Annotated in this window: 392 protein-coding genes, 1 tRNA gene, 11 pseudogenes and 1 riboswitch (2 of these 405 only partly in view); of the genes and pseudogenes, 214 read left to right on the top strand and 190 right to left on the bottom strand. The window is 63.8% G+C overall.

Features of this window, described 5'->3' with window-relative positions; genetic code table 11:
- Nucleotides 1-388 carry the 5' portion of a catechol 1,2-dioxygenase gene (gene catA / locus M1E01_RS11405; protein WP_457971722.1) on the bottom strand. 470 nt of this gene lie to the left of the window's left edge, so the window shows 388 of its 858 coding nt (coding positions 1-388); its start codon is at nucleotides 386-388; its stop codon lies off the left edge, out of view.
- A gap of 188 nt (nucleotides 389-576) precedes the next feature.
- Nucleotides 577-1635 (bottom strand): AraC family transcriptional regulator, encoded by a 1059-nt coding sequence (locus tag M1E01_RS11400; RefSeq protein ID WP_457971721.1) that lies wholly within the window; start codon nucleotides 1633-1635, stop codon nucleotides 577-579.
- Nucleotides 1636-1872: 237 nt separating this feature from the next.
- Here M1E01_RS11400 and M1E01_RS11395 point away from each other — a divergent pair, with 237 nt between their 5' ends.
- A complete protein-coding gene (locus tag M1E01_RS11395) occupies nucleotides 1873-2031 on the top strand; it encodes a hypothetical protein (RefSeq protein ID WP_457971720.1) in 159 nt (52 codons plus the stop codon).
- A gap of 108 nt (nucleotides 2032-2139) precedes the next feature.
- Here M1E01_RS11395 and M1E01_RS11390 read toward each other — a convergent pair.
- The 6 genes and pseudogenes from M1E01_RS11390 to M1E01_RS11365 all read right to left on the bottom strand — a co-directional run bounded on the left by M1E01_RS11390 (nucleotide 2140) and on the right by M1E01_RS11365 (nucleotide 7007).
- A pseudogene (locus M1E01_RS11390) lies at nucleotides 2140-2706 on the bottom strand (recombinase family protein).
- 196 nt (nucleotides 2707-2902) lie between these two features.
- On the bottom strand, nucleotides 2903-3442 hold the full coding sequence (locus M1E01_RS11385) for a universal stress protein (protein ID WP_457971719.1): 540 nt from the start codon (nucleotides 3440-3442) through the stop codon (nucleotides 2903-2905).
- A 22-nt stretch (nucleotides 3443-3464) separates the two neighbouring features.
- Nucleotides 3465-3755: a hypothetical protein gene (locus tag M1E01_RS11380; RefSeq protein ID WP_457971718.1), complete on the bottom strand. Its 291-nt coding sequence runs from the start codon at nucleotides 3753-3755 to the stop codon at nucleotides 3465-3467.
- Nucleotides 3756-3870: 115 nt separating this feature from the next.
- Complete coding sequence (locus tag M1E01_RS11375; RefSeq protein ID WP_457971717.1) at nucleotides 3871-4551, bottom strand: RraA family protein; 681 nt, start codon at nucleotides 4549-4551, stop codon at nucleotides 3871-3873.
- Between the two features lie 121 nt (nucleotides 4552-4672).
- On the bottom strand, nucleotides 4673-5674 hold the full coding sequence (locus M1E01_RS11370; RefSeq protein ID WP_457971716.1) for a hydroxyacid dehydrogenase: 1002 nt from the start codon (nucleotides 5672-5674) through the stop codon (nucleotides 4673-4675).
- A 7-nt stretch (nucleotides 5675-5681) separates the two neighbouring features.
- A complete protein-coding gene (locus tag M1E01_RS11365) occupies nucleotides 5682-7007 on the bottom strand; it encodes an MFS transporter (RefSeq protein ID WP_457971715.1) in 1326 nt (441 codons plus the stop codon).
- Nucleotides 7008-7201: 194 nt separating this feature from the next.
- Between M1E01_RS11365 and M1E01_RS11360 the strand changes: the two genes are divergently transcribed.
- Nucleotides 7202-8722 carry an IclR family transcriptional regulator gene (locus M1E01_RS11360; RefSeq protein WP_457971714.1) on the top strand — a complete coding sequence of 507 codons (1521 nt, stop codon included), beginning with the start codon at nucleotides 7202-7204 and terminating at the stop codon, nucleotides 8720-8722.
- Nucleotides 8723-9099: 377 nt separating this feature from the next.
- On the opposite strand, the gene M1E01_RS11355 is transcribed toward M1E01_RS11360, so the two are convergent.
- The 3 genes from M1E01_RS11355 to M1E01_RS11345 form a co-directional block, all read right to left on the bottom strand.
- Nucleotides 9100-9441 carry a metal-sensitive transcriptional regulator gene (locus M1E01_RS11355; RefSeq protein WP_457971713.1) on the bottom strand — a complete coding sequence of 114 codons (342 nt, stop codon included), beginning with the start codon at nucleotides 9439-9441 and terminating at the stop codon, nucleotides 9100-9102.
- 136 nt (nucleotides 9442-9577) lie between these two features.
- Nucleotides 9578-9757, bottom strand: a complete 180-nt coding sequence (locus tag M1E01_RS11350) for a hypothetical protein (RefSeq protein ID WP_457971712.1) — start codon at nucleotides 9755-9757, stop codon at nucleotides 9578-9580.
- Between the two features lie 32 nt (nucleotides 9758-9789).
- Nucleotides 9790-10359, bottom strand: a complete 570-nt coding sequence (locus M1E01_RS11345; protein WP_457971711.1) for a DUF4396 domain-containing protein — start codon at nucleotides 10357-10359, stop codon at nucleotides 9790-9792.
- Between the two features lie 281 nt (nucleotides 10360-10640).
- Between M1E01_RS11345 and M1E01_RS11340 the strand changes: the two genes are divergently transcribed.
- From M1E01_RS11340 to M1E01_RS11325, 4 genes are all read left to right on the top strand, one after another.
- Nucleotides 10641-10853 (top strand): heavy-metal-associated domain-containing protein, encoded by a 213-nt coding sequence (locus tag M1E01_RS11340; protein WP_457971710.1) that lies wholly within the window; start codon nucleotides 10641-10643, stop codon nucleotides 10851-10853.
- Nucleotides 10854-11115: 262 nt separating this feature from the next.
- Nucleotides 11116-11835: a hypothetical protein gene (locus tag M1E01_RS11335; RefSeq protein WP_457971709.1), complete on the top strand. Its 720-nt coding sequence runs from the start codon at nucleotides 11116-11118 to the stop codon at nucleotides 11833-11835.
- A gap of 65 nt (nucleotides 11836-11900) precedes the next feature.
- Nucleotides 11901-14210: a heavy metal translocating P-type ATPase gene (locus M1E01_RS11330; RefSeq protein WP_457971708.1), complete on the top strand. Its 2310-nt coding sequence runs from the start codon at nucleotides 11901-11903 to the stop codon at nucleotides 14208-14210.
- Between the two features lie 32 nt (nucleotides 14211-14242).
- Nucleotides 14243-14506, top strand: coding sequence for a YHS domain-containing protein (locus tag M1E01_RS11325; protein ID WP_457971707.1), 264 nt, complete (start codon nucleotides 14243-14245; stop codon nucleotides 14504-14506).
- A 167-nt stretch (nucleotides 14507-14673) separates the two neighbouring features.
- Here M1E01_RS11325 and M1E01_RS11320 read toward each other — a convergent pair whose 3' ends face one another.
- On the bottom strand, nucleotides 14674-15231 hold the full coding sequence (locus tag M1E01_RS11320; protein ID WP_457971706.1) for a CGNR zinc finger domain-containing protein: 558 nt from the start codon (nucleotides 15229-15231) through the stop codon (nucleotides 14674-14676).
- A gap of 89 nt (nucleotides 15232-15320) precedes the next feature.
- Between M1E01_RS11320 and M1E01_RS11315 the strand changes: the two genes are divergently transcribed.
- The 5 genes from M1E01_RS11315 (at nucleotide 15321) to M1E01_RS11295 (ending at nucleotide 20223) form a co-directional block, all read left to right on the top strand.
- Entirely contained in the window at nucleotides 15321-16193 is an 873-nt protein-coding gene (locus M1E01_RS11315) for an alpha/beta fold hydrolase (RefSeq protein ID WP_457971705.1), read from the top strand.
- A gap of 3 nt (nucleotides 16194-16196) precedes the next feature.
- A complete protein-coding gene (locus M1E01_RS11310) occupies nucleotides 16197-16625 on the top strand; it encodes a DUF6069 family protein (RefSeq protein ID WP_457971704.1) in 429 nt (142 codons plus the stop codon).
- Nucleotides 16626-16657: 32 nt separating this feature from the next.
- Nucleotides 16658-18079 (top strand): mercury(II) reductase, encoded by a 1422-nt coding sequence (gene merA / locus M1E01_RS11305; protein WP_457971703.1) that lies wholly within the window; start codon nucleotides 16658-16660, stop codon nucleotides 18077-18079.
- Nucleotides 18080-18239: 160 nt separating this feature from the next.
- Complete coding sequence (locus M1E01_RS11300; RefSeq protein WP_457971702.1) at nucleotides 18240-19685, top strand: MFS transporter; 1446 nt, start codon at nucleotides 18240-18242, stop codon at nucleotides 19683-19685.
- 208 nt (nucleotides 19686-19893) lie between these two features.
- Complete coding sequence (locus M1E01_RS11295) at nucleotides 19894-20223, top strand: carboxymuconolactone decarboxylase family protein (RefSeq protein WP_457971701.1); 330 nt, start codon at nucleotides 19894-19896, stop codon at nucleotides 20221-20223.
- Nucleotides 20224-20844: 621 nt separating this feature from the next.
- On the opposite strand, the pseudogene M1E01_RS11290 reads toward M1E01_RS11295, so the two are convergent.
- The 5 genes and pseudogenes from M1E01_RS11290 to M1E01_RS11270 form a co-directional block, all read right to left on the bottom strand.
- Nucleotides 20845-21822: pseudogene (locus M1E01_RS11290) on the bottom strand (aldo/keto reductase).
- A gap of 25 nt (nucleotides 21823-21847) precedes the next feature.
- Nucleotides 21848-22615: pseudogene (locus M1E01_RS11285) on the bottom strand (SDR family NAD(P)-dependent oxidoreductase).
- Nucleotides 22616-22976: 361 nt separating this feature from the next.
- The gene (locus M1E01_RS11280) at nucleotides 22977-23747 is read right to left on the bottom strand and encodes an alpha/beta hydrolase (protein WP_457971700.1); all 771 of its coding nucleotides are present in this window, start codon (nucleotides 23745-23747) and stop codon (nucleotides 22977-22979) included.
- A gap of 120 nt (nucleotides 23748-23867) precedes the next feature.
- A complete protein-coding gene (locus tag M1E01_RS11275; protein WP_457971699.1) occupies nucleotides 23868-24401 on the bottom strand; it encodes a cyclophilin-like fold protein in 534 nt (177 codons plus the stop codon).
- 6 nt (nucleotides 24402-24407) lie between these two features.
- Complete coding sequence (locus M1E01_RS11270; protein ID WP_457971698.1) at nucleotides 24408-25247, bottom strand: SDR family oxidoreductase; 840 nt, start codon at nucleotides 25245-25247, stop codon at nucleotides 24408-24410.
- Nucleotides 25248-25393: 146 nt separating this feature from the next.
- Here M1E01_RS11270 and M1E01_RS11265 point away from each other — a divergent pair, with 146 nt between their 5' ends.
- Nucleotides 25394-26299 (top strand): helix-turn-helix transcriptional regulator, encoded by a 906-nt coding sequence (locus M1E01_RS11265; RefSeq protein ID WP_457971697.1) that lies wholly within the window; start codon nucleotides 25394-25396, stop codon nucleotides 26297-26299.
- Nucleotides 26300-26593: 294 nt separating this feature from the next.
- On the opposite strand, the gene M1E01_RS11260 is transcribed toward M1E01_RS11265, so the two are convergent.
- The 5 genes from M1E01_RS11260 to M1E01_RS11240 form a co-directional block, all read right to left on the bottom strand.
- Nucleotides 26594-27298: an RES domain-containing protein gene (locus M1E01_RS11260; protein ID WP_457971696.1), complete on the bottom strand. Its 705-nt coding sequence runs from the start codon at nucleotides 27296-27298 to the stop codon at nucleotides 26594-26596.
- Nucleotides 27299-27301: 3 nt separating this feature from the next.
- Nucleotides 27302-27694, bottom strand: coding sequence for a hypothetical protein (locus M1E01_RS11255; RefSeq protein WP_457971695.1), 393 nt, complete (start codon nucleotides 27692-27694; stop codon nucleotides 27302-27304).
- 190 nt (nucleotides 27695-27884) lie between these two features.
- Nucleotides 27885-28451 carry a recombinase family protein gene (locus M1E01_RS11250; RefSeq protein ID WP_457971694.1) on the bottom strand — a complete coding sequence of 189 codons (567 nt, stop codon included), beginning with the start codon at nucleotides 28449-28451 and terminating at the stop codon, nucleotides 27885-27887.
- Between the two features lie 356 nt (nucleotides 28452-28807).
- Nucleotides 28808-29935 (bottom strand): MBL fold metallo-hydrolase, encoded by a 1128-nt coding sequence (locus M1E01_RS11245; RefSeq protein WP_457971693.1) that lies wholly within the window; start codon nucleotides 29933-29935, stop codon nucleotides 28808-28810.
- Nucleotides 29928-30971, bottom strand: coding sequence for a carbon-nitrogen hydrolase family protein (locus M1E01_RS11240; RefSeq protein ID WP_457971692.1), 1044 nt, complete (start codon nucleotides 30969-30971; stop codon nucleotides 29928-29930). Before M1E01_RS11240 ends, M1E01_RS11245 begins: the two co-directional genes overlap by 8 nt.
- 160 nt (nucleotides 30972-31131) lie before the next feature.
- Here M1E01_RS11240 and M1E01_RS11235 point away from each other — a divergent pair, with 160 nt between their 5' ends.
- Complete coding sequence (locus M1E01_RS11235) at nucleotides 31132-32094, top strand: AraC family transcriptional regulator (RefSeq protein ID WP_457971691.1); 963 nt, start codon at nucleotides 31132-31134, stop codon at nucleotides 32092-32094.
- Nucleotides 32095-32407: 313 nt separating this feature from the next.
- Here the strand turns inward: M1E01_RS11235 and M1E01_RS11230 are convergent, their stop codons facing one another.
- Nucleotides 32408-32653, bottom strand: a complete 246-nt coding sequence (locus M1E01_RS11230; protein ID WP_457974940.1) for an aldehyde dehydrogenase family protein — start codon at nucleotides 32651-32653, stop codon at nucleotides 32408-32410.
- Nucleotides 32654-33194: 541 nt separating this feature from the next.
- Here M1E01_RS11230 and M1E01_RS11225 point away from each other — a divergent pair.
- The 3 genes from M1E01_RS11225 (at nucleotide 33195) to M1E01_RS11215 (ending at nucleotide 34904) form a co-directional block, all read left to right on the top strand.
- The gene (locus M1E01_RS11225) at nucleotides 33195-33398 is read left to right on the top strand and encodes a hypothetical protein (RefSeq protein WP_457971690.1); all 204 of its coding nucleotides are present in this window, start codon (nucleotides 33195-33197) and stop codon (nucleotides 33396-33398) included.
- 76 nt (nucleotides 33399-33474) lie between these two features.
- Nucleotides 33475-34158 carry a hydrogen peroxide-dependent heme synthase gene (hemQ, locus tag M1E01_RS11220; protein WP_457971689.1) on the top strand — a complete coding sequence of 228 codons (684 nt, stop codon included), beginning with the start codon at nucleotides 33475-33477 and terminating at the stop codon, nucleotides 34156-34158.
- Nucleotides 34159-34502: 344 nt separating this feature from the next.
- The gene (locus M1E01_RS11215; protein ID WP_457971688.1) at nucleotides 34503-34904 is read left to right on the top strand and encodes a cytochrome c oxidase subunit 4; all 402 of its coding nucleotides are present in this window, start codon (nucleotides 34503-34505) and stop codon (nucleotides 34902-34904) included.
- Nucleotides 34905-35401: 497 nt separating this feature from the next.
- Here M1E01_RS11215 and M1E01_RS11210 read toward each other — a convergent pair whose 3' ends face one another.
- Both M1E01_RS11210 and M1E01_RS11205 read right to left on the bottom strand, forming a co-directional pair.
- Nucleotides 35402-36679 carry an aminotransferase class V-fold PLP-dependent enzyme gene (locus M1E01_RS11210; RefSeq protein ID WP_457974939.1) on the bottom strand — a complete coding sequence of 426 codons (1278 nt, stop codon included), beginning with the start codon at nucleotides 36677-36679 and terminating at the stop codon, nucleotides 35402-35404.
- Nucleotides 36680-36756: 77 nt separating this feature from the next.
- Nucleotides 36757-36951 carry a hypothetical protein gene (locus M1E01_RS11205; RefSeq protein WP_457974938.1) on the bottom strand — a complete coding sequence of 65 codons (195 nt, stop codon included), beginning with the start codon at nucleotides 36949-36951 and terminating at the stop codon, nucleotides 36757-36759.
- A gap of 89 nt (nucleotides 36952-37040) precedes the next feature.
- On the opposite strand from M1E01_RS11205, the gene M1E01_RS11200 reads away from it, so the two are divergent.
- A complete protein-coding gene (locus M1E01_RS11200; RefSeq protein WP_457971687.1) occupies nucleotides 37041-37535 on the top strand; it encodes a MarR family winged helix-turn-helix transcriptional regulator in 495 nt (164 codons plus the stop codon).
- Nucleotides 37536-37839: 304 nt separating this feature from the next.
- Here M1E01_RS11200 and M1E01_RS11195 read toward each other — a convergent pair whose 3' ends face one another.
- On the bottom strand, nucleotides 37840-38712 hold the full coding sequence (locus M1E01_RS11195; RefSeq protein WP_457971686.1) for a formate/nitrite transporter family protein: 873 nt from the start codon (nucleotides 38710-38712) through the stop codon (nucleotides 37840-37842).
- A 655-nt stretch (nucleotides 38713-39367) separates the two neighbouring features.
- A complete protein-coding gene (locus M1E01_RS11190; RefSeq protein WP_457971685.1) occupies nucleotides 39368-39760 on the bottom strand; it encodes a winged helix-turn-helix transcriptional regulator in 393 nt (130 codons plus the stop codon).
- Between the two features lie 86 nt (nucleotides 39761-39846).
- Between M1E01_RS11190 and M1E01_RS11185 the strand changes: the two genes are divergently transcribed.
- The 5 genes from M1E01_RS11185 to M1E01_RS11165 all read left to right on the top strand — a co-directional run bounded on the left by M1E01_RS11185 (nucleotide 39847) and on the right by M1E01_RS11165 (nucleotide 43512).
- Nucleotides 39847-40452, top strand: a complete 606-nt coding sequence (locus M1E01_RS11185) for an NAD(P)-dependent oxidoreductase (protein ID WP_457971684.1) — start codon at nucleotides 39847-39849, stop codon at nucleotides 40450-40452.
- Nucleotides 40453-40560: 108 nt separating this feature from the next.
- Entirely contained in the window at nucleotides 40561-41193 is a 633-nt protein-coding gene (locus M1E01_RS11180; RefSeq protein WP_457971683.1) for a DsbA family protein, read from the top strand.
- Between the two features lie 147 nt (nucleotides 41194-41340).
- Nucleotides 41341-42162, top strand: coding sequence for a thymidylate synthase (locus M1E01_RS11175; protein WP_457971682.1), 822 nt, complete (start codon nucleotides 41341-41343; stop codon nucleotides 42160-42162).
- Between the two features lie 219 nt (nucleotides 42163-42381).
- Nucleotides 42382-42912: a DUF1990 family protein gene (locus M1E01_RS11170; protein ID WP_457971681.1), complete on the top strand. Its 531-nt coding sequence runs from the start codon at nucleotides 42382-42384 to the stop codon at nucleotides 42910-42912.
- 99 nt (nucleotides 42913-43011) lie between these two features.
- Nucleotides 43012-43512 (top strand): MarR family winged helix-turn-helix transcriptional regulator, encoded by a 501-nt coding sequence (locus M1E01_RS11165; RefSeq protein WP_457971680.1) that lies wholly within the window; start codon nucleotides 43012-43014, stop codon nucleotides 43510-43512.
- Nucleotides 43513-44114: 602 nt separating this feature from the next.
- On the opposite strand, the gene M1E01_RS11160 is transcribed toward M1E01_RS11165, so the two are convergent.
- Nucleotides 44115-46463 carry an FdhF/YdeP family oxidoreductase gene (locus M1E01_RS11160; protein WP_457971679.1) on the bottom strand — a complete coding sequence of 783 codons (2349 nt, stop codon included), beginning with the start codon at nucleotides 46461-46463 and terminating at the stop codon, nucleotides 44115-44117.
- A 154-nt stretch (nucleotides 46464-46617) separates the two neighbouring features.
- Between M1E01_RS11160 and M1E01_RS11155 the strand changes: the two genes are divergently transcribed.
- Nucleotides 46618-47610, top strand: coding sequence for a methylenetetrahydrofolate reductase (locus tag M1E01_RS11155; RefSeq protein WP_457971678.1), 993 nt, complete (start codon nucleotides 46618-46620; stop codon nucleotides 47608-47610).
- Nucleotides 47611-48037: 427 nt separating this feature from the next.
- On the opposite strand, the gene M1E01_RS11150 is transcribed toward M1E01_RS11155, so the two are convergent.
- Nucleotides 48038-48763 carry a GntR family transcriptional regulator gene (locus M1E01_RS11150; RefSeq protein WP_457971677.1) on the bottom strand — a complete coding sequence of 242 codons (726 nt, stop codon included), beginning with the start codon at nucleotides 48761-48763 and terminating at the stop codon, nucleotides 48038-48040.
- 148 nt (nucleotides 48764-48911) lie between these two features.
- On the opposite strand from M1E01_RS11150, the gene M1E01_RS11145 reads away from it, so the two are divergent.
- The 6 genes from M1E01_RS11145 (at nucleotide 48912) to eda (ending at nucleotide 55643) form a co-directional block, all read left to right on the top strand.
- On the top strand, nucleotides 48912-50294 hold the full coding sequence (locus M1E01_RS11145) for an MFS transporter (RefSeq protein WP_457971676.1): 1383 nt from the start codon (nucleotides 48912-48914) through the stop codon (nucleotides 50292-50294).
- Nucleotides 50291-51316: an L-idonate 5-dehydrogenase gene (locus M1E01_RS11140; protein WP_457971675.1), complete on the top strand. Its 1026-nt coding sequence runs from the start codon at nucleotides 50291-50293 to the stop codon at nucleotides 51314-51316. The genes M1E01_RS11145 and M1E01_RS11140 overlap by 4 nt, the downstream gene beginning before the upstream one ends.
- A gap of 62 nt (nucleotides 51317-51378) precedes the next feature.
- On the top strand, nucleotides 51379-52590 hold the full coding sequence (gene manD, locus M1E01_RS11135) for a D-mannonate dehydratase ManD (RefSeq protein WP_457971674.1): 1212 nt from the start codon (nucleotides 51379-51381) through the stop codon (nucleotides 52588-52590).
- Between the two features lie 47 nt (nucleotides 52591-52637).
- Nucleotides 52638-53567: a PfkB family carbohydrate kinase gene (locus tag M1E01_RS11130; RefSeq protein ID WP_457974937.1), complete on the top strand. Its 930-nt coding sequence runs from the start codon at nucleotides 52638-52640 to the stop codon at nucleotides 53565-53567.
- Between the two features lie 38 nt (nucleotides 53568-53605).
- Complete coding sequence (locus M1E01_RS11125; RefSeq protein ID WP_457971673.1) at nucleotides 53606-55021, top strand: mannitol dehydrogenase family protein; 1416 nt, start codon at nucleotides 53606-53608, stop codon at nucleotides 55019-55021.
- Nucleotides 55014-55643, top strand: coding sequence for a bifunctional 4-hydroxy-2-oxoglutarate aldolase/2-dehydro-3-deoxy-phosphogluconate aldolase (gene eda, locus M1E01_RS11120; RefSeq protein ID WP_457971672.1), 630 nt, complete (start codon nucleotides 55014-55016; stop codon nucleotides 55641-55643). Before M1E01_RS11125 ends, eda begins: the two co-directional genes overlap by 8 nt.
- Nucleotides 55644-56526: 883 nt before the next feature.
- On the opposite strand, the gene M1E01_RS11115 is transcribed toward eda, so the two are convergent.
- The 7 genes from M1E01_RS11115 to M1E01_RS11085 all read right to left on the bottom strand — a co-directional run bounded on the left by M1E01_RS11115 (nucleotide 56527) and on the right by M1E01_RS11085 (nucleotide 64593).
- Nucleotides 56527-58032, bottom strand: a complete 1506-nt coding sequence (locus M1E01_RS11115; RefSeq protein ID WP_457971671.1) for an NAD-dependent succinate-semialdehyde dehydrogenase — start codon at nucleotides 58030-58032, stop codon at nucleotides 56527-56529.
- Between the two features lie 79 nt (nucleotides 58033-58111).
- Nucleotides 58112-58915: an HpcH/HpaI aldolase family protein gene (locus M1E01_RS11110; protein ID WP_457971670.1), complete on the bottom strand. Its 804-nt coding sequence runs from the start codon at nucleotides 58913-58915 to the stop codon at nucleotides 58112-58114.
- Nucleotides 58900-59685, bottom strand: a complete 786-nt coding sequence (gene hpaH / locus M1E01_RS11105) for a 2-oxo-hept-4-ene-1,7-dioate hydratase (protein WP_457971669.1) — start codon at nucleotides 59683-59685, stop codon at nucleotides 58900-58902. The genes M1E01_RS11110 and hpaH overlap by 16 nt, the downstream gene beginning before the upstream one ends.
- Before the next feature lie 88 nt (nucleotides 59686-59773).
- The gene (gene hpaD / locus M1E01_RS11100) at nucleotides 59774-60853 is read right to left on the bottom strand and encodes a 3,4-dihydroxyphenylacetate 2,3-dioxygenase (RefSeq protein ID WP_457971668.1); all 1080 of its coding nucleotides are present in this window, start codon (nucleotides 60851-60853) and stop codon (nucleotides 59774-59776) included.
- A 33-nt stretch (nucleotides 60854-60886) separates the two neighbouring features.
- Nucleotides 60887-62428, bottom strand: a complete 1542-nt coding sequence (gene hpaE, locus M1E01_RS11095) for a 5-carboxymethyl-2-hydroxymuconate semialdehyde dehydrogenase (RefSeq protein WP_457971667.1) — start codon at nucleotides 62426-62428, stop codon at nucleotides 60887-60889.
- Between the two features lie 28 nt (nucleotides 62429-62456).
- Nucleotides 62457-63137: a GntR family transcriptional regulator gene (locus tag M1E01_RS11090; RefSeq protein WP_457971666.1), complete on the bottom strand. Its 681-nt coding sequence runs from the start codon at nucleotides 63135-63137 to the stop codon at nucleotides 62457-62459.
- Nucleotides 63130-64593: a fumarylacetoacetate hydrolase family protein gene (locus tag M1E01_RS11085; protein ID WP_457971665.1), complete on the bottom strand. Its 1464-nt coding sequence runs from the start codon at nucleotides 64591-64593 to the stop codon at nucleotides 63130-63132. Before M1E01_RS11085 ends, M1E01_RS11090 begins: the two co-directional genes overlap by 8 nt.
- Before the next feature lie 222 nt (nucleotides 64594-64815).
- Here M1E01_RS11085 and M1E01_RS11080 point away from each other — a divergent pair, with 222 nt between their 5' ends.
- Together M1E01_RS11080 and M1E01_RS11075 are read left to right on the top strand one after the other, a co-directional pair.
- Nucleotides 64816-66798, top strand: coding sequence for an FAD-binding monooxygenase (locus M1E01_RS11080; RefSeq protein ID WP_457971664.1), 1983 nt, complete (start codon nucleotides 64816-64818; stop codon nucleotides 66796-66798).
- Between the two features lie 165 nt (nucleotides 66799-66963).
- Complete coding sequence (locus tag M1E01_RS11075; protein ID WP_457971663.1) at nucleotides 66964-68349, top strand: MFS transporter; 1386 nt, start codon at nucleotides 66964-66966, stop codon at nucleotides 68347-68349.
- 320 nt (nucleotides 68350-68669) lie between these two features.
- On the opposite strand, the gene M1E01_RS11070 is transcribed toward M1E01_RS11075, so the two are convergent.
- The 5 genes and pseudogenes from M1E01_RS11070 to M1E01_RS11050 form a co-directional block, all read right to left on the bottom strand.
- The gene (locus tag M1E01_RS11070; protein ID WP_457971662.1) at nucleotides 68670-70079 is read right to left on the bottom strand and encodes an aldehyde dehydrogenase family protein; all 1410 of its coding nucleotides are present in this window, start codon (nucleotides 70077-70079) and stop codon (nucleotides 68670-68672) included.
- Between the two features lie 118 nt (nucleotides 70080-70197).
- A pseudogene (locus M1E01_RS11065) lies at nucleotides 70198-70482 on the bottom strand (aldehyde dehydrogenase family protein); the annotation flags it as partial.
- Between the two features lie 92 nt (nucleotides 70483-70574).
- The gene (locus M1E01_RS11060) at nucleotides 70575-71921 is read right to left on the bottom strand and encodes a flavin monoamine oxidase family protein (protein ID WP_457971661.1); all 1347 of its coding nucleotides are present in this window, start codon (nucleotides 71919-71921) and stop codon (nucleotides 70575-70577) included.
- A gap of 17 nt (nucleotides 71922-71938) precedes the next feature.
- Nucleotides 71939-72271, bottom strand: coding sequence for a cupin domain-containing protein (locus tag M1E01_RS11055; protein WP_457971660.1), 333 nt, complete (start codon nucleotides 72269-72271; stop codon nucleotides 71939-71941).
- A 3-nt stretch (nucleotides 72272-72274) separates the two neighbouring features.
- The gene (locus M1E01_RS11050) at nucleotides 72275-73777 is read right to left on the bottom strand and encodes an APC family permease (RefSeq protein WP_457971659.1); all 1503 of its coding nucleotides are present in this window, start codon (nucleotides 73775-73777) and stop codon (nucleotides 72275-72277) included.
- A 140-nt stretch (nucleotides 73778-73917) separates the two neighbouring features.
- Between M1E01_RS11050 and M1E01_RS11045 the strand changes: the two genes are divergently transcribed.
- Nucleotides 73918-74523 carry a TetR/AcrR family transcriptional regulator gene (locus M1E01_RS11045; RefSeq protein ID WP_457971658.1) on the top strand — a complete coding sequence of 202 codons (606 nt, stop codon included), beginning with the start codon at nucleotides 73918-73920 and terminating at the stop codon, nucleotides 74521-74523.
- A gap of 588 nt (nucleotides 74524-75111) precedes the next feature.
- On the opposite strand, the gene M1E01_RS11040 is transcribed toward M1E01_RS11045, so the two are convergent.
- The 5 genes from M1E01_RS11040 to M1E01_RS11020 are packed head-to-tail and all read right to left on the bottom strand — an operon-like array spanning nucleotide 75112 to nucleotide 81271.
- Nucleotides 75112-76704, bottom strand: a complete 1593-nt coding sequence (locus M1E01_RS11040; protein WP_457971657.1) for a carboxyl transferase domain-containing protein — start codon at nucleotides 76702-76704, stop codon at nucleotides 75112-75114.
- Nucleotides 76701-77969: a CaiB/BaiF CoA transferase family protein gene (locus tag M1E01_RS11035; protein WP_457971656.1), complete on the bottom strand. Its 1269-nt coding sequence runs from the start codon at nucleotides 77967-77969 to the stop codon at nucleotides 76701-76703. Before M1E01_RS11035 ends, M1E01_RS11040 begins: the two co-directional genes overlap by 4 nt.
- Nucleotides 77970-77995: 26 nt before the next feature.
- Nucleotides 77996-78334 (bottom strand): nuclear transport factor 2 family protein, encoded by a 339-nt coding sequence (locus M1E01_RS11030; RefSeq protein WP_457971655.1) that lies wholly within the window; start codon nucleotides 78332-78334, stop codon nucleotides 77996-77998.
- Nucleotides 78331-79713 (bottom strand): MFS transporter, encoded by a 1383-nt coding sequence (locus M1E01_RS11025; RefSeq protein ID WP_457971654.1) that lies wholly within the window; start codon nucleotides 79711-79713, stop codon nucleotides 78331-78333. Before M1E01_RS11025 ends, M1E01_RS11030 begins: the two co-directional genes overlap by 4 nt.
- Before the next feature lie 13 nt (nucleotides 79714-79726).
- Nucleotides 79727-81271: a carboxylesterase/lipase family protein gene (locus M1E01_RS11020; protein ID WP_457971653.1), complete on the bottom strand. Its 1545-nt coding sequence runs from the start codon at nucleotides 81269-81271 to the stop codon at nucleotides 79727-79729.
- Nucleotides 81272-81323: 52 nt separating this feature from the next.
- Between M1E01_RS11020 and M1E01_RS11015 the strand changes: the two genes are divergently transcribed.
- A complete protein-coding gene (locus M1E01_RS11015) occupies nucleotides 81324-82415 on the top strand; it encodes an Lrp/AsnC family transcriptional regulator (RefSeq protein ID WP_457971652.1) in 1092 nt (363 codons plus the stop codon).
- A gap of 473 nt (nucleotides 82416-82888) precedes the next feature.
- Here M1E01_RS11015 and M1E01_RS11010 read toward each other — a convergent pair whose 3' ends face one another.
- The 5 genes from M1E01_RS11010 to M1E01_RS10990 form a co-directional block, all read right to left on the bottom strand.
- Entirely contained in the window at nucleotides 82889-83701 is an 813-nt protein-coding gene (locus tag M1E01_RS11010) for an SDR family NAD(P)-dependent oxidoreductase (protein ID WP_457971651.1), read from the bottom strand.
- Nucleotides 83702-83924: 223 nt separating this feature from the next.
- Nucleotides 83925-85334 (bottom strand): aldehyde dehydrogenase family protein, encoded by a 1410-nt coding sequence (locus M1E01_RS11005; protein WP_457971650.1) that lies wholly within the window; start codon nucleotides 85332-85334, stop codon nucleotides 83925-83927.
- Between the two features lie 66 nt (nucleotides 85335-85400).
- On the bottom strand, nucleotides 85401-86141 hold the full coding sequence (locus M1E01_RS11000; protein WP_457971649.1) for an SDR family NAD(P)-dependent oxidoreductase: 741 nt from the start codon (nucleotides 86139-86141) through the stop codon (nucleotides 85401-85403).
- Nucleotides 86142-86303: 162 nt separating this feature from the next.
- Entirely contained in the window at nucleotides 86304-87104 is an 801-nt protein-coding gene (locus tag M1E01_RS10995; RefSeq protein WP_457971648.1) for a MoaF C-terminal domain-containing protein, read from the bottom strand.
- A gap of 54 nt (nucleotides 87105-87158) precedes the next feature.
- Nucleotides 87159-88613, bottom strand: coding sequence for an APC family permease (locus M1E01_RS10990; RefSeq protein WP_457971647.1), 1455 nt, complete (start codon nucleotides 88611-88613; stop codon nucleotides 87159-87161).
- Nucleotides 88614-88828: 215 nt separating this feature from the next.
- Between M1E01_RS10990 and M1E01_RS10985 the strand changes: the two genes are divergently transcribed.
- The 5 genes from M1E01_RS10985 (at nucleotide 88829) to M1E01_RS10965 (ending at nucleotide 94310) form a co-directional block, all read left to right on the top strand.
- Nucleotides 88829-89482, top strand: coding sequence for a TetR/AcrR family transcriptional regulator (locus tag M1E01_RS10985; RefSeq protein ID WP_457971646.1), 654 nt, complete (start codon nucleotides 88829-88831; stop codon nucleotides 89480-89482).
- 4 nt (nucleotides 89483-89486) lie between these two features.
- Nucleotides 89487-90092 carry a TetR/AcrR family transcriptional regulator gene (locus tag M1E01_RS10980; RefSeq protein WP_457971645.1) on the top strand — a complete coding sequence of 202 codons (606 nt, stop codon included), beginning with the start codon at nucleotides 89487-89489 and terminating at the stop codon, nucleotides 90090-90092.
- A 760-nt stretch (nucleotides 90093-90852) separates the two neighbouring features.
- Nucleotides 90853-92070: an MFS transporter gene (locus M1E01_RS10975; RefSeq protein WP_457971644.1), complete on the top strand. Its 1218-nt coding sequence runs from the start codon at nucleotides 90853-90855 to the stop codon at nucleotides 92068-92070.
- A 200-nt stretch (nucleotides 92071-92270) separates the two neighbouring features.
- Entirely contained in the window at nucleotides 92271-92693 is a 423-nt protein-coding gene (locus M1E01_RS10970; RefSeq protein ID WP_457971643.1) for an ester cyclase, read from the top strand.
- 63 nt (nucleotides 92694-92756) lie between these two features.
- Entirely contained in the window at nucleotides 92757-94310 is a 1554-nt protein-coding gene (locus M1E01_RS10965) for an amidohydrolase (RefSeq protein ID WP_457971642.1), read from the top strand.
- A 621-nt stretch (nucleotides 94311-94931) separates the two neighbouring features.
- Here M1E01_RS10965 and M1E01_RS10960 read toward each other — a convergent pair.
- The 4 genes from M1E01_RS10960 to M1E01_RS10945 form a co-directional block, all read right to left on the bottom strand.
- The gene (locus tag M1E01_RS10960) at nucleotides 94932-96125 is read right to left on the bottom strand and encodes an MBL fold metallo-hydrolase (protein ID WP_457971641.1); all 1194 of its coding nucleotides are present in this window, start codon (nucleotides 96123-96125) and stop codon (nucleotides 94932-94934) included.
- Between the two features lie 218 nt (nucleotides 96126-96343).
- Nucleotides 96344-97270, bottom strand: a complete 927-nt coding sequence (locus M1E01_RS10955; protein ID WP_457971640.1) for a VOC family protein — start codon at nucleotides 97268-97270, stop codon at nucleotides 96344-96346.
- 85 nt (nucleotides 97271-97355) lie between these two features.
- Nucleotides 97356-98213, bottom strand: coding sequence for a fumarylacetoacetate hydrolase family protein (locus M1E01_RS10950; protein ID WP_457971639.1), 858 nt, complete (start codon nucleotides 98211-98213; stop codon nucleotides 97356-97358).
- Between the two features lie 62 nt (nucleotides 98214-98275).
- A complete protein-coding gene (locus M1E01_RS10945; RefSeq protein ID WP_457971638.1) occupies nucleotides 98276-100057 on the bottom strand; it encodes an FAD-dependent monooxygenase in 1782 nt (593 codons plus the stop codon).
- Between the two features lie 198 nt (nucleotides 100058-100255).
- Between M1E01_RS10945 and M1E01_RS10940 the strand changes: the two genes are divergently transcribed.
- The gene (locus M1E01_RS10940; RefSeq protein ID WP_457971637.1) at nucleotides 100256-100957 is read left to right on the top strand and encodes a GntR family transcriptional regulator; all 702 of its coding nucleotides are present in this window, start codon (nucleotides 100256-100258) and stop codon (nucleotides 100955-100957) included.
- A 240-nt stretch (nucleotides 100958-101197) separates the two neighbouring features.
- Here the strand turns inward: M1E01_RS10940 and M1E01_RS10935 are convergent, their stop codons facing one another.
- The 6 genes from M1E01_RS10935 to M1E01_RS10910 all read right to left on the bottom strand — a co-directional run bounded on the left by M1E01_RS10935 (nucleotide 101198) and on the right by M1E01_RS10910 (nucleotide 108125).
- The gene (locus M1E01_RS10935) at nucleotides 101198-101404 is read right to left on the bottom strand and encodes a hypothetical protein (protein WP_457971636.1); all 207 of its coding nucleotides are present in this window, start codon (nucleotides 101402-101404) and stop codon (nucleotides 101198-101200) included.
- A 104-nt stretch (nucleotides 101405-101508) separates the two neighbouring features.
- Complete coding sequence (locus M1E01_RS10930; protein ID WP_457971635.1) at nucleotides 101509-102699, bottom strand: 4-hydroxybenzoate 3-monooxygenase; 1191 nt, start codon at nucleotides 102697-102699, stop codon at nucleotides 101509-101511.
- A gap of 228 nt (nucleotides 102700-102927) precedes the next feature.
- The gene (locus M1E01_RS10925) at nucleotides 102928-104367 is read right to left on the bottom strand and encodes an MFS transporter (protein WP_457971634.1); all 1440 of its coding nucleotides are present in this window, start codon (nucleotides 104365-104367) and stop codon (nucleotides 102928-102930) included.
- Nucleotides 104368-104447: 80 nt separating this feature from the next.
- On the bottom strand, nucleotides 104448-105734 hold the full coding sequence (locus M1E01_RS10920) for an MFS transporter (protein WP_457971633.1): 1287 nt from the start codon (nucleotides 105732-105734) through the stop codon (nucleotides 104448-104450).
- Nucleotides 105735-105788: 54 nt separating this feature from the next.
- Nucleotides 105789-106715: an MBL fold metallo-hydrolase gene (locus M1E01_RS10915; RefSeq protein ID WP_457971632.1), complete on the bottom strand. Its 927-nt coding sequence runs from the start codon at nucleotides 106713-106715 to the stop codon at nucleotides 105789-105791.
- A 30-nt stretch (nucleotides 106716-106745) separates the two neighbouring features.
- Nucleotides 106746-108125, bottom strand: a complete 1380-nt coding sequence (locus M1E01_RS10910) for an aldehyde dehydrogenase family protein (protein WP_457971630.1) — start codon at nucleotides 108123-108125, stop codon at nucleotides 106746-106748.
- 159 nt (nucleotides 108126-108284) lie between these two features.
- Here M1E01_RS10910 and M1E01_RS10905 point away from each other — a divergent pair, with 159 nt between their 5' ends.
- From M1E01_RS10905 to M1E01_RS10865, 9 genes are all read left to right on the top strand, one after another.
- A complete protein-coding gene (locus M1E01_RS10905) occupies nucleotides 108285-109085 on the top strand; it encodes an SDR family oxidoreductase (RefSeq protein WP_457971629.1) in 801 nt (266 codons plus the stop codon).
- A gap of 116 nt (nucleotides 109086-109201) precedes the next feature.
- Nucleotides 109202-110044 carry an IclR family transcriptional regulator gene (locus M1E01_RS10900; protein ID WP_457971628.1) on the top strand — a complete coding sequence of 281 codons (843 nt, stop codon included), beginning with the start codon at nucleotides 109202-109204 and terminating at the stop codon, nucleotides 110042-110044.
- A 163-nt stretch (nucleotides 110045-110207) separates the two neighbouring features.
- A complete protein-coding gene (locus M1E01_RS10895; protein ID WP_457971627.1) occupies nucleotides 110208-111173 on the top strand; it encodes a PDR/VanB family oxidoreductase in 966 nt (321 codons plus the stop codon).
- Between the two features lie 90 nt (nucleotides 111174-111263).
- Nucleotides 111264-112463, top strand: coding sequence for a cytochrome P450 (locus M1E01_RS10890; protein WP_457971626.1), 1200 nt, complete (start codon nucleotides 111264-111266; stop codon nucleotides 112461-112463).
- 186 nt (nucleotides 112464-112649) lie between these two features.
- A complete protein-coding gene (locus M1E01_RS10885; RefSeq protein ID WP_457971625.1) occupies nucleotides 112650-113336 on the top strand; it encodes an HD domain-containing protein in 687 nt (228 codons plus the stop codon).
- A gap of 60 nt (nucleotides 113337-113396) precedes the next feature.
- The gene (locus M1E01_RS10880; protein ID WP_457971624.1) at nucleotides 113397-114188 is read left to right on the top strand and encodes an IclR family transcriptional regulator; all 792 of its coding nucleotides are present in this window, start codon (nucleotides 113397-113399) and stop codon (nucleotides 114186-114188) included.
- 128 nt (nucleotides 114189-114316) lie between these two features.
- Complete coding sequence (locus tag M1E01_RS10875) at nucleotides 114317-114745, top strand: hypothetical protein (protein WP_457971623.1); 429 nt, start codon at nucleotides 114317-114319, stop codon at nucleotides 114743-114745.
- Between the two features lie 8 nt (nucleotides 114746-114753).
- Nucleotides 114754-115383 (top strand): cytochrome P450, encoded by a 630-nt coding sequence (locus M1E01_RS10870; RefSeq protein ID WP_457971622.1) that lies wholly within the window; start codon nucleotides 114754-114756, stop codon nucleotides 115381-115383.
- Between the two features lie 254 nt (nucleotides 115384-115637).
- A complete protein-coding gene (locus M1E01_RS10865; RefSeq protein ID WP_457971621.1) occupies nucleotides 115638-116369 on the top strand; it encodes a PspA/IM30 family protein in 732 nt (243 codons plus the stop codon).
- On the opposite strand, the gene M1E01_RS10860 is transcribed toward M1E01_RS10865, so the two are convergent.
- The 4 genes from M1E01_RS10860 to M1E01_RS10845 form a co-directional block, all read right to left on the bottom strand.
- Nucleotides 116366-116689, bottom strand: coding sequence for a DUF7255 family protein (locus M1E01_RS10860; RefSeq protein ID WP_457974936.1), 324 nt, complete (start codon nucleotides 116687-116689; stop codon nucleotides 116366-116368). The genes M1E01_RS10865 and M1E01_RS10860 overlap by 4 nt on opposite strands.
- 152 nt (nucleotides 116690-116841) lie before the next feature.
- Entirely contained in the window at nucleotides 116842-117003 is a 162-nt protein-coding gene (locus M1E01_RS10855) for a hypothetical protein (RefSeq protein ID WP_457971620.1), read from the bottom strand.
- Between the two features lie 99 nt (nucleotides 117004-117102).
- Nucleotides 117103-118230, bottom strand: coding sequence for a hypothetical protein (locus M1E01_RS10850; protein ID WP_457971619.1), 1128 nt, complete (start codon nucleotides 118228-118230; stop codon nucleotides 117103-117105).
- A 24-nt stretch (nucleotides 118231-118254) separates the two neighbouring features.
- Complete coding sequence (locus M1E01_RS10845) at nucleotides 118255-119475, bottom strand: hypothetical protein (RefSeq protein WP_457971618.1); 1221 nt, start codon at nucleotides 119473-119475, stop codon at nucleotides 118255-118257.
- A gap of 902 nt (nucleotides 119476-120377) precedes the next feature.
- On the opposite strand from M1E01_RS10845, the gene M1E01_RS10840 reads away from it, so the two are divergent.
- From M1E01_RS10840 to M1E01_RS10830, 3 genes and pseudogenes are all read left to right on the top strand, one after another.
- The gene (locus M1E01_RS10840) at nucleotides 120378-121583 is read left to right on the top strand and encodes a DUF6236 family protein (RefSeq protein WP_457971617.1); all 1206 of its coding nucleotides are present in this window, start codon (nucleotides 120378-120380) and stop codon (nucleotides 121581-121583) included.
- A gap of 376 nt (nucleotides 121584-121959) precedes the next feature.
- A pseudogene (locus M1E01_RS10835) lies at nucleotides 121960-122425 on the top strand (IS1634 family transposase); the annotation flags it as partial.
- 457 nt (nucleotides 122426-122882) lie between these two features.
- On the top strand, nucleotides 122883-123377 hold the full coding sequence (locus tag M1E01_RS10830) for a hypothetical protein (protein ID WP_457971616.1): 495 nt from the start codon (nucleotides 122883-122885) through the stop codon (nucleotides 123375-123377).
- Nucleotides 123378-123694: 317 nt separating this feature from the next.
- On the opposite strand, the gene M1E01_RS10825 is transcribed toward M1E01_RS10830, so the two are convergent.
- From M1E01_RS10825 to M1E01_RS10790, 8 genes are all read right to left on the bottom strand, one after another.
- Nucleotides 123695-124789 (bottom strand): hypothetical protein, encoded by a 1095-nt coding sequence (locus M1E01_RS10825; RefSeq protein ID WP_457971615.1) that lies wholly within the window; start codon nucleotides 124787-124789, stop codon nucleotides 123695-123697.
- A 477-nt stretch (nucleotides 124790-125266) separates the two neighbouring features.
- Entirely contained in the window at nucleotides 125267-126889 is a 1623-nt protein-coding gene (locus M1E01_RS10820; RefSeq protein WP_457971614.1) for an esterase/lipase family protein, read from the bottom strand.
- Between the two features lie 645 nt (nucleotides 126890-127534).
- Nucleotides 127535-127837: a S8 family serine peptidase gene (locus M1E01_RS10815; RefSeq protein ID WP_457974935.1), complete on the bottom strand. Its 303-nt coding sequence runs from the start codon at nucleotides 127835-127837 to the stop codon at nucleotides 127535-127537.
- 325 nt (nucleotides 127838-128162) lie between these two features.
- Nucleotides 128163-130028 (bottom strand): alpha-amylase family glycosyl hydrolase, encoded by a 1866-nt coding sequence (locus M1E01_RS10810; protein WP_457971613.1) that lies wholly within the window; start codon nucleotides 130026-130028, stop codon nucleotides 128163-128165.
- Nucleotides 130029-130611: 583 nt separating this feature from the next.
- Nucleotides 130612-131865, bottom strand: a complete 1254-nt coding sequence (locus M1E01_RS10805; protein ID WP_457971612.1) for an ABC transporter permease — start codon at nucleotides 131863-131865, stop codon at nucleotides 130612-130614.
- A gap of 6 nt (nucleotides 131866-131871) precedes the next feature.
- A complete protein-coding gene (locus tag M1E01_RS10800) occupies nucleotides 131872-132807 on the bottom strand; it encodes an ABC transporter ATP-binding protein (RefSeq protein WP_457971611.1) in 936 nt (311 codons plus the stop codon).
- Between the two features lie 305 nt (nucleotides 132808-133112).
- Nucleotides 133113-133256 (bottom strand): hypothetical protein, encoded by a 144-nt coding sequence (locus M1E01_RS10795; RefSeq protein WP_457971610.1) that lies wholly within the window; start codon nucleotides 133254-133256, stop codon nucleotides 133113-133115.
- 611 nt (nucleotides 133257-133867) lie between these two features.
- Nucleotides 133868-134374, bottom strand: a complete 507-nt coding sequence (locus M1E01_RS10790; protein WP_457971609.1) for a hypothetical protein — start codon at nucleotides 134372-134374, stop codon at nucleotides 133868-133870.
- A 474-nt stretch (nucleotides 134375-134848) separates the two neighbouring features.
- Between M1E01_RS10790 and M1E01_RS10785 the strand changes: the two genes are divergently transcribed.
- The gene (locus M1E01_RS10785; protein ID WP_457971608.1) at nucleotides 134849-136687 is read left to right on the top strand and encodes a sensor histidine kinase; all 1839 of its coding nucleotides are present in this window, start codon (nucleotides 134849-134851) and stop codon (nucleotides 136685-136687) included.
- A complete protein-coding gene (locus tag M1E01_RS10780; protein WP_457971607.1) occupies nucleotides 136684-137361 on the top strand; it encodes a response regulator transcription factor in 678 nt (225 codons plus the stop codon). Before M1E01_RS10785 ends, M1E01_RS10780 begins: the two co-directional genes overlap by 4 nt.
- Before the next feature lie 156 nt (nucleotides 137362-137517).
- Here the strand turns inward: M1E01_RS10780 and M1E01_RS10775 are convergent, their stop codons facing one another.
- Nucleotides 137518-138150 (bottom strand): hypothetical protein, encoded by a 633-nt coding sequence (locus M1E01_RS10775; protein ID WP_457971606.1) that lies wholly within the window; start codon nucleotides 138148-138150, stop codon nucleotides 137518-137520.
- Nucleotides 138151-138580: 430 nt separating this feature from the next.
- On the opposite strand from M1E01_RS10775, the gene M1E01_RS10770 reads away from it, so the two are divergent.
- The 3 genes from M1E01_RS10770 to M1E01_RS10760 all read left to right on the top strand — a co-directional run bounded on the left by M1E01_RS10770 (nucleotide 138581) and on the right by M1E01_RS10760 (nucleotide 142529).
- Complete coding sequence (locus tag M1E01_RS10770) at nucleotides 138581-139603, top strand: hypothetical protein (protein WP_457971605.1); 1023 nt, start codon at nucleotides 138581-138583, stop codon at nucleotides 139601-139603.
- Nucleotides 139604-139771: 168 nt separating this feature from the next.
- Nucleotides 139772-141631, top strand: a complete 1860-nt coding sequence (locus tag M1E01_RS10765) for a DNA/RNA non-specific endonuclease (protein ID WP_457971604.1) — start codon at nucleotides 139772-139774, stop codon at nucleotides 141629-141631.
- A gap of 190 nt (nucleotides 141632-141821) precedes the next feature.
- On the top strand, nucleotides 141822-142529 hold the full coding sequence (locus M1E01_RS10760; protein WP_457974934.1) for an AfsR/SARP family transcriptional regulator: 708 nt from the start codon (nucleotides 141822-141824) through the stop codon (nucleotides 142527-142529).
- Between the two features lie 1058 nt (nucleotides 142530-143587).
- On the opposite strand, the gene M1E01_RS10755 is transcribed toward M1E01_RS10760, so the two are convergent.
- Nucleotides 143588-143746: a hypothetical protein gene (locus M1E01_RS10755; RefSeq protein WP_457971603.1), complete on the bottom strand. Its 159-nt coding sequence runs from the start codon at nucleotides 143744-143746 to the stop codon at nucleotides 143588-143590.
- Between the two features lie 145 nt (nucleotides 143747-143891).
- Here M1E01_RS10755 and M1E01_RS10750 point away from each other — a divergent pair, with 145 nt between their 5' ends.
- Nucleotides 143892-144272, top strand: a complete 381-nt coding sequence (locus tag M1E01_RS10750; protein WP_457971602.1) for a hypothetical protein — start codon at nucleotides 143892-143894, stop codon at nucleotides 144270-144272.
- Nucleotides 144273-144680: 408 nt separating this feature from the next.
- On the opposite strand, the gene M1E01_RS10745 is transcribed toward M1E01_RS10750, so the two are convergent.
- Complete coding sequence (locus M1E01_RS10745) at nucleotides 144681-145364, bottom strand: hypothetical protein (RefSeq protein ID WP_457971601.1); 684 nt, start codon at nucleotides 145362-145364, stop codon at nucleotides 144681-144683.
- The gene (locus M1E01_RS10740; RefSeq protein WP_457971600.1) at nucleotides 145365-145892 is read right to left on the bottom strand and encodes a hypothetical protein; all 528 of its coding nucleotides are present in this window, start codon (nucleotides 145890-145892) and stop codon (nucleotides 145365-145367) included.
- 606 nt (nucleotides 145893-146498) lie between these two features.
- Here M1E01_RS10740 and M1E01_RS10735 point away from each other — a divergent pair.
- Nucleotides 146499-147467, top strand: a complete 969-nt coding sequence (locus M1E01_RS10735) for a hypothetical protein (protein WP_457971599.1) — start codon at nucleotides 146499-146501, stop codon at nucleotides 147465-147467.
- Between the two features lie 560 nt (nucleotides 147468-148027).
- Here the strand turns inward: M1E01_RS10735 and M1E01_RS10730 are convergent.
- Nucleotides 148028-148696, bottom strand: a complete 669-nt coding sequence (locus tag M1E01_RS10730) for a TetR/AcrR family transcriptional regulator (protein ID WP_457971598.1) — start codon at nucleotides 148694-148696, stop codon at nucleotides 148028-148030.
- Nucleotides 148697-148790: 94 nt separating this feature from the next.
- Here M1E01_RS10730 and M1E01_RS10725 point away from each other — a divergent pair, with 94 nt between their 5' ends.
- The 3 genes from M1E01_RS10725 to M1E01_RS10715 all read left to right on the top strand — a co-directional run bounded on the left by M1E01_RS10725 (nucleotide 148791) and on the right by M1E01_RS10715 (nucleotide 152509).
- On the top strand, nucleotides 148791-149801 hold the full coding sequence (locus tag M1E01_RS10725; RefSeq protein WP_457971597.1) for an NAD(P)-dependent alcohol dehydrogenase: 1011 nt from the start codon (nucleotides 148791-148793) through the stop codon (nucleotides 149799-149801).
- Nucleotides 149802-150241: 440 nt separating this feature from the next.
- On the top strand, nucleotides 150242-150559 hold the full coding sequence (locus M1E01_RS10720; RefSeq protein ID WP_457971596.1) for a Rieske 2Fe-2S domain-containing protein: 318 nt from the start codon (nucleotides 150242-150244) through the stop codon (nucleotides 150557-150559).
- A 51-nt stretch (nucleotides 150560-150610) separates the two neighbouring features.
- Nucleotides 150611-152509: a BCCT family transporter gene (locus M1E01_RS10715; protein ID WP_457971595.1), complete on the top strand. Its 1899-nt coding sequence runs from the start codon at nucleotides 150611-150613 to the stop codon at nucleotides 152507-152509.
- Between the two features lie 366 nt (nucleotides 152510-152875).
- Here M1E01_RS10715 and M1E01_RS10710 read toward each other — a convergent pair whose 3' ends face one another.
- The gene (locus M1E01_RS10710) at nucleotides 152876-153241 is read right to left on the bottom strand and encodes a hypothetical protein (RefSeq protein ID WP_457971594.1); all 366 of its coding nucleotides are present in this window, start codon (nucleotides 153239-153241) and stop codon (nucleotides 152876-152878) included.
- 156 nt (nucleotides 153242-153397) lie between these two features.
- Between M1E01_RS10710 and M1E01_RS10705 the strand changes: the two genes are divergently transcribed.
- The gene (locus M1E01_RS10705) at nucleotides 153398-153748 is read left to right on the top strand and encodes a nuclear transport factor 2 family protein (RefSeq protein WP_457971593.1); all 351 of its coding nucleotides are present in this window, start codon (nucleotides 153398-153400) and stop codon (nucleotides 153746-153748) included.
- Nucleotides 153749-154130: 382 nt separating this feature from the next.
- Here M1E01_RS10705 and M1E01_RS10700 read toward each other — a convergent pair whose 3' ends face one another.
- A complete protein-coding gene (locus M1E01_RS10700) occupies nucleotides 154131-154469 on the bottom strand; it encodes a hypothetical protein (RefSeq protein ID WP_457971592.1) in 339 nt (112 codons plus the stop codon).
- On the opposite strand from M1E01_RS10700, the gene M1E01_RS10695 reads away from it, so the two are divergent.
- The 3 genes from M1E01_RS10695 (at nucleotide 154456) to M1E01_RS10685 (ending at nucleotide 156770) form a co-directional block, all read left to right on the top strand.
- Nucleotides 154456-154800 carry a hypothetical protein gene (locus M1E01_RS10695; protein ID WP_457971591.1) on the top strand — a complete coding sequence of 115 codons (345 nt, stop codon included), beginning with the start codon at nucleotides 154456-154458 and terminating at the stop codon, nucleotides 154798-154800. The two genes, M1E01_RS10700 and M1E01_RS10695, sit on opposite strands and share 14 nt — an antisense overlap.
- Before the next feature lie 427 nt (nucleotides 154801-155227).
- Entirely contained in the window at nucleotides 155228-156061 is an 834-nt protein-coding gene (locus M1E01_RS10690; protein WP_457971590.1) for an ETEC_3214 domain-containing protein, read from the top strand.
- Nucleotides 156062-156329: 268 nt separating this feature from the next.
- Nucleotides 156330-156770, top strand: coding sequence for a GIY-YIG nuclease family protein (locus tag M1E01_RS10685; RefSeq protein WP_457971589.1), 441 nt, complete (start codon nucleotides 156330-156332; stop codon nucleotides 156768-156770).
- A 397-nt stretch (nucleotides 156771-157167) separates the two neighbouring features.
- On the opposite strand, the gene M1E01_RS10680 is transcribed toward M1E01_RS10685, so the two are convergent.
- Both M1E01_RS10680 and catA (M1E01_RS10675) read right to left on the bottom strand, forming a co-directional pair.
- Nucleotides 157168-158325 carry a benzoate/H(+) symporter BenE family transporter gene (locus M1E01_RS10680; RefSeq protein WP_457971588.1) on the bottom strand — a complete coding sequence of 386 codons (1158 nt, stop codon included), beginning with the start codon at nucleotides 158323-158325 and terminating at the stop codon, nucleotides 157168-157170.
- Between the two features lie 245 nt (nucleotides 158326-158570).
- Entirely contained in the window at nucleotides 158571-159455 is an 885-nt protein-coding gene (gene catA / locus M1E01_RS10675) for a catechol 1,2-dioxygenase (RefSeq protein WP_457971587.1), read from the bottom strand.
- Between the two features lie 328 nt (nucleotides 159456-159783).
- Here catA (M1E01_RS10675) and benA point away from each other — a divergent pair, with 328 nt between their 5' ends.
- The 5 genes from benA to M1E01_RS10650 all read left to right on the top strand — a co-directional run bounded on the left by benA (nucleotide 159784) and on the right by M1E01_RS10650 (nucleotide 167182).
- The gene (gene benA / locus M1E01_RS10670; protein WP_457971586.1) at nucleotides 159784-161169 is read left to right on the top strand and encodes a benzoate 1,2-dioxygenase large subunit; all 1386 of its coding nucleotides are present in this window, start codon (nucleotides 159784-159786) and stop codon (nucleotides 161167-161169) included.
- A gap of 67 nt (nucleotides 161170-161236) precedes the next feature.
- Nucleotides 161237-161773, top strand: a complete 537-nt coding sequence (gene benB, locus M1E01_RS10665) for a benzoate 1,2-dioxygenase small subunit (protein ID WP_457971585.1) — start codon at nucleotides 161237-161239, stop codon at nucleotides 161771-161773.
- Between the two features lie 125 nt (nucleotides 161774-161898).
- The gene (gene benC, locus M1E01_RS10660; protein ID WP_457971584.1) at nucleotides 161899-163470 is read left to right on the top strand and encodes a benzoate 1,2-dioxygenase electron transfer component BenC; all 1572 of its coding nucleotides are present in this window, start codon (nucleotides 161899-161901) and stop codon (nucleotides 163468-163470) included.
- Entirely contained in the window at nucleotides 163470-164297 is an 828-nt protein-coding gene (locus M1E01_RS10655) for a 1,6-dihydroxycyclohexa-2,4-diene-1-carboxylate dehydrogenase (RefSeq protein WP_457971583.1), read from the top strand. The genes benC and M1E01_RS10655 overlap by 1 nt, the downstream gene beginning before the upstream one ends.
- 53 nt (nucleotides 164298-164350) lie before the next feature.
- On the top strand, nucleotides 164351-167182 hold the full coding sequence (locus M1E01_RS10650; protein WP_457971582.1) for an AAA family ATPase: 2832 nt from the start codon (nucleotides 164351-164353) through the stop codon (nucleotides 167180-167182).
- 21 nt (nucleotides 167183-167203) lie between these two features.
- Here M1E01_RS10650 and catC read toward each other — a convergent pair whose 3' ends face one another.
- The 4 genes from catC to M1E01_RS10630 form a co-directional block, all read right to left on the bottom strand.
- The gene (catC, locus tag M1E01_RS10645; RefSeq protein WP_457971581.1) at nucleotides 167204-167482 is read right to left on the bottom strand and encodes a muconolactone Delta-isomerase; all 279 of its coding nucleotides are present in this window, start codon (nucleotides 167480-167482) and stop codon (nucleotides 167204-167206) included.
- A gap of 27 nt (nucleotides 167483-167509) precedes the next feature.
- Nucleotides 167510-168613, bottom strand: a complete 1104-nt coding sequence (locus M1E01_RS10640; RefSeq protein WP_457971580.1) for a mandelate racemase/muconate lactonizing enzyme family protein — start codon at nucleotides 168611-168613, stop codon at nucleotides 167510-167512.
- Nucleotides 168610-169554 (bottom strand): LysR substrate-binding domain-containing protein, encoded by a 945-nt coding sequence (locus tag M1E01_RS10635; RefSeq protein WP_457971579.1) that lies wholly within the window; start codon nucleotides 169552-169554, stop codon nucleotides 168610-168612. The genes M1E01_RS10640 and M1E01_RS10635 overlap by 4 nt, the downstream gene beginning before the upstream one ends.
- A gap of 126 nt (nucleotides 169555-169680) precedes the next feature.
- Nucleotides 169681-171066 (bottom strand): MFS transporter, encoded by a 1386-nt coding sequence (locus M1E01_RS10630; RefSeq protein ID WP_457971578.1) that lies wholly within the window; start codon nucleotides 171064-171066, stop codon nucleotides 169681-169683.
- A gap of 320 nt (nucleotides 171067-171386) precedes the next feature.
- Here M1E01_RS10630 and M1E01_RS10625 point away from each other — a divergent pair, with 320 nt between their 5' ends.
- On the top strand, nucleotides 171387-172085 hold the full coding sequence (locus tag M1E01_RS10625) for a maleylpyruvate isomerase family mycothiol-dependent enzyme (protein WP_457971577.1): 699 nt from the start codon (nucleotides 171387-171389) through the stop codon (nucleotides 172083-172085).
- 1067 nt (nucleotides 172086-173152) lie between these two features.
- On the opposite strand, the gene M1E01_RS10620 is transcribed toward M1E01_RS10625, so the two are convergent.
- From M1E01_RS10620 to M1E01_RS10595, 6 genes are all read right to left on the bottom strand, one after another.
- On the bottom strand, nucleotides 173153-173668 hold the full coding sequence (locus M1E01_RS10620; protein ID WP_457971576.1) for an aldo/keto reductase: 516 nt from the start codon (nucleotides 173666-173668) through the stop codon (nucleotides 173153-173155).
- Nucleotides 173669-174046: 378 nt separating this feature from the next.
- On the bottom strand, nucleotides 174047-175792 hold the full coding sequence (locus M1E01_RS10615) for a glycoside hydrolase family 13 protein (protein ID WP_457971575.1): 1746 nt from the start codon (nucleotides 175790-175792) through the stop codon (nucleotides 174047-174049).
- 55 nt (nucleotides 175793-175847) lie between these two features.
- Nucleotides 175848-177869 carry a glycoside hydrolase family 13 protein gene (locus M1E01_RS10610; protein ID WP_457971574.1) on the bottom strand — a complete coding sequence of 674 codons (2022 nt, stop codon included), beginning with the start codon at nucleotides 177867-177869 and terminating at the stop codon, nucleotides 175848-175850.
- An 80-nt stretch (nucleotides 177870-177949) separates the two neighbouring features.
- A complete protein-coding gene (locus M1E01_RS10605; RefSeq protein ID WP_457971573.1) occupies nucleotides 177950-178873 on the bottom strand; it encodes a sugar ABC transporter permease in 924 nt (307 codons plus the stop codon).
- Nucleotides 178870-180477 (bottom strand): ABC transporter permease subunit, encoded by a 1608-nt coding sequence (locus M1E01_RS10600; RefSeq protein ID WP_457971572.1) that lies wholly within the window; start codon nucleotides 180475-180477, stop codon nucleotides 178870-178872. The genes M1E01_RS10605 and M1E01_RS10600 overlap by 4 nt, the downstream gene beginning before the upstream one ends.
- A gap of 90 nt (nucleotides 180478-180567) precedes the next feature.
- The gene (locus M1E01_RS10595) at nucleotides 180568-181866 is read right to left on the bottom strand and encodes a sugar ABC transporter substrate-binding protein (protein WP_457971571.1); all 1299 of its coding nucleotides are present in this window, start codon (nucleotides 181864-181866) and stop codon (nucleotides 180568-180570) included.
- A gap of 257 nt (nucleotides 181867-182123) precedes the next feature.
- On the opposite strand from M1E01_RS10595, the gene M1E01_RS10590 reads away from it, so the two are divergent.
- The 5 genes from M1E01_RS10590 (at nucleotide 182124) to M1E01_RS10570 (ending at nucleotide 190514) form a co-directional block, all read left to right on the top strand.
- Entirely contained in the window at nucleotides 182124-183992 is a 1869-nt protein-coding gene (locus tag M1E01_RS10590) for a glycoside hydrolase family 13 protein (RefSeq protein ID WP_457971570.1), read from the top strand.
- A gap of 272 nt (nucleotides 183993-184264) precedes the next feature.
- Nucleotides 184265-185317, top strand: a complete 1053-nt coding sequence (locus M1E01_RS10585; protein ID WP_457971569.1) for a LacI family DNA-binding transcriptional regulator — start codon at nucleotides 184265-184267, stop codon at nucleotides 185315-185317.
- Nucleotides 185318-186466: 1149 nt separating this feature from the next.
- Entirely contained in the window at nucleotides 186467-187687 is a 1221-nt protein-coding gene (locus M1E01_RS10580; RefSeq protein WP_457971568.1) for a hypothetical protein, read from the top strand.
- An 86-nt stretch (nucleotides 187688-187773) separates the two neighbouring features.
- Complete coding sequence (locus M1E01_RS10575; protein WP_457971567.1) at nucleotides 187774-189471, top strand: hypothetical protein; 1698 nt, start codon at nucleotides 187774-187776, stop codon at nucleotides 189469-189471.
- 407 nt (nucleotides 189472-189878) lie between these two features.
- On the top strand, nucleotides 189879-190514 hold the full coding sequence (locus M1E01_RS10570) for a hypothetical protein (RefSeq protein ID WP_457971566.1): 636 nt from the start codon (nucleotides 189879-189881) through the stop codon (nucleotides 190512-190514).
- Nucleotides 190515-190649: 135 nt separating this feature from the next.
- Here M1E01_RS10570 and M1E01_RS10565 read toward each other — a convergent pair whose 3' ends face one another.
- Complete coding sequence (locus M1E01_RS10565) at nucleotides 190650-191057, bottom strand: nuclear transport factor 2 family protein (protein ID WP_457971565.1); 408 nt, start codon at nucleotides 191055-191057, stop codon at nucleotides 190650-190652.
- A 596-nt stretch (nucleotides 191058-191653) separates the two neighbouring features.
- Here M1E01_RS10565 and M1E01_RS10560 point away from each other — a divergent pair.
- The gene (locus M1E01_RS10560) at nucleotides 191654-192526 is read left to right on the top strand and encodes a formate/nitrite transporter family protein (protein ID WP_457971564.1); all 873 of its coding nucleotides are present in this window, start codon (nucleotides 191654-191656) and stop codon (nucleotides 192524-192526) included.
- 157 nt (nucleotides 192527-192683) lie between these two features.
- Here the strand turns inward: M1E01_RS10560 and M1E01_RS10555 are convergent.
- The 3 genes and pseudogenes from M1E01_RS10555 to M1E01_RS10545 form a co-directional block, all read right to left on the bottom strand.
- Nucleotides 192684-194238 (bottom strand): annotated as a pseudogene (locus tag M1E01_RS10555) (IS1182 family transposase); the annotation flags it as partial.
- 680 nt (nucleotides 194239-194918) lie between these two features.
- Nucleotides 194919-195236, bottom strand: a complete 318-nt coding sequence (locus M1E01_RS10550; RefSeq protein ID WP_457971563.1) for a hypothetical protein — start codon at nucleotides 195234-195236, stop codon at nucleotides 194919-194921.
- A gap of 9 nt (nucleotides 195237-195245) precedes the next feature.
- On the bottom strand, nucleotides 195246-195977 hold the full coding sequence (locus M1E01_RS10545) for a GAF and ANTAR domain-containing protein (protein ID WP_457971562.1): 732 nt from the start codon (nucleotides 195975-195977) through the stop codon (nucleotides 195246-195248).
- A 309-nt stretch (nucleotides 195978-196286) separates the two neighbouring features.
- Here M1E01_RS10545 and M1E01_RS10540 point away from each other — a divergent pair, with 309 nt between their 5' ends.
- Nucleotides 196287-196964, top strand: a complete 678-nt coding sequence (locus M1E01_RS10540; protein WP_457971561.1) for a GAF domain-containing protein — start codon at nucleotides 196287-196289, stop codon at nucleotides 196962-196964.
- A gap of 325 nt (nucleotides 196965-197289) precedes the next feature.
- Here M1E01_RS10540 and M1E01_RS10535 read toward each other — a convergent pair whose 3' ends face one another.
- Nucleotides 197290-197664, bottom strand: a complete 375-nt coding sequence (locus M1E01_RS10535; RefSeq protein ID WP_457971560.1) for a hypothetical protein — start codon at nucleotides 197662-197664, stop codon at nucleotides 197290-197292.
- Nucleotides 197665-198822: 1158 nt separating this feature from the next.
- Here M1E01_RS10535 and M1E01_RS10530 point away from each other — a divergent pair.
- The 4 genes and pseudogenes from M1E01_RS10530 to M1E01_RS10515 all read left to right on the top strand — a co-directional run.
- Nucleotides 198823-199461: an AmiS/UreI family transporter gene (locus M1E01_RS10530; RefSeq protein WP_457971559.1), complete on the top strand. Its 639-nt coding sequence runs from the start codon at nucleotides 198823-198825 to the stop codon at nucleotides 199459-199461.
- 27 nt (nucleotides 199462-199488) lie between these two features.
- A complete protein-coding gene (locus M1E01_RS10525) occupies nucleotides 199489-199776 on the top strand; it encodes an FmdB family zinc ribbon protein (RefSeq protein ID WP_457971558.1) in 288 nt (95 codons plus the stop codon).
- A gap of 29 nt (nucleotides 199777-199805) precedes the next feature.
- Nucleotides 199806-201104: a formamidase gene (gene fmdA / locus M1E01_RS10520; protein WP_457971557.1), complete on the top strand. Its 1299-nt coding sequence runs from the start codon at nucleotides 199806-199808 to the stop codon at nucleotides 201102-201104.
- An 18-nt stretch (nucleotides 201105-201122) separates the two neighbouring features.
- Nucleotides 201123-201457 (top strand): annotated as a pseudogene (locus M1E01_RS10515) (DDE-type integrase/transposase/recombinase); the annotation flags it as partial.
- Between the two features lie 546 nt (nucleotides 201458-202003).
- Here the strand turns inward: M1E01_RS10515 and M1E01_RS10510 are convergent.
- Entirely contained in the window at nucleotides 202004-202720 is a 717-nt protein-coding gene (locus M1E01_RS10510; RefSeq protein ID WP_457971556.1) for a hypothetical protein, read from the bottom strand.
- Nucleotides 202721-204341: 1621 nt separating this feature from the next.
- On the opposite strand from M1E01_RS10510, the gene M1E01_RS10505 reads away from it, so the two are divergent.
- Both M1E01_RS10505 and M1E01_RS10500 read left to right on the top strand, forming a co-directional pair.
- Nucleotides 204342-204635, top strand: a complete 294-nt coding sequence (locus tag M1E01_RS10505) for a response regulator transcription factor (protein WP_457971555.1) — start codon at nucleotides 204342-204344, stop codon at nucleotides 204633-204635.
- Between the two features lie 332 nt (nucleotides 204636-204967).
- Nucleotides 204968-205142, top strand: a riboswitch (cyclic di-AMP (ydaO/yuaA leader).
- A 92-nt stretch (nucleotides 205143-205234) separates the two neighbouring features.
- The gene (locus tag M1E01_RS10500) at nucleotides 205235-205951 is read left to right on the top strand and encodes a M23 family metallopeptidase (protein ID WP_457971554.1); all 717 of its coding nucleotides are present in this window, start codon (nucleotides 205235-205237) and stop codon (nucleotides 205949-205951) included.
- Nucleotides 205952-206920: 969 nt separating this feature from the next.
- Here the strand turns inward: M1E01_RS10500 and M1E01_RS10495 are convergent.
- The 4 genes and pseudogenes from M1E01_RS10495 to pdxA form a co-directional block, all read right to left on the bottom strand.
- A pseudogene (locus M1E01_RS10495) lies at nucleotides 206921-207037 on the bottom strand (recombinase family protein); the annotation flags it as partial.
- 311 nt (nucleotides 207038-207348) lie between these two features.
- Nucleotides 207349-208809, bottom strand: coding sequence for an APC family permease (locus M1E01_RS10490; protein WP_457971553.1), 1461 nt, complete (start codon nucleotides 208807-208809; stop codon nucleotides 207349-207351).
- A 930-nt stretch (nucleotides 208810-209739) separates the two neighbouring features.
- Nucleotides 209740-210558, bottom strand: coding sequence for a DeoR/GlpR family DNA-binding transcription regulator (locus M1E01_RS10485; RefSeq protein WP_457971552.1), 819 nt, complete (start codon nucleotides 210556-210558; stop codon nucleotides 209740-209742).
- A 64-nt stretch (nucleotides 210559-210622) separates the two neighbouring features.
- Nucleotides 210623-213004, bottom strand: a complete 2382-nt coding sequence (gene pdxA, locus M1E01_RS10480; protein ID WP_457971551.1) for a 4-hydroxythreonine-4-phosphate dehydrogenase PdxA — start codon at nucleotides 213002-213004, stop codon at nucleotides 210623-210625.
- Nucleotides 213005-213197: 193 nt separating this feature from the next.
- Here pdxA and M1E01_RS10475 point away from each other — a divergent pair, with 193 nt between their 5' ends.
- From M1E01_RS10475 to M1E01_RS10425, 11 genes are all read left to right on the top strand, one after another.
- Nucleotides 213198-214772, top strand: coding sequence for an ABC transporter substrate-binding protein (locus tag M1E01_RS10475; protein ID WP_457971550.1), 1575 nt, complete (start codon nucleotides 213198-213200; stop codon nucleotides 214770-214772).
- Nucleotides 214773-214775: 3 nt separating this feature from the next.
- The gene (locus M1E01_RS10470; protein ID WP_457971549.1) at nucleotides 214776-215711 is read left to right on the top strand and encodes an ABC transporter permease; all 936 of its coding nucleotides are present in this window, start codon (nucleotides 214776-214778) and stop codon (nucleotides 215709-215711) included.
- The gene (locus M1E01_RS10465) at nucleotides 215708-216634 is read left to right on the top strand and encodes an ABC transporter permease (RefSeq protein ID WP_457971548.1); all 927 of its coding nucleotides are present in this window, start codon (nucleotides 215708-215710) and stop codon (nucleotides 216632-216634) included. Before M1E01_RS10470 ends, M1E01_RS10465 begins: the two co-directional genes overlap by 4 nt.
- A 1-nt stretch (nucleotide 216635) precedes the next feature.
- Complete coding sequence (locus M1E01_RS10460) at nucleotides 216636-217592, top strand: ABC transporter ATP-binding protein (protein WP_457971547.1); 957 nt, start codon at nucleotides 216636-216638, stop codon at nucleotides 217590-217592.
- On the top strand, nucleotides 217585-218412 hold the full coding sequence (locus M1E01_RS10455; RefSeq protein ID WP_457971546.1) for an ATP-binding cassette domain-containing protein: 828 nt from the start codon (nucleotides 217585-217587) through the stop codon (nucleotides 218410-218412). Before M1E01_RS10460 ends, M1E01_RS10455 begins: the two co-directional genes overlap by 8 nt.
- A gap of 34 nt (nucleotides 218413-218446) precedes the next feature.
- Nucleotides 218447-219436, top strand: coding sequence for an aldo/keto reductase (locus tag M1E01_RS10450; RefSeq protein WP_457971545.1), 990 nt, complete (start codon nucleotides 218447-218449; stop codon nucleotides 219434-219436).
- Nucleotides 219437-219496: 60 nt separating this feature from the next.
- Entirely contained in the window at nucleotides 219497-220288 is a 792-nt protein-coding gene (locus tag M1E01_RS10445) for an HpcH/HpaI aldolase family protein (protein ID WP_457971544.1), read from the top strand.
- 4 nt (nucleotides 220289-220292) lie between these two features.
- Entirely contained in the window at nucleotides 220293-221558 is a 1266-nt protein-coding gene (locus M1E01_RS10440; protein ID WP_457971543.1) for a sialidase family protein, read from the top strand.
- The gene (locus M1E01_RS10435; RefSeq protein WP_457971542.1) at nucleotides 221548-222228 is read left to right on the top strand and encodes an SDR family NAD(P)-dependent oxidoreductase; all 681 of its coding nucleotides are present in this window, start codon (nucleotides 221548-221550) and stop codon (nucleotides 222226-222228) included. The genes M1E01_RS10440 and M1E01_RS10435 overlap by 11 nt, the downstream gene beginning before the upstream one ends.
- Before the next feature lie 386 nt (nucleotides 222229-222614).
- A complete protein-coding gene (locus M1E01_RS10430) occupies nucleotides 222615-223346 on the top strand; it encodes a sulfite exporter TauE/SafE family protein (protein ID WP_457971541.1) in 732 nt (243 codons plus the stop codon).
- Nucleotides 223347-223562: 216 nt separating this feature from the next.
- Nucleotides 223563-224051 (top strand): HAD domain-containing protein, encoded by a 489-nt coding sequence (locus M1E01_RS10425; protein ID WP_457971540.1) that lies wholly within the window; start codon nucleotides 223563-223565, stop codon nucleotides 224049-224051.
- 174 nt (nucleotides 224052-224225) lie between these two features.
- Here M1E01_RS10425 and M1E01_RS10420 read toward each other — a convergent pair whose 3' ends face one another.
- From M1E01_RS10420 to M1E01_RS10410, 3 genes are all read right to left on the bottom strand, one after another.
- Nucleotides 224226-224528 carry a hypothetical protein gene (locus M1E01_RS10420; RefSeq protein ID WP_457971539.1) on the bottom strand — a complete coding sequence of 101 codons (303 nt, stop codon included), beginning with the start codon at nucleotides 224526-224528 and terminating at the stop codon, nucleotides 224226-224228.
- 982 nt (nucleotides 224529-225510) lie between these two features.
- Entirely contained in the window at nucleotides 225511-226926 is a 1416-nt protein-coding gene (locus M1E01_RS10415) for a ferredoxin reductase (RefSeq protein WP_457971538.1), read from the bottom strand.
- Nucleotides 226923-228227 (bottom strand): aromatic ring-hydroxylating oxygenase subunit alpha, encoded by a 1305-nt coding sequence (locus tag M1E01_RS10410; RefSeq protein ID WP_457971537.1) that lies wholly within the window; start codon nucleotides 228225-228227, stop codon nucleotides 226923-226925. The genes M1E01_RS10415 and M1E01_RS10410 overlap by 4 nt, the downstream gene beginning before the upstream one ends.
- A 159-nt stretch (nucleotides 228228-228386) precedes the next feature.
- On the opposite strand from M1E01_RS10410, the gene M1E01_RS10405 reads away from it, so the two are divergent.
- Entirely contained in the window at nucleotides 228387-229319 is a 933-nt protein-coding gene (locus tag M1E01_RS10405) for a LysR family transcriptional regulator (RefSeq protein WP_457971536.1), read from the top strand.
- 829 nt (nucleotides 229320-230148) lie between these two features.
- Here M1E01_RS10405 and M1E01_RS10400 read toward each other — a convergent pair.
- Nucleotides 230149-230511, bottom strand: a complete 363-nt coding sequence (locus tag M1E01_RS10400; protein WP_309124451.1) for a UBP-type zinc finger domain-containing protein — start codon at nucleotides 230509-230511, stop codon at nucleotides 230149-230151.
- Between the two features lie 243 nt (nucleotides 230512-230754).
- Here M1E01_RS10400 and M1E01_RS10395 point away from each other — a divergent pair, with 243 nt between their 5' ends.
- Together M1E01_RS10395 and M1E01_RS10390 are read left to right on the top strand one after the other, a co-directional pair.
- Nucleotides 230755-232500, top strand: a complete 1746-nt coding sequence (locus tag M1E01_RS10395) for an FAD-dependent oxidoreductase (RefSeq protein WP_457971535.1) — start codon at nucleotides 230755-230757, stop codon at nucleotides 232498-232500.
- The gene (locus M1E01_RS10390; RefSeq protein WP_457971534.1) at nucleotides 232484-233329 is read left to right on the top strand and encodes a hypothetical protein; all 846 of its coding nucleotides are present in this window, start codon (nucleotides 232484-232486) and stop codon (nucleotides 233327-233329) included. Before M1E01_RS10395 ends, M1E01_RS10390 begins: the two co-directional genes overlap by 17 nt.
- Nucleotides 233330-233612: 283 nt before the next feature.
- On the opposite strand, the gene M1E01_RS10385 is transcribed toward M1E01_RS10390, so the two are convergent.
- The 6 genes from M1E01_RS10385 to M1E01_RS10360 all read right to left on the bottom strand — a co-directional run bounded on the left by M1E01_RS10385 (nucleotide 233613) and on the right by M1E01_RS10360 (nucleotide 239268).
- Complete coding sequence (locus M1E01_RS10385) at nucleotides 233613-234026, bottom strand: VOC family protein (protein WP_309124454.1); 414 nt, start codon at nucleotides 234024-234026, stop codon at nucleotides 233613-233615.
- Nucleotides 234027-234281: 255 nt separating this feature from the next.
- Nucleotides 234282-234371, bottom strand: coding sequence for a hypothetical protein (locus M1E01_RS10380; protein ID WP_457971533.1), 90 nt, complete (start codon nucleotides 234369-234371; stop codon nucleotides 234282-234284).
- Nucleotides 234372-234882: 511 nt separating this feature from the next.
- On the bottom strand, nucleotides 234883-235167 hold the full coding sequence (locus M1E01_RS10375; protein WP_309124456.1) for a hypothetical protein: 285 nt from the start codon (nucleotides 235165-235167) through the stop codon (nucleotides 234883-234885).
- A gap of 207 nt (nucleotides 235168-235374) precedes the next feature.
- On the bottom strand, nucleotides 235375-235566 hold the full coding sequence (locus M1E01_RS10370) for a DUF4192 family protein (protein ID WP_457971532.1): 192 nt from the start codon (nucleotides 235564-235566) through the stop codon (nucleotides 235375-235377).
- A gap of 572 nt (nucleotides 235567-236138) precedes the next feature.
- Nucleotides 236139-237332, bottom strand: coding sequence for an MFS transporter (locus tag M1E01_RS10365; protein WP_457971531.1), 1194 nt, complete (start codon nucleotides 237330-237332; stop codon nucleotides 236139-236141).
- Nucleotides 237333-237615: 283 nt separating this feature from the next.
- Nucleotides 237616-239268, bottom strand: coding sequence for a LuxR C-terminal-related transcriptional regulator (locus M1E01_RS10360; RefSeq protein WP_457971530.1), 1653 nt, complete (start codon nucleotides 239266-239268; stop codon nucleotides 237616-237618).
- Between the two features lie 104 nt (nucleotides 239269-239372).
- On the opposite strand from M1E01_RS10360, the gene M1E01_RS10355 reads away from it, so the two are divergent.
- Complete coding sequence (locus M1E01_RS10355) at nucleotides 239373-240179, top strand: class I SAM-dependent methyltransferase (RefSeq protein WP_457971529.1); 807 nt, start codon at nucleotides 239373-239375, stop codon at nucleotides 240177-240179.
- A 514-nt stretch (nucleotides 240180-240693) separates the two neighbouring features.
- Here M1E01_RS10355 and M1E01_RS10350 read toward each other — a convergent pair.
- The 3 genes from M1E01_RS10350 to M1E01_RS10340 form a co-directional block, all read right to left on the bottom strand.
- On the bottom strand, nucleotides 240694-243852 hold the full coding sequence (locus tag M1E01_RS10350) for an efflux RND transporter permease subunit (RefSeq protein ID WP_457971528.1): 3159 nt from the start codon (nucleotides 243850-243852) through the stop codon (nucleotides 240694-240696).
- A gap of 1755 nt (nucleotides 243853-245607) precedes the next feature.
- A complete protein-coding gene (locus M1E01_RS10345; RefSeq protein WP_457971527.1) occupies nucleotides 245608-246648 on the bottom strand; it encodes an AAA family ATPase in 1041 nt (346 codons plus the stop codon).
- Nucleotides 246649-247483: 835 nt separating this feature from the next.
- Nucleotides 247484-247840 carry a hypothetical protein gene (locus M1E01_RS10340; protein ID WP_457971526.1) on the bottom strand — a complete coding sequence of 119 codons (357 nt, stop codon included), beginning with the start codon at nucleotides 247838-247840 and terminating at the stop codon, nucleotides 247484-247486.
- Nucleotides 247841-248214: 374 nt separating this feature from the next.
- On the opposite strand from M1E01_RS10340, the gene M1E01_RS10335 reads away from it, so the two are divergent.
- Both M1E01_RS10335 and M1E01_RS10330 read left to right on the top strand, forming a co-directional pair.
- Nucleotides 248215-248748 (top strand): DinB family protein, encoded by a 534-nt coding sequence (locus M1E01_RS10335; RefSeq protein ID WP_457971525.1) that lies wholly within the window; start codon nucleotides 248215-248217, stop codon nucleotides 248746-248748.
- Nucleotides 248749-249486: 738 nt separating this feature from the next.
- Nucleotides 249487-249828: a hypothetical protein gene (locus tag M1E01_RS10330; protein WP_457971524.1), complete on the top strand. Its 342-nt coding sequence runs from the start codon at nucleotides 249487-249489 to the stop codon at nucleotides 249826-249828.
- A 299-nt stretch (nucleotides 249829-250127) separates the two neighbouring features.
- On the opposite strand, the gene M1E01_RS10325 is transcribed toward M1E01_RS10330, so the two are convergent.
- The 3 genes from M1E01_RS10325 to M1E01_RS10315 form a co-directional block, all read right to left on the bottom strand.
- Complete coding sequence (locus M1E01_RS10325) at nucleotides 250128-250568, bottom strand: CBS domain-containing protein (RefSeq protein ID WP_309123877.1); 441 nt, start codon at nucleotides 250566-250568, stop codon at nucleotides 250128-250130.
- 134 nt (nucleotides 250569-250702) lie between these two features.
- On the bottom strand, nucleotides 250703-251125 hold the full coding sequence (gene arfB, locus M1E01_RS10320) for an alternative ribosome rescue aminoacyl-tRNA hydrolase ArfB (protein WP_309123878.1): 423 nt from the start codon (nucleotides 251123-251125) through the stop codon (nucleotides 250703-250705).
- 47 nt (nucleotides 251126-251172) lie between these two features.
- The gene (locus M1E01_RS10315; protein ID WP_457971523.1) at nucleotides 251173-252009 is read right to left on the bottom strand and encodes a GDSL-type esterase/lipase family protein; all 837 of its coding nucleotides are present in this window, start codon (nucleotides 252007-252009) and stop codon (nucleotides 251173-251175) included.
- A 194-nt stretch (nucleotides 252010-252203) separates the two neighbouring features.
- Here M1E01_RS10315 and M1E01_RS10310 point away from each other — a divergent pair, with 194 nt between their 5' ends.
- Entirely contained in the window at nucleotides 252204-253661 is a 1458-nt protein-coding gene (locus M1E01_RS10310) for a phosphoribosyltransferase family protein (RefSeq protein ID WP_457971522.1), read from the top strand.
- A 6-nt stretch (nucleotides 253662-253667) separates the two neighbouring features.
- Here M1E01_RS10310 and M1E01_RS10305 read toward each other — a convergent pair whose 3' ends face one another.
- On the bottom strand, nucleotides 253668-254387 hold the full coding sequence (locus M1E01_RS10305) for an SCO1664 family protein (RefSeq protein WP_457971521.1): 720 nt from the start codon (nucleotides 254385-254387) through the stop codon (nucleotides 253668-253670).
- Nucleotides 254384-255058 (bottom strand): MSMEG_4193 family putative phosphomutase, encoded by a 675-nt coding sequence (locus M1E01_RS10300; protein WP_457971520.1) that lies wholly within the window; start codon nucleotides 255056-255058, stop codon nucleotides 254384-254386. Before M1E01_RS10300 ends, M1E01_RS10305 begins: the two co-directional genes overlap by 4 nt.
- Nucleotides 255059-255153: 95 nt before the next feature.
- Between M1E01_RS10300 and M1E01_RS10295 the strand changes: the two genes are divergently transcribed.
- The 3 genes from M1E01_RS10295 (at nucleotide 255154) to M1E01_RS10285 (ending at nucleotide 259234) form a co-directional block, all read left to right on the top strand.
- Nucleotides 255154-256542 (top strand): magnesium chelatase, encoded by a 1389-nt coding sequence (locus M1E01_RS10295; RefSeq protein WP_457971519.1) that lies wholly within the window; start codon nucleotides 255154-255156, stop codon nucleotides 256540-256542.
- A gap of 20 nt (nucleotides 256543-256562) precedes the next feature.
- Nucleotides 256563-258563, top strand: a complete 2001-nt coding sequence (locus M1E01_RS10290; protein ID WP_457971518.1) for a vWA domain-containing protein — start codon at nucleotides 256563-256565, stop codon at nucleotides 258561-258563.
- Nucleotides 258564-258859: 296 nt separating this feature from the next.
- A complete protein-coding gene (locus M1E01_RS10285) occupies nucleotides 258860-259234 on the top strand; it encodes a cupin domain-containing protein (protein ID WP_457971517.1) in 375 nt (124 codons plus the stop codon).
- 30 nt (nucleotides 259235-259264) lie between these two features.
- Here M1E01_RS10285 and M1E01_RS10280 read toward each other — a convergent pair whose 3' ends face one another.
- Nucleotides 259265-259861: a dihydrofolate reductase family protein gene (locus M1E01_RS10280; protein WP_457971516.1), complete on the bottom strand. Its 597-nt coding sequence runs from the start codon at nucleotides 259859-259861 to the stop codon at nucleotides 259265-259267.
- A gap of 188 nt (nucleotides 259862-260049) precedes the next feature.
- On the opposite strand from M1E01_RS10280, the gene M1E01_RS10275 reads away from it, so the two are divergent.
- A complete protein-coding gene (locus M1E01_RS10275) occupies nucleotides 260050-260316 on the top strand; it encodes a DUF1876 domain-containing protein (protein ID WP_309123887.1) in 267 nt (88 codons plus the stop codon).
- A 574-nt stretch (nucleotides 260317-260890) separates the two neighbouring features.
- Here M1E01_RS10275 and M1E01_RS10270 read toward each other — a convergent pair.
- Nucleotides 260891-261466: an HhH-GPD-type base excision DNA repair protein gene (locus tag M1E01_RS10270; protein ID WP_457971515.1), complete on the bottom strand. Its 576-nt coding sequence runs from the start codon at nucleotides 261464-261466 to the stop codon at nucleotides 260891-260893.
- 71 nt (nucleotides 261467-261537) lie between these two features.
- Here M1E01_RS10270 and M1E01_RS10265 point away from each other — a divergent pair, with 71 nt between their 5' ends.
- Nucleotides 261538-262476 carry a 5'-3' exonuclease gene (locus M1E01_RS10265; protein WP_457974933.1) on the top strand — a complete coding sequence of 313 codons (939 nt, stop codon included), beginning with the start codon at nucleotides 261538-261540 and terminating at the stop codon, nucleotides 262474-262476.
- Nucleotides 262477-262598: 122 nt separating this feature from the next.
- Here M1E01_RS10265 and M1E01_RS10260 read toward each other — a convergent pair whose 3' ends face one another.
- Nucleotides 262599-264758, bottom strand: coding sequence for an amylo-alpha-1,6-glucosidase (locus M1E01_RS10260; RefSeq protein WP_457971514.1), 2160 nt, complete (start codon nucleotides 264756-264758; stop codon nucleotides 262599-262601).
- Nucleotides 264759-264987: 229 nt separating this feature from the next.
- Here M1E01_RS10260 and M1E01_RS10255 point away from each other — a divergent pair, with 229 nt between their 5' ends.
- Both M1E01_RS10255 and ggt read left to right on the top strand, forming a co-directional pair.
- Nucleotides 264988-266271 carry an MFS transporter gene (locus tag M1E01_RS10255; RefSeq protein WP_457974932.1) on the top strand — a complete coding sequence of 428 codons (1284 nt, stop codon included), beginning with the start codon at nucleotides 264988-264990 and terminating at the stop codon, nucleotides 266269-266271.
- Between the two features lie 134 nt (nucleotides 266272-266405).
- Nucleotides 266406-268232 (top strand): gamma-glutamyltransferase, encoded by a 1827-nt coding sequence (gene ggt, locus M1E01_RS10250; RefSeq protein WP_457971513.1) that lies wholly within the window; start codon nucleotides 266406-266408, stop codon nucleotides 268230-268232.
- Nucleotides 268233-268399: 167 nt separating this feature from the next.
- On the opposite strand, the gene M1E01_RS10245 is transcribed toward ggt, so the two are convergent.
- Nucleotides 268400-268987 (bottom strand): hypothetical protein, encoded by a 588-nt coding sequence (locus M1E01_RS10245; RefSeq protein ID WP_457971512.1) that lies wholly within the window; start codon nucleotides 268985-268987, stop codon nucleotides 268400-268402.
- A 195-nt stretch (nucleotides 268988-269182) separates the two neighbouring features.
- Nucleotides 269183-270802, bottom strand: a complete 1620-nt coding sequence (locus M1E01_RS10240; RefSeq protein ID WP_457971511.1) for an HNH endonuclease — start codon at nucleotides 270800-270802, stop codon at nucleotides 269183-269185.
- A gap of 347 nt (nucleotides 270803-271149) precedes the next feature.
- Between M1E01_RS10240 and M1E01_RS10235 the strand changes: the two genes are divergently transcribed.
- From M1E01_RS10235 to M1E01_RS10225, 3 genes are all read left to right on the top strand, one after another.
- Nucleotides 271150-271536 carry a VOC family protein gene (locus tag M1E01_RS10235; protein WP_457971510.1) on the top strand — a complete coding sequence of 129 codons (387 nt, stop codon included), beginning with the start codon at nucleotides 271150-271152 and terminating at the stop codon, nucleotides 271534-271536.
- Nucleotides 271537-271596: 60 nt separating this feature from the next.
- Complete coding sequence (locus M1E01_RS10230) at nucleotides 271597-274389, top strand: ATP-dependent RNA helicase (RefSeq protein WP_457971509.1); 2793 nt, start codon at nucleotides 271597-271599, stop codon at nucleotides 274387-274389.
- Nucleotides 274390-274489: 100 nt separating this feature from the next.
- A complete protein-coding gene (locus M1E01_RS10225) occupies nucleotides 274490-276670 on the top strand; it encodes an elongation factor G-like protein EF-G2 (protein WP_457971508.1) in 2181 nt (726 codons plus the stop codon).
- Nucleotides 276671-276726: 56 nt separating this feature from the next.
- Here M1E01_RS10225 and M1E01_RS10220 read toward each other — a convergent pair whose 3' ends face one another.
- Together M1E01_RS10220 and M1E01_RS10215 are read right to left on the bottom strand one after the other, a co-directional pair.
- The gene (locus M1E01_RS10220; RefSeq protein ID WP_457971507.1) at nucleotides 276727-277407 is read right to left on the bottom strand and encodes an alpha/beta hydrolase family protein; all 681 of its coding nucleotides are present in this window, start codon (nucleotides 277405-277407) and stop codon (nucleotides 276727-276729) included.
- A complete protein-coding gene (locus tag M1E01_RS10215) occupies nucleotides 277394-279319 on the bottom strand; it encodes an amylosucrase (protein WP_457971506.1) in 1926 nt (641 codons plus the stop codon). Before M1E01_RS10215 ends, M1E01_RS10220 begins: the two co-directional genes overlap by 14 nt.
- Nucleotides 279320-279512: 193 nt before the next feature.
- Between M1E01_RS10215 and ligD the strand changes: the two genes are divergently transcribed.
- Nucleotides 279513-280535: a non-homologous end-joining DNA ligase gene (ligD, locus tag M1E01_RS10210; RefSeq protein WP_457971505.1), complete on the top strand. Its 1023-nt coding sequence runs from the start codon at nucleotides 279513-279515 to the stop codon at nucleotides 280533-280535.
- Nucleotides 280536-280564: 29 nt separating this feature from the next.
- On the opposite strand, the gene M1E01_RS10205 is transcribed toward ligD, so the two are convergent.
- Nucleotides 280565-281185, bottom strand: a complete 621-nt coding sequence (locus M1E01_RS10205) for an L-threonylcarbamoyladenylate synthase (RefSeq protein ID WP_457971504.1) — start codon at nucleotides 281183-281185, stop codon at nucleotides 280565-280567.
- On the opposite strand from M1E01_RS10205, the gene M1E01_RS10200 reads away from it, so the two are divergent.
- Together M1E01_RS10200 and M1E01_RS10195 are read left to right on the top strand one after the other, a co-directional pair.
- Nucleotides 281184-281453 carry a hypothetical protein gene (locus M1E01_RS10200; RefSeq protein WP_457971503.1) on the top strand — a complete coding sequence of 90 codons (270 nt, stop codon included), beginning with the start codon at nucleotides 281184-281186 and terminating at the stop codon, nucleotides 281451-281453. The two genes, M1E01_RS10205 and M1E01_RS10200, sit on opposite strands and share 2 nt — an antisense overlap.
- A 169-nt stretch (nucleotides 281454-281622) precedes the next feature.
- On the top strand, nucleotides 281623-282054 hold the full coding sequence (locus M1E01_RS10195) for a VOC family protein (RefSeq protein ID WP_457971502.1): 432 nt from the start codon (nucleotides 281623-281625) through the stop codon (nucleotides 282052-282054).
- Nucleotides 282055-282079: 25 nt separating this feature from the next.
- On the opposite strand, the gene M1E01_RS10190 is transcribed toward M1E01_RS10195, so the two are convergent.
- Nucleotides 282080-284506, bottom strand: a complete 2427-nt coding sequence (locus tag M1E01_RS10190) for a phosphoketolase family protein (RefSeq protein ID WP_457971501.1) — start codon at nucleotides 284504-284506, stop codon at nucleotides 282080-282082.
- 181 nt (nucleotides 284507-284687) lie between these two features.
- Here M1E01_RS10190 and M1E01_RS10185 point away from each other — a divergent pair, with 181 nt between their 5' ends.
- From M1E01_RS10185 to M1E01_RS10175, 3 genes and pseudogenes are all read left to right on the top strand, one after another.
- A complete protein-coding gene (locus tag M1E01_RS10185; RefSeq protein WP_457971500.1) occupies nucleotides 284688-285221 on the top strand; it encodes an HAD domain-containing protein in 534 nt (177 codons plus the stop codon).
- Nucleotides 285221-285370 (top strand): annotated as a pseudogene (locus M1E01_RS10180) (inorganic phosphate transporter); the annotation flags it as partial. The gene M1E01_RS10185 and the pseudogene M1E01_RS10180, both read left to right, overlap by 1 nt.
- A 94-nt stretch (nucleotides 285371-285464) precedes the next feature.
- Nucleotides 285465-286022, top strand: a complete 558-nt coding sequence (locus M1E01_RS10175) for a dihydrofolate reductase family protein (RefSeq protein WP_457971499.1) — start codon at nucleotides 285465-285467, stop codon at nucleotides 286020-286022.
- 6 nt (nucleotides 286023-286028) lie between these two features.
- Here M1E01_RS10175 and M1E01_RS10170 read toward each other — a convergent pair whose 3' ends face one another.
- Complete coding sequence (locus M1E01_RS10170) at nucleotides 286029-286565, bottom strand: hotdog fold thioesterase (RefSeq protein ID WP_457971498.1); 537 nt, start codon at nucleotides 286563-286565, stop codon at nucleotides 286029-286031.
- Nucleotides 286566-286743: 178 nt separating this feature from the next.
- On the opposite strand from M1E01_RS10170, the gene polA reads away from it, so the two are divergent.
- The 3 genes from polA to rpsA all read left to right on the top strand — a co-directional run bounded on the left by polA (nucleotide 286744) and on the right by rpsA (nucleotide 292507).
- Nucleotides 286744-289383, top strand: a complete 2640-nt coding sequence (gene polA / locus M1E01_RS10165; protein ID WP_457974931.1) for a DNA polymerase I — start codon at nucleotides 286744-286746, stop codon at nucleotides 289381-289383.
- Nucleotides 289384-289462: 79 nt separating this feature from the next.
- Nucleotides 289463-290767, top strand: coding sequence for a GNAT family N-acetyltransferase (locus tag M1E01_RS10160; protein WP_457971497.1), 1305 nt, complete (start codon nucleotides 289463-289465; stop codon nucleotides 290765-290767).
- Nucleotides 290768-291031: 264 nt separating this feature from the next.
- Nucleotides 291032-292507: a 30S ribosomal protein S1 gene (gene rpsA / locus M1E01_RS10155; protein WP_457971496.1), complete on the top strand. Its 1476-nt coding sequence runs from the start codon at nucleotides 291032-291034 to the stop codon at nucleotides 292505-292507.
- A 91-nt stretch (nucleotides 292508-292598) separates the two neighbouring features.
- On the opposite strand, the gene M1E01_RS10150 is transcribed toward rpsA, so the two are convergent.
- From M1E01_RS10150 to ctaC, 4 genes are all read right to left on the bottom strand, one after another.
- Nucleotides 292599-293165: a type 1 glutamine amidotransferase domain-containing protein gene (locus M1E01_RS10150; RefSeq protein ID WP_457971495.1), complete on the bottom strand. Its 567-nt coding sequence runs from the start codon at nucleotides 293163-293165 to the stop codon at nucleotides 292599-292601.
- A 200-nt stretch (nucleotides 293166-293365) separates the two neighbouring features.
- The gene (locus tag M1E01_RS10145) at nucleotides 293366-293818 is read right to left on the bottom strand and encodes a transferase (protein WP_457971494.1); all 453 of its coding nucleotides are present in this window, start codon (nucleotides 293816-293818) and stop codon (nucleotides 293366-293368) included.
- Between the two features lie 161 nt (nucleotides 293819-293979).
- On the bottom strand, nucleotides 293980-295740 hold the full coding sequence (gene ctaD, locus M1E01_RS10140; protein WP_457971493.1) for an aa3-type cytochrome oxidase subunit I: 1761 nt from the start codon (nucleotides 295738-295740) through the stop codon (nucleotides 293980-293982).
- Complete coding sequence (ctaC, locus tag M1E01_RS10135; protein ID WP_457971492.1) at nucleotides 295737-296630, bottom strand: aa3-type cytochrome oxidase subunit II; 894 nt, start codon at nucleotides 296628-296630, stop codon at nucleotides 295737-295739. The genes ctaD and ctaC overlap by 4 nt, the downstream gene beginning before the upstream one ends.
- Before the next feature lie 282 nt (nucleotides 296631-296912).
- Between ctaC and M1E01_RS10130 the strand changes: the two genes are divergently transcribed.
- From M1E01_RS10130 to M1E01_RS10100, 7 genes are all read left to right on the top strand, one after another.
- Nucleotides 296913-297842, top strand: a complete 930-nt coding sequence (locus M1E01_RS10130) for a metallophosphoesterase (RefSeq protein WP_457971491.1) — start codon at nucleotides 296913-296915, stop codon at nucleotides 297840-297842.
- Nucleotides 297843-297853: 11 nt separating this feature from the next.
- On the top strand, nucleotides 297854-299326 hold the full coding sequence (locus tag M1E01_RS10125; protein ID WP_457971490.1) for an SDR family NAD(P)-dependent oxidoreductase: 1473 nt from the start codon (nucleotides 297854-297856) through the stop codon (nucleotides 299324-299326).
- The gene (locus M1E01_RS10120) at nucleotides 299323-300879 is read left to right on the top strand and encodes a methyltransferase domain-containing protein (RefSeq protein WP_457971489.1); all 1557 of its coding nucleotides are present in this window, start codon (nucleotides 299323-299325) and stop codon (nucleotides 300877-300879) included. Before M1E01_RS10125 ends, M1E01_RS10120 begins: the two co-directional genes overlap by 4 nt.
- Nucleotides 300876-301250 carry a hypothetical protein gene (locus tag M1E01_RS10115; protein ID WP_457971488.1) on the top strand — a complete coding sequence of 125 codons (375 nt, stop codon included), beginning with the start codon at nucleotides 300876-300878 and terminating at the stop codon, nucleotides 301248-301250. The genes M1E01_RS10120 and M1E01_RS10115 overlap by 4 nt, the downstream gene beginning before the upstream one ends.
- Nucleotides 301247-302584: a family 1 glycosylhydrolase gene (locus M1E01_RS10110; protein WP_457971487.1), complete on the top strand. Its 1338-nt coding sequence runs from the start codon at nucleotides 301247-301249 to the stop codon at nucleotides 302582-302584. The genes M1E01_RS10115 and M1E01_RS10110 overlap by 4 nt, the downstream gene beginning before the upstream one ends.
- Before the next feature lie 67 nt (nucleotides 302585-302651).
- Nucleotides 302652-303707 (top strand): glycosyltransferase, encoded by a 1056-nt coding sequence (locus M1E01_RS10105; RefSeq protein ID WP_457971486.1) that lies wholly within the window; start codon nucleotides 302652-302654, stop codon nucleotides 303705-303707.
- Between the two features lie 594 nt (nucleotides 303708-304301).
- Complete coding sequence (locus M1E01_RS10100; RefSeq protein WP_457971485.1) at nucleotides 304302-304517, top strand: hypothetical protein; 216 nt, start codon at nucleotides 304302-304304, stop codon at nucleotides 304515-304517.
- A gap of 70 nt (nucleotides 304518-304587) precedes the next feature.
- Here the strand turns inward: M1E01_RS10100 and M1E01_RS10095 are convergent, their stop codons facing one another.
- Both M1E01_RS10095 and M1E01_RS10090 read right to left on the bottom strand, forming a co-directional pair.
- Nucleotides 304588-304869 carry a DUF3040 domain-containing protein gene (locus M1E01_RS10095; RefSeq protein WP_457971484.1) on the bottom strand — a complete coding sequence of 94 codons (282 nt, stop codon included), beginning with the start codon at nucleotides 304867-304869 and terminating at the stop codon, nucleotides 304588-304590.
- On the bottom strand, nucleotides 304869-305552 hold the full coding sequence (locus tag M1E01_RS10090) for an IMPACT family protein (protein ID WP_457971483.1): 684 nt from the start codon (nucleotides 305550-305552) through the stop codon (nucleotides 304869-304871). The genes M1E01_RS10095 and M1E01_RS10090 overlap by 1 nt, the downstream gene beginning before the upstream one ends.
- Before the next feature lie 93 nt (nucleotides 305553-305645).
- On the opposite strand from M1E01_RS10090, the gene coaE reads away from it, so the two are divergent.
- The 4 genes from coaE to M1E01_RS10070 all read left to right on the top strand — a co-directional run bounded on the left by coaE (nucleotide 305646) and on the right by M1E01_RS10070 (nucleotide 311882).
- Nucleotides 305646-306899, top strand: a complete 1254-nt coding sequence (coaE, locus tag M1E01_RS10085) for a dephospho-CoA kinase (RefSeq protein ID WP_457971482.1) — start codon at nucleotides 305646-305648, stop codon at nucleotides 306897-306899.
- Between the two features lie 40 nt (nucleotides 306900-306939).
- The gene (gene uvrB / locus M1E01_RS10080; protein WP_457971481.1) at nucleotides 306940-309039 is read left to right on the top strand and encodes an excinuclease ABC subunit UvrB; all 2100 of its coding nucleotides are present in this window, start codon (nucleotides 306940-306942) and stop codon (nucleotides 309037-309039) included.
- A gap of 230 nt (nucleotides 309040-309269) precedes the next feature.
- The gene (locus M1E01_RS10075; RefSeq protein WP_457971480.1) at nucleotides 309270-310295 is read left to right on the top strand and encodes a TerC family protein; all 1026 of its coding nucleotides are present in this window, start codon (nucleotides 309270-309272) and stop codon (nucleotides 310293-310295) included.
- Nucleotides 310296-310454: 159 nt separating this feature from the next.
- On the top strand, nucleotides 310455-311882 hold the full coding sequence (locus M1E01_RS10070; protein ID WP_457971479.1) for an MFS transporter: 1428 nt from the start codon (nucleotides 310455-310457) through the stop codon (nucleotides 311880-311882).
- Here M1E01_RS10070 and M1E01_RS10065 read toward each other — a convergent pair.
- From M1E01_RS10065 to M1E01_RS10055, 3 genes are all read right to left on the bottom strand, one after another.
- Complete coding sequence (locus M1E01_RS10065; RefSeq protein ID WP_457971478.1) at nucleotides 311868-313145, bottom strand: alpha/beta fold hydrolase; 1278 nt, start codon at nucleotides 313143-313145, stop codon at nucleotides 311868-311870. The two genes, M1E01_RS10070 and M1E01_RS10065, sit on opposite strands and share 15 nt — an antisense overlap.
- Before the next feature lie 121 nt (nucleotides 313146-313266).
- On the bottom strand, nucleotides 313267-313767 hold the full coding sequence (locus M1E01_RS10060; protein ID WP_457971477.1) for an N-acetyltransferase family protein: 501 nt from the start codon (nucleotides 313765-313767) through the stop codon (nucleotides 313267-313269).
- A 21-nt stretch (nucleotides 313768-313788) separates the two neighbouring features.
- Nucleotides 313789-316332, bottom strand: coding sequence for a DEAD/DEAH box helicase (locus M1E01_RS10055; protein WP_457971476.1), 2544 nt, complete (start codon nucleotides 316330-316332; stop codon nucleotides 313789-313791).
- Between the two features lie 140 nt (nucleotides 316333-316472).
- Between M1E01_RS10055 and M1E01_RS10050 the strand changes: the two genes are divergently transcribed.
- The 16 genes from M1E01_RS10050 (at nucleotide 316473) to secG (ending at nucleotide 335600) form a co-directional block, all read left to right on the top strand.
- Nucleotides 316473-317249, top strand: coding sequence for a trans-aconitate 2-methyltransferase (locus M1E01_RS10050; RefSeq protein ID WP_457971475.1), 777 nt, complete (start codon nucleotides 316473-316475; stop codon nucleotides 317247-317249).
- Nucleotides 317250-317384: 135 nt separating this feature from the next.
- Nucleotides 317385-319208 (top strand): ABC transporter ATP-binding protein, encoded by a 1824-nt coding sequence (locus tag M1E01_RS10045; RefSeq protein ID WP_457971474.1) that lies wholly within the window; start codon nucleotides 317385-317387, stop codon nucleotides 319206-319208.
- Nucleotides 319209-319329: 121 nt separating this feature from the next.
- Nucleotides 319330-321045, top strand: coding sequence for an ABC transporter ATP-binding protein (locus M1E01_RS10040; protein WP_457974930.1), 1716 nt, complete (start codon nucleotides 319330-319332; stop codon nucleotides 321043-321045).
- The gene (locus tag M1E01_RS10035) at nucleotides 321042-321422 is read left to right on the top strand and encodes a GntR family transcriptional regulator (RefSeq protein ID WP_457971473.1); all 381 of its coding nucleotides are present in this window, start codon (nucleotides 321042-321044) and stop codon (nucleotides 321420-321422) included. The genes M1E01_RS10040 and M1E01_RS10035 overlap by 4 nt, the downstream gene beginning before the upstream one ends.
- 62 nt (nucleotides 321423-321484) lie before the next feature.
- A complete protein-coding gene (gene uvrA, locus M1E01_RS10030; protein WP_457971472.1) occupies nucleotides 321485-324412 on the top strand; it encodes an excinuclease ABC subunit UvrA in 2928 nt (975 codons plus the stop codon).
- 133 nt (nucleotides 324413-324545) lie between these two features.
- Complete coding sequence (locus tag M1E01_RS10025) at nucleotides 324546-325262, top strand: HAD hydrolase-like protein (RefSeq protein WP_457971471.1); 717 nt, start codon at nucleotides 324546-324548, stop codon at nucleotides 325260-325262.
- Nucleotides 325249-325917 carry a lysophospholipid acyltransferase family protein gene (locus M1E01_RS10020; protein WP_457971470.1) on the top strand — a complete coding sequence of 223 codons (669 nt, stop codon included), beginning with the start codon at nucleotides 325249-325251 and terminating at the stop codon, nucleotides 325915-325917. Before M1E01_RS10025 ends, M1E01_RS10020 begins: the two co-directional genes overlap by 14 nt.
- Before the next feature lie 60 nt (nucleotides 325918-325977).
- Nucleotides 325978-328038, top strand: a complete 2061-nt coding sequence (uvrC, locus tag M1E01_RS10015; RefSeq protein ID WP_457971469.1) for an excinuclease ABC subunit UvrC — start codon at nucleotides 325978-325980, stop codon at nucleotides 328036-328038.
- Between the two features lie 102 nt (nucleotides 328039-328140).
- Nucleotides 328141-329064 (top strand): RNase adapter RapZ, encoded by a 924-nt coding sequence (gene rapZ / locus M1E01_RS10010; RefSeq protein WP_457971467.1) that lies wholly within the window; start codon nucleotides 328141-328143, stop codon nucleotides 329062-329064.
- Nucleotides 329064-330077: a gluconeogenesis factor YvcK family protein gene (locus tag M1E01_RS10005; protein WP_457971466.1), complete on the top strand. Its 1014-nt coding sequence runs from the start codon at nucleotides 329064-329066 to the stop codon at nucleotides 330075-330077. Before rapZ ends, M1E01_RS10005 begins: the two co-directional genes overlap by 1 nt.
- A gap of 9 nt (nucleotides 330078-330086) precedes the next feature.
- The gene (gene whiA, locus M1E01_RS10000; RefSeq protein WP_457971465.1) at nucleotides 330087-331067 is read left to right on the top strand and encodes a DNA-binding protein WhiA; all 981 of its coding nucleotides are present in this window, start codon (nucleotides 330087-330089) and stop codon (nucleotides 331065-331067) included.
- Between the two features lie 170 nt (nucleotides 331068-331237).
- Nucleotides 331238-331861: a superoxide dismutase gene (locus tag M1E01_RS09995; RefSeq protein ID WP_457971464.1), complete on the top strand. Its 624-nt coding sequence runs from the start codon at nucleotides 331238-331240 to the stop codon at nucleotides 331859-331861.
- Nucleotides 331862-332128: 267 nt separating this feature from the next.
- On the top strand, nucleotides 332129-333139 hold the full coding sequence (gene gap / locus M1E01_RS09990) for a type I glyceraldehyde-3-phosphate dehydrogenase (protein WP_457971463.1): 1011 nt from the start codon (nucleotides 332129-332131) through the stop codon (nucleotides 333137-333139).
- A 10-nt stretch (nucleotides 333140-333149) separates the two neighbouring features.
- Complete coding sequence (locus M1E01_RS09985; protein ID WP_457971462.1) at nucleotides 333150-334376, top strand: phosphoglycerate kinase; 1227 nt, start codon at nucleotides 333150-333152, stop codon at nucleotides 334374-334376.
- A 100-nt stretch (nucleotides 334377-334476) separates the two neighbouring features.
- Nucleotides 334477-335292: a triose-phosphate isomerase gene (gene tpiA, locus M1E01_RS09980; RefSeq protein ID WP_457971461.1), complete on the top strand. Its 816-nt coding sequence runs from the start codon at nucleotides 334477-334479 to the stop codon at nucleotides 335290-335292.
- Between the two features lie 50 nt (nucleotides 335293-335342).
- On the top strand, nucleotides 335343-335600 hold the full coding sequence (secG, locus tag M1E01_RS09975; RefSeq protein ID WP_400481606.1) for a preprotein translocase subunit SecG: 258 nt from the start codon (nucleotides 335343-335345) through the stop codon (nucleotides 335598-335600).
- A gap of 190 nt (nucleotides 335601-335790) precedes the next feature.
- Here the strand turns inward: secG and pgl are convergent, their stop codons facing one another.
- The 6 genes from pgl to tkt are packed head-to-tail and all read right to left on the bottom strand — an operon-like array spanning nucleotide 335791 to nucleotide 344028.
- Entirely contained in the window at nucleotides 335791-336609 is an 819-nt protein-coding gene (gene pgl / locus M1E01_RS09970; RefSeq protein ID WP_457971460.1) for a 6-phosphogluconolactonase, read from the bottom strand.
- Nucleotides 336599-337540 carry a glucose-6-phosphate dehydrogenase assembly protein OpcA gene (locus M1E01_RS09965; protein WP_457971459.1) on the bottom strand — a complete coding sequence of 314 codons (942 nt, stop codon included), beginning with the start codon at nucleotides 337538-337540 and terminating at the stop codon, nucleotides 336599-336601. Before M1E01_RS09965 ends, pgl begins: the two co-directional genes overlap by 11 nt.
- Nucleotides 337537-339105, bottom strand: a complete 1569-nt coding sequence (zwf, locus tag M1E01_RS09960) for a glucose-6-phosphate dehydrogenase (RefSeq protein WP_457971458.1) — start codon at nucleotides 339103-339105, stop codon at nucleotides 337537-337539. The genes M1E01_RS09965 and zwf overlap by 4 nt, the downstream gene beginning before the upstream one ends.
- A gap of 15 nt (nucleotides 339106-339120) precedes the next feature.
- Entirely contained in the window at nucleotides 339121-340755 is a 1635-nt protein-coding gene (locus tag M1E01_RS09955) for a glucose-6-phosphate isomerase (RefSeq protein WP_457971457.1), read from the bottom strand.
- A 6-nt stretch (nucleotides 340756-340761) separates the two neighbouring features.
- Complete coding sequence (gene tal, locus M1E01_RS09950) at nucleotides 340762-341880, bottom strand: transaldolase (protein WP_457971456.1); 1119 nt, start codon at nucleotides 341878-341880, stop codon at nucleotides 340762-340764.
- Between the two features lie 30 nt (nucleotides 341881-341910).
- Complete coding sequence (gene tkt / locus M1E01_RS09945) at nucleotides 341911-344028, bottom strand: transketolase (protein WP_457974929.1); 2118 nt, start codon at nucleotides 344026-344028, stop codon at nucleotides 341911-341913.
- 508 nt (nucleotides 344029-344536) lie between these two features.
- Between tkt and M1E01_RS09940 the strand changes: the two genes are divergently transcribed.
- The 3 genes from M1E01_RS09940 to M1E01_RS09930 all read left to right on the top strand — a co-directional run bounded on the left by M1E01_RS09940 (nucleotide 344537) and on the right by M1E01_RS09930 (nucleotide 347019).
- Nucleotides 344537-345499 (top strand): heme o synthase, encoded by a 963-nt coding sequence (locus M1E01_RS09940; protein ID WP_457971455.1) that lies wholly within the window; start codon nucleotides 344537-344539, stop codon nucleotides 345497-345499.
- Nucleotides 345500-345682: 183 nt separating this feature from the next.
- Nucleotides 345683-346168 carry a helix-turn-helix domain-containing protein gene (locus M1E01_RS09935; protein WP_457971454.1) on the top strand — a complete coding sequence of 162 codons (486 nt, stop codon included), beginning with the start codon at nucleotides 345683-345685 and terminating at the stop codon, nucleotides 346166-346168.
- Between the two features lie 50 nt (nucleotides 346169-346218).
- Nucleotides 346219-347019 (top strand): IS3 family transposase, encoded by an 801-nt coding sequence (locus M1E01_RS09930; protein WP_457971453.1) that lies wholly within the window; start codon nucleotides 346219-346221, stop codon nucleotides 347017-347019.
- 217 nt (nucleotides 347020-347236) lie between these two features.
- Here the strand turns inward: M1E01_RS09930 and M1E01_RS09925 are convergent, their stop codons facing one another.
- The 3 genes from M1E01_RS09925 to M1E01_RS09915 are packed head-to-tail and all read right to left on the bottom strand — an operon-like array spanning nucleotide 347237 to nucleotide 349913.
- Entirely contained in the window at nucleotides 347237-348181 is a 945-nt protein-coding gene (locus M1E01_RS09925; RefSeq protein ID WP_457971452.1) for a COX15/CtaA family protein, read from the bottom strand.
- Nucleotides 348182-348189: 8 nt separating this feature from the next.
- Nucleotides 348190-348948 carry an ABC transporter permease gene (locus M1E01_RS09920; protein ID WP_457971451.1) on the bottom strand — a complete coding sequence of 253 codons (759 nt, stop codon included), beginning with the start codon at nucleotides 348946-348948 and terminating at the stop codon, nucleotides 348190-348192.
- Nucleotides 348945-349913, bottom strand: a complete 969-nt coding sequence (locus M1E01_RS09915; RefSeq protein ID WP_457971450.1) for an ABC transporter ATP-binding protein — start codon at nucleotides 349911-349913, stop codon at nucleotides 348945-348947. Before M1E01_RS09915 ends, M1E01_RS09920 begins: the two co-directional genes overlap by 4 nt.
- 139 nt (nucleotides 349914-350052) lie before the next feature.
- Between M1E01_RS09915 and M1E01_RS09910 the strand changes: the two genes are divergently transcribed.
- The 6 genes from M1E01_RS09910 (at nucleotide 350053) to M1E01_RS09885 (ending at nucleotide 355225) form a co-directional block, all read left to right on the top strand.
- Nucleotides 350053-350901, top strand: a complete 849-nt coding sequence (locus tag M1E01_RS09910; RefSeq protein ID WP_457971449.1) for a helix-turn-helix transcriptional regulator — start codon at nucleotides 350053-350055, stop codon at nucleotides 350899-350901.
- Nucleotides 350898-352361, top strand: coding sequence for a Fe-S cluster assembly protein SufB (sufB, locus tag M1E01_RS09905; protein ID WP_457971448.1), 1464 nt, complete (start codon nucleotides 350898-350900; stop codon nucleotides 352359-352361). The genes M1E01_RS09910 and sufB overlap by 4 nt, the downstream gene beginning before the upstream one ends.
- Nucleotides 352361-353611, top strand: coding sequence for a Fe-S cluster assembly protein SufD (sufD, locus tag M1E01_RS09900; protein WP_457971447.1), 1251 nt, complete (start codon nucleotides 352361-352363; stop codon nucleotides 353609-353611). Before sufB ends, sufD begins: the two co-directional genes overlap by 1 nt.
- Nucleotides 353612-353635: 24 nt before the next feature.
- On the top strand, nucleotides 353636-353995 hold the full coding sequence (locus M1E01_RS09895) for a non-heme iron oxygenase ferredoxin subunit (RefSeq protein ID WP_457971446.1): 360 nt from the start codon (nucleotides 353636-353638) through the stop codon (nucleotides 353993-353995).
- A 96-nt stretch (nucleotides 353996-354091) separates the two neighbouring features.
- Nucleotides 354092-354880 (top strand): Fe-S cluster assembly ATPase SufC, encoded by a 789-nt coding sequence (gene sufC, locus M1E01_RS09890; protein ID WP_457971445.1) that lies wholly within the window; start codon nucleotides 354092-354094, stop codon nucleotides 354878-354880.
- Between the two features lie 12 nt (nucleotides 354881-354892).
- Entirely contained in the window at nucleotides 354893-355225 is a 333-nt protein-coding gene (locus tag M1E01_RS09885) for a metal-sulfur cluster assembly factor (RefSeq protein ID WP_457971444.1), read from the top strand.
- A gap of 130 nt (nucleotides 355226-355355) precedes the next feature.
- Here the strand turns inward: M1E01_RS09885 and ypfJ are convergent, their stop codons facing one another.
- On the bottom strand, nucleotides 355356-356252 hold the full coding sequence (gene ypfJ / locus M1E01_RS09880; RefSeq protein ID WP_457971443.1) for a KPN_02809 family neutral zinc metallopeptidase: 897 nt from the start codon (nucleotides 356250-356252) through the stop codon (nucleotides 355356-355358).
- 60 nt (nucleotides 356253-356312) lie between these two features.
- Here ypfJ and M1E01_RS09875 point away from each other — a divergent pair, with 60 nt between their 5' ends.
- The 3 genes from M1E01_RS09875 (at nucleotide 356313) to M1E01_RS09865 (ending at nucleotide 359888) form a co-directional block, all read left to right on the top strand.
- Entirely contained in the window at nucleotides 356313-357773 is a 1461-nt protein-coding gene (locus M1E01_RS09875; RefSeq protein WP_457971442.1) for a class I adenylate-forming enzyme family protein, read from the top strand.
- A 64-nt stretch (nucleotides 357774-357837) separates the two neighbouring features.
- A complete protein-coding gene (locus M1E01_RS09870; protein ID WP_457974928.1) occupies nucleotides 357838-359091 on the top strand; it encodes a thiolase family protein in 1254 nt (417 codons plus the stop codon).
- A gap of 53 nt (nucleotides 359092-359144) precedes the next feature.
- Entirely contained in the window at nucleotides 359145-359888 is a 744-nt protein-coding gene (locus tag M1E01_RS09865; RefSeq protein WP_457971441.1) for an SDR family NAD(P)-dependent oxidoreductase, read from the top strand.
- 188 nt (nucleotides 359889-360076) lie between these two features.
- Here M1E01_RS09865 and M1E01_RS09860 read toward each other — a convergent pair whose 3' ends face one another.
- From M1E01_RS09860 to M1E01_RS09850, 3 genes are read right to left on the bottom strand one after another with little or no spacing between them, the layout of a single operon-like run.
- Nucleotides 360077-360703 (bottom strand): energy-coupling factor transporter transmembrane component T family protein, encoded by a 627-nt coding sequence (locus tag M1E01_RS09860; protein WP_457971440.1) that lies wholly within the window; start codon nucleotides 360701-360703, stop codon nucleotides 360077-360079.
- Nucleotides 360700-361479, bottom strand: coding sequence for an energy-coupling factor ABC transporter ATP-binding protein (locus M1E01_RS09855; RefSeq protein ID WP_457971439.1), 780 nt, complete (start codon nucleotides 361477-361479; stop codon nucleotides 360700-360702). The genes M1E01_RS09860 and M1E01_RS09855 overlap by 4 nt, the downstream gene beginning before the upstream one ends.
- Complete coding sequence (locus M1E01_RS09850; protein ID WP_457971438.1) at nucleotides 361476-362147, bottom strand: biotin transporter BioY; 672 nt, start codon at nucleotides 362145-362147, stop codon at nucleotides 361476-361478. Before M1E01_RS09850 ends, M1E01_RS09855 begins: the two co-directional genes overlap by 4 nt.
- A gap of 320 nt (nucleotides 362148-362467) precedes the next feature.
- On the opposite strand from M1E01_RS09850, the gene M1E01_RS09845 reads away from it, so the two are divergent.
- From M1E01_RS09845 to M1E01_RS09835, 3 genes are all read left to right on the top strand, one after another.
- On the top strand, nucleotides 362468-364066 hold the full coding sequence (locus tag M1E01_RS09845; RefSeq protein ID WP_457971437.1) for an ABC-F family ATP-binding cassette domain-containing protein: 1599 nt from the start codon (nucleotides 362468-362470) through the stop codon (nucleotides 364064-364066).
- A 111-nt stretch (nucleotides 364067-364177) separates the two neighbouring features.
- On the top strand, nucleotides 364178-364534 hold the full coding sequence (locus M1E01_RS09840) for a VOC family protein (RefSeq protein WP_457971436.1): 357 nt from the start codon (nucleotides 364178-364180) through the stop codon (nucleotides 364532-364534).
- A 4-nt stretch (nucleotides 364535-364538) separates the two neighbouring features.
- Nucleotides 364539-366932, top strand: a complete 2394-nt coding sequence (locus tag M1E01_RS09835) for an ATP-binding cassette domain-containing protein (protein ID WP_457971435.1) — start codon at nucleotides 364539-364541, stop codon at nucleotides 366930-366932.
- Nucleotides 366933-367138: 206 nt separating this feature from the next.
- Here M1E01_RS09835 and M1E01_RS09830 read toward each other — a convergent pair whose 3' ends face one another.
- The 4 genes and pseudogenes from M1E01_RS09830 to M1E01_RS09815 form a co-directional block, all read right to left on the bottom strand.
- On the bottom strand, nucleotides 367139-367639 hold the full coding sequence (locus M1E01_RS09830) for a YbaK/EbsC family protein (RefSeq protein WP_457971434.1): 501 nt from the start codon (nucleotides 367637-367639) through the stop codon (nucleotides 367139-367141).
- Complete coding sequence (locus tag M1E01_RS09825; RefSeq protein WP_457971433.1) at nucleotides 367623-368549, bottom strand: SURF1 family cytochrome oxidase biogenesis protein; 927 nt, start codon at nucleotides 368547-368549, stop codon at nucleotides 367623-367625. Before M1E01_RS09825 ends, M1E01_RS09830 begins: the two co-directional genes overlap by 17 nt.
- A gap of 105 nt (nucleotides 368550-368654) precedes the next feature.
- Nucleotides 368655-368903 (bottom strand): annotated as a pseudogene (locus M1E01_RS09820) (hypothetical protein); the annotation flags it as partial.
- Entirely contained in the window at nucleotides 368900-369337 is a 438-nt protein-coding gene (locus tag M1E01_RS09815; protein WP_457971432.1) for a DUF3099 domain-containing protein, read from the bottom strand. The pseudogene M1E01_RS09820 and the gene M1E01_RS09815, both read right to left, overlap by 4 nt.
- Nucleotides 369338-369474: 137 nt before the next feature.
- Between M1E01_RS09815 and M1E01_RS09810 the strand changes: the two genes are divergently transcribed.
- Together M1E01_RS09810 and M1E01_RS09805 are read left to right on the top strand one after the other, a co-directional pair.
- The gene (locus tag M1E01_RS09810; protein ID WP_457971431.1) at nucleotides 369475-370200 is read left to right on the top strand and encodes a beta-ketoacyl-ACP reductase; all 726 of its coding nucleotides are present in this window, start codon (nucleotides 369475-369477) and stop codon (nucleotides 370198-370200) included.
- 174 nt (nucleotides 370201-370374) lie between these two features.
- The gene (locus tag M1E01_RS09805; RefSeq protein WP_457971430.1) at nucleotides 370375-371127 is read left to right on the top strand and encodes an SDR family oxidoreductase; all 753 of its coding nucleotides are present in this window, start codon (nucleotides 370375-370377) and stop codon (nucleotides 371125-371127) included.
- A 97-nt stretch (nucleotides 371128-371224) separates the two neighbouring features.
- Here M1E01_RS09805 and serB read toward each other — a convergent pair whose 3' ends face one another.
- Nucleotides 371225-372130, bottom strand: coding sequence for a phosphoserine phosphatase SerB (serB, locus tag M1E01_RS09800; RefSeq protein WP_457971429.1), 906 nt, complete (start codon nucleotides 372128-372130; stop codon nucleotides 371225-371227).
- Nucleotides 372131-372251: 121 nt separating this feature from the next.
- Here serB and M1E01_RS09795 point away from each other — a divergent pair, with 121 nt between their 5' ends.
- The 5 genes from M1E01_RS09795 to M1E01_RS09775 all read left to right on the top strand — a co-directional run bounded on the left by M1E01_RS09795 (nucleotide 372252) and on the right by M1E01_RS09775 (nucleotide 376269).
- Complete coding sequence (locus M1E01_RS09795; protein ID WP_457971428.1) at nucleotides 372252-373037, top strand: ABC transporter ATP-binding protein; 786 nt, start codon at nucleotides 372252-372254, stop codon at nucleotides 373035-373037.
- A gap of 18 nt (nucleotides 373038-373055) precedes the next feature.
- On the top strand, nucleotides 373056-373841 hold the full coding sequence (locus M1E01_RS09790) for a sulfite exporter TauE/SafE family protein (protein ID WP_457971427.1): 786 nt from the start codon (nucleotides 373056-373058) through the stop codon (nucleotides 373839-373841).
- 19 nt (nucleotides 373842-373860) lie between these two features.
- Nucleotides 373861-374679: a TrmH family RNA methyltransferase gene (locus tag M1E01_RS09785; protein WP_457971426.1), complete on the top strand. Its 819-nt coding sequence runs from the start codon at nucleotides 373861-373863 to the stop codon at nucleotides 374677-374679.
- A 156-nt stretch (nucleotides 374680-374835) separates the two neighbouring features.
- Nucleotides 374836-375093: a type B 50S ribosomal protein L31 gene (locus tag M1E01_RS09780; protein ID WP_009358283.1), complete on the top strand. Its 258-nt coding sequence runs from the start codon at nucleotides 374836-374838 to the stop codon at nucleotides 375091-375093.
- 81 nt (nucleotides 375094-375174) lie between these two features.
- Nucleotides 375175-376269: a lipoate--protein ligase family protein gene (locus M1E01_RS09775; protein ID WP_457971425.1), complete on the top strand. Its 1095-nt coding sequence runs from the start codon at nucleotides 375175-375177 to the stop codon at nucleotides 376267-376269.
- 103 nt (nucleotides 376270-376372) lie between these two features.
- On the opposite strand, the gene pepN is transcribed toward M1E01_RS09775, so the two are convergent.
- A complete protein-coding gene (gene pepN, locus M1E01_RS09770) occupies nucleotides 376373-379018 on the bottom strand; it encodes an aminopeptidase N (RefSeq protein WP_457971424.1) in 2646 nt (881 codons plus the stop codon).
- A gap of 55 nt (nucleotides 379019-379073) precedes the next feature.
- Nucleotides 379074-380099, bottom strand: a complete 1026-nt coding sequence (locus M1E01_RS09765) for a YeiH family protein (protein WP_457974927.1) — start codon at nucleotides 380097-380099, stop codon at nucleotides 379074-379076.
- A gap of 196 nt (nucleotides 380100-380295) precedes the next feature.
- On the opposite strand from M1E01_RS09765, the gene M1E01_RS09760 reads away from it, so the two are divergent.
- The 3 genes from M1E01_RS09760 to M1E01_RS09750 all read left to right on the top strand — a co-directional run bounded on the left by M1E01_RS09760 (nucleotide 380296) and on the right by M1E01_RS09750 (nucleotide 383702).
- Nucleotides 380296-381852, top strand: a complete 1557-nt coding sequence (locus tag M1E01_RS09760) for a circularly permuted type 2 ATP-grasp protein (protein ID WP_457971423.1) — start codon at nucleotides 380296-380298, stop codon at nucleotides 381850-381852.
- A 75-nt stretch (nucleotides 381853-381927) separates the two neighbouring features.
- On the top strand, nucleotides 381928-382854 hold the full coding sequence (locus tag M1E01_RS09755) for an alpha-E domain-containing protein (RefSeq protein ID WP_457974818.1): 927 nt from the start codon (nucleotides 381928-381930) through the stop codon (nucleotides 382852-382854).
- Nucleotides 382851-383702 (top strand): transglutaminase family protein, encoded by an 852-nt coding sequence (locus M1E01_RS09750; RefSeq protein ID WP_457974817.1) that lies wholly within the window; start codon nucleotides 382851-382853, stop codon nucleotides 383700-383702. Before M1E01_RS09755 ends, M1E01_RS09750 begins: the two co-directional genes overlap by 4 nt.
- 89 nt (nucleotides 383703-383791) lie before the next feature.
- Here the strand turns inward: M1E01_RS09750 and M1E01_RS09745 are convergent, their stop codons facing one another.
- Both M1E01_RS09745 and glgC read right to left on the bottom strand, forming a co-directional pair.
- On the bottom strand, nucleotides 383792-385243 hold the full coding sequence (locus M1E01_RS09745; RefSeq protein ID WP_457974816.1) for an SDR family NAD(P)-dependent oxidoreductase: 1452 nt from the start codon (nucleotides 385241-385243) through the stop codon (nucleotides 383792-383794).
- 62 nt (nucleotides 385244-385305) lie between these two features.
- The gene (gene glgC / locus M1E01_RS09740) at nucleotides 385306-386721 is read right to left on the bottom strand and encodes a glucose-1-phosphate adenylyltransferase (protein ID WP_457974815.1); all 1416 of its coding nucleotides are present in this window, start codon (nucleotides 386719-386721) and stop codon (nucleotides 385306-385308) included.
- 102 nt (nucleotides 386722-386823) lie between these two features.
- Between glgC and glgA the strand changes: the two genes are divergently transcribed.
- Nucleotides 386824-388020: a glycogen synthase gene (glgA, locus tag M1E01_RS09735; RefSeq protein WP_457974813.1), complete on the top strand. Its 1197-nt coding sequence runs from the start codon at nucleotides 386824-386826 to the stop codon at nucleotides 388018-388020.
- 87 nt (nucleotides 388021-388107) lie between these two features.
- On the opposite strand, the gene M1E01_RS09730 is transcribed toward glgA, so the two are convergent.
- The gene (locus M1E01_RS09730) at nucleotides 388108-390165 is read right to left on the bottom strand and encodes an acyl-CoA dehydrogenase family protein (protein WP_457974812.1); all 2058 of its coding nucleotides are present in this window, start codon (nucleotides 390163-390165) and stop codon (nucleotides 388108-388110) included.
- A gap of 34 nt (nucleotides 390166-390199) precedes the next feature.
- Complete coding sequence (locus tag M1E01_RS09725; RefSeq protein WP_457974926.1) at nucleotides 390200-390946, bottom strand: TetR/AcrR family transcriptional regulator; 747 nt, start codon at nucleotides 390944-390946, stop codon at nucleotides 390200-390202.
- On the opposite strand from M1E01_RS09725, the gene M1E01_RS09720 reads away from it, so the two are divergent.
- The 3 genes from M1E01_RS09720 to M1E01_RS09710 are packed head-to-tail and all read left to right on the top strand — an operon-like array spanning nucleotide 390945 to nucleotide 394552.
- Nucleotides 390945-392300, top strand: a complete 1356-nt coding sequence (locus M1E01_RS09720) for an acetyl-CoA C-acetyltransferase (RefSeq protein ID WP_457974811.1) — start codon at nucleotides 390945-390947, stop codon at nucleotides 392298-392300. The two genes, M1E01_RS09725 and M1E01_RS09720, sit on opposite strands and share 2 nt — an antisense overlap.
- Nucleotides 392301-392309: 9 nt before the next feature.
- Nucleotides 392310-393644, top strand: a complete 1335-nt coding sequence (locus tag M1E01_RS09715; RefSeq protein WP_457974810.1) for a 3-oxoacyl-ACP reductase — start codon at nucleotides 392310-392312, stop codon at nucleotides 393642-393644.
- A complete protein-coding gene (locus tag M1E01_RS09710) occupies nucleotides 393641-394552 on the top strand; it encodes a MaoC family dehydratase (protein WP_457974809.1) in 912 nt (303 codons plus the stop codon). The genes M1E01_RS09715 and M1E01_RS09710 overlap by 4 nt, the downstream gene beginning before the upstream one ends.
- Nucleotides 394553-394564: 12 nt before the next feature.
- Here the strand turns inward: M1E01_RS09710 and M1E01_RS09705 are convergent, their stop codons facing one another.
- The 3 genes from M1E01_RS09705 to M1E01_RS09695 form a co-directional block, all read right to left on the bottom strand.
- The gene (locus M1E01_RS09705; RefSeq protein ID WP_457974808.1) at nucleotides 394565-395683 is read right to left on the bottom strand and encodes an FUSC family protein; all 1119 of its coding nucleotides are present in this window, start codon (nucleotides 395681-395683) and stop codon (nucleotides 394565-394567) included.
- 78 nt (nucleotides 395684-395761) lie between these two features.
- The gene (locus M1E01_RS09700; RefSeq protein WP_457974807.1) at nucleotides 395762-396823 is read right to left on the bottom strand and encodes a glutathione S-transferase family protein; all 1062 of its coding nucleotides are present in this window, start codon (nucleotides 396821-396823) and stop codon (nucleotides 395762-395764) included.
- A 9-nt stretch (nucleotides 396824-396832) separates the two neighbouring features.
- The gene (locus M1E01_RS09695) at nucleotides 396833-397597 is read right to left on the bottom strand and encodes a M50 family metallopeptidase (protein WP_457974806.1); all 765 of its coding nucleotides are present in this window, start codon (nucleotides 397595-397597) and stop codon (nucleotides 396833-396835) included.
- 111 nt (nucleotides 397598-397708) lie between these two features.
- On the opposite strand from M1E01_RS09695, the gene M1E01_RS09690 reads away from it, so the two are divergent.
- Together M1E01_RS09690 and M1E01_RS09685 are read left to right on the top strand one after the other, a co-directional pair.
- Entirely contained in the window at nucleotides 397709-398173 is a 465-nt protein-coding gene (locus tag M1E01_RS09690) for a GatB/YqeY domain-containing protein (RefSeq protein WP_457974805.1), read from the top strand.
- 88 nt (nucleotides 398174-398261) lie between these two features.
- Nucleotides 398262-398459 carry a hypothetical protein gene (locus M1E01_RS09685; RefSeq protein WP_457974804.1) on the top strand — a complete coding sequence of 66 codons (198 nt, stop codon included), beginning with the start codon at nucleotides 398262-398264 and terminating at the stop codon, nucleotides 398457-398459.
- Nucleotides 398460-398532: 73 nt separating this feature from the next.
- On the opposite strand, the gene M1E01_RS09680 is transcribed toward M1E01_RS09685, so the two are convergent.
- On the bottom strand, nucleotides 398533-399150 hold the full coding sequence (locus M1E01_RS09680) for a hypothetical protein (RefSeq protein WP_457974803.1): 618 nt from the start codon (nucleotides 399148-399150) through the stop codon (nucleotides 398533-398535).
- Nucleotides 399151-399368: 218 nt separating this feature from the next.
- On the opposite strand from M1E01_RS09680, the gene M1E01_RS09675 reads away from it, so the two are divergent.
- Nucleotides 399369-400835, top strand: coding sequence for an APC family permease (locus M1E01_RS09675; RefSeq protein ID WP_457974802.1), 1467 nt, complete (start codon nucleotides 399369-399371; stop codon nucleotides 400833-400835).
- A 39-nt stretch (nucleotides 400836-400874) separates the two neighbouring features.
- On the opposite strand, the gene M1E01_RS09670 is transcribed toward M1E01_RS09675, so the two are convergent.
- Both M1E01_RS09670 and M1E01_RS09665 read right to left on the bottom strand, forming a co-directional pair.
- Nucleotides 400875-401171 (bottom strand): hypothetical protein, encoded by a 297-nt coding sequence (locus tag M1E01_RS09670; protein ID WP_457974801.1) that lies wholly within the window; start codon nucleotides 401169-401171, stop codon nucleotides 400875-400877.
- A gap of 170 nt (nucleotides 401172-401341) precedes the next feature.
- Nucleotides 401342-401734, bottom strand: a complete 393-nt coding sequence (locus M1E01_RS09665; protein ID WP_457974800.1) for a nuclear transport factor 2 family protein — start codon at nucleotides 401732-401734, stop codon at nucleotides 401342-401344.
- Between the two features lie 1065 nt (nucleotides 401735-402799).
- Here M1E01_RS09665 and M1E01_RS09660 point away from each other — a divergent pair.
- The 3 genes from M1E01_RS09660 (at nucleotide 402800) to M1E01_RS09650 (ending at nucleotide 406093) form a co-directional block, all read left to right on the top strand.
- Nucleotides 402800-404221: an alkaline phosphatase PhoX gene (locus M1E01_RS09660; RefSeq protein ID WP_457974799.1), complete on the top strand. Its 1422-nt coding sequence runs from the start codon at nucleotides 402800-402802 to the stop codon at nucleotides 404219-404221.
- Between the two features lie 1107 nt (nucleotides 404222-405328).
- Nucleotides 405329-405613 (top strand): hypothetical protein, encoded by a 285-nt coding sequence (locus M1E01_RS09655; protein ID WP_457974798.1) that lies wholly within the window; start codon nucleotides 405329-405331, stop codon nucleotides 405611-405613.
- A gap of 51 nt (nucleotides 405614-405664) precedes the next feature.
- On the top strand, nucleotides 405665-406093 hold the full coding sequence (locus tag M1E01_RS09650; protein WP_457974797.1) for a hypothetical protein: 429 nt from the start codon (nucleotides 405665-405667) through the stop codon (nucleotides 406091-406093).
- A gap of 217 nt (nucleotides 406094-406310) precedes the next feature.
- On the opposite strand, the gene M1E01_RS09645 is transcribed toward M1E01_RS09650, so the two are convergent.
- The 3 genes from M1E01_RS09645 to M1E01_RS09635 form a co-directional block, all read right to left on the bottom strand.
- Complete coding sequence (locus tag M1E01_RS09645) at nucleotides 406311-407747, bottom strand: hypothetical protein (protein WP_457974796.1); 1437 nt, start codon at nucleotides 407745-407747, stop codon at nucleotides 406311-406313.
- A gap of 140 nt (nucleotides 407748-407887) precedes the next feature.
- A complete protein-coding gene (locus M1E01_RS09640) occupies nucleotides 407888-408286 on the bottom strand; it encodes a GNAT family N-acetyltransferase (RefSeq protein WP_457974795.1) in 399 nt (132 codons plus the stop codon).
- 450 nt (nucleotides 408287-408736) lie between these two features.
- Entirely contained in the window at nucleotides 408737-409153 is a 417-nt protein-coding gene (locus M1E01_RS09635; protein ID WP_457974794.1) for an HAAS signaling domain-containing protein, read from the bottom strand.
- A gap of 181 nt (nucleotides 409154-409334) precedes the next feature.
- Between M1E01_RS09635 and M1E01_RS09630 the strand changes: the two genes are divergently transcribed.
- The gene (locus M1E01_RS09630) at nucleotides 409335-409679 is read left to right on the top strand and encodes a PadR family transcriptional regulator (RefSeq protein WP_457974793.1); all 345 of its coding nucleotides are present in this window, start codon (nucleotides 409335-409337) and stop codon (nucleotides 409677-409679) included.
- Nucleotides 409676-410068, top strand: coding sequence for a hypothetical protein (locus M1E01_RS09625; RefSeq protein WP_457975032.1), 393 nt, complete (start codon nucleotides 409676-409678; stop codon nucleotides 410066-410068). The genes M1E01_RS09630 and M1E01_RS09625 overlap by 4 nt, the downstream gene beginning before the upstream one ends.
- Nucleotides 410069-410339: 271 nt before the next feature.
- Here M1E01_RS09625 and M1E01_RS09620 read toward each other — a convergent pair.
- The 3 genes and pseudogenes from M1E01_RS09620 to M1E01_RS09610 all read right to left on the bottom strand — a co-directional run.
- Nucleotides 410340-410405: pseudogene (locus M1E01_RS09620) on the bottom strand (hypothetical protein); the annotation flags it as partial.
- A 533-nt stretch (nucleotides 410406-410938) separates the two neighbouring features.
- A complete protein-coding gene (locus M1E01_RS09615; protein ID WP_457974792.1) occupies nucleotides 410939-411127 on the bottom strand; it encodes a hypothetical protein in 189 nt (62 codons plus the stop codon).
- A gap of 101 nt (nucleotides 411128-411228) precedes the next feature.
- Nucleotides 411229-411311, bottom strand: a tRNA-Leu gene (locus M1E01_RS09610).
- Between the two features lie 194 nt (nucleotides 411312-411505).
- Here M1E01_RS09610 and M1E01_RS09605 point away from each other — a divergent pair.
- Both M1E01_RS09605 and M1E01_RS09600 read left to right on the top strand, forming a co-directional pair.
- The gene (locus M1E01_RS09605) at nucleotides 411506-412810 is read left to right on the top strand and encodes a M20/M25/M40 family metallo-hydrolase (RefSeq protein WP_457974791.1); all 1305 of its coding nucleotides are present in this window, start codon (nucleotides 411506-411508) and stop codon (nucleotides 412808-412810) included.
- A gap of 8 nt (nucleotides 412811-412818) precedes the next feature.
- The gene (locus tag M1E01_RS09600; RefSeq protein WP_457974790.1) at nucleotides 412819-413979 is read left to right on the top strand and encodes an acyl-CoA dehydrogenase family protein; all 1161 of its coding nucleotides are present in this window, start codon (nucleotides 412819-412821) and stop codon (nucleotides 413977-413979) included.
- A 54-nt stretch (nucleotides 413980-414033) separates the two neighbouring features.
- Here M1E01_RS09600 and M1E01_RS09595 read toward each other — a convergent pair whose 3' ends face one another.
- Entirely contained in the window at nucleotides 414034-414267 is a 234-nt protein-coding gene (locus M1E01_RS09595; RefSeq protein ID WP_457974789.1) for a DUF5703 family protein, read from the bottom strand.
- A gap of 39 nt (nucleotides 414268-414306) precedes the next feature.
- Here M1E01_RS09595 and M1E01_RS09590 point away from each other — a divergent pair, with 39 nt between their 5' ends.
- Nucleotides 414307-414573 (top strand): hypothetical protein, encoded by a 267-nt coding sequence (locus tag M1E01_RS09590; protein ID WP_457974788.1) that lies wholly within the window; start codon nucleotides 414307-414309, stop codon nucleotides 414571-414573.
- Between the two features lie 65 nt (nucleotides 414574-414638).
- On the opposite strand, the gene M1E01_RS09585 is transcribed toward M1E01_RS09590, so the two are convergent.
- The gene (locus M1E01_RS09585; protein WP_457974787.1) at nucleotides 414639-415577 is read right to left on the bottom strand and encodes an aldo/keto reductase; all 939 of its coding nucleotides are present in this window, start codon (nucleotides 415575-415577) and stop codon (nucleotides 414639-414641) included.
- 50 nt (nucleotides 415578-415627) lie between these two features.
- On the opposite strand from M1E01_RS09585, the gene M1E01_RS09580 reads away from it, so the two are divergent.
- Complete coding sequence (locus tag M1E01_RS09580) at nucleotides 415628-416461, top strand: undecaprenyl-diphosphate phosphatase (protein WP_457974786.1); 834 nt, start codon at nucleotides 415628-415630, stop codon at nucleotides 416459-416461.
- Nucleotides 416462-416476: 15 nt separating this feature from the next.
- A complete protein-coding gene (mshC, locus tag M1E01_RS09575; RefSeq protein ID WP_457974785.1) occupies nucleotides 416477-417754 on the top strand; it encodes a cysteine--1-D-myo-inosityl 2-amino-2-deoxy-alpha-D-glucopyranoside ligase in 1278 nt (425 codons plus the stop codon).
- Between the two features lie 6 nt (nucleotides 417755-417760).
- Here the strand turns inward: mshC and M1E01_RS09570 are convergent, their stop codons facing one another.
- Nucleotides 417761-418672, bottom strand: coding sequence for a PAC2 family protein (locus M1E01_RS09570; RefSeq protein ID WP_457974784.1), 912 nt, complete (start codon nucleotides 418670-418672; stop codon nucleotides 417761-417763).
- 139 nt (nucleotides 418673-418811) lie between these two features.
- Between M1E01_RS09570 and M1E01_RS09565 the strand changes: the two genes are divergently transcribed.
- The 18 genes from M1E01_RS09565 to M1E01_RS09480 all read left to right on the top strand — a co-directional run bounded on the left by M1E01_RS09565 (nucleotide 418812) and on the right by M1E01_RS09480 (nucleotide 440024).
- Entirely contained in the window at nucleotides 418812-419537 is a 726-nt protein-coding gene (locus M1E01_RS09565) for an HAD family hydrolase (RefSeq protein WP_457974783.1), read from the top strand.
- 103 nt (nucleotides 419538-419640) lie between these two features.
- Complete coding sequence (locus M1E01_RS09560) at nucleotides 419641-420837, top strand: site-2 protease family protein (RefSeq protein ID WP_457974782.1); 1197 nt, start codon at nucleotides 419641-419643, stop codon at nucleotides 420835-420837.
- Between the two features lie 102 nt (nucleotides 420838-420939).
- Complete coding sequence (locus tag M1E01_RS09555) at nucleotides 420940-422016, top strand: tRNA (adenine-N1)-methyltransferase (RefSeq protein WP_457974781.1); 1077 nt, start codon at nucleotides 420940-420942, stop codon at nucleotides 422014-422016.
- Between the two features lie 82 nt (nucleotides 422017-422098).
- The gene (gene arc / locus M1E01_RS09550) at nucleotides 422099-423850 is read left to right on the top strand and encodes a proteasome ATPase (RefSeq protein ID WP_457974780.1); all 1752 of its coding nucleotides are present in this window, start codon (nucleotides 422099-422101) and stop codon (nucleotides 423848-423850) included.
- 50 nt (nucleotides 423851-423900) lie between these two features.
- The gene (gene dop, locus M1E01_RS09545) at nucleotides 423901-425520 is read left to right on the top strand and encodes a depupylase/deamidase Dop (protein ID WP_457974925.1); all 1620 of its coding nucleotides are present in this window, start codon (nucleotides 423901-423903) and stop codon (nucleotides 425518-425520) included.
- An 85-nt stretch (nucleotides 425521-425605) separates the two neighbouring features.
- Nucleotides 425606-425812 (top strand): ubiquitin-like protein Pup, encoded by a 207-nt coding sequence (locus tag M1E01_RS09540; RefSeq protein ID WP_457974779.1) that lies wholly within the window; start codon nucleotides 425606-425608, stop codon nucleotides 425810-425812.
- A gap of 84 nt (nucleotides 425813-425896) precedes the next feature.
- Entirely contained in the window at nucleotides 425897-426718 is an 822-nt protein-coding gene (gene prcB, locus M1E01_RS09535; RefSeq protein WP_457974778.1) for a proteasome subunit beta, read from the top strand.
- Between the two features lies 1 nt (nucleotide 426719).
- Nucleotides 426720-427427 carry a proteasome subunit alpha gene (gene prcA / locus M1E01_RS09530; RefSeq protein WP_457974777.1) on the top strand — a complete coding sequence of 236 codons (708 nt, stop codon included), beginning with the start codon at nucleotides 426720-426722 and terminating at the stop codon, nucleotides 427425-427427.
- 1 nt (nucleotide 427428) lies between these two features.
- Nucleotides 427429-428793: a Pup--protein ligase gene (gene pafA, locus M1E01_RS09525; RefSeq protein WP_457974776.1), complete on the top strand. Its 1365-nt coding sequence runs from the start codon at nucleotides 427429-427431 to the stop codon at nucleotides 428791-428793.
- 112 nt (nucleotides 428794-428905) lie between these two features.
- Complete coding sequence (locus M1E01_RS09520; RefSeq protein ID WP_457974775.1) at nucleotides 428906-429832, top strand: FKBP-type peptidyl-prolyl cis-trans isomerase; 927 nt, start codon at nucleotides 428906-428908, stop codon at nucleotides 429830-429832.
- Nucleotides 429833-429874: 42 nt separating this feature from the next.
- Entirely contained in the window at nucleotides 429875-430270 is a 396-nt protein-coding gene (locus M1E01_RS09515) for an FKBP-type peptidyl-prolyl cis-trans isomerase (RefSeq protein WP_457974774.1), read from the top strand.
- A gap of 181 nt (nucleotides 430271-430451) precedes the next feature.
- Entirely contained in the window at nucleotides 430452-432467 is a 2016-nt protein-coding gene (locus M1E01_RS09510) for a helix-turn-helix transcriptional regulator (protein ID WP_457974773.1), read from the top strand.
- 10 nt (nucleotides 432468-432477) lie between these two features.
- Nucleotides 432478-432858 (top strand): hypothetical protein, encoded by a 381-nt coding sequence (locus tag M1E01_RS09505; RefSeq protein ID WP_457974772.1) that lies wholly within the window; start codon nucleotides 432478-432480, stop codon nucleotides 432856-432858.
- 35 nt (nucleotides 432859-432893) lie between these two features.
- On the top strand, nucleotides 432894-433166 hold the full coding sequence (gene tatA / locus M1E01_RS09500; protein WP_457974771.1) for a Sec-independent protein translocase subunit TatA: 273 nt from the start codon (nucleotides 432894-432896) through the stop codon (nucleotides 433164-433166).
- Between the two features lie 48 nt (nucleotides 433167-433214).
- The gene (gene tatC, locus M1E01_RS09495) at nucleotides 433215-434009 is read left to right on the top strand and encodes a twin-arginine translocase subunit TatC (RefSeq protein ID WP_457974924.1); all 795 of its coding nucleotides are present in this window, start codon (nucleotides 433215-433217) and stop codon (nucleotides 434007-434009) included.
- A gap of 24 nt (nucleotides 434010-434033) precedes the next feature.
- Nucleotides 434034-436934: a DEAD/DEAH box helicase gene (locus M1E01_RS09490; RefSeq protein WP_457974770.1), complete on the top strand. Its 2901-nt coding sequence runs from the start codon at nucleotides 434034-434036 to the stop codon at nucleotides 436932-436934.
- Nucleotides 436935-437118: 184 nt separating this feature from the next.
- A complete protein-coding gene (locus M1E01_RS09485) occupies nucleotides 437119-438801 on the top strand; it encodes an amidohydrolase (RefSeq protein WP_457974769.1) in 1683 nt (560 codons plus the stop codon).
- Nucleotides 438802-439277: 476 nt separating this feature from the next.
- Nucleotides 439278-440024, top strand: coding sequence for a polyprenol monophosphomannose synthase (locus M1E01_RS09480; protein WP_457974768.1), 747 nt, complete (start codon nucleotides 439278-439280; stop codon nucleotides 440022-440024).
- 143 nt (nucleotides 440025-440167) lie between these two features.
- On the opposite strand, the gene M1E01_RS09475 is transcribed toward M1E01_RS09480, so the two are convergent.
- From M1E01_RS09475 to M1E01_RS09460, 4 genes are all read right to left on the bottom strand, one after another.
- Nucleotides 440168-440515, bottom strand: coding sequence for an RNA polymerase-binding protein RbpA (locus tag M1E01_RS09475; RefSeq protein WP_400481030.1), 348 nt, complete (start codon nucleotides 440513-440515; stop codon nucleotides 440168-440170).
- A 318-nt stretch (nucleotides 440516-440833) separates the two neighbouring features.
- Nucleotides 440834-441784 carry an SPFH domain-containing protein gene (locus tag M1E01_RS09470; protein WP_457974767.1) on the bottom strand — a complete coding sequence of 317 codons (951 nt, stop codon included), beginning with the start codon at nucleotides 441782-441784 and terminating at the stop codon, nucleotides 440834-440836.
- Between the two features lie 104 nt (nucleotides 441785-441888).
- Entirely contained in the window at nucleotides 441889-442350 is a 462-nt protein-coding gene (locus tag M1E01_RS09465) for an NfeD family protein (protein ID WP_457974766.1), read from the bottom strand.
- 146 nt (nucleotides 442351-442496) lie between these two features.
- Entirely contained in the window at nucleotides 442497-443381 is an 885-nt protein-coding gene (locus M1E01_RS09460) for a methyltransferase domain-containing protein (RefSeq protein ID WP_457974765.1), read from the bottom strand.
- A 127-nt stretch (nucleotides 443382-443508) separates the two neighbouring features.
- Here M1E01_RS09460 and M1E01_RS09455 point away from each other — a divergent pair, with 127 nt between their 5' ends.
- Entirely contained in the window at nucleotides 443509-445644 is a 2136-nt protein-coding gene (locus M1E01_RS09455) for a S9 family peptidase (protein WP_457974764.1), read from the top strand.
- Here M1E01_RS09455 and M1E01_RS09450 read toward each other — a convergent pair.
- Genes M1E01_RS09450 through M1E01_RS09435 form a run of 4 tightly spaced genes read right to left on the bottom strand, consistent with a single transcriptional unit; the run spans nucleotide 445641 to nucleotide 449385 of the window.
- Entirely contained in the window at nucleotides 445641-446315 is a 675-nt protein-coding gene (locus M1E01_RS09450) for a peptide deformylase (protein WP_457974763.1), read from the bottom strand. The genes M1E01_RS09455 and M1E01_RS09450 overlap by 4 nt on opposite strands.
- Nucleotides 446316-446333: 18 nt before the next feature.
- Complete coding sequence (locus tag M1E01_RS09445; protein ID WP_457974762.1) at nucleotides 446334-447467, bottom strand: FAD-dependent oxidoreductase; 1134 nt, start codon at nucleotides 447465-447467, stop codon at nucleotides 446334-446336.
- Complete coding sequence (locus tag M1E01_RS09440; RefSeq protein WP_457974761.1) at nucleotides 447460-448161, bottom strand: class I SAM-dependent methyltransferase; 702 nt, start codon at nucleotides 448159-448161, stop codon at nucleotides 447460-447462. Before M1E01_RS09440 ends, M1E01_RS09445 begins: the two co-directional genes overlap by 8 nt.
- A gap of 6 nt (nucleotides 448162-448167) precedes the next feature.
- Nucleotides 448168-449385 (bottom strand): type III polyketide synthase, encoded by a 1218-nt coding sequence (locus M1E01_RS09435; RefSeq protein WP_457974760.1) that lies wholly within the window; start codon nucleotides 449383-449385, stop codon nucleotides 448168-448170.
- A gap of 401 nt (nucleotides 449386-449786) precedes the next feature.
- Between M1E01_RS09435 and M1E01_RS09430 the strand changes: the two genes are divergently transcribed.
- The 4 genes from M1E01_RS09430 (at nucleotide 449787) to M1E01_RS09415 (ending at nucleotide 453337) form a co-directional block, all read left to right on the top strand.
- Nucleotides 449787-450893, top strand: a complete 1107-nt coding sequence (locus M1E01_RS09430) for a tyrosine-type recombinase/integrase (protein ID WP_457974759.1) — start codon at nucleotides 449787-449789, stop codon at nucleotides 450891-450893.
- The gene (locus M1E01_RS09425) at nucleotides 450887-451225 is read left to right on the top strand and encodes a helix-turn-helix domain-containing protein (protein ID WP_217432637.1); all 339 of its coding nucleotides are present in this window, start codon (nucleotides 450887-450889) and stop codon (nucleotides 451223-451225) included. The genes M1E01_RS09430 and M1E01_RS09425 overlap by 7 nt, the downstream gene beginning before the upstream one ends.
- A complete protein-coding gene (locus M1E01_RS09420; RefSeq protein ID WP_457974758.1) occupies nucleotides 451215-452732 on the top strand; it encodes a recombinase XerD in 1518 nt (505 codons plus the stop codon). The genes M1E01_RS09425 and M1E01_RS09420 overlap by 11 nt, the downstream gene beginning before the upstream one ends.
- Nucleotides 452733-452809: 77 nt before the next feature.
- Nucleotides 452810-453337 carry a hypothetical protein gene (locus M1E01_RS09415; RefSeq protein ID WP_191081724.1) on the top strand — a complete coding sequence of 176 codons (528 nt, stop codon included), beginning with the start codon at nucleotides 452810-452812 and terminating at the stop codon, nucleotides 453335-453337.
- A 43-nt stretch (nucleotides 453338-453380) separates the two neighbouring features.
- Here M1E01_RS09415 and M1E01_RS09410 read toward each other — a convergent pair whose 3' ends face one another.
- Nucleotides 453381-453581 carry a hypothetical protein gene (locus M1E01_RS09410; protein WP_457974923.1) on the bottom strand — a complete coding sequence of 67 codons (201 nt, stop codon included), beginning with the start codon at nucleotides 453579-453581 and terminating at the stop codon, nucleotides 453381-453383.
- 65 nt (nucleotides 453582-453646) lie between these two features.
- A complete protein-coding gene (locus tag M1E01_RS09405) occupies nucleotides 453647-454030 on the bottom strand; it encodes a MerR family transcriptional regulator (protein ID WP_457974757.1) in 384 nt (127 codons plus the stop codon).
- Between the two features lie 177 nt (nucleotides 454031-454207).
- Here M1E01_RS09405 and M1E01_RS09400 point away from each other — a divergent pair, with 177 nt between their 5' ends.
- Nucleotides 454208-455731 carry a SulP family inorganic anion transporter gene (locus tag M1E01_RS09400; protein ID WP_457974756.1) on the top strand — a complete coding sequence of 508 codons (1524 nt, stop codon included), beginning with the start codon at nucleotides 454208-454210 and terminating at the stop codon, nucleotides 455729-455731.
- Nucleotides 455732-455786: 55 nt separating this feature from the next.
- On the opposite strand, the gene M1E01_RS09395 is transcribed toward M1E01_RS09400, so the two are convergent.
- Nucleotides 455787-459983: an Ig-like domain-containing protein gene (locus M1E01_RS09395; RefSeq protein ID WP_457974922.1), complete on the bottom strand. Its 4197-nt coding sequence runs from the start codon at nucleotides 459981-459983 to the stop codon at nucleotides 455787-455789.
- Nucleotides 459984-460761: 778 nt separating this feature from the next.
- A protein-coding gene (locus M1E01_RS09390) for a lipid kinase (RefSeq protein ID WP_457974755.1) crosses the window boundary here: on the bottom strand, nucleotides 460762-461373 show its 3' portion. It continues 357 nt past the right edge of the window; only the last 612 of its 969 coding nucleotides appear in the window; the start codon falls outside the window, past its right edge; it ends in the stop codon at nucleotides 460762-460764.

Raw genomic sequence — 461373 nt, 5'->3', positions numbered from 1 at the left:
TGCCGGGTTCGTCGTCACGCATCGGCAGTGTCGCCGGGGAGTGCTGCTCGGGGGAGTTCGGAAGGTAGTACGGTCCCTCGATGGTTCCCTTGGAGCCGTGCCTGTTCGCATTGGCGACCTCCTCGACGGAGTGCTCCACCCAGACGTCCAGGAACAGCGGCCATTCGCCGTCCTCGCCGACCTGGATGAGCCAGGCCTTCAACGCGTTGTATTCGTTGTAGCTGACCTTTTCTTCCAAGATCGTCTCGTTGATTGCACCGATCACCCGCGATGCCAGCAGGTTTACGCGTTCCTGGCTGGTATCACCGGCGTACTTTTTGTTCTCGCGGAAGCGCTCGGTGGCGTTGGCGCCTGAAGCCGCCGCCGTGGCATGGGTTTCTATAGTCATGTCTGTCCCTCTTGTGGTCTTCGGCCTCATCGCCGCTGCACAAAAGTGTCCCAACTCACATGAGATCGCGTGGGTGGTTGGCGGCGATCTGGCCGCAAAGTGGCAAAACAGGTCCGTTGGGTGCAAAAACCGGGGCCATAATACGGGCCGGCAAGGGCAGCCGCCATGAGTGCCCTGCGGCGCGGGACCTAAAGCGTGATGCCGAGGAGCGTGTTCTTGCGGACCTGGAGCGGAACGGCGCCAAAGCGGGCCTTAAAGGCGCGCGTAAAATAACTTTGCGACGCGAAACCGGCCTCTGCGGCAATCCGTCCCACCGGCGTCGTTCTTTGCGCTGGATCGCAGAGGATGTTCCTCGCCAGCTCCAGCCGCCGGCCCAGAATATACAGACTGGGCGGCTCGCCCGCCTCAGAAAAGATCCGCGTCAGGTGACGTTCGCTAATGCCGACGGCCGCGGCAACCTCGGCCGTGCTGAGTTGCGGATCGCCCAGGCGATCCTCGATATAGCAGCGCGCCGTGGCAAGGTATCCGGGGTCGGTGCCGCTGCGCTCCCCACTCACCAGGAGGCCGAGCAGGTCCAGGGCAGCGTCCTCGGCACGTTCCGGATCCGCCGCCTGGCCGGACTGGGGCTTCCCGGCGAGGGTGCCGCTGACCAGTTTGGCCAGGGCCAGCATGTGCCGATTCGCCGGCTTACCCTGGTTAAAGTCGAAAACCCGCGGTTTGAGCAGCGGCTTCCCGCCTGACAGCTCCAGGTAGTCATCGCGCGGGATCGTCAGCACCAGCTCGTGCAGCCCTTTGCAGAAGCCGCGCAGAAACGGCCGGTCGGCGTCGTAGATGACAGCCTGTCCGGGCTTGAGCGATTCCTGCCCGTCCCCATAGTAGAAAAATGCTTCCCCCTCCAGGGCGAAGAAGACCGCGATCACGTCCGTGGGGTTTTGCCGGATAAACCGCTCGTTACGCTCCACTACCTGGGCGCTGCCCCTAACCTGGGCGAACTTCAGCGACGGGAAATGCAAGTTCAGCTCCCTGGCCTGCAGCGGCGCCTCATCCATAGTGCGGATATCCAGCGGAATCAGCGCTTTGGAATTGTGGTGCTCCCACAGCTGGACTCTGTTGGTGGCTGGGATGCCGTCGGTGCTGAACTTCAGGAGTTTGGCAGGTCTGGATCCGGGCAACTCGCCATCTGGTTCCGCGGCATGTCCTTGCCCTGCAGCGGCCCGCCGTGCGGCATCAAGATGGTGCTGACTCATGAATCACAAAGTGTAGCCTGAATCACACCTTCTGGACAGCCGGCCGGTGGTGTGTCAGCAGAAGACCGGAGGGCACCCGGCGCAGGATCGAGCCGAGGGCGCCGCTGTCCACTGGCTCCTCGCAGCCCAGAGCGGAATCGCCGTCAGCGAAATGACGGCTGGCCCTCAGCCTGCCCCGCTTCGATTGGAAGTCAATATCTGCAACCCTCAAAGCTTGGACCGTACTTTGACCAGCTGATGTGGCCGCAGACCGAGCTTGTACAGCACCTGAAGAAACGGTCGGCGTTCATCAACATCACCCTCGAGGACATCACCAAGATTAGCGACATGTTCAAAACCATCTACAGCATCGATGATGACCGGGCGCCGTCGCACCGCCGGCTGATAGATCCCTAATCGGCAGGTAAAGGAGGGACCTCTCCCCCGGCGATTTTTGAACGCCGGTAACCGCGATTCCGTCAGCCTGTGCCTTTTTCACCAGTGGCTGGCGGCAGGGGAGTGCTTTTAGGAAAATTTGGCCTGGCGGAGGTACTGGTACACAGTTTCCCTGCTGATGCCATAGTCGCTGGCAAGGACGGATTTCGGGACGCCGCTGGCCGCCCGCTGCACCAGTTCGTCTGCCCGTTCCGGAGTGAGGGTCTTTTTCCGCCCTTTATAGGCGCCGCGCTGCTTGGCCAGCGCGATGCCTTCGCGCTGCCGCTCCCGGATCAGGGAGCGTTCGAACTCGGCGAAGGCCCCCATCACGGAAAGCATGAGATTGGCCATGGGGGAGTCTTCCCCGGTGAAGACCAAGCTCTCTTTGATGAACTCCACCCGCACGCCCTTACGCGTGAAGCCCTGGACCAGTGAACGCAGGTCATCCAGGTTCCGGGCGAGGCGGTCCATGCTGTGCACCACCACGGTGTCCCCATCACGGGCAAAACGCAGCAGCTCAGTGAGCTCCGGCCTGGAGGTGTCCCTGCCCGAGGCCTTGTCGGTGAAGACCCGGTCCAGAATCTGGCCGTCGAGCTGGCGTTACTCGTTCTGGTCCAAAGTGCTCACGCGCACGTACCCGATCCGCTGTCCCGACACCGATGCCTCCAAACCCGTCGACCTGTCAGATCGAGTTCTAGGGCCTTCCCAGCAGAACGTCAAGACATCCGGGTTCACATCGTCAGGTTGGGGTGTGCTTGAGCCTTACATCTGCGGGTTGATTGACTACGCGTATAAGCGACGCCACCGCTGGAATGGCGGGTGGCGGGTCCCTTGGAGGCACAAGGCGCGGGATTTATGGCTTAGACGGGTCCTGGCCCTTGGTCTTGGAGCTCTTCCAGAGATGGTGTGGACGGGGGCTGCCCTCGACCTGCACCTCACCATCCGAATGCACCACGAGCACGGGGCAGTCGGCGTGGGAAACGCAGGCTGAGCTTACGGATCCGATATGCATGCCCAGGAAGCCTCCGTGACCACGCCGCCCAACCACCAGCAGCGCGGCGCCGGCGCCGGCTTCCACCAGTTTGTCCCGTGCCGGGCCGCGGATCAGTTCCTGGCTGAGGTTCCTGGGTACGTCCGTCCCGAAGGCCTTGGCGACGGTATCGGCCAGAATCTTCTTCTCAGCCGCCTCAGCCGCGTCGATCGCTTCCATCGCGTCGAAGTCCGGCGGGACGTAGCCAGTCTCGTCGGCGTACACGGGCGGGAGTTCCCAGACGGCTACGGCGTGAATCGCCGCTTCCAGCGCGGGCGCTAACCTGGCAGCAAGCCGCAGCGCCTGTACCGAAGATTCCGAGCCATCGACGCCGACGACCACTTTTCCTTTCGTGTCCATCATCCTTCTCCTTGAATGCGGATCTTTAGCCGGATGAGGATAGCCGGCCGCGCGGTTTGTCTTCGTGATGAAGGGCGGAGGCCGTCATGCGGTAGGAGAGCTTTCCTGCAAGTTGCCGGGGTTCGACCCACACTTCGAAGCCTAGCGCGGCCTCAAAGAGAGCCCTGGGTTCCCACTCGTCAGCCGCCAGCCAGATCACGGAAGAGTCGGGCATCGCCCCGTCGACTCTGCCGGATCTGATGACATTGCCGTCTTTTCGGATCTCAACCGGGGCACCTACGAGCCGGTCCCATGCGTCATGGCGGTACTTGATCATCTCTCCTTCTCTCGGGTGGTCACGGAAGTCGCACGCCGGAGGACATCGGGACGCGGCGGTGATTACGGTGCCCTGCCAATTGAGGGTGACTTACCGCAAGCGTCCTGTGCGGTTCTTAGATACTGCTTGCCAGGTGCCTGACGGTTCCGGCGGCCGTTGAGGTGGTGGAGTTTCTGATCTTTGTGCGGAGGTCTTCTTCGAATTTGTCGATGTCCGCGAGTCTGTGCAGCACGCTTTCGGCGCGTTGCATGGGTATGACGGCAACGCCGTCGTCGTCGGCGCTGATGAGGTCCCCGGGGCTGACGACGGTGCCGCCGCAGGCCACCGGCACCGAGACGGCTCCCGGCCCGTATTTCGCGGGTCCGGCGGGCGAGACCCCGCGGGCCCAGACGGGCAGCCCGAGTTCCTTGATGGCTGCACGGTCCCGGGTTAGTCCGTCGATGACGACGCCGGCGATGCCGGCGGCGAGACAGATCTCGGCCAACAGGTCACCGAAAACGGCCCGGGTTGTTCCTCCGAGGGCGTTGATGACAAGGACGTCGCCGGGTTCGGCGTCATCGAGGGCGCGGTGGATGGCGAGGTTGTCGCCTTCACGGGTCAGTACTGTCAGTGCCGGGCCGACGCACCGGCCGGTGGCCCATTGTGATGCGATGCCTGTGTCCATGAGGTTAAGCCTGTCCATGGCGTCCCCGACATTGGCTGTGGGGTACTGCTTCAGGCCCTCAACGAACTCGGTGACGGAGTTGGTGGGACGGTGGCCGACGGTGAGTGAAGTAGTTGCTGCGTCGATAAACATGGTGTCTTTCAGTGGCTCGTTGGCTGTGTTTTTTGCCGCTTTTCACACCTGCGGGTGGCGGTTTGTGTGCTGGGGGCAGGGGCGGCGGGCCGGGTGGCCGGTACGGGGTTTGTTCCGCGGGTTATACGGGGGCGGGGGAGGGGATGTTATTGAGTGTGATGTTGTTGATTGCGTGGTCCGGCCGCTGGCCGGCGAGGGCCTGTTGCATGACCTGCAGGGCGCCGGTTCCGGCGGCCAGGAAGGCCTCTTCGCTTTGCCCGGCGACGTGCGGGGTCACGATCAGGTTCGGCACCTCCGCGATCTGAATCTTGGAGTGTGCGATGGGGTCTTTCATGTCCACGGACTCGCCTTCCAGGACATCCAGCCCGGCCCCGCCCAGGTGCCCGTTCTGCAGTGCCTGGGCCAGGGCGGGTTCGTCGATGAGGCCGCCGCGGGAGGTGTTGATCAGCACCGACCCGGGTTTCATCCTGGCCAGGGCGTCTGCGTCGATGATTTGGGCGGTCTGCTCGGTCAGCGGCATGTGCAGGCTGAGAACATCCGAGCCGCCGATAACCTCATCGAGCGTTGCGGGGGCAGCACCCGCGGCCTGGATGGCGGAATCCTGCACGAAGGGGTCATGGACCAGGACGTGCATGCCGAATCCCTGGGCGATGGTGGCGACCATGCGGGCGATGTTGCCGAAGCCGAGCAGTCCGAGGGTGCGCCCGTGCAGTTCGAAGCCGTTCATCTGTGGTTTGGCTGCTGCCCAGTGCCCGGCGGTGGTCTGGGCGGCCCCATAGGGCACTTTCCTTGCCAGGGAGAGCAGGAGGGCGAAGACGTGCTCGGCGACGGCGCGGCTGTTGCTGCCCGGGGTGGTGCTCACCCAGACACCGGCGTCGGTGGCAGCTTCGATGTCGACGTTGTCGGTTCCCACTCCGTGGCGGGCGATGATACGCAGCCGGGGGGAGGCCTCAATTTTTTCCCGGTCGAAGCGTTCGGCCCGGAGCAGGACGGCGTCGATATCGGTGCGGACGTCTTCGTAGCGGACAGCGTCCTGGCCGTAGCCAAGGTGCACCTGGCCCAGGGTGTGAAGTTTTGCCAGGACGTCGGTGTGGATCTCGTCGGAGACGTAGAAGGTCGGCATGGTGTTCCTAGCGGTAGAGGTGGGAAGCGGCGGTGAGGGTGTTCTTGCGTACCGTGCCCAGCAGCACGGCCAGGCCCAGGACGCCGAAGATCATCAGCATGTAGGCGGGGATCATGGTGTTGCCGGTGTTGCCGATCAGCCAGGTTGCCACGTAGGGGGCGCCGGCGCCGCCGAGTACGGCCCCGACGCTGTGGCCGAAGGCGACGCCGCTGTGCCGGACCTCGACGGGGAAGAACTCGGGCATGGCGGCGTAGGTGCCTGCCTGGCAGAGGGCGTAGGGCACCATGCCAAGGAGCAGGCCGAAGATCGCCAGTGCCAAGGAACCGGCATTCATGAGCATGAACGAGGGGAAGGTAAGCGCGATGTAGGCGATGTAGGAGGCTGTCAGCAGTTTCTTGCTGCCGATGCGGCTGCCCAGCTGGCCTGCCAGTGGGATCAGCAGCGCCGCGGCGGTGACGGCGATGAGGACGATGGTTGCAGCTTCGGCCTTGGTGAAGTCCAAGACCGTGCTGAAGTAGACGGCAACATAGACGGTGCCGATATAGGTGCCGATGTTCTGCACGAGGGCGATGAAGAAGACCTTGGTCAGCCGTGAGCGGTGGTTGCGGAACAGTTCAACGATCGGAGCCTTGGTTGTATGGCCCTTGTTCGCGCTCTGGGTGAACTCGGGGCTGTCCTCGATCTTCAGGCGCATGACCAGGCACAGGATGCCCAGCGGGATCGCCAGGAGGAACGGGATCCGCCAGCCCCAGGACTCCATTTCCGCCGCCGGCACAAAAGATGCAGCCAGTGCGGCAACGCCTGCAGCGCCGGCCTTACCCAGCACCCCCACGCTGGGAATGAAGGAGATGTAGAGGTTGCGCCGCTCCACCGGAGCCCATTCGCGGATGTAGGTCGCGGCGCCGCCGATCTCGCCGCCGGCGGAGAGGCCCTGCAGCATCCGCAGCAGGCCCAGCAGGATGGGTGCCCAGATGCCGATCTGCGCGTACGTGGGCAGCAGCGCGGTAAGCCCTGCCGCACCGCTCATCAGGATGACCGAGCCGATGAGGCTGGCGCGCCGGCCGTAGCGGTCACCGATGCGCCCGAAGAAGATCGCGCCCAGCGGCCGGACCAGGAACGCCGTGCCGAAAACCAGGAAGGTGTTCAGCAGCCCCGCGACGGGATCACCGGCGGGGAAGAACACCACGGCCAGCGTCGCGGCCACATAGCCGAAGACACTGAAGTCGTAGTACTCGATGAAAGTACCGAACGCGGCAACACCGGTGGCCTTCTTCGCTTTTTTGAGGTGGAGGGCATCCGTCGCCGGGGGGACGGTCTGACTGACTTGGGGCATCCTTGCTCCTTATAAAAAATGGGACAGTGTCCTAGAATGTAAGTTAAGTGTGATGTGGGCCATGGTTTCTGTCAAGCGAGCGTTGCGCCGAGGGTGTTGGTCTGAACGCCTTGTGGTGTGGCGGACGGTAGCTTGGTGAAAGCAGTCCGGGCCTTTGAGGCGAAACGGAGTTCCAAGGAAGCGGTGGAAGAATAGTGAGCGAGAGCGCAGTAGCAGGGAACGAGCGCATTGTTGACGTCCTGCACGCCCTGGCTACCCGTGCAGAGGCGACCGGCGTACGGGAACTCGCTCAGGCCCTGGGCGCCAGCCGCAGCACGGTAAACCGCATCCTGCTGGGGCTGGAGGAGCACGGGCTGGCCGCGGTCACCGGCAGCGGAAACTATCAGGTCGGACCGCGGCTGCGCGTCCTGGGTGCGGCACTCCACGCGCGCCACCCGCTGCTGCGCAATGCTGAAGCCATCATCGAACACCTGGGCGAAGAATCCGATGCCACGGTCCTCGTCGCAGTGCACGACGCACCCCGACCCCGTGTGGTCGTCGTCGCCTGCCGGCGCCGACCTGGGCCGATCAAGTATCTCCTCGAACCCGGGACGGTTTTGCCCCTCCACGCCGGAGCGACCGGCCGTGCGATATTGGGCCGGCTCGGAATCGGCGCCCTGGGCGACGCCCCGCTCGAGGCCGCGACCCCCGACACCGTCATTGATCGGGCGGAACTGGCCAAGCTGCTCCAAGAGGACAGAAGGGCCGGATATACGATCAGCGTGGGACAGCAGTTCCCGCTGGCTGCCGGCGTCGCCGCATCCTTTTACTGCGGGGGACTGACCGGGTCTGTTTCAATCACGCGTCCGCGCTTCCTCACCAGTGATGAAGACCTGGTCCGCTTCGGACCGATGGTCCAGGATGCAGCGCACGCAATAGAAGCCAAATGCTCACTGCCCCACTCGCCGGAGGATCCGAAACCCATCGACAACCCTGCCGGCTCCACCGCCTTGGTGCGCATCATCAAGCTCCTGACCGCGCTGGTCGCCGAACCGTCCGGAATCACCACCGGACAGGTGCTGGCGCGCCGGATTGGGGCCAACATAGCCACGACCAACCGCCTCGTCTCCACCGCGGTCACCACCGGCCTGGCCCTGACCCGAGGGGACACCCTGCACCCTGGCCCGCGCCTGTTCCAGTGGGCCGCCCGTCTGGGTCCCACAGTCGATGTCCCCTCCGCAGCACAACCGATCCTCCGCGACCTGGCCGAAGAATCCGGTGAGACCATCGGGCTGATCCAATTTCAGACCGACACCAAGCAGGCTGTGATGACGACGGTGATAGACGGTGTCCGACCGCTGCATTACGGGCTTGCCTCAGGCGTTGCCATTCCGCTCTACGCCGGTGCCGGCGGGAAAGCCATCCTCGCCCACTGCCCGCCGGGCGAACTGGACAAACTCGCGCTGGAACCTCTCACCGAACGCACCCAAACGAACCGTGACGCCCTCGCGAACGACCTCCGCTCCATCAGGGAGCGCGGCTGGGCGATCGGCAACGGTGAACGCATCCCGGACGCCTTCGGAGTCAGTGCGCCCTACTTCAACAACGGCGAAATCTCTGGCTCCATCACAGCGACCGTATCAAGGCTACGACTGCCAGAGCTGGACGTCGAGGCACTCGCTCACATGGTCCAGCGGGCCGCCCAGCGACTCACGCTGCTTCTCTCCGTACCCTAATCCCTGCCCTACGGCATCCCAAGAAGGGGACGGCGAGAGCGAACAGCCAGCGCGCAGTTTTGATGCCAGAGTGGGGTGTAGTTCCACCCGATATGAGGGGTCGCCGCACTACCCTGTTCCCGGTGTCGTGAAGTTTGCATGTCCCCGGACAGGCTTGCCAATTTCCGAAGTCGCCTGCACTAACTGTCAGAAGACGCCTGCCTTGGGTTAGTTGGTACGGATGAGCTGATCGTCGCCTTTGCGGTAATGCACCTCTGGATGAGCTTCACTGGATGCCCGTCGGCGCAGTGAGGCTTCGACTATTCCCCTCAACAGGCTTCGTCAACCAACTCAGCAATGGGAACGTTCATGCGATTGACCGCACGTGCTTCTTATGGTTAGGAACGGACGAAGCGGGCAATGGCGTCGGAGGCTTCTTTGAACTTTGCTTCCGCGGCGTCTCCACCGAGTTGGGCGGCGTCGAGCACGCAGTGTTTCATGTGGTCATCGAGTAGTCCTAGGGCGACGCCTCGCAGCGCGGCGGTTAGAGCTGAGATCTGGGTGAGGATGTCGATGCAGTACTGCTCTTCCTCGATCATCCGGTGGATGCCCCGCGCCTGCCCCTCGATTCGTTTCACCCGGGCCAGGTACCGGTCTTTGTCAGTGATGTAGCCATGGGTCGACTCGCCCGCGGCTTCGTGGTCCGGGGTGTCCAGCGGTTGCGTGGTGGAGATGGTCATGTTTTTCCTTATGGTGTGTGTCGTTTTACGCCGTGGGCTTCCAGTGTGCGGGAATGTATCCGTACGTGAGGACTTGGGCTGTGAGGTCAACGGCGCAGCGGAGCGGGCAGGCTGTCGTCCCCGCGAATCGTTCTGCTCATGGGAGCACATTGTTCCCGGGGCTTGCGATCCCGTACTCAATATCGATTATCTGCTGGCTGCTGGAGGAATGAGAGGGTACTTCAGCACCGGTGCGCTCAAGCTGGGCCGCGATCGATACTACGAGTCCGCCTAGAAGAAAGCCGATCAAGCCGGAGGCCAGGATGTTGGTGTTCATGGGGTCCTCCGGTGGGTCCTAGTGGGAGTTTGTCAGTGGTGGTGGCCGTGATGGTCGCCGACGTCCGGCCCGTCACCACTGGCACCTGCCGGGCCATGGTGGCCATGGTCATCGCCGTGGCCCTGGTGATGCTCCGTTCCGTGGCCTTGGTGGCCTTGGTGGCCTTCGTGGTACTGGTGGGTCAGCGCGTGCCCCTTGCCCTTGTCGATCAGGTAGCGGTTGACCGGGAATGCGGCTACGAAGGCTGCGCTGAGGGCAACGATCATGCCAATCCAGAAAATCGGGTTGACCAGCCCGGAGTCCATGGCGCCGGGGATGATGGCCATGACGGCGTTGTCTACGATTTCCATCACCGCGATGGAAAGGGTGTCGGCCGCGAATACGACGCTGAGGGCAGCGGTGAAGCCGAGCCCGGCTTGGATGAGCGGCAGCGTCGAGAGGGCGTAACCGAAAAGGAAAGCAAGCACGACCGCCAAGGCAATGGTGATGCCGGTGGAGAGGCCCAAGGCCGTGCCGATCATGAGGCCCGCAATCTCGCCGATAGCACAGCCCGTAAGGCAGTGCAGGGTAGCGCTTGCAGCCATACGGTTGCGGGAGTTCATTCTCTTCCTCTCGTAGGTATACCCCGTAACGGTATCCAAGGGGAACGCCCCAATACAAGCCTTCGGAGGTCTGCGCATTCCCGCCATCCCTCGTTCAGCTTGCTGCTTGTGCGGAGCCCGCAGAGGAAGGGCGGCGGCTCCAGCCCAAAATGTCGAGGGGCGCGTCTTTCAGCCCAGGCGTCCCCACCACCAGCACTTTGACACGCATACCCATAGGGGGTATACCTGTACTACCGTGTAGTTGATACCCCTCCCGGGTATCCACGAGGAAGGGATTTGCCATGGCCACCACTGAATTCCAAGTGACCGGGATGACCTGCGGGCATTGCGAGCTTTCGGTCCGGGAAGAGGTTCAGGAGATTCCCGGGGTCGAAGCAATCGAGGTAAGCCACCGGACGGGCAAGTTGACCGTGACCAGCAACGAGCCCTTGGAGCAGGGCGCGATCATCGCCGCCGTCGAGGAGGCCGGCTACCGGGCGGTGCGGGCAGGATGAACGCTGCCGGACGCCTGGGAGCGTATGCCGCGGGGTTGGCGGTGGTGTTTACCGGCGCCTTCACTGCGGCGGGAGCCGCCGTACCGGAAGAGACGGTAGCGGCATGGACACAGACAGCGGAAGGACATGAAGTGGACCAGCACAACGACGGACATCAAGCTTCGCCCGCCGAGACTGCCACCCAAGCGGCCGAGCCAATGGTCCCGGGTGTGGCGGTGGAGCAGGACGGTTACCTGCTGCAGGAGGTTCAGCACCGGACGCAGTGGGGCAGGCAGGGCAGCTCTCGTTCACGATCACCGGTCCTGACGGGACGCCGGTCACCGAATTCGAGACCGAGCACGGAAAGGATCTGCACCTGATCGTGGTGCGCTCCGACGGTACCCGGTACCGGCACGTCCACCCCGTCATGGACGAAGGCGGCCGCTGGTCCCTGCCGTGGCAGTGGGACGCAGCGGGCACCTATCGGATTTACGCCGACGGCATGCCCGCAGGCGCCGGGAAGACCCTGACGCTGACCCGCACGGTGGATGTGGCGGGGGCGTTTGAGCCGGCCGCCCCGGCACCAACGACCACTGACGACGTTGATGGCTTCCGGGTTTCCCTGAACGGTGACCTCTCGGCCGGTGCGGCCTCGGCATTGACGGTGAGCGTCGCCCGCGACGGCAAGCCCGTCACTAACCTCGAACCCTATCTGGGCGCCTACGGCCACCTGGTGGCCTTGCGTTCCGGGGACCTGGCCTACCTGCACGTTCACCCCGAAGGGCCCGAACCGGTCAAGGGCAAGGTTTCAGGACCGGAGGTCCAGTTTGCCGCAACGGCCCCCACTCCGGGGCGCTACTACCTCTACTTCGATTTCCAGGTCGATGGGCAGGTCCACAGCGCCCGGTTCGTCCTCGACACCACCGGATCATCCGCCCACACCGCACCGAATGGCAGCACCGGCACTCCCGGCAGCGCCGATCACGGTCACGGCGGTCACTGAACCCAACCACCACCGATTCGCCCGGCCGCTCCGACAGGGCCGGCAGCGGCAGAAAGAAGCACTCTATGTCTGAATCCTCGGCCCCCTATCAGGTGCTGGGCACCGGCATCGAACTCGAGATCGGGGGCATGACCTGCGCCTCGTGCGCTAACCGGATCGAGAAAAAGCTCAACAAGCTCGAGGGCGTCACCGCCACGGTGAACTACGCCACCGAGAAGGCACGCGTCAACGTCCCGCCCGGGTACGATGCGCAGGCACTCCTCGCGGAGGTCCAGAAGGCCGGCTACACCGCGACCCTGCCCGCCCCGAGGCAGGAACAGGAGATCGAAGCAGCCGACCGGCCCGACAAGGAGCTGCCGGCCCTGAAGCACCGCCTGATCGGCAGTGTCCTGCTGGCCGTCCCGGTGATCGTGCTGGCGATGGTCCCTGCCCTGCAGTTCACCTACTGGCAGTGGCTGTCCCTCGCCCTGGCAGCGCCGGTGATCGTCTGGGCGGGCTGGCCGTTCCACAAGGCAGCGTTCACTAACCTGCGCCAGGGCACCGCGACCATGGACACCCTGGTCTCCATGGGAACGGCCGCGGCGTTCCTGTGGTCGCTCTATGCCCTGTTCTTGGGCACCGCCGGGGCCCGGGGCATGACGCACCCCTTCGAATTGACCGTGGCGTCTACCGATGGTGCAGCGAACATCTACCTTGAGGTCGCCGCCGGGGTTATCATGTTCATCCTGGCCGGCCGGTACTTTGAGAAGCGGTCCAAGCGGCAGGCCGGTGCTGCGCTGCGCGCCCTGCTGGAACTGGGCGCCAAGGACGTGGCCGTCCTGCGGGACGGGGCCGAGACCCGCATCCGGATGGACCAGCTCACCGTCGGGGACGAGTTTGTGGTCCGCCCTGGGGAGAAGATCGCCACCGACGGCGTCGTCGTCAGCGGCCGCAGCGCCGTGGATGAGTCCATGCTCACCGGTGAGTCCGTGCCCGTGGAGATCGGTGAAGGCGACGCGGTGACCGGGGCGACGGTGAACGCCGGTGGCAGGCTGGTGGTTCGCGCCACCCGGATCGGATCCGACACGCAGCTGGCGCAGATGGCCCGGCTCGTGGAAAACGCCCAGTCCGGCAAAGCCGAAGTCCAGCGCCTGGCCGACAAGGTCTCCGGGGTGTTCGTGCCCATCGTCATCGCCATCGCCGTGGCCACGCTCGGCGCCTGGCTCGGCGCTGGATTCCCGGTCACGGCGGCCTTCACCGCGGCCGTGGCCGTTCTCATCATCGCCTGCCCCTGCGCCCTGGGCCTGGCCACCCCAACCGCGCTGCTGGTCGGAACCGGACGCGGCGCGCAGCTCGGCATCCTGATCAAGGGCCCGGAAGTGCTCGAATCCACCCGCAAGGTCGACACCATCGTGCTGGACAAGACCGGCACCGTCACCACCGGCAAAATGACCCTGCTGGGTGTGCACACCGCATACGGCACCGACAGCGATGAGCTGCTCCGCGTCGCCGGGGCACTGGAAGACGCCTCCGAGCACCCCATCGCCCAGGCCATCGCCCGCGGCGCCACCGAACGGATCGGCGCCCTGCCCATCCCGGAATCCTTCACCAACCATGAAGGACGCGGCGTGCAGGGAATCGTCGAAGGGCACCTCGTTATCGTCGGACGCGACACCCTGCTGACGGACTGGGCTCTGACCATGCCTGCAGACCTGGCCCGCGCCAAAGCTGAGGCGGAAACCGCGGGGGAGACCGCCGTCATCGTGGCATGGGACGGCGAAGTCCGCGGCGTGCTCACCGTCGCCGACGCCATCAAGGACACCAGCGCCGAAGCCATCACCCGGTTCCGGTCCCTCGGCCTGACCCCCGTCCTGCTGACCGGTGACAACCGGGCCGTGGCCGAACAGGTCGCCGCGAAGGTCGGCATCGAACAGGTCATCGCCGAAGTCCTGCCCCAGGACAAGGTCGACGTCATCACCCGGCTCCAAAAGGACGGCAAGGTCGTAGCCATGGTCGGTGACGGCGTCAACGACGCCGCAGCACTGGCCCAGGCAGACCTGGGCCTGGCCATGGGCACCGGCACGGACGCTGCCATCGAAGCCGCCGACCTGACCCTGGTCCGCGGGGACCTGCGCGCCGCCGCCGACGCCATCCGGCTGGCCCGCAAAACCCTGGGCACCATCAAAACCAACCTGTTCTGGGCCTTCGCCTACAACGTGGCCGCGGTTCCGCTGGCTGCTCTCGGGCTGCTCAACCCGATGCTCGCCGGTGCCGCGATGGCTTTCTCCAGCGTCTTCGTCGTCAGCAACAGCCTCCGCCTGCGCACCTTCACCAGCCAGGCGGCCACCACGTCACCGGCCGCCCGTCCCCTGATAGCCCGGCCGGTCGACGCCTGACCCATATCCACCCAACCGAAAGGACACCATCCATGGGAGACAACACAGGAAGCTGCTGCGGCGGCAACACCACCAAGAACACCATGCCCCAGGACCTGACCCTGAACGCCCGGCCCGCGCAGAACGATAACACCACCGCCGAATGCCCCGTCATGCCCGGCACGCCCGTGGTCAAGGCCGTCGCCGAAGCAAAAGGCCTCTACCGCTACTACCAAGGCAACCGCTACTGGCTCTGCTGCCCCGGATGCGGACCGGCCTTCGACGCCGACCCCGCCAGATACGCCAAGGCCCGCTGACCCAGACAGGAACAGGAGAGGCAGGGGAGGACTTACCCGATGTCGGCCCCTGCCACACGTTCAGCCCTGCGGTCCTGAGCTGGCACCGCCCCGACTCACGACCGCAGAGCTTCAGGGCCCAAAGAGGCAGGCCATCAGGGACTCACCGTGCCCCCACCGGTCCTGGTCTATTCCGCCTTGCGCCGTTGATAGTGACGGGCGACCCGCATCCGATTTCCGCAGCGGCTGGCCGAGCACCAGCGACGACGCGGATTGGACGGGAGGAAGAGCAGGACGCAGTCTTCAGCCTCGCACTGGCAGATCCGGGAAACCGCCGGGTCCGTGAGGAGCTCGACGACGCCTTCGGCCAACCACGCCGCCAGGCGCTCGGCTGTTGAGCCCAGACGTCGCCGGTTGGCAGTGAGCCCGTCGGGGCCATCAGCAACCTCGAGGATGCAGGGAGCCCCACGCAGCACCTGGTTGATGGCATCCAGGTCCTCCTGGCTGAGCCCGGTTCCGCTCCGGGCGCACTCGATTGCCCGCGCCGAGCGCTCCCGGACGCACCGCACAACGGCCAGCTCCGCAGGGCCGATGTTCTCGGAGAGGCCTTCCGGGCAGCGACCGGCCTGTAAGGCAAGCCAAGCGAGCAGATCCTCAGGCGTGACGAGGAAGTCACCCTGCGCGTAACGGGTATTGACCAGGTCCAGAGCCAACGGCTCCCCAACCAGCGGGGCAAGGGCACTCATAGGTCTAATGCTACCCGACGCCGGTTTAGGGGTTAGACTCGTTCCCATTGCGCAACTAATGCATAAAATACCCAACAAGGAGTTAGCTTTTGTCTTCCCTCTTTCCCCGTGTCGCCTATCGCCATGTTGAACTGGATGGTGTCCGGGTGTTCTTCCGTGAATCACGCCCAGCCCACGCGGACGCACCGGTGTTGTTGCTCCTGCATGGTTTCCCCTCGGGATCCCACCAGTTCCTCCGTCTCATTGACGCACTGGGCTCGCGCTACCGGGTGATCGCACCGGATCTGCCGGGGTTCGGGCATACCGAGGTCCCGGAAGGTTTCGTCTATTCATTCGACAGCCTCTCGGGAGTCATTGAGAGTTTCGCCCAGCATCTAGGGCTGTCCCGGTTCGCGATGTACGTCTTCGACTTCGGCGCGCCCGTCGGATTCCGCATCGCGGAGAGGCATCCGGAGTGGATCGCCGGGCTGGTGGTACAAAACGGCAACGCCTACGAGGAAGGCCTGTCAGAGGCCGCCCGCGGGCTCCTCACGCTGGACTCTGCCGACCATGCCGCCGTGCAGACACTCCAGGACCTCCTCACCCTGCCCGGAACCCGCAGCCAGTACGAAACCGGGGTTGCCGACCCCGGCCTGATCGCCCCGGACGGATGGACACTCGACCAGCACTTCCTGGAGCTCCCGGGCCGGAAGGACGCTCAACTCTCCCTGCTGTTCGACTACCACACGAACATCGCAAGCTATGACCGCTGGCAGGAATGGCTGCGCCGGTACGCTCCGCCAACCCTCATTGTCTGGGGGCGGAACGACCCCTTCTTCATCGAGCCGGGCGCCCGAGCATACCTCCGCGACCTGCCCGGTGCCGAGCTCCACCTTTTCGACACCGGCCACTTCGCCCTCGAGACGCACGTGGCGGAGATCGCACCGCTTATCGACGGTTTTCTCGACCGGTCCTGGAGCTGAAGCATGCATCCCAACATTGATACGCCGCCCGTCCAGCCGACCCTCCGGCGGAGCCCCTGGTCCGTCGCCTTCGGCCTCTGCGCCGCAGCACTGGCCGCCGTCGGGGCCAATGCGATGATCGCACAGCTGGCACCCACCGCCGGCGTGCCCGGCAACTTCCAGCCCCTTAACCCGCCCTCGTACACGCTCCTGACGGTACTCGGAGTGCTGTTGGGCACCCTGGGTTGGGCCATAACACGCGCGGTTTCGAAAAATCCCCGGAAACTACTCAGCTGGCTCGTGCCGGTCGTCGTCCTGGCCTCCTGCATCCCGGACCTGTTCCTGCTCGAGCAGGGCGGGGCGACCGGCGTCCTCGCTGCAGCCCTCATGCACGTAGCACCGGCAGCGATTGCCGTCCCGGTCTACAGGCGGCTCCTGCCGCTTCCGTCCTGAACCAGTCCAATACCAACGCACAGGAGACTTCCATGAACACCCCCACCACAAACCACACGTACGACCTGGCAGTCATCGGCGCCGGCTCCGCCGCAAAGGCCGCAGCCACGGAAGCCCGCCGCCGCGGAAAATCCGTCGTTATGATCGAGCGCGGCCATCCCGGCGGCACCTGCCTCAACGTGGGCTGCGTGCCCTCGAAGCACCTCCTGGCAGCTGCGGCGGCCCGCGCAGGAGCCGACAGCAGCCGATTCCCCGGCATCACCTCCTCCGCCGGCCCGGTGGACCTGGCATCACTGATCAGCGACAAGGACGCATTCGTCTGCCAGCTGCGGGAACGCGACCACGTCCACGCGACAGCACAGGCCGGCATCACATTGCGCCGGGGCACCGCATCGTTCATTGGTGCCGACGAAGCCGGCGTTTCCCTCAGCATCACCGATGAGGACGGCAGCGCCGGCAATATCGCTGCCCACCATGTCCTCATTGCCACCGGCGCCCAACCGTTCGTCCCGCCCATTCCAGGGATCCACACAATCGACTATTTGACCTCCTCGACATCAATGTCCCTGCACCAGCTGCCCGCATCGCTCGTAGTAGTCGGGGCCAACGCGATCGGACTGGAGCAGGCACAGCTGTTCGCCAGGCTGGGCGCCAAGGTCACCGTCATCGAAGTGGCCGACAGGATCGCCCCCTTCGAGGACCCCGCTATTTCTGCCGCACTGCAGGAGGCCCTCGAAGCGGAAGACATCGAGATACTGACAGCGGCCAACCTGACACAGGTCCAGCCGGACGGCGAAGGTGTCCTCGCCACGGTCGAGTTCAACGCCACCACCATCCGCGTCCCGGCTGAACGGCTGCTCATCGCCACCGGACGACGCCCCATCACCGACGGGCTGGACTTGGACTCCGTCGGGCTCGCCGTCGGCGCCCGCGGCGAAGTGCCTGTAGACGAGCATCTGCGCACCTCCCACCCCCGCATCTGGGCCGCCGGCGACGTCACGGGACACCCACAGTTCGTCTACGTCGCAGCAACACAGGGCGCCACCGCCGTCTCCAACGCCTTCGGGGACGCTCCCCAAGCACTCGACTACACCGTGCTGCCCCGCGTGACCTTCACCTCCCCCGCCGTGGCATCGGTGGGACTGACCCCCGCCCAAGCCGACGCCGCCGGCCACCCATTCGAGACACGCGAACTGCCGCTGAACTTCGTGCCCCGGGCACTGATCAACCGCAAGACCTCCGGCCTGCTCAGGCTGATCTCAGACCCGGACACCGGCCGGCTCCTGGGCGTCCATATGGTCGGGGAGGAAGCAGGAGAGGTCATCACAGCCGCCACTTATGCGCTGTCTGCCGGCCTCACCATCCAACAACTCGCAACCACCTGGGCCCCGTTCCTCACCATGGCCGAATCCCTCAGGATCACAGCCCAAATGCCCGCCGCTACACAAAACTGACGCGAACGAGACCGCCGCCGGGCGATCCAACTTCAAGGGCTTGCTTGAACTCGGATACCCCCTCCCCGTATAGTTGCAGCAGCTACGTACCCCCCGGGGGTATTTGCTTGAACTTTGAAAGTGCGGGCTGTGATCCTGCAAGTGAGAAGAGGAAATTGTTGTGACTGAAAAGGCGGGACAGCGGAGCGGATTGATACCCCTGCTGGTGATAGCCACCGCGCAGCTGATGCTGGTGCTGGACGACTCGATCGTGAATATCGCGTTGCCGAGAATCCAGCAGGAACTCGGGATCGACGCCGTGCATTTGCCCTGGATAGTGAACGCCTACATCCTCGCGTTCGGCGCCCTGCTGCTCCTGGGCGGTCGGATCGGCGACCTCTACGGGCGCCGGCGTGCCCTGCAGGCGGGCCTCGTTATCTTTGTGCTTGCGTCACTGGTCGGCGGTCTCGGCCTGAACAGTGGGGCGCTCATCGGCCCCCGGGCCGTCCAGGGGCTGGGGGCGGCGCTGGTCGCGCCGAATGCCCTGGCCTTGATCGCCACAACCTTTGCCGAGCGCAAGACACGGGACGCCGCCCTCGGGCTGTACGGCGCGATGTCCGGCCTCGGAATCGTGGTCGGCCTGCTCCTCGGGGGCGTGTTGACCGACACCCTGGGCTGGCGCTGGGTGTTCTTCATCAACATCCCTATCGGCATCCTGGTGCTTCTCGGTAGCCGCACGCTTGTTGAAGCAGAGCCTCACCCGGGCAGCCTTGACGTCAGAGGCGCAGTGCTGGGAACCGGCGGCATGGTGGCCCTGGTGTATGCCATTACCCGCTTTGGTGAAGATGGTTTCACCGACCTGATCGGGCTTGGGCTCCTCGGCGCCGCACTGGTGCTGCTTGCAGCATTCATCGCCACTCAAGCACGCAGCAGCACGCCGCTGGTTCCGCTGAGCTTGTTCCGGGACCGCGGCCGCGCCGGCGCCTACGCGTCTATGCTGTTGCTGGCCGTTGGGCCCATGGGCACCTTCTATGTGATCACCCTTTACCTCCAGCAGGTACAGCACTACAGCCCCTTGCAGACCGGGCTGAGCTGGCTTCCTTTCGCTGCCGGGATAGTCGTCGGAGCCGGCGGCGCTCCCAAACTGCTCAACAAGGTGGCTCCGCGCGTTATCGCAGCAGGGGGCGCTTTGCTCAGCGCAGCGGCGGCCTTCTGGTTCTCCTTCATCCAGATAGACACGAGCTACTGGCTGCACCTTGCCCCGGCCATGTTCTTCCTCGCCCTCGGGTTCGGCCTCGGTGTCATTGCCCTAACCCAGGCCGCGGTCTACAACACGGCAGCCGACGAGGCCGGCATTGCCTCCGCACTGCTCAACTCCGCGCAACAGATCGGGGTGGCTCTGGGATTGGCGGTTCTGGCTGGCATTGCCGCAACCGTCACCGGGACATCCGAACCCGGCGCAACAGCGGGCGCTCAGTTGATAGCCGGGTACGGCAGTGCACTCACCGTCGCCGCCGGCATGCTCGCAGCCGCCGGACTATTGGCAGCCACCACCTTGCCGTCTAAACCAACGGCACAAGCCGATGGCAAGTCCGCTGTGGCTGCGGTCAAGCAGCCGAGCCACTAGCCGCAGGGAGGCCCGCCCCCATCAGGGCTGGCACGTTGGTCATTCGAGCCCAAGCCAATCGCGGCGGCAGCGTCCTTCCCCCACCCTGACTCGGTGTCCCGAAAGCAGCCGAGTCCTCATCCTTGCCGCCGCCGAACTCATCGTCTCCTCATGGTCACCGTCAGTAACACCAGCAATAGCAGTACCGCCACGCAACGAAAGGCTATTAATGCACGATCACCAGGCAGATGCCCAGTACATGAACGATCTGAAGGAGAGCGCGCCAGAGATGGTCTCTGCGTTCTTTGCGTTCGACAGGGCGGTTTTCGGCAAGAAGACCGGCGGCCTTGACCCCCTTGTCCGGGAACTCATCGCCGTTGGTGTCGCGGTCACCACGCAATGCCACTTCTGCATCCAGGATCACACCAAGCGTGCCGTCACCGCAGGAGCCTCCAAAGCCGACATTGCGGAGGCTGTCATGGTTGCTACAGCGCTGCGTGCCGGCGGTGGAGTGACCCACGGGTGGAAAGCGATGAGAAGCATGGCCGAAAGGGACTGAGTAACTCCAAGCAAGGCGCGACACGCGAGAACCGGTCGGCCATCGTATGGACCCGCATACCGAAGCTGCAGAACCCCTTTGACAGCCCGCTCGCCCGCCTATTTTAAGAGCCGATAACGGATATTCCGTCAACCTGCCTCGGCCGGGCAAACCGGTGCTTCCTGATCGCGCGGCCGGAACTGGTGGCGACTCTGATCCGTCCACGGCTGGGGTCAATTCAGGTTATCCACGGCTGGAAGTAGGAGCCGTTGGGGCAGCTCCCTGGCAGCAGTAGCGGTGGATAACCTATGAGAATTGTCCCCGGCTGTGGGCGGGCGGCAGCATCATTCTTCACGTGGAGCGGAGAATCAATTCCCACACCGTCAGGGTGGGGTAAACCTCTGCCCGGGGATGGCCATCTCTCAGGATGAACGGAGCCTTAGCTTTCTGGCATCTACGGGGGGTGGCTCCGTCAGGCCGCCTGGTCTTAGGGCAGCGGGAAGATCTCCTGTTCCTGCTCGCCGGCGAAGATTTAGGTCCTGCATCGGAGCACTTCGTCGGCGTGTGGTGATGGACTGTTTACTGCAGTATTCGAGCAGCAAGATGAACAAGCTAGGCAGCTTCCTTGCTTGTTTTCAGGGGTTAGGCGTCAATTGAGGCCATGTTGGCGTCGTCGTGCCATGCCCCTGCTGCAGGTTGGAGTGAGTTCAGGCGTTCGAGCTGGTCTGTGGTGCTCGACGGAATCGGCTGCGGTGTTTTCCTCCACACGCGATACGCGGCGGGTGCCGGGGATCGCGGCGATGTCCTCGCCGCGGGTCAGTAACCAAGCCATGCGGTCTGGGCTGGGGTGGCACCAATCTCCGCGCCGATGCTCTGGACTTCGTCGGCGATGCGCAGGTTCCGGACGAAGTTTTCACCGGTGAAGCGGGGGTTGGTTTTGCGCCAGTCATCGTCGGCGAAGTCCTCCACCGTTCGGATCTGCCCGGTGAGAAGTCCATGCCCGAGGGGTGAGTAGGGGACGAAGCCGATTCCCAGTTCACGCAGCAGCGGCAGGATCTCGTCTTCAACGTCGCGGGTCCACAGGGAGTACTCAATCTGCAGGGCCGAGACAGGCTGCACGGCGTGTGCCCGGCGGATGGTCTGTGCTGACGCTTCGGAGAGATCGAAGTGCAGCACCTTGCCCTCGGCGATCAGGTCGGCGGCTGCGCCGGCGGTCTCTTCGATGGGCGTGTTCGGATCGACGCGGTACTGGTAGTAGAGGTCGATGTGGTCGGTGCCCAGTCGCTTGAGGGACCCCTCGACAGCTGTGCGGATGTTTGCTGCGCTGCTGTCGATCACGCCGGGTCCGCCGCCGGAGTGGGAGACGAGGCCGAACTTGGTGGCGATCTTCACCTGGTCACGGCGGCCACGAATGGCCCGGCCCACGATTTCCTCGCTCAGGAACGGCCCGTAGATCTCCGCTGTGTCGATGTGGGTGACTCCGAGCTCGAGTGCACGGTGGATCGTGCGGATTGATTCGCTGTTATCCAAGGCGCCTTCGCTGGTGTAGGTGCCGGCCATGGTCATGGCTCCGAGGCCGATGCGGGAGACTTCCAGGTCCCGGAGGCGTGCGTTTTTCATGCTGCGTTTTCCTTCGGTGGATTTCTCAGGCTTGGGAGGTGGGCATGGCCCACATTTCGGCGATGGAAGAGCGGCGGTGACGGGTCACCATGTACGCGATGCTCTCGGCGATATCCTCCGGCTGCAGCTTCTCGGGCATGTTCTTCGCGTCGGAGACGGCGAGGTCGCCTTTGATGGTGTCGTTGTTGTGTGAGGTCAGTTCTGTTTCGACTGCGCCGGGTTCGAGTACGCCGACCCGGACGTGCTTCTTCGTGATCTCCTGGCGGAGCGCTTCGGTGAAGCCGTTCACGCCGAACTTCGTCATGTTGTACGCGTCGAAGGTCGCCCACGCCTGCCGGCCGGCGATCGAGGAGATGTTGACGATGTCCGCGACGCCGCGCAGTTCGTCGTCCGGTGCGGCCAGCAGGTGGGGGAGTGCCGCCTTCGTCATGTAGAGCAGACCGTTCTGGTTGACCGCGATCATCCGTTCTCATTCGTCGACCTCCTGATCGACGACCGTTCCGAGCAGCATCAGCCCGGCGTTGTTGATGAGGATGTCCAGCCGACCGAATTGGTTTACCACCTCTGCTACGGCCTGTTCGGCTTGGGTTTGATCGGTGATGTCGGCCGGGACGGCGTAGGCGGTGCCGCCAGCGCCCTTGATCTCGGCCACGAGTGTGTCCAGGCGGTCCTTCCGGCGGGCGACGACGGCGACGGAAGCCCCCTGCTCGGCGAGGGCACGGGCGGTGGCGTCACCGATGCCGCTGCTCGCGCCGGTTACCAGGGCAACAGTTCCGATCAGTTTTGCTGTCATTGGTTCTTCTCTTTCGTACGGTTTCGCTGAATTTGGGCAGGCTGCAGTGAAGTCCGTTCAACGGACACAGTTGGCGGGTTGCCTAAATTGCTCGATAAGTGGTTGGTTGCTATTGCGGTGAAGGTTGGTCTTGCCAGTTGTGGCGTTGTTCTTGCTTCCCCATGTGCGGCTGCGCCTGGGAAGCACAGCACCGAGTCCGTCACGACACAGCGCGAGGGTCTGAAACCGGCGTGATACGTTTCCCGGACCCTCGCGGCTCCTTCTTCAACAGTTGGCAGTCAGGGTGCTTTCAATTCTGCTGGCCTCCGCTACCCGTGGACCGCACATCGAGTCACGCTTACGTGCCATCGCTGACCAATGCCTAAAGGTTTTCCCGGTAAAACGGCGCGAGACTGTTCATGGCCGTATTCAGGCCTTCGCCGTCGTAAAGGTCCATGTGAGTGGCCCCATCAATGATGACGAGCTCTTTAGGTCCGGCAGCGCGTGCGTGCAGGTCTTCGCTGTGCCATAGCGAGCCGGCCTCGCTCCCGGCGACGATGAGGAGGGGCTGGGTCAGGAACGTGTCGATGAAGTCGTACCCGGTAAAGGACACCAGGTAGCTGAGGCTGCTCAGCAACATCCGGTTCGGGGCGTTGGGATGCATCCCCCTTGGCGTGAGGTAATAGTCGGCCGCTTCCTGAATGTCGCGCGGAGCGGTCGTGTCACCCAGTGCGGGAACATAGGGGCCATAGGCGGGCTCGGCTCCGGCTGCCTCAGCCGTGCGCTGCCGGGCGACCGCGTCGAGGGTGGCGATCTGGTCCGCCTCGGAGGCCTTGCCGTCCCAGCCCTTGCGTGTCGCTGCGCCAACGTCTACTCCGCTGACGGTCGCGACGGCCCTGAAGCGGCGGTCGGTGCTGGCGGCCTTGATCGTTGCGCCGCCACCGGCACAGATGCCGATGCGGTCGCTGTCGACGTAGTCCAGGGTGGTCAGGTAGTGGGCCGCGCTGTAAATGTCGCCGACCCTGTTCATCGGGTTGTCGAGGAACCGGGGCAGCCCCCCGCTTGCGCCCTGGTAGGAGGCGTCAAAGGCGAGAGTGACGTAGCCCTGTTCCGCGAGCCGTTGCGCGTAGACGCCGGCCGTCTGTTCCTTCACGCCGCCGCCGGTGAACGCTGACGATGGCGGGGTATTTCCGGCGGCTGTTGAAGTTCGCGGGGAAGTACAGGTTTCCGGCCATAGTGATGCCATAGTTCTGGAATTGAATGCTCTGCATTGCTAGCCGAGCTCGACGCGCATCTCGACGTCGTCGGGGAGGTTCTCGAAGACGCTGAGGTCCGAGGTGATCTCTCCCATTTTGGTGAGGGTGGGAACGGAGCTGGTCTCTTCATAGATGATGGTGATGCTGTCGCGGGGGTTGTAGTAGACGATGTCCCCGGGTTGCACGTCGGTGTAGAACGGACCGGTTTCCGTCATTGGGGCGTTGAGTTCGGTGATGTACTCGATGCCGGCGTTCCGGAACCAGGGGAGCGTGACCGGGAGGGTGGCGGCGAAGTCCTGGGCCACCTGGGTGTCATTGAGGGTCGCGGTCATGACCACATCGCCGGCGGTGATGGTGATCGGGGTTCCGTCGGTGGAAGCCTCCGCCGGTGCCGGTGCCGGTGCCGGTGATCCGGTGGTGGTTGCGGTGGCCGAGGCAGTTGCCGGGGCCGGGGATGTAGTGACGGCGTTCTCGGTTGCGGGTGCGGAACATCCGGCGAGGACGATCGCGGCCGTAGCGGCGATGGCGATGAGGGACAGTGATTTCTTCATGATTTCCTAAGCGTTGTCGAGGGCCATTGAGGAGGACAGCTCGCGGTGGGCATTGACTTGATCCAGGAGGAGTTGGGCCTTTTTCTCGACGCTGGCGACGACGTCTGCTCCGGCGACGAACCGCAGCGGCGGGGTGTCCATGGCGGCGATGGTGACCAGGGCTGCGCCGAGCTTGGCGGGGTCTCCGCCCTGCTGGCCGTTCATGGCCTTCCACGCGGCGATGGTCTGGGTAGTGCGTTCGGCGTAGTCGTCGATGGAGAGTTCGGGCCAGATGGAGGAGGCGCCCTCGACGAGGAGTTCGGTGCGGAAGAATCCGGGTTCGACGATGGTGGTGTGTATGCCGTAGGGCTGCACGTCGTACTGGAGGGATTCCATCCAGCCATCGAGGGCGAACTTCGATGCGGCGTAGGCGGCGCAGAACTCCTGGCCGATGATGCCGGCGGCGGAGGTGATGGTGATGACGTGTCCGCGGCGCTGCTTGCGCATGACCGGGAGGATCGCCCGGGTGACGTTCAGCGGGCCGAAGAAGTTCGTCTCCATTTGTGCCCGGAACTGCTTGTCACTGATCTCTTCGAAGTAGCCGGCGTAGAAGTTGCCGGCGTTGTTGACGAGGACGTCGATGCTTCCGAAGCGTTCGACGGCGGCCTCGGCGGCGGCCGCCGAGGCCGCGGCGTCGGTGACGTCCAGCGACAGGACGAGCAGGTTTTCGTGTTCGCCGAGGGCGGCGGTGACTTTGGCGGCGTCGCGGGCGGTGCCGACGACGCGGTGGCCGGCGTCAAGGGCGGCCTTGGCCAGGTCGACCCCCATGCCGCGGGCGGCTCCGGTGATGAACCAAACGTTGGTCATGATGATGCCTTTCGCAAGTCTTAGCCGGCCCGTGGGGGCCGCTGATGTTTCAAGTCAACAGGCCAGCGCTTGGGCTAACGAGACCCTGCCTAGAGGTTCCCTGACAGGGACCCGCTACGTGGCGAAGGGTGGAGTACCTTCGATTCATGGACAACCAGGACGACCTCAGCCAGTTCCTCATCTCGCGCAGGGCGAAGCTGACGCTGGAACAAGCAGGCCTGCCCGATTTCGGCGGACGGCGCCGCGTCCCTGGCCTGCGACGGGAAGAGGTCGCCCTCCTGGCCGGGATGAGCTCCGAATACTACAAACGCCTGGAACGGGGCAACGCCAAAGGAGCGTCTGAGGCTGTAATCGATGGGGTCAGCCGGGCCCTCCAATTGGATGAGGCCGAGCAATCACATCTCTACGAGCTCATCCGCTCCGCCAATGCCGGCACCCACGCGCAGCGCAGACGCCCGGCACGCAAAACACAGATCAGCGCTGTGCTGCAGCAGACCATCGACGCCATGTCGACCGTTCCGGTGTTCGTGCAGAACGGCCGGCTGGACGCCGTCGCCACCAACCGCCTCGGCCGGGCCCTCTTCTCGGAGATGTTCGAGGACTCCCGGCAGCCGGTGAACGCTGCGCGCTTCGTGTTCCTGGATGCCAGGGCACAGACGTTCTATCAGGACTGGGAGTCCAACACCCGCCAGATTGTCGCCCTCCTCCGGGTCGAAGCGGGCCGGTCTCCGTACGACCGCCAGCTCAGTGACCTCGTCGGCGAACTCTCAACCCGCAGCGACCTCTTCCGAAAGCTCTGGGGAGCGCACGACGTCCGCGAACACCGCACGGGTCTTAAGAGCATCCACCACCCTGTCGTTGGTGACCTCGACCTGAACTACCTCGGGCTGGACCTGGCCGCCGACAGCACCCTCCAGATGCTGGTCTTCTCCGCCGAACCGGGCTCCGCGTCGCACGACGGGCTGCAACTGCTGGCTAACTGGGCGAACACCCACAGCATCGGGCTCACGGCCAACAACCCAGCAAAAACCGATCACATCACCGGAACCTGATGCCGCAACAACGCAATTCTTCGCGGCGAGGGTTCAGCGACCCGCCTCCCGGGCCACGCGAGCACGTCACCTGAGTGCGAGATATCCGGTTCCGCTAGACGTTCTGATCCTGGCTTCCTGGATGTCCCCGCCGTTAACTGGGCGCTGGTTGATCGGTCCTGATTTCCGGAGCTGTAGGTCGAAGGCATTAGCTGACTGTCCGGCACGACCCGTTTTGCGGGCACTCCCCCGCCAATTTTCGAACGCCGATAAGCGTGATTCCGTCAACCTGCTCGGAGGAGACAGGGGAACGGCTTAGTCGCTCTTCCACGTAAGGCCGAGCATCTGAAAGGCGTGCTTAATCGCGTCGCTGTCGTGGTGGAGTTCCTCGATCTTGATGTGCTGTAGCTGGGGGCTGACAAAACCGTCGCCTGGCCGTTCGAAAATGGCCCATAACCGCAGGTCGTCGCCGTGACGGGAGGCGAACGTAACTCCGTTGAGGTCTGTGGTCTCGTAGATCCAGGCGGCGATTGCCTGGGTCAGGTGTCGTGGTCGGGCGTCCTTCAGAGCGGCAGCGTCCAGGTCCGCCAAGCCGAGGCTGAGGGCGATGCCGATGAAGTGCGGGTATAGGACTGCAATGGATTTGGAGTCCGTCACGGCGCAGTAGGTGCCGGTCAGCTCGGCTGATGTTGCGGCGCGGGCGTCTAGCCATTCGCGTGGGACTTGCCCTGGCGGCACGGTGGGGTGCAGCACTGTGTCTTGATCGTTTTCAACGATCTCGTCCAGTTCCATGGCAATTCTGGTGTCGCGGCGGAACGCTGCCAGCACTTCGAGCAGGCATGCGTGCAGGCTGGAGCCGGCGTACACCGTGCGGAAGTTTCCGTGCTGGTCATCCCACCGGCCAGGGAATCTGCCATTGGTTGCCCATTCCCAGCCGCTCCATGCCCAAGGGTCAGGACGGAATCCAATCCGCCAAATCCGGTCTTCCGAAGTAGCTACAGCCAGTTGTTCAGAGCCCACCCGTCAGCCTGCTGCCGCGAATGCCCGGGCTGCGGCCAGAACCGCCTGCGCCGCATCCTCGACCTGGCCTTCCCGCAGCAGCCGCGCCGGCGGCACGTCATCCAGTTGGGGGTTCATGCCCTGGAACCACGCTTGGACCACGGCGCGGGAATCGCGCTCAGCCAGCAGCGCGGCCACGTGGTAGGCGTGTCGCAATCGGGTCATCACCTCGGCCGACGGCTTTCGTTCACCATCGGCCCACTGACGCACCGCCCGGGTTTCCTTTACCGAGCCAATGTAGGCGACCAGCTTCGCGCCGAGGATGTCACGCAGGTCTCGAACAAGCTCGTCCTCGGGAAGCCGGATGGAATCCTGGTGCGCCTTCAATCCGCCTCGGGCTCCTGCAACTGCTGTCATGCCTTCATGCTCCCATAAAACACATGTTCCAACAACGGTCGAATCACATGCCAGATCACACCCGAAGGAGCGCGCATGTTGGTCTTCTGATCAGCCGGGTCGGGGCCGGGGAAGGGGCCAGCGACATAGTTGTGTTGAGCTAGAGCAGTTCCAGACCCGGCATAACGGCAGGGCTGGTGTACGCAGGGATTCAGGCGGGCTTGGCTTGGCGGAGGTACTGATACACCGTTTCCCGGCTGATGCCGTAGTCGTTGGCCAGGGCGGATTTGGGGACTCCGCTGGCCGCTCGCTGTACCAGCTCGGCCGCCCGTTCCGGCGTGAGCGTCTTCTTCCGCCCCTTGTAGGCGCCGCGCTGCTTCGCCAGGGCGATGCCTTCCCGCTGGCGTTCCCTGATCAGGGAGCGTTCGAACTCGGCGAAGGCGCCCATCACGGAGAGCATGAGGTTGGCCATGGGGGAGTCTTCACCGGTGAAGACCAAACTTTCTTTGACGAACTCTACGCGGACGCCCTTACGAGTCAGGCCCTGGACCAGGGCCCTCAAGTCATCGAGGTTGCGGGCGAGCCGGTCCATGCTGTGCACCACGACAGTGTCCCCGTTACGGGCAAACCGCAGCAGCTCAGAGAGCTCCGGCCTGGACGTGTCCCTGCCCGAGGCTTTGTCCGTGAAGACGCGGTCCAGAACCTGGCCGTCGAGTTGGCGTTTCTCGTTCTGGTCCAACGTGCTGACCCGCACGTACCCGATCCGCTGTCCAGCCACCTGAGCCTCCAAACCCATCAACTGTCAGCTTGAGTTCTATGGCCTTTATCGGAGCAGGTCAAGAGGCGCGGATCGTTTGGTGTCAGAGTGGGGTGTACCCCAACTGGACGAACACCCGCCACCTGAGCAGGACGACGGATTGACCAGCCACAGGGTGTACGCCCGGTCCCGCCCCGCGTGGATTATGAGCTGACAGACAATGGGGCGGCTCTCCTGCTGGGGGCCGCTGATGGAAGCAAGGATCGGTACTGCCGTCCATCGCGGCCCCGTGCCTGCACGTCAGCGTCTCGCGCCGGAATGGTGTGAGACCGGCGCGAGACGCTGACGTACTAGGGCGGGGAAACCTTCCTGCGTCGTCAGCGCAGGAGGCGGCTCAGCGGCACGTCCTGGAGCTCCTGGCATACGTGTATCCCTCCAGTGAACCCGGCATTACGGGCTGACTTTTTCAGAGCCTGTTCCCACTCGCGGTGCGCGAAGGCGTCTGGCACCAGGTGGGTCAAGGCCACCGAGCGTACGCCCGAGTCCCGGGCGATCCGGCCGATCTCGGCCACGTCGGTGTGGACTTCGCGCATGTGCTTCATAGTGGTCTCGTTCCATCCCATGCGGGCGGCGGAGGATTCAAGCTCAACGGCTTCGTGTACCAGCAGGTCAGCTCCCTGTGCCAACCGGATGAGATTGGTTGAGACGGCCGTATCGCCGGAGAAGACCACGCTGCCGTGGTCGGTATCAAACCGGTAGGCAAGCGCTGGATAGGCCGCTCCATGCGGAACCAGGGTGGCAGTGACTCGTACGTTCTCGTCCTCCATCACGGGGAAGGGCGCCGTGTCCGGGTGCGGGTTGGACCAGGAGGCGCCGGCCGCCTCGGGGACATGGACCTCGTGTGCACGGATCATCTTCGCCGGGTTCCCAATGAACCGCTCAGCAATAAAGAAGTTTGCCGAGCCGTTGAATGCTTGAGTGACCAGACGCAGAAGCTCTGCCGTACCTGGCGTGGGCTGTTCCGGATTCGCCCACTTTGGATCGGGACCCAAGTCAGCAGCCGGGGTGCCGGCGCTGCCCGGCCCGTAAAGGTCGACCGGTTCCTTGTACGTGTACCGTGTGGGAAATTGTGCGGCCGAGACGGCGTAGCTGCCCAGATCCATGCAGTGGTCGGCGTGCAGGTGGCTCAGAAAAATCGCCTTGAGCGACGCCACGTCCAGCCCTGCGCGCACGAACTGGGTGAGGGAAGCGCGCCCGCAGTCCATCAGGTACGTTCTGCCGTTCACGACCAGAGCTGTCGAGATCCCGGACCGGTCCGGGGCCGGCGGGGGTCCACCCTGAATCCCGAGGGGGACCACCGCGAAGCGCGTGTTTCGGTGCGCTGACTGCCCCGCAGGTGCGGCCGCTGTCGCCGATGGGGCTGCGGCGACAGTGAGAGCCAGGGCGCTGGTTGCTGCGGCCGCTCCCAGGAACGCCCTTCTGTCGGTGCTTCGGGCATCACACATGCGCCGGCGATTCTGTCTCTGAGGCTCCGTCCCACTGGACGTCAGCGTCGAATGCCGGCTCGGTTTGACCAGGCGCCTTCGGCATGGTGCTGCGGCAGATGACCGGGGTGCGGGGGGTGTCGTCGAAGATCAGCCGCGTGACGTCAGCCCGGGCGTAATGGCCTGCCGGGTCGACGGTGTTCTTGGCCAGGTCGATATCCGCTAAATCAATGTCAGCGTAGACGATGCCTTCCTCGGTCGGGTCCAGGGGCTCAGTGATGAGACCCGAGTGCGGACCGTAAACACGCGCGTAGCCTCCGCCGCCGGTATAGACGGGCGTGGGTCCTCCATCAGCCGTCGGGAATTTGCGGGCCCCGTCATCGGACATGATCTGGCTGGTGGTGACGACGAAGGAGCTGCCTTCGAGCGCGTACGTCTGGGAGCAGGCCATGATGGATTCCGGGCTCAGTGCCGGCACGTTGCCCAGGATCCCGAGGCAGGGCCAGCCGGCGACGTGGATCTGCTCGTTCTGCGCGTACATAGCGTACTTCGTCAGCGGCTGGAGGTGCTCGAAGCACTGCAGCGCCCCGAGTCGACCCAGGGGCGTGTCGATGACTTTGATGTCACTGCCGTCGCCTTCCCCGAAGAGGGTCCGCTCTGCGTGCGTGGGCTTGAGCTTCCGGCGGTGCCGGATGATCTCCCCGTTGGGGCCGATCACGGCCTGGGCCATGTACAGCGAACCACCGTCTTTCTCGCTGAAACCCACGACGACCGTGATCGAGTGCCGCTGGGCGGCTTCGCGGATCTTGGCTATCTGGGGCCCGTCGATGGTGGGGGAGTTGGCGTGGTACCGGGCGACGAACTGCATCTGCTCGTACACCGGGTAGGACCAGAGGAACACGGGGTAGCCGGGAATCCATGTCTCCGGGAACGCGACCAGGTCGGCTCCTCCGGCTGCGGCCTCGGCAATCAGCTGGACGGTCTTTTCCGTCGTCCCGTCAATGTCCAGCCACACCGGCTCGGCCTGAACGGCAGCAACCCGCACCTTCTCGCTCATCAATACTCCTCGTTATGCTTAGATGGTGCTTCCAAATTTATGATCGGGATCACTTAAATACGTTGGCAATTTCTGCAGGCCCATCCACTATTCCTGCAGGTTCAGGCTTCCCCTGCTGAAACAGGTGCTCGTGCTCGTGCTGGGGAGTCGGAGGGACGCAATGACGGACGTGACCGTTACTGATGTTCTGGCTTGGCAGGATGCAGCGAGCCGGGCGTTCGTACCGCTGCTGTGCACGGCCCCCGAACCTGGTTTCGTCGCACATCTTGAGTCTGTTGCCCTGTCCGGCGGGGTATCTCTGACGCGGGTCCAGTCGGGGCCTCTGCGGGTGGAGCGTCCCGAACGTTTGGCCCGCCGGAATGATGGTGACGACATTCTCATGTCGCTGCAGCTGCAGTCGACCGGGGCTGTCCAGCAGCACGGGCGAACTGCTGTTCTGGTTCCTGGAACGGCAGCCCTTTACGAAATCAACCATCCTTACCTGTTGGACCAGCCGCAATCGGGGCAGGACCTGATCGTCCTTCGCGTTCCACGCCGGCTTCTGGGACTAAAGGACCGGTTCGTCACCGACCTCTGCGGGCGGACAATCGACCAATCCGTCCCCGGCATGGCCGCTTTCACCGGTTATGCCGCTGGATTGATGGCTGGCCGCGGCCACATGGATGACCGTGCACGAGTTGAGTTAGGGCACATCAGTACTGATTTACTCTCGCTCGCCCTGCGCTCTTTCGCGGGACTCCAGCAAACCTCGTGGAGCGATGATGAGACCTTGTTGGAATCCGCGAAGGGGTACATCAGGCAATATCTCGCTGACCCGGACCTTTCGGTTGAACGACTGGCCAGCGCAGAGAACGTCTCCGTCCGCAAGCTCCACGAAGTCTTCGCCGCGATTGGGGAAACGCCGGCGGCGTACGTACGGCGCCGGCGCATGGAACGCGCTACCGCCCTCCTCGCTGCGAGGGCACAAACCCGCCAGAGCGTGGGATCCATCGCGATCGCGTGCGGATTCCGCGACACATCCACCTTTGTCCGGGCTTTTACACGCGTCTACCAATGCACTCCCACACAATGGCCGCTAACGGCCGGTGCCTTGGAAGCCGCCCCCGTGGCATCTGCAGACTAGCCTCGGACGAGAAGCCTTCCAGCGACAAGAAGCCGGTGCTGGTGCCGTCTATGGTCATGCGCACGTCATCTTGGATGAGGTGGGCATAACAGTTGATGCTCAGACCTGCCGCACATGGCATTGGAGGCCCAAGGTCCCGGATGCGCGCGCCGTCCGGGTTCGGCTCCAACAGCCGGGGAATTGGCATAGAACGTCTACGGTCCGAGAACCTGTTCAGTCTCAGCCACCGCCAGCCGCCGATACTCGATCGGCGGGCTGCTGCGCTGGTTCGTTAGCTTGCAGTGGGGTCATGGCACTCGGACCATGCCATCGGTCAGCTGGCGTAGGGTCGGCGATGCCGATGTATTGGGGTGGTGGTGTATTCGGCGATGCCTTCGGTGCCGCCTTCGCGGCCGAGGCCGGATTGCTTGATGCCGCCGAAAGGGGGCTGCGGCGTTGGAGAAAACGTCGGCGTTGAAGCGACCATGCCGAATTCGATCTGTTCTGCCACGCTCAGGAGGCGGTTGAAGTCCCGGCTGTAGAGGTAGGAAGCGAGTCCGTATTCGCTGGTGTTGGCCAGCCGGATTGCCCACCCAGTAAAGGCGTCAAAATAGGGCGCAGCAGGGCCCTAAGGTCGTAGTGTTCGATGGCCATGCCGTTACCAGCGGGATGAGCGAATCGTGCCACGTACGGGCGGTCAGTCGAGCTCGATCAATCCGTTGAGGTTCTCAAGACCAAGCCCGGCGCTCTTCCCGGTCGCGCGGATCCCATCACATGCCCTGGGCCGATCGAATCGATAGTTCAGTAGCTAGGCGGGAGAACCGGCACGTCCGCGTCATCTGGGTTGGCCGCTCAAGCCGCTTGATGCGGCCGCAATGGACTCTGGACGGCCCTGTCGAAGGACCAGGTGATTTGCCTAAAAGCAGAGTGCAAACTGACCGAGGTGGTGGAGTTCTAACAACCTTCCGGGACCGGTCAACGGTCTCCTGCGGCGCCTTGCAGGTATCAGCGATTCCCAGGAGCTCTGAGTCGCGGTCGTGACAGCAGCCCGACCGAATTAGATTAGTTCACTAACACTTAGTACACTAACTATGACCCGGACCTAGGAAAAGGAGCAGTTTATGGCTGGCACAGAGTCGTTCGTCCAGAAGTTCATGCGGGGCACAGGCAAGCTAAGGGCGGTTTTCGGCCCGGCGCAGCAGGGTTCTTTTGCGGGCCGGGTGGTTGTGCGCCGGGACCCAGCGCAGCTTCAGCGCGAAGAGCAGCTGCAGCAGTGGGCTACCGTGCGCAATGCAGATGGCTCCTCCTACCTGGTGGCGCGCTAGCGGCCATCGCATTGACCGCATGCCAACCCACGAAATTACTCCCTGAAAGCAGGCAATGCCTTTGAACGGCAACTTAATGTCTTCCGTCCAGACTCCTGTGGAGGACCCTGAGCAGTTCTTTACCCTCTGGACGGTTTTCAGCCGCGGCGGAGATGACACGGCAACGAACAGCACGGCCTCCTTGGAGGACCTGCTCGCGGAACTAAACCAGGAAGGAACCACCCTTCGGGGAGCCTACGATGTCTCCTCCATGCGCGCCGATGCCGATGTGATGGTCTGGCTCCACGGCAGCCGGCCCGAGGCGCTTCAGTCGGCAGTGCGGAAAATCCGGCGGACGCACGCTTTCGCGGACACAACAATTACATGGTCCGCCATGGGGGTCCATCGGGAAGCGGAGTTCGCCAAAAACCATGTACCGGCCTACGCCCAGGGGATAAAACCCGAAGCTTGGGTTTGTGTGTACCCGTTTGTGCGCTCGTACGACTGGTACCTGCTTCCGGCAGAAGAACGCGGGCTCATGCTACGTGACCACGGACTCCTTGGACGGGAATTTCCCCAGGTTGTCTCCAACACCGTTTCGTCTTTCGCGCTCGGAGACTGGGAGTGGCTGCTTGCACTGGAAGCGCCCAAACTGACAGATCTCGTCGATCTCATGCGCCATCTGCGTACTACCAACGCCCGTCAGCACGTCCGTGAAGAAGTCCCCTTTTTCACAGGCCGGCGAATCCAGCCGAGCGAAATTGCTGATGTCCTCCGCTGACTAAAACGTCCATTCACTGATGTCCCAAAAATCCGTAAGCCCCCGGGTATCAGGCCCTGCTCCCGGCGTCGAAAGGCCTCGCTGCAAAAGAGGAAAGCAAGATTGTGCCCCGGCGGCGGCGTCCCGGGAGGCGACCACGAAGTATAGAAGGAAGGCAACTCCATGAGTTTAGAGAATCGAACTAGTAGCGCGCACGGAAGGGGTCGCAACATCATCTCCTTTATGCCGCGCGTCCTTTCGGAGCGCTTTGCGCTCCACCTGCACACCTCCGCGCTGCGGCAGATGCGCACCTGCGATGGCAGTGCCGCCTTTGTCAGCTCAGTTAATCGGAAGGACGCGGACGCGTGAAGGTCGAAAGCGGACTCTTTATCTACCTGACGCCGTTCTTTTTCGTGGTCGGCACTGTTTATGGGTTCCTCGTCCAATGGTCAGAACCCGTAGGTTTCCTCGCGCTCTTCCTCACGGGTGGTTTGAGCGGAATGGTCGGCGCGTACCTCGCCTTCACGGGAAAGCGGGTCGGGGCACGCCCTGAGGATCGTCACGATGCAGAGATGCACGAGGGATCCGGCGAGCAGGGACACTTTGCTCCCTGGAGCTGGTGGCCGCTCGTCCTCGGTGTCGCGGCCGCGGCCGGGTTCCTCGGTTTGGCGGTTGGATTTTGGATCCTGTACATCGGCTTGGCCCTGACTTTAGTCGCCCTGATCGGCTGGGTCTACGAATACAGCCGCGGAGAGCACGCACACTAGATCCCGCTGAGGCACCTTCAGGAAGAGCCCGTTATGTGCGGGCTCTTCCTCGCTTAAGCTCAGTAGACAGTGCCACCGTGCAGCGACGCTATTCCCGGAAGGTGAATCGTCGCGCAGCGAGATGCGACAACGCAACCCGGGCGGTCCCAAGGCGAAGTTCAGGTAACGTCGCCTCCGTCGCCCTGGCGGCAGTAGTTCAATTCCCGGACGGAGATCGCGTGTTGGGGTTGTGAGCCGTTCTTGCCTGTACCTTTGCTCCCGCTGCCTTTTTCCTTCGTCTTCCGGTTCTGAAATAGTGACCGGTTCTGGACCAGGGCCGGCGCAGGCGCAGGAGCCTGGACCACGGGCGCGTCGTCTCGGCGTCGGGCTTGCGCTCCTATCGCCAGGGACGCGTCGCGGAGTTGTACCTTGGAAAATGCCTTCTCTTAGGCAATACGCCAGGGAAGGTGGTCCTGAGCAGGGTTGAGTGCAGGGGTGCGCGGCGGGCTATTTGCGGGTCAGACGCGGAAGTAGCTGCGGACTTCTGCGACGGCTTCGAGGAGTGTGTCGATGTCGTCTGTGGTGTTGTAGAGATAGGTGCTGGCCCTGGTGGTTGCAGTCAATCCGAGTCGGCGGTGGAGGGGTTGGGCGCAGTGGTGGCCGACGCGCACGGCAATACCCCTGTCGTCGAGGTACTGTCCGACGTCGTGTGGATGCACTCCTGCGACATCAAAAGATGCGAGGCCGACCCGCGGCTCTCCTGAAGCTGGACCCACAACACGTACTCCGTCAAGGCTGTTCAGCCCGTCAACCAAATGCTGACCAAGTTTCGACTCCCACTGGTGAATCCGCTCCATGCCGACGGAGTCGAGGTACTTTACGGCTGCGGCAAGTGCGACGGCCTGGGAGATCCGTTGGGTACCGGCTTCAAATCGCTGGGGAGCGGGCAGGTATTCGGCCCGTTCCATGGTGACTGTTGTGATCATGGAACCGCCGGTGAGGAAGGGCGGCAGTGCGTTGAGTAGTTCGCGGCGTCCGTAGAGCACGCCGATGCCTGTGGGGCCGAGCATTTTGTGTCCGGAGAAGACGGCAAAGTCCACGTTGAGCTGGTGAAGGTTCAAGGCCATGTGCGGGGCTGACTGGCAGGCGTCAAGGACGGTCAGGGCGCCTACGTCCCGTGCCATTGATACCAGTTGGTCTACGGGGTTGATGGTGCCCAGGACGTTGGAAGCGTGCGTGAACGCAACCAGCCGGGTGCGGGACCCTATCAGTGCTTGGGCCTCGTCCATCCGCAGGGTCCCGGTGTCCGATACCGGTATGTACCGCAGACGTGCACCTGTGCGGAAGGCCAGTTCCTGCCAGGGAATCAGGTTGGCGTGGTGTTCCATTTCGGTGACGACGATCTCATCGCCGGGCCCGAGAATGAACGGGGCGAGTTCGGTCCCGCCTCTCTTCCGGGCCGCCCAGAGCGTTGCGTTGGAGAAAGCGTAGCTCAGTGCGTTTATGGCCTCTGTAGCGTTTGAGACCCAGACTGTTTCGTCCTCTGCAGCTCCCACGAACCGGGCTACGCTTTGCCGGGCTTCTTCAAACGCCTCTGTGGCTTCCACGGCCAGGCTGTGCGCCCCACGGTGGACGGCGGCGTTGCGTTCCTGGTAGAACGCTCGCTCAGCTTCAATAACCGGGAAGGGGTTCTGTGAGGTGGCGCCGGAATCCAGGTAGATCAGGGGTTTGCCGTTGACCGCCTGGTCCAGAGCAGGAAACTGGCCCCGGATGCGCAACACTTCGGCGTTACCAATGCCTCCGGCAGTTATTGCGGCCGTCGCACCGGCTGCGTCACGCGCTCCTGCCCACAGGGATGGGGTCGCTGCTAACGTCACCTCAGCGACTTATCGTCAGGGTTCTTGGGCACGACGTAGGTGCTGCCGTCCGGACGGCGGAGGGTTTCCCACTGCTGGGTTTCCGCCTGGCGCTTCTTGAGCAGTTCCTGGTTCTCCTTGGTCATGTCGTGGTCCAGGGCGCTCTTATTGGCGGGACCGAAGACTGCCCGCAGTTTGCCTGTGGCGTTCATGAACTTGTGTACGAAACTCACTGTTCTTTCACCTCTGACTTCCGTGTGCCTGTCGGTACATCAATAGTACACTAATTGTTAGGAGACTAATGATTGGAGCAATGATGACTGAGGTGGCAAATCAGCAGGGGACTGAGAATGACCTTCTGCTTGAGAAGCAACTGTGTTTCGCCTTAAGCGTCGCGGCCAGGAGCGTGGTCGGCGCCTACAAGCCCGTGCTGGAAAGGCTCAACCTGACCCATCCGCAATACCTGGTGATGCTCTCCCTGTGGGAGAGAAGCCCGCAATCGCTTCGGGAGATCAGCAGTGCGCTGGATCTCGAGCCGGCGACACTGTCGCCGCTCCTTCGCCGCCTCGAGACGGCCGGCCTGATAACACGGCGGAGGGTACCGGGAAACGAACGCGCACTGGCCGTCGAGCTGACAGCAGCAGGTTCTGCCCTGCGGTCCGAAGCGCTGTCCGTGCCACAGACCATGATGCAAAGACTCGGCCTCAACCGGGAGGATGTCCAGCAACTCCACGCGGCAATGGTGCGGCTCATCGACGCTACAAAGGCGAGCCGCGGCCAAGGCACTGCGGACTAGCTGGATAATCCCAACTACCAGGCCAGGCGCCCTGCAACACGGGTTTGGAAGGCTGTTCACGGACGTTTGCGGCGCGGCACGCGGAAGATTGGCCTTCCGGCCTGAATAAGAAGCGCGGACTATATCTTCAGCGCATGCACAGGGAGCCTTACTACTGCAGCTCAGCAGAACTGCTGAGACCGGCCGGTAGGGCGGCCTGGCGCTGCCTTTGGCGCCCAGCAGCGGTTCTCTGCAACACAGAACGCCGTTCACTCACACGCTAGAGCAACCCCCAAAAGCCGCCTGTGACCACCCGTGGCTGGAGCTAGGGGCGGATCACAGTTTCGGTGTGTGCGGCGTCTTTTCCGGCCGGCGTCTCGGGGCTCGCGGCGGCGTTGGACGGCGCTTTGGTCCGTGCGTGGGTGACGTAGAGGGGAAGGGCGGTAAACACCAGGCCGCCGACGAGGTTGCCGAGCACTGTCGGGATTTCGTTCCAGACCAGGTAGTCCATGATGGTGAACTGGCCGCCGAGCAACAGGCCTGACGGGAACAGGAACATGTTGACGATCGAGTGCTCGAAGCCCATGAAGAAGAACAGCATGATCGGCATCCACATCACGATGACTTTTCCGGGGACGTCCTTGGCGATCATGGCGCCGGCCACACCGATGGACACCATCCAGTTGCACAGCATTCCGCGGACGAACAGCGTCAGCATCCCGGACGCGCCGTGCTCGGCATAGCCGAGCGTGCGCCCCTCGCCGATGTGACCGATGGCGACACCGACCTCGTTCGGCGGGATGGCGAAACCGTAGGTCACGACAACCGCCATCAGCAGGGCCACCATGAACGCTCCGAGGAAGTTCCCGACGAACACCAGCCCCCAGTTCCGGAGCACGCCGCGGACGGTCACGCCGGGTCGCTTATCCAGCAGCGCCAGGGGTGTCAGGACGAACACCCCGGTCAGCAGGTCGTAGCCGAGCAGGTACAGCAGGATAAACCCGACCGGGAAGAGGATTGCCCCCAACAGCGGAATGCCGGTGGTCACGCTGACCGTGACGGCGAACGCGGCCGCCAGGGAGAGCAGCGCACCGGCCATCGCCGCGCGCACCACCGTGTCCCGGGTGGACATGAACACTTTCGACGCGCCGGCGTCGATCATCGTCGTGATCAGATCACCGGGCTTTACATAGGACATGGGGATAGGCTCCGGGGGTCGGGCTTTTTATGCGGTCCGGGCTGGGCAGCATGGGAAGACAGTAACTGTCCGGTATTTCGGGCAGGTTTCTTCAGAGGCCCTGCCGCGTTACTTATGGCTGACCCCACTGAGTAATTGGTTGTTGCTACCTTTTCATAATATCTATTTGATACTGATAGCTTCAAAGGTACTTAGATACCTACAGGGTATTTAGATACCTACAGGGTATTTAGATACCTAAGGAGTACTTAAGGCCGCTGTTGGTGATCTCTCTGGCCGGATACCCTCCCGGCTAATTCGCCACCTGTCGGTACCAGTAGCTTTACCGGTTATTGGGTTCCCGCCACGCGCCGGCTCGGCTGCCCGCCCTCATCACGGTCGTCCATTACGGGAGGTCAAAATCCTGAAATGAATGCCTAAGGTGCTGGAAAGGCACGGTCCCTGGTCTGACGGGGACGGGCTCTGTGCCACCACTGACGCTGGGAGGGTGACACAGCGCCCCGGCATTTGTGGCACTGGGCAGACGCGTGCATCACTGGCGCAAGGTGCCTATCGGCACGCAAGGTGGCCTGACCGGGGCAGTGGCGTGCACCCATCAAGCGTCCGAATTCAGCGCATACTGCTGGTTTCTGCCCGTGGGCAGGGAAGGCTGTTGTCAGCGGCCGGCCAGGAGTTCCTCGTCGCGGGAGTCGTCATACTCGTCCCGTGCTTTGAGGATTTCGGGCACGTGGCTCTCAGCCCAGGCACGTAATTGGGCCAACGGCACCAGCAGGGACCGGCCGGTGTCGGTCAGCTCATAATCGACCCTTGGCGGAACCGTGGGATACACGGTCCGGGTGACGAGCCCGTCGCGTTCCAGCGCCCGGAGACTCTGCGTCAGCACCTTCGGCGTGGTGTTGACCATGTTCTTCAGGGCAGTGAACCGCACAGGGCCATCGGCGAGGACCTGGATGATCAGTGACGCCCACTTATCACCGATGCGTTGGAAAATCACCCGCGAGGGGCAGTCAGGGTCAAGGATGTTGGTCGTCCTGACGTTGGTATCCAATTAGGTACTCAGTTCCTTTGAAGCTATCAGTATCTAAAAAATACTATAAAGGGGTATCACCAAGACATCAACCACGAGGAGAACACGTGAAGATCGCAGTCTACGGAGCCACCGGCATGGTCGGCAGCCAGATTGTCAGCGAAGCGCTGACCCGAGGTCACGAGGTGACGGCCGTTTCCCGCCGGGGGGCAGAAGTTGCCGGCACCCAGGTCCGGGCAGCTGACCTGGCAGACGCGACAACCTTTGCCGCTGTCGCAGAAGAACACGACGCTGTCGTTCTGGCCACTGGCCCCAGCCGCACCGGCGGAGACCACGGGGAATGGCTCAGCGCGATGAAGACCGCCTACTCCAACGCCAGCGGCACCCGCCTGCTGGTCGTGGGCGGCGCAGGTGCCCTGGAAATCAACGGTATCCGGCTCGTTGACACCCCTGAGTTCCCCGAAGCCTACAAGGCCGAGGCCCTCACCCTCGGTGCAGCCTACGACGCCATCAGGGAAGCCCCGGCAGACCTGGACTGGACTATGCTCGCACCGGCCCCTGTCATCCAGCCCGGCGCACGCACCGCTAGGTACAACACGGCCAAGGACTCCCCGGCCGGGAACAGCATCTCCAGCCAGGACTACGCGGTGGCCATGCTCGATGAAATTGAGCGCCCGGCCTACCGCAACGCCCGGTTCACCGCCGCCAACTGAAGCGGCTTACTAAAACACCTACAGCTAAGCAGTGCCGTGCGCGCAGATCATCTCCTGACCGCACGGCATGCCATGCGATAAACCTCAACACCTAGGCAAAGGACCACCATGACTTCCACCAAACTGACCTACGTCTTCGATGCCTACTGCGGCTGGTGCTACGGCTTCGCCCCGGCATTGCACGAACTGGCCCAGGATGACGGCATCGATATTGAGGTCATCAGCGGCGGCCTCTTCAGCGGCCACCACGCCGGCCCCATAGGCGCGCTGCCGCACATCCCCGGCGCCAACGCGCGGATTGCAGCCCTCACCGGCGTCCGCTTCGGTGAAGCCTACGAAACAGTCCTCTCAGACGGAACCCTGCACATGGATTCCGACGATGCCGGGACGGGACTGGTCGCGCTGAAAGAAGCATCGGGCGGCAAAGACCTGGACATGGCCGCAGCCATGCAGCAAGCGTTCTACATCGACGGACTCAGCCTCTCCGACACAGGAACATACCGCACCATCGCAACCCGTAAAGGCCTGGATCCGGACCTCGTGGAAAAGCTCTACACCCATCCCGGTACACGGGAAAGGGCATTGTCAGAACAGGAACGCGTTGCAGATCTCGGAATCCAGAGCTACCCCACCCTCCTCGTGCACACAGCTGGCGGGCTGGTGAAAATCGGTAGCCCGGTCTACTCCGCCCAGCAACTGCGCAAGGCACTAAAAGATCTGCAGGAGACCCAGCCCAGCTGAGATTCCACCTTCTTTTTCGAAGGACGAAGGCAACTGTGCTCCGCTATCAGGCGCCACCAGGTGCACCAGCCCCCAACCGTGCTTTATTCCCGATCCCGTCGATAGGCGAACAGCCTCTCGCCCCTGTACAACTTCCGATGGAGGGAAATGCCGATGATCCCTACCCCTTATGAGGATCTGCTCCGAGAGGTACTCGCCCAGGGCACCCCCAAATCGGACCGCACCGGCACCGGCACACGCAGCGTGTTCGGACGACAGTTGCGGTTCGATCTCACCCAGTGCTTTCCCCTAATCACCACCAAGCGTGTGCATTTCAAATCCGTTGCCGTGGAACTGCTGTGGTTCCTCCGTGGGGATTCGAACATCCAGTGGATGCAGAACCAAGGCGTAAGCATCTGGGACGAATGGGCAGACCCACACGGCGAGCTCGGCCCCGTCTATGGGGTGCAATGGCGGTCCTGGCCCGCCCCGGACGGCCAGCACATCGATCAAATCGCAGCAGTAATGGACTCCCTCAAAGCCGATCCCTACTCCCGCCGGCACATCGTCTCCGCGTGGAACGTCGCTGAAATCCCCGGCATGGCCCTCCCCCCATGCCACGCCCTCTTCCAGTTCCACGTGGAGCCAATGCCCTCTGGCCCCGACAGGCTCAGCTGCCAGCTCTACCAGCGCAGCACAGACCTGTTCCTCGGAGTGCCGTTCAACATCGGCGCCTACTCCCTGCTTACCCACATGATCGCCCATCAACTCGGCCTTGCAGCCGGAGAATTCATCTGGACCGGCGGGGACTGCCACATCTATGACAACCACATCGATCAGGTCCGGGAGCAAATCCTGCGTGCCCCGTTCCCATCGCCGCGATTGTCCTTCCGCCGCCGCCCGGACACCCTTTTTGACTACACCTGGGAGGACCTCCAGCTTCTGGGCTACCGCCATCACCCAGCCATAGCCGCGCCGGTGGCAGTCTGAACACCCTCCACCAGAAGCCGTTGCACCGACTGGGTGAACCGGGGGCACAGGCAACTACACAGCGAAGCCAGCACCGCAGAGCCGGAAAGCCCTGAAGAGGAAAAAGCGGATTCGGGTCACAACCTGGTTGGTTGGCCCCGACCTTGGAACAGGACGTGGACAGTGAGTAAAAAACAAGCCCGCCCATACAATTACCCCAAAATTGGTGCAACGAAGAGGATGGACGCACCCGCTCTCCTGCAGCGGGGCTACCGGGCCAGTGAAGAACGGATTCAAATCGGATCCGGCAAACGGCGGTGGGAGCACGCATGGAAGGAAACACTTTCCTGGGGCATCCAACGCAAATCCGGCTATACAGTCCTACCCATTCATCCTCCGCAGCCGCACCCCGGAGCCCCGCCAGCACCGCATGCTGCAGAACCTACTTCTGAATTGGCCCGGGAAGGAATGGAAGTCCTGCTCCAAAAGCGCTTCGGCCCGTTTCGGTTGAAGATGCCGGTCCGTATCGTCTACACGATCGACGAACCGGCTCGTAAGGGATTCGCGTTCGGAACTTTGAAAGGACACCCGGTCAGCGGCGAAGCCGCGTTCATCGTCCAACGAAATCCTGACGACTCGGTTTGGTTCACCCTGCGCACACTCAGCGGTCCCGGAAAGGGCCTCTGGCTCTTCGCCCACCCTCTGGTGCTCCTGCTACGCACAGGAATCCGGAACTCCTATATCAACGCCCTTACCGGACCAGTCTCCTGAACCCAAAGAAACTGAACAATGGTTTCGGATCGGGGATGTTCGCGCCCAGAACGACGAGGCGATACGCTAACAGTTAGCGGTCTAACCTATGAGGACGTGATGACCAAGACAACCATCAAACCGGATGCGGCACCCTCTGCCGAGGAGGACCTGCTGCTGGAGAAGCAACTGTGCTTCGCCCTGACAGTGGCTGCCCGGAGCGTGGTAGCCGCCTATAAGCCCGTGCTTGAACGTCTGGGGCTGACCCACCCGCAGTACCTGGTGATGCTGGCGCTGTGGGAAAAAAGTCCCAGGTCATTACGCGAAATCAGCGACGAGCTCGACCTCGAACCGGCGACGATCTCCCCGCTGCTTCGCCGGCTGGAGTCCGCCGGCTTCATCTCCCGCCGCAGGGCCGCAGGTAACGAGCGCTCCCTCGCAGTTGAACTGACCGCCGCGGGGGCCGCGCTCAGGGCTGAGGCCTTGTCCGTTCCCGAGACGATGATGCGGAAACTGGGGCTGGAACGCGAAGATGTGGTTCAGCTGCATGAAGCGATGACCCGCCTTATCGCTGCCACAAAGGGACAGCAGCCGACCGCAGGCGCGGTCAGTTCTTCCTGACCGAACAGGTCCGGGCCGTTGTTTTGGCTGTGAGGGCCGTGGCCTCCTTTTCACTTTCAGCCTGTCGTCTCAACCGGCGACGCGCAGGCACTCCTTGCCCACCCAACGTTTCGCGAGAAGACACCCCATGTCAAAGACATCCTGAGGGCAGTCAATTGGTGTTGATAGGGCGAGTTTCCTTGCTCTTACCGGCATGAGCAGGAGCTCAACTGATAAGGGCAATGTCTCCCAAGTAATTCCCACATGCATCCCCGGCTGAGCATTCCCGGCGCGAACGTACGCATCCACTGACACGGGTTCGCAGCATTTGCCGATTCGCCTGAGGCGTACGGGGTGATGTTAGAGGCAGCCACTGCACTGGCATGGACCATCGCTGGCGGCGCGACTACCCCAGCTGAAAGAGAACGCTTCATTAAACCCGGCGTACAAAACCGCCAGAATTCCACGGGCAAAATACGTCCGGTGTCCCCGGAGAATCTCCAGGACGGCGCTCCTAGGTGCGGAGTGGCGCTACCGGACCCTGCAAGGCCGGGGCCGCCTTGATAGCAACGGTGGCATATTGGACACACGGCCAGTGTGCCACCGGCGCCTGTCCTCGGAAGTCAGACGTAGGTGCCCGCCAGCGCCGTCGCCCCACTCGTTGCGGCTTGGTCATTGTGGGCTTGGAAGCGGACGAACATGGCTTTGAAGCCGGGGGTGTTGGATTCGCGGGCGACGTTTTCCTTGTGGACCAGGGCGTTGGCTTCGGGGAAGTACGCTGCGGCGCAGCCCTTTGCGGTGGGGTAGGCCACGAGCCGGAACTTTTCGGCGTGCCGGTCGATGCCCTGGAAGGTGCTGACGACGTCCACGAGGTCGCGGTCCTGGAAGCCCAGCTCTACGAGGTCTTCGGGGTGGACCAGGATGACGCGGCGGCCGCCGGAGATGCCGCGGTAGCGGTCGTCCAGGCCGTAGAAGGTGGTGTTGTACTGGTCGTGGCTGCGGATGGTCTGCAGCACCAGGTGTCCCTCGGGCGGGGTGAGGTATTCCAGCGGGCTGACGGTGAAGCGGCCCCGCCCGATGTCGGTGGCGAACGAGCGGGTGTCCCGGGGCGGGTTGGGCAGCACGAAGCCGTTCTTGGTCCGGACGCGGGTGTTGAAGTCTTCGAACCCGGGCAGGACGCGGGAGATGTGGTCGCGGATGACGTCATAGTCCTCGGCCATGGCCTTCCAGTCCACAGGATGGTTCGGGCCGAAGGTCGCTTCGGCCATCCGCGCCACGATCACCGGTTCGGCCAGCAGGTGCTCGGAGACCGGGGTCAGCCTGCCCTGGGTGGAGTGGACCACGGACATGGAGTCTTCCACGGACAGGAACTGGGCGCCCTTGGGGTGCTTGTCGTCCTTGTCCGTCCGGCCCAGGGTGGGCAGGATCAGGGAGGTGCGGCCGTGCACCACGTGGGAGCGGTTGGGCTTGGTGGAGATGTGGACCGTCAGCCCGGTCCGCTGCATCCCGGCCTCAAGGATGTCGGTGTCAGAGCACGCCAGGGAGAAGTTTCCGCCCATGGACACGAACACGTCCACCTCGTCGCGCTCGAAGGCCTCCACGGTCTCTACAGAGTCATAGCCATGGTGGCGCGGGGATTGGATGCCGAACTCGTTGTCCAGAGCTGCCAGGAGCGCTTCCTTTGGCTTTTCCCAGATGCCCATGGTCCGGTCGCCCTGGACGTTCGAGTGTCCGCGGACAGGGCAAGCGCCGGCGCCGGGCTTGCCGAAGTTGCCCTGCAGCAGCAGGACGTTGACCATTTCCTTGATGGTGTCCACCGAGTGCGGCTGCTGTGTGACGCCCAGGGCCCAGCAGAAGATGGTGGCTTTGGACCGGATCAGCATTCCCGCCACGGTCTCGATCTGTTCACGTGACAACCCGGTAGCCTTCTCGGTTTCGGCCCAGTCCAGCTCCTGGCGAGCCTGCCGGTACGGTTCGAACCCATCCGTCTGCGCGTCGACGAAGGAACGGTCGACGACGGTACCGGGGTTACGCTCTTCCTCCGCGAGCAGCAGGTGCCCAAGGGCCTGGAACAGCGCCAGGTCTCCGCCGACCTTTATCTGCAGGTACTCGTCCGCCAGGGGAGTGCCGCCGCCCACCACGCCGGAGACGGTCTGCGGGTCCTTGAAGTTGAACAGGCCGGCCTCGGGCAGCGGGTTGACTGCCACTACCTTCCCGCCCTTGTCCTTGCATTCCTTGAGCGCGGACAGCATGCGGGGATGGTTGGTGCCGGGGTTCTGTCCCACGACGAAGATCAGCTCGGAATCGTGGATGTCCTCGAGGGACACCGTGCCCTTGCCGATGCCGATGGTCGGGTTCAGCGCCGAGCCCGAGGATTCGTGGCACATGTTGGAGCAGTCCGGAAGGTTGTTGGTGCCCAGGGCCCGGGCGAAGAGCTGGTACATAAACGCTGTCTCATTCGCGGTGCGGCCGGAGGTGTAGAACACGCAGCGTTCCGGCGTGCTGGCCCGGATATGTTCGCCGATCAGTTTGAAAGCGTCCGCCCAGGAGATGGGCGAATAGTGCTTCTCGCCTTCCCGGATCACCACGGGCTCGGTGATCCGGCCCTGGTTGCCGAGCCAGTACTCCGTCTTTTCGGCCAGTTCCGCGATGGAATGGCGGGCCCAAAATTCGGCTCCGACGGTCCGGAGGGTAGCTTCCTCAGCCACCGCCTTTGCCCCGTTCTCGCAGAACTCCGCAGGCTTGCGCTTCTTGTCCGTTTCCGGCCAGGCGCAGCCAGGGCAGTCGACGCCGCCGCGTTGGTTCAGCCGCAGCAGCGACTGGGCTGTGCGGGGCACGCCCGCCTGGGCGATTGCACGCTCCAAGGCCACCATAACGGCTTTGACGCCGGCGGCCTTGGTCTTGGGATCGTGGACTTCGAGGTCATCCTCGTTGATGTCCGCAACGGGGGCGGGCTGCTTACTGAACTTCACTGTCTCCCTTTCGATGCGCAACACCGCTGACCGGTCTTGCTTTGATCCGCCAGGAGCTCTGAGTCGTGATGGTGACAGCAGCCCGACATGATTAGATTAGCCGACTAACACTTAGTACGCTAAGTATGACTTGGATCTAGGAAAAGGAGCAGTTATGGCTGGCAGAGAGTCTTTCGTCCCGAAATTCATGACGGGGATGTCTTGCCTCAACAGCCACTACGCCATCCAGTCCGATGGGCTTTACGCCCTGGAAGTTGCGGCCAAAGACATCGCGCAGGTCGAGGCCGGCAAGGCTACCATTCCACCGGGAACTCCGATCAACATCGCGTTCCTCGGAAATGAGGATCATGCCCAGCGCATCAAAGCTGCACGGGTAATTCGAGCATGCGGTTTCGAGCCCGTCCCGATTATTTCCTCGCGCCGCCTGCACTCGGAGCGGGACCGCGATTATCTTCTCGACGCCCTGGTTGCAGAAGCAGCCCCGTCGCGGATAATCCTTGTGGGCGGTGACCCGGCCGTCCCTGCCGGTCCCTTTGAGGACTCGCTGGCCCTCCTGAGAAGCGACCTCCTGGAACGCCATTTCTTCCGCCAGGTGGGTATCGTTGGGTACCCTGAAGGACACCCTAAGATCGACACCGACACGCTCTGGCGCTGTTTGAAATGGAAGTTCGGCTTTCTCCAGAATGCGGGTTGCTCGGTCGAGATTACGACCCAGTACGGATTCGACGCCGATGCCGTGGTGCAGTGGATAGAGCGCCTGCGCCGTGAAGGAATCGACGCGCCCGTCCGCATCGGCGTGCCGGGGCCGGCCAGCGTCGGAAAGCTCCTGAGATACGCCAAGCAGTTTGGCTCGGTGCCATCGGCAGCTATCGCCCGGAGATATGGACTCTTGGTGGGCAACCCTGACCACCGCTTCAGTCCTGAGCGCTATTGGGATCACCTCGCGGCCGGGCTGGACGGCGGGAACCTCGGAGCTGTCCTGTATCACCTTTATCCGTTCGGCGGGATCATGGAAGGCGTTCAGTGGATGAACAGCCGCCTGTCAAAGGGTTTCCCACGCCTGCCCTTGGGCGCGTGGGATGAAGGTCCCCGCTCCGTGATGCCCTGCAATTATCCCGGTAAAAGTTCGGCTTTCCAGGGCGACTAACAGTTAGCTCCGGCGGTTCGGGAGCGAGGGCCGATGCCTCCTGCCCCTGCGGGGTATGTCCGTCTTCCCGTAGTGCCCGTCAATGATGGCAATGCCGCTGAGGCGCCCACGCTCCCACCCACATGGGGGCAGAAGGCTAGATCAGGATTTCCCGATGGCGGGTGCCTGGTCCGGTGCCGGGGTGATGGTGTGGGGACGGTCGCCAGGGCAATGACCGCCAGCAGGGCAGCGGCGCCAAGACGTAGAAGCCCCAAGGGTAGGCGATCCCGGCGGCCACGAGAGCTCCGGTGACGGCCGGGCCCATGATGGCCCCCAAACGTCCGACACCGGCCGCGAAGCCGGATTGTCTAAAAGGCACGAATAGTTCGAAATCGAATATGCACTAGTACCAGTAGGCAGTCGCCGAGGACAGGGGAGTTGCCCCTGGTCAGGACAGGCGCGCTATGCTTCGGCGGCTGGGTCGGGCGAGGGTGCCGTCGGAGAAGAGCTCAGGGGTGGTTTCCTGGATTCGCTGGACGTCCTCGAAGACGCCGCGCAGGTGCAGGCGCAGCGAGCTGTCGGCTTCATCGAGGTTGTTTGTTTCCAGGGCATCCACTACTGCGGTGTGTTGTTGGATCAGTGTTGCTATGGGCCTGGTGTCCAGCAGGCTTAGGCGCCGTGCGCGGTCAAGGTGTGCCTTGGCGGAGTTGACTGCAGCCCAGGCGGACTCGTGCCCGGCAAGCCGGAGGAGTTCGCGGTGGAATTCTTCGTCGAGACGGAAAAACTCCTCGACGTCTTTTTGTGCATTGGCTTCCGTCTGGCTTTTGAGTATCAGCCGGAGCCTGGTAACGCCTTCGTCTTCCACGGTCAGGTCCCGCAGGGAGGCGCATTCGATGGCCTCCCGCACGAACTGGGCTTCCGAGACGCGGCCAAGATCCACCAGAGAGACGAAGGAGCCAATCTGGGGGAAGACTTGGATCAGGCCCTCTTCCCGAAGCAGGATCAGGCTTTCGCGGACCGGCGTCCGGCTCACGCCCAGTTCCTGAGCCAGTTCGTTCTCAGAGAGCGGCTGGCCGGGGGGCAGCTGGAGGGAGATGATGCGGCGGCGGATCGTCTCCAGCGTTTGGTCCCTCACGGACAGCCGTGGGGCCGTGCCTCTTTTCTCGGTTGCCATACAACCATTCTAAAGGGTTGACACACTAGAATGGTACTGCTTGTATGGTAGTAGCAAACGGGGTGCTGCCGGTCACAACTGGTCCTCCGCCCGGCTTCATCCGTTCACTCTCCCCTTCGTTTTTCATCGCCCTGCAAAGGAGCATTAGATGACTAAGAGCATCTCGCCGCCCGTTACCAAGCCGGAAGCAAAGCCGACCCGTGAATTGGCCAAGGTGGCAGTTTCCGGTTGGCTGGGAACTGCCATGGAATTCATGGATTTCCAGCTGTATTCGCTGGCAGCAGCCATCGTGTTCAACAGACTCTTTTTCCCGGACGTCAGCCCGGTGATCGGCCTCATCGCGGCGATGGCAACCTACGGCGTTGGTTATGTTGCCCGTCTTGCGGGTGCCGTTTACTTCGGCCGCATGGGCGACAGGATTGGCCGCAAGAAGGTCCTGTTCATCACGATCGCCCTGATGGGCGCTTCCACCACACTGATCGGTGTTCTCCCCACCTACGCGATGATCGGTATCTGGGCTCCCATCCTGCTGGTGGCATTGCGCCTGGCCCAGGGTTTCGGCGCCGGTGCAGAAATCGCCGGCGCAACCGTGATGCTGGCTGAGTTCGCTCCTGCCCGCCGGCGTGGCCTGATCTCCTCCCTCGTGTGCCTGGGTACGAACTCCGGTACCCTCGCCGCCTCTGCCATCTGGGCAATCCTCGTTTCCACCCTGTCGGAAGAGGACCTGCTCAGCTGGGGCTGGCGCATCCCGTTCCTGTTCAGCTTCGTGCTGATGCTCTTCGCAGTGTGGGTCCGCCACCACGTCAAGGAAAGCCCCGTCTTCGAAGAGCGTGCCGACGTCGTGGACGGCGTGGCACTGTCCAAGCGGGAAATCGCCGCAGCCGAGGAATTGGCTAAGACCAGCACCATCGAAGCTGCCCTGCACCAGCGCAAGGGCAAGGCCTTTCTGATCGCACTCGGCCTGCGCTTCGGCCAGGCAGGCAACTCCGGCCTGATCCAGACCTTCCTCATCGGTTACCTCGCCACCGTCCTCCTCGTCGACAAGAGCGTGGGCACCACCGCCATCATGTACGGCTCACTGCTGGGCTTCATCACGATCCCGGTCATGGGCATGCTCGGTGACCGCTTCGGCCGGCGTCCGCTCTACCTTGCGCTGAGCGCCCTCACCGCACTGTTCGCGATCCCCATGTTGATGATGGTCACCAGTGGAAACACCGTCCTCATCACCGTCGCCATGGTCATCGGCCTGAACCTGGGCGTGCTTAGCCTCTTCGCCATGGAGAGTGTCACCATGGCTGAGTTCTTCGGTGCCCGGACCCGCTTCACCCAGCTCGCCCTGGCCAAGGAAATTGGTGGCATCCTTGCCACCGCCATCGGCCCGCTGCTGGCCGCTACCCTCACCGCAATCACGGGTCACTGGTGGCCGTTGGCCGCGATGCTCATCGCCTACTCGCTGATTACCCTCATCTCGGCCTTCGTGGGTCCCGAGGTTCGTGGCCGCGACATGGTCCGTCTGGAAGACGCAGTATGAAAGCCGTTGTAGTCCATGGCGCCAATGACCTTCGGATCGACGAACGGCCGGAGCCTGTAGCGGGTCCCGGAGAGGTAGTGCTCGACATTGAATGGGGCGGTATCTGCGGATCCGACCTTTCGTACTGGCGCCACGGCGCGTCGGGGACGGCGGCGCTGAAGTCACCGCTCGTCCTCGGTCACGAGGTGGCAGGACGGATCGCCCAGTTGGGCGACGGCGTGAAGAACCTTGAGGTTGGCCAGCCGGTCACCGTCCACCCCGCAGAACTGGTGGGGGACGGGGTCTTGCCGGACCGCCTGGCCGGGCGCACCAACCTGTACCCGCAAATCCGCTACTTCGGATCCGCTGCCTTTGATCCGCACACTGACGGCGGCTTCAGCGAACGGAAGCTCGCCAAGGCTTCCCAGATCCGGGTGCTTCCCGACGGAGTGGACACGCTCCGCGGAGCCTTGGCCGAACCGCTCGCCGTTGCAATGCATGCAGTCAGCCGTGCCGGTGACCTTACCGGCCGTGATGTCCTGGTCAACGGTGCCGGGCCCATCGGTTCCCTGGTGGTGGCAGCGGCAAAGTACGCCGGCGCCAGGACCGTCATCGCCGCTGACATCAACGACGCGGCGCTGAAGATCGCCAAAGCCATGGGCGCCGATGAGGTCCGGAACGTTTCCGCCGGTGGAAGCCTCCCCGAGGACATGGAGCTGGTGTTCGAAGCGTCCGGCATTCCGGCAGTGCTGGGCGGCGTTCTCCGCGCCACGGCACGTGGCGGCACCCTGGTCCAGGTCGGGAACCTTCCGGGCGCTCCGGCACCGGCCGCCCTGGGCGACCTGGTCACGCGCGAGATCACCTGGATTGGCTCCTACCGCTTCGCGGACGAGATCAGTGACGCCCTCCGCGCCATGGCCGAAGGTCTGGACGTATCCCCGGTCATCACGCACAAGTTCGGGATCGACCAGGCAGCCGAAGCCATGAGGGTTTTCGGAGATCCTGCCGCCGGCAGCAGCAAAGTCATGCTCAAGCTCAGCTGAGCCACAGCTGACAGTTCCGTTCAATACCACTTCTCCACCCTCAACATCCAAAGGACCAACCAGTGAAGATCACCGACGCACGGGTAGTGGTTTCGTCGCCAGGACGGAATTACGTCACCCTCGTTATCGAAACCGAGGACGGCATCACCGGCATCGGCGACGCCACGCTCAACGGCCGTGAGATGGCGGTCGCATCCTACCTGTCCGAGCACTTGTGCCCGATGCTGATTGGCCGCGATGCGCGTCGGATTGAGGACGCGTGGCAGTACTTCTACAAGGGGGCTTACTGGCGCCGCGGGCCGGTGACCATGACGGCGATCGCCGCCATTGATGTCGCGCTTTGGGACATCAAGGGTAAGGCAGCGGGCATGCCCGTCTACGAGCTGTTGGGCGGTGCGGCCCGCGAGGGTGTCATGGTCTACGGCCACGCCAGTGGCTCCACGCTGCAGGACCTCAGCGCCGACTTCCAGCACCACCTGGACCTCGGCTACAAGGCCATCCGGGTCCAGGCAGCGGTGCCCGGCCTGGACAAAACCTACGGCATTGCGCCGGTGGACGGGAAGCTGTACGAGCCTGCTAGCGGCAACGTCCCGCAGGAGGACACCTGGGAGACGTCGGCGTACCTGGACTTCGCACCCAGGATGATGGCGCACGTCCGTGAGGAATTCGGCTACTCCACCCATGTCCTGCACGACGTGCACCACCGCCTCTCCCCGATCGAGGCAGGGCGGCTGGGCGCCTCGCTGGAGCAGTACCGGCCGTTCTGGATCGAGGATCCCACGCCGGCGGAGGACCAGTCAGCGTTCCGCCTGATCCGCCAGCACACTACTACACCCATCGCAGTGGGTGAGGTATTCAACTCCATCTGGGACTGCCAGCAGCTGATCACCGAACGGCTGATCGACTACATCCGCACCTCCGTTTCACACTCCGGCGGCATCACGCACCTGCGCCGGATCTTCTCACTGGCGGATCTGTACGGTGTCCGTTCGGGCTCCCACGGTGCGGGCGATCTTTCCCCTGCTTCGTTCGCTGCGGCGCTGCACGTGGATATGAGCATCCCGAACTTCGGCATCCAGGAGTACATGGGCCACCGGGAACCGGCCAACGAAGTGTTCACCACGTCCTACACCTTCACCGACGGCTACATGCACCCCGGAGACGCCCCCGGCATCGGCGTGGAGTTCAACGAGGAAGCCGCCGCCCGCTTCCCCTTCAACCCCAAATACCTGCCCATCAACCGGCGGCTCGATGGATCGGTGCACGACTGGTGAACCCCTCAACAATGCATATCGAGAACCAGCCGTTCGACGTCGTCGTGATGGGCGAGATCCTCGTCGAAGTGGCAACAGACGTGGCCTTTGGGCACGGCGTGCCCGCCCAGCTCGGCATCTCCGGAGACGCCCTGAACGTCGCCGCGGCCGCTGCTGCAGCCGGCGCCCGCGTGGGCCTGCTGTCGGTCCTTACCGACGACGATCTCGGCAAGGCGATCGCCGCCCGGATCGTCGAACTCGGCATTTCCCCCGACCTCCTGAAGTTCCGGCAAGGACAGCAGGGCGTCTACCTGGTGCACTGCGACCCCAATGGGCAGCGCGAGTTCTCCTACGCCCGCAGCGGCAGTGTGGGTTCCAGCCTTGGCCCCGACGACGTCGACCCCGCAGTGTTCTCGGCCGCGGGCGCAGTAGTTGCGGGCGGGATCGCGTGCGCCATCTCGGAATCTTCCCGGGCTGCAGTGCTGAAGGCTGCGGCGCTTGCCAAACGCTTCGTGTTCGATCCCAACTTCCGCCCCCGCCTCACGTCAGCAGAGGATGCGGCGGCAGTGCTCCTCCAGCTCGCACCGCGGACTTTCCTGGCGACGCCGTCCTTTCCGGGCGAAACATCTGCACTGCTGAGCTGTTCCACAGCGAGGGAGGCAGCAGCAAAACTGCGCAGCCTGGGCGCAGCGAACGTAGCCGTGACGTGCGGAGCCGAGGGCATCCAGCTTGAAGGCGAAGACCAGGACAGCACGTGGATCGACTCGATCCCCGCCCCCGCCGTCGTGGACCAGACCGGGGCAGGGGACGCATTCGTGGGCACGCTGACCGCGCGGATGGTCCTCGGTGACGCCCTCTCCGTTGCTGCCCGGTACGGCGCGGCGGCGGCGTCCCTTGTTGTCGGCGGCAAGGGTGGGACAGGATTCATCCCCACCTTCGAACAGACCCGTACCCATGCTGCCGGATCCGCCGAAGGAGCACTGTCATCACACGCCTAAGCGCAGCCTCCCTCGCCAGCGGCAAACACCAGGGGAAGGTGCCTGCCAGCACCTTCCGGCCCGGCATTGTGCACTTAGGCCTTGGCGCCTTTGCCCGGGCCCACACTGCCGTGTTCACTGAAAACGCCATGCTCGCCACCGGCGCGTCCGGCTGGGGAATCGTTGGGGTGACCCAGCGCTCAGACACAGTCGCACGCCAACTGGCGCCTCAGGACGGGCTGTTCACCGTTGCCGAGCGTGGCATCGGCGCCGCGCCGCTCCGCGTTGTTTCCAGCATCGTGGAAGCCATCTCCGGCAGGGACAACCCGGGAACTGTCGTGGACCGGATCGCCGCACCCACCACGCACGTGGTGACACTGACCATCACCGAAAAGGGCTACCGGATAGATCCCCACACCGGATCGCTCAACACCACAGATGAACAGGTGCAGGCCGACCTTGCCGGGCACCCGCCCCTGACGGCGATCGGGCAGCTTACCCGGGGAATCCAGGAGCGTGCCCGCAACGGGGGAGGGCCCCTCACCGTCGTCTCCTGCGACAACCTCCCGGGCAACGGGGAGCTGACCGGAAACCTGGTCCGCGGCTTTGCCAGAGCCCTCCCCAATGCGGAAGCAGGGCCGCTGCTGGCATGGCTGGATGCAAACGTGACGTTTCCCAGCACCATGGTGGACCGCATGGTCCCGGCCACCACCAGCGCCGACCTTAACGCCGTCGAACTCGAACTCGGGCTGCGCGACGAAGCCGCCGTGGTGGCGGAACCCTTCATGCAATGGGTCATTGAGGATAACTTTGCCGGGGACCGACCAGCCTGGGAGGAAGCCGGCGCGCTGTTCAGCAACGACGTCGCCGCCTGGGAAGCTGCAAAGTTGCGACTGCTCAACGCCAGCCACTCGCTGCTCGCCTACCTCGGTCTTGCCACGGGCATAAAGACCATCAGTGACGCCGTGAGGGAGGACTCCTTCCGCACAGCATGCCGACTGATGCTCGCCGAGGACGCCCTCCCCACCGTCAGCCTGCCTGACGGCCTGGACGGTGAAACCTACTGCTCCGAGATCCTGGAACGTTTCGCGAACCCCGCCCTGGGACACACCACGGCCAAGGTGGGAAGTGACGGCTCCCAGAAAATCGGCCTGCGCCTACTGACCACAATCCGCGCCAACCTTGATGCCGGCCGCGCGCCCCGGTGGGCTGCCCTCGCTGTCGCCGCATGGATGCACCACGTGGCCTCCACCGGCACAAAGGAGCTGAATGACCCACTTGCCGCCGAGCTCCAAGCCGTGCTTCCCGCCAACCGGACAGCGGACAATGTCATTCCGGCGCTCCTTAACTGCCGCAGCATCTTCGACGCCGAACTCGCCGCAGACAGCACCTTCGCAGGGCTCCTCATGCACTGGTACCGCATCATTGATACCCAAGGCCTGGACGGCCTAAGAAACGAGATCAACCATGGCTAATGCCACCAGCGTCCTGCACATCTCACCGGTCATTCCGGTGGTAACCATTAATGACCCGCAACATGCCGTTCCCCTTGCCAAGGCCCTGGTCGCCGGCGGCGTCAGCATCATCGAGCTCACGCTCCGCACCGAAAGTGCGCTTACGTCACTAAAGCTCATCGCCAACGAGGTGCCCGACATCCTCGTCGGGGCAGGCACAGTACTGACCCCCGGCCAGGCGGACGCGGCAGTCGCCGCCGGAGCGCAGTTCCTCGTCAGCCCCGGCGTGACGCCGTCCCTGCTGGACCACATGCTGACCCTCGGCATCCCTGTCCTGCCCGGCGTAGCCACAGTGGGCGAGGCAATGGCAGTGCTCGAGCGCGGGCTGGACACCCTAAAGTTCTTCCCAGCAGGACCAGCCGGTGGCCCCGACTATCTCGCCGCCATCGGAGCTCCCATCCCACAGGTCCAATTCTGCCCCACCGGAGGAATCAGCCTCGCTTCCGCACCGGCCTACCTTGCGCTGCCCAACGTATCCTGCGTCGGCGGCAGCTGGATCACCCCCCGCAGCGCCATCGAAAACCAGAACTGGCACCAAATCACCCAGCTCGCCGAAGGGGCTGCCGCACTACGCATAGAGTGATCCGGTGCCGCTTCGCGTCAGTGGCTAACCATGACTCCCGGACCGCTCCAGGGCTCGACTTCAAGACTTGAAGTCCGGTTCAGGGCCGTCGGCTTCATGGGCTTATCCTGCCTTGCTGGCCGTCCTGCCTTCAGCGTTACCCCGATTACAGCTGTCGGCAGGATAGCCTGCCTCTCCGCACTGGAGCCTGAAAACAATTCCGACTATTCCTGGCGCACAGGTAAGGATTCGTCAAACGTGCAACGGTCTTTTGCCGTTGCAAGTAGACCGCAACGGGTCAGTTTTGGCGAGTGCCCTAGCTGGACAAGCCCCTGGCCGTGCCGATTCTCCGGGCTTTCGCAGTTCGGGCCCAGGTACACACGAGGCCACAAGGCGGTTTGATCTGACACGCCGCGCTCTTCGGTACCAGCCGCGGACGTAGACACGCTGTTAGCTGCTAAATCTGCCGGTCCTCTGCTATCTGCTTTCTTGCAGGCGCCAGACGAGAGCGCCGGTGGTGCGTGTGAATAGTTTGCGTCCTGCCCCGGAGTCCAGGTGCAGCCAGAGGATTAGACCGTCTTCAGTTACAGCGTCAACGCGACCGGATATTTCAGGTTCGTCGTCTTGGACGATGGCAACTTTTTCTCCGGATGTGAGCATGGTCCAGTCCCGGATGTAGACGGCATCACTGGGAGGTAAGAATTTCAAGTGTCTAACTTCCGCAGTGCGTGGTGGACGTAGCAGGGGTCTCCCTCGGGCCATGATCGTCCTCCCTAATTGTCTGTAAACGGCCGGGTCGGAAAGGTTTATACGTCCTGGTTTTGAAGCGGAGTGTGCCTTGCAGGGGAAATCAGGAAGAAGGCATCGAACAGCCCCGCAGGTTGACCTCACGGGGCTGGTCGGTCTAGCTCGCGTAGGGGTCGGCGATGCCGATGTATTGGGTGGTGGTGTATTCGGCGATGCCTTCTGATCCGCCTTCGCGGCCGAGGCCGGATTGTTTGACGCCGCCGAAGGGTGCTGCGGCGTTGGAGATGACGCCGGCGTTGAACCCGACCATGCCGAATTCGATCTGTTCGGCCACACGCAGGAGGCGGTTGAGGTCGCGGCTGTAGAGGTAGGACGCGAGGCCGTATTCGCTGGCGTTGGCCAGGCGAATGGCGTCCTCTTCAGTGGCGAAGGTGGTGACGGGGGCGACGGGGCCGAAGATTTCTTGGCCCAGGATTGCTGCGTCGTTGGGAACTCCACCGAGGACGGTGGGCTGGTAGAAGTAGCCGGGCCCGTCCACGGGTGCTCCGCCGGTGATGGCGGTGGCCCCGGCGTCGACGGCGGCATTCACCAGGGCGTGCACATCATCCCTGGCGCCGGCGTCAATGAGCGGGCCGACCTGGGTGGCGGGGTCAGTGCCGCGGCCGGTGGTCAGGGCGCCCATCGCGGCGGCAAACTTCCGGGTGAACTCCTGCGCGACGGATTCCTGGACAAGGAACCGGTTGGCCGCGGTGCAGGCTTCGCCCATGTTCCGCATCTTCGCGGCCATGGCACCTTCGACGGCGGCGTCCAGGTCCGCGTCCTCGAACACGATGAACGGCGCGTTACCGCCGAGTTCCATGGAGGTGCGGAGGACGTTTTGGGCCGCATCGGCCATTAGGCGTTTGCCCACCGGGGTTGAGCCGGTGAAGGAGACCTTCCGGAGCCGGGAGTCCTTCAGCAGGGGTCCGGAGATACCGGAGGCCTTAGAGGTCGAAACGACGTTGAGGACTCCGGCAGGCAGGCCGGCTTCCATCATGGTCTGCGCAAACAACTGGGAAGTCAGTGGGGTGAGGTTGGCGGGCTTGAGGACCATGGTGCACCCGGCTGCGACGGCGGGGGCGACCTTGCGGGTGGCCATCGCCAGCGGGAAGTTCCACGGGGTAATGAGCAGGCAGGGCCCGACGGGTTTGTGCTGGACCAAAATTTTGTTCTTGCCCTCGGGGGTGGTGAGGTAGCGGCCGTAGTCCCGGACGGTTTCTTCGGAGAACCAGCGCAGGAACTCGGCACCATAGGTGACTTCACCGCGGGCCTCGGCCAGCGGCTTGCCCATCTCCAAGGTCATGAGCAAAGCGAAGTCTTCGGCGCGTTCGGTGACCAGGTCGAAGGCGCGACGCAGGATCTCGGCCCGCACCCGCGGGGCGGTCCGCGCCCAGGATGCCTGGACCGCGTCAGCCGCATCAAGCGCCGCCACGGCGTCTTCGCTGGTGGCCGAGGCGAGGGTGGCGAGCACCTTTCCGGTGGCGGGGTCATGGACGTCGAAGGTGCCGCCGTCGGAGGCGTCCCGCCACTCGCCATTAATGAGCAGGCCAGTGGGCACGGAAGCGAGGAGGGACGCTTCCCGTTCCTGTGAGATGGCAGGGGAAGTTAAGGGCGAAGTGGTCATGCGGGGTCTCCTCAAAAGTAGGTGGGGCCGGGGGTTGAGCCTGACGGGTCAGAGGTTCCGACAGGCCCAACCGCCGGGGCTAGTAGCTGGCAGGAGTATCGCCGCCAGTGGGCTGTATGTATTGCGCGGCGAGGGCTTCGGACCCGCGGGCCAGGAGGGCCACGTCGGCGCCGACCAGAATGAAGGTGGCGCCGTTAGCCAGGTAGTGCCGGGCGGTATCGGGGTTGAAGGCATTCACGCCGGCCGGCTTGCCGGCCGCCTTGGCCGCGGACAGGCAGTGTTCGACGGCGGCGCGCACCTCGGGGTGGTCCTGCTGGCCCAGCAGGCCCATGGACGCAGCCAGGTCGGAGGGGCCGACGAAGACGGCGTCCACGCCGTCGACCTTGACGATGTCCTCCACCGCGTCCACTGCCGCCGTCGATTCAATCTGGACGGTGACGCTGATGGTCTCATTGGCCCGCCCCAGGTAGTCCGGCACCCGGTTCCACCGTGCCGCGCGGGCCAGCGCCGACCCAACCCCTCGGACACCCTCGGGCGGGTAACGCGTGGCGGCCACTGCAGCCTCCGCTTCGGCTACCGAATTGACCATCGGGATGAGCAGGTTCTGCACGCCCAGGTCCAGGTATTGCTTGATCACCACGGTGTCGTTCACTGGCGGGCGGACCAGGGTGTGGACGGGGTAGCCATAGGTGGCCTGAAGCTGGGCGAGGATGGATTCGAGCCCGTTGGGGCTGTGCTCCGCGTCCACCAGGAGCCAGTCCAGCCCGGAACCCGCGCAGAGCTCAGCGATCAGCGGGCTGCCGGAGCACACCCACATCCCGGCCAGCGGACGGTTCGCGGCGGCGAGGGCATCGCGGAAGGTGTGTTCTATACGAAACGGCATGTGACACTCCCCAGGGGTCCATAGTCGGCGTGGACGGTGTCGCCTTTGTAGACCCAGAGCGGGCGGGTGAAGGAGCCGGCGAGGATGATGTCCCCGGCCTTCATGCTGTCGCCGTGGGAGGCGATCTTGTTGGCGAGCCAGTGGACGCCGTTGGCCGGGTGGTCCAGGACTCCGGCGGCCACGCCGGTTTCCTCCACGGTCTGGTTCTTGTAGAGGATGGCCGAGACCCAGCGGAGATCGACGGCGTCCGGCTTCACCGGGCGGCCGCCCACCACCATGGCGCCCATGGCGGCGTTGTCGGAGATGGTGTCCACGATGGTCCGGCCCTCCATCTCGATCCGGGAATCGAGGATTTCCAGGGCCGGAACCACGTAGTCCGTGGCGTTCAGGACGTCGAAGATGCTGCAGCCCGGGCCCTTGAGCCCCTCTTTCAGGACAAACGCCAGCTCCACCTCCACGCGCGGATGGGTGTACTGGTCCCACTCCACCGAGCAGCCTGTTTCCAGCACCATGTCATCGAAGATGGCCCCGTAATCCGGTTCGGTGATGCCGGTGGCGTCCTGCATGGCCTTGGACGTGAGGCCGATCTTCCGCCCCACCAGGGTCCGGCCGGCGTCCTCGTTGCGGCGCCGCCACAACTGCTGCACGGCATAGGAGTCCTCCACCGTCATCTCCGGATACCGGGCAGTCAAGCGGGGAATGGGGGTGCGGGTCCGGCCGGCCTCGACCAGTTCGTCGGTGATGGCCTCAATCGTCTTGGCATCCAGCATTATGCGCTCCTCAGGGTGGTGCAGGTCGTTCAGTTGTGAGGGCAGCCGGTCCCGCTGTTGCGATACGGAACCGGCTGCCCGGTCAGTGCTAGAGCTGCGCGCCGAGCTTGAAGCCCTCAGCCCCGGCTGCTTCGCTGGGTCGGGTGTAGGAGAAGCCGTCGGCTCCGACGGTGACGGCCATTTCGCTCTTTTCCTCGCGTTCGATCACTGGTTGGGGGTTGCCGTCCAGGTCCAGGACCAGGGAGGCCTCGGTGTACCAGGACGGGACCACGGGGTTGCCCCACCAGTCGCGGCGCTGGTTGTCGTGGACGTCCCAGGTGATGGTGGGGTTGTCCGGGTCGCCGGTGTAGTAGTCCTGGGTGTAGATCTCGATGCGGTGGCCGTCCGGGTCCAGGATGTAGAGGTAGAACGCGTTGGACACGCCGTGCCGGCCGGGGCCGCGCTCGATCCGGTCGCTGATGCGCAGGGCGCCCATCTTGTCGCAGATCTGGATGATGTTGTGCTTCTCGTGGGTGGCGAACGCGACGTGGTGCATGCGCGGGCCGTTGCCGCCGGTCAGGGCGGTGTCGTGGACCGTCTGCTTGCGGTGCATCCACGCGGCGTACGTGACGCCGTCGGAGTCCTTGATGTCTTCGGAGACGCGGAAGCCCAGGTCCTCGAGGTACGCCCGGCCGCGGGGAACGTCCGGGGTGACCTGGTTGAAGTGGTCCAGGCGCACCAGCTCACCGGCGGAATAGAGGTCGTAGCGCTGGGTGAGGCGCTCCACGTGCTCGGTCTCGTAGAAGAACTCGTAGGGAAAGCCCAGCGGGTCCTCGACGCGGACGGAGTCCCCGATGCCCTTGGTGAAGCCTTCCTTGCGGCGCTCGGTCCGGCACCCCAGTTCCTTGTAATAGGCCTCGGCGGCGTCCACCTCGGCGGGAGACTTCACCCGGTAGGCGAACGCTGCCACGGCGGCGATGGGGCCCTGGCGCAGGACCAGGTTGTGGTGGATGAACTCCTCAAGGGAGCGCAGGTAGATGGTGTTTTCATCTTCCTCGGTGACGTGCAGGCCCAGGACATCGACGTAGAACGCCCGCGATTTGGCGAGGTCCGTGACCACGATCTCCATGTAGGCGCAGCGCACGATATCCGGGGCAGGAACGGTGGGAGTGGGAACGAAGTTGGTCATGATGGTCTCTCTTCTTCGAAAGTTTGTTGGGGATTAGCTGTCGCTGGTTGCTGCCGAGTCTTCGACGTTGCCGAACTTCGGGGAGTGGGCCTCGTTAAGGGTGATCTGTACCGATTGCTGGGTGGTGTAGAAGTCGACTGAGCGGTACCCGCCCTCGCGGCCCAGGCCCGAGGCCTTCACGCCGCCGAACGGGGTGCGCAGGTCGCGGACGTTGTTCGAGTTCAGCCACACCATGCCCGCCTCAATAGCGTGTGCGAAGTTGTGCGCACGCTTCAGGCTCGTCGTCCAGACATAGGCAGCGAGGCCGTATTTGGTGTTGTTCGCGAGCTCGAGGGCCTCTTCGTCCGTGTCAAAGGGGGTGATCGCGACGACGGGACCGAAGATTTCCTCCTGGAAGATCCGGGCGTCGGGGGCGACGTCGGCGAACACGGTCGGTGCAACGTAGTTGCCCTCCGGGAGGCCTTCCGGCCGTCCGCCGCCGGCCAGGAGCCGGCCCTCGGTCTTGCCGATCTCGATGTAGCTCATGACCTTGTCGAAGTGGTTCGGGTGCACGAGCGAGCCGACCTCGGTTGCAGGATCGCTCGGGAGACCCACCTTGATGTTCTTCGCGCGCTCGGCGAACCGGGCTACGAAGTCGTCGTAGATGTCGCGCTGCACGAGCACCCGGGACCCAGCGGTGCAACGCTCACCGTTCAGGCTGAAGACACCGAAGACCGTGGCATCGAGGGCGGCCTCGATGTCAGCGTCGGCGAAGACGACGGCCGGGCTCTTGCCACCGAGCTCGAGCGAGAGGCTCTTGAACTGGGGGGCGGCCGCGGTTGAGATCGTGGCACCGGTTGAGCTGTCACCCGTGAAAGAGACGATCGGCACGTCGGGGTGCTTGACGAGGTAGTCACCGGCGACGCCGCCGGATCCAAAGATCAGGTTGAAGACCCCGTCGGGCAGGCCTGCTTCGCGGAAGATCTCGGGCCACAGCACGGCCGAGAGCGGGGTGTAGCTGGCCGGCTTCATAACCACGGTATTGCCCGTTGCGATGGCCGGGGCGAGCTTCCACGACTCCTGCATAAACGGGACGTTCCAGGGTGTGATGAGGGCGGCGACGCCGATCGGCTTGCGGTTCACGTAGTTGATCTGGCGACCGGGCACCTTGAAGGCGTTGTCCTCCTGCCCGACGATGAGGTCAGCGAAGAAGCGGAAGTTTTCGGCGGCGCGGCGGGCCTGTCCCTTGGCCTGGGTGATGGGCAGGCCGGAGTCGTAGCTCTCGAGGAGGGCGAGTTCGTCGTCGCGTGATTCGACGATGTCGGCGATTTTGTGCAGCACGCGTGAGCGTTCGCGGGGCAGCATCTTGGACCAGGGGCCTTCTTTGAAGGCCCGCTTGGCGGCGGCGACGGCGAGGTCGACGTCTTCCGGCTGGGCTGAGGCGACCGTGGCGTAGTTCTCGTTGGTGACCGGCTCCTGCACGTCGAAGGTCTTGCCGCCTACGGAGTCAACGAACTTGCCGTCGATGAAGTGCTGGAGATGCGTGGGCAGGTTTTCCGGAATGTGGTGGTGGGTGGTTTCTACTGCGGTCGTCATCGTTGAGGTCCTAACTGTGATTCGGGTGCTAGTTGGATTGGGCGAGGTAAGCGTTGAGGGTGGCGGAGCGGTGGAGGCGGGCTGCTTTTTCGATGGTGTCCGCATCGGCGCCGGTTTCGATCAGTTTCAGGAGTGCTTCGTGTTCTTCCACTGAGGCGCGGGCCCTGCCCGGGACAAAACGGAAGGTGGAGGACCGAAGGGAGGCCAGCCGGATCCAGCCGCGGTAGACAAGGTCCAGGATGTGCGGGTTGGGGCAGTGCTCGAACAGCACGCGATGGAAGTCTTGGTTCAACTGGGTGAACCCAACCGGGTCAAAGTGGTCCAGGCACTCGCGCATCTCCTTGTTCACTGCGCGGGCCCGGGCAATTGCCACCGAATCGATCAGGGGAGCGGACAAGGCAGTGGCGGCACCTTCCACGATGCTCAGGGTCTGCATGGTGTAGAGGTATTCGGTGGGATCAATCCCTGCGACGGTGGCGCCGACGTTGCGTTCGAACTTCACCAGGCCTTCGGCCTCGAGGCGGCGGATGGCTTCCCGGACGGGAACCACGCTGAAACCGAGGTCCTTGGCAATGGTGCCGAGGACCAGGCGGTACCCGGGGGTGTAGGTACCTTCCACGATGCGTGCCTTGACCGCTTGGTAGGCCTGTTCGGACTTGCTTCCAGGAGTGGATAACTCGGGCAGGTCGGTCAGCGCTGTCTCAGTCATTGTGGCCTGCTTCCCATTCCTTGTATTTGGCCTGCCATTCCTTATTCATGGGGTAGAGGCCGTCCACGCTGTTACCCTGCTGGACCATCTCGAAGATGAAGGTTTCTTCCTGTTCCTGGGCGATGCAGTCATCCACGAGTTCTTCGGCGATGGCCGGCGGGATGACCAGGATGCCGTCGGAGTCGGCCATGATGATGTCGCCGGGCTGGACGGTGGCGCCGCCGCAGGCGATGGTGATGTCCGTGTCCCACGGGACGTGGCGACGGCCCAACACCGCAGGGTGCGGGTTGGCGAAGTAGGTGGGCATCTCCAGGCCCGCCACGGCGGTGAAGTCCCGGACGCCGCCGTCGGTGATGATGGCAGCCGCACCGCGCACCTGTGCGCGCAGGGCCAGGATGTCACCCACCGTTCCGGTTCCCTTTTCGCCACGGGCCTCCATGACCAGGATTTCGCCCTCGTTCACCGAATCGATGGCACGCTTCTGGGCGTTGAACCCGCCGCCGTGGGTCTTGAACAGATCCTCACGGTTGGGCACATAGCGCAGGGTCCGGGCCAGGCCGACGACGCGGCGGTCGGGGCGTGTGGCTTGCAGCCCGTCAATGCTTACGTTATTAAGGCCGCGCTTCCGCAGCTGGGACGACAGGGTGGCCGTGGCCACGCTTTCCAGCTTCGCCTTCAACTCGGGGGAGAGGGCGGGTGCGGATGCGGGCAGCCCCGCGGCTTCGCGCGAACCGTACGCTTCCTCCCGCTGCAGGTCATCAACCTTGGGCCCGGCACCAAAGTCGGCGAACGGCGTCGTGCCTTCCTCCACGGTGGTGAGAAGGCGACCGGTGGTAAGGCTTCCGTCAGCGGCGCTAACTTCCACCTCAAGCACGTCGCCCGGCTTGGCCACGGAGGCGCCGGCGGGGGTGCCCGTGAGGATGATGTCGCCCTCTTCGAGGGTCAGCAGCTGGGACAGGTCGGCCACCAGACGGGCGAACGGGAAAAGGAGATCCTCCGTAGTGTCGTCCTGCACGAGTTCGTCGTTGTGCCAGGTGCGGATGCGCAGTTTGGCGGGGTCGACGGCGTCTGCCGGAATCAGTGCCGGGCCCACGGGTGTGAAGCCGTCCCCGCCCTTGGACCGGAGGTTCGAACCCTTGTCCGCGTAGCGCAGGTCGTAGACGCCCAGGTCATTGCTGGCGGTGATGGAAGCTACATGGTTCCAGGCGTCCTCGATGCCGATGCTGCGGGCGGCCTTGCCGATGATCAGTGCGATCTCGCCTTTATAGCCGAGGAGTTCACACCCGGCGGGCCGCTCCACGCTGCTGCCGGTCAGGGCGAGGGAACTCGAAGGCTTGAGGAAGTAGGAAGGCTGGGCGGGGGTCCGGCCCCGCTGGGCAGCCCGGCTGGGGTAGTTGATGTGCACAGCGATGACTTTCCGTGCCGCTGCCAAGGTGTCCCCATTGACCTGCTCCAAAACTGTCTCCTCATCAAGTACGAAATCGTATACGAACCAACTATGAAGTGCCTCACTGAATCCGTCAAGCCCGGAATCTGCCGCCACTTTTCGCGCCCTTGTCGCCCCCGTCACATGTGCCGTACAGTAATTGCCTAGTCGTGCGTTTCGCATATAGAACCGCAAATTCTAATATAGAACACCATCGGTGATTCAAAGCCCACAGTGAAGTGAGGAAAGCCCGTGCAGTTCCACCACCACGGTTATGTATCCGGTGACCCGAGGGTCCAGCCCGCCGCCGGCGTCGGTGTCGACCGGCCCGCCGAGCTCCCGGACGAAGTTGACGTACTCATCGTCGGTACCGGCCCCGCCGGAATGCTCGCCGCCGCACAACTCTCGCAGTTCCCGAACGTCACCACCCGCATCATCGAGCGGCGCCCCGGACGGCTCGCCATCGGCCAGGCCGACGGCATCCAGGCCCGCAGCGTGGAAACCTTCCAGGCCTTCGGCTTCGCCGAGCGGATCATCGCCGAGGCCTACGCGATCACCGAGATGGCGTTCTGGAAGCCGGACGTCAACGACCCCTCACGAATCGTCCGCACCGCTCGGACCCCGGATGACCCCGCCGGTATCAGTGAGTTCCCACACCTCATCGTCAACCAGGCCAGGGTGCTGGACTACTTCGCAGAATTCATGGCGAACGCACCCACCCGCATGACGCCGGACTACGGCTACGAGTTCGCGGGACTCGAGGTTGCCGACGAGGGGGAGTACCCGGTTACCGTTACGCTCCTTCACACCTCCGGGCCCAACGAGGGCCAGGAGAAGATCGTCCGGGCCAAGTACGTTGTAGGCGCCGACGGTGCACGCAGCAAGGTACGCCAGGCAATCGGCTGCACCCTCGCCGGCGACGCCGCCAACCACGCCTGGGGCGTCATGGACGCCCTCGCCGTCACCGACTTTCCGGACATCCGCACCAAATGCGCCATCCAGTCAGGTGAGGGCGGCAGCATCCTGCTGATCCCACGCGAAGGCGGGCACCTCTTCCGCATGTACGTGGACCTCGGCGAAGTTGACCCCAACGACAAGGGCGCTGTCCGCAACACCACCATCGAGGAAATCATCGGCAAGGCCAACGAAATCCTCCACCCCTACACCCTGGACGTACGCAACGTTGCCTGGCACAGCGTCTACGAAGTAGGGCACCGGCTCACGGACAGGTTCGACGACGTCCTCCCGCATGAGCGCGGCACCCGCACCCCGCGGGTGTTCATCACCGGCGACGCCTGCCACACCCACAGCGCCAAGGCAGGCCAGGGCATGAACGTCTCCATGCAGGACGGCTTCAACATCGCCTGGAAACTGGGCCATGTGCTGGAGGGCCGAAGCCCCGAAAGCCTGCTGTCGACCTACTCGGCAGAGCGTCAGGTGGTCGCGAAGAACCTGATCGACTTTGATAAAGAGTGGTCCACGCTCATGGCCAAGAAGCCCGAGGAGTTTGAAGACCCCTCAGAGCTAGAGAACTTTTACGTCAGCACGGCGGAGTTCCCGGCCGGATTCATGACCCAGTACGCACCGTCGATGCTGGTGGGCGCGGCTGAGCACCCGGCCCTGGCCTCAGGTTTCCCTGTGGGCAAGCGCTTCAAGTCAGCACCCGTGGTGCGGGTGGCCGACACGAATCCCGTGCAATTGGGTCACCATGCCACGGCGGACGGCCGCTGGCGTATTTATGTTTTCGCCGATTCCGGTGTTCCGCTGGAGGGACGGGCGGCGACCGGGAACGGCGTCCCCTCGGCCACGGAACTGTTTGCCGAGTGGATTTCCAAATCTCCGGAGTCCCCGCTTGCTGCCACGCCGTCAGGTGCTGACCCTGATGCCTGGTTCGACGTCAAAGTGGTTTACCAGCAGGATCACCACAGCGTCGATATCGGTGCCGTCCCCGAAGTCTTCAAGCCGCAGGTAGGCCCGTTCAAACTGACGGACTACGAGAAGGTGTACGGCACGGACCCCAGCGCGGACATCTTCGACCTGCGCGGCGTGGACCGCGGCGGCGTCGTGGTGGTGGTCCGTCCGGACCAGTACGTTGCCAACGTCCTTCCGTTGACGGCGACTGCCGAGCTTGGCGCGTTCTTTGCACCTCTCCTGCACCCGGTGAAGCACCCGTCCTCGCGGCTGCCTGGTGTGCCGAGCGCAGATGCAATCAGCACGCCATCAGTCCCGGTTTAGATCTAACACCCTGAGTCCTGAGCGGCGGTGGTGCAGGCACAACATCTGCACCACTGCCGTTCAGTTCATTCATCCCGGTCCCGCCGGACAAGGCGCCACTGACTCAACCCTCGATCCCCAGGATTCCCTTGGGGGCTTTTATCCGCTCACACCAACTGGAGAATTATGAGCACGTCCACATACAGTTCGCAGGCGAACCAACGTCGTGTTGCCTTCGCTACCGTCATTGGCACCACCGTTGAATGGTACGACTTCTTCATCTATGCCACGGCTGCCGGGCTGGTGTTCGCCCAGCTGTTTTTCCAGCCAGCCGGCGAATCCATCGGTCTGCTGCTGTCCTTCGCCTCCGTCGGCATCAGCTTTCTCTTCCGGCCCCTGGGCGCCTTCCTCGCCGGCCACTACGGCGACAAGATTGGCCGCCGCGCCATGCTCGTACTGACCCTGGTACTCATGGGCGCCGCAACCACGCTGATCGGCATCCTGCCGACCTACGCGACCGCAGGTGTCATCGCCCCGGTCATGCTGCTGCTACTGCGAATTCTCCAGGGCATCTCCGCCGGCGGCGAATGGGGTGGCGCTGTCCTGATGGCAGTTGAGCACGCCCCCAACGACCGCCGCGGCCGGGCAGGCGCCTTCCCACAAATCGGCGTCCCGCTGGGACTGCTGCTGGCAACCGGCGTCACAGCACTCATGACCGGCGTCATCTCCCCCGGGGCCGCCTTCCTCGAATGGGGATGGCGCATACCCTTCCTGCTGAGCATCGTTCTCATCGTCGTGGGCTACTTCGTCCGCCGCGCCGTGGACGAATCACCCGTCTTCCAGGAAATCTCCGCAGCGAAAAAACAGCCCAAAACACCGATCGTGGAACTGTTCCGCCGTCACGGACTGCTGGTGATCATCGCTGCCGTGATTTTCGCAGGCAACAACGCCGCAGGCTACATGGCAACCGGCGGCTTCATCCCAAGCTACGCCTCCGGCCCCGCCGTCGGTCACGAACGCACCGACGTGCTCCTCGCCGTCACTTACGGCGCCGGCGTCTGGCTTGTCTTCACCTACCTCGCCGGGTACCTCTCGGACAGGATCGGCCGCAAGAACACCTACTTCATAGGATTCGGCGCCCAGCTTCTGGCCTGCTTCCCGCTATTTTGGATGATCAACACAGGGTCCTTGCCGATGCTCTACCTGGCCATGACCATCTTCACCGTGGGTCTGGGACTGTCGTACGGCCAGCAGGCTGCTCTGTACTCGGAAATGTTCCCTGCCTCGGTGCGCTTCTCCGGCGTCTCCATCTCCTACGCCCTGGGTGCGATCCTCGGCGGCGCCTTTGCCCCCACCATCGCCACAGCCCTCGTCCACGCCACCGGCGGAACCGACGCCGTTTCCCTGTACCTCGCGGGAATGACCCTTCTCTCCCTGGTAGCCGTCGCACTAGTACGGGACCGTTCCGGCATCGACCTCTCCATCCGAAACCAGGCCGAACAGGAAATTGGGGCCCTCGTCTTTGACCGACGAACCCCCGAGACCTCAAATGAGCCTGTCCGTACCAATTAATTACGCGACCGCGTGGAGCCGGGACCTAGCCGAAGTGCCCGGCCCCACGCGGCGGAAGCCCGCTAATAAATGCGGCAATACTCTGGCCAGATGCCTCGATAAGCCCCTTTTTCGGCCCACTCGCCCGCCAATTTCGCAACGTCGATAACCGGCCTTCCGTCAAGCTGCCTTGCGCCCAGAATAAGGACCTACGTCAGGGTGGGGTGTGTTTAAGCCTGACAGGTGGCGAAGCTCAGCCACCGATCCCGGGCTTAGCCCAGCCGGAAGAGTGACGTGACGCACGAGGGCCCGACCTGAGTCGTTCAATTCATCCAACGATGTCAGCCGTTGATGATTTGCGGTACGCCGAGGGCTTTGAGACCTTCGACGCCGAACTCCAGTCCGTAGCCGGATTGCTTGGCACCGCCGAAGGGAACCCGTGGGTCGACGGCTCCGTGTTTGTTGATCCACACGGTGCCGGCCTGGATCCTTGCTGCCACTTCGCGGGCAGCTGCCGGATCGGATGACCAGACTGAGGCTCCCAGCCCGACCTCGAGACTGTTGGCCATGGCGACCGCCTCATCGACTGTGCTGTAGCGGATGATCGGCAAGGCCGGGCCGAACTGTTCTTCGGCCACGAGGGGATTGTCGTTGTCGATATCCGCGACCAGAGTGGTGGGGTAAAAGTAGCCGGGCTGATCCTGCGGAGGGTTGCCTCCCATGAGGATCCGCGCACCGGAGTCTTTGGCGGATTCAACCAGCCGGTTGACGATGTCGAACTGCTGCTTGTTCTGCAGGGGACCGAGAACGCTGGTCTCGTCGAGTCCGTTGCCCATGGGCGCCGCTGCAGCGATCGTGGCGAGTTCTTCACAGACCGCTTCGTAGATGTCCTCGTGGACGTAGAGCCGTTTGAGGGCTGCACAGGTCTGACCCGTGTTAATGAATGCGCCCCAGAACAGGCCTTCGGCGATGGCTTTGGGGTCGGCGTCGGGCAGGACGATGCCGGCGTCGTTTCCGCCCAGTTCCAGGGTGAGGCGTTTGACGGTGTCAGCGGAGGATTTGATGATTGCCTTGCCCGTGGCGGTGGATCCGGTGAACATGATCTTGCCGACAGCCGGGTGCCCGGCCAGGCGTTCCCCGACGTCACGACCCCCTGAGATGACAGTCAGGAGGCCTTCGGGCAGTTCCTCGTTGATCACCTTTGCCAGGGCCAGTACGCTCAGCGGGGTGTATTCGGATGGTTTGACCACCACAGAGTTACCCATGCGCAGGGCGGGGGCGATTTGCCAGGTGGTGATCATCATGGGCCAATTCCATGGACCGATGGCGCCTACGACACCGATGGGCTTGTAGTACAGCTCGGCGCGGGTTTCGCCATCGTCCACCACCGTCTCCGGTTCCAGGACAGTGGCCGCGGTAGCGCGCAGCCAGGCGACACAGGCACCGACTTCGAAGCGGGCGTTCAGCCCGTTTAGCGGCTTGCCCTGTTCACGGGAAAGCAGCCGCGCCAGCTCCTCTGCGGATCGTTCCGCGGCATCGGCCGCCCGGAGCAGCGCTGCGCTGCGGCCTTCATGTCCGAGCGCCGCCCATGCCGGCTGGGCGTTTGCGGCAGCGGCGACCGCCCGGTCCAAGTCCTCCACGGTGTGAACGGGCGCCTCACCAACCACTGCGCCGGTCGCCGGGTCCAGCATCGTCCTCGTCTCGCCGGTTCCGCCCGTGATCGAGGCCAAAAGTGCTTGGTAGCTTTCCATGATTACTCCACTTCGCGTAATTAGTTGATCGGGGATCTTTTCTGACTCTGCGGATACCCGGTTCTCAGCTTGGCTAGCGGCACTAGGCGAACGAGTACCGGTTATTTTGCGGTGTAGTTTCAGCGTACGTTTCGCCGTCATTGACCAGGGTTTCCGGTTCCAGGGGAGTGGTGGCCGCGGCGCGGAGCCAGGCAGCACAGGCGCCGACTTCGCAGCGGGCGTTGGGCCCGTTCAAGGTTTTCCCTGCTCGCGGGAGAGCAGCTGGGCGAGTTCTTCGGCGGAACGTTCGACGGCGTCCGCTGCCCTAAGGAGCGCAGCGGCCCGGCCCTCATGTCCCAGCGCAGCCCGCGGGCTGGGTTGCCACGGCAGCGGCGACTGCCTGCTCAAGGAACTCGAGGTCGTGGAGGGGGCCTCGCCCGCCTTTTCGCCGGGCCCGATGGAGCGATAATTTCCGTGGTCGTGGCGTGTCCTTCAAGTCAGGTTGCAATGTTGGTTTTATGGGGCCGGTACTGGTTGTCGCGCCGGGTTGGTGATGGTGTTGGCGGTTGCCGGGGCAGCCAACTGTTCGCCGACCGCCCGGGCGGCGTTGAGTCCGCTTTCGATGGCCCCGTCGATGAACCCGCCCCAGCCGTTAGCGAAGTCTGAGCCGGCGAGCCGGATTCGTCCTTCGGGCCGCTGCAGTTCGGGAAGGGAAATGGTCAGGTAGCCGGTGTAGTGCATGGGCCAGGTTGAGCGGGAATGCTGGTCCTCCACCCAGTTGTGTCCTGCAACCTCAAGGACCGTTAATCCGGGAACCAGGGTGTCGAGGATACGCTGGGCGGCTTCGATGTCATCGACGGGGACGGCGCCTGCATCGGGGCCGAAACACACGAGTGTGGTGCTGTCGTCGTCAATGTATTCGGCCTGCACGAAATTGAGCGGGGCGTCTTCGGGGCCGAACGCGACGAATCTTTCCTGCCGTCCCTGGACCTTGACCCAGAGCTTCGCTCCCCGCCCGGCTTGGCCGCGTGCGGCGGCTTCGCGTTTGGTGGGGGAGAGCGGGGGCTGGAAGTCGATGTCGTTCAGCACAGAGAGGGGCAGCGCGAGAATGAGTTCACGTGCTTTGTACTCTTGGCCGCTGGCCGTGCGGGCGGTGACTCCATCGTCGTCCTGTGTGATTGAAACAACCGCGTCGTTGAGGCGCACGTCAGCGGTGGAATCGGCGAGGATGGCTTCGGCCAGCCTGCTGGTGCCACCTTCGATCTTGAAGCTGGCGCAGGCTTCGAACATGGTTTGCCATGAGCCGGTCGCGACAGCGCACCACCGCAGTGCCTGGGTGTATGCCGCTTGGTCGAGTTTGCCGTTGAAGTTCAGGGCCCAGAAGGATCGGAGCAGTTCGTGCCGGTTCTCCGGCAGTTCCAGCCGATCGATGGCGTCCGAGAGCGTGATGCCGTCGATGTCGGCGACGTCTGGGTTGGTCAGCGGTGCCCAGGGCAGGGGGAAGTAGCGGCGTGCGTCGGCCAGCAGAGCCTGGTTCGGCGCGTCGAGCAGCTCAAGTACGTCGTCGGCGTGCCCTTCATGGCGGTGGCCGTTTACATTCCAGTAGGCCTTGGTGAATTCGGGTCCCGGTATGGGGTTGATGCCGTACCGGCCCATTTCGGCCCACACGTATGGCTGGGTCCAATGCACCCAGGTGCCGCCGAGTTCCAGGTTGCGTCCCATGCGTTCCTCGAGGAAGGTGCGGCCTGCGATGCGGTCCCGGGCTTCCAGCAGCGTGGTCTTGTGGCCGCGGCGGGAGAGTTCGCGTGCTGCGATGAGGCCGGCGAATCCGGCGCCGACGATCAGGACGTCAGAAGTTTCCATAGTGTGTTTGTTCCCGTTTAGCTGTAGACGAAGTATTCGATTGTGGGTTCGAGCACGGTCCAGCGGGTCATGGCCCCTTGGGACAGGGAGGCCATTGACCCGGCGGTAAGTTCGAACGTTTCGCCGTCCTTGACCTCAATGCGGATGCGGCCCGAGGAGATGAAGATGGTTTCGTCCTGATGGATGGGCAGGTCGAAGGGTTCCGGCGCCTCCTCAGGGGTGACTTTCCAGATGCCTGCGGAGAGCTTTTCGTTACCGTTGTCTCCCGGGCGGCGAAGCCATTGCACGTTACCGAGCTCGAAGGGCTCGAAAGCGGAGTCATCGTGCTGTGCGAAAAAGACCTGTGTCATTGGTTATTCCTTTGCTTGTTTGGTGTTGACGGGTGGTGCCGGGGTGGCGGTGGGTGTATTCGCTTCGGTGGCCAGCGAACGCGGTTCCCTTAGGAGCGGTAGCCGGTCTTGGAACCGGCGCCTGATGAGGTAGAGGAGGAGGGATAGCAGGAGGATGCCCGCACCGATTGCCAGTTCCATCGGTCCGCCGTATCCGGACAGTTCGGAGGAGAGTGCCCCGATGACCAGAACGGCAGCGCCATAGATGGTCAGCGCCACGGCAAGGGGCACAGCCCAGGCGCCGAGCTTGAAGGTCCTTGAAGCATCCGGCCGGTCGTTGCGCAGCAGCAGGAAGCCTGAGACGGCGAGAAGGATGGCGAGCAGGTAGCCCATGTTCGCTGCGACAAGGATGGAGATGGGGTTTGATACGAAGATCATCAGCAGGACATTCATCACGACGGCGGCAAGGATGGCTCGTGCGGGCACCTGGTGGCGGTTGAGTTTTTCGAACTGGCGGGGTACCAGTCCGTCGATGGCTGCACCATAGAGTGCCCGCGATCCGTCGGCCATGGAGGCATTCACACCCATCAGCAGGGCGCCGATGGTGATCAGGAGCGCGGCGTCCCCGGCGAACCCGGCGGGGAGGACGGACGCGAAGCCGGAAACGAAGACGGCGGTAGGGTCGGCCGCGGCATCAGCCTGTGTCATCAGCCCGCCGACACCCAGCGGTACCAGGGCGAACATCAGGAAGGTGTAGCCGCCCGAAGTTGAGAGGGCCCGCCGGGCATCTTTGTTGCTGCGGTACTCGGGCGTGAATGCCGCGCACATTTCGGTGCCATAGGCGGTCCAGCCGACCAGGTAGAGCCAGACGATGGCGTCCTGCCAGCCGCCCCAGTGGTCAGCCCCCGGCTGGCCAAGGCCCCAGGTGAGGTTGGAGATGTCCCACTGCCCGCTGACGAGCGGGGCGATGACAAAGGTGAACAGTGGAATCAGCAGCAACGCACCGAATACCTTATTGACCCACGCTGCGGGCTGTGCGCCAAAGAGGTTGGGCACCATAAGCGCCAAAATCAAGGCGATGCCGATGATCTGGGCGGTGCCAATCTGCGCGATACCGAGATTGAGTGACCAGGCCGCCTCCGGGAGCCAACGGGCCTCGATAATGGCACCGGCGGTGAGACTGACAATCGAAATAACTGCAGACCACCCGAACCAGTAGCCGAAAGTGGCAAGGGCGCCGGCAGGGGCAAACCGTTCCTTCCAGGCCTCATGAGCGTAGACAGGAACGCCGCCGGGCTTATCGGGGAACATCGAGGCCATTTCTGCAAAGAGGTGGTTTTGGGCCCAACCGATGCCTGCGGCCAGAGCCCAAATGAACAAAGCAGAAAGGGCCCCGATTGCTGCCATGGTGAAACCAAAGGAAACGAACAATCCGCCGGACACTGCCATCGCCAGGGCGAAGGCATCCTGCCAACGGAGCGTCCGGTGCAGGGCCGGGGCGGTGGGGTCATCGAGCGCATGCGCCATTGCATAGCCTTCCAAAGACTGGAGGAAACGGGGGTGGGACTTGGGGAGCGGAGGGGCGTGGGCCGCATCACATAGTCAACAACTATGCATTTGCTTAGTTGCATCTGTCAAGCGGGTCTCGCGCGGGCTACACTCGATTTGTGGCGGCGACGAGAACCAACGAATACGGAAAAGGCCGTGAGGCGCTGCTGGCGGCAACAGTGCAGGTGGTAGCAGAACGCGGACTACGTGGCCTCACGTTGCGGGCAGTCGCCGAAGTGGCCGGGGTCAACAACACCCTGATCAGCCACCATTTCGGCAGCAAGGACGCGCTACTGCATGAAGCAGTCGCCTGGGCCACAGCCCGCGCGATCCGGCTTAGCGACCTGTCTGCCGCTGAAACCATAGACGGCAATTTCGCAGGTGCTCTCGTCACCTTAGTGGCCAGCGAACCGCAACTTCAGATATTTCAATACGAGTTTGTCCTTGAATCGCGGCGCCGGCCGGATCTGCGGGCCGAGGCTGTTGCCCTTTATGAGGGCTACATCGAGGGTCTCGAACTTGCCCTGGCACGCCACGGACACGCAGATACAAAGCCGCTGGCACGTGCCGTCTTCGCAGCACTCGACGGTCTGGTATTCCAACAGCTCACCGTGGCAGACGGCGCCGTCGTCCAGACCGCAATCGAGCGTATAGGCAGCCTGCTGGAAGCCAATCTCGCCAGCGGCCCTTCACGTCCCATGCAGGAAATTGGCGGAGCCAGTTGATTTAACTGCTGCTACCGGTAGTTCAACCCACCTGCCGGAAGCTCCGGAACGAGTTGACTCCTCACAATGACAGCAGAAGTCCTGCACCATGCTTTCGAGACCGTCGCGGTTCGCGCCGCGGATTTTGCGATCCTGGGGGAGAGGTCTTCGCTGGTTCACGGAAGAAAACCGCCGCGCGTTCGGCTGCTATTTGTCACCCGTGACGCGCCGGCCCCCGCCGCCCTGGCGCAAGCAAATTCGCCGCAAGGACCTGCAGTGAAAACTGGCCCTCGCGTATCCGACTCGGGTAATCGGTGAAGCCCCTCCCCGGCATATTTCAATCACGGATAATGGACCTTCTGTCAGGCTACAGCGGTGCCGGCTATGGCACGACTGCTCCACCGGTGGGGAAGTGTTTCACTCCGGCTTGGCCTGGCGCAGATACTGGTAGACCGCTTCCCTGCTGACCCGTAGTCTCGGCAAGGAGGGACCATCTCTCTTTTGTCGCTCCCTGTCGAATGACTCCTCGTACTCCTGCGCGCCACGCACGCCCGTCACGTTCGGGAAGGCTCGTCGCCCCCAGCCCGACGAGAAAGCAGGCCAAGATCACTAGGGAGTAGCGATCCGCGCGGGGCGGGCGAGCTCTTCGAATACACGCCGTTGGCGGGAGGCGACAGGATCGGACTCGGTGAGGGTACCCAGGCGGTGGTATTTTGCGAGCCTCTGTGGTAGCAGCTCTGCCACTCCGGACGCTGAAAGCGCAGCGAGTTCGTATTCGATGGCCTGTCCCATCCGCTGGCAAAACGCCCGGCCTTCGAGGGCCGCGTCGGGGCGCTCGTCCACGATGTGTTCCACCATGCCCTGGGCGTAGAGCGAGGCGACGTTGACGCCCTGCGCCTCGGACATGGCCGGGGCGAAGTCGGTGCTGCGGTGGACGATGGCGCTTGCTCCCTCGGGCGGCAGCGGGGACAGCCAGCCGTGCTGGGCGGCGATGGTGCGGTCCGCCGGGAACAGCGCCAGGGCGCCGCCTCCGGTGCCCTGGCCCAGCAGCACCGACACCGTGGGCGAGCTCAGGCCGATCAGATCATGGAGTGAGCGGGCAATTTCCCCGGCAAGCCCGCCCTCCTCGGCCTCCTTTGACAGGGCCGCACCGCCGGTGTCGATCACCGTCACCAGGGGAAGGCCGAGCTCCTCGGCCAGGCGCATGCCGCGGCGTGCCTCACGGAGCGAGGCCGGACCCATCGCCGTCTGCTGGGAGGGCCGCGGCCGGGTGTGGCCGATCACCACGCAGGACTTCTGTCCGAAGCGGGCCAGCGCCAGGAGCAGACCGGGATCCTTTTCCCCCTGGCCCGTGCCGTTGAGGGGAAGCACGTCACGGGCTCCGTACGCCAGCAGTTGCCGGAGGTCCGGGCGGCGCGGGTTACGGGAGATTTTGATGGATTCCCAGGCGCCGGCGTCGGACGGCTTCACGGACAGCGTCCTTGGTGGACGGACCTGAGGGTGCGGTCCGGCGACCAGGATGCTCAGGGCGCGGTCCACGACGTCGGACAGCTGCCAGGGCGGGACCACCGCGTCCACGAGTCCCTTGTCAAAGAGGTTTTCGGCGACCTGGACGTTCTCGGGAAAGGCCGAGCCATGCAGCGCCTCATACACCCGCGGACCCAGGAATCCGAGGAGGGCGCCGGGCTCGGCGACGGTGATGTGCCCCAGGGAGCCCCAGGAGGCCATGACCCCTCCGGTGGTGGGGTGGCGCAGGTAGACGAGGTAGGGCAGTCCGGCCTGCCGGTGGGCCCGGACCGCCGCGCTGATCTTCACCATGGAGAGGAACGCGATGGTGCCTTCCTGCATGCGGGTGCCGCCCGAGGCCGGTCCCGCCAGGAGGGGCAGGCCCTCCCTGGTTGCGCGTTCGACGGCGTTCACGATCCGCTCGGCTGCGGCGAGCCCGATGGAGCCGGCCAGGAAACGGAATTCGCTGACGATGACGGCTACCCGCCGGCCGCGGATGAGCCCTTCACCGGTCAGGACGGATTCGTCCACGCCGGTCTTCTCGCGGGCGGCGGCCAGTTCCTGCCGGTACTCGGGGCCCGGGTCCGGATCCACGACAGGGGTGTCCCAGCTCTTGTAGGAGCCGGGATCGAGCACGGCGGTGATGAGTTCGGTGGCATCCAGGTGCCGGGGCTTCTGCTGCGTCAGGGTGCTCACCGGCCCTCCCTGGTAGAAGCTGCGGCTCCGGCAGTGGCTGAAACCCCCGCGGAGGCTGCGGCGTCGGCGGGAACCAGGCCGAGCCATTGCCGGATCTGTGCTCCGTCCTGGTCCAGCAGTGGCGGGGCGGTGTGGCTTTTGAGGGTGGTTTCCGCGGTGTCCGCGGCGGTGAAGAAGCGCAGCGGCGGGCCCGGCAGGCTGACGTTGCCGAGGAGTTTGTGGTCGACGTCGATCACCAGGCCCTGTGAGTGGACCTGTTCCCATTCGTAGACCTCGTCCAGGGTGCGGACCTTGCCTGCCGGGATTCCGGCCTCGTTCAGTTTCGTGAGCAGCGCTTCCGCCTCGTAATCGGCGAAGACGCGTTCCACCTCTTCGATGACTTTCTCCCGGTTCCGCACCCGGTCGGCGTTGGAGGCGAATTCCGGCCGGTTGGCATCGATGCCGAAGGCCGAGGCGAAAGCAGCCCAGAGCTTCTCGCTGCCCACGCTGATCTGCACACGGCCCTGCCGGCAGTGGAACAGGCCGTAGGGCGCGATGGACGGGTGGTGGTTGCCCTGGGCCTTCGGGACCTCGCCGGCGACGGTGGCCCGGGTGCCCTGGAAGGCGTGGACCCCGATCAGCGCCGCGAGGAGTGAGGTCCGCACGATCTGGCCCTGGCCTGTCCGCTCGCGCTGCAGCAGTGCAGCGAGCGTGCCGAACGCCCCGTACATACCGGAGAGCAGGTCCGCGATGGGCACGCCCACCCGCTGCGGGTCATCGGGACCGGAACCGGTCAGGGACATCAGCCCGGCCTCGCCCTGCAGGATCTGGTCGTAGCCGCTGCGCCGGGACTCGGGGCCGTCGTGCCCGAAGCCGGTGATGGACAGGACCACGAGCGAAGGGTTCAGCGCGTGCATCTCAGCAGCCGAGAAACCGAGCCGGTCCAGGACCCCGGGCCGGAAGTTCTCGATCACCACGTCCGCCCGCTCCAGCAGCTCGCGCAACACCGTGCGGCCGTCATCGCTCTTCAGATCCAGTGCGATGGATTCCTTGTTGCGGTTGCACGACAGGAAATATGTGGCCTGGGGATCATCCTCGGGGCCGACGAACGGCGGCCCCCAGCCGCGCGTGTCGTCTCCCGTGCCCGGGCTTTCCACCTTGATGACCCGCGCGCCGAGGTCGGCCAGCATCATGCCGGCGTGCGGTCCTGCCAGGGCGCGGCTCAGATCCACCACCAAGAAGTCTTGGAGAGGCCCGGATGTCTGGTCGTGGTTGCTTGGCCTCATTGCCTCCCGATCCTCCTTATGGCGGGTCATTCGCGGTACGCCCATTGGGCAATCAGTCTGCCGTCGTCGTCATAGTTCTGGACAGCCAGGCCAGGACCGCGGTAGGCGATTTCTGCCATTGGGTTGTCGTGGTCGTAAGTGAAGGAGACTAAGGTTCCGTGGCAGATAATGTCGTGAAGATGGAATCTGGTTTGCCCGGCGCCTTGGCGGGCCAAAGCCGTTACTTCCTCCAGCCCGCGGAACGTCTTGCCGAGATCCACGATGATGTACTGAACGTCTTCCCTGAACGTAGCGACGAGAGGTTCAGGATCACCGTTGTTATATGCCTCCATCACCTTTCGAACGGTCCCGCTGAGCTCGCTCAATTGTCGGCTCCCGTCGTGATGGGCGAGGGATCGCCCGAGCGCGGTCCCTCGTGAGTGTTTCCCTGCTCCTGGACGCTGCGTGTCCGCGTAATGGACGCGCCGACCAGCGCGCCGACGATGGAAACACCGGCGATGAAGAGGAGCGGAGCGATGACGCTGCCGGTCCATTCTTGGCCGAGTCCCATGACATAAGGCCCAAGGAAAGAGCCCATTGAACCCACGGTGTTGATCAGAGCAATGCCTGCAGCGGCTGCCGCCATCCCCTTGAGTTGAAGGTTGGTGATGGCCCAAATGATCGGCCCGGTGGCGGTGAAGAGGGCGCAGGCCACCGAGATGCCGATGAGCGTGGGGGCCAGCTGGTCGCTGATGGCAACGCTGGCCACCAACCCTGCTGCGGCGATGACCATGCCGGCCACGAGTATCCGCCGGTGGGCCTGGGTGCGGTCACAGTAGATGCCCAGAGCGATGGTGGCAACGACTGCAACGGCAAAGGGTATGGAGGACAGATAGCCGATGGCTACTACGTCTGTGACACCGGTATTCTTCAGGATCGTAGGAACCCAGAAAACGACTGCGTAGATACCGATGTAGTTCGACGCAAGAACAAAGCCCAGGATCCAGACGCGCTTGTTGGAAACGGCCTTCTTGAACTGCTTGGAAGCCTTCTCTCGCGGAGCCCCGCTACCCAGGCCGGCAACGATGGCTGCCTTCTCGCTGCCACTGAGCCAGGCGGCATCCTTGGGGGTGCTGGAGACTGCGAAGTAGAAAACGATACCCAAGAGCACTGCCGGAATACCTTGGATGATGAAGAGCCACTGCCATCCTGCGAGGTCGGCCACCCCGGCGAAACCGGACATGATCCAGCCCGAGAGCGGGCCGACGAACACGCTTCCGATCGGTCCTGCGATCACCAGTAGGGCCAGGGCCTGGGCAAGGCGCTTGCGTGGGAACCACAGGGAGAGGAAATAGACCATTCCAGGGTAGAAGCCGGCCTCCGCGATTCCGAGAAGGATCCTGGCTCCGTAGAACTGTTCGGTAGTTTGAACGAAACCCGTGGCTATGGTGACGATGCCCCAAGTCACCATGATGCGGGCGATCCACATTTTCGCCCCCACGCGTTCGAGGATCATATTGCTCGGGACTTCAAAAAGGACGTAGGCCAGGAAGAAGATTCCGGCGCCCAAACCATATGCTGCAGCAGAAAGTCCAATGTCTGCGCTCATCTCCAGCTTGGCGAAGCCGATGTTTACACGGTCGATGATGGCCACCGCGTAGCAGATTGACGCGAGCGGCAGTATTCGCCATGCCAGCTTCTTGTACAGAGCTGAAGGAAGATCACCGCTTCCTGGCTGGACGCTTGTGTTGTGGGTTGAGGTCATTTTCAGGACTCTTTCAGGCGTTGTTGGCTGGAGAATGGGAGGTTTGAACCAAAGCAGGAAGTTGCCACCAGGTGTCCGGTTGCCAATCCGCGGCAGCCCAGGCCTGCCTCTGCTCCGACCGGGGATCCGAGGCGACCTTTGGGGGTGCGTCCAACAGCATGGTTAACCGGTCTGACGCCTCATATTCCGGCCAGAACGGCAGGCCGGGCGCGTCGGGTTTTCCGGTTGCGATGAAGCTTGTCCAGGCTTGCCGGATGCCATCCGCAAGCTCGCGCAGCGCCGGCTCCGCCGCTTCGAGGCCTATGTTCCACACGTAGGGGACATCGGCTCCGTGGAAACCCCACTTCTCTCGGGGGGCACCTGGCGTGGGGGCATCGAAGCGATAGCGCCAGCAGGATGCGTGGGCGGACTGGGCGTCCAGCAATCGAAGTGTGGGGATGCCGTATCGCTCATCGGCCAGCACCGCGCGGTGGAGCTGACGCTCATCCGCTTCGGGAAAGGTTGACCGGTAGACGTCAAGCACTCGTTCTGCTTCGGCACCGAAGATTTCCCGCAGGACGCGCGGTGTCTGCTGTGCCGCCGTCGAATCGGCCAGGTCGTAGCTCCCGGCCTCGTTGGCTGTGACGCCGGCCATGATGCTAACGCCCTTGGCGCGTCCGTTGGCAAAGGCCTGAACGGGTGCCTCAGGAAGGCTATTTCCATCGATGGTGGGCCGCCACACCCAGGTTGCCCGGGCGCCAGTGGCAATTTCCTGCTGCGCTTCGAGGAGTACGTCAGCCGGCATTGTCAGGAGCTCTGAGGCAGTTTCCGGTGTCAGTCCGAGGGTGTTTAGCAGGGCTGCGGTGAGCTGTTCCGCGGTTTCCGGAGTGTTGAGGTGTTCGCCCCCGCTTTGCATGATCCCGCGGTGGAACAACCCCTCGGTCAGCGGCGAGGCCATCAGGTTTGCCACGCTCTTGGCCCCGGCGGACACACCGGCAATGGTTATCCGGGAGGTGTCACCGCCGAACGCGGCCACGTTATCACGCACCCACGAGAGTGCTGCGATCTGGTCCAACAATCCTGCATTTGCTGAGGAGGCGTACTCCGGTCCCAGGAGGTGGTCCAATTTCAGGAAGCCCAGCGCGCCCAAGCGGTAGTTCACTGTGACCACGATGGTGCCTTCACGGGCCAGGGCGGTTCCGTCACCGATGAAGTTCGCTCCGGAGCCCCAAGTGAAGCCTCCGCCATGGAACCACACCAGAACGGGGCAGGGTGTTTCTGTCGACTGGTTGGGTGCCGTGATGTTGAGGAACAGGCAATCCTCACCCATGGGAGTGTCCGCGTCAGAAGGGGTCGCACCTCCCGGCGGGACCAGCTCGGGGGTCAAAATTTGGGGAGCGCGGGTAGGAAATGAGTCGGCAGCAGCGATTCCTGTCCATGGCGCAGCTGGCCTTGGAGGCTGCCAGCGCAAGGGCCCAGATGGTGACTGCGCATAGCGGATGCCCCGCCAGCTAATCGTGCCCTCGGCCTCGACTCCACGCACCGCACCTTGAAGTGTCTTTACGAGTGTGTCCGTCATTTTCGTCCTTAGTGGTTGCTGATTCCCTTGATCTCATCGTGAGGCCCATCACATGAATCGGACAATCAAATTCTTAAAGATGGAAGATTCGGCCATTTTTTTGGCCGGGAAGATTAAGCTGGGGAAGGAATCATTGCCGAATCAAGGGGCTTACATGAATGCCTTGGACAGTCTTGATCAACGCATAGTCGCTGCCCTTCAGATTGACGGCCGGGCGCCGTGGGCGAAAATCGCCTCCGCTCTGGGCGAGGCTGAGCGAACGGTTGCACGCCGAGGCGCAGACCTCCTGCGGGATGGACGGGTCAGGATCCGGGCACTGCCGAACCCCAGCCGTGGAAAACGTTTGGAGCAGTTCGTTTTGAAAGTCACGTGCAACCCCGGTGCTGCTGGCATATCTGCCGCTGCTTTGGCCCGGCGCCCGGAGACCTTCTTCACCTACATCCTCACGGGTTCGGCGGACTGCACAGCGGAGCTTTCCAGCCCGGCCTCTAAGTTCGCAGAACTGCTTATACGGGACATTGGGGGCATCCCAGGCGTCAGTTCGGCAGCCACGTATCCAGTTTTGAATCACCTGCGAACGATGCACCAGTGGAACCCCGGGGTGCTGACCTCCGGCGAGCTCGCAGAGTTAGGAGGGACCGAGTATTCGGAAGCTCCGACGGAACTAGCGAACCCGGAGCAGCTGAACAAAGAGGACAGACAGATCATGCGGGCCCTGGAGCGGGACGGACGATCCAGCTACGAAGACCTGGCGCGCATTACGGGGCTCTCGGTACAAACGGCTCAGCGCCGGGTGGAAAAAATGAGACGCGAAGGCACCCTATTCATTCGTGCTGTCTTTGAACCCGCGCTGCTTGGATTACCCGTGGAAGTTATGCTTTGGGTCAAAGTGCCTTTTCCTGAACTGGACCGTGTGGAGGCTGAAATCCTGCCGTCCCCAGCTGTACGGTATGCGGCGGTGCTTGCCGGCGACTTCCAGCTCGTGGTTAATGCTGTCTTCCCCAGCCGTGCCGCACTGTACGCGTACCTCAAGAGCTCCGACTGGGCAGTTCGGGCCCAATCGATAGAGCCGGCGCTTGTTGTGGACGCTCTCAAGCGAAGCGGAACACTTGCTTTATCGTTCGGAGAGGAGCTCCAAGATTGACGCGACCGAATATAGATTTTTTGCATAAAACGCAGCCGACACTTCTTCCAAGAAGCGCTCTCCCGGCAATTTTTGACGCTGATAACGGACCTTCTGTCTACCTGCAGCTCAGACATGCTCTTGTTTCCTGACCGCGGTGGCGGAACCAATGCGTCCTGGAGTGGTTCATGGCTGGGGTCAATTCGGTTATCCGGTTATCCACGGCGGGAATTTGGGAGCCTAGACCTCATCGCCCGGTTCCAGAAGCGTCCAATCCCGGCTGCACTCAGCACAGTTGGGGCATGAAACTTACACGCTTTTCCTCCGCACTCGACCGTGCCTGGGATTGCAGTAAGGGTCGTCCTCTTGCCATTTATCCTTCTGATGTCCTGGCCATGGCGATACGGCGGCGGGGTTGGCTGCAAGTAGAAGCCAGCAGGATGTCCATTCATAGCGTTACCCGAATAGGTCCCTCACGAGCGGTGCATTAGGACTTACTGCTGCTGAGAAGTTTTTAGCGTGACCCGCGGGTCGAGGGCGAGTCCGCCAGGGTCTACAGCGATCATTCCGCCGTCGACTGGCAGCACGGCTGAATTGATGTAGGAGGCCTTGTCGGAGAGTAGCCACGCTATGACGTCGGCGACTTCCGACGACTCGGCGGGTCTGCGGACGGGCACGAAGGACGTCGCGACTTTGTAGGCCTCCTGGTACCCCAGTCCCAGTTCGGCCCCGTATTCCTGCATCTCCATATCGGCCATTTCAGTTCGGGTCCACCCCGGACAGATTGCATTGGCACGCACACCGCGAGGACCGTAGTCCACGGCAATTGACTGCATCAGCATGGCGAGGCCGGCCTTGGTGACGTTGTAGCCGGCTGTGCCTTCGGTTGCTCTAAGGGCAGCGGCGGAAGCGACGCCTACGATGGAACCGCGCGAAGCGAGCAAGTGTGGCATGGCTTCCCGGGCGAGGCGTAGGGGACCGGTGAGGTTGGTGCTGACCATTGCGTCCCAGGCATCATCTGCGAGATCGCCCACCGATCCAGCGCGGACAATTCCCGCGTTCAAGACGAGGCCATCAAGGGATCCGAACCGTTCGATGGTGGTTCCGACCAGCCTTTTGATGTCGGGTTGGGATGCTGCATCGGCGACGACTGGGACGGCGCCGGTAGATTCGGCGACCTGTTGAAGAGGTTCCAGGCGGCGGCCGGAGACAATGACCTCCCAGCCGTCGGAGCGGAGGACTCTCGCTGTTGCCGCACCGATCCCTGTACCTCCTCCGGTGATGATTGCTACCGGGTGATTGCTCATTTCATTCCTTCGTATTAGACGGACCAAAGGCGCATGTCCTGACGGGGCCCGCATGAGGCTGCCCATGAACTGGCCGGGACGCTTTCGAGATTCGGCGTCCCTGGTTAAAGACCGATACCCACGCGTCCGAACAAAGCGTGGGGTTGGGCGGCGGGATGCGTAGGGCGAAAATTGTCTTCGCCCTACGCATCCCTGAATTGATCCTCATTCCGGGTCGGCTGGGTTAGCCGTTGATGACCTGGGGGATTCCGAGGGCTTTGAGGCCTTCGACGCCGAATTCCAGCCCGTAGCCGGACTGTTTCGCTCCGCCGAACGGGATGCGGGGGTCCACCGTGCCGTGCTTGTTGATCCATACAGTGCCGGCCTCGATCCTGCTGGCTACTGCACGAGCCGCTGTGAGGTTGCTGGACCAGACGGAGGCGCCGAGGCCGACGTTCAGGCCGTTGGCCTTTTCCACTGCTTCGTCCACGGTGCTGTACTTGATGATCGGCAGGGCCGGGCCGAACTGTTCCTCGGCCACGAGCGGGTTGTCGTTGTCGATGTCAGCCACCAAGGTGGTGGGGTAGAAGTAGCCGGGTTGGGTGGTGTCCGGGTTTCCGCCCAGCAGTACCCGCGCGCCGGATTCCTTGGCAGCGTTCACGAGGCTGGTCACGATGTCGTATTGCGACTTGTTCTGCAGGGGGCCCAGAACGTTGTTCTCGTCCAGACCGTTACCCATGGGCATGGCGGCGGCCACTTTCGTGAGTTCCTCGCAGACCGCGTCGTAGATGTCCTCGTGTACATAGAGGCGCTTCAGCGCGGCGCAGGTCTGGCCGGTGTTGATGAAGGCGCCCCAGAAAAGGTCCTCGGCGATGGCCTTCGGATCAGCGTCGGGCAGGACGATGCCCGCATCGTTCCCGCCGAGTTCCAGGGTGAGGCGCTTGACGGTGGCCGCGGAGGATTTGATGATGGCGCGACCGGCCGCAGTGGAGCCGGTAAACATGATCTTCCCAACAGCGGGGTGTTCCGTCAGACGGGCACCGACGTCACGGCCGCAGGACACAGCGGAAAGAATACCCTCCGGCAGTGCTTCGTTGATGACCGTGATCAGGGCCAGGACTGACAGCGGGGTGTTCCCCGAGGGCTTGACCACCGCGGCGTTGCCCATCCGCAGGGCCGGGGCGAACTGCCAGACCGCGATCATCATCGGCCAGTTCCAGGGACCGATCGCGGCGACGACTCCGATGGGCTTGTAGTGCAGTTCGGCGCGGGTCTCACCATCATCGACGATCGTTTCGGGCTCCAGGCGGATGGTCGCTGCCGCGCGAAGCCACGCCGCGCAGGCACCGACTTCGAACCGGGCATTTGGCCCGTTCAGCGGCTTGCCCTGCTCCCGCGAGAGCAACCGTGCCAGCTCCTCAGCGTTACGCTCAACGGCGTCCGCGGCCTTCAACAGCGCTTCAGACCGCCCTTCATGGCCAAGCGCCGCCCACGCGGGCTGAGCCTCCACAGCCGCGTCGACAACCTGCTCAAGGTACTCAAGATCATGAACGGGCGCCTCCCCGACTGCCTCGCCAGTCGCAGGATCAGTGATGGTGCGGGTCTTACCCGCGTACGCGGTGACCTGATCAAGCAAGGATTCGTACGTTTTCATTTCGCTACTCCCCTTCGAGCGGTGGCGGGATCTGCCGGGCGTTGCGCCAGGACTTGGGTGGAGTTGTTAATTGAATTCGAGGGCCGGTTGGGCTGACCGCGCCAGGTATCCGTAATCGGCCACGATGCTGGTTCCGTTGATGGGTGCGCTCACACGGGAGGCCAGGAATACGGCATGCGACGCAATCTGATGTGGCGGCATGACCGGAAGGTTTGTGCCCTCGAAGCCTTCCTCGCGCCCCAGGTCCGACCGCGACATCGGAGTGTCGACAATACCGGGGCAAAGGCAGTTGACCCGGATATCAGCGTGGTCCACTGCCAGTGCTTTGGTGAGCATGAGCACGGCAGCTTTTGATGTGCTGTACGGGGCCATGCCTTCAAACGCGACCAGAGCCGAGTCGGAAGCGAGGAACACTATTGTTGCCACGTCGCTGTTTGCCAACAGCGGGATGGCGTGCTTGGCGAGCAGGAAGTTTCCGCGGACGTTCACGGCCATCACGCGGTCCCAATCGTCCACGGAGATGTCAATGGCGGTGCTCCCGACAGGCCCGGAAATCCCGGCGCAGCCGATGACCGAGTCCAGCTGACCGAAGCGGTCCATTGCTGCCTGCACGCAGCTGCGTACGTCCGCTTCCTCAGTTACATCCGCCTGCACGAACTCGACCTCGTAACCGTCGCGCCTGAAGTCCGCTGCAAGGGCAGCACCCTTCGGGTTTCGATCAACAATGAGGACCTTCGCTCCTTCGGTGGTCAGGGCGCGGACGCATGCGTGACCTATACCTGACCCGCCTCCGGTCACTAAAACCACTCGGTCCTTCAGTCCCATATCCACGGGTTCTGTCCATTCTTTAGAGCGATGTTTGCCGCTACCCAGTCACGTCGCCGTGTCAGGGGTGGGTTGATGCCGACGAAGATGTACCAGTTGCGTTAGAGGCGATGTCCGGGCACAGCCCGGACATCGCCTGACGCGTCAATGCTTGTGGTTGTCCTGGGGGTATGCGGTGGTGTTCAGAACGCTGAGCCTTGAGTTGAAGGGGATGACGACAGATTCGGCTTTTGGATCATCCCAGCCGAACATCCGACCGATGGAGCGCTGCTCGCGCAGGTCTACCAGCAGCACTGCTTCCACGCACATGACCTTCTCGGTCCAAAAGAAGATGAAGAGATCTTCTGCTACTTCCCATGTCATGCAGCGGTCAGTGTCAGCAAGTCCTGCCTCCGCGCCGCGGATGCAGTTCCAGGTAAAGGTTCCGGGGTTGAGGTAAATGTGTTCGTAGGTTTCAACGTCGCTGTAGCGGTAGTAGATCCGCTTACCGACCAAACCGGAGGAACGCTCATGCCGCACGGAGGACCCTTCGGTGTTGAATTGGCTGAACTCGGTGGTGCTCCGGGTCCGGCCGTCCACAACAACGAACCGGGATACCCCAGTGGTGGTGGCACCCGTGTTGCGATCGAGGATGATGGTGACGTTTTCTTCGCTGAGGCCTTCGCCGCGGAGGAAGTCGATGATGAAAATACCGGGGCGGGCTTCGATGGCCTTGTAGCGGGCTGCCCCACTCGTGCTTTCCTCACCACGGACATCCGTCCACGTAAGCGAAGATTCGTCGCCGAAGACGTATTCGGAGCTGGATCCGTCGGCCTCGAGGCGCAAGGTGCTGCCGGCCAACGCGGGGGAGGCGGGCAAGGTCTGGTCACCGAAGCCTTCCAGCATGGCGGACACGGGAGGCCACTGATCTTCGGGGATGTAGTCCTGAATGTCAGCTGAAGTCATGTTTGTTCCTTTGTTCTTTTCCATTTGGTTCGGACTGGTTGGGTGTTGGCTAGGTCAGCCGATGACTGCGGCGAAATTGATGGAAGGCTTTTGTGCGCCCCGGGCGAGCCCGGCGACGAAGAAGAGGGGGATGCCGAGCAAAAGCCACCGGGCAACGCCGCCGGCCCCGCCGAGCAGCGCGTCGTAGTTGTCCAGCGTCAGGTATCCGATGACGATGAAGGCAACGAATGACAGAGACGGTGCGATTACGGTCACCCAAAGGTTGTCTCGCATGCCGTTCCTGGCGAAGAAAACCACGATCGCAGCTGATGTCACCAGCAGGATGGTGATAAAGCCTGCTGTTCCCAGGGCCACGAACCACGAAAACACGGTCGTGATCGGATCGGCACCTGCGAGCAAGAAGACGCTGATGATTGCGAGGACGAGAACCCCATTGATGAATCCGGCGACGTGCGGGGCGCCGGTCTTGGACACGGCGGAAAGCTTCGTCGGCAGGGCTCCTGCCCGGCCGAGGGAGAACAGATAGCGGGAGAACATGTTGGACAGGCCCAGCAGCATGGCCAGGAAGCTCGTAACCACCAGGATCTGCATGGTCATGCTCAGCCAGTAACCGGCGCTGGTCTGGGCAAGGTCAAAGATCAGGCCCGCCGGGTTCTCCGTGGCCACGGACTGGATGTTATCGATTCCGATGGCACCACTGATGGCCCACGTGGAGATGGTGTAGAAGATGCCAACGAAGGCGATGACGAAGTAGGCAGCCCGGGGGATAGTACGCCGCGGATCCTTTGCTTCTTCAGCGAAGACGACTGTTGCCTCGAAACTCGTGAAGCAGGCGAAGGCAAAGAGCAGGGAAATACCCAGGCCAGGTCCGAAGACGCTGGAGCCCGTGAAGCCTTCAAACGTGAAGATGCCAAGTCCCTTCTCAGCGATGAGGGACACCACGAGAGCGGCTACCGCGAAGGCCTCTCCGACGATGAGAACCCCCAGCACCTTGAGGCTCGCATCGACACCGCGCATTGTCAGGCCAGTCACGACAGCAAGCAGCACAGCAATCCACAAGTAGACCGGCACGCTGATGCCCGTGAGGCCTTCAACCAGCAACTGTGCAAAGACGCCGAACTGCGACCACAGCCCGATCTGAAGGCTGAGGTAGGTCAGGATGGCGATCCCCGCCCCGCCGGTAGCCCATTTCGTGCCCAACCCCTTGGCCATGTAGGCCACGAAACCGCCGGCGTTGGTGATGTACTGGCTCATCCGCAGGTAGCCAACGGAGAAGAGGGCAACCAGCAGCGCAGCAATCACATAAATGACCGGTGTTCCCGCGCCGCTGGCCGAAAACAGAACCGGGCTGGCGCCCACGACTGCGGCCATGGGGGCAGCTGCCGCAATGGCAAAAAAGGCAATGGCAAGCACGCCGAGTTTGTTCGGCCTCAAACGCACCAAGCCGGCCAAGTCCCCGCGCTCTTCCAACCCGATGCCCGTCGAAGACTCGACTGATTCTTGATTCATGCGTTTGGCTCTTTCAGGAATGCACGGGCATGAAGCCGGTGCGAAAAAAGTGTGGTGCCCCTGTTTCTGCGCGACAGTGCACTGAAATCCGGGGAAATTCTGCTTTCATCCGGATGAAGTTCAAGTGACCGGAGACACATGCCAAACTCTACATCTGTTTAGTTCTGGCTGTCAATGTCTCCCTTTCAACCAACAGCAGGGACTAAACTCGGTGCATGACCCAACCTCAAGCCTCAACCCGTTTGCCCTATGGGGATGGACGTGACGCATTGCTGTCAGCAGTGATTGCGGTCGTGGGAGAGAAGGGTCTCAAGGGGGTCACTTACCGCGCTGTTGCAGCGCGCGCAGGCGTGAACCACACGCTCGTCACGCATCACTTCGGTTCTATTGAGGGGCTTCTGGCTGCCACCATGGAATGGGCTGTTCAGCGGTCCATCGAAGAGACGGGCCTCGAGAGAATCGTCGATTTCGACGAAGCGTTTGCCGATTCACTCATTGCGACGGTGTCGGCCGAACCGGAGCTGCAACTCTTCCAGTTTGAGATGTTGTTGGAAGCCCGACGCAACCCTGAGGTCCGCTCACTAGTGGAGAGGCTGTATGCCAACTACATGAGAACCGTGGAGGATGCCCTGAAGCAACGCGGTCTGCTGGTGGATGACGGCGTTTCTCTGGCTATCTTTGCGGCACTGGATGGTCTCATGCTCCAGTTTTTGACTATCAGTGATCCGGTCAAGATCCGGGCTGCAGTGATTCAGGTGGGTCGGCTGGTCGCCGTTCTTGAATCGTCCAAAGACAGCGGGGACGGGACCGTACACGAACTGCAGCCGGCTCCTGGTGGCGCAAGTTCATCCGCTCTCTTTGTGGAGTAGGTCGATGGAATATGGTTCGAGGCGAGACGCCCTCGTAAGGGCGGCCATTGAAATTGTTGCCGAAAAGGGCCTTCAGGGACTTACGCACCGATCCGTTGCCGCTCGGGCGGGCGTGAACCACGCACTTGTGGGGCAACATTTCGGCTCGATGGATGGCCTCGTCGCCGCCGCCATGGAGGTCGCGGTAGAACGATCGATCAGAGAAACAGGTCTTGCCGGCACCGCTGATTTCGATGAGGGTTTCGCCGATCTGATGTTGGCTTCGCTGGCGACAGATCCCGAGATAGAGATGTTCCAGGCGCAGATGGTGCTCGAGGCGCCCAGGAGGCCCGAGATCCGGGCCCTGGTCGAGCGCCTTTACGCAAACTACATCACGGCCATTGAGGAGAGGCTCCGGGCGCAGGGGATTGACACTTCTGACGGTTCTGACAGGGAATTGGCGCGGGTTGTATTCGCCGCCCTCAACGGGCTGGTACTGCAGTTCCTCGCGGTCGGCAGCCGCGAACCCATTCGAGAGGCCATTGTCGAAGTGGGCAGGCTGCTCAAGAACATAGGGGCGGATGATAATCAGCCAGACGACCGGATCGGCTCAGCCAGTAACGGGGAATAGACAACGGGTGCCACCCCAACCCGAAAATCCTCGCCCACGGCACGGCGGCCCGTATCAGCCGTGTACCGTCCGGACTGCTGCGAACACGGCCCGGCTGGACCTCGATTCACCAGCAATCCGTGTGGGCCAGAAGGCGCTAAGCCCGTTTGCGAACTTTGCGCCGGAACAGCACCAGGTTGTCATGGTGTTAGTCCAGAGGCGCTGGCCGCATCACAAACCAATGTTGACATCGGCGGATTCGGATCCCGGCTTCCTTTAGGATCCCGCGGGGTCCGGCGCCGCATCTTAATGCCGCAGGCATACCTACCGACCGAGGGGCATCAGGGTCCTCCCAAGCCTGGCCGCACAGCCGATCCTGAGGCACCCAGCTACTCAATAATGCCCACGTGAACGGCCGGTTATCGGGCGCTCTTGGCATAAGGCCCGCTGAGCCGGGTCTCAAAGCGACCCTGCCGAACAACTGCCCCTACACCTCCGCGAACGCCCACGCCGGACTGTTGACACTCAAACTAGACAAATGTATATTTCTTGGAAAGCGTGGCGCGCATCACGTCTGGAAGGAACCCCGCAGGGGATTCAGCCGGGAGTAACAGCTGTGGCCATGAGCTGTCCCCGTCACGACGTACGTAGTCGGACGCGGTAGTAGTTCGCGCGTCATGAGTCGCAGCGCTGCCTGCCGTTCCTGTTAGTCCCGATCGCTAGCAAACGTGTACTGCCCTCCCCACCTCACCGAGGCACTATCTCCAAAAAAGGAATTGCTATGCCCGAAACCAATCTGACGACGCCCCCTCCGTCAAGCGATAATCCGAATTCAAGAGGACGAATCGCTCTCATCGTTTTCTTCTCGTCGATCATCTCGACGGTTCTGCTTATGGCTCCTGCCGTAGCGGGACAGTTGCAGATTCAAATGCGGCTGGGCCCCACACAAACCGGTGACCTTTTCGCGGTCGAGCTGGGCGCCATGAGCATAGCCTCACTACCTGCGCTGTACTGGATAAAAAAGCTCAACCTGCGGATGACCTCACTGAGCTTCGGACTTGTGTTCATCGCGGGAAACATCGTTTCCGGCCATGTGACTACCTATGAACATCTAGTGGTCGTGCGGGGCTTGACCTCGCTGGCCGGTGGCTCACTTATGGTGCTGGCTATGACCCTGGCCGCACGTACCACCAACCGCGACCGCGTCTTCGGCATGTGGACAGCTGGTCAAATTGCTTTCGGGGCCATCGGATTGGCAGTCTTCCCCCGGTTCTTCGATAGTTTTGGCGTCGCCGTCGTTTACTGGACCTTGGCTGTCCTCATGATCCTGGCGCTCCCCCTGTTGCGGTTTCTCCCCTCACACGCGTTGACGCCGTTGAAGGCGCAGGGAGGCCACGCACCCAGGCTGAATCTGCACAAGACTCTGATGGGCCTTACCGCATTGCTCGTGTTCTATATAGGCCTTAGCGCGGTCTGGACATTCCTGGGAGGCATTGCAGAAACTGCCCACATCGATCCGCAGACTTTGGGGATGATCCTTTCCATTGCCACGATGGTAGGCGTCGTCGGCTCGATCGCTGCAACGTTAACGGGCGGAAGAGTCAGCCGCAGAGTTCTGCTGGCTGGAGGGCACTTGGGGATGCTGCTCGCCGTTGCACTTCTGTTTGGAGTCCCGTCCGTGCTTCAGCTCAGTGCAGCAGCAATCATCTTCAAGTTCGCCTGGCCATGGACACTGCCGTTTCTGCTGTCGACGCTCGCTGACCTGGACCGTGCCGGGCGAGCGAGCAACCTCTCCAATCTGTTCATTGGCGGCGGCTTCGCGATCGGCCCGTTTATCGCCGGCCGCATCGTCGAGAGCACAGGAGGCTACAACGCCTTGACACTGATGAGCATCATCGCCCTGTCCGCCTCCTTCGTCCTCATTCTGCTTGCGCAACCAGCTAAAGCAGCTCCAGCCCTTGACCCTGCCCCAGCAGAACCGGTTATGGCCAAGAACTAGCGCCTTTCCGAACCGCAGGTTTTCTCCCCGCGCTGTGGATCATCCAAGCGAGAACCGAGTGGAACTGCCCAAGCTTCCTCCTGCCGAAATCCGACGGTCCGTCCCGCGCCGAACCTAGGCCCGACTCAGCCTTCCTACCGCTGCTGGCACTCCGTCTTACCCCATCCGCCGGCGAATCAAATTATGAAAGACACACCGCCATGACCAGCAAAAACACTGCAATCGACATCACATCAAGCCTCTATAGGGCCTACAACAACCGGAACCTCGACGATTGGCTGTCCCATTTCTCGGCAGCCGCCGTCTGGTTGAACGTACCGACTCAAGAACGGTACCTGGGGCTCGAAGGTCAAAAAAAGAACTACGCAGCCTGGAACACACCGTTTCCTCATGGCCTTTGCGAAGACATCGTCATCCGTGGCGGCGACAACTTTTCCGTTGCGGAATTCAACGGCGTCGGAGTTCATGAAGGCCCACTGGCGACACCCTCCGGTGAAATAGCGCCCACCTTGAAATCCACTTCCGTTCCGTTCTGCGATGTCCACACCATCGTTGATGGCAAGGTGGCAGAAACTCATCGCTACTGGGATCTGGAAGACGCAGCCAGGCAGCTGGGACTTTAGGAAAACAATGGCGACGAAGGAGATTTCATGAGGACCGCATACGTAAACGGACGATTTTACACAGTGACAGCTCAGACACCGTGGGCGGATGCCCTGGTGGTGGAAGACGGCAGGATAACGGCAGTTGGATCAGAGCAGGACATACGCGCCGCCGCGGGGCACGACGTGCACTTCGTGGATCTGGGTGGACGCATGGTGATGCCTGGCATCCATGACGCCCACATCCACCTGCTCTTCAGCGGTTTGAAATTCAAATTCGAACCCCGACTTCGCCCCGGGGCGGACAGCCGGCAGATAGTCGAGGACCTGAAGAACTGCCCTTGTTCCGGCCCCAGAGATATGGAAGGCAACGAATGGATCATAGGAGGCGAATTCTTCCCGCCTGCGCTCGACGCGGATGGCGTCAACAAGGAATTCCTCGACGAGGCTTTCCCGGACAAGCCCGTCTTTCTCTACGACTATTCCATTCACCACGGGCTGGCCAACAGCCGCGCCCTCGAATTGGCAGGAGTGCGCGACGACGTCCAGGATCCGGCCGGAGGCCGATTCATCCGCTACTCATCCACGGGACAGCTAACCGGCGAAATGGTGGAGCAGGCACGATGGCCGGTAATGCGGTCCATCCCCGAGTACCCGGAGCGCACCGGATCAGAAGCCGTGGCCTGGGCAGCTTCAATCTGCCACAAGTACGGCATCACTTCTGTTCAGGAAGCCTCAGCCAACCCCCAGGCACTTCAGGCGTTTAGGACCCTCGATCAGAACGACGCCCTGAAACTGCACGTGGCCGCCCACCTGATCTGGCGGGAAGAGGGCTTCGGAGGGACCAGCTCAGCTGAACTCGACAGGTTAATCGAGAACCGCGAAGCGTGGCGAAGCGAGCACGTCGACACCGGATTCATCAAGATATGGCTCGACGGAGCCCCGCTTCCGCCCCACGTGACAGAAGCAGGCCTGAACGAAAACAATGAGGTCGACACCTCCAAGATACTCATCCCGGAAGGGGAGCTGTTCCATGCTCTCCTGAAGTTCGACGCAGCCGGGCAAAGAGTAAAAATCCATTGCGCCGGAGAGGGCGCAGTCCGAGTCGCCCTGGACGCTATCGCCCGCGTGCGCGAGCTTAACGGCCAAAGCGGGCCATCGCATGAAATCGCACACGCAGGTTTCATCAGCGAACAAGACTACGGGCGGCTAGCCAGGCTCAACGTAACAGCCGAGATGTCACCGGCACTTTGGCACATCCCCGAGTTCGGCCTACAGGACGGATTCCGGTTCAAGACCATACTGAGCCACGGAGCGGAAATGACAGTGGGATCCGACTGGATCATCATGGACAACCCCAACCTTTTCCCCGGCCTGCAGGGAATGCTGCAGCACGGCGATCAAGCAATTGACCTGGCAACTGCCATCAAGGCTATGACCATTTCGGGGGCTCGCGCAGTTGGCCGTGACAGCGAACAAGGAACCCTGGAACCAGGCAAGTCAGCTGACTTCATTGTGCTGGACCGAAACCTCTTCGAGGTTCCCGTGAATGAAATTGGCACGACAAAGGTGCTGCGCACGGTTTTCGAAGGCGAAACTGTCTACGAGGACAAGACGTCAGAGCAGCCCGAAGGATAGTCCTAGCTGACCCTGAGCTGGCCCACAGAGGTTGGACCGGCCAGTACGGCCTAAACAGCGAGGGCCTGGGTACGGTATTGCACCGAATCCGCCCCGCGTATGATGCGGGGCGGATTTCGCTTGCAGCTGGGCATGGTGTCCTTACGCAAACGCAATCATGCAAATTGCACTCCGGTGGAATGAAGCTTGGGGTGGCCGCCTTCTTTACCTCATGCTGGCAATGCTGATTGTAAAAGGAAATTTCGAACACGAGGGGCGCGTTGTGCCGGGGAGTGGCCCCGCGACTATAAAAGACGAGAGGGACAAACAGCGGAGCCGGTTTGGCTTCTGGTCGTTCAAGAGTTTGCGGGGGAGCACGCGCCATGAGGTACAGGTATGGATCTACCCCTGACGTCCTGAATGCTTCGACTGATAGCAACTACTCGCGGTGCTGCCAGCCGGTTACCGCACCCTCTTGACCGTGCAGATTCGCTGCCGTTCTGGCTCAATCAGATGTGTTAGATGTCGATCCACGGGGATGTCCAAAACAACGTCAACTTTGGATGTAGAAGCTGCGATTCGGTGATCTGCCAGCCGTTTCCCTCCCAAAGGTCCAGGCGGGCCGCAGCGGCAGAAGGTCGTTTATCGCTTAGCGGATCCCACACCGATGACGTCGAGATCGTGCCCGATGATTAGTTGCCCGTCAAAACCTTTGCCACAGGCCTCCCAGACGTTGTCGGGTCTATTGCCCGGGACCAAATGCGAAAGGACGAGCGATTTGACGCCGGCTTCTTGGGCCACGGTTCCGACGTCCTCGATGAGTGTGTGTGCATTGATCAGGTGCTGATACAGCCCCTCCTGAGCTTCAGTCCGAGGCTCTGAAAAGAGCGATTGCGGCCATGTCTTGTCGATCACTTCGTGAACCAAGACATCTGCACCTTTGGCCAACCTGATGAGGTTGGGGGTTTTTCCCGTGTCCCCGGAAAAGACCACCGAGCCGTCGTCCGTGTCAAAGCGGTAAGCCAAGGCAGGGAAAACAGGGGCGTGGTTCACCAACGTTGCTGAGACGCGAACGTAGTCGTCTTCATAGAAACTGAAAGGGCTCATATCCGGGCAAGGATCGGTATTTGGTCTTTTCGTGAATTCGGACGGAACCGGCACATCGAAAGCTTCCCACAGGTCATCGGGATGGGGCTTTCGGTTGTCGAAAAGCCGGTCGTTGAAGTCCGTGGCGAACGCCTGAACGATGAGATCGGTCATCTCCTGAGTGCCGGGGGTTGGGTTCCTTGGACTGACGGGGGCGGGCGGATCTCCAGGGCCGAACAAGACGGGCACTTGTCCGCGGTTTCCAGGTCCCCAAATCGGTATCTTCCTGACGGACTGAAGTCCGTTGAAGATGCCCTCGCTGAGTATGTTGTTCAGGTCGACAACGTGGTCGGAATGGAGATGCGTCAGAAATATTCCGGCCAGCACGTCGAGCGGTCCGTCCAGATCCTTCTCGTAGTTAGGACCAAGCTTGGCCTTACGTAACTGCCCCATCACTCCGTGTCCGGCGTCGATCAGGTAATAGCGGTCGCCAACTACCAGGGCGGAGGAGATACCTTCGCGCGTACCCCCTGGCCAGTATGGAGGACCCCCTGAAGTGCCGAGAAGAACCAAACGGGTGCGATGCCCTTCAGCGGGCGCCGGGCCGAAGGATCGGGAGACTGATGATTTTCCGGGGCTGTTGTCGGCGCACGCTGTCAGAGTGACAGCCGCAGCGCCGAGCCCGAAGCTGGCAAGGATATTCCGTCTGGAGACTCCGGACGATTCCAGTTTGCTCAACACGTCGCACATAAATTGCTCCTGTTTTTAATAACTGATAAACAACCGAGGAACTAGCCCTGCTCGATGGTGTACTGGAGTCCGGCCCAAGGGAAACAAATCAGCTCCCCAAAGCAAGCCTCGTCTTCCGTACGGTCCGATGCGGCGTCTTGCTCCCGTATCTCCTGGATCCGTGTTGTTCGGCTGCCTGGGCCAAAGCGCATCGCATCTCCTGCTGGGATTTGCACGGGTTATGCCGAGGCGGGTGCGTGGGTTCCTGTCATGAGGGCAGCAAGATCATCCGGTTCCAAGAAGGAGGGCGGTGGTGGCGGTCCCCAGCTGAATAGGCCCTGTGCGCCTTCGAAGGTTTCCGGTGTCCAGAGTTCGTCTTCCGGGATGCAATCCATGTCGGAGTAGTACTCGGAGAAGTTGCCGGCGGGGTCTTTGAGGTACCAGAAGAAGTTGGAGCCGGCGTGGTGTCGGCCGAGACCCCAGATGTGGCGTTCGGGGTTGTTCTCGAGCATGGCTTTGGCGCCGCGCCCTACGTCGTCGATGTCATCGACCTGCCAGGAGGTGTGGTGGAGGAAGTTCACGGGGGCGGCGAGGGCGAGGACATTGTGGTGGTCTAGGGAGCAGCGCATGAACGCGCCTTTGTAGCTGATGTAGTCGCTGACTTTGAAGCCAATGCCTTCGGTGAAGAACCGCATGGTCGCGGCGAGGTCAACAGTGCCGATGACCGTGTGGCCGAGCTTGCGGGGCTTGATGCGGGTTTCGCGCACGACGCCGGGTGCCCGGCCTGCGCGGTCAGTCCGGCCTGGGCCGTTGTACGGGGTCGCCGGAGTCTTCTCCTGCGCGATGCGCGGTGCGACGTGGATTCGCGCGGTAAAACCGGAGATCGGTTCCTGGGCGAGGAGTTCGGAGCCGTTGTGGAAAATTGGAATGCCGAGGCGGCTCATCTGGGTGGTTACTTTGGCGATGTCGTCGTCGTCGTCGGCCCCAACGCCGAGCTCAACAAGGCGCCGCGTCGGTGCGTAAACCACCTTAAGCTGCTCGCCGCCGTCGCGCGTTCCAAACGAATTGTCGCCCAGCGGCTCCAGGCCGAACTCCTCGTAGTAGGCGGCGGTTTCTGCGACGTTGGGCACGCCCATCACCACTCGGGTCAGACGGTGCAAAGACATGGGATTACTCCTTTGTATCCATGGATAAGGCTATCGCTGTGGGAAAGGGCCCTGCTGCCCGGCCGGGGCCGGGCAGCAGGGGTGTTCACTTGCCGGCAGCGACGAAGGTCTGCGTGATTTCGCCGATGCCCTCAATGTGCGAGACCAGGGTCTGGCCGGGCTGGATGAACCGCTGGGGTGTGCGGCCCACGCCGACGCCGGCGGGCGTGCCGGTGAAGATGAGGTCACCTGGCAGGAGTGTCACCGTCTCGGACAGGCCCTGGATCAGGGCCGGAATGGAGAAAATCAGTTCGCTGGTGCGGCCCTTCTGCAGTTCTTCACCATCGAGGCTGCAGCCGAGTTCCAGATCGTCCGGATTCGAGAACTCATCGGGGGTGACCAGCCAGGGACCCACCGGGGCGAAACCGGGGAAGGACTTGCCGAGCCCGAACTGAGGGGCCGGACCCCGGAGCTGGGACACGCGTTCGGAGATGTCTTGCCCGATCGAAAGGCCGGCCACGTACCCCCAGGCATCGGCCGCGGAAACGTTCGAGGCTTCCTTGCCGATGACGGCCACCAGTTCGACTTCCCAGTCCGTGTTTCCGCCCTCGGGCAGGACCACTGTGGTGTCGGGGCCGGTGAGGGCGCTGACGAACTTGGTGAAGACGGGGGGAAGCTGGTCCGGTTCTTCGAACCCCGACTCTTTGGCGTGTTCGCTGTAGTTCAGGCCAATGGCGAAGATCTGGCGCGGCGCCGGGGACGGGGACCCGAGCCGGGAGCGGTCGATGGCCACGTCCGTGTCGGAACCGGACAGTGCCTGTGCCCAGGCAGTGAAGGCCTCCCAGTCGTTGTAGACCGGGGACAGGTCCGGCCCGAAACGGCCGTCGCTGGCTGTATGGATGTCAATACCGCCCTCATCAGAGGTCAGCAGGACAGCCCGGTTGTCATGGTTTGCGATACGCAAGATAACTCCTTGAATGTATGTGGTGTCGGCTTGGCTAGCCCCGGCCGGTCAGGACTGGAAGGTCAGAGCAGTTCTGTGGCCAGCACCTGGCTGAGTGCGGACTTCAGGACCGCCTGGGCATCCTCTGCGGCTTCGACGGAACGGAAGGCGACGTACCGGTCCGGGCGGACCAGCACCGCGCCGGTCGGTGAAATTTCACGGTGCTTGAGCCAGGCGGCGCGGACATCAACATAGTCGCTGTCCAGGACTCCCACGGTGGCGGCCTTGATGGGCAAGCTGTGTTCGGCGGCGATCTTGTTCGCCGCCTCAACCCAGTCGCCGCCGTCTTCTCCGGCGATGAGCAGGAAGTTGCCGCCATGGACCAGCGTTCCGAGCGGGATCCGCTCGCCTTCGCGTTCCACGAAGGCGTGGGGCATCGGGTGGCCGGGCTTGGTGCTTGGTTCGTAGAGGCGTACCGGGTCAAGCGGGACGTACTCGGGACTGCCGTCATGGACGATGGCCGTGGAGTCATAGGTATAGCCGAACTCCACGTTGTGGTGGCGGAATTCCATGGTCTGCGAACCGATGGCCTTGTTCAGGGCGTGCCGCTTGGTGTGGGATTCGGGCAGGTCCTCCCAGAGCGGGCGGACCTCAGCCCAGTTCTGCTCCGGGGTGTTTTCCGGCAAGAGGTTCAGTGCCTTGTCGATCACGAAGTGGTTCATCGCGTTGGCCACGGCGTTGTTGATGTTGTTCTGGTCCACCGGCTTGCGCTCAGCCTCGTAGGTGTCCAGCAGCGCATCGCCGGCCTGTCCGCGAAGCACGGACGCTATCTTCCAGCACAGGTTGTAGGCGTCGTGTACCGCGGAGTTCAGGCCCAGGCCGCCTGTCGGGGGGTGCCGGTGGGCGGCATCGCCGAGGAAGAAGACGGAGCCTTCGCGGAACTTGTCGGAGATGACACCTTCCATGACCCACTGGCTGATGCTGTTGATCTGGGGATCGAAGTCCGGGACGCCCAGGGTCCCCTTGAGGCGCTCCAGGACCTTTTCCCGCTGCATGGCCTCGGGATCGTCCGTGGCGTACTGCATGTGAACGATCCATTCCTCGGACGCCGGACCCCAGTTATCCGGACCCATCGGAACCAGCACGCCGCTGGACCAGGAACCGCCGAAGTCAGGGTTCACCAGCCACCGGATCAGGACTTCATCGTCCTTAAGGTACGCGGAGAGGTCTGCGGTGAAGTGCACGGTGACCATACGCATCAGATCCCGCGGCCCGGTCATGCCCACGCCGAGGATCTTGCCGACCGTCCGGCCGCCGTCGGCCGCAAACAGGTACTGGGCATGGACCGTGAAGTCGGTCCCGTCATCCTTGTTATGGACGGTGGCTACGACCCCATCCTCGTTCTGGACCAGCCCGGTCAGCTCATGGTTGAAGCGGACGTTCCCCGGGTTCAGAGACTCGGCGTGGTCACGCAGGACCGGTTCAAGGCGGATCTGCGGAAGGTTGCAGGTACGGCGGGGGCTCGCGGCGACGTAGTCGGGATCGGTATAGCCGCCACCCCAGACCTCAAGCCGGCCCAATTCACGGCCATAGCCGTCGTGATCGCCGGTGATCCCCGCGTACCAGCCCGTGGCCTTCATGTTCTTCGCGGGCGTGCTTCGCTTGTAGATCTCGGGGGCGACGCCGACCTCGGTGAAAATCTCCATCGTACGCTGGTTCAGCACGTGGGCCTTGGGCAGGATCGAGGTATTGGGGAATGCAGTTACGAGAAGTGACTCGATGCCGAGGTTCGACAGGGTCATGGAAGCGGTGAGGCCTGCGCCGCCGCCGCCAACGATTAGGACAGGAACGTGTACATCCGTCATGGAATCTCCTTAGGCAGATACTGCGGGGAAATGTCCTTCGCTCGAAACCCAGGGGCGTCGTTGCCCTCCCGGTTCAAGCGGGACCGATCATGGGGTGATCTGCAACACACACTGCCACTCGTTCATCGACAAAGCAAGAAAATATCGATTTTTCTTATCGTCAGCGTTTTTTGTGAAGCGGTCGGGTAAGGTGTTCCCATGACAGCCAGCGAGCCCAAGACCCATTCGGAAGGGGTGTACGCATCCCTTCGTACCGAGCTGCTGGGCGGCGCCTTCGTGCCGGGCAGCAAACTCAGGCTCGCAGGCATAGGAACGCGCTACGGCGTGAGCCTTTCGGTTGTCCGTGAAGCCATGACCCGGCTGGCCGGAGAGGGATTGGTGAAGGCGCTGCCGCAACGCGGTTTCTGCGTGCCCCCGCTGTCCGTGGATGATCTGCTGGATCTGACCCGCGCCCGCGTTCTCATCGAAACATCCGTGCTCCGCGAGTCCATCGCCAATGGTGGCCTTGACTGGGAATCCGCCGTGATTGCAACCCACCACACACTTCAACGCACGCCCTACACGACACAGGAAGGCCATCTGGGCGGAGACTGGTCTGCGGCGCACCACGCCTTCCACCGTGCGCTGCTCACAGGAGCAAAAAGCCCCCGCCTTGAATCCATCGCCACGGAACTACGGGACTGTTCCTTGCTTTATCAGCACTGGTCCATAGATATTGCCCACGACCTGGACCGCGACGTCGCTGCCGAGCACAGGAACCTAGCCGAACTCGCCGTCGCCAGGGACGCCGAAGGTGCGGTCAAGGCGTTGAAAGAGCACATCGAACGGACCACCGCCGCCCTTCTGGCCTATGCAGAATCACAAACGGACCCGGGGCGTGCTACCGGCATCTCCGCGTGATCCGAGCCGTTTGAACTTCAACACCTGAGCAGGACCCGCGGGGTACGAGCCGATGACCGTGCGGTGTGAGTACGAGGACAAAAGGAAAAAAATGATACCCGTATGCGCAGGGTGGTTGCCCTTCTGGAAAGGCGACCCGTTCGCTTGCCCGCTGGCGCGTACGATCGTAATCGCCAGGCGCAGCTAAAACTGGCGCCAGGCCTTATGCTCGGAGCTTCCTGGGGGTCACAGCCTCCGGCATCATCCATGATTCGGGCTGTCTGCCATACTGATTGCCCGTTCTAGCGATTCATGCTTGTAGTGCAGCAGGAACTCGTGCTTGTAGTGAAGTCCAATCCAAGGCGAGGCAACAACGTCGTCGATGTCGGCAGCCAATTGCAAGGAAGTTTTTACCGCTGCTGCTTCGCGACACGGCTTAGTAGTCGGGCGGGGGGCGATGGGCTTCATGCGGGGTGCATCCTCTCTTGACTGCTCGTATGTGCTGCGGTGGAGCGCTTACGCCAGTGGGCACGTTCCATTTCGGCCCCCGGGCTCTTTCAGTACAGACAGCTTTACAAGGCGCTCGGCCAGCCGGTGTAGGCCTCGGCGAGGTAGGCCATGCCGTGCCGGGAGGACACAACGGAGTTGAGTTCGCCCAGTTGGCGGGCGCGGGAAAAGTCGTCGGCGTCAGCCGGGGTGTGCAGCATGGTGGTCATCCAGTAGGAGAACTGCTGCGCCTTCCATACCCGCTCCAGGGCGCGATCGCTGTAGGACTCGAGCAGGCGGTCGGAGCCGGAGTTGTAGTGGCTGTCGAGTCCTTCGAAGAGGACTTTGACGTCATGGATGGCGAGGTTCAGGCCCTTGGCGCCGGTGGGCGGAACGGTATGCGCGGCGTCGCCGGCGAGGAACAGGTTGCCGTGGCGCATGGGGGTGTGGACAAAGCTCCGGAATGGCAGGACCATCTTTTCGATGACCGGGCCTTCCTTCAGCTCGAAGCCGTTGCCGTTGACCCTGCTGCGGAACTCGGCCCAAATCCGGTCATCGTCCCACTCCGCTGCGTTTTCCTTGGGGTCGCACTGGAAGTACATCCGCTGGACCGTCTCGGTGCGCTGGCTGATCAGCGCGAACCCGTTGGCGGAGTTGGCGTAGATCAGTTCGTCGGAACTGCGCGGGGCTTCGGCCAGGATCCCGAACCACGCGAAGGGGTATTCGTGGAAGTACCACTTGCGGTGCGCTTCCGGGATCTGGAACCGGCAGTGGCTGCGGGAACCGTCAGCACCCACCAGGAAGTCGGCCTGGATCTCGAGTTCCACGCCGTTGGCGTCTGTGAACCAGACTTTCGGTTTACCTTCGAGGTCGTGGACGCTGGTGTCCGTGACGCTGTAGCGGACGTCGCCGCCGTCGGCCTTCCTGCGGGCGGCGAGGTCCAGGAACACGTCCGTCTGTGGGTACAGCCAGACGGCCTCGCCCACCAGGTCCTTGAAGTCAATGCGGTGGCTTTCGCCGTTGAACCGCAGTTCAATCCCGTCATGCCGGTCGCCTTCACGCATGACACGGTCCGAGGCGCCGCTGTCCACCAGCAGGTTCACGGTGCCGTGCTCCAGGATGCCGGCCCGGACGGTTTCGGAGATGTCCTTGTGGCTGCGGACCTCAATGACTGTGGACTCGATGCCGGCCTTGGCCAGCAGGTGGGAGAGCATCAGCCCGGCGGGGCCGGCGCCCATGATGGCCACCTGGGTGGTGATGACTTTTCGTGTTGCCATGGTTCGTCTCGTTTCGTTGCGGGGCTTCGCAGTGGCGGCGACTGCGTGGGATAGGCTGCCGATTGACTCTGCACCGGAAGGGGTTAAGGAGGCTGCAGCTGTTCCGTTGAATGGTGGTTAGGTTCAAGGGTGCGGCTCGGGACGATGCCGCATTGTCCGGGGCCGGTTGGCCGGGACCGGAACGATGAGCTGTTCCGGTCCCGGCCCTCACTCCGGGGCGAGGTGGGCCTAGGCCTTGGTGCTTGCAGGGGTGGCTTCCAGGCCAGTGGCCGTGGTGGAAGCAGCAAGAGTGGACGCCGCGGGAGCCCCATCACCGGCTACCTCCAGGCCAAGCCTGCGTCGGTCACGCTGCTGGTTGATGAAAAGCAGGGCCAGGATTCCGAAGACCAGCAGGAGGCCGCCGGCCAGGGTGAACGCTGCCCGGTAACCTTCAGCCGGGGTGGCCGCACCGCCGATCAGGAATCCCGACACCGCGGGTGCGAATACGCCGCCGGTGGTCAGGACCGCGTTTGCGATGGAGAGGTTTGCCCCGCGCTGGGCGATGGTGGTCAGTTCAGCGACGACCAGGTAGGTGATGGCGAAGAGTGCAGGTGCCGTTCCGAAGCCGAAGACCATGAGGATGACGGAGAGGACGGGTGAGGTGGTCAGGGTTGCGGCCACAAGACAGGCTCCCGCGAAGGCCGCGGAGATGCTGAGTACCCAACCGCGGGCCTTCCGGGTGGGAACGCCTTTTATGTGCAGGCGCTGGGTCAGGGCGCTGAGGCCCACCGTGGCGATCGCTCCCCATGCCGCGGGCAGCGCGATCATGGCACCGGATTGCTGTCCGCTGAAGCCCAGGACGTTCTGAAAGTACGCCGGTCCCCAGGACATGGCCAGGGTGAAGGTCCAGTAGCCAAAGAAGGATGCCAGGACCGCGAAGATCCAGCTGGGGGAGAGGATGGTGCGCCAGTAGCGGATTTTGGTCTCTGCTGCGACGGGAGTTTCTTCCGCTGCGATGCCGTCGATTTCCTGTTCGGCTTTCCGGCTGGTGTACGGGCCTTCCTTGCCTACGATGACCCAGAAAACAGACCAAACCAGTCCCACGATGGCCAGCAGTGCAAAGGCCGTCTGCCAGCCGAACTGCCCGATGACCCAGGCCAGGACCGGTGCGAAGGCCACAATGCCCAAGGTCACGCCGGATGAGGCAAGAGCTGCCGGGGTAGCGCCCTTCTTCTCCGGGAACCACTTGTAAATGCCGTGCATCAGCACCGGAGCCAGTGGACCCTCGCCGGCACCCAGGAGTAGGCGGCTGGCCCAGAGGGCAGGCAGAGAGGCGAACAGCAGGATGGGTACCTGGGCCACGGACCACAGCAGGCACAGGACCAACAGGATCCACTTGCTCGATACCTTGTTGGCGATGGGTGCGGCGACGATCTGGGCGATCCCGAATGTGAGGAACATGGCGCTGCCCACCAGGCCGAACTGCTCGGGGGTGATGCCCAGTTCTTTCATGATGGGCACGGCGGCGATGCCGAGGACTGCTTTGTCCGCCCAGCTGAGCATCATCAGGAAGAGGAGGCTGAACGTCATGAACCAGCCATAGCGGTTGCGCTTGGCGCGGGACCAGTTCCGGGGATCGCGGGAAGCCGCGGTGTCCGGCGTGCGGCCGGTAAGGGGAGTTTCAGACACAGTATGCCCAATCGTTGAAGGGGAAGTCTTTTGCCGGTTTGGAGCGGCGTTTCCTTGACTCTAGGCTCGTGTGACGGGCCTTACATTCGAGCTTTCCGTTGGACGGAAAGCGACTTTCCGCTGCGGCGCCCACCTCTTGCCGCCCCGCCGTTTGCGCGGGCCAGGAGCGCTAGCAGGGTCATTCCCAGAATGCTCAATCCGCATGTCAGCCACCAGGCAGTGTCCCAGCCACCAGTGGTAGTGGCCAGCAGGGCGAACAGCATGGGCCCCAGGAAGTTCCCGAGGTTGAAGATCTGCTGCGTCAACCCCAGCACGGCGGTGACGGAACCATCCTCGGGGGCAATCCGCACAGAGTAGCTGGTCACCGAGGCAGGGATGAGACCGCCGACGGCGGAGAATACGGCGATGAGGACGAACTGGAAGAGGATGCCGTTATCGATGTTTTCCCAGCCCACGGCAAACGTTCCCATGGACGCCGCTGACATGGCCAGAAAAGTCCAGAAGATAATCTTCCGCTCGGACAGCCCGCGCTGGATGAGCGGTCCGGCGCTCAGCGCCCCGATCGCATTGACTCCGCCGACGGCGGCGCTGAGGATGCCGGGCAGGGACCCTTCCAGGCCCGCCGAGCGGTAAATGGAGGGCAGGAACCCGAGCACTGCCATCCACTGGGCGGTGTAACAGGCGAAGACTAGTCCGATAATCCAGGGTGGACGCGTGGCGACGGTGCGTCCGACGCGGCGGAGGGCGGACCTGAGCCCGGCGTCGGCCGGAGGCACGTCCCTCGGTACCCGGCGAAGCAGCAGCGGCACAGGTAACAGCGTGAGGACAGCCATCACCAGCCACCACTCGCGCCAGCCTGCGGCCTGCAGGAACAGGGCACCGGCGGCGAGTCCGATCAGTGTGGCCACGCCTTGGAACGCGCCCCAGCTTGCCAGCGCTACATTTAGCCGCTGAGCCGGGGTCACCTTGCGGATGAGCGCAGGGGCGACGACGACGGACAGCAGGAATCCGACGCCCTCCAGCGTCCGTGCTGCCATCAGCAACTCAGTGGTGGGCGCGGCGGCGCCGAGCAAGGATGCTGCGCTCAGCAGGATCAGCCCGGCGATCAGGAGCCGGCGGAGGCCTGCCAGTTCCCCGCCAACGGCAGTGGCCAGCCCACCGACTACGCTGGCCAGCTGGATGATGCCGAGCAGCAGGCCGGCCTGAACCAGGGTAATGCCCAGATCCACCTGGATCCCGGCCAGAGCAGCAGGCAGCTTCCAGATATGCATGGCTGCCGCGATGCCCGCCGCGAGGACGGCCAGCCAGGCCCCGTCCGCAGTCGTCCTTTTATCATTTATTGCTGTTGCGGGCGACGTCAGTTCCAAAAGTTGTTGTCCTTGCTGCAGGATGGCGGGCGGAAATTCTTCTTCCCAGGTCTCCTAGGCGGGCGCCAGCACAGGGGTGCCGATGCGGAAACGCTGGCCGCTAACCGCGACGTCCACAGGGCCGTCGAAAGTAGAAGCGGCGCGGGTGCGCCACCATTCAGGCTCCGCGCGGCCAGCTAGGTGGGAGAGGACCAGCCGGCCCACTCCAGCTGCGGCGGCAACGCGGCCTGCCCCCTCTGGCGGGGTGTGTGCAATCTGCTGGTGGTTAAGGAATTCCAGTGCGAAGCCCTTGCCGGCATAGAAGTCCAGGTTCACTGCCTCATGCACCAGGACGTCTGCGCCGCTGGCGAGCACGGCCATCGCCTCACATTCCGCGGTGTCGCCGGAGAAAACAACGGAGCCTGCATCGGTGTCGAAGCGGAATGCCAGTGCGGGGCGCACCGGAGGGTGTTCGACGAGGATGCCGGTGACCTTGACCCTGTCATCCTCGTAGACGTCAAAGGGGCGGGCCGCGTCCGGGCCTCCATGTGTGGGGGTTTTGAGGTCCACGGCGCGCACAAGGGACGCCAGGTCCGGGCGGGCTTCATCGTGGACGCGGATGTCGATGTCGTAGGAGAAGGCCTGAAGGGAATGGGATACCAGCCCGCGGGTGCCGGAGAGCCCGGCACCACCTGTGCGGGTGTCGTCCTTGCCCGGGCCCACAATCGAAACAGGGCCGGTGAAGCCCTCTACGGGGTTGCCCCAGTTCCACAGCAGGAAGCCGGGCAGTTCCACCACGTGGTCCGAGTGCAGGTGGGTGACAAAGCCCGCCACGAGATCCTTGCCGCGAAGCCCGGCCTCATGGGCAGCCCGCGAGCAGCCCATGCCAAAATCCACCATGTAGAAGGCGTCGCCTACTACCAGTGCGCTGGAGATGCCGTTTTCCGGTCCGCGGATGGCCGGCCCGGCGGCTGTGCCAAGGGTAATCAGTTCGACGCTCACAAGAAGTCCTTCTGCAGGGTTGGTGCGGGCTCAGGAGTGGGGGCGGGCATTGATGACGCGGGTTTCCAGGTATTCCTCCAGGCCCCATCGGCCGCGCTCGCGGCCGATGCCCGATGCCTTCCAGCCCCCGAACGGAGCATCGGGCTCCACGAGCGTATGCTGGTTGACCCAGACTGTTCCCGCTTCAATCCGGGAGGCAGTGGCGTAGGCGCGCTCCTGGTCCGGGCTCCACACGGAGGCGCCCAGGCCGAAGTCACCGGCGTTGAGCGCGTTGATTGTCTGTTCGAGATTGTCATAGGCCACAATCGGCAGGGCGGCCCCGAACTGTTCCTGTTCCACCAGGTCCATGCCCGGCTCAGCGTCAATCACTACTGTGGGGGAGAGGAAGTAGCCGGGCAGGTCGCAGCCGGGGCTGCCGCCGGTGATGATGCGGGCTCCTGAACCCACCGCGGAATCGACCAGACCGTGGACGAGTTTGAGCTGGGACTCGTTGTGCATTGGCCCCATGGTGGTCCCGTCCGCAATGCCGTGGCCCAGCACGTGGCGGGAAGCCTCGGCGGCTATAGCCTCGGCCAGTTCCCTGCTGCGGCTGCGGGGAACATATACACGCTTGACTGCCATGCACACCTGGCCGGCGTTGCGGAACGCGCTGCCCACAATTCCGCGGGCAGTCACGGCGACGTCGGCGTCATCGAGCACGATGGCAGGATCGTTTCCGCCGAGTTCCATGGTGACGCGCTTGACGGTGGGGGCGGCCTGCTGGGCCATGGAGATGCCCACCTCGGTGGAGCCGGTAAAAGAGATTTTTCGGATGCCAGGCGAGGTGCTGAGCGCAACATTGACCGTCCGTCGTGAACTGGTCCGTACCTGCAGCACCCCTGCGGGCAGGACTTCATTGAGCAGGTTGACCAGTGCGATGGTGGACAGCGGCGTGGACGGGGAGGGCTTCGCGATCACGGTGCAGCCGGCAACCAGCGCAGGGGCAAGTTTCACGCAGAGCAGGGAGATGGGGAAATTCCACGGCGTGATGGTGCCAACGATGCCCACCGGCCGGTACTGGACTTCAAGGGTCCTGTCGGCCCGTGGAGTAAGGGGCTCGGTTTCATCCCATCCCAGGTCCGCGTAGTAGTCAAAAAGTCCTGCTGCCACGGTGAACTCACCCGCAGCCTCCGTCTTGGGCTTGCCCTGCTCACGGGAGAGCAGGGTGGCCAGGGAATCCAGGTCGCGGCGGATCAGGGCGGCGCCGGCACGCAGGGCGGCGCGGCGGGCATCACGGTCGGCTGCCCAGCGCGGTGCAGCCAGGCGGGCGGCCGCAACGGCCTGCTCAACGTCGTCCCCGGTGTTTTCCCGGGCGTATCCCACGAGCTCAAGCGTGGCCGGGTCCAAGACCTGGTAATGGGCTGCCGTCATGGCCTGTCCTTTCGGCGGGGAAGGGAATTCATATCCCAGTCTCATGGCACGAGTCACAATCCGCCCGGTCCTTTCCATCCAACGGAAAGGGCGGGGCGAGGGATTGATCCGGCTTGCCACTATGGAGTGAAGCACGTCACGCACTAATGAGGAGTCTCCATGTCCCAAGAACAGCTATCCATCGTCCTCACGGGGGTTTCCTCCGGCATCGGCGCCCGGACGGCGCAGATTCTGTCCGCCCGCGGGGTGCCGCTGATCGGCATCGACCGCAACCCGCCTACGGGCTTCAGCGGCAGCTTCTTGCAGGCTGACCTTTCCAGCCAAGCGGGCGTCGACGCCGCCGCCGCTGCAGTCTCCACCGCAGCACCGCACGGCATCGCCGGCCTGGCCAACATCGCAGGAGTCCCCGGTACCGCCCCTTGGCGCACGGTCCTGTCAGTCAACGTCTTCGGCGTCCGCGGGCTGGTCCGAGCGCTTGCCCCGCTCCTCGGTGAGGGAACCGCGGTGGTAAACCTCGCTTCCAGCGTTGCTGTCGACTGGCGCGAGGTGAAAGGCAAGTGTGCCGCGTTTGCGTTGGCTGGGGATCAGGAGATTGCGCTGGACTCGGTTTCCGGTGACGGCAACATCACAGGGGAGTCCTACCTTTTCTCCAAGCAGTGCGTCCGCTTCCTTACCGAGCACCTGGCTGCCGAACTGTTGCCGCAGCGCATCCGGGTCAACAGCGTGAGCCCCGGGCCCGTTGCCACGCCGATCCTTGAGGACTTTAAGCAGGACCACGGGCGGGACAAGGTGGAGGGGGCAGCCGCCCTGCTGGGCCGCTTCGGGGAGCCCGACGACGTCGCCTCCGTCATCGACTTCCTGCTCCGCCCCGAGTCGGGCTGGGTGAACGGCTCGGACATCCGCGTGGACGGCGGCCTGGGTGCCTACCGGGGTTCAAACCTCGCCGCCGCCGCTAACTGAGGACCAACGACGCCGGGACCATCCTGCCCATGCAGGGAGGGCCCGGCGTTGGGCTTAAAATGACGGTAAGCGCGGCGTCAATGATGTGCCGCTGTCCAGGTTCAGGAGGGTGATCCATGGCTAACGCTGCCCCGGGCGGCAGGACCGCCAGCCGTCCCGCCTCGACAACCCGGCCCAGGCACTTCCAAGCTGCCGACGGCGGTGCTGCCGCCCAGCAGGCGGTGAGTGTCACGTCCCGCGCACTGGCCCTGCTCGGGACCTTCGACGCTGAGCACTCAGTCCAAAGCCTCAGTGCCATGGCGCGCCGTGCCGGCCTGCCGGTGACCACCGCGCACCGGCTGGCAGGCGAACTGGTGGCGTGGGGAGGACTGGAGAAGGCCAATGACGGGTACCGCGTGGGGCAGCGGATCTGGCGCCTTGGCCTGCTGGCCCCTGCGCAGCAGAACATCGCCGAGGTGGCCGCACCCTTCATGCAGGATGTCCTTTTCGTGACGCACAACGTGGTGAACCTGTTCATCCTCGATGGGGAGGAGGTCCTGCTGGTGGAACGGATGTCCGGCACTGGAGCAGGCCAGCCTTTCCGGCGCGTGGGCGCACGCCTGCCGCTCCATGCAAGCGCCGCGGGCAAAATCATGCTGGCTTATGGGGCCAAGGACTTGTTGGTTGCCGCGGCGCAGCGTCTGGACCCGCACACGCCGCAGACCATCACCAGCCCCGCTGCGCTCGCTGCCGAAGTCGAGCGGGTGCGGGCCAACGGTTACGCCACCACTGAGGAGGAGGCGGGGCCGGACAACTATGGCCTGGCCGTCCCCGTGTTCCTGCCCAACAAACAACTGGTGGCGGCGCTGGGCATTGTCACCCGGAGCCGTCCCGCCCCGGTCGGCAGCGTGGTTCCCGTGCTCAACATTGCGGCCCGGGGCATTGCCCGGAGGCTGGGTGTGGAGCATCTGCCGCAGTAAGGGCTGCTCCCGTCCTTTTAACCCCAGCCTTTCCGTTGGACGGAAAGCGGCGCACCCGATGTGTTGCGGAACACCTAACCTCGAGTAAGCCGGAATTTAAGGCCGGATGCCCGGCCCAAGGGCCGCCGCCCGGCGGGCCCTTTCCAAAGGAAGTGATGATCTCATGACTGCATCTGCAGGAGCCACCCTCGACGTCGTCGTCGATAGGGCGGACATTGTGGCGGACCAGGTGGTCTCCCTGGTGCTGCGGCGGGCCGACGGAATGCTATTCGAGCCCTGGCAGCCGGGCGCGCACATTGACGTGCACGTGGGCGACGGGCTGGTGCGACAGTATTCGCTGTGTTCCTCCCCCGGGGAACTGGACCACCTGCGGATCGGTGTGCTGCATGTGCCTGATTCCCGTGGTGGGTCCAAGGCCGTGCACGCGCTGTTGCCGGGAACACCGCTGGCCATTTCGGCGCCCCGCAATAACTTTCCCCTGCGCGAGTCCCGCCGCTACCTTTTTATTGCCGGCGGCATCGGCATCACCCCGATCATTCCCATGCTCGAAGCTGCCGACGCTGCCGGCAAGGAATGGACGCTGGTTTACGGCGGCCGGAGCCGGAAGACCATGGCTTTCGCCCAGCAACTGGAGGACCGGTACGGCGTTGACCGTGTCCGCATTGTCGCCGAGGACGAGGTGGGCCGGTTGGACCTGGACCAGGTCCTGGGCATGCCGCGGGCCCACATGCTGGTTTATGCCTGCGGCCCCGGCGGGCTGCTCGGTGCCGTGGAAGAACGGTGCATGGGCTGGCCGCCCGGCGCCCTGCACACCGAGCGGTTCGTCGCCTCCACCCTGGGTGCCGCTGCCGCCAACGCCCCCTTTGAGGTGGAGCTGGCGCGGACCGGAACCACCGTGACGGTAACGAATGACAAAACCATCCTCGAAGCGGTGGAAGAGGTGGGAGTGCGAGTCCTGTCCTCCTGCCGCGGGGGATTGTGCGGAACCTGCGAAACCCAGATCATCTCAGGGGAGCCTGAGCACCGCGATGCAGTCCTGACTGAGGAGGACCGTGAAGCCGGGGAGATCATGCTGGTTTGTGTTTCCCGTGCCGCTGCCGGTTGTCCGCGACTGGTCCTGGATCTCTAAACAGCAGTCCATTACGCCGCTTCCAGCCCGCGTTATTCCGGCCGCTGGCCGGCCCGCCCCCATCAAGTTTCGCCACAAGGAGTGTCCCAAATGACCGTTTCAACCCACGAAGCCAATGTCTTGGGCGAGGACCCCTTTGAAACCGCAAACCTCCTCGACCCCTACCCCTTCCTCGGCAGGCTCCGCGACGCAGGGGCCGTCTCCTACCTCGAGAGCACGGGCAGCTACGCCGTAGCCGGGTACCAGGAGGTCTACGAGGTCCTCACCGACTTCGAAACGTACATCTCCTCCGGCGGCCTTGGCCCGCGTGACATCCGGAAGGACTCCGGCTGGCGGCCGCCCAGCATCCTCGAATCGGACCCGCCCATCCACACCGTGATGCGCCGGGCGCTGACCGGCGTCATCAACCCCGCAGCCGTGCGCGCCCTCCGGGAACCATTCACGCCACCTGCCGAGGAGTTGACCGAGCAGCTCGCAGGCCGCAAGCGGTTCGACGCCATCACCGACCTCGCCGAAAAGTACCCCCTCCGTGTCTTCCCGGACGCGGTGGGGATTCCCGACGTCGGCCGTGAGCACTTGCTGCCCTACGGCAACATGGTGTTCAACGCCTTTGGCCCGGAAAATTACATCTTCAAGCAAGCCTTCGCGCAGGGCGACGAGCACGCCGCCGCGGTGATGCGCAACTGTCAGCGCGAAAACCTGGACGACACCGGTTTTGGTGCCCAGATCTGGAAGCGCGTGGAGGACGGCCTCATAACAGAACAGCAGGCGACGCTGCTGGTGCGGGCGCTGCTCTCCGCGGGCGTGGACACAACCATTTTCGGCATCGGCAACACGCTTTCGGTGTTAGCACGGTACCCGGAAGCATGGGCCCGGCTACGGGAGAACCCCAGAATGGCAAAGTTCGCCGTAGACGAGGCGCTCCGCCTGGAGTCCCCGTTCCAGAAGTTCCACCGCACCGTTTCCGTGGACACCGTCCTGGGCGGCGTGCATCTGCCAGCCGGTGCAAAGGTACTGGTGTTCCTGGGCGCTGCCAACCGGGATTCGCGCAAGTGGGGAGACAATGCCGACGAGTTCGACCTGGACCGCAACGCCTCCGGCCACGTGGCCTTTGGCATGGGCCTGCACCAGTGCGTGGGCCAGCCCATCGCCCGGCTCGAAATGGAAATCGTGCTCCAGCAGCTGCTTCAGCGCGTATCCACCATCGAACCGGACGGCGCGCCAGTGCCGATCCTGCACAACGTACTGCGCGGGTTCGAGTCCCTGCCGGTGCGGATCACGGCAGGATAGACCTCGCAGGAGTGTTCGCGGTCCTGTCTTGAAGTCTCTGAACCGCTCAAAGAGTAGTCGGGGTGGCCGGAACCTTGAGAAGTTCTCCCCGACGCCGAGGAATTCATTGTTCGGGCGGGGAGGGGTTGTTCCACTGGGCGGAAGGTTCCGCTTGCAGGGGCCCAAGGGATGGAGCAAGGTTACAGAATGACCAAGCTTCAGGCGGCAGCGAACCACTACGGACACGATGTCTCGGGCGGCATTGAAGCGGAACCCGAGGGTGTCATCGTCTTGGACTCGGGCCTCGTTGCCGTGTGGGAGCTTGCTGCTCCTCTGCTTGGTGTGCGAGATAATGACGCGCACACACTGTACTCACTTGGTCTTGCCCGTGCCTTGCTGGAATCGCATGCCGAAGCCGATGCTGCCATCGTCCTCCCGGCCATAATGCTTCACGACGTTGGGTGGTCCGAGGTGCCACCGGACGAGGTTCTGCAAGCCATTGCTCCCGGGGGCGGAAGGCCGGATCTGGTCCTTCTCCATGAAAAGGAAGGCGCCAGGCTGGCCGCCAACATCTTGGCGCAGACAGGTTATGACGCGTCGAAGGTGCCGGAGATTCTTGCCATCATCGATGGTCACGATTCCCGGCCTACCGCGCTCTCTATTGAGGATGCGATCGTGAAGGACTCGGACAAGGTCTGGCGGCTCAGCCCACACGGCATTGACACCGTCATGGACTGGTTCGGACTGGACCGGGACCAGGCCCTGCGGCTGTGCAGCCAGCGAGTACATGGCCACCTCTTTACGCATGAAGCGAAAGTGATGGCCAGGGCGCTGTCCGCACTGGAATCCGTCACGCTGTGGCCTCAACGGCGTGTGCTCCTGAACGCGGACTAGACTCTGATCGAACCGCCGGGAGGCGGTCTGTATTGGACATATATCGGATAGGGAGTCGCGATGGCCGGCGGCAGCCGTGAACCAGGCCGGACCGTCACCTCCAAGGTTCTGGCCATTCTGGAGGCGTTCGAGAAATCCCGCGGGGCCCTGAGCCTGAGCGACATAGCAGCGAAGTCCGGCCTGCCCTTGAGCACGACACACAGATTGGTCAATGAACTGACGGACTGGGGATTCCTCTCGCGGGAGCCAAACGGACGCTACCAGCCGGGCATCCGGCTGTGGGAACTCGCCCAGAACACCGGGCGGCAGCTGCGCGACGCAGCCCGCCCTTACGTACAGGATCTGTTCTCCCTCACTGGCGAAACCGCACACCTTGCCGTCCGGGCCGGCCATGAGGTGCTCTACATCGACCGCGTCTACAGCTCCAAGAGAGTCCCGCGCGCCTCCCGCGTCGGTGGCAGGCTCCCGATGCATGCGACCGCTGTCGGAAAGGTCATTCTCGCCTTTGACGAGGACTGGGTCCGCGACGCTTACCTGAACCGGCAGCTGGAGCGGCAAACCGCCCACACTCATGTTGACCCCAAGCGCCTGGCCGAAGAACTTGTCCAAATTCGTGAGCAGGGTTATGCCACCACCTTGGAGGAGGTGCGGCTGGGATCCTGCTCCATCGCCGTCCCGGTATTCCATACCGGAAAGATCGGGGCCTCGATCGGCCTGGTGCTGCCTACGAACCAGGCCGCCACGATGACCCGGCACCTGCCGGTGCTGAAGGGAATTTCCGCCCAGATCGAGCGCGCCACCGCCCGGATTCCGCTGGAGACGCTGCTTGGCAGTCAGACCGGACCCAAGTAGCAAGAACATTGGTTTCCACTCAGTGGAACTACTCCCTGTCATGTATGGGTGATGGGGGACACACTGGTGAGTAGAAATCGCCGGCGTGCCTGACGCTGCCGGCGGAACCAAGACCACAAGGAGTCCAGATGTCATCGTCGACAGAAACGGCCGGCCGCTGTCCCTTCGGCTACGGCGCCGAAGCCCCGGCCGGGCACCACGGCTACGAGCCGTTCCAGATGGAGGATCCCTTCCCGGCTTATGCCGAACTACGGGCGGAACAGCCGGTCATGTTCGATGAGCGCGTTGGCCTGTACGTTGTCTCCCGCTTTGATGATGTCAAGGCTGTTTTCGAGGACTGGGAGACGTTTTCGAGCGAAAACGCCCAGGCGCCGGTCCGGGAACGGAGCCCGGCTGCGAAAAAGATCATGGAAGACGGCGGGTTTACCGCCTATTCAGGCCTTTCGGCCCGGCGCCCGCCGGAACACACCCGGATCCGCGCGGTGGTTCAGAAAGCGTTCACACCCCGACGATACAAAGCGCTGGAACCCTTCATTCGGCAGACGTCGTCACCCTGATCGAACAGATGCTCTCCCGGCCGGAACGTCGCGGTGACCTGGTGAAAGACCTCGCCTACGACGTCCCTACCAACACCATCCTTACCCTGATCGGTGCGGACGTCTCGCAGGTGGATACCTTCAAGCGCTGGAGCGATTCCCGGGCGGCCATGACCTGGGGCGACCTGAGCGATGAGGAGCAGATCCCGCACGCGCACAACCTGGTGGAGTACTGGCAGGAATGCCTGCGCCTGGTCAAGGCGGCGCACGAGGAAGGCGGGGACAACCTCACCGGAGACCTCGTCAAAGCCCAGCAGGATGGCGCCGAGATTTCCGACCATGAGATCGCCTCCGTGCTTTACAGCCTGCTCTTCGCAGGCCACGAAACCACCACCACCCTGATCTCCAACGCCCTGCGCGAACTCCTCACCCGCCCCGGGCAGTGGCGGCAGCTGGTTGAGGATCCCAAGAAGATCCCCGGAGTGCAGGCGGCGGTTGTCTTGACACGGCCGACAGCCCTCGTCGCCCTGGCCATCCGGTACTGGAGCTTCCGCTCGGCGTCCCACAGCTCCTACTGGGCGGTCAGGTCGCCCCTAGCTGCTAGGCGAAGACAGCGACTGGCTCATCCAGACGGATGTCGGCACCGACAATCTGGGTGACCAGCAGCTGGTTGACAGACTCATCCGGGATCGCCTCCATCTGCACTCCAACTCTCAGGCCTTCCTACTGGTCGTAGAAGTCGGCCTCAACAACAACGGTCCAGTCTTGGCTGCAGCCAAGGGACCCTCCTTCGTACGGGGCAGGGTGCTGTCGAGCCTCCATGTGTGCGGACATCCGCTGGGCATCACCGGGTCTGATCCCCCAGCATGCCGCACGCATGGGCACCGAATATCCGCCCCTAGAGAAAGAACGCATGAAACAGAGTATTTTCGGCCGCGTCGCACAGCTGGCGAAGGCCAACCTCAACGACCTCCTGGACCGCGCCGAGGATCCGCAGAAGATGCTGGACCAGATGGTGCGAGACTATTCGGCCAACATCTCCGAAGCCGAAGCAGCGGTCGCCCAAACCATCGGCAACCTTCGCATGCTCGAACAGGACCACTCACAAAATATCGCTTACGCGAACGAATGGGGACGCAAGGCCTTGGCCGCCTCCACCAAGGCAGATGGCTTCCGGTCCGTCGGCAACGCCACGGACGCCCAGAAGTTCGACAACCTCGCCAAGGTGGCTATCCAGCGCCAGTTGGCCGCCGAGAAGCTGGCGAGCGACGCAGCCCCTGGCCTCGCCGCGCAGAACGAGGTGGTGGAGAGGCTGAAGGGCGGGCTGGACTCGATGAAGTCCAAGTTGCGGGAGCTCACCGCCAAACGCAACCAACTGGTTGCCCGATCCCGGACCGCTGCAGCCCAGTCCCAGGTCCAGGAAGCGCTCAAGGGACTGGACGTTCAGGACCCGACCAGCGCCATCGGCCGGTTCGAGGAACGCGTCCGCCGCCAGGAGGCCACGGCCCGGGGCCAGCAGGAGCTCGCCGCCGGCAGCCTGGGGGCTCAGTTCGCGTCGCTCGAGAACCTCGGTGAACAGACGGAGGTGGAGGCCCGTCTCGCCGCCCTGAAAGCCGGTGGCAACCAGAAGGCGATCGGGTACTAGGCGGTCGTCCTGAACAAAGAGCAGGCCTCGGGCGATAGTCCGGGGGCGTCAGAGCCGCCGAACATCCTGTCCGAGGAAGGGCTGGCCCATTTCCCGCCATACCCTGCGGCCTTCAAACACATGCCTTCCATGCAACAGCGAAGCGGAGGTAAGCCTCTGACCAAGGAAAATCTGGGGCCCAGGGTGGCGAGTGAAAGGTTCCTGTATCGGTTGAAGTGGAGGTCCTCATCAAACTCGATCAGGAGGTCGTCGGCCTGGATGTCCCACCACTTAGGCGCCACGGCCGGTTGGGCCGGTACGCCCCCGAGTTCCCGGAAGATGACCAGTGCAGGACGGCGGCCTTCTTTCCGAAGCCGTTCAGCAAGGCCTCAGTCTTCTGCTCACCTCTGGCGCCGGCCTTGGCGACGCCCGTCGTTCACGGCCCAGGAGGAATCCTGCAGACCAGTTGCTGCCCGCCCGTAGATGCCGTTCATCAGAAGTTCCAAATCATCCGGACGACGGCCCACAGCCCGAGGAGGACGAGGATGGCGCCGAGGACTTTGCCGCCCCTGGCCGAGGCCATCCAGTCGTCAATGTCCTTCTTGTCTTTGGCGCTGCTGTCCAGGACGCGGTCTTTAAATCTCTTTTCGCTCATGCCCTGAAACATGCGTAGGCAACAGGGTCACGGGGGTCATCTGGGCGCGTGGGTGCATAATCTGTTGGGGCATGCGGCGGTGCGCCGGCTGAGCTTGCGCTATTGGCCTTGGTGGATGACTACATAGATGGATGTCGGCAGCCGCAGGGTGGTGTCGTCCGTGCAGTCAAACAGAACGTACCTGTTCGAGTCTCCACCGAGCAGCAGGAGGTTCCTCTCGGGGAACTGAGGGGCGAGTTTTGTGCTGTCGAGCAGTTCAACTTTGGTGCCGCTGTAGCTCATGCCAGGGATGCGGTCGGCGGTTCCGCAGTCCCTAACCGTGCGTCCCTGCTGGGCCGCGAGAAGCGGCAACCCGATCCCCAGGATGGCAAGGGACCAGAGCAGGAACAGTGCGAGAAGCCGGTGCCGCTTTTCATTTGCCTCGTAGATGAAGCCGAGGAGAGGGCGGCTGATGATCGTGGCGATGCCCGAGTAGAGCCGCTGGCTCTCCTTGGTCTCCTTCTTATCCAGGACTCCCTTGCGGTCCAGCTCACGAAGCCGCGACTGGCGCCTCAACGCATTCGCCATTAGATTGCGCCCGAATATACGCGACTCATTGGCGGTCCGAGAGGCAGCCAGATAATTGTCGAAGTCAGCGTCCGTCATCTGCGCAAGAACCTCGCGCCCACCGCCGTTCCAGCTACGGTAGCTGGCGCCGATGGTGAAAATTGCGGTGGGGAAGCCGCCAAAGAACACGTAGAACGTAACGATGCTGGCGGCCGCGGCGACGAGGGCAACAAGCACCGAAGACTGGGCGAGGAGCTGAGCGTATCCCAGGCCGACCTCTTCAGGGGTGGTTCCCAGATGTTCGTAAAAAGTGGCGAATGGGAAACGCAGGAAAGCGTACAGTGCGACCCCTGCCGCACCGAGCCACGCCACATCTACCCGCAGCGGACTTCGTCGTTTTTCCTGCTCAACCTCAAGGGCCCCATCATCGGTGCTTCCCTGATCAGTACTGACCGGCCGACTCGTCATGCGTGCAGTATGCACTGCCACAGGACTTAGCTCTGCCAGCGACTCACCACTCAATGCGAAGGCGTTTCGGAAGTTTGGCGTCGCGCCATTGCCGATGGCAGCTGCGAGCGGCCGGCCTTTGGTCAGGTGCGGCTTGGCCGGCGCCGGGTGCGGAACCTCGACTTGGGCGTCCGTGGGTGAACCGATCGTCGCGGTGTGGTCGCCCTTGCGCATCCAGTGCGGTGTAGCTGCGAGCAGCTAGGAGTTCTCCAAGACTACTGTCGCATCGAAGGTGTGCCACGGGGTGGAGGCATAATCGGTCAGCATTCGGTGCCGGGCCCACCGATCCGGGCCGATGGCGTCGTTGATGGCGAAGTCTGCTTCGAGGTTGAAAAATCCTTCGCTCATCAGGTGCCGGTCCGGGAACCATTCCTCCCAGTGGGCGATGCCGATACGGGCGGCGGGGGAGTCCTGGCCGCGGCCGGGAAATTCGCGAAGGACCTGGGAGAGGATCCGGTAGATCTCGTGTCGCGGGTCGGTGCCGGTGTTGCTGGAGCGGTCCGGGTGCGGGGCGACGATGAACACCACGGTCAGGCCTGAGGTTTCCAGTGGCCGTTCCGAAATGACCTGGGCCCAGCGGCGGACCTTGTTCTCGAAGGAGGTCGAGGCGGTGGCCGTCAGTTCGAAGACGATGCGCATTCCGTCGTGCCGGACGATGGTGCCGTCGGCGTGGCGGCCGTCCGTGCGGTTCAGCTTCTTCTCGAGCCCGGAGCCGGCGAGCAGGTCGATGGAAGACAGCTTTTCGCCCAGGACTGTCCAGATGTCCAGGTACTCCGCGGCGCGCAGGCCCAGCTCGGTGGAGAGCACGTTGTGCCGGTCGTAGTGGCCGCCGGTGGACCACGGCTGGCCGGCGGTGACGCTGAGCCATTCCGGTCCGGTGAGGGTGGGCCCGATGACTTTGTTGAACGCGTCGGAGTTCGCGGTCCGGAACACGACGCTGCTGTTCATGCCCGAGTTTGGCCGGAGCTTGTTCGCGTAGGTGCCGACGTCGACCAGGTCCAGGGAGAAGGACGCGGCCATCGACGAGTAGTTCGGGTCCAGGAAATACTGGCAGCCGGTCAGGGCCGCAAGTTGCTCGGAGGAAATGGTCCGCCACGAGTCCAGGACACCCCAGGCCGCGAGTCGGTCCGAGCGTCCCCGGTTGGCTGTGGCGATGCGCAGTGCCTCGTCCTCGTCCAGGAGAAGCTTGGCGTTGACCGGGCTGATGCCTTCCTTCTTGTGGTGCCTGGCCATCGGGCCAGTGATCCAGTTGGCCTGGGAGCCGGGAACCCAGAGCCGGTCCCAGTACGGGTCGCGGCGGTTGTGCATGGCCAAGTCATCGATGGGGTTGGCCGAGGGCATCAACTCGGCATGGATGCCTTCGGCGGCGGCCCGGCGTTCTGGTGTAACTGCTACCAAGGGAAGCTCCTGCTGGTTCATGGGTGTAGCCCTGTGCTGCTGCGTAGGTGTCGATGCTGGCTTCGAAGTTGGGGACCTTGACAATGAACGTTGACTGCCGGCGCTGGTCCACTTCGGAGCAGACGACGACGTGGAAAGCTTCCAGGCGCTGAATGTCTTCTGTGGTGCGCTCACTGAATTGGAGCCCCGTTAGGGCATGCGTTGACCCCTCACAATTGTCCCAATAGGTTCTGGCCGAACGACGTCCGAAACCTGCCATCACGGCGCCGGTAATGACCCTACAAACCAGAGATATCGGGATACATTGTTCGCGCAGATCTGTTGAAGTTCTGTTCCAGCACCTTAATCAAGTCGTGCTTCATCCTCGGCGCGATGATTACTTCGATCGTCGGCACTCCGCGGCGTCCGTATGGTCGGTCGGGGCACGCTGAAGGGACGATTGGAGAACATCCAGGGCCTGGGGGGCTAATCGTCTTATCGACGATCATGCAGTAGATGGTTTTGGACGTTGTCGGTGAAGCTGATCCGATATTCTCCATGTATTATTCACGGCCCTTGAGCGTTTCCTCAGGATGAGTGAGGCTTCTTCAGAGCAGACGATCGGTCGATGTGGAAAACGAGCGCCGCTTGCGGTGCCGTGATGCAAGAGCTCTGTGGGTCGGTGGTTCGCTGGCCGAGGACGAGTTCCACGTCCACGTACCGCTACGCGGGCATCTTTGACGAGTCAACGCGTCTTCCCTGTCTTCTATCTTTTCATTGAGAAGGAATGTACCTTTGGACCTGTTGATGAAACTTCACACGGGTTGGCTTGCCTATGCGGGTGACTGCCTGGACCTTGGCTAGCCGTGATTAGGCCGCGGGTGACCGTTGTGCTCTAAAACTATTCGAGCCCTTTTTAAAATCTCATGAGCAGGCATACAACTATGTGGTCCTCCTCCTTGAATTTGTTTTACTACCCCTACGCCACTTTGGGCCAAAAGCAACAGCCTCTACTGACAGCTGTCGCAGCTTTTTTCGACACGCTAGCAATACTTGACCCTTATCAGGCGAGTGGTGACAGGGTTGGCGTGGGCGATTCATCCGAAGCGTTGCACCTCCTGGAAGAAGCAAAGCTTTTGAAAAGGATCGCTCCGGCTGATGTGCTGTTTAAGTACGAGAGCGAACTAGAATGTGCTATTGAAGCTGACATGAACGATCCGGATTTCATTCGCACGTGCCAGAATCGGAGTGAATATCCGTGGACCTTGGCGTTGGAAAAGATCCCGAAGGCGATCCGGAATGATCCCGACTACATGACGTTGGATCAGGCCATGCAGCGTCTGATGCAGCGGGGAAGCAGCGAATACCAAGAACGCTACCTCGAAAAAATTGTTTCAGTCGCCGGTACAAATGTGCCGCAGGCGTCATCAAATCCAGGTGCAGCCGAGGTCGGTTCCTTTCCCTTTGAGAGAGAATACCGCTATGTGCAGGTCCCCTTCGCACTAGGTGAGTCGATAATGCTCAACCATTGCCTGTTCGCAGGCTTAGTTGAGGAAAGGGCGACTCCGTTCACCATGGATGCGTTTCATCAGGAAATGTTGGCCCACAAGATACGGCGCGCGCCTTCCACTGTCCTAAACACTTTGGACGATGGAGTAGGCAGACGGCAGCAAAAAACAAACATACTATCTCTGGTGGCACTTACTGCAACTGACTTGTCGATTCCCGTGGTTTCTCCGGAACTCCCGTTGGAAGAAGTCCTAGACTACCGCAATAAGCATGCAGACACTTTAGATGCATCCCGTTCTTTGCTGGCCGATCTAGCGTGGGAGATGGAATCAGCGCCACTATCGGGGGAGTTTTTCCGGGAGACCGATTCGGCATTGGCCGCACTACGCCGTTCGCTCCTAGAGGTTGGTAAAGCGCGGGATAGTTGGATCAAAGCCAATTCGTGGAGGTTGGATACCGTCGGAGTCGCGACTGCTGCTGCGTCCATGATGCTTTCTCTTGCTGCAGCGCCGGTAACCCCATTCGCATTTTTTGGAGCGGCTTTAGGCCTGGCCGCAACTGCCCTGCCTTTCGGCAAGAACATGGCACAGGCGGCCGGCGGCTCTACGAACAGCGTCTGCTACCTATTGCGGGAGAAGTGAAGCCTCTTACCGTTCGAGATCCCCCGGGTCTCCGCCTGCGAGGATCTGATTCTGGTTATGGCGACTATGCGAAAACTATATCTGGCCGTCGACCACTGCCCAGGGTTGACACCCGACTCCAAGAGCGGTGCACGCACACCGACTATAGGCGGTGATGTGGCCCGTTCCCGCGTACACAGGCACTGCATTATGGGCTCTTCGCAGATGAGCATGGTTAGGGCGGGCTGAGGCAGCCATCGCAGTGTGGGACAAGCGCGTCTGGCCTGACTTGGCTCACGGGTCGTGGTCTCGCGAAGCGTAGCGCCCTGACCTGCGGTGATGGCGGCAGAATCGTGCTTTTTCACGCACTAATGGGTTTTGTTCTAGTGTCTCCGGTGTGGCGTTCATCAGGAGGGTGCGGACGGCCTCGGGAGCGACGGCAGTACACATCGCCGAGTATGTACGCGGCCGCCAGCAGATTGTGGAGCACGTCGGCTCGGCGCATACGGAGGCAGAACTCGGCATGCTGCTCCGGCGCGCCCGTGAGCCGCTGGACAACCCGGCCCAGGGCGTCCTGGACCTCGGTGTTGAGCCGACACCGCCGGTGAAAGGCCGAATTGTGCCCGCCGATACGGGCCTCTTCGAGACAGCCGGCGCGGTCACGCGAGCCGGTCGCGACAGTCCGGGACGGGTGGTCGGCACGGACTCGCGGATCCTGTTCGATGCGCTGGCCAGCGTTCACCGCACTGGGGTTCGGCGGCCTCGGTGACGAGGTGTTCCGCGACCTGGTGATCGCCCGGGGCGTCGAACCGACATCGCTGCTTGATACAGGCAGAGTCCTGCGCAAGGCGTCATCGAAACCACCCGCAGAATTGCCCGCGGCTTCCGCAACTTCCCAAGACTCAGATGCCTACTCGCCGCCGGCGGGTACCGCCCATACCGGACCAAACAGGCCAACCGTGCCTAATACGAAGGGCCGGTAAAGGAGTGAATCCTCGATGGCTACTACACGGCAACAGCGCTGCTGACTACTGCCGAGGGGTAGAGCGAAATGACTGCCGGGACCAGTGACCCGCAACATGACTCCGTTCCAGTTACCCGGCTCGATCCTGGGACGCCCCGAAGCTCAGACCAACGCCGATCGGCCTCCGCTGCAGGAACAGTGCTAACACGGATGTGGGCGAGGGGTGCCCGGTTTCAGTATTGGGTTACCGGATCAAGGAAAGCAAAAAACGATCCGGGAACGGCCTCGGAGCCCTCCGGGGCAGCGCACTTCAAAACCGCACCCATCCAACCGCATCATCCCTCAGGAGCACTCCCTTGTTCAAAACATCAGACAACAAAATGTCCCACCCTGTCCGCCGCAAGCTCGCCCTGCTGTCGGCGATCGGGCTGGGATTCGCGGCTGTGCCTGTTGCCTTGGCGGCCCCGGCCCAAGCATCTACCACCAGTTACGCCTGCTCTGTCACCCCGCTGAAGCCAATCTTCGCCGGGCACAACTCGTCGGGCGTCAAGCTGGTGGACTACCGGATCCAGGTCCGATGCTACGGCGACCGCTATATCAACATCACCCAGGAACGCTGGGAGGATGACGACTGGCCCAACGGTGATGACCACCTCGGCACCTCGTACTTCAGCCGCCATCTGAACAACGCGAGCGGTTACGTGACGATTTCCAACGTTCGGACACTGGTCGATGGCGAAATCGGCAACGAGGAGGTCTACCACAAGATCCGGTGGCAGGAAGGAAGCGGCGGAGTGTGGTCTCCGTACACGGGGTGGCGCTACAGCCCTTCCACGTCGATGTCTAACTGACGATCCCGCAGCCGGCGACGCCGGCTCGCCGCATACCCAAGGCCTGGCTTCCCCGCCGGGCTTTGGGTGTTTCAATGTCGTAAGTACCTGCTGATTTGTCTGTTGGCTAATAGGTCGGCCAGCAGCGGAACCTGCGCCGCTACATGAAACGGGCCTGAGACCATCAGTTGGTTTCATCGCTTTCGTGCGACGGGGGCCGATGACCGAAGTCCTGATCCGGCTGGCTCTTGACCTTGGCGCAGCACTGCATGAGTTCCACAGGCACACCTATTTGCCAGATCTACCAGAGGACTAAGACACGAGATCCGGTGCGTCATCTACGCCTTAGCGCTATGCGGTTTGCCACCGACTTTGTCCAAGACGCTTTTAGCCTGCCGGTCCACTACTCCGGTGAACAGTTGTTGGGAGGCGCCGAAGATTACTGCCCAAGCAAGAATCTGCGGGGCGGTATCAAGGGCGGAAAGGCCTGGTACGAATCCGCCCCGCATGAGGACGAGCCCCAAGTATGCCGTGAGGGCGCCAGCGGGGAGTTTGACCAGTGCTAATGCCACGGGCAGGGCAAATGGGGTCGACGTGCCTCGTATGTTGCGTAGGGAACTGGCCCCCGAAACCGCTGCTGCAACTAGTCCCAGTAGCTCCACGAGACCGACGTCGTAAAAACGGGCCGTCGCGTGTATTGCCTCGTCTATGTCTGTTCCGTCGGGTACGCCGGCGCTGGGAGGAAACTGGGTTTCATGAACGGCACACACTATCTTGGACGGCTCCTGAGCGGTGCCCTGAGGATTGAAGCAAGGAGAAAACTCCCGCGGGAATATTCCTCCCAGGACTGCCAATGAAGCAGCCATTATCATCAGTATGACGGCGGTCACGAGGAGGACGCGATGAAAGCTGCGCACCCGAGCGTACTCCTGCCGAGCGCGCGAGTGCGCGGCAGCAGTTGCGTCCACGAGGCTGTCACGAGAACTACCGTCATCAGCGGTTTGAGGGTCGCACGGGTGTGGGTTCAACTCTTGCTCGAGGCGCAGCCGTCGGGGATCGTTGGCGTCCAAGTACTTCATGACGTCGGAGTGGATTTCAGGCAACCGGCCCTTAACATAAGACCACGGCGCCCTACGCAGAATCAGTTCTTCGGCCGCGTCGGTGCGGCTGACTGCCCGTTCCATCGCCGGCGCATCACTGTACCAGCGGGAAATCTTGGCAGTTCCTTCTGCTGCCTCCCGAGCCTTCTGCAGATGCTCCAGAATTCCGTCGTCCAGAGCGGCATTAAGGTAGGTTGTCCCTGGGGCTGTTGCCCGGGAGTCTTGCGCAGCAAACCATTTGGTGAGGGCACTCAGGTCTGTAACCTTGGTGAGGATATCTTCCCGCCAAGGTTTGCTCTTTCTAGGTTTGGCTCTGCTGTTTGATTCTGACATGACCTTCATCGCTTAGCTCAGCACACAGTGCCATGGTGCCTGACCTTACTTAGGAGTTGTCCCTGTCGTTCGCGGATCGCCTGCAGGATCGCTGGACTCAAACAACCTCGACACTGCCCTCCCTGGGTTGCACTCCGGCCTAACTGACGCCCCAACATAAACGGAAGCGCGTTACTCGAGCGTTACGGTCCGGCCTCGCAATCGAGTAACCCTTTTGTGCCGCCATAGGCGTCGTGCTTGCCGCCGGGCCAGAATTTCGTCAGCTCAGCTCACCCCATACGCCTCAATGCCCTGCAGCCAAGACCGCAGGATTGTCGTGGCGATCGGCCTTGGATCCCTTAATGGCTGAACTGTTCAAGGCAGAACTCGCCAAGCAGGGACGCTGGCGGGCTCATACAGCTCCGCGGCAGGAACCTAAAACTGGCCAGACGCTCTGCGTCGGCACGCACCTGCGCATGCTGTGGCAGGAGGTTCAGTTCAGAAGTCCCTGGTTCGGGGAATGACCGTGATACGAATCAAGGCTTTATCACCTAGCAGCCGGTGCGCAATGGAGGGAACGGCGATTTCACCGACCCACGACCCTTTGACATCCGGCGCTTTGTCCTCCAGTGCCGTTTCACCTTCCTCCATTGGTTTCCAGAGGCGGACAGGCCTTGCGAGGGTGCTTGTCCAAGCGGCCCAGGCCCTCGGCAGCGCGGAAGCCCCGTCTCCTGGCAGGATGTCGACCACGAGTGCGTCTTCCCAGTCAGCCGTCTGCTCCAGGTGGTCACGCATGTCGATGGTGGACTCCCCATCATACGGGTCGTTTTTCTTGTGTTCTTTTTCCCGGATCGACATGAGCCGAAGGTTCAAGACATGACGGAGAGTAGAAACCTTGTTACCTTCCTCATCCAAGGGCCGGGGAGCCTTCGAGGACAGGAAAGTGGTGAGCAGGGGCCTGGGGTGATCGACTGGATCCTCGCCCTCTTCTAACCGCTCCACGAGGATCGGGCAGTGGTGGGCTGCGGTTTGCTCGTGCACCAGCACAGGCAGGCCACGGATGGTCAACCCCAGGTCCAGCTGGAACTCCAGATCCGAATCGTCCTGACGGCCGACATCGGCGTTGACCAGATCCAAGGTGACCTGAAGGTCCCCGAACAGGAATCGGTTTAGGTTCTGGTAACCCTCTTCTGAATTGACGATGCCATACCTGCCCCCGTGGCTGCGGTGGACAATTGCGCAGTGGGCATCCTTGATCACCGCGTTCTCAAGCTGGACCAGACCGTCGCTCTTGACCCCTACCGCCCGGGAGGAAAGCCCGAAAAGCTGCTTATAGTCCCCCGGATTGGAGCCGGCAAGGCAGAAGATTTTTGATAAGGAGAACCCGTCCTGGGGTATAACGGTGCCTGTGAAGCCGCGGCGTGGCTCCTGATCCCTCAAGAACTCCGGGGTGAGGTACTCGTACATCCGGTCCGGGCCGAAGACATCCGCGCCGAAGAGCCCTGTGAAGTCGCGGAGCCGCTCGAGGAATCCGCCGCCTATCGCGAACCGGATTCCGCCGTGTGGTGTGGCATAGGTGAAAAGGCTTGCCACGTATTTCTCCCCAGCCCGTAAGTTATGTTCAGCCCGTTGGTCGACCTCCGCTTCGGGGATGACGCGCTGAAGCAGGCAACGGCAGATGAGCCCGCCCATGGAGTGCGCTACGAGGAAAACCTTCGGCGCGCCGGTCTTGAGCCGGACCAGCTTGATCAGGCTGAAAAGATTCATGGCTGCCTGTTCCAGAGAAAACTTCTCAGGTTCGTCCTGGATACTTGAAGCTGAGACATCGTAGAAGCGGTGGATCCAGATCGTGGCTGCGGGAATTTCCCCTTCCCTGGCCTGATCCAGATAACGTTTCTGGTTCCCGTGCACCCGAACTTCGTAGTCCATGTCGGACATCAGCCGCAGCATCGGTGACTCGAACTGATGGAACTTGGGATCGCCCCTACGATTGGCTCGAACATGTACCGAACCGGTGCTGAAGCCGTAGAAAGGGTCTTCTACGGCGCCCTCTATGTCGCCCCCGGCAAAACCCCGGACATAGATGATGGGGAGCCGGAGGTCGCCCGGTTGATAGCTCATGGTCCTGACCTTTCGTGAATAAGCAAGCAGCTTCATGCCGGGAGCGCCGGTACCAGGACGCTTGCACGTTCCGCGATTGCAGCACTATGCCCGTTACTGGCACGTTACTGCGATGGGCCTTACTTGGTCTTTTCATCTCGCCCAATTGCAACTCCTAAAAGTTCAGGTGTTGCAAGGACCACTAGACGCCAAGCCCGCAAAACGGCTCACTTTTCGACCATCGCTGACATGCGAACGACCGCAAGAGTGAACGCCACGACATCCAGGCTGAAGAGTTCGACTTGAGGTAGGGAAGCACTGCGCTGCTCCATCAGCGTATGACGTCAGGGGACGACGGAGAGTCAATAAGTCGCGTACCCAGCTAGGCAATGTGTCAGAGTAGCAGGTCACCGGATTTAGGAGCCGGGATTGCGGAATCGGGGCTCATGAGGTGGACGATATCTCGCAAGTCCTCTTGCCGCTGTCAGGCGCTGCTTCAAAGGGCGCCAACATCAATAGACTTCGAGTTCGAAGTTGCCATCGAATCGACCAGTTACCTCTTCAATCTGCGTGGTTCTGGACGTGGAGCCTCACCATCATCTGCTAGATGATGACGAGTCCAATTCGCGGCCAGGATGAGGTCGGCGGCCGAGTTCAGGATGGAATTTAGTGGGTGTTCGTGGGTGCTTGGACCAAACCGGCACCGGCGTCCAACGGGTCCGTACCGGCACTCAGGGGCACGAACGTCGCGGAACCGATAAGTTTGGCCTGTAGGAGTAGCGGACTCAGCGGACCCTGTGCAAGAAGTTGTTCGGCCGAGAGCGCCGTTACGCCAGCCACGTGCGGGGTCGCCATACTGGTTCCGGTGAGGGTCTTGGTGCCACCGTTGCCGCTCCCGACCCTCTGGACACTGATCACGACATCATTAGGCCGTTGTGAGCTGGGCATCCCAGGGCTGACAAGCTGCAGTGAGCGGTGCGATCCAATTACCTGTAGTCAGCCGTCGAGAGGGCGTACAGTCGTCTCCATGGCCGATGACCTATGGGCCAGGACGCGACGATGAAGCCAGCTGGATGCTGGCCCGACCGGCCTTCTGGGCAGTCATTGCGGTCCAGCTCGTAGCGGCGAATCAGATTTGGGTTGCCCTTTAATATCGTTCGTGATCTCGGAGCGTTCTTGCGGGCACATCTATTGCCCTTGATCGTTGGTTTTGCCGGTGTGGTCACGGTATCCCCGTTCAGTAGGCGGATAAGACGTTGGAAGTGCTGGCTGCCGCTGCTGCTTCGTGTGGGTACTAAGGTGCCATGATGACGAAGCCGGCTGCCGGGACACTGATGCTGATGGCCCTGCCGTTTCGTGCCTCGATCGCTGTCTCTGATCCTTGTTGGTTTTGGTCTGTCGAGTATGCGTACCGGAACTTGTCTCCGGCAGAATGCAGCCCTGCGTCGATGGTCACCCACACGGTCCTTTTCTGCACAAGATCGGTGTTGAAGGCACACACGACCTCGCGGCTGGACATGATCCGGCTCCAGGCCACGACGGAAGTCATGCGTCCCTCGCCAATGCGGTTCGGATACCAGAAGTTGGACCCGTCCTCGGAAATGGGCCTGAAGTACTGGCGGCCACGGCGGAGCGCATGGTCGTTCCTGCGAAGCTCCAGAACCTTGGCAAGTTGGTTGTAGGTGTCGGTCGACTCGTCAAAGAAGTGGCGGTCCTTGCTGCGGAATGAGCCGAAGCCGCTGCCGAACATGGCTTCGCGGATGTAGCGGTCGGCCTTGTGGTCGTTACCCGGGTCCAGGTTTACCTCAGTTGGGAACTTGCCGTTGAAGAGCTGCTCGCTGCCGTAGTAGATGCAGGGGATACCGAGCGTCGTTGCGTTCATGGCCAGAACCGCGAGCTCCAGTGCACGGCCCTCAGGGTCAGACGCGAAGCGGGCTTTGTAGCTCCTGCCCATGCGGACCAGGTCGTGGTCGTCGAAGGAGGTGACGACGTGCTTGCGGAACCAGGTGTGTGATTCCTTGCCGACTTCATAGGAGTTGCGGAAAAGCTCGAAGTAGTCGGCAGGGTTGCCCCAGCCCTTGACGGCGTCCACCATTCTTCCCTGTACGTCGGCAAGGCCCAGGGCCGCATCAAGGCCAGTTTCGTCACGGGTCCTGATGGCATCTCCGCGGGGACCGGTGATCTCGCCGACAAGGAAGAAGGATTCTTTGCCGATGGTCTGGGTGAACTCGTGGATGGCGGATGCGAAGTAGCGTGTGGCCCCGGCGTCCATGTGCTTCACGGTGTCGACCCGGAACCCATCCACGTCCGCAAAAGCGATCCAGTACTGGTACGCCTCGGTGAGGACTTGAAAGGCAGGGGAGGGGTGGTAGTCGTGGACGGGACCGGCTCCCTGCTGAATGTCCTTCAGGCCTTCGAAATCACCCTCGGTCGTCTCCGGCCTGTCGTCCCAGCGGATGATTTTTCCTTTGCAGGTAAAGGTGCCGGGAGCCTGGAGCTGACTTGGCCAGACGGCGCTGGCCGGCTCAGTCGGATCAACGGGCGAGGGGAAGGGAAGGCTGGGGGTTCCGTTGGAGTCTCTCCACCCGGCAACTGGGAACGTTGTGCCGTTCCATGCCGGTTCCGGCTCGGGCGTTGCATACTGGAAGACGTCTGCGGAGTGGTTGAGGATGACATCGAGGATGACGTACAGCCCGGCCTCATGCGCGGCGGCCACCAGGTCTTTGAAGTCTTGGGCTGTTCCGAAGTGCGGGTCGACCTCTAGGAAGTTCTGCGTGCCGTAACCGTGGTAGTCATCCAGACCTTGCCGCTGCCGCAGCGCGGGACTGATCCACAGTGCGGTCACACCGAGTCGCTTGAGGTAGCCGATTTTGGTGGCTATCCCTCTCAGGGTTCCGCCGAGCCACTGGGTACCGGCGGTCTCCCAGATTCCGATGTCGGCAGGGGTCGCGACGGCATTGTTGACGTCGACGGCGGAGAACAGAGGGGTCTGGCCTTGGACGACCTGTTCGGATGCGTCCTTGTATCCGTCTTCCTTTCCATCCGAGAACCTGTCGATGAGGAGGAAGTAAATGACCTGGTCGGACCAGTCGTGGGGAGACGGGTGGAAGTTGTTTTGGCTCAGGAGGTTGGCCCACGGTATGGCCTCGATGGAAAGCACAATGTCCTTCTTTCACTTACTGTAATGCGGGGTTTGGAGGAGGGCGTGTTCACGTTCTCCTCAGGGAGGGCCCACCTGCCCGGCCCATACGAATCGCAAAACTCGCGCGACGGTAGCCCCTAAAGGTCACATCTGTACCAAGCGGTCATCCTTGATGTGGGCATCCGACTGCACGATGAGCCCAGTATGAGGACTTGGGCAGTGACGGGGAAGATGCTCCCGGCGCGGCTCTTCGCGCCGCACAATCTTGAGTGCCGTGGTTGTCGGCGTCGAATACCAGCCTCCGGCGAATCTGCATGTGTGGCTTGGGACCGCTGACAGTATTCAACCGTGGGCAGCTTGATGGGGCTGATGCAGTGGGCCGGAGCGGTTGACTCGCTGGTCCTTGCCGGCTGGCGGCTAGAGCGGCTGGGGGAATGGTGAGGTTGAGGAGGCGTCAGGGCTGGTGTCCAGCCTTTGGCGGTGTGGTAGGTGCTGGGAGTCGTGTCGACAAGCAGGCTAGGACGCGGGCCCGCAACACGGTCACCGGCCCTGCACGGGACGTCCGCTCGCACGTCATCACAGGCGCACCTGGCCGCAGGGTTTAAGCCGGCTTTTTGCCAGGAGTGGTAGCACCTTTTGCTGGCCAGTCGAGTGCCGCCCTGATGTTGACTCTGGAGGTGTAGGAGATGGAGCCATGCTGGAAGAGCCTTACGGACAGACGGAACATGAGTGCCGCGCTGACGTAGAGGATCGCGATGACGATGGCGGCCTCGCCAGTGCTGAGGGACCCTAGACCGTTGCGCAGCAAGGCAGTGACCGGGGCGGAGAACGGGAAGTACGTGAAGATCTGCACCGCCATGTCCTGCGGGTCCGAGATGATCATCGATGCGGCGTACAAGGGCACGAAGGCCAACACGATTATCACGGACATCAAGTTTCCTGCCTCTTTGGCAGTGGGCATAACGGCTCCGGCCGCGACGAGGGTAGTGGTGAACAGCGCGAACCCGCCGATTAGGATGAGGAACCCTGTGATCACCGGGACCGGCTCAAAGATCAGGGCTGCGAAGTCGAAAGCAGGGATATTGATCTGCTCCCGGAAGAACAGGGACCCAACGATGATTGGGGAGGTGAAGATGCCCATTTGAAGGAGCCCGATTGCAAAGAGCGCCAGGACTTTGCCGCTGATCAGTACGGCCGGCTTCAAAGTGGTCAAGATCATCTCGCTGACGCGGTTTTCCTTCTCTTCCAAGGCGGAGTTGAGCATCTGCCCGGCGAGCAGGAAGATCATCATGTAAAAGATGATCAGGAACAGCAGGGGCGGGATTACAGCGTTGATTCCGCTGGCTTCCACCGTCCCTCGGTAGGTCTTGACGTCGATTCTCACTGCGTTACCTGTCAGGGCGACAAGCTCGGCGGAGCCAATCTTGGCGGTGGCTGCCTGCGAGAGCATCGCCTGGGCGGTCGCGGAATACTTGTCGTTCTCGAAGATGCCCCGATCGGCGCCGTAAACGTTGACGGTTGACTGGGCAGGGTCGGCGGGAAAATCGAAGAACGCGTCCACGGACCCGGACTGCACGGCCTGGACGCCGTCCTCCCGAGAGGACGCCTTGGTCGCTCCGAACTCCGCCGCCTGCCTGGCGGTGATGAGACCCGACTGGTCGGTGTAGGCGATGGAGAAGCCTCCGCTTTGTTGCGTCTCGGAGGCGGTGGCGGTCGTGGTGCTGCTGACACTCATCAGGCTAAACACGACGGCCATGATCAGGGGGACTGCCAGGGTACCGGCCCAGAACCACTTCTTGGTGACGACGCGTGTGAACTCGAATCCGGCCACCGCGCCAAGGTTGTGCCGTGCCATGTCCGGTTACACCTCCGCCATCGCGTAGTCGCGGTTGCTTGGCTTGTTCTGCTCGCCGTAGACGCGGATAAAGATGTCCTCCAGGGAGACCTTGGTCGTAGTGAAGGAACGGACCGCGACGCCACCGGAGACGAGTTCCTTCAGGATGTCCGCTTCGTCGGCGCCATCAGCGATGGACAGCTCGGAGTAGTTCGTCTCGCTGACCGTGACTGTGTACCGCGGCGATTCCGGGATCTGGCCGGCGTGTCTGAGGCGGACGACACGGCCACCGAACTGGTTCTGGACCTCGTCTACGGTGCCGTAAGCTTCCGCGGTTCCGTTCTTCAACAGGATCACCCGGTCACAGAGGCGTTCGACTTCCTCCATTTGGTGGGTGACCATGACAACAGTCGCGCCGTTAGCTTTCTGCTCCGCGATGATATCCATCAGCAGCTTACGGTTGACCGGGTCAAAGCCCTTGGTCGGTTCGTCCAGGATCAGCAGCTCGGGTTCGTTCATGATGGTCACACCGAGCTGGACCTTCTGCTGCTGCCCGCCGGAGAGCTTGTCCAGTTGCACTGTGGCCTTGTCGGCCAAAGCCACCCGCTCGAGATAGGTCAATGACCAGCGCCTCGCAGCGTGACGCCCCAGCCCTTTGAGCCTGCCAAAGTAGGTCATGACCTCGATGACGTTTTCCTTCTTGTACAGGCCGCGCTCCTCCGGCAAATACCCGAGCCGACCGCCGTCCTCCGGCCTGAAGGATTTACCGTTGATGTGCAGGACACCGGCCGACGGCTGATAGATTCCCAGTAGGGCACGGATCGTGGTCGTCTTTCCGGATCCGTTGCTGCCCAGGAACCCGAAAGTCTCACCGGCCTGCACGTCGAAGGACAAGTCACGGATGATTGTGGTGCCTCCGAAGGCCATGCTGAAGCCGTTTACATGTACCAGTGCCTCGCCCATGATCGTTCCTTATTTGCCGGATAATCTTCCGAGATCGAGCGTATTCCTGCATCTTCGGGCAACGCTTCCGTGCTGGCACGCACCGAAGTGGTTTGCACGTTGGGGTTGGGGAACGCGGTCCTCCCGGCCCATAACCAGGATCACCGGGCGTAAGCCGGCAGCGGGCCCGGAGTCTATGGCAGCGACTGCGTCCTGACCGAGGACGACAGGCCGAAACCTGACGCCAGCGCCGCGCACGTCGCCTCTGAACTCAACTGCTCACGCCCGCGAATCCATGGACCAGTGGACTATGTTCACGTTCAGGGTCACCATGACTTTGGAGACCCCGCACCGGGAAGCACGCCGCCCGGTTCACGGTGAGGTGCTGCCAGGCGGCCAAGGGCCTTCTGCACCTTGCGTCCCCTGACTACGGCGGCGACCGGGTCTGTGAACAGGATTTCAGCGCGCACGCGGCCTGATTCGACTGGAATACCGCGCGGCCAACGCCCAGCGACCGGATGAGTTTCTCCCTGGCGCACCTTCCCAGGAACTGGATGCTTTCTTTGACCGGGCCGACGATGAAGTGGACAAGCTACAACGTTGGGTCAGTGTCTGTTGCTGGAGTACCGCGATAAGGTCTCCTTAAAGGGTGCCTACCGCTGTAACCTGCGATTGCAACAAAGTCGGGCATCTGCAGTCTGCAGATTTTGCCTGGAACCGCACCCCCGGGACTTCGGCAAGTACGGGCGCTGCACCCGGTCCGGGAAGGCCGTGGGTCTTCTCCGAAATGCAGGGTCCTTGGCGTGTTCATGTGGTCAGCCGAGATCGTCGACGACTGGCTGGGATGCGGCGCACGTGACCGACGGGGTGGATTGGACAGGACTTGACGTCGGAGAGATCTGGCGGCGTCAGGTAGAGATTGATGCTCCCCGGCCCGCAGGGCGGCACCGCACATCCAGCTGCTGAGGCGTGGACGGTGCACAGCCCCATCGGCGCACCCTGTCGGGGAGGCGACGGGGTCAACGGCGAGTGTGGCCGCCGGGCTCCAGCAGCCACACTCGGTATCTCTTTGTTTCCTGGATTACTTCAGCATCCACACGTCGGTGGTGTAGTCCTGCCGGCCATCCGCTGGCGTGAAGTCTGTGTGGACCCAGACCCGCAGGTAAGTTTTGCCGTAATACTGGTAGGGCTTGACCCAGACGCTCTTGGTTGCCCAGCTGTACTTGTAGGTGGCGCTTTCCCATCCGCCGTTTTCGGCGTAGGTCCGTCGCGATCCCCAGTCGCAGTCGGTGGGGTGGCACTTTCCAAACACCCGGATGGAGCCCGCGGGATAGACACAGTGGCCGCTGGTGTCGCACAATGCTTGGTCTGCGCAGCCCCAGTCGAGCACCACTTTGGTGACTGAGTTGGTGTTTGGGTCGATGTTCTTCCAGGTTCCGTTCGCCGGGCTGGAGCCGCTACACAGGGCGTGGGCAGGCGCCGCCGTCACCGTGCTGCCGATGAAAACGAAGGCGAAGGCAGCAAGCATCGTGGCGATCAGGACGATGGCGGGCCGGCCCGTCTTTTGCCGGAAGGTGTTCATGAACATTGGGAGCTTCTCCTGGTGTGGTTTGTGTTTGTCGGCCGTTTGTTGCACAGTCCCCCGCTTTGACGGACCGGATGCTCTAAACCGGCACTTCCATGGTCCGCGCGGCGGGGGTTAGGCGCTTCCGTGCCAGCACGGTTCGTGGCTGCACCACGGACTGCTGGCCTTTCGGGGCGAGACGGCGTTGGGCGCATGAAACTCGTGGACCGGTGACATGGCCCGCCCGCTGGTCCCAAGAACCGCCGTGCACAAGAGTTGCGGGCTGGTGATCATAGGCCTGTACCGGCCCATAGCTGGGTGGGATCTGCCCGGGGTTGCAGCCTCGGGCAGGTGGGGTCTCGCCTGGACAGCCCTACCGGCACCGGCATGACCCGTACGCTCGGGTGGGTCGAAGGCGCGTGGACCAAGTAGTCGACCAAGTGGGACAATTGCCTTCTTCGTGGCGGCGTACCCGGAAGTATCAGGCGGGGTAATACAGTGAGTCCCAAGCAGCTGATGTCAGTGGCAGCGGTGACTTTTGGCATCGTGTTGCTTGTCTTGGTCTGCATTGACTGGTCTCCCATCGCTGTTCAAGATCCTGCGCGGACTTTGGGCTTAAGCGCCCAGGGCGTGCTGCGGTGGGGCGAGAACCCGGGCCGAACGCCGTTTTCGGTTTTTGAACTTGCGCTGTTCCTGGCCGTGGGTCTTGCTTTCATTGTGGCCGGTGTTACGGCTTGGGGGAGCCGCCCGACCCGAAACCCTGGAGTGCTGTTGTGTGTAGCGGGGTGGTTGTGGCTCGCGTCAGGTATCCGCCGTTCCAGCGATCCGGTGGCATTTACGCTGGGCGTCACGCTGACGCTGATGTATCAGCCTCCGCTGCTGCAGTTGGCGCTTAGCTTTCCCTCAGGCCTTTTGCGTAGCCGGGCCGAGAAGGCCGGCGTGACGTTTTTCTACGTGTCCTGGTTGTTGGCCCCTGTTGCTGGCTGGGCGTTCTTCGACCCACGCCCTCATATCAAGGAAGGGGTGTCCACCTCCCGTAATCTGCTGCTGCTCTGGGACAGTCCAGCACTCATGGATACTGTCGGGAACGGAGTTCGAACGTTTCAGATCTCGGTGGGAGTCGCGATCGTAGCGGTCCTCATTGACCGCTGGCGCACCGGTACAAGGGCATACCGGTCGGCTTTCTTGCCCCTGTGGCTAGCGGTGATAGTGAAGACAGCGGCCACTGTGTGGGTCTCCCTTGCAGTGATCCAGGTGTCCGGGTCACTATCCTCCGAAGCGCTCCTATGGCAGTATCCCGCGACCGCGATGGTCCCGCTGGCGGTTTTGTTCGGTCTGTGGCGTTACCGATTTGCTCGTGGCTCGTTGGGTGATCTCATGGTCGAAGTCGGTTCAGCCCCGGTGGGTGACAGGCTTGTCGGCGCGCTCCGCCGTTCGGTCCATGACCCAACGCTTACGTTGCTGCGTTGGGTCCCTGATCAGGTATCTTTTGTTGACAGCAACGGAGTTTCCCAATCGTTGCCAGATGCCTCCACTGGGCGCGCCTCCATGGTCCTGGAGCGCCATGGCGTACCAGTAGGGGCGTTAATATTCGACGAAGCCCTCCAGGACCAGCCGCAGTTGCTGGCAGCCGTACGCAGTGCAACTTCCCTGTCGTTGGAAAATCAGCAGATGGAGCAACAGCTTCGGGACCAGCTCATTGAGGTCCGGCGGTCAAGAGAACGAATCGTCACGGCTGGAGACTCCCGCCGTCGTCAGCTTGAACGGGATCTTCACGACGGGGCTCAGCAACGCTTGGTTGCGGTGGCGATGGAGCTGGCCCGGGCCAACCGGGCGACGGATCTTCGGGAAGTACAAGACCTGGTCGGCCAGGCCAGCGCCGAGCTTTCGGAGGCACTCGACGAACTGCGCGAATTGGCGCGGGGCGTATATCCGCCCTCCCTCCGAGAAAAGGGTCTCGCTGGTTCCCTTGCTGCGCTAGCGGAACGGTCATCCGTACCCGTAGAGCTGGATCTCAAGACGGACAATGCGATTCCTGCTCACGTGGAGGTGGCCGCTTACTTCATTTGCGCAGAAGCTGTTACTAACGCCACGAAATACGCCAAGGCGGGCTCGATCCGCATTTGCATCAACGGAGACGACAGAGAAATGCGTATGGTGATCGTGGACAACGGAATTGGTGGTGCCCGTCCGGGAGCCGACGGCGGCCTACAGGGCATTGCGGACCGGGCAGCGGCACTCGGCGGGTCGCTGTCAGTCGACAGCCCTGACGGTAAAGGGACGGCTATACGTGCCGTCCTCCCCTTCTCAACCGACCAGGAAGGCGACCTGCCATGAGACTGCGAGTTGCCATCGCCGATGACTCAGCTTTACTGCGCCGGGGGCTCTCGGCCCTGCTGCAGTCGGAAGGACTGGAGGTGGTGGGTGAGGCTGCTGATGGGCCGCAGCTGCTGGAAGTCATTGACAAACACGGGACCGACGTTGCCGTAGTGGATATCCGGATGCCTCCCACTTACACGATTGAGGGGATCCAGGCAGCAGAGACCCTAAAAAGCAGATACCCAGAGATAGGCGTTCTCCTACTATCCCAATACGTGGAAACCGAAAATGCAATGTCACTATTGAAGAACGGAGCCAAAGGCCTGGGCTACTTGCTCAAGGAGCGCGTGTCCGACGTCGACGAATTCATTGACGCCCTGCACCGCGTTTCTGCAGGTGGCACTGCGATCGATGCAGAGCTCGTCACACGTCTGGTTACTCGTCCACACAAAGGTCACGATCGAGGCGATGACCTAACGAGCCGGGAGAAAAGCGTCCTTGAGCTGATGGCCGAAGGGCGAACCAACCAGGCCATAGGTAAGGCCCTCTTCTTAGGGGAGCGCACCGTAGAAGCCCATATCAGGAGTATTTTCCTGAAGCTTGAGCTGAGGCCTGAGCCAGAGAACCACAGGAGAGTCCTTGCTGTCCTGACATACCTTCGCGGGGTCGGACAGAACCATGATTCCAACTAATCGGCCGTGGCCGCGGTTCCGGGCGAGGGGACGGCACGGTACTTCAGACGGCTGAAGCGCTTGGTGGCCGTGCCCACCTTCAACGTTGGACTCTTCAGTAAGTGGATGCGGCGTACGGCTGGTCTGGATAGAGTCGAGAGCCGCGAGAGTCCGAACTCAGAGCGGTGACAAAGCGATCTGAACCGTACTCTCCCCCCGCGGAAACTTGATGCGCAGGACTGGGTCTCGAGTGTCAGCCGGAACGGTGAAACTGACGTTGCCGGACTTGCTTGAATCACCTGCGACGAGGTCGTTGAGGCCGGAATCGGGGGATACGCTTACCCCGTCAGCGTTGAGCCGGAAGGTGGCGTCCCAGAAGTTTATGTCGTACCTGCCGTGGTTGGTGCATCTGATCGAGAAAGTCAGTGTGATCTGCCCGGCGACGTCGGGGCGGACCTGCGCGTCGAGAATCTCGTATTCCACGTCGGCAGACCGGTACTTACGCTCGGCCGGCAGTGATACCGCCCACCCTGTACCGTTATCCGGCTGCGCGTTACTCGGTGCCGAAGCCGAAATGTCCGGCTGCGCCGGGCTGCCGGGCTGCTGCGAAGAGCCGGTGCCGGCAGGTGAGCCGGGGGCGGTGGCCGGCTTGCCGGCGTCGAATACTCCGAGCTGGCCCAGGCCGAGCAAAAGCCCGGTCACTGCCGTGATCACTGCCGCCGCGGCTGTCAGAAGGCCGGGCAACGTGACCCACCAGTTGGTTGGTTTTTCGTCTGCCATATCGATTCCCTCGGTCCAGGCCGAAGTCATGCTTAGTTGATACTCTCAATACTCCGGCCGGTAGGCGTCCATGCGCCAGATGGTTGTAAGCCTTGACATGCGCTGATTTCTTCTGATCGACCCCCTTCTCCGATGCGAGTAGTGGTTGCAGGCCGCGTCCCTTTCGTCGGCCGGATGGCGGAGAGTTGGGTCCCTGCGCAAATGATTCGCTGGCAGGACTTCGTTGCGAAGAGCGTACAAAGAAGGACCGGCGCCTCATGGGCTGCCCATGAGGTAGCAAACAGCGAGACCAACCTTGAAAACTCCCAAACCCATGTTCCGCTGCCATCGTTCGAATGGGATAGCAGGAGAGGGACGGTAACGCCGCGGTAACGCTTGCTGTCCTACGGTTATGTCCGCTCCCTGTGGCCCCTTTCACGGTGCGTGGGGCGACCGGAAGAAACGTAGGGGAAGGTGTGCTGTGAAACTGGAATCTCTCCCTGACGAGGTACTGGCCTCCCTCGAGGTCCGGGATGCATGGCGGAGGCACGTGGGCGGCAACGGCTCAGGCCTGGAGTTTCTCATCTCTGATCTCGCACGTTGGGTACCAGGATCTGTGGTGCGAGTGGCTTTTTTGGATGGCGATACCGCCCTCCACCAGGAGGTGGCGGGGGCTACCAAACAGATCACCGATGCCTGCAACCTGGACCTTGATTTTGGGCTTAGCCCTTCCGGGGAGTACCGGCGCTGGGATGAGAATGATACTGAGTTGGCGGCCGAGATCCGAGTCGGTTTCAACATGGGCGGTTACTTCTCCCTGGTCGGCACCGACAGTACTGACCCTACCGTGGGATCCCCCGGGGACCCGGTGGGAGGCCGGCCAAACCAGCGGAGCCTGAATTTGGGCGGCTTCGCAGCGGACCGGCCCGATGACTGGGAGGGCACGGTCAGACACGAGTTCCTGCATGCCCTGGCGTTCCACCATTCGCATCAGAACATGCGCGGTGCCTGTGAACAGGAGTTCCGGTGGGAGGATGACCCCGGATATGTGCCCACGAGGAATCCTCGGGGGGTGTTTATCCCCGATGCGGCGGGGCGCCGGCCGGGAATCTACACCTTCCTGGCGGGTCCGCCCAATAACTGGCCGCGCCGTAAGGTCGATCATAACCTTCGCACTGAGGAGGACCCGGGCGTCGTAGCCGGCCCGTTCGATACTGACTCCGTCATGCTGTACAGCTTTCCGTCCTTCTTTTACAAGTCCGATCCAAGTACCTGCGCGCCGACGGGCAACGGTATTGACCTCTCGGCCGGGGACCGACGGGGCCTGGCGCTGCTGTACCCGCATACCGCCGAGCCGGTTGCGGACCTTCAGGAACGGGCCGGCGCCGCCCTGCAGGTGCTGGAGGGCGACGGATTTACGCCGGAATCGGCTGAGACTACCGGCGGGGAGTACCGGGACCGCGCTCTCGAACTGCTGCGCAGGCTTTCCGGAACTGGGTCCTGACCGGCATCTTGCCGGGGCAAGGAGGGGGCGACGGGCAGCAGCCGGGCAGGGTGTGTACCTTCGGGCTGCTGGCAGCCCCGCACGCACAGTACACGTAAGGAGGCCAATCACGCATGAATGCGTGCTCTAGCCACCGGGATCCAAAAAGACTAAGAAAGGACCAACTCGATGACCACCGGGAAGGGTTCATCAGATGAGCCGAAGCCGGCCGATGAAAAGGCGTCGAAATCGCTGCGGCAGTTCATCAGGACCAGGGGAGCGGAGTATCTTAAGGATCCGAACATCTCGTCTATCGGGGTGGGTTACAAGGTCACCGAAGGTAAATCGACCGGGGAAATCGCCCTGCAGTTCACTGTGGATCAGAAGGTGGCCCCGGAAGCGCTGGAATCCCTGGATACTGTGCCGATCCCGGAGACGATTGTGGTGGACGGCGTTTCGGTTCCCACTGATGTGATCGAGCGCAGTTACGAGCCCGCGTTCCGCATCGTGGCCGAAGCCGAACCGCCGCAGTCCAAGGTCAGGGTCGATCCGGTTCTGCCCGGGGTCAGTGTCGCCCATAGCAAGGGCAGCGCAGGCACCATAGGTTGCATCGTCTATGACAAGACCGACGGTACCCCCCTGGTGCTGAGCAATTGGCATGTCCTGCATGGATCCGGCGGCAGACTCGGGGACACCGTCGTGCAGCCCGGCCCGCACGATGACAACCGGGTCGAACGTAACCGCCTCGGAATACTGAAGCGCTCCCACCTTGGGCCCGCCGGCGACTGCGCGGTGGCCAGCATTGAAGGGCGTGGCATGGTCCCGGAAATTCTGGGTATCGGCACGGCCCCACAGAAGCTGGGTGAGCCGGAGATCGGGGACAAGGTCCTCAAGAGCGGCCGCACCACCGGACTCACCCACGGGGTCGTGCGCCGCATCGACGTTCTTGCCAAGCTGCATTATGGAGCGGAAGGTGAACATGCCATCGGTGGCTTCGAAATTGGCCCCGATCCCCAGAATCTGCCGGACGACGGGGAGATCAGCCGGGGCGGGGACTCGGGTGCGGCCTGGATCTTCAAAAACGCAAACGGTGAACCCGGAACTGTACTCGCAGGACTGCACTTCGCAGGCGAAACCGGCGCCAGCACCGACGAACACGCCTTGGCGTGCCTGCCCGAATCCGTGTTCGAGAAACTTGAAATCACGCTGCTGCCCCCCGACCCAGAAACCGTCGCCGAGGCCGCCGACAAGGGCTATGCTCCCCGTTTCCTCGGCACGCGCTTGGACCCGCCTGCCCTGGACGCCGCCCTCAAAGAGGACGCCGTGCTGATGGAGGGCTCGGAAATTATTCCCTACACCCACTTCTCAGTGGCAATGAGCCGGTCCCGTCGGTTGGCCCGATGGGTGGCATGGAATATAGACGGCACTGCGCTGCAGAAAATCAGCCGCAAAGGTATCAAGTTCACCAAGGACCCCAGGATCCCGGCGGTGTTCCAATGTGGCGATGAACTCTACAGCGGCAACCGGCTGGACCGCGGCCATGTTGCCCGCCGCGCAGACCTGCTCTGGGGCAGCCGGGCAGAAGCCGGCCGTGCCAACAAGGACTCCTTCTACTTCACGAACATCACTCCACAAATCGAGGACTTCAACCAAAGTAGCCAAAACGGAGTGTGGGGGCGAATCGAGGACGCTGTGTTCTCCGACGTCGAAGTGGATGACCTGAAAGTCAGCGTTCTCGGTGGTCCGGTCTTCCGAGAGGATGACCGCCTCTATCGCCACGTCCCGTTGCCCCGGGAATACTGGAAAGTGCTCGCTTTCACCGACCACGGAGAGCTGAAGTCCAGAGCTTTTCTGCTGACCCAGAACCTGAACCAGCTTGAGGCACTGGAACTGGACGAATTCCGGGTCTTCCAAGTGACTGTCAGTGAAGTCGAAGAACGTACCGGCCTGCGGTTTCCCGACGAGCTGCGCACTGCCGACACCTTCACCGCACCCGAGTCTCTGGAGGCCAGGAAACCTCTGGACACTCCCGCCAGCATCCGCTGGTAACCTCAAGTCTGCAAACACGCCTTAGAAAGGTTGAACGTTCCTCCTGGCGCTCAACGATGCAAAACGGCACTTTTCCATTGCTCCGAGAAACTTCCAAATTACGTGGAACGTTGACATCCCTCATAAAAGTACGGATCCTCGTTCCTAGATCTATCCCAGATCTCCTAAGCCGCTGGATTTGGGGGTGACCATGGGCAACGGCGACTATGGTGAGTTTCAACTGACCCTTTTTCAGTCATGGAAACTTCTTAAGGGCGCTAATGTTGTGCACGTCGCAGCGCGCCAGCAACGGCTGATTACGGCGTTGGCGATAAACGGTCCGCGGCCCCGCAGCTATCTCGTCGGGCTACTTTGGCCGGAGCATGCCGAGCCGAGAGCCATGGAAAGTCTGCGTGTGAGCGTGCATCTGATTACAAGGCAGGTGCCGGGTCTGTTAGTCAATGAGGGGGCTGTGCTTTCGCTCAGCGAGCTGCTGGACGTCGACCTGCATCGCTTCCGGTCGCAAATTCGACACCTGAGCCAAGCCGGGCTCAATGGAAATGCTGCTTCATGCCTTTACGATTTACGTCGTGCAGAGCTGCTTCCTGGCTGGTACGAAGACTGGATTATTTTTGAGCAGACCCGGCTTAGGCAGGACCGATTGCACGCGTTTCTCGTCATAGCCCGCGAATCGCTGGTACGGCGCGACTATGAGATTGCATTGGAAGCCTCTGAGGCAGCACTGGAACTTGAACCCCTCTACGAAAGAGCGGTTGGACTATTAATTCAGGCCGAGCGGCAGCAGGGCAACAACGCCTCAGCACTTCGGGCCTTTGAGAAGTATCAAGCGCAGCTGAAGGCAGATATGGGAATTGCTCCGTCAGAGGCAATTCGAAGGCTTGTCGCGGACGTTCGGTGACAGTGCAACTGAAACGGACTGAAAGACAAGTTTCCAGCGCAGCCAAGCTAGAGCCAGGCAGCGCGTACGGGTCACAGCCCACGATTGAACCCCAACCGTCGACGATGGCAAGCGCTTGGGGGCTGGGGAGCACGGTTCCAGGCAATCTTGCTTCCAAGCTAACAGTTACCGTCTAGGCTTCGTCTGGAGAGCCCGGCTGGGCAAAGAGCCACTGACGCACGATACGCAAGGCCTCGTCCCGATCGGCAGTGGCAATCCAATCGGGCTCGCCGTCCGGACCCCTGCTATAAGTTAGCCTGGCGCGGAAACCGGGTGCCTGATCGGGCTCGAGCCAGGTACGGATGACCAGGGTCCCCATGGGCGGGACGGCCGAGTCTGTCCCGTCTTGATCGGACATTCCTGACGGACCATCATCGCTTGTCATGAAATTCCCCCACTCTCCTCAGTTTGCGACAACACATACTGGAGGCTCGCGCCTCACCAATGCCCGGGCCAGCCTCGACTGTCTGCAGATAGCGCCTTGGGCATGTCCGCCAAGGAAGGCCCGAGGGCCGGCAGTCGCCGGATACCTTTGATCCTGCTGCACGTGAATCAGGAATCCGCCAGCGTTCGCAAAAGGTTTGCTCAAGATCGCCCGTTGGGAAAATACTTGTCGGGGATAGGGACCTTCTGTCTGGAAGAATGCTTCGTGGCGGTTTACTGTACCGCCTGGGCCAAGATAGTTGGGGAAGTAACGCCAGCCCTCCGGTGGGAGTTTTGGTTCCGCGGGGTAACAGCCTGAAGGGGCTCGCGTTGAACAGCATTATTGACCCCCTACGTTCGACTGGTATGACAAAAATAGTCATATAACCACCGAATGCGCAAATGATTGGACGCTCTCAGGAAGTCAGGTGGAATTTGCCCTGGCTTTTGCGACTCCTTGATCTGGCGAGTCAGTGCATAATGCCAGCCTGTCTCGGGCTACTACCTTTGCGGATTCCCTCCTCCTCGAACGAGACAAAGTCCGCGGTGTCACTGCCCACAAGTTCCTGCCAATGCTCCTAGCCGGGCTTGTTCGCTTAGCGGTTGTACATATGCGCCGGCAGTGCGACAACTGCCTCGAAAACCACGACCTGGCCCCACCGCTGGCCGCGCATCCCCGCGTCGGCTGATGCGACGGATTCACGCTCATGGTACGCGGGCAGCCGCTCCCGAGTAGCCACAGGACTGCTGCTCACCCCCGGAGTCCCAAATGCTGGTTGTGAGCCACGAGTTCCTGGAGGTCTCTGGTCCGATAACCACACCAGGGCGGACCGCCTTATCGTTTAGGAGGCAAAGGCCACCGACCGAACCACGACCGACTTCCACTGTTTCACCCGCGATTTGACTTGGCTGCGTCGAACCCAACCGGCACTGCACAGGGGCTCCACGAATTCCTATCACTTGGATGCGTCCAACCGGGTGCATGCATGTCATCGATGGGTGCCGGGGGACGGGCGGACCGTTGTCATCGTGATGAGCCAATCCGAATCAACGCTCTACGGCTACTCTCTCGGGTTTCCTGCAACGGAAATACCATGGCACACGCTCCGGCCATGCATCGACTGCCCTATTCCGCGGCCATCACCATTCCGGCCAACACAATACTTATCTTCTCACAAACAAGAAATGCGTGACATTCAGCCTCGGGCTGATTGGGACTACCGTAAGGCAACCGTTTTGGGCCGCACGGAGTTCAACGCACAGGTAAGGAATACTGCATGAGCACTGAGCTTCCACAGGGCAAGCGACGGCGCCGTGTTGTGTGGGGCGGTAGGGATTGTGGTCAGAAACATTTCAATTTGATGGATTATGGGAATGTCTCTTGCCCCGCGCAGTCTCGCGATTTATGGAGGACCTCCTGGGCGCCCTGGACTCGCATCGATGACCGCAGCCGCCTGTGCAGGCGCCCCGCGCCCATCATGGACGAAGGGACAAGAAGAATCCATAGTTGTCGTCCCTGCCGTGGTAGACCGCAGGCGTCAATGGCCGGAATGCGCCATGCCTCGGATGCCTGGCCCGCTGCCGGCCCAGGTATTTCGGACAGTGATTTAGGACGTATTGGTCATCGGTTCGGTGATTGACACGGACATTCTCTACTTCGTCCGTCTGCTATAAGAACGATGATCGGGTTCAAGACAGGGCACCGATCTGGTCGCTGAGCCGGTCGCGGAGGTCTCTTAGCCCCGTTTCTGCTGTGCGGAACTCTGCGGCATATTCATCTAGGAGGTTTTGAGCGCGCGGTACGTTGGAGGTGCTTACGGCACCTCCACGCCGCAGTTCCTGACGTACAGCATCCAGTGCCTGCTCACAGGCGTGAAGCGTCCTTTTTGCCGTTTGAGCCATATCCAAGTCATTGAAATACAAACTACCCAGGCGCCACGACAGCTCGCCGGCCCGCTGCCCAGCCCTGTCGCCGAGCAATGCCCACCAAGGTCGATTGCCGGCTCTTTTTTCCAACTTCAGACTTAGTTCTTGGATGCGGCTGCATGAACCCTTTAGCGATTGAATATCTGATTCTAGATCTGCTACCTGATTCCGCGCTGCAAGTAGGTGTTCATTAAATCGCGCTGGTTCTCTGTTCATGTCGGTGCCGTCACTTGTGAAGTCGAAGTAGGTCACGACTCTGGTGATGCTGATTAATCCTGCAACAGTAGCTTTCATCTGTTTCATCATGTCTGCAAGGTCATTCTTTGCGTCAGGATGATTTTTTTTCAGGTATGCTTGGCCGTCTTCAAGCGCGCTGAGAATGGTGCGCGTGTTCTCAATTATCTCGGCTATCAAGGCAACGGTTTCTTTTACTTCATTAACGATCATCTAAGCTCCTCCGCGCACTGCTAGCTCTTCCGGCCCGGACTGCAGGCCGCTCAAAGTCCTCTTGAGATGGATTGCCGAAGGCCGCCTCGGGAGTGAGCGGAAGATCAGACCTCCAATGGGGTTCCCCACAAGAAAGACCTTCGGCGCGCCGGTCTTTTCCAAAACCAGCTTGACCATCTCAAACAGGTCCAGCGCCGCCTGGGTTCCTTGAAAGGGTGGCAGCTGAATCATCGTGAAAACGATGAATCCACACCGATGCTGGGCCGACCGTGCCGGCTTCCATTGCACGAAAGCCCATTGGTCACAGTGCACCGGTACTTCGTACTTGTGGCCAGAAATTAGCCGCAACAGCGGCGATTCCGACTGATGAAACCTGGCCCTGCCGCTGCTGTCGGTGCGGACATGGACGGAACATTGGCTGAATCCGTAAAACTGAGCGTCTACTGCGCTGTTGATGGCGGAGTCGTTGTCGGCGAATCCGAGTACGTAGATCACAGGTAGCCTGTCATCATCGCCGGGGTAACTCATCTCTTATCTCTCCCCAAAGTAAGCGCACCCCCAGAAACGGACTGGATGCACGTGGAGAGTGGAACACGCTGGCCGTTACTGTGGCGTTATTGCCGGAGTTCAGCGGATCCTTTGCTCTGGACGCGAGCCTGTAACGCGGTGGTAACGCTGATGAGGCTCTACTGGATTCAACAAAGCGCAGCACGCTCAGCCGGTTGAATCTGCCGGGGTGGAGACAGAGATGTCGGCTTCAGAGTAGCGATCAGGAGGGGCGCGGAGCCATGAACGTAAAACGCGACGATATCGATGGGACCGAACCGGGCGGTACGCCTGCCGGTTGGGTGACGGGTGAAGGCTTTGTCATGCCGAAGTGGGATGCGCCTGATGTGGTCGCGCCTCACCAGGACAAGCCAAGTCCTGACAAGGAGGCGGACAACGCCACTCCTGCGGGACCGCCAGCGCCAGGAGGCCTAGTCCTGCCGGACTGGGATGAGGAAGAGAGCGAAGCGTCGCGGGACGCTCGGGTCGGGAAAGGCGATGGCAGCGGGCCGACCGGCTATGTACCACCTGGTGGGGCAACAGGAGAGGGAAAGATCGAGCCCGACGGACTTTGATCCTTGACCGGCCATGAGTGAAATTGCGAAGGGCGTCCTTGGCGGGGCATGGACTCTACTCGTCGGTTGGATCTTTCCGGCTTTCTTGGTGTTGGAGAGTGCACTCATTTTGTGGCTGCCGGCGGTGGCGGCCGAGGAGCCTTTTAGCCGCTTCGCAAGGCAAGGGCTTGATCAGCAGCAGCTCGTGGTGCTGCTAGTTTCCGTCGCCGTAGGGTTTCTGCTGGCGGCCCTTCAGACGCCGCTCTACAAGATATTGGAGGGGTACTGGCTGTGGCCCAAACCTCTGAAGGACAGCGGAACTGCACGGCAGAAGCGCATCAGGGCGAAGCTTATTGAGGAAGCCCAAGAAAGCGGGCCGGACAATGAACCCAACCACTGGGTGGAGATGCGCTTCTCATCCATCGATAATCAGTTAGCTCCAACGGCGTTCGGCAACGCCATGAGGCGTTTTGAAACCTATGCAGTTGATCGGTACTACCTGGACTCGCAAACGCTGTGGCACCATTTGGCCGCCAGCGCGCCGGAGTACATCGTGAAGGCGGAAGCTTCTGCGCGAACGAATGTCGATTTCGCGGTAGCTCTGACTTGGCTGAGTTCGCTTCTCGCTGCCGTGGCGGGAGCCACGTGGATAATGCAACCAAACGACAGCGGTCTAATTGTGTCGTTCTTCTTAGCGGCCGTTGCTGCTTACGGTGCGTATCGGTTGGCCATTTTGGGCACGGACGAGTGGGCGGCAACTGTGCGCGCCCAAGTTGACCTGGGGAGAGTAAAACTTGCTGAATCTATGGGCTACAAACTGCCAAAATCACTCCACAACGAACGGGCGCTCTGGTCTCACCTTAACTACTTCGTGAAAGAGCCTTTTGACCGCTCTAACGTTGAAGATGTGCTGAACAAGTTCCGCATCGCGGACAAGAAGGACGAGAGTGAATCGCAGGGCCACCAGCGCCTGATCGGAGGCCACTCCGCGGGTGGTCCCTAGTAGACCGCAAACCTGTGGCCTTCTCTATCCCGGGATGTTGAAACATTTCGTGGCCTTGGTCCCAGGTCAGTGTGCGGCGTAGCGGCAGCGGTAGGCGCGAGTAGGCGGCGATGAGCGCGTTGGCCGGGGTCATGGCGAAATGGTCTCCGGGTAGCCGTAGGAGCGGGGTGAAGCCGGTCTTGCGTTCAACCAGAGTGACGATCGCAGAGCACTGTCAAGATCCGATGATGACACCGAGAGGCGCCGTCCTCCTCTACACCGCCAGCGCCATCCCCGTCGCCTTGCGCGCCGGTGTTCCCCGAAACTGCTCTTCAGCTCGCGCTGGTCGGGCTGGCAGCAGCCACCTCGTGGCTCACCATTTGGATGATGCAGAACACGCCCAGCGAAACTGCAAGCAAAGCTGCCGATCGAAAGCCAGTGACAGGCGCTAATGCGAGTTGAACGAGAGCAGAATGACAGCCACCAACGCGCATGCAGAGGCATGTATCTGGTGCCACTGACCACTCGGTCAGTGGCACCAGGCATACCCTTCAACTGGGAGTAAGTTGAAGCAACAGCAGTTAGCCCGCCGGTGCCGGTTCCAACGCATCGAGGATTAACTCGAGACCGTAGGCGAATTCGTTGCCGTAGTCGTAGCCTGGCTGCATGATGACTTGCGTGGCGATCTCGACCATGTGCGGGTATTCCCCGGTCGCGAACCGTTCCATGATGGGACCGGCCACCTCCGCCATGGGCTTATTGCCGGCTATGGGCAGTGCGGCTTCCTGGAGGGCGAACCCGTAGATGTAGCTGTCCAGAAGCGAGTAGGCCCGGGCAGTCTGTTGCACGGTAAAGCCCGCGGCACGCAGGGTCCCCAGGGTTGCCTCGTGGTGCTTTAGGGTCGCCGGGCCGGGAGCTTTGCGGGATTCCAGCAACCTGACCGCCCACGGGTGCCGGCGCAGCGCCTCGCGGGCCGAGTGGGCCCGGCGGCGCATCTGTTCCTTCCACTCGCCTCCAGCATCCGGTGTGTCGATCTCGCTGAAAACGAGGTCCACGAGGCTGTCGAGGATCTGCTCCTTGTTGGCCACGTAATAGTAGAGCGTCATCGGCTTGGTGCCCATGCTATGGGCGAGGGAACGTATCGACAGCGCAGCGATACCCTCCCTGTCCGCCAACTCCAGGGCGTTCTGCAGTACCTTCTCGCGGCTGAGCCCCGGTCGGTCCCTGCCGCCGGCGCCTGCGTCCTTCATCTAGATGCTCCTCCCAGCCCTTCCGCTTCCGTACATCGTAGGATACCTTTTTCGTACAGCGTACGAAAGCGCCTGCCATGCAGAAAGGAACGTCATGAAAATACAGCAACGGGCTCAGCGACAGGGCACCAGGGCCGGCGGCATGCTCGCTCTCGTTCGGGAAGCTTACGGTGGGCCGGAGGTGCTTCGCCTGGAGCGGGTGCCACGCCCTGCTGTCCAAGGCGACGACGTACTCGTTAGAGTCAGGGCGGCCGGCGTCGACCGCGGAATCTGGCACATGATGACCGGGCTGCCATATTTAGGCCGCCTCGCATTTGGCTCCCGGAAACCAAAGGACGCGGTTCTGGGCCTGGATCTCGCAGGAACCGTAGAGGCCGTAGGTCCCGACGTCACGCGGTTCGCCGTGGGGGACGCGGTGTACGGCAGCGGCCGTGGTTCCTATGCGGAATACGCCATTGCACCCGAGACCAAGCTGGCCGCGAAGCCCCAGGCGCTCTCCTTCGAGCAGGCCGCGGCGGTGCCGGTTTCCGCGGTCACTGCCCTCCAGGGCCTGCGGGTCGGGAAGATCGGGGAGGGGCAGAAGGTGCTGATCACCGGCGCGTCCGGCGGCGTCGGCAGCTACGCGGTCCAGCTGGCCAAAGCCTACGGTGCGCAGGTCACCGGAGTCTGCAGTACCGGCAAGGTCGGGTTTGTCCGGTCCCTCGGCGCGGACCACGTCATCGACTACACCCGGGAGGACTTCGCAGAGACCGGCCCGTACGACCTCATCCTGGACATCGCGGGGAATCCGCCGATCTCGCGCCTGCGCCGCGCCCTGACACCTACAGGAACCGCCGTCATCACCGGCGGTGAGAGCGGAGGAAAACTGACCGGAGGCCTCCACCGCCAGCTCGGCGCCCTGGCGCTGTCACCCTTCATCAGCCAACGGCTGACCACGTTCCTCGGACTGGTCCGTGCCGCCGAACTTCAGGACCTCACCCCGCTTATCGAGGCCGGCACAATAGCCCCAGCCCTCCACCGGACCTTCACGCTGGCCGAGGCTAAAGAAGCCCTCCGCTTCCTGGAAGACGGCCAGGTGTCCGGAAAGGTGGCCCTCACCATCTGACGGCCGCAAGCCGCCGTGGAAATGAAGTCTTCGTCAGGAACCCCCAGTGCAAACATTGTTGTGAGCATGTGTGCTAGGCGCTTTGGCCAGGCCCTGGTAACTCTAGCTAAACCTGCTAACCACAGGGGACCGGGCCTCTCGTTCCAGGGTAAATCAATTCGGTTGTTTTCAAGGACAATGCAAGGAACCGGGTGTCAGCTTTGGGTGTGCCTAGCCGGACATCTGCGCGGCCTTGAGGATGCTCCAGTTCACAAGGGGCCATGAGGGAAGCCCTCGGCCGTCCAGACTTCCGCGGCCCTCAGGGAAGTCCCGAGCGTGAACTGGCACAGCAAGTCCTTGACAACGTGGTGTGAGCTGGCGCACTCTGTTGCTTATCGTGATTGCTGTTGCTGGTTATGGAACAGTACAGTTGCGTCCCCTACGAAGCAGAAGGTTCCACTATGCAGAAGGCAGGCCCGCGCAGTGAACTGGCACCAGGGGAAGCGTCTGGACACGTTTCCCCCGTCGCCGTCTTCCACACCGAGGGCGAGCTCTTTGCCATTGACGGCACGTGCACTCACCAGGACGCCTCCCTGGCCGACGGCTGGTCGAAGACTGCTGGGTCAATGCCCGCTTCACCTCATGCTTTTACCTGGGCACCGGGAGCGTCGAGGCGCGCCACTGGCCAAACTCCCGGTTCGTACACTAAGCAACAGCGATCGAACCGCGACATCATGATCATCGAATCCGACGGGGTTCCCAACCTCCCCCTGGCCTGACAATGGACGGCCGCATCTAATCCGCCAACACATCCATCAGAGGAATAGTTCATGGCAATAACCACTGGAGCCGCTCTTCGCGACGGCGCCAATGACCCTTCCGCTCCCGGCAATGACGCCGAAGTGGAACAGCTTGAGCAACACGAAGACGACGAGCGGATCCTGCAAGAATTGCGGGAGAGCGAAACGGACCTTTCGGCCGGAAGGCATCGTCTTGGCCTCTCACTCGAGGGCCTGGATAAGGTTATTTTCGGAGTGACAGGGGCCTTGGCACTGGCCTTTGTGGTCTGGGGCTTCACCAATTCCGACTCCCTCGGAGCGACTTCCACCGCTGCGCTGGCATGGGTAATCGAAAACACCGGCTGGATTTTCGTAAGCCTGGCTTCTCTCTTTGTCGTTTTCGTCCTGTGGCTAGCACTGGGGCGCTTTGGCAGTATCCCGCTTGGCAGGGACGGCGAGAAGCCCGAGTTCCGGACCGTGTCCTGGATTGCCATGATGTTCAGCGCGGGCATGGGCATCGGACTGGTGTTCTACGGCGTGGCCGAACCGCTCTACCACTACGTGGCCCCACCGCCCGGCACCGTGGCGGGCGTGACCCCGGAGGCAATTCAGACTGCCATGGCCACCTCCATTTTCCACTGGAGCGTCCATCCCTGGGCCATGTTCGCGGTTGTTGGCATCGCCATGGCCTACAGCACCTTCCGACTCGGTCGGCGCCAACTCATTTCCTCGGCATTTGCTTCCCTTTTCGGAAAGCGCGCGGATGGACCCGCGGGCAAGGTCATTAACGGTCTGGCTATCTTCGCCACCCTCTTCGGCACCGCTGCTTCGCTGGGCCTGGGAGCCCTTCAAATCGCCAGTGGATTGCAGTTTAACGGCTGGGTTGGCGAGATTGGCTCTCCCGTGCTGGTCCTGATTATTACCGCACTGACAATTTGCTTTGTGGCTTCCGCGGCCTCAGGCATTGCACGCGGTATCCAGTGGCTCTCCAACATCAACATGGTGCTTGCTTTGGCGCTGGCCGGAATTGTTTTCATTGTCGGGCCAACGCTGTTCATCCTGAACCTGATTCCCTCTGCAATCGGAGACTACGCAGGGGATCTGCCGTCCATGGCTTCCCGGACTGAGGCCGTAGGGGACGAGGCGCTTCGTGATTGGATGTCCGGTTGGACGATCTTCTACTGGGCATGGTGGGTGTCGTGGGCTCCGTTTGTCGGTATTTTCATCGCGCGCATCAGCCGGGGCCGCACTATTCGACAGTTCGTTACGGGCGTTCTGCTGGTGCCAAGCGTCGTTAGCGTCATCTGGTTCTCGATTTTTGGCGGCACTGCATTCGACATCCAGCAGCGTGCCAATGCCACGGCTGATGCTACCGACGGCTTGGTCAAAACGGTTGACGGAGCACCAAGCATCTCCTTCCAGGGCGCGTTGTTCGACCTGATCCGGAACCTTGAAGTCCCGCCGGCAGTCGGCATCGGAATTGCCCTGCTCGCCATGGTCTTGATCGGCATTTTCTTCGTCACCAGCGCTGATTCGGCCTCTATCGTCATGGGTTCCCTGAGCTCCAATGGACGCCTGGAACCGTCCAAGCGGGTGCTGATCTTCTGGGGAGTCCTGACCGGAGCCATCGCAGCTGTCATGCTGCTGGCCGGCGGAGACGACCCCAGCGCAGCACTAAACGGCCTTAAGAACATCACGATTGTCTCCGCACTGCCCTTCGCAATAGTCATGTTCCTACTTTGCTTCGCACTGGTCCGGGATCTGCGCCGCGATCCCATCGCTTTACGAAACCGCCTGGCGGAGTCCGTTGTCGAACGCGCCATCCGCACCGGTGTGAATGAACACGGCGGTGTCCAGTTCGATCTTGTGACTAAACATGAATCCGATGAACATCCTGACGGTGTGCGCAGCCCACACACGATGCAAGCAACAACGAGGGGAGACCAGTGACTCAGTTCTTCCAGGTCGCCTCACCAGCGCTCCGACAGCAGGGGCAGGGGCGAGGACGGCGGAGTTCGTCCTTACGCTGACGGGCCCCGAACGGCCCCGGCATCGTCCTGCCCGCCCGTGACCACATTCCTGTCCGACAATGGCTTCGACTTCGCGGAGCACCAGCAGTTCGATAACAACGTCCCTGGGAGCTACAGCTGATACGTAGTTCTCGCTTGTCAAGGGCACCGGGAAGCAGTCCCAAGATTTGAGTCCTCTTGGGACTGCTTCCTTTCGTGTTGCCGGGATTAGCTTGGTGAGCCCGAATTCCGTCCACAGCGGTAGTGGTCCGAGACCCGCTAAAAGATTTCATTCCTCGTCAGCCGGTCATGATGTGCGCGATGAAGTCGAAGGCATGGTCAACTCCCCGAAGCCTCGGACGTTCCAGGTCGCGACCAGCCAGTTCGTGTCGTCCTTGCGGGAGTGGTCGCGTACAAACGCAACCTTTGGCAAGGCCTCGCCCAGATCTGCGCCGGGCTCACCCAGGCCGCCCGGGGGAACAGCGTTGGCGCGCTCCGGCTCTTCGAGCGCGGTGCGGCCCGACTCGAGGAGTACGGTTCCGGCGAAGGGCCGACCTACGGGCTCGATTTGTCCGCCGTTGGGGATTGCGCGCGTGATCGGATAGGCGCCGGCCGCTGAGCTCGCGACCAGCATCCTCGCGGCCGGCGGCGGAGGGACTATTTTCCGGGACACTGCTGAAGTTTCCTTGACCGTTAACCTGTCCCATAAGGGGAACCTTGAGCGGGACGATATGGACGCCTGTTGGCTAGTCGAGGCGGGGGCAATGCCGCTGGAAGTTCCTAGAGCGGCCCAATCACTGAGACACTCGGTGAATTGCTCACTGAGGGAGTGCTAGATGCTGCATTAGAACGAGCCGACGCCCTAAAACGACGTGACGGTGAATCTTTGGGTCGCTTACTACATCGGAAGTTCTGCTGGATCTCACACAAGGGAGACCAGTTCGATCGCGATGCATACCTTCGATCCAACATAGAGGGCCAGAACACCTGGCGTGCTCAAACTCTCGAACAGCCCAGTGTCACGATGTTTGGTGCCACCGCCGTTCTTACCTGCATCGTTACAGACGACGTGTCAACGCCGGCCGGCAGGAACCGCTACGGTATGCCTATGACCCAGGTCTGGGTCCATGAAGGTGACAGATGGCTACTCGCTGCCGGACATGCAGGTCCGCGCCTTTAGCTTCCCAGGGGTGTGCGGGTCGGGCGGGAGCTAAGCCAACGAGGTCACCAACGATTGTTGGCTCATCAAAGGCGCAGTCAATGATGTCGTCGATGTGGAACTTCACTTCTTCATCAGGTTTTAGGAAGGCGAAGATCGCGTAATTGTCGAGAGTACCGACGAGTCGGTCACCTCTGCGGTGAGCAACGGTCACCCACATCCGTTCCCCAGGGAATCGCGCGACAGACCACATCAGCTTCACTTGGTCACCGGGACGGATAAGGGTCTTCAGATCGTCACTCGGCACCTCGAAGGTATCTGGTGCTTCCAGGTGGCATTGTCGATCCGTTCGCAGTCCGGACCGAGCCGGGTGCGCAGCTACAACGAACTTCTTCTTGGCTCGTCAGTAGCGGACATCGGCCTGCACCGCGAAGTGGTCCGACGCGTACGTGCCGCTCACCGGGCGGGTGCCGAGCAGCGCCGCGGCGAGTGGATGGCCGGTTCCGCCGCGCCTTGGTGCTGCCGTGAGGATGTAGTCGATCCGACGGTCGGGCCACAGCAGTTGAGTGGCCCAGGGATTGCTGTTAGACCGTGTGCAGCCCCGGCCTGCGTGGCCGGCCACTTCCCAGGCGTCGTAGAAGGACAGTCCCGAAACGGGTGCGGTGGCCCGGCCGGTCATCATGCGTATTTCGTCGCTGTCGGGGTCAGCGTTGCCGCGCGACGCGGACATGAGTCCTGACACGGTGGTCCTCGCGATGCGCGCCCATGCGCGGCCGGTCTCCGGCTGCGCAGACGAGCGACGTGTTGCGCTCAACCTCACGGACTCCCGACGCCCGGATGCCCAGCCAGTCACCTACCTGGCCCGGATATCTGCCCGAGCTGTAAGCATCGACAGATCGCTCGAGCCGGAACGGCCCGACGCCGAGGTGTCGGCCACTACCAGGGATTGGAAGGCATGCGTGATCGGCGGCGTCCCCCTCAATCGGCTGCCGGATGCCAGTATGTCCGGCAGCGACGACGCGGTGCAACAACTGATCGAGGCAACGTCGCTGACTGATCCTCCGGAGCCCTAAGGCTGGACGATCCGGTCATCCCGCGATACCAGGTTGCCCCGTTATCCCCTTGCGGGCAGCCGAACCCTTCTCCTAATCCGATGTGACGTGTCGCATAACCCATATGCCTCGAAACGAAAGCATACAAGACAGGTAGGCAGGAGTAGCGGCTGATCTGTCCGCCCATTGCGGGACGCGTTCTGCAGGATTGAAGAATCGCGACTAAGGGGTAAGCGAGGGTGAGACTTAGCGCTGCGCAAGACCGCCATTTACAGCTGCGATTCCTGTCGGAGGCAGGCCGCCCAAAGTTCCACATGGAACTCTAGCAGCCGCCAAGGTCCCAGGCCCTCAGGGAGGCGCTGAGCGCGCCTCAGGCTGGACCAGGTCTTGTTCACCGGCCTGATTCTGTGATTCTCTGAGCCACTACTGCTAGGCGGAGGTGGAAGGCATGAGCGACGCTGACAACAGCAGGCCGGGGGGTCCGGCGAAGGAGCCGGAGGAGAAAGAACCTCGTACGTGGCAGTCCGTTGCTGCCTCGGTCGCCAAGGGCATTACCGGCTTAGCAGGGCTGGGTGGCGCACTGGTTGCTATTTTTGCCTGGTTCCCGATGGCCAGGGACACGCTGTGGCCGAACCTGAAGGAATACGAGATCGTCTCGTCGCTCCACGCCGGTTACAGCGTGGATGCCTTTGACGCCGTCCTCGGCCCGCCGTCTATCGTGATGGAGCGTGAAGATGACGGGACAACTAAACGGCTGTACGTCAAGGACAACTACGTGGTGCAGACGGTTGCCCTGCCCTCGAAGCAGACGGTGCTCTACTCGGTCCTGTCCTGCGATCTGGGCTTCCAGCCGACCTTCACAAAGTTCGGTAAGTCGATCACCTTGAACGTCGCATCAATGGCCGCCCAGTCCACCGGGAGCAATGGTCCGGACGCACCTGTGAAGCTCTACTACGCCGCCCAGGACGAGGTGGGGATCATGAACGCGGAAAAGTTCCACTGGCGTGTAGAAGTACTCAGCGAAGATACCGACGGTTCCCAGAGCCGCGGCATCGGCTTCGGCGTAAATACCGTGTGCACAGCAGCAGGGCAGCCTGCGACCACCGTTAACTATCAGGGCCCTCTGGATGAGGCGCCTGAGGAGGTGAAGAACTTCAGAGCCGCGACAGCGCCGAACTTCTATGTCGAGACGTATGCATGGAGTTTTCCGACCTCCGCACTTCGGCAGGTGTCCCCGTACTACCAAGACTTGCCTACGCTGACGGTGGCAGCGGGCTCGTAGGAGTCCGGTATGAAAGTCGTCGTGGACTCCCTCGCCGAGGGCATCCACGGTAAGTAGCACCGGTGTAAATTGTGGGATGAAACCCAGGGAGACGTCATGAATGCGAGGGCACCTAGGCGAAGGCCTCAGGTCGTCGGCCGTAGCCCCGGGGACGCGAAGCCCAGCGAGGGTGACAGCTGGCGGCAGTGCTGGGTGAGCTTCATTTGAAGCTCACCGCTGAAGATCTGGTCCTCTAGACCAACTCCTTTGAGGCCGACCGGCCATCAATGTGCGCAATCTCCACGCCACCACAGCTGACTCTGCCATTGGGAAAACGGAGAACGGGGATGCCGATGATGCCGTCGCAACCGAAGCCCTGCTGCACAGGAGGTTTGCTGAGCAGCGCGTTAACAAAATGAACCTCCGCCGCAAATTCTTCTGCGTCACCCTTTCACAAAGTACTGAAGGAACACCACGTCGCTGGCCAGCCGAAATGGGTCGTCGGGAAACTACCTCGTGGTTCCGGTCGAGGAACCACTCGGTAAAAGCAAAAAGAAAGGGTGCGGACATTGTCCACACTGCAGGCTCCGAACCGGGTCTTATTGATGCCGGAGGCGCCCGTATTCCACATGTTTCCGGGACTTCCCAGTGCTTGCCAGGGGCTGGAGGACAGTTCGAGTCCCACCTCGGGCACAGTGTTTCCGCAGGCCACAGGCTTTTTCTTCGCTGAGTGTTGACAAGGCTTGACGCAGTCCTGCTTTGGTGAGGAAAGGTCCTGCAGCTGCTTGTGAAGTTGCATCAGTGACGTTCGGACAGAAGCACGCGGCCTCGCTCGGGGGCACCGGCGTCCGCTACCGAGTTGTTAGGAGAATCGCCAGCCACCCACGAACCCGTACGACTCCACGAAATTAAGGCGATACCGCCATCGCGCTCGTTCAGCCGGCGAGACATCTCATATCGCAAGTTTCGAGACGACTTCTAGGGTGAAGTCCTTGAGATGTCTTCACCGGGTAGTTTCGGGAGAGCCTGCAAAAATTGTGCGCGCAGGAATCCTGCGCCGGGACGGGCCAGTTGTGGTGCCGCTGGGGCAATTACCTGGCTTCCTAAAAACTCACGGGTCCGATTTTTTACGATCCTGCATGGTCCGGACGCTCCAGCAGCCGTGAGGCGGCGTAGCCGATGACCAGGCCCCAGAAGGCCGCGTGGATGTTGAAAAGGTTCAGGCCTGAGATCGTGACCACGAAGGTCACCAGCGCGCCCAGGGTGAAGGTGGTGGAGAAGGCGGTCACGAACGCCTGCTGGAGTGCCCGCAGCATGGCGATTCCGCCCAGGACCAGGACGAATTCCTTGGGCGTGGCCAGCATCAGCCGGGTCAGGGTGGGAGCCAGCGCCGCGCAGGCCAGTGCGAGGCAGCCGTAGGTCACCGCTGCAGTGTACTGGCGCTCTTTGGCTCCCGACGACGTCAACAGGGCGTTGGTGGGGCCGGTCACGCAGGCCGATATGGCACCTAAGCCGGCGTTCAGTACGGAGAACGCGCCGGACACAATCGCAAAAACGTTGACGGGCGGTTGGTGCCCGGCGGCGCGGAGCACGGCGATGCCTTGGCCGTTCTGGACGAACAGCACTGTCAGCGCCAGGGGAACCACGAGCTCCAGCTGCGCGGCCCAGGTAAACATGGGAGGGGTGAAGACCGGGGCGGCCAGGAGCGGTCCCGGCCGGCCGGGAACGAATTGCCCGCTGGCGGCAACGGCCAGGCATCCTGCCACCAGCGTGCCGAGGACGGGGGGAAGGAACTTTCCCAGGGCCGGAACGGCGGTTAGGAGGAGGAACGCTGCCACCATCGGGCCGGCTATGGCCAGATTGGATTGCGTTGAAGCAACAATGTCCGTGCCGAACTTAAGGAACACCGCGGCCACCATGGCCATGACGATTTGCATCGGCACCCTGGCCATGATTCGCCGGACCACCCCGGTCGCGCCCAAGGCCAGGATGAGCAGGCCGGCCGTGAGGAATGTGCCCACCACTTCCGGGAAGGACAGATGCTGCAGCGACGGCCCCAGCAGCACCGTGCCGGGAATGGACCAGGCAAACCCCAGCGGCTGCCGGTAGAGGAGCGACATGATGAGTGTCGCGGCGCCGCCGGAGAACAGGATGCCGAAAACCCACGAGGCGAGCTGGTCCTGGGTCAGCCCGCCCGCCGCGCCTACGGCCAGGGTGACGGCGATGGGCCCGGACGCGGTGAAGACCAGTCCGATGACGCCGTTGGACAGGTAGGGCAGGTCCACGTCGCGAAGGAACCGGCGAGGTCCGGCCGGACGGTTCCCGGGCCGTTCCAGGAGCGGTTGCTGTACTGGCGCGGGCACCGGCGCCGTTGTGGTCTGGGGATGGATTGGGGCTGGGTCCTGGCGGGAACTGGGCATCCTGGCTCCTGGCTGCGTGGGTAGAAAAGGCAGGCGCCCCGGGGTTACCGCTCCGGGGCGCCTGACGTTGCCGGGCTCAAGCCCGGCATCAGACAAGCAGGGGCAAGGACCTACTTGGTCTGGCCTTCCTTGGCGAGGATGTAGTTGTAGACAACTTCCTCGCCGGTTCCGCCGTCCGTCCGCGGTCGGGGGTCGAGCATCAGTTCGGGCTTGACAGCCGATGCGATGTCGTCTGCGTTGTGCGGGTCACCTGGGAAGTAGAGCTGCTGGGTGACGGGCTGGTAGCCGGGTGCCGACACCTTGATGTGGATGTGGGCCGGACGCCAGGCGTGCCAGCCGGCAGCCTTGATGAGCTGGCCGCAGGCGCCGTCGGTTGGAATCTGGTACGGCGCGGGGCGCATCGTGTTGATCTCGAAGCGGCCCTGGTCATCTGCCTTGACCGTGGCGCGGAAGAGCCATTCGGGCAGGCCCGGTGCGTACTGCGAGTAGAAGCCGGCGGCGTCAGCGTGCCAGATCTCCACCTGTGCGTTTTTGAGGGCGTTGCCGTTGGTGTCCGTGAACTGGCCGGTGAAGCGCAGGGGGGTGCCCTCTTCGCCGTCGCGCATATGGACGGTTGCCGGCGTAGAAAGCTCAGGGGACCCGGGCACGTAGTAGGGCCCCTCGATGGTTCCCTTGGTGCCGGGGCGCTCCTGGGAGTTCACGTCCTCCACGGTGTGCTCAAGCCACACGTCGAGGAACAGCGGCCACTCGCCGTCGGTACCCACCTTGATCAGCCACGCTTTCAGCGCGTTGTACTCCTCGTAGGTGACCTGGTGCTCAACGACGATGTCGTTGGCGGCCTTGATGAGGGCGCCGGCCAGCAGGCTCACGCGTTCCTTGGGCACGTGCAGTTCCGAGAGCTTGCCGGAGGCGGTGAAGCGCTCGGTGGCCTTCGAGCCGGCCTCAACGGCAGTGCCCTCGTTCTCGTTCCGGGTATTCACTTGGGTCTCAGTCATGGCGGTCTCCACCTTCGTCTTTGAATAGGGGCCAGGAGGTTCTCCTGCACCCGCCGCGGGACGCTGGCGCAGGGAACCTGCTGCCACGCGGCATCGCGTGATGTCTGTTTCATCGTAGGTCCCGGAATAAGGACGCTACAAATATCGATAATGCCCATTTTCAGTCATTATCGATACATAAAGGCACCCTTGGTCGACGCTAGGTGTTTGCCTGATGTGAGTCGGCTCACGAGAGGGAAGAATTGCCTCTAACGTCCGCCGCTGGCACCGATGCCCGGCCCGGACCTCCCGCCCATCCGTCCAGCAATCTCCAATGAAGGAGCACGCCATGACCGAGAACCTGATCCATGCCCGCGAGGTCCTTGCCGACGCCGTGATCGATGACCGTGAGAACGGCATCATCCGGGCCAAACGCGAGATCTTCACCGACCAGGACATCTTCGAACTCGAGATGAAGCACATCTTCGAAGGCAACTGGGTTTACCTCGCCCACGAGTCGCAGATCCCCAACGTGGGTGATTACTTCACCACGTACATCGGCCGCACCCCGGTGATGATCACCAGGGACAAGGACGAACAGCTGAACTGCATCGTCAACGCCTGTTCGCACCGCGGCGCCATGCTGTGCCGCCGCAAGACGGACAACCGCACCACCTTCACCTGCCCGTTCCACGGCTGGACGTTCAAGAACTCCGGCGAGCTGCTGAAGGTCAAGGATTCCCGGAACGCCGGCTACCCCGAGACCTTCAACAAGGAAGGCTCGCACGACCTCACCAAGGTGGCCCGCTTCGAGTCCTACCGCGGCTTCCTGTTCGGCTCGCTGAAGGCTGACGTGCTCCCGCTCGAGGAGCACCTGGGCGACGCCACCAAGGTAATCGACTCGATCGTTGACCAGTCACCTGAAGGCCTGGAGGTGCTGCGCGGTTCCTCCACCTACACCTATGACGGCAACTGGAAGGTCCAGGCCGAGAACGGCGCGGACGGCTACCACGTCACGGCCGTGCACTGGAACTACGCAGCCACCACCGCCCGCCGCAGCGCCGGTGATTCCGCGAACAAGACCAAGGCCATGGACGCCGGCAAGTGGGGCAAGGTCAAGGGCGGCTTCTACTCCTACGACCACGGACACCTGCTCCTGTGGCAGGAATGGACCAACCCCGAGGACCGCCCGCTCTGGGACCGCCGCGACGAACTGGTCCAGAAGTACGGCGAGGAGATGGCCAACTTCATGATCAACATCTCGCGCAACCTTTGCCTGTACCCGAACGTCTACATCATGGACCAGTTCTCCTCCCAGATCCGCCACTTCCGGCCGATTTCCGCGGACCAGACCGAGGTGACGATCTACTGCATTGCACCCAAGGGCGAGTCCCAGGAGAACCGCTCCAAGCGCATCCGCCAGTACGAGGACTTCTTCAACGCCACCGGCATGGCCACGCCGGACGACCTGGAGGAATTCCGCTCCTGCAACAAGACCTACTGGGCCACCAGCGCCCCGTGGAACGACATGACCCGCGGCTCCACCCATGAGATCACCGGCCCTGACGAGCAGGCCCAGGCCCTGGGCATGACCAGGGTGATTGCCTCCGGCGTGCGCACCGAAGACGAAGGGCTTTACCCCATCCAGCACGGGTACTGGAAGGAAGTCATGGACCGTGCCCTGGCGGAGCAAGAGGAGCGCTCCGCGCGGGATTCCGTCCCCGCCACCGCCTGACAGCGGCCGCGGGAACCAACAGACCACGGAACCAGAGCCCACCGGAACCACAGAGAGCGCAGAACCCATGAGCAACCTGACCCAAACCGCCCCGGTCCTGAAGACCGCGGAGGAGATCGCAACCCTCGAGACCGTCCGGGCGTTCCTTTACCGGGAAGCCCGCCTGCTGGATGACCGCCAGTTCGATGAATGGCTTGAGTGCTACCACCCGGACTCCGAATTCTGGATGCCGGCGTGGGACGTCGACGACCAGCTGACGCAGGATCCCCAGAACGAGATCTCCCTCATCTACTACGACAACCGCGGCGGCATCGAGGACCGCGTGTTCCGGATCAAGACCGACCGGTCTTCTGCCACCTCCCTTCCCGAGCCGCGCACGGGCCACAACATCACGGACATCGAGGTTTTGGCGGACGACGGCGGCCAGGTCCAGGTGCGCTTCAACTGGTTCACCCTCTACTTCCGCTACAACACGACCGACACGTACTTCGGCACCAGCTTCTACACGATCGACCTTTCCGGCCCGGAGCCGGTGATCCTGAAGAAGAAAGTGGTCCTGAAGAACGACTACATCCACCACGTGGTGGACGTCTACATGATCTGATCTGCCCGATGCGGCGCCCGGGGTTGCCGGGCGCCGCACGGCAGGTCCCACACCCGTGCCCGCCGGGCACGCCGGAACTTTTCCCGGGCCGCGACGGCGCGCGCCCGCCCAGTCAGGAGGACCCCATGGGCCACAAAGTAGCCCTCAGCTTCGAGGACGGCGTCACCAAAGTCATTAAGGTCGGCGACTACGAAACCGTCATGGACGCGGCCTACAAGGCGCGCATCAACATCCCGTCGGACTGCCGCGACGGTGCCTGCGGCACCTGCAAGGCGTTCTGCGATTCCGGCTCCTTCGACCCGGGGGACTACATCGACGACGCCATGACCGAAGAGGAGCTCGAAAAGGGCTACCTGCTGACCTGCCAGGCCGTCCCGGAATCCGACCTGGCCATCCAGATCCCGGCCACGTCGGAGTCGGCGAAGACGGCCGCGGCCACCTTCACTTCCACCATCAAGGAGCTCAACCGGCACACAGACACCACGGTGTCCTTCACCCTCGAGGTGGACAACCGGGACGCGCTGGCCTTCCTTCCCGGCCAGTACGTCAACCTCAAGGTCCCCGGAACCGACGCCGAGCGCTCCTACTCCTTCAGCAGCGGCCCCGAGGACCAGGACGCGTCCTTCATGGTGCGCGTGACCCCGCAGGGCGCCATGTCCGAGTACCTGCGCGACCGCGCAGCAGTGGGCGACTCCATCGACTTCACCGGCCCCTACGGATCGTTCTTCCTGCGCGAGCCCAAGCGGCCCCTGCTGCTCCTGGCCGGCGGCACCGGCCTGGCCCCGCTCCTGTCCATCCTGGAAAAGCTCTCCGAAAACCCGCCGTCCACCCCGGTCCACCTGATTTACGGGCTCACCCGCGAGGCGGACATCGTGGGCCTCGACTGGCTGCGCGCCTATGAAGCGAAGCTGCCCGGCTTCACCTGGGACTACATTGCCTCCGAGCCCGGCACGTCCGCCCCGCACACTGGCTACGTCACGCAGATCATCGAACCCGCGCACCTCAACGAAGGCGACGTGGACATCTACCTCTGCGGCCCGCCCCCCATGGTCAACGCCGTCTCCAAGTGGCTGGACACCGAAGGCATCCAGCCCGCCAACTTCTACTTCGAACGGTTCGCGCCGAAGGAGACCACCGGAGGCGACGCCGAAACGGGCGCCCCGGCGCCGGCTGAAAAGATCCAGGCCGCAGGCGACACGATGAGCCGCGGTGAGGCACTGTCCTCGCTGGAGACCGGCAGGCTGGATTTCCGCAAGGAGGACAGTTTCGCTCAGCTCGACGCACGCATGGGCCTGGAGCTTGCCGTCAGCGAACTGCTGCTGGGCCGGCTCACCGAAGAGCAGCTGCGCCAGTTCCGTCGGCTGGCCGAAGCCACCACCGGCTCGGTTGCGGGCGGCAACATCATCAATCCCGAGGAGTTCGCGCGCACCAACGAGGAATTCCACGAGTACCTCTTCATGATCTGCGACAACCCCATGCTCCTGGAGTCCTACCGCCGCCTGGACGTGCACGCCCAGATGGCCGCGGCATTCGAGACCGGAACGGCGATCTTCGAGCGCGTCACCCAGGACCACCTGGACATTGTGGACGCCTTCGAACGCGGCGACAAGGACCGCCTCCGCGCCGTCATCACCGCGCACGCCCACGACGCGAAGGACACCATGGCCGGGGCCATCGACGCCAAGGCCGCCCGCTGATGGCGGCGCCGTACGCCGGGCAATTCGTGACGCCCGGCAGGTTCGGCGGCAAGGTTGCCGTCGTCACCGGCGCCGCCCAGGGGATCGGCCAGAAGGTGGCCGAACGCATCGGTGCCGAAGGCGGGACAGTGGTCCTGGTGGACCGGGCGGAACTGGTCCACGATGTGGCTCGCGGCATCGAAGAGGCCGCAAACGCGTCCGGCTCCGGCGGCTCGGCCACATCCGTCACGGCGGACCTGGAGACCTTTGCCGGCGCCACCCAGGCCGTCAAGGCGGCGCTCGCGGCCCACGGACGCGTGGACGTGCTGGTCAACAACGTGGGCGGCACCATCTGGGCACGGCCCTACGAGGAATACGACGAGGAGAAGATCGAGAAGGAAATCCGCCGCTCACTCTTCCCCACCCTCTGGAGCTGCCGGGCGGTACTGCCGGTGATGCTCGAACAGGGATCGGGGACCATCGTCAACGTTTCCTCGGTGGCCACCCGCGGCATGCACCGGGTCCCGTACGCCGCGGCAAAGGGCGGCGTTAACGCCCTGACCCAGGCCTTGGCCATGGAGGTGGCCGGCCACGGCATCCGCGTGGTTGCCACCGCGCCGGGCGGCACCGAGGCGCCTCCGCGGAAGGTCAAGCGCGGGCCGGAAGCCCAATCCGCCACCGAGAAGGCCTGGTACCAGGTGATCGTGGACCAGACCGTGGAGTCGTCCTTCATGAAGCGCTACGGAACCCTGGACGAGCAGGCCGCGCCCATCGTCTTTCTCGCCTCCGACGAAGCGTCCTACCTCACCGGCAGCATCCTCCCGGTCGCCGGCGGGGACCTGGGGTAGCCCGTGGACGTCCGCCGGAAGGGGCGGGCAGGCGCTCCGGTAGACTTGCGGCCATGACTGCGGAGTCCGCCCACGGCGATATCGGTGCGGATTCGCCGCTGGTGGGCCGCGATGCGGTGTTCGAGGAGCTCCTGGAAACCCTCCGCACGGTCCGCAAGGGCAAGGTGGCCACCGTGGTCCTCACCGGCCCCTCGGGTTGCGGAAAAACCGCCGTGCTGGAGTCCTTCCTGGAGCATTGCCGCACCGGCGCCCGGGGCGTCCGCATCCTTTCGGCCATGGGCGATGAGTGGGAAGCGCAGTTTGCGCTCGCAGGCTACTCCCAACTCATGCTCACCTCGCCGCTGCGCTCGGCAAAGGCGTACGACGACGGCCCGCACCTTCCGGCTACGCCGGTCGCCGCCCTGGGCGCGGACCAAGTGGTCAACTACGCGTCCACCCTCAGCACCCACCTCGAAGGGCTGCAGTCGCACGGAAGCGTGGTGGTCGCCGTCGACGACGTCCACAAACTGGACGTGGAAAGCCTGCGAATCCTCACGTTCGTCATGCGCCGGCTGCACGGCAAGCGGATTCTTTTCCTGCTGACGCTCAATCCCGACGAGGCGCCGCGCATCCCCGCCGGCGTCCTGGACTTCCTGACCGGGCACCAAGTGGAGCGGATCCCGATGGAACCGCTCACCGCGCAGCAGGTCCAGGAAGTCGCCCGGCGCTTCCACGGCATTGACCTCAGCGTCACGGCGGCCCACGGGCTGGTCCGGCACACGGGCGGCCTGCCGCAGCCCGTGGTGGAGTTGCTGCGCGAACTGCCCCCGGAGACCTGGCTGACCTGGTTCCCCTCGCTGCCGCCCACGTCCAGGATCCGGGCCAGGGTGCGCAGCGTCCTGGACGCCGCCTCGCCCGGACTCGTTGCCGTCGCGGAGGCCGCGTCCGTGCTAGGGCGCAGCGCCGGACTGACGGAAGTGGCCGCGGTCAGTGGCGTGGCGTCCGTCCTCGAAGCCCTGGACGAAGGCCACCGCGCCGGCCTCCTGGGGCTGTCCGTGGACCAGGCGCGCTCCGCCGTCGTCTTCGTTGAACCCGGCACCGCCGAAGCGATTTACGAGCAGATTGTTCCCAGCCGCCGCATCGCGCTGCACCGGCTGGCCGCCGAGGCCGTGGAACCGGAAGGCGAGAAACTGGGGCACCGGGTTTCGGCAACGCCGGCCGCGGACCAGTCGCTGGCCGAAGAACTCGAGGATTTCGCCAACCGCCAGGCCGCCGTGGGGGCATGGCAGGACGTGGCGACGGCCCTGTTTTCCGCTTCCCGGCTTTCGTTGGAGATCCGGGCCCGCAACGACCGGCTCCTGCGCGCAGTGGACGCGCTGGTGGGGGCCGGAAACGTAGCCGAGGCGCAGACCTGGTCCGCAGCCGTTGACGCCCTGCCGCCCTCGCCGCTGCGCTCCTCGGTGCTGGGCTACCTGTCCACTGTGTCCGGCCAGAACGACAGCGCCCAAAGCCAGTTGGAAATGGCGTGGCGCACCAGCAACCCGGAGCGCGAACCGAAGGCCGCCGCCCAGGTAGCACAGCGTTTCGTCCTGCACGGGGTGGCATCCTGGGACGGGCCGATGATCACCGGCTGGGCGGAGCGTGCGATGGCCCTGACCGAGCCCGGGACGCCGGCGCACGTTGAGTCAGAAGCCATCTACGGCCTGGGCCTGTACGCGCGGGGCCGTCTGGGGGAGGCGGAGGCATCCTACCAGCGGGCGTTCGCGCACGCCGCCGAGAACGCGCAGAAGCAGCGGGTGCAGATGGGAGCTGGCTGGCTGGCGCTGCGGATGGACAACGTGGAAGCGGCCCTGGTGAACTTCGAGTCCGCCGCCCCCACCGAGTACCGCGGCGGGTCCCTGCGGATCTCCCTGTGGGCCGAGGCGTGGCTGGCCCGCACCCATCTGGTGCTGGGGAACTGGGATTCCGCGGCGGCCACCATCGCCCGCTCCAGTGTCCGCCTGGAAACCTCCCGGATGCCCCTGATCCGGCCCCTGCTGTACTGGACCGCCGCGGAGCTCTGGTCCATGCGCGGAGACTGGGACCGCGCCCGCTATTACGTCTCCCAGGCCGCGGTCCAGCCGGGAACCTACCGGGCCATGCAGGTGCCGGCCAGCCTGGCGCGGGCCCGGTTCCACGAGGCGCGGGCTGATTATGAAAGCGCCCTCGCCGTGCTGCAGCCGCTGACCGAACTGGACCCGTGGACCGAGGACCGGGTCTCGTTCTGGCCCTGGCAGGACACGTATGTTAACGCCCTGGTGATGACTGATCAGCTGGACACCGCCGACGCTTTCCTGACCTCCTTCGAGGGGTTGCGGCGCGAACGCGAAGTCCCCTCCGACATGGCACGGATGGCTTGGGCGCGGGGCCGGCTGCTGGCGGCCCAGGGGGATCCCGACGCTGCCAGGGAGCATTTCGAGGCCGCCTTGGGCCACCTCCGCGGGCTCAACCGGCCCTACCTGCGGGCCCGGATCAGCTTTGCTTTCGGGCAGAGCATGCGCCGCGCCGGCAAGCGGCGGCTGGCGTCTTCGGTGCTGCGTGCGGCACGGGACCTCTACGACTCACTGGGCGCGGCCACCTATGTGGAGCGCTGCGACAGGGAGCTCAAGGCGACCGGTCTCGACGTCGGAAATCTCCCTGACCCTGCCGATTCGGTACTCACAGCCGCCCGGGACCACCACGTCCAGCTCACCGCGCAGGAGCAGGCGGTGGCCGAACTCGTCGCCGGGGGTGCGACCAACAAGGAGGCGGCCCGGGCCCTGTTCCTCGCCGAGAAGACGGTGCAGTACCATCTCACGCGGCTTTACCGGAAGATGGGCATCCGGTCCCGCAGCGAGCTCGCCGCCGCGTTCCGGGCCGGGGACTGACCCGGAACGGCTGGTTGGTTCCTACTTCACGTCGGAGGGGTGCTTGGCCAGCGGCACCACCGAGATCTCCATGTACGGGAACAGCGGAAGGTTCTGCAGGATGTCGTGGAGTTCGTCGTTGGAATCCACGTCGAAGATCGAGTAGTTGGCGTATTCACCCACCACGCGCCAGATTTCCGGCCATTTCCCCGAGCGCTGCAGCTCCTGCGAGTAGGCCTTCTCCTTGGCCTTGATCTCAGCCGCCTCGGATGCGGGCAGGTCTGCGGGCAGTTTGACGTCCATATGGACCAGGTACTTCACTAATTTTCCTTTCGTGGAAGGGGTGGCTTAGCGGTCGCTGCGGTAGCGTTCAAGCTTTTCCTCGTTGACCCCGGTGCCCACGCCGGGGCCCTCGGGGACGCGGATGCGCCCTTCGATGATCTGCAGGGGTTCGGCCAGTAGATCGTCCGCCATGTCCAGGTAGTTGGACAGTTCCGCGGCGCGCTTTGCAGTGTGGGCGAACGCAGCGCCGAACACCACCGAAGCCACCGTGCCCACCTGGGTGTCGATCTGGTTGCCGATGTACACGTCGATGCCCATGCCCTCGGCCATCCCCACGATCTTGGCAGCCTCGGTAAATCCGGAGCGGGCCGTCTTGACCGCGAGCAGGTTGGCCCCGCCGTTGAGGATTTCCCGGGCGGCCTCTCCAAGGTTGGGGGCGGATTCGTCCGCGGCGATGGGGATGGGGGAGTTGGCAACGAGCCGACGGCGGCCCAGGACTTCGCGGGCGTCGTCCGGCTCCTCGAGGAACTGCAGGCCCAGGTCCGCGGTGCGGCGCAGCACCTCCGCGGCCTCATTCGCGGACCAGCCCCGGTTGGCGTCCATATACAGTTCGGCGTCCCCGCCGAGGCCCTCGCGCAGCACGCGGGCCGCCTCGACGTCCAGGTGGAGGGGGCGCCGGCCGGTCTTGAGCTTGAAGGTGTTGATGCCGTAGGTCTCGCGGAACTCCAGTGCCAGGTCGAGCAGTTCCTGGGCGGGCTTGAAGCCGAGCATGTGGGAGACCCGCAGCGAGTCGGTGTAGCCGCCCAGCAGCTTGGTCACCGGCTGCCCCAGCGTCTTGCCGATGACGTCCCACAGGGCGATGTCCACGGCGCCCTTGGCGGTCTGGTTGTGGATGGTGCGGTAGAGGATCTCCTGGATCTTCTCCCGGTCAAAAATGTCGACGCCGATCAGTTGCGGAGCGAACACATCCTGCACCACCGCCACGATGGACTTTTGCGTCTCACCATAGGTGTACGGGCGCGGCGGGGTGTCCGCGAGGCCCACCACGCCATCGTCCGTGCGGAGGCGGACCAGCACGTGGTCCGCCTCGTGGACGGATCCGGAGGCGAAATGCAGCGGGTGGCGATAGGGGATCGAGTAAGGAATCGCCTCAATGGCTGCGATTTTCATGACTGGGAAAGCCTTTCATCAGTGGGAAGCGGGACGGGCCCGGGGGCTGGGTCGGGCAGCGGCTGAGCGGCTGTAGCGGCGCCGACGACATCCAAAAAGTTCTGCAGCAGGGTGGAGTGGTTTCCGCGCAGCCAGGCGACAGCGAGTTCCACGGTAGGGACGTTTTCGATCTCCCGGTAAGCAACGCCGTCGAGCTGGAAAGCCCGCACCCGGGACGGCATGACCGCCACGCCGCCGCCGGCGGCAACGAATGCCAGCATCGTGGAGGTCTCACCAACAACTTGAGTGATGCGCGGTTGGAAGCCGGCCTGGCGGCACAGGTCGGAGGTGATGCGGTAGAGCACGGACTCGGGCGCATATGCGATGAAGTCCTGGTCCTGCAGTTCATGTATCGCCACAGACCTGTCCTCCGCCAGCGCGCTGAATGAGGGAACCGCGACGACGAGCGGCTCCTGGGAGACGACGCGGTAGTCGATCTCCTGGGATGAGACGGGGGGACGCAGCAGTGCTGCGTCCAAAGTTCCGTCGCGGAGACCTGCTTCCATGGACGGGGTGAGCATCTCGCCGTTCAATGCCAGGGACAGGCCGGGAAGGACCTGCTTGGCAAGGCGTGCGATCTGGGGCATGACGCCGTAAGTTGCAGAGCCTGAAAATCCCACCCGGAGGACCCCGGTGGCACCCTTGCCCACCTGGTACACGTCCGCCTCCAGCGTCCCTATGTCGTTGACGATCTGCCGGCCCCGCTCAAGCAGGAGCTGTCCCGCGGCCGTGAGGTCCACGCGCCGCGTGGTGCGGTTGAGCAGGCGGACCCCCAGCTGCTCCTCGAGCTGGCGGATCTGCTGGGAGAGGGGCGGCTGGGCCATGTGGAGGCGCTTGGCCGCCCGGCCGAAATGCCGCTCTTCCGCCACCGCAATGAAGTAGTTCAACTGCCGGATGTCCACTGTGGTGCCCTCTCATGCGTATGCCAAGGGCCAGCCTTGGACGTGTATTGATTCAAAGAATAACCCTAAAAGGACGTACTAGTGCATTCTTTCGACTCAATGACGTCCAAGGCGGACCGCTGCACGCTACTGGGGCTGCTTCGCCGTGACGTTGGGTTCGGTGCGGTGCCCGGCGATCTCCTCGACCTTGTGTTCGGCTTCCTCCAGCTTGCGCTGGTGCGGGACCAGGACCGTGACCAGGGCGCCAAGGAGGGCAACGACGCCATAGATGTAGAAGGCTGTGGAGCCGCCGATGCCCGCTGCCGCGAGCCAGCCGCCGATGATCGGGCCCAGTACGCCGCCCAGCCTGCCCACGCTGGCGCACCAAGCCACGCCGGCCGCGCGGGCGTTGGTGGTGAAGTAGTTGGACTGGAACCCATAGATCAGCACCTGGGTGCCCAGTGTTCCAACGCCGGCCACAGCAATGAACGTGAAGAGCATCGGCAGCGGGAAGTTGAAGGTCATGAGGACCAGCGAAACGGTGGCAAGCCCGAAGGTTGTGGCGATGACCCGCTGCGGGCCGCTCTTGTCCGCCAGCCGGGAGGCGACCAGCCCGCCCGCCACCGCGCCGAGGTTCAGCGCCAGCGGGAAGAACAGGGAGTAGGTCCGGCCGTAGCCGTAGCCCTCCATGATCTTGGGGAGCCAGGTGTTGAGGCCGTAGGTGAGGAGGAGGCCGCAGAAGGACATGAGCCCCAGCAGGATCGAGGCCAGCGCGAACTGCCTGGAGAAGACTGCGGCGAACCCGGACTTCAGCGGCGCTGCGCCCGTGTCGAGGATGACGCGCTCTTCAAGCAGCGGCACGCCGGTGCGCTTCGCGGCGGCCAGGGCCTCCTCTTCCCGGCCGCGGGACAGCAGCCAGCGGGGGGACTCGGGGAGTTTGCGCCAGGCGATGGGGAGCAGGATGACCAGCGGCAGTGCGCCGATGATGAACAGCCCCCGCCAGCCGAGACTCTCGTGGAACAGGATGCCCATGACGGAGGCGGCCACGCCGCCTGCCGGGACGCCGGAGTACACGATGGCGTTGTAGAACTGGCGGCGTCCGGCGGGTGCAAATTCGGCCATGGTGGCGCCGGCGCTGGCGATGACAACGCCCAAGCCAAGGCCCGTGATGAACCGCATGGCACCGAAGGCCGGCACGGTGGTGGTCAGTGCGGTGATGAACATGCCCACCGAGAACCAGGCGATGCCGAGGAGCATCAGCCGGCGGCGGCCGAAGAAGTCGCCCACGGCGCCGCAGACGAGCGATCCCACCAGCACGCCGATGAGGGCCCAGGAGCCCAGGAGGCCGGCGGTGGCCACATCGAACTTCCCGATCTGGCCAGGGTCCGCCAGGAGTCCCGGCAGGACGGTGCCGTAGATGACCAGGTCGTAGCCGTCAAAGAGCAGGGCTGTGCAGATGATGAAGGCCACCCAATTGGCGGTGCGGGCCTCCTTTTGTGGATTGTCAGCGATAACCGCGTGCGGTTGTGTCATGTCCGGCTCCTCTCAGGGTGATTGCGTGCGCTGGCGCGACTCTGGGCCAGCGGCCGTTTCCGGGTTCCTTTCAGCCTGACAGGTGTGTGACACAGGACATATGAGGGAAATACCCGGAGTTCCGCTCGGGGGTTATTAATCATTTTCCTGTCACTAATAGGCCGTTTTTTTAGATGAATAGCTATAAATGGCCGCCTGCGGGGCGGCTGCGTGCCACGCGTGCCGGCTGCCGTCCCCCGTTATCAATCGAGATGATCCCGGTATGGAAAAATGGCGCCGGAACAGTAGTCCCGGGGGCGGCCCGCAGCTAGGCTGGCGGGATGATCACTCCCGCACGCCTGCACTCGGACCTGTCCCGTCTGGGCAGGGAAACCGGCATGTTCCTTGCCACCGTCGCGTCCCTTTCGGACGATGAAATGGCGGCCGCGCCGCTGTGTGAAGGATGGTCCAGGGCGCACGTGATCGCCCACGTCGCCGCCAACGGGCGGGCGCTGGTCCAGCTCATCGACTGGGCCGCCGCGGGAGAAGAGCGCCGGTTTTACGCCTCGCCCGAAGCCCGCGCCGGTGCCATCTCCGCCCTGGCAGCGCTGCCCCGGGAGGAGTTGCTGGAGGACTTGCGGGCCTCGGCCAAACACTTCGCAGAGCAGGCGCAGCGGCTGGCCGGCACGCTCGTTGCTCCGGAAGTCCAGGTTAACGGCTGTCCACTTCCGGCAACGTCCATCGTGGCGCTCCGGATCGCGGAAGTGGTGGTGCACCACCATGACCTGGACACCGCCTGGACAATCGAGGAAGCCGACCCGGACTCGCTGCTGGATGCCCTCGAGGCCGTAGTGCGTTCGCTGGGCGCCAAGGATGTGCCGGGCATGACCCTGGTCACCGAGGAACGCGACCAGTGGATTATCGGCAACGGCGCGCTGCGCGTTGAGTCCGACCGTGAGGGCCTGCTCCAGTGGCTGGCGCGCGGTGATGCCGCGCATATCGAGGCGGCAGGCCCGGTGCCGGCATTGCCGCGCTGGTGAGCCGGCCGGCAGGAAGGGCTGGGGCCGGCATCCCATCGAGGGACATGCATGGTCCGGCGGGATTATTTTCTTTGCTCCACCGCTTCTGCAATTCTTTCTGCTGCCCGCACCACCTGGCCGCCAAAGTCCTGGTCCGGTGACTTAACCGCCCTGGCCAGGGCCGCGGCGGGGCCTACTCAGGTGTGGGGTGGCGGGTTCAGGACCCTGGCTAGTGGGCCTTCCACCTGCTGTGGTGGGGTTGCGTGCTTCCCTCGTTCTGGTGCTGTCGGGCCGGTCGTGGTTGGCCAACACCTGTTCATGGTTCTAGGGTGCGGGTGCAACATGACCTGGCCGGCCTATATTCTGAACTTTTCTGAGGGGAGGTCGTCGGGGACGTCCTGGCGTATCGCATGTCGGCCCTTTGTCCTGTCAAAGGGGATGTGGACAATGTCCACACTTAAGTCTGCTTTAATGGGTCCCTCTTGTGAGGTAGGCGTGGAAGAGAGTCTCGGATCGTCAGCGGAATGTAGCCCTGATTGCCCCAGTGGAGCGGCCCATTGACCATAAAGTTCAAGGTGACTGTTAGCTAGCTGCTTTGGCTTCTGGTCGCAGCATCGATCCAGAGCCTTCTTAGGCTGATGCCAGAAAAGACTCCCAAGTACCGTCTTGACGTCAGGTTTGGGTGTATTTCCATTTTGATAGGGGCCTGCCAGGGGGCTCTGGTCCGCTAAGTAGAAGCTACCCAGTCGGAGCCAACATCGCGCCAAGCGCGGTCGATGCCTTCCAGTACGCCAGTCTCAAGGGGACCTCGGCTGGCTGCTGTGATGTTTCGGCGCAGATGAGCCAGCTTTGCTGTGCCGACAATTGCGGTGTGCACACCGGGCGCGTACGCAGTGAAGCGTAAAGCGAACTCTGTCCAATCCATGTCGCCTGGGTCAAGTTGGAGAGCCTGAAGCCGCTCCCAGTAGAGTTCTGCGTAGTGGCCGCTTGGCCGATCGGGGAACCGCCAAGGTGCGTTCGCGATGGGGCGCTTGGCGATCACTCCTAGTTCGGGCCGCCTGGCGAGAACGTGTCTGAGATTCCACTGGTCAGCTATGTTGACACTTGTTTCGATGGAACCGAAGCGCCCGGATTCCACCGCATGCTAGAGGTTCATTGTCGCCGCTGTAGCCTGCGACACCGATTTTGCCAGCAGCGACGGCTTCATCAAGGGTGTCCTGCAGGTCACCACGCCGCAGAATTTCGATGGGGCAGGAGTGCAGATAGAAGATATCGATCTGTTCCGACTGTGTCAGGCGCAATGAACGCTCGATACTTGCCAATACGCTTCCTGGCGACCAATCCGGTTGACCATTGATCTTGGGTCCACCTTTGGTTGAAAGCACGAACTCTTCCCGACGTCGGCCGAGGTGCCGGCCGATACGCTCTTCGCTCAGCCCGTAACTAGCGGCGGTATCGATCAGCGTTACTCCGAGATCCAGTGCTCCGTTAAGCACCTCGGCGGCTTCGGCCTCGGTAACATCGTTTTCACCAACTTGACCGGCGCCGAGCCCGACGACGGAGACGCTGAAAGTAGTGTTACCAAAGGGCCTTCGCTCCAACATGCATTCACTCCTGATCTAATGACCGCCCGCACCCTTACCCGTGCGTTGCAACTTCTTGCTAGCGAAGACGGTATTGACTCGTATGTTTCCCCCAACCGGCTGGGGTCAGGCGCTCAACCTTCTAACGTGCCGGGCCGCTTTAACGAGGGACCGCGTATTTCGGGCCAGCGGCCAGCGGCCAGTGGTCAGCGTTGAGCGTCCTGTGCGTTAGCATCCAGCGCAACCGGGGTTGCTCGTGCCGTGGATCGCAACCTCGAGTTCGAGCTTTCCGCTGGTACGTCCAGATGTCGGATGGCATCTTGCGGGCCAAGGGCGTCCGCCGTGACCCGCAAGACTGGAAGCACCTGCAAATTCCGCCCAGTATGGGCGGTTAGGGGCTCAGCGCAGCCAGGCCGTGGTGTTGGCCGGCAACTTGCCGTCCTCGAGGATTGCGCTGCTGACCAGGACGGTGCCTGCCGGCAGGTCGATTGCCGTGTCTCCGAAGTTGGTCACGGACTGCCAGCCGCCGGGTCGGCGGAAGTGCAGGACCTCGGGGTTGCCGGACTCGACCCATTCGAGCTCTTCGTCGGCTTGGAGTTCACGGCGCAGGCGAAGTGCGCTGCGGTAGAGCTCCAGGGTGGAACCTTCGGTCCCGTCCTGGGCCTCGACGGCGTACTTGCTGAACCAGTCCGGCTGGGGCAGGTGGGCTCGGCCGTCGCCGAATCCAAAGGAGCTGCCTTCAATACTCCAGGGCAGGGGCACGCGGCAGCCGTCGCGGCCGATCTCGACGCCCTTGTTGCGGAAGAAGGCGGGGTCCTGGCGCTCGGAGTCAGGGATGTCGGCGACTTCCTGGAGGCCGAGTTCTTCACCCTGGTACAGGTAGGCCGATCCGGGCAGGGCGAACATCAGCAGGGACGCGGCGCGGGCGCGGCGCAGGCCAAGCTCGACGTCCAGTTCTTGGGCCGGGCCGCCTGCCAGGAGCCAGGCTTTGCCGTCCTGGCCTTTGGGTTCCGTTGCCGTGACGTCCTGGGCGGCGTTGGTTCCCTGGGCTGCCGTGGCGTTGCCCTTGGGCAGTCCGTAGCGGGTGGCGTGGCGGACAACGTCGTGGTTGGAGAACACCCAGGTCGAGGATGCCCCCGTTTCTTTGGCCGCGATGAGGTTGTCCATGATGATTTTCTTGAACTTCGGGGCCTCAAAGTCGGCCTGAAGGAGGTCGAAGTTGAAGGCCTGGCCGAGACCTTCAGGGCTGGCGTAGCGGGCGCGGCGCGTCTCGTGGACCCAGGCCTCGGCGACGGCGGTGCGAGGCGGGTTGTACTCGTTGAAGAGCTTGCGCCACTCGGCATAGACCTCGTGGACCTCGTCGCGGTCCCAGAAAGGGTGTGATCCGTCAATGAACCCGTCCGCGCCGGCTTTGGCTTCCAAGTCCGCCTTCAACGGCAGCGGCTCTGAGAGATCCTTTGCCATGCCGTGGGCGACGTCAATGCGGAAGCCATCAACGCCGCGGTCGGACCAGAAACGCAGCGTCTTCAGGAAGTCCTGGCGAACCTCGGGGTTGTCCCAGTTAAAGTCCGGCTGCTCCTTGGCGAAGATGTGCATGTACCACTGGCCGGGGGTGCCGTCCGGCTCGGTGATGCGCTCCCAGACTGGTCCACCGAACACCGAATCCCAGTCCGACGGCGGCAGCTCGCCGTTTTCGCCTTTCCCGTCGCGGAAGATGTAGCGGTCGCGTGCAGGTGAGCCTTTCGGGGAGGCGAGGGCTTCCCGGAACCATTCGTGCCGGTCGGAGGAGTGGTTCGGGACAATGTCGGCGATTAGCTTGATGCCGGCGGCGTGCAGGGCAGCCACCATCTCGTCGAAGTCCTCGAGGGTGCCGAGTTTTGGGTCTACGTTGCGGTAGTCGTCCACGTCGTAGCCGCCGTCGGCGAGGGCTGACGGGTAGAACGGGCTCAGCCAGACGGCGTCGATTCCAAGTGACTTCAGGTATGGGACCTTGGCGGTGATGCCCTTGATGTCTCCGATGCCGTCGCCGTTGGAGTCGGAGAAGCTGCGCGGGTAGATCTGGTAGACGGCTGCTTGGCGCCACCAGTTCGGGTCGGCCATGCGTTCGGATTCAGAGGAGGTTGCCATAGTGGCGGTGGTGGACAAGGTGTTCCTTCTTTTCCTGTTGATCTTGAATTTTGCTGTTGGTGAGTTGGTGCGTTCAGTGATGCTGCATTGCTTGCAGCCGAGGCGCTTGGTCCGTCCAGGGCAGGTCGCTGGTGGTGTCTCCGATGGGGTCATCTTTCGGGGTGGCACTGGAGATGTGCGATCCGGATTGCCCGGCAGGAGCTTTGATCCCCGGGAGTCTCCAGAGCTGCAGTGATGGTCCGGAACCTGAGAAGGTGGTGGATTGCGCTGTGTTCCTTGCGGTAAGAGTGCCACAACCCCATAACGGGGATGGCGTGGCGTTCTCAGTACGCGGATGGACGAGCGATGCGGGTAGTTCCACGGCTTCGAATGCAGCTCGGGATGCCGCTACCAGGACGCAAACGTCGTTGTGCTCGCGCACGTAGATCAACACGTCGTCGCCCGCGTACAGCCATCGCAGGTTTCCTTCGTGCAATGCCGGCAGCTCCCGGCGTAGCCGGCTGAGCTCGGCGATGCCCGGGCCCAGGTCGGCGCGTATCTTTTCGGGTTCCGCCCATGGCATGGGTGTTCTGGCGTCTTCACCGTTGATCCCTTCGAGGCCGAATTCGTCGCCGGCGAACAGCGTCGGGATTCCGGGCAGCGTGAAGATCATGGCCAGGCCCACCAGTTGGCCGTCCGGGATCATGACGGTGGCTGCCCGGGCAGTGTCATGGGAATTCAGGGCGTTCATGTTCTGCGTGCGGATGCGCCAGGGAAAGGCCGCGGACAGGGCTTGGTGGGTCTGGACGAAGTGTTCCGCGCTGATGCGGTTGGGACCGGGAATGGGCGTCCCGAAGAAGTTAACCGGAGCTTCCTCTTTCGTGAGCCATTGCCAGAGCGGGCGGGTGAAGTTGGAGTACGTCATCGCCCCGTGCCAGGTTGAACCGTCGAAATCGGCTGCTGCATCATTTGTTGACTCTGCGAGCAACATGGAATCCGGCTTGATGGACTGCATCGTGTGCCTGATCATCGTGGCAATTTCGCGGTTCATGTCGTCGGTTCCGTGGCGGCCGGTCATGTTTGCCACATCAATGCGCCACCCATCCAGGTTAAAGGGAGGGGCGAGCCAACGGCTTATGACCGACGATTCTCCGGTGATGAAGCGCCGGCGCAACTCGGGTGAGTTCCAGTTGAATTTCGGCAGGCTGGGCACACCGAACCACGAGGCGTACGTGGTGTGGTCTTCGTTGAAATAGTAGAAGCCGGCCTCTGCGGAGTGCGGATCAGCAAGCGCGGCTGTGAACCACTCGTGGGCGTCGCCTGAATGGTTTGCCGTGAGGTCGCCGATCACTCGTAGCCCGCGGTGGTGTGCGGCGTCCACCAGACGGATGAGCGCCTCGTCTCCGCCCAGCAGGGGGTCCACTTTCGTGAAGGTCGTCGCGTCGTATCGGTGATTGGAGCGGGCGGGGAAGAAGGGAGTCAAGTAGAGGACGGTGGCCCCGAGGGCCTGAATGTGGTCGAGATGCCCGGCAATGCCGTCGAGGTCCCCGCCGTAGAGCTGGCGCGGTGTGGCTTCTCCTGCAGGCTGAACGGGTTCATCCCAGGCGCAGCGGACCGCCCAGTCAGGCGTGGGCCGGGTGGCGGCGGCTGAGGAACGGGCAAAGCGGTCCGGGAAGACCTGGTAGATCACTGCGCGGTGAACCCAGTCCGGGGCCGGGGCATGGGCGATCAACCGGAAGTCCTGAAAATCGGGGGTCTCCCGGTTAAAGAGGCCTTCCGCGTTCAACCATTCCCAGGCGGGCCTGCCCTGATGATTGGTTTCGATCAGGAAGCGGTACCGGAGCACGGGATTGACGGCGAGGACCACACATTCCCACCATTGCCAGGAGTGGTCGGACCGGGTCGGGCAGTCCGGTGCATCGACCCGGCGGGCTTCGTCAAAGTGTGGTTCGCCGTCTCTGAGGGAACGAACGAAAACGCGGTCAACGCTGCCGTACGTGGCCGGGATTCGCATCCGGAGCCGTACCTGGCTGCCCACGGCCGGCGCCTGGTCAGAGACATACAGCGACGAACCGTCATGGTGGGGGATATCGGTCTTCACCGCTTGATTCTCCATCTGCTCTGATCCTGTACAGGGACTTGCCTTTATCGGTGGCTGCCCGGCAGGAGGGTGTGGTTGTGCCTTGGTGCGGCTGCCTATCCCTTCACGGAGCCCTGAATCAGCCCGCTGGTGATGTACTTCTGGAGGAACAGGAAGAGGGCCATTACCGGAAGAGCAGCCAGGACGGACCCTGCGGCGAAGACGCCCCAGTTTTCGGAGCGCTGTTCTGCGACATAGGAATACAGTCCGACGGCGAGAGTCTGCGAATCCGGATCTTGGAGTACGACGGAGGCGATGATGAAGTCGCTGCTGATGCCGATGAAGGACAGCAGTCCGACCACGGCCAGGATCGGGGTCACCAGGCGCAGGATGATGCCGAAGAAAATCTGGACGTGGCTGGCTCCATCGAGACGTGCTGCCTCGTCAAGGGACGTGGGCACGGTGTTAAAGAAGCCGTACATCAGGTAGGTGTTTACTCCCAGGGCTCCGCCCAAGTAGACCATGATCAGTCCGAGCTGGCTTCCCAGGCCCAGCCACGGAATAACGTCGGAGATGCCACTGAGCAGCAGGAAGATGGCGACGATGGCGAGCAGCTGGGGAAACAGCTGCAGCAGCATGAGGCTTAGCAGGCCGAATCGCCGGCCTTTGAAGCGCATGCGCGAGAACGCGTAGGCAGCGAGGGCCCCCAGCAGCACGCTGGCCAGGGACGTTACTGCTCCGATGAAGAGTGTGTTGAGGAACCATCGCCCGAAGGGGCGGGCAGGGTCAGAGAAGAGCTGGGCGAAGTTCTCAAAGTCGATCTGGCCGAACAGTCTATTGCTTCCGGCAAGGGTCCCGCTTGAGTCCAGGGCGGCCGAGAGCACATAGAGCAGGGGAAACAGCGCGAAGATGATCGTGACAATTCCAACGACATGGCGCCAGCCCTTGTTTTTTGCCCACGTTGTTCTGCCGCTGTCAGGCCCTCGGGCGGGCAGGGTTTTGCGGTGTGAAATGCTGCGCGTCGAGGTGCCGACTGTCATGAGTTTACTTCTTCCAGGGACTTGGTCATTTTGAAGCTCCATGCCGAGATAACCGCCACGATGATGAAGATGAGAATGGCAAGGGCGCTGGCAAGGCCGTAATCCCGGCCGGCGCCGCCGCCGAAGGCGACCTTATAGACCATGGTGATCAGGATGTCTGTCGCGCCGATGTCCATCGTGGTTCCGGAGAACCGCGGGCCGCCGGAGGTGAGCATGAAGATGACATTGAAGTTGTTGAAATTGAAGGCGAACGTCGAAATCAGCAGCGGAGCCACGGATACGAGCAGGAGCGGGAGCTTGATGGACCGGAAAATCCGCCATGCGCTGGCGCCGTCCACGCGGGCTGCCTCATCCAGTTCTTCGGGCAGCGACTGCAGTGCCCCGGTGCAGACGAGGAACATGTAGGGGAAGCCGAGCCAAAGGTTTACCAGCAGGACGCTGAATTTTGCGAGCCATGGATCAGTGAGCCACGGGATTTGGGCGCCGCCGAAGAGCGTCTGGTTGATGAAGCCGTATTCAGGGTTCAGCAGGCCGGACCATACGAGGCCGGAGAGGAAGACCGGGAAGGCGTAGGGCAGAATGATCAGGATCCTGTAGATGCGTTTGCCCCGCAGATCCTGCCGGTTGAACGTGATGGCGAGGAAGAGTCCCATCGCAAAGGTTGTGGCGACAGAGGCCAGCGCGAAGGTGAGTGTCCAGGCCGCGACCTGCAGGAGGGGCCCGCGGAGGTTTTCATCGGTGAAGGCTTTGGTGAAGTTGGCGAAGCCGACATCGATCTTCCAGCCCGGATCCAGGACGGTCCCGGTCTCGTCGACGAAGTTGCCTTGGCCTCCGTCACGATAGGTCTTTCCGGAAGTCGCATCCGTGAAGGTGTCAGCCGCCGGGTCATAGGTCAGGGTCGGCTTATAGATGTAGGCGTTGCTTCCGTCGGCGGTGCGCAGCGATCCGTCCGCCGCGTCCTGGGACAGGGGAACTTCAAGGGAGGTGATTTTGTCCTGGTTGGCGATGATCTGGCGGAGGTTCAGCGTACTGTAGCCATCCATGCCGGTTGCTTTGCCGCTACCGTCGCGCTGGACGTCTTCTACTTTCTCGGCCGGCCGGTCAGGTCCTCCAAGCAGGGCCTGGCCGTCGGGGTCTGTGAGAAGGAGGTAGAAGTTCTCGCCCTGGCCGAGCACGGAGACCCGGTAGGCGGGGGAGTCCGGAACCCTTTGCTGGGCCGAGCGTTGAATGGCGCTGATTGCGTCTTCCTTGCTGCTGTTGTGACCGTCGCCGTAGTTGGTGAAGGCAATGTAGCCCGTAAAGGCCACAACGCAGATCTGGAAAATCGCGAGGAAGAAGACGCCCGGAGCAAGGTATTTGGCGGGAAGACCACCCTTGCGCAGATAGATCCAGTTGATCAGGACCGTGACGAGGGCGGCGACAACGAGCACGGTCCAGTTCTCACTCATGAAAAGAACGATCATGACGTACACCGCGAAGGCGTCGACCAGACCGAGCAGCACGATCTTGGCGAGGATGCCGCCCAGTGAGTCCGGCCCGCGCCTGGGCTTCTGCGGATTGGTCGGTGACGTAGGTGGGGCTTGAGCGGTGTCGAGTGCAGTCATTGGGATCTGGCTTTCAGCGATTGTAGGCAGATGTTAGCGGCGGGCCGGCCGGCCTGCTCAGACAGGCCGGCCGGCAAAAGCGCGGGAGGCTTACTTTGCGATCTTCTTTTGGATGTTGTCGGCCATGGTCTTCCACGCAGCCTCCGGGTCACCCTGTCCCTTGATCAGAGCCAGTTCAGTGCCGCCCCAGTCGGCCCAGACGGCGTCCATCTCAGGAAGTGCCGGCATGGGCACGCCGTTGGCGCCGATCTTGCCGAATGCTGCCACAACTGGATCCGTTGCCGCTTTCTCGAAGGAAGTCTTCAATGCCGGCGGCCGGCCGCCGCTTGAGAAGAGGGCATCCTGCACACTTTCGGTGGTCAGGTAGTTCACGGCGAATTCTGTGGCTGCCAGGGAGTTCTGGCTCTTGGAGCTGATAAAGAACCCATTGACACCGATGAATGGCTGGGCAGGTTCTGATCCCGCGGTGGGAAGGGGATCGATAGCGACGTTGATGCCGGCCTTCTGGAAGTCAGGAACGTTCCACGGGCCGGTCAGCAGATACGGCGACTCGCCTTTCAGGAACTTTTCCTTGGCAATATCGGCTGTGATGTTCGAGTTGAGGACCTTTTCCCCGGTGTCTCCCCATGCCTTGAGCTTCTTGGCGAACTCGACGCCGCCGGCATTGGCCAGCGTTAGCTTGCTCGCGTCGTACCCGCCGTCCTCGCCGGTGCCGAACACCGGGGCCCCGAACGAGGTCTGCAGCGGATACAGGTGGTAGGGGTCACCCTGCTTCGGATCAAGCCCGACCAGGAACGGGTACGCGGCCTTTCCTTCAGTGACGGCCTTCTTTCCGTTGGTTATCACCTGATCGAAGGTCTCGGCAGGTTCGCTGACCAGCGCTGTGTTCCGGACAAGCCCGATGTTTTCAATGGCGAAGGGAACGCCGTAGACCGAGCCCTTGTAGGTCATTGCCTTCATGGCTGAATCCTCGAAGAGCTTCGCCTTCTCGCCCAGTTCAACCGGTGCGACGACGCCGTTCTGCACGAGCTGGCCGAGCCAGTCGTGGGCGCCAACGATCAGGTCAGGGCCTTTGCCCGTGGGGACCTGGGTGATGAAGTCTTCGCGGACCGTGTCCTTCCCGACCAGCTTCACTTCAATTCCGGTTTCTGCCTTGAATTTGGCTGCCACGTCCTTCAGCACCTTTACCCGGGCATTGTCGGCCCACAGGGTGATGGTGGAGGAGCCTGCCTCGGCGAGGTTCTTGTTCTCCTGAACCGGAGCGGATGCCGGAGCAGACGATGTGCCGCTGCTTCCGCAGCCGCTGAGGGCAAGGGCGCCGGCCGCACCGAGGGCGGCGATGGAAAAGAGGCGGCGGGTAGGGGTCGCGGCGATGGAAGTCACCTTCATTGGTGTACCTTTCTGGCACGTTTTTTCAGGATTGCACCGCAACTTGAAGGGGCGGTGTGTGGTCGAAACCTCCAACCCCCAGCCAAACGACAGGCCGAACGGGGTGGACGTGAGAGGCATCACAACTGTAACCGCTTCCATTTTTTCTGTCTAGCCCCACGGGTCTGGCCGCGAGATAGTTGTAAACGAGGTACTTACGACAGTGAATACTAAGGGAAGCGCTTACATTTTGATGGAAAAGCCCTACAATCGAGACCATGTCTTCCTTCGATGCACCCTCCGTGCGGCAGGACCAGCCACTTTGGAACGTGCCGCACCACGACGGCTCGGCCATGTACGTCTCCGACCTGGCACCTGACCTCGGGGACCAAGTCACCGTTTTCTTGCGCGTCCCGCGGGCAAGCGGGGTGACCCAGGCCCTCCTGCGTGTACTTGTGGACGGAGAACAGGCGCTGCTGGAGACGACAGTCGACCGGGCGAATGAACACGAGTTCTGGCTGCGGGCGGACATTGCCGTTGAGAACCCCGTTGTGAACTATCGCTGGCTCCTTGACGGGATCCAGGACGGGTACCAGTGGCTCAATGGAACGGGCCTGCACACCCATGACGTGACCGACGCCTCGGACTTCCGGATCAGCACCCATCCGGCACCTCCGGCGTGGGCGGGCGACGCTGTGCTTTATCAGATTTTTCCTGACCGCTTCGCCAAGTCAGTTGACCGGCCCGCGCCGGAATGGGCTATTGCAGAGGACTGGGACAGCCCCGTCATCGGCAGGGGGCCGGAAACGCCGTACCAGTATTACGGCGGGGACCTCGACGGCATCATTGAGCACCTTGACCACATTCAGTCAACCGGCGCCAACACCATCTACCTCACGCCGATCTTTCCGGCCCGCTCCAATCATCGATACGACGCCTCAAGATTCGACCAGGTGGACCCCCTTCTTGGCGGAGACGCCGCCTTGAAACGCCTGTCCGAGGCCGTCCACGCCCGCGGCATGCACCTGCTCGGAGACCTCACAACGAACCATTGCGGAAATGTTCACGAATGGTTCAAGGCAGCCGTCAATGACCCGGGCAGCACCGAAGCAGGGTTCTTTCTCTTCAACCACCATCCGGACGATTACGTGTGCTGGTTCGGGCACCAGTCCTTGCCCAAGTTCGACCACAGCAACCCGGAGCTGCGGCAGCGCCTGTACGAAGGTGAGCAGTCTGTTGTGGCCCGCTGGCTCGGACCTAGCGGCTTCGACGGATGGCGTATCGACGTCGCCAACATGACAGGCCGATTGGGCGCCACTGACCTGAACCACCAAGTGGCCACCACCTTGCGCAAGACCATGGCTGAAGCCAGCCCTGACGCGCTGCTGCTGGCCGAGCACAGCCACGATGCGTCCCACGACCTTGACGGGGACGGCTGGCACGGAGTGATGAACTACGCCGGTTTTACCCGCCCCGTCTGGCAATGGCTCAAGGGACCGTCGGAAGTCCCCTTTGAACCAGGGCCATTTACCGCGATTCCCAGACTGTCCGGGCACGACATTGTTGCTTCCATGCGGGAGTTTTCCGCAGCTGCGCCCTGGCGTGCCACATCACACGCTCTCACGCTCGTGGGGTCCCATGACACGATGCGGATCAGCACCATGCTGGGCGATCCGCGGCTGGTTACCGTTGCGCTGGGCTTGCTGGCCACCATGCCAGGCATCCCGATGCTGTGGGCCGGTGACGAGATTGGCCAGGAGGGCGTGAACGGGGAGGACGGCCGGCGGCCTTTCCCCTGGGCCGACGAGGGGGATTGGAATTCCGAGCGTCTCGCTCTCGTCCAAGCCCTGTTTGAAGCGCGGAAACAGTCCCCCGTCCTTCGCCAAGGTGGCCTGCGGTGGCTGTCTGTGGGCAATGACGCGTTCACGTTCCTGCGCGAAACCCCGGGGGAGAGCATCCTTGTCCATGCGGCACGGGCCAACCACGCGCCGGTGAAGCTGCCCTCCAAAACCGTCGGCGCGAACCTCCGCGGGCTCGCGGGCACAACGGACCTCCATGCAGACAAGAATGGCCTCTTCAAACTGCCGAGCGACGGCCCGGCTTTCAGCATGTGGCGCTGCGGCAGCACCAGCCAAGACACCAGATAAGGAGAGCAAACGCTTCCACTAGAGAAAGCCGAAAGGTGAAGCGCCGCCGGTACTTCCCCTTACCACCGGGGATCTCGTAACTGTAAGCGCTTTCGATGCACGCCGAAGGACCCTACAATCGAAACCATGACCCCCGCTTACAGTCACTCCGCGCAGGATCGAACTGATCTGACGCTGGCTGCCGTTCACGTAGCCCGTGCCGGTGTCCAATGGTGGCGTTCCTCAGACTACAGGGCCAGCGGGGCCCCAACCCTGTTATCGGATGGACGCATATGGCTACGGCTGGACTGACAACCGAAGGGACGAAGCCAGGCGCCCCACGTCTAAAGGATGTGGCCGCGCTCGCCGGCGTCTCATCAGCCACTGTTTCGCGCGCCCTAAGCGGTAACGGGCTGGTATCCGCCCGGACGAGAATCAAGGTGCAGAAAGCTGCTGATGAGCTGGGTTTCGTCATGTCATACCATGCCTCAAGCCTCGCTAGCGGGCGCAGTCGCAACATTGGCATCGTCTTGCCCTTCGTCGGCCGGTGGTACTTTTCCACGGTTCTGGAAGGTGCCGCAGCCGCACTCATGGAAGCTGGATACGACCTCACCCTTTATAACTTCGAGGGTGACCGCTATCGGGAAAGCATCCTGTCGAACTTTCTCCTTAGGAAAAGACTGGACGCAGTGGTCGCTGTGGCCCTGAACCTGGATAAGCAAGAAACCGAACAGCTACTCTCAACAGGCATCCCGGTTGTTGGAGTCGGGGGCCCCTTGGCAGGCGTAAGCACCATCAGCATTGACGAGTTCGACGCTGGCCGTCGTGCAACAGAACACCTCATCGGCCTGGGCCACAACAAAGTCGCGCATGTGGGCGGCGAGAACGAACAGGACCGCTATTTCAGAACGTCGGGCGACCGGCGGTCGGGTTACCTGCACGCCATGAAAAGTGCCGACCTGCCTGTGAATCCGGCGTGGCTTCTGACATCCGATTACTCCTTCAACGACGCTTACCAGCAGGCCAAAAATCTTCTCGCTGACCCTGTCAACAGGCCCACAGCAATATTCAGTGCCTCCGACGAAATGGCTGCAGGAGTAATTCTCGCAGCCAGGGACCTTGGGCTCAGCGTCCCGGGCAATCTTTCCGTGATCGGGATTGATGCCCATCCAATCGGCCAATCATTTGGTCTCACTACCTTGGACCAGCATGCCCACGACCAAGGCGTCCAAGCCGTGGAGAGCATCCTCGATCAGCTCGTCAGCACTTCTGCCGAACCCACCAATAACGTTCTTCCTACGAACTTTCTCGTCCGCTCCTCCACAGCGCCACCACCTGACCAATAAGTCGGTTGGGCCCCTACAACAGCATGGGGCAACAGACAGCTGTGGAATGCGGACTTCCGCCATTCCGGAAGTGCGGCACACCGTGCCGCACTTCCCCCGACAGCAAACCCGCCAGTTCAAGAGGAGATAAACATGGGATGCCCGGCAATCATCGCCGGTCGTCTTGCGGATTTGTTCGGGCGGAAGACAGTGCTGGTTAGCGCGGCCGGCCTCTTCTCTGTCGCTACGACGCTCGAGGCAGCATCTCCAGATTTCCTCCGTCACCATGTGGCGGCTCCTAGCTTGTCTGAGGGTAGGCGCGGTGATGCCAACCGGTATCGCCCCCTTGCTGATCTCATTCCCGCAAGGCGACGTGGGGCAATGGTTGCCGCTGCATATGCAGGGGTCGGGCTCGGAAAGACCGTTGTGCCGCAGTGGCTGCCATGCTCGTACCGCTGGCGGTTGGCGTTCACTTCTTGTTACAGGCCGCCTGACCCCTATCGTCATCATCATTCTGCTCGCCTTCGTCGTCCCCGAACCCGCCGGCCTTCCAGTGCCCGGGGCGTCCGAGGACGGCGAAACGAGGACTGGCGCACCTCACACGGCTTGGCTCGTTGCCTGTGCATCAGCACTTTTCACGGACTCAATCCCAGACACACTGAACCGCTTTCACTTGCCTCGCCTTGACCGGTGGAGGTGTCAGGGAAACGCATCGAGGGGAGTTAGATCCTCCCGAAACACCCAGCGCGGTCACTGTGGCTGTCCTGCCTGCTGAAGAACCCCGGCCGTGCGGGGGCGAGCCGGCAGCGTCTCGTCCTGTCCATGGGAAATGTGACCTCCCGACCCCCTACCCTTCAGGCTGTGCACAGCCACTGTTCGCCCAAGATGACGGGGGACCGGTGGTGCCGTGGGGTTGTGTGTTGCGACCACGACTTGATGCCAAAAGCCTCCAATCCAAAGCCACCCAAGCCAGATCTCTAGCCGGATTTGGACCGTTAACAGGGTTTGGTTTTTCTGGAGACGCGTACATACCGGCTGACAAAGTAGTTCGTCCGCCTCCAAAACGAGTACCGACTACTCGTGCCGTGCCCGGCCGTCCCGAGCATATTGGCTATGAGACAGCAAGAATGCAGGACCAACTGCAAGGACCAGGGCATTAGGGGGTGCTGCATGGCAACGTCATTAGTGTCGTTCAATGCGCTGCGCCCTGTGCTTTTTGCCGGCACCCTCGCAGTTGCCTGGCTGGCCTTTTCAGCCCCGTCCGGTGCGGCAGACACGGGCGCGGAATCCGGACCAGTGCTTGGCACCATTTCCGCTGCCGCGCCGGTGAATTCCACCGCCGCCGGAGCTGCAGGCAACGTCAGTTCCAGTCTCGGCACTTCCGTGGCAGCTGTGACCAGGGCGGCGGCGCTGGCGGCACCTGCCCCGCGTCCGCCGGCACCGACGGTAGCGTATCCCGCACCCGTCCCCAGCGCTCCCCAGTCCGTTCCCGCAGACCCGGCCTGGCCGGCGAGTGTCCCGGTGATCCCACTCCCCGTGACGGACGGGCTTGATCCGTCGAAGACTGTGGCCACAGTGATCGAACCGGCCCGCCCGGTGATTGACGTCGCTTCGCCGGTGGTCGATGAAGCGGCTGTGCCGAATGCCGCCCTGCAGCCTGTAACCAACCTGGTGACAGAGTCCGCAGGACCACTTGCCCCAGGAACTCCTAACCCCGTAACCAAGGTCGTGTCGCCGGTGGTAGAGGTGGTCTCGCCGGTGGTTGACGTCGTGTCGCCGGTGGTTGGCGTGGTCTCGCCGGTGGTTGACGTGGTCTCGCCGGTGGTTGACGTCGTGTCGCCGGTGGTGGACGTGGTCTCGCCGGTGGTTGACGTCGTGTCACCGGTGGTTGATGATGTGGCTGCGCCGGATGACGTCCTGCAGCCTGTTCCCGCCCTGGTGAGAGACGTAGCACCAGTGCTTGTTTCAGGCTTCGTTCCGGCCACGGTTCAAGACGATACAGTCATGGTCCTGTCCGGGGTCTCCGCAGCTGACGCTGGTGCCGCTGTCGGAAGCACCGGTCTCTGGTCCGCAGGACCGCTTGACGCACTGACTCCTTGCGGTTTGCTCACGGGGCCCCTGAGCACGCTACTGGTACCGGCTGCTGCCGGTTCTGGCTTCCAAGCCTGGGCTGGTGCTGCCGGGGGATCCTCAGGCGCATTGCCGGAGCCAATCCGGGCCGCGGTTTCCGGATCGGGATCGGGCCAGGGGCCCAGCGGTTCCCAAACTCCCGCGGCGTGGCTCTCCAACAATTTTGCTTATCTTTCCGTGCCGGGGTCGGTTCCCGTCAGCGGACCAATTCAGCATGTACCTGCGCCGGTGTCCTTCGACCCCGGCTCCTCCCCTGACTAGTTGGGTCCTCGGTGCTCCTCGTGAGCAGAAAGCGAGCGACCAGCCGCCTTGAGCGGCCATCAACAACTTTTCAGGAGAAACTAATCATGCAAACACATATCCGCAGAGGGCTGCTTGGCACCGTCTTGGCCGGCGGGCTACTAGCCCTGGGCTGTTCTGCCGCCAGCGCATCAGAGCCCCTCGAGGGTCTGCCCGTCACGGCCAAAACCTCCGGTGATCACAGCATCGCCTCCGGTAACCAGGTCATTGCCCCGGTTACTGCCCCTGTCACCGTGGGTGCCGTCCCGGCGGCGGTCCTGGGTGATTCCACCGCCATCAACAAGGACGGCGGCGACAAGGACGGGAAGTCCAAGAGGTCGGCGGTGGGACCGCGGATCAATGCAATGACATCTGGTGATCACAGCATCGCCTCCGGAAACCAGGTCATTGCCCAAGTTACTGCCCCTGTCACCGTTGGTGCCGTCTCGGCGGCAGTCCTGGGTGATTCCACTGCCGTCAACAAGGACGGCGGCTACAAGGACGAGAAGTCCAAGGACGGCGGCTACAAGGACGGGAAGTCCAAGAGGCCGGCGGTGGGACCGCGGATCGACGCGGTGACATCCGGTGATCACAGCATCGCCTCCGGAAACCAGGTCATTTCCCCGGTTACTGCCCCTGTTACCGTGGGTGCCGTCTCGGCGGCAGTCCTGGGTGATTCCACCGCCATCAACAAGGGCGGCGGGAACCACCAGGGTGGGGACAAGGGGTCCGCGGCGGGACCGGGGATCAACGCGGTGACATCTGGTGATCACAGCATCGCCTCCGGAAACCAGGTCATCGTCCCGGTTACTGCCCCTGTCACCGTTGGTGCCGTCTCGGCGGCAGTCCTGGGTGATTCCACTGCCATCAACAAGGACGACGGCTACAAGAACGACAAGCCCAAGGACGACGGCTACAAGAACGACAAGCCCAAGGACGACGGCTACAAGAACGACAAGCCCAAGGACGACGGCTACAAGAACGACAAGCCCAAGGACGGGAACCACAAGGGGTCCGGTGCGGGACCGCGGATCAACGCGGTGACATCCGGTGATCACAGCATCGCCTCCGGAAACCAGGTCATCGCCCCGGTTACTGCCCCTGTCACCGTTGGTGCCGTCTCGACGGCGGTCCTGGGTGATTCCACCGCCATCATCAAGGACGACGGCTACAAGAACGAGAAGCCCAAGGGTTCCGTGGCGGGACCGCGGATCAACGCGGTGACCTCCGGTGATCACAGCATCGCCTCCGGCAACCAGGTCATCGTCCCGGTTACTGCCCCGGTGACCGTTGGTGCCGTCTCGGCGGCGGTCCTGGGTGATTCCACTGCCATCATCAAGGACGACGGCTACAAGAACGAGAAGCCCAAGGGTTCCGTGGCGGGACCGCGGATCAACGCGGTGACCTCCGGTGATCACAGCATCGCCTCCGGCAACCAGGTCATCGTCCCGGTTACTGCCCCGGTGACCGTGGGTGCCGTTGCGGCGGCGGTCCTGGGTGATTCCACTGCCATCAACAAGAACGGCGGATACTCCAAGGACGGTGGTTACAAGGACGGGAACCACAAGGGGTCCGCGACGGGACCGCGGATCAATGCGGTGACGTCCGGTGATCACAGCATCGCCTCCGGAAATCAGGTCATCGTCCCGGTTACTGCCCCTGTCACGGTTGGTGCCGTCTCGGCGGCGGTCTTGGGTGATTCCACTGCCATCAACAAGAATGGCGGGTATTCCAAGGACGGCGGTTACAAGGACGGCGGCGATTGATCTGGTGCTCACCAGCTGCTGGCAAGGCGGCAAGCCTCGGTATTCGCCACCAGCAGTAGGGAAACGCTCCCTGTCCGGTGGCCGGCACTCTTGCCGGTCACCGGACTAGGATCCGTCACCTTCCTGCTGGGCTTTTTGCCACCTAATCGGCTTTCAGGTCGCGGTTTCGGGGTAGCGGTCTTGCAATCTCCCTTTGAGGAACACGATGTTGGCGGCCCCGACAGCATAGGAATTGGCACAGTTGCTGGGCGCACTTCTAGGGCAGGGTTTCCACGTACTCGGATGGCGGTGGCCCCTGTTCTCGCCCGTGACCCTCGTGGCTAGGATGTGGGATAGCTCGAAAGCACGAAATTTGGGGGTCTGTACGTGTTTCTCAATTGGGTTCCCGATGAGGGAAGTATGCGGTGATGTTTCGTGTGTTGCGAAACAGACGAGCCTTCCTGTACTTGTCCGGTTTTACACTCAGTTCGGCCGGAAGCAGCATCCTCTTTCTCGCTGTTGGCATTTGGGTCAAGTCTTTGACCGGGAGTAGCGCAGCGGCGGGCGCCACGGTGTTCTTCATCATGGCACCTTCCCTGTTCGCGCCCCTACTGGGTGTGCTGATTGATCGAATGGAACGGACGGTTGTGGCTACTAGCGCCGTATTCGCCATGGGGGGCCTCTTTGAAGCCGTGGTCTTCGATGTGGTCGCCAATCTGAAGCGTGACCCTGCGTTTCTTGGCGTGTTGGTCAGCGTGCAGGGTGCCGGCGCAATCGGGCTGCTGGCGGCTGCGCTGTCCCTGGGTTTGCTCCTCATTCCGTCCTCCGCTGCAGCACTCCTCGCAATGCTGATGCTCGGTGCGGGGATTGCCGCAGCCATGATCGCCTTGAACACGCTGGTCCAGCGGCGAACGCCCGCCGATCTTCTGGGTCGGGTCGGGTCGGGTCGGGTCGGCTGTGCAGACCAGTCTTTTTGTCCCGCAGACGGCGCTCATTGCTCTCGGCGCTGCCCTGGTGACCGTCATCGATCACAGGGTCTTGCTTGGTCGCCATGGTCGTCGTAACAGCGGCCGCCGCACTGTTACTAGTAGCTACTCCACCGGCTACCCTGCGCAGCTCATCGCGCTCACGGGAAGCAGAGGAGTTCGAGCGCTGACAACGCTGGCCACATGGGCTCCGGAGCGAGTGCAACTGTCGAGCTACGGAGGTGGCGGTGGCGGGTCTGCAGACCTCTCGGCGCGCCATGGGGTGCGCCACTCGGCAGCATCCCAGCCATCCATGATGTAGATCCGCTCGTGCGCAACCCGGTCGCCCCGGAATTCCATCAAGCTGACGGTGTACATCCACGGCGCGCCGTCGTAGCTGATCAGGTTCTCCACAACGACCAGGTCTTTACGATGAGTGATTCGTCGAGTGTGGAACTTGAGCCTCGCTGGGTACTGTCGTCGCCATTCGCGGAAGTTCTCCACACCTTCGAACCGTTCGCCAGACTGAGGGAACTCAAGCACCGCGTCGTCGTGGTAGATCTCGTGGGAGACGTCCTCGTCCTTGCCGGAGTACTCCCAGTGACGCCGCAGAGCCTGCAGGAGGTCTGTCTCGTCGAGCATTGCTCACCTCCTCGGGCCGGAACTAAATGCTAACTTCAGGCTTCGAGCATGACAATGCGTGGGGGTCGGGCTCTAAGCGCAGCGTTCCTTGGGCGTGGAAGGAACAGCTCCGAAGACCGCACCGCTCGCGCCGCACTGACCTGTCTCTTTGAACCCGGCGACGTCGGTCACTGCGGGGGGTCCGCCGCACATGGCCGGCGTTGGTGATGGGTTGCCGGCGGTGGACCGAATATTCGCTATCGGCGGCGCCAAGATCGTGCATATGGGAACCCCTTGGACGCTTGCTATGTCTAAGGAGTTGTCAGCGGAGAGCTGACACGCTCCCCATTCAAGTGCTTCCGCCCGCAGTCTATTTCGCGTGGACCCGATGAAGGTTCCAAGGATAGCTGCTCGGTGTCGCCAGCACGCGGCGCGCCCGTGGCCTCGATTATCCCCAGATGCAAGAGCGACGGCGGCGGGACGTCCCGCCGATAGGGTGAGCAAAAAGTAACGCGGCAGGGGCCCTGAGGAAACTTGGCCGAAATGCCGGACAGTTACTGTCTTCCCATGCTGCCCAGCCCGGACCGCATACAAAGCCCAACCCCTCGGAGCCACCCATGTCCTATGTGAAGCCCGGTGATCTGATCACGACGATGATCGACGCCGGCGCGTCGAAGGTATTCATGTCCACCCGGGACACGGTGGTGCGCGCGGCGATGGCCGGTGCGTTGCTCTCGCTGGCGGCCGCGTTCGCCGTCACGGTGAGCGTGACCACCGGCATCCCGCTGTTGGGGGCGATCCTTTTCCCGGTCGGGTTTATCCTGCTGTACCTGCTCGGCTATGACCTGCTCACCGGGGTGTTCGTCCTGACACCCCTGGCACTGCTGGACAAGCGGCCCGGCGTTACCGTCCGGGGAATCCTGCGCAACTGGGGGCTGGTGTTCGTCGGGAACTTCCTCGGAGCGTTCACGGTGGCCCTGCTGATGGCGGTCGTCGTTACCTACGGTTTCGCCATCCCGCCGAACGAGGTCGGTGTCGCCATCGGTCACATCGGCGAGGGGCGCACGCTCGGCTATGCCGAGCACGGCGCGTCCGGGATGCTGACGCTGTTCGTCCGCGGAATGTTGTGCAACTGGATGGTCTCGATCGGCGTGGCCGGCGCCATGATCGCCAAGGACGTCCCCGGGAAAGTGATCGTAATGTGGATGCCGATCATGCTGTTCTTCTACATGGGCTTCGAACACTCCATCGTCAACATGTTCCTGTTCCCGTCGGGTCTGCTGCTCGGCGGCCAGTTCACCATCATGGACTACCTGGTCTGGAACGAAATCCCAACGGTGCTCGGCAACCTCGTCGGCGGCCTGCTGTTCACCGCCCTGCCCCTCTACGTCACCCACGCACGGACCAAAGCGCCGTCCAACACCGTCGGGAACCTCGAGCTCCCGGCCGGGGACGAGGTCGCGCGCACCGAAAGCGGAATCCGCCCCTAGGAGACTGCTGAACAACGTGGTTGTGGGGCGGGCGGAACGCCACCAAGGGCCGTCAAGCGGCGTGTTCTGGTCAGCACTTTTCGGGTGCGACAACGGGGTCGTTCCGCCCGCTCGGTTCATGGTGCCTCGGATGTGGGGCCTCATCCAGTGTCGGGACCAGCACCCATGATCCCTCGTTCACGCGCAGTCCCAGGTTCAGGAGTCTGCGCAGGTTTAGTCCCGTGATCCGCAGGTGCAGCCAGACGTTGTTCCGTGTGATGCCGCGGTGGGGAACGCGGCGGTTGCCGCGGGTGAGCCAGGCGATGGACCGCTCGACCATGGGCCGATTACCTGCCGTAAGCGTCCTGGAAGGCTGGATCCGTGGCGCGTCGACGGTGTTCGCGCTGCAACGCGTCGTGTTCGTGGAGTTCGAGCTTTCGTCCCCGCGGTGAGGCGGTGCACCGGTCCCGGAGTGGGCAGCCGGTGCACGCGGCGCCGAACGTGACCCGTCGTTTGGCGGTGATGTTCCTGGTGATGCCGTTCGGGCAGGTCGCGGTGCCGGCAGCTTCATCGACGCTGAAATCATCGAGAGTGAACCCGCCCTCAACGGCTGAGCGCAGCGGCCAAGGCTTGATCACCGGGATGTGGTCGGTCAGGGCGAGGGCGGCGAGCATCTCGCCGGAACCGTAGGCCGAGTCGGCCAGGACGTCCACGCTGGTGCCGGCGATCGTAGGATCCATGGAGATCAGCCGGGCACCGACGGCCCCGTCGCTGTTCTCCGGTCCGGAGGCTTTCGTCAGTTCCGTGGCGGTGATCAGCCCGGTGTCGGGCTCGATCACGATGTGGGCCTTGAATCCGTCCTGCTGCCGGGACTGGGTCTTATGCGCGTGCCGGGTATCCGGGTCCACGGTGGAGATCATCCGATCCGGGGCGACCCTGCGGGCGATACGCCACCGCCCGTCGGTCCCCTCCGAGCCCTCGGCCGGTTCCACGTCCTGCCCGGCCACGAGGGCCAGCAGCGCGTACGCATCGGCCGCCTTGCCCTCCAAGGTCCCGGGATCGACCGCCGCCAGCAGCGCCAGCGCGTCGGTGACCAGCGCCGAGACGAGCCCGTCTTTGGCGTCCTGGTCATCCCAGGCGATGTCCGGCTTACCCGTGCGGGTGTAGTCATACCCGTTCGCATGGGCGGCCAGCAGTTCCCGGCCGCCGGGGACGTCACGGCCGAAGCGGCGGATCCCGGCGATCAGTTGCGTGATGGTGTCCTGCCTGGCGACCGCGTCATCCAGGACTGTTGAATCCACTGCCCGCCGGCGCCTGCCCTTCAGGATTCCGGTTTCCGCGACGACCTCGGCAATGGCGTCCATGATTCGGTGCGGGTTTCCCGATCCGGCCAGACGCCTGCGCCAGTACGTCAGCGTGCTCGGGTGGAACGCGGTATCAGTCAACCCGTATCCGCACGCCGCTTTCCAGCGCAGATCATACGTCAACGCCTCGGCGGTTTCCCGGTCAGAGAGGCCCTGCAGCGCCTGCAACACCAGCACCGAACCGATCACCGGCGCCGGAACTGAAGGTCGGCCCCGCCGCGACGGAAACAGGTCCTCCATCATAGAATCCGGAAACAGCCGCCCCCGATGCTTGGCCAGAAACACGAAGACGCTGCCCGGAGCCAACAGCGCCCCGGCCAGCGCCTCCACATCCAAATACCCGCGTTGCCCGTCCTCGCGTCCCTGCATAAGACCAGTCTTAATCACCAGGCCCACCAGGCCCACCAGTCCAGCCGACGCGCCCCACATCCGCGATTAGTTCAGCAGTCTCCTAGGGCGTGTTTCCTAAAGCGACCGGGACGAGCCGGTAACCCGCCCAGTGTGCGCCTAAATCAAAAGCAGCGCGCCGCTGCACGCGTTCAGGTGCGGTCTAGTTCCTGGATCCGGGGCTCCGGCCTTCAGCCATCCTCAACGGACGCAGCTAGGCGGAACCGGCTCTGCATGGGTTGCCGGCTTTGGACCGCTGAAAAAAGCCACTCTCCCGCCCATTTTCAAACGCCGATAGGGGAGATTCCGTCAACCTAAGTGGTTTCCGCTGTTAGCTTGGGGTGGGCTCAGCCTGACGCTCAATGGGAAAGCGCCAGTCAGGGGTCAGCTCGCCATCCCCACGAATTAATCGCACCAGCAACCGGAAGTAATCGCGGTCGTGTCCTGTGGGCATCTCTGTTCTGTCTTCGAGACGAAGGTTGAAAGCCATCCCTCTGTAGCGGCAGCCATTCTCTCGGACCTGCTCCATGGTTTGGGCAGCATGTGCCCAAGTCCCTGGCGCTTCGACCCTTTGGGGTTTCCATGCGTTAACTGCTGGATCTCGGGCATGGCGGTTTGTTGGCCGCCTGTTTCGAAGCGGTGGGCCTTCTCCATGAAGCCGGCTACGGTTGGGGTCGTTGCGTCCACTCGGCGCTGTGGTTGCTTCCGGAACTCCCGGCAGCCCGCAGATCATTGGAGTAGGGGGCCCGTGGAGGCGGGGGTAGCTCGTCGATCAGCTCGTTGGCTGCATGGGCCAGTAGATCGCGTTGCAGTTCGGGAAGCGGGAACGCGCCTTGAAGATGTGCGGCTATTTCGTATTCTCCGACGCTCCCTCCGATGCTGAAGTAATGCAGCCACAATTCATCGGTACCGATCCGGGCCTGCCCGAGGGCTTCCCGAAGCAGTCTGCGCTGCTGTTCCTGGTGAGTGTCGAAACCCATCTGCCGCTCCTATTCCTTCCCGGAGGCCGCATCTGACGAGGCGGAATCGAGGAGGGCGGCACTAGCCTGAAGCAGGGGGATTTTTTGGGTGAGGGCAATCCTGAGCAGGTCCTGCATGGACTGCTCCGGCCCGAACCCGTGCCGTTCCATGAGCAGGCCGTAGGCGCGGTTGATCGTGTCCCGGCTGCCCAGGGCGCTTTCGAGAGTTTCGCTGATCCGGTGCGGGGTCTCGTTGCCTTGGATGTTTGCGAGCAACGTGGCGGCGGGGCCGGTGAACTTTTCGAGCAGGCGGGCTACGGCGGCGTCGTAGGCGGAGGGGACTGCGGCGTAGATCTTCAGGGCACCAATGCAGTCTGTGCCCGCAATCAAGGGCGTGCTGACAACCGAACGGACGGGCAGCGAGGCGACTGCTGTGCTCCAGCGCAGCCAGTGTTTATCCTTGGCAACGTCATCAATCAGCACCGTTGTTCGCGCCGCCCAGGCCGTGAGGCAGGGTCCTTGGCCAAGGTCATACTGCGTGGCGTCAGCCTGTTCGACGACGGCATCCGTGGCACCGTGGCTCATTCTGCGGCCCCGGTCATCGAGCAGGGAAACACCCGCCCCGGTTGTTCCGGGGATAGCGTCCCTGATGGCCTCAGCCAGCAGCTGCACGGCACGATCGACTTTCTCCTCGGTCAGGAGCATGCCCTTGATGCGGGCCAGTACAAGGCTGAGTTCATCAAGTGGGAGCCGGTTTGCCATGAGGGCCTTCTTTGGTGGTGGCAGGCATACGGCCGGCCAGCTTGGAGGCCCGCTGCCAGACCAGGAGCAGGCTTTGGTGCTTTCCCGTCGCTGCTTTCAGTGTAGCCCCGCCCCGGCATGACAAGGGGGCTGGAGCCCCGCCCGCCATGAAAGTTGCGAGCCAGGAGCGGCCGCATCGGAAAGACCTATCCCGCGACTTGGCGTGCCGATGGCGTTATGTTTATTCACACATCGAATCCTGGCCGCCTGTGTCGGCTTGACGCCGTGCCCCCTTGGGCATCGATGGCGAAGCCCCTGAAAGTGAGAGACATGCCCGAGAACAGCGAGGACAATGCAACATCTTTGGCAGAGATGCTGCAGGACATGGTCCTAAACAGCGGGGACGTCGAGGGATTCCTGACAGGTCTGGCAAAGTTTGCCGCAGACAAGCTCTCGATCGACGGAACTGAGGTGCTTGGTGCTGTGACGCTCCTGCGGCCGCGGACCGCCGCGACGGTGGCCAGCAGCAGCGAGCACGCGAAGAATTTGGACGAAGTGCAGTATTCCTTCGACGACGGACCCTGCCTGCGGGCCGCCAGGGAAGAAAAGACGTATGTCGTCAGGGACTTCCGGACAGAGACGAGATTCCGCGGATACACCGAAGCAATCGCCAGCCACGGGATCCTTTCGGCCCTCGGCATCCCCATACCGCTCGACGGGGACGCCAATGCAGGACTCAACCTATATGCGCGCGCTGCCGACCATTTTTCGGACCAAGACATTGCCGAGGCCGAACTCCTGGCGCAGGCAGCATCAACGTCGCTGCGCATGGCCGTGCGCATCGCGAAGCTGACCGATACCGGCGAACAGCTTAAAGCCGCAATGAGTTCACGCACCACTATCGACGTCGCCGCCGGGATCGTCATGGCCCAGAACCGATGCAGCCACGACACCGCCATGACCATACTGAAAAGCCGCCTCCAGCGGACGGAACATCAAACTGCATAAGGTAGCCGCCGCCGTTCTCGAATCCATCGGACAGGAAGCCCCTAGCACACACTTCGAAAGCTGAACCCAATCAGCACGGCCGGTCTGGGCTCTGCATCCGGCCTCACTTGCGCGTTCAAGTGGGTACACCTTCGGCAATAGGAACCCCGACGCCACATAGTTCGAGCACACCCCGCAGTTCTCTATGGACTTATCCGCCAACAGCATCAACGAGCCATGCCTTACCCTGCTGGCCGATGCAGCCGGCAAAGGATCCATACGGCTTGGCAGATACCAAGGCCAGAAATTCGGAGCATCTGGCTGATGCCGGTTCTCGCCTGTCGGCTCAGCCCCAGTGCAATAGCCCGCAGGGTCGGTCACTTGGGCCTAGGGTCACGCTGCCAAAGCGGGTGATGCCATACAAGACACTGGATGGCTTGGCATGAGGATGCTGATCCTGTACTCCGACTGGAGCTGATCGATGTGTGGTGGCATGTGGCATGACTGTGGAGCAGGCGTGGAGCTGTTCCAAGGCGCCGGGTTCGATCTCGGCCTGGGTCATGTCCAGTTCCAGCGCCAGGCCAGCCACGAGCGAGGTCGCGCGTTTCATCACGTCGTATAGGCCTTGGGCGCCCTGGACAATCACATGGCCCGCGGTCGCGACCTTGGCCTGCCTGCCGTCTAGGTCCACCCGGACCAGCACTTGAAGTTTGTCTGCCACGAAGTTCCTCCGCTCCTTAAAGCGAGGGCCACCACGCTGTGGCCCCCGATAACGTCGCCTCGAATTCAAGCGAGTTTGCGTGCGATCGTCGAGGCGCTGGCACAGGGAGTGGAGGCCGTCACCTCCCGGCTCCGTGAGCGGATACCGCGGAGCATCCCGGCGGCCAGTGCTACGGCAGCGGAAGCGGCCCAGATTCGAAAGCAGCGACAGAAGCCGTGGTGGCTTGCCGTCATTGGGGCGGCAGCGACGTTTTGGGGAATCACTTTGTGGCGTTCTCGTCGATCAGTCGGCGAACCGCCAACGGCACTTTCCTTGGAGAAGACATCCCAGGGTGGTTCCGTCCCTGCTGAACCTTCCGCCGCCGGTCTTATCTAAGGGAGGGCGGATTGTGGGTGCTGGCGGCGCTGGCTCCGGTGCAGTTCGAAGTGCCATTGGGTGCAACATTTGTCGAAGAGTCCGATTTGCTGCCCGCCTGAACCAGCGGAAGCAGTTGAGGGCGCAAATGCCCGAACACCCCAGACGATGGAGCTAACGCGTGCAGGCCATGTCAGAGCGGTGCCATTCGGCGCTTCCTGTCTCTGGTCTGGTTTCGTGTTGAGGACTGTCCTGAATCCTGTCTCTTTTCCGTTATGGCCGTGCCGCCTGGCAAATTGGCCTGCTCACGGGAAAAGCAAGTTGCCGACCAGGTCAGGATTCTCAGCCGATGCTTTCCAGCGTCAAGTCGATAACAGCGCGTCCAAGAGCATCCAGGTTCGAACCCGGCCAAGGGCAGCATTTCGTAGATGAAGGCATCGAGGTCAAAAGGGTGGCAGTCTCCGCCATGGTTCCAATTCAGGATCCACAGGTCGATCGGGTTTCGTAACTGCACGACATTCACTCATCGAAACTTCCGTGGCTCACAGTGCCTCTCCCGCTATCACCGGTTGGGGGCCCACCGCTACGCGGGCATTCATAAATAATTTTTTCATTCCCCTCCGCGGGCATTTTTGATGAGTCAACGCGAACCGTTGACATGAAAGAAATGCCCCAAGTAGGCTGTGACATAACCAACTGATGGTCGGTTTTCCATCCGATCCGGTGGCGCTTACGATATCGTCCAACCGATCGCACTAAGCGAGTTCTTTACAAAATCATCACCTGTATCGCAATGGAGCGAACATGGGCAGTGTCGGTTTACTGTACGTTGGAGCCGTGCTTTTTATCAACGGTTTGATGTTGATCGGATTGATTCCCGGCAAATCAGCAGCAATTCTCAACTTTTTTGTTGGAATCATGCAGGTGGTCTTCCCGACGATCATTCTGCTGCAGGCAAATAATGACCCTTCGATCATTTTCGGTGCCGCTGGGCTTTACCTTTTCGGTTTCACCTATCTCTACGTGGGGATCCTTCAGGTTACCGGGGTCAGCGGGGAAGGGCTGGGCTGGTTCTCGCTGTTCGTGGCCGCCTGCGCCGTGGCCATCGGCGTTCTCCAGTTCACTTCAGTGAATGATCCTGTGTTCGGCTCCATCTGGCTTATTTGGGCCGTGCTCTGGTTCCTGTTCTTCCTCGTTCTTGGGCTGCACAAAGAGACATTGACCCTCGCGACGGGCTGGTTCACGATCTTTGTCAGCCATCTGACCGGGACCATCCCGGCGTTCTTCCTGCTGCTTGACAGATTTGAGACCAATACCGTCAACGCGCTGGTCGTCGCAGCCTTGGGGGCCGTGTCCCTGGCGGTGGCATTCTTCCTGGCCCGCCGGGGCCTGCCCCACCATACCGTGGCCGCGAAAGACACTGCAGCGGCCTCTGCGGCCTAGCGGCCGGACCAGGAAAGGAATCATCGCATGCCCATTTACGAATACCGGTGCCCGCAATGTTCGGTTTTCGAGGTGATCTGCGCGATGAGTGAAGCGACCGATTCTTCGCCTTGCCCCTCATGCCAGCAATCCGCTCCACGGAAAATGGGCACCCCTCATCTTTCACGCAGCAGCTCCGCCGAATTCCGGCTCTTCGACGCCACCAAACGCAGCGCCCACCAGCCTCAGGTGGTTAGGGAACTGCCGGGGACGAAGGGAAAGAACGCTCAGCACTATACGACTAATCCGTTGCATAAAAAGCTTCCGCGACCATAACAGGACGAAATTCGATCACAGGAGACGAAATGCCCGAGCTAATTTTCCCGCTTGATTCTTCAAAGAAATTTGAGGACCAAGAGAAAATCGGTCACAACCGATGGCATCCGGAGATCCCGCCCGTGGCAGCGGTCAGGCCCGGCGATGTTTTCCGTGTGCATTGCCGCGAGTGGTTCGACGGCGCGATCGTCAACGACGATTCGGCCGAGGACATACTCAACGCCCCCTTGCTGACCGTCCACAAACTCAGCGGACCCTTCGCCGTCGAAGGGGCACAGCCGGGCGATCTGCTGATAGTGGACATTCTTGATGTAGGGCCGATCCCGCAGGAGGACTCCGGGCCGCTGGCCGGACAGGGCTGGGGCTATACCGGCATCTTCGCCACAAACAACGGCGGCGGGTTCCTCACCGAGCAGTTCCCGGACGCCTACAAAGCCATCTGGGACTTCACCGGCCAGATAGCTTCATCCCGGCACGTTCCGGAAGTCTCGTTCACCGGGCTCATCCACCCCGGACTGATGGGCACCGCCCCGTCCGCGGAACTGCTGGCCAAATGGAACAGGCGCGAGGGCGACCTCATCGCCACCGACCCAAACCGGGTTCCACCACTCGCGTTGCCTCCGAATCCCGAGTACGCCGTCCTGGGTAGCTTGCCAGAATCCGAATTCGGCCGGGTGGCCGGGGAAGCGGCCCGTACCGCACCTCCACGGGAAAACGGCGGCAACCAGGACATCAAAAACCTCTCGAAGGGCACCAGGGTCTTCTATCCGGTCTTTGTGGACGGCGCGAACCTGTCCATGGGTGACCTTCACTTCTCCCAGGGCGACGGCGAAATAACGTTCTGCGGTGCCATCGAGATGGGCGGCTTCCTGGATCTGCGGGTCGACCTAATCAAGGGGGGCATGGACACCTATGGGGTGAGCGAAAACGCGATCTTCATGCCCGGAATCGTGGATCCGCGGTTCAGCGAATGGCTCGCGTTCTCCGGAACATCGGTGACACTGGACGGTGAGCAGAAGTACCTTGATTCGCACCTTTCCTATCAGCGGGCCTGCCTGCACGCCATCGACTACCTGACCCGGTTCGGCTACAGCCCCGAGCAGGCGTATCTGCTGCTCGGCGCCGCGCCGATCGAAGGCCGGCTCTCCGGCGTCGTAGACATCCCAAACTCGTGCTCCACCGTCTACCTGCCCACTGCGATTTTCGACTTCGACATCCGGCCCTCCGCCGCCGGCCCGCACCAGGTAGAAGCCGGCATGGGCGCACCCATGGCCAGCAACACGGCTCTGCCCGGTGCCGAGGGATCCGATGCTGATGCCTCGGCTTAGCGACTAAAACGGCCCGTGCGGGACTTCACCGCCACGGCACCAAACGAGCTGTGGTTGACCGACATCACGGAGCACCCGGAATCCAAGCTGCCGAAGGAAAGCTCTACCTCTGCGCGGTGAAGGACGTCTATTCCGGCAGGATCATCGGGTACTCGATGGACTCGCGGACGACATCCTCGCTGGCCGTTGCTGCGCTGGAGAACGCGGTGCAGGCACGCCGCCCGGCAGCGACTGTCGTGCACTCGGACCGGGGGGCCAGTTCCGGACTCGACGCTTCGTCGAATCGCTCCGGCACCACCGGCTGACAGGCTCGATGGGCAGAACCGGTGCGCGCGGACAACGCTGCGATGGAGTAGTTTTACGCCAAGGTCGACGTCGTCTACAACCTCGCCGGGTCGTACATCACGTCGCTAAGCTTTGCCAAAAACGCCTTCTTCGGCAGCTCTCGACCTGGCGCTGGCCGTGGTCACCGAACCCATGATCGAAGACATCGAGATACTGGACACCCTGGTCGGATGCCCAGATGAGGTCATCCCGCAAGCGAAGCACGACCGGCTGCAGGGATATGCAAAACAACTCATGGCGAAGTCATCCCTGCCCAGACAGAAGGAGACAACCTCCCGCATGAGCGAGCAACCGCAGGTGGGTGGAGAGCATCGGGGAGGATGCCGTCTCATGGCTCGGAATGTACCGCACGAGCCAGATCGATAGACGGCAGCCATGAGCATCATTTCAGGACAATGATGCCAGCTCCGGCATATCCTCGCATGAAACCGGTGCTGTGGAAGCGGCTCGCCTATCAGTACGGACGTGGGTCACAAACCCGCTCGGGCCAGGCCGCCAGTGCCGGTTTAGGAGGGCTTCCTATCTATCGGGCCTGCATTCTCGTATCTTCGCCTTTACGGTGCGGGCTGCCCGTCCGTTCCCGGATCTGTGAACACCTCCGGCACCGAGGGCTGTTCGGTCTCGGGGGCAGGCTCAATGCTCTGTTCCGTTGCGGGGGCGAGGTCCGTCGGCAGGGTATCGCTTGATTCGTCCGTTCCCGGTGCTTCAGTTCCGGGCGGACCGCTATCCCCGCCATCGGGGCTACCGTCCGTAGTCAGGCCACCTTCTTTGGGAGGGCCTTCCTCGACTTGCCCAGGCAGCTCCTCCACGTTCTCAATCGGTTTCTCTGGCTCGTCCGGGACCGTCGGATTCCCGCTCAGTGCCTTGCCCAGCGTCGTCGTGTGCGCGGCCGCACCGTCGTCGATGCTCGACGTCGACGAGACAAGGCTGGAGATGGGCTGATTGGTTCCGAATTCGAAAGCAGTGACGCCGACCATCGCGATAACGAATGCGGCAGCACTGCCCGCCCCAACCTTGATCCAGGTCAAGGCCGTGAAATGCCTCCTCACACGCTTGGCACGAGGTTCGTCGCTCTTGGCCGGAGCGCTGGCGGCCAGCTCGTCCCCGTCGTCAGCTGGCAGTCCGGGCCTGCGCCGCTGGGGGATTTTCGTCGAGGCCAAAATGGCGGCCGAACTGAGCGTTCGGGCATAGAGAGCGGCACCCACTGTGGCAATAATAGAGCCGAGCGCCGCGCCGATCAGCGTCCCCGCAACGCCTAAAAAGGACCCCACCAAGCAGAGGTAACCGCGGCCAAAGCCGAGCCAATAGTCTGGGCACCACTCAGTCCGAGGAACTGTTTCGGCTTGTCTTCAGTAGCGGAATCCACAGACATATTTACACGCAATTCAATCGGGGAATGTTACAAATAGATAACGCCCACTGTACGCGGCTGGTTCCCTGTCGGAGCCGTATTTGCTTGAGACGCTGCTCACAGTTCCCTTGCCCCGCGCGTTCTTGGCGCTGCAGCCGCGGGACTCCCGCCAATCCCGGGCACAATTGCCGGATTGCTTGACAGCCCCGGACCCTTAGCGGGGGAGTGGGCAGCCGACGCCGGCGTCGCGCTACAGCTTGGCGCGCAAACCGCTCGCGGAGTTCGCACCATAAGGGTGTCCGCGGGTGGGCGGGCCGTGCGGCTCAGGGCGCGCCGCCACAGAGCTTCGCACACCCTTGACGCCGCGGAAAACGCGCGTTCCGACCCCGGCTGGCGGCCAGGGGTGTGGCCTCGGTCCTGCTTTCCGGGCGGGGGTAGTAAATGGCTGCCGTCCAGCGCAGTGGCGAATGAAGTGAGCAGGCGGCGTCCGGGCGATCGGCAACCGCAGCGTCCTGGTCATCAGCGGCGACAACCTCATCATCACCGAAACCAAAATCGACCCAACCGTCGAGAGGCGTACTCCTGTGATTGCTCTTGGCTATTCCGGGGCCTGTCGGCGCCAACCGTCCTGCTCCTTGGGCGCGGGCGAGGCGTTCCTGTACCCGCTTGTTCTCTTTAGTAAGTTGTCGAATGCGCTGATGGGCGAGTTTAGGTCGTCTGTGCAGGGAGGGGACGATGCACTGGTTGGATGACCTGCTGGGGGAGGCTCTTGCTGTCTGCTTCTGCTGCTGGAGGCGGTCCAATAGATCCGGTTGGCTGTAGAACCAGGACCGCGACACGCACTCCAGATAACGGGAGTGGACGTGAGGTGGCGGCCTCGTTCCCGGTCGTCAGCTACACCATAGAGGACACCCGCACCACGGCTGCAGGAAACATATATTCGAACAGACACGCCAGCAAGAAGCGGCCTTCTGAGCCGCCCGCTGTTCATTGTGGGGGAGGGGTACGACAAAGAACGGGTTGCACGCCGATGGGGACAGGGCGTTTCCAACCAACGTCGCATCACTGTGCCTTGCACCGTAACAACGCTCTCGGAGATAGAACGTATGTTCATGGCCGATATGTCTAGCTCTGTACGTCGAATGCAGCAGCAGCCCAAATCTGTGTCTGGGCGGGGGCTTCGTGGTACGGGTGTGGCCGGGTCCGGTGTACATGGGTGATGCGTCCGGACCCCGCAGTTCTGAAGATTCGGATCGCGGCTTCCGTCGCCTCAGGACGTTGTCAGTCTCGGTCGGAGACATGGGGAAAAAACGTGGGGAACCTTGGAAAGAAACCCCGCTGCCTGTACCGCGTCCCCGGCGGGTCCAAGACGAGATGCAGAGTTACTCCAAGCTCGGGGAGAGATAAATCGGAGCGGGGCCGACGTCACGGTCGGCCTTGAGGCTTCCCTTCCCGACTGTGCAGCACCTACTACAAGCGGGGGCGCATTGGGTTCACGGTAGCTTTGCCTGGTCATCTGGGACGATCAGGATATCCGGGATTTGGTCGCGCTTATTCTGGCGCGGATAGGTTTTGATGTTCTCGCTGTCCGCAACGGCGTCGAAGGGGGCGCCGCCGCCTGGGAACACCATCCTGTCCTGATAACGGCGGATCTGAACCTGCCGGACCTTGACGGCCAGGACGTGGCCCGGCATATCCGGGCACGGTCTGACGCGCCGATGCTCTTTATTACCGCCCGGGCAGACGTCGACGATGAAATGGTCCGCATGGCCTCGGGAGCCGCGGCGTACCTGACCAAACCCTTCCGCACCTGGCACCTGGCACCTGGCAGCTGACCGATGCCGTGAATGCGCTCTGCCCGACAGATTCCCTGACGGTGCAAGGCCACGGCGCAGCCAGGTTTTCGAGGGAACGACCGGCACTCTGTCTGCCGCCTCAAGCCGGAGGGCGCTAGAAGGAGGTTCAGGTTGGCTCCGCCGGGTCTGACGGGCCAGTAACATTGTTCGCCGTGGACTGGGGTCTATACCGGATCGCTCCCTTGGTCCACAATAGCGACGCGTGCAGTATCAGTAACGAATTTGTAACATCATGCTTTTCTTGCTTACATAGTGGTATCCCATACGTGCACCTTGCTATGGGTGTACCCGCTTCGCCAAACCCCGCCGGCGGTACATGAACTCTTATCTTTAGGCGGGGGCGGAAAACCCACGAATGACGTCTTTGGGCGTCTTGGGGTGAAGCCTGGCCCTTGTATCTGCATGCCGTGAGGCGCGCGTCAGGGGAGGCCGGACAGTCCACTCGTCCGAATCCGACAGCTAATTTCGCCGGCGTCGAGAGGACTTGCGCTTTGCCTTCCCACGACAAGCACGGCCTACGCCGTGCCATTTTCTCACGCACATCCGGCAAGGGCCGCCGCCGGGCAGTCTCATCCCCAGTGCCAAAGCTGCGGGGCCGCGGCCAAAAGCTGGCTGTTGCGGCGGCGGTGACCGGAATGATTGGCATGACCGTGCTCTCCGCGGCTCATGCCGACCCAACAGGGATTTCGGCGGTGCGGGAAATTCCCGCCGAGGCAGTGGCCGCTCCGGTCGCACAGCCGTCCCTGGCCGCGGATGCAGGATCGTCGCTGGTTTTTGACCGGCCCCAGGTCAAATCCTCCCCGGCGCGGGAAGCGGCACCCAAACCGCGGAAACCGGCACCGAAAGCGGCAGCCAAACCGGCACGGAAACCGGCATCGAAATCCGCCCGGGTTTCCGCGCCTTCGCCAGGTCTGCGGGCACCGCTCGCCTCGGTGAACGTGAGTTCCCCATTTGGGCTTCGCGGCAATCCCCTGACCGGGGCAGCCGGCGAAATGCATACGGGGCTTGACCTCGCCGGGGCGTGCAATACGCCCGTTCTGGCTGCAGCTGCGGGAAAAGTAACGGAGGCAGGCTGGAGCCCGTACGGCGGCGGAAACCGGATTGTAGTTGACCACGGAAACGGCCTGAAGACCACATACAACCACCTGGCCAGCATCGGCGTTTCAAAGGGGCAAACCCTGGGCAAAGGTAGCCGAATAGCCGCTGTCGGAACGACCGGTAACTCCACCGGCTGCCATCTTCACTTTGAAGTCATGGTCAAGGACCGGACCGTCAACCCCGCAGCCTACCTCTAGGGCAATGACACTAGGACCTGTCAGCATGTGCTTGGTCTCCTTAGTTTGAGCAACGGGTACGGGTCCGAGGCATTCCCTGTCGCAAGCAGATGAGACAGAACGTGCTGCAGAGCGGACAGACCGGTATATCCCAGCCGCTTTCGGCTCGTTTTAGAACGCCGATAACCGTGATTCCCTAAAGCTGGAGTGGTTGCTGCTGTGTCAGCGGGCCTGCATACAATGCGGCACGATGCCGGATCACCAAACGCTTCGAAATCGATCAAGCCAAGCGTCCGCCCAAGCCTCCATGCTGAATCGGCAGCGGGGACGGCCACATTCACCCCGGACCCGTTGCTTGCCGGCGAGAATAGGGCAGGCCGGTACAGCTGGTGAGCTAATCGACGAGGGTTCCCCAAATTAGGAGCGCCCCGGATGCAGCCATCAGAGTGGTAACAACCCACGCGGACGCCCGGTGAAACGAGCGGGACGAATGTATTGCACTCTGGGCGAAATGCCACATCACTATGATCAGACCGGCCGCAAAGCATAGGAGCGCCCCGCCTAAGATCGCTGCGTATTGAGGGGTGCTGTTCCGGCTGCCCAAAACGTACCCGACAACAAGAGACGTAAGACCGGCAGCCAGGCACCTATTTAGAGGCGCACTGCTGCTGTGACTGTTTCCAGGGCCCTCCTGGCCGGGTGTCATCTTGTGATCCTAACGTTGGTGATCCTCGGGAAGATTGCGTCTTGGCATCTTTGTTGGAGATCTGGTGGCCGCAGCCCGGCCGCCCGGTAGGGGCATGAGCAGACGCCCCTGATCCCGCTTGCGGGGGCATCAGAAAGCGCGGGCGGGAGCGGAACATCCCCGCGCGGGCTAGTGCTCGTGGGTATCTTGTGGGTATTCGGTGGTGTTCAGGAGGCTGAGTCGGGAGGTGAAGGGCAGGATGACGGGTTCGGCGGCGGTGTCGCCCCAGCCGAACATCCGCCGCGTCAGGCCAGTTTGGCCTGACGGAGGTACTGATACACCGGTTTACGGCTGATGCCGTAGTCGGTGGCGAGGACGGATTTCGGGACGCCGCTGGCCGCCCGCTGGACCAGCTCGGCCGCCCAGCTCTTTCAGGTCGGTGATGGTCCGCGAGGTCCGCTCCGGCAGGCCGGTCTCCTTCAGGATCCGGTCCCTTCTTCCGCTGGCAGCGCCGCCAGCAGGACCTTCCCGCTCGAGGTGGCATGAAGCAGCGTCCCGGGGGGCCTGATAAGTCGTCCCCAGCGTCGCGGGAATCGGGGCGCCTACTACCATCTGGGCTAGAAAGCCCCGGCTCTCGCCGCTTGAGCGCAGCAAATACAAACGTGGCCACAGCCCTCTTTCCGTGACGCGAGGGCGAGGGCTTCCCCTCCTGCCACGGGAGGGGAAGCTCAACTTAGCCGTTCCTGGTCCCTTGGAGCCGGCGCTGCTTGAGGCGTTCCAGCAGATTGTGCTCAGCATCTTCGCCAGGAGCGATTCCGGTCGGGATTCGGAAGAAGAGGACCAATCCGAGGACCCACCAGAGGCCGAAGAGAATCCATGGCGGCGGGGTGAGGGATGCCGGCATGCCTGGCAGATAAAGGCTGAGGAGCCCAATGCAAAGGACAACGGCCAGGACGCCGATTATGATGCCGCCGTTGCCCTTGCCGCCTACGCGGAGCGGCCTGTCCATCCGGGGTTCGCGGCGACGCAGGATGACGAACACCACTGATACAAGAATGTACGCGATGACAATGCTCGGCGCGCCGGAGTCCACGAGCCAGCCAAGCATCGATACACCGAAGAACGGTGCGAGAAAGGACAGTGCACCGACGAATAGCAGGGCGTTGACTGGGGTCCTGTACTTGGGGTGCAGCTTAGCGAACCATGCCGGCAACATGCCGGAGCGGGCCATCGAGAACATCAGGCGTGAGGCGCCGAGAAGCAGCGAGTTCCACGAGGTCAGGATGCCGGCAATCCCACCGGCGATCAGGATCTTGGCCATCACGTCGCTGCCGAACAGTGCCCCCATGGCATCGGCAGTCGCTATGTCGGCCTGGGCAATTTCACCGGCAGGCATTGCGGAAGAAGTGGTCAGGACGGTCATGGTGTACCAGACCGTGGCTAGCAGGACGGCAACGACCACCAGCTTTCCTATCTGCCGCGCCGGGATGTTCACTTCTTCCGCAGACTGGGGAATAACGTCAAAGCCGACGAACAGAAACGGAACTACTACGAGGACGGCAAAGTAGCCGTTCATGCCGCCGGTGAAGAACGGCTGCATATTCGTTACCGAGCCGCCGGTAAAGGAGCCGAACACGAGCACCAAACCAATAACCAGGAGGAAAACCACCACAAACGTCTGGGCCACTCCGGCCAGCTTAACTCCAAGAATGTTGATTCCCGTGATCACCACCGCGGCAACAGCCCCCACCAGTGCCCATGTCAGGTGCACCTGGTAGCCGGCCACTTCCCACAGAGGAATCTGGCTCAGGTCAGGGAAGAGGTACTGTGCAGTGCGCGGCAACGCAACAGCCTCAAAGGCAACAATCGTTATGTAGCCTCCGGTAATGGCCCAGGACCCGATAAATGACCATCGAGGACCCATACCGCGGAGCAGGAAGTTATGCTCACCGCCGGCCTTAGGCATGGCTGCCGTTAATTCGGCGTACGTCAATCCCACCACGCCCATAATCACACCGCCGGTAATCATGGCGAGAACGGCCCCCATAGTGCCGGCAGAAGCTATCCAGCCGCCGGTGAGGACCACCCAACCAAAACCGATCATGGCACCAAAGCCAAGCGCCAAGGCGTCCCAGTTGCCCAGGACCTTTAGAAGAGAAGTGTCCTGCGGTTGCGCAGGTTGAGAGACTTTCATTTATCCTCGCTCATCGTTGCTGCTGCTGGGATCGAATTTCGGGATCAAACGCCGTCACTACGGGCCACGTTGCAAGCGGACCGGGCCCTGCATGAGGCAGGGCTTGGCCGGAGTTCTTAGGTGGCTGAGCGTCCTCATGCCGGGGCGCCGCGTTCGGAAAGTGTGACCTGAACCATATGTGAAGTGTGCCACGTCCTGTTCCAACCTAAAGCTAGCCCCAGAATTTAGCACCCCTACGATGAGGTGAGAGCGCAGCAAGTGCCCAACCCCCGTTCATTCGATCCGTAGCTAGACACGGCTGACGGCGGCAGGCGTTCCTACGCCAACGGCCAGACCACAAACGCGCATGTGCACCGGCCGCTGGACGTATTGAATGCCCCCACTTTTGGCCGATGCACCGATAACCAACTTTCGTCAACCAGTCCTCTGCGCCACCGAAATCGATACGCTTGCGACCACTCAACCGAAGGCTGCCCAATACCTCCTTTTGCTGCAGGGAGGCTAAGCTACCGCTCGCGAGTTGAGGCTGGGGGAGTATTGCATTAAATGGTAAAGTCTTGGCCGGCCTCGCTGCCGGAGTGCCACTTGGAGCACTTGCAGGTTTACTCCTGGGGCGAATTACCAGGGGTGCGGCATGGTGGCGAATAGAAGGATGGCCGACCGCGGAGGAGTGGCAAGCCTTCGGAGCCATCGCAGCTGTGATTGTCGCGGTGCCAGCTGTCCTCTATGGGCACCCACTGAAGGGATGGTCTGCAGCAGACCGAAGAGCTCTGCTCGTGGAATCGCCAGGAGAATCAACAACAACAAGAATCTTTGAGGAGTGCTGCACGTTTCCTCGACGGCACTAGGCAGGCCACCAAAGGAAGGACTCACTTCGCCTCCCGGAAACCCACGAGCCCAGCTGCCATTGCTGAGGGTCCAGCACTCGGGTTATGGCCCCGATGCGCTTACGAGGGGACCGGCACTTGCTGGTGTTTTGTGCGCCACGGCGGCCACTTCAACCTGTACCCCGGCGTCCCGGAACTTCTGCACCTGCTCGGGGTCGACGCCGTCATCGGTGACCAGCGTCCAGGGCAAAGCCAAACGCGCCCAGGCGTGGAATGGCCGGACGCCGAGCTTGGACGAGTGCGCCAAGACGTAAACGTTGTTGCCGCGCCGGGCCATGAGTTCTTTGAGGCGGGTTTGGGCGTGGTCGGCTTCGCAGATGCCGTCTTCGGCGGTGACGGCGTCGGCGCCGAGGAAGACGCGGTCGAAGCTCATTCGCTCCAGCATTGCCTCGGCCAGAGGCCCGACGAAGCTTTGGCTCAGGCTGCGCAGCCGGCCGCCCAGACAGTCCACTTCGATGCCTTCCGAGTCGGCGAGTTCCTGCATGGTGTTGATGCCTGGCGTGGTGACGGACAGCCTTTCGAACCCGCGCAGTTCGTGGGCCAGGGCACCCACGGTGGAGCCGGCGTCGAGCAGGATGTTCTCGCCGGGCACGATCACGGACGCCGTCCACCGGGCGATTGCGTGCTTCTGCTCGAACGCCTCGCCGGTGCGTTGCCGCAGCGACGCCTCCGGGTGTGCACCCAGGGCCATGGCCCCGCCGTAGGTTCGGGCCAGCCGGCCCTGCCCGTTCAGGAGCGCCAGGTCCCGGCGGATGGTGGAGGCCGTCACTTCGAACCGGGCGGAGAGTTCCTCCACGGAGGCCAGGCCGGTGGTCACGGCAAGGTGGTAGATCTCCTCGCGCCGCGCGTTTGCGCTCAGCATTCCCGGTCTCCTTCCCGTGGCAGTGGTAACCATGCTAGTTCCGACCCCCAAGAAACCCTCGCTGCTACACGGCTACGGCAGGCCGGGTGGCCATCTCCGCGGCCTGGTGCAGGGCCTCCACCATGGACCGCGAATCTGCGATCGCCTTGCCGGCGATGTCGAAGGCGGTGCCGTGGTCCACGGACGTGCGGATCACGGGCAGGCCCACTGTGATGTTCACGCCGGCCTCGATGCCCAGCACCTTCACCGGGCCGTGCCCCTGGTCGTGGTACATAGCCACCACCAGGTCGTAATCGCCCCGGCCGGCCAGGAAGAACAGCGTGTCCGCCGGCAGCGGGCCCACCGCATTGATCCCGTCCGCCTGAGCGGCCTTCACACCGGGTTCGATCTTCTCCGCTTCCTCGCCCTGGCCGAACAGGCCGTTTTCCCCGGCGTGCGGGTTGATGGCGCAGACACCGATCTTCGGGTTCGGGATACCTGCACGGATCAGCGCCTCGTGGCCGCGGCGGATGGTGCGCTCCACCAGGTCCGGGTTGATCTTGCGGATGGCGTCCACCAGCCCGATGTGCGTGGTCACGTGGATCACCCGGATCTTAGGGGTGGAGAGCATCATGGACACTTCCTCCGTGCCCGTCAGGTGCGCCAGCAGCTCGGTGTGCCCGGGGAAGATGTGCCCGGCGGCGTGCAGCGCCTCCTTGTTCAGCGGCGCGGTGCAGATGGCCTGCACCTTCCCGGCCATCGCCAGTTCACTGGCCACCCGGATGTATTCGTACGCGGCATGCCCGGCCACGGGGGAGAGCTGCCCCCACGCCAGGTCCTCCGGCAGCAGCGCCAGGTCAATCACGTTCACCCGGCCCGGCGTGAACACCGCGTCCTCCACGTTTTTGATGCTCTGGATGTCAGCCTCGATGCCCAGGACGTCCGCGGCCTGGCGCAGGCGCAGCGCGTCGCCGATCACCACGGGCCGGCACTCGGCATTGCTCTGCGGATCCAGCACGGCGGCCACCACCACCTCCGGCCCCACCCCGGCGCCATCGCCCATGGTGACGGCCACGTAGGGGAGGGCGGCCTGCTCGGTCTTGGTCACTGCGTCGGTTGTCATGTCTGCTCCAGATCGTTCGGAAGGCTTGCTGGGAAGGGTGTAGGTGGGAGCCTGCGCGGACTGTCCGCGGCGCTCCCGGATTTCGTCGTAAAGCTGTAGGAGGGCCAAGTCGTCGCCGAAGCTGCCGGGCTTGGTGCCCACCAGGGTTCCGTCGTCGGCGCGGCTTAGCACCGCCCCGTGCTGCACGGCCGCTAGCGGCACTAGCCGTTGGAGACCGACGGCGTCCAGGACTTCCCGGGCCGTCTCACCACCGGTGAGGATAAGGTCTGCTTTCAGCCCCGTTGCTGCCTTGGCGGCGAATTGGGATAGCGCTCGGACGATGCTGCTGGCCCTTGCGGGGTCAACCTTGCTTTCGGCCAGGGTGACGGCCACGTGGGTTCCCGCAGCCAGGGCCACCCTTGCTTCCTGCAGTTGTGGTCCATACGCACCAGTGGCGCCGGCGTACTGCGGGTGAAGCTTGATGACTTCGAAGCCGTGGGCCGCGAGCTGGTTCAGCTGCGCCTGCGCAGTTTTGGAAGCGGAGCCGACGACGGCGAGCACCGGCCTGGCGGCTCCCTGCAGTTCCGAGGTGGTCGGGTTAGCCCGTGTCATACTTTGCGCATTCCGCGCAACTTGTGCAGCCAGGCGCTGCCCTGCAAGTCGTTGAGCCAGCACGTCCGCCGTCCCGCCGGTGCCAACCAGCACGATGCGGCGGGTGCCGGCAGTGAAGCCGAGCTCCAGCAGGGCGTCCACCACGTGCTCCAGGTCCTGGACCGTTTCGCCGTCGGCCACGATCAGTGTTGGCCGGTCAGAGGCCAGCAGCGCCGCCAACTTCGACGGAAGCGGGCCGGACCGGACCTCGGCCAAATCCAGGGTCTGCACCGAAGCCGGATCCTCCGGGCGCAGCAGCGACGGAACGTCCGCAGGCGGGGCCGAACGTTCGGCCTGCCACAGGTCCGTCTGGGCCAGGGGAGTCCCGGCAATCAGGGGCTGGCCGTCCCGTACGGACCGCTGCAGCTGGGGGAGTGCTCCCGCAACTACAGCGTGAAAACCAAGGCTTGTTAGCGCGGCAACTTCGGCGCGGACATTTCCGCGCCACAGGGAGTCCATCTTCTTGAACATCACCTGCGCGCCCGAAGCTGCAGTACTGGAAAAAGCTTCCTTCGCCAGGGCTTCAGCCGCAGGTTCAGCGAGCCCGCGTGAATGGGTATCGGTGACCACCGCGTCGGTGACAGGCCCGGCGAATGAGGAAACGCCGTCGTGCTTCCCAAGCAGCACCTGTGCGGTCAGGCCGTGCTGTACAAAGCAGTAGCCAACCTCGGCGGCACCGGAGAAGTCGTCGGCCTGCACAAATACGGAAGCCACGTTGGTCCTCTCTTTCGTCTGCGTCGGCCGGAGCACCGCTGAGGTGCGGGATGCTTTCCAACATTCTGACACGATTGCGCGAATCGCGCCAGAGGGGTTGCGTATTTTGCGCAGAAGTGGCAAAGTGATGGACACAACATTCGGCGCTGCCACTCCGGCCGACAGCCGTCCCCGATCTACCGAGAGGTCAACGATGACCGTTCTTCCTCAAGGAAGTGAGATTTCCCGCCGCCGCCTGCTGCAGTTCGGCGCCGCGGCCGGGTTTCTGCTGGGCACCGGCAGCCTCGCAGGCTGCGCCGGCCCTACCGGCCTTCCCGGACCCAGCACCCTGACCCTGGCCCTGAACCGCTCCCTGGTCAGCCTGGACAACAAGCTCAACCAGTTCGACGCCGCCGTCACGGTGCAGCGTGCCGTCCGCCAGGGCCTCACCGCCATCGGCCCCGAAACCAAGCCTGTGCTGGTCCTGGCCGAACGCTTCGAGATGACCGGCCCTACCGAATGGACCGTCCGGTTCCGCGAGGGCATCCGCTACTCGGACGGCAGCCCCGTGACGGTGGAGGACGTTGCCACCGCACTGAAGATGTATCAGCAGGTGCAGGGCTCCTTCGTGGCCGGCTTCTTCCCCGAATTCCCCAAGGTGGTGCCGGTGGATGACCGCACCTTCAAGATGGTGTCCAAGAGGCCCATCCCTATCTTGGACTCGCTCATGAGCATGATCCTGATTACCCCCGCCGCGCAGAACAAGCCGGAGGAACTGCAGGAAGGCGTGGGCACCGGCCCCTACGTGGTCACCAAGTTCAACCGTGGCGCCGGCACCTACAGCCTGGCCCGCAACGAGAACTACTGGGGCCCGGCACCGCAGGTGGACAATGTGGAAGTCCGGTTCCTCCCCGAGGAATCCAGCCGCGTTATCGCCCTGCGCAGCGGCGAGGTGGACGTCATCGACTCCATCACGCCCGACTCCCGCGAACAGCTCGCCGGACTTCCCGGCGTCGAACTCCAGGAGGCGTCCAGCCTCCGCCTGAACCAGATCTTCTTCAACTTTCGCAAGCCCGCCGGCCACCCGCTGGCCAATCCCCGAGTCCGCCAGGCACTCAGCATGGCGATCGACGGCGAGGCACTGGTCCGCGATGTCCTGGTGGACTCCGTCACCCAGGCCGAGGGCGTCACCCCGTCCAGCCTCACCGGTTACAACAAGACAGGCGAATACGTTTACGATCCCGAGAAGGCCAAGGCCACCCTCGCCGAGCTTGGCGTCAAGGACCTCACCCTGAAGATCATCTGGGAGACCGGCGAATTCGCCTCCGACACCTCCGTGATGGAGGCCCTGGTGGAGATGTTCGGCAAGATCGGCGTGAAGGCCGAGCTGCAGCAGTTTGAACCCGGCGGCAATATCCTGGCCTGGCGCCAGGGCAAGCAGGGTGACTGGGACCTGCTGGGCAACGGCTACCCGAGCCCCACCGGCCTGGCCATCACCATGCTGCAGGGCATGTACTCCGGCACCCCCGAAAAGGAAGCCACGCGCGACACCTACCAGGGCTATGTGATCCCCGAGGTCACCGCCAAGATCCAGGCCGCGTCTGCCGAAGCGGACCCGGCCCGCCGCACTGAACTGTTGAATGACGCACAGCAGGCCGTTTGGGACACCTGGCCCTGCGCCTGGGCGTTCGTCCCCAAGTCCGTCCTCGCCCACCGGGAGCGGGTGTCCAACATCAACCTGGCACCCACCAACTCCTACCCCCTCGTTGATGTCCGGCTGGAGGCCTAAGCCATGACGAATTACATCCTCAAGCGCCTGGGACAGGGCCTGCTGACCGTGTTCCTCACGGTGTCCACCGTGTTTATCCTCATCCGCATGGCACCGGGCGATCCGGCAGTCTCCTACGCAGGCCCACTGGCCAGCAACGAACAGCTCGCGAAGGTGCGGGAGCAGTTCGGCCTGGACCGGACCGTGCTGGAGCAGTACTGGATCTTCCTGCAGCAGCTGTTCACCGGCAACCTGGGCCAGTCCTACTCCTTTCAAGCCCCGGCCATGCAGGTGGTGGCCGAACGGATGCCCTACACGCTGACCCTCGCCACCGCCGCGATCCTGCTCACCGCCGTCGTCGCCATCCCGCTGGGCGTGTGGATGTCCCGCCGCCCGGACACCGGCAAGGAATTCGGCGTGAACGTGCTGACCATCGCCGGGCAATCCATGCCCGACTTCTGGACCGGCATCATGCTCCTCACCGGCTTCGCCGTCTTGATCCCGATCTTTCCGGCCTCCGGCTTCGCCACCTGGGGCGGACTGGTCCTCCCGACCATCACCATCGCCATCCTGCAGATCGCCCTGATCTCCCGCATGGTCCGGCGGGAAATGACCGCCAACCTGGCGGCCCCGTTCCTCACCGTGGCCCGCTCCCGCGGCGTCCGCAGCTCGGCGCTCACTTGGCGCTACGCCATGGGCAACTCCGCCATCCCCGTCTTCACCGCCCTCGGCACCCGGTTCGCCGCGATGCTCAACGGTGTGGTGGTCGTCGAGGTGGTGTTCGCCTGGCCCGGCGTCGGCTCCCTGATTGTGCGGGCCCTCGAAACCCGCGACTACCCCCTCATCCAGGCCACGGTCCTCCTCACCGCGCTGCTGGCGGTGGCTGTCCAGCTGCTCATCGACCTCGCCTACCCGCTCCTTGATCCCCGCGTTCGTCTTGGAAAGGCGGCAACAGCATGAGCCTCGACACCGCAACCCCAGCCGCGGCCGGCCAGCCGGCCAGGCAGCCCAGCCCTTCCGCCATCACCAAGGAGGACATCGCCAAGGCAGGAGCCACCCGCCGTCGTAAAGCCGCCAAGTGGAAGCTCATCGTCGGCACCGTCTGCACCCTGCTGGTGATCATCCCGATCATCCTGGCCCAGGTGCTTCCCCTCCCGGACGCGAACTTCCAGGACCTCGGAGCACGGCGCCTGCCGCCGCTCACCGACGGGCACCTGTTCGGCACAGACCAGCTGGGCCGCGACCTCCTCTCCCGGGTGCTGCACGGGGGCCAGGTCTCGCTGACCATCGGCCTGCTGGCGGTGCTGGTCTCCGGCGCCATCGGCATCATCCTCGGCGCGGCCGCCGGCTACTTCGGCGGCTGGGTGGACACCATCGTCTCCCGCGTCCTCGAAGCCCAGATGTCCCTGCCGCTGCTCATGATGCTGCTGCTGGTGGTGGCCCTGTTCGGCCCCTCCATCCCGGTGATCACCTTCGTGATCGCCATCGCCCAATGGCCCGAAGTGGCCCGCCTCACCCGCTCCATGGTGCTGGTGGAACGCGAAAAGCCGTACGTCTCCGCCGCCCGGATCCTGGGCCTGCACAAGATCCAGATCCTCATCCAGCACATCATCCCCAACGTCATCAAGCAGGCAACCTTGGTGGTCCTGCTCCTGCTGGCTCAGGCCGTGCTGCTCGAGTCCGCGCTCAGCTTCCTCGGTGCCGGCCCGCAGCGGCCCTTCGCCACCTGGGGCCGCATCATCTCCGACGGCCAGGACTACATCACCACCTCCTGGTGGATGGTCACCCTGCCCGGCCTGGTGATCGTGCTCATGGTGGTGGGCGTGAACCTGCTGGGCGACGGCCTCCGCGACCGTCCCCGCCGCAAGAAGAAGGGTGCCTGACATGACCGCACAACCTCAGACCTCCGCTCACCGGGAGCAGCCGCTCCTCGAGGTCCGTGACTTCCAGGTGGAACTGATTACCGACGCCGGAATCATCCGCGCCGTTGACTCCGTCAGCTTCAGCATCCACCGGGGCGAGACGGTCACCATCATCGGCGAGTCCGGCTCCGGCAAGTCCACGACGGCGATGGGCATCCTCCGCCTGCTGCCCGAGGACCTGGCGGTGCTGTCCGGCACAGTGCTGATTGACGGTGTCGACGTCACCGCCGATCCCAAAGCGATCGACAAGGTGCGCGGCAAGACCCTGGCGCTGATCCCGCAGGACCCGATGACGGCGCTGAGCCCGGTCCATTCGATCGGCAGCCAGCTCTTCGAGGCCATCCGGATCGCCGGTGCGGCCTCGGCCAAGGACAAGGGCGCGCTGCAGGCCCGGGCCATCCGGCTGCTGGAGCAGGTGCACATCCCCACCCCGGAGAAGCAGCTGAAGAAGTACCCGCACCAGCTCTCCGGCGGCATGCTGCAGCGCGTGCTGATCGCCATTGCCCTGGCCAGCGAGCCGCAGCTGCTGGTTGCGGATGAGCCGACGTCGGCCCTGGACGTCACCGTGCAGGGCGGGATCCTGGACCTGCTGCTGGAACTGCAGGAGCAGCGCGGCATCGGCATCCTGATGATCACGCACGATCTCGGTGTGGCCCGGCTGATCTCGGACCGCATCCACGTGATGAAGGACGGCTCGTTTGTGGAGTCGGGCGAGGTCCAGCAGATCGTGGACCACCCCGCCACCCAGTACACCCGGGACCTTCTGGCTGCCGTGCCCGTCCTGGGCCCGTGGGACGAAACTCCCGCTGCCTCCCCGGGCCGCTCCCACGGTGCGCACGGCCTGCAGCCCGGTGACTCAGCCACCGGTTTAACCGCCACCGATTCCGCCCTGACCCAGACCGGAGCCAGCCATGACTAAGCCGTTCCTCGCCGTCGAAAACCTCGTGGTGGACTACCACGTGCCGGGTGGCACCTTCCGGGCCGTTGACGACGTCTCCTTCTCCGTGGACAAAGGCAAGACGATCGCCGTGGTGGGTGAATCCGGCTGCGGCAAGTCCACGATCGCCAAGGCGCTGATGCGGCTTGTGACGCCCACCAGCGGGCGGATCGAGCTTGATGGCACGGACATCGCGGCCATGAGCGAGTCGAAGCTGCGGCCGATGCGCTCCAGGTTCCAGATGGTGTTCCAGGACCCGTACGGCTCGCTGGACCCGCACATGACCGCGCAGGAGATTGTGGCCGAGCCGCTGAAGCTGCAGGGCGTCCGGTCCAAGGTGGAGCGGCACAAGGCGGCCGCGAAGCTGATCGACCAGGTGGGCCTGCCCGTGCGGTCCCTGGACAAGCACCCGTCCGAGTTCTCCGGCGGCCAGCGCCAGCGCATTGGCATCGCCCGGGCTCTCGCGTCCAAGCCCGAACTGCTGGTCTGCGACGAGGCTACCAGCGCGCTGGACGTGTCCGTGCAGGCGCAGGTCCTGCGGCTGCTGAAGTCCATCCAGGACGAAACCGGCATCACCTACGTGTTCATCTCGCACAACCTTGGCGTGGTGCAGGAAATCAGCGATAGCGTCATGGTGATGCAGCGCGGCAAGCTGGTTGAGCACGGCTCCACCGCCTCAGTCCTGACCAGCCCAAAGGAGGACTACACCCGCAAGCTCCGCCGCGCGGCGCTGGACCCCTCTACCATGACGGGCCTGAAGCCGCGGCACCTGGTCCGCTCCCTGGCCCTGGCCAACTCCTAACTCTCTCACCAACGCAACCACGAGGAATCAACGCATGAGCACTCAGCCCGAAGGCGCCCAGGTGGACGGCCTGAAACTTCCCATTTCCCGGCTGGTCCTGGGAACCATGACCTTCGGCGACACCGCCGACGAAGCCACAGCGGGGCGGATGGTGGAAGAAGCGCTCGACGCCGGCATCACCACCATCGACACCGCCAACGCCTACGTGGGCGGGGTCACCGAGGAGATGCTGGCACGTCTTTTGAAGGGAAAGCGCGACGGCGTCATCCTGGCCTCCAAGGCCGGCATGCCTCATGCGGACCACGGCTCCAACTCGCCGCTCTCGCCCGCCGGGCTGCGGGCCAGCGTGGAGGGGAGCCTGCGGCGGCTGGGTGTGGACAGCATCGACCTGTTCTACCTGCACCAGCCGGACCGGGCCACGCCTTTGGCTGACACTCTGTCCACGGTTGCCGAGCTGGTTGCGGAGGGGAAGATCGGCGCGCTGGGCGTCTCCAACTTCGCCGCCTGGCAGATCGCCGACGTGATCCACACCGCGCGGGAAGTGGGGGCGCCGCGGCCCATCGTCGCGCAGCAGCTCTACAACCTGGTGGCCCGCCGGCTCGAGGAGGAATACCTCGAATTCGCCGCCACCCATAACGTGCACACCATGGTCTACAACCCGCTGGGTGGCGGCCTGCTCACCGGCAAGCACAGCTTCGACGCCAAGCCCACCGAGGGCCGCTACGGCGACTCCAAGCTCGCTGCCATGTACACGCAGCGGTACTGGGACAAGCAGCTGTTCGACGCGATCGGCGAGCTGTCCCGCATCGCATCGGACGCCGGGGTTTCCCTGGCTGAGCTGTCGCTGCGCTGGCTCGCCTACCGGCCCGGGGTGGGGTCCATGCTGCTGGGCGGATCGAAGGTGGAGCAGCTCCGCGCCAACATCGACGCCGTGGCCAACGGGCCCCTGCCGACCGACGTCGTGGAAGCCTGCGACGCCGTTGGCACCTCGTTGCGCGGCCCGATGCCCGCCTACAACCGCTGACCTCTTCCTCGCCCCCTGAACTGACTTTCCCGAACCGATCACCAAGACTGAAGGACTCTGATGACCTCCGAACTGGCCACCGAATTCGCCCGCAAGATCCGCGCCCGTGAGCAGGCGGTGGGCTACTGGGCGGTGCTGGACGCGCCCGTGGCTACCGAACGCATCGGCCGGCTCGGCTACGACTACGTGGCCCTCGACGCGCAGCATGGCCTGCTCGGCTACTCGGGCGTGCTCAACGGGCTGATGGCCATCGATGCCGGACATATCGCCGTCGGCATGGTCCGGGTGGAGGCCAACGACTTCACAGCGATTGGCAAGGCCCTTGATGCGGGGGCCGTGGGCGTCATTGTCCCGCTCATCAACAACGCCGCCGACGCCGCCGCCGCCGTGGCCGCCGCCAAGTACCCGCCCATGGGCGGCCGCTCCTACGGTCCGATGCGCTCGGCCCTGCGGATCGGGCCGAAGCCCGCTGACGCCAACGGCACCACGCTGGTGTTCGCCATGATCGAAACGCCGGAGGGACTGGCCAACGTCAAGGAAATCTGCGCCACCCCAGGCCTGGACGGGATCTACGTCGGACCCTCGGATCTCACCATCGCGGTGGGCGGGGCATTCCCGGGGGACCCTCAGGTGGAAGCCGAATTCAATGCTGCGCTGGAGACCATTGCCGAGGCCGCGGCCTCTGCCGGCATTGCCGCCGGGATCCACACGCCCGCCGGTTCCGTCGCAGCGCAGCGGCTGGCTCAGGGCTACACCTTCGCCACCATCGCTTCCGATCTGACGCACCTGGAACAGATCGCCAAATCCCACCTCGACACCGCTCGCTCGGATGCCGGAACCAAGGAGAGCTAATTTCATGCAGAACACCACCACCGACGCCTACAGCACCATCACCCCGGACGGGGTCATGAAGCGGGCCGACGGCGCCGACTTCGCCTACCTGCCGGCTCCTACCGTCCAGAGCCACGCCGCCAACCTGCTCACCCTGCCCGACGGCCGGCTCGGCTGCGTCTGGTTTGGCGGAACCCAGGAAGGCGTGCCGGACATCTCCATCTGGTTCTCAGCCCTCGAACCCGGCAGCAGCCAGTGGTCCGAACCGCAGCAGCTTTCCAATGACTCCACCCGGTCGGAGCAGAACCCCATCCTGTTCACCGCAGCTGACGGCGCCCTGTGGCTGCTGTACACCGCCCAGAAGGCGGGCAACCAGGACACCGCCGAGGTCCGCCGTCGTATTTCCACGGACAGCGGCCGCACCTGGGGCGAGGTGGAAACACTGTTCCCCGCGAACGAGACCGGTGGTGTGTTTGTCCGCCAGCTGCCCGTGGTGCTGCCGTCCGGCCGCCTGATCGTGCCGATCTTCCGCTGCATCACCGTCCCGGGCGAGAAGTGGGTGGGCAACAGCGACGACAGCGCCGTGATGATCTCCGACGACGCCGGCGCCACCTGGACCGAGCGCGTCCTGCCGGGGAGCCTGGGTTGTGTTCACATGAACATCCAGCCGATGGCAGACGGTTCGCTGCTGGCCCTGTTCCGCAGCCGCTGGGCCGACTCGATCTACGAATCCCGCTCCACCGATGACGGCTCCACCTGGAGCGAGCCCATCCCCACCGAGCTGCCGAACAACAACTCCTCCATCCAGTTCACCGCCCTCGCCGACGGCCGCCTGGCCCTGGTCTACAACCACAGCCGCGCAGGGGAGAACACCGAGCGCAGGCTGTCCCTCTACGATGAAATTGATGACGACGGGCTGGCCGAGGAGCAGGGTCAGCTCGCTGAACCGGTGCCCGGTGCCGCTTCCTCCGACGGTGAGGAGCGCCGCGCGTTCTGGGGGACGCCGCGGTCTCCGATGACCCTGGCCATCTCCGAGGACTCCGGCCGTTCGTGGCCCATCCGCCGGAACCTGGATGTGGGGGATGGGTACTGCCTGTCAAACAATTCCCGCGACGGACTTAACCGTGAGTATTCCTACCCGTCCATCCATCAGGGCCCGGACGGTGCCCTGAACATCGCCTACACATACTTCCGCCAAGCCATCAAGTTCGTCCGCGTTGACCCGCAGTGGGCGTACGAGGGCATTCAGACGCCGGGCGGCCTCGAGGATGCTTCGATCCATGCCTCCTGAGCAGCATGCGGTAGTCACGGGCTGCAGCTCGGGAATCGGCCTGGCCATCACGCGCCGGCTGCTGGACGACGGGTGGGCCGTGACCGGGCTGAGCCGGACCGAAACCTCGCTGGACGGGAAGTTCGAGTGGCTGCGGGCGGACCTCTCGGAGCCGGAGTCTTTGGCTGACGCGGTGGGCGGGTTGCGCCCTGCCGATGCGCTGGTCCACGCCGCCGGGTTCCAGCGGACGGCGTCGCTGGGGGAGCTCGACCCTTCGGCCTTATCCGGGATGTTCGCCGTTCACGTAGCGGCGGCCAGCGTGCTGGCCAACGCCTTGGTCCCGACAATGCCCGACGGCGGAAGGGTAGTTTTGCTGGGCAGCCGCACCTCCACTGGGTCTCCGGGCAAGAGCCACTACGCCGCCACCAAGGCTGCGCTCATGGGGCTCGGCCGGACATGGGCCCAGGAACTTGCGCCGCGCGGGATCACGGTCAACGTGCTTTCCCCAGGCCCGACGGACACCCCCATGCTGAACGACCCCGGCCGGGCCGCTACTCCCGTGCGGATGCCGGCCCTTGGGGCCTTGGTGGACCCGGATGATGTGGCAGCTCTGGCAGCTTTCCTGCTCGGGCCCCACGGCAAGTCCATCACCGGCCAGAACTACGTCATCTGCGGAGGTGCATCGCTCTGAGTCTGCACCGGAGCTGATCTCACCGTGGGCAATCTGTGGATAAATTGCACCGCGTTGGACTTCGCCGGTCAGGAGTTGCCGGAGTGGAGCATGACCACGGCGCTCCGCCACACAGCCAAAATGCCTCCAGCTCCGGCGCAGCGGAACTGCTGCTGGTAGGAGCTACACCGCTGCGGGTTAAGGGCACCAGGTGATGTGGCAGCGTTGGTCAATTGCTCGGAAAAGAGTCACGCCGTGTGTCCGAGGCCAAGGGCGCCAAAGTAGGTCGGTCTCAGGGGCTGGGAACCGCTCGACCTCCAGGAGTCACTGCTGCAGCCCGATGAGCCTGCCTGGTTCATACTCATTTCGACTTGCCGTTAGCGCGGTACCAGGGAGGGACTCGTAGGGTGACTGTGACTGTCTTGGAATTCTGTGTCCTCGCATCGGTCCTGTTCGCCGCAGCATGCCTCCAAGGATCCGTAGGCTTTGGCTTAGGAATGGTCGCGGCGCCGGTGATTGCCATCATCGATCCGTCGCTGTTGCCAGCCTCGCTGATCCTGCTTTCTGTTCTGCTGACCTTGATCATCACCGTACGGGAACACCAACACTTGGACATTCGCGGCGTCGGCTGGGCCTTGGCTGGCCGCATTCCGGGCAGTATCGTCGGGGCCTGGCTAGTCATCGCGCTCCCGCCGGAGGGCCTGGTATGGCTGGTGGCGTTCGCGGTAACTGCAGGGATCTTGGCAGCCTTCCTCGGCTGGGTCCCGCCACCACTAAGGCGCAATCTGATAGCTGCTGGAGCCGCCTCAGGAATCCTAGGGACTGCCACATCCATCGGGGGCACTCCCATGGCAATCATTTGGCAGCGCTCCGAAGGTCCTCGACTCCGCGGAACGATGAGCGCCTTCTTCCTGGTCGGTTCCTGCATGTCCCTCCTGGCTCTGGCCTTGGCTGGTGCAATCAACGAAAAAATACTCCAGGTATCACTCGCAATGGTTCCGTCCGTGCTAGCAGGATTCTTTCTGTCCCGCTTCCTCACCAGATTCCTGCAGCCACAGCGGACACGTCTAGTCGCGCTGGCTGCATCCTCAGCGGGTGTACTGCTGCTCATCGGCCAGCAACTGCTGCAGCAGGGCTAGGTCCGGAGATTCCCTAGGCGGGCTCGAAGACCGGGAGCCTCTGGACGTGCGGCACCTGCAGCAGGGTGACGGCCGCTGCGGCCCCCCAAGGGGCGGCTGGGGCTGCTGCTCAACCGCCCGCGGCGACCGCATCGCCGGGTTACTTTCGCGTGCGCATATTGGCCTCCGCGGGTTTGCGGCTATCGCCGGACCGGGGCGCAGGGTAGTTTCGCGTCCATGAAACCGTTGATCCTCCTCGACATCGAAGGAGTCCTGAACCCGACGGCGCATCATCGCAGGGGCGAGGACTATCCCGCGCTCGGGCTCTCAGATACCAAGGTGTCGTTGGTCAGACGGCTCGCCAGGTGCGGGCGGATCGCCTGGGTGTCGACGTGGCCGGCGGCCATGATCGGGGGGCTGGAGAGGCAGCTGCAGCTCGAGGTGGAACCCTTACGCATCACGCTGACGCTTAGCCCCGACGATGGTGATGAGCCGACGCCGAAGCTGCGCTCGGTGATCCGGTGGCTGGCCCGGATGGAGGACCTGGGCGAAGCGGATTGGGACTCGGTGGTGTGGGTTGATGACGTGCTCGGTCCGGACGCCCGGGAGTGGGCCCATCACCACAGCCAGCCCGTCCTGCTGGAGAAGCCGGTTCCGGACCATGGCTTGACCGAAGCGCACGTCGTGGCCGTCGAGGTGTTCCTTGATAGCGGCGCCGGGGGGTGAAAGGTAGATTGACCGCCAAGAGTGTGCAGCTGAGATGGGGGAGCTTCTGTGCAGTTGGTGGCGTACCTGAAGGGTGAGCGGGTCGACGCGACCCAGATGCGGCCCGCTCCGAAATGCCTTGCCAAGCAGCAAGCCCGCAGCTTGACTCATGAACAGGGCCGGTGCCGCCGACCCTCAATGATCACTGTGGAAACGAAGCGTCATGGGATTTCTCGCATTTCTCGTGCTCGGCCTGATTGCGGGAGCCATCGCGGGTGAGACACCGGCTGTTCCGGCCTCGACCGTGTACCCGACTGCCGCGGTCCCGATGATTGAGGCGGCTCCCAGTGTGAAGTAACACGGCCAGCTCACGGCAGCGGAGGCGGGACTGACAGCCCTGAGGTAGTTGGCCTTGTTGTAGAACGCCTTGACGGTAATCTTGCGGCCGCCGCCGGCAGGGGTGAGCCGGTAGCTTGGGTCGGTTGAGTGGTAGGTCATGTGCTGCCCGTCCCGGTACCAAACGTACTGCACGCTGTCCGCTGCCGGGGTGGGGGCTGGGCCCGGACGGCGGTGAGCAGCTGGCCGGCCAGCGCGGTTGCCCTGAATGATGGGGGCTGCCGGCGCGGTGAACCTGCCCTGGATGGTCGAGCTCCACAGGCTTCGCGTTTCTGTGGCTGGGGCAGAGACTTGACGAGTTTCCATGCGTGCACGTGTCCCCTGGCGTTATCGGAGCCAGCGGCTGCTTGCCGGACGGCCGACGGCGGGCTGGTTGAGTCTCGGTGCTTCGCCCCGTAGGCCCTCCGCCGCCGGCCTCTCAGGAGGATAGGGGGCACCCCATGTGGGAAGCCTATGGCACCCTGAACATCGAAGTTAGTCAGGGCCCTTGCTTTTGAGGGTCCCGGGTCTCGGTGTCCTCAGGCCACCCCCGGGTTTTCCAACCTGCCCCGTCCACGCCGGCGGTGTCCTGAAGGAAGGTAGCCGCGAACCCTCAGTTCAGGGCTTGCCGGGCCCGGAAGCATTCTCCCCCAAACTCCCGCCGGCTACCTGCCTCGCCTGTCTCTGCACTGGCGGACCTGGCGGATGTAAAGTGCGGATGTAAAGTCTCGACGTCCTGGACATCCCCACGAGCACTGCCGCAGCGTCCGGAATCCTGTGCGCCGCCAGCGTGTCCTCGAGGTCATGGCAGTAGCGCTCCATCCGGACGGCTCCGGCCATCGCGGAGGTGACCTTCAGGCTCACCACGGCTTCCTTGGCCGCCTCCACATTGCTGCTGCTCAGGCACCCGGCAACTGGCCAGCATCTTGATTGCACATGCCCTCGGGCCGGTGGTGCGTCTATATCCCTGGAAGGCACGACCTGGTCGGGGGAGCCTGCGGGTCCATAGGGGGCAAGCGAAACGCCACGCGTGGCATTCTCGCACTTGTATTCTTGCCGTGAAAACGATCCCTGATGCTGTCCGGCCTAGAGCAGCTGGAAGTGGTTAGGCATCGATCACCAAATCGGTCCGCGCGGTGGAGCAGCAGGGCAGGAACTTGCCTGCATCGATTTCCCGTGCCCGGATCCCGCCCTGGTGGTTCATCTCGACCTCCCCGGAAAGCTTGACGACCTTGCAGGAGCCGCACATGCCTTCCTTGCAGTTCGCGCCGATCCGGACGCCCGCACGCTGGGCTACCCCGAGGATGTGTTCGGTGGGGTCGATGCGGACATTGATGCCGGTGCGCATGAAGGACAGTGTGAGGCTTCCCGTTCCGACCGTGTCGAAGCCCGAGGCATCGGGGGACCCGGCCTGCGGCCCCACGTCCGGACTGCCGTCGGGGGCTTCGGAATAGGGGGCGTCCGGGTCCGCGGTTTCCAGCGGCAGCCCCGTGGCCTTCAGTGGTCCCTCGGCGTTGTAGCCGGGCTCGTAGAGCCCGAACGCTGTGGGCTGGCTTTCGTAGTAGTCCTCGGCGGAATCGGCGATTTCCTCGGCGATTTCCTCTGCAATGTCGACTGCAAGCGCGATCTCCGCCTGATATTCAAGGATCGTCTGGCGGTCTCCCGAGAAGAATTCCATGTTGATGGAGGTGTCGTCGACGCCGACCTTCCCCAGGAGCTCGGTGGCGGTATTTAGGTAACCCTCGGGGCCGCAGGCATAGACTTGGCGGCCGTTGGCATCGGGGGCAACCTCCTCGAGCATGGCCGCCGTCAGCCTTCCGCTGAGCCATTCCCACCCTTCGGGTTTGCTGCGGTCGCCCAGGGCGTAGAAGACCTTGACTCGCGAGTCCACGGAGGCGATGTAGGCCAGCTCCTGGTGGAAGGCATATCCGCCGGCCTCCGCTCCGTGGTAGAGCACCACGACATCGGCTTGGCCGGGCAGGGAGTGGATGGTCCGCACCATCGACATGATGGGGGTGATGCCTGCGCCGGCGGCCAGCAAGAGGTATCGTGCCCGGCGGTCGGCGTCAGGCAGGTGGAATGCCCCGACCGGTCCGAGCATCTCCAGGACGGTGCCGGGTTTGACGTTCTGGTGCACCCACGGTGAGACCAGCCCAGCGGGGTCGCGTTTGACTGTGATGTTGAAAGTCCACGGCTGGGTGGGCGAGCTCGACAGCGAGTAGCTGCGGTCCACCGGATCCTGGTCCTCGCCGTTCACGGGAAATGCGATGTTCACGTACTGGCCCGCACGGAACGCCAGGGGCGCACCGTCGCAGCGGCGGAACACGAAGGTCATCATGCCGCCTGCCTCAGGAACGGTCTCGACACATTCCGCCATGAACTCCTGCGGATGCCAGGGACCCAGTGCGTGGGCGGCGCGGGCGGGTCCCTCGCTGCTGCCCATCACCCTGTTCCACGGCATCTCAAGACCGCGGATGCGCTGTGGTTCCTGGATTGCCGTCTCCGTGCCGAGTTGCGTCATGCCAAGTGCTCCTGCACGCGCTGCACGTACCAGTTGATGAACGCCTCGACCTGGTATTCGCTCTTCATGTACGGGCCGGGCTCGTAGGCGGGGCTGCTGGCGCCCTTCTGACACAGCTCCACGAACGCCTTGTCCTGCAGATTTGTCTGCTTCCAGGTGTAGGTGAGTTTCTCCAGATCGTAATCGACGCCTTCCTCGGCGTCGTCAGCCACCAGCCAGGTGGTACGTACCAGTGTCTGGTGTTCGTTGACGGGGAAGACGGCGAACGTGATGACGTGGTCCCCGAGGAAATGGAACCAACTGTTGGGCTGCAGGTGCATCGAGCAGCGGCCAAGACGGAAGTCCCGCAAGTCACCGAGCAGCTTCTTGGAAAGCCTGCGCCCATCGGGCGAGAACGATTCGCCTTCACCGTCAAGCGATTCCCGTGAAATGCGGATTCCCGCTATGCGCGTGTCAAGCTCCTCGATGACCTCGTAGGGAAGGCCATAGCGCCTGCAACGCTCCTCGAGCGATGACTGCGCTTCCTTGTTGCGGTCCCACACTTCTTCGAGATGAGGCGGGACCAGGCCCTCAGTCAGGCCCCAGGTGGGAAAGAGGGAACACGCGAGCTCCGGGTGGCCGTCGCAGTGGTAGCACTCACGGTTGTTCTCCATGACGAGCTTCCAGTTGCCCTCCTCGATGATGTTCTGCTGGTAGGCGATTTTCGTCTTCGCCAGATCGTGGGGCGCAAGGTAAGGCTCGAAGATCTTTCCGGTTTCGTCAAAATCCGTGGGCGGTTCATCCGCAATGCAGACGAAAATGAGTCCGGCAAACACGCGGCTGTGGGCGCGCTTGAGACCGAAGCAGCCCTTGTCGAACTTCGTTTCACCCGGTGCCGAGGCATGGATTAGATCGCCGTTGGGGGAGTAGGTCCAGGAGTGATAGCCGCATACCAGGTTGCCTGTTGACCCCGAGGGTTCGGTCAGGACGCGGGCCCCTCGGTGGCGGCACACGTTGTGCAGGACGTTCACGCCGCCGTCGTCGTTGCGCAGCACGATTAGGGAGTAAGGCCCATAGTCGACGGTGACGTAGTCCCCCGGCTCCGGGAGCTCGGCGATGCTGGCGGCAAAGATCCAGTGCTGGCCAAAAATGGCCTGCATGTCGACGTTGAAAATCGTCGGATCAGTGTAGAAGGGTGCATCGAGGGAATATCCCGTACGCCGGAGATGGAACAACTCGGAGATCTCCGCCAGCTGCTCTGCAGGCAATGATGAAGCGAGTTTTCCGCGGGTGTTGAGGGACAAGTTCACTGGAACAGACATAGGTTTCCTCCCGGGGGGCCTGAGTAGTGTGCAATGCGTTGGGACCACGGGTGGGTGGGTGCAACTGGCGTTATCAAAAAAGCTGTAGTCATGACATTAGGGACGATTGAACCGCAACAAAAGCGCAATATTTAGAAGATAACCCTGCAGAATAGATGCATGATCGATCCAAGGCTCCTTACGCTTCGGGTGTTTGCCCGGTGCGGCACCATAGGCGCAACCGCGGAGCTCACAGGTTATTCTCCCTCCGCCGTCTCCGCGCAGTTGCGGGAGCTCCAGCGCGTGCTTGGAATGCAGCTGCTAACTAAGGACGGCCGGGGTGTGCGGCTGACCGCCACGGGCCGCTTTCTCGTGGCGGGCTCGGACACCCTCATTGCCGGATGGGAGAGCCTGCGCGCCGCAGCCATGGAGGCAGGCGACCAGGTGCCATCTCATTTTGGCCTCGGCGGATTTTCCACTGCGGCCGCACAATTGCTCGCGCCGCTGGCCGCCACCCTGCGCTCGACACGCCCCCTGCTGGAGGTGCAGGTACTCGAGGCCAACCCGGCCCGCTGCTTCGACTTGTTGGTTGCCGAGCGAATCGACCTCGCGGTCATCGTCGCCATGCAGTCCGACACCTCGGTTGAGGATGATCCGCGCTTCGAGCAGACCGTTTTGCTCGACGATCCCCTGGACGTGATCATCCCCTCCGACCATCCGTTGGCATCGCGGGAAACGGTGACGCTCGAAGAGCTGGCATCCGAACCCTGGATCACTGAGTCCGCCGGTTCCGCCTACCATTCCCTGTTCACCGCGGCGTTCACGGCAGTCGGGGTGACGCCGCGGATTGCCCACGAGGCCGTTGAATGGGAAACCCAGATCGCCTTCGTTGGTGCGGGGCTGGGCGTGGGCCTGCTGCCGCGACTGGCCCCCCTGCACAGTGCCGAAAACGTGGTTCGACTGCGCATTACTGGCAAGGGAAAGCCCACGCGCCGTATTGTCGCTGCGGTGCGCAGGGGCAGCATCGCATCGCCCCTGATCCAGGAGTCGCTCGGTATCCTGCAGGTCAGCGCCAACCGGATCCTCGCCGCCCGACCCGGAGACGATCTCTGAAATCGCATTGTCGCGATTCGTTGCCGACGGGCCAGCAGGTCCAGAAGGTGGCGACACGTCCGCGCGGCCGCCTTCTTCGCCGCTTCGTCGTGTGAGTGTCTGCCGCGCAGTCCATGAGATGGGAGAAGGAGGTGTCGCCCGAGCGAACCTCTACAGTGTTTGGCGGGCCTCTCGGTCCGTTGCAATCGGAGGCACTCAAGACGTAGGACGGGCCAGACTCGTTGATAATCCTCACCCTTGCCAGCGCAAAAAACCGCGTTCCCACAGTAGGGAATGCGATTATTCACTGGGTGATCAGAGGATGAATATGGGTGCGGACATTGTCCACACTTATGGCCTCGGACTGGGTTGTACCGGTGTTGGTTCGGGCCGGATTCCGCATGTTTCCGGAGGAATCCTGTGTTTGCAGGCGCTGGAATGTAGTTCGAGTCCCACCTCGGGCACAGCATATCCCCTCGTCAGAGGGGTTTTTGCTTTGAGGTGTTGACATAGCCTGGGGTGGCGTCACTCTGACTCTGGTCCGCGGGCTGTGGCCTGGCCGCCGTGGTGGCTCATTCAGGTGTGTGGGGTGGCGGGTTCAAGTCCCTGGCTAGTGGGCCTTCCGCTTGCTGTGGCGGGGTTTTGCGGTTCCTCGTTCCGGTTTTGTCGGGTTGGTCGGGGGTGGCCAACACCTGTTCATGGTCCGGGTGGCGGGGACGACATGACGTACCAGAATCTGGAATGGAAAGCATCTTGAACATACGCCGGGGCCTTGCCGGAACCTGCCACGGCGACCGGGCAACGTGATCCTCTAGGTAGGTCAGTGCGTTTGGTGGTTCTGAATCCGCGGTTACCGGTGTAAGTGCTCTCGCCAGTCTGCCGGTACCTTGTCTGCCGGCGCAGGTGCTGGCTGCTCCAGTGGTCTGGACTGAGGATCCGGAAGCCGCGGGCCGCGGAAGAACTTCTCCGTGTTGTGCTCGTAGAACCAGTCCTCCCCAGGTTCAAAGGACCTTATGACGGGGTGACCGACGGTGCGCGCGTGGGCGCTGGCATGCTGTGAGGGTGATGAATCGCAGCATCCGATGTGGCCGCATTGGGCGCAGCGGCGAAGATGTAGCCACCATCCTGGGCCGTCACCGCTGAGGCACTCCAGACAACCTGTTCCACTGGGTATGGCGGCCAGGCTGATTCCCGGAATAGGGAGATCCTCCATGGGGTGCTCCATTTCCATCGCTCCGCTTATTCTCAGGTCATCCCGCTTGCCAGCCGTAGTGAGCCATTCTGGCAGAACCTCCGCGCCATTGGAATGACGGAATCGAGGCGACAACCGCGGCCCGATACAACTCCGACTCCGGTGGAGAAGGCCTTCCCGGAGGCAACGAGCACCACTTGTCCCCAATGTCCTAGCGCGAGTATCGTGAGCTCACCGAACCATTGATCCGGAAAGACGGCGGCCATGGATGACTCGGTTCCGGTCATGCTGATTGCTACCACAGACCCGACCTCTCGGCGCGTTCTTGGAGATGAGTTACGTCGACGGTACGGTGCCGACTACGAGGTGCTGGCCTGCGCAGGCCATGCCCACGGGCGGGCGGTGCTTGAGGGGCTCCGGCGCTGGAATCGGCAGGTCGCCCTCATCCTCGGGTGCTACGGGCCGGCTGACCGCGGCGGACTCGATTTCCTGCGGCGTGCCTATGGCTTTCACCCGGCCGCCAAGCGTGGAGTAGTGGTGACATGGGGTGACTTCGCCAGCGCCCCCACTGTATTCCGGGCGATCGGGCAGGGGTACGCCGAATTGGTGATCATACGTCCCGAACGATCGCGCGACGAAGAATTCCATGGGGCGATTACCGACGCCCTCGACGACTGGCACCTGGCCCAGGGGGTCGGGTTCGAGGCGGTCCGGCTGATCGGGGAGGTAGGCGACGAAAGGACTCATATGTTGCGCGACTCCTTAAGTCGGAACCACATCCCGGTGGGCTTCCACCCTGTGGGGTCCGAGACCGCGCAACGGACGCTGGAGAGCCTGGGCCTGCGCGACCCCCTGCTGCCGGTCATGGTGCTGGAGTTCACCGCCTCACCAATCGTCCTCGAGAACCCCAGCGACCTGGAGATCGCCGAAGCGATGGGGGTGACGCGACCGCCGCCGGCGGACAAGATCTTCGATGTGGTGGTTGTGGGAGCCGGTCCATCCGGTCTTGCGACCGCCGTTTATGCCTCCTCCGAAGGCCTCTCCACCATGGTGGTGGAGGGTGAGGCTGTGGGAGGCCAGGCTGGCACCAGCTCATTGATCCGCAACTACCCTGGTTTCTCCCGCGGTGTGAGCGGCGCCCACCTGGCCTACCGCTCATTTCACCAGGCCTGGACTTTGGGCACGGACTTCCTGTTCATGCGGAAGGTGGAGGGGGTCCGCGTGGACGGAGCGTTGTACGCTGTGTCGATTTCGGATGGAAGTGTCGTGCGGTGCCGCACAGTCGTCGTGGCCACCGGCGTTGACTACCGTCGCCTCGGTATACCTCAGCTGGAGGGTCTGGTCGGCAGAGGCGTCTTCTACGGGGCCACAGTCTCGGAGGCGCCGTCGATGGCGGGAAAGCATGTCTGTGTCGTGGGTGGCGGCAACTCGGCCGGACAGGCGGCTCTGCACCTTGCTAAGTACGCGAAGCAGGTGACGCTGCTGGTGCGCGGGCCCACCCTGTCGGTCAGTATGTCGGAATACCTCATCTCCCAACTTGAGGCCACCCGGAACGTTGCGATCCGCTATAGTACCGTGATCGTTGGGGCCCGCGATCAGGACGGATTCCTTGCCGCAGTCAAGGTCGCCGCATCCGGACCCGACGCAACACCGAGCGATGAGATCGAAGCGGGCGGCTTGTTCGTGCTGATCGGTTCGGCGCCGCGGACCTCCTGGCTGCCCGACACCGTGGAGCGTGACCCAGCCGGTTTTCTGCGGACGGGCGCCAGCCGGGATGTCAGTGACGCCGGGTCCAGCAAGTCGGAAAGGGCGCCTTTAGCGCTGGAAACCAGCATGCCCGGCATTTTCGCGATCGGCGACGTGCGGGCCGGTTCGATCAAAAGGGTGGCTACCGCCGTCGGGGACGGCGCCACCGTTGTCTCGATGCTTCACACCTACCTAGCCGAGAATCCTACCCCTGGTGAGGCAGCCGCACCCGAGGAGCTGCCCGGTGATGTCCGCTCCAACTGAGGTCACACCGTTGATTCGGCCGATGCGGTGGCTGCTCTACGTTGCTGCATTCCTCGTGTTTCTTGCAGGGCTCGTGCTGTTCGTGTTTCCGCTCCGGACTGAGGAATGGTTCGCGTGGACAGTCAATCCGCCAATGACCGCGGTCTTCCTCGGGGCGGCATACTGGTCGAGTGCCGGCCTGGAGGTGACGGGCGCCCGCACAGCGAATTGGGATTCAGCGAGGCTGGCAGTCTGGCCCGTGTTCGTCTTCACGACATTGACCCTCGGAGTCACCCTGCTTCATCTCGATCGATTCCACCTGTCGTCAGACACTGCCCCCACTGCCCAAGTAGCCACTTGGGCGTGGCTGGCAATCTATGCCGTCGTGCCCGTGGCGATGCTCGTCATAAGCTGGATGCAGATCCGGTCCGGGCGTCCTGCCCCAAAGTCGGTAACGGCGGGACGGCCAGTGCTACCCCCTGCGCTCCGGCTGCTCCTGGTGGGAATCGCCGCGCTACTGCTGTCATATGGCGTGGCGCTCCTGGCAGTACCCATTCCTGCCGCGACGTGGTGGCCGTGGCCGCTGTCCGAGCTCACCGCTAGGGCGATCGGAGCGTGGCTGGTCGGTCTTGGGTGGGCTGCAGCCCAGGGCCAGTTGAGCGGTGATCTTCGCACCGTCCGCCCCGTGGCCCTAACCTCCGTTGCCTTCGTCATTCTGCAGGCGCTTGCCCTGCTGCGGTATGGCGACGCCCTGACATGGCCGAGCGCTCCGGCGATCGGCTTCGTAGCCGTACTACTGGCCATTGGAGTGGCCGGCGGATGGGCATTCGCACTTTCCCGTCGCCGGTAGTCCGGCCGGAATTTCGTGAGCGACCTTCCCGCATAGGCTTGATCGTCCGGACTGGCCGGGTACTCGAATACTCAACACCTGGCATCGAAGAACCACTATGATGGCCGTTTCTGGGATGAGGGGGAAGCCGTTAGAGCCGACTGGGACCGCCGGGGACGGGCCCTTACGCTGGCTCTGATGGCTCTTGCGCCTGCCTTTCCGGGAACCTTGAGCGGTTAACTCCTTATGCGTCCTTATGCGCGAGAGGGTCCTTTACGGGGCTGGCGGAAAACTCATGCTCGCTTTAGGCTACAAAAATGCAGAACGGATGACCCGCCGGATCGGCGTAGACGTACAACGGCTCGTTCGGGTCATCTGTACGGTCAAAGCGAAGCTCAGCCCCTAATGCCAGGGCCCTAAGATGTTGATGCCCGAGCGTTTCCCGGTCAGGAACGGTGAGATCGAGGTGCATCTGCATCGGCACATCAGGCAAGGGCCAGGTGGTCCGCTCCAGGTGATCAACCTGCTGGAAAGCAAGCTTGCGGTTGCCTTGCGCATCCGTGAGCACCAGCCAATCGACATCATCGCGTGTGCCCTCGGCGGCCGGCTCGTCTCCTGGCCGGTACTGGAGTCCGAGAAGCTGGCGGTAGAACTCCGCCAGTCCTCGCACATCAGTAGTATCTAGGACCGTCTGGAGTATCTGAGGGAACCCGGTCATGCGCCGAGTCTTCGCTGCCGTTCAGGATCCCGGACTGCACCAGGCGCACCAATCAGCGGCAAGCCGTTCCACGTTGCAGCTCACGACGATTACACCGATCTCGGTCTGCACACGGTCACCGTCACTATGACCAGTAAGGGTGGTAGCACCGCTACCGCCTCGACCACGGCCCGACCTGAGGGCGCCCGGCCACGGACTCTGCTGCTTCCGGGTCTGCGCTCCTGACCGACGCACCAAGGCCGTATTCCTGGCAATTCAGCGTTTCGATGATGGCGTCCTGGGAAGGACCGGGCCGAACTGCTCTTCAGCCACCAGCGGGGCGGTGTCGTTGAGACCGCTGACCACTGTCGGTTCTATGAAGTGACCCGGCAACCCCGGTCCCTTTGCCGCCGCCGAAGCACGGACTTCCTTTTGAGGATCCGATGGAGATCGAATTCTTTGACCCCCTGAAGCTGCGGCGTTGATGCGCTGTACAGAGTCGTGGCTGCTCGCTCGCGCTGCCAGCGGGCGCTTCCCGCACGCATGCTGGGGAAAGGGAAGAAATCATTTCCACTTCCGAGCACATCCAGGAATCGCGAGATTGAGTGAGGTCCTCCCCTGGCTCCAGTGGTTCTTCGCTCACTGGTGAGCACCAAAATCCGGGTCAATATCGCCGGAAACCTCGTCGCGGACCCCGATCTCACCTACGGTCAGTCCGGGTGCAGCACACGTCAAACTGCGGGTGGCTGTGAACCAGCGGCCTCCAAGGAATAGACGGAAGCTGGCACGACGGTGGAGCCCATTCAGAACGCTGTGGCCTGGTCCCATGGGACCAAGCCATAGCGTTGTGTCGAAGCGGAGGAACCGTGTGGTTCAGCTATAGCCCGCTACTGCCTTTCCACTCTTCCGGCTGCACACGCTTGATGCTCGATGAGTGCGCCCAACCCATGTGGTACTTACCGGATGAATCCAGCCACTCAATGAGGCCATACTTATGGGTCCATCCCACAGCCTTGCCGTAGACACCGCCGACGTACACCAATGGCCGGCCGTGCTTCGGGAAGTCCCGGATAGGCGCGGGGTCATCTATCGGTCGGCTTGCCTCAGCGTCCATCCGAGCCATCATGCGCTCAACATCTTCGGGCGAGCCAGACTTGATCACGACAACTATTATAGAACATATGTTCGAATGCCCGGGCGTGTGGAGGAACCGGACTTACAGGCGATGCTACGGCGCTCGCCGGAATGGTTTCGTCTCCGACGAAGAGTCCGTCTCGGATGGTGATGCCCTGTTCGGCGAGTACTCCGGTGAGCGCGGCGATGGTGCCCGCCTGGGGTCTGGTTTGTCCTGGGTGGCAGGCTTCGCTGGTCAGTACTTCGCGACGGTGCGCGCGTAGGGGAGTTCCCGGCCGGGCTGGCGGGGGAGATCGATGCGCAGGGTCGCGCCGATGCTGTTGTCGTTCATCGTGATGCAGGCCAGGCTTTCCTTTGGCCAAAAGCCCAGGGTGTGCCCGATGAAGCTGAGGACATCTGATGGTGTTGTGATCGTGAGCTTTTCCATGATCCCGTATTCCCTTCACCCTGGTGTTGCTGTGTGTTCTGCGGTTGTTGGTTGTGGGCGTCGTTCTGGTAGGGGACCGTCCGCTGGGTTCAGGGGCCGGAGTGCAACTTGGGGGACCGGCCCCGGGGCGAAAACTTCTTCTCGGAGCCATCCACTTCACTCTGGGAAGTTTTCGTTCCGGGGGCCGGCGCGGTAGCGCCCTGGGTTGCGCGCAGGTCCCGCACAGCGATCATGGGGCGTATCAGAATGACAAGCAGCGATAGAACTTTTGTCTGTCCGTTGACGCCAAGTATTAAAGCGGCGTGACTTCTTGCAAGGCACCGGAGGCAATGGTCTCCTGTAGTTTCCGGCTCGGTCAGGCCCCCGGTTTCTGTCCGCGACGATCAGCAAGAGCAAGGACGGAAGACCGGGAGGGCCGGGCTTCGTCTACGCCTGCGCCGGATATGCACCCTTTGGGTCTTAGGGCCGAGATGTCTTATTTTGTTCAGCAGACGCGGCCCTGATGGAGTCTGCAGGCTAAGGCACTCGCGGAGCGGATGCTCACGGTACACATGGCGGCCGTGTTCACACACTCAACTGATGACACGGTTCCTCCCGGACAGTACGGCCATGACGCACAGAACGAGCATCAGCATGGCGGTGGCGGTCAGCGGGAGAATCCAGCTGCCGCTGAGATCGTGGAGGGCGCCGAATGCCACCGGCCCGGCGGCCGCGATCGCGTAACCCACCGACTGGGCCATTCCCGAAAGCGAGGCGGCCTGCTGGTGGTTCCCGGCGCGGAGGCTGAACAGTGACAACGCGATTACAATGAGACTCCCGCACCCCAGGGCTGCAACCACCACCCACAGCAGCGTGAGCTGCGGCGCAAGGGAGAGGCCCGCATACGCGCAGAACGCGAGGATGCTGCTGCCAAGGGCGATCGGCCGCTGATCAGACGTGTGATGCAACACGGCTCCGGCGGCTAGGCTGGCCAGCACGCCAACCAACAGGAACACCGAGGTGTGCAGGCCGGACGTGGCCGCAGGGATCCCCTGTTCATGCTCAATTGCGGGTAGCCAGGCGACCATGACGAAGAACGCCAGCGACTGCAGCCCCATGAAGAGCGTGACCTGCCAGCCCAGCGCTGACTTCCACGGTGAACGCAGATGGCCCTGGGAATGGCCTTCGGCCTTGGCCGCGATGGGATTCCGGGACCGCAGCTTTGGGAGCAGGATGGCCAGCGCGATCAGCGCCAATCCCGCCCAGACGCCAAGCGCCAGCCGCCAGCCGTATGTGCTGGTATTGGCAATAGGAACGACGACGGCGGCGCCGGACGCGGCAACGGCACCTTGAGCGGCAGTGTAAATTCCGGTCACCTGACTGACCCGCGTAGGGAGATCCCTTTTGACCAGCGAGGGCAGCAGGACGTTCAGGAAGGCGATGCCGCTTCCGATGAGCACGGTACCGGCCCAGACAGCGGCTTCCACCGGAATGGAGCGGGCGAGGATTCCTGTCGCTAGCAGCAACAGCGATACCCACAGTGCCCTCTCTAAGCCCAGCCGGCGCGCCAGACCCGGGGCGACGGGTGAGAAGACGGCAAAAGAAATCAACGGCAGCCCGGTCAGCAGGCCGGCAGTGCTGCCGGACCAACCGAATTCGGCGCTGATGTCTGAGAGCACCGGACCTACGATGACGAAGGCTACCCGCAGGTTCACGGCGATGAGCAGGATGCCGAGGAAAGCCGCGCCAGCCTGTGCCGTGCGTATCGTTGTTACTCGTTCAGTCACCTGCACGCGCCCGTCTCCTGCTCCCGTTTTTGGTTCTGGCACTGACCCGCAATTACGGCGGAAGCTCCCATTGTGGCACGGTGCTTGCACGGGACCACTGCAGGATCCGATACAACTCAATCAAGCTGAATGTTGCCCCCACCCGAGTGGCCTCGCACTGTTGACGCCGGGCCAATCGGAGAGTTCAGACGGAGACCTCATCAGCCGCCGCCGAGTCAGGCGTGCGTGACGGTGGCAGATGCATCTGATGGGGCAGTGTGTGGTCACATCGTCGACGTCGTCGTCAGACGGGATGACGCGGTGCGGCTGCCTGGCGGGCCGCAAATGCGGCGGCCTCGGATCTGGATTGCAGACCCAGTTTGAGCAGGATGCTGCTGACGTGGTGCCCAACGGTGCGGGGGCTGAGGTAGAGTCGTTCAGCGATTTGCGGGTTGGTGAGTCCTTGCGCGAGGAGGCTCAGCACGTCACGCTCGCGCGCCGAGAGCAGCTCCGCCCGTCGGGGACCAGGTGGTGGGGTCACGCCGAGCGAGCGCAGGACAGCCGCCGCTTCGGCGGCTTCGCGTCGAGCGCCCAGCGCCTCAAGTCGCGCCAGGGCTGAGCGTGCCCGGGCAGCTGCAGCTTCGGGGTCGACGGGCTGGAACAGCCGGGCCAGGTCGAGTTCGGCGTTGGCCGTTTCAAAGGGCAGCTCCAGCCGCGTAAAGACGTCGAGCGCGAATCCGAGGTGTCGGCGGGCCGATTCCGGATTACCCTGCGCGGCGGCCACCAGTCCGGCGGCGTGGGCGAGGAGTCCTGCAGCACGGGGGAATGCGGGCGCCGTCCATACCGGGGATTCGGATCCAACCAGCCCGGCCGCGGCGGCGGGTCGGCCGGAGGCCAGCTCAGCCTCCGCGAGCGTGGCCACCAGCGTTGGGAACGTTGGGCTGTCGTGCTCCTGTAGGGATAATTCGCCCTTGAGGATCGAACGGGCCTCTGTGGGCCGGCCGAGGCGGAGCAGGCAGTGGGCCCGGACAACAGAGCCTGACGGTGTGGCGTCGGCGTCGTCCAACAGCACAAGTGCGGCATCCGGGTCGCCCTGGCGTAGCCGGAGTTCGGCCAGTGCGGTCAGCGCCTCCGTTCGGGGACCGCGGCCGGTGTCGGCGGACATGGAGAGCGCATGTGCAAGCTCGCGCTCTGCCTGGCTCCAATGTCCGGTCGCGACCAGGATACGGCCGTAGTGTGCACGGCACCTGGCTTGGAGGAATGGGCACCCGTAGGTCTGCATGAACCGGTCTGCCGCACGGCACCATTCCGTGGCCCGTCGGAGGTCGTCCACCAAGCTGCACGCCGCCAGCATGTTGCAGCTGGACCAAACCACTACCTCAAGCATCCGACGTGGCTCCGCGAAGGTGGCGGCCATGGCTTCGTCCAGCATGGCCATGCCCTGGCCTGCGTCACCGGTCGTCACATGCCACAGGCCGAGGTCCGCCAAGGCCATCGTGGACAGATCGCGGTCCGACAGTGACGCTGCGCTCGATGCCGCGGCCTCTATGAGGCGCCGGGCTTCGCCTTGATCGGCGGCGACATATCCCGACACCAGCGTGATCCACCCAACTGCTACGGCGTCTCCACTGCGCCGTGCCAGATGACGCGCCCGTGCGAGCCAGCCGTCGGCTGCAGCGAGGTTGTCGAAGTTGCTGAGGTACCAGATGCACAGGTGCACGCCGACCATGGCCGCTTCCGCATATCGCGACTTTTCCTCATAGGCGGCGAATGCCAGCTCAGCGTGTTCCAAGGCAGCCCGCACATCGCCCAGCCACCAGTAGGCCCGCGCGAGACCTTGATGTGCCTTGCCGGACTCATCCCGCGTGAGCACTGCCGTGTACGCGTCCCGCGCCGCCAGCCAATCACCAGCGTCGGCCAAGGCCGCGGCGTCTGCGAGGCTCGGCCCAACCACCATCCTGTAATCATCCCCTAACGTCAGCACCACGAATAGGTCAACTGACCGATGTCTGTTTGCCCGCCACGCACGACACTGGATATCGGACCACAGGAGATGACCCAATGAACGAAACCTTCAACCTCAGCCTTGAACAGGCCCACGCCTACGAGGACCTGTTCGTTCCCGCCCTTTTTGCACAGTGGGTGCCGACACTGCTTCAGCATGCAGCGGTGTCCCAGGGCCAGCACGTCCTCGATGTTGCCTGCGGAACGGGTGTCGTCGCGCGGGCCGCCGCCGAACTGGTCGGCCCTTCTGGCCGGGTGAGTGGGGTCGACCTCAATCCCGCCATGATCCAGGTCGCGGGTGAGCGCGAGTCCGGGATCGACTGGCAGGTCGGCGACGCGGCCAATCTCCCGTACGACGATGAGTCCTTCGACGCCGTCCTATGCCAGTCCGCGCTGTTCTTCTTTCCAGACCCTGCCCAGGCTATCCGGGAGATGGCGCGTGTGTTGCGCAACGGCGGGATAGTCGCCCTCCAGACCTACGCCAACCTGGGGGACCAGCCCGGATACGGTCCGTTCGTCGACACCGTCGTCCGCCACGCCGGTGCCGAGGCCCGCAGTCTTTTAGGCACCTACTGGTCGAAGGGCGACGAGGCGGAGTTGCGGTCACTGCTCAAGCAGGCGGATCTCGACCCGACCGCGGGCCAGAGTGTGCTGGGCCAGGTCACGCTGCCCTCTATAGATGCGTTGGTGCATACCGAGATTCAGGCAACCCCGCTGGCCGAGCGGATCGACAAGTCGGCGTATCTCGCCATCGCCCGGGACGCCCGGGCCGCTCTCGCGGACTACGTCGATGGGCAAGGCACCGTCAGGCTGCCCATCCGGGCGCAGTTTATTATCGGCCGGAAGCGGCGCCCGTCCCGCTGACCTGACCGCGAGACGGCCCGGGGAAGGTAAGTCCGTCCGTCTCGGCGCCTTGGCGCGTTCGCAGTATGCCTCACGGGCAGTGCTGTCCGCTTAGGGATCCCCGCTGGAAGCGAGCGTCTTAGAAGCATGCTCCTGCTGGTGGTTCCTGTGCCCACCAACGCCCGCTCCGAGCCAGCTTGCAGTTTTGTTGCTGGCTGCCGCAGCGGGACGCCAGACCATCCCGGCCCGGTCCTGAACCAGTCGAGCGAATACGACTTCGTGGGTCACTAACCGCTCGGGCTGAAACGGGCAGCGCCGATTAAGAGGCGCTTCCTATCGGGCCTGCATTCGTATCGTGGCCATCACAGTGCCGGCTGTTCGGCCGATCCCGAATCGGACTGGGTTCACCGGAGCCTCAGGAGCGTCGTCCGGAGTCGAAGCTGATCTGCTTACTCGCATGCGTGGGGCAGTGGGTTATGGCGGGCTGTCCGGGAGCCGGCCACTAACGGCCGGGTTCAGCGGACGGGTGCAGAAGTCAGGCTCGGGGTCTGATCGGCTCGTGACTTGTCGTCGCCAGCTCCTTATTAGCGTGGTGGTCTCGTTCCCTGGGTTTGGCGAACCTCAGATACAGCGATGGCACCACGAAGAGGTTAAGCAGTGTGGACGTCACCAGCCCGCCAAGGATGACCAGTGCCATGGGATGTTCGATTTCGTGGCCTGGAAGGTTGCCCAGGACCACCAGTGGAACGAGTGCCAGCCCGGTGGCAAGGGTGGTCATCAGGATCGGTGAAAGCCGCTCGCCCGCGCCGCGCAGCACGAGATCGGGCCCGAACTTCATGCCCTCATTTTTCTCCAGGTGCTGGCAGTGGTTAATGAGCAGGATGCCGTTCCTGGCCGCGATGCCCATGACTGTCAGGAAGCCCACGATCGAGCCCAGTGACAGCACGCCTCCTCCGAGGAAGGCGGCGAATACACCGCCGACGAGGGCGATTGGCAGCGTGAGGATGACCAGCGTGGCTAGCCGCCAGCTTGAGAAGGCCACCTGCAGCAGCAGGTAGATCACGGCCAGCGCTATGGTGGCGAGGGTCAGCAGGGTGTTGGTTGCCTCTTGGCGCTCCTTGAATTCGCCGAGGATTTCCGTGCGGAAGCCCGGGGGCAGCTCCACTTTCTTGAGCCCTTCCTCCATGGCCGCAACCACAGTGGCCAGGGATCCTTCTGTCACATTTGCCTCGATGTCGATGCGCCTTGAGTGGGCATCACGCTCGATAACGTTGGGCGTCGGCTTCACTTCGACGGTGGCGACGTCGGACAACAGGATTTTCTCTCCGCTGGGGGTATCAATGGGCAGGTCCCTGATGCTCGTGACGTCCGAACGCATGGTGGGGGAACTCCAGACACGGACGTCATATGTTTTTCCTGCCCGGTAAAGGTCGCCTACTTCTTCGCTGCCTACCAGTGTCGCCACCGCACGCCTCACATCGCCGGGCTTCAGCCCGTACTTCAGGGCTTTGTCCAGGTCGACTTCAACATCGAGCTGTGGGATGTCCTTCTGCAGCTCGGTGTGGACGTCGATGGCTCCCTCGGTGCTGTCGAAAATCGCCTGGATTTCGGCGGCCTTTGAGCGCAGGAGCTCCAAGTCGTTTCCGTAGAGCCGGACGACGACGGCATTGCTGGCGCCCGTCAGGACCTCGCGGATTCTCTCCTTCAGATATGTTTGAACGTCGCGCACAATGCCGGGATAACCTTCGACAACTTCCTGGACCTTGGCCAAGGTTTCGTCATAGTCCACGGCAGGATCGATGCTGATCCAGTTCTCACCGAAATAAACACCCACCACTTCGTCGGCGTTGAAGGCCTGCCCGATGTGGGCGCCGCAGTTCCGGACCCCAGGGATGGTCAATAGTTCAGCGCAGGCCTTCTGGCTGACGCGATACTCTTCCTGCAAGGATGTGCCCGGCTGGGTCAGCCAGTGCATCAGGAAGTCGCGTTCCTTGAAGTCCGGCAGCAGCGACTGTCCCAGCAGCGGTGCGGTGAAGGCACCGACGGCAGCCATGGCGCCGAAGGTGGCGTAGCCTGCAGCGGGCCGCCGGACGATCCTGCGAAGAATCTTGTGGTAGCCGCGCTTGAGGACCCGGACCAGGGGCGGTTCCTGTTCCTTGAGCGGGACGTTGCGCATGAAGATCAGCGCGAGGGCAGGGGTCACTGTCAGGGCCACAACCATCGATGCCAGCACCGCCAGGGTGTAGGAAATGGCCAGCGGTCTGAAGAAGGCGCCCGTGAGTCCCTGAAGGAAGAAGATCGGCACGGCCGCGGCGATGATGATCAGAGTGGCATAGACAATCGGTCCACGGACTTCGAGGGAAGCCTCCAGCACCACGGAAGTGGTGGAGCGCGTTCCGCCCTCCGCCCGGTTCTGCCGGAGTCTTCGGATGATGTTTTCAATGTCGATGATGGCATCATCGACCACCACCCCGACGGCAATCACCAACCCGGCCAGGACCATGGTGTTCACCGCAGTACCGGTCAGGTACAGGACGGAGGCCGCCGTCACCAGCGACAGCGGGATGGCGATCAGGCTGATGAGCGCGGTCCGCCACTGGAAGAGAAACGCTCCCAGCACCAGCACCACGAAGAGGCAGCCCAACAGCAGTGCCCGGCTGAGGTTGTCGATGGACTCCTCGATGAACGTGGCGGGGCGGAAAATCTCCGTATCAATGGCGATGCCGCTGAGGCCCGGCTCCATCTGCTTGAGGGCTGCCTCCACACCCTTGGTGACTTCCAGGGTGTTGCCCCAGGGAAGCTTTTCAACGATCAGCATCAGCCCCGGACCCTGGTTGATCACGGCGTCACCAATGAGCGGCTGATGATCCGTTACCACATTCGCCACATCCCCGAGGCGGAGAGGTTTCCCGTTTCTCTCCTTGATGACGACCTCCGCGAGGTCCTCTGGGGTAACGATCGGCAGCACGTGCTGAATATTGAGCCGCTGGTTTGGCGTCTCAACGTGGCCACCGGTGCCAACGACGGAACCGGGCGTGTACTGCAGCAGACCTGAGTCGAGGGCGTTGGCGGTGACGTCCATGACCTGGTTCAAGGTGACGTCGTGGGCCTTCATCTTCTCCGGAACAGCCTGTACGAAAAGCATCTCCTTTCGCTGACCCCAGATGGCGACGTTGGCCACGCCCGGGACACGCAGCAGGTGCTGCCGGATCTTCCAGTAGGAGATCATCGACATTTCAATCAGCGAGCGTTCATCCGATGTCATGCCAATTTTCATGACCCGGCTTGTGGATGACAGCGGCTGCAGCATAACAGGCGGCGTTGCCCAGCTAGGCAGCGACGGCGTGACAGTGGCAATGCGTTCCGACACCAGCTGGCGGGCCCTCAGGAGATCCGCCCCCGGCGCGAAAAGGAGCACGATCGAGGACAGCTGTTCCACGGACTTGGAGCGTATCTCGTTCAATCCCTCAACGCCGCTGAGGGCGTCTTCGAGCGGAACGGTCACCAACTGCTCCACCTCGGCAGCGGTCAGACCGATGCAGCTCGTCTGAATCTCCACCTTCGGTGGCGCAAATTCGGGAAAGACGTCCACAGAGGCTGTGCTGAGCTGAACGCCGCCGAACGCCATCATTGCCACCGCGAGGGCCACCACCAATGCGCGGAATTTCAGGCTGAACCCGACGATCCGACGCATCTCAACGGCCCGCCGTACCGGACTGGGTTGCAAACGGCTCTACGAAACCAACGGTGGCAACCTCGGTTCCAACCGGCGGGCCGGACTGGAATCGAACAACACGAACAAGCGACAAACAAAACATAAAACTTCGCCGGATAAGCCAGACCGTCATAACCCTCAGCCCCTTATAGCTGGCCCCGGCAGCTGCCAGACCCAGTTATTCGTACGACTATGCAGATACGCCCGCTGCTGCGCGAAGCAGCGAGCGAAATGCAGGGTGGCCCTCCTATTGCCCTGCACGCCCTCTAACCACAGGACGTTGCCCGGCTCGGCCCAGAGGTCATTTCAATAAAAGAATGGTCGCCGGGCCGGCGGCAAGGAGCATTGTTGTTTCGCTTTCAAACCATTTTGACACCTGCTGTCACGTATAGTGGGCGAATTTGCCAGGCAGTGTGTGATGTATGTCAGCCGCTCATTTTGAATAGCTCAAGCGTTCTCGCACATGACACGGACGGTTTCGCTGCCTCCGATCATCTGTTGGGCAATAGTCCCTTCGCCACTGAGGCCGGTTGACGGCAGCCAACGACGAGATAGTTGCCCGCGTTCTTGGCCGGGCGAAGGAAACGGGGTGCTCCGACGACAAGAAGCTGTCAACCGCCACCGCCTGAATCTCTATCGCGAGCAAACCCAGGCCATGGTGGATCAATACGCCCGGCGGCATTCTAACGAAGGTGCATGGCACCGGCAGCGTCAGCGAGGTCACGGAGCGCGCGCTCGACTCCTTAGACAGGGTGGTGGGAGCCACCTGCCATGAACCCATACGCTGACCACCGCGACATGGGTCGCCGTAGGGTCCCTCGGCGGCCGAGAGTTTGAGGACAAGGATCTCCGTCTACTACCGCCTTTTTCGCGCGGGCATCGCTCGGGACTGCTTATCTCCGCCGGCAGCGGGCCTTGCGTCAAGCAATCGCCGCGTCGGTGACGGCCTAATGGTCCAGGCAGGGGAACGCGTCACTCCAGCTCGACGTTGCGCAGGTACTGGTAGGTGTGACCGTGCTGATGCCCTAAGTCCCGGCCACGGACGGCTTTCGGAAGATTGCTGTCGGCGATGTATCAGTTCGGGCGCCCGTCCGCCTGAAGAGAGAGTGTGGACATTGTCCCCACTCTCAAGGTTGGATCGGGCTTTACAGCTGTCGAACTGCGTCGGATTCCGGATGTTTTCACGGGTCCCCCACAGACCGCCACGAGCTGCTTTCTAAGAAACCCCTCGTACCAAATTGGTTCATCATGTCGCTTCCACTTCCTCTACCCCGCGCCATGAACAGGTGTAGGTCACCTCCGCCTACCCGCCAAAACCGGAACGAGGACCGCAAGAACCCACTCACACCAGGCGGAAGTCCCACAGCCGAGGACTTGAACCGCTACCCACACACCTGCATAGGCTACTACCGCGGCGGTCAGGCCACATCCCGCGAATCTAGAGTCAGAGGGACGCCACCACGAGCTTTGTACACAGGTTAGAGCAAAAGCCCCTCTGACGAGGGGATGTGCCGACTCGAACCATATTCCAGCCCTTGCAGACACTGGGGTGTCTGAGGAGCAGCGCGACCCCGCGGTGGCGCTGTTTGCGACCGGTTGGGGGTCCAGGGCCGTAGCGAGCAAGCTTGGAGTGGCTAGGAAAGCGGTCCTCCGGTTGCACGACAGTGGAATGGTTGTGCTTCTTCCCGCTCGGGGGCGGGACGGGCATTCGCCTGACAGCCGCCGCAGATCCGGTCAGGCGAGCCAGCGCCACCAGCGTGACTGCTCCGGTTCCGGCGTCGGTTCGGGCTCCGGCTCCGGCTCCTCGCCCAAGGCCAGCGCGGCCTCGACGATGTCATTCGCGGTGAGCGTCATGACGGCGTCACGATCGAGCGCGTCGAGACTTTGTTCCTCGTCGAGCGACAGCCGGAGCGCCTGGCGGTTGAGCGCCTGCTCGAACAGCGTGCGGGCGAATCGGGCATTGCCGGAGTCCTCGCCGGCGTGGAGCCCGGTGAGGATGCGGCGCAGCATCTGGTCGGCACCCGGCTCCAGCGTGTACTCGTGCTGGGCCAGCATCTGGTGGAAGATTGTCTGGAGTGCGTCGACGGAGTAGTCGGGGAACGTGATCTCGCGGGCGAACCGGGAGCGCAGTCCGGGGTTCGAGAGCAAGAAGGACTCCATCAGCCGCGGGTACCCGGCCACGATCACGACCAGGCGGTGGCGGTGGTCCTCCATCCGCTTGAGCAGGACCTCGATCGCCTCGGGGCCGAAGTCCGTCCGGCCGTCCTCCGGGGCCAGCGCGTAGGCCTCGTCGATGAACAGGACGCCGTCCAGCGCACGCCGGATCACTCGGTCCGTCTTGATGGCGGTCGCGCCGACATATTGCCCCACCAGGCCCGAACGGTCGACCTCGACCAAGTGGCCTTTCTGCAGCAGACCGACGGCGTGGTACATCTCGGCCAGGAGCCGCGCCACGGTGGTCTTGCCCGTGCCCGGGTTTCCGAGGAACACCAGATGCTGTGACGTGGCCACCTCCGGCAGGCCGTGTGCCTTGCGGCGGGCCTGAACCTGGAGCAGGGCGACGAGGGCCCGCACCTGTTCCTTCACGGTCTCCAGTCCGACCAGTGCGTCGAGCTCGGCCTGCACCTCGGACAGCGGCCGGGCCGGTCCGGGCCTCGCACCGATGAGATCGCCGAGCAGGTCGTCGACGCGCTCCGAACTGGGCAGCTTGAGCTGATCGGCCAGATGGCCGATGGTTTCGCGCAGGTCGTCGAGCGGATGGCGGCTGGGAGCCATGCATCTACTGTAGTACGCGATTCCCGATCGGGGCGGGGTTGGGCTCCCAGTATGACTCCCAGTATGAACTGTGCACTCATGAAGTCAGGTGGGCTGAGCGCCCCCTTCAGGTCGGCGGTCGCGGCATGTGGTGCATCGGCCCGGCAAACATGCGAATTGAACCCGAGGCTGAGCGCGTGGAATAGCCCTGGAAGAGCGTTTGCGGACGTGGGCGCGATTCCCGTCACCCTTGAGTGTGTTGTTGCTGTGATTCGTTGTACCTAAAGTCCCAACCCGCGTCCTCACGCTCTTTGGGAGCGTCGTGAGTCGCTCGAGCGAGGGCACCGCGGTCGAAGCACGGGAGCGACTGCCCTGATTACCGCAAGAAGACCGAAAACGTTCGTTTCGTAGGCGGCGCGTGGACCTCAATGTCGCTTGCCTCCTCAACGGCGCCGAGGAGGCCTCGGCCCACATTGTTGATGATGGGACCTCGCTGCCGCCGGAAGGCAGACAGTTCAGCATCGGCAGCTTGCTCAGCTGCTGATTCATGGTGACGTTCAGCGAGAATGGAACTAGTTGATGGCATGCCTCGGAGAAGTATCAAGGGATCGACTGCTTGTTGCGTGGGCGCCGGCGACCACGTGCCGCCCGCGAGATAGTGCCTCGCCGGAGCGGGTCGGCGCCGCAACCTCGGGAAGCCCGGTGACGAAGTACGCGGTCATTCCTGACCTTGTTTCCTAGGGAACGGGGTGGTGTCTGGGACTATGGATTGTGTGGGATTCATTGCGGCTATCGCGTGCCATGAAAGTGATGTCCGCTCTGGGCGACACGCATGCCCTGCTGCGAAAAAGTCACGCTACTGGGAGCCAGGGAATGACTTTGTCGAGCTCAATGTTCGACCCAGTGCACGGGCAGGGTGTTTGTGTCCAATGGTCTCGTAGCCCACGACAACGACGGCGGGGGAGAGCGTGATGATGATCAAGCAAAGACCGAGGGAGGCTCCCGACCACGCCAGGACGACGACTGCGATCACGAGAGTGACGGTCGCCGTGATCAGCACGATGTGGAAGCCATCGAATTCCTGAACCATGTAGGTGTACAGGGCGAAAAGGCAGAGCTCGAAGATCAGGACCGGGACAGCGACTGCGACGACCGCTCCGACGACACCGATCGGGCGTCCCGACGTGGACTTCCGCGCCGTCGCTGTCGTCATCGCCGTCCTCCCAGATAGTGGCGTCGACAGAGACCTTCCAGTTCATCGGGAAGTCGGACGGGTCGTGGTCCAGGCTCGGGATGCCGCGGTACTCACAGCTGTATTTGAGTGTCATGTAGTCGGGATCAGCGGTGGCCATGTGTGTCCTTCACTGCCAGGGGATGCAGCATACGCCCCCTGGCAGTCCATGCGGGAGCGGACGATCGCGTTGTTGGCCGCAAGGCACAAATCAGACCACGCAGTCACAGCAGCGCCTGTGGCTGTATTCGTCACTCCCCGCTACTGGTTGAAGCCGTTGACATATCATCAAGAGGGCGATCGGGTCCTAGTGCCAGATCTGGCCCACGAGAATTCCACAAACGACGAGAGTACCCATGAAGCCGATCACTGAGCTGCTACGCGAATACGACCGGGCACGTTCCTACACCGACCAGTTGTGGCGTGACCTCACCCCCGACGAGGTGGTCTGGCGGCCTCGTGAAGACTTCAGTGCAATAGGGTGGCACTTGGGCCACCAGGCTCATGTGGCACATTTCATGGTGCGCAACCTGACAGCGGCTGAACCAAGTCCAGATCCAGAACTCGACGGACTGATGGACTCTGCGTGCCCAGAGCGCTTCCGCGGGGCCCTTCCAACCGTGGAGAGACTCATCCAGTTCCGTGATGTTGTCGCTGAGCGCGTGCATGCCCGGCTGGGCGCCATTGCAGGTGGTCATGTTGGTGCACCTGACCAGATGATGATTGTCGGCGGGCACCTGCTCACCATGTTGATCAACCACGAATACCAGCACGATCAGTGGATTTCTGAGGTGCGTTCCCAGAACCTTGGCCACGCACTCCCGGACGATCCTGACACTGATACGGTCCGGCGGGTTGACGGATACCTCGTACTTAATCCACTCAGCTAAGCAGAGCAGTCCGGCTCGTCCTCGCATTCCTGACCTGATGAACTGTCGAGTTGGCATAATGCGGGGCCGGCACAGGGACGTTCAGTAAGTCCCGGATCCATTTGTCTCATAGAGGGGTGTTGTACTGGCCACTTGTCTTGCTAAGTCGATAGAACCTCATATTTGTAATCGCAATTCTCTTCCAGTGAACCCTTTGACCCTCCGTGTGCGCGCCCAGCATGGCTACCTGGTCAGCAGGCGGGCTTCGCCGTTACTGCAACCAGTCTCGGAGCGCCGATAATTGGCCCTATGAGCCTGAAGCGTTGGGTCGGAGGCAGCGGGCATGCCTTCGCGCTGCCACAGTGCCTGTCTTCCTTACGGCTGGTTTGGCCGTGACGAGTCTGCCGGACGAGCGTATGGAGCCGATCAGGCCGTGGTGGGCGGTGTGGCCAGACCTGGACTGTTTAGCCGGGTTTGTTGTGCCTCTGCCAGGGTCTGCGAGATGACCTCTACCCTCTGTCCAACAGTCGTTTTCGGCGGTGCCGCGACTTTGATGGCGCGGAATCCTGTCTCAGGTAGGAGCGCAGTGGACAACAAGATCGGAAGCGTACACTGTGGCTTACTTCAACTGGTCAGAAGAGTAGGACTGACGTGAAAGCCTCTGCAAGGGATGATCGGCTAAGCGGAAAGCGGCCTCTGGGCCGTGTCGCAACGCTGGCTTTAGTCCCAACGGCCGCCACGGCCCTGGTGTTGATCCCCATGTTGCTGCGCGAACCATCCACGACGGAAGCCGTCCCGCCGGCCTGGCTGGGCGTCCTGCTTCTGGCGCCTCCCGCTACGGCCTACCTGGCCAGCCTTCGTTTCGGAGATGGCTTGCACCTCATCTCTTACCTTTTGATCGGACTGCCCCAGTTGCCTCTGATCATGCTGCTGTCGACGGCGGCCGTTTGGTTTGACGTGCAGCGTGGTCACTTGCTGGCTGGCTCTGGTGAAGAAGCCATGTCGTACGGGTTAGGAACGGCGGTCGCGTTCGTGGCAGGAACCATCCTGGCCCTGTTGGTGGCCGCTGCCGCCCGGCTGGGCGCGCGGCGTGCCAAATAAACCCAGGTGATCATCGTTTACGTCCTTCCGGCAATCCAGGCACAAAAGAGACAAGAATTCTTGGAAACCACCAGACTGGACAACGCTGCCCGGCCCGCGATGAGTACCGGGCGGCTCAGCCGCGCAAACCCGCGGCTAGCCGAAGCCGGGCACTTCCGGCAACGTCGACATCAATCTGCTTGAGCTGGATCAGAACCGTCCGGACCAACCGACACGTCCCGATAGGAGGCGCTGAGCGGGCACAATAATGGCGCCGCGGAGGGTGCTCCGTGGCGCCTGTTGTACTGATGTCCTTGACGTTAGGAACTGCTCGACTGCATTCGTTTGCGTTCCGAGATGTGCTCGACCAGTTCGCCCACTTTCTCCTCCGTGTAGTTGCGCGCGATGTCACCCTGGCTGATGATGCCGACCAGCTTATGGTCAGCAATGACAGGCAGCCGGCGGACCTGATACTTCTCCATCATCTCGATAGCGGCGTCAATGTTCGCATCGGCGTCAACCCAGTGGGGGGTGCCGGTGGCGAGGTCGCGGGCCATCATCTCGCGTGGATCACGCCCGACAGCAACACACTTGAGCACGATGTCCCGGTCGGTGATCATGCCCTTCAACTTGCCGTCGTCACCACAGATCGGCAACGATCCACAGTCCAGGTCCAGCATCATCCGCGCGGCATCTGCGAGGGACTCGCTCTCCTTGATACACCGTGCATCCGTAGTCATGAATTCACGTACAGCACTCATTGGTCCTCCTTCATCGATTGAGGTATCGACGCAGGGTCACCGGGCACCTGCGCCGATGCTGCCAGCCTACGCCGGGGCTATCGCCGATGTCGACGGCGGTTTCGAACCTTCAGGGACTCCCGCCCCTTCCCGCGCTACTCGGCGGACGGTCGCTTCCGCTGTCGTTTCGTAGCTGCCCGCTGTTCCTTTGCGGCCAGGCGCCGACGTTTCGAGCCTTGGGTGGGTTTGGTCGCACGGCGGGGTGCAGCTTCGGGAGCGATGCCCTGCGCAACAAGGTCGGAGAGCTTGGCTAGGGCGATCTCGCGATTGCGCAGCTGAGAGCGCTGCTCGGAGGCGGTCACGGTGATCACCCCGTCGACGAGCCGTCGGCCGAGACGCTTGAGCAGGATCAGCCGTTGGAAGTCCGAAAGCGCCCCGGAGTTGCCAACGTTCCACGAGAGCTCAACACGGCTGTCCGAGGTGTTGACGTGTTGACCGCCAGGCCCGGATGATCGCGAGAACCGCCAGCTGAGTTCCGATGCGGGAATAGTGAGCGCCGGTGAGACTTCCAGGTCCATGCAACCAGCCTTGCATGACATCAACATGTGCGCAGCGACCTCGTGGCCTAAGTCGACTCGTTGCCCCACCATGAGGCCCGCCACGTCAGTTCGGCGAGACGGGCCTGGCCTTCCAGGCTTGGGTGGAAGTAGTCGAGGGTGCTGACGTCGCTTGCCGAGAAGTTAAAGTCATACAAAGCGTTGTTGTCCCACCGGCAGTTCTTGTACCGGGAGCATGCCTGGGCAAGGATCCGGTTGAACGCCAGTTCGCGCGTGACCACCAACTGCCGCTGCTCTTCGGTGTTGCCACCGGAAAGCATAGAAGGACAGGTGCCGCGGGCCCATGCCTCGCGTGCCTCGGCGTTGCCTTCCAAAACCTTCCAAAGCTGGTAGAGGTCCGGGATGCTGGCAACGAAGATGCGTGCCCTGGGCAAACCACGACGGAGCGTAGCCAAGGCGGTATTGATGTGCGCAGCGAAGTCTGCCTCCGATGTCATTGTGGCGGCAGAAGAAGCGCAAAGGTCGTTTGCTCCGGTCAGAATGGTCACGTATTCCACATTCTGCTGGATGGCTGTTTCGGCCTGGCCCGGAAGGTGCACGGCTCTGGAGCCGCTGAGGGCGTTGTTGTGGTTGCGGCCCGTGATGGCCGCGTCCAGCCCTCTCAGCCGCTCATAGTGGCTGGTGACTCCGTCGCCGGTGCGGTCCCCCGTGGACCATGAGTGGCGTGCGTTGTCGCCATCCGAACAACACACTGCCAGTGCGCGGGTAATGGAGTCGCCCAAGGCTGCCATAGAGGCCGCAGGCGGCAAGGGAGCCGGCGGGGAGGAAGGTGGCCGAGGCTGCGCGGCCGTGAATGCTGCCACTATGACAAACGGCAGGAGCAGGAACCGCGCAGCTTTCGGCACGCGCCACCTCCCTCATGGGCTCGTGGTGTAGATGGCCACTCACGCCGCCAGCCCGGCCGCTACAAAATCGACATTACGGCGGCCTTCTTGCCCTTGTCGACTGGGAATCCAGCAGGCACATTTCGGGTGATACCGCATCCAGTTGCGGTGGACTTGCGGCGGGGTCTCGATCGGTTCCGGTTAGTGAGAGATAGTTGAAGCAGGAAGGCGCCGCGCCTGTCTCCTGGTTCAAGATCCCGTTTTTGGAGGGCAGCGGCCACCGTTCTGAAAACATCCCTGATGGGAAGCACCGCGCTATGGGGATCTTCGAGGACAGAGCTGATGCAGGGCGGCAGCTGGGGCTGCGGCTGGACTATCTCCGTGGCCAGGATCCGGTCGTCCTTGGATTGCCCCGCGGCGGGGTTCCGGTAGCGTTCGAGGTTGCGGCGGCCCTTGGCGCTCCCCTGGATGTGATCGTGGTGCGCAAGCTGGGCTTACCGTTTGAGCCCGAACTTGCGATGGGAGCGATAGGGGAGGACAACGCCTACGTGCTTGATCAACGTGTCCTGTCGGCAACCAGGGTCAAGCAGGAGGAACTGCGTGCTGTTGAACGGCGGGAACATGCCTTGCTCGATGATCGCGTGGCCCGATACCGCAGCCGACGGAAGCGCATAGATCTGAAAGGCCGCACGGCCGTGATTGTCGACGACGGAATCGCCACCGGGTCAACGGCCAGGGCGGCCTGTAGCATCGCACGGAAGCGGGGAGCTGTGAGAGTAATTCTCGCCGTCCCTGTCGCGTCTGCCCAGGTCCTCTCCACGCTGACGGAAGCCGACGACGTCGTATGCCTTGCGACGCCACTGAACGTGACCGCCGTCGGCTACCACTACCGCGACTTCTCACCAACCCATGACGATGAGGTGCTGCGGCTCCTCGGTGCTGCTGCCGATCGGCTGGAAGACGCGATATCAGGCGGCGGCGATCCTGCACTGGATGACGACGTGCAGATTGACGTGCAGGGGATGCGGCTCGAAGGACACCTCTACCTTCCAGGAGAGGCCGCCGGAGTGGTGATATTTGCCCACGGAAGCGGAAGCGGCCGGAAGAGCCCGCGAAACCGGTTCGTCGCCTCGACACTTCAGAGGGCAGGCCTGGGGACCTTGTTGCTGGACCTGCTCAGCCCGGCGGAGGAGCTTGATCGCTCCAACGTGTTCAACATAGAGCTGCTGGCACACAGACTGAACGCGGCCAAGTACTGGCTTCACAGCAGGCCGGAAGCCACGTCGTCCACTGTGGGGTACTTCGGGGCGAGTACCGGAGCCGGTGCCGCGTTGTGGGCGGCAGCGGAACAGCGGGAAGGAGAACAAGGAGAAGGAATCGGCGCAGTCGTTTCCCGAGGAGGCAGGCCGGATCTGGCCGGCGACAGGCTGAACCTTGTCCGCGCCCCGACACTCCTGATCGTTGGCAGTGCGGATCACCGTGTCCTTGAACTCAACCGTCAGGCGCAAGCCCTCCTGCGCTGCCCAAACCAGCTGGAGGTTGTCAAGGGAGCCACTCATCTGTTTGAAGAGCCCGGCACCTTGCAGGAAGCTGCGGTTTTGGCCCGGGACTGGTTCGCCCGCTACCTGATGCCGCGGAAGAGCAGCGGGGGAGCTAATGCCCCGCAGGAATGAGGCCGCTCACACGAGCGGCCAGGGGTAACGCCTGCCGGTACGGTCCACGGGCAATACACCTTCGCGCAGCAGGCGCTGCACGCGCCGCCTCAGGGCGGCGGTCTCGGCGTCGTCCAGGAGTTCGGCGACGCCCGGAGGCACGGCTTCGGCGAGCGGCGCGATGTCCTTGAGCAGCGAACTGGGGATGGGCTCTCCCGCGAAGTCCCAGATCACGGTTCGCAGTTTGAAGTCTGCGGAAAAGCACAGCCCGTGGTCGATGCCCCACACATGTCCGTCGTCGCCGCGCAGCACGTGCCCGCTCTTGCGGTCGGTGTTGTTGGTGATGCAGTCAAACAGGGCGATCTGGGCCAACGCGGCATGGGTTTCGGGGGAGTCCGCGTACAGGGTGAAGTAGTGCTCACGCTGGTCGCCCTCGATGAACCACTGCAGCGACCCGACCCCCAGGGGCGGGTCCTCGCGGATCACGGTCGGCGGCACGATTGCCCATTCAAGGCGTTCACTGAGCAGGTAAGCGGCGCGTTCCCGCCTGTACAGCCCGGATTCGAAATCGGACAGCGGACGTTCGCCGGCCTCCGGCTTGTAGACCGCCCACGCCGAATCGTCTCGGCAGGAGAGCCGGACCAGGAACGTCGCGTTGCTGCTGCGCAGGATGCGTCCGAGCAGTTCGATGCGGCCCTCGGCCAGCAGTGCCAGTTCACGGCCCGGACACCTTTCTTTCCCGTTCACGGCGCTCGCAGCCCGCTCAAGGGTTCCAGGGTCGAGTTCACCGCCAGCACGGCCGGCGGCTGGCCTTCAGCGTATGAGATGACGGAGACGGAGCCCGGGCTGATAACGATCCGCTGGAAGAGGTCCAGATGCGTCCCAAGGGCGTGGGCGAGGGCTGCCTTAATCGGATCGGCATGGGAGAAGCAGACGAGGACGCCCCCGGCGTGCGCGCTGCACAGGTCCTGAAGTGTTCCGAGCATCCGCGCCTGCATTTGTTGGAAGCTCTCCCCGCCGGGGAAGCGGAAGGCAGAGGGGGTGTGCTGCACGCTCTGCCATTGCGGCAAACCCGCCAGTTCGGCGAGCGCTGCCCCGGTCCACTCGCCGAAGTCACATTCGACCAGCCCCATGTTGAGATGTGCCTCTAGTCCGGTGCTCGCGGCCGCGGGCTCGGCCGTCTCCCGGGCACGCTCCAGCGGCGAGGAGTAGATGGCGTCGACGGGAAGGCCTGCGAGCCGCTCCGCCACCCGTTCAGCCTGGACCCGCCCCCGGTCCGACAGGTGCAGTCCCGGAGCGCGCCCGGGCAGCACCGCGCCCGTGGTAGGCGTCTGACCGTGCCGCACCAGCAGGAGCAGGGTAGTCTCCTGTTTCAGCATTGGCAGCGGTGGTGCCGACGGCGTTGCTTCAGTCATCATCACCCAGCGTAAGTGGTTCCGCCGTGCCCCGGGTGGGGGAATCGGAAGAAGCCGGGCCCTCGATTCAACACCGGTTCGAGGACTACCGTGTACGTGTGAGTAATCGTCCCGATATCTTCACCGTTGGAGAACTGCGCGCAGCCGGCCATCTCCATAAAGACCTGCGCCACGAGATCCGCGACAACCTGCTCGCCGCGCTCGCCGCTGACCGCGATCCTTGGCCCGGCATGTTCGGTTTCAGCCGAACCGTCCTGCCCCAGCTTGAGCGTGCCCTGATCGCCGGGCACGACGTCGTCCTGCTCGGTGAGCGCGGACAGGGCAAGACGCGGCTCCTGCGCACCCTGGTCGCGCTGCTTGACGAGTGGTCACCGGTGATCGAGGGTTCGGAACTGAATGAGCACCCATACGAACCAATCACGGAGCAGTCCCGGGCGCACGCACTCACCGAAGGGGACAGGCTCCGCGTGGCCTGGCGCCACCGCTCCGAACGGTACGTCGAAAAGCTCGCCACCCCAGACACTTCTGTTGCGGACCTCATCGGCGACGTCGACCCCATGAGGGTTGCCGAGGGCCGGCGGCTCGGTGATCCGGAAACCATTCACTATGGTCTTGTCCCACGCTCCAACCGCGGCATCGTGGCCATTAATGAACTGCCCGACCTCGCCGAGCGGATCCAGGTGGCGATGCTCAACGTCATGGAGGAGCGCGATATCCAGATCAGGGGCTACGTGCTGCGGCTGCCGCTGGACGTGCTGGTCGTTGCCTCCGCCAACCCCGAGGACTACACCAACCGAGGCCGGATCATCACACCCCTAAAGGACCGCTTCGGGGCCGAGATCCGCACCCACTACCCTGTGGAGCTTGAGGACGAGCTCGCCGTCATCCGGCAGGAGGGGCGGCTGGTGGCCGATGTCCCGTCGATTCTCCTGGAGATCCTGGCCCGTTACACGCGTGCGCTTCGCCAGTCCCCGGCGATCAACCAGAGCTCCGGCGTCTCCGCCCGCTTTGGCATCGCCGGCGCCGAGACCGTGGCAGCAGCGGCCCTTCGCCGGGCAACGGTGCGCGGGGAGGACGAGGCGGTCGCACGGATCGTCGATCTGGAGAGTGCCGTCGATGTGCTCTCCGGCAAGATCGAGTTTGAATCTGGCGAAGAGGGGCGCGAACAGGCAGTCCTTGATCATCTGGTGCGCACGGCCACCGCCGAAGCCGTACGGGAACATTACCGCGGTCTCGACTTCAGCCCGCTGGTGGCGGCGTTCGACGGCCGCAGGACCGTGACCACCGGCGAAGAAGTCACCGCGCGGGAGTTTCTCGAAAACCTGCCATCCCTCAACGGATCACGCCTGTACGACGAGATCGGCGCACGGGCAGACGCAAAAACTGTCGGGCAGCGGGCGGCTGCCATCGAACTGGCACTGGAAGGTCTCTACCTTGCGCGTCGGATATCAAAGGAGTCCGACGACGGGGCAACGATTTACGGCTAGGCACCAGGGAGAGGCAGATCATGGGCACTCACAACCGGTCCTCCCGGTACGGCCGTTACGCCGGCGGGCCGGATCCGCTGGCCCCGCCCGTGGACCTGGCAGAGGCGCTCGACGCCATCGCAGAAGACGTCATGGCGGGCTACTCGCCCCGGCATGCGCTGCAGGAGTTCCTGCGGCGGGGCGGACGGAACCGTGACGGCCTGGACGACCTCGCGGGCCGCGTCCAGCAGCGCCGCCGTGATCTGCTCGGGCGGCACCGGCTGGACGGCACGCTGAGCGAGGTCCGGAAGCTGCTCGACACCGCTGTGCTGGAGGAGCGCAAGCAGCTTGTCCGGGACCCCATGATGGACAATACCGACCGAGCACTGCGGGAAATGCAGCTCCAGAACCTGCCCGCATCCGCGGCGGCCGCGGTCAACGAGCTCGCCTCCTATGACTGGCAGTCGAGCACCGCCCGGGAGGTTTACGAGCAGATCAAGGACCTGCTGGGGCGGGAGATCCTTGACCAGCGGTTCGCCGGCATGAAACAAGCGCTCGAGAACGCCACCGACAAGGACCGTGCGGCCGTGAGCGAGATGCTGCGCGACCTCAACGGGCTGCTGGACAAACACCGGCGCGGCGAGGACACGGACGAGGACTTTCAGGAGTTCATGGCGAAGCACGGCAGCTTCTTCCCGGAGAATCCGCAATCGGTCGAGGAACTGATCGACGCACTGGCGCAGCGCTCGGCTGCGGCCCACCGGCTGCTGCAATCCATGTCCCGGGAGCAGCGCGATGAGCTGATGCGTCTTTCGGCGCAGGCGTTTGGTTCGGCAGAACTGATGGGCCAGCTCGACCAACTCGATTCGAATTTGCGCGCCCTGCGCCCCGGCGAGGACTGGACTGGCTCGGAACGCTTCGAGGGCCAGGAGGGGCTCGGACTAGGCGACGGCACGGGGGTGCTCCGGGACATCGCCGAACTCGATCAACTGGCCGAACAGCTCTCCCAGTCCTACAGCGGATCACGTCTGGATGATCTGGATCTGGACGCCCTGGCCCGCCAGTTGGGCCCGGACGCCGCCGTGACCGCCCGCACGCTCGCGGAGATAGAGCGGGCGATGCAGGACGGCGGTTATCTCCGGCGGGGCACAGACGGCGACCTGCGGCTGTCGCCCCAGGCTATGCGGCGGCTCGGGAAGTCACTGCTCCGGGACACAGCCAAACAGCTGTCCGGCCGGCAGGGGCGCCGGGACACACGCCTGGCCGGGGCCGCCGGAGAGCAGACCGGCTCCAGCCGTGAGTGGCAGTTCGGCGACGCCGAACCATGGGACGTCACGCGCACCCTCACCAATGCGATCCGCCGCACCAAGGCCGACGGCGGTAATCCGGGCAGGGGGCTTCGCCTCGGGGTGGCCGACATTGAGGTGGCGGAAACTGAGGCACGCACCCAGGCAGCCGTCGCGCTGCTTGCCGACGTGTCCTTCTCCATGGCTGCGGAAGGGCGGTGGGTGCCGATGAAACGCACCGCACTGGCTTTGCACCACCTCGTCTCGACCCGGTTCCGCGGGGACCGGTTGAAGCTGATCACCTTCGGCCGCTACGCGCAGTCCATGGACATCGGTGAGCTTACGGCCCTGCCGGTGAGGCGGGAACAGGGAACAAACCTGCATCACGGCCTGCTGCTGGCGAACCGGTTCTTCCGCCAGCACCCGTCACTGCAGCCGCTACTTCTGGTGGTGACGGACGGCGAACCCACCGCACACCTGTTGGGGGACGGCGAGTCGTGGTTCTCCTGGCCTCCGGACCCGGAGACGATCCGCGTGACGGTTGCGGAACTTGACCGGCTGGGGCGCGCGGGCGTGCAGGCCACGTTCTTCCGACTGGGCGAGGACCCGGACCTGGAACGGTTCGTCCAGCGGATCGCCCGGCGCATCGACGGCAGGGTAGTGGCGCCCGACGTCGGAGATCTTGGTGCCGCCGTCGTTGGGGAATACCTTCGCGCCCACTTTAACAGCCCCTACGACGACACCGACTGGGTCTAAGAGACCGACTGGGCTTGGTAAAGGGAGGAGAAGGAATGGGCGGGACAACTGCAGAGACGTCAATGGTGGACAGCAGGACCTTCGACGGCCGGCTCCAGCTGCCGAGTACGTCCCCACTGTACCCAGCGGTCCTGTACTAACGGTCCTGTACTCAACGGTCCTGTACTCAACGGTCCTGTACTCAACGGTCCGTCGGGCAGCCGTCCGGCGTAGTGAATCACGTATTGACATGGCCTACCGCCAAGAGCACTCTGATAGCGCCATTTTTCTTACTACCCATGCTGCAGGAGGACGAAATGTCCGCAGTAACTGTTAAGGCCCTTGAATCGAAGTCCTTCAACGACCCTGACGAGAAACGCCGGCCGCCAAAGACCGAAGTTGACGTAGTCACCATTGGTGACACCACCCTGGGGAGATTCACCTTCGAGCCAGGCTGGCGGTGGTCGGAGACCGTCAAGACTGTGGTGCACACGGACAGCTGCCAAAATAACCATCTTGGATTCTGCACATCTGGAACGCTAACCGTCGAAATGGAGGACGGGACGCGTGCCACCGTTAAGGCCGGTGACGCCTACGCGATTCCCGCTGGTCACGACGCATGGGTTGAAGGTCAGGAGGCTTTCGTCGGCTACGAAATCATGAGCGCCGCAAGCTACGCAAAGCCTTCTTAGAAGTCAACCCTGCCTAGCGGCCACGCCTGCCTAGTGGATTGTCCGATAGCGTACGTGCGTCACCAGGCGCGTGCCGCTTACTTCCGTCGGTTCAAGCCTGAGGTTTTCGACGCCGTCCAGGAGCCGTTCGCCCGCTCCGAGGACGATCGGTGCGATGTGGAGCCGCAGCTCGTCGATCAATCCTGCCGAAAGGTACTGCCGGGCAGTGTTTGCGCCTCCGGCTACGGCGACGTCCTTGCCGCCTGCGGCCGAACGCGCCTGGGCGAGGGCAGACTCAACCCCGTCAGCCACGAAATTGAACGTTGTTCCTCCCTGCATCTCCAGGGGAGGGCGTGGATGATGCGTGAGAACAAACACGGGGGCGTGGTATGGAGGCTCCTCACCCCACCAACCGCGCCAGTCCTCATCCCACGGTCCTTGCCCGGGGCCAGCGAACATGTTGCGGCCCATGATGTAGGCGCCCGACGAGAGGATGCCCTCGATTGCAGCCGCGTTTGCCTCGCGTTCTTCGAACTGCCACCTGTGCAGGTCCTCTCCGCCCTCACCCAAGGGGTTCGTTAGGCTCTGATTCGGACCGGCGAGGAATCCGTCGAGAGATACGGTGAGGTCGCACGTCACGCTGTTCATGAGTTCCTTCCGCCGAGGCAGGCTTGTGAAGAGCAACAGGTCATTAGCGCCAACCCTAACGGGATTCGACGGCGGCTGGAAGCCATCAGGGACGGCCACACCGCCATCGCCTGCAGGGGCAGTTTTCGGCTCTTGACGGCTTGTCGTGGTCTTGGCATGGTGGAAGTTGGATCGAGGAGGCGACCACCATGCAAGAGAAAAGCTGGTCGGTGAACATCGCTATTGACGAACACGAAAGCCAAACCCGCGCCACCGCCCGACTGCACGTCGGGAATCGTCCTGAACTGGTTGGAATAGGAATGGCCAGGCTGAACCCGGCTGACTCCGACGTCCCCGAAATCGGGGACGAGTTAGCAACCGCTCGGGCTTTGGCCGATCTGGCGCATCAGCTGATCGAGGTCACCGCGGCCGACATCGAAAAAATAACCAAAGAACCGGCTCATCTGCGTGCCTAGTCCTGAAGCACGCCTAGTTTTGAGGCGCGCCTATTACTGAGAGATGGCCTGTTTGACACCGTCAAACAGCGGGTCCAGGACGAAGTCTTCGCAAGTGGCCTCCGCCGTTGGCGGCTGCAACCGGAATTCCGCTGGGGACGGCAAGGAAAGTGCTCGAAGGGTTCTCAATTTCGGGTCATGGAGTTTTGCTTCGGCGTTGATGCACCTCGAGTGGGCGCTGCTGGCGGTGCAGTGCGATGAGGTCTGCCTGCAGTGCCTGCTCACGGTCGGCGAGCTGGAGTTGCCGGACGTCTGGCACAGCCCTGAGCATCGACCCGATCCTCGAGCAGGCCGGCCGGGGACTGCTGGGCGTCGGATACACCGTTTCTTCTGCCTGAGAGCCCCTTGAATCAAGATTGGCTCAAGAATGATCAGACGGCAGCCAAAGTGCAATGCAGCGCCCCCGTACCACGATAAATTAGTTGCAGGCACTCAGCTTTCCCCCAAGAGCTGAAGCGCCGAGGAGCCCCTGCATTACGCCCTGAGCTGGTGCAGGGGCTCCGTTTCACAGTAGTGGTTACGGCTCGATCGACGCCTAACCCTTTGCCGCTTTGGCCGCTGCCTTGGCAGCCTGCTTGCTGGCACGTACTTTGCTCAGCGACTCCGGATCCGTAATGTCGGCAACGGAGAGGAACGCCCCGTCCTGGCCGTAGTGGCCGGCAGCCTCGCGCCAGCCTTCCGCCCGGAGCCCGCACTGCTTGCCAAGCAGCGCCAGAAAGATTGTCGCTTTTTGCTCCCCGAACCCCGGCAGGTCCTTCAGCCTGCGGAGCACTTCCGCGCCGTCGGGATTGCCTTGCGTCCAGATCGCAGTTGCGTCCCCGTCCCAATCGCGCTGCACGGTCTCGGCGAGTGCCTGGACGCGGCTGGCCATGGAGCCGGGAAAGCGGTGGACAGCCGGGCGTTCCTTGAAAACTTCGACGAAGCCGGCGGGGTCATATTCGGCGATGGCGGCGGGATCCATGGAGCCGATGCGTGTGCGGATCTTTTCGGGTCCGGCAAAGGCTGACTCCATGGTCACCTGCTGGTCAAGCAGCATGCCGGTCAGCAGCGCAAACGCGTCATCGCTGAGCAGCTTGTCGGCGGCGGGGTCTCCAGTGATGTGCAGTTCCATGCGCCCATCCTCCCATCTTCGGGTCTGCTTCATGCCCACCGCTGCGAGTTGAATCCGTGACAGGATCAGGTATGGTCCACCGCCTGATGCTGCTCGACACCGCGTCGTTGTACTTCCGCGCCTTCTACGGCCTGCCGGACACCATCCGCCGCGCCGACGGGACGCCCGTGAACGCCGTCCGCGGCCTGCTCGACATGATCGCCCGGCTCATCACCGACTACGGCGCCACGCACCTTGTGGCCTGCTGGGATGATGACTGGCGTCCGCAGTGGCGGGTCGACCTCCTCCCGACGTACAAGTCGCACCGGGTGGCTGAGACCGTCGCAGCCTCCCGGGACCTGGAAGTTGTGCCGGACGGCCTCGAGGCGCAGCTCCCGATGATCCGCCGTGTGCTGAACCTCGCCGGCATCGCCGTCGTCGGAGCTCCCGAGCACGAGGCCGACGACGTCGTCGGCACCTATGCCAGCCATGCCCGACTGCCGGTCGATGTGGTGACAGGGGACCGGGACCTCTTCCAGCTGGTCGACGACGAACGCCAGGTGCGCGTGATCTACACCGCCCGCGGCATGAAGAACCTCGAAATAATGACAGACGCAGCCGTCGTCACGAAATACCGCGTGCTCCCCGAACAGTATGCCGACTACGCAATCCTCCGCGGCGACGCCTCCGACGGTCTGCCGGGCGTGCACGGGATCGGCGAGAAAACGGCCGCTTCGCTGCTGCTGGAGCACGGGACTCTCGAAGGGCTGCTTGAGGCGGCCGCGGATCCCGGCAGCCGGATGACGTCGGCCATCCGGTCCAAACTCGCCGCGGCTGCGGACTACCTCGTTGCGGCTCCCGCCGTCGTGAACGTGGTGCGCGACCTCAAGCTGCCGTCTCTTGAGGAAGCCCGGGCCGAGCTGCATCCAGTAGCCGGCGAGGCGCGGGCCGAATTGGAGCAGCTCACCACGGAGTGGAACCTCGGCGGCTCCCTCCGGCGGCTCCTCGCGGCGCTCGACCGGCTGCAGTAGCGCTCGACCGGCTGCAGTAGCGCTGGACCGGCTGCAGTAGCGCTGGACCGGCTGCAGTAGCGCTGGACCGGCTGCACTAGCGCTGGGGGCGGCGCCTGCACCGGCACAGGCAGAAGACCCGCCTAGCTCTCTCGGCCCAGTTCGGCCTGCTCCATGAGCTCTGTCAGCCAGGGCCGGTGCTCGCGGTGGAAGGTTATCCCATCGGGCAGCCCCTGGATGGAAGGGCCTGAACCGGTGATGTCGATGGCGATCCGGTCCCCGGCCAGCGGGGCGTTGGTGATGTGGAGGTCGCCGTAGGACTCCGGAAGGACGGGATCCATCCACACGCCGCCCCTGGACACGTGCGCGTCGTACCGCATCAGGCTCGTCACGAGCATGATCGGTGTGGTGGCTGCCCAGGCCTGCGGGGAGCACGCCGTCGGGTACGGCACCGGCACGGCCACCTGGTCCCGGCTGAAGCCGCAGAACAGCTCCGGCAGCCGGCCGTCACTGAAATCGGCCGCTTCCAGCAGGGCCGAGGCGATGCGCTGAGCCTCCTTCACGAAGCCGTAGCGCAGCAGGCCCGCCGCGATGATGGCGTTGTCATGCGGCCAGACTGAGCCGTTGTGGTAGCTGGCGGGATTGTATGCCCCCATGTCGCTGGCCAGGGTGCGGACGCCCCAGCCGCTGAACATCTCCGGGGCCATGAGCCGTTCGGCAACCAACGGCACCTTGTCCTCATCGATAATGCCGTGCCACAGGCACTGCCCCATATTGGAGGCGCATGCGTCGACCGGCCGCTTCTTGCCGTCGAGGGCTACGGCGAAGTAGCCGCGGTCGGGCAGCCAGAATTCTTCGTTGAAGCGTTTCTTGAGGTGGGCTGCCTGGTCGACGAGCCGCGCAGCCAAAGGCGCGTCACCGGCGTCGTACGCCATCCATGCCCGGGCCATGTACGCGCTGTACACCAGCGCCTGGACTTCACACAGCGCGATTGGAGGCTCGGCGAGCGTTCCGTCGGCGAAGTTGATGCCGTCCCAGGAGTCCTTCCAGCCCTGGTTAATAAGGCCCTGGTCGTTGAGGCGTTCATACTCGACGAAACCGTCGCCGTCCTTGTCTCCGTAATCCCGGATCCAGTCCAGTGCGCGGTCCGCATGGGGCAGCAGCGCAGTGATGGTGTCCTTGGCAAAACCCCAGCGGCTCACCGAACCGACCGCCATCACAAACTGGGGTGTGGCGTCGATACTGCCGTAGTAGACGGACTTGCCGCCCAACGCCAGCCCGCTGGAGACTCCGAGCCGGACCTCGTGCAGGATCTTCCCCGGCTCCTCCTCGCTCATCCGGTCCACCACGCTGCCTTGGCGGTCCGCCAGTGTTTGCAGGGTGCCCAGCGCCAGCGACGGGTCCACGGGAAGCGCCATTTCTGAGGCCCAGAGTGCGTCCCGGCCGAAGAGCGTCATGAACCACGGCGCGCCGGCAGCCACCACGATCCGCTCGGGATGCGCCGGATCCTCAATCCGCAGGGCCCCGAGGTCGTCGTAGCTGCGCCGCAGCGTCCGTTCAATGGAGCGGTTGCCCATGTGCAGCTTGGGGATTTTCGCTACCCATTGCTGCCGGCGCCGGTCGCTGGGCGATGCTTCACCGCCGGCGTGTCCAATAAATGACGACGCCGGGACCGCACTGCCGCCGACGGTGGGGACCACGCTCAGTTGCGTGGTCCACTGGCCCCGCCCCGGGACAACTGTCCGATAGCTCAGGGCATCGGCGGTGACCTCGGCGCCGCCTCCGATGACGATGACACCCTTCGTTACGTCCTGCCAGACGGCCCTGATCAGCAGGGAGTCGCCGCCGGGCTGGCGGGACTCCTCCCAGTGCCGCTGGACGCGGGCCTCCTTCACTTCGAAGAGATCTGCGAAATCCGACTCTGCGCTCAGGGTAACAACGCATTCGGCCTCATCGGGCGAGTAGTTGCGAATGGTGATTTCTTCGAGGATGCCGGCACCGACCTCCCGGAGGCGCTCCACGATCAGCGGACTGTCGGCGTACCCGTCGGAGCGGGGAACGCGTCCAATAAACAGTGCGCGGTACGGCTCCTTCGTCTCGGCCGTCAGCGGCTCCAGCGGCTGGCCGTTCACCGTCAGATTCCAGCGGGACAGGATGCGGGTGTCCTCAAAGAACGCCCCGTGCGGGAGTTCCGGATGAATGTCCCCGTTCGCCATCGATATGCAAAAGGATGAGCCCTCCACCAGGGTTACCGTGCCTGCCCCGATGGGCCCGGCAGCCGTGTCGGCATTCCATCCAGTCATCCCCGCCTCCTTCGAAGGCTCAAGATGAGGCGGCGCGTGGCACATCCGAGGCCACCTGTTGATCGCCGTCCAACTCCGATGGATAGACGCTACGCCTGTACCCGCTCCGATGAAAGGGCTGCCCGATGAAGGCGCTGCTCTGATGAAAAGGGCCGCTCTGGCGGCTTCCTGCCAGCGGGACGAGAATGGGCTGGTGCCTTCCCCTCGCCCCAATGGGGGCGGCGCCACCATGAACGCCGGCGCCCGCAAGATCCAGCGCGTCTACCTGACGTTGACGCTGGGCAATACGGTTGCGGCTTCGTTCATCTGGGGCATTAACACGCTGTTCCTGCTCGACGCCGGGTTGAGCAACTTTGAGGCCTTCGCCGCGAACGCGTTCTTCACCGCCGGCATGGTGCTGTTCGAGGTTCCTACCGGTGTCATCGCCGACGGATGGGGGCGCCGGGTTTCGTTCCTGCTGGGCACCCTCACACTGGCTGGATCGACGTATCTCTATTACATGTTGTGGCAGCTGTCCGCCCCGTTCTGGTCGTGGGCGGTGGTGTCTGTGCTGCTTGGTCTGGGATTCACGTTTTTCTCAGGGGCCGTAGAGGCATGGCTCGTCGACGCTCTGCGCTTCTCTGGGTATGAAGGCGGGCTGGAAGCAGTGCTCGGCAGGGGGCTGATGGTGCAGGGCGCTGCAATGCTCCTCGGTTCGGTGGCGGGTGGCGTGGTGGCGCAGGCCACCGACCTCGGCTGGCCGTTCCTGCTGCGCGTGGGCGTGCTGGTGGCCATGTTCCTCGTGGCCTTCTGGCTCATGCACGATGTGGGCTTCACGCCAGAACGCTCCGCCCATCCCCTCCGGGCAACCCGCAGCGTGCTCTCCGCCTCCATCGAGAACGGGCTGAAAAACCCTCCGGTGCGCTACGTGATGCTGGCCGCCCCATTCAGCTCAGGCGTGGCGATCTACGTGTTTTATGCCCTGCAACCGTATCTGCTCGGGCTCTTTGGCGACCCCGGCGCGTACTCCATCGCCGGCCTGGCGGCGGCGCTGGTGGCCGGCGCGGAGATACTCGGGGGCTGGCTGGCCCCCCGTGTCCGCAGTCTTGTGCACAAGCGCACCACGGTATTGATGCTGAGCAGCAGCATGAGCGCGTTGATCCTGCTCACGCTCGGGCTCGTCCAGGTGTTCTGGGTGGCGCTGGTCCTTCTGGCGGTGTGGGCGCTGGTTGCCGCGGCGGGGACTCCGGTGCGGCAGGCTTACCTGAATGACATGATCGCCTCGAAGCAGCGCGCAACAGTGCTCAGCTTCGACTCACTCATGGGCTCAAGCGGAGGAGTGGTGGTGCAGCCCGCGCTGGGGCGCGCAGCCGACGTGTATGGCTACCCGGCCTCGCTGACCGTCAGCGGCCTGATCGAGCTGATCGCCGTGCCTTTCCTGCTGGCCAGCCGCCAGCAGCGGCACCAGGCGGACGATTCCTCGGGCGCATCAGACACGACGGACGCGAAGTCCCCGCCGTTGCAGGACTCCTGAGGAACCGTGCGAAGGCGCTGTTCGTAGCCGTACGCCTTGCCCCGCAGGGAGTACCGGTTGAGTATTGAGTGTCACAGCGGCCCGGAGTAGCGTGACAATACCGTCAACCGCACCACCCAGATCCGGGAGCGACCATGCCCTATATCAAGCGTCGCCTGGCTGCCATCACGGCGGCTGTGGCCATGAGCGTGACAGGTGGGGCGGTCAGCAGCCCCGCATTCGCCGATGAGCGGGTAACTGAGAAAACCGCGACTGCCAGAGGCTACGGCGGGGCGGTCAGCACCGTTGATCCGGAGGCCTCTGCCGCTGCGATCGAAGTCCTGCGCGACGGCGGCAACGCAGCGGATGCGGCGGTGGCCGCTGCCGCCACTCTGGGAGTCACCGAACCCTACAGCGCCGGGATCGGGGGAGGCGGCTACTTCCTGTTCTACAACGCCAAGACGGGCCGGGTCGGCACGATCGACGGCCGCGAGACGGCGCCGGCAGCGATGCCGCGCAACGCGTTCATCGATCCAAAGACGGGGAAACCCTACAACTTCACTCCTGAACTCGTCACGAGCGGCGTCTCCGTCGGCGTGCCCGGAACTCCCGCTACCTGGGAGCGGGCGCTGAAGCGCTGGGGAACCTTGGGCCTCGACGATGTCCTCGAGCCCGCGATCGACGTGGCGACCCGTGGCTTCGTGGTCGATGAAACATTCCGCCAGCAGACACTCGACAACAAGGTCCGTTTTGAGGCGTTTACCTCGACGAGCAAACTTTTCCTCCCCCGCGGTGACGCGCCCGCCGTCGGAAGCATTTTTAGGAGCCCAGACCTTGCCAGAACGTACAAGCTCCTCGCGGATAAGGGCACGCGCGCTTTCTACCACGGGCAGCTCGCGAAAGAGATCGTAGCCGCGGTCAAGGCGCCGCCTAAGACTGCTACGACGAGGCTGCCTGTCCCGCCAGGCCACATGACGACGGCGGATCTCGCCCGCTACCGTGCTCTCAATCAGGCGCCCACACATGTTGATTACCGGGGCTTTGATGTCTACGGCATGGCACCGTCCAGCAGCGGCGGCACCACGGTGGGCGAGGCGCTGAACATCTTGGACACGTTCAATATTGCCAAAATGTCCACCCGCGACGCCCTGCATCACTACCTTGAGGCCAGTGCCCTCGCATTCGCGGACCGGGGCAAGTACGTGGGCGACCCGAAGTTCGTTGACGTTCCCACCGCCGAGCTCACGGACCAGCTGTTTGGCAAGGAGCGCTCCTGCGCCATTGACCCGAAGCTTGCGGCTAAGAAGCCCGTCGCGCCGGGCGATGTGGCCAACTACGACGGCGCGTGCCCCGCTGCCGCCGCGTCCGTGGCCGATGAGAAGGACACCGAGAACATCTCCACCACCAACCTGACCGTCGCTGACAAGTGGGGGAACGTGGTCGAATACACGCTCACCATTGAGCAGACCGGCGGGTCCGGGATCGTGGTTCCGGGCCGGGGGTTCCTGCTCAACAACGAGCTGACGGACTTCTCAACCGTGTACGATCCGAATGACCCGAACCGGATCGAACCAGGGAAGCGCCCTCGCTCTTCGATGTCGCCGACCATCATCCTTGATGAGGGAAAGCCGTTCCTCGCGCTGGGTTCGCCCGGCGGCTCGACCATCATCACCACGGTTCTGCAGACGATCCTAAACAGGGTGGACCGCGGAATGACCATCTCCCAGGCGATTGCTGCCCCCCGGGCGGCGCAGCGGAACACGCCCAACGTCACGGCGGAGCCGGCCTTCATTACAGCATATGGAACCCGGCTGGCGCCGTATGGTCACAAGCTGGCGCCGGCGGGTGATGCCTTCACCTCCGCCGCCGAGATTGGCGCAGCCACCGCAATCGAATTCAAACCCGACGGCAGAATGATTGCCGCAGCTGAGCCTGTCCGGCGCGGAGGCGGGTCTGCGATGGTGGTCAAGCCCTCCCGGTGACGCTCAGGGCTGTGTGACGCTCAGAACTTTGCCGCCCCGGGCTTCCGTCCTGAGCTGGTCGTACCTCCTTTGGACAGGTTGCCTGGGGCGCCGGCTCTGCTCCGCTTCGGGGCGGCACCAGCTGAATATTTGGTGCGCCGCTCACAAATCCCCCGGAGGCAGCTACCTCACATGTCGCCTGCGGCCGGCAGCGAACGGCCGTTTCTGATCTGCGACCGGCCAAAATCAACGGTCAGCGGCCGGATCTCCCAAAAGCCGCCACTCCTGGTTTTCGGACGGCCGACTGCCACGTGGGGAACCCACCGCGGGTATCTGAAGCCTAGGGCGGGCGAGCTCAGGATGAAGTCATCGACGTTGTCCACCTGCAGCTCTTCCAACAGTCCATGGAGTGCCTGCACCAGAAAGACCTGGTAATCATGGACATGCTGGGGCACGTGGACCTCAAGGCCGGACACGTTCCCTCCGGCCAGCGAAATCAGGCGTTCGGCGGTTCCGGAGAAGCCCGGCAGTACCGGAAGTTCCCGCAGCCATGCCGCCGTCCGCCGGGTGGCCACTTCAGCGGGGGTCAGGCCTTTGGTCCAGTCGGAGATGTCCTGGACGAAATCCGGCAAGATGCCGATGTGCAGCAGGGTCATGTGCAGGCCCTGCTCTCTGCGCAGGCCATTGACGTAGTTACCCAGTTCCTCGTAGTCAGTGGGCCGGGACCCGATGCTCAGTACCGGTACCTCCACAGTGATGCGCGGAAGACCACGCATAGGGATCACCTCCGCCGGCCCTGGCTGTGTTAAGTCCGTGCCATCATCTTCCTGCGCGTCATCCCGATTTGGAAGGCGGGCAGGCTTGGAAGGCGGCGGGCCAGGAATGCGGACAGCACCGTATCCGGGTTCAGCGCTGCGGCTTGATCTCTTTCAGCATCAGGGGGGCGCTTTCTGGGTTCCGGCCGCCGCGTCTCAGGAAGCGCGGGCGAGCCGTTTTGTGGCCAGTCGCTCTGTTGCCGGTTGCTCGGTGGTGATGCTGGCTTTAGGAGGGTGCCGGTCCCCGGGGAGTGGGGGTGCTGTGGAGTGATAGGTGTGGCCGGTGGGGGTTCGGAGTTCGATGGTGTGCCGTGGTCCTGGCCGTGGGCTGGTTTGCCAGCCGGGGTGTTCTTTGGTGTGGTTGCAGGCTTCGCACAGTCCGGCGCCGTTAGCCGTGGTGGTGGTCCCGTTGTCGTGCCAGGGAATGATGTGGTCGATGTGGCGGATGGGGGCGTCGCAGTAGGGGGTGCGGCAGGTGTCGTCGCGGGCCTGGATGAACCGCCGCAGCCTGGGCGGGAAGAGCCGTGCCCGGGAGTCCATCGCGATGAGTTCACCGGTTCCGGGGGCGGTGTAGAGCCGCCGGACCCAGGCCTTGAGCGTCTGCTCCTGCTGGGCTTGCCTCTGGGCACGTGGTCCATGGTTCTGGTCCTGCTTGCCACCGCCGGCGTTGTCATCCTCGCCCGCATCGGCCTCCCCGCTGGCGCTGATCAGTCGGCGGGCCCAGCCGGCGGGGACGGTTCCGTAGCCGGTGAGGCGGGCGGGTTCGCTATCGCCGTGGAGGAGGGTGCGGTCGGTCATGAGGAGCTGGATCTCCACGCCGGTGATGCCGCCGCGGGTGCCGGTGGTGCGTTCGATGAGGGTGTCGGCCATGAGCTGGCCGCGGGTCCGCTGGTCCCCGCCGGAGCGGGCGGTGTCGGCGTGGCGGCTGAGCGCGGCGTACGCGGCGACGCCCTGGCCGACGGGGAGCAGGGCCGTGAGGTAGGTCATGGTGTCCGGGGCCGGGCGCAGGCTCACGGTCCGATCGGTCACGGCGTGGCTGGCGCGCTTAACGACAGAGTGGGGGTCCCGGCGGTAGGCGGCGGCTTTGGCCGCGGCGACGAGGGTGCGGTCGCCCATCCCGGCGAGGGTGCCGGTGTCGGGGGCGAGTTCTTCGTCGACGGCGCAGCGGTCCTCCGCGGACAGGCAGGCGGTTTCTTTCACCAGGAGGGTGGCGCGCCATTCATTGAGTTGTCCTGTTTCCAGGGCGGCGAGGGTGTGGGGCATTTCGGTCACGAGGGCTTTTGCCAGTCCGAGCAGGCGGCCTCCCCGGTTGGGTGACTCGCGCCGGGCGAGGGCGATCTGCGCGGCGACGCCCTCGCCCCGCTCCGCGGGAGGGACCCCGGCCTCCGCCTGGGCGCGGCGCTGGGCGGCGTCGAAGGCAACACTGATCCGGACCTGCATGGCCGAGAACGCCGATTTCGCGTCCTCGAGCCGGCGCAGTTCATCGATCAAACCGCCACCATCAGCGGGCAACCGCACCGAGCCGGCAGCGGCGATCCACTCCTCCACGGTGAGCCCGGAAACAGCACCCGGGACAACAGCACGCGGGACGACAGCACGCGGGACGACAGCACCGAGGACGACAGCGCCGGGGACAGGGATGGCAGCACCGGGAACAGCGGCACCGGAGACGGCGGCACGTGCGAGAACGGGCTCCATGGCACCGGCGGATGCAGGCGCGGCACGGGGTGCACCGGCGTCTGCCGCTGTCAGCTGCGGTTCCTCGTTTCCATCCATAAATAAAAGTGTGAGGGTAACCACTGACATTTAGCGCGGCCTTTCCGGCGGACGCGGAGGAGATGTCCAGGAGCGCGACGGCGGGCGCGCGTTGGTTCGCGCGAACTCTCTGGCCAGCCGAGGGATCTGCGTTTCCCCTGCCCCAACTCCTCCGCGCCTCCGAACATAGGGCGGGCATGGTGAGGCGGGTCGCCCGGGCAGGCGTGGGCAGAGGTAGCAATTCCGCATTGACTCCCTAGGGCGGAAGCCTACGATGGTGGGCATCAGGACCTTCTCGGCACGACTCCTTCTTATGCCGTGCCTGTCGGGCAGCTTCCCGGGGACCTGGGTGACAAGGAGAATGCATCATGCTCAAGGAACGTGAAGTGCTTGCCGTACTTCCGGCGAAGGACATTGCCAGGGCGCGGGATTTCTATCGGGACGTCCTGGGGTTAGAAGCTCCTGATGAGCTGGACAACGAGAACCTGCTCTACCGCTGTGGAAATGGAACATCTTTCCTGCTGTACCAGACTGACAACGCGGGGACAGCGAAAAACACGCAGTTGAGCTGGGGGACGGACAACCTGGAGCGGGAGATGGAGGAGCTGCGGGGCCGGGGCGTAGTTTTTGAGGAGTACGACTTCCCGGGTTTGAAAACAGAGAACGGCATCGCCACCAGCAGCGCCGGCAAGGCTGCCTGGTTCACGGACACGGAGGGCAATATCCTCAGCCTTTTCCAGTACGAGCGCCCATAGCTGGCTGGGCAGCAGGACGGGGATGCGCAGCAGTCCGGGCGATACAGGCACAATGGACGGATGCTTTCCTTGCCCGTTCCTCCTGAGTCAGCGCCTCCCTCCGGCCCCTTCGACCTGGCCGCGATCGGTGCCGGCCTGGTCTTTGCGGACTCGCTGGGCCTGCTCGCCGCCGCCCTGAAAGTGCGCAGTGCGCCTAAACCACACAGTGCCTCTAAACAGCGCAGTGCCTCTCCGTTCAGCAACGGGGCGGGCGGTACCGCCATCGTGCAGGCGCCGCCTGGAACCGGAAAGACCACCCTGGTTCCGCCGCTGGTCGCCAACCTCCTGTCCGGCGTTTCCGGGCAGGAGGTGCAGCTCCCGCGCGTCGTGGTGACCCAGCCACGCCGTGTGGCTGCACGTTCGGCGGCGCGGCGCCTCGCCTCCCTGGACGGCAGCCGGCTGGGGGAGCGGATCGGATACACAGTGCGGGGTGAGCGCAAGGCCGGAGCGGGCACCCTCATAGAGTTCGTCACCCCCGGCATTCTGTTGCGCCGGCTGCTCTCCGATCCGGGGTTGGAGGGCACGGCCGCCGTAATCCTCGACGAAGTCCACGAGCGAGGACTGGAGACCGACCTCCTGTTCGGCATGCTCTCCGAGGTCCGACAGCTGCGCGGTGACCTCACTTTCGTCGCCATGTCCGCGACACTGGACGCAGCGCGGTTCGCCGCACTGATGGGCTGCGGCTTAATTGACGCCTGCCAAACAGGCAAAACACCTGACGGTGAGTACGACGACGGCGACGGGCCCGCTCCCGTCGTCCACTGCCCGTCCGCGCTGCACCGGCTGGAGGTGGAGTGGGCACCCGCCCCGGTGCCGCGGCTTGATGAACGCGGTGTAACCCGCGGTTTCCTTGACCACGTGGCAGCCACGGCAGCTGCGGCGCACGCGTCGGCGCTGGACAAGAACCCGGGCGCAGACGCTCTGGTGTTTCTCCCCGGCGCGTGGGAGGTGTCCCAGGTGGCAGCCCGGCTGCGCGGCAGCGTCTCGGCGGACGTGCTGGAGCTGCACGGCCAGGTATCCCCGGCCGAGCAGGACCGGGTGGTCTCCGGGCGGGAGTCGGGAGGCCCGGCACGGATCATCATTTCGACAGCCTTGGCCGAGTCCTCACTGACCGTGCCCGGCGTCCGGCTGGTCATTGACGCCGGCCTGTCCCGCGAGCTCCGCCGCGACGCGGCCCGCGGCATGTCCGGCCTGGTGACTGCCTCCTGCTCGCGGGCGTCTGCGGAGCAGCGGGCCGGCCGCGCCGCCCGCCAGGGACCCGGAACCGTGGTCCGCTGCTATGACCAGAAGGCCTTTGGCGCCGCTCCAGCCCACCCCACACCGGAGATTGCCGCGGCTGATCTCACCGGAGCCGCATTGCTGCTCGCCTGCTGGGGGTCGCCGCGCGGCGAAGGAATGCCGCTCCCGGACGCCCCGCCCAAGGCTGCAATGGACGAAGCGGTGGAGGTGCTGCGGGAACTCGGCGCGGTGGAGCCCGACGGCCACGCCACGGAGCTCGGCAAAATCCTGGCGGGAATCCCCGCAGACCCCCGCCTGGGACGTGCCCTGCTGGCGGGGGCCGCCGCCGTCGGACGCCGGACTGCGGCGGAAATAGTCGCCATCGTGTCCGGTGACTACCGGGCGCCCGGCGCGGACGTCCCGGGTCTGCTGGCATCACTGCGGTCCGGCAAGGATCCGGCATCCACTCGTTGGGCTGAGGAGGTCCGGCGGCTGGAGGCCATCACACGCAGGGAAGGCTCCGTCGGCCACCGGCCCGCTGGCACCGCAGCTGCGGCCGCCAACACCACTGCCCCGGCCATCACCGCTGCGGCTGCTGGTGCCGCTGAGGCTGCCGGTTTCGTCGTCGCCCTTGCTTTTCCTGATCGGGTGGCGCGCCGGGTATCGGGCGGGGGACCGGAGCGCTACCAGTTGACCTCCGGCACGCGGGCGGGCCTTCCGGCTGGTAGCCCGCTGTCAGGGCACGAGTGGCTCGCTGTCGCGGAGGTCGCGCGGGCGGAAGGACGGGATGCCGCCGGGACAGGTGCCGTCATCCGCTCCGCCGCGCCGCTCACCCCTGAGCAGGCCGAAGCGGCTGCACGGCAGTTGCTGGATGAGACTGTGGAAGCGCAGTTCAACCAGGGCAGGATCTCCGCCCGGAGGGAACGGCGGCTGGGGGCCATTGTCCTTGCCTCCACGCCGGTAAAACCCTCCGCAGAGGAGGGGCGGACTGCCGTAGCCCGCGCTCTAAAACGCGAAGGTCTGCAGGCCATCGGATGGTCGACGGCGGCGGATGCCCTGCGCCGCCGGCTCGCCCTGCTGCACCGGGAACTGGGGGACCCCTGGCCGGAGGTGTCCGAGGAGGCGCTGTTATCCAGGCTGGAGGAGTGGCTCGCTCCGGAACTGGAAGCGCTTGCAGGGGGAACGGCCGCAGACAGGATCGATCTTGCGGATCCGCTCCGGCGGCTGCTGCCGTGGCCTGAGGCCTCCCGGCTGGACGAGCTTGCCCCGCAGGCACTGAAGGTGCCCAGCGGGACGAGTGTACGGATCGACTACCCGGACGTCAACGACGGCGGCCGCCCGGTGGTGGCGGTGAAGCTGCAGGAATGCTTCGGCTGGGCTGGAACGCCGCGGCTGGCGGACGGGAAGGTGCCGGTGCTGTTCCACCTTCTGTCGCCTGCGAGGCGCCCCTTGGCCGTGACGGACGACCTCGCTTCCTTCTGGTCTGGCCCTTACGCGCAGGTCCGGGCGGAAATGCGGGGCCGCTATCCGAAGCATCCGTGGCCCGAGGACCCGTGGTCGGCTCCGGCCACGTCCCGGACCAAGGCAAGAATGTAGCGTACCGGTCCCGTGCTATTGCTGTCCGGCCGCCTCAGGGTGTCGAATCGTCTTACCAAGGCCGCGCGGCGGCACACGACGAGGATGTCGGGAGATGGTCATGTCCGTGAAAGGAAGCAATGGCCGGGGCAAGGCCCCCGGCCGCGGCAGTTCGGATCTGCGGGGAGCCGAAGCTGCTGCGGGAGCGCCGGTTGATTCGCCCGAAAAGGTGCGCAACGTGGCCCTGGTCGGGCATTCGGGGGCAGGAAAGACCCTGCTGCTCGAGGCTCTGCTGGCGGCCACGGGCGTCATCTCCAGGAAGGGCACAATCGAGGACGGCAACACCGTCAGTGATGCAGAACCGTCTGAAATCCACCAGCAGCGCTCGGTGGTCCTGTCGGTGGCGCCGCTGGTGGCCGACGGCATCAAAATCAACATTCTCGACACTCCCGGCTACGGTGACTTCACCGGCGAGCTGCGCGCCGGACTCAGGGCGGCAGACGCCGTGCTGTTCGTCGTGTCCGCCTTGGAGGACATCGACGCCGCCACCACAGCCCTGTGGGCCGAGTGCGACCAGGTGGGAGTGCCGCGGGCAGTGGTGATCAGCCGGCTGGATCATCCGCGGGCGAACTTCGACGCGGCCCTGGCCGCATGCCGGCGCGCCTTCGGTGACGGCGTTGTGCCCGCTTATCTGCCTGTCCGCACAGGGGAAGCCGTCACCGGCCTGCTGGGACTGCTCTCCGGGACGGTTTCGGACTACTCCGCCGGGGACGCTGTGCCTGCGGTGCGTGCGGCGACGCTCGAGGAACTTTCCGATTCGGAGGAGGCCCGGGGGTCGCTCATCGAGGGAATAATCTCGGAAAGCGAAGACGAGACGCTGATGGACCGCTACCTCGGCGGTGAGGACATCGACGTCGACGTCCTCGTAGCGGACCTGGAGACAGCGGTGGCCCGCGGGTCCTTCTTTCCCGTGCTCGCTGCGTCCGCGGTAACCGGACTGGGGCTGGCCGAGCTGCTGGACATGCTGACCCGGGCCTTCCCGTCGCCGGCGGAACGGCCGTTGCCGGAGGCCACGGACCTGTCCGGGGCTCCTGCCGGACAGTTGACCTGCGATCCGGAAGGACCTTTGGCAGGTGAAGTCGTGCGCACCACCATCGATCCGTTCCTGGGACGGGTATGCCTGGTCCGAATCTTCTCCGGCACCTTGCGGGAAGATTCCGCGGTACACGTGGGAGGCCGCGGCCTGGCTGAACGCGGCCACGAGGACCACGACAGCGACGAGCGCCTCACACACCTATACGCGCCAGTCGGAGCGAGTCTTAAGCCGGTGCCTTACTGCATTGCCGGGGACATCTGCGCAGTGGCCAAGCTGGCCAACGCGGAGACCGGGGACACCATTTCCGCCAAAGACCGGCCGTTGCTGGTGGAGTCGTGGGACATGCCCGAGCCGCTGATGCCCTTGGCCGTCGAAGCAGCGACCCGCAGCGATGAGGACGCCCTCGCCAAGAGCCTCGGGAAAGTTGCGGCCGGAGACCCGACCCTGCGCGTGGAACGCAACCCAGAAACCCATCAGCTGATCCTGTGGTGCATGGGGGAGGCCCACGGCGAGGTGGTGCTGGACCGGCTGCGCGACCAGGGGGTGAAACTGCAGACGGTGCCGGTGGTCACGCCGCTGCGGGAAACCTTCGCCGCACCCGCCGCAGGGCATGGGCGCCATGTCAAACAGTCAGGTGGCCACGGCCAGTACGCAATCTGTGACATTGAAGTTGAGCCGCTGGACCGTGGCGGAGGATTCGACTTCATCGACAAGACCGTGGGCGGTGTGGTCCCTGGCCAGTACATTCCGTCGATCGAAAAGGGCATTCGGGCCCAAATGCAGAAAGGTGTCTCTGCGGGCTACCCGATGGTGGACATCCGGGTGACGCTGGTGGGCGGCAAGGCCCACAGCGTCGACTCGTCGGACGCCGCCTTCCAGTCTGCTGGAGCGCTGGCCCTGCGGGAAGCTGCCGCCGCCGGCCGGATCCAGCTGTTGGAGCCAGTCTCGTCGGTGACCATCAGCATTCCGGACGAGTACGTCGGGCCGGTGATGAGCGACCTGTCGTCCCGCCGCGGCAGGCTGACGGGCACGACGTCGGCAGGAGGCGACCGCACGGAGGTCACCGCCGAGGTGCCCGACGACGAACTCTTGCGGTACGCCGTCCACTTGCGTGCGTTGACGGCCGGGACCGGCCGCTTCCGGCGCAGCTACCTGCGGCACGAACCGGTGCCGGGCAACGTGGCGCCCGCGGCGGCCAACGCCTGAAGGGGAGCGGTGCCCGGCGCCTTGTTGGCTGTTGGCGCTGTCAGCTGTTGGCACTGTCAGCTGTTGGCGCGCAGAAACTTGGCCACGGGGGCGGCCAGAGATGCGCCGATCTCGGCCGCTCCGCGCTTGTTTCCTGCCACGGCAAAGGAGTGGTCGCCGCCGTCGCACCAATGCAGGGCGGCGTTGGGTCCGATGCGGGACACCACGTTCTCGAGCAGCTGCGGCGTCGCGAAGGTGTCGCGCGTGCCCTGCAGGAATAGCATCGGCAGTGTCAGACCATACAGGTGCTCATCCCGCAGCTTCTCCGGTTTTCCGGGCGGGTGCAGCGGATACCCGAGGTAAACCAGCCCGGCGGCGGGCATCCCCTCAGCAACGGCCATCGACGCCATGCGGCCGCCGAAGGACTTGCCTGCAGCCCAGAGGGGCTCGCCGTCCGACCGTTCACGGGCGGCGTCCATGACGGCCCGCCAGGTGGCGATGGCCGCCGGCGGCCGGTCGGGAAACTTCCTGCCGGCCTCGCGGTAGGGGAAGTTGAAGCGCAAGGTGGCGACGCCATCGTCGTACAACGCCCGCGTGAAGCCGCTCAGGAACGGATGCTCCATACCCGCGCCCGCGCCGTGCGCAACGGCCAGCGTGGCGCGAGGGACGGAGGGGCGGGCGTAGAGCCCCGAAACATGGACGTCGCCTACCGCAACGGTGACCGGTAATTCGGTGATGGGTAGTTCAGGAATCTGCATGGGCCTCCGGCACCACTCTCAGCCATGCATAGTCCTGCGGCCGCAGCACTATGCCCTCATTGATGCGCACCGGCTGGTCCGTGAACAGGTCCACGGCCTCCGCCTGGAAACCGGACAGTGTCTCGGCGGAAATCACCTGCGGGCCGTCGCTGAAGTTCGCGAGGGCGAGGATCCGGGACCCTTCCCCGGGCCGCTGGTAGCCCAGCACGCCGGGATTGTGGGTGGCGAAAGGAATCAGGCGCGTTCCGGCCAGTTCGGGTGTGGCGGCCCGCACTCCCGTCATCTTCCGCAGTCCGGCGTAGATCGCCCCTTCGGGAGTGGACGGATCGTTCCGGTTGGCGTACCGCTCGGCGGGGAACTGCGGACGGTGCACCCAGCGGCTGTCGGCACCATGGCCTTCCTCAAGGGCGTAGTCATAATCGTTGAGCTGGCCCACTTCGTCACCCAAATAGAGCAAGGGGATGCCTCCGGTGCTGAAGGCTACCGAATGGGCGAGCAGGATCCGCCGGATGGCTTCCACCGAGCCGTCCTCCAACCCGCAGAGTGACGCCGTGGTTCCGGAAATGCGGCAGTCTCCCGTGCGCGGGTTGTCCTGGAACGGCACCCCGCGGGCGAAGCTCCCGGGGAATCGGTTGACGTAGAAGGAGTTTAGGAAGCGGCGGTGGTCGAAGCCGTTGATGCCCAGTTCCGCGGCGTCCTCATCGGCAAATGTCCAGCCGATGTCGTCATGGCTGCGCACGTAGTTGACCCAGGAGGTTCCGGGCGGGATGTTGTGGCGGCGCTCCAAGGCCTGGGCGAGCAGTGAAACGTCCCGGGTGGCCAGGGCCTCCCAGATGAGCGCCATCTGCAGCGGGTTGTAGGAGATCTGGCATTCAGCCGGATCAATGTAGAGGGCCACTTCGTCCGGATGGACGATGGCCTCGGATTTGAAGAGCAGCGAGGGCGCCGCGAGCCGGCAGACGGCATTGAACGCCCGCAGCAGGGCGTGTGCCTCCGGCAGGTTCTCACAGGTCGTCCCGAGCTGCTTCCAGATAAACGCCACGGCGTCCATGCGCAGGATGTCTACGCCCTGGTTGGCGAGGAAGAGCATCTCGCCGGCCATCGCTCGGAAGACCTCCGGATTCGAATAGTTCAGGTCCCACTGGAACGTGTGGAATGTGGCCCACACCCAGCGTCCGTCCGGCAGCTGGACAAACGAGCCGGGGTGGTCCTCCGGAAAAATTTCCCGGACGTTCTGCTCGAAGGCATCGGGCATGGTGCGGTCGGGAAAGATCCAGTAGTAGTCGCTGTAGCGCGGATCGCCGGCACTGGCCTTGCGGGCCCACTCATGTTCGTTGGACGTGTGGTTGAAGATGAAGTCGACCACGAGGCTGATGCCGTTGGCACGCAGCTCAGCCGCAAGGTCGCGGAGCTGCTCCATCGTCCCGAGTTTGGGGTTTACCTCGCGGTAGCTTGACACGGCATAGCCGCCGTCGGACAGCGGTTCCGGGGCCAGGAAGAGTGGCATCAAGTGCAGGTACGTGAGCCCGAGTTCCTTGAAGTACGGAATCCGTGCGCGGACGCCCTCGAGATCGGCGGCGTACCGGTCCACGTAGCAGACCCCACCGAGCATGCGGTTGGACTGGAACCAGTCGCTGTTGCTTTCCCGGCGGGAGTCGATCTCCTTCAGGTCAGCGGGCCGTTCCTTCCACGAGAGGGCTGCCTCCAGGACGAGTGTTTCCAGCTGTTCCTGGAAGTCCGGACGAGAGCCGTACAGCGAGTGGAACAACCGGGCCAGGTCGGGGAAGTAACGGCCGAACCGCCGCTCGAAGTCTGCCCATTCCCGGCTGCCCTGTGGAAAACCCGCCTGCTCGGCGACGGCACTGAGCAGCTGCTGGCCCGCTGCCTGGTCCAGACTGGCGGATTCAACCATGGAGGGATCCCCTTCGATAATTCTTGGGCGCCAGCCGGCACCGGGTCAGTTCACATCCTTACAGATGCGCCGGCCGCTGCCCACAAGGAGGCACATGTTTCTTGCGTGTCCAGCGACATGGCAGTCGCTGTCCGGGGAGAGTTCAGAGGTGGGGGTACTGACGGGGCGGCGCGGGCCGGGGTAGGTTGTCCCCATGGCCAGCGAACAGACCATCCTGACAGTTGACGGCCCGGACGGGCCCCGGGACATGCGGATCTCCAGCCCGAGCCGGGTCCTCTGGCCTGAGCTGGGCCTGACCAAGCTGGACCTCGCGCAGTACATGGTGGATGTGGGGGAGGCCTTCATCAGGGCGAACGGCGACCGGCCGGTGGCGCTGCAGCGGTTCTCGGACAATGTGGACGGCGACCAGTTCTTCTCCAAGAACCCGCCGAAGGGCGCGCCCGAATTTATCCGGTCGGTGAAGGTCACTTTTCCGAGCGCGCGCTCGCACCCCATGCTGGTCCTCGATGAACCTGCGGCCGCTGTGTGGGCCGTCCAAATGAACACGGTGGTCTTCCACCCGTGGCCGTCCCATGCTGACAACTCTAACAATCCGGATCAGTTCCGCATGGACCTGGATCCCCAGCCGGGCACCGACTTCGACGACGCCATCCCCGCCGCGCTGGAATTGCGGAAGGTTCTCGCGGAGGCGGGACTCGATGCGTTCCTCAAGACGTCGGGAAACCGCGGCCTGCATGTCTATGCCCCGATCGAGCCCAAGTGGGAATTCCTCGACGTACGCCATGCGGTGATCGGGGCGGCCCGAGAGCTCGAGCGCCGGATGCCTGAGCAAGTTACCACCAACTGGTGGAAGGAGGAGCGGGGGGAGCGCATCTTCGTGGACTTCAACCAGGCCAACCGCGACCGCACCATCGCCGGCGCGTACAGTCCCCGCGCGCTCCCGAATGCCGCCGTCTCCTGTCCAATCAGCTGGGACGAACTGGAGAGCGTCAACCCGAGGGACTTCACCATCCTGACCGTCCCGGAACGGCTGAAAACTGTCGGTGACCCTTGGGCGGACATGAACGCCAAGCCCGGGACGATCGATACTCTGCTTGGCTGGTGGGAGCGGGACCTCAAGGACGGACTGGGCGAACTGCCGTTCCCCCCCGATTACCCCAAAATGCCCGGCGAGCCGCCCCGCGTGCAGCCGAGCCGGGCAAAGAAGCAAGAGTAGCCGGACGGTCCTTCGAAGGTCTACCGCGGCTATTCGAAGCGGGACGGGTCCCCGGTTCCCCGGCGCACCACCTCGGCGGACCCGCCGGAGAAGTCGATGACCGTCGTCGGCTCCGCCCCGCAGTCGCCGGAGTCGACGACGGCGTCCACCACGTGGTCGAGCCGCTCCTTGATCTCCCATCCCTGCGTCAGCGGATCTTCCTCGTCCGGCAGGAGCAGGGTGCTGGACAGCAGCGGCTCGCCCATCTCGGCCAGGAGAGCCTGGACAAAGGTGTGGCGGGGAATCCGCACGCCCACGGTCTTCTTCTTCGGATGCAGCAGCCGGCGCGGCACCTCCTTGGTGGCCGGCAGGATAAAGGTGTAGCTGCCCGGCGTCACGGATTTGATGCTGCGGAACACGTCGTTTCCGATGTTCACAAACTGGCCCAGCTGCGCGAAGTCCCGGCACACCAGCGTGAAGTGGTGCTTGCCGTCGAGCTGGCGGATGGTTCGGATCCGGTCCAGAGCCTCCCTGTTGCCCAGCTGCGCCCCGAGCGCATAGCAGGAGTCGGTGGGGTAAGCGATCAGGCCGCCGGAATGCAGGAGGTCCACGATCTGGGAAATCGCGCGCGGCTGCGGGTCTTCGGGGTGCACATCAAAGAATCTCGCCATGGCTAGAGCCTACGGCCCGATGGGCTGTTCCCGCACTTATCCCGCGGGTTACCGTGGACACATGGAGTTCCTGAGGGGTTCTTTGTACCTGGATATCACCGCCAAGGGTCTCGGTTTGATTGGCGTGGCAATGATGATTTTCGGGCAGGGCGGCTGGTTCGCCGTCGGGGTCGTCCTCGTTGTCATCGGGGTGCTTGTGGGCGGATGGTCCATGGTGGCTGCCAGGCGGCTGCGGCGGCGGGGGTGGGACGGTGTGAACCGGGTCTGAGCGCGGGGGCCGTCCAGCGGCGGCAGCACCATAGACGCGGGAACCGGGGTGTACAGAGCCTTAAAGAGACCCGTGAACCCCTATCAAAGCGGCGACGGGTTGAGGCAACATGTGTAGTGCTCTGCCAATCACTTGGCATCCACCACGTCCAGTTTTGAAGGAGAACGCCGTGCCCACCATCCTCAATCCGTACCTTAGCTTCCGTGACAACGCCCGTGAGGCCATGACTTTCTATCAGTCCGTTTTCGGCGGCGACCTGCAGCTCAGCACGTTCGGTGATTTCCATGCCAGCGAGGACCCGGCGGAAGCCGACAAGATCATGCACGGGATGCTGACCAGCGAAAAGGGCTTCGTGCTCATGGGGGCCGACACCCCGGACTCCATGGACTACTCGGCGGGGAGCAGCATCTCCATATCCCTCAGCGGCGAGGACGAGACGGAACTCCGCGGCTACTATGACAAACTGTCCGGCGACGGCGGCACCGTCACCGTCCCGATGGAGCCCGCGCCCTGGGGCGACATCTTCGGAATGTGCACGGATAAATTCGGCGTCGCCTGGCTGGTGAACATCAACGGAGACCAGGCAGGTCCTGCCTCCTAGCCAGGAAGTCCCGGACTCCACCCCGTTAGGAACCGGGAGGTGACCAGACCCACTCGCGAATTTCGGGGAGGTCCTCGAAATGCTCACGGATGTATTTTGCGTGGGCGTCCAGCTGCCGTTTGCAGTGGCCGGCGAGATCGTCCACGCCCGGCAGCCTCCGGGGGATGCGGCGCAGGGCTTCAAGTGCCAGGTGGTAGCGGCTCATCCGGTTGAGCACCACCATGTCGAATGGCGTGGTCGTTGTTCCCTGCTGGCTGTACCCGCGCACATGGAAACGTTCCGGGTTCGGGCGTCCGTGCAGCAGTTGATGGAAGGACCGGGCGTAACCGTGCCATGCCACCACCACCTTGCAGGTATCCGTGAAAAGCAACGCGAACGTCCCGTCGTCGAGCCCGTGCGGGTGTACCTCCCGGGGCGGCAGCACCATGGCATCCATGACATTCACCACCCGGACCCGGGCGTCAGGAACATAGCGCTGCAGCAGCCAGGCCGCCGCCAGCATCTCCTCCGTGGGGATGTCCCCTGCCGAGGCAAAGACGATATCCGGCATGGCCGTGCTGGCAGGCGTTGTGCTGCCGCCCGGCGGCGTGCCCGTCTCGTTGCCCGCCCAGTCCCAGCGCGACGCACCCGCCTCGGCATGGGCCCGGGCCTCCTCAAGTGTCAGGTATTGCGGATGTGACTGCTTGTCCACGACAACGAGGTTGACGTAATCGGTGCTGAGCAGCGCGTGCTCCGCAGCCGCCAGCAGGGTGTTCGTGTCCGGCGGAAGGTAGATGCGGGTCACTTCACCCGAGAGGGACAGCACAGTATCGATGAGGCCGGGGCCCTGGTGGCTGAAGCCGTTGTGGTCGTTGCGCCAGCACGTTGATGTCAGGAGGATGTTGAGGCTTGGCACGGGGGAGCGCCACTCCAGTTCGCGCGCATGCTGCAGCCACTTGGCATGCTGGACCGTCATGGAGGCGCTGATCATGGCGAACGCCTCGTAGCTGGCGAAGAATCCGTGCCGACCGGTGAGCAGGTAACCCTCCAGCCAGCCCTGGCACAGGTGCTCGGAGAGGACTTCCATCACACGGCCGTCGGGTGAGACGTGGTCGTCAGCAGCGTCACCGCTCCCGGGCGGCAGCAGCAGGCAACGGTCGCTCGCCTCAAAGACGGCGCCCAGGCGGTTGCTGTTGGTTTCGTCCGGGCAGAAGAGCCGGAACCTCGGAGCGGATTCAGTGCCGCGGTACAGGTCCCGGAACAGCTCTCCGAGCGGTTTAGTCGTTTCGCTGCTCGTCGAGCCGCGTTCGCCGGGATCCACGGCATAGCGTTCCAGGCCGGGGATGACCAGCGGGACCGACGGCCGGCCGTTGGCCGCGGGCAGTGACCCCATCCGCAGCGGTCCCTCGGGGGCCAAGGCGGCCAGTTCGGGCACCAGCCTGCCGCCGGCATCGAACAGTGCCTCCGGCTCATAGGAACGCAGCCACTGTTCCAGCAGTGCCAGGTGGTCCGGGGCGTCCTTCACTCCTGACAACGGCACCTGGTGTGAGCGGAACGTGCCCTCCACAGGGCTGCCGTCAACAGTTTCCGGACCGGTCCACCCTTTAGGTGTCCGCAGGATGATGGCCGGCCAGCGCGCGGCAGCTGTGACGCCGTTGCCGCGCGCAGCCTTCTGGATGCTGCGGATCTCCTCGTAGGCACCGTCCATGGCGGAGGCCAACTCCCGGTGGACCCGCTCCGGATCGTTCCCGGAAACCGTGACGGGAGCCCAGCCATGGGCACCAAGCAGCGCTTCCACGTCGTCGTCGGACCGCCGGCCCAGTACGGTCGGACCTGAGATTTTGTGGCCGTTCAGATGGAGAACCGGCAGTACCGCGCCGTCCCTGCCGGGGTTGAGGAAGAAGGGTGCGTCCCAGGAGGCCGCGAGCGGACCCGTTTCAGCCTCGCCATCGCCCACCACGCAGGCGGCAATCAGGTCCGGGTTGTCCATGACCGCGCCGGTCGCATGCATCAGCGAATATCCGAGTTCACCGCCTTCATGAATCGAGCCCGGGGTGGCCGGACCCGCGTGGCTTCCCACTCCGCCGGGCGTGGAAAACTGACGGGTCAGGCGCCGCAGGCCTTCCTCGTCCCGGCTCACCTTGGGATACAGCTCCGAATAGGTGCCTTCAAGGTACACGTTGGCCACGATGGCAGGGCCGCCATGGCCCGGCCCGGCCAGGAAAAGGACCTGCGCACCGGTCCGCTTAATCAGCCGGTTCAGATGCACGTAGACCAGGGACAGGCCCGGTCCCGTTCCCCAATGTCCGAGCAGGCGCGGCTTGATGTGCTCCGGCTTCAGGGGCTCCCGGAGCAGTGGGTTTTCCTGCAGGTAGATCTGCGCCGCTGTCAGATAGTTTGCCGCGTTCCAGTACCTGTTCAGCAGCTCGAAATCTTCGGTCGCAGCAGCAGTGGCTGCCGGGTTCTCGCCCATGCCCTTGCCTCTCCTCGGATACGCTCAAGCACTGACGCGCACAGTCTATCTGCAGGCCCTGCATGTCCTGCCTGGCCCTGGCGGCTCTGGCGGCTCTGGCGGTCCAATCAGCCAAGTCCAGTCCCAGCCCTTGCAGGGCCACGCGAGTGATCCGTAGCCTTGCCCGCAGGAGGGACCGACCATGACCAGTGCCGAGGGAACGGACACAGCACCGAGAGTCTCCCTCTACCTCGACGTGGACGGCGTGGTCTGCCCGTTCGGAGCGGCGGACAACACTCCGTGGGGCTCGGCTTGGAGCTACGCGTTCGCCGGAATGCTTGAGGTGGCCTATGCACCGGAGCTCGTGGAGGCGCTGAACGGACTCGCCCAGGTTCCCGGCCTGCGGTGCGTCTGGCTGACCAGCTGGGAGAACCTGGCGCCGCAGGTCCTGTGCCCGGCCTCCGGCATCCATGGGACAGGATGGCCAGTGCTGACAGCCGCCGGTGCAGGCAGCGGACGGGACTGGTGGAAGCTCGAAGCCCTGCAGGCAGACCTTGAAGCATCCGGCACGGAGCGGATTATCTGGGCCGACGACCAGCTGGCCTTCGAGCGCCAGGCCCAGGCTTGGGCCAGGATCATCGGCGGACGCGCGCTGCTCATCTCACCCGATCCGAGAAGGGGCCTGACTCCTTTAGACCTGGAGGCCATCCGGGCCTTCGCGGAGCAGCAGGTTTGATCACCTCCCGGCACCATCCGGAAACGGGCAGCAAGCTGACGCAGAGGCGCGGGGCTTCCGCACCGGCCAGATCTTCGCTTTCCAGCCTGGTGGCTCTGGCTCAAGGCACCAACGACGCCCAGAAAACCATGGGCACCATCACTCTGGTGTCTTCGGGCTGTACCTGATCATTCCCTACTTCAGCGGCTAGCGGCCCGGCCTCGCCTCTGGGAACAGCCGGCAGGAGTGGCTAGGCTAGGGCCCATGTCAAGTGTCCAGTACTACGTGGCGTCCTCCCTCGACGGATTCATCGCCACGACCGATGATGACCTTGCCTGGCTGCTGCAGTTCGACGGCTTCGAAGGTGGAAAAGAAAGCTACGACACCTTCATGGCCGGCGTGGGCTGCATCGTCATGGGCGGGAGCACCTATCAATGGCTCATGGACCACGAGCCGGGAAACTGGCCGTACACCGGTACCCCCTGCTGGGTCTTCACCCACCACGAATTCACCGCCCCGCCGGGTGCCGACGTCACCTTCGTCCGCGGTGACGTCAGCGAGTTCGCAGACGACTTCACCAGGGACGCCGCAGGGAAAAACGTCTGGGTGGTCGGAGGCGGTGAACTGGCCGCCCAGTTCGCCGACGCCGACCTGCTGGACGAGCTCATCGTCTCGATCATCCCCATCGTGCTCGGGCAGGGGAAGCGGCTGCTGCCGCTGAAGGGCCCGACGCCGCCACTCGAGTTGGCGGACTCCCGCACCCAAGGACGGGGGATCGTGGAGTTGCGGTACCGTTTCGCGGGAACGCGCGGCAACCCGTAAGGCGGGCTACCTGCCGATATCCCGGATCAGGTTGGTAATGCGGGCAGTCGAGAGCCTGCGGCCCTGCTCATCAGTCATCACGATCTCGTGGGTGGTGAGCGTCCGCCCCAGATGGACTGCTGTGCACGTTCCCGTGACGGTGCCTGACGTGACCGCGCGGTGGTGCGTCGCGCCCACTTCGATGCCCAGCGCCTGACGGCCCGGCCCGGCGTGCATCCCCGCGGCGAAGGATCCGAGCGTCTCGGCCAGCACCACATGGGCGCCGCCGTGGAGAATGCCGGCCACTTGCGTGTTCCCTTCAACGGGCATCGTCGCCACCGTCCGCTCCGGACTCATCTCCAGGAACCGGATTCCCATCTTCACCACCAGGGCACCGATGCCGTACCCGGCAAGCCAGTCGTGCAGGTGCTCCGGCACCCCCGCGGCAAACAGCTCCTCCCTGAACTGCATGTCGACGGCGGTGCCGGCCTCGTTATCGGCGTGCCCCTCGACGGCGGATCCGGCGTCCCCGGCAGGTTGGCCGGGCGTGAAATTGTCCATCATGGCAACTAGGCTGGCACCTGTGAGTGAAACAACCAAACCGGCCCCTTTCCCGTCTTCAACCGAAACTCTTCAGGACATCGCGGTGTCATCGCCTGCCGGCCCGTCGGTGTCGGCCACCGAGGCCCCGGTGATTCCCCTGACGGACCAGCCCCGGCTGCTGGTGCTGGACGGACACTCCATGGCATTCCGGGCTTTCTTCGCCCTCCCGGCCGACAAGTTCTCAACCGCCAGGGGCCAGCACACCAACGCGATCCATGGCTTCACCTCCATGCTGATCAACCTCATCAAGGAACAGAAGCCCACGCACATCGCTGTGGCCTTCGACGTCTCGGACGACACCACTCACCGCAAAGCCGAGTACAGCGAGTACAAGGGCGGCCGCAACGAGACTCCCCGTGAAATGAGCGGGCAGATCGACCTCATCGACAAGGTGATGGGTGCCTGGGGCATCAAAACCATCAAAATGCCCGGCTACGAGGCGGACGACATCCTGGCCACGCTGGCCGCCATGGGCGAAAAGGCCGGCTATGAAGTCCTGCTCGTCTCGGGCGACCGCGACGCCTTCCAGCTCATCACTGACAACGTCTTCGTGCTGTACCCCAGGAAGGGCGTCAGCGATATCCCGCGGATGGATGCCGCCGCCGTCGAGGAAAAGTACTTCGTCTCGCCGGAGCGCTACTCGGACCTCGCAGCGCTGGTGGGAGAGACCGCGGACAACCTCCCCGGAGTTCCCGGCGTGGGCCCCAAGACCGCCGCCAAGTGGATCAACCTCTACGGCGGCCTGGAAGGCGTGCTGGAAAACCTCGACGCCATCGGCGGGAAGGTGGGCGAAGCGCTCCGCGCCAACGTCGACGCTGTCAAGCGAAACCGCAAGCTGAACAGGCTCCACACCGACCTTGACCTGCCGGTGACGCTGGATGAACTGGCGGATCCGCAGCCGGACCGTGAGGCTCTGGAGGCGCTGTTTGATGACCTTGAATTTAAGACCATCCGCGCCCGGCTCTTTGAGCTGTACGCCGGCGAGGTCCCGGAAGCAGAACGCAAGACCCTTGAGAGCCGGGACTTCGCAACGCTGCAGGACGCGGACGCGCTCCGGGCTTTCCTTCAGGCAGGGACAGGACAGCGGTCCGCCCTTGCCGTGGATGTGCTGCCCGGCCGGATCGGCGAGGACGCTGATGCCGTCGCAATCGTGCGGGAAGACGCCGCCGCTTACGTCGACCTCACGGCTCTGGATGCCGATGCCGAGAAAGTGCTGGTGCAGTGGCTCCGGGATAAGGGGGCGCCGAAGGTCATGCACGGTTATAAGGCAGGCCTGAAGGCGCTGACCAACCGCGGGCTTGGCCTGGAGGGCGTGGTGGATGACACTGCCATCTCCGGCTACCTCATCGAACCGGACCGCCGCACGTACGAACTCGCGGAGCTGGCCCAGCACCACCTGAACGTCCATGTGTCACCGGAGGCCGCCAAGGCCGGCCAGCTGGAGCTGGCGTTCGACGACGACGCTGCCGCCGCCTCGGGGGCGCTGGTTCAGGTCGCCGCCGTCGTCCATCAACTGAGCCGGTTTTTCGCGTCGGAACTGCAGGAACGCAAGGCAGAGGAGCTACTGGCAACGCTGGAGCTGCCCGTGAGCAGGGTCCTGGCGGACATGGAGCGGACCGGCATCGCCGTCTCCATGGAACTGATGGACGAGCAGTTGGCGGATCTGGCCAGGGTGATCGATGACGCCCAGGAGCGCGCGTATGCCGCCATCGGCCATGAGGTAAACCTCGGTTCGCCGAAGCAGTTGCAGACCGTCCTGTTCGATGAACTGCAGCTGCCGAAAACCAAAAAGATCAAGTCCGGCTACACCACGGACGCGGCCTCGCTGAAGAACCTGCTGGAGAAGACCGGGCACGAGTTCCTGGTCCAGCTCATGGCGCACCGCGAATCGGCCAAGCTGCGGCAAATGGTGGAGACGCTCAAGAAGTCCGTGGCTGAGGACGGCCGGATCCATACCACGTACGCCCAGAACGTCGCGGCCACGGGGCGCATTTCGTCCAACAACCCCAACCTGCAGAACATCCCCATCCGCAGTGAGGAAGGCCGGCGGGTCCGCGGCATCTTCGTGGTCAGTGACGGATACGAATGCCTGCTGTCCGCTGACTACTCGCAGATCGAAATGCGCATCATGGCGCACCTCTCCGGAGACGCCGGGCTGATTGAAGCCTACCGGCAGGGCGAGGACCTCCACCGGTTCGTGGGCTCGTCCATCTTCCACGTGCCGCCTGCTGAAGTCACGAGCGCGATGCGCTCCAAGGTCAAGGCAATGTCCTACGGCCTGGCCTACGGGTTGACCTCCTTCGGGCTGTCCAAGCAGCTGGAAATCTCGGTTGACGAGGCCAGGACGCTGATGAAGAACTACTTCGACCGCTTCGGCGCGGTCCGTGATTACCTCCGGGGAGTGGTAGACCAGGCCCGGATCGACGGGTACACGTCCACCATCGAAGGCCGGCGCCGCTACCTCCCGGACCTCACCAGCACCAACCGGCAGCTCCGGGAGAACGCCGAGCGCATCGCCTTGAACTCACCGATCCAGGGATCGGCGGCGGACATCATCAAGCGCGCCATGCTGGGCGTGCACTCTGAACTCGCCGCCCAGGGTCTGAAGTCGCGCATGCTGCTGCAGGTGCACGACGAACTCGTCCTCGAGGTTGCCGCAGGCGAGCGAGAGGCTGTCGAGAAGCTTGTCACGGAGCAGATGGGGGCAGCGGCGCAGCTGACCGTGCCCCTGGAAGTGCAGATCGGCGTCGGAGACAGCTGGTACGACGCCGGGCACTAAAAGGCGCGGCCAGAAAAAGACCCGGCCACTAAAGAAACGGCACCGGAACCAGCAGCGCATAACCATGGGGGAGACGGACGTGCCAGATACGCAGGAACCTGACCGGTACGTGGTGAGGCGGTTCCGGGCCACGCAGAACGGCGGCGCCGACTACGAATCCGGCGCCGCCTGGATGCGGGCCGTGGGACTCGGTTTCCATGACAGCAGCCGCAATGACGCGTTCACCCGCAAGCTCATGGACATGTACCGCGTGGATGAACGCGAACTGACCGGTGTCTATCAGGCCGCGGACGTGCCACCGTATTCCCTCGGCATAGAGGTCCCGGTGGCCACGTTCGCGACGCTCCGCAAGGACCTCAACGTCGGCTACGGCCGGCGGCTTCCGGCGCAGCTCGTTACCTCCGTCACAGTGCGCGGCACGCACCGCAGGCGGGGCCTGCTGCGCCGGATGATGACGGAGGATCTGGCAGCCGCCCGGGCCAACGGTCTGGCTGTCGCGGCGCTCACCGCTTCGGAGGGGTCGATCTACGGCCGGTTCGGCTTCGGCGTGGCGACGTTCGAGCGCAGCATCAAGGTGGACACCGGACCGAGATTCCGTCTCCGCCACACGGCAACCGGAACCGTGGAGATTGCGGACCGGAAGGTTCTCCTGGACCTGGCGCCACGCGTGTTCGGGCGGGTCCACCGGCTGACGCCAGGGTCCATCCTGCGGCAGGAGGCCTACCGCCAGACCGTGTCCGGGACATGCGGCCGTGACGGCAGCGAGGATGAGGCCATCCGTTGCGCCCTGCACTATGACGCTGACGGCACGGTTGACGGTTACGTTTCCTACAAGTTTGCCGGGTGGGACAGCAAGCCCTACACGATTGAGCTGGTGGATCTTGTGGCGGCCACCGATTCCGCATACCTCGAGCTCTGGCAGTTCCTGGGAAACATCGACCTGACCGAGCGGGTCAGCTGGGCCGACGCTCCCGTAGACGATCCGCTCCCATGGGTGCTGGAGGACCCGAGGTGCATCGAGTCCTCGGACCAGCGCGACATGCTCTGGCTGCGGATCCTGGACAGCGGTACAGCCCTCGCGGCGCGCCGTTATTCAAAGGACGGTGTTCTGACGCTGAAGGTCACCGACGCCCTGGGCATGGCCAACGGCACCTGGGTCATCGAGGTCAGCGGCGGGGACGCCCGCGTGACACCGGCACCGGCCGGCATGAGGCCGGAGCTGTCCCTGGACGTCGGGGAGCTAGGCTCCATCTACCTCGGCGGCGTCTGTCCGGTGACACTGGCCTCGGCTGGCAGGATTGCCGAGCACGTGCAGGGGGCGGCGCTGAAAGCGCGTCTCATGTTCGCCGTCGAACGGCCGCCGCACTGCCTGACCCACTTCTAACGGTGTATCTGGCGGTGTAACCAGGACAGCCGCTCGACAAACGACGTCGGCAAACAAGGCCGCAACGCGGCCGCAGCGCTTTGACCGCCGTTCCCGCAAGCGACTAGACTAAACGGGCGTGTACTACGTGCACACATCACTAATCCACAAATCAGGATGACCCGGCAGGTTATTGCGATCTGCCGTACGTTGCGCCTGCGTTCCATAACGCAGGGGCGATGGTCTGCCTGACCGACTAACTATCCACAACGGAGCCCCTACTACATGACCATCACCTCCACCGAGAAGCCCGGTACCCCCGTAGTCGCGATTAACGACATCGGTACCGCTGAGGACTTCCTCGCAGCAGTCGACGCCACCATCAAGTACTTCAACGACGGAGACCTCGTCGAAGGTACCGTCGTCAAGGTCGACCGCGACGAAGTTCTGCTCGACATCGGTTACAAGACCGAAGGTGTCATCCCCTCCCGCGAGCTTTCCATTAAGCACGACGTTGACCCCGGAGACGTCGTCTCCGTTGGCGATCAGGTCGAAGCCCTGGTGCTCACCAAGGAAGACAAAGAAGGCCGCCTGATCCTCTCCAAGAAGCGTGCTCAGTACGAGCGTGCCTGGGGCGACATCGAGAAGGTCAAGGAAGAAGACGGTGTTGTCACCGGTACCGTCATCGAGGTTGTCAAGGGTGGTCTTATCCTCGACATCGGTCTGCGCGGCTTCCTGCCGGCGTCCCTCGTCGAGATGCGCCGCGTGCGCGACCTGGCTCCGTACATCGGTCAGCAGATCGAAGCCAAGATCATCGAGCTGGACAAGAACCGCAACAACGTTGTGCTGTCCCGCCGTGCATGGCTCGAGCAGACCCAGTCCGAGGTCCGCTCCACCTTCCTCAACAAGCTGGAAAAGGGCCAGGTCCGTCCCGGCGTTGTTTCCTCCATCGTCAACTTCGGTGCCTTCGTGGACCTGGGCGGCGTAGACGGCCTCGTCCACGTTTCCGAGCTCTCCTGGAAGCACATCGACCACCCGTCCGAGGTTGTCGAAGTTGGCCAGGAAGTCACCGTCGAGGTCCTCGAGGTCGACCTGGACCGCGAGCGCGTCTCCCTGTCGCTCAAGGCTACGCAGGAAGACCCGTGGCAGACCTTCGCCCGCACCCACGCCCTCGGCCAGGTTGTCCCGGGTAAGGTCACCAAGCTCGTTCCGTTCGGTGCGTTCGTCCGCGTCGAAGACGGCATCGAAGGCCTGGTCCACATCTCCGAGCTCGCTGTCCGCCACGTTGAGCTGGCCGAGCAGGTTGTCTCCGTTGGCGACGAGCTGTTCGTCAAGGTCATCGACATCGACCTCGAGCGCCGCCGCATCTCCCTCTCCCTCAAGCAGGCCAACGAGGGCGTCGACGCCGACAGCACCGAATTCGACCCGGCACTCTACGGCATGGCTGCCGAGTACGACGAAGAGGGCAACTACAAGTACCCGGAGGGCTTCGACCCGGAGTCCAACGAGTGGCTTGAAGGCTACGAGGCTCAGCGCGCCGCCTGGGAGCAGCAGTACGCTGACGCCCAGACCCGCTGGGAAGCCCACAAGAAGCAGGTTGCCCAGCACGCCGCTGATGACGCTGCAGCTGCAACGTCCGGTGAAAGTGACTCCGGTACCACGAGCTACTCCTCCGAGCCGGCTGCGACCGAAACCGGTGCAGGCACGCTTGCTTCGGACGAGGCTCTTGCCGCACTGCGCGAGAAGCTGACCGGCAACTAATTGCCGCAAGGCTAAATTGCCAACATAAAAGGTGGCCGTCCCCGAAAGGGGGCGGCCACCTTTTTGGTGTTCCAATGCCAGGCCGGGAGTGTCAGGTCGTCTGCCCGGCGTGCTCGCCTTCCGCGATTTCCTCCAGTACCTTCTCGTTGAAGGCCGGGAGATCGCCCGGCTTCCGGCTGGTCACGAGGCCCTGGTCCACCACCACCTGCTCATCCGTCCAGTTCGCGCCGGCGTTCTTCAGGTCGGTCGCGAGCGTGTGGTACGACGTGAGGTTCCGGCCCCTGACTACGCCTGCGTCAATGAGCAGCCACGGGCCGTGGCAGATCGCGGCCACCGGCTTGTGCTGCTCGAAGAAGCTCCTGGCGAAGTTCTGGGCGTCCTTGTTCACGCGCAGGTGGTCGGCGTTCACCACACCCCCGGGAATCACCAGCGCGTGAAAGTCCGAGGCATTGGCGTCTGCGAGAGTCAGGTCGACGTCGAAAGTCTCACCCTTGCCCACGCCTTCGAAACCCTGGAGCTTGCCGCTCTTCGGTGCAACCAGGACGGGTTCCCCGCCGGCGTTTTTGACGGCGTCCCAAGGGCTGGTCAGTTCAACCTGCTCAACGCCGTCCGTCAGCAGGAAGGCGACCCTCTTGCCGGTAATATTGTGCTCTGACATGTCTCCTCCTTTTGCCTGTGAATGAACGCCTTACAATGTCCACCCTAGGAAACGTGAAAGTCCTCAGCAAGCTGATGATGGTGTGGATGAACGGACCCCGCGCCCAGAAAGTCTGCGACTCCCTGGCCCGTGACACATTCCGCTGGAGGGACACGCTGATGCTCCTTCATCCTGGGCAACAGCTGCGGATGAGGTTCCAGCTATGCGGCGCTGAGCCTGGACTTTTCATGGTGATGCTGCTTGCGTGCCGCAGGGCGTGGGGCTCTCCTGGCAGCTGGCGGGATGACGGCGTCTTCGGGGACGATTGTGTCTGGTTCGATGCGAACGCAGTCACCGAGCCGCGCCCGGGCTCCGATGCGTGAGTGGCTGCCGATGCGGACACGGTCGCCTATTACCGCTTCAGGGCCGACGTATACGGCATCTCCGATGATTACCTGGTGCCCGATCCGTGCTTTCCGGTCGATCCAGCTGCCAGCTCCTATGCGGCATCCGGAATCGATCTGGCTGCCTGGCTCCACATAGGCTGTGGACTGTATGAATGATGTTGGGCCTACTTTGGCGCCCCGGCCGATGAGGCCACCGCCGTTGGGATGCCGGCGATATGTGAGGACGTTGCCGTGATCGTCCTCAACGTATTCTGTTGTGCTGTGCATTCCCTTCCTTTCTCACGGGGCGACGTGTGGGTCCTGGCGACCTAAATCACACTCATGGTATTAACGTCTCTTCCGGCCCTGACATTCCATCCAGCCACGCGGCGGCGGGCTATTTCCGATCGTCCTTGTCCATCAGGCTCCAGTCGGGCTAGGCCAATGGCCTATTTGTCGGGGCTGGGGTCCCGGACGTCTCGGGATCCGATGTCCGCTGCTCCGAGTATGTCTGCGGCAGGGGTGTGGCTGGGCTCGTGTTCCCGCGTCCTGATTTCGGGGTGGTGGAGATCCAGGGCCGGGCGTTCTGAGCGGATCCTGGGCAGGGAGGTAAAGTTGTGGCGGGGTGGTGGGCAGGAGGTGGCCCATTCCAGGGAGGCACCGAAGCCCCAGGGGTCGTCGACTGTTACTTTCTTGCCCTTGCGCCAAGTGAGGAAGACGTTCAGGAGGAACGGGACCAGGGACACGCCCAGCAAATAGGAGCCGATGGTTGAGAACTGGTTCATAGGCGTGAAATTGTCCTCCGGCAGGTAGTCGGCGTACCGGCGGGGCATCCCCAGCACTCCGAGCCAGTGGTGGATCAGGAAGGTTGCGTGGAAGCCCAGGAACAGCGACCAGAAGTGGATCTTGCCGAGGCGTTCGTCAAGCATGGTCCCGGTCCATTTCGGCCACCAGAAGTAGAAGCCGGCGAACATCGCGAACACGACCGTGCCGAAGACGACGTAGTGGAAGTGGGCGACGACGAAGTAGGAGTCGGTGACGTGGAAGTCGAGTGGCGGTGAAGCCAGGATGATGCCGGTGAGGCCGCCGAAGAGGAACGTGATGAGGAAGCCGATGCTCCACAGCATCGGGGTCTCGAACGTCAGCGAACCCCGCCACATGGTGCCGATCCAGTTGAAGAACTTCACGCCGGTGGGAACCGCGATGAGCATCGTCGTGAAGGCGAAGAAGGGCAGCAGCACCGCACCTGTGGCGTACATGTGGTGCGCCCAGACCGTGACCGACAGGGCGCCGATGGCCATGGTGGCATAGACGATCCCCTTGTAGCCGAACAACGGCTTGCGGCTGAAGACGGGGAAAATCTCGGACACGATCCCAAAGAACGGCAGCGCGATGATGTACACCTCCGGGTGGCCGAAGAACCAAAACAGGTGCTGCCACAGGATGGCGCCCCCGTTGGCCGGGTCGAAGATGTGGGCGCCGAACTTCCGGTCGGCGCCGAGGGCGAACAGGGCCGCGGCCAGCGGCGGGAAGGCCATGATCACCAAGACTGCCGTCACGAGAGTGTTCCAGGTGAAGATCGGCATCCGCCACATGGTCATGCCGGGGGCGCGCATGCAGATGATGGTGGTGATGAAGTTGACCGCACCAAGGATCGTGCCGAAGCCGGACAAGGCCAGGCCGAAGACCCACAGGTCACCGCCCAATCCGGGAGTGAAGGTGGTGTTGGACAGGGGCGTGTAGGCGAACCAGCCGAAGGAGGCGGCCCCTTGCGGGGTGATGAAGCCGGACATCGCGATGGTGGAGCCGAAGAGGAAGAACCAGAACGCGAGGGCATTCAGCCGCGGGAATGCAACGTCAGGGGCGCCGATCTGCAGCGGCATGATCACATTCGCGAACCCGGCGAAGAGCGGGGTGGCGAACATCAGCAGCATCACAGTGCCGTGCATGGTGAACAGCTGGTTGTACTGTTCTTTGGTCTGCAGGATCTGCATGCCGGGTTCGAAGAGCTCGGCCCGGATGGCCAGGGCCATGATCCCGCCGAGGATGAAAAAGACGAATGAAGCGATCATGTACATGTAGCCGATGGTCTTATGGTCCGTGGAGGTGATCCACGCGACCACAATGCTGCCCTTGCGCCGTGGACTGACAGCCGGAGCGGCTGTAGCAGCGAGACCTGATTCGGGTGTTGTTGCTGGGGTGGTGGTCATTTGTTCCCTGCCTGCTGTTGCGCGGGTTCCAGCGCCGGACGGCCCGGTGCCCTGTCAAATTCATCTCCGCGGATGCCAACGTTCCCGCGGTCCCGCAACTCCCTGATGTGGTCGGCGTACTCCTGTTCGGAGACGACTTTGACCCGGAAGAGCATCTCAGAGTGGTATTCACCGCAGAGCTCGGCGCACTTCCCGTCGAAATCTCCAACACGGCCCGGCGTGATGTTGATGTACCTGTTGAGCTGGCTGGCACCCGGGTAAAGGTCGCGTTTTTGCAGAAACGCGGGCACCCAGAACGAGTGCTGAACGTCCCGCGAGTTTAGTTGCAGCTCCACCTTCTTGCCCACCGGCACGTGCAGTACGGGCACCCGTTCCCGGAAGCCCACCTCACCGGTCTGATGGGTCTGTTCACCGGGGTCTTCATGCACGTCCTCCTTGACGTAATTGAAGTCCCAAGACCACTGCTTGCCCCGGACATCAATAACAACGTCAGGATCGGGGTATCTGGCATCAATAGCCGTCTGCTCCCGGTCAGTAAAGATAAAGAAGACACCGACCACCATCAGCGGAATGGAGAGGTAAAAGACCTCCAGGGGCAGGTTATAGCTCAACTGGTGAGGGAGTCCGACCGTCTTTTTCCGGCGACGGTACGCCAGCATGCACCACAGAATAAGAGCCCAGGTGATGACCCCGATGACCAAGGCAGCGATCCAGGAGTTAACCCAGAGATCCATGATCCGGGGCGTGTGCTCGGTGGTGTTCCGCTCGGTAGGAAGCCATCCGCGCTGGACTTCCGCAGAGCAGCCGGACAAGCCCAGCACCACAAGGACGGCGCCCGCGGAACGGAGTAACCCGGCCCAACTGCCTGTAAATCTTGACTTCTTGTGCATCAGAGGATCCTCCGGACGGCGCCGAAGGCCCTCCTGCACGAGCCGAGATACCAAGGGTACTTAGCAATGTGGGTCCCTGGGAAGAGGATTCGCTAGCAACTTCGCTTTCGACTTGGGCACAACGGCTGGGCCCGGTCTCCGCCAAGGAAAAAAATTTCTGTAGCCAGAAGGAAGTAAGTGTGCTTATGATGTGCTTCCCTTTCGGCGGTATGAAGAATCCGTCCGAGGTTCTTCCGTCCCGGTCATCCAGCCCTGGCGTTGGCAGGGACCAACCGAGAGGTCATGATGCCTTCTGTCGACGCACAGCACCCGCGGCCGGATCATTTTCTGCTCCATGTCAGCGACACGCATCTGGTGGGCGAAGGCCTGCTGTACGGCGAGGTCGATGCAGAGGCCCGTCTGGCTGACGTCTTCGCAGCGATACGCGCGTCCGGCCTGAGCCCGGAAGCGTTCATCTTCACCGGTGATCTCGCCGACAAGGGAGAACCGGAAGCCTACCGTAAGCTGCGGAAGGCGGCGGAGGCTGCTGCTGCCTCGGCACAGGCGCAGCTGATCTGGGTGATGGGGAACCATGATGACCGCCGGCACGTCCGCGCTCTGCTGCTCGACGAGGATCCTGATGAAGCCCCGCTGGACCGGCGATACGACCTGGGCGGTCTGCGGGTGCTGGTCCTGGACTCATCCGTTCCCGGATTCCACCACGGGGAAGTGAGCGAAGAACAGCTGCACTGGCTCGCGAGCGAACTGCAGTCACCAGCCCAAGACGGGACCCTGCTGGTCCTCCATCATCCACCCATTCCTTCCCTGCAGGACCTGGCGGTAGTGACGGAACTGCGGAACCAGGATGGCCTGGCCCGCGTCGTAGCGAACACTGACATCATCGCCATCCTCGCCGGACATCTGCATTTTTCCGTCTCGTCAACTTTTGCGAACGTGCCGGTTTCCGTGGCCTCTTCGACCTGCTATACCCAGGACCTGGTCGTTCCGGACGGCGGAGTCCAGGGCCGGGACGGTGCCCAGACATTCAATCTCGTGCACCTGCATGGCCGGACGGTTGTGAATTCCGTCGTGACTCTTGGCTCCTTCCCGCCCGTTGGTGCGTACGTCTCGGCAGAAGAAACGCGCCGGCGGCTTTCCGTGGCAGGGATCCGCATAGCGGACGCCCGCGGACATCCACGGGGATCACTAGCCCAATCCGGAAACAGTCGATAGTGGAGGACATCATGACGCCTTACGACAACTTGGGGCGGCACCCGAGGCTGGCCAGGAACCTGGCGCGGCCTTCCAGGTGCAGGAACGTGGCCGTGATCCTCGCCGGCGGGGTGGGATCCCGGATGGGCTTGGACATCCCCAAGCAGTTTGTTCCTGTCGCTGGCCGGACGAGTCTGGAGCACACTGTCGACGTTTTCCAAGCCTGTCCCGTCATCGACGACATTCTGGTCATGATGGAAGCGGGCTACATTGCCCGCGCCGAAGAGCTTCTGCCCCTGAGTCGGTTCAGCAAATTGCGCGGCATTTACCGCGGTGGATCCGACCGCAACGAAACCTCATACCTGGCGCTGACTTTGATCCATGACACCGACTCCAACATCATCTTCCACGACGCCGTCCGCCCACTGATCGACTCCGACGTGATCAGGGCCTGCGTCACAGCACTGGACCGTTTCGACGCTGTGGACACCGCCATCCCGTCCGCCGACACCATCATCGAAGTCGACGACCGCGGTTTCATCAAGGCCGTGCCCCAGCGCGCACGGCTGCGCCGGGGCCAGACACCCCAGGCGTTCAGGTTCCCTGTCATCAGCGCGGCTTACGACCTGGCACGGAAGGACCCCGCTTTTTCCGCGACCGATGACTGCTCGGTTGTGCTGAAGTACCTGCCGGAAGTACCGATCTTCGTGGTGGCAGGCGATGAAGCCAACATAAAAATCACCCATCCAATTGACATCCACCTCGCCGACAAGCTGTTCCAACTCAAGCACAAGACCTCCGGCGCCTCCTCCGGTCCCGTTGACCTGCATGGATCAACAGTGCTCATTTTTGGCGGAAGTACCGGTATCGGTGCCGAACTAGCCCGGCAGCTTGAGGACGAGGGCGCAGCGGTGGTAACGCACAGCCGGACAGGGAGCGGCACCTTCGTTGAAGACCGCAAGTGCGTTGCCGCTGCCCTGTCCGCCGCGGCCAGGGCCAACGGAAAAGTGGACCACGTAGTCCTCACAGCAGGAGTCCTGACGGTGGGGCCACTGACGGCGCTCACAGATAAGCAACTGCACCATGACGTGGACGTGAACCTCATGGCAGCCTTCATCGTCGCCCAGGAGTCCTACCCGTACCTGGCCGGCACAAAAGGGTCCCTAACGCTTTACGCGTCCAGCTCCTACACCCGGGGACGGGCCAATTACACGGTGTATTCAGCCACCAAGGCGGCCATCGTGAATCTCACCCAGGCGCTGGCGGACGAATGGGGGGACGTGGGGATCCGCGTCAACTGCATCAGCCCCAGCCGCACCGCCACCCCCATGCGCACGAAAGCATTCGGCGCCGAGGCCGAAGAAACTTTGCTGCAAGCGGGGACGGTGGCTGCAGCAAGTGCCCGTGTGCTGGGTTCGGACATGACCGGGCAGATCATCGACGTCAGGCTTCCGGGCACTGACCCGCTGAGCGAGACCGAAACCAACCTCGTGAGCACGCCATGACACACACGATCCACGCCGACAGGACGGCCTTGACCGTGGCCGGGCCCGCGTTCCCTGAAACCTGCAGCCTCTCAGTGTCGCTGGCAAACCGGCGCATCTGGACCTTTCGCCCTGCCGACGGGACGGTCTCCGGAGACCGCCTCACCATCCCATGGCCAGCCGCGCTGGTGCCCCGGCTCACCGGATCCGCGAACCTGCTGCTCCTTCAGGACCGCATCCCTGTATGCGGACCCACCACCGTTCACTTCGATGACTCGGGGGAAGAATTCACCCTCACCGAACCGGGAACGGGCATCCCTCAGGTCATCAACAAGTGGGGACGGGTGGGCCGGTCCTTCGAAGGCCGCGACCCGGCACTGATCCAGGATGTCCTGGACGCCACAGAGGATCTGATCAGGCTCGTGAAAAAGCACGCCGGGCTAGATCTGTTCGTCACTGGTGGAACGTTGCTCGGTCCTGTCCGGGACGGCCACATCATGCCCAACGATGACGACGCCGACCTTGCCTATCTGAGCGCCTACAACAATCCCTCCGACATCGCCCTGGAAAGCTTCCGCCTCGAGCAGATCATGCAGGACGAGGGCTACGAGACCGTCCGCCACTCAGCAGGCCATCTCCAGATCATGTTTCCCGGTGCAGGGATTGAAGACCGCTTCTATGTCGACATTTTCACTTACTTTATGGTTGGCGGATGGTTCCACGGAACATTCCATGCCCGTGAACCGGAGGCGCACGTCAGCGTGCTCCCACTCCAGCCGGTCGAGGTCAACGGGCGAATGCTTCCCGGCCCGGCAAGCCCGGAACAGTTGCTGGCCGCCATCTACGGCCCTAGCTGGCGGACTCCGGATCCAGCCTTCCGGTTCATCACGCCCCCGCCCGCCCGGCGACGGTTCCACGGCTGGCTCAACAGCTTCGACGTGGACCGGGAAAACTGGGAGGACCATCACCGCGCCCAGCTTGCTGCACAAACGACAGCTGTGCCCTCGGAATGGGCACGACAACTTGCCCGCGAGTTGCCCACCGGAACCCGGATACTGGAACTCGGCTGCGGGCTGGGATCAGATGCCCGGCACCTTGCACGTCACGGACATGATGTGCTTGCCGTTGACTACAGCCGTCCTGCCCTGGCAGCGCTAGCGGGCCAGAGCCTGCGCTCCGGACAGCACCTTCAGCTCAAACGCGTGAACCTCAACTCAGTGCGCCAGGTCGCACCCCTGGCCAAGACCTGCCGCGATAACGCAGTTCCCCTCCACGTCTACGCCCGGCTGCTGCTCAACGCGCTTCCCCCGGAAGGCCAGGAGAACGTCCTGTCCCTTATCCGACACATCCTGGGCCGCCATTGTGTGCAGGGTCGCGCATACCTCGAAGTAAGTGCAGGGGCAGAAGACGAAGCACTCTCCTCCTGGAACATTTACGCGCCCATAAACGCGGGGGAGTTGCGGCGCCACCTTGCCCTGAAAGGGCTCGAGATTGAAGAAAGCGATTCCCGCCCAGCTGGCGAGGACGGGAACCGCAGCCATATGCGGCTAACGATCAAAGCGAGGACAACATGAGAAATTGGAGCACGATCCTGCTGAAGAGTGTTGCCGGACTGGTCAGAAGTGCCTCCGGTGCCAGACGGCCGGCGCAGGGCCGAACAACGGAATCGGCGCCGGGCCGAACAACGGAATCAAGGAGTGGGCCGGACGAGCTGACGGCAGAACTTTCACGTTTAAAGGCGCAGCTGGAGGACCTGACGGCCGAAACGGCGCACATCAAGATGGAGCTCTCACGTTTGGACGGCGACCTTGACGAATCCCGCCGGTTGAACCTGCGCGCTGCTGAGCTTCTTGACATTGTCTATACCGAGCTAAGTTGCAGTGCAGGCTCGCAGTCTCGGGAATACCACCGGGAGACTCCGGAAGCCGGGGAAGGGGGAGCATGAACCACCCTTCTCCGCACCCAGCCATTCAGCTGATCGGTGCATTCGAAAGCACCTACCTCCCGGCCCACGACAGGGACATCACCGAAACCACTGGCCACGACACGAGCTGGAAGCAAGACCTTGAACTACTTGCCGCGTCGGGGGTGACCAGGCTGCGGTACCCGGTGCGGTGGCACCGCATCGAAGCCGAAGAAGGCAACTTTGATTGGTCGGGCACAGACAAGGTGCTGCGCTACCTCAGAGACCACGGCTTCAGCCCGATCGTCGACCTGGTCCACCACACCAGTTACCCTCGCTGGCTGGCCGGCGGCTTCGCCGACCCCCGCTTTGGCCCCGCCTACTTGAGATACGCCAAACTGTTCGCACTGCGCTATCCCTGGATACAGGAATACACACTCTTCAACGAGCCGTTTTCCACGCTCTTCCTTAGCGGCCACGAAGCGATCTGGCCCCCCTACCACCGGGGGCTCGCCGGCTTCATCGAACAGATCCTGAACGTACTGCCCGCCGTAGCTGAAGCCAGCAGACTCTACGCTGAACTGCTGCCAGGCGCCAGGCACGTCTGGACCGACACCTGCGAGCACCATACAGGGTCAGACGCAGCCGGACGGGACTACGCCCGCATGGCGAACGAGCGCCGCTTCCTGGTCATCGACACCTTCCTCGGACGCGGCTACGACCCTGACGGCCCGATGGCCGGGCCGCTCCGGGAAGTAGGCGGAGAACGCCTGCTTGAACTCCCGACCGGGCGAATCGACACCCTCGGACTGGATTACTACGCACACTGCCAGTGGAATTTCGGATCAGGAGGAGGAACAGCTCCCACGAAGCGGCCACGCCCCTTGGCGGAACAGATACGCGACTACTGGCACCGCTACAACCTCCCCTGCATCCTCACCGAGACCAATATCAGGGGACGGACCACCGACAGGGCCACCTGGTTCAAATACGTCCTGGAACAATGCGAACTTGCCCAATCCATGGGAGTCCCGATGGAGGGTCTTTGCTGGTTTCCCTTCATTGACTCCACCGACTGGGATTCCCTCCTCTTCCGCTGTGACGGCCACATTGACCCCGTCGGCGTCTATTGGCTGGATGCGGAACTGGCACGCAGGCCCTCCGTGATGTCGGACTCCTATGCCCTGGCTGCCGCTGGCACCAGGGCCGAGGACCTCCCTGCCTACCCGTTGGGTGAGCCCGCCGCCACCTGGCTCGAGGGCTACCTGCCCCACATGGCCCACTGGGCCTGGTCACCCTGCCCTGAATCCGGCCTGGGAAGCGGCCTCCCGAACCAAGACACCCGAATGGAATTGAGGATCGTCGATGCAAAGTGAACTCATAGTACTGTCACATCTGCGCTGGAACTGGGTATGGCAACGCCCCCAGCAACTCATCTCAAGGATGAGCACGAACCGGAAGACCTGGTTTGTCGAGGAACCTCTAACCCCGCCGGGAGGGCCGGCTGAGCCCAACCGGCTCAACAGCTGCAAGGCCGACGGACTCAACCGTGTCTGGCTGGAAATTCCCGAGCAGGGGCACCATGTGGGCTTCTTTGACCAGGTGCTGCCGCACTACATCCAGCAGCTGCCCCGACTCATCGGTGAACCCACGGGAGAACGCGTTGTCTGGCTCTACACGCCGCTGGCTCTGGAAATCGCCCTGGCTCTGCAGCCCACAAGGCTCGTCTACGACGTGATGGACGACCTCGCCGCCTTCAAGGACGCCGCTCCTGAACTGATCGTGCGGCAGCGGCAGGCCCTGCGCCGAGCCGACGTCGTCTTCACCGGAGGAAGGTCTCTGCACAACTCCATCACCAGGCAGGGGCGGACAGAAGCGCAGCTCTTTGCCAGCGGCGTCGCCCCCGAACACTACGCCCCCTCACTGTGCAGGCAACCTTCCGCTGGAGGCAGCCCGGTGGCAGGCTATGTCGGAGTCATCGATGAGCGGCTGGACCTGGACCTCATCGCCGAAACGGCAGCCCGGCTGCCGCACTGGGAAATCCGGATGATCGGCCCCCACGCCAAAATCAGCCCCGACGACCTCCCCCAGGCACCCAACATCACGTATGTCGGCCACAAGACCTACGCCGAACTGCCCGCCGTCATGGCGGAACTCGATGTCGCCCTGATGCCGTTCGCATTGAATGAGGCAACCCGCTCCATCAGCCCCACCAAGACACTCGAATACCTCGCCGGCGGGCTGCCCGTCATCTCCACACGCGTCCCGGACGTGGTGACCGACTTCTCCGGAGCAGTCCACTTGTGCGATACCGCGCTGGAATTTGCAACAACCTGCGCCCGCTTAGGGCATAGAAAGCCCTCCACCCGGCCTGAACGCAACATCCGCGAGCTGCTCAAGAAACACCACTGGAAAACCATTGCAGCACAAATGGAGGAATCAGCATTCCCCACCGCCGAGGAGGACGGGACAGCAGCCGCAGGAGAGGCCACAGCTTAGATCGACAAACGGCGGCGCACAAAACGACGGCCCGGGGCCCCGGCACCCGTCCCCGAGAATCCCGAGTGTGCTTGATACTTTTCGGGCGCTGCAAACGCGGAAAAACCGCCGAAACGAAGTCAGCCTTACTCCGATTGTTGGGAGGTACGCGGGCCTTGCTCGGACCCCGGTTCTTCTTCCAGCACGTGACCCGCTTTTCCTTGCGCCGCCTGGCCTGGATTATTTTGATTGGGGGGCAGCGGACTGTCGTCAGAATTCCGACCGGTTTCAGCACGCCTGTTGTGCACGTAGGCGGCAGGGGGCAGGTCGCCGCCAGAGGTGTTCTCAGTCATGGCTACAGCGAAGCATTCCCGCAGAACGTCCGCAAGGTCATGTCAAAGACTTGGGGGAGCTCCCTCGCCAAAGTGACAGGAGGCAACGCAGCGCACCGGTGGCGCGGAACGGAATCCCTCATCGGCCAAGCCGCCTTGATGCTGCAAGTCCAGAGGCCGACTGCTGGCGGAATTTAAGCGGCCACGGTCAGCCGGTGCGCCATCCGGGCCAAACTTGGTCATTGACCTTGCGGGGGACGGGTAGCAGAAGCAAGGATTGGTCATGGAAGACCTGCTGAGCACGGCGAGATCCTTGCTGATGCAGCCGGATCTGGCCTTAGTTGACCTGTGGATCCTGTATTGGAACCGCGGCGGGCACTGTCATCCTTTCGATTTCGACGCCTTCATTTACGAGTTGCTGCCCTCCTCCGGTCTCGACCTCTCTGCCCTTGCCTCTGCCCTTGATGAATTGATGATGGAAACCGGCTGCCAACAATGACCGGTTTATGGATTCTGATTCCGCTGATGCTCAGGGCTGATCCCTGTGGCTTCTTTACGGGTGGAAGCCGTTAAGGAACGGGTGACCGCCCGCAACCATGAGCGCGAAACCCGATGGCGGCGATGATCGTGAGTCCCGTGATGATTCCGGGGATGACCGCCGCGAAGCCGGCTAACGCGGCCAGGACGCCGTTGATCATTCGGGACGTTGCCCTGCTGCGGGTGAAGCCGGACTGCAGTTCCCGTGCCAGGTCCGGATGTGCTGCCGCGGGTTCCTTTTCGAGCTGTTCAAGGAGCCTGCGTTCCTCATCCGACAGCGCCATCGGAACCTTCACCCGCGAGAAAGCCGTCACTACGGGAGGTCCACCCACTCCGTGCCTTCCGGCTCCAGGACTGCAGCTCCGGCCGTCATCGCGGCCACGCGGCCGGCGGTGTCAGCCAGCACTGCAGGTGAGTCCGGAAGGGCCAGCCGCAGGACAGTAGAATCCGCATGGTACCTTGTTCCCGCCATGGCATAGCCGGCGCTGCGCAGGTCGTTCTCCAGCCGGCCGGCCGCCGCGTGGGGGATCCTTACGGCACAGATCCTGAGGCGGCGGCGCTGCACCAATGGGGCCAAGCCGAGCGCTGTCGACACCGACTCCGAGTAGGCCCGCACCAGCCCGCCGGCACCCAGCAGCACGCCGCCGAAATAGCGCACGACGACGGCACTGACGTCACTGAGGTCCGTCACCCCAGGTGCGGTTTCACGGCGGAGCAGGGCCTCCAGCATAGGGATTCCGGCCGTGCCGGACGGTTCGCCGTCGTCACCGGAGCGCTGGACGTCCCGGTCGGCACCCAGCACGAACGCGGAGCAGTGGTGCCGCGCGTCGTGGAATTCCCGGCGGAGGTCCGCCACGAGGGCTCGGGCTGCTTCCTCGCTGTCTGCCCGCCGCAACACCGTGATGAACCGCGACCGCTTAATCTCCAGCTCCTGGCGGAAATCACGGCAGGCGGCAAGCGTGGTGTAGGACGACGTCCTGCTTTCTTGCTGTTGCACCGCCCAAGTCTAGTCGGGGCATGGGCCCACGCCGCCAGGGTTCCCTGGGTGAGCGGAGCGAGGTCAGGGGGCGGCGGGGATTAGTCTGGAGGGGTGTTGAAGATCGGACTGACGGGCGGCATCGCCTCGGGGAAGTCAATGGTGGCCGCGCGCCTGAAGGACCTGGGCGCGGTGCTTGTGGATGCTGACGCGATAGCGCGCGAAGTCGTTGAACCGGGCACGCCCGGGCTGGCAGCCGTGGTGCGGGCCTTCGGGGAGGACCTTCTCGACTCCTCGGGGTGGCTGGACAGGGCCCGTCTTGGTGGAATTGTCTTCCAGGATCCGGAGCGGCGTGCCGAGCTGAACGCCATCGTCCACCCTCTGGTACGGCAGCGGGCCGCAGCGGTGATCTCCGCAGCCCCCGCAGACGCTGTGGTGGTGCAGGACATCCCACTCCTCGTCGAGACCGGGCAGCAAAGCGCCTTCCATCTCGTCGTGGTGGTAGACGCCGCGTCGGAAGTGCGGGTCCAGCGGATGGTCCGCCACCGCGGTATGACGGAGGAGGAAGCCCGTTCCCGGATGGCCGCCCAGGCCTCCCGCGATGTCCGCTTGGCCGCCGCCGATGTGGTCCTGGATAATTCCGGGTCACCGGAAGACCTGCAGCTGGCGGTGGACCGGCTGTGGGAGGACCGGCTGGTGCCCTTCGCCCGCAACCTCAGCGTATCTGCCGTCGCAGGGCGCAGCGGCGGACCGGTGCTGGCCCCGCACGACCCCGACTGGGCGCGTCAGGCGTCCCTGCTGATGGCGCGGCTGCGTGCCGCGGCCCCGGAAGACATCCTCGCGGTTGACCATGTCGGGTCCACCGCCGTGCCCGGACTCGATGCCAAAAACGTGATAGACCTCCAACTCGCTGTGGCGGACCTGGAAACAGCGGACCGGATTGCGCCGCTGCTCGGTGCCGCAGGCTTCCCCGTCTGGCCCGGCATCCTGCTCGACAACCCCGCCCCCGGCCGCCCCGATCCGGCGGCCTGGTCCAAGCGGCTGCATGGGAATGCCGATCCCGGCCGGCCCGTGAACCTCCATGTCAGGGTCGCAGGCTCACCGGGCTGGCGTTTCGCGCTCTGCTTCCGGGACTGGCTCACCGCTGTTCCCGCTGCCCGGGAAGCCTACGCTGCCGAAAAGCACCGTGTCGCGGCCCGCCACGCTGCGGACACCTCAACGGCCGCATACGCGCAGGACAAGGAAGCGTGGTTCACCGCGACCGGAGGTCCCGGCATGGAGCGGTGGGCCGCAAGCAGCGGCTGGCAGCCGCCGTCGTACATTGCTGCCGGCACCATCACCGGCAGCGCCGGTACAGCCCAAAGCTGAATCACGGGGGCTGGCCTGCGCCCGGCGGTAAATTAGATACATGAGTCTTGCGCAGGAGATCAACCGCGTCGTAGCGCCATTCGAAGTCATCAGCGAATTCAAGCCCGCGGGCGACCAGCCGGCCGCCATCGCCGAGCTCACCGAACGCATCAGGAACGGCGAAAAGGACGTGGTGCTCCTGGGCGCCACCGGTACCGGAAAGAGCGCCACCACGGCGTGGCTCATTGAGCAGGTGCAGCGGCCCACCCTGGTCATGGTGCAGAACAAGACGCTGGCCGCCCAGCTGGCCAATGAGTTCCGCGAGCTGCTGCCCAACAATGCGGTTGAGTACTTCGTCTCGTACTACGACTACTACCAGCCGGAAGCCTACGTTCCCCAGACGGACACCTTCATCGAAAAGGACTCCTCCGTCAACGAGGAAGTGGAGCGCCTGCGCCATTCGGCCACTAACGCGCTGCTGACAAGGCGCGATGTGGTGGTGGTGGCCACCGTTTCCTGCATTTACGGCCTTGGCACCCCCGAGGAGTACATCGCCGGCATGGTGACGCTGCGGCGGGGCCAGGAGATGAACCGCGATGACCTGCTGCGGAAATTCGTCTCCATGCAGTACGTCCGTAACGACATGGACTTCCACCGCGGGACGTTCCGGGTCCGGGGCGACACCGTGGAGATCATCCCGATGTACGAAGAACTCGCGCTGCGGATTGAGTTTTTCGGTGATGAAGTAGAAAACATCTACACGCTGCACCCGGTCACCGGGGAGGTTATCCGGGAGGAGACGGAGATGTACGTCTTCCCGGCTTCACATTACGTTGCCGGACCCGAGCGCATGTCACGTGCGATCACCGCCATCGAGGACGAACTGGCCGAGCGTCTTAGCGTTCTGCAGGGCCAAAACAAGCTCGTGGAGGCCCAGCGCCTCCAGCTGCGAACCAACTATGACCTCGAGATGATGCAGCAGATGGGTTTCTGCAACGGCATCGAAAACTACTCGCGCCATATCGACGGGCGGCCTGGCGGCTCCGCGCCGCACTGTCTCCTGGACTACTTCCCGGACGATTTCCTGCTGGTCATCGATGAGTCCCACGTGACGGTGCCGCAGATCGGCGCGATGTACGAAGGTGACATGTCCCGCAAGCGGACGCTCGTGGACCACGGCTTCCGGCTGCCGTCCGCTATGGACAACAGGCCGCTGAAGTGGGATGAATTCCTGGAGCGCATCGGCCAGACCGTCTACCTGTCCGCGACCCCCGGGAAGTACGAACTCGGGAAAGCCGACGGGTATGTGCAGCAGATCATCCGCCCCACGGGCCTCATCGATCCGGAAGTCGTCGTCAAGCCCACGAAAGGCCAGATCGACGACCTCCTGGGCGAGATTCGCACCCGGGTGGACAAGGACGAACGTGTCCTGGTCACCACCCTCACCAAGCGCATGGCGGAGGATCTCACGGACTACCTGCTGGGCCACGGCATCAAGGTGCAGTACCTGCACTCGGACGTTGACACCCTCCGCAGGGTGGAGTTGCTGCGCGAGCTCCGGATGGGCGTCTTCGACGTCCTGGTGGGCATCAACCTGCTCCGCGAAGGCCTTGACCTGCCCGAAGTGTCCCTGGTGAGCATTCTCGATGCTGACAAGGAGGGCTTCCTCCGATCCTCCACTTCCCTGATCCAGACCATCGGCCGTGCCGCGAGGAATGTGTCCGGCCAGGTGCACATGTACGCGGACCGCATCACGGATTCCATGGCCCACGCGATCGAGGAAACCAACCGCCGCCGGGCCATCCAGGTCGCCTACAACAAGGAGAACGGCGTCGATCCGCAGCCGCTGCGAAAGAAGATCGCGGACATCACCGACCAGCTGGCCCGGGAGGACGCGGACACCCAGGAACTGCTGAACAACAACCGCCTGGCCAAAGGCGGCAAGCGCGCCAAGTCCGCAGCCAAGGGCGCCGCGACCGTGCGCTCCGACGGGCTCGCGGCAGCACCTGCCGAGGACCTGGTGGGGCTGATCGAACAGCTGACGGAACAGATGCACGGCGCCGCCGCCGAGCTGCAGTTCGAGGTGGCTGCCCGGATCCGCGATGAGGTGGCTGAGCTGAAGAAGGAACTGCGGCAGATGCAGGCGGCAGGCCACGCCTAGGCGCTTATCGCTCCGCAAACCGTCCCTGCCGTGTTGGTCATGGACGGGAACGGTCGCTGGAGTACTGTAAAGTTATGGTCACGTAGGGGAGTATCCCAAGCGCTACGGACGTCAACACGCAGGGCACAGATGCCTTGCCGGGCGTAGCGGGCAGCCACATCAGCACCAAGTGCACAGGTTCGCCGGAGAGACTTACACCAGTTTTTTGTACCCTGCGAAAGGTGAACTCTGTGCAGCTTCCTGTCTGGTTTGAGGTCGGCTCGTTCGTCGCCCTCGGCATCATCCTCCTGTTAGACCTGCTCCTGGTGGTGCGGCGCCCGCACGAACCCTCCATGAAGGAAGCCGGCTTGTGGGTCGCCTTCTATGTGGCCCTTGCCCTGGCCTTTGCCGGTGCGATGTTCGCGTTCGCGGGTCCGGAGTACGGCGGACAGTTCGTCGCCGGTTGGGTGACCGAATACAGCCTCAGCATCGACAACCTCTTCGTCTTCATCATCATCATGGCGCGGTTCTCGGTGCCCCGTAAGTACCAGCAGGAAGTGCTGATGGTGGGCATCATCATCGCCCTCATCCTGCGCGGCATTTTCATCATGCTCGGCGCCATCGTCATCGAGCAGTTCAGCTGGGTGTTCTACATCTTCGGCGCCTTCCTGCTGTGGACCGCCTGGAAGCAGGCCAAGGACGAAGGCGAAGACGAGGAGGACACGGAAAACGCGCTGATCGCGAAGCTCCGCAAGGTCATCCCCATGTCGGAGAAGTTCGACGGCGGCAAGCTCCGCACCGTCGTCGACGGCAAGAAGGTCTTCACCCCCATGCTGATCGTCTTCGTGACCATCGGCATGACGGACCTGCTGTTCGCCGTGGATTCCATCCCCGCGATCTTCGGCCTCACCCAGAGCGCATTCATCGTCTTCACCGCGAACATCTTCGCGCTCATGGGCCTGCGCCAGTTGTACTTCCTGCTCGGCGGCCTGATGAACCGCCTGATCTACCTCAAGCACGCACTGTCCGTCATCCTGGCCTTCATCGGTGTGAAGCTTATTCTGCACGCCATGCACGTCAACGAACTGCCCTTCATCAACGGCGGCCAGCACATCGAGTGGGCACCCGAGATCCCCACGTACGTCTCGCTTGGCGTCATCGTCGGCACCATCGTCATTGCCGTGATCGCCAGCCTGATCAGCTCCAAGGCACAGCAGGCCAAGCTGGATGCCCGCCTCGAAGAGGATGCCAGGAAAAGCATGAGCGACGTCGACTAACGTTCAGATATCCCGGGCCGCCCGGTGCCCTGCACCCGCCGCCCGTAGAAAACCCCGGCCACTTTGTGGCCGGGGTTTTCTCTTCAGTACAGGGTTCCTCACCCCAGGGTTTACATTCGCAGGGGTTCCGGCGACTTCCTCCGGGACTATGCTCGGAGGATGGCAACCACCTCCCGGACGGACCCGGATGTGCGGCTGGTGCAACGGCGCACCGTGGTGCTCCTGGGGTCCGCGCAGCTGTTCAGCGCCATTGGAACCGGGGCGACTGTCTCCATCGGTTCCCTGCTGGCCGTCGATTTGTCCGGTTCCGAGGCGTGGGCCGGCTCAGTCGCCACCATGATGACGCTCGCGGCAGCGATCGCGGCGCTGCCGCTCGCCTCCCTTGCCGAACGGCGCGGACGCAGGATCAGCCTTGCCACCGGACTGGCCGCGGCCCTGGCAGGTGCTGTGCTCATCATCGTGTCCGTGGTTTCCGGGGCCTTCGCCTTCCTTGTCATAGGCTCCGCGGGCGTAGGGGTGGGAACAGCCGCAAACCTTCAGGCGCGGTTCGCCGCCGTTGACCTTGCAGACGCAGAACACCGCGGCCGCTCCCTGTCCGCCGTCGTCTGGGCCATCACCATTGGGGCCGTGGCCGGACCAAATCTGATACAGCCGGGCGCTGTTGTTGGCCAGAGCCTGGGGCTGCCGCCTATCGCGGGGCCGTTCATTATCTCCGGAGCCGGACTGGTTCTTGCCTGTGGCCTGCTGCTGGCGGGGCTCCGCCCAGACCCGCTCCTGCTGGCCCGCCAGATAGCAGCGCAGACCCAACCGGTGGCAGCTGAGCCGGCGGCGGAAGCTCACCCGGCTGCCGCAGCGCAACCGGCGGCAGCGTTGGCCCCGCCATCGGCCGGAGCCCAGCCGGCCCAACTCCCGGCAGCGGCAGCGCCCGCCGGAGGTTCACTCGCCCGGGGGTTGCGGGCCATCCGGCGTGCGCCGGCAGCGATCCTGGCGCTGGCCGCCGTCGTCGGTGCCCATGCGGTCATGGTGGGCGTGATGTCGATGACCCCGCTCCATCTGCAGGAGATCGTCGCGGGCCCGGCCGGCGCCCACGGCAGCCATACCGCGGGCAGTGATGTCCTGGTTATCATCGGATTCACTATTTCGCTGCACATCGCCGGGATGTTTGCGCTCTCGCCGGTGATGGGCTGGCTGACGGACAAGCTGGGCCGTACCCAGACCATCGCCCTCGGCTTCACCACCCTGACGGCTGCCGTGCTCGTGGCGGGCTTTGGGCAGGCGTCGACGGCGGCCGTTGCCGTGGGCCTCGTGCTCCTGGGCGTGGGGTGGTCGGCGTCAACGATTGCCGGCTCGACGCTCCTGGCCGAGAGCGTCGCGCAGCAGGACCGGGTGGCAGCGCAGGGTGTGTCGGACATGCTGATGGGCGCGGCAGGCGCCGCGGGCGGCGCCGTCTCGGGCCTGGTGCTGAGCTGGGCGGGCTACCTGGGCCTTAACCTGGCCGGCGGCCTGCTGGGAGCCGGCATCCTCGCGGCCGCGGTCGCGGTGCTGCTGGCGGGGCGGGCCCGGGAGGGACAGTCAGTTCCGGACTGACCGCACCATGCCCAGGAGCCGGCCGAAAATCGCTTCCCCGTCGTCGGCGATTCCGTCGTGATGGAAGTCGGCCGTTTCCCACGTCTGCAGTTTACGGACCGCCGCGGCAGTTTCCAGGGAAAGGGCGCGATCCACATAGATGTCATTCGTGTAGACGGCGGCGGCGGCCGGCACCGTGTTGGCTGCCAGCTGTGCGGGTGCGTACAGCGGTTTCCAGTCCGTCTTGGCCGCCAGCAGTTCAGCTACATCCTTGAGCGGGCGCAGCGAGTTGTCCTGCTCGAAGTACCAGGGGTAGATCATCTCGCCGGTCAGCAGTATCTGCGGGGCGTCCGGGCTGAACTCCGGAAATTCCCGGAGGACCCGCCAGGCCGCCCAGTCAGTCGCCTGGCCCTGGGCGTAGATGGACTCGTGCATGAGGGCGTACAGGGGGTTGGCAGCGCGGGAAACCTGAGGGCGGAGCTGCTCGAGGAACGAGTCAGACAGCCTGTGGCCTCGGGGAGTGTCCACGAAGGCGTCCTCCAGCAGGTTGTGCAGCCAGTCCACTCTCGTATTGCCGCCGAGGAAGGCTCCCACCATCTGGAAGCGTTCCACCGTGAGGCGTTCTCCGCCGGGCAGGAACTCCTCGGTGCTCCGCAGGTGCCCGGCGATCCGGTCTACAATTTCACGGTCTTCCGGGTACCAGCCGAAGTATTCGGCATTGCGGGCGGCGACCCGCCTGAACGTCTCGCGGTACACCCGGTCTGCTGTGCCCTCGAGCGGGGCGAGACCGCCGGTGATGAGCACTTCCCTCAAGCCTTCTGGCGCGAACGAGAGGTAGGTCAGCGCGATGAAGCCGCCGTAGCTTTGGCCGTAGATGGTCCATGGTTCCGACCCCAGCGCATGGCGGATCAGTTCGGCGTCGGCGACGATCGAATCGGCACGGAAGTGTTCCAGGTAGCGGGCCTGTGCCTGGGCGTCGCCGCGCAGGGGCAGCGTGTTGCGGTCCGCGGGGGAGGACAGCCCGGTGCCCCGCTGGTCCAGCATGAGGATGCGGAATTCTTTGGCGGCGGCCTTGCTCCAGCCGCCGAGCGACATGAACCGGTTTCCGCGGCCGCCGGGTCCGCCCTGCAGGTATACAAGCCAGGGCAGTTGTTTCGCAGCCGTTTCAGTATGCTCCGTCGATACGTATTCGCGGGCAAAAACGGTGATCGTCTCGGCGTCGGGCTCCTCCGGGGAGCTGAAATGGTCCAACGGGACGGTGAAGTAGTGCTCCGTGGTGCGCATCCCGCGGAACTCGTGCCTTGCGCGGACGGTGTGGGACGCCCGGGCCCCGGGAATGGCGCTGGTCGCCTGAGGGATCCGATTCTGAACGGCGCTGTTATGAACCTCCCCGGGCGCCGCGACGTCAGCCACGCGCCCCGGCCCCGCTGCGGGCTCCAAAGGCCGCGAGGGCGTCTCCGGTAAGGCGGAAGGTGGACCATTCCTCCAGCGGGCTGGCCCCCAGCTTCCGGTAGAAGTTAATGGAGGGCTCGTTCCAGTCCAGGACGCTCCATTCGACACGCGCGTAACCGCGGTCGACGGCGGTCGCGGCCAGGTGCTGCAGGAGGGCCTTGCCGTGTCCCTCGCCGCGGGCCTCGGGAGTGACGTAGAGATCCTCGAGGTAGATGCCGTGCACACCTTCCCAGGTTGAATAGTTCAGGAACCACAACGCGAACCCGCGGACCTGCCCTGCCTCATTTTCCGCCATGTGGGCGAATACACGGGGGCTTTCCCCGAAGAGCACGGCGTGCAGCATCTCCGGTGTGTTGCGGACGGCATCCGGTTCCTTCTCGTAGACGGCCAGTTCGTGGATCATCTGCAGGATTACGGGGACATCGGCGGGGATGGCAGGTCGGATAACACTCATGATCCGAGCTTACTGGGTGAGTCAGAGTCTGTTGACGTCCGTCACGCGGACCACCGCGGTACCGGTTTCGTTGGAGGCGGCGAGGTCCACCTCAGCGGAGATGCCCCAGTCGTGGTTGCCGGCGGGGTCATCGAAAATCTGCCGGACCTTCCACGCGCCCGGTTCCTCGGTGATGATCAGCAGCCCTGGCCCCCGGGCGTCAGGTCCTGTACCGATGTCGTCATGTTCGTCGAAATAGTCATCCAATACGTCTTCCCAGCGGTCCGCGTCCCAGCCGGCGGCGCCGTCGAGCTCTCCGAGAGCTGCTGCATCCTCCTCCGCGAACAGCTCAACGCGCCGGAACATCTCGTTCCGGACCATGACCCGGAAGGCGCGGATGTTGGATGTCAGCGACGGCGGCGGGGGTGGCGGGGCGTCATGGGGTGTGGGCGCCGCACCGGAGGTCAGCTCCTCCCATTCATCGAGGAGGCTGGAGTCAACCTGGCGGACCAGTTCGCCGAGCCAGGCGATGAGGTCCTCCAGGTCCTCGCGGAGGGCATCCTGGGGTACGGTCTGGCGCAGTGCCTTGAACCCGTCGGCCAGATACCTCAGCACGATGCCCTCGGAACGCGCCAGTCCGTAGAACTGGACGAACTCGCCAAAGTTCATGGCACGCTCGTACATGTCCCGGATGATGGACTTGGGGGCCAGTTCGAAGTCGCCAATCCACGGCGCTGCCTTGCGGTAAACCTCGAAGGCCTCGCCTAGGATCTCAGCGAGTGGCTGCGGGTAGGTCACCTCGTCGAGCATGGCCATGCGCTGCTCGTATTCGATGCCGTCGGCCTTCATCGCCGCAATGGCCTCGCCGCGGGCCTTCTTCTGCTGGGCAGAGAGAATCTGCCGCGGCTTTTCCAGCGTGGCCTCGATGACGGAGACGACGTCGAGCGCGTACGACGGCGACTCCGGATCCAGCAGTTCCAGCGCGGCGAGGGCGAAGGGGGAGAGCGGCTGGTTCAGCGCGAAGTTGGGCTGCAGGTGCACGGTGAGCCGGACCGTGCGGCCGTCGGGCCCCTGCTCCGCCGGCGGGATGCGCTCGACGACCTCGGCGGCGAGCAGCTCGCGGTAGATGGCGAGGGCCTTTTTCATCAGCCGAAGCTGGGACGGGCGCGATTCGTGGTTCTCGGTGAGCAGCCGGCGCGCCGCTGCGAACGGGTCGCCGGGCCGTTCCATGAGGTTCATGAGCAGGGCATGGGTGACGGTGAAACTTGAGGTCAGGGGTTCCGGAACGGATTCCACCAGCCGCTTGTAGGTGGGCTCGCCCCAGGAGACAAAGCCTTCCGGCGGCTTCTTCTTCACAACCTGGCGCAGCTTCTTCTGGTCATTGCCGAACTTCGCCGTGGCCTTGGCCATGGCCCTGACATTTTCCACCACGTGCTCCGGCGCCTGCACCACAACGGTGCCGGCGGTGTCGTAGCCTGCCCTGCCGGCGCGCCCGGCGATCTGGTGGAATTCCCGCGAGTTGAGCAGGCGGGTGCGGACGCCGTCATATTTGCTGAGGGCCGTGAGCAGCACGGTCCTGATGGGGACGTTGATGCCGACGCCGAGGGTGTCCGTGCCGCAGATGACCTTCAGGAGACCTGCCTGGGCGAGTTGCTCCACGAGGCGCCGGTACTTGGGCAGCATGCCCGCGTGGTGGACGCCGATGCCGTGCCGGACGAGGCGGTTAAGTGTCTTCCCGAAGCCCGCAGCGAAGCGGAAGTTCGCGATCAGCTCGGCGATCCGGTCTTTCTCCTCCCTGCTGCAGACATTGATGCTCATCAGCGTCTGGGCGCGTTCGATCGCTTCGGCCTGGCTGAAGTGCACCACGTAGACCGGAACCTGCCTGGTGGACAGGAGTTCCTCCAGCGTCTCGTGCACTGCGGTCTCGTGGTAGTAGTAATGCAGCGGGATGGGCCGCTCGGCCGAGCTGACTGTCGTGGTGGGGCGGCCCGTGAGCTTGGTCATGCCCTCCTCGAAGCGGCTGACATCACCCAAGGTTGCGGACATCAGCAGGAACTGGGCCTGCGGCAGCTCAAGCAGGGGCACCTGCCAGGCCCAGCCCCGCTGAGGATCCGAGTAGAAGTGGAACTCGTCCATGACCACGGACCCGAGCTCAGCGGCTGCCCCCTCCCGCAAGGCGGTGTTGGCGAGGATTTCCGCCGTGCAGCAGATGATCGGTGCGTCCTGGTTGACGCCGGAATCGCCGGTGATCATGCCCACGTTCTCTGCGCCGAATATCTCGCACAGGGCGAAGAATTTCTCCGACACCAGGGCCTTGATCGGCGCTGTATAGTAGCTGCGCTGGCCGCGCGCCATGGCCTGGAAATGCGCGGCAATGGCCACCAGGGACTTGCCTGACCCAGTGGGTGTCGCGAGGATTACGTTGGCGCCGGAAGCGAGCTCCATAATCGCCTCGTCCTGGGCGGCGTACAGCTCAAGCCCGCGGTTTTCCGTCCATTCCAGAAAGCGCATGTAGAGGGCATCCGGATCTGCCTCCGCAGCTGCTGTCCGTGCGGCCGGGGCGGGGAGCTGTTCAACGAGTTTCATTGCTTTCCAGCTTAGTGCCGTATGCCCGGCGGACGTGCTTTCATCCCGGGGGCGGCGTTAGGCTCGCGTTGGTTGCCCCTTCGAGGCAACCGCAGGCCGGCAGACGCGGCCTGTTCGCGCTTGTCCTCCTGGAGCTTTTTGTGAAATGGAATCCCGCCAAGTACGTGCAGTTCGGCGACCACCGGCAGCGGCCGTTCTTTGACCTGACATCACGGATCGACGCTGCAAGCCCGCGTGAGGTGGTCGACCTTGGATGCGGGCCGGGCAACCTCACCGCCACACTCGCGGAGCGCTGGCCGGCGGCGAAGGTGGTGGGGCTGGACGCCTCCGCCGAGATGCTCGCCAAAGCTGAAACGCAGGAGGGATCTTTGCCGAACCTCGAGTTCCGGCTCGGGGACATCGCCGCCTGGATACCTTCCCCGGAAACCGACGTCGTCGTGAGCAACGCCGCCCTGCAGTGGGTCCCCGAACACACCAACCTGCTCCCGGGATGGCTGGCGGCACTCCGGCCGGGGGCATGGTTCGCGCTCCAGGTACCCGGCAACTTCACCGCCCCGTCCCACACCCTGCTGCGCGGGCTCGCCGAATCCCCGGCCTGGGCAGCAAAGCTCGACGGCGTGCTCCGCCATGACGGTGCCGTTGACGATACATCCCGCTACCTCGACATGATGCTGCGCGCCGGCTATGCGGCCGACGCCTGGGAAACCACCTACCTGCAGGTACTTCCGGGGGACAACGCAGTCCTCGAGTGGGTGCGCGGGACGGCGCTGCGTCCCGTCCTCGCGGTCCTGTCGCCCGAGGACGGGGCCGCATTTGAGCGGGAGTACGGCCAGCGGCTGGCCGAAGCCTATCCGTCCACCGAGTACGGCACCGTCTACCCGTTCCGACGGATCTTCGCGGTGGGCCGGAAACTTTAGGACAGGCCAGTCTTAAGCCCGGCGCGTCTTAAGCACCCCGAAGACGGTGCTGTGAGGTAGCTTACAAGGAGGAAGCGGTTGTGGGGGCCGGCGGTGAAGGCTCCTGTTCTGCACCAGCCATGAAGGAGGCGCCCGGTGCTCTTTCGGCTTATGCGCAGCCTCCTGTCGGAACACCGTGCCGCGGTGTGGGCCATCCTCGTGCTGCAGATGCTTCAGACCGCCGCCAACCTGATGCTGCCTACGCTGAATGCAAGCATCATTGACGACGGCATCCTCCGCGGGCGGAGTGACGTGATTCTGGAGCTGGGAGCATGGATGGCCGGGCTGTCCCTCGTCCAGGCCGGCGCTGCGCTGGGCGCAGGCTACCTCGGCGCCGTCGTGGCCATGAAGCTCGGCCACCGGCTCCGGCGCAGCCTGTTCGCGCACGTCCAGGCCATGTCCTCGCAGGAGGTCAACGCGTTCGGCGCCCCCACCCTGGTCACCCGTGCAACCAACGACGTGCAGCAGATTCAGACCTTCGCAGTGCTGGTATTCACGATGCTGGCCGCCGCGCCGGTCATGGGCATCGGCGGGGTAGTCCTGGCTGTGCAGCAGGACGCAGCCCTGTCCGCCGTCGTGATCGTCGTTGTTCCGCTGCTGGTGCTCATCATGGCACTGATTGTGCGGCGGCTGATCCCGTTGTACCGGGAGGGGCAAACACTGATAGACGGCGTAACGCGGATCCTGCGGGAACAGATCGTCGGTTCGACCGTCATTCGTGCCTTCGTGCGGCAGGACCATGAGGCCGGCCGCTTCGCCGAGGCAAACCGGAAGCTGACCGGCAACAATCTGCAGTCAGCGCTGCTCGTGGCAGGCATGCTCCCGTTGATCATGATCGTGGTGAACCTGTCCTCCGTGGCAGTGGTCTGGTTCGGCGGGCATCTCATCCAGGCCGGGAACATGCAGGTGGGGGCGCTGTCCGCCTTCATCGCCTACATCCTGCAGATCCTGCTGGCCATCATGATGGCAATGTACGTCTTCATGACCGCTCCCCGCGCGGCCGTCTGCGCAGAGCGCATCCAGGAGGTGCTGGATGTGCAGCCTGCCATCGCGGGTCCGGAAAAGGCCGACGGCGATGCAGACGCGGCAGCCGCCGGCCCCGATGCGGCCGCGTCCCATGCCGCAGGCCCGGATCCCGCCAATTCAGATCCAGCCGGTTCACATTCGGCCGGTTCAGATGCGACGGTGGAGTTCCGGAACGTCACCTTTGCCTATCCCGGGGCGGAAACCCCCGTCCTTGCGGGCATTTCCTTCACCGCCCGGCCCGGGTCCATCACTGCAATCGTCGGCTCCACAGGCAGCGGAAAATCCACACTGCTGAACCTGTTGCCCCGCTTCGTGGATGCCGTAGACGGTGTGATCACCCTCGGCGGACGGGATATCCGCAGCTTCGGGCTGAATGACCTCCGGGAGCGGATGGCCGTGGTCCCGCAGCATGCTTACCTCTTCTCCGGGACAGTGGCAGGAAACCTCCGCATGGCGGCCCCCGACGCCAGCGAGGAAGAGCTGTGGCAGGCCCTCCGGCGCGCGCAGGCGGATGAGTTCGTCCGCCGGCTGCCGCATGGCCTCAATGCCGCGATCGGACAGGGCGGCGCAGGGCTTTCCGGCGGCCAGCGGCAGCGGCTTTGCATCGCCAGGGCTGTCCTCCGCAAGGCTCAGCTGTTCCTTTTGGACGACTGTTTCTCAGCACTGGACTACTCCACCGAGGCCCGTGTCCGACATGACCTTGCACCGGTCCTGGCGAAGGCCACCACGATCGTCGTAGCCGAACGCATCACCAGCATTATGGACGCGGGGCAGATCCTCGTCCTTGATGAGGGACGCCTTGTAGCTCAGGGAACACACACCGAGCTCCTAAAAACCTGCCGGACATACCGCGAGATCGCGGAGTCCCAGCTCGAACTGAACCGGCAGCCGTGAGGGACCGTGCCATGACGGATGACCTGCCGTGAGGGGTGCACACACGGCCGGGCGGCCGACCGGCATTTTCCTCCCGGCAGCAGCACGTTTGGTGGGGCTCCTGGCCCCGGTCCGGGGCAGGATGATCGCCGCCGTTGCTGCGACCTGCGCCTTCGCCGCCCTCAATATCGCAGCGCCCAAACTCCTCGGGGACGCCACGGACGTTGTCGTGGAAGGTTTCGTCGGCGGCGCCTTCGACCAAGGCAGGTTGGCGGGGCTGCTCCTGGTGGTGGCAGTGATGTATCTGGGGACGTCCCTGTTCAACTGGACGCAGGGCGTGCTCGCTGCGGGCGCCGTGCAACGGCTCGTCTATAACCTGCGGGCCGCCGTCGAAAACAAGGTGCACCGCTTGCCGTCCTCGCACTTCCAGGAACAAGCCCGCGGCGACGTGCTCAGCCGCGCAACCAACGATGTCGACAATATTGCGCAGTCCCTCAACCAGCTGCTCACGCAGGTGATCGTGGCTGTCCTGATGCTCTGCGGTTCCTTGGCCATGATGCTGTGGATCTCACCGCTGCTCGCGGCCATCGCGCTGGTTTCGGTTCCTGTCTCCACCCTCATCACCGTACTCATTGCCCGGAAGTCCCAGGCGTACTTTGCGGAACAATGGGCTGCAACGGGGGCACTGAACGCCCACATCGAGGAATTCGTGACCGGGCACGAAGTCATCAAGGCGTTCGGACAGCAGGAAGCTGTCTCAGAGATATTCGCAAGCGGAAATGACCGCCTGGCCCGCACCGCGGCAAAGGCGCAATACATGTCGGGGGCCGTGCAGCCCCTGATGGTGTTTATCGCGAACCTCAACTACGTGGCCGTTGCGGTCGTCGGCGCCCTCCAAGTCACTGCGGGCCCCATGACTATCGGCGGCATCCAGGCATTCATCCAGTTCAACCGCCTGTTCACCCAGCCCATGGGACAGCTTGGCGGCATGCTCACTCTGATGCAGTCGTGCGCAGCCTCCGCAGAACGCGTCTTTGCCCTGTTGGACTCGGAGGAGATCGATGACCGTCCTGCTGCAGGCCGCCCTGCTGCAGACGGCATTCGCGAACTCAGGGGGCCGATCAGGTTCGAGGACGTGACCTTTGGCTACGTCACGGACGCTCCCGCCGTCAGCGGGCTCGCCTTCTCGGTCCAGCCCGGACAGACCGTGGCCATCGTCGGCCATACGGGGGCGGGCAAAACGACGGTGGTCAATCTACTGATGCGCTTTTACGAGCTCGACTCCGGCCGCATCACGTTCGGCGGCACCAACATCGCCGATCTGCCGCTGAACTTGCTGCGGTCGCATTTCAGTATTGTTCCGCAGGATGTCTGGCTCTTCAGCGGGACAATCAGGGAGAACATCGAGTATGGACGGCCCGGCGCAGGCGACGCAGAAATCGAGGCCGCTGCCGAGGCTACCCATGTGGATCGTTTTGTCCGTACATTGCCGGCCGGATATGCCACCCTACTGGGCAACGGCGGAGACTCCCTGAGCCAGGGCCAGCGGCAGCTGATCACCATCGCACGTGCGGAGCTGGCCAGCCGTGCCGTCCTGATACTGGACGAGGCCACCAGCTCCGTGGACACGAGGACCGAGCTGCAGATCCGCCTGGCCATGAAGAGGCTGAGGCAGGGCAGAACGAGCTTCGTCATTGCCCACAGGTTGTCCACGATCCGTGACGCTGATCTAATCTTGGTCATGGATCACGGACGCCTCGTTGAACAGGGAACCCACCAGAGCCTGCTGAACGGCGGCGGATACTACACTCGGCTGTACAACGCCCAGTTCCGCGGGCTCGGAGAGCCAGCCCTGTGAGCACCGGACAGACTTTCCCGGGGCGCTGGAAACCCAACCACGGCAGCTCCGTGGCCCTCTACGAACAGCTCCGGCTCCACATCATCGAACAAGCGGACAAGGGGAACATCCCGCCCGGAACCAGGCTGCCTGCCGTCAGGAGTCTTGCCGAGGTCCTTGGCATGGCTCCCCACACGGTGGCGCGGGCCTACAAGGAGCTTGAGGCTGCAGGGGTAGTGGCCACCAAGGGGCGGAACGGCACAGTCGTCTGCGCACGGGACGAACGGTGGGGAGCTCTTTCGGCGGCCGCCGCCGAATATGCTGCAGCAGCCAAGGCACAGGGGGCGACGTTTGCGGAGGCAGTCCATCTCCTGGCGGCGGCCTACGACGCCGAGTAGCCCCCGTCACTGCCCGACCTGCCGCGTGGGTCTTCGAAGAAGTTTTCGATTAGCATTGTATGGTGCCTAAAGCCGTAGCTGAAGAAACAGCCGTAGATACCAACTCCGCCGTCGTGCCACTGAACTCTGCGAAACCAGGGCGTCCGGACCTTTCCCGCCTGGTGGTCAAGGGCGCGCGGGAACACAACCTGCGCAACGTTGACCTCGATCTGCCGCGCGACGCCATGATCGTCTTCACCGGACTGTCCGGCTCAGGGAAGTCCTCCCTTGCCTTTGACACCATCTTCGCGGAGGGCCAGCGCCGCTACGTCGAATCGCTGTCGGCCTACGCCCGCCAGTTCCTCGGGCAGGTGGACAAGCCTGACGTCGATTTCATCGAAGGCCTTTCGCCGGCTGTGTCGATCGACCAGAAATCGACGAGCAAAAACCCACGTTCCACAGTCGGCACCATCACCGAGATCTACGACTACATGCGCCTGCTGTGGGCGCGTGTTGGCCGCGCGCACTGCCCGGTCTGCGGTGAACCCATCATCAAGCAGACGCCGCAGCAGATCGTGGACCAGCTGCTGGAACTGGAGGACGGCACACGGTTCCAGATCCTGGCGCCCGTGGTGCGCGGACGCAAGGGTGAATTCGTCGAGCTCTTTAAGGAACTGACCGCCAAGGGCTACTCCCGTGCCCGCGTGGACGGGGATCTCGTCCAGCTCAGCGACCCGCCCAAGCTTGGCAAGCAGTTCAAGCACACCATCGAGGTGGTGGTGGACAGGCTCGTGGTGAAGGAGGGCATCCGCCAGCGTCTTACCGATTCCATCGAGACGGCGCTGGGACTGGCCGAGGGCCGTGTGCTGGCTGATTTCGTAGACCTTGACGCCGAGGACCCGGGCCGGTTGCGCGCGTTTTCGGAGAATCTCGCATGCCCGAATGAGCATCCGCTGGCCATCGACGAAATCGAGCCGCGCTCGTTCTCCTTCAACAACCCGTTCGGTGCATGCTCGGCCTGCAGCGGCATCGGCAGCAAGCTCGAAGTGGATGAAGACCTCATCGTCCCCAACCCCGAGCTTTCCCTCTCCGAGGGCGCCATTGCACCCTGGTCCCTCGGAACTGCCACCACCGAATACTGGAACCGCCTGCTGGACGGTCTCGCCAAGGAGGTGGGCTTCTCCATGGACACTCCGTGGGAGAAGCTGCCGGCTGACGTGCGCCAGACTGTGCTGCACGGCAAGGACCACAAGGTGGTGGTGCAGTACCGCAACCGTTTTGGCCGGGAGCGCAAGTACAGCACCGGTTTTGAGGGCGCCATCCAGTACGTGCACCGCAAGCACGGCGAGACGGACTCGGACTGGACGCGCGACCGTTACGAGGAATACATGCGGCAGGTTCCCTGCCCGGCATGCAACGGTGCCCGGCTCAACCCGGCGTCGCTCTCCGTCCTCATCAACGGCAAGTCCATTGCCGAGGTTGCGGCGCTGCCCATGCGGGAATGCGCCGACTTCCTCAACAGCCTCGTACTGACGGGCCGGGAGGCGCAGATCGCGCACCAGGTCCTGAAGGAAATCCAGGCCCGGCTCACCTTCCTGCTGGACGTCGGCCTGGAGTACCTGAACCTGGAACGCGCTTCGGCGACCCTCTCCGGCGGCGAGGCGCAGCGCATCCGGCTCGCCACCCAGATCGGGTCCGGCCTGGTAGGCGTGCTCTATGTCCTCGACGAACCCTCAATCGGGCTTCACCAGCGGGACAACCGCCGCCTCATCGAGACCCTTACCCGGCTCCGGGACATGGGCAACACGCTCATCGTGGTGGAGCACGACGAAGACACCATCCACGAAGCCGACTGGGTTGTGGACATCGGGCCCGGTGCGGGGGAGCACGGTGGCCAGGTGGTCCACTCCGGCTCCTACAAGGCGCTGCTCGAGAACAGCGCGTCCCTTACCGGCGACTACCTCTCCGGGCGCAGGAAGATCGACATTCCCAAAAAGCGGCGCAAATACGACAAGAAGCGCGAGCTGAAGGTCGTAGGAGCCCGCGAGAACAACCTCCTCAACGTCGATGCCGCCTTCCCGCTGGGACTCTTCACGGCAGTCACCGGCGTCAGCGGCTCCGGCAAGTCCACCCTCGTGAACGAGATCCTTTACAAGGTCCTGGCCAACAAGCTCAACGGCGCCAAGCAGGTCGCCGGCAGGCACCGCACGGTCCAGGGGCTGGAGCACCTGGACAAGGTGGTCCATGTGGACCAGAGCCCGATCGGGCGTACCCCGCGGTCCAACCCGGCCACCTACACGGGCGTCTTCGACAACATCCGCAAGCTCTTCGCGGAGACCACCGAGGCGAAGGTCCGCGGCTACATGCCCGGACGGTTCTCCTTCAACGTCAAGGGCGGCAGGTGCGAGGCCTGTTCCGGCGACGGCACGCTGAAGATCGAGATGAACTTCCTCCCCGACGTCTACGTGCCGTGCGAGGTCTGCCACGGTGCACGGTACAACCGGGAGACGCTCGAAGTGCATTACAAAGGCAAGACCATCGCGGACGTGCTCAACATGCCCATCGAGGAAGCCGCAGAATTCTTTGCGGCCTTCTCGCCCATCGCCCGACACCTTAATACGCTGGTGGACGTCGGTCTCGGATACGTCCGCCTGGGACAGCCCGCAACGACGCTCTCCGGCGGCGAGGCCCAGCGCGTCAAACTGGCGTCCGAACTGCAAAAGCGCTCCAACGGGCGCAGCGTCTACGTTCTCGACGAGCCCACCACAGGGCTGCACTTCGAAGACATCCGGAAGCTGCTGCTGGTGCTCCAGGGCCTGGTGGACAAGGGCAACACCGTCATCACCATTGAGCACAACCTGGACGTCATCAAGAGTGCGGACTGGATTGTCGACCTGGGACCGGACGGCGGCTCCGGTGGCGGACGGATCGTGGCCTCAGGTACACCCGAGCAGTTGGCCAAGTCCACGGAGAGCCACACAGCGAGGTTCCTGGCCGAAATTCTCGCCTAGCACAACGCTCCGGCAACGACCGGGAGCGCCTCTCGCTGAGCGGTGACGGGCAGGAGCCCGCATGCCGTGCGGGAAGTATTCCCCGCACGGCATGTGAGTTTGTGCAAAAGTGCACTCGTGAGAAACTAAGCCGGTGACTTCAACAACAGTGCCCGTAATCTTCGACCTGGACGGCACTCTTGTCGATCCCGCCGGCGGCATAACTGACGGTATTGCCGCGGCCCTCAGGGAGTACGGACTTCCCGTCCCAAGCGAGGAGCTGCTCAACGCTATGGTTGGGCCGAAGCTGAGCGACGCACTGCTGACGGTCGCTGCCGTTCCGCCGGCCATGCTGAAGAACGTCATCCGCAGCTACCGCATGCGCTACCTTGACACCGGCATCTCACAAAGCCGGCTGTATCCCGGGATCATGGAGCTTCTGGACAGCTTCGCAGCAGCCGGCCGGCCTATGGCGGTGGCTACGCAGAAGCCGGAACACCTGGCGCCCCTCGTCCTTCAGCACCACAAAATCCTCGACCGCTTCGTGTCGGTCCAAGGGTCAGCCGCGGATGAGACTGCCGCTGCCGCCGGGCCTGTGGGCAAAGCCGGCATCATCGCTGCCGCGATGGCTGAACTGCGTACACAGCACGCCATGATGGTAGGAGACCGCGCACAGGACGTTTCCGGAGCGATCGCCAACGGCATAGACTGCATCGGTGTCCGGTGGGGTTTTGCTCCGGACGGCGAGCTTGAAGAAGCCGGTGCCGTGGCTGTGGTGGATGATGTTCCGGCGCTCCGCACCACGATCGAGCAGCTGGAATCAGCCCGGGCGGCAGCGTTGAGCGAGGTGCGCAACGATGGAACTCTTTGACGGCATCCGGTGGACCACCCGCGGGCTCATCTCCGGTTCCTGCAGGCCCACAGTCATCGGCCTGGAGAATGTGCCAACGGAGGGCCCGTTCATCGTGGCCCCCAATCACCTGTCCTTCCTGGACAGCGTTATTGTCCAGGCGCTGATGCCGCGGCCCGTCGCATTTTTCGCCAAGGCCGAATACTTCACCACCAAAGGCATTAAAGGCCGGCTCATGAAGTCGTTCTTCGAAGCCGTCGGATCCATCCCCGTGGAACGCGGTGAACAGGCCGCCAGCGTGCAGGCACTGAAGACGCTGCTGGATATCCTCGAGGACGGCAGGGGCATCGGCATCTACCCCGAGGGAACCCGCTCCCGGGACGGGATCCTTTACCGGGGCCGAACCGGCGTCGGCTGGCTTGCCCTGACCACAGGCGCCCCCGTCGTCCCCGTGGGCCTCATTGGAACGGAAAAGCTGCAGCCCGCTGGCCGCAACGCCGTGAAGCCGCAGCATTTCACCATGAAGGTGGGGGAGCCCCTGCACTTCGAGAAGACCGGGCCGGACCACTCGCTGCCGGCACGGCGGCAGGTCACCGACCGGATCATGGACGCCATCGCGGAACTCAGCGGGCAGGAACGCTCAACCAGCTACAACCAGAGCAAGGCCGTCGAGTAGGGCGCAGCAGGCGGCAGGCTCCTGGCAGCCGCCATGCCATCGCCTCAGTAGACTGGAACTGTGGCAGATCCAGTAAGTTACCGCCCTAAAACGGGTGAAATTCCGACCAACCCGGGCGTTTACAGGTTCCGCGATCCCCACGGACGGGTCATCTACGTGGGCAAGGCCAAGAACCTCCGCTCCCGCCTGAACTCGTACTTCGCCAACCCTGCGGGCCTGCTGCCCAAGACGCATGCGATGGTCTACGCGGCCAGCAGCGTCGAATGGACAGTGGTGGGCAGCGAACTGGAATCGCTGCAACTGGAATACACCTGGATCAAGGAATTCAAGCCACGGTTCAACGTCGTGTTCCGCGATGACAAGACCTACCCGTACCTCGCGGTCACGATGGGGGAGAAGCTGCCCCGCGTGCAGGTCATGCGCGGTGAACGCCGCAAAGGTACGCGCTATTTCGGCCCGTACACAGCGGGGGCCATCCGTGAAACCATGGACACACTGCTGCGGGTCTTTCCCGTCCGCAGCTGCAGCGCGGGTGTTCTCAAGCGCGCCCAGGCCAGCGGCAGGCCCTGCCTGCTCGGCTACATCGACAAATGCTCCGCCCCTTGTGTCGGCAGAGTCACCCCCGAGGAGCACCGGGCGCTGGCGGAGGACTTCTGCGCCTTCATGGGCGGAGAGGCCAAGCGCTTCATCGCACGGCTCGAGAAGGACATGGCCGCTGCTGTCGCCGAACTGGACTACGAACGCGCGGCCAGGATCCGCGACGACATCACCGCCCTGCGCAAGGTCTTTGAGCGGAACGCCGTCGTGCTGGGGGAAGACACCGACGCCGATGTGTTTGCGCTCCACGAGGATGAGCTCGAAGCCGCCGTCCAGGTGTTCCACGTCCGCGGCGGCCGGATCAGGGGTCAGCGAGGCTGGGTGGTCGAAAAGGTCGAGGACTTCACCACCCCGGACCTCGTTGAGCACCTGCTGCAGCAGGTCTACGGTGAAGACGCGGAAGTCCAGGGCAGGCTTCCCCGTGAAGTGCTTGTCCCCGTGGAGCCGAGCAACGCGGCTGACCTGGCAGTGTGGCTAGGCGGCCTGCGGGGCGCCAAGGTGGAAATCCGCGTACCACAGCGCGGCGACAAGGCGGCCCTGATGTCCACGGTCCGCGAAAACGCGGAGCACGCCCTGAAGCTGCACAAGACCCGGCGCGCCGGCGACATCACCGTGCGGTCGCTGGCCCTTCAGGAACTGCAGGAGGCCCTGGACCTGCCCGTGCCGCTGCTGCGGATCGAGTGCTACGACGTCTCGCACGTCCAGGGCACCAACGTCGTGGCATCCATGGTTGTGGTGGAAGACGGATTGCCCAAGAAGTCCGACTACCGGAAGTTCTCCATCACGGGGGCCGCGGCCGCCGACGACACCGCTGCGATGCACGACGTCCTGACGCGGCGTTTCCGGCACTACCTCACGGACAAGACAGCGCAGGTGGAGGTTTCGGAACTCGTGCCGGCCGCGGCAACGGCCAGCCCGCACGCCGCCGGCGCCAGCACAACAGCCACCCGGAATAAGGACACCGGGGCGGCTGTGGAGCTGCAGGACACCACCACCCCGGCGCCGCGCGCCAGGTTTGCCTACCCTCCCAACCTCGTGGTGGTGGACGGCGGAAAGCCCCAGGTCAATGCGGCTGCCCGGGCCCTCGCCGACTTGGGGGTGGACGATGTCTACGTGGTGGGGCTGGCGAAACGGCTCGAGGAAGTCTGGCTGCCGGACAGCGACTTCCCGGTGATCCTGCCCCGCTCTTCCCAGGGCCTGTACATGCTGCAGCGCATCCGGGACGAGGCGCACCGCTTTGCCATCTCCTTCCACCGCCAGAAGCGCGGCAAGGCGATGACGGTCTCCGCCCTGGATGCCGTTCCGGGTCTGGGGGCATCCAAGCGCAAGGCGCTGCTCGCGCACTTTGGCTCGGTCAAAAAGATCAAGGCGGCGACGGCTGAGGAACTGACGGAGGCGAAAGGCATAGGCCCCGCGCTGGCGGCGGCGATCGTCGCCCATTTCAATGCCGATGGCGCCGGCGCGGACTCTGCTGACGCCCTGCCCGCCATCAACATGACCACCGGCGAAGTGCTCGAAACTTAACCAGCATCCCGTTTCTTAGCTAGGGTAAGTACGGAAATCTTGCCGCGCGCAGGAGTGTGCGCACGCACACGGCAAGCAAAAGCAGAAATGGGGCTGGAATTAATGGCAGAGCCGACGGCACGAACCGGCGTGGACGAGGACGGCCTCACGCCAGTCAAGCCAGTCGAGGCGGAACTGCTCGTGGTGACGGGCATGTCCGGCGCCGGGCGCAGCACGGCGTCAGACGCGCTGGAGGACCACGGCTGGTACGTCGTCGAAAACCTGCCGCCCCAAATGCTCGGGACGCTGGCCGAACTGGTGTCCCACGCCCCGCAGTCGATCCCGCGTCTCGCCGTCGTGGTGGACGTGCGGAGCAAGGGGCTGTTCGCCGACATCCGCGCCGCCCTTCACGCCCTCGCGGCCAGCGGCGTCACCTTCCGGGTGCTGTTCCTCGACGCGAGCGACGACGTCCTGGTCCGCCGCTTCGAACAGGGCAGGCGCCCGCATCCGCTGCAGGGCGGCGGCCGGATCCTGGACGGCATTGCGGCTGAACGTGAACTGCTGAAGGAACTGAGGGATTCCGCCGACGTCGTCCTGGACACGTCCGCGTTCAATGTCCACGGCCTCGCCACGGCCATCACCGAACTCTTCACCGAGACGGGGCCCGTGGCGCTGCGCCTGAACGTCATGAGCTTCGGCTTCAAGTACGGACTGCCGGTTGACGCCAACTACGTGGCGGACGTCCGCTTTATCCCCAACCCCCACTGGGTGCCCAAACTGCGGCCCCATACCGGGCTTGACCGGGACGTGAGCGATTACGTCCTGGAAGCGGAAGGCGTCCCGGACTTCGTGGAACGCTACGTCATGGCGCTCGAGCCGGTCCTCGACGGTTACCGCCGGGAAAACAAGCACTACGCCACCATCGCCGTCGGCTGCACCGGTGGCAAACACCGGTCAGTGGCTGTCGCCGTCGAACTTTCCAAGAAACTTGCGCAATACCCGCGCGTCACGGTGACCACCACGCACCGGGACCTGGGCCGCGAATAATGGGAGTGCTCACCGGCCCCCTGCCCCTTATTCCGCCGTCGGGCCTGACAGGCTCCCAGCAAAACAAGGGCCCCACGGTAGTGGCCCTTGGCGGGGGCCACGGGCTTTCGGCGTCGCTTTCGGCGCTGCGGCTGCTGACATCCGAACTTACCGCCGTGGTCACCGTGGCGGACGACGGCGGATCCTCCGGCCGCCTCCGCCAGGAGTACGGCGTTCTGCCGCCGGGCGATCTCCGCATGGCCCTTTCGGCTTTGTGCGACGACACCGACTGGGGTCGCACGTGGCGGGATGTCATGCAGCACCGTTTCCGGTCAGCGCCGGGCGGGGGCTCGCTGGACGACCATGCGATGGGGAACCTGCTGATCGTCACACTCTGGGAGCTACTGGGCGACGCGGTGGCCGGTCTGAAGTGGGCCGGCGCACTGCTCGGCGCCCGCGGCCAGGTGCTGCCGATGTCCACCGTGCCGCTCACCATCGAGGGCGACGTGCGTGTCACCGCCCCGGACGGCAGCAGCACCGTCACCACCATCAAGGGCCAGGCCCGCTGTGCAGTGGCCGGCTCGCTCGAAAGTGTGCGGCTCCTGCCCGAACAGGCGCCGGCCTGCGTGGAAGCCCTCTCCGCGATTGAGCTCGCAGACTGGGTGGTCCTGGGCCCTGGATCCTGGTACACCTCGGTCCTGCCGCATCTGCTGCTGCCCGAGATGCGGCAGGCACTGTGTGACACCCCGGCCAAGCGCTGCCTCACAATGAACCTCGCGATGGACACCAAGGAAACCTCCGGGATGTCCGCCGCCGACCACCTGCATGTCCTGCGGGGCTACGCGCCGGACTTCAGCGCCGACGTCGTGCTGGCCGACCCCGCATCGGTCGCGGATCTGAAGGAGTTTGAGCGGGCCGCGGGGATGATCGGAGCCGAGGTTGTCTTGGGTAAAGTAGGGGCTTCGGGTCGGCGTCCCGTCCACGACCCCCTGCGGCTGGCAACGGCCTACCAGGACATTTTCGGGAACAGTTAGGAAGGTGCCATGGCACTGACAGCATCAGTCAAGGAAGAACTGTCCCGCCTGGACATTAAGAAATCCTCCGTTCGCAAGGCCGAGGTTTCAGCCATGCTCCGCTTCGCCGGAGGGCTCCATATCATCTCCGGCCGGATTGTCATCGAGGCCGAGGTGGATCTGGCATCCACGGCCAGGCGCCTGCGGGCGGCCATCGCCGAGGTCTACGGGCACCAGAGCGAGATCATTGTGGTTTCCGGCAGCGGGCTGCGGCGCGGCAGCCGTTACGTGGTGCGGGTTGTCCGTGACGGGGAGGCGCTGGCACGCCAGACCGGCCTCTTGGATTCCCGGGGTCGTCCCGTCCGCGGTCTCCCGTCCGTTGTGGTCAACGGCTCCGCCGCCGACGCCGAGGCCGTGTGGCGCGGCGCCTTCCTGGCCCACGGCTCCCTCACAGAACCGGGCCGGTCCTCCTCCATGGAAGTCACCTGCCCCGGCCCCGAGTCCGCCCTGGCCCTCGTTGGCGCCGCCCGCCGGCTCGGCATTCAGGCTAAGGCGCGTGAAGTCAGGGGAGTGGACCGCGTAGTGATCCGTGACGGAGACACCATCGCCGCGCTCCTCACGCGGATGGGCGCCCACGACGCGCTCATGGTCTGGGAGGAACGGCGGATGCGCAAGGAAGTACGGGCCACCGCCAACCGGCTTGCGAACTTCGACGACGCCAACCTCCGCCGCTCCGCACAGGCGGCAGTCGCTGCAGGTGCACGCGTGGACCGGGCGCTCGAAATCCTGGGCGACGACGTTCCCGAACACCTCAAGTACGCCGGTGAACTGCGCGTGGCCCACAAACAGGCCAGCCTCGACGAACTCGGGCGCCTCGCAGACCCGCCCATGACCAAGGACGCCATTGCCGGCCGCATCCGCAGGCTGCTGGCCATGGCGGACAAACGTGCAGCCGACCTCGGCATTCCCGGCACGGATGCCAATGTGACGCCGGAAATGCTGGACGAGTAGCGGGCGCCCATAGAATCAAGACCAGATGGTGGACTAACCTGCCGGACGGGGCTTTCCTCCCGCAAAGCAGCACGGCTCCGCCATTGAAATCTTCCGGGTGCCGAGTCATCCGGATGCATAATCCGAGAGTTACCGAACCGGACAAACTGTCCACGACATTGGAGGATTTTGTGACCGAGTACGTTCTGCCCGAACTCAAGTACGACTACGCAGCGCTGGAGCCCCACATCTCCGCAAAAATCATGGAGCTGCACCACAGCAAGCACCACGCAGCCTACGTCACGGGCGCCAACAACGCGCTGGCCCAGATGGCCGAGGCCCGCGAGAAGGGCGACTTCGCCAACATCAACCGCCTCTCGAAGGACCTGGCGTTCCACACCGGCGGCCACGTCAACCACTCCGTGTTCTGGAACAACCTCTCCCCGGACGGCGGGGACAAGCCCGAAGGTGAGCTGGCCGCAGCCATCGACGACGCCTTCGGATCGTTCGACGCTTTCCGTGCCCAGTTCTCCGCAGCCGCCCTCGGCCTGCAGGGATCCGGCTGGGGCTTCCTGGCCTACGAGCCCATCGGCGGCAACCTTGTCATCGAGCAGCTCTACGACCAGCAGGGCAACACGGCACTGGGCACCACCCCGCTGCTGATGCTGGACATGTGGGAGCACGCCTTCTACCTGGACTACGTCAACGTCAAGGCTGACTACGTCAAGGCATTCTGGAACATCGTGAACTGGGCCGACGTCGCACAGCGCTTCGCCGCCGCGCGTGCCAACGCCACGGGCCTGATCACGCTGTAACAGCGTGAGGTGCACTACACGCACTGGTAACAAACTTCACATTCAGCCTCTATAAGGCCGAATTGTGGACGGTCCGCCCCCGCACTTGCGGGGGCGGACCTTCTTAAACGTAAGATGGATCACGGAAGGCGGTTAGCCTTCAGCAATGAGGCTGGTCGCCCTCCGATCTGGTAATCATCTCTGCCCAATGGCGTGCGGGATCTGTTAGTTGGCTTGAACGCCCGCTCAACTAGTTGTGCTTTATCAAGCACCAAGGAGACTGAAAAAGTGACCACCCGTATTGGTATCAACGGCTTTGGCCGCATTGGCCGCAACTACTTCCGCGCAGCACTTGCCCAGGGTGCGGACCTCGAGATCGTTGCCGTCAACGACCTCACCAGCCCCGAGGCACTGGCCCACCTGCTGAAGTACGACTCCGTCGGCGGACGCCTGGCCGAAACCATTGAGGTCAAAGAGGGCAACCTGGTCGTTAATGGCAACGCCATCAAGGTGCTGGCCGAACGTGATCCCGCAAACCTCCCCTGGAGCGACCTGGGTGTGGACATCGTCATCGAATCCACGGGCTTCTTCACCAAGGCCGCCGCGGCAAAGAAGCACATCGAGGCAGGCGCCAAGAAGGTCCTGATTTCCGCTCCGGCCTCCGACGAGGACATCACTATCGTGATGGGCGTCAACGACGGGCTGTACGACCCCGAAAACCACCACATCATTTCCAACGCCTCCTGCACCACCAACTGCCTCGGCCCCCTGGCCAAGGTCGTCAATGACGCCTTCGGCATCGAGCGTGGCCTGATGACCACCGTCCACGCCTACACCGCAGACCAGAACCTGCAGGACGGCCCGCACAACGACCTCCGCCGGGCACGTGCAGCCGCCATCAACATGGTCCCCACGTCCACCGGTGCCGCCAAGGCCATCGGCCTGGTCCTGCCGGAGCTCAAGGGCAAGCTGGACGGCTATGCCATCCGCGTTCCGGTCCCCACGGGCTCGGCTACCGACCTGACCGTCACCGTCTCCCGCGAGACCACGGTCGAGGAAGTCAACGCCGTGCTGAAGAAGGCTGCAGAGTCCGACGAATGGCAGGGCATCCTGACCTACACGGACGCTCCGATCGTCTCCTCGGACATCGTCGGCGATCCCGCCTCGTCCATTTTTGACTCCGGCTTGACCAAGGTCATCGGCAACCAGGTCAAGGTTGTTTCCTGGTATGACAACGAATGGGGCTACTCCAACCGTCTGGTGGACCTCACGGAGCTCGTGGCCGCAAAGCTGGGCTAGGGTTAGCTACATGACATTTCACACCCTCAACGAACTGATCGCTGAAGGTGTCCGCGGGCGGTACATTCTGGTTCGAAGTGACCTGAATGTGCCGCTCGACGGCTCTACAGTGACTGACGACGGCCGCATCAAGGCCTCACTGCCAGTGCTGGGAAAGCTCACGGACGCCGGTGCCCGCGTGCTGGTAACAGCCCACCTAGGACGCCCCAAGGGCGCGCCGGAGGAAAAATACTCACTCAGGCCCGCCGTATCCCGGCTGGCCGAGCTGGCCCCGTTCCCCGTCACGCTCGCCGGAGACACGGTGGGCCCTTCGGCTAAGGAGCTCGCTGCCGGGCTGCAGGACGGCCAGGTCCTGGTGCTTGAGAACGTCCGCTTCGACGCCCGCGAAACCAGCAAAGACGACGCCGAGCGCGGCGCCTTCGCGGATGAACTGGTCGCCCTGACCGGAGACACGGGCGCCTTCGTGGACGACGCCTTTGGGGCTGTCCACCGCAAGCACGCCAGCGTGTACGACGTCGCCACCCGCCTCCCGGCGTACCTCGGCGATCTTGTCGGCACGGAAGTGGAGGTCCTTCGTAAGCTGACGGCTGACACTCAGCGTCCGTACGTCGTGGTTCTTGGCGGTTCCAAGGTTTCCGACAAGCTCGCCGTGATCGACAACCTCATCGGCAAGGCTGACACCATCCTTGTGGGCGGTGGCATGCTCTTCACGTTCCTGGCAGCCGACGGGCACAAAGTGGCAGGCAGCCTGCTGGAAGAGGACCAGATCCCGGTGGTCCAGGATTACCTCAAGCGCGCTGCAGACGCCGGCACCGAGTTCGTGATCCCCACCGACGTTGTTGTGGCAGCGAAGTTCGCTGCCGACGCGGACCACGAGACTGTCAGCGCTGAAGCCATCGAAAGCAGCAGCTTCGGTGCGCAGGGTATCGGGCTCGACATCGGCCCGGATTCCGCGAAGGCCTTCGCCGACCGGATCACGGCAGCCAAGACCGTCTTCTGGAACGGTCCCATGGGGGTCTTCGAGTTCGAGGCATTCTCTGCCGGCACCCGCGCTGTGGCCCAGGCCCTCACCGAGACGGAAGCTTTTACCGTCGTCGGCGGCGGTGACTCGGCCGCAGCAGTCCGCACCCTCGGCTTCGCCGATGACCAGTTCGGGCACATTTCCACCGGCGGCGGCGCCAGCCTGGAATACCTTGAGGGCAAGGAACTTCCGGGCCTGAGCGTGCTGGACCGCTAAGCACTCCCTGCCGGCAGGGCGCCTGATCCCCGGGTATCAGGCGCCCTGCCGGCTGTTTCACACGACAACGCACATCTGAGCTGCACCCTTTGGAGAACACGTGACAACGTCAACTAACGGCACCTTTGACCGCACGCCACTGATCGCGGGCAACTGGAAGATGAACATGGACCATGTCCAGGGCATCACCCTGCTGCAGAAGCTGGCCTGGACCCTGTCTGATGCCAATCACGACTACAGCCGCGTTGAAGTGGCAGTCTTCCCGCCCTTCACTGATCTTCGGGGCGTCCAGACGCTTGTCCATGGTGATGACCTCGACATCGCTTACGGAGCCCAGGACCTCTCGCAGTTTGACTCCGGCGCCTACACCGGCGACATCTCCGGCCAGTTTCTCAGCAAGCTCGGATGCAGGTACGTGCTGGTGGGCCACAGCGAACGCCGCACAATCCACAACGAGTCGGATGACGTGCTCAACGCCAAGGTCAAGGCCGCTTTCCGCCACGGCGTCACTCCGGTGCTCTGCGTTGGCGAGGGCCTGGACATCCGCCAGGCCGGAACCCACGTCCAGCACACCCTCGATCAGCTCCGCGCGGATGTTGCCGGACTCGACCCCGAGCAGGCCGCCGAACTCGTGGTTGCCTACGAGCCCGTCTGGGCGATTGGGACGGGTGAAGTTGCCGGACCGGAAGATGCGCAGGAAATGTGCGCCGCCATCCGGGCAGAGTTGACCGAACTGTTCGGCGCCGACGTCGCGGCCAAGGTGCGGCTGCTCTACGGCGGTTCTGTAAAGGCCAACAACGCGGCCGCCATCCTGCAGCAGCGCGACGTCGACGGCGTGTTGGTCGGCGGGGCCAGCCTCGACCCGGCTGAATTTGCTAATATTGTCAGGTTCGAGAGCCACCTGGTGACTGACTAGCCCGTCAGACCCGCCAGGCTCCCGCATTCCCTCTCTTCCGAAAGGCCGTCGTGGACGTTCTTCATGTCATTCTGCAGATCCTCCTGGGTGTCACCAGCCTCCTGCTGACCCTGCTCATCCTGCTCCACAAGGGACGTGGCGGCGGTCTGTCGGACATGTTCGGCGGCGGCATGAGCTCCGGCCTGAGCTCCTCGGGTGTCGCGGAAAAGAACCTGAACAGGTTCACCGTTATTCTCGGCATCACGTGGGGCGCCGTAATCATCGCCCTCGGCCTGCTGATGAGGTTCACGGGCGTAGCCGACTCCTAGCCGGCCCGCCGGCATAGCAGCCGGTTTTTCCAACAAAGCACGACGGCGGCCGGTCACCTTCCCAGAGCGAAGGTGACCGGCCGCCGTCGTGCTTTTCGGGCTGCCGCGGAGCTGCGGAGCTGCGGTAAAGGTTAAAGAAGGACGCTCCGGCCGGGACCTTGAAGGTGTCCTGGCCGGAGCGCTGAAGCGGCTACGAGCCGGCAGGGGCCTTGCGGACTAGCTGCTCGGGTACGCGGGACGCCGCATTCTCGTCAATCAGCCACAGCGTGCGTGAGCGTCCGGCCGGGCCGGACGCAGGAACCTGGACCGGGTTGGCTCCGGCGAGAGCCAGGCCAACGGCACCGGCCTTGTCCTCGCCCGCGACCACCATCCACACCTCTGCGGCGGTGTTGATCGCAGGAAGCGTCAGCGAGATCCGCTCGGGCGGCGGCTTGGGGGAGTTGCGCACTCCCACCACGGTGAGCTGTTTTTCCCGAATGCCGGCCTGCTCGGGAAACAGTGATGCGATGTGGGCATCCGGTCCCACGCCGAGCAGAACCACGTCGAAACGTGGGAGCTTTCCGGGGGTGTCCGGCCTGTTGTCCGACATATCTGCGGCGTGTTCGGCTGCAGCAGCTTCCGCAAGTTGGCGGGCATAATCTTCAGCCGCCAAGTCGGGGCTGTCGAACTCATCCGAGGAGCCCGGTTCATGGACGCGCTCAGGGTCGACCGGGATGTGCTGCAGCAGTGCCTGGTGAGCCTGGACGGTGTTGCGGTCCGGATCCTTGGCACTGACGAAGCGCTCATCGCCCCACCAGAAATTCACCTTGCTCCAGTCCACTGCGGGCGCTGCAGGCGAATCCGCCACTGCTTTAAGGGTGCCAATACCCACCGTGCCGCCGGTGAGCACCACCGTCGCCTCTCCGAACCTATCCTGGACGTCAACAAGCTTGGTGATCAGGCGTGCGGCGATGGCGGCCATGAGGACGGAAGAGTCTGGATGGATGCTTACTCTGGGCTCAGCGCTCACTGGGACGGACACTCCTTAGATTGGTACGTGGCAGTCCAATAGTAATCACTTCACCGAAGACTTCGTCGGGGTCCAGGCGGCGGAGTTCTTCGGCGAGGCAGTCGCGGAGGCTGCGGCGTGGGAGGGAGATGCGTTGGGCGGGTTGGCCGGGTTGGGTGAGTTCGGCGACGGAGAGTCCGGGGCGGAAGAGCTGGACGTCTCCGCTGGGGCGGGTGAGGCGGACCCTGCGGATGCCGGTGCCGGCGGGGTCCGCGACGATGGTGACGGGGGCGTCCAGGGACAGGGTGAGCCAGGCCGCGAGGAGGATGGTGGAGGGTGAGTCCGAGGCTCCTTCGACGGTGACGGCGGTGACCGGGGAGGGATCGACCTGGTCCAGGACGGCGGCGAGTTGGATGCGCCAGTTGGTCAGGCGGGTCCAGGCGAGGTCGGTGTCGCCGGCTTTGTAGGTGTTGCGGATGTTCTCCAAAGCGACCTGGGGTTCGGCTTCGTTCGCCGAGTCGGTGATCCGGCGGTGGGCGATGCGGCCGATGGAGGTTTCGGAGGCGTTTTTCGGTGCCCCGTGGGGCCACCAGGCCACGATCGGTGCGTCCGGCAGCAGCAGCGCCGCGACCAGGGACTCGCTTTCCTCGGCGAGTTCGCCGTAGCCGCGCAGCACGATGACCTCCGAGGCGCCGGCGTCCCCGCCGACCCGGATCTGCGCGTCGAGCCGGTTCGGGGCGGCCGAGCCGGCGTCGGCGAGCACGATGATCCGGCAGGGGTGTTCCCGGCTGGCGTCGTTCGCCGCCTCGATCGCTTCCTCCTCCAGGCCGGACTTGGTGACGACCACCAGGGTCAGGACCCGGCCCAGCGCGATCACCCCGCCCTGCTCGCGCAGGGCCATGATCTTCTTGGAAACCTTGGAGGTGGTGGTGTTCGGCAAATCTACAATCATGGCCTTCTCCAGGTGCGTCCGTCACGGGCGAGCAGCTCATCAGCGCTGGCCGGGCCCCAACTGCCGGGGGCGTAGGGTTCGGGCTGTTCGTTCAGGGCCGCCCAGTACTCTTCGAAGGGGTCCAGGATCTTCCAGGACAGCTCCACCTCCTCGTGCCGCGGGAACAACGGCGGCTCGCCCAGCAGCACGTCCAGGATCAGCCGCTCATACGCCTCCGGGGAAGACTCGGTAAAGGAATGCCCGTAACCGAAGTCCATCGTCACGTCCCGCACTTCCATCTGGGTGCCCGGGACCTTGGACCCGAACCGGATCGTCGCGCCCTCATCGGGCTGGACCCGGATCACCACCGCGTTCTGCCCGAAATCATCATCCCCGTGGCCAACGCCCCCGTGAGCGCCGAAGAGCAGGTTCGGGGCGCGTTTGAACACCACCGCGATCTCCGTCACCCGCCGGCCCAGCCGCTTGCCCGCACGCAGGTAAAACGGCACCCCGGACCAGCGCCGGGTGTTGATGTCCACCCGGATCGCCGCAAACGTCTCAGTCGTCGAGTCCGCCGGGATGCCCTCTTCCTCCAGGTACCCCAGCACCTGCTCCCCGCCCTGCCAGCCGCCGGCGAACTGCCCCCGCGCCGAGTGCGTGGACAGATCCTCCGGCAACCGCACCGCGGCCAGAACCTTTTCCTTCTCCGCCCGCAAATCATCGGCGTTAAAGGAGATCGGTTCCTCCATCGCCGTCAACGCCAGCAGCTGCAAAAGGTGGTTCTGGATCACGTCCCGCGCCGCGCCGACCCCGTCGTAATACCCCGCCCGGCCGCCGGTGCCGATGTCCTCAGCCATGGTGATCTGGACATGGTCCACGTAGTTCGCGTTCCACAACGGCTCAAACAGCTGGTTCGCGAACCGCAGCGCCAGGATGTTCTGCACCGTCTCCTTGCCCAGATAATGATCGATCCTAAACACCGCATCCGGCGGGAACACCGACTCCACAATGTCATTCAGCGCCCGCGCCGATTCCAGGTCATGCCCGAACGGCTTCTCGATCACCACCCGCCGCCACTTCTCACCCTCGGCCTGCGCCAACCCGTGCTTCGAGAGCTGCCGGCACACCTGCTCAAACGCCTTCGGCGGGATCGACAAATAGAACGCGTGATTCCCCCGCGTGCCCCGGTTCTCGTCCAGTTCCTTGATCGTCTCACCCAACCGCTCAAACGCGGCGTCATCGTCGAACTCGCCCTGCACAAAACGGATACCCTCCGAAAGCTGGTTCCACACCGCCTCATCAAAAGGCGTCCGCGAATACGAGGTGACCGCGTCCCTGACCTCCGCGGCGAACTCCTCGTCATCCCAGCCCCGCCGCCCGAAACCGACCAGCGCGAAACTCGGCGGCAACAACCCCCGGTTGGCAAGGTCATACACCGCCGGCATCAGCTTCTTCCGGGCAAGATCACCCGTGACCCCGAACAGCACAAGCGAGGACGGACCGGCAATACGGTTCAAACGACGATCCCGCGGATCCCGCAACGGATTCCCGCCCCGGGACACAAGCCTCTTCAAAGTATCTGGCATGGTTAATTCAGTGCCTTAGCTTTCAGCGCCGGAAGCCGCCTTCACGGCAAGCGACGAAACGATCTCCTGGAGCTGGCCCACGCCCGCTGCCCGGTCGGTGAGGTGCAGCCGCAGGACAGGCCGGCCGTGTTCGGTCAGCACCTGTGCGTCGCCCGCAGCCTGCGCCGAGATGAGCTCGCCGAAGGTGAACGGGCGTTCCGGGATGGCCAGGTCCTGGCTGGAAGCCGCCGTGACCTGCAGGAACACGCCGATCGCGGGGCCGCCCTTGTGGAATTGGCCGGTGGAGTGCAGGAAGCGCGGGCCCCAGCCGAAGGTGACGGGGCGGCCGCTCACGGCGGCGAGCTCGTCCCGGACCCCTTCCAGCCGGGAGTACGCCAAGCGGTCGAAGTATGCCTGCACGCTCAGGTAGCCGTTCGCGTCCAGCTGCGCCAGGAGCGCGGACACAGCCTCGGCCGCTGAACCGGCGTTCCCCAGCCATTCGCCGCCGCGGACCTCGATGGCACCGTCGGTGAAGGCTGCCGGCGTGGGTTCCGGCTGCGCATCCAGGAGGCCGCGGGCAGCCACCTTGGCGGCTTCCACGTCGGGCTGGTCGAACGGGTTGATGCCCAGGAGGCGTCCGGCCACCGCCGTGGCGAATTCCCACACCATCATCTGGGTGGCCAGTCCACCGGCGATGGCAACTTCGTTTTCTCCGAGTTCGACGTCGGCATCGGCGCCTACCAGCCGAACCACCAGGACGTCTTCAGCGCCGGAGGTGACCTCCGGTGCGTTCGGACCGGCGACCACCGGCAGGACGCCGGTGCCGAGCTTGCCGGTGGATTCCGCGATGAGCTGTTCTGCCCAGTCGGCGAAACCCACGATGCCTGAGCCGTCCTCGGCAATGACGATCTTGTCCCGCAGCGGGTTGGTGCCGCCGAGAGCCGTTCCAAGCGCCAGGCCGATGTTTTCCGGCCCGTCCTCGTTAAGGATCTCCGCTGCTTCCTCGGCTTCATCCAGGAAAGACTGGATGTCCACGCCGGCCAGGCCGGAGGGGACGAGCCCGAACGCAGTCAGCGCGGAGTAGCGCCCGCCCACGTTGGGGTCGGCGTTGAAGACGGCCCGGTAGCCCGCCTCGCGGGAGGCTTTGTCCAGGGGGGAACCGGGGTCGGTGACGACGATGATCCGGCTCTTGGCATCGATGCCGGCCTCGGCAAAGGCGTGCTCGAAGATCCGCCGCTGGGAATCCGTTTCCAGGGTTGAGCCGGACTTGGATGAGACCACGATTGCAGTTTCGGCAAGGCGGTCCGCGAGGGCAGCACCGACCTGTTCAGGGTCGGTGCTGTCCAGCACGGTCAGCTCTACACTGGCGGTCCCGGTAATGACCTCAGGTGCCAGCGAGGAGCCGCCCATGCCGCAGAGGACAATACGGGTGACGCCTTCGGCGTTTAGCGCAGCGCGGAGTTCCAGGATGTCCGCCACCAGGGGCTGGGAGACGGTGGCCGCCTCGACCCAGCCCAGCCGGATTGAGGACTCGGCCTCTGCATCGGGTCCCCAGAGGGTATGGTCCTTCGCGAAGATCCGGGTGGCGACGCGGTCCTCCACCAGGGCGGGCAAGTGCTGCTCGAGGGCCTTCCGGGCCGCGCCGGTGGCGTCATAGCTGAGTGTGTTCATTGTGGACTAGGAAGCCTTCCGTGCAGAGGCGAGGGCACCCTCGACGTCGGCCAGCAGTTCCTTCCAGCTGGCGACGAACTTGTCGAGGCCTTCGGATTCGAGGAGCGCGACGACGTCGTTGTAGGAGACCCCGAGGTTTTCCAGGGCGTTGAGGGTGGCGTTCGCTTCCTCGTAGGTGCCGGTCACGGTGTCACCGGTGATGACGCCATGGTCGAAGGTGGCCTCCAGGGTCTTTTCCGGCATGGTGTTCACCACGCCGGGAGCGACGAGTTCGGTGACGTAGAGGGTGTCCGGGTAGGCGGGGTCCTTCACGCCGGTGGAGGCCCACAGCGGGCGCTGCGGCCGGGCGCCGGCTTCGGCGAGGACGGCCCAGCGCTCGGTGGAGAACTGCTCTTCGTAGACCTGGTAGGCCAGGCGGGCGTTGGCCAGGCCGGCCTTGCCCTTAAGTGCTTTGGCTTCCTCGGTGCCGATGGCGTTGAGGCGCTTGTCGATTTCGGCGTCGACGCGGGAGACGAAGAACGAGGCCACGGAGTGGATCTTGGACAGGTCGTGGCCGTTGTCCTTGGCCTGTTCCAGGCCGGTCTGGAAGGCGTTGATGACCGCGCGGTAGCGCTCGAGGGAGAAGATCAGGGTCACATTGACGCTGATACCTTCGGCGAGGGTGGCCGTGATGGCCTCAAGGCCTTCGAGCGTGGCGGGGATCTTGATCAGGACGTTGTCCTTGTTGACCTTCTTGTACAGGTGCTTGGCCTCGGCGATGGTGCCGGCGGTGTCCCAGGCCAGGCGCGGGTCGACCTCGATGGAGACACGGCCGTCCACACCGTTGGTCGCGGCGGCGATGGGTGCGAACAGGTCGCAGGCGTCGGCGACATCGGTGGTGGTGATTTCGAAGATGGTGTCCTCGATGGACGCGCCGGCTGCCGCCTCCTTGGCGATGACGGCGTCGTAGTCGTGCCCCGTGGTGATGGCGGCGTGGAAGATGGAGGGGTTCGTGGTGACACCTACAACGTTCTTCTCTTCGATCAGCTTCTGCAGCGTGCCGGTCTTGAGCCGGCCGCGGGAGAGGTCATCGAGCCAGATAGACACGCCGGCGTCGGAGAGCTGCTGGGTGGGGGTGGTAGTCATGTCAATTTCTCCTTGAAATTGTCGGGGCTGTCAGGACTGGAGTCCGGCGAGGGAATCCTTGGCGGCGGCGGTGACAGCTTCCGCGGTGATGCCGAATTCCTGGAAGAGGCGCTTGTAGTCGGCGGAGGCACCGTAGTGCTCGAGGCTGATGGAGCGTCCGGCGTCGCCGACGAACTCCTTCCAGCCCAGTGCCAGGCCGGCTTCGACCGAGACGCGTGCCTTCACGGCCGCGGGCAGGACTGCTTCGCGGTAGGCGGCGTCCTGCTTCGTGAACCACTCGACGCAGGGCATGGACACCACGCGGGTGGCGATGCCCTCGGCCTGCAGCGCTTCGCGTGCCTGGACGGCGAGCTGGACTTCGGAGCCGGTGCCGATCAGGATGACCTGCGGCTGTACGCTCTGTCCGTCCTCGGATGCTTCGGCCAGGACGTAACCGCCCTTGGCCACGCCTGCGGTGGACGCGAAGGTGTCGCCGGTGGCGTCGCCTTCGCCGCGGTCCCAAGTGGGGATGTTCTGGCGGGTCAGCACGATGCCTGCCGGGTTCTCGTGGTTGGCAAGCATGGTCTTCCACGCTGCCGCGACTTCGTTCGCGTCACCGGGGCGGACGACGTCCAGGCCCGGGGTGGCGCGCAGGGAGGCCAGCTGCTCCACCGGCTGGTGGGTGGGGCCGTCCTCGCCAAGGCCGATCGAGTCGTGCGTCCAGACGTACAGCGACGGCACGCCCATCAGCGCGCCGAGGCGGATGGCGGGGCGCTGGTAGTCGCTGAAGATCAGGAACGTGCCGGAGAACGCGCGGGTCTTGCCGTGCAGGGCGATGCCGTTCACGATCGAGGCGGCAGCGTGTTCACGGATGCCGAAGTGCAGTACCCGGCCGTAGGGGTTACCGGACCAGGCGTCTGTCTGCTTGGAAGCGGGAACGAACGACGGCGAGCCTTCGATCGTGGTGTTGTTCGACTCCGCGAGGTCGGCAGAGCCGCCCCACAGTTCCGGCATGACCGGGCCGATGGCGTTCAGGACCTTGCCTGAGGCGGCACGGGTGGAAACGTCCTTGCCGGCCGGGAAGACGGGCAGGGCAGCGTCCAGTTCGGACGGGAGCTGACGGGTCTCGACGCGCTCGAGCAGGGCAGCGGCCTCCGGGTTGGCGGACTGCCAGGCGTTAAAGGACTCTTCCCAGGCCTTGCGGGCGTGGGCGCCGCGGTCCACGACGCCGCGGGCGTGGGCCAGCACATCCTCGTCCACCTCGAAGGACTTCTCCGGGTCAAAGCCCAGGACTTCCTTCAGTGCTGCAACTTCCTCCGAGCCCAGGGCCGAGCCGTGGATCTTGCCGGTGTTCTGCTTCTTGGGGGCCGGGTAGCCGATGATCGTGCGCAGCGAGACGATGGAGGGCCTGGACGTTTCGGCCTTGGCCGCCACCAGCGCCGAGTACAGCTCCTGGATGTCTTCCTTGTATTCGCCGGTCTTGGTCCAGTCGACGCGCTGGGTGTGCCAGCCGTAGGACTCGTAGCGCTTCAGGACATCCTCGGTGAACGCGATGTCGGTGTCGTCTTCGATGGAGATGTGGTTCTCGTCGTAGATAACTACGAGGTTGCCCAGTTCCTGGTGGCCCGCAAGGGACGAGGCCTCGGAGGTCACACCTTCCTGCAGGTCGCCGTCGGAAGCGATGACCCAGATGGTGTGGTCGAACGGGCTGGTGCCGGGGGCGGCGTCGGCGTCGAACAGGCCGCGCTGGCGGCGCTGGGAGTACGCGAAGCCCACCGAGGACGCGAGACCCTGGCCGAGCGGACCCGTGGTGATTTCCACGCCAGCGGTGTGCTTGTATTCGGGGTGGCCCGGAGTGAGTGAGCCCCAGGTCCGCAGCGCCTGCAGGTCTTTCAGTTCCAGGCCGTAGCCGGAGAGGAAGAGCTGGATGTACAGCGTCAGGGACGTGTGGCCGGGGGACAGTATGAACCGGTCACGCCCAATCCAGTCCGGGTTCTGCGGATCGTGCCGCATCATCTTCTGGAAGAGAAGGTATGCGGCCGGAGCCAGGCTCATAGCGGTGCCGGGATGGCCGTTGCCCACCTTCTCCACCGCGTCGGCGGCCAGGACACGCACAGTGTCCACTGCACGCTGGTCCAAGTCAGTCCAGGACAATTCTTGCTCTTCCAAATGTGGCACGAAAACCGGGCCCCTCTCTGTGCTGACGGCAGGCGGTACGGACATATCGCGGGGAGGCATAGTCTGGTGCCCGCTGCGTTCTGTACTACCAGCCGTTCACCATTGAAACGTTGATCTTCATTCAGTCGCTCGACGGAGTGGGAAGGCGATTTCTCGCCTTCTCCCACGGTGCGCTGATCTGCAGACAGCTTAGCCCGATTCCACACTCTGGGCGCCTGAAATCTCACCTAATGGACTCAATTTTTGTTTTGTGAATCACCTTTTTTCGCCCGCTGCTTTAATGTGATCGAAGCGGGCTCGGAGGAATCATTTTCCGTGAATTGCGTCGTGCGGCCGATGCCACGGACCGGCGCGGGGCCGCGGTATGATATCGGGAGGCCACCGGCGTGCAGGCAGGGACCGCGCAGCGGACTTCCCGCCCGATTAACCGCCGTTGAGGGATCATTCCGGACCCAGGATTCGGGCAGATCAGTCAGACCGCACCGCCAGACAGAACAGAGTGACTGCCAACGTGAGCACAACAGATACGCCGCTGACCTCAGCCAGGGTCCACGGAAAAGCCGGACTAGCCCGCAAGGCGAAGGCCTACCTTGCTCTCACCAAACCGCGGGTCATTGAACTTCTGCTGGTCAGCACGCTCCCCACCATGATCTACGCGCAGCGCGGCTTCCCGTCGCTGGGCCTGATCCTTGCCACGCTGGTAGGCGGTGCTTTTGCGGCGGGCAGCGCGGGTGCCTTCAACTGCTACATTGACCGTGACATCGATAAGCTCATGCACCGCACCGAAAAGCGGCCGCTGGTTACCGGCGAAGTGACCCCGCGGGAAGCCCTGGTCTTTGCCTGGCTCCTGGGCGCGGCCGCCATCGCCATCCTGTGGTTCGGCGCGAACCCGCTCTCTGCGTGGCTGGGCCTCGGCGCCATCCTGTTCTACGTGGTCATCTACACCATGATCCTCAAGCGCCGCACAGCACAGAACATCGTCTGGGGAGGCGCGGCCGGCTGCTTCCCGGTGCTCATCGCCTGGTCGGCCGTCACCAACACTGTTGAGTGGCCCGCCGTCGTGCTGTTCATGGTGATCTTCCTCTGGACGCCGCCGCACTACTGGCCGCTGTCCATGCGGTACGGCGAGGACTACCGCAACGCCAAGGTGCCCATGCTCGGCGCCATCGCCGGTGCCAAGGTGGTGTCGGTGCAGGTGGTTCTGTACGCGTGGGCCATGGTCGCCTGCTCTCTGCTCATGGTTCCTGCCGGCGGTGCCGGCTGGGTGTACACCGTCACGGCAGTCCTGGCCGGCGCCTGGTTCCTGTACGAATCCCACGGGCTGTACAACCGGGCCCAAGGCGGGGACCTCTCCGACAAGGGTGCCATGAAGGTCTTCCACGGCTCTATCAGCTACCTGACGCTCCTGTTCATCGCACTGGCCGTGGACCCGTTCGTCGGCTCGGCAATAATGGGCGCCTAGCCACGCAGCCCCCAGCGCTCTCTCACGTCCTGCAGGGATATTGCGACGCTCTCTCACCTCCAGCAAGGGTTTGGGAAACGCTCTCTCACCTCCTGCGCTGTAACGCCAAACGCTCTCTCACATTGAACTGCTCCCCGGAAGTTGGACTGAGAAATTCAGTTCCGACTTCCGGGGAGCAGTTTTATGCGTGCACGTAGTTCATTGGCTGAGGCGCAGCGCGAGGCAGCTGTAGCGTTGTTTGAGAAGGGCATCGGCTATCGGGCGGCGGCCCGGTTGCTGGATGCGCCTTGGGTACCGGTCAGGGCACTGTATGGGCGGTGGAGGATTCATGGGCAAGGAGTGCTGGTGAGCAGGCCTGCGAAGTCCTACTCTTTCGAGTTCAAGCTGGCCTTGGTGCAGCGGTTCCTCGCGGGCGAGTCCGGCCCGGAGTTGGCGGTGGAGGCCGGTTTGGCCTCCCGTGAGCTGCTGCAAAAGTGGGTCCGGGCGTATCGAATGGACGGTGAGGACGGGTTGCGGCCAAAGCCCAAGGGCAGACCGCGGAAACCCGATTCCCCGCCGACTGGGGAGCTGCCGGAGCTTGAGCGGTTGCGGCGGGAGAACGAGCGGCTGCGCGCTGAGGTGGCGTACCTGGGAAAACTGCGGGCCTTGAGGGAACAGGGACGACGGTAAGGGTTCAGGCCGTCGTTTCCCTCAAGGCTGACTATCCCCTTGCTGTCCTGTTGGACGTCGCCGGGCTGGCCAGATCCACGTTTTTCTATCACCAGCTCCGGCTCCAGGCGCCGGACCCGAAAGAGAAGCTCAAAGCGGCGATCACGGAGATCTTTGAAACGAACCATGGCCGGTACGGGCACCGCCGGGTCCACACGGAGCTACTCAAGCACGGGTGGACGGTCGCGAAGAAGACCGTGCTGAAGCTAATGGAGGCCCTTGGGTTGGCCCGCAAGGTCCGGCGCAGGAAGCGCTACAACTCCTACCAGGGCGAACAGGGCGCGGTAGCGCCCAACGTGCTGAACCGGGAGTTCGAGGCTGATGCGCCGAACCGGAAGTGGGTTACGGATGTGACGGAGTTCAGCGTCGGCGGCGGGAAGCTCTACCTCTCACCGGTGATGGACCTCTTTGACCGGCAGATCATTTCTTACTCGCTGGGCTTATCCCCGAACCTGGCGCTCACCAACGATTCCCTGCGTGAGGCCCTGACCTGTCTGCAGCCCGGTCAGCAGCCGCTGGTGCACTCGGACCAAGGTTTCCAATACCGTCACGCGTCCTGGCGCACCCTCATCCAGAACGCCGGCGCGGTCCAATCCATGTCCCGCAAGGGCAATTGCTACGACAACGCCGTCATGGAGAACTTCTTCGGCCACCTCAAGGAAGAACTCTTCCACCGCGTCCGATTCCTCAACACCGACGCACTGGCAGCTGCAATAGAGGAATACATCCACTGGTACAACAACAAAAGAATCTCCACAAAGCTCAAGGGCCTGAGCCCGGTGCAATACCGGGCCCAGACCCTTGCAGCCTAGAATCCCATTTAGCCAGTCCAACTATCGGGGACCAGTTCACATCATGTGAGGGAGCGTTTGCTGTACGTGCGCAGGTGCTGGGAGAGCGTGCGCGGTGAGGCGTCGGGATGTGAGAGAGCGTCCGCGGTGAGGCGTCAGGATATGAGAGAGCGTCCGCCGTGAGGCGTCAGGATATGAGAGAGGGTTCGCGGTGAGCTGCTCGGGAAGGGTGCCCTCGTTAGTGCGCCGGGCTGGAGCGCGCCACGTCCCACGCGTTAGTTGCGGTGCTCATCAGCAGGGCCGCTCCGAGCATGTGTGCCCCCACAAGGAGCACCGGGATGCCGTTGTAGTACTGGGTGAAGCCGATGGCGGCCTGCAGCAGCGTCACGCCAAGGAGCATCAGCACGGCTGAACGGAACGGGCCCGTAATCCTGTGCTGAAAGACCAGGTAGCAGGCGAAGAGTGTGCCCGCGGTGATCAGGTAGGCCGGCACGGCATGGATGTGGGAAAACAGGTCCCAATCGAGGTTATTGCGAGGCGCGTCCGCGTCACCCGCGTGTGGCCCTGCCCCGGTGACCACGACTCCAAGCATGACCGCCAGGGCAGAGAACACCGCGACGGCGGTCATCACTGGGCGTGCAACACCTGGCAGTGCCGGCAGCGTACGGTCCATGAAGCCGCCGGTCCGGCCATAGGCCCTGTTGACGAGCAGCGTAGCGAACACCACCAGCGCCATGGAAACGAGGAAGTGCAGGCCAACCACCCACGGGTTCAGCTTGGTGAGCACGGTGATGCCGCCGATAACTGCCTGGGCGGGAATGCTTGCCAGCAGGCCCAGGGCGAGCAGGAAGAGGTCCCTGCGCTCCTTCCGGAGGTTCCACAGGTACACGAGCATCATGGCTGCAACGGCGGCCAGGGCGAAGGTCAGGAGCCGGTTGCCGAACTCAATGAAGCCGTGGATGCCCATTTCAGGCGTGTTCACCAGCGACGCCTCAGTGCAGCGCGGCCACGTGGGGCAACCCAGGCCGGACGACGTCAGCCGGACGGCGCCGCCCGTCACAACCAGTATGGTCTGGCCCACGAGGGACAGCACCGCCAGGCGGCGGATGGCTGGATCAACGGACACCGGCAGCCTGGAGGTTACGCGGCCGAGGATCTGGGGGAGGCGCGAAGCCGTACTCACTGGTTATCTCAATTCCACTTGAACCAACGGATGGCTGCTGTGCCGGCAAGAAGCAGCCACAGCAGCAGGACGAGGACGGCGGTGCCGTTCAGGGCGCCGTGCAGGAACGCATCGCGGAGCCCGTCGCCGAGGGCACCGGAGGGTAGGAGGTGCACGGTGTCCTGCGCGAGGCGCGGCAGCCGCTCGGAGGGAATCACGATGCCGCCTAGGGCTCCCAGCAGGATCCACAGCAGGTTGGTGATCGCCAGAGTTGCTTCCGGCCGGACTGTCCCGGCCACCAAAAGGCCTATCGCGGTAAAGGCGGCCGCACCCAGTACCAGCAAGCCCAGCCCCAGGAGCCACCCGGATGCCTCCGGTTTCCAGCCGAGGCTCAACGCCACGCCCGTGACCACGAGGACCTGCAGGGCAAGCACGGCGAGCACGGCGATGATCTTGCCGGCAATGAGCCCCGCGCGGCCCAGCGGCGTGGTGGAAAGGAACCGCAGGACGCCGTAGCGGCGGTCAAAACCCGTGGAGATACCCTGCCCGGTAAACGCCGTGGACATGGCGCAGAGGGCGAGGATGCCCGGGACCGCCACGTTAATCCTGGTGTCACCCATGCCGTCCAGCAGCGGGGTGACGGTGAGGCCAACGAGTGCCAGCAGCGGCAGCACCACCGCCAGAATCAGCTGTTCGCCGTTCCGAAGCATGGTTACGGCCTCGTACTTGCCGTGCAGGACGATGCGCCGCAGCAGGGGAGCGGGAGTGCTGCCAAGGGTGGAGGTCATCGGACGTCCCTTCCGGAAATGTCGAGGAAAACGTCTTCGAGGCTTCGCGCCTCCATGCTCATCGAACCGGGCATGATGCCGTGCTGCGCCCACCAGACGGTCAGTGCTGCGAGGTCCTCCGGCGTGAGCACGCCGGTGGCCGAGTAGCTGCCGGCCCGCGTTTCCCGGACCTCCACCTCGGGCGGCAGCACGCCGGTGAAGTCGAGACCCGGAAGCGCCTCGAAGTGCAGGGTGCGGACGTGGCCCTTGTGTGTCATTTCCGGCGTCTGGTGCCGCAGCAGCTGGGCGACTGTGCCCTCCGCGACGTTCCTGCCGGCGTCGATGATGTAAACGTAGTCAGCCAGCCGCTGGGCGTCGTCCATCAGGTGGGTGGTCAGAATGATGCCCATGCCGCTGTCCCGGAGTTCTGAGATCAGTTCAAAGACAAGCTGGCGGGACTGGGGATCCAGGCCCGCGCTCGGTTCGTCCAGGAACAGTACCTCCGGGTTGCCGATAAGCGCCGCCGCGAGGGCAAGCCGCTGCTTCTGGCCGCCGGACAGCCGACGGACGGTGGTCCGGCTGAATGCATCAATGCCGAGCCGCTCTACGAGCTCCTCCACGGGCCGGGGGTTCCGGTACATGCCGGCGATGTGCCGGAGGAGAGGCAAGGGACGGGCCGACGGCGGGAGCCCGCCTTCCTGAAGCATGACGCCTACGCGGGAGCGCAGGTCGGCACCGGCCTGCCCCGGGTCCTGCCCAAGCAGGGAGATCGTGCCGCCGCTGCGCTTTTGCAGGCCCTGGGCGCACTCAATGGTGGTGGTTTTTCCTGCGCCGTTGGCCCCGAGGAGTGCGGTGACTTCGCCGCGGCCGGCGACGAGTGAGACGTCGCTCACCACCCTCATCATCCTGCCATCGAGGGTGGGCAGTGGACCTACGTCCTTAACGAGCCCGTCGATGGCCAGAACGGGGGATTTGGGGGATCGCACCCCAGCATTCTACGTGAAGTAGTACTGTCTCTTATGTGCTCCGGCGTCGGCGTCCTGTGCCACGCCCCTGTCAGCGCAGGTCAGCCTCACCTTACTGGAAGGCGGGACTAAATTACGACAAGATTATGTTGTGTATTCCATGAGCAACTCCACATCCCTGGCTAAGGCCGGGCCCGGTGCGCGAATCCGCGTACTGCGCGGTGGAAAACCGCCTGCCCATGGCGCGACGGCGCCTGTGCCCGACAGTGACGAGCGCACGCGGGACCGGGTGCTCAATGCGGTGCTGGAGCACGGCCCCGTCAGCGCGGCCGAACTGGGCGACCTCCTGGGGTTTACCCCGGCCGCGGTCCGGCGCCATCTGGATCACCTCTCGCGTGAAGGCGTCATCGAAGTTAAGCGCGTGGCACGGGCAGGCGCGGGAGCCGGGCGCCCTGCGCGCCGCTACGTGCTCAGTTCCGAGGGTCAGTCCACTCTCGGCGATGACTATTTGAACATCGCGAGTACGGCGCTGACGCAGCTGGAAGAAATCGCCGGCCCCGAAGCGGTGCGCGCGTTTGCTGCCCAGCGGTTTGCCGACATGGAACGCCGCTATGCCCCTGAGGTCGAGCAGGCGGGCAGCGACATCACGGCGCGAACCCAGGCTCTCTCCGCCGCCCTGTCCCGTGACGGCTTCGTATCCTCCACAGCATCCATCGAGGCCAAGGCGCCGCTGCCGGCAGCACTGTCCAGCGTCCAGCTCTGCCAGGGTCACTGCCCGATCCAGCAGCTGGCCAGGCAGTTCCCCGTGTTCTGCGACGTGGAGACGGAAATGTTTTCCCGCTTGGTGGGCGTCGACGTCCGAAGACTCTCGACCCTCGCCCGCGGCGGCCACGTCTGCACCACCCACGTACCAACAGGCCGTCCGGCCGCGATGGGGCCCAGTGCTCCCGGAGCCGGACAGGACACCCTGAACGAAGAATCCAACCATCTGCAAGAAAGGCCGCTATGACGGACCAACTATCAGAGAACAAGGTTGCTGAGACTGCTGTCATTTCGGAGATTCTGGAGAAGAACCCCGAACTGCACGGCATCGGCACCTACGAGTACGGCTGGGCCGACAAGAACGACGTCGGAGCCAACGCCCGCCGTGGTCTTGACGAGGCAGTCGTGCGCGACATCTCGGCCAAGAAGAGCGAGCCGGAATGGATGCTGGATCTTCGTCTCAAAGGTCTGAAGTACTTCGGCCGCAAGCCCATGCCCACTTGGGGCGCGGACCTGTCCGGCATCGACTTCGACAACATCAAGTACTTCGTGCGCTCCACTGAGAAGCAGGCGGCCACTTGGGAAGATCTGCCTGAGGACATCCGCAACACCTATGAGAAGCTCGGTATCCCGGAAGCCGAGCGCAGCCGCCTGGTCTCCGGTGTAGCAGCCCAGTACGAATCCGAAGTGGTGTACCACCAGATCCGCGAGGACCTTGAGGCCCAGGGCGTCATCTTCCTGGACACCGACACCGCGCTGCGCGAGCACCCGGAGATCTTCCAGGAATACTTTGGCACCATCATCCCGGTGGGCGACAACAAGTTTGCCTCGCTGAACACGGCCGTTTGGTCCGGCGGTTCCTTCGTCTACGTGCCTAAGGGCGTCCACGTGGACATCCCGCTGCAGGCCTACTTCCGTATCAACACGGAAAACATGGGCCAGTTCGAGCGCACCCTGATCATCGCTGATGAGGACTCCTACGTGCACTACATCGAGGGCTGCACCGCCCCGATTTACACGTCGGACTCCCTGCACTCCGCCGTTGTGGAAATTGTGGTCAAGAAGGGCGCACGCGTCCGCTACACCACCATCCAGAACTGGTCCAACAACGTGTACAACCTGGTGACCAAGCGTGCCATCTGCGAAGAAGGCGCCACCATGGAGTGGATCGACGGCAACATCGGCTCCAAGGTCACCATGAAGTACCCGGCCGTTTACCTCACGGGCGAGCATGCCAAGGGCGAGACCCTGTCCATCGCCTTCGCCGGCGAGGGCCAGCACCAGGACACCGGCTCGAAGATGGTCCACATCGCGCCGAACACCAAGAGCTCCATCATCTCCAAGTCCGTGGCGCGCGGCGGCGGACGGGCGGCTTACCGCGGCCTCGTCCAGGTCCGTGAAGGCGCCAAGCACTCGGCCAACACCGTGCGCTGCGATGCCCTGCTGGTGGATACCATCAGCCGCTCGGACACGTACCCCTACATCGACATCCGCGAGGATGACGTCCAGCTGGGTCACGAGGCAACAGTTTCGCGCGTCTCCGAAGAGCAGCTCTTCTACCTCATGTCCCGGGGCATGCGCGAAGACGAAGCCATGGCCATGATTGTGCGCGGCTTCATCGAGCCGATCGCCCGTGAGCTGCCGATGGAATACGCCCTCGAGCTGAACCGCCTCATTGAACTCCAGATGGAAGGATCCGTCGGTTAATGACTGCCGAAATTACTACTGAAAAGGCCCGCATCGGAGCGCCTTCCATCGCAGGGTTCACCGAGGAAGGCGAGGCGCTGGTCCCGGCCAAGGTCGACCACAGCCACAATCACGGTGTGACTGTAATGTCCTCGCGCGCTGAGCGGCTTACAAGCTTCAACGTTGCCGACTTCCCGCTGCCCACCGGCCGCGAGGAAGAGTGGCGCTTCACACCGGTCCGCGGCCTGGCCAACCTGTTCTCGGACACGGCGACGGAGAACAGCCCTGAGCCGGCTGCCGCCGTCACCGTGGACGCCCCGGAAGGCTACGTCCGCGGCAGCCTGGCGAAGGAGGCCGCCCCGCGCGGAACTGTCCTGACCCCGGCCGACCGTGCCGCCGTCGTCGCCTCCGCGAACGTGGAGGAGGCCCTTCACGTGGTGATTCCTGCGGAGGCCGAGCCCGCTGAACCCGTCCGGATCCACGTCCACGGTACCGGCGCTGGCCGCCGCTCGAACGGGCATGTGGTGCTGGAGGCAGGCCCCAACTCGCGCAGCGTCGTGATTGTGGAGCACACCGGTGCTGCCGACCACAACGGCAACGTGGAAGTCATCGTCGGTGAGGGCGCAAAGCTCACCGTTATTTCGGTGCAGCTCTGGGAGGACGACGCCAAGCACCTCGGCCAGCACGACGCCCAGGTGGGCAAGGATGCTGTGTACAAGCACATCGCCGTGTCCCTGGGCGGCTCCATGGTGCGCCTGAACTCCAACGTCCGCTTCGCCGGTGAAGGTGCCGAGGCTGAATTGCTGGGCCTTTACTTCGCAGACGCCGGCCAGCACCTGGAGCACCGCTCCTTTGTTGACCACAACGTGCCCAACTGCAAGTCCAACGTCCTGTACAAGGGCGCGCTGCAGGGCAAGAACGCGCATACCGTATGGGTTGGCGACGTCCTGATCCAGAAGCAGGCCGAGGGCACCGACTCGTACGAGAAGAACCAGAACCTCGTCCTCACAGACGGCTGCCGGGCGGACTCCATTCCGAACCTGGAGATCGAAACCGGCCTCATTGAAGGCGCCGGCCACGCGAGCTCCACCGGTCGTTTCGACGACGAGCACCTGTTCTACCTCATGGCCCGCGGTATTCCGGAAGAGGTAGCCCGGCGACTCGTGGTGCGCGGCTTCCTTAACGAGATCATTCAGCAGATCAAGGTACCGGCCCTCGAAGAGCGCCTGACCGAAGCTGTTGAGCGCGAACTCGCGGCAACCCACAGCTAAGCCGCGGAAGTCACAGGACAACGGATGACTGAACAACCAAGGGGCGAGCTGGTCTGCAAGGCCAGCGAGATCCAGCCCAAGCAGGCCCTGAGGATCCTGGTCGACGACTACCCTGTCGCGATCGTCAAGGATTCCATGGGCGAGATCCACGCAATCGGTGACACCTGCTCGCACGCGGATATCTCCCTATCCGAGGGTGAAGTTGAGGGCTGCGCCATCGAATGCTGGGGCCACGGTTCGCAGTTTGACCTGCGCACCGGCGAACCGCTCCAGCTGCCGGCCTACGACCCCGTCCCTGTCTTCGCTGTGGACATCGTCGGTGACGAGGTTTACGTCGACTTCACCCGTGTCCTGAACGGGGCCGAGGCCCCGAACTTCAGCTAGCCGGCCGGCTTTCGGCCGGCACCAGAACTCAACACCTTCCAGACCAAAGACCGCACCGTTTGCCTGACCGGCACGGTGCAGAGGAGAACAAGACACATGTCTACTCTTGAGATCAAGGACCTGCACGTCAGCATCGACACCGAGCAGGGCACCAAGGAGATCCTGAAGGGCGTCAGCCTGACCATCCGCACCGGAGAGACCCACGCCATCATGGGCCCCAACGGCTCGGGCAAGTCCACGCTCGCGTCCACCATCGCCGGCCACCCGCGGTACAACGTCACCGGCGGCACCATCACTTTGGATGGCGAAGACGTCCTCGCCATGAGCGTCGACGAGCGCGCCCGCGCCGGCGTCTTCCTCGCGATGCAGTACCCGGTGGAGGTTCCGGGTGTGACCATGACCAACTTCCTTCGCACCGCCAAGACTGCCATCGACGGTCAGGCCCCCGCCCTGCGCACCTGGACCAAGGACGTCAAGGCTGCCATGCAGCAGCTGCGCATCGATGCCGACTTCGCCCAGCGCAACGTTAACGAGGGTTTCTCCGGCGGTGAGAAGAAGCGTGTGGAGATTCTGCAGCTCGAACTCTTCAAGCCCAAGTTCGCCGTCCTCGACGAGACCGACTCCGGCCTCGACGTCGACGCCCTCAAGGTCGTCTCCGAAGGCGTCAACCGGGCGCACGCTGAGGGCAACATGGGCACGCTGCTCATCACGCACTACACGCGCATCCTGCGCTACATCAAGCCTGACTTCGTCCACGTTTTCGTGAACGGCCAGGTAGTGGAAGAGGGCGGCCCGGAACTGGCCGACCGCCTGGAAGAAGAAGGCTACGACCGCTACGCCGCGGGTGCCGGTTCCGCCGTGGTTGCCCCTGCGGTCCAGGCCTAGTTAGGACACGCCATGACCGAAATCGATGCATCCCGCACCTCGCTGGAGGATGTCGAAGAGGCGCTCAAGGACGTCATTGACCCCGAACTCGGTGTCAACATCGTGGATCTCGGGCTGCTCTACGGACTGCGGTACTCCGACGACGACGGCGCCTTGCTGATCGACATGACCCTCACCACCGCGGCCTGCCCGCTGACCGATGTGCTCGAGGAGCAGGTTGGTCAGGCCCTTGAGGACGTCGTGGACGAGTGGCGGCTCAACTGGGTATGGATGCCGCCGTGGGGTCCGGAGCGGATCACTGACGACGGCAAGGACCAGATGCGCGCCCTCGGGTTCAACATCTAAGTCCCACCGCTTCCCCAGCCTCGGATTACGACGGCGGCCGGTCACCTTCCCAGCGAAGGTGACCGGCCGCCGTCGTGCTTCCAGCCCTTGCACTGCCTAAAGCTTCTGCATGGTTAAGGCTTCTGCACCTTTACAGCTTCGCAGCGCTGAAGGTGTCGCACTGGCCGATGTTGCCGCTCTGGTAGCCCCGGTAGAACCACCGTTGGCGCTGCTCGCTTGAGCCGTGTGTCCAGGCTTCAGGGGTGACACGACCGGTGGCCGCTTTCTGAATGCGGTCATCCCCGACGGCGGACGCCGCGGAAAGGGCGTCGTTCAGGTCCTGCTGCGTGAGCGGCTCAAGGAACGGCTGGCCCGTCTTGGGATCCTTCTGCGTGGTGGCGTAACGGGCCCAGAGCCCGGCATAGCAGTCCGCCTGCAGTTCCACGCGGACGGCACCGGACTCAGGTCCGCGCGGATCGCGTTGTGCCTGGTCCAGGTCCCCGAGCACGTTCTGGATGTGGTGGCCGAACTCATGGGCAACCACGTACTCCTGGGCCAGGGGGCCACCGGAGGACCCGAATCGGTCCACCAGGTCCTGGAAAAAGCCGGGATCGAAATACGCCGTGGTGTCAGCCGGACAGTAGAACGGGCCCACTTCTGATGTCGCCGCGCCGCAGCCGGTGTTGGTGCCGACCTCAAACAGCACGGTCCGCGGCTGCGGATAGCTCAGGCTGTACTCGGCAAGATAGGCGGGCCAGAAGGCGTTGAGGCTGTTTACCGTGCCGGTGATGCGGCAGTCGAGGCGCTGGTCGGCGTCGGAGCCGAGCTTGCACTCACTTGGCGCCGTGCCCTGGCTCTGGCCGGGTTGTTCCTGGCCAGCGCCGACGAGTCCTTCCAGCAATTGCGGGTTGATGCCGAACAACGCCGCCAGGAGCAGGACCACGCCGCCGCCGATGCCTCCGCCGATCTTCGTGCCGCGGCCCATTCTGCCGCCACGCCGGTCTTCCACCTGGGATGGGTCGAGCTCGACCCCGTCATTGAAACTCATGGTGTCACAATAGTCTTGCCAAGCAGGGGCCGGGCGGTTTCCGCCGGTAAAGTTGATCCGATGCCTTTCCTCAACAGACTCCAGCGCTGGGCTGCTGACCGCCCGGATGACACGGCCGTCGTCGTGGCCGGCCGGCGTCTCAGCTGGGCCGAACTCCGCGACGCTGCGGAGGCCACGGCCGCCGGCAACCCCGCAGGGATTACCGTCCTTGCCGAACGCAACTCGACGCACTTTGCTGTGGCCTTCACCGCAGCCGTGGCGGGAGAGCGGCAATGTGCTGTCCTGGATCCGTCGTGGCCGGAACCCTTGCTGGACGAGATTGTCGGGAGGTTGGGCACAGCGTCCCGGGCGGTGCCCGGGCCGGTTGCCGTCCCTGGCTACGGCGCCGCAGGGCGGATCGCACCCGGGGCGGAGCCCGCAGACGTGTTGCTGGTGGACGGCGACCCGGGGACCTCGTTCCTGATCGGTCTGACCTCCGGAACCACGTCCGTGCCGAAGGCGTTCACCCGTTCGCGGCGATCATGGCAGGAATCCTTCGAGGCCTCGATGCAGTTTTTCGGCCTCAGCCAGGAGGACAAAACCCTGGCTCCCGGTCCGCTCACCTCCAGCCTGAATCTCTACGCCCTTGCCGAGTGTCTGTACGCCGGCTCGGAGTTCCACACCCTGGAATCCTTCGACGTCGGGGACGTGCACACTGCCATTGGCCACGACGGCATCACGCGGCTGGTGCTCGTTCCCACAATGCTGCGCATGCTGAGCGAGCGTGGACTCACGGGATGTGTTGACGCCTCAGGGGTGCGGACCATCATCTGCGCAGGTTCGAAGCTGGACGCCCGCACTCTGGAAGCAGCCCGGCGTTGGGCCCCCAACGCCACGATCTACGAGTATTACGGCGCGTCCGAGCTGAGTTTCGTGTCGGGCATCGGGCTGCCGGCCGGCACGCCCCTTGATGCCGGCGGAACCGGCATCGGCCGGCCATTCCCTGGCGTGCAGGTCCGGATTCTGGACGACGCCGGCGTCGTCCTTCCGGACGGCGTAGCCGGAAACATCTGTGTCCGCAGCGGCATGGTCAGCAACGGCTATCTCTGGGGCGACGACGGCCAGGCACTGCGGTCCTTCAACGGCTGGTTCACGGTGGGAGACCAGGGATACCTCGAAAACGGCGAACTCCACATCCTTGGCCGCCGCTCGGACATGATCATCACCGCCGGTAAGAACGTTTACCCCCACGAAGTGGAACTTGCCCTCGCTTCAGTCCCCGGGGTCGCCTCGGCTGTCGCGGCCGGCATGGCGGACGATGTTCGAGGACAGCGGGTGGTGGCCGGCATTATCCCGTCACATGGGGGAGTCACTGCCACGCAGCTGAAGACCGGGCTTGAAGAAATCCTGCCTTGGGACAAGAGGCCGCAGCAGTATTTCGCGCTGACGGAGCTGCCCATGACGGACCGCGGAAAAGTCAGCAGGCGGATCATGCTCGACTGGATCTCCGCCAGTGATTCCCGGGTGAAGCGCCTTGTTTGAGGCAGCCGGATCCAAGCTTGGCGGCCAGGCAGACGGACCAGTGGGTGGCGCCGGCACGCTGGAGGTGCAGCGCCCCGGATTCCTTCCTCCCGAGCGGCAGCCGGTCATCATCTCGGCGTTGCGTACGCCCATTTGCCGGGCCAACGGATTGCTCAGGCAGTTCCGAGCCCACGAACTTCTTGCGCCCGTCCTCGCGGCGCTACTGGCCGAAACTGGCGTCGAACCTTCAGCAGTGGCAGACGTCGTTATGGGCAATGCAGTGGGGGGCAGTGGCAACGTCGCGCGGCTGGCGGCCCTCGAGGCCGGTCTGCCCGTGACCGTTCCGGGCCTCACAGTCGACCGCCAATGCGGTTCCGGCCTGGACGCCATTGTCCTTGCGTCCCGCCTCGTGGCGGCAGGCAGCGGGGGGATCTACCTCGCCGGGGGCGTGGAAAGCATCAGTACCGCGCCGCTGCGGGCACACCGGAACGACGACGGCGAACCGGCCTTTTTCAGCCGCGCCCGGTTCGCCCCGGACAGCCTCGGTGACCCCGACATGGGCGTGGCGGCTGAGAACGTTGCTGCCGAGTTCCGCATCAGCCGGGAACGGCAGGACGAGTTTGCACTGCGCAGCCATCGCCGGGCCGTTGCTGCAGCCGCCGCGGGTGCCTTCGTCGGGGAGACTGTCCCGTTGGAGTCAGACGCCGGGACAGTCAAGGCAGACGACGGGCCCAGGCCCAAGCTCAACGAGCCCCTGATGGCGCGGTTCCCTGCCGCCTTCGTCGAAACCGGAACGGTCACGGCCGGAAACTCCTGCTTCGATGCGGACGGTGCCGCCGCCGTCGTGATCACCTCGTTGGCGCGCGCCAGGGAACTGGGCGGCGCGGACGCCCTGCTGGTTTTGGGGACCGATACGGCCGGAGTGGATCCTCGGCTGTTGGGCATCGGGGCAGCCGACGCCGCGTCACGGCTTCTGGGGTCGTGTGGGGTGGAGGCCGGCACTGTTGACTTCCTTGAGTTCAACGAAGCCTTCGCGTCGCAGACCATTGCCTGCCTTCAGCGCTTGGGCATTGACCCCGCGCATGCGAATGCCGACGGCGGTGCCCTGGCATTGGGTCATGCCTACGGAGCGTCCGGGGCCGTGCTGGTCACAAGGCTGCTGGCCCAGGCCCGTAGGGCGGGGCAAGCCGCGCACGCTCAGGCGGCTTCGGCGCCAACAGGAGCGGTGCCAGCACGAGCGGATTCGGATACCGCGTATCGGGGAAAGCTGGCTTTGGCCATGATCAGCATCGCCGGGGGCATGGGCACTGCGGCGCTGTTCCGCCACATCCGGCTGTAGATCCACGCCGACCCGCTTTGGCGCTGACAGCAATTGAGAGGGAGGGACCCGATATGGCGAGGATTCTCATCACAGGGTCTACTGATGGTCTGGGCCTCGCTGCGTCGGAAACGCTGCTAGGCGAAGGACATGACGTTCTCGTGCACGCCCGCTCCCGTCAAAGGATGACGGCTGTGCAGCACCTGCTCGATCGCGGCGCGCATTGCCTCCTAGGGGACTTGGGCGACGCGGCCGAGGTCCGGCAGATCGCCGACGACGCGAACCGGATCGGCGGGATTGACGTGATGATTCATAATGCGGGCGTGCTCAACGGTCCCGCGCTGCTGCCCGTAAATGTGGTTGCCCCGTACTTGCTGACGGCCCTCATTCCGGGCCCACGGCGGCTGATTTATCTGAGCAGCGGCATGCACCGTGGCGGCGACACCGGGTTGAGCGGTCTGGACTGGGCGGGTCAGGTGGTGACGGCGTCTTATTCGACCAGCAAGCTTCACCTCACGGCGCTCTCGGCTGCGGTAGCCCGCCTTTTTCCACACCTCCTGAGCAACGCCGTCAATCCGGGGTGGGTCCCGACGCGGATGGGCGGGCCGTCGGCACCTGATGATCTGCGGCTTGGCCATCGCACCCAGGAGTGGTTGGCAACGAGCAGCGAGCCGGCCGCGCTGACCAGCGGCGGTTACTGGTTCCACCAGCATCGCCAAACCCCTCACCCGGCGGTCAAGGATGAACAGTTTCAGGAGTCGTTGCTGGCGCAGCTGGCAGAGCACACCGGTGTCACCCTCGAGGCACTGAGCCATTAACTGCACCAAGGAGTTAGCCTCCATCACGCCGGGGACCGGTAGGGCACGGGCATATTGGCCGACGGGCCGCACATGGTGGTGACGGGAACGCCGGGACGGGTTCTGCCTGCTTAGCCAATACCAGGCAATATGAGCCAGGAGGAGGCTGGGAGCGAGCAGCCATCTACTCCGATGACCTGCAGCCGGCGTCAGTCGTCCTCAGGCTCGCCCAGTCCCCGAGCCGCCAGAGCCTCTCCTGTATGGCGGGCATAGGCAACGGTGGTGATAAAGACCGGCAGAATGAGCGCCCGGGGGTTGCGCTCCAGGCCGCGGGCACGTGCAGAATCCCGAACATCGGCGAAAGCGCCGGCGATAAAGGGGATGCTGCGCAGCATGATGGCGATGGTGAGGGCGAAACGTTCCGGGTCGGCGCCAAAGCGCCTAAGCGGGCGGGCGAGGGAGACGACGCCGTCCAGCAGCCGCTGCAGCGGGGTCGTGGCGGTCAGCAGCGACGCCGCCACCACGCAGAGCAGCACGTTCAGGACGATGCGGGCCGCAACCGGCGCCCCAAGCTGCCACCATTGAAACAGACCGATGGCGAGCAGGATAGGCAGCAGCGGCCGGACGGCACGAAAAAGCCGGCCAGCCCCCGCGCCGCTGAGCAGGAACAGACCCGACATCACGCCAAAAGCCGCAACGGACAGCCGCCAGTCGACAATCAGGAACGACGCCATGCCGCAGCCCACCACCACCAGGAACTTGAGCCACAGGGGAGTGCGGTGGAGCAGGGAGGTGCCGGGAACATAGTTCGCCAGCAGGAAGCCGTGGCCCCTCACAGGGTGTCCTTGCCGTCCACGCCGGCGCCGCTGGAAAGCGCACTGCTGGGTAGCGTACTGGTGGGTAGCGCACCTCCACCTGTGCACAGCGAACGGTAATACGCGACGGCGGCGCCAGCACCGCCGTCGAACGCGATCCGGCCGGCCTCAACCACCAGGACACGATCCATGTCCAGGGCAAGCTCAAGGTCATGGGTGGACATGATGACCTGTTGGCGGAGGCCCGCGAGTGTGGTGCGGAGCAGCTCGCGGTTACGGAGGTCAAGGAGGGTTGACGGCTCGTCGAGGACCAGCACGTCGGGTTCGACCGCCAGCACGGTCGCCAGCGCAAGGAGCTGCCGTTCACCGCCGGACAGCTCGTAGATGCTCTGGTCGGCCAGCGGGAGCAATCCGAACCGGTCCAGTACGGCATCGGCCTTCGCCCGGCGTTCGGCTCCATTCCGAATCGAACGCCGCAGGGACAGCTCAACGTCCTCCCGGCCGGTCGGCATGACCAGCTGCGACAGCGGATCAGTAAAGACGAAGCCAACTTGCTGCCGGACAGCCCGTACCTTTCGGATGGTGTCTGCTCCGTTGACGGTGACCGTTCCCCCGGTGGGCGCTACCAGGCCGTTCAGGAGCCGGAGCAGCGTGGACTTGCCGGAACCGTTGGCGCCGATGACGCCGATCCTGCGCTCCGGCAAGTCCAGCGTGACGTCCTGAAGCAGCACCTTGGGGTCCGGACGGCCGTCCACGGCCACCCGGACCCCGACGCCGGTGAGGGTAATCGCTGTCACGGCTGGCCGGGAGAAGGCTGCCCGGACGCCTTCTCTCCGGAAGGAGTCGCACCCAGCGGGCGGACACGGCGGACCAGCAGATCCGGGAAGGCTTTGTGCAGGGCCAGGGCCACGGTAACGGCCAGGACGTTCTTAATGGTGTCTCCGGGGTAGAAGGCGAGGTCGGCGAGGAACGCCTTGGACCAGTCCAACTTTGCATTGACCATCATGCCGAGTACCCCGAGCCCGTGGATCACCACAATGCTCGTCACCATGGTGGCGGCGAAAAGAAGGACCCCCCGGTACTTCAGAGTGCGCCGGATGACGAGGGCGGCAAGCCAGCCGACCACTGCCGCGGCAAGCGGAAAGGCGATGATGTAGCCCGCGGAGGGGCCTGCCAGGATTCCCAGGCCGCTGCGTCCGCCGCTGAAGATCGGGAGTCCGGCAAGCCCCAGCAGGGTGTAGAGCCCGACGGCCCCGAAAGCCCTGCCGGGTCCCAGGGCAAGGCCGGTCAGCATGACGGCGAGGGTCTGCAGCGTAATGGGAACGCCGAGCCCGCCGACCGGAATGGCGGCGACGAGGGCAGAGCCGGCTACGAGCGCCGCGAAAACGGCGATGAGACCGAGGTCGGTGGCATTCCAGCGGGAGCGTTTCGCCGGGCGGTTGGTCACGGAATGGGTTTGGGTCATGGGTCGTCCTGTCGGAGAGATACAAACAATTATCGGCTGGTGTTGACGATACTGACCCCCGGGCAGGCGGATTTTGTAGCTCTTCTACAAGGCGCCGGGGCCGGGTCTGAATGCGGCGAACAAAGACCGGTAACAGGCAGGGGACTTCAGGGTGTGCGCTGATGCAGACAGGGAGTGCATCATCCAGGTAGGGGGAGTGGGCCTCTGACCGGTAGACTTGTACAGGCCGTTCTCTCGGCCATACCGCCCCGGCACCTACGTTAACGCCGCTTGTTATCCCTGTGCCGCTGCTTTCCCTGCTGTGAAAGGCCATACCTGATTTGATTACCGTCCAGGATCTTGAACTGCGCGCCGGCGCCCGGCTGCTCATGGATCAGGTCAGCTTCCGGATCGACAAAGGTGACAAGGTCGGCCTCGTCGGGCGGAACGGCGCGGGCAAGACCACCCTCACCCGCGTCCTGGCGGGGGAGGGCCTGCCTGCCGCGGGCAAGGTGACCCGCAGCGGCGAGATCGGATACCTGCCGCAGGATCCGCGGACGCCGGACATGGAGCAGCTGGCCCGTGACCGGATTCTGTCTGCGCGCGGCCTGGATGTGGTGGTCGGCAAGCTGAAGCAGGCACAGACGGACATGGCCAGTGATGACCCGGTGGTGCACAGCAAGGCCATGGGCAGGTATGACCGGCTCGAGGCCGAATTCCTTTCCGGGGGCGGCTATGCGGCCGAAGCCGAAGCGGCTGCCATCTCGTCCAATTTGGCCCTGCCTGAACGAATTCTCAACCAGCCCCTCAAAACCCTGTCGGGCGGACAGCGGCGGCGCGTGGAGCTGGCCCGCATTCTCTACTCCAACGCGGAAACCATGCTGCTGGATGAGCCCACGAACCACCTGGACGCCGATTCCATCTCTTGGCTCCGTGACTTCCTGAAAAACCACCAGGGCGGGCTTATCGTGATCAGCCACGACGTCGAACTGCTGGAAGCCACCGTCAACAAGGTCTACCACCTGGACGCGAACCGCGCCCAGATCGACTTCTACAACATGGGCTGGAAGCGCTACCTCCAGCAGCGTGAGACTGACGAGCGCGCCCGGAAGCGCGAACGCGCCAACGCAGAAAAAAAGGCCCAGGTTCTCATGGACCAGGCCAACAAGATGCGGGCCAAGGCCACCAAGGCCGTGGCTGCACAGAACATGGCCAAGCGTGCCGAGCGGCTGCTCAGTGGCCTCGAAGCCGTCCGCGAGCAGGACCGCGTGGCCGCGCTGCGCTTCCCGGACCCGTCCCCCTGCGGCAAGACCCCTCTTACGGCTGAAGGGCTCAGCAAGTCCTACGGCTCGCTGGAAATTTTCACGGACGTTGACCTCGCGATCGACCGGGGATCCAAGGTCGTCATCCTGGGGCTTAACGGTGCCGGCAAGACGACCCTGCTGCGGATGCTCGCCGGTGTGGACCGGCCCGATACCGGCGATATTGTTCCGGGCCACGGGCTCAAGGTGGGTTACTACGCCCAGGAACATGAGACTCTCGACCACGACCGCACCGTCCTGGAAAACATGCGTTCCGCCGCCCCCGACATGAAGGACGCCGAAGTCCGCGGCATCCTTGGCTCGTTCCTGTTCTCCGGCGACGACGTCGACAAGCCCGCCGGAGTGCTCTCGGGCGGTGAGAAGACACGCCTGGCCCTGGCCACTATCGTGGCCTCCAGCGCGAACGTCCTGCTCCTCGATGAGCCCACCAACAACCTCGATCCGGCCAGCCGTGCCGAGATTCTGGGTGCGCTGCGCAACTACACCGGCGCTGTCGTCCTCGTCAGCCACGACGAAGGCGCCGTCGAGGCGCTCAACCCCGAGCGTGTGGTGCTGCTGCCCGACGGCGTCGAAGACCTCTGGAATGAGGACTACCTGGACCTGATCACACTGGCTTAGTCACCTCAGGCACCCGGCGGCCGGTGCTTGGCCTCAGCCGGGACTCCTGCAGGGACCTGACTCACGGCTAGGATGTCTGCGATGGACAGACCCACCACGTCAGGAGAGACCATGGCCGACTCATCCACGCAGGGAATTAAGACGGTGCTGCATCCGGTATCCGATCTGGCAGCGGCCAAGGCGGTGTACACGGCACTGCTTGGGGTTCCGCCCCAGACCGACGACTCCTACTACGTGGGCTTTGAGGCCGCAGGGCAGCACATCGGACTGGTGCCCGGCGGCGGCCCCCAGGGCATGACATCCCCCGTGGCCTACTGGCATGTGCCGGATATCGAGGCAAAGCTGGCTGAAGTGACGGCCGCAGGCGCCACCATTAAGGAACAGCCGCGCGACGTCGGCGGAGGACGTCTGGTGGCCAGCGTCACCGACCCGGACGGAAACGTTCTCGGCCTGCTTCAGGACCGGTGACGGCATGGACACAAGCAGGGCCACCACGATGGAGAGCCGGTCTTCCGCCCTGCACGTGGCGGACAGCCACGACCTCATCAGGGTGCACGGCGCCCGGGAGAACAATCTCAAGGACGTCAGCGTTGAGATCCCCAAGCGCCGGCTGACCGTTTTCACCGGTGTCTCCGGTTCGGGCAAAAGCTCGCTGGTGTTCGGAACAATTGCCGCAGAGTCGCAGCGCATGATCAACGAAACCTACAGCGCTTTCGTGCAGGGATTCATGCCCACGTTGTCGCGGCCCGACGTCGACGTTTTGGAGGGCCTGACCACCGCGATCATTGTTGACCAGGAGCGGATGGGGGCCAACCCCCGATCAACTGTGGGCACAGCCACGGACGCCAACGCGATGCTGCGTATTCTCTTTAGCCGGCTCGGCCAGCCCAGCATCGGCTCGCCTAACGCGTATTCGTTCAACGTCCCGTCGGTGAAGGCCAGCGGCGCCATCACCATCGAGCGCGGCAACAAGACCAAGGCCGAGAAGGCGACGTTCAATCGGCTGGGCGGCATGTGCCCGCGCTGCGAAGGAATGGGCAATGTCAGTGACTTCGACCTCACGGCGCTCTACGACGACAGCAAATCCCTTAGTGAGGGCGCGCTGAGCATTCCGGGTTACAGCATGGACGGCTGGTACGGCCGCATCTTCAGCGGTGCCGGCTTCACCATGGACAAGCCGATCAGCAAGTTCACCAAAAAGGAGCTCCACGATCTGCTCTACAAGGAGCCGACCAAGATCAAGGTCGAGGGCATCAACCTGACCTACGAGGGCATCATCCCGAAGATCCAGAAGTCGATGCTGTCCAAGGACGTTGATTCGCTGCAGCCGCACGTCCGCGCGTTCGTGGAGCGGGCCATCACCTTCCAAACCTGCCCCGAGTGCGGCGGCACCCGGCTCAGCAAGGAGGCGCTGTCCTCCAAGATCAACGGCAGCAACATCGCCGACGTCTGCGCGATGCAGATCAGCGACCTGGCCGGCTGGGTCCGAGGCATCGACGAACCCTCCGTGACCCCGCTGCTCGCCGGGCTGCAGCACCTGCTGGATTCGTTTGCCGAGATCGGACTGGGGTACCTTTCACTGGACCGGCCGTCGGGGACGCTCTCCGGCGGCGAGGCGCAGCGCACGAAAATGATCCGCCACCTTGGCTCGTCCCTCACCGACGTTACCTACGTGTTCGACGAACCCACGATCGGTCTGCACCCGCATGACATCGAGCGGATGAACCACCTTCTGCTGCAGCTGCGGGACAAGGGCAATACGGTGCTCGTCGTGGAGCACAAGCCCGAGGCCATCGCGATGGGAGACCATGTCATCGATCTCGGACCGGGGGCCGGCACGGAGGGCGGCACCGTCTGCTTCGAGGGCACCGTGGAGGGCCTTCGGAGGAGTGGCACCACCACCGGCCGCCACCTCGACGACCGGGCTGCCCTGAAGGATTCGGTGCGTTCCTCGTCCGGTGCATTGGAGGTGCGCAGCGCCTCGACGCACAACCTCCGCGACGTCGACGTCGACATCCCTCTCGGCGTGCTCTGCGTCGTTACCGGCGTTGCCGGTTCAGGGAAGAGCTCGCTGATCCGCGGTTCGGTCGCTGGCCGCGAAGGCGTGGTGGTCATAGACCAGGCGGCGATCCGCGGTTCGCGGAGGAGCAACCCGGCAACATATACCGGCCTGCTCGAGCCCATCCGCAAGGCGTTCGCGAAGGCCAACGGCGTGAAGCCGGCGCTCTTCAGCTCCAACTCGGAAGGTGCCTGCCCCACGTGCAACGGCGCGGGTGTGATCTACACGGACCTCGGCGTCATGGCCACTGTGGAGTCCACCTGCGAGGAATGCGAGGGGAAGCGGTTCCAGGCGTCGGTGCTGGACTACAAGCTGGGCGGCAAAAACATTGCCGAGGTGCTCGCCATGCCGGTGGCGGAAGCCGAGAGTTTCTTCGGAAGCGGGGAAGCCCGGACTCCCGCGGCGCACAAGATCCTAGACCGGCTCGCTGACGTCGGCCTTGGCTACCTTACGCTTGGCCAGCCGCTCACCACGCTTTCCGGCGGGGAGCGGCAGCGGCTCAAGCTGGCCACGCAGATGGCGGAGAAGGGCGAGGTCTACGTTCTCGATGAGCCCACCACCGGGCTGCATCTCGCCGACGTCGAACAGCTGCTGGGCCTGCTCGACAGGCTCGTCGATTCCGGCAGGTCGGTCATCGTCATCGAGCACCACCAGGCAGTCATGGCGCACGCCGACTGGATTATCGACCTTGGCCCGGGTGCGGGGCACGACGGCGGCCGGCTGGTCTTCGAGGGCAGGCCCGCTGACCTTGTGGCCGCCCGTTCCACCCTGACGGGTGAGCACCTCGCCGCCTATGTCGGTGCCTGACCGGACGCTGTCTCTCCCGAATGGGCCACGGCGTCGCGGGCAACTGCCTGGGCAAGCAGGGCGCGCAGCACGAGGATGATCAGGGCGGCTCCGGCATTCATCAGTGATGCTCGAAAATCGGCAGATTAGAGGAGAAGTGCAAGGCCCGGATGTAGGGCCAAGTGCAAGGCCCTGTTATTAAGCGGCCGATTCCAGAGGGGTCGTCTTTAGCGGACCTGCATAATCTGTGCCCCGGTGATCCGGAGCAGCTCTTCGTAGCTGATGGAGAACATGGAATGGTGGTCGCCTGCTCCGGCCCACAGCACTGCATGGTCCTCCAGTGAGGCGTCCAGGAGCGTGCGGATCTTCTCCGGGTGGCCGACAGGTGCAACGCCGCCCACCTCCTGGCCGGTGTGCGCCAAAACGAAACCGGGGTCAGCGCGGCGGATGCGCCCCGAGCCCAGCTGGGAGGCGACGTAGCGGGTATCCACTTTCGCGGCGCCGCTGGCAAGGATGAGCAGGGGAGCGCCGTCGAGTTCGAAGACCAGGCTGTTGGTGATCGCGGCGACATCACACTTGAGCGCTGCGGCAGCGGCAGCCGCCGTCGGCACCTTTCCCGGAAGCACCGTGACGGTGTCCCGGAGTCCGGCCCCCGTGAGGGCGCGCCTCACGTTTTCCACGGGATCAGCGCCGCCCTCCCGCCGCACGTCGTCAATAACCCTGCGCATCCAGGATCGCGTCTTCCTCTTCTTCCGCCGTAGGGCGTTTACGCTTGCGGGCTGCCGATGGACGGTGTGTAACCGGACGCTGTGCGGATGAACGCTGGGCGCTCGTACGACGGCGGTCTCCGGCGGCAGCGTACGCGGTGTCACCGGCGGTGGCGGCTGCTTCGGCGGCGTCTTCGGCGTCGATCGCTGCGTTCCGGGCCTGCTGGCGGGCCGCATAGCCGAAGCCGACGAACATCAGCACTCCGAAGGCGAACCATTGCAGCGAATAGGACAGGTGGGTACCTTCCTCCAGGGAGGGCATAGGGAACGGACGCGGCATCTCAGAAGCGGGCGGCGTCTCGGAGGCCAGCTGTCCGTAGGCTCCGGTCAGCAGCGGATACCCCAGTTCTTCCGAATAGGCCGCCAGGTCGATGGAGGCGAGCTGGCCCTCGGGGGCACCCCGGTCCAGGGCAGGTTCACCGTGCTTCAGGCGCACCACGGCTGTGACTTCACCGGAAGGCGGTGCAGGAATGGAGTCCGGGCGGCCGGGGTTGTTGTTGCCGATCGGCAGCCAGCCGCGGTCAATAACGACAGCTTCGCCAGAGACGAGCCTGAACGGCACCACCACCTCGTAACCGGGCTGGCCGTTGAGGGGCCGGTTGCGGACAACCCGCTGCCCGGCGATGTCGTAGGTGCCACGCAATTCCACCTGAGTCCACTCCCGGGCGGGGTCCAGCTGCCGGAACTGGTCCTTTGCCTCAGCAAAAGTGATCGGGGCAGCGGAGTAATTGGACGTAACACGCTGGATCTCAGCCAAAGCTTCTGCCCGGCGATCCATCTGCCAGCGGCCAAGAAAGACGCAGCCCGTGGCGAAAATCACGGCCAGCAGGAAGTAGCCCAGCCACTTGCTGGAGAACAGGAAGCGGTACATTCAGCCCATCCCGCCGGAAATTGGCGCGCTCGCCGAGGATGGCGTCCCTTCAATGGCTGGCGCCGCGTCCCTGGCCGGCGCCGTATCGTTGGCCGGCGTCCCTTCATTGGCTGGCGCCGCATCAACTGGAAGCGTTTCCTTCCACAGCCCCCGGACCTGGAGGTAATCTTCCAGCCACTCCTTGTGCTCACTGCAGGCCAGCCACACCTTCCGGCGGTCCGGAGCGTGGATCTTCGGATTGTTCCACAGCAGCTGCCAGGATGCGTCAGCCCGGCATGCCTTGCGGGAGCACATGGTTGCGGAGGCCGGGCCGGCGGCCGCACCGGCGTCTCCGCCCAGGTTGAAAATGTTCATGAGGCTTTCCGTCCCGGGCCGTCGTCGTCTTCTTCATCATCGATCAGTTCGCCCCGCAACACAGTTGGCGGGTCCTGGCCGGGTTCACCCGGCTCGGGCCCCGCGGGTGATTCGAGTTCGGCGTACGGTGCGTAGTCGAGGAGCGCATCGCTGTGCATCTCGGCCTTGTCGGTGCCGTTGGCGATCACCACGGCGATCCACGGCAGGAAGACGGCGCCTGCAACAGCAACGAGCTTGAACCAGCCGTCCACCACGAAGATCAGGATGAGGCAGACCATGCGGATACCCATGGCCAGCGCGTACTTGATCATGCGCTCCCGCATGTCGTCGGAATGCGCCGCCGCAGCGTCCGTGATGCTGTGCACCTCCGGATGACCGGATGCGGTGCCAGGCTTCTCGGGCATCGGCTGTCCGGGCTGGTTTCGGGGTGTCACTGCTGTCTCATCACGCTCCAATGGGTCATTCAATTCTCTCACCATCCGGGGGAGCCGCCCAAACGGACGCTAAGATCGAAGGCAGTCCAAAATCCAGCACCAGGGCGGAGCCATGCTCCGCAGAATCCGGAGAACTCATGTCTGAAGCAGCCACCCAGGCCCGCAGTGTCCTCATCACCGGCGGAAACCGCGGCATCGGCCTCGCCATCGCGGAGGCCTTCCTGGCCAACGGGGACAAGGTGGCTGTGACCTACCGCAGCGAATCCAAACTGCCCGAGGGGCTCCTCGGCGTCAAGGCCGACGTCACCGATGAGGCGTCTGTCGACGCAGCCTTCGCCGAGGTCGAGGCTGCCCACGGCCCGGTCGAGGTGCTCGTGGCCAACGCCGGGATCACCAAGGACACGCTGCTGCTGCGCATGAGCGAAGATGACTTCACCTCCGTGATCGACACCAACCTCACCGGCGCCTTCCGCGTCATCAAGCGGGCCTCAAAGGGCATGATCCGTCTGCGTAAGGGCCGCGTGGTTCTGATCTCCTCGGTCTCCGGTCTCTACGGAGCCCCGGGCCAGATCAACTACTCCGCGTCCAAGGCGGGCCTGGTCGGCATCGCCCGTTCCCTGACGCGTGAACTCGGTTCGCGGGGCATCACCGCGAACGTCGTGGCCCCAGGATTCATCAACACCGACATGACGGCCGAGCTGCCCGAAGCAACCCAGAAGGACTACCTCGCCAAGGTTCCGGCGGGCAGGTTTGCCGAGGCCTCCGAAGTGGCCAACGTTGTCCGCTGGATCTCCAGCGACGAGGCCGCCTACATCACCGGCGCTGTAATTCCTGTCGACGGCGGACTTGGGATGGGCCACTAGACGGGGTCTATCCGTCGACGATCTGCTGACAGCCTGCCCACCGGGAACTAGCTGCCCTGACCTTCTTTGTCGCGATCCGACAAGGGGATCAGGCTTTTCCGCTGGCATGATGGACTGCAGACAACCAGCGATTTAGACGTTTTCAACAATTTTCTTCTGAACAAGGGAGCTCGTATGGGACAGCTGGACAACAAAACAGCGATCGTCACCGGTTCTTCGCGCGGGATCGGCGCGGAAGTGGCCAAGATCCTCGCCGGCGAGGGCGCAGCCGTCGTCGTTAACTACCGCCAGAAGGCGCCGCGCGCCAACAAAGTCGTGGCGGAGATCGAGGCCGCGGGCGGCCGGGCAGTGGCTGTGGGCGCTGACCTGACCACAAACGAGGGCGTCCACGCGCTGGCAAGCGCGGCTATGGAGAACTTCGGCTCGCTCGACATCCTGGTCCTCAACGCCTCCGGCGGCATGGAGTCAGGAATGGAAGAGGGCTATGCCCTGAAGCTCAACCGCGACGCGCAGATCAACATGCTCAACGCCGCTGTGCCTGTGATGCAGGAGGGCTCGCGCGTGGTGTTCGTGACCAGCCACCAGGCGCACTTCATCAACAGCGTCCCCACCATGCCCGAATACGAACCAGTTGCCCGCAGCAAGCGTGCCGGCGAGGACGCCCTCCGCGAGCTTCTGCCGAACCTTGCGGAAAAGGGCATCTCGCTGGTGGTCGTGTCCGGGGACATGATTGAAGGCACCGTCACCGCTACACTGCTGGACCGCTCGAACCCGGGCGCCATCGAAGCCCGCCGCGCTGAGGCTGGCAAGCTGTACTCCGTCGAGGAGTTTGCTGCCGTTGTGGCTGGCATGGTGACCGCCGACGTCGAATCCGGCCACACCGAGTACGCCGGCGGCGCAGACTACTTCGGCAAGAACGCGCAGTAAGACTGTTTCTGCCGGAAAAGCTGAGGGCCCGGCCTAGCCGGGCCCTCAGCTAACATAACCGCTCGGCTCCACATGCAGTTCAGACGCCAAATACAGTTCAGACGCCGGCAATGTGCCGCACGGCGTCGAGAAACGGCATGTTGATGGCGGCGTCCGCCACGGCGCGGACTGCCGGCTTGGCGTTGAACGCCACGCCGATGCCTGCCGCTCCGAGCATGTCCAGATCGTTTGCTCCGTCACCCACCGCGATTGTGTGCTCCAGGGCGATGCCCTCCGCGGCGGACCATTCGCGCAGGTACTTCTCCTTGGCGGCACGGTCGATCACGTCGCCGAGCACTTTGCCCGTGAGCGCGCCGTCCACAATTTCGAGTTCATTGGCGATCCAGTAATCCAGGCCGAGGTCTTCCGCGATGGGTCGGAGGATCTGGTTGAAGCCTCCGGACACCACGGCCACCACATGCCCTGCTGCCTTGAACGCCGCCACGAGTTCGGCCGCACCCTCACTGAGCTTCACTTCTGTCCGGACCGAATCGACGACGGCGGCCGGAAGTCCTCCGAGCACCGCCACGCGGGCATGGAGGCTCTGCGCGAAATCCAGTTCACCGCGCATGGCGGCTTCAGTGACAGCGGCGACTTCGTCGCGTTTGCCGGCGTAGGCGGCGAGGAGTTCGATGACTTCCTGCTGGATAAGAGTCGAATCGACGTCCATGATGAGGAGCTTGCGCTTGGCCTGGCGCAGTTCGGCCGGTACGACGGCGGTATCCACGCCGTCCCGGGCGCCGTTCTCCTTTGCTGCGGCAATGAGGTGGCGCAGGCCGGCGATCTCTGCGGCCGAACCGGACGGCAACACGAAGTCGACCGTGCAGACGTCATAGCGGCCGCTGCTGCTGCTGGAATCCGCTGCAAATGTGGTCCCGGAACCGACCAGAAGGGAGCGGAGGATTTCCGCTTCGGAGGAGGGCAGGTGCACGCCGTAGCTGACCGCAGTCACGTTCGAAGTCATGGCTGCAATCTTAGCCAGCGCGGGGGTCCGGCCCGAATTCGTTTCACCGCGCACCCGCTCGGGCGCTGCACGGGCCTTCCGGTTATCAGTCGCGCCGTATTTTGTCCTAGTGTCTACTCCTATGAGTGATGTTCTGGAAATGGCCGCCGTTAGCGTTGTCCGCGGAGCGAAAACGCTGCTGAGCAGGGTCGACTGGCAGGTCAAGGAGGGCGAACGCTGGGTGATCCTCGGCCCCAACGGCGCCGGCAAGACCACTCTGCTGCAGATCGCAGCCGCCAGGCTCCACCCCACCAGCGGCATGGCCGGCATCCTCGAGGAAATGCTGGGCTCGGTTGACGTGTTCGAGCTGCGCCCCAGGATCGGCCTGTCTTCCGCTGCCTTGGCGAACCAGATCCCCGAGCACGAGAAGGTCCTCAACGTTGTGGTGACGGCCGCCTACGGTGTCACCGGCCGCTGGCGCGAAGGGTACGAGAAGGACGACGAACGCCGTGCCTTCGCCCTGCTGAACGACTGGGGCATGGGGCCCCTGCTGAACCGCACCTTCGCTTCGCTGTCCGAGGGGGAGCGCAAGCGCGTGCAGATCGCCCGTGCCCTGATGACCGATCCGGAGCTGCTGCTGCTGGACGAGCCGGCCGCCGGCCTGGACCTCGGCGGGCGCGAGGACCTGGTGCACCGCCTCAGCGAGCTCGCCCGCGACGAAGCCGCCCCCGCCATCGTGCTCGTCACGCACCACCTTGAGGAAGTCCCGCCGGGCTTCACGCACGCCATGCTGATGCGCGACGGCGCTGTGGTCGCCGCCGGGCCCGTCGCGGAGGTCCTCACCTCCGGGAACCTGAGCGAGACTTTTGGCCTGCCGCTGGACGTCAGCGTCAACGCCGGGCGGTACACCGCTACAGCCACCCGCTGACGCGGCCGGCGCACCACCGTGGAGTTACTCAGCGGCATCCTTGTGTTCTTCGCCGGCCTCTGGGCAGGCACAATCAACAGCGTTGTCGGTTCCGGCACCCTCGTTACGTTCCCCGTGCTGATCGCCTTGGGGCTTGCTCCGGTGACAGCCTCCATGAGCAACGCCATGGGCCTCGTGGCCGGCGGTGCAGCTGGAGCGTGGGGCTACCGCCGCGAACTCAAAGGCCGGGGGCGCCAGCTGCTGAAGCTGCTCCCTGCCTCCCTCTTGGGTGGAATTTCGGGTGCCTGGCTGCTGCTGCACCTGCCGGAGGAGGTGTTCCACTACGCGGCTCCCGCGCTGATCGTGCTGGCCCTGCTGATGGTCGTCTTCCAGCCGCGGCTGCAGCGCTGGGTCCGTAACAGGGAAGAAAACCCCGAGCACGCACTCCGGGACAAACACCACGGCATTCTGCTGGTGGTGCTCGTGTACCTTGCGGGCGTCTACGGCGGTTACTTTGTTGCCGCCCAGGGGATTCTGCTGGTGGGCATCCTCGGCGTCTTCATGACAGGAACCATCCAGAACGCCAACGCCATGAAGAACTTCCTGGTGCTGGGCGTCAACCTGATCGCTGCGACCTCCTACATGCTCTTCGCTATGGACCGGATTGACTGGGTCGTGGTGGCCATCATCGCTGTCAGCTCGCTCATCGGCGGCGTGGTCGGATCCAAGGTGGGCCGCAGGCTCTCCCCTCCGGTCTTGCGCGGGGTGATCTTCGCGCTCGGGCTGGTCGCGCTGGGCGTCATGATCGCGAATCTGCTCCAATGATGACTGGAATGATGGCCCGATGACCTTCCACTACCTCGAATCCGCCAACGACCCGCGGGTCTCGGATTACACCCAGCTGACGGACGTGCACTTGCGCAAGGTCCGTGAGCCCGCCGAAGGCATGTACATTGCCGAGTCCTCCCGGGTACTGCGGCGGGCCCTCGCCGCAGGGCACCGGCCACGCTCGTTTTTCCTGGCAGAGAAGTGGGTCGACGACCTCGCCGACATCTTCCAGCAATATCCGGACGTGCCTGCCTTCGTGGGCAGCTCCGCGCTGCTCGAGGAAATCACAGGATTCCACCTGCACCGCGGGGCCATGGCCGCCATGCACCGTCCGGCTCCCGTGCCGCTGCACGACCTCCTGGCCGGTGCCCGGCGCGTGGCGGTGCTTGAAGACATCGTGGACCACACGAACGTCGGCGCCATTTTTCGTTCCGCGGCGGCGCTGGACATGGACGCTGTCCTCATCTCGCCGCGCTGCGGCGATCCCCTGTACCGTCGCAGCGTGCGGGTAAGCATGGGCACGGTGTTCCAGGTGCCGTGGGCGCGGCTGGCCAGCTGGCCGGAGGACATTGCAGCACTCAAGGCAGAAGGCTTCACCGTGGCCGCCATGGAGCTCACGCCGGATGCCCTGGACCTCGATGACCTCGCGGCCCGCAACCCTGACAGGCTCGCGCTGGTGCTGGGAACGGAAGGTGCCGGTATGAGCGCGGCCACCCTTGCCGCCGTCGACCTCGCCGTGAAGATTCCGATGCGGGCCGGCGTTGATTCGCTAAATGTTGCCGCTGCGTCAGCCGTGGCTTTCTGGGAACTGCGCCCGCGGAGGAAAACCCGCTAAAAGCACACGACGGGCGTGTTCGTCACCGTCCTGCAGATCAGCTATTATTGATAGCTGGCTGCCCTGCGTTTTCAGCGTGCTGGAACTGCAGACAGCGGCCATCCCATTCATACCTGGCGGCTGGCAAAATCCAGCGCTGCGAACAAAGGTCCCATTATGAAGTCTGATATCCACCCGAAGTACGAAGCTGTTGTATTCAACGACCTGGCTTCCGGCGTCAAGTTCCTGACCAAGTCCACCGTGTCTTCCTCCAAGACCATCGAGTGGGAGGACGGCAACACCTACCCGGTCATCGACGTCGAAATCTCCTCGGAGTCCCACCCGTTCTACACGGGCAAGCAGCGCATCATGGACTCCGCAGGCCGCGTCGAGCGCTTCAACGCTCGCTTCAAGGGCTTCGGCGGCAAGAAGTAATTCACTTCGCCCCAAGGTTCTTTCGAAAGCCCGCACCGGAAACGGTGCGGGCTTTCCGCGTTGTGAGGCAGGATGGATGGCATGACCGCCACGCCTTTTTTCGCCCGCGACGACGACGCCCCGCGTCTTCACGGGGAGTACAAGGTGCCGGGCGGGAAGCTCGTCGTGGTAGACCTCGACGTCGTCAATGGCGCCTTCGCCGGCGTCTCCCTTAGCGGCGATTTCTTCCTCGAACCCGATGAGGCGCTGCTGGACATCAACGCTGCACTGGAAGGACTTCCGGAAAGTTCGACGGCGGAGGATATCGCCGCCGCCGTAAAGACCTCCCTGCGGGAAGACGCAGTGCTGTTTGGATTCTCCCCGGAAGCCGTGGCCGTGGCCGTCCGGCGGGCGTTGTCCAAGGCCACGTCCTGGTCCGACCACCACTGGAACATCATCGCGTCCGCTGTGCTGCCCACCCACCTGAACGTGGCGCTGGACGAGGTCCTGACAGAGGAGGTGGGCGCTGGCCGCCGCAACCCCACAATTCGGTTCTGGGATTGGGAGGAACCTTCGGTGGTCATCGGCAGCTTCCAGTCCTACCGCAACGAGGTGGACCCGGCAGGGGTTGCCAGACACGGCATCACCGTGGTCCGCCGGATCAGCGGCGGCGGAGCCATGTTCATGGAGGCTGGCAACTGCATCACCTACTCGCTTTACCTGCCCCAGACCCTCGTGGACGGCATTAGCTTCGTGGATTCGTACGCGTTCCTGGATGCCTGGGTCATAGCCGCCCTCAAGCAGCTCGGCATCAACGCCTTCTACGTGCCGCTCAACGACATCGCAACGGACCAGGGAAAGATCGGCGGCGCCGCCCAGAAGCGGCTGGCCAACGGCGGCATGCTGCACCACGTCACCATGAGCTACGACATCGACGCGGACAAGATGGTGGAGGTGCTGCGGATAGGCAAGGAGAAGCTCTCGGACAAGGGCACCACCAGCGCCAAGAAGCGCGTGGATCCGCTGCGGCGCCAGACCGGACTTTCCCGCGCCGACATCGTGGCCGCCATGATGGATGTTTTCGCCGGACGCTATGGCGCGGTGCCCTCGGAAATCACGCCTGCCGAACTGGAGACGGCGCGCGGCCGCATCCGCACCAAGTTCGGCACGGACGAATGGCTGCATCGCGTTCCCTGACAACGCAGTGACTTTTTCGTACCAGTGACCCTGACGAACCAGTGAGCCTACGAAACCAGTGGCCCCTACGAACCCAGTGGCACCGTAAGAATGCGGTGACGCCCTAAGAATTCAGTGACACTGCCTGGGCCGTGAGAGCGCGGTGGAGGTGGCTGCGCTGTTCGATGACGATGCGGCGCAGCGCCGGCGGCGCGTCCCGGTGCACGGCAAGCCAGGAATCAGTGCGCACAATCACCGGGTGGTCCTCAGGGGAGGCTCCCGGGAGGAGGTCCTGGGACCCGGGGTACAGACCGCGGATGATGCGGCCGGCTATCTCGATGCTGCGCCCAGCCCACACCGGCACCAGGCAGTCGAAGTATGGCTCCACAAAGGGCTCCAGCAGCTCCGGCGGGCTCGTGGTGAAGCCGGCAATCGTGGCGCTGAGAAGCTGGTTGGACAGCTCTGTTCCGTGCACAGCTGCACGCCACGCTGCTGCCTTGACTGTTGGCTCAGGCCGGGCCGCGAGCGCGGTGGCGTGCCCCGCGCGTCCGGAGGCTGTCAGGTCCCTTGACAGCTCGGCGTCGAGCTCGTCGCTACTGGCCAGCCCGTGGGCGGCGAGGGCGTGCCAGAGGCTCCAGCGGAGTTCCGCGTCGACCGCCAGGCCCGGCACAGTTTCAGTGCCCTCCAGCAGGGCGCGCAGGAGGTTCAGCTCGCTGCCGTTCTTGCGGCTCAGCGTGGCCAGCGTCCGTGCCCAGGCTAGCTGCTGGTCCGAGCCGGGGGAGGCACGGCGAAATTCAATGGCCGCGGCCTTGGTGAATGCTTCCCGCAGGCCTGTGCGTTCACCGGCCGCAGTGAAGTGTTCAAGCGCCGTCGAAGCGTTGCCGAGGACGTTCAGCAGGACGCCGACTCCCGTCTCGGCTGGCGCGAACTGCTGCACGGCCTGCACATACCGGCAGGCCGGACTAAGTCCGTCGCGGGTGGAGTTCCACAGCGCCGACCAGCACAGGGCCCGGGCCATGGGGTCACTGATCCTGTCCAGCGAGGACCGGACGGTCGCCTCGGAGACCGGGTCCAGCCGTACCTTGGCGTAGCTCAGGTCCTCGTCATTCACGATCAGCAGGGCTGGAAGCTGCTTGCCGGCCAGGGCGGGAACCTCCTCGGCGGGGCCTGACAGGTCGCATTCAACCGAGTCTGTCCGGACCAGTGCGCCTGCGGCGTCGAAATTGTAGAGCCCGATACGCAGCCGGTGCGGGCGCAGTTCCTGCCGTCCGGTCGCCGGGTCCAGCGCGTCCTGAAGCAGCGTGGCTCTCACGAGCACGGGCCCGCCAGGCGTTCCTTGAGCCGTTTCGAACTCCGCTGTAGTTTCCGGCTCCATTGTGAGGGTGGAGATGCCGGACGTCTGGAGCCACTGCCGCGCCCACACGCCCAAATCCCTTCCTGACGCCCGGCTGAGCGCTGCGAGGAGATCGGCCAGGGTGGTGTTGCCGAATGCGTGCTCCCGGAAGTACTCCCGGGAGCCGGCGATGAAAGCGTCGAAGCCGACGTAGGCCACGAGCTGCTTCAGGACTGAGGCCCCCTTCGCGTAGGTGATGCCGTCGAAGTTCTGTTTTGCCGCTTCAAGGTCCGGGATGTCGGCCACGATGGGGTGCGTGGTGGGGAGCTGGTCCTGGACGTAGGCCCAGGCCTTCCGGTTGTTTGCAAAGTTGACCCAGCCAGTCTCCCATCCGGTGGCCCGGTCCACTCCGAGGGTCCCCATATAGTCCGCGAAGGACTCTTTAAGCCACAGATCGTCCCACCATTGCATCGTGACGAGGTCCCCGAACCACATGTGGGCCATCTCATGCATCAGAGTGTTGGCGCGGCCCTGGTACTGGGAATCTGTGGCCCGGGACGTGAAGACGTAGTTCTCCGTGAACGTGACAAGGCCGGGGTTCTCCATCGCGCCCAGGTTGTACTCTGGCACGAACGCCTGGTCGTACTTTCCCCACGGGTACGGGTAGTCGAAGAGGCGGTTGAAGAACTCGAGCCCCTGCTTCGTGAGCTTAAACAGCTCATGGGTGTCGAAAGAGTCTGCCATGGAAGCCCGGCAGTAAAGGGCCAGCGGCACCTCAAGCCGGGTGCCATCGTCGAGCGTTGCGCTCCAGCGCTCGTCCGCCTTGAAATAGGGGCCCGCCAGCACGGTGGTGATGTAGGTGGACATCGGGAGGGTGGGCAGAAAGTCCCACTGGCTGGCGGCAGGATCGCCGTCGACGGGGATGCGCGCCGCCTCCGCGCCATTGGAGGCGACATGCCACCCGGAGGGCGCGATGACGTGGAAGGTGAAGGCTGCCTTGAGGTCGGGCTGTTCGAAGTTGGCGAACACGCGGCGGGCGTCGGCGGGCTCGTACTGCGTGTAGAGGTAGCACCGGCCGTCCGCCGGATCGAAAAAGCGGTGCATGCCTTCTCCGGACGTGCTGTAAAACGCCGTGCCCGCCACCGTGACCGTGTTTTCCACCTGCAGGCCGTCCAGCCGGATCCGGGCGCCGTCCACGACTTCCTCCACCCGAAGCGCCACACCGTTGAGGACCACACTCTTCACTTCACCGATGAAGTCCAGGAACGTCGTAGCTCCGGGCTGGCTGGCCGAGAAGGCGATAGTGCTCCGGCTGGCGTATCCGGCAGTGTCCTGCAGCGCGGCGCTGCGGACGTCGAGCAGGACGTCGTACGCGTGGGTGGTGATCAGGGCAGACCGGGCTGCCGCTTCAGAGCGCTGGAGGTTCGCATTCGACACCCAGTCATTGAACCATGCCTGTTATTGAAGCATGCCTGTTATTGCAGCATGCCTGTTATTGCAGCATGAGGAGTGCGGCGGCCAGTCCGAGGGCGGCAATCAGCAGCCATGCCGCCAGCGCGGCACTGACGGCCCGCAGCCCGGTGTGCAGCAGGGTCTGGATCCGCACGGCAGTCCCAAGCCCGAACAGCGCCGCTCCCAGAAGAATGTCCTGCAATCCGGCGGCCGCTTCGAGCCCGGCCTGCGGGATCCAGCCGGTGGAGCGCAGCGCCACCATGGCCACGAATCCGACGACGAACAGCGGGACCACGGGCGGCAGCGCCTCCGTAGGCAGCGGGCCTACGGAGTCCTCGCCTGCAGGGGCGGCAGGATCCCCTGCGCGGCGGGTCCGCCGCACGGACACGACCCGTTGGTGCACCCCGGCGGCCGCCACCATGGGAGCCAACAGGATGACCCGCGTCAGCTTGACGACGACGGCGATCGCCAGGGCCGCGGGACCTGCGGTCTGCGCGGCAGCCACCACCTGGCCCACGTCGTGTACCGAGGCGCCGGTCCACGCGCCAAAGGCCTCGGGGCTTAGCCGCAACGGATGGATCAACAGCGGAAGGACGCCAATGGCAAGTGTCCCGCAGAGGGTCACGAGAGTCACTGGCAGCACGGTGTCCGGGTGCCTGATGCGCCGCACGGCGGCCATCGCCCCGATGGCCGAGGCGCCGCAGATCGAGAATCCGGTCGCGATCAGCAGCGAGGTATCCCGCGTCAGTCGGAAGAGACGGGAAATGCCGTAGGTTCCCGCGAAGCTGGCCACCACTACCGCCGCAATCAGCAGCAGCGAGGCCCAGCCGAGACCGAGTACGTCCCCGATGCCCACCTGCAGCCCGAGGAGCACAATGCCGCCGCGCATCAGGTGCTTTCCCGCAAAGTCCAGACCCGGCCTTGCCCGGCCCGCGGCCCATACTGCGGTGACCGGCAGGTTGGCCGCCAGCAGGCCCAGCACCACGGCCAAGGTCATCACCGGAAGAGGCGGAACGGCGGCATGGATGAGGAACGCCAAGGCCAGCGCAACCACTGCCGTCAGCAGGCCCGGAAGATTCCGGGTAAGGTTCTGATGCGCCTCCCTGCGCGGCCGTGGCTGCGGCGGCGTCGGGAATCGGAAGTCGGGCACGTCCCAACCATGCCGGACAGGCGAGGCAAAAGGCCAACTGGACGGACCCGCCCACACGCCAGGACGCGGTACGGAAATGAATTTGCAACAAAAAGGTGGTTGGCTAATGACCATGTCTGACCTATTCCAGGATTACTCGACGGCCGCCGGCCGCACGGGTGCCTACGACGAGATGTTTGCCCCCGGGCAAACGGCCCGCACATCCTACGGCCAAGTCGCCGGTGCCCTCCGTGAGCTGTCCCTCGCCGACGTCAGCGCGCGAGCGGACTCAATGGCACGGACCTTCCTGGACCGCGGGGTGACATTCGACTATGCCGGGGAGGAGCGTCCCTTCCCGCTGGACATCGTCCCGCGCGTGATTCCCGCCGATGAGTGGGCTGTGCTTGAGCGCGGTGTGGCGCAGCGCGTCAAGGCCCTCGAGGCATTCCTTAATGACGTCTATGACAAGATGACGGTCGTCTCGGACGGCGTGATTCCCCGCCAGCTGGTCACCACGAGCGCGCACTTCCACCGCGCCGTCCACGGATTCGAACCGGCCGGCGGCGTCCGTGTGCACATCTCCGGCATCGACGTTGTCCGTGACGCCGCGGGCACGTTCCGCGTCCTGGAGGACAACGTCCGCGTGCCGTCCGGCGTCAGCTACGTACTGGAGAACCGGCGGGCCATGGCAAAGGGTCTTCCCGAGGCTTTCGGATCCCAGCTCATCCGCCCCGTAGAGGAATATCCGCGGCGGCTGCTCTCGGCCCTGCGCAAGACCGCTCCCTCCGGCGTCGACGATCCCACCGTGGTGGTGCTGACCCCCGGCGTCTTCAACAGCGCCTACTTCGAACACACCCTGCTCGCCGGGCTGATGGGCGTCGAGCTCGTCGAAGGCCGGGACCTCATCTGCCGCGGCAACCGTGTTTACATGCGGACCACCGCCGGCGAACAGCGGGTGGACGTCATTTACAAGCGGATCGACGACGACTTCCTTGACCCGCTGCAGTTCCGCTCCGACTCCATGCTCGGCTGCCCGGGCCTGGTCAACGCCGCGCGGGCCGGCGGTGTCACCATCGCCAACGCCGTGGGCAACGGCGTGGCTGACGACAAGCTGGTCTACAGCTACGTTCCGGACCTGATCCGCTACTACCTGGGCGAAGAGCCCGTTATCGCAAATGTGGACACGTTCCGGCTCGAGGAAGACGAAGCCCGCGAGCACGTCCTCGACCGGCTCGATGAACTCGTGGTCAAGCCAGTGGACGGTTCGGGCGGCAAGGGCCTGGTCATCGGGCCGGACGCGTCCAAGGAGGAACTCGACGCCCTCCGCAAGCGCATCATTGCGGACCCTCGCGGGTGGATCGCGCAGCCGGTCCTGCAGCTGTCCACTGTGCCCACGCTCAGCGGAGACAAGTTTGGTCCGCGCCACGTGGACCTGCGTCCGTTTGCCGTGAACGACGGCGATGAGGTATGGGTCCTCCCTGGCGGACTCACCCGCGTTGCGTTGAAGGAGGGCTCCCTGATCGTGAATTCCAGCCAGGGCGGCGGCTCGAAGGACACCTGGGTGTTGGCAGATTCCCCGCAGGTGCCGGTGGAGCAGCTGCCCCGGCAGCCCATCACAGTCCGGGAACGCGTATCCGTCTGGCCCGTCGAAAGCAACTGGCGGGACCGCCAGTCGGAGCAGCAGCAGTGACGCCGCAGGCACGCTGCACATCCGCTGCCACATCCCGACCACTGACCACCCGGCCCGCGCAGGAGGTAGCCGCACATGCTTAGCCGAATCGCCGAGTCCCTTTTCTGGATCGGCCGCTACGTTGAACGGGCTGACGGCACCGCCCGCATTTTGGACGTCCACCTCGAGCGGCTGAACCACCTGCCTACGGAGGAGCGCCGCAGCGTGGCCCGGGAGCTGCTCGCGGTCATGGGCGCGCGTCCGCAGAGTGGGGACTTCGGACTGGAGGAACTGCTGAACGCCCTCGCCTACGACAAGCACAGTGCCACCTCCATCGCCGGGTCCCTCGGCGCCGCCCGCGAGAATGCACGGCGTGCCCGCGAGACGGTGTCGTCCGGGCTGTGGGAAAGCCTGAACACCACGTACTACGGGCTGAACCAGCACCGCAAGGACGTGGTGGGCACCTACCGGTACTGCCACTGGGTGCTGGAGCGCACCGCGATGGTCAGCGGTTTGGCGGACACCACGGTGAGCCACGACGACTCCTGGCTCTTTCTTGCCTTGGGCCGTTCGCTGGAGCGGGCGGACATGACGGCGCGCATGCTTTCCACCCGGGACGTGCTCTCCGCTGGCATGTCCTGGGTCAACATGCTGCGCTGCGCCGGCGCCTACGAGTCCTTCCTGCGCACCCGGCGCGCCGCCTTCGGTGACCAGCACGCCGCCGAGTTCCTGCTGCTGGACAGGCTCTTTCCGCGCTCCATCGTCTACGCCCTGCGCGACGCGGACGAGTGCCTGGCGAAGCTGGACCCCACGGCACAGCGCGTCGGCTTCATCAACGACGCCCGTCGGATCGTGGGCCAGGCGCGCACGTTCCTCGAGTTCCACCGCACGGACGATCTCATGTCGGAGTTGCCGGAGCACATGGAGCGCGTGCAAAAGGCTGTCTCGCAGGCCTCGGACGCCATTTCCCGTAAGTACTTCAATCAGGCGGACGAACTGGCCTGGGTGGGAGAAGTTTCATGACCCGGCTAAGCATCATCCACAAGACCGGCTACAAGTACAACAAGCGGGTGACGCTGTCCTACAACGAGGCGCGCATGACGCCGCTGACGGATCCGCAGCAAGTGGTGCTGGAGTCATCCCTGAAGGTCCTCCCGTCACAGGCTGCGGTGAGCAGTTACCGGGACTACTGGGGCACCCGGGTCACGGCTTTTGACATGCAGATGCCGCATGAACACCTCGAAGTCCTCTCCACCACCACGGTCGAAGTACACCGGGTGGAGCGCATCCCCTCTGAAGCGGACATTGTGGGCTGGGACCACTTGGCGTCATATGAGGTGCTGAACCAGCACAGCGACTGGATCCCGCAGTCGCAGCTCACCGGTCCCGGCGACGAAGTGCTCGCCATCGTCCCGGGCGTGGTGGAGGGTAAGAACCCCCACGACGCCGCGTTGGCGGTTTTTGAGTGGATGCGGGGTGAGATGACGTATATGAAGGGCTCCACCGGCGTCACCACCAATGCCGAGGAGGCCTGGAACCAGCGGCAGGGCGTCTGCCAGGACCTCGCCCACCTTGCCATCGGCGCTCTGCGCAGCTGCGGGATCCCCGCCCGATATGTGTCCGGTTACCTTCACCCGCGTTCGACGGCGGACATCGGTGAGACGGTTGCCGGCCAGTCCCACGCCTGGCTGGAGTGGTGGGACGGCGAATGGCGCAGTTGGGATCCGACCAACCACAAGCCGGCAGGGGATTTCCACGTCACCGTGGCACGCGGCCGGGACTACCGGGACGTGCCGCCGCTGAAGGGCATCCTCTCGGGCGGCGGAGGATCCGCCCTCAGCGTGAGCGTCGAAATCACCCGTTTGGCCTAGAGGGATGGCGGCAGCGGGCCGTTTAAGCTGAAAGTGCGGGCTCCCGGCAATGCCGGGAGCCCGCACTTACTCATTGAGCAATTACACCTTTACCAAGGGCTCGGCTTGTAGTCCTTGAGAAACACGCCGTACTGGTCCTCGCCCTTTTCGCCCATGACGATCGGATCGTACACGCGGGCAGCCCCGTCCACGAGGTCCAGCGGTGCATGGAAGCCTTCCTCCATCAGGCGCACCTTGGTGTAGTGCGGCCGCTCGTCCGTGATCCAGCCGGTGTCCACAGCCGTCATCAGGATGCCGTCGGTGTCCAGCATTTCCTTGGCGCTGGTTCTGGTCATCATGTTCAGGGCGGCCTTGGCCATGTTCGTGTGCGGGTGGCCTGGGCCCTTGTAGGCGCGGGAGAACTGCCCCTCCATTGCCGAGACGTTCACAATGTACTTCCGCCGCGCGGTGGAGCGCCTCATGGCGTCACGCAGCCTGCTGACCAGCAGGAAGGGTGCCGTCACGTTGCAGAGCTGCACTTCCAGCATTTCAAGCGGGTCCACCTCGTCCACTACCTGCGTCCAGCTGTTGATGGTCGCGAGGTCGGGCACCAGGCCGCCGGCGTCAATTGCGGTGCCGGAGGCAATGCGTTCCAGGGAGGCGGAGCCAGTGGACAGGGCAAGGGATGTGATGGCGTCGCCGGCCAGCACCGGATGCTCGGTTACGCTGCTGGCGAGGGCGAGCGGGTGCTTGTCATGGGCGTGGCCGAAAGTGACCAGCTCAGGGCCTCCGTTGCCTGCCTGGAGCGCGGCCGGAAGCGGCTCGTCCTCCGCGTCCACCAGGGGCTTGTAGGCGTTGCCTGAGCGGCGGACGGTTTGCGCTGCATTGTTGATGATGATGTCCAGCGGCCCGGCGGCGTTGAGGTCGTCGGTGAGCGCCATGACCTGGGACGGGTCGCGCAGGTCGATTCCCACGATCTTCAACCGTTGCAGCCATTCGGCGCTGTCCTCCATGGCGGCGAAGCGGCGGGCGGCGTCCTTGGGGAAGCGGGTGGTGATGGTGGTGTGCGCGCCGTCCCGGAGCAGCCGCAGGGCGATGTACATGCCGATCTTGGCCCGGCCGCCCGTCAGCAGGGCACGCCTGCCGGTGAGGTCGGTGCGCGCGTCCCGCTTGGTGTGGCTGAATGCCGCGCACTCCGGGCACAGCTGGTGGTAGAAGGCGTCCACCTGGGTGTAGTGCTGCTTGCAGATGTAGCACGGCCGGGACCTGATCAGGTGGCCGGCCACTTTGCCCGTCGCCGAGGGGGCGAGTTTGTTGCCGCGGGTTTCGTCATCAATCCGGTCCGGGGCGGCCGTCGCGGTCTGGGCGAGCACGGCCCGGTCAGCCTCTGCGATGAGGTCCCGTTTCGTGACGCGGCGGTGGCGCTTGACGGCCTTGAACATCTTCCCGGTGGCGCGGCGTACCGAGACGTAGTCAGGATGCTCCTCGTCGTAGACGTGGATGCTGTTCAAAACCTTGAGACAGGCCTGAATCTCTTCAGGCGTCAGATCGGAGGAGCTCATTGATCTGATTTTACAGCCTGTTGGGATTCGGGCCTGCCTCGGTGAGTTGGCGGCAGCCGGAATCAGGAACGAACAGCAGGCTGGGGCGGGGAGTCAACGCCGACAGCTGCAGCATGGACCTTGCCCACCTGCTCAACCGAACTGCGTACCTCTGGCCAGTTCTCCGTCGCGGCCTTCACAGCATCGGGGACCAAATGCAGGTTTGCGGCGGACAGCGCGCGCTCGGCGTCGTCCGGCTCCGGCACGAACTGCCCCTTGGAGAGCACCGTGATGCCCGAATCGGTGACTTTGAAGCCGCGGGCGCGGTCCAGTTCCGGGTCGAGGCCAATGGCTGCACCGTCAGGGACACGCACGTTCTTGTCGATGATGGCCCGCCGTACTACGGCACCCCCACCGATTTGGACCTTGTCCATCAGCACGGAGTCAATGACCCGGCTGGCGGTTCCGACGTATACGTCGTTGGACAGCACCGAGCCCTCCACGATGCCGCCCGAGATGACCACGCCGCTGGCCACGATGGAATCAAGGGCAGTTCCGACAGTATTGTTGTCGCCGCGGACAAACTTCGCGGGCGGAGAGATGCTCTGGCGGGTGTAGATGGGCCACTCGGAGTTGTACAGGTTGAACACCGGCAGTGGCGAGATCAGGTCCATGTGGGCATCGTAAAACGAGTCGATCGTTCCGACGTCGCGCCAGTAGGTGCGGTCACGTTCCGTGGACCCGGGGATGTCGTTGAGGGTGAAGTCATAGACTCCGGCCTCGCCACGGTTCACGAAGTAGGGGATGATATCGCCGCCCATGTCGTGCTTGGTGTCGAGGCGTTCGGCGTCAACGTGCAGCGCGTCGACCAGGGCGTCGGCGTTGAAGACGTAGTTGCCCATCGACGCCAGGAACTGGCTAGGGTCGGCGGCAAGGCCCGGCGTTGACGCTGGTTTTTCAACGAACGCCGCAATTTTCTGCGGGTCCGCCTGGTCCACCTCGATGACGCCGAACTGGTCGGCCATGTGCAGCGGCTGCCGGACGGCGGCAACGGTGGCCTTGGCGCCGCTGAGAACGTGCTGCTCCACCATCTGCGCGAAGTCCATCCGGTAGACGTGGTCGGCACCGACTACGACAACAATGTCAGGATTGGCGTCGTGGATCAGGTTCAGCGACTGGTAAATGGCGTTGGCGCTGCCCAGGAACCAGCTCTTGCCCACGCGCTGCTGCGCGGGAACGGAGGCGACGTAGTTGCCGAGCTGCGTGGACATGCGCCAGGTTTCGGAGATGTGGCGGTCAAGGCTGTGGGACTTGTACTGGGTCAGGACCACGATCTGGAGATACCGGGAGTTCACGAGGTTGGAGAGGGCGAAGTCGATTAGCCGGTAACTGCCCGCAAAAGGCACGGCTGGCTTGGCTCTGTCTGCCGTCAGCGGCATCAGGCGGTTGCCTTCTCCGCCCGCCAGGACAATCGCCAATACTTTTTTAGTCAACGGCATAGTAGTCGCTCCCTGTACACCTTCGTAAACTCCCCAACAGTCCGGCACGCCCGGACTTCTTCACACTAGAACAGATAAGCGTCAAGGACTACCTTGGGCATCATGCGAATAGACATTGTGACTAAAGAGTTTCCGCCGGAGATCTACGGCGGTGCGGGTGTCCACGTGGCCGAGCTGAGCCGGGTCCTGGCCCGGCAGGTAGACCTGCAGGTGCGTGCCTTTGGTGCACCCAGGGATGCTGACTACCACGGGGCGCACGTGACCTCCTACTCGGTCCCTGAGGATCTCGGATCCGCGAACGCGGCCGTCCAGACCCTCGGCGTCGACCTTCGCATCGTTCCGGACGTCCAGGGAGCCGACCTGGTCCATTCGCATACGTGGTACGCCAACATGGCAGGACACCTCGCCTCGCTGCTGCACGGCATCCCGCACGTGCTCAGCGCCCACAGCCTGGAACCGCTCCGCCCATGGAAGGCCGAACAGCTCGGCGGCGGCTACGCGCTGTCCTCCTGGGTCGAGAAGACTGCCTACGAGGCGGCCGCCGCGATCATCGCCGTGTCCGAAGGCATGCGCCAGGACATCCTGCGCAGTTACCCCGAGGTTGACCCGGCCAAGGTCAAGGTGGTGCACAACGGCATCGACGTCAGCCTGTGGAACCGGGACGAAAACGACGACGTTGTCCGCTCCCTCGGCATCGATCCCGAGCTGCCCAGCGTTGTGTTCGTGGGACGGAACACCCGGCAGAAGGGGGTTCCCTACCTCCTGCGTGCTGCCGCAAAGCTCCCCGCCGACGTGCAGCTGGTGCTTTGCCTCGGAGCCGCCGACACCCCCGAGCTCGCCGCCGAAACCGCACGGCTGATCGAGGAGCTGCAGAGCCAGCGCAGCGGCGTTGTGCTCATTGAGCGGATGCTGCCCCGCAACGAACTCATCCAGGTCCTCAGCCACGCCACCGCCTTCGCATGCCCGTCCATCTACGAACCGCTCGGCATCGTGAACCTCGAGGCCATGGCCTGCGGCGCCGCCGTGGTGGCCAGCGCCACCGGCGGAATCCCGGAGGTGGTGCAGCACGGTGACACCGGGCTGCTCGTGGACCTCGAACAGGTCACCGACGGCACTGGTACGCCGCTGGATCCGGAGAAGTTCGTCACGGACTTTGCCGCTGCCCTGACCGAAGTGGTTTCCGACCCCCAGCGCGCCCGAGCCATGGGCGAGGCCGGCAGGCGCCGCGCCGAGGAGCACTTCTCGTGGGAGTCAATTACCGAGACCACGCTCGACGTCTACCGTTCAGTGCTCAAATAGCAGCAGCTGAAGCTGCCTGCTCTATCAACGCCAGACATCACGCCCGACGGCGGCGCTCCCCAAAGTGGGAACGCCGCCGTCGGGGGTTTAAGCTGACTTTTCGTCGACAGGGGCGTTGCCCCTGGCCCGCTGGAGGCGGTAGAACTGGCGTGCTTCGTCCTGCCGCAGTTGCTCCGCTCCGGTAGCGATGGCGGCCCGAAGGTGCTCCGGACCGTAACCGAAGGCATCCACCAGGTCCAGGGCGTGCGGCCGGATCTTGACCAGCAGCCTGTCGATGTAGGCGCCCACGGTCCGCGCCCGCTGCATGGAAAGCCGGCCGTTCATCAGGTACCAGGACAGGTTCTTCTCGATCAGGGAGAGCCCGAAGAGATCCCTGAGCCACGTGAGCACGCTCTTCGTCCCTGGATCCCTGACCTGCGTCAGGGCCTCAGTGAACGCTTCCCACTGCAGCAGCTCGGCGTGCGCCTGCGCCGTGTCGATCAGCTCGTTCTGGTGCCGGTTGAAGACGGCGGCAGCTTCGCGTTGCGGGAGCCTGTTGGCCCCCTTCAACGAAGCGGCCGCCTCGGCAACCATGGTCTGCACCCGGTCCGATAGCAGGGTGCGCTGGCTCTCCTCATCCCGCAGCGCGATGGCCGCTTTCTGGGGCAGTCCGGTGTCCGCCACAAACTGCGCGACACCCCGCAGGCCGGTCCGGTGGATGGCGGTACCCGCCGCCTGGTTCACGACGTAGCGCGCCAGCACCCCGAAGTTGACGTTGCGGAATTCCTTGGCGTAGTCGGCCAGCAGCCTTTTGGCCACCAGCTGCAGCAGCACTGTGTTGTCGCCCTCGAAGGTGACGTAGACGTCCAAGTCTGCGCGGAGTGAGGCGAAACGGTTCTCCATCAGGAAGCCGGCGCCGCCGCACGCCTCGCGGCACTCCTGCAGGGTGTCCAGCGCGTGCCACGTGCTCAGCGGCTTGAGGGCAGCGGCGAGAGTCTCGAGATCCTGCCGGTCCGCGTCGGTGCATTCCGGGCCGGAGAACACGTCATCGAACCTCTGCAGCAGCTGCTCATGGGCGAACGCGGCGGCGTAAGTGGTGGCCAGACGGGTGAAGAGCCGGCGCTGGTGCCTCTGGTAGTCAAGGAGCACCTCTTCCTCGGTCAGCGAGGAGGAGTTGAACTGACGGCGCTCGGCGGCATAGGTGATGGCAGTCTTCAGGGCGAGCTTTGAGGCCGCCACAGCGGCCCCGTCGAGGCTGACCCTGCCCTGCACGAGGGTGCCAAGCATCGTGAAGAAGCGCCTGCCCGGGCTGGCGATGGGCGAGCTGTAATGTCCGTCGGCATCCACGTCGCCGTAGCGGTTGAGCAGGTTCGTGCGGGGGATCCTGACATTGCTGAAGTGCAGGCGGCCGTTGTCGATCCCGTTCAGGCCGCCCTTGACGCCGTCGTCCTCGCCGCCGATCCCGGGCAGAAACTCCTTGGTGTCCGGGTGCCGCAGATTCACGTAGAAGGCATGGACCCCGTGGTTCACGCCGCGGGTAATGAGCTGTGCGAACACCACGGCAGCGAGCCCGTCGACGGCGGCGTTGCCGATGTAGTCTTTCCAGGCACCACGGAATGGCGTGTTGATGACGAATTCCCGGGTGCCGGCGTCGTACGTGGCGGTGGTGGCGATACTCGCCACGTCCGAACCGTGCCCCGTCTCCGTCATGGCGAAACAGCCCGGGATTTCCAGGTTCATGATGCCCGGCAGCCACTTCCGGTGGTGCTCACCGGTGCCCAGGTGCATCACGGCCGAACCAAAGAGTCCCCACTGCACGCCGGCCTTGATTTGGAGGGACGGGTCGGCGGTGACCAGTTCCTCGAATCCTGCAATGTTGCCACCGTGGTCGTCTGAACCGCCCACGTCCGAGGGGAACGCGCGGTGCACGCCTCCGTTGTCCACAAGGTAGCGGAGCTGGCCGAACGTGCGCTGCCGATGTTCGGTGTGCGTCAGGCCCTCGATCTTGTGCAGCTCGGGCCTCGCTGCAAGTTCCCGCGCCTGGCGCCGGATGTCCGCCCATTTCCCCAGCAGCTGCTCATGCAGTGCCGCCACGTCAACGGCCGGCCGGCCGCCGTCGACTGCGCCGATGGTGGTGCCAGGGGGACGGTCTGCTAGTTCAGTCATGTCGATTCCTTCGTTGGTCTGAACAGATGTGAGGTTAGGGAACGTCGTTGAGCTCGGGTGCGATACCCAGGCACAGCCAGGCCGTGATCTGGCGTGCCATCGTTTCCTGATCAGGCTTCTCGGGGGAGTCGGGGCTGGCCAGCCACTGTTCACCCGCGTTCCGGACAAGCCCGATCGCGGCGTTCGGCCAGTAGCCGATCACAGCTTCCTTGCCCGGACCGAGGTGGGCGCGCATGGGCCGGGCGATCATGTCCGCGATAGCGTCAAAAAAGTGGCCCAGCGCCCCGGCCGTGGCGATGCCCTGGCCGCCGTCGGTATCCGATGCCGAGTACCGGGTAACAAACGTGTACACGTTAGGGCTGGTCTCGGCCATCTGCAGATAGGCCGAGACCATGGCGTGCAGGCCCTCGCGCGGGGTCTGGGCCGCCTGCGCCGCCTCCTGGATTCGCCGCTGCATCTGGTTGAGTACCACGTCTCCCACGGCCTGCTGAAGTCCGGCTTTGTCCCGGAAGTACCGGTAGAAAACGGACTTTGAGGTTCCGGCGGCGGCGGCGATGTCTTCCATCGAGGCGTCGCTGCCTAGGAGGTGGACCGCCCGACGGGCAGCTTTGATGAGTTCCCTCCGGCGCTCCTCACGATGAGACTGCCATCTCGAAGCCCGGCCGTCGATGGCAGCGGCTTCGGGTTCAGAACCGGCGGAAGGCAGGAGGTTGTTCACGATACCCAGCGTATCAGGTACGCTGGGTATCGATAACCCGCGCGGAACAAAGGAGACTCGCATGTCCACTGAGGGGCACTCATTTAATGGAACCGGGGAAGCTGTGGCCTCGTCCGGCCCAACCCTGCGTTCGGCAGTTGTGGTGGGCGGCAACAGGATTCCCTTTGCCCGCACTGGTGGCGCCTATACGAAGTCCTCAAACCAGGACATGCTCACAGCTGCCCTTGACGGCCTGGTGGCCCGCTTCGGCCTGCAGGATGAACGGATCGGAGAAGTTGCTGCCGGCGCGGTGCTCAAGCACTCCCGCGACTTCAACCTCACCCGCGAAGTCGTCCTCGGCTCGGCTCTCTCTGCCGAAACCCCCGCCTATGACCTGCAGCAGGCCTGCGCCACCGGGCTGGAAGCGGTGCTCGGCCTGGCCAATAAGGTCAGGCTGGGGCAGATTGAGTCGGCCATCGCGGGCGGTGTGGACTCCGCATCCGATGCGCCGATTGCAGTGAGCGAGGGGCTCCGGGAAATCCTTTTGGACCTGAGCCGGGCCAAAACTCTGCCACAGAAGCTGCAGGTTCTCGCGAGGCTGCGCCCCAAGGACCTTGCTCCCGACGCTCCCAGCACCGGCGAACCCAGGACCGGCCTGTCAATGGGGGAGCACCAGGCCCTGACCACTGCCCAGTGGAAGATCACCCGCGAGGCGCAGGACGAGGTGGCCTACAACAGTCACCGCAATCTCGCCGCCGCCTATGACGCCGGATTCTTCGACGACCTCCTCACCCCCTACCGGGGGCTGGGCCGGGACTCGAACCTTCGCCCGGACACCAGCCTTGAGAAGCTGGCCACCCTGAAGCCCGTCTTCGGGCGCAACCTTGGCTCGGAAGCCACCATGACGGCTGGCAACTCCACTCCGCTGACCGACGGAGCCTCTACCGTTTTGCTGGCTTCGGAGGAGTGGGCTGACAGTCACGGTCTGCCCAAGCTCGCAACTGTCGTGGATGGTGAAGCCGCGGCAGTGGACTTTGTCCATGGCAAGGACGGCCTGCTGATGGCCCCGGCGTTCGCTGTGCCGCGCCTGCTAGCACGCAACGGCCTGACCCTGGACGATATTGACTACTTTGAAATCCACGAGGCCTTTGCCGGAACCGTCCTGAGCACGCTCGCCGCCTGGGAGGACGAGGAATTCGGACGGACACGGCTTGGACTGGACGGCGCATTCGGCAAGGTAGACCGTTCCCGGCTCAACGTCCACGGTTCCTCCCTGGCTGCGGGGCACCCCTTCGCGGCCACCGGGGGCCGTATCGTGGCGACACTTGCCAAGATGCTGCACGAGAAGGGCACCGTCAATGGGCGGCCCGCCCTGGGCCTCATTTCCGTCTGCGCTGCCGGTGGACAGGGCGTCGCCGCACTGCTGGAAGCACGCTAGGGGATTTCGATGACGGATACATACGCCCGGCTGGTCAGCAAGGATCCGGGCAAGGACCTTGCCAGGAAGCTAGGGCTTCCGCAGCCGGCCGCGCTCCGGCGCTACGAACCCGGCCAGCCCCTCGTTGCCGGACCTGTGCTGGTCATAGGGACCGGTACTGGAGCGGATGACCTGGCCGGGGAGCTCGTGGCCTGGAACCTGGATGTCCGGCGGCACCCTGTTGCCAGGGAACGGCTCGGCGCGGTTCTGCTGGCGCTGGACGATCTTGAATCACTTGCCGACCTTGAACAGCCGGTGCTTTCGGCGGGGAACGCCCTGCGGGAGCTGGCACCGAACGGGCGCGTGATCATCATTTCCCGCGATCCCGACGGCAGCCGCCCGGCCGCTGCTGCCGCCCGCCAAGCGGTGGGCGGCCTGCTCCGTTCCCTGGCCAAGGAACTGCGGGCCGGAGCCACGGGCAACGGCATCGTCCTTGCCGGCGGCGTCGGCACCACCGCTCCCTCCGTGCTCGGTGCGCTCCGGTTCTTCCTCTCGGGCCGGTCGGCCTTCGTCGACGGGCAGTTGCTGCGGGTCGGGTCGGCGTCGGGCAGCCTCGCCGCAGCACCCGATGCACCCCTCGCCGGAAAGGTCGCCGTCGTCACGGGCGCCGCCCGCGGCATTGGGGCTTCCATTGCCCGGACGCTGCACCGGGATGGAGCAACGGTGGTGGCTGTGGACATTCCCGCCGCGGGAGACCATCTGGCAGCGGTCGTCAACGGGATCCGCGGCACCGCGCTCCAGCTCGATGTCACGCGGCGGGACGCCGGCGAGCGGATCCTTGACCACGCCGGCCGGCACGGACGGCTGGACATCATGGTGCACAATGCAGGCATCACCCGGGACAAGCTGCTGGTGAACATGGATCATGCGCGGTGGAGTTCCGTCATGGCAGTGAACGTCGAGGCCCAGCTGAGGATCAATGATGTCCTCCTGCCTTCCGGCCTCTTCCGCTCCGCTCCAAGAATCGTCTCGGTGGCGTCCACCAGCGGCATCGCTGGCAACAGGGGGCAGACGAACTATGCGGCCTCCAAGGCGGGCGTGATCGGCATGGTCCGGGCCACGGCCCCCCTGCTCGCGGAGTACGGCGGTTCCATCAATGCTGTGGCTCCGGGTTTCATTGAGACGGAAATGACGGCCCGGATGCCGTTTGCGCCCCGGGAGATTGCGCGGCGGCTGAATTCGCTCCAGCAGGGCGGACGGCCTGAGGACGTTGCCGAAGCCATCGCGTTCCTCGCCAGCGACGCCGCCGGGGGCATATCCGGAGAGGTGCTGAGAGTGTGCGGACAAAATCTGGTGGGGGCATGAGCGTGGGCCAGCCCGTCATCCTGGGCGAGATGCCGTCGCTGTCCAAGCTGTATGTGAATGCGGCTGCCGGGGCGGCACGGCGCCGGATCCTGGGATCCCCGGCCGGTGACGCCCTGCCTGCCGTGAGCCATGAAGTTCGCGAGGCAAGGGCCGACGTCGAAAACCTGACCGCCTACCAGCACCTGATCGGTGAGTCCGCCAGCGATGTACTCCCCGCAGGGTTTATGCATGCCATGGCCTTCCCCGTGGCGATGAGCGTTCTGAACAGGGATGACTTCCCCTTGCCGCTGCTGGGCATGATCCACCTCCGCAATGTGGTCGAACAGTTCATCCCGGTGCTCTTTACCGAGCGCTTGGACATTACTGCCCGCGCGGAGGGGCTGCGCGCCCATCGGGCAGGGACCCAACTGGACGTCGTGGCCGAAATCCGCGGTTCAGGGGACGGTATGGTCCGCTGGCGGGGAGTTTCGACGTATCTTGCGAAGGGCATCTTTCTTCCCGGGATAGATAAGGCCTCGGCCGTGGGGCGTCCGGGGGACTTCAAAGCGCCGAACCCGACGGCGGTCTGGCAGTTGGGAGTCGACACCGGGCGTGCTTACGCGGCCGTCTCCGGGGATTTTAATCCCATCCACCTCAGCGCGCTCTCTGCGAAAGCCCTGGGGCTGCGGCGGTCAATCGCCCATGGCATGTACCTGGCGTCACGGGCGCTCGCGGTGGTCGGCACCGCCAAGGGCGACTCGTTCCGCTGGGACGTTTCCTTCGAGGCGCCCGTGTACCTCCCGGCACGCGTCGCGCTGGAGATCTCCACCGCGCAGGGGGAGGGTGACGCGTTGCTGAGGTCGGATTACGTGGCCTGGAGCCCAAGTTCGGGCCGCCGGTATTTCAGCGGATCCGTCACTGCCCTGTGACAGGCTAAACGCTTAGCTGTCCTGCGCCCGGGTCACACGCAGGATCCGGTGGAGGCTGAGCAGGATGGACTCGGCGGCGCTTGGCGCGCCAGCGTCGGCGTCGTCTTCAAGGATGCGCGCCCTCAGGGCGTCGACAGCTCGGTGCGCTTCCTGCTTCAGCTCGTGCTGCCGCTCTTCGTCTTCCTCTTCGGCCGCGCGCAGAACCTCTCCGACGGTGGTAAGTGCCTTGGCCAGGGGCTCGCTGTGGGCCATGGGGATGGTGAAGGGCAGGTCCTTGTTCCAGATAACTTCGGCGAGGACCTCTGTCATGTCCTGGATGTAGAACGTGATGCGTTCCAGGTCGCGGAGGTTGCGGTAATCCAGGTCCACGTTGCGGGGGTGGAAGCGCCGCCGCGGGTTCGCTTCCCGGCTTGCATCGGCCTTCTGGACGGCGGCGCGGACAGACCCCGCTGACTTTGCCAGCTCGTCGGAGCGAAGGGACCAGTCCTCGTGCTCCGGTGGCCACTTTTCGTGGACTGCCGCTCCCATATCCTTCAGCTGCCGGGCCAGGGCAAACCGCAGTTCGGCCAGGCTCAGGGCGGCCGCGTTGAAGTGGAGGGGCGGGAAGACGAGCAGGTTGACGGCGACGCCCACCGCGACGCCGACCCCCATCTGGAACAGGTAGCCGTAGGAGAAATCGTCGGGATTGCTGCCGCCCACCAGCAGGACCAACAGCGCCGCCGTCGGGATCCAGTCCCGGCCGGCCCCAACCCGGGGAAGCCCGGCCAGCAACACCCCTAGCGCCATCACCAAACCTACTGAAAGCGGCGTCGCGCCGAAACGGAGAAGCAGGAAGGCCAGTCCGATTCCTACGGCGAGGCCTGCGAGAGTCTGGAGTCCCTGTCGCATGGAGCCGGCGACGTTTTCGTACATCACCACCAGGGCGCCCAGGGGCGCGTAGTAGGCGTAGTTGGCAGCGGCGCCCGGCATGTGGGGGGCGGTGAGGAACGCCAGGCCGGCGGCAAGGCCTGCTTTGGCCGCCAGCTGTAGCCGCGGAGCCGCAAGGGCACGCCGGATTCGTTCGGCCATAGCCAGGCCAAGCCTCCGCGCCCATGATTCGCTGGCTGCAGTCTCCTGCTTCGCGGTGCTCATCGGGCCAACACTAGGTTGGCATCCCGCATGCAACAAATGGATAAACCACCGCCGGCCCGACGCCCGGCACGGCAGCCGTCAGCCGGCTCCGTGCCCGGGGGCAACTTCTTCCCCGGCGCGGACAGGCCCAGGCGGGGTTCCTTCGCCGAAAGGTTTGCCGCCCAGTGCGTCCCGGCCGTGGGGAGTGAGCCACCCGGAAAGGTCGGGTCCGGCGGGGACGATGCCGGTGGGGTTGATGTCCTCATGGACGATGTAATAGTGCTGCTTAACCTGTACGAAGTCGATGGTGTCCCCGAAGCCTGGGGTTTGGAACAGGTCCCGGGCGTAGCCCCACAGGTTCGGCATCTCATTGAGCTTGTTCCGGTTGCACTTGAAATGCCCGTGGTAGACGGCGTCGAACCGGGCAAGAGTTGTGAAGAGCCGGACGTCAGCCTCGGTGATGGAATTGCCTACGAGGTACCGCTGCCGTGCCAGCCGTTCCTCCAGCCAGTCCAGCGCCGTCCAGAGGCGGGCGTAAGCGGCGTCGTAAGCTTCCTGCGAGCCGGCGAAACCGCACCGGTAGACGCCGTTGTTGACCTCGGTGAAGACTCGCTTGTTGACACTGTCGATTTCGTTCCGGAGGTGTTCCGGATAGAGCTGCGGGGCGCCAGGCCGGTGGAAGTCGGTCCACTCCGTGGAGAAGTCAAGGGTGATCTGCGGATAGTTGTTGGTCACCACCGCACCGCTGGCGATGTCGACGATGGCGGGAACGGTGATGCCGCGCGGATAGTCCGGGAACCGGGTGAAGTACGCTTCCTGGAGCCGCTCGATGCCGAGGACGGGATCCTTGCCATCGAGGTCAAGGTCGAAGGTCCAGGAACGGGCGTCATGCGTGGGGCCGGGCTGGCCGAGCGAGATGACGTCCTCCAGTCCCAGCAGACGTCGGACGATGACGGTGCGGTTGGCCCAGGGGCAGGCACGGGCAGCGATCAACCTGTAGCGGCCCGGCTCTACTGGCCAGCCCGGTTCACCGTTGGGCCCAGGGTGTCCGTCCCGGGTGATCCTGTCCTCGATGTAGTTCGTGTCGCGGTTGAATTCACCGCCGGTGACGTAGGCGCCCTTAGTGCTGTGTTCCCTGACGCTGCTGGGTTTCTCATTCATGAACCCACACTATGCGCCACCTGCGAAGATCCGCGACATCCGCTGCCAGGCAACAATCCATGAAACGGCCACGACGAGGGAGAAAAGGGCGATCCACACCCCGGAGGGTACCGCGGTCGCCCGGTACAGGATGTACGCGTCGGAGGTGGCCAGCTGATCGCGCCTGCGAAGGTGCACGTTCGTGAGCTTGCCCAGATCCCGGACGGCGGCTACGAGCAGGGCAAGTCCCAGGATGATGGCTATATGCCCCGCGAATACTGAGGGCACTGCCAGGACCAGGGCTCCGGCACAGGCCACTGTTGCCAGCAGGATCAGCACACCCGACGCATTGCGGATGAAGATCAGGGATGCAAGCAAAACCAGAAGCCCGGTGGACATGGCTGCGGGTCCCCAGCCATTGAAGCCTGACCAGACCAGGGCCGCACCCGTAACGCCGGGGACGGGATACCCCCAGAATCCTGACCACACCGCTGCGAAACGCCCTCGCGTAAACGAGGTGGTGGTGCCGGAGTGGTTGAGCCTGAGCTTGATTCCGCCCAGACGCTGGCCGCTGGTTAGAGCCGCAAACGCGTGTCCAAGTTCATGCGTCACTGTCGCGAACAAACCGAAATACCGCCACGTTGCGTTCGGGACAGAAAGGACGACGGCGATCAGGACGACGGTGAGCAGCTCGGTAACGGTGACTGCCGGAACCTCGGACCGGGCGAAACCTGCGGCTATCCGGTTCCACCAGTCCTCGGGCACGGTCGGGACTGCTGCGGTGAAAGAAACCATAGGCATCAAGGCTACCGCCGGCAGGCAGGGCAGATGTGCAGGCGGCCCTCAAGGGTGCACGATGGGATTACCCACGCCCTTACGGTGCCGCTACTGCTGGATGAGGAAGCCATGAGCACATTGAAGGAACGCCTGCACGCCGACGTTGTCGCCCACATGAAGGACCGCAACAAGGTGGCCCTCACTACGGTCCGTAATGTCCTTGGTGAAATTGAAACGCGTGAGAAGTCAGGCAAGACGCCGGTGGAGCTCGATGACACCCAGGTCACGGCTTTGCTGCAAAAGGAGGCTGCCAAGCGCCGCGACACCGCCCGGATTTATACGGAAGCGGGGGAGAACGACCGTGCTGCAGCGGAAGTTGCCGAGGCTGAGGTCATCGAGGCGTACCTGCCCCAGCCGCTGACGGCAGCCGAGGTCGAAGCGATCGTGGATGAATCCATCGAGGCCCTCAGGGCGGAGGGCGCCGAGCTGTCAGTGCGGCAGATGGGCGCCGTGATGAAGCCTGTGACCGCACGGGTTGCCGGGCGCTTCGATGGGAAAGCTGTGAGCGAGATTGTCCGCACGCGCTTGTCCTGATATTCGGTTCCCTTTCCAGCGTCCCCGTCTCGACGCGGGGATGGAATGGGAGGAGGATTTAACCACACCCACACTAAGGAGGTCGGTGATGTGCTATTCATCGTGCGAGGGGTGGCGGAGCTACAGGAAGGATCGCGCCCGGGAAACCGAAGACCGCCAGGAGACGAGGCCTGACAGGGCCCCCGAACCTCAGGTGCAGACAGAGGAATCCAGGATGTGGGCCTACCTGGCCCGCATGGAAAAGAGCGCTGCTGATCAGCCTGACCGGATCGGCGAACGCGTTTGAGTCTGAAGTCCAGGCAATACGAAAGGCTCCGCACCTGCGGGGCCTTTCGACGTCGGGGGACCTTCGACGCCGGCTATTCCAGAAGCCGCCTCTTGGCAAAGGCCAGATACTCGCCGGCTGCCTCGTCGAACCCGAAGTCCTGCCAGTATGCCTTAAGAGCGGCTTTAGCCTCTTCATACTCCGCCGAACCCTCCGGGGGAGAACCGCAGCCCGCGGCCGGCACAGGGTGGACGACGACCAGGTCCACGGACCGGCCCACAGTTTCCACAATCGCGTGCAGGACCGTGTATCCCATGCGGCCGCCGCGGTACTCGGGGAGGATCTCCAAGGTAGAGACGATCATCAGGTCCCCGCCGTCCTGCAGGTACTCACTGACCAGGTCCGGGCGCTCGGCGGTGAGCATGTCCGCGATCCGTGTCATCTCAGGATCGGCACCATCCGTCGTAACGAACAGATTAATCATTCCGGCTTTCGGGACAATCTGCACGACGGCGCTGCCCACCTGCACTTCTCGCCCCTCGGCAATGCCGTCAGTCTGTCTTGCGTCAGAACTGCCTGCCGTCCCGCTGGCAGTCGTAACGGTAATCTCCCATCGCATCGGGTAGCCCCGCGGGGAATGCTCCGGCCCTGGAACGCCCCGGTAGCGGAGCCTGTACTCAAAGATCAGCAATTCCGGATCGATCACGGTCATGAGGCCGTCCTTGAGGTGGCAGCATCTTCGCTTACACGGGCAGTCTATGCCGGGAACCGGCCTTCAGGAATGGGCATCGGCGGGCTCGGTACCCAGCTGATCTCCCGGGCCTGTTGTTGCGAAAGTGACATTCGAGGGCGAGAGTGAAGTACGTCACATAAGGCCCGAACTCGGCGGCTGGCGCCGCCGAAGGGGCTGACCACGCTGTGGAGGTCACCATGAGCACGACTTCTGATGAACTGTATGACGCACCTGCCGCCGGAGAAGAACCACAGCTCAAACGTGTCCTTGGACCCAAGCTCCTGCTCCTTTTCATCGTTGGCGACATCCTTGGTGCCGGAGTTTACGCTGTCACGGGAACCATGGCCGGAACCGTCGGGGGCATCGTCTGGCTGCCGTTCCTGCTGGCATTCGTCGTCGCCACTCTGACAGCGTTCTCCTATCTGGAGCTCGTAACGCAGTACCCCCAGGCTGCGGGCGCAGCGCTGTACACCCATAAGGCGTTCGGCATTCACTTCGTGACCTTCCTGGTGGCGTTCGCCGTCGTCTGTTCCGGAATTACGAGTGCTTCAACATCCGCCAATGTGCTTGCCCAGAACTTTTTCGGCGGCCTCGCGATCAATGGCTGGATGGGCCTGCCCGGAAGGGAAACGACCACCGCAGTGGCCATGGGCTTCATGCTGCTGCTGGCGGCGGTCAACCTGCGGGGTGTGGGGGAGAGCGTGAAGTTCAACGTTGTCCTCACGCTGGTCGAGATGACGGCGCTGTGCATCGTCATCGGTGTCGGTTTCTTCGTTCTGACGCAGGGGACCGGGAACGCCGGAGAAATCTTCGTCTTTAATGACTATCAGGACAAGGGCCTGTTCCTGGCAGTCACAGCGGCAACGTCCATTGCGTTCTTTGCCATGGTGGGTTTCGAGGATTCAGTAAACATGGTTGAGGAGACCAGGGAGCCCGAAAAGATCTTCCCGAGGAGCATGCTCACCGGCCTGGGCATAGCAGTGCTCCTCTACATGCTGGTGGCTGTTTCCGTGGTCAGCGTGCTCTCGCCCACCGAGCTTGAGGACATCAGGAAGGCCGAGGGCGCCGCGCTCCTCGAAGTGGTGCACAAAGGTTCCCCGGACTTCCCGATCGATAGGATTTTCCCGTTCCTGGCCGTGTTCGCGGTGGCCAACACCGCGTTGATCAACATGCTGATGGCCAGCCGCCTGATCTACGGTATGGCTCGTGCACACGTCCTGCCGCGACCGTTGGGAAAGGTGCTGCCCGTCCGCCGCACACCGTGGGCCGGCATTCTCTTCTCCACAGTGCTCGCGCTCGGATTGATCTGGTACGTCAGCAGCGACCCCGAAAGCAATATCGTCGCCAACCTTTCGGGTACGACGGCGTTCCTGCTGCTGTGCGTCTTCACCGTGGTAAACGTGGTCTGCCTGGTGCTTCGGCGCAAGAGGGACCCCAACCGCAAGGTATGGTTCACCTCACCCGGGCAGCTGCCCCTGCTGGCTGCCCTGCTGTGCGCCTTCCTGGCTGGGCCGTGGGTGGGTCGGAACCCGGTTCAGTACCAGGTGGCCGGAGGGCTGATAGCCATCGGCATTCTGCTGTGGTTTATTACCTGGCTGATAACCAAAAGGACCAATGCCGGCAGGGACGGAGCGGCCGGCGCCAGCCACAGCGGACATCCATAACTGCAGGATAACTTCGGCGCGGGCCTCCACAACCGTGGATTACGAGCGGGAGCGGGCGGACTCCGAGGCATGATCGATCTTCACATCGAAATCCAGCAGGTCACCGTTGCTGGTGAGCCGGCGGGCCAAGTACGCGCGGAGCGCGGCATTGGAGGCTGTGTGCGCACCGGGGAGCGCCTCACCATTGAGCAGGGCATAGGAGTCACTGATGTGGAAGACCGACAGAAAGCAGTCCTCAAGCTGATCTGTGGGCAGGTTCTGGACTGTGTCGCGGAAACTGCCTTGGGAGCCCGGCTTGGGCATGGTCGTCACGGAAAAAGTCACTGTGTTTGCCATGGAGCTGGTCCTCTGAGTGCTTCAGGCCCGGGGGACGCTTCCCCGGCCGTTTCGTAGCCTAGCCGCTCTCAATAACGAAGATAACCCTTACCGGGCAGTAAGTTGAAGAATCCGTCAATTCGCCTGCCGGGCCGACTCCCATTTCTCCTGCATGTCCCGCCGGACGTCGGCTATGACCAGAATTCTGCAGCCTTGGCGCTGTCCTGCTGGAACTCATACACTTCACTTACTTTCCCGTCGCGGAGCGTGAATACGAGGGCCGCGCGCTGGTCGATGGCCTTTCCATTCCGCTCGGCGTGCACTCTCTGAAAGCCGGCGGTGTGCTTATGGCCACTAATCAGATCATCGACTTCAACTTTCACTGTCCCGGCGGCCCGCGAGAACAGCTCGCCGAAATACGCGAGGATGGCATCCCGGCCCTGCTTGTCACCGGTCAGCCCGCCTGTGCCTCCAAGGTGCCAGATCGCGTCTTCGGTGAAGAGATTTCGCAGCGCGTCCATGTCTCCCGCTCCAAACGCCTCATAGCCACGTTGAATTACAGCAGCATCTTCCTCAGGGCCCATTTTCCACACCTTGCCGTCGTCGTCTGTTCTTGCGAGGCAAGGTTAAGCCTGCGGGATCCCTTGTCGATGATCTTTTGCCGGAGTCGGTGACCTTTTTGCCGGGGTCGGTGCCAAAGCAGCAGCGCCGGGTTCCCCTCGCGGACTGAGACCGCCGCCGGCATCTGCCCGCCGGCACTATTGCCCAAGCCTCATTGCCCTCTAGGCGTAAATTTACTTATGCGTCCCGAGGAAGCGATCGCCCTGGTTTTTGCCAGTGCTGTCGTTTGGACCCGGACGATCCTGCTGTTGCTTATCCGAATAGACCGGCCTGGGCGGCAGGCATGACGCCAGGAGCGGAAGATGAACCGAACACAGCCCCCGGTTCACCATGCAGGGCGGCCTAGACCGGTACGCCGTGACCGGCACTAGCGCCGGGGTTGTCCGCCGGGTCCGGAGGTTCTGGGGGAATGCGTTCCGGACCCGGCGTTCTGAAGCAATCGGTTCGCGGCTACCTTCCGCTTCAGGGACACCACAAGTTTCGCGCTGGCGCATTGGGAAATGCGGGTGCCCCCTGAGAGTGAAATTCCGCTTTCCCCCCTCATGTGAGGGGGCGGGTGCCGCGACTCCCAGGTTTTCCCAAGCTTCCGTAATGGAAGAGAGATTGTTATTAGGCAGTTATCAGTACCATCTGGAACATCGAACGAATCAATGTAGACGCCCTGGCCATTGAGCAATGCCGCCGGGTGGATCGCCCCAGGACAGTACGCACAACTAAAGGATGTGGCGCAGCGCCAGCAGAGGGCAGACGGCACGAGCTGCATCACTCAAGGGCCCGCTCACGGCATAGTTCAAGGTCTGGCGAGGCGGCTACTTTCCCGGGTCAGCCTTTCACGCAAGTTTTCTACAAGCTGTCCTCGTACACTCGGTACATGCTGGACACTGACGCCGGTGCGGGACGGGTGATTCCCGAGCTTCCTGGGGAGAGGTGCCAGCTGTCTGTAGCGGATGCCACGCCGTCAGCTCGCCTGGCGGTGGTCCCAAGACACTGACCTGTCCGAGGAACCCTTCCCCTTGAGGAGCGCCTCCATGTCCACGCCCGTCTCCCGGCGTAACTTCCTCGGGGCCGGCGCAAGCGCCGCCGCCCTGGGCTTCGTGTTCGCCGGCGCCGGCAGCCTCGCCCCGTTCGTCCGTCCTGCCAACGTTGCCACCCGCAATGCTGTCGGCTACGGCACCCTGGTTTCGGACCCCAACGGTATTCTCGCGCTGCCCGAAGGCTTTTCCTACAAGCTGCTTGCCCGTTCCGGCCAAACGGCAACGGCCGAAGGTATCCACCCGTCAGATCCGGACGGCATCGGAGTGTTTGATGGTCCCAACGGGGGATCTGTGTTGATTTGCAATCATGAAAACAGCGGAGAGGAGCCCTTCCCCGTTCCCCTGGTCGAGGGACTCACATATGATCCCGGAGCCAAGGGCGGCACCTCCACTCTCATCGTGGACGCAGAAGGCAACCGCGTGGGGCAGTACACGTCCGTCGCCGGCACCAACAACAACTGCGCCGGCGGCATCTCTCCATGGGGCACATGGCTGACCTGCGAGGAGACCGAAGACCGTGCCGGATCCGGAACAAACACCAAGGACCACGGCTACGTCTTCGAAGTGGACCCTGCCAGCCGCGAGGCCAACATCGGCCGCTCCACGGTGCCGCTGAAGTTTCTGGGCCGTTACTCCCACGAAGCCGTCGCGATCGACCCTGCCACCACCCAGATCTACCTTACTGAGGATGCGGGCAACCCCAATGGCCTCTACCTGCGTTGGAGCCCGCCCTCAGGTTTCAGCCCCGGGAAAGGCATGCTGCAGGCCCTCGCCCTGTCCTCGGGCGGCGACGTTGCGGGACGCCTGCAGGCGATGAAGTGCTTCCGCGGGTCCACCCACGTCGAGGACCTCTCCGAGGCCACCACGGTGGGCACGCGCTACGAGGTTGAGTGGATCGACGTTCCGGACCGTGACGCTCGCACCGCCGCAGTACGGAAGCAGTTCACGAAGGACCAGATCACCCGTGTCCGCAAGCTCGAAGGCCAGTGGTGGGGCGATGATGGAGCCTACTTCGTCTCAAGCTTCGCCCGCATCATTTACGGCAGCGCCAATAGCCATGACGGACAGGTCTGGTTCTACGACCCCGCCACCCAGAGCATCACCCTCAAGACCATCTTCGGGGTCAACCCCAACCCCAATGCGGAAAGCGGCCACTTCGACGGGCCCGATAACATCACCGTGGCACCGCAAGGCGGCCTGATCCTGGCGGAGGACGGCGACGGCGTCTCGCACCTGGTAGGCGTGACCAGTCAGGGCAGGTCCTACCCGTTGGCCCGGAACGAAGTGAACGATTCTGAGTTCTGTGGGCCGGCTTTCAGTAAGGACGGCAAGTGGCTCTTCGCCAACATTCAATCCCCTGGCTTTACCTTTGCGATCACTGGCCCTTGGATCCGTCCGTCCAATGACGCAGCCTAAAGCTTTGGGTGCTGAGGCCTCCCGCCCCAGAGGAAACGGGACTGCGGCGGTGGAAACACAACACTGTAGCCGGCGTGGAGGGACGAGACGATCTCGTACTCCTTCAGGTTCGGCCACAGCGTGTCCCTGGCCATGGGGAACCAGGCAAAAATAGCGACCAGTGCGCCACCCAGACCTGCCAAGCCGGTAATGCCCTTGGCGACCGAGGCAGCAGCGGACTGCCACGTACGAGGTTCTTTCTCCTCCGGCACCTTCGCCGGACCCCGGGCCTGCTGTTGTGAGCGTCGCTCATGCCGTCCACCTCCGTTTGGCAGTAGTTGCTGCGCCGTTCATGCCGTCAGCGCGCCGGTGCTGCCGGCTGAAAGAACACGCCGGATGATGGCTGGCTCAATACGGTTCTGATGCCCGTTCCGCCGTTATCTACGCATGATCACCGACAGCAGGGGAGCGTCCCTGTTGGTTTGTATCATCAAGCAAAGGAGCACCGCCGTGACCACCGCAACCGTAGCGGGGCGCATCTTCCCGCGAGAGCTGACCCCCGGCACGACCCACAGTGTTTCCATCGAGCAGATGATGTCCAAGCTCGGCATGACGTCCTCCCCGCACGCGCGGGGGTGTTTTACCCTGTGCATGGCTGCACCCAGCAGACCTGCTGTTTCGCCGCCACTACAAGGGGTGTTCATGTCGGCTGTCTCGAATTCCCGCTATATGCGCGTTGTCGCCCCGGAAACATCGATTCCCAGTCCGACTACTTCCAGGTCGCCTACTGGGGCCGGGCGGATATTGAGACTGACCGGTCACGGCAGTTCCGTCAGAACGAAGTCGCGCAGCGCAAGGCCGCCCGCGACGCCAAAAACCAGGCCCGGAAGTAGGAGGGCGCCATGACGACTGCGATTCCCGCCCAGCACCTGCTGCGTGTCACCACCCTGAACATCAACCACGCACGGAGGAAGCAGAACGGCGCACAGGACTGGTGTGCGATGACCTGCGGGCGCTCCTGCCGGCGGTGCTACACCTTCTGGACCGAGGCGTACGCCGCGGCCGGGAACCCGGAGGAAGCCGTCACGGTGGCGTCCGGCACACTGGGCGCAGCTGACGGCCAGGCGAGTGGGCATCGAATTCTCCGAGCTGCTCCCGGACCGGCGCATCGACTACGTCTGGACCTACGGCTGGGCTTACGGCCGTCCCGGCTGCCCTGTTGCGATGCAGCGGTCTTTCACCGACACCACCCGCTACGGCTACCCGGTCTCCGACCGCTACGGGCTGACGGTGGACTTCTGGGTCCCGCCAGTACTGGCCCCGGTGCCGGCCGAAACGGGGCAACTGGACGCGGTCCCAGCCGAGGAGCTCATGCTCGAACTTGAAGCCGCCCAGGACAACGCCCTGGTGTGACCTTCACAGGACCCCTCGGCGAAGGCCCGCACCCGCTAGGCTCACCTTGTGATGAGTCGGCTGAATGGCGATGAGCGCTACATTGTCCGCCCCTGGTGGAGGGGAAGGTCTGTGCCCTGGGCCGCTCTGGTCATTGTCTCCATTGTCCTGACCGGTATTGCCTTGGAGCGGACGGCGTTCTTTGTTTACGAGCCCGTGCCGGCGTTCGTCGAGCGGCTGCGGGTGGGCAGGCTGTTCATGCTGACCGGCTCGGCCGCGTCCCTTGCAGCCGCAATCTGGTCCCAAGTAAGGGGCAGTCCCCTGTGGGTGACAATCTGTGTGGCCGCGCCGGCAGTGCTGGTGGGCCTCGCCACAATGGTGATGACGCCCCCGTCGCTGGCCCCGCACATCACCGGTATCGTGGCCCTGCCGGCGGCCGTGGCAGGGCTCATCGGAGGGTTGCTGCCCAGAAACCAGGGACTGATCCAGGCCGGCCAGTGACACGTCCACACGATTGAGCGTGCTTCGGAGTTCAGGACGTGTTCAATCGAACCGAGATGCCCGAAAAGAGCCTCAGGACTCTATCCCGGACAGGCGGGAACTGCCCGGGCCAGTGCGGTCCCCGGCTGCCGTGCCAACGCCTCGAGGGGACTGAGGCCCTGTGTCAGCTCGGCAAGGTAGCGCTCAGGCATTATCGTTCTCCGCCGCTGGGTAGAAGTTACGAGGGCATGGCGCCGGTGTAGAGCCTCGCCGTCCCGTTCAGCCCGGCGATCGCATCCTCGATCGTGCTGTGGACCATCTCGTACTGGACCTCATCAGGGACGGCCTCCAACTCCTTCCTGGCGTCAACGAAATCGCTGGCCTCCTGGGCGCGGGCCTCCAGGATCGCTCCAGCCAAGTGCACCATCTCGTGCAGGTGGGTGATGGCGTGCCGAATGTGCTCGCGGCCGCCCGCAGCGACGCCGGCCAGCAGCTCCGGGTACTCGGGGTCAACGTCGTGGGCCGGCCCTGTCGCGGTCCCGACCGCCAGCCAGTGCTCGGGAGTGTCGTGTTCGTCGTCCTGCTTCCAGTAGACCTGCAGGTCTATGGACGCCCGCGTGTCCGGGTCCACGGTGGTTGCCCTGATGTTCAGGTTCCCAAAGGGGCTCTCTTCGAGCATTACCCCGGCCAGGAAGCCGAGCCGGCAGTGACCGCTGAACTGGTCAGCCCACGCATACCAGGGGCGGACGCTGGGATCAGGCAGGTCCATCCCGCCGTTCATGGCCACGTAGGCCACCGTGTTGAGCAGCTCGAAGGCGGTCTCGGGGCTTTGCGGGTCCAGGTCACGGAAGATAGCCTCGGCGGCATGGTGGATCGCGGTCAGCTGCGCGGCATGTTCTGCGACCATGTCCGCCTCGTCCTGGTTCTCAGCCGGAACCTCCAGGTGCGGCGCATCCATCTGTTGTACGCGACCGGCGACATCGATCCAGTTGGTGCCGTCCTGATCGGACCATACGGTGATCTGCAGCTGGTCTGTCAGGTCCAGCACCGTGCGGGTGGCGAACGGCTTGTCACCTGTCGCGTCGTAGGGACCGAAATCCACGGCCTCCAGACCGCTCTCCACGCAAAGCTGCACCAGCCCGTCCACCAGGTCTTCTTCGCCATCATCGAAGGGATTCACGTCGGGGTCCCACCCATTGTGTCCGGTGCCTTCGCGCAGCGTGTCGTTCAGCGCGCGGAACACCAGGTCCGTGTCGCTGTTGCTTCGATGGACGGGCACCGCGGTTTCGAGCAGCTTCACCATGCCCGAGACACCCTCCAGCACGCTGTCCACCTCCGGCAACTCCAATCCAAAACCGGGGGACTCCGGATCAACTGCCTGAACCCAGTCATCGGCACGACGGTCCGCCGGCCTGTCGATCCGCAGCCACATCCGCTGCCCGCTGCCTTCCTGGCCGCCGCCTTCACGGTGCCCCCGCCACAGCGTCAGCCACGTGTCCTGCTCGCCGGCGGCGTAATCCCCAGGCAGCAACGCCACCACAGAGACGGTGTCAGGGTATCGCTTGAAGAGCGGCTCGAACCGAAGGTCTTCGAAGACTTCTGCCAAACCCGACGCCAGGTCCCGAATGATGAAGTACGCGCGCGGATCCTGCGAATCATGGCTCGGGCTGGTCACAAGGGTCTCCTCGTCGTCGGCGCTTCCTTCCCCCCAAGGCTAATCCCCGGAACCGGAGGTGCGATGAGCGGACAAATCCACCCTCACCTTGCTCCTCTAAAGGGCTCACTGCTTGAACTGGCTGGTGACGCCTGCCCCGGCTAGCGCAGCTGAATGAGTCCAGCGCTGGTGGGGCGGAAACCGCATGCGTCGAAGTAAAAGCTCTTCAGATGGTCGTCGAAGTCCACGTGAAGCCACTCCAAGCCCGCAGCTCTGGAGTGCTCCGCGGCCAGGGAAAGAAGTTTCTTCCCGATGCCCTGCCGGCGGGCACGCTGCGCCACCAGCGTGTCCTGGATGAACGCGTGGACGCTGCCGTCCCAGATCACGTTGACGAACCCCACTAGACCCTGCTCGTCTCTCGCTGTGACCCATCCCAGGCTGAGGCGAGAGAGCCTCTCGATCCAATCCTCATCCTCGGGGGTGTGATCGAAACCCGCTGCATGGACCTGATTGATTTCTTCGTTCCGCAGGGCTCCGCGCCATTCAAAGATGACAGTCATGTTGAACAGCATCGCAGATTCCCTCAGAGCGGGCCGCCCGATCACCATCGTCGGGTGCCCGACCTCAGCGCGACCGTCAGTCCTCTGCTGGCTCGTTCCGAATTCAGCGCCATCCATGCAGCCGTGTCTCATGAACTATAGGTCATAACACGTTTGGCCCAATGCCGGTTTTCCCGGCCTTCTGGGGCCAATAATGTCTCACCAAGCCGGTACGGGTTGTTGTCTCATATGTCCTCAAGGAAACCCGGACTGCGACACCAGGAGCCAGAATGAAACTCCGGGACATCAGCACCCACTCGTGGTTCGGAACCGTGACCCGCCTCGTTGTCGCCACGGAATCCATCCTGCCAGCTGGCGTGAGAAGCCGGGCCGCTCATCGTTCCTTATAACGAACCCTCAGTCATAACCGATCCGCTGTGTCATTAACTGTGTCGGGTTCGCAAAGGCGGCCTAAGCCTGCCAGTCGAGGGATCGGCGTTTCGCGCGTGCCCCTGCGATGAGGACCAGTGCGATGAACGAAGCTACACCCACTGAGCCGATCACAATGCGCATCCAAGGTGGCAGGCCCCACAATTCATGGGTTGGTGCAAGTAACCCGAAGACCCCGGAGATCAGCACGTAGCCGCCTCCCGCTGCCAAAACCACGGATGCGATGATCAGCTCCCAAAGCCTGGAAGGGTGATTCGGTGCGAACTTGTCTGCGTACTCGCTGGGGCTTCCGAAGGCGGCGGTCGGGTCCTGCCCGGAGTCGGCGATGTGGCTTTGGACCTCGCGCACGATGTGCGCCGCGGCTGCTGCAGGAACGTCCCGGAGTTCGAGAGCCTCCGTCAGCTCAGCTACATACTCTTCTTGCGGCGTCTCAGGCACGGGTGGCCCTCCCTTCCGGTCATGACCGCCTGTCGCGGTCTGCGGGAACGGCCGTCAGCGCGACGCTGTCCGGTGCCGTTCCCCTGCGGAAACCAGCTTGCCATTGATGGTTCCGCCGCGCTGCAGGCACGGCTCCTGGTTGAACGTTGTGGAGCTATCTATTTAGTGAGACTATCTAGTCGTGAGCGACATCGACTTCGACCAGGAACTGACCCGCGCGGCGCTCCCGCACGCAGTGCTCGCGGTGCTCAGCCACGGGGAAAGCCACGGCTATGCCATCGCTGAGGTCCTCCGGCAGAGCGGCTTCACACGCATCAAGGGCGGAACGCTGTACCCCCTCCTCAAGAGGCTGGAAGACCAGGGCCTTGTTGAGCACACATGGCTGCACGATCAGGCAGGTCCTGGCCGCAAGCAGTTCACCCTCACCGGACAAGGCCGGAGCGAGCTGGACCGCCTGGCAGCCGCCTGGAACCGGATGGGCCAGGCCCTCACCGACATCCGCACGACCCGACAGGAACAACCATGAGCTACGAGCGGAACCTGACCTTCAACCTCAGATTGCGGGGGTTGTCAGAACCCGAGATCGCCGAAACACTCGAGGAGGTGCGGGCGCATGAGGCCGCCACGGGGACTCCCGCGGAAGCCGAATTCGGCACCGCCGAGGAGTACGCGAAACAGTTCCCCAGGAAGAAGAGGCGCACCCGGGGGAGCATGATCGCCATGATTGGAGGAGCATTGGCGGTCGCCTACATACTCCTCATGGTCCTCCTGGTGGTCCTCTTCAGGATTGACATCCGCGAGTACGTCGGCCCGCTCGAGCTCTGGCCGGGGCTCGTGCTGATCCTGTCCGATGTCCTGGCTGGCTTCCTGACCGATTACTTCCAGCCCGCGCCAAGCTCCCGCGCCAAGCGCTAAGTCTGGGTTCGGACCGCCACCCGCCTACGGCCAACCTCGGCGCAGGGCTTATTTCCGGTTGAAATCGCCGATCGCTCCCCCCAATGACACTTTCCGTTCTTTCTCGCAGCACTGCAGAGGGATGGGGAAACGTAGGCCAGCGTGATCCATCCATCAGGAACCAGTACCAAAGGCGCGATCCATGGCAGCAGTCATGTCTCTCAGTCCTTCTGGGAAGGTGCGAGTACCTATCCAAAGTGGTCGTGATGGAACGATGGCCCAGGTGTTTTTGGAGTTTGTAGATGTTGAGGCCGGCATGCAACAACCAGGACGCGTTTGTGTGGCGAAGGTCGTGCATGCGGCCGCATGGTTAGTCCTTTGGCCTGCGCTTTCATCAGGGCAAGATCCCATACTCCCCATGCGCGGCGATGATCTATGTGCGTTCCGGCGGTGTCCAACAAGACGACCCCTCCCTTTGCTGCAGCCGAGACTGAAGGGCGCAGCACACTGCGAATGTTGAGGCAGTAAGGGCGATTGACCTCTTCGACTGCTTAGTCTTTGGGGGCCCGATGTATGGGACGTTGTCCTCGTTTCTGGTCCGTGGTCTAACGATATTTACGACAAGCTGGCCGGGAGGGGCCGACAGGAAATCCCGCGCCTCGAGGGCTGTCGCCTCGGAAAACCTCAAACCCGTGTGTACGAGGAAGCTGAAGAAGGCTTTGTAGGGGCCGGTGAGCTCCGCTGAAACGCGCGCCATTCCTCGTTGCAAGGGAACTCGCAGTCTCCTCAGTGTGTTTGCTCTTCGGCAACGAGACGCCCTTCCACGGATTGTCCGCGCGCTTCTTCTCCCTGACCATCGAGTTGAAAGCGGCAGAAATGAGACCGTGGACGTTAGCGATCGTCTTGGATGCCAGCCCCTTTGCCTGCAATCTTGATCCACTTCACGATGTTCCTGTATTCGACCTCTGTGGCATCCAGCTGGCCGAGGGTGCCTGCGATGTGGCACCTGAGATTCCCCTTGTAGCGCCTCACGGTGTAGCCGTCGGCGTCCGTCAGCAACGCGATCTGATCTTCAATCATGCGCGTCACCGGGGGGCGTATGTCAGGGACTCGCGTGGTTGAAAACGGGGCCCGTATGGTTGGAGACACAAAAAAACCCCGGTTTCCCGGGGTTTTTCTTGTGCGCGGAGGGGGACTTGAACCCCCACCCCCTTTCGAGGACTAGCACCTCAAGCTAGCGCGTCTGCCATTCCGCCACCCGCGCAGGTGGTATTTCGGAGGTCCTGATCCGCCTTTCAGCAGTTCGCTTCTCTCCGAAGCAGCGAGAAAAACTCTAACACGACTTTTGCTGAAAGATGGAATCGGACGGAGTGGGTAGGCTGACCCTATGCGTAGCCTGGGGCGAAAAGCCCGGAATTACGCGCTTGTAAGTCACCCGCGCACAATAAGGAGTGATCAATGACACAGATCCGGCCCGAGGATGAAGTCGTCAACATCTGCCAGGAGCTCATCCGTATCGACACATCCAACTATGGGGACGGATCTGGACCCGGGGAACGCGCTGCCGCCGAATACGCTGCCGGGCTAATCACCGAGGTGGGGCTCGACGTCGAAATCTTCGAGTCCGAGCCCGGGCGAGCCAACGTGGTCACCCGGCTGGCGGGGGAGGACCCGGCGGCGAGCGCGCTCGTGGTGCACGGTCACCTGGACGTTGTCCCGGCGCTAAAGGACCAGTGGACGGTGGACCCGTTCGGCGGTGAATTGAAGGACGGGCTTATTTGGGGCCGCGGAGCCGTGGACATGAAGGACATGGACGCCATGATCCTGTCCGTCATGCGGGACTTCGCGCGCACGGGCCGCAAGCCGAAGCGGGACCTGATCTTTGCCTTCTTCGCCGACGAGGAAGCCGGCGGCACCTACGGCGCCCGCCACGCCGTCGACAAGCGCCCCGAGCTCTTCGAGGGCGCCTCCGAGGCGATCTCGGAAGTGGGCGGTTTCTCGGCCACAATCGGCGGCCAGCGCACCTACCTGCTGCAGACCGCCGAAAAGGGACTCTCGTGGCTTCGTCTGGTGGCCCATGGCCGTGCCGGCCACGGCTCGCAGATCAATACGGACAACGCCGTGACCCGCCTCGCCAGCGCCGTGTCCCGCATCGGTCAATACCGGTGGCCTGTGGAACTGACCCCCACCACCCGGCAGTTCCTCGACGGCGTCACGGAACTTACCGGCGTCGAATTCGATCCTGACGATCCGGACAAACTGCTCAACGAGCTGGGAACCGTGGCCCGGTTCGTCGGAGCAACCCTGCAGAACACCACCAACCCTACGCAGCTCCGGGGCGGCTACAAGCACAACGTCATCCCCGAATCCGCCGAAGCGCTCATCGACTGCCGTACGCTGCCCGGGCAGGAGGAACAGGTCCTCGAGATCGTCCGGGAATTGGCCGGAACCGGTGTGGACGTCAGCTACGTGCACAATGACGTCTCCCTGGAGGTTCCCTTCGCCGGGAACCTGGTGGACTCCATGATCGACGCCCTGCATTCCGAAGATCCGGGAGCGACGGTACTGCCCTACACGCTGTCTGGCGGCACCGACAATAAGTCTCTGAGCCGGCTGGGCATCGCCGGCTACGGGTTTGCCCCACTGCTGCTGCCCGACGAACTGGATTTCACGGGGATGTTCCACGGCGTGGACGAACGCGTTCCCGTGGACTCGCTAAAGTTCGGCGCCCGGGTCCTCAACACCCTGCTGACCAACTACTGAGTCTGTCCATGGAGCCCGAAGAGCTGTTGCCGGATTCGCTCCTTGACCGCCTGCGGGGGAGAGCCGCCGGCTACGACGCACGGAACGAGTTCTTCTTCGAGGACCTTGAGGAGCTCACCTCTGCCGGGTACCTGAAGCTTTTCGTGCCAGTATCCGACGGCGGTCACGGGCTTGGGCTTGCAGGCGCCGCCGGGTGCCAGCGGCGGCTGTCGACGGCGGCTCCCGCCACTGCGCTGGCAGTGAACATGCACCTGGTGTGGACGGGGGTGGCGCGGGTCCTGGCCGACCGGGGTGACACATCCCTAAATTTCGTGCTGAAAGAAGCCGCCGCCGGTGAGCTCTTCGCCTTCGGGAATTCGGAGGCCGGCAACGACTCCGTCCTGTTCGACTCCCTGACGGAGGCGAAACCCCTGCCCGGCGGGAGCTATTCATTCACGGGCACGAAAATTTTCACCAGCCTTTCCCCCGCCTGGACCAGACTCGGCATTTTCGGCAAGGACAGCGCGGCAAGGGACGGCGACGGCGAGCTCGTGCACGGGTTTATCGACAGGGCCACCCCCGGCTACGAAATCCTCGAGGACTGGAACACTCTTGGGATGCGCGCCAGCCAGTCGAACACCACGGTCCTGCGCGGCGCAACCGTGCCGCCCGAACACATCTTCCGGAAGCTGCCTGTGGGGCCCAACGCCGACCCCCTGATTTTTGCGATCTTCGCCTGCTTCGAAACGCTGCTTGCCGCGGTGTACACGGGCATCGGGGAGCGGGCCCTCGTCCTCGGCGCTGAGGCTGCCAAACGCCGCACATCCTTCAAGAACGGCGGCCGGAGTTATGCCCAGGACCCGGACATCCGGTGGAAGGTGGCAGAGGCTGCCATGGCCATGGACGCCCTCTACCCCCAGCTGTCACTCGTGGCGCAGGATGTGGACCAGCTGGCGGACCACGGCCCCCAGTGGTTCCCGAAGCTCGTGGGACTCAAGGTCCGGGCAACGGAGACAGCCCGGACCGTGGTGGATCTGGCCATCCGGGTCTCCGGCGGTTCAAGCTACTACCGGGGGACCGAGCTCGAGCGCCTCTACCGGGACGTCCTTGCGGGCATGTTCCACCCGTCCGACGACGAATCGGCCCACAACACGGTCGCCAACGCCTGGCTCGGCCCGCTGGAGACGTAGTGCCCTGCTCGGCGGTCAGCGGTCAGACTCAGCTGTCAGCGGCGGAGCACTCGTTTAGACGGTCCGCTGAACCTGCGTGACGCGGCGGCGGAGCCAGAAGCGGCGCCCTCCACCCACGTACAACCGGCTGCGTTCCAGTTCCCACTTGCCGTATTCGGAATGTTCAACGAGGCGACGGCGAGCATCGGGCAGCGAGTCGTCAGGACCAATCGTCAATACGAGGTACTCGTACTGCTTCACGTAGTCCCGTTCCCGCAGGACCGAGCTGGTCAGAAAATGTTCCTTCATTGCTCTCCATTTTCGTCTTTTTCCCGCTAACGTGAAGTCATGAGCATCGATCCGCGTGTCGCGCTTCAGTCCCTGACCTCCGCCCTGGAAGAACATCTGGTAGCAGCCTCAACGCGAAGGGGGGACGGCGACCCCGCTGTCGAAGCAGCATTCTTCGCCGTCGCTGATGCTTTTGAAGTCTACGAGGACGCGCTCTATGAGGCCTACAACGAGGTCACCCCGCTTCAGGTTTTCGAAGAGGATGAAGACGAGGAAGACGAAGAGCGCCAGGTTGATGATGACGACCTGGAGATCGTCGAAGAATAGGAAGCGCGCCTCCGGGCCTGTCCTGGAGCAGCCTGTCCCCGAAACGACGTGAGCAGCTGCTAAGCCTAGGCCAGGCTGCTGGACACGTCCTCAAGGGCCCTTGCGATCTCCGCGGGCAGCGGCGTTAGCTGTGCATCGAGAATCTCTTTCAGCTGCACAGGCGTCCTCGGCCCGACAATGGCCGTGGCAACGCCATGCTGTGAAAGCAGCCAGCTGAGGGCCACATCAAGCGCCGAACGCCCCAGTCCCCGGCCCGCCATGGCCACAGCCTCCACCACCTGCGCCGCAGACTGTTCCAGGTAAACCTCCACATAAGTGGCCAGGCGGCTGCCAGCCGCCCGGGAGTCGGCCGGTACCTGCCCCCGGTACTTGCCGGTCAGCACCCCCCGCCCCAGCGGAGCCCAGGCCATGAGGCCCATCCCGGCGTCCTCGATGGCGGGAATCAGCTCTTCTTCGGGCTTGCGCCTGAGCAGGGAGTATTCCGACTGGCCGGCCACGAGCGGGAATCCGGCAACGGCGGCCGCCTTCGCGGTCTGCCAGCTGTTGAAGTTGGCAATCCCGGCGTAGCGCGCCCTTCCGCTGCGCACCGCCAGCTCAAGGGCGGACAGCGTCTCGTCCAGCGGAACGTTGCGGTCCCACGCCTGGGCAGACCAGATGTCGACATAGTCGGTGCCCAGCCGCGTCAGGCTGGCGTCCAAAGACGACAGCATGGCGTTGCGTGAGGTGTCCACGCGTTGCCGTGCGTCTGACGCCGACAGGCCGGCCTTGGTGGAGATCACCACTTCCGAGCGGGAGACGACGTCGCCAAGCATTTCCCCCAGCATGGCCTCGGCCATGCCGTCCGCGTACGACGCGGCCGTGTCCACCAGGGTGCCGCCGGCATCAACGAAATCGTGCAGCAGTTCCGCGGCGTCCTGTTCATCTGTTTCGCGGGCCCATGACATGGTGCCGAGGGAGAGTGCGGAGGCCCGAAGCCCACTGTTGCCGACGTAACGCTGCTGCATAGCAGCAAGCTTACGGGGAAACGACCAGTGGCATGACGTAGGGTCTTAGCGTGAACTGGTTTGAAGCGGCCCTGCTGGGTCTTGTGCAGGGACTAACCGAATTTCTCCCGATTTCATCGAGCGCCCACCTCAGAATTGTGGGCTCCTTCCTGCCCAATGCCGCGGACCCCGGCGCAGCCTTCACCGCCATCACACAGCTTGGCACCGAGACGGCCGTGATCGTCTACTTCTGGCGCGACATCATGCGGATTGCACGGGCCTGGATCGGTTCGCTGAAAGGCCGGGTCTCCCGCCACGACCCTGACGTGCGAATGGGATGGCTGGTCATCCTGGGCAGCCTGCCCATCATTGTCCTGGGACTGCTCTTCCAGGACCAGATCGAATCCGTGCTGCGCAGTCTGTGGATCGTCGCCACCACCCTGATCGTTTTCGGCCTCATCCTGGCGGTGGCGGACGCCGTCGGCAAACAGGACCGGGACTTGAGCCGGCTCACCTACAAACACGGCATCCTCTACGGCTTCGCCCAGGCCATGGCGCTTATTCCGGGCGTATCCCGCTCCGGCGGCACCATCACTGCGGGGCTGCTGATGGGTTACACCCGGGAAGCGGCGGCCCGTTATTCCTTCCTGCTGGCCATTCCCGCGGTCTTCGGCAGCGGTCTGTTCCAGCTCTATAAGGTGGTGTCGAAGGAAGGCGTGAGCGGACCTTATGGACTGCCCGAGACGGCCCTGGCCACGGCCATCGCCTTCGTGGTGGGATACATCATCATCGGTTGGTTCCTGAAGTTCATCTCCACCCGCAGTTACCGGCTCTTCGTCTGGTACCGCATCCTGCTTGGCCTCGCCCTGTACCTGCTGCTCGGTTTCAATGTCATCAGCGCCTAGCACTAGGCTTGGGGTGTGAAGTCCTGGATATCCCGCCCCGTTCCTGAGCTCCCCGGCGAAATGGCTGCCGTTCGCCTGTTCGACACAACAGCGCGCGGAGTGGTCAGCCTCCAGGCAGACGGCCAGCAGTCCATGTATGTCTGCGGCATTACGCCGTACGACGCCACGCACATGGGCCACGCGGCAAGCTATGTCGCCTTTGACCTCCTGAACCGAGCCTGGCGCGACGGCGGCCAGCAGGTTGCCTACGTCCAGAACGTCACGGACGTTGACGACCCCCTGCTGGAAAGGGCAAACCTCACCGGCGTGGACTGGCGTGATCTGGCCGAGAGCCAGATTCAACTTTTCCGGACGGACATGCAGGCCCTGAATGTCCTCCCGCCGGACCACTACATTGGCGCTGTCGAGGCCATGCCGCTCATCGTCCCTGCCATCGAGCGGCTGCTCCGCCAAGGCCTTGCCTACCGTGTTATCGGCACGCCCGGGGAGCCTGACGGCGACGTCTACTATGACGTTGAAGCTGCCGGGAAGCACGCCGTCGACGTCGACGCATGGACGCTGGGTGCCGTGTCCGGGCTGCCCGAGCCCGAAATGCTTGAACTGTTCGCCGAGCGCGGCGGCGATCCCGGCCGCGCCGGAAAGCGCCAGGCCCTGGACCCCCTGCTGTGGCGGGTGGCCCGCGACGGCGAACCCCGCTGGCCCGGCGGCGAACTGGGGGAGGGGCGCCCCGGCTGGCACATTGAATGTACGGTGATCGCCCAGGAATACCTGCCGGCACCGTTCACCGTGCAAGGCGGCGGCTCCGATCTGGTTTTCCCGCACCACGAAATGGGAGCCGGCCACGCTTACTCCCTCTCCGGCGTTCCGCTCGCCAAGCACTTCGCCCATGCCGGAATGGTCGGCCTTGACGGCGAAAAGATGAGCAAGTCCAAGGGCAACCTTGTCCTCGTTTCGAAGCTGCGGGCAGCAGGCGAGGAGCCAGCTGCGATCCGCCTGGCGATCCTTGCGCACCACTACCGCTCTGACTGGTCCTGGACGGACGGGGGATTCTCAGGCGCCAAACAGCGGCTTAGCCGCTGGCGCGCCGCCCTGGCCGCTGCCCCGGCCGACTCCGCTGTCCGGGTCCTCGAAGACATGCGGTCAGCCCTGGCGAACGACCTTGACGCACCTGCTGCCCTGGCCGCCGTCGACCGCTGGGCCGACGAGGCTCTGGCTGGCCATGCTGACCCATCCGCAGCCGACGGGGCGCTGGTGCGGGACGCCGTCAACGCCCTGCTGGGTGTCGAACTCTAACGCTCCCTACTGCTTGTCTTTGCCCCGCCGTTTCAGGTACCGCTCGAACTCCCTTGCGATGGACTCGCCGCTGGCCTCCGGAAGATCAGCTGTGTCTTTGGCCTCTTCCAGCTGCCGGACGTAGGCGGCGATCTCCGGGTCTTCGGTGGCCAGTTCGTTCACGCCGCGCTCCCAGGCGTCAGACTCTTCAGCCAGCTCGTGCGTGTCGAGCGGTACCTGCAGCAGTTCCTCAATGCGGTGGAGCAGCGCGAGCTGCGCCTTGGGCGAAGGCGCCTGCGCCACATAATGTGGAACGGCGGCCCAGAGCGACACCGTGGGAATGCCTGCAAGCAGCGCCACTTCGGAGAGGACCCCCACGATGCCTACGGGCCCTTCATACTGTGAGGCTTCCAGGTTCAGCCGTTCACGCAGTGCGCTGTCATCCGTTGACGTGCTGACTGGAATGGGCCGGCTGTGAGGTACGTCGGCCAGCAGGGCCCCTACCAGCACCACGTAGTCCACATGAAGCGCCTCGGCGTGAACCAGCAGCTCGGCTGTATAGGCCCGCCACTTGTAGGAGGGCTCTGTCCCCTGCACAAAAATCACGTCCACGTTCGTGCCCGGCGCGGTCGCCTTGTAGATACGTGTGGACGGCCACTTGATCTTGCGTTCGCCGGATGCAGTGCGCCGCACTGTGGGGCGGGTGAACTGGAAGTCGTAGTATTCGTCGGCATCAATCGAGGCGACCTTCTTGCCGCCCCACAGCTTGTTCAGGTACCGCAATGCGTCGCTGGCCGCTTCCCCGGCGTCATTCCAGCCCTCGAAGGCGGCGAGCATCACGGTAATGCGCTGTCCCTCCGGAACTGGCTGCAGCAGCTGCTCCGAGCCGGGCGAGGCGGTGGCACCGGGTTCCGTGGTATCTCCGTCGAAGCTATTCATCCCTTCACCCTACGTCCAACACCGTTTCCATTGCAGTGCATGAACCGCCGCGCATCCGCTGCTCGCGCTGATATTCGCCCACGGCGTACGGGGCAGGTGCCGGAAAGGCACGGGAGGTCGGGCCCGTAGACTGGAAGACATGCAAACTTCAGCTGCCCAGCCCCTGCTCAAAGCCGTTTTATGGGACATGGACGGCACCATAGTGGATACCGAACCCTACTGGATCGAGGCAGAGCACGACCTTGTGGCCGCACACGGCGGCACATGGTCCCATGAGCAGGCCATGCAACTGGTGGGCCAGTCCCTTGTCTTTTCGGCCGGCATCCTCCAGCGGGCAGGAGTTGATCTGGAAGCCCGCGAGATCATTGACACGCTGACGGCCCAGGTCATCAGCCGGGTGCGGCAGCATGTCCCGTGGCGACCGGGCGCCCGCGAACTGCTCGACGAACTTTCCACCGCCGGCGTGCGTTGTGCCCTTGTGACCATGTCCGAGGCCCCCCTTGCACGGGAGATCGTGGCGAGCCTCCCCAAGCCCTACTTCGAATTCCTGGTTACGGGTGACACCGTGACCAAGGGCAAGCCCGACCCGGAGGCCTACCTCAAGGCCGTGGAAATGCTCCGGCGGGAAGATCCGGACCTCACCGTTGACAACTGTGTGGCCCTTGAGGACTCAGCCCCGGGTGTCGCCGCTGCGGTGGCCTCAGGCGCCGTCACGGTTGCCATTCCCCACATCGTGGCGCTGCCCGCGGACCCGCGCCGGACCCTGTGGGACACCCTCGAAAACCGCAGCGTCTCCGACCTGCAGGATCTTGTTGCCGCCCGCCAGGGCCTCGCCGCCGCAGCGGCGCTGGACAACGCCAGTTAAGGGCGGGCCAGTTATGGGCGGATCGATGACATGCGGCGCGAATTGAGAGCGGTGTCCGCAGCGACGCCAGATTACGGCGCCTTCGAGGCGCACCAGAGGAGCCATGCACGTGACTGACCCCGCATCAACCGGCCAACGGCCTGACGGCGGCAGAGCCCGCCGCGAAGGCATTCCCCTGGGCAGGATTGCCGGCGTTCCGGTCATCCTTGCCTACTCGTGGTTCGTCATTGCCGCCTTCACGGTGGTCGCCTACGGGCCCGTGCTGCAGTTTGCCAACCCGTCCCTCGGCGTGGCCGCCTACTACGTGGCCTTCGCTTACGCGCTGCTGCTCGCGATCTCCGTACTGGTTCATGAACTCGCCCATGCCCTGACGGCGAAGATGTACGGCTGGCCGAGCGAAAAGATCGTCCTCAACCTGTGGGGCGGGCACACCCAGTTCGAAAGTTTCACCGCCACACCGGGACGTTCCGTTGTGGTGGCCCTTGCCGGCCCCGCGGCCAACTTTGTGCTTGCCGGAGCCACCTGGCTCGTGATTTCCGCCGCCAACCCGACGGGCGTGGCAGACACCCTCACCAACATCTTTTTCTGGGCCAACCTCGTGATCGGCATCTTCAATGTGCTGCCCGGGCTGCCGCTCGACGGCGGACGGCTGGTGGAATCAGCCGTGTGGAAGGCAACGGGCAGCCACGCCAAGGGGACCATTGCAGCAGGCTGGGGCGGGCGTATCATCGTCGGGGCCCTGGTCCTGTGGTTCGTCATCCGCCCGCTGCTGGCCGGCGGCCGCCCGGACACCAGCATGCTCCTCATCACCGTCCTGGTCTGCGGGTTCCTGTGGATGGGGGCTTCGGCGTCGATCCAGCAGGGCCGGCTGCGCAGCCGGCTCCACCTGGTGAGCGCGGCGGCACTGGCAGAGCCCGCCGTCGGCATCCCGGAAACGGCAACTGTCGCCGAAGTCCTGCAGTTTACTGCAGGCGGCGGGACCGCCGTCGTGCTTTGCGCTCCGGACGGGAGGCCGGGAAGCGTGGTCGATGCCGCCGCGCTGGCGGCAGTTCCTGCACCTGCCGCAGCCGCGACGCCCGCCACCGCCGTTTCCCGCGCGCTTGGGGCAGGGGCCTATGTGCCGGAATGGGCGAAGGGCCAGGAGCTTCTCCAGTATCTTTCCCAGTTGGAAGGCCAGGACTACGCGGTGATTGACCACAATGGGCACGTGACCGGCCTGCTGCGGCAAGCGGCAGTGGTGACAGCCATTACAGGCAAGGCTCTCCGCGAAAACAGGCGGCCCCAGGGCCAGAACCGGTAGAGTTACCTGCCGGTCGTGAAATCGGCAGACAGGTCCCAGCGCGAGCCTGTCCTGGCCGGGATGCAGCGCGACGTCACAGCTTTACAGGAGCGAGGAACATTCATGAGCAGCGAATCTGCCGCCATCGGAACCAGCACGGACCCTTCCGCCACGGCACAGGGCACTGCAGCCGGCATCGCGGACCAGCCGGTCGGTGCTGCACGGCGCCGCGGCCCCTTCCGCGAGGGCGAGCGGGTGCAGCTGACTGACGAGCGCGGCCGCATGAATACGATCAGCCTTGAAGCCGGCGGAGCCTTCCACACGCACCGCGGTTTCCTCAACCACGACGACATCATCGGCAAGGTGGACGGTTCCGTTGTAGTGAACAACGTGGGGCAGCAGTACCAGACCCTGCGCCCGCTGCTCTCTGACTTTGTGCTCTCCATGCCCCGCGGCGCCGCCGTCGTCTATCCAAAGGACGCCGCACAGATCGTCACCATGGCAGACATCTTCCCCGGAGCCCGGGTGGTCGAGGCCGGTGTCGGTTCCGGTGCGCTCTCCATTTCACTACTGCGCGCGGTGGGGGATCAAGGCTACCTGCACTCGTTCGAGCGGCGCGAAGAATTCGCCGCCATTGCGCGCGGCAATGTTGAAACCATCTTTGGCGGAGCGCACCCTGCTTGGAAGATCTCGCTGGGCGACTTCCAGGATGAAGTAGTCCGCAGCGAAGAACCGGGATCAATTGACCGTGTGGTGCTTGACATGCTGGCGCCCTGGGAATGCCTCGATGCAGTCGCGACTGTCCTTGCCCCCGGCGGTGTCTGGATCAACTACGTCGCTACCGTCACCCAACTCTCGCGCACCGCCGAGGCCATCCGCGCGGACGGCCGATTCACCGAGCCTGACGCCTGGGAATCGCTGGTCCGCGGCTGGCATCTGGAGGGCCTTGCCGTGCGCCCCGACCACCGGATGGTGGCCCATACCGGCTTCCTGCTGGTGACGCGGCGGCTGGCTGACGGTGTTACCGGTATCTCGGTCAAGCGCCGGCCCTCCAAAACGGACTTCAACGAAGACGACGTGAACGCCTGGACGCCCGGTGCCGTGGGCGAACGCACGGTGTCGGACAAGAAGCTGCGGAGGGCTGCCCGCGACGCGATCGCGGGAACCAATGTCAAGGATGACCCGGAGATCACAAACTAGTCCGTATTTCGGATGTCTTCAGCAGTACCTGCCAAGTTGGGGCTAAGGTCTTAACAGAAGCGCAGGAAGGGGCTGATGCATCATGGAGACGCCAAACAATGACTCCGTGCCTACTCCGGCCGAGCAGCCGGCAGCCAATGAGCTGTCTGTTGCAGACCGGCAGGTCAACATCCTTCGGGATAAGCTGCGGCATATAGACCGCCAGCTGGCCGCTGCCACACAGAACAATTCCAAGCTCGTGGCGATGCTCGAAACGGCCAAGGCCGAAATCCTCAGGCTGAAGAATGCCCTCGACCAGGAGGGCCAGCCGCCGTACAGCTTTGGCACAATCCTCCAGCTGAACCCGCGGCGGCAATCCACATCGGGGAGCAGCGGGCAGGCCGCCACTGAGGAATCGGCCGACATTTTCAACGCCGGCAGGAAGATGCGTGTGGGCATCAGCCCGCTCGTGAACATCAACCAGCTGGCCGTTGGCCAGGAGGTGCTCCTCAACGAAGCACTCCTTATCGTGGCAGGACTGGGGTATGAGCGCGCCGGGGAGCTCGTCACGCTCAAGGAGATGCTCGGCCCTGACCGCGCCCTCGTCCTCGGCCGGGCCGATGAGGAACGGGTGGTCCGGCTGGCCGGGCCCCTCCTGTCCGAGAAGCTCCGGGTGGGGGATGCCCTGTCCATCGACTCCCGGACCGGCTACGCCCTGGAAAAGGTCCCGCGGTCCGAGGTGGAAAACCTGGTGCTGGAGGAAGTCCCGGACATTACGTACGAGGACATCGGCGGCCTTGGCCCCCAGATCGAACAGATCCGGGACGCCATCGAACTGCCGTTCCTGCACCCGGACCTGTACCGCGAACACGGCCTCAAGGCACCCAAGGGCATCCTGCTCTACGGCCCTCCCGGATGCGGCAAGACCCTGATCGCCAAGGCGGTGGCCAATTCCCTCGCGGCCCGCGCTGCGGAGCGGTCGGGAAACGTCGACCTGAAGAGCTACTTCCTCAACATCAAGGGCCCGGAGCTGCTCGACAAGTATGTCGGCGAAACCGAGCGCCACATCCGGCTCATCTTCTCCCGGGCCCGCGAGAAGGCCTCGGACGGCAGCCCGGTGGTCGTATTCTTCGACGAGATGGATTCCCTGTTCCGGACACGCGGCACAGGTATCTCCTCCGACGTCGAAACCACCATCGTGCCGCAGTTGCTCAGCGAGATTGACGGCGTCGAGCGCCTGGACAACGTGATCGTGATCGGTGCCTCCAACCGTGAGGACATGATCGACCCCGCCATCCTCCGGCCGGGACGCCTTGACGTGAAAGTCAAGATCCACCGCCCGGACGCCGAGGCGGCCGCCGACATCTTCAAGAAGTACATCACCACGGACCTTCCGTTCCATGAGGATGACCTTGTCGAGCATGACGGTGACGTCCAGGAAACGGTGGACGCCATGATCCAGCGCACGGTGGAGGCGATGTACTCCACAGAGAAGTCCAACGAGTACCTCGAAGTCACGTACGCGAACGGTGACACGGAAATGCTCTACTTCAAGGACTTCAACTCCGGCGCCGTGGTGCAGAACGTCGTTGACCGCGCCAAGAAGTACGCGATCAAGGACCTGCTGACCACCCACCAGAAGGGTCTGCGCATCGATCACCTCCTCAGGGCCGTCGTAGACGAGTTCCGCGAGCATGAGGACATGCCGAACACCACGAACCCGGACGACTGGGCCCGTATCTCCGGCAAGAAGGGCGAACGCATCACCTACATCCGCACCATCGTCCAAGGCAAGGCTGGGCAGGAGCCGGGCAAGTCCATCGAGACGATGCCTAACACGGGCCAGTACCTGTGACCCCGGGCTCCGAGGTAACGCCAGGGGGAGCCCTGCCCCCTGGCGGTGCCATGCGGGTGATGGGGTCGGAAACCGAGTACGGGATCCACGCCCCGTCCGCCCCGGGCGCCAACGCCACCATGATGTCCGCCCGCGTGGTGCAGGCCTACGCCCAGGTCACCCGGCTGCGTGCAGCCGGAGGTGCGGAGACCCGGTGGGATTACACGGACGAGGAACCGCTGCATGACGCCCGCGGCTGGACCCTTGAACGCGGGCAGGCCCACCCGAGCCAGCTCACCGACCAGCCCCCGGTGCTCGACGCTGAGGCCGTCGCCCTCGCCTATGGCCGGGAAGAGCTGGAGTTGGAGGGTGAAGACGAGTCGGGGACGCTGCTGATGAACATGGTCCTGGGCAACGGCGCGCGGCTCTACGTGGACCACGCGCATCCGGAATATTCCAGCCCCGAAGTGACCAACCCGTCCGACGCCGTGGTCTGGGACACGGCCGGCGACCTCGTGGCGCTGGCGGCCGTCCGGCGGCTCGCGGGGGACCCTGAACTCCCGCCCATCAATCTTTATAAGAACAACACAGACAACAAAGCGGTCTCGTACGGATCCCACGAGAACTACCTCATGCCGCGGTCCGTCCCTTTCAGCGACATCGTCCGCGGCCTGACGCCGTTTTTTGTGACCCGCCAGATCATCTGCGGGTCCGGGCGGGTGGGGATCGGTCAGGACAGCTCACGCCCCGGCTTCCAAATCAGCCAGCGTGCGGACTTCTTCGAGGCCGAGGTCGGCCTGGAAACCACCATCCGCCGACCCATCATCAACACCCGCGATGAGCCCCACGCCACCGCAGACAAGTACCGCAGGCTCCATGTGATCATCGGCGACGCGAACCTGAGCCAGGTGTCCAACTACCTCAAGTTCGGAACCACCGCCATGGTGCTGAGCCTCATCGAGGCGGGACTGGCGCCCCGGATTGAGGTCCACGAGCCTGTGGCGGCACTGCAAAGCATCAGCCATGACACATCGCTCACGGCGAAAATCAGGCTGACGGACGGGCGCCGAGTGACAGCCCTGGATGTCCAGTGGATGTACCACGAGGCCGCAGCCAAGCTGGCCCAGGACACCGGCGTCTCCGACCCCGTGGACGGTGACGGGCACACGCACGCGGTGCTGGAACGGTGGGCCGCCACGCTGACCCAGCTGGACAGTGACCGCACCGCGGCGGCCTCGTCCGTCGAGTGGCTTGCCAAACTCTCCATCCTTGAGGGCTACCGGCAGCGCGACGGGCTGGACTGGGGCGACGCCCGCCTCGGCCTCGTGGACCTGCAGTGGGCCGACATCCGGCCGGAAAAGGGGCTGTACTACCGCCTACTCTCGCGGGAGCGCATGCAGCGCATCGTGAACGACGCCGACATCGCCGCCGCGGTGACCGAACCGCCGTCGGACACCAGGGCCTACTTCCGCGGGCGCTGCGTGAGCAGCTTCAGCAAGGACGTGGTCGGGGCGAGCTGGGATTCAGTCATCTTCGACGTTCCCGGCTACGGAAGGCTGCAGCGGGTGCCCACCAGGGAGCCGTTGCGGGGCACCAAAGCCCTCACCGGAGCGCTGTTTGCGCGGCACCGCGAGGCCGGCCCCTTCCTTGCCGAACTGCTCGGATCAACACCTGTGCCGCCACCGGCATAAAGACCCCCGAAGAGCCACTTTGCGTGGCAATATGGGCATACAGGATGTCCTGCCGGAGCGGCAGGACTGACAGAAGGAGATGAACATGGCAGGGCAGGAGCAGCAGCAGCCGCAGCCGCAGCCACGCGACAGCGAGGTCGAAGAAGAGGTCCCCGTGCCGCCCGCACCGGCGGAGGGACAGGCATCCGCATCCACACAGGGTGTCGACGACCTGCTGGACGAAATCGACGGTGTCTTGGAGTCCAACGCCGAGGAATTCGTCCGGGCTTTCGTGCAAAAGGGCGGTCAGTAACCCGGCAGCGCGCCGAAACCCGCACGGGCACGGAAGCATGAGGTACCGGACCGCCGCTGAATTACACGTTGAAGGAGTGCATCAGTGCAGGAGACAACAGCCAACAAGGTAGCCGCCAACGCGACATCGTCGTTCACTGAGCATCTCCAACGCGACCGTCCGGATCTGCTTCCCTACACCCGGACGCCGGCCCACAGCCAACCGGCCGGCACGCACCTGCAGACGCCCCATGCCACCACCATCGTGGCCATGACGTATGCGGGGGGCATCGTGATGGCTGGCGACCGCCGCGCCACGATGGGCAACATCATCGCCAGCCGGCACATCGAGAAAGTCTTTCCCGCGGACCAGTACTCCGTTCTCGGCATTGCCGGCACAGCAGGCATCGCGATCGACCTTACCCGGCTGTTCCAGGTTGAGCTGGAGCACTACGAAAAAATCGAAGGCACGCTGCTGAGCCTCGACGGCAAAGCCAACAGGCTCGGCGCGATGATCCGCGGCAATCTGCCTATGGCCATGCAGGGGCTGGCCGTCGTTCCGCTCTTTGCCGGTTTCGACACCGCGGCCGGTGTGGGGAGGCTGTTTTCCTACGACGTGACCGGTGGCCGCTATGAGGAGCAGGAACATCACGCCGTGGGCTCGGGCTCCGTGTTTGCCCGCGGAGCCCTGAAGAAGCTTTGGCGGCCCAACCTCACCGAAGACGAGGCCGTCTCCGTGGCTGTGGAATCCCTGTACGACGCCGCCGACGACGACTCCGCCACAGGCGGTCCGGACCCAATCCGCCAACTGTGGCCGGTGGTCTACAGAGTCAATAGCGCCGGCGCCCGGCGCGTCCCGGAGCGGGAACTCGCTACCATCGCCGGAAACATCATTGAATCCAGGGCTGCCGCCCGGCGGGAGGCCTGAGATGACCCAGCAGTTTTATGTTTCGCCCGAACAGCTGATGAAGGACCGTGCGGACTTCGCACGGAAAGGCATCGCCCGCGGCCGTTCCGTGGTGGTGATCAGCTGCGAGGACGGCATCGCCCTGGTAGCAGAGAACCCCTCTCCATCGCTGCACAAGATCGGCGAAATCTACGACAAGATAGCTTTCGCCGCCGTGGGAAAGTACAACGAGTTTGAAAGCCTCCGCCAAGCCGGCGTGCGCTACGCCGATGTCCGCGGGTACTCCTACGACCGTGAGGATGTCACCGCGCGCGGACTCGCGAGCGTCTACGCCCAGAGCCTCGGGGCCGTCTTCACTGCAGAACAGAAGCCCTTCGAAGTGGAACTGGCTGTCACCGAGGTGGGGCCGTCCCAGGACCGGGACCATCTCTACCGGCTCACGTTCGACGGTTCCATCGCCGACGAACACGGCTTCATCGTGATGGGCGGGCAGGCCGACAAAGTCTCCGGCGCCGTTGAAACCGGATGGCAGCGGGACCTTTCCTTTGCCGCCGCAATCCGCCTCGCCGTCAAGGGGCTCACGACGGATGATGAATCCCCGGATCTTCCCGCCAAAGCCCTTGAAGTTGCAGTGCTTGACCGGGGATCGGAAAGCAGCCGTGGGACCAGGCGCGCTTTCCGCAGGTTGTCCGACGCTGATGTCATGGACCTGCTGGCTAAGGAGAGCTGAAATGGACAAGAGGATATTCGGCATAGAGACCGAATTCGGCATTTCGTATTCAAGCCCCGATTCACGCCCGCTGGCGCCCGAGGAAGTGGCCCGGTACCTCTTCCGCAAAGTGGTGAGCTGGGGCCGGTCGTCGAACGTCTTCCTGACCAACGGTTCGCGCCTGTACCTGGACGTAGGATCGCACCCGGAATACGCGACCGCGGAGTGCGACGACCTGGCACAGCTGATAGCCCATGACCGTGCCGGCGAACTTATCCTTGATGACCTCGTGGATGAGGCCCAGTCACGGCTGGCGGCGGAGGGCTTCAACGGCACGGTGTACCTGTTCAAGAACAACACTGATTCTGCAGGCAATTCCTACGGCAGCCACGAGAACTACCTGATTCCCCGCCGCGGTGAGTTCACCCGGCTTGCGGAAATCCTCATTCCCTTCCTGGTCACCCGGCAGCTGATTGCTGGCGCCGGAAAGATTCTGAAGACACCGCACGGCGCAACGTACGCATTCTCGCAGCGCGCAGACCACATCTGGGAGGGCGTCTCGTCGGCCACAACAAGGTCTCGGCCTATCATCAACACACGAGACGAGCCGCATGCTGATGCCGAGTTCTACCGCAGGCTCCATGTCATCGTCGGCGACTCGAATATGTCCGAGACGACCGCCCTGCTCAAGGTGGGTACGGTTGACCTGATCCTGCGGATGATCGAGGCCGGCGTGATCATGCGGGACATGCGGATGGAGAACCCGATCCGGAGCATCCGGGAGATCTCGCACGACCTGAGCGGCCGCGCCCTGGTCCGGCTGGCCAATGGACGGCAGCTGACCGCTCTGGAGATCCAGCAGGAATACCTGAACAAGGTCACGGCCTTCGTCCAGGAGAACGGAGCACACAACCCGCATGTCCCGCTGATCCTGGATCTGTGGGGGAGGACCCTGCGGGCCATCGAAAGCGGCGACACCAGCACCATCGACACCGAGGTCGACTGGGCGATCAAGAAGAAGCTGATGGACGGCTACCGGAACCGACACGGACTGGGACTGGACTCGCCGCGTATCGCCCAGCTGGACCTGACCTATCACGACATATCCCGCAGCCGCGGTCTGTACTACCTCCTCCAGTCACGCGGGGCAGTTCGCCGGGTAACCGACGAAACGGTCATCAAGGACGCAGTGGATGCTCCACCGCAAACCACAAGGGCGAAGCTGCGCGGTGACTTTGTGCGCCGGGCGCAGGAGCTTGGACGCGACTACACCGTGGACTGGGTGCACTTGAAGCTCAATGACCGGGCCCATCAGACCATCCTTTGCAAGGACCCGTTCCGCAGCGTCGATGAACGGGTGGATGCTCTTCTGGATTCTATGGGCTGATACTCAGGTTCAGGCGTTACTCTGGAAGAGGCCGTTTTGCGGCCGGAAGTGCCCGGCCGGAGGCACCCCTGCCCCGGCACGGCATCCATCTTGCCCCGACGAAAGTTCTTAAGTGCGCCGACTACTTGCAATTCTCATTCCCGGACTGCTTCTGCTGACCGCTTGCGGGGGCGAGCCTGCAGCCCCGGAACCCACCAGCCAGTCCGCAGGTGAGACAGCAAAGCTGGACTCCCTGAAGCTGACTGAAAACGGAGACAAGAAGGCTCCAAAAGTCGAATTCACCAAGCCCCTTGAAGTGGCCGAACCCACCGTCAAGGTGGTGACCGAGGGCGGCGGGGACCGCGTCAAGGCCAATCAGGTCGCCGAAGTCTCCGTGCTGGCCCTAAACGGCAAAGACGGAGCCACCCTCGATGACAGCTTCCCCAAGGAACCGCAGCCCATCGAGCTGAACGACGAGCTCAAGACCCAGAGCCCCATCATCTACAACGCTTTTGTCGGCGCAAAGGTCGGTTCCCACCTGGCCCTGGCCGCACCGGGCAAGGCTGCCTCAGAGGGCGTTCAGGCCCAGCCTTCGCAGCTGCTCATCATCAAGGTCCTGTCCGCCAAGGACGCACCGAAGGTTCTGGACAAGCCTGAAGGTGACGCCGTCACCCCGCCCGCCGGCCTGCCGAAGGTCACGGAGAAGGACGGCGTGCCCGAACTGGACGTCAAGGGCGTCGCGGCACCCAAGAAGCTCATTTCCCAGGACCTGATCAAAGGCAAGGGCCCTGAGGTCAAGGCCACGGACACCCTGACGGTGAACTACGTGGGCGTTGCCCTGGCCAGCGGCAAGAAGTTCGACTCAAGCTTTGACCGCAAGGAGAAGGCATCCTTCCCCCTGAGTGGAGTGATCAAGGGCTGGACGCAGGGCCTAACCGGCAAGACCGTCGGTTCCCGCGTGCTGCTCGTCGTCCCCAAGGACCTCGCGTATGGCGATGCCGGCCAGGGAGAAGCCAAGGGCGATCTCGTGTTCGTCGTCGACATTCTCGGCGCCAAGTAAGTTCTCTACAGTAGTTTCCCGTACCAAGCAGAAGGAGCATCCATGTCATTTGGCCAGCGCAACCTCGACCGCGAGAAGCCGGAAATCGACTTCCCGGAAGGTCCGGTCCCCACCGAACTCGTCATCACCGACCTCATCGAGGGCGATGGACCCGAGGCGAAGGCCGGAGACACTGTCTCCACGCACTACGTCGGTGTGGCCTGGTCCACCGGTGAAGAGTTTGACGCCTCGTGGGGCCGCGGCGCTCCGCTGGACTTCCGCGTGGGCGTCGGCCAGGTCATCCAGGGTTGGGACCAGGGTCTCCTCGGCATGAAGGTCGGGGGCCGCCGCCGCCTGGAAATCCCTTCCGAGCTCGCCTACGGCTCCCGCGGCGCCGGTGGAGCGATTGGGCCCAACGAGGCCCTGATCTTCGTCGTGGACCTCGTGGGCGTCCGCTAATCCCCATCCGCCCCCTATATCCTTGCAAGTCCGCAGCGGCTCCCTGGACAGGGAACAAGGCGGGCGTGGGCCCACCGGTACCTGCCCCCAGCCGAAGGCGCGGTAACAATCGGAAGGTATTTTCCGAAGTGTTGCCGCGCTTTCGCGTTTTTCAGCGGGCGGCTTTAGTAACGTAACCAGAGTGTCCGCACAACGTACAGAACGCCTGCTTAACCTCCTGATCGCCCTGCTGAACTCCAAGTACGGGCTGCGCCGCAGTGAGCTTCGGGAAAAAATTTATGATGCTGCTGCCAGCGACGCCGCCTTCAGCCGGATGTTCGAGCGGGACAAGAACGACCTGCGGGACTTCGGCTTTGACGTGGAGACCGTCACGGATCTCGGCTGGAGTTCCGACGACCCGGCCACCACCCGCTACCGAATCGGTAAGGAATCGAACCGCCTTCCGGACGTGGAGCTGACCCGTGACGAGTGGACGGTGCTGCTCCTGGCCTCCCAGCTGTGGGAGCAGGCCGCACTCGGTCCTGCCGCCACCAACGCGATGCGCAAGCTGCAGGCATCCGGCAGCCTTGCCGATGTGGAACTTCCCGCCGGGCTGCAGCCCCGGATCAAGCCCGCGGGTCAGGCGTTCGAGGACCTGGTGGCGGCCATGTACAGCCAGCATGCCGTTCGATTCAGGTATCTGGCGAGCAGCACCGGCAGGGAAGAGGAGCGCACCGTAGAACCTTGGGGGCTGGGCAGCCGGTTCGGCCAGTGGTACCTGGTGGGCTTTGACCGGGGCCGGGGCGCTCAGCGGTTCTTCCGGCTCTCGCGCTTTGCATCAACAGTTTCAGTACTCGCGAAGGAGACTTTCACGGCCCCTGCAGGCTTCAACGTCCGGACCGAACTTGGTGGCCTTCCGGAACTCCCGCTCCAGTCCGCCGTCGTGGACGTCCGGAAGGACCGCCTGCTGGGGCTGCGGAAGCGGGCCACGCCGGTTATTGAAACCCGCGACGGCGGAACGTCCGGCAGGGGAGCTCCCGGTGGCGGAGCACCGGACATCGGCTGGGACCGGTTGTCTGTTCCGTACCGGGATGCTGAGCTGCTTGGCGAAGAACTCTCCTCCTACGGCCCGAACGCCAGGGTCGTCTCCCCCCAGGACCTCGCCGCCGCAGTGCAGCGCCGGCTGGCGGCCGCCGCGGCATTTCTCGCCGAGGCTGCGCCCTCCTATGTGTTCCCGGCCGGCGGCGCCGGCAAGCCGATCCGCAAACGGACCTCGGAAGACCAGCTGAAGCGCATGCTCCAGCTGGTGCCGTTCCTGGTGCACAACCAGGGACTGCATATCCAGGACGTGGCAGACAGGTTCGGAATCACGCGCCGCGAGCTCGAAGCCGACCTGCTGATTCTGATCTGTTCCGGTCTGCCGCAGGGCTACCCTGATGAGCTGCTGGACATCCAGTGGGAGGATGACCACGTCTTCATCACCCAGTCGCTAGAGCTCAACAAGCCCGTGCGGTTTACGGTGGACGAGGCTTGCGCCCTGCTGACGGGCCTGGAGACGCTCCACGGCCTGCCGGGGTTGGCCGAAGGAAGCGCTCTGGAGTCCGTCACCCTCAAGCTCATGGCGGCCGCCGGCGAGGAAGGGCTCCGGGCGGCCTCCCTGTCCGGTCCCGAGGTGAGTCCCGCCGATACGGCCAGCCTGGAAACGATCCGCGGTGCCATCGAAGCCGGAGAACAGCTCCGCCTCGTCTACTTCTCCGCGCAGAAGGATTCCCTGTCGGAACGCGACGTGGACCCCCTGCGGCTCTACTCCATGGACAACACGTGGTACTTCGAGGCTTACTGCCACTCGGCGGCCGGTGTGCGAAACTTCAGACTTGACCGTATTGAGGACCTTCAGCCGACGGGTAAGCCTGCGTCACCGCCGGTACTTCCCGAAGGCGGGGTTCCAGTCAAGCTGTTCACCCCCAACGACGACGACACCCTGGTGACCGTACAGCTCACCGCGCGCGGAGCCGGCCTGGCAGACGACTACTATGCCGAACGGACTGCTGCCCTGCCCGACGGCGGTCTGGTGGCGGAAATCCGGTTCGGCACCACCTCCTGGCTGCCGATGTTCGTGGCCCAGCACGGCGGGGCTGTGCGTATTTTGGCGCCTGAGCTGCTGGCCGATGCCTCGCGGGAGTGGATTGACGCAGCCCTGGCCCAGTACGCCCGATAGACTGATCAGCATGCCTTGGTGGTCATGGTTCCTGATCTGGATTGCGCTGATAGCGCTTTCGCTGCTCTTCTATCTGTTGCTCGGAATCCGGTTGTTCCGGAAATTCATGGTGACCGTGCGTGAACTGAGCGCTGCCGGAGAGAAGCTGGGCCATCTGCCGGAGGCCGGCCCCGTTCCCGGTGCTCCCGGCAGCCCGGACGACCCCGGCGATGACACCCCTGGGATGCCGCACCTGGTGCCGGGACCGGCAGTTTTTGCCTCACCGCGCCGGGTGCGCCATGCTTACCATGCATCCAAAGCTTTCCGGGTGGAGGCCCGGCGGCAGCGCCGTATCCGGCGCAAGGCCGAACGCGGCCAGCCCCAGAGGCTGCGCGACATCGAATTGGGATAAACGTAGGATGTACTTAAACGAAAGGACCACCCGCCATGAGGCTTGAAGGCTGGCATCTCATCATCATCATCGTTCTGGCTTTGGTGCTTTTCGCTGCACCCAAGCTACCCGGCATGGCCCGCAGCCTGGGGCAGTCGATGCGGATCTTTAAGTCGGAAGTCCGCGAAATGAAGAAGGACGACACTGCCGCCAACGCCCAGGAGGGTACGGGACCGGTCGAGGGCCGGGTCGTAAACCACCCGCGTTCCACCACGCCGGACAGCAATCCGTCGGACGGTAACGAAACCCAGCCGCCTAACCGCGCTTAACTACACATGGCAGTAACCATGAGTCGTCAATCAAATCCTGAGGGACGGATGGCTCTGCTTGACCATCTGAAAGAGCTCAGAAACCGGCTGTTCAAATCCGCCATCGCGGTGGTCCTTGCCACTGTTGCGGGATTCATGGTCTATCAGCCCATGCTCGCGGCCCTGATTAAGCCGATCCGCGACCTCAACGAGAATGAGGGCCGTCAGGCGAGCCTGAACTTTGATGGCGTGGCAAGCTCGTTCGACCTGATGATCCAGGTCTCCGTCTTCCTTGGCCTGATCATTGCCAGCCCCGTATGGCTCTACCAGTTATGGGCCTTCATCGTGCCCGGCCTCCACAAGAAGGAGCGGCGGCTGGCGTTGTCGTTTGTAGCCGCGGCCGTTCCTCTGTTCGTCGGCGGTGTCACCCTCGCGTGGCTGGTGCTGCCGAACGCTGTCCGCGTTCTGACCGACTTCACGCCCTCCGGCGGGTCCAACTTCATCAGCGCCCAGGTCTATCTGTCGTTCGTGCTGCGGCTGCTACTGGCCTTTGGCATCGCATTCCTGCTGCCCGTGGTCCTTTTTGGGTTGAACCTTGCGGGGATCCTCCGCGGCGAACAGCTCGTCAAGAGCTGGCGCATCACCGTCTTCCTCGTATGCCTGTTCGCTGCAATGGCAGCTCCCGGAGCGGACGCCATGAGCATGTTCTATCTCGCCGGTCCCATGCTGGCGCTGTTCTTCGCCGCGATCGGGCTCTGCGTGCTCAATGATCGCCGGCGCGACCGCAGGGCCGCGAAGCAGGCGGCTGAGACAGAAGCCACCGCCGATATCGGAACTCCGGGCAGCCAGCTAAAGAATCTCTAGGCCGTACCCAGCTAGGCTTGAGGCATGTCCATATCACCGGATTCACTGTCGCCAGCCGAACGCTACAGGGCCAGCGCTGAGCGGATGGCGGAATCCAAAACCCACCTCGGATCATTCGCCCGCACCCTGGACTTCGAACTGGACGACTTCCAGCGACAGGCGTGCCGTTCCCTACAGGAGGGCAGGGGAGTCCTCGTGGCCGCGCCCACCGGTGCAGGCAAGACCATCGTGGGTGAATTTGCGGTCTACCTGGCGCTGCAACGGGGGCTGAAAGCCTTCTACACCACGCCCATCAAAGCCCTGAGCAACCAGAAATACACGGAACTGGCCGAGAAATACGGCCAGGACAACGTCGGGTTGCTGACAGGTGACACCAGCATCAACGGCGACGCTCCTGTTGTGGTGATGACCACCGAAGTCCTGCGAAACATGCTGTACGCCGACTCCGCCACCCTCGACGATCTTGGCTTCGTGGTCATGGATGAGGTCCACTACCTTGCTGACCGCTTCCGGGGTGCTGTATGGGAGGAAGTCATCATCCACCTCCCCAGCGAGGTCCAGGTGGCTTCACTGAGCGCAACGGTATCCAATGCTGAAGAATTCGGTGCGTGGCTGGACACCGTCCGGGGCGACACGGACGTCATCGTTTCCGAGCATCGCCCTGTGCCTCTCTGGCAGCACGTGATGGTCGGCAGGGAGATAATCGACCTGTTCGCCGGAGAGACCACCTTCGACGAGATTGCTCCGGTGGGTAACCCCGGAGTGGTCTCCGCTGTGCCCGCGGCGCCTTCCCCGGACGATGCTGGCCGCCGCGGCTTTGAAGTTAACCCGGAGCTGCTGACGCTCTCCAGGGCCGAAAGCCAGCTGAACTTCCAGGGCCGCTTCGGCCATGGCGGACGCAGCCAGCGGCGCCAGCAGCGTCAACGCAACGAGGACAGGTCCCAGCAGGACCCCAGGGGCACTGTGCGCAGGGCTGGCAGGCCCCAGGTCATCGCCAGCCTGGAACGGCAGGATCTCTTGCCGGCGATCACCTTCATTTTTTCCCGCGCAGGCTGCGACGCTGCCGTTTCCCAGTGCGTGGCCGCCGGCTTGTGGCTCACCACGGAGAAGGAACAGCGGATTATTGCCCAGCGCGTCGATGAAGCCGGCCAGGACATTCCCACGGACGACTTGGAAGTGCTCGGCTTCTGGAACTGGCGCGAGGGCCTGCTCAGGGGCCTTGCCGCCCACCATGCGGGAATGCTGCCGACATTCAAGGAGGTCGTGGAGAAGCTCTTCGCCGACGGCCTCGTGAAAGCCGTCTTCGCCACGGAAACCCTGGCGCTCGGCGTGAACATGCCTGCCCGCTCGGTGGTTCTTGAAAAGCTGGACAAGTTCAACGGCGAGGCACACGTGGACATCACGGCCGGCGAATACACCCAGCTGACCGGACGGGCAGGGCGGCGGGGCATCGACGTCGAAGGTCACGCTGTGGTCCTCTGGCAGCCAGGTACCGACCCGGCGGCGGTCGCCGGTCTCGCGTCGCGGCGGACCTATCCGCTGAACTCCAGCTTCCGGCCCACGTACAACATGAGCATCAACCTCCTGGCCCAGTTCGGCCGCTCCCGGGCCAGGGAGATCCTCGAGTCCTCGTTCGCCCAGTTCCAGGCCGACCGGTCCGTGGTTGGCCTGGCCAAGCAGGTGCGGAGCCGCGAGGAATCGCTGGCCGGGTACGCCAAGTCCATGACATGCCATCTGGGCGACTTCACCGAGTACGCCCGGCTGCGGCGTGAGCTCTCCGACGCCGAGAACTTCGCCTCACGCGGCAAATCACGGGCCCGGAGAGCCCTTAACGAGGATTCGCTGAGCAGGCTTTTGCCCGGTGACGTTGTGGATGTCCCCGCTGGCCGTGCTCCCGGGTATGCGGTCGTGCTGAGCTCTGACCACACCTCGCGTGAGCCCCGGCCTGCCGTGCTCACCCTGGAAAGCCAGCTGCGGCGGATCGGAGTCGACGATCTTGAAGGTCCTATCGTCCCGCTGACCAGGATCCGGATTCCGAAGTCCTTCAACGCGAAGGTTCCCAAGTCACGCCGCGACCTTGCATCGTCCGTCCGCAACGCACTCCGGGAGAACAGGCCGCCGGCCCGGGGCAGCAGCCGGAACACGGACTTCGGACTCGGCTCGGCAGCTCAGAACCAGGAAAAGAAGATCACCGGACTCCGGCAGGCCCTGCGGGCGCACCCCTGCCACGGCTGCAGCGAACGCGAGGAACACGCCCGATGGTCCGAGCGCTGGTGGAAACTGCGGAAGGAAACGGACGGCCTGGTCCGCCAGATCCAGGGCAGGACCAACACGATCGCCAAGACGTTTGACCGCGTCTGCGACGTCCTGTCCGCTTACGGCTACCTTGAATCGCCTGAACCGGGCACGCACACCATCAGCCCGGACGGCCAGCGGCTGCGCCGCATCTATGGCGAGAAGGACCTGCTGATTTCGCAGTCACTGCGGCAGGGTGCCTTTGATGACCTCGATGCCGTGGAAGTGGCCGCCCTTGCCAGTGTGCTGGTGTACCAGGCCAAGCGTGAGGACCGCGGCCTGCGTCCGCGCATGCCAAGCGTCTCCCTGGAGACAGCGGTGGACATTGTGGTCCGTGAATGGTCTGCGCTGGAGGATGTGGAGGAGCAAAACAAGCTGCCCCTGACCGGTGAGCCGGAGCTTGGACTGGTCTGGCCTATCTACAAATGGGCCCGCGGCAGGCACCTCCAGGACGTGCTCAACGGCACTGACCTCGCCGCCGGCGACTTCGTGCGCTGGGTCAAGCAGGTGATTGACCTGCTCGACCAGCTGGCCGCGATTCCGGGCCTTGAGCCCCGCCTGGCGAGGCTGTGCAGCGACGCCATCAAGATGATCAGGCGGGGAGTGGTGGCCTACTCCACGGTCGCCTGACGCGGCCCCCTGATCCTGCAACTCTCATCCCGGGTCTGGGTTGCCCTGGCTGACGCCGCGGGCCCTCAGCCGCTGACCGGTGGTCCGGTCCGGGTTTGCCGTCCCACGCTGCCGCCCGGCCCGCCGGCCGCCAGGCACCGCAGCTCGTGTGCCAAGAACCAATAAGCAAGGAGTACCGCCCCTCATGACCGATGCACCCTTCAGCGCAGAACCCGGCCCGCGCCGCGCCGTGACGTTGTACCGCAATGGTTCCGTTTACACCGCCGCCGATCCTTTCGCCACCGCTATGGTGGTGGACGGCGACACCGTGGCGTGGGTCGGATCAGAACAGGCAGCCACGTCGATTGCCGACAGTTCCATGGAGGTCATTGACCTCCGCGGAGCCCTGGTGACGCCCGGGTTTGTTGATTCCCACATCCATTTGACGGAGACAGGGATTGCGCTGGAGTCCCTCGAGCTCGGAAGCGTCCGCTCCGCCGGGGAGCTTCTCGATGCTGTGGCGGCGGCAGCGGCCGGCGGCTCCGGGCCCCTTCTCGGTCACGGCTGGGACGAATCCCTGTGGATGGATCCAACGCTCCCGGGGCAGGCCGAGCTGGAGCGGGCCGCGGGCGGCCGGCCGGTTTACCTCTCCCGCGTGGACGTGCACTCCGCCCTCATTTCGCCGTCGCTCGCCGCGTCGGCCCGGGCTGATGAATTAGACGGGTACTCCGCTGACGGGCTGGTCAAGCGCCAGGCGCACGCGGCGGCGAGACTGGCTGCGCGGGACCTCCCTGAAGACGCACTCCAGGCCTATCAGAAACGGGCTTTGGACGAAGCTGCAGCCAACGGCTACGTGGCACTTGCCGAAATGGGCGCGCCCCACATCGGCAGCATTCTCGACCTGCAGCTTGCGGCGGGATGGAACGCCATCGGCGGGACGGCGGCTGGAGACACAGCGGAGGCGCGGCCCGAGATCCTGCCGTACTGGGGACAGCTGGTTGCGTCGGCCGCAGCGGCGGAGTCGATGCTCGCGGAACTCGGCGTACCGGTGCGCGGGCTGGCCGGCGACCTGAACATCGACGGTTCGATCGGTTCACGCACAGCAGCCCTCCGGGCGCCGTATGCCGATGCACCGAGGGAGCGGGGCGAGACATACCTTTCCACCGGCGAGGCTGCCGCGCACCTGGCTGCCTGCTCGGTCCTGGGAATCCAGGGCGGCTTCCACATCATCGGTGATGCCGGACTGGATGCCGCGCTCGACGCGCTCGACCTGGCGGCCGCGGAGGTCGGGGAGCAACGCATACGTGCCTCAGGGCACCGCTTTGAGCATGTCGAAATGGCTGATGCCCAAGCCCTTGAGAGGCTTGCCAAGTATTCCATAACCGTAAGCGTGCAGCCCGGTTTTGATGCTGCCTGGGGAGGGCCGGGCCGGCTGTACGAGAAGCGGCTGGGCAGCAGAGCTGCTGACATGAATCCCTTTGCCTCCTTTTACTCAGCCGGTGTTCCCATCTGCTTCGGCAGCGACAGCCCGGTGACGCCGCTGCGTCCCTGGGCAGCTGTGCGGGCATGCCTGCAGCACAGCAACCCGTCCCAGCGAATATCCGCCCGGGCTGCCTTCCTTGGGCATACCCGTGCCGGCTGGCGCGCGGCCCGGCAGGCCAACCCCATGGCCGGGCAACTCGTTCCGGGCGCGCCGGCGACCTTTGCCGTGTGGGACGTCGAGGAGCTCATGGTCCAGGTTGCCGACGGAAGAGTCCAGTCGTGGAGCACAGATCCACGTGCACGCACACCGCTGCTCCCGGCCCTGGACACCGGATCTGATCCACGGTGCCTGCAGACTGTACGGGACGGACTCGAACTGTACACCGCCGACGCCCTGCGCTCCTGATTCGTCCTTCCCCGGCCGCTCAGGTGCACAAGAAGCGTCTAACAATCCCGGTGCTTCACAATCCGTTTCGCAACAATCTGAAGCGGAACCCGATTTTGGCTTGTTCGGGCCGTCCGGGAAGGCGTGCCTGACCTGCGACGATCCGTGAAGGAGCAGGTCAGATGCCGGTTGACAGGCGTTTGCCCGTCCGTAGCATTGAGGATCACGGACGGGCGCAGTTGGACCGGCGCCAGTCCGGCCACTCGCGGCGGTGGCGTTTCGTGGACGGGTCCAGGGCGCAGCAGAAAACAGTTCCCCTACCGGCATCGCGTGTTCCGGAACTGGCCCGAGGCGTCCGGACCCGCCCATGGCAGCGGTTCCGTTGCGCAAAACCGGGGCGAAAAACGACCTTATAATGGAGAGTTGCGTTTTCCGGGCCGGACTCTTCATCTCCGCCCCTGCGCACAGACCGCTCCCATCCAGGAAAGGCCTCCCGAGTGCGTGTCCTCACCATCATTCCCACCTACAACGAGCTGGAGTCGCTGCCCATAACCTTGGGTCGCCTGCGCGCTGCAGTGCCGGCGTCGGATGTCCTCGTTGTGGATGACAACAGCCCGGACGGGACCGGACAGCTCGCCGACAGCATTGCCGCCAAAGACAGCCAAGTCCATGTCCTGCACCGCAAGGGCAAGGAAGGGCTCGGCGCCGCCTACATTGCCGGTTTCAAGTGGGGTCTCGAAGCCGGGTACGACGTTCTGGTTGAAATGGACGCGGACGGATCCCATCAGCCGGAACAGCTTCCCCAGCTGCTCGACGCCGTAGAAAAGGGCGCCGATTTGGCCATGGGTTCGCGCTGGGTTCCCGGCGGCAGCGTCGTCAACTGGCCGCTCTACCGGCAGGCGATTTCCCGTATCGGCAGCACCTACGCCCGCCTCATGCTGGGCGTCAGGATCCAGGACGTGACCGGAGGCTACCGTGCCTTCCGCCGCACCACGCTCGAGAAACTGAACCTGGACCAGGTGGAGTCCGTGGGTTACGGGTTCCAAGTGGATCTGGCCTGGCGGGTGGCCAAGCTCGGCCTGAGAATCGTTGAGTGCCCCATTACGTTCGTTGAGCGTGAATTGGGCGCTTCGAAAATGAGCGGGCACATCGTTGTCGAGGCCATGATTAACGTGACCAGGTGGGGACTGGCTGCCCGCTGGAACAAGCTGAAGGCCCGCAGACCTGTAACTGCCAGAAGCTAACCCCGGTGCCGCAAAAGGCCGGATCCCCTGCATTCGCAGTGGATCCGGCCTTTCGTTCACTGAACTCTTAGTGCCGTGGACCTTTTGTCCCCTGAACCTGTGTCGGGGACCGGGCTGGCTCGAACGGACTGCCTGGAACCGGGCTAGGCCGAGCGCCTTTCGCCGCGGCGTTCACGCAGGATGGTCAGGCGGTCTTCGAGGATCTGCTCGAGCTCGGGGAGCGTACGGCGTTCCAGCAGCATGTCCCAGTGTGTGCGGACAGCCTTTTCATTGCTGGTGTCCGGGCGTTCGCCATCAACGAGCAGCGCTTCCTTGCCGGTCTTGGAGACCCAGACAGGGGGAATTTCGGCCTCGGAGGAAAACGTGACAAAAACCTGTTCGCCGTCCTCACACCGGTATTCAACCCGCTGGCGCGGAGCCGGCTCCACACCGGACTCGGTCTCCATGCTTTGGGCGCCAAGACGCATGCCCCGCAGGCTGCGATCGCTCATGATTTCTCCCTCTGGTCGGTTCGCGGAGCGGACCCCGCGCTAGCCGGAGGTTTCAAAGCCGCCTCCGGACTACGTTGTGCTCTACGTAGCATCTCTACATGGAACGCTTTGCCAAGCAATGTTGTTCCGACCGGAGTGATCCGACCGGACAAATATCCTATTATACCTGCCCGTCCTGACGCCAGCAACGAAGGGCGGGTGACCGCACGCAAGGGGTTCCCGGCTTCCGCCTCTGGCGGACGGGCCAGGAAGGCAGAGGACCTCTGCCTCCCTGGCTCCGGGCCGTGGCTCCGGCTCAGGCTCTGGCTGGGGCTAGGGCTAGGACTCGGGCTGTTTGCCGGTGTCCTCCGACGGGCCGAACAGGTCCCCGGACCGGGGGTCCATAACCGTTCCGCCCAGGGCGTTGCCTATTCCCTTTAGGGCTTCGCCGACTTCGCTGGGAATGATCCACAGCTTGTTCGAGGAACCCTCGGCCAGCTTGGGGAGGGTCTGGAGGTACTGGTAGGCCAGGAGTTTCTGGTCCGGGTTGCCCTTGTGGATGGCATCAAACACCTTTTGAATGGCCTGTGACTCACCATCGGCGCGGAGAATCGCTGCCTTGGCATCACCCTCTGCCTTCAGAATGGCTGCCTGCCGCTGGCCTTCGGCAGTCAGGATGGCGGATTGCTTCGTGCCCTCAGCGGTGAGGATGGCGGCCCGGCGGTCACGCTCTGCCCGCATCTGCTTTTCCATCGAATCCTGGATGGAGTGCGGGGGTTCGATGGCCTTCAGCTCAACCCGGGAGACTCGAATCCCCCAGCGCCCCGTTGCCTCGTCCAGCACACCGCGGAGCTGGCCATTGATCTGGTCCCGGGAGGTCAGTGCCTCTTCCAGGTTCAGTCCGCCAACCACGTTGCGCAATGTGGTGGTGGTGAGCTGTTCCACGGCCTGGATGTAGTTTGCGATCTCATAGGTCGCAGCGCGGGCGTCGGTTACCTGGAAGTAGACGACGGTGTCGATGGAGACCACCAGGTTGTCTTCGGTTATCACGGGCTGCGGCGGAAACGAAACTACCTGCTCGCGGAGGTCCAGCAGCGGCAGAAGGCGGTCCACGAACGGTATCAGGAGGGTCAGTCCCGGGTTTAGAGTCCGCTGATACTTGCCGAGGCGTTCGACCACGCCCGCCCGGGCCTGGGGCACGATCCGCACTGCACGAACCAGCACTATGACCACAAAGACGATCAGGACCAGCATCACAATAGTGAGGGCGGCGCCTCCTGGACTCTCCATACTTCTCCTTCATTCCCCATTTTCAGTGAAGCTCTACCGGAGGCGGCCCGGCCGCCGTATCTGCCGCTACCGGACTGCGGGCAGCAGAATCTTGGAAATTCCCGCTACTGGACGGCTGATTCCGACTGAGGTGCCACAACCGCCGTCGCGCCTTCAATAGCAGCCACGACTACCCGCTGGCCTTCCGTGAGGGTGCCGGAATTGGACCGGGCACTCCAGATATCTCCGCCGATCTTCACACGCCCGCCGGACGAGGACACCGGCTCCATGACCACCGCGGTTTCGCCGATCAGCCTGTCGATGTTCGTGCGCCGTTCACCGGGTCCCTTATGCAGGTGTTTCAGTGTGACGGGTCGGACAAAGGCGATCATCAACAGCGACACAACGCAGAAGACGACGATTTGGAGCCACAGGTCGGCACCGGCGAAATCGGCTACGAGCGCGGCGAGGGCACCGCCACCGAGCATGATGAAGAAAAGATCAAGGGTCAGCATCTCCACGGCGGCGAACGCGAGGAAGGCCGTGAGCCACAACGCCCACCAGTTTTGGCCCAACCATTCAAACATTCAGTTCCCCCTTGACTCCGGGGGCTGCGGAGGCAGACCCTCAGTGACTTTCTTCCATCCTAGACCGGGGGCGCAGCACCCGGCAGGGGAGGGACTCCAAACGGAAGAACGTGGCCGAGCCGTTACTTAAGCCGTGGCCGGGCCCTTCACATAGGCAGTTGCCGGGCGGGGGAGAAGACGCTGATTTTGAACCTGGCGGAGACAGGCGTCGGGGCGGGGAAGCCGGCCAGACGCCCGTTCAATGTGGCACGGTCGATGTGGTGGCCCGCGGGTCCCATCATGGCCGCGTTGGCTACATCCTCGGGCGATAGCTCCAGATCAAGGTCGAGGTCCTCCGCTCCCAGCAGCTCGAAATACCCGGCCAGTGACTCAGCCAGCCGTTCCTCTTTCGCCGGCTCGATTCCGAGCATGCCGGTCTGGCCCGCGATGTCCTGAAGATGCCCCGGACGCGGTGTTACAACCACCAGCCGGCCCCCCGGCCGCAGGACCCGGGAAAACTCCGCGGCGTTCCGGGGTGCGAACACCACCGTCACGACGTCGATTGAAGCGTCAGCCACCGGCAGTGGCTGCCAGATATCGCACACCATGTTTACCGCTTCAGGGTTGAGCCGTGCGGCGCGCCGCAGCGCGAACTTCGAGATGTCCAGCCCGACGGCGGCCGGAACCTCGCTGAAGGGAAGATCGAGAATGGCACGCAGGTAGTGCCCCGTTCCGGTACCGGAGTCGAGCAGCGCCGGATGCGGACCCTGCAGAGCCGGTTTGGCGGCGCCGGCAACCGCATCGGCAAGCGGCCGGTAATGCCCGGCGTCGAGAAAGGCTGTACGGGCCGCGACCATGTCAGCGGTATCTGCCTCAAACGATGTTCCCTTGCCGACGAGCAGGTTAAAGTAGCCCTGCCTCGCGGCGTCGAAACTGTGGCCGCCGGCGCATGCGAGGGCCCGGATGCGTGGTGGGGCAGTGTTTTCTGCAGGCAGGGGCGAGAGCGGCTTCCGGCAGACCGGACAAAGCAGGGGCGGCAGGCGGGGAGGCATGTTGACAATCCTAGGACGCGGCCCAGTGCCTTCCGTGCATGGCCGTCCCTCCAGTGCGGCTGTCGAGGATGGCGCGGCGGAGGGTGAGGTGTTTCACACGCGTCGGTGAAGCGCTAGGCTCACGGGGGTGAAGCCTGAACACTTGCCGCTGCTGAAGTCCGTCTCCGCTCCTGCCGTCCACCCGGACGGGACCCGCGCCGTTGTTTCCGTGATTCGTCCCGATTTTGATGCCGACGCCTACGTAGGCCAGTTGTGGACGGTGCCTCAGGATCCCGAACGACCGGCCCGAAGGGTGACGCGCGGTTTCCGGGACACGACACCGGCCTTTTCACCGGACGGCCGCGTTCTTGCCTTCCTGCGCTCCGATCCTGACGGCAAGCCGCAACTGCACGTAGTGGAGGCGGCGGGCGGTGAGCCACAGGTCCTAACAGACCGTCCTCTGGGGGTTTCCTCCTTCGCCTGGTCACCCGATTCACAGCGCATCGTCTTTGGCTCCCGCGAACCTGAGGACGGCCGGTACGGCACTGTGGACGGCGTTGGTCCCGCCGGGGAAAGCGGCCGCTTCATCACCAGCTTCAAGTACCGGATGAACGGAGTGGGCTACACGCAGGACAAGCCGCAGCAGTTGTTCCTCCTGCAGGTTCCGGATCTCGGCGGGGAACCTCCCGTTCCCCGGGCAGGACGTGCCCTGAAGCCGAAAAAGGCCCGGGACGGCGGGGAGCGAAAGGACAAGGGCGGCAGGGCCGAGGCCCAACCCCAGACGGCAGGAGAACCAGCCGTTGCCGTTGAACTTCCTGAGGTGAAGCAGCTGACCTTCGCGCCCACGGACCATACCGGCGAGTCCTTCAGCGCGGACGGTCAATGCGTGTACTTCGTGGCCTCGCTCCATGCCACGGAGGATGAAGACCTCGTGAGCGGGATTTACCGGGTACGCGTCGGCGGCTGGGAACCGGAACAGGTCCCGGTATCCGCCGGGGATCCCCAGAGCATTCATGAAGTCCGCGAGTCGCAGGACGGGAAATGGCTGTTCTTCACCGCCCAGGACCTCGGCGCTTCCGGGCGTGATTTCGTGGCCAAGAACACCGTCCTGCACGTCATGCCAGCCGGCGGCGGGGCGGCACGCGCGCTCAGCGACGCCGGGGAAATGGATGTTACCGCTCCCGGAACCCACATCGGGCTCCGCGGACGGGATGCGGCACTGGTCCTGAACGACGCCCAGGGCACAGTGGAACTGCTTGAGTTCAGCGCCACCGGCGACCACGCGCTCTTGGTCCATGGCGACCGCGTGGTCACGGGGGCGGCTGCTGCCGGGGACTCACTCTTCATCAGCTTCACCGACGCTTCCACGGCAGGCGACGTTGCATGCCTGGACCAGGGCCAGCTGCGGCTGCTGACCGATTTCTCGGCGGAGCTCCGGACAGAAGCGGGAATTATCGAGCCCCAGGAGCTGGTTTTCCCGTCTGCCGACGGCCACGAGGTGCACGGGTGGGTGGTGATGCCGCCCGGACCTGGGCCGCATCCGGTGCTGCTTAACATCCATGGCGGGCCGTTCGCCCAGTATACGGTCGGGCTGTTCGACGAGGCCCAGGTCTATGCGGCTGCCGGGTATGCGGTGGTGATGTGCAACCCGCGGGGCTCCTCCGGCTACGGACAGGCACACGGCAGGGCCATCAAGGAGCGGATGGGCACCGTGGACATGCAGGATGTTTTGTCGTTTTTGGACGGGGTTTTGGAAAAATTCGCTGCACTGGACGCCGGCGCTTTGGGAATCATGGGCGGGTCCTATGGCGGCTACCTGACGGCGTGGACCATCAGCCAGGACCACCGGTTCACAGCTGCGATCGTGGAGCGGGGCTTCCTCGATCCCGTCAGCTTTACCGGCTCTTCGGATATTGGCTGGTTCTTCGGCGGCGAATATACCGGGACCGTCCCGGAGCAGGTCGCAGCCCAAAGCCCTATGGCCACGATCGGACAGGTGCGCACGCCCACCCTGGTCATCCACAGCGAGGATGACCTCCGCTGCCCCGTGGAGCAGGGCCAGCGGTATTTCACGGCGTTGAAGCAACAGGGCGTTGAGTCCGCGTTCCTGGTGTTCCCCGGCGAGGACCACGAATTGTCCAGGTCCGGCACGCCGCATCACCGCCGCCAGCGTTTCGAGCACATCCTCGCCTGGTGGGCACGCCACCTTCCCACAGCATCGAACCGCACCGAGGATGACCAGGACAGGCTTGCCCGCACACGGGATGATCAGGCAGCGGGCTAGTACGTCCAGGGTGCATCCGGCAGGAAGCCGAGCTCCTGGCGCGCCCGCCGAATGCCCGATTCCGCCCACCGCGCGGCGTATTCGCTGGTGGTGGTGAGGGACCGGAGTTCGGCCCTGTCGATGTACAGGGTGCCGTGCAGGTGGTCCGTTTCATGCTGGACAATCCTCGCCTGCCACCCGGTAAAGCCGCGGGAAGTGCGTTCTCCCTCAGGAGTTGTGTACTCCAGGCGGACGCTCTCGGCGCGTTGCACCACCGCCTGCAGCCCGCTCAGGGACAGGCATCCCTCGAAGAAGGCCGCCGTCCCGGCCCCCAGCGGCGTGTAGGAGGGGTTGAGGATGGCGAAGAACTCGAGCGGTTCCCGGCCCCGTGCCGCGGCGGTGTCCGCATCGATTTCGAACTGGTCTTCGAGGACGGCCAGCTGCAGCGGTATCCCCAGTTGTGGCGCGGCCAGTCCCACCCCGGGCGCCGCGTGCATGACTTTCCGCATCAGCGCGATCAGGGCGGAAAGTTCCGCCGCATCCAGCTGCCCCTCGAAGGCGGCTGAACGTTGCCGGAGTGCAGGGTGGCCGGCCTGCACGATGGGCGGCAAAGCGTCGGCTGACAGGAGTTCACGCACCATCTCCCGGATCTGCTCGGAGGAGCTGGACGTGGACGGCGGCGAGGGGTTCATGAAGCCAGCCTGATGGGGTCACTGCATGGTGAAGCGGCGGGCGATCAAGGCGTTGAGCCCCGGAACAGCTGTGACGCGCGCAACTGCCCCGTTCCTCACCAGCAGCGGACAACCGGTAAGCGGCCTGCCCAGCGCCATGTTGATCTCGGCCTGGCGCCTTGCCCTGGCTGCGGCGCGCCGGCGTGAAGAGTCAAAGCGGCGGAGTTCGGTTCCCACGGGCCTGCCCTGCAGGGCGCCCAGGATGAGAGGCTCTACAGCTGCCGCGTCCAGCCAGCCGAGGTTCATGCCCTGGCCGCCGATGGGGCTGATCTCATGGGCGGCGTCGCCGATGAGCGCCGCCCTTCCTGCAACCATACGGGCCGCCAAGCGGGAATGGACGCCGAAGCTGCTGAGCATGCTGTTGGCGCCCGCATCCACAGCGATGCCCGTCCGCTCGCAAATCAGGCCGGCCAACAGGTCGGCGTCGGGGTTAGGCGGCGGGGCGGACAGCCTGACCACCCACCGCCGTACAGAACCCGGCAGGGGGAAGGATTCAACGATTCCGCCGGCTTCGAGGAACAGGGCAGCATCCAGGCCGTACGCGGTGGATTCGGGAAAGTCACCCATCAGGTAGTGCTCCGGGTACCGCTTCGCAGGTGCCGGTACCCTCAGCAGCTGCCGCACGGCGGAATTGGCGCCGTCGGCGCCCACCGCGATAGCGCCCGTGAACCTTTGCCGGGTGCCGCCAACGGCGGCGTCCACGATGACCCGGGCGCCGTCGTCGTCCAGTCCTGTGACTTCTGCCCCGCGCAGCAGGGCGCTGCCGTCCAACTCCAGCACGCGGGCTTCGAGGACCGCCTCGGTGACCGGCTGGGGAACGGCGAGGACAAACGGATACCGTTGCGAGACGGGGGCGAACGGCATGTGGGCGATGTCCCGGCCGGCCCAGACCGCATGGCCGTGCCGGATGCAGATTCCCTGGCGAATCAGCGGCTCGGCAACGCCGACGCGGGCCAGCGCCGCCAGCGCCGGGGGATGGATGCCGATGGCCCTGGTGTGCGCGCTCCTTGCGGTGCGCCGCTCCAGAATCCGGACGGTGACGCCGTGCTGCAGCAGCAGTGCGCCGAGGTACAACCCGACGGGGCCAGCGCCGACGATGAGGACGTCAGCCACCGCCACCCTCCGGGCGGTGGCTGAGCAGGCAGTGGAAAGGGGAGTGGGGCTCTGCTGTCCAGCCAGGCGGCACGACGGCGGCCAGCTCAGTGACGGTGTAGCTGCGCCTGATGGAGGTCAGGCCGTCCCCTCGGATGTACGAGCCGGTGAGGGGCAACGCTCCGGCGGCGAACAGCGCGTAGGCGAGAGCGCTGCGGCGCAGGTCGTTGTGCAGGGACAGGCGCCGGGTGAGCTGCGCGGAATCGTTGAGCAGCCCCTGCAGCTCCGCGGCATCCAGGTGGTGCAGCACATGGTTCGAGATCGTGAAGTCGAAGGTGGCACCCTCCGCGACGAGCTCGGCGCTCACCGCCTGGCGGAAAAACACGCTTTGCACCGGCGGCCGTTGAGCGGCAAAACGGAAGGCCCGCGGATCGGGATCAATGCCGGTGATATTAAGCTGCAGGCCGTCACGGGCGGCCCACCCAGCCAGCATCAGCGCCAGGTCCCCGCCGCCACAGCCAATGTCGAGCAGCGTCGCCGGCACCGAGTGCGACAGCAGGGGCCGAAGCCGGCGGCGGTACAGGCCGTGCCAGCCGGAGATTGTGCGGTTGACCAGGGCAAACTGTCGGTACGTGCGGTCGAGGCGTTCCGGATCGCAGTCGGGCCTGTCCATCTCCTCAATGGCGTCGACCAGACGTGGGCCCAGCAGTGCCATGGCGGGTCAGGCCAGCGAAGACTGGGACTCGTCCGCTGTCCGGTGCCGTGCGGATGGCTGGCTGATCTTGGTGAAAAGGCCGGTTTCAACCGTCAGACCCGGGCCGAAGGCCATGGAGCAGATACGCTCGCCGCCGCTGTCCCGGGCGTTTTCCTGGGCGCTTCCCCTGGAGCCGGCCTGCTCTGGCAGGTCCAGGATGTGTTTGAGGACGAAGAGCACCGTTGCGCTGCTCATGTTGCCGTAGTTCCTCAGGGTTTCGCGGGCGGGCACCAGCTGCTCATCGGTCAGGTCCAGCCGGGACTGCACCTTGTCCAGAATGCTGCGGCCGCCAGGATGGATCGCCCAGTGCGTGATGTCGCGGTAGGGGAGTCCCCGCAGGGAGGCGTCGCGGGCCAAAAGGGGTTCCAGCGCGCCGACGATGTGATCATCAATGATGTGCGGAACGTAGTTGCCCAGGACCATCTCGAACCCTTCGTCGCCGATGTTCCACGCCATGGAGTCTTCACCGACGGGTGTCAGGACGGTTTCGAAGTGGTCCAGCTGCAGGAGCGCCGTTGATTCGGCCACTTCGCGCGCGGTGACGACGGCGGCAGCCGCACCGTCCGCAAAAAGGGCTGACCCCATGATCGTGTCCGGATCGTTGGAGGTCCGGACGTGCAGCGAGCACAGTTCGGCGCAAACCACGAGGACCACGGCCTGGGGATCGGCCTCACAGAAGGATTTGGCTGCCCGGAGGGCAGGGAACGCCGCATAGCAGCCCATGAACCCGAGGTGGTAGCGCTGGACAGCCGGGTTGAGCCCGAGCGCCCGGACAATTTTGTAGTCCGGACCGGGGTTGAAAAACCCGGTGCAGGAAACGGTGATGAGATGAGTTATGTCAAGTGGATCGATTCCGGGGCAATGAGCAACGGCAGAGGATGCGGCTTCAATGAACAGCTTCGTGGCTTCCCTGGCGAACAGGTCGTTGCGGGTCTTTGTGCTCGGGCTGCGCAACAGTCCGCTGGCCGGGTCGAAAAACTGCGGTTCCTCGGATTTTGACTCCATGGTCAGTTCGTCTACCGCTGTGTAGCGGGTGTCGATCGCCGCCGAGTCAAAGCATGTGGAGACCAGCCTCGAACCGAGCCTTGTGAGCCCGGGCTGGGCGCTGAACACGTCGCGTGCCTCCGTCTGGATGAGCACTGTGGGCGGAACTGCAGTTTCGAGAGCTCTCACATAGACCGTCATTCGTTCATTCTTAACGAGAGCGTCGGTTAAGACAATGGATTGGGTCTGGCATGCGGCCGGCTGGTGGCACGGTATCTGGCCAGGATGCGCCTCTCCGGCCAGCCGTCCAAAACGCCGATAACCTACATTATGTAAAGTAGTACTCTGCGTATTGCATTAGATGAATCAATCGTCCCGATCCCCCGGGTCCGCAAGGAGTTCTCTAACTTCCTTGAGATTCCGCGGAATTTGCGGCCTGACGGCTTTGATGTGCCGCGGCCCAAGCGCTCCTGACGGCTGCAACGCCGACTCTCGAAGCGGCCAATACAAGCGTTTGACCTGCGGTTTTGTGCTGATGATGCATTTGATGAATCGTTGATTCAGGATTTGAGCACAAACTTCGATGGAACTGTGGGGCGAAAATGGCGGTCGACGCGTCCGGGCGTGTGCTGCAGCTGAGCAGTGTTCAGCTGCTGCATCCCGAGGAACAGACGCTTGAGGACATGCTGACCGGGTGGCGCAACCAGCAGCTCTCCAGGAACCTCCAGTTCGACACGATCGGCAAGGGAATCGCAAGTGTCCGCAGGTTCGTCAACCATGTGAACGAGTTCCCCTGGAACTGGGCACCGGAGCATGTCGAGGAGTATTTCGGTGACCTCCGCTCGATCCACCAGCTGAAGCACTCCACCGTCCGCGGCTACCAGTCGACGCTCCGCCGGTTCACGTCATACGTGTCGAACCCCGACTACGGCTGGGACCAGGTCTGCGAACAGCGCTTCGGCACACACCCGTCCCAGGTCTTCTTTGACTGGAACACCGCCTCCCACACACAGGAGTACGAAGGACGCGCCTCCAAGCGGCCGTTCACAAAGACGGAACTGCAGATGCTGTTCGATCACGCCGACGACCAGGTCGAACTCATCGCCGCCTCAGGCAAGAAAGGCTGGCAGGCAGCCTACCGGGACGCCGTCATGCTGAAAGTCGCCTACTCGTACGGGCTCAGATTCAACGAGCTCCGGCACCTGCAAACCATCGACTTTGCGGCCAACCCCCAAGCACGAAGGTTCGGCAAGGCAGGCGTCTGCAAGGTCCGGTTCGGCAAATCACGCAAGGGCTCCCCGCACAAACCCCGCAGCGTCCTGACGGTCTTCGACTGGACCGCCGGCGTTATCGAGGACTGGCTCGCCAACGGACGCGGCACGCTCGACACGCTGGACCTGTTCCCCAGCGAACGCGGCGGCCTGATCTGTGAATCCACCCTGCTGCGCCGGCTCCGGCGCTACCTCAACGAGCTGGGCCTGCCGCTGGATGGCCTGGACCTGCACTCGCTCCGGCGCTCCTATGCGACGCACCTGCTGGAGGACGGATGGGATCCTAGATTCGTGCAACATCAGATGGGCCACGAACACGCCTCAACCACCGGGATCTACCAGTTCGTCAGCGACGACTTCCGCAACGCGACCCTCCGGGCGGCGTTGGACCGCACCATGGATGAAGTCCTGGGCGTGCAGATGAGGGGTCAATGGTGAGACGCGAAGTCGAATACAAATGGCGGCTCTCTGAGCTCATGGCAGCGCGGGGACTGCACAACACCACGGACCTCATCCCCCTGCTGGCCGAGCGCGGCATCACCTTGTCCCGGCCACAGGTCTACCGGCTCGTCAACCAGAAACCCGAACGCGTTGCGCTGCAGGTCATCGCCGCGATCTGCGACATCTTCTCCTGCGGACCCGAGGACCTCATCACCGTCACAGCCGCCGACGTCCGCGCCCGCAAGACAGGAACCAGCGCCCCCAACGTCGTTGACCTGAACCGCACCGTCAGACCACGACGGGCACGCATCATCGACGATGACCACTGACAAACCCGAAGGCCTCAGCCCCCGCAGCACCAGCCGCGGCCGGCCCCGCACCACCGGGACCGCGACGTGCGCACGTTGCGGCCGGGCCGCCGGCCGAACACGCGCCACCTGGCCCGAAGGCCGAATCTGCGGGCCCTGCTTCACCACCGCCACCCGCACCCACGGGACCTGTCCGGATTGCGGCCAGCACGGACTTCTACCCGGACCACCGGACAGCAGCGGAGGGCCCCGCTGCGCGCCCTGCGCCGGCATCCTCCATGACTTTCACTGCACCCGCTGCAATGTTGAAGGTGAGTTCTACCGACGCGGTATCTGCGCCCGCTGCGCCCTCCGGGAGGACCTCAATGAGCAACTGCTGACAGAATCTTCCGACCCCGAAACAGCCAGCAGAATTGTCGATGTCCTCTGCAAAGCAGACCGGCCTGAAAGCATCATCACGTGGAAGCGCTCCCCCAAAGTCCAAGCCCTCCTCCGCTCTCTATCGAGCGGGGAGACTCCGCTGACGCACGAAGGACTCGATGCCGCGGCTGAGTCAGCGAACCGCGAAGCCAATCACCTGCGCGCCCTGTTCATTCATCACGGACTCCTCCCCTACCAGGACCCGTATTTGGCCCGGTTCGAGACCTGGGTTGACGACAAGCTCCGCGACTTGTCCGAGGAGGTCGCCAAACCCGTCGCGCAGTTCGCCACCTGGCATCACCTCCGGCGCATCCGATCCATGACAACACCGGAGAAGAGTGCCCAGGCCCCGGTGCACTCCGCCAAACAGGAGATCACGGAGACCATCAAGTTTCTGGACTGGCTCTGGGAAACCCACCAGCGGACAGCGGCGAACTGCACCCAACAAGACATCGAAACCTGGCTCGCAACCGGTCCCACGACCAGAAAAGCCATCCGCACCTTCATCGTCTTCATCAAGAACACCGGCACAAACCACCGAGTGGACATGGGCCACTACACAGCCAAGACCCGCCCCGCGATCACCCAGGACCAGCGCGTGGCCTGGCTCCGGGAACTGCTTACAGGCACCAGCGAGTCCCTGACCTACCGAGTCGCCGGCATCCTGCTGCTTCTCTACGCCCAGCCGCTCGTTCGGGTCGCCAAACTCCGGACCGACGCTATCGAAACCAATGAAAGCACCGGCAACATGTGGATCACCTTCGGCCCGCACCCAGTGCCCATTCCCGAACCCTTCGCCGACTTGCTTCGAGAGCACCTTAAAGGCCGTCCGAATCTCAGAACAGGATCAGACGCACAAAGCCCTTGGCTCTTCCCGGGGACCCGGGCCGGACAACCACTTCACCCAAACGGCATCATGGATAGGCTCCGCAGCCTGGGCATCGACCTGCGCGGCGCACGAAACACTGCCCTGGACGAACACCTGTTAGTCTCACCGCCGCCACTGGTCGCCGACGCCCTCGGCTACAGCCATCAAATCGCGTTCCTCCACGCCGACGCAGCAGGCGACGCCTGGTCCCGCTACGTCAACCTCCGAACCAAACCATGACCTTCCCGCCGCAGCTCCGGCCACGACTACACGCACTTTCCTCCGCCACGACTGTCAGCCTGCGCTAGGCTCACCCCATGACGGCGCATGGCCAGTTCCAAGGAGATCGAGCCCGCACGCCCGAAGAGGAGAAGTTCCTGAAGGAGCTCGCTCGCGGCATCGCCGGCTGGCCCCCGACGAACCCCAAGCTTGATTCCTTTAAAGTGTTCGCACGCATCAAACCGCTAGTCGTGATTCTGGACGTCCCTGGTATCGAGACGCCGGACGCGTGCACACTTCAGGTTGCGTACTGGCACGACGGACCCAGCGGCCGCACTTTGGAAGGTGAATGGGGAGATAGCCACGTCTTGGACAACCATGTCTACGACGGAGATGGCCTCACAATTATCGGCTTGGAGGAAGCGCCGGATACCTACGGCCACTTCGCAGCCAACTGGCTGGAACGTCAGCTTAAACGCCCCGTGGAACGGCTTGATTGGCTACAGGGTGGACAGGTCAAGGAGTCAACATGGCGCCTGCAAGACTCGGGAAAAATAATTGCCCGAAGTGGCCGGTCGTTGCGCCTTCCCTCCAAACAACCCGATCGCGTGCTCAAAGTTCGGTAGGGAGATTGGCTCTTCGGCTGCTATTTCCACTGACCAAGCGGCTCTACCGCAGGATGAATACGCTCACTTTGAATCCGCAGGGATGCCAGTAACTGCCTGCGAGGCGCATCCTTCTCGGATGCGCCGGACTCTGATACCTTCGAGCACTTGTCCCGACGCCCGGACCGCAAAAGACCCGGACCGTCCGGCGGGCAGGTGGCTGAACGCCCTGTTCTTCGTGAAAGTGAAGCGTTTTCGTTGTCATACCTGTGAGTTCGGCAGTTTCACCGATCAGCAAGAGCCGCTCCGTTCCGGCGCCGGCTTGAACGCTTAGTTTTGTCCGCTGAGTCTTTGGATGAATTCGTCCGCCTGGGCGAGGTTGCGCGCCATCTTGGCACGCTGGTGGATGGCCCTTTCCAGGAACTCCATAAGTTTGGTGTCGGGCATATCAGTCATTGCTGTGGTCTTATGCGGTGACAGCAGGTCGAGGATCTCGCCCATTTCTTCGAGTGAGAACCCGAGGGGTTTCATTTGTTTGATGACCATGAGCCGTTCGAAGTCGTCCTCCGAATAGACCCGGAAGCCACCCTCGGTCCGCGCTGTGGCTGGCAGCAAGCCGACGTCGTCATAGTGCCGGATGGTCCGCAACGACAGGCCTGTCCGTTCCGCCAGTTCACCGATGTGCATGATCGTACTGCCGGTTTTGGCCGTCATCCGAGAACTCCTTCCTTCTCCATTTCAACCCTACCATCACGTTAGGGTAGAGTTTCCTGCAGGTGGCCAGTCTTTGGAGGCTGAACTCCTTCCCCCGGCGGGGCGCTGCGCTCCCTCATACTCTGATTAAGCCGAAGACGCTGCTATGCAGCTTCCGACCATGAACGGAGCCAGCAATTGGCCGTCGAAACTGCAGGGGAATCCCCTGCCTACACCCCTGAACAGCTTCAATCGGTACGAAAAACCCTGAAATCCCCGCGCCGGCTCAAGACCGAAGTCCTCGCCGGTCTCGTCGTTGCCCTGGCGCTGATCCCGGAAGCGATCGCATTCTCAATCATCGCCGGCGTCGATCCCCGCTTGGGACTCTTCGCTTCCTTCACGATGGCTGTGACCATCGCGTTTGTGGGCGGCCGTCCGGCGATGATTTCAGCGGCCACGGGGGCCATTGCCCTGGTGATTGCCCCGCTGGTGAGGTCCCACGGGATGGATTACTTCATCGCCGCCGTCATTCTTGCCGGGATCTTCCAGATCATCCTGGGCATCTCCGGGATCGCCAAGCTGATGCGCTTCATCCCCCGGTCAGTCATGGTGGGTTTCGTCAACGCCCTGGCCATCCTGATCTTCATGTCCCAGGTCCCCGAACTCCTCGGCGTCCCGTGGATGGTCTACCCGCTCACCGCGCTGGCCCTTGTTATCGTTTTCGGCCTGCCCAAGCTCACCAATGTTGTGCCGGCCCCGCTGGTCGCTATCGTGGCCCTGACCCTCATCACGGTGCTCGCCGCCATTGCCGTCCCCACCGTCGGCGACAAGGGCAACCTGCCCGAATCCCTGCCGTCGCTGTTCATCCCGAACGTGCCGTTCAACGTGGAGACTCTGCAGGTCATCTTCCCGTTCGCGCTGGCCATGGCCTTCGTCGGCCTCCTCGAATCCCTGATGACTGCAAAGCTCGTCGACGACGTCACCGACACCCGTTCGCACAAGTCCCGGGAAGCCTGGGGGCAGGGCGTGGCCAACATCGTCACGGGCTTCACCGGCGGCATGGGCGGCTGCGCCATGATCGGTCAGACCATGATCAATGTCAAAGCCTCTGGCGCCCGTACCCGGATCTCCACATTCCTCGCCGGAGTCTTCCTGCTCATACTCGTCGTCGCCCTCGGCGACGTAGTGTCAGTAATCCCCATGGCCGCCCTCGTCGCGGTGATGATCTTCGTTTCCTGGGCCACGTTCGACTGGCACAGCATCCACCCCCGCACCCTGAAGATGATGCCCAAGAGCGAAACCATGGTCATGGTCGCCACGGTCATTGTCACCGTCGCGACCCACAACCTCGCCATCGGAGTCGGTGTCGGAGTCCTCGTCGCCATGGTCCTCTTCGCCCGCCGCGTGGCGCACTTCGTCACCGTCGAACGGAACGTGAAGAACGTGGACGGCCAGGAGACAGCCACCTACGTGGTGAACGGTGAGCTGTTCTTCGCCTCCTCCAACGACCTCTACACCCAGTTCGAGTACGCGCTGGACCCCGACCACGTGGTGATCGACATGCACGCCTCCCACCTCTGGGACGCGTCCACCATCGCGGCCCTGGACGCCATCACGGAGAAGTACCGCCACCACCGCAAGGATGTGAAAATCATCGGCCTCAACGACGCCAGCGCCACCATGCGCGAACGCCTCGGGGGGAAACTGGGCGCGGGCCACTGATCCCGCCGGCCAACGTGACCAGCCCGCGCCGCCTTCCTTCAGGAGCCGGTTTACGTCACTGCGTCAGGGTGAGCACGAGTGTGGGTGCGGCCGTGCTGCCGGCTTCCTTGGAGTTGAGGTCCAGGCCGTCGCCGCTGTTGGCGTCCATGCCGAGGGAGAGCTGTTGGCCGAGTTCACCGGCCAGGCCACTGACGGTCAGGGGAACGCTGTAGTTGGTGTTGGTCGTTGTCGGGCCTAGCGTGCCGATGCTGGTGCCGAGGGCCGGGCGGTTGCTGTACGTGATTCCGGTTTCGGTCCAGCCGTCACCGGCCAGTTTGATGTTCTGCGTGCCTGTGGAGCCGCTTCCGGCGCTGCGCAGCTGCAGCGTCGCGCTTTCCAGGGTCCTGCCCGCGTAGGCGGACAGGTCGAACTTCAGGTATGTGACCTCCACCGGGCTGTTGTCCACGCCCAGCATGGTGCTCGTGCCATTGTTCGTCCCTGTTGCTCCGCTGGTGACATAGCTGTCAGCGGTGGCCGTGAGCGTGACGCTCTCCGTCGTGCCGCCGGCGACGGCAGCCGTGGTGAACGTCCAGGTCTTGTCCGCGGCCAGCGTGTTACCGGCAGCATCCTTCACTCCGTCGGTGCCGCCCTTGATCGTGGCGGTGTATGTTGTACCGGCCGTACCTGCCGCCAGGTCGGCATCAGGGTTCAACGTCACCACCCGGTTCGTGCTGTCGTACCTCACATCCGCCGGCACCGTCGTCGTCCCCGTGCCCGTCCCCGTCGTCAGCGTGAAAGTGGCCGGCGTGATCGTCGCGGCATCCATCGCCTCGGAGAAGGTCCCTGTCACGTTCGCCGTCACCGCCACGCCGGTTGCACCGGCAGCCGGAGACGTACCGGTCACGGTCGGAGCCGTCGTATCACTGGGGGTGCCGCCGCCGCTGGCGGGGCTCAGCGTGAGCACGAGTTTGGGTGCGGCCGCGCTGCCGGCTTCCTTGGAGTTGAGGTCCAGGCCGTCGCTGCTGTTGGCGTCCATGCCGAGGGAGAGCTGTTGGCCGAGTTCACCGGCCAGGCCGGTGGCGGTCAGGGGAATGCCGTAGTTGGTGTTGGTCGTTGTCGGGCCGAGGGTGCCGATGCTGGTGCCGAGGGCCGGGCGGTTGTTGTACGTGATTCCGGTTTCGGTCCAGCCGTCACCGGCCAGTTTGATGTTCTGCGTGCCTGTGGAGCCGCTTCCGGCGCTGCGCAGCTGCAGCGTCGCGCTTTCCAGGGTCCTGCCCGCGTAGGCGGACAGGTCGAACTTCAGGTATGTGACCTCCACCGGGCTGTTGTCCACGCCCAGCATGGTGCTCGTGCCATTGTTCGTCCCTGTTGCTCCGCTGGTGACATAGCTGTCAGCGGTGGCCGTGAGCGTGACGGTCTCCGTCGTGCCGCCGCCGGCGGCAGCGGTGGTGAACGTCCAGGTCTTGTCCGCGGCCAGCGTGTTACCGGCAGCATCCTTCACTCCGTCGGTGCCGCCCTTGATCGTGGCGGTGTATGTTGTACCGGCCGTACCTGCCGCCAGGTCGGCATCAGGGTTCAACGTCACCACCCGGTTCGTGCTGTCGTACCTCACATCCGCCGGCACCGTCGTCGTCCCCGTGCCCGTCCCCGTCGTCAGCGTGAAAGTGGCCGGCGTGATCGTCGCGGCATCCATCGCCTCGGAGAAGGTCCCTGTCACGTTCGCCGTCACCGCCACGCCGGTTGCACCGGCAGCCGGAGACGTACCGGTCACGGTCGGAGCCGTCGTATCACTGGGGGCACCCGCGGCAGCCGTGGTGAAAGACCAGGTCTTGTCCGCGGCCAGCGTGTTACCGGCAGCATCCTTCACTCCGTCGGTGCCGCCCTTGATCGTGGCGGTGTATGTCGTGCCTGCAGCCAGGTCGGCGGTGGGGTTCAGCGTCGCGGTCCGGTCCGTGCCGGTGTACGTCACAGCGGCCGGCACCGTCGTCGTTCCCGTGCTCAGCGTGAACGTCTCCGGCGTGACCGTCGCGTCATTCATCGCCTCGGAGAAGGTCCCGGTCACATTCGCCGTCACGGCCACACCGGTGGCACCGGCAGCCGGAGAGGTATCCGTCACGGTCGGAGCCGTCGTATCACTGGGGGTGCCGCCGCCGCTGGAGCCGCTGAGGGTGAGCACGAGTTTGGGTATGGCCGTGCTGCCGGCTTCCTTGGAGTTCAGGTCCAGGCCGTCGCTGCTGTTGGCGTCCATACCGAGGGAGAGCTGTTGGCCGAGTTCACCGGCCAGGCCGGTGGCGGTCAGGGGGACGGTGTAGTTGGTGTTGGTTGTTGTCGGGCCGAGCCGGCCGATGCTGGTGCCGAGGGCCGGGCGGTTGTTGTAGGTGATCCCGGTTTCGGTCCAGGTGTCAGTGGTGACCAGTTTGATGTTCTGGGTGCCTGTGGATCCGCTCCCGGCGCTGCGCAGTTGCAGCTCCGCGCTTTCCAGGGTTCTGCCCGCGTAGGCGGACAGGTCGAACTTCAGGTATGTGACCTCCACGGGGCTGTTGTCTACGCCCAGCAGGGTACTCGTGCCGTTGTTCGTCGTCGCCGCTCCGCTGGAGACGTAGCTGTCAGCGGTGGTCGTGAGCGTGACGGTCTCGGAGGTGCCGCCGCCGGCGGCAGCGGTGGTGAAGGTCCAGGCCTTGTCTGTGGCCAGCGTGTTACCGGCAGCATCCTTCACCCCAGTGGAGCCGCCCTTGATCGTCGCGGTGTATGTCGTGCCTGCTGCCAGGTCGGCGGTGGGGTTCAACGTCGCAACCCGGTTCGTGCTGTCGTACGTCACAGCGGCCGACACCGCTGTCCCTGTTCCCGTCGCCGTCCCCGTCCGCAACGTGAACGTGGCCGGAGTGATCGTCGAGGTGTCCATCGCCTCCGAAAAGGTCCCCGTCACATTCGCCGACACCGCTACACCGGTCGCACCATCAGCCGGAGAAGTACCCGTCACTGTCGGAGCCGTTGTGTCGCCGCCGCCGCTGCCGCCGCTGGGGTCGTAAGCGTGCCAGTACCGGCTGGTGGCGTTCACATCGGCCAGCAGCAGCAGACCGCTGTTCGCGGTGCCCCGCGCCGCGCTGTTCAGGTTTTGCTTCGTCGAGGTCACGTTGTGGACATACTGGTCGGCGTCCACGATATGAGCCGTCTTCGTGGTGGTGAAGCTGAAGTTGCCGGTGATGTCGCTCAGTGACGCGGACTTCTCGTAGATCGCACCGCCCGAGGTGGTGCAGACACCGGCGTTGGTCGTGCCGCTGGGCTTCGGATAGGTAGCGAAGGTCCGCAGCCTCTGCGTGCTCTCATCAATCAGGACAATCACCCGGTTCGGGCACTCCGCCACCGTCGCGATCGTGTGCGCCGACCATGCCGAGGTCGCATTATTCAAGGCCAACAGCTGGATCAGCGGCTGGGACGCCGACGTGAACGACGTCTTAATGGCCGCGAACACCCGGCCGCCGGAGGAATCCAGCCACTTCAGGTTCATATGGTCATCACCGCTGCGCTGCCCGTCCACCGCCGCCACAGGAGTGGTCCAGGCGGTGTTCGCCGCTCCGTCGACGTGGTAGCTCCAGTACATGCCGTCGGTGGCGTCACCGACCTGCCGGCTCCACATCACCCCGATCTTGCCGGGCCCGAACGCGATCACAGCCGAGGTGTCATCCACCGACACGTTGCTCAATGCCGCGGGATGCGGGAACGGTGTCCCCCACGTTGCTCCGTCCGTGCCGGTGACGTTCAGGTAGATCCGGTTCGCCTGCTGCCAGGTAGCCCACACCCGGCCCGTGGAGTCCTTATCGATGGTCAGGGCCTCGACACGGTGGTTGTTGATGGTTGACGAACCCCGCAACGTATAGGTCTTGCTCGTCGCGTTGTAGCTGTAACGCCGCATCGTCGTCGGGAAGTTCGGCTCGGCCGGCAGGCCGTCGTTGACGAACCGGTAGCTCGCCACGTACAGCGTTGTCCCGTCCCACAGCACGTCATGATGGGTGTTCGCCCGCGTGTCTGTCGCCACACCGGTATCAACCCACGAGCTGGTCGCGGCATTGAACCGGAAGATATGAAAATCCGAGCTGGCAGTGTCCCACAGGTTCCCCCACCAGGACCCGTCGTTGAACCACAGGCCACTCGTCGCCCGCTTCGAACCCGTCGGCGTCCCCGTCCCCGTATGCGAGGGACCCTCAACCCCAACGTCACCCGGGGCGGCCGACGCCGGGACCGGCACCACCAGGACACCACTCAACGCGAGCAGCAGCGCTGTCAGCAGTGCCGGGAACCTTAAGTTCCGCGACGCGCGTAGACGAAGACCACCTCCACGCCTTACGCCAAACCAGGAAGTCCTGCGACCCCCAGCACGCCCGCCCGTGCGGAAGAATGTTGCTGCCTGCAGTTGAACGTCGAGCTGTACAGGGTTGGTCACTAGCCTCACCACTCATTGGAGTTGTTTGTCTATGCCAGTCCCGGCCAACGTTTCCGTTGGGGACGGTACTTCGAAGCGCCTGCTGCTGCGGTCCTGGCACCTTGTGTGCACTCCCCCTTGGGACATAGTCGACGGAACAACTGGTAAAAAGGTTGGGATTTTTTCAGTCGACCCCAGTTTTAGGGGTTTAAGATTCCTTGGAAGCCGGCAAGTCCCAACGCCGCACTTTACCCTTGGCCACCCCGGTGTAGGCGGGCGTGGCCGGGCGCTGTTCTACTGCACGAGCTCTAAAGCGGGCGCCAAAGAAACGAAGTCCTACCTACACTTGGTTGCGTGACTGATGCGCTGGTTGGCCATGCCTACGCCGCGCGTGCAGCGGAAACACGAGCGTGCTGGCATGGTACTCCCCCATTCATCTGGCTCCGACCGAGCTACCTCAGGCTCTCTCCTGGCTCGCGCGGGTACTCGGGCCACACGGGCACCTGCTCGTTGGCTTTTTCGAGGAGCGCCAGCCGAGCCGCTCGATCATGCCGCATGCAGCCATCGCCGCGATTACCGTTGAAGGCTAGCCGGGCAACACAATTGACTGACTGTTCGTACCCTTGGCTAGTCAGCTCTCAGGTGTATGGTCCTCTCCCCGGTCACGCCGTCCGTCGAGCGATGCGCTGCTGCTGCTCTGGGGCACCACAATGTGGACGGCGTTGCGCTCGATTGTGAAGTTGGTTGGTGTCTCGGTAGCGATCTCGCCGTCGAGGTTCACCGACAGCCGAGGCTCAGTGACCAGCCGGACACTCCGGCTGGTCAGGTGGTGCACCCGGTCGTGCCTGACGAAGCTTCCGTCCTTGAGCAGCCGCGCGACCCTCACGTGCTCGCGCAGCGGCGCTACCAGGATGGCGTAGATATCAAGAATATGGTCGTCGATCCCCGCCGTCGGCGAGACCGTATTGCCGCCTCCGTAGTGCCTGCCATTGCCGACGGCCACCTGGAGCAGGTCCTCGAGCTCCATCGGCCCGTGGTCCCCTTCCGGGAACTCGAGACGGGCTCGGAACGGCTCGTGTCGACGGTAGGCGAGCAGGGTGGCAATGCCGTACGCCAAGGGCCCGAGATGCCGCTTCAGGCGGGGGCTGAGAACTTGGGTGACACCCACCGACAGGCCAACCGAGGCTACGTTGAGGAACGGCTGGCCGTTCGCCCGTCCAAGGTCGATGTCGACCACCTTCCC

The organism is Arthrobacter sp. D1-17 (genome assembly GCF_054130535.1).
Note: the sequence above shows the minus strand (reverse complement) of the source record. Positions and strands in the feature narration are given on the sequence as shown.

Excerpts from the sequence above, each read along its gene's own strand:
- M1E01_RS10580 (WP_457971568.1), top strand. The coding sequence starts at position 186,467 with ATGGCAACGTCATTAGTGTCGTTCAATGCGCTGCGCCCTGTGCTTTTT.
- M1E01_RS09710 (WP_457974809.1), top strand. The coding sequence starts at position 393,641 with ATGAGCGTGGGCCAGCCCGTCATCCTGGGCGAGATGCCGTCGCTGTCC.
- M1E01_RS11005 (WP_457971650.1), bottom strand. The coding sequence starts at position 85,334 with ATGAAAACGTACGAATCCTTGCTTGATCAGGTCACCGCGTACGCGGGT.
- whiA (WP_457971465.1), top strand. The coding sequence starts at position 330,087 with ATGGCACTGACAGCATCAGTCAAGGAAGAACTGTCCCGCCTGGACATT.
- M1E01_RS09865 (WP_457971441.1), top strand. The coding sequence starts at position 359,145 with ATGGCGAGGATTCTCATCACAGGGTCTACTGATGGTCTGGGCCTCGCT.
- M1E01_RS10460 (WP_457971547.1), top strand. The coding sequence starts at position 216,636 with ATGACCGCACAACCTCAGACCTCCGCTCACCGGGAGCAGCCGCTCCTC.
- M1E01_RS10995 (WP_457971648.1), bottom strand. The coding sequence starts at position 87,104 with ATGACTTCAGCTGACATTCAGGACTACATCCCCGAAGATCAGTGGCCT.
- M1E01_RS11075 (WP_457971663.1), top strand. The coding sequence starts at position 66,964 with ATGAGCACGTCCACATACAGTTCGCAGGCGAACCAACGTCGTGTTGCC.
- M1E01_RS11070 (WP_457971662.1), bottom strand. The coding sequence starts at position 70,079 with ATGGAAAGCTACCAAGCACTTTTGGCCTCGATCACGGGCGGAACCGGC.
- M1E01_RS09490 (WP_457974770.1), top strand. The coding sequence starts at position 434,034 with ATGTCCATATCACCGGATTCACTGTCGCCAGCCGAACGCTACAGGGCC.
- tatA (WP_457974771.1), top strand. The coding sequence starts at position 432,894 with ATGAGGCTTGAAGGCTGGCATCTCATCATCATCATCGTTCTGGCTTTG.
- M1E01_RS09515 (WP_457974774.1), top strand. The coding sequence starts at position 429,875 with ATGTCATTTGGCCAGCGCAACCTCGACCGCGAGAAGCCGGAAATCGAC.
- M1E01_RS10905 (WP_457971629.1), top strand. The coding sequence starts at position 108,285 with ATGTCCCAAGAACAGCTATCCATCGTCCTCACGGGGGTTTCCTCCGGC.
- M1E01_RS09895 (WP_457971446.1), top strand. The coding sequence starts at position 353,636 with ATGACTGAACAACCAAGGGGCGAGCTGGTCTGCAAGGCCAGCGAGATC.
- M1E01_RS10910 (WP_457971630.1), bottom strand. The coding sequence starts at position 108,125 with ATGACGGCAGCCCATTACCAGGTCTTGGACCCGGCCACGCTTGAGCTC.
- M1E01_RS10605 (WP_457971573.1), bottom strand. The coding sequence starts at position 178,873 with ATGACAGTCGGCACCTCGACGCGCAGCATTTCACACCGCAAAACCCTG.
- M1E01_RS10415 (WP_457971538.1), bottom strand. The coding sequence starts at position 226,926 with ATGACGCAACTCGGCACGGAGACGGCAATCCAGGAACCACAGCGCATC.
- M1E01_RS09825 (WP_457971433.1), bottom strand. The coding sequence starts at position 368,549 with ATGTACCGCTTCCTGTTCTCCAGCAAGTGGCTGGGCTACTTCCTGCTG.
- tal (WP_457971456.1), bottom strand. The coding sequence starts at position 341,880 with ATGACTACCACCCCCACCCAGCAGCTCTCCGACGCCGGCGTGTCTATC.
- M1E01_RS11235 (WP_457971691.1), top strand. The coding sequence starts at position 31,132 with ATGACGGACGTGACCGTTACTGATGTTCTGGCTTGGCAGGATGCAGCG.
- M1E01_RS10465 (WP_457971548.1), top strand. The coding sequence starts at position 215,708 with ATGAGCCTCGACACCGCAACCCCAGCCGCGGCCGGCCAGCCGGCCAGG.
- M1E01_RS09705 (WP_457974808.1), bottom strand. The coding sequence starts at position 395,683 with ATGAGCACCGCGAAGCAGGAGACTGCAGCCAGCGAATCATGGGCGCGG.
- pafA (WP_457974776.1), top strand. The coding sequence starts at position 427,429 with ATGGACAAGAGGATATTCGGCATAGAGACCGAATTCGGCATTTCGTAT.
- M1E01_RS11140 (WP_457971675.1), top strand. The coding sequence starts at position 50,291 with ATGAAAGCCGTTGTAGTCCATGGCGCCAATGACCTTCGGATCGACGAA.
- M1E01_RS10005 (WP_457971466.1), top strand. The coding sequence starts at position 329,064 with ATGGGAGTGCTCACCGGCCCCCTGCCCCTTATTCCGCCGTCGGGCCTG.
- M1E01_RS10245 (WP_457971512.1), bottom strand. The coding sequence starts at position 268,987 with ATGCGTGGTCTTCCGCGCATCACTGTGGAGGTACCGGTACTGAGCATC.
- M1E01_RS10650 (WP_457971582.1), top strand. The coding sequence starts at position 164,351 with ATGACTGCGGAGTCCGCCCACGGCGATATCGGTGCGGATTCGCCGCTG.
- M1E01_RS11295 (WP_457971701.1), top strand. The coding sequence starts at position 19,894 with ATGCACGATCACCAGGCAGATGCCCAGTACATGAACGATCTGAAGGAG.
- M1E01_RS10425 (WP_457971540.1), top strand. The coding sequence starts at position 223,563 with ATGAAACCGTTGATCCTCCTCGACATCGAAGGAGTCCTGAACCCGACG.
- M1E01_RS10745 (WP_457971601.1), bottom strand. The coding sequence starts at position 145,364 with ATGATCGTTAATGAAGTAAAAGAAACCGTTGCCTTGATAGCCGAGATA.
- M1E01_RS09465 (WP_457974766.1), bottom strand. The coding sequence starts at position 442,350 with ATGTTTGAATGGTTGGGCCAAAACTGGTGGGCGTTGTGGCTCACGGCC.
- M1E01_RS10405 (WP_457971536.1), top strand. The coding sequence starts at position 228,387 with ATGATCGATCCAAGGCTCCTTACGCTTCGGGTGTTTGCCCGGTGCGGC.
- M1E01_RS09615 (WP_457974792.1), bottom strand. The coding sequence starts at position 411,127 with ATGATTGAAGATCAGATCGCGTTGCTGACGGACGCCGACGGCTACACC.
- M1E01_RS11025 (WP_457971654.1), bottom strand. The coding sequence starts at position 79,713 with ATGACCTCAACCCACAACACAAGCGTCCAGCCAGGAAGCGGTGATCTT.
- M1E01_RS09680 (WP_457974803.1), bottom strand. The coding sequence starts at position 399,150 with ATGACCGTGATCGATCCGGAATTGCTGATCTTTGAGTACAGGCTCCGC.
- M1E01_RS10625 (WP_457971577.1), top strand. The coding sequence starts at position 171,387 with ATGATCACTCCCGCACGCCTGCACTCGGACCTGTCCCGTCTGGGCAGG.
- M1E01_RS09440 (WP_457974761.1), bottom strand. The coding sequence starts at position 448,161 with ATGGCACTGCTGGGCCCACGTCTGGTCGACGCCATTGAGGAGATGGAC.
- M1E01_RS10055 (WP_457971476.1), bottom strand. The coding sequence starts at position 316,332 with ATGAAACTCGTTGAACAGCTCCCCGCCCCGGCCGCACGGACAGCAGCT.
- M1E01_RS09745 (WP_457974816.1), bottom strand. The coding sequence starts at position 385,243 with ATGAGCTCCTCCGATCTGACGCCTGAAGAGATTCAGGCCTGTCTCAAG.
- merA (WP_457971703.1), top strand. The coding sequence starts at position 16,658 with ATGAACACCCCCACCACAAACCACACGTACGACCTGGCAGTCATCGGC.
- ypfJ (WP_457971443.1), bottom strand. The coding sequence starts at position 356,252 with ATGAGTTTCAATGACGGGGTCGAGCTCGACCCATCCCAGGTGGAAGAC.
- M1E01_RS09485 (WP_457974769.1), top strand. The coding sequence starts at position 437,119 with ATGACCGATGCACCCTTCAGCGCAGAACCCGGCCCGCGCCGCGCCGTG.
- M1E01_RS10850 (WP_457971619.1), bottom strand. The coding sequence starts at position 118,230 with ATGCGCAAGGGCGACCACACCGCGACGATCGGTTCACCCACGGACGCC.
- M1E01_RS10600 (WP_457971572.1), bottom strand. The coding sequence starts at position 180,477 with ATGACTGCACTCGACACCGCTCAAGCCCCACCTACGTCACCGACCAAT.
- M1E01_RS11020 (WP_457971653.1), bottom strand. The coding sequence starts at position 81,271 with ATGACGGACACACTCGTAAAGACACTTCAAGGTGCGGTGCGTGGAGTC.
- M1E01_RS11225 (WP_457971690.1), top strand. The coding sequence starts at position 33,195 with ATGGCTGGCACAGAGTCGTTCGTCCAGAAGTTCATGCGGGGCACAGGC.
- hemQ (WP_457971689.1), top strand. The coding sequence starts at position 33,475 with ATGTCTTCCGTCCAGACTCCTGTGGAGGACCCTGAGCAGTTCTTTACC.
- M1E01_RS10265 (WP_457974933.1), top strand. The coding sequence starts at position 261,538 with ATGGTCCACCGCCTGATGCTGCTCGACACCGCGTCGTTGTACTTCCGC.
- M1E01_RS10435 (WP_457971542.1), top strand. The coding sequence starts at position 221,548 with ATGCCTCCTGAGCAGCATGCGGTAGTCACGGGCTGCAGCTCGGGAATC.
- M1E01_RS10285 (WP_457971517.1), top strand. The coding sequence starts at position 258,860 with ATGTCCGCAGTAACTGTTAAGGCCCTTGAATCGAAGTCCTTCAACGAC.
- zwf (WP_457971458.1), bottom strand. The coding sequence starts at position 339,105 with ATGCCAGATACTTTGAAGAGGCTTGTGTCCCGGGGCGGGAATCCGTTG.
- arc (WP_457974780.1), top strand. The coding sequence starts at position 422,099 with ATGGAGACGCCAAACAATGACTCCGTGCCTACTCCGGCCGAGCAGCCG.
- M1E01_RS10970 (WP_457971643.1), top strand. The coding sequence starts at position 92,271 with ATGACCAGCAAAAACACTGCAATCGACATCACATCAAGCCTCTATAGG.
- M1E01_RS11345 (WP_457971711.1), bottom strand. The coding sequence starts at position 10,359 with ATGAACTCCCGCAACCGTATGGCTGCAAGCGCTACCCTGCACTGCCTT.
- M1E01_RS10395 (WP_457971535.1), top strand. The coding sequence starts at position 230,755 with ATGGATGACTCGGTTCCGGTCATGCTGATTGCTACCACAGACCCGACC.
- M1E01_RS10565 (WP_457971565.1), bottom strand. The coding sequence starts at position 191,057 with ATGCTCGACGAGACAGACCTCCTGCAGGCTCTGCGGCGTCACTGGGAG.
- M1E01_RS10280 (WP_457971516.1), bottom strand. The coding sequence starts at position 259,861 with ATGAACAGCGTGACGTGCGACCTCACCGTATCTCTCGACGGATTCCTC.
- M1E01_RS09885 (WP_457971444.1), top strand. The coding sequence starts at position 354,893 with ATGACCGAAATCGATGCATCCCGCACCTCGCTGGAGGATGTCGAAGAG.
- M1E01_RS10630 (WP_457971578.1), bottom strand. The coding sequence starts at position 171,066 with ATGACACAACCGCACGCGGTTATCGCTGACAATCCACAAAAGGAGGCC.
- M1E01_RS11385 (WP_457971719.1), bottom strand. The coding sequence starts at position 3,442 with ATGATGGACACGAAAGGAAAAGTGGTCGTCGGCGTCGATGGCTCGGAA.
- M1E01_RS11205 (WP_457974938.1), bottom strand. The coding sequence starts at position 36,951 with ATGAACGCCACAGGCAAACTGCGGGCAGTCTTCGGTCCCGCCAATAAG.
- M1E01_RS10560 (WP_457971564.1), top strand. The coding sequence starts at position 191,654 with ATGTCCTATGTGAAGCCCGGTGATCTGATCACGACGATGATCGACGCC.
- M1E01_RS10205 (WP_457971504.1), bottom strand. The coding sequence starts at position 281,185 with ATGGCGAGATTCTTTGATGTGCACCCCGAAGACCCGCAGCCGCGCGCG.
- M1E01_RS09725 (WP_457974926.1), bottom strand. The coding sequence starts at position 390,946 with ATGCGAGTCTCCTTTGTTCCGCGCGGGTTATCGATACCCAGCGTACCT.
- M1E01_RS10570 (WP_457971566.1), top strand. The coding sequence starts at position 189,879 with ATGTTTCGTGTGTTGCGAAACAGACGAGCCTTCCTGTACTTGTCCGGT.
- M1E01_RS09810 (WP_457971431.1), top strand. The coding sequence starts at position 369,475 with ATGTCTGAAGCAGCCACCCAGGCCCGCAGTGTCCTCATCACCGGCGGA.
- M1E01_RS11265 (WP_457971697.1), top strand. The coding sequence starts at position 25,394 with ATGGACAACCAGGACGACCTCAGCCAGTTCCTCATCTCGCGCAGGGCG.
- M1E01_RS10355 (WP_457971529.1), top strand. The coding sequence starts at position 239,373 with ATGAACGAAACCTTCAACCTCAGCCTTGAACAGGCCCACGCCTACGAG.
- M1E01_RS09660 (WP_457974799.1), top strand. The coding sequence starts at position 402,800 with ATGTCCACGCCCGTCTCCCGGCGTAACTTCCTCGGGGCCGGCGCAAGC.
- M1E01_RS10175 (WP_457971499.1), top strand. The coding sequence starts at position 285,465 with ATGTCAAGTGTCCAGTACTACGTGGCGTCCTCCCTCGACGGATTCATC.
- rapZ (WP_457971467.1), top strand. The coding sequence starts at position 328,141 with ATGGCAGAGCCGACGGCACGAACCGGCGTGGACGAGGACGGCCTCACG.
- M1E01_RS09730 (WP_457974812.1), bottom strand. The coding sequence starts at position 390,165 with ATGACTGAACTAGCAGACCGTCCCCCTGGCACCACCATCGGCGCAGTC.
- M1E01_RS10890 (WP_457971626.1), top strand. The coding sequence starts at position 111,264 with ATGACCGTTTCAACCCACGAAGCCAATGTCTTGGGCGAGGACCCCTTT.
- M1E01_RS09850 (WP_457971438.1), bottom strand. The coding sequence starts at position 362,147 with ATGACCCAAACCCATTCCGTGACCAACCGCCCGGCGAAACGCTCCCGC.
- M1E01_RS10620 (WP_457971576.1), bottom strand. The coding sequence starts at position 173,668 with ATGTTGGAGCGAAGGCCCTTTGGTAACACTACTTTCAGCGTCTCCGTC.
- M1E01_RS11355 (WP_457971713.1), bottom strand. The coding sequence starts at position 9,441 with ATGACCATCTCCACCACGCAACCGCTGGACACCCCGGACCACGAAGCC.
- M1E01_RS11110 (WP_457971670.1), bottom strand. The coding sequence starts at position 58,915 with ATGCCGTTTCGTATAGAACACACCTTCCGCGATGCCCTCGCCGCCGCG.
- M1E01_RS09835 (WP_457971435.1), top strand. The coding sequence starts at position 364,539 with ATGGACACAAGCAGGGCCACCACGATGGAGAGCCGGTCTTCCGCCCTG.
- M1E01_RS11115 (WP_457971671.1), bottom strand. The coding sequence starts at position 58,032 with ATGACCACTTCGCCCTTAACTTCCCCTGCCATCTCACAGGAACGGGAA.
- M1E01_RS10880 (WP_457971624.1), top strand. The coding sequence starts at position 113,397 with ATGGCCGGCGGCAGCCGTGAACCAGGCCGGACCGTCACCTCCAAGGTT.
- M1E01_RS10840 (WP_457971617.1), top strand. The coding sequence starts at position 120,378 with ATGTGGTCCTCCTCCTTGAATTTGTTTTACTACCCCTACGCCACTTTG.
- M1E01_RS10105 (WP_457971486.1), top strand. The coding sequence starts at position 302,652 with ATGAGCACGAACCGGAAGACCTGGTTTGTCGAGGAACCTCTAACCCCG.
- hpaD (WP_457971668.1), bottom strand. The coding sequence starts at position 60,853 with ATGACCAACTTCGTTCCCACTCCCACCGTTCCTGCCCCGGATATCGTG.
- M1E01_RS09560 (WP_457974782.1), top strand. The coding sequence starts at position 419,641 with ATGCACGTGACTGACCCCGCATCAACCGGCCAACGGCCTGACGGCGGC.
- M1E01_RS09425 (WP_217432637.1), top strand. The coding sequence starts at position 450,887 with ATGGTGAGACGCGAAGTCGAATACAAATGGCGGCTCTCTGAGCTCATG.
- M1E01_RS10690 (WP_457971590.1), top strand. The coding sequence starts at position 155,228 with ATGAGCGACGCTGACAACAGCAGGCCGGGGGGTCCGGCGAAGGAGCCG.
- M1E01_RS10100 (WP_457971485.1), top strand. The coding sequence starts at position 304,302 with ATGGAAGACCTGCTGAGCACGGCGAGATCCTTGCTGATGCAGCCGGAT.
- M1E01_RS11310 (WP_457971704.1), top strand. The coding sequence starts at position 16,197 with ATGCATCCCAACATTGATACGCCGCCCGTCCAGCCGACCCTCCGGCGG.
- M1E01_RS11240 (WP_457971692.1), bottom strand. The coding sequence starts at position 30,971 with ATGAGCGAGAAGGTGCGGGTTGCTGCCGTTCAGGCCGAGCCGGTGTGG.
- rpsA (WP_457971496.1), top strand. The coding sequence starts at position 291,032 with ATGACCATCACCTCCACCGAGAAGCCCGGTACCCCCGTAGTCGCGATT.
- M1E01_RS10695 (WP_457971591.1), top strand. The coding sequence starts at position 154,456 with ATGAGTCCTGACACGGTGGTCCTCGCGATGCGCGCCCATGCGCGGCCG.
- M1E01_RS10780 (WP_457971607.1), top strand. The coding sequence starts at position 136,684 with ATGAGACTGCGAGTTGCCATCGCCGATGACTCAGCTTTACTGCGCCGG.
- M1E01_RS10130 (WP_457971491.1), top strand. The coding sequence starts at position 296,913 with ATGATGCCTTCTGTCGACGCACAGCACCCGCGGCCGGATCATTTTCTG.
- M1E01_RS09685 (WP_457974804.1), top strand. The coding sequence starts at position 398,262 with ATGTGCTATTCATCGTGCGAGGGGTGGCGGAGCTACAGGAAGGATCGC.
- catA (WP_457971587.1), bottom strand. The coding sequence starts at position 159,455 with ATGACTGAGACCCAAGTGAATACCCGGAACGAGAACGAGGGCACTGCC.
- M1E01_RS10550 (WP_457971563.1), bottom strand. The coding sequence starts at position 195,236 with ATGGGTTTCGACACTCACCAGGAACAGCAGCGCAGACTGCTTCGGGAA.
- sufD (WP_457971447.1), top strand. The coding sequence starts at position 352,361 with ATGACTGCCGAAATTACTACTGAAAAGGCCCGCATCGGAGCGCCTTCC.
- M1E01_RS09675 (WP_457974802.1), top strand. The coding sequence starts at position 399,369 with ATGAGCACGACTTCTGATGAACTGTATGACGCACCTGCCGCCGGAGAA.
- M1E01_RS11150 (WP_457971677.1), bottom strand. The coding sequence starts at position 48,763 with ATGGCAACCGAGAAAAGAGGCACGGCCCCACGGCTGTCCGTGAGGGAC.
- M1E01_RS09470 (WP_457974767.1), bottom strand. The coding sequence starts at position 441,784 with ATGGAGAGTCCAGGAGGCGCCGCCCTCACTATTGTGATGCTGGTCCTG.
- prcA (WP_457974777.1), top strand. The coding sequence starts at position 426,720 with ATGACCCAGCAGTTTTATGTTTCGCCCGAACAGCTGATGAAGGACCGT.
- M1E01_RS10885 (WP_457971625.1), top strand. The coding sequence starts at position 112,650 with ATGACCAAGCTTCAGGCGGCAGCGAACCACTACGGACACGATGTCTCG.
- M1E01_RS10185 (WP_457971500.1), top strand. The coding sequence starts at position 284,688 with ATGACCAGTGCCGAGGGAACGGACACAGCACCGAGAGTCTCCCTCTAC.
- M1E01_RS10790 (WP_457971609.1), bottom strand. The coding sequence starts at position 134,374 with ATGTTCATGAACACCTTCCGGCAAAAGACGGGCCGGCCCGCCATCGTC.
- M1E01_RS09720 (WP_457974811.1), top strand. The coding sequence starts at position 390,945 with ATGTCCACTGAGGGGCACTCATTTAATGGAACCGGGGAAGCTGTGGCC.
- M1E01_RS10640 (WP_457971580.1), bottom strand. The coding sequence starts at position 168,613 with ATGAAAATCGCAGCCATTGAGGCGATTCCTTACTCGATCCCCTATCGC.
- M1E01_RS10900 (WP_457971628.1), top strand. The coding sequence starts at position 109,202 with ATGGCTAACGCTGCCCCGGGCGGCAGGACCGCCAGCCGTCCCGCCTCG.
- M1E01_RS09805 (WP_457971430.1), top strand. The coding sequence starts at position 370,375 with ATGGGACAGCTGGACAACAAAACAGCGATCGTCACCGGTTCTTCGCGC.
- M1E01_RS09420 (WP_457974758.1), top strand. The coding sequence starts at position 451,215 with ATGACCACTGACAAACCCGAAGGCCTCAGCCCCCGCAGCACCAGCCGC.
- M1E01_RS11325 (WP_457971707.1), top strand. The coding sequence starts at position 14,243 with ATGGGAGACAACACAGGAAGCTGCTGCGGCGGCAACACCACCAAGAAC.
- M1E01_RS10720 (WP_457971596.1), top strand. The coding sequence starts at position 150,242 with ATGCAGAAGGCAGGCCCGCGCAGTGAACTGGCACCAGGGGAAGCGTCT.
- M1E01_RS10775 (WP_457971606.1), bottom strand. The coding sequence starts at position 138,150 with ATGACTTCGGCCTGGACCGAGGGAATCGATATGGCAGACGAAAAACCA.
- M1E01_RS09435 (WP_457974760.1), bottom strand. The coding sequence starts at position 449,385 with ATGACGGTCTATGTGAGAGCTCTCGAAACTGCAGTTCCGCCCACAGTG.
- M1E01_RS09830 (WP_457971434.1), bottom strand. The coding sequence starts at position 367,639 with ATGCGCAGGGTTATTGACGACGTGCGGCGGGAGGGCGGCGCTGATCCC.
- M1E01_RS10420 (WP_457971539.1), bottom strand. The coding sequence starts at position 224,528 with ATGACCTACCACTCAACCGACCCAAGCTACCGGCTCACCCCTGCCGGC.
- M1E01_RS09505 (WP_457974772.1), top strand. The coding sequence starts at position 432,478 with ATGCCTTGGTGGTCATGGTTCCTGATCTGGATTGCGCTGATAGCGCTT.
- M1E01_RS11245 (WP_457971693.1), bottom strand. The coding sequence starts at position 29,935 with ATGTGTGATGCCCGAAGCACCGACAGAAGGGCGTTCCTGGGAGCGGCC.
- M1E01_RS10170 (WP_457971498.1), bottom strand. The coding sequence starts at position 286,565 with ATGATGGACAATTTCACGCCCGGCCAACCTGCCGGGGACGCCGGATCC.
- M1E01_RS11365 (WP_457971715.1), bottom strand. The coding sequence starts at position 7,007 with ATGCCCCAAGTCAGTCAGACCGTCCCCCCGGCGACGGATGCCCTCCAC.
- M1E01_RS09475 (WP_400481030.1), bottom strand. The coding sequence starts at position 440,515 with ATGAGCGATCGCAGCCTGCGGGGCATGCGTCTTGGCGCCCAAAGCATG.
- M1E01_RS09910 (WP_457971449.1), top strand. The coding sequence starts at position 350,053 with ATGAGCAACTCCACATCCCTGGCTAAGGCCGGGCCCGGTGCGCGAATC.
- M1E01_RS09780 (WP_009358283.1), top strand. The coding sequence starts at position 374,836 with ATGAAGTCTGATATCCACCCGAAGTACGAAGCTGTTGTATTCAACGAC.
- M1E01_RS09555 (WP_457974781.1), top strand. The coding sequence starts at position 420,940 with ATGAGCAGCGAATCTGCCGCCATCGGAACCAGCACGGACCCTTCCGCC.
- ctaD (WP_457971493.1), bottom strand. The coding sequence starts at position 295,740 with ATGACCACCACCCCAGCAACAACACCCGAATCAGGTCTCGCTGCTACA.
- hpaE (WP_457971667.1), bottom strand. The coding sequence starts at position 62,428 with ATGACGACCGCAGTAGAAACCACCCACCACCACATTCCGGAAAACCTG.
- M1E01_RS10440 (WP_457971543.1), top strand. The coding sequence starts at position 220,293 with ATGCAGAACACCACCACCGACGCCTACAGCACCATCACCCCGGACGGG.
- M1E01_RS10190 (WP_457971501.1), bottom strand. The coding sequence starts at position 284,506 with ATGGGCGAGAACCCGGCAGCCACTGCTGCTGCGACCGAAGATTTCGAG.
- M1E01_RS09985 (WP_457971462.1), top strand. The coding sequence starts at position 333,150 with ATGACATTTCACACCCTCAACGAACTGATCGCTGAAGGTGTCCGCGGG.
- M1E01_RS10275 (WP_309123887.1), top strand. The coding sequence starts at position 260,050 with ATGCAAGAGAAAAGCTGGTCGGTGAACATCGCTATTGACGAACACGAA.
- M1E01_RS11340 (WP_457971710.1), top strand. The coding sequence starts at position 10,641 with ATGGCCACCACTGAATTCCAAGTGACCGGGATGACCTGCGGGCATTGC.
- M1E01_RS09460 (WP_457974765.1), bottom strand. The coding sequence starts at position 443,381 with ATGCCTCCCCGCCTGCCGCCCCTGCTTTGTCCGGTCTGCCGGAAGCCG.
- M1E01_RS10225 (WP_457971508.1), top strand. The coding sequence starts at position 274,490 with ATGTCCGTGAAAGGAAGCAATGGCCGGGGCAAGGCCCCCGGCCGCGGC.
- M1E01_RS11255 (WP_457971695.1), bottom strand. The coding sequence starts at position 27,694 with ATGACAGCAGTTGCAGGAGCCCGAGGCGGATTGAAGGCGCACCAGGAT.
- M1E01_RS09795 (WP_457971428.1), top strand. The coding sequence starts at position 372,252 with ATGAGTGATGTTCTGGAAATGGCCGCCGTTAGCGTTGTCCGCGGAGCG.
- M1E01_RS10765 (WP_457971604.1), top strand. The coding sequence starts at position 139,772 with ATGACCACCGGGAAGGGTTCATCAGATGAGCCGAAGCCGGCCGATGAA.
- M1E01_RS10980 (WP_457971645.1), top strand. The coding sequence starts at position 89,487 with ATGGAATATGGTTCGAGGCGAGACGCCCTCGTAAGGGCGGCCATTGAA.
- M1E01_RS09590 (WP_457974788.1), top strand. The coding sequence starts at position 414,307 with ATGAGCATCGATCCGCGTGTCGCGCTTCAGTCCCTGACCTCCGCCCTG.
- M1E01_RS10490 (WP_457971553.1), bottom strand. The coding sequence starts at position 208,809 with ATGAAAGTCTCTCAACCTGCGCAACCGCAGGACACTTCTCTTCTAAAG.
- M1E01_RS09700 (WP_457974807.1), bottom strand. The coding sequence starts at position 396,823 with ATGAATGAGAAACCCAGCAGCGTCAGGGAACACAGCACTAAGGGCGCC.
- M1E01_RS10740 (WP_457971600.1), bottom strand. The coding sequence starts at position 145,892 with ATGAGTTACCCCGGCGATGATGACAGGCTACCTGTGATCTACGTACTC.
- M1E01_RS09775 (WP_457971425.1), top strand. The coding sequence starts at position 375,175 with ATGACCGCCACGCCTTTTTTCGCCCGCGACGACGACGCCCCGCGTCTT.
- M1E01_RS09935 (WP_457971454.1), top strand. The coding sequence starts at position 345,683 with ATGCGTGCACGTAGTTCATTGGCTGAGGCGCAGCGCGAGGCAGCTGTA.
- M1E01_RS10325 (WP_309123877.1), bottom strand. The coding sequence starts at position 250,568 with ATGAGTGCTGTACGTGAATTCATGACTACGGATGCACGGTGTATCAAG.
- M1E01_RS10065 (WP_457971478.1), bottom strand. The coding sequence starts at position 313,145 with ATGCGCACCACGGAGCACTACTTCACCGTCCCGTTGGACCATTTCAGC.
- sufB (WP_457971448.1), top strand. The coding sequence starts at position 350,898 with ATGACGGACCAACTATCAGAGAACAAGGTTGCTGAGACTGCTGTCATT.
- M1E01_RS10220 (WP_457971507.1), bottom strand. The coding sequence starts at position 277,407 with ATGCAGATTCCTGAACTACCCATCACCGAATTACCGGTCACCGTTGCG.
- benB (WP_457971585.1), top strand. The coding sequence starts at position 161,237 with ATGAGCAACCTGACCCAAACCGCCCCGGTCCTGAAGACCGCGGAGGAG.
- M1E01_RS11270 (WP_457971698.1), bottom strand. The coding sequence starts at position 25,247 with ATGACCAACGTTTGGTTCATCACCGGAGCCGCCCGCGGCATGGGGGTC.
- M1E01_RS10530 (WP_457971559.1), top strand. The coding sequence starts at position 198,823 with ATGGGCAGTGTCGGTTTACTGTACGTTGGAGCCGTGCTTTTTATCAAC.
- uvrB (WP_457971481.1), top strand. The coding sequence starts at position 306,940 with ATGAGTCTTGCGCAGGAGATCAACCGCGTCGTAGCGCCATTCGAAGTC.
- M1E01_RS09570 (WP_457974784.1), bottom strand. The coding sequence starts at position 418,672 with ATGAATAGCTTCGACGGAGATACCACGGAACCCGGTGCCACCGCCTCG.
- M1E01_RS09750 (WP_457974817.1), top strand. The coding sequence starts at position 382,851 with ATGACCCGGCTAAGCATCATCCACAAGACCGGCTACAAGTACAACAAG.
- M1E01_RS10940 (WP_457971637.1), top strand. The coding sequence starts at position 100,256 with ATGACAGCCAGCGAGCCCAAGACCCATTCGGAAGGGGTGTACGCATCC.
- M1E01_RS10735 (WP_457971599.1), top strand. The coding sequence starts at position 146,499 with ATGAGTGAAATTGCGAAGGGCGTCCTTGGCGGGGCATGGACTCTACTC.
- M1E01_RS10870 (WP_457971622.1), top strand. The coding sequence starts at position 114,754 with ATGCTCTCCCGGCCGGAACGTCGCGGTGACCTGGTGAAAGACCTCGCC.
- M1E01_RS11155 (WP_457971678.1), top strand. The coding sequence starts at position 46,618 with ATGGCTGGCAGAGAGTCTTTCGTCCCGAAATTCATGACGGGGATGTCT.
- M1E01_RS10200 (WP_457971503.1), top strand. The coding sequence starts at position 281,184 with ATGGCTAGAGCCTACGGCCCGATGGGCTGTTCCCGCACTTATCCCGCG.
- glgC (WP_457974815.1), bottom strand. The coding sequence starts at position 386,721 with ATGCCGTTGACTAAAAAAGTATTGGCGATTGTCCTGGCGGGCGGAGAA.
- M1E01_RS09405 (WP_457974757.1), bottom strand. The coding sequence starts at position 454,030 with ATGACGGCCAAAACCGGCAGTACGATCATGCACATCGGTGAACTGGCG.
- M1E01_RS11200 (WP_457971687.1), top strand. The coding sequence starts at position 37,041 with ATGATTGGAGCAATGATGACTGAGGTGGCAAATCAGCAGGGGACTGAG.
- M1E01_RS11375 (WP_457971717.1), bottom strand. The coding sequence starts at position 4,551 with ATGTTTATCGACGCAGCAACTACTTCACTCACCGTCGGCCACCGTCCC.
- M1E01_RS10060 (WP_457971477.1), bottom strand. The coding sequence starts at position 313,767 with ATGAGTGTTATCCGACCTGCCATCCCCGCCGATGTCCCCGTAATCCTG.
- M1E01_RS09965 (WP_457971459.1), bottom strand. The coding sequence starts at position 337,540 with ATGATTGTAGATTTGCCGAACACCACCACCTCCAAGGTTTCCAAGAAG.
- M1E01_RS09605 (WP_457974791.1), top strand. The coding sequence starts at position 411,506 with ATGACACAGATCCGGCCCGAGGATGAAGTCGTCAACATCTGCCAGGAG.
- M1E01_RS10590 (WP_457971570.1), top strand. The coding sequence starts at position 182,124 with ATGTCTTCCTTCGATGCACCCTCCGTGCGGCAGGACCAGCCACTTTGG.
- M1E01_RS09450 (WP_457974763.1), bottom strand. The coding sequence starts at position 446,315 with ATGAACCCCTCGCCGCCGTCCACGTCCAGCTCCTCCGAGCAGATCCGG.
- M1E01_RS10340 (WP_457971526.1), bottom strand. The coding sequence starts at position 247,840 with ATGACGACAGCGACGGCGCGGAAGTCCACGTCGGGACGCCCGATCGGT.
- M1E01_RS10335 (WP_457971525.1), top strand. The coding sequence starts at position 248,215 with ATGAAGCCGATCACTGAGCTGCTACGCGAATACGACCGGGCACGTTCC.
- M1E01_RS10330 (WP_457971524.1), top strand. The coding sequence starts at position 249,487 with ATGTTGCTGCGCGAACCATCCACGACGGAAGCCGTCCCGCCGGCCTGG.
- M1E01_RS09755 (WP_457974818.1), top strand. The coding sequence starts at position 381,928 with ATGCTTAGCCGAATCGCCGAGTCCCTTTTCTGGATCGGCCGCTACGTT.
- glgA (WP_457974813.1), top strand. The coding sequence starts at position 386,824 with ATGCGAATAGACATTGTGACTAAAGAGTTTCCGCCGGAGATCTACGGC.
- sufC (WP_457971445.1), top strand. The coding sequence starts at position 354,092 with ATGTCTACTCTTGAGATCAAGGACCTGCACGTCAGCATCGACACCGAG.
- M1E01_RS10235 (WP_457971510.1), top strand. The coding sequence starts at position 271,150 with ATGCTCAAGGAACGTGAAGTGCTTGCCGTACTTCCGGCGAAGGACATT.
- M1E01_RS10115 (WP_457971488.1), top strand. The coding sequence starts at position 300,876 with ATGAGAAATTGGAGCACGATCCTGCTGAAGAGTGTTGCCGGACTGGTC.
- M1E01_RS09565 (WP_457974783.1), top strand. The coding sequence starts at position 418,812 with ATGCAAACTTCAGCTGCCCAGCCCCTGCTCAAAGCCGTTTTATGGGAC.
- M1E01_RS10610 (WP_457971574.1), bottom strand. The coding sequence starts at position 177,869 with ATGGAGAATCAAGCGGTGAAGACCGATATCCCCCACCATGACGGTTCG.
- M1E01_RS11055 (WP_457971660.1), bottom strand. The coding sequence starts at position 72,271 with ATGACACAGGTCTTTTTCGCACAGCACGATGACTCCGCTTTCGAGCCC.
- M1E01_RS09585 (WP_457974787.1), bottom strand. The coding sequence starts at position 415,577 with ATGCAGCAGCGTTACGTCGGCAACAGTGGGCTTCGGGCCTCCGCACTC.
- M1E01_RS10875 (WP_457971623.1), top strand. The coding sequence starts at position 114,317 with ATGTCATCGTCGACAGAAACGGCCGGCCGCTGTCCCTTCGGCTACGGC.
- M1E01_RS10400 (WP_309124451.1), bottom strand. The coding sequence starts at position 230,511 with ATGGAGGATCTCCCTATTCCGGGAATCAGCCTGGCCGCCATACCCAGT.
- eda (WP_457971672.1), top strand. The coding sequence starts at position 55,014 with ATGGCTAATGCCACCAGCGTCCTGCACATCTCACCGGTCATTCCGGTG.
- M1E01_RS10895 (WP_457971627.1), top strand. The coding sequence starts at position 110,208 with ATGACTGCATCTGCAGGAGCCACCCTCGACGTCGTCGTCGATAGGGCG.
- M1E01_RS10760 (WP_457974934.1), top strand. The coding sequence starts at position 141,822 with ATGGGCAACGGCGACTATGGTGAGTTTCAACTGACCCTTTTTCAGTCA.
- M1E01_RS10290 (WP_457971518.1), top strand. The coding sequence starts at position 256,563 with ATGGGCACTCACAACCGGTCCTCCCGGTACGGCCGTTACGCCGGCGGG.
- M1E01_RS11350 (WP_457971712.1), bottom strand. The coding sequence starts at position 9,757 with ATGAACACCAACATCCTGGCCTCCGGCTTGATCGGCTTTCTTCTAGGC.
- M1E01_RS10445 (WP_457971544.1), top strand. The coding sequence starts at position 219,497 with ATGACCTCCGAACTGGCCACCGAATTCGCCCGCAAGATCCGCGCCCGT.
- M1E01_RS10040 (WP_457974930.1), top strand. The coding sequence starts at position 319,330 with ATGATCGCCGCCGTTGCTGCGACCTGCGCCTTCGCCGCCCTCAATATC.
- M1E01_RS10270 (WP_457971515.1), bottom strand. The coding sequence starts at position 261,466 with ATGGAACTGCACATCACTGGAGACCCCGCCGCCGACAAGCTGCTCAGC.
- M1E01_RS09665 (WP_457974800.1), bottom strand. The coding sequence starts at position 401,734 with ATGGGCCCTGAGGAAGATGCTGCTGTAATTCAACGTGGCTATGAGGCG.
- M1E01_RS09785 (WP_457971426.1), top strand. The coding sequence starts at position 373,861 with ATGACCTTCCACTACCTCGAATCCGCCAACGACCCGCGGGTCTCGGAT.
- M1E01_RS09955 (WP_457971457.1), bottom strand. The coding sequence starts at position 340,755 with ATGAACACACTCAGCTATGACGCCACCGGCGCGGCCCGGAAGGCCCTC.
- M1E01_RS11170 (WP_457971681.1), top strand. The coding sequence starts at position 42,382 with ATGGACGCACCCGCTCTCCTGCAGCGGGGCTACCGGGCCAGTGAAGAA.
- M1E01_RS09715 (WP_457974810.1), top strand. The coding sequence starts at position 392,310 with ATGACGGATACATACGCCCGGCTGGTCAGCAAGGATCCGGGCAAGGAC.
- M1E01_RS11060 (WP_457971661.1), bottom strand. The coding sequence starts at position 71,921 with ATGGAAACTTCTGACGTCCTGATCGTCGGCGCCGGATTCGCCGGCCTC.
- M1E01_RS09410 (WP_457974923.1), bottom strand. The coding sequence starts at position 453,581 with ATGACAACGAAAACGCTTCACTTTCACGAAGAACAGGGCGTTCAGCCA.
- M1E01_RS10540 (WP_457971561.1), top strand. The coding sequence starts at position 196,287 with ATGCCCGAGAACAGCGAGGACAATGCAACATCTTTGGCAGAGATGCTG.
- ggt (WP_457971513.1), top strand. The coding sequence starts at position 266,406 with ATGCCCTATATCAAGCGTCGCCTGGCTGCCATCACGGCGGCTGTGGCC.
- M1E01_RS09690 (WP_457974805.1), top strand. The coding sequence starts at position 397,709 with ATGAGCACATTGAAGGAACGCCTGCACGCCGACGTTGTCGCCCACATG.
- M1E01_RS11380 (WP_457971718.1), bottom strand. The coding sequence starts at position 3,755 with ATGATCAAGTACCGCCATGACGCATGGGACCGGCTCGTAGGTGCCCCG.
- ctaC (WP_457971492.1), bottom strand. The coding sequence starts at position 296,630 with ATGCACAAGAAGTCAAGATTTACAGGCAGTTGGGCCGGGTTACTCCGT.
- M1E01_RS09920 (WP_457971451.1), bottom strand. The coding sequence starts at position 348,948 with ATGACCTCCACCCTTGGCAGCACTCCCGCTCCCCTGCTGCGGCGCATC.
- M1E01_RS10845 (WP_457971618.1), bottom strand. The coding sequence starts at position 119,475 with ATGAACCAGCAGGAGCTTCCCTTGGTAGCAGTTACACCAGAACGCCGG.
- M1E01_RS09430 (WP_457974759.1), top strand. The coding sequence starts at position 449,787 with ATGGCGGTCGACGCGTCCGGGCGTGTGCTGCAGCTGAGCAGTGTTCAG.
- M1E01_RS10975 (WP_457971644.1), top strand. The coding sequence starts at position 90,853 with ATGCCCGAAACCAATCTGACGACGCCCCCTCCGTCAAGCGATAATCCG.
- polA (WP_457974931.1), top strand. The coding sequence starts at position 286,744 with ATGGCATTCCGGGCTTTCTTCGCCCTCCCGGCCGACAAGTTCTCAACC.
- M1E01_RS09640 (WP_457974795.1), bottom strand. The coding sequence starts at position 408,286 with ATGACTGTCATCTTTGAATGGCGCGGAGCCCTGCGGAACGAAGAAATC.
- M1E01_RS09650 (WP_457974797.1), top strand. The coding sequence starts at position 405,665 with ATGAGTCGGCTGAATGGCGATGAGCGCTACATTGTCCGCCCCTGGTGG.
- M1E01_RS09540 (WP_457974779.1), top strand. The coding sequence starts at position 425,606 with ATGGCAGGGCAGGAGCAGCAGCAGCCGCAGCCGCAGCCACGCGACAGC.
- M1E01_RS09670 (WP_457974801.1), bottom strand. The coding sequence starts at position 401,171 with ATGGCAAACACAGTGACTTTTTCCGTGACGACCATGCCCAAGCCGGGC.
- M1E01_RS11370 (WP_457971716.1), bottom strand. The coding sequence starts at position 5,674 with ATGCCGACCTTCTACGTCTCCGACGAGATCCACACCGACGTCCTGGCA.
- hpaH (WP_457971669.1), bottom strand. The coding sequence starts at position 59,685 with ATGCTGGATGCCAAGACGATTGAGGCCATCACCGACGAACTGGTCGAG.
- M1E01_RS09760 (WP_457971423.1), top strand. The coding sequence starts at position 380,296 with ATGTCTGACCTATTCCAGGATTACTCGACGGCCGCCGGCCGCACGGGT.
- M1E01_RS10475 (WP_457971550.1), top strand. The coding sequence starts at position 213,198 with ATGACCGTTCTTCCTCAAGGAAGTGAGATTTCCCGCCGCCGCCTGCTG.
- M1E01_RS10070 (WP_457971479.1), top strand. The coding sequence starts at position 310,455 with ATGGCAACCACCTCCCGGACGGACCCGGATGTGCGGCTGGTGCAACGG.
- arfB (WP_309123878.1), bottom strand. The coding sequence starts at position 251,125 with ATGGACCTGGAAGTCTCACCGGCGCTCACTATTCCCGCATCGGAACTC.
- M1E01_RS10110 (WP_457971487.1), top strand. The coding sequence starts at position 301,247 with ATGAACCACCCTTCTCCGCACCCAGCCATTCAGCTGATCGGTGCATTC.
- M1E01_RS10960 (WP_457971641.1), bottom strand. The coding sequence starts at position 96,125 with ATGTGCGACGTGTTGAGCAAACTGGAATCGTCCGGAGTCTCCAGACGG.
- M1E01_RS10450 (WP_457971545.1), top strand. The coding sequence starts at position 218,447 with ATGAGCACTCAGCCCGAAGGCGCCCAGGTGGACGGCCTGAAACTTCCC.
- M1E01_RS11330 (WP_457971708.1), top strand. The coding sequence starts at position 11,901 with ATGTCTGAATCCTCGGCCCCCTATCAGGTGCTGGGCACCGGCATCGAA.
- ligD (WP_457971505.1), top strand. The coding sequence starts at position 279,513 with ATGGCCAGCGAACAGACCATCCTGACAGTTGACGGCCCGGACGGGCCC.
- M1E01_RS10485 (WP_457971552.1), bottom strand. The coding sequence starts at position 210,558 with ATGCTGAGCGCAAACGCGCGGCGCGAGGAGATCTACCACCTTGCCGTG.
- M1E01_RS10820 (WP_457971614.1), bottom strand. The coding sequence starts at position 126,889 with ATGAGCTATCAACCGGGCGACCTCCGGCTCCCCATCATCTATGTCCGG.
- M1E01_RS10545 (WP_457971562.1), bottom strand. The coding sequence starts at position 195,977 with ATGGCAAACCGGCTCCCACTTGATGAACTCAGCCTTGTACTGGCCCGC.
- M1E01_RS10350 (WP_457971528.1), bottom strand. The coding sequence starts at position 243,852 with ATGCGTCGGATCGTCGGGTTCAGCCTGAAATTCCGCGCATTGGTGGTG.
- M1E01_RS10300 (WP_457971520.1), bottom strand. The coding sequence starts at position 255,058 with ATGATGACTGAAGCAACGCCGTCGGCACCACCGCTGCCAATGCTGAAA.
- M1E01_RS11010 (WP_457971651.1), bottom strand. The coding sequence starts at position 83,701 with ATGAGCAATCACCCGGTAGCAATCATCACCGGAGGAGGTACAGGGATC.
- M1E01_RS10655 (WP_457971583.1), top strand. The coding sequence starts at position 163,470 with ATGGCGGCGCCGTACGCCGGGCAATTCGTGACGCCCGGCAGGTTCGGC.
- serB (WP_457971429.1), bottom strand. The coding sequence starts at position 372,130 with ATGACTTCGAACGTGACTGCGGTCAGCTACGGCGTGCACCTGCCCTCC.
- M1E01_RS10575 (WP_457971567.1), top strand. The coding sequence starts at position 187,774 with ATGCAAACACATATCCGCAGAGGGCTGCTTGGCACCGTCTTGGCCGGC.
- M1E01_RS11195 (WP_457971686.1), bottom strand. The coding sequence starts at position 38,712 with ATGTCCTATGTAAAGCCCGGTGATCTGATCACGACGATGATCGACGCC.
- M1E01_RS11130 (WP_457974937.1), top strand. The coding sequence starts at position 52,638 with ATGGGCGAGATCCTCGTCGAAGTGGCAACAGACGTGGCCTTTGGGCAC.
- M1E01_RS10525 (WP_457971558.1), top strand. The coding sequence starts at position 199,489 with ATGCCCATTTACGAATACCGGTGCCCGCAATGTTCGGTTTTCGAGGTG.
- M1E01_RS10800 (WP_457971611.1), bottom strand. The coding sequence starts at position 132,807 with ATGGGCGAGGCACTGGTACATGTAAACGGCTTCAGCATGGCCTTCGGA.
- M1E01_RS10390 (WP_457971534.1), top strand. The coding sequence starts at position 232,484 with ATGTCCGCTCCAACTGAGGTCACACCGTTGATTCGGCCGATGCGGTGG.
- M1E01_RS09695 (WP_457974806.1), bottom strand. The coding sequence starts at position 397,597 with ATGGTTTCTTTCACCGCAGCAGTCCCGACCGTGCCCGAGGACTGGTGG.
- M1E01_RS10455 (WP_457971546.1), top strand. The coding sequence starts at position 217,585 with ATGACTAAGCCGTTCCTCGCCGTCGAAAACCTCGTGGTGGACTACCAC.
- M1E01_RS11275 (WP_457971699.1), bottom strand. The coding sequence starts at position 24,401 with ATGAAGAAATCACTGTCCCTCATCGCCATCGCCGCTACGGCCGCGATC.
- tatC (WP_457974924.1), top strand. The coding sequence starts at position 433,215 with ATGGCTCTGCTTGACCATCTGAAAGAGCTCAGAAACCGGCTGTTCAAA.
- M1E01_RS10125 (WP_457971490.1), top strand. The coding sequence starts at position 297,854 with ATGACGCCTTACGACAACTTGGGGCGGCACCCGAGGCTGGCCAGGAAC.
- M1E01_RS10935 (WP_457971636.1), bottom strand. The coding sequence starts at position 101,404 with ATGAAGCCCATCGCCCCCCGCCCGACTACTAAGCCGTGTCGCGAAGCA.
- M1E01_RS11015 (WP_457971652.1), top strand. The coding sequence starts at position 81,324 with ATGAATCGGACAATCAAATTCTTAAAGATGGAAGATTCGGCCATTTTT.
- fmdA (WP_457971557.1), top strand. The coding sequence starts at position 199,806 with ATGCCCGAGCTAATTTTCCCGCTTGATTCTTCAAAGAAATTTGAGGAC.
- M1E01_RS10360 (WP_457971530.1), bottom strand. The coding sequence starts at position 239,268 with ATGGTGGTTGGGCCGAGCCTCGCAGACGCCGCGGCCTTGGCCGACGCT.
- dop (WP_457974925.1), top strand. The coding sequence starts at position 423,901 with ATGCGGGTGATGGGGTCGGAAACCGAGTACGGGATCCACGCCCCGTCC.
- M1E01_RS11180 (WP_457971683.1), top strand. The coding sequence starts at position 40,561 with ATGACTTCCACCAAACTGACCTACGTCTTCGATGCCTACTGCGGCTGG.
- M1E01_RS09875 (WP_457971442.1), top strand. The coding sequence starts at position 356,313 with ATGCCTTTCCTCAACAGACTCCAGCGCTGGGCTGCTGACCGCCCGGAT.
- M1E01_RS10955 (WP_457971640.1), bottom strand. The coding sequence starts at position 97,270 with ATGTCTTTGCACCGTCTGACCCGAGTGGTGATGGGCGTGCCCAACGTC.
- M1E01_RS10985 (WP_457971646.1), top strand. The coding sequence starts at position 88,829 with ATGACCCAACCTCAAGCCTCAACCCGTTTGCCCTATGGGGATGGACGT.
- M1E01_RS09600 (WP_457974790.1), top strand. The coding sequence starts at position 412,819 with ATGGAGCCCGAAGAGCTGTTGCCGGATTCGCTCCTTGACCGCCTGCGG.
- M1E01_RS09840 (WP_457971436.1), top strand. The coding sequence starts at position 364,178 with ATGGCCGACTCATCCACGCAGGGAATTAAGACGGTGCTGCATCCGGTA.
- M1E01_RS10370 (WP_457971532.1), bottom strand. The coding sequence starts at position 235,566 with ATGGAAAAGCTCACGATCACAACACCATCAGATGTCCTCAGCTTCATC.
- M1E01_RS10120 (WP_457971489.1), top strand. The coding sequence starts at position 299,323 with ATGACACACACGATCCACGCCGACAGGACGGCCTTGACCGTGGCCGGG.
- M1E01_RS10345 (WP_457971527.1), bottom strand. The coding sequence starts at position 246,648 with ATGGCTCCCAGCCGCCATCCGCTCGACGACCTGCGCGAAACCATCGGC.
- M1E01_RS10715 (WP_457971595.1), top strand. The coding sequence starts at position 150,611 with ATGGCAATAACCACTGGAGCCGCTCTTCGCGACGGCGCCAATGACCCT.
- M1E01_RS09595 (WP_457974789.1), bottom strand. The coding sequence starts at position 414,267 with ATGAAGGAACATTTTCTGACCAGCTCGGTCCTGCGGGAACGGGACTAC.
- M1E01_RS11050 (WP_457971659.1), bottom strand. The coding sequence starts at position 73,777 with ATGGCGCATGCGCTCGATGACCCCACCGCCCCGGCCCTGCACCGGACG.
- M1E01_RS10930 (WP_457971635.1), bottom strand. The coding sequence starts at position 102,699 with ATGGCAACACGAAAAGTCATCACCACCCAGGTGGCCATCATGGGCGCC.
- M1E01_RS10595 (WP_457971571.1), bottom strand. The coding sequence starts at position 181,866 with ATGAAGGTGACTTCCATCGCCGCGACCCCTACCCGCCGCCTCTTTTCC.
- M1E01_RS10585 (WP_457971569.1), top strand. The coding sequence starts at position 184,265 with ATGGCTACGGCTGGACTGACAACCGAAGGGACGAAGCCAGGCGCCCCA.
- M1E01_RS10805 (WP_457971612.1), bottom strand. The coding sequence starts at position 131,865 with ATGGCACGGCACAACCTTGGCGCGGTGGCCGGATTCGAGTTCACACGC.
- M1E01_RS10410 (WP_457971537.1), bottom strand. The coding sequence starts at position 228,227 with ATGTCTGTTCCAGTGAACTTGTCCCTCAACACCCGCGGAAAACTCGCT.
- M1E01_RS11320 (WP_457971706.1), bottom strand. The coding sequence starts at position 15,231 with ATGAGTGCCCTTGCCCCGCTGGTTGGGGAGCCGTTGGCTCTGGACCTG.
- M1E01_RS10215 (WP_457971506.1), bottom strand. The coding sequence starts at position 279,319 with ATGGTTGAATCCGCCAGTCTGGACCAGGCAGCGGGCCAGCAGCTGCTC.
- M1E01_RS10240 (WP_457971511.1), bottom strand. The coding sequence starts at position 270,802 with ATGGATGGAAACGAGGAACCGCAGCTGACAGCGGCAGACGCCGGTGCA.
- M1E01_RS09625 (WP_457975032.1), top strand. The coding sequence starts at position 409,676 with ATGAGCTACGAGCGGAACCTGACCTTCAACCTCAGATTGCGGGGGTTG.
- benC (WP_457971584.1), top strand. The coding sequence starts at position 161,899 with ATGGGCCACAAAGTAGCCCTCAGCTTCGAGGACGGCGTCACCAAAGTC.
- M1E01_RS11395 (WP_457971720.1), top strand. The coding sequence starts at position 1,873 with ATGTGGCCGCAGACCGAGCTTGTACAGCACCTGAAGAAACGGTCGGCG.
- M1E01_RS11165 (WP_457971680.1), top strand. The coding sequence starts at position 43,012 with ATGACCAAGACAACCATCAAACCGGATGCGGCACCCTCTGCCGAGGAG.
- M1E01_RS10825 (WP_457971615.1), bottom strand. The coding sequence starts at position 124,789 with ATGTCAGAATCAAACAGCAGAGCCAAACCTAGAAAGAGCAAACCTTGG.
- M1E01_RS10470 (WP_457971549.1), top strand. The coding sequence starts at position 214,776 with ATGACGAATTACATCCTCAAGCGCCTGGGACAGGGCCTGCTGACCGTG.
- M1E01_RS10260 (WP_457971514.1), bottom strand. The coding sequence starts at position 264,758 with ATGACTGGATGGAATGCCGACACGGCTGCCGGGCCCATCGGGGCAGGC.
- M1E01_RS10865 (WP_457971621.1), top strand. The coding sequence starts at position 115,638 with ATGAAACAGAGTATTTTCGGCCGCGTCGCACAGCTGGCGAAGGCCAAC.
- M1E01_RS11035 (WP_457971656.1), bottom strand. The coding sequence starts at position 77,969 with ATGAGGCCAAGCAACCACGACCAGACATCCGGGCCTCTCCAAGACTTC.
- M1E01_RS10385 (WP_309124454.1), bottom strand. The coding sequence starts at position 234,026 with ATGACCGGGTTCCCTCAGATACTCCAGACGGTCCTAGATACTACTGAT.
- M1E01_RS11400 (WP_457971721.1), bottom strand. The coding sequence starts at position 1,635 with ATGAGTCAGCACCATCTTGATGCCGCACGGCGGGCCGCTGCAGGGCAA.
- M1E01_RS10255 (WP_457974932.1), top strand. The coding sequence starts at position 264,988 with ATGAACGCCGGCGCCCGCAAGATCCAGCGCGTCTACCTGACGTTGACG.
- M1E01_RS11090 (WP_457971666.1), bottom strand. The coding sequence starts at position 63,137 with ATGACTGAGACAGCGCTGACCGACCTGCCCGAGTTATCCACTCCTGGA.
- M1E01_RS10020 (WP_457971470.1), top strand. The coding sequence starts at position 325,249 with ATGGAACTCTTTGACGGCATCCGGTGGACCACCCGCGGGCTCATCTCC.
- M1E01_RS10730 (WP_457971598.1), bottom strand. The coding sequence starts at position 148,696 with ATGAAGGACGCAGGCGCCGGCGGCAGGGACCGACCGGGGCTCAGCCGC.
- M1E01_RS11175 (WP_457971682.1), top strand. The coding sequence starts at position 41,341 with ATGCCGATGATCCCTACCCCTTATGAGGATCTGCTCCGAGAGGTACTC.
- M1E01_RS09415 (WP_191081724.1), top strand. The coding sequence starts at position 452,810 with ATGACGGCGCATGGCCAGTTCCAAGGAGATCGAGCCCGCACGCCCGAA.
- benA (WP_457971586.1), top strand. The coding sequence starts at position 159,784 with ATGACCGAGAACCTGATCCATGCCCGCGAGGTCCTTGCCGACGCCGTG.
- M1E01_RS11145 (WP_457971676.1), top strand. The coding sequence starts at position 48,912 with ATGACTAAGAGCATCTCGCCGCCCGTTACCAAGCCGGAAGCAAAGCCG.
- M1E01_RS10945 (WP_457971638.1), bottom strand. The coding sequence starts at position 100,057 with ATGACGGATGTACACGTTCCTGTCCTAATCGTTGGCGGCGGCGGCGCA.
- M1E01_RS10725 (WP_457971597.1), top strand. The coding sequence starts at position 148,791 with ATGAAAATACAGCAACGGGCTCAGCGACAGGGCACCAGGGCCGGCGGC.
- M1E01_RS10230 (WP_457971509.1), top strand. The coding sequence starts at position 271,597 with ATGCTTTCCTTGCCCGTTCCTCCTGAGTCAGCGCCTCCCTCCGGCCCC.
- M1E01_RS10990 (WP_457971647.1), bottom strand. The coding sequence starts at position 88,613 with ATGAATCAAGAATCAGTCGAGTCTTCGACGGGCATCGGGTTGGAAGAG.
- M1E01_RS10855 (WP_457971620.1), bottom strand. The coding sequence starts at position 117,003 with ATGAGCGAAAAGAGATTTAAAGACCGCGTCCTGGACAGCAGCGCCAAA.
- M1E01_RS10145 (WP_457971494.1), bottom strand. The coding sequence starts at position 293,818 with ATGCACAGCACAACAGAATACGTTGAGGACGATCACGGCAACGTCCTC.
- M1E01_RS10150 (WP_457971495.1), bottom strand. The coding sequence starts at position 293,165 with ATGTCAGAGCACAATATTACCGGCAAGAGGGTCGCCTTCCTGCTGACG.